Annotated in this window: 417 protein-coding genes, 9 tRNA genes, 3 rRNA genes and 3 pseudogenes (2 of these 432 running past the window's edge); 202 read left to right on the top strand and 230 right to left on the bottom strand. The window is 66.1% G+C overall.

Going from position 1 to position 453,880, the window contains the following annotated elements:
• The 15 genes from nusG to OH686_RS14865 all read right to left on the bottom strand — a co-directional run.
• Positions 1-306: the 5' portion of a transcription termination/antitermination protein NusG gene (gene nusG, locus OH686_RS14935; protein WP_289533604.1), read on the bottom strand. Its footprint begins 228 nt before the window's first position; the window shows 306 of its 534 coding nt (coding positions 1-306); it begins with the start codon at positions 304-306; its stop codon lies beyond the left edge, outside the window.
• 9 nt (positions 307-315) lie between these two features.
• Positions 316-684: a preprotein translocase subunit SecE gene (gene secE / locus OH686_RS14930; protein WP_137975133.1), complete on the bottom strand. Its 369-nt coding sequence runs from the start codon at positions 682-684 to the stop codon at positions 316-318.
• A 49-nt stretch (positions 685-733) separates the two neighbouring features.
• Positions 734-809, bottom strand: a tRNA-Trp gene (locus OH686_RS14925).
• A gap of 54 nt (positions 810-863) precedes the next feature.
• A complete protein-coding gene (gene tuf / locus OH686_RS14920; RefSeq protein ID WP_279867659.1) occupies positions 864-2,057 on the bottom strand; it encodes an elongation factor Tu in 1,194 nt (397 codons plus the stop codon).
• Between the two features lie 84 nt (positions 2,058-2,141).
• A tRNA-Thr gene (locus tag OH686_RS14915) sits at positions 2,142-2,217 on the bottom strand.
• A gap of 24 nt (positions 2,218-2,241) precedes the next feature.
• Positions 2,242-2,315, bottom strand: a tRNA-Gly gene (locus OH686_RS14910).
• Between the two features lie 25 nt (positions 2,316-2,340).
• Positions 2,341-2,425 (bottom strand) — tRNA-Tyr (locus tag OH686_RS14905).
• A gap of 131 nt (positions 2,426-2,556) precedes the next feature.
• A complete protein-coding gene (locus OH686_RS14900) occupies positions 2,557-3,231 on the bottom strand; it encodes an SPOR domain-containing protein (protein ID WP_289533603.1) in 675 nt (224 codons plus the stop codon).
• A complete protein-coding gene (locus OH686_RS14895) occupies positions 3,231-3,983 on the bottom strand; it encodes a pantothenate kinase (protein WP_289533601.1) in 753 nt (250 codons plus the stop codon). Before OH686_RS14895 ends, OH686_RS14900 begins: the two co-directional genes overlap by 1 nt.
• The gene (gene birA / locus OH686_RS14890; RefSeq protein ID WP_289533599.1) at positions 3,973-4,938 is read right to left on the bottom strand and encodes a bifunctional biotin--[acetyl-CoA-carboxylase] ligase/biotin operon repressor BirA; all 966 of its coding nucleotides are present in this window, start codon (positions 4,936-4,938) and stop codon (positions 3,973-3,975) included. The genes OH686_RS14895 and birA overlap by 11 nt, the downstream gene beginning before the upstream one ends.
• A 261-nt stretch (positions 4,939-5,199) precedes the next feature.
• Positions 5,200-5,315, bottom strand: a 5S ribosomal RNA gene (gene rrf / locus OH686_RS14885).
• A gap of 139 nt (positions 5,316-5,454) precedes the next feature.
• Positions 5,455-8,346 (bottom strand): 23S ribosomal RNA (locus OH686_RS14880).
• Positions 8,347-8,577: 231 nt separating this feature from the next.
• A tRNA-Ala gene (locus OH686_RS14875) sits at positions 8,578-8,653 on the bottom strand.
• 31 nt (positions 8,654-8,684) lie between these two features.
• A tRNA-Ile gene (locus tag OH686_RS14870) sits at positions 8,685-8,761 on the bottom strand.
• A gap of 93 nt (positions 8,762-8,854) precedes the next feature.
• A 16S ribosomal RNA gene (locus OH686_RS14865) occupies positions 8,855-10,391 on the bottom strand.
• The 16S, 23S and 5S rRNA genes sit together here with 2 tRNA genes alongside, the layout of an rRNA operon.
• Positions 10,392-10,540: 149 nt before the next feature.
• On the opposite strand from OH686_RS14865, the gene OH686_RS14860 reads away from it, so the two are divergent.
• Positions 10,541-10,867: a hypothetical protein gene (locus OH686_RS14860; protein ID WP_289533598.1), complete on the top strand. Its 327-nt coding sequence runs from the start codon at positions 10,541-10,543 to the stop codon at positions 10,865-10,867.
• Positions 10,868-10,958: 91 nt separating this feature from the next.
• Here OH686_RS14860 and tyrS read toward each other — a convergent pair whose 3' ends face one another.
• The gene (gene tyrS, locus OH686_RS14855; RefSeq protein ID WP_289533596.1) at positions 10,959-12,158 is read right to left on the bottom strand and encodes a tyrosine--tRNA ligase; all 1,200 of its coding nucleotides are present in this window, start codon (positions 12,156-12,158) and stop codon (positions 10,959-10,961) included.
• 181 nt (positions 12,159-12,339) lie between these two features.
• Here tyrS and OH686_RS14850 point away from each other — a divergent pair, with 181 nt between their 5' ends.
• The gene (locus OH686_RS14850; RefSeq protein ID WP_289533595.1) at positions 12,340-13,743 is read left to right on the top strand and encodes a peptidoglycan DD-metalloendopeptidase family protein; all 1,404 of its coding nucleotides are present in this window, start codon (positions 12,340-12,342) and stop codon (positions 13,741-13,743) included.
• A 1-nt stretch (position 13,744) separates the two neighbouring features.
• Entirely contained in the window at positions 13,745-14,836 is a 1,092-nt protein-coding gene (locus OH686_RS14845) for an anhydro-N-acetylmuramic acid kinase (protein ID WP_289533594.1), read from the top strand.
• 60 nt (positions 14,837-14,896) lie between these two features.
• Here OH686_RS14845 and erpA read toward each other — a convergent pair whose 3' ends face one another.
• Together erpA and argC are read right to left on the bottom strand one after the other, a co-directional pair.
• Positions 14,897-15,247 carry an iron-sulfur cluster insertion protein ErpA gene (gene erpA / locus OH686_RS14840; protein ID WP_043308183.1) on the bottom strand — a complete coding sequence of 117 codons (351 nt, stop codon included), beginning with the start codon at positions 15,245-15,247 and terminating at the stop codon, positions 14,897-14,899.
• Positions 15,248-15,414: 167 nt separating this feature from the next.
• Positions 15,415-16,449 (bottom strand): N-acetyl-gamma-glutamyl-phosphate reductase, encoded by a 1,035-nt coding sequence (gene argC, locus OH686_RS14835; protein ID WP_289533593.1) that lies wholly within the window; start codon positions 16,447-16,449, stop codon positions 15,415-15,417.
• A 137-nt stretch (positions 16,450-16,586) separates the two neighbouring features.
• On the opposite strand from argC, the gene hemJ reads away from it, so the two are divergent.
• The 4 genes from hemJ to OH686_RS14815 all read left to right on the top strand — a co-directional run bounded on the left by hemJ (position 16,587) and on the right by OH686_RS14815 (position 19,890).
• Positions 16,587-17,012 carry a protoporphyrinogen oxidase HemJ gene (gene hemJ, locus OH686_RS14830; protein WP_289533592.1) on the top strand — a complete coding sequence of 142 codons (426 nt, stop codon included), beginning with the start codon at positions 16,587-16,589 and terminating at the stop codon, positions 17,010-17,012.
• Positions 17,013-17,029: 17 nt separating this feature from the next.
• On the top strand, positions 17,030-17,992 hold the full coding sequence (locus tag OH686_RS14825) for an NAD(P)H-dependent flavin oxidoreductase (protein WP_289533591.1): 963 nt from the start codon (positions 17,030-17,032) through the stop codon (positions 17,990-17,992).
• 89 nt (positions 17,993-18,081) lie between these two features.
• Positions 18,082-19,080 (top strand): DUF805 domain-containing protein, encoded by a 999-nt coding sequence (locus OH686_RS14820; protein ID WP_289533590.1) that lies wholly within the window; start codon positions 18,082-18,084, stop codon positions 19,078-19,080.
• Between the two features lie 3 nt (positions 19,081-19,083).
• A complete protein-coding gene (locus tag OH686_RS14815; protein WP_289533588.1) occupies positions 19,084-19,890 on the top strand; it encodes an SDR family NAD(P)-dependent oxidoreductase in 807 nt (268 codons plus the stop codon).
• Here the strand turns inward: OH686_RS14815 and OH686_RS14810 are convergent.
• The gene (locus OH686_RS14810) at positions 19,887-21,368 is read right to left on the bottom strand and encodes an AAA family ATPase (RefSeq protein WP_289533586.1); all 1,482 of its coding nucleotides are present in this window, start codon (positions 21,366-21,368) and stop codon (positions 19,887-19,889) included. The two genes, OH686_RS14815 and OH686_RS14810, sit on opposite strands and share 4 nt — an antisense overlap.
• 71 nt (positions 21,369-21,439) lie before the next feature.
• Here OH686_RS14810 and OH686_RS14805 point away from each other — a divergent pair, with 71 nt between their 5' ends.
• A complete protein-coding gene (locus tag OH686_RS14805) occupies positions 21,440-21,778 on the top strand; it encodes a histidine triad nucleotide-binding protein (protein ID WP_289533584.1) in 339 nt (112 codons plus the stop codon).
• 82 nt (positions 21,779-21,860) lie between these two features.
• Positions 21,861-22,508, top strand: a complete 648-nt coding sequence (gene coq7, locus OH686_RS14800; protein ID WP_289533582.1) for a 2-polyprenyl-3-methyl-6-methoxy-1,4-benzoquinone monooxygenase — start codon at positions 21,861-21,863, stop codon at positions 22,506-22,508.
• A 54-nt stretch (positions 22,509-22,562) separates the two neighbouring features.
• On the opposite strand, the gene speD is transcribed toward coq7, so the two are convergent.
• Positions 22,563-23,357 carry an adenosylmethionine decarboxylase gene (speD, locus tag OH686_RS14795; protein WP_137974839.1) on the bottom strand — a complete coding sequence of 265 codons (795 nt, stop codon included), beginning with the start codon at positions 23,355-23,357 and terminating at the stop codon, positions 22,563-22,565.
• Positions 23,358-23,569: 212 nt separating this feature from the next.
• Entirely contained in the window at positions 23,570-23,995 is a 426-nt protein-coding gene (locus tag OH686_RS14790; protein ID WP_289533580.1) for an OsmC family protein, read from the bottom strand.
• Positions 23,996-24,228: 233 nt separating this feature from the next.
• On the opposite strand from OH686_RS14790, the gene crp reads away from it, so the two are divergent.
• Positions 24,229-24,873, top strand: coding sequence for a cAMP-activated global transcriptional regulator CRP (gene crp, locus OH686_RS14785; RefSeq protein WP_137974837.1), 645 nt, complete (start codon positions 24,229-24,231; stop codon positions 24,871-24,873).
• A 167-nt stretch (positions 24,874-25,040) separates the two neighbouring features.
• On the opposite strand, the gene trpC is transcribed toward crp, so the two are convergent.
• From trpC to OH686_RS14720, 13 genes are all read right to left on the bottom strand, one after another.
• A complete protein-coding gene (trpC, locus tag OH686_RS14780) occupies positions 25,041-25,874 on the bottom strand; it encodes an indole-3-glycerol phosphate synthase TrpC (RefSeq protein ID WP_289533579.1) in 834 nt (277 codons plus the stop codon).
• Entirely contained in the window at positions 25,871-26,917 is a 1,047-nt protein-coding gene (gene trpD / locus OH686_RS14775) for an anthranilate phosphoribosyltransferase (protein ID WP_289533578.1), read from the bottom strand. Before trpD ends, trpC begins: the two co-directional genes overlap by 4 nt.
• Positions 26,917-27,510: an aminodeoxychorismate/anthranilate synthase component II gene (locus tag OH686_RS14770; protein WP_289533576.1), complete on the bottom strand. Its 594-nt coding sequence runs from the start codon at positions 27,508-27,510 to the stop codon at positions 26,917-26,919. The genes trpD and OH686_RS14770 overlap by 1 nt, the downstream gene beginning before the upstream one ends.
• A gap of 11 nt (positions 27,511-27,521) precedes the next feature.
• Positions 27,522-29,000, bottom strand: a complete 1,479-nt coding sequence (gene trpE, locus OH686_RS14765; protein WP_289533575.1) for an anthranilate synthase component I — start codon at positions 28,998-29,000, stop codon at positions 27,522-27,524.
• A 72-nt stretch (positions 29,001-29,072) separates the two neighbouring features.
• Positions 29,073-29,846 (bottom strand): phosphoglycolate phosphatase, encoded by a 774-nt coding sequence (locus tag OH686_RS14760; protein ID WP_502942815.1) that lies wholly within the window; start codon positions 29,844-29,846, stop codon positions 29,073-29,075.
• A 38-nt stretch (positions 29,847-29,884) separates the two neighbouring features.
• Complete coding sequence (rpe, locus tag OH686_RS14755; protein ID WP_289533571.1) at positions 29,885-30,559, bottom strand: ribulose-phosphate 3-epimerase; 675 nt, start codon at positions 30,557-30,559, stop codon at positions 29,885-29,887.
• Positions 30,560-30,672: 113 nt separating this feature from the next.
• A complete protein-coding gene (locus OH686_RS14750) occupies positions 30,673-31,500 on the bottom strand; it encodes an ABC transporter permease (protein ID WP_289533569.1) in 828 nt (275 codons plus the stop codon).
• Positions 31,501-31,516: 16 nt separating this feature from the next.
• Positions 31,517-32,764 (bottom strand): ABC transporter permease, encoded by a 1,248-nt coding sequence (locus OH686_RS14745; protein WP_289533567.1) that lies wholly within the window; start codon positions 32,762-32,764, stop codon positions 31,517-31,519.
• Positions 32,765-32,887: 123 nt separating this feature from the next.
• Positions 32,888-33,928 (bottom strand): ABC transporter substrate-binding protein, encoded by a 1,041-nt coding sequence (locus OH686_RS14740; RefSeq protein WP_289533566.1) that lies wholly within the window; start codon positions 33,926-33,928, stop codon positions 32,888-32,890.
• A gap of 43 nt (positions 33,929-33,971) precedes the next feature.
• The gene (locus OH686_RS14735; RefSeq protein ID WP_289533565.1) at positions 33,972-35,081 is read right to left on the bottom strand and encodes an ABC transporter ATP-binding protein; all 1,110 of its coding nucleotides are present in this window, start codon (positions 35,079-35,081) and stop codon (positions 33,972-33,974) included.
• A gap of 139 nt (positions 35,082-35,220) precedes the next feature.
• Positions 35,221-36,258 carry an ABC transporter substrate-binding protein gene (locus OH686_RS14730; protein WP_502942741.1) on the bottom strand — a complete coding sequence of 346 codons (1,038 nt, stop codon included), beginning with the start codon at positions 36,256-36,258 and terminating at the stop codon, positions 35,221-35,223.
• 115 nt (positions 36,259-36,373) lie between these two features.
• Positions 36,374-37,003: a response regulator gene (locus OH686_RS14725; RefSeq protein WP_137974826.1), complete on the bottom strand. Its 630-nt coding sequence runs from the start codon at positions 37,001-37,003 to the stop codon at positions 36,374-36,376.
• Positions 37,000-39,372 carry a PAS domain-containing sensor histidine kinase gene (locus OH686_RS14720; protein ID WP_289538987.1) on the bottom strand — a complete coding sequence of 791 codons (2,373 nt, stop codon included), beginning with the start codon at positions 39,370-39,372 and terminating at the stop codon, positions 37,000-37,002. The genes OH686_RS14725 and OH686_RS14720 overlap by 4 nt, the downstream gene beginning before the upstream one ends.
• Positions 39,373-39,478: 106 nt before the next feature.
• Between OH686_RS14720 and OH686_RS14715 the strand changes: the two genes are divergently transcribed.
• The gene (locus tag OH686_RS14715; protein ID WP_289533561.1) at positions 39,479-40,477 is read left to right on the top strand and encodes an alpha/beta hydrolase family protein; all 999 of its coding nucleotides are present in this window, start codon (positions 39,479-39,481) and stop codon (positions 40,475-40,477) included.
• Positions 40,478-40,494: 17 nt separating this feature from the next.
• On the opposite strand, the gene OH686_RS14710 is transcribed toward OH686_RS14715, so the two are convergent.
• From OH686_RS14710 to OH686_RS14700, 3 genes are read right to left on the bottom strand one after another with little or no spacing between them, the layout of a single operon-like run.
• Positions 40,495-41,271 (bottom strand): TerB family tellurite resistance protein, encoded by a 777-nt coding sequence (locus OH686_RS14710; protein ID WP_289533559.1) that lies wholly within the window; start codon positions 41,269-41,271, stop codon positions 40,495-40,497.
• Between the two features lies 1 nt (position 41,272).
• Positions 41,273-41,944 (bottom strand): N-acetylmuramate alpha-1-phosphate uridylyltransferase MurU, encoded by a 672-nt coding sequence (gene murU / locus OH686_RS14705; protein WP_289533557.1) that lies wholly within the window; start codon positions 41,942-41,944, stop codon positions 41,273-41,275.
• Positions 41,941-42,966, bottom strand: a complete 1,026-nt coding sequence (locus OH686_RS14700; RefSeq protein ID WP_289533555.1) for an aminoglycoside phosphotransferase family protein — start codon at positions 42,964-42,966, stop codon at positions 41,941-41,943. Before OH686_RS14700 ends, murU begins: the two co-directional genes overlap by 4 nt.
• A 127-nt stretch (positions 42,967-43,093) precedes the next feature.
• Here OH686_RS14700 and OH686_RS14695 point away from each other — a divergent pair, with 127 nt between their 5' ends.
• The 11 genes from OH686_RS14695 to OH686_RS14645 all read left to right on the top strand — a co-directional run bounded on the left by OH686_RS14695 (position 43,094) and on the right by OH686_RS14645 (position 57,120).
• Positions 43,094-45,877 carry an LPS-assembly protein LptD gene (locus OH686_RS14695; RefSeq protein WP_289533553.1) on the top strand — a complete coding sequence of 928 codons (2,784 nt, stop codon included), beginning with the start codon at positions 43,094-43,096 and terminating at the stop codon, positions 45,875-45,877.
• Complete coding sequence (locus tag OH686_RS14690; protein WP_289533551.1) at positions 45,852-47,150, top strand: peptidylprolyl isomerase; 1,299 nt, start codon at positions 45,852-45,854, stop codon at positions 47,148-47,150. The genes OH686_RS14695 and OH686_RS14690 overlap by 26 nt, the downstream gene beginning before the upstream one ends.
• A gap of 105 nt (positions 47,151-47,255) precedes the next feature.
• A complete protein-coding gene (pdxA, locus tag OH686_RS14685; RefSeq protein ID WP_289533549.1) occupies positions 47,256-48,251 on the top strand; it encodes a 4-hydroxythreonine-4-phosphate dehydrogenase PdxA in 996 nt (331 codons plus the stop codon).
• Between the two features lie 78 nt (positions 48,252-48,329).
• Positions 48,330-49,142, top strand: a complete 813-nt coding sequence (gene rsmA, locus OH686_RS14680) for a 16S rRNA (adenine(1518)-N(6)/adenine(1519)-N(6))-dimethyltransferase RsmA (protein ID WP_289533548.1) — start codon at positions 48,330-48,332, stop codon at positions 49,140-49,142.
• A gap of 31 nt (positions 49,143-49,173) precedes the next feature.
• The gene (gene apaG / locus OH686_RS14675; protein ID WP_289533546.1) at positions 49,174-49,554 is read left to right on the top strand and encodes a Co2+/Mg2+ efflux facilitator ApaG/CorD; all 381 of its coding nucleotides are present in this window, start codon (positions 49,174-49,176) and stop codon (positions 49,552-49,554) included.
• Complete coding sequence (locus tag OH686_RS14670) at positions 49,554-50,378, top strand: symmetrical bis(5'-nucleosyl)-tetraphosphatase (RefSeq protein ID WP_289533545.1); 825 nt, start codon at positions 49,554-49,556, stop codon at positions 50,376-50,378. The genes apaG and OH686_RS14670 overlap by 1 nt, the downstream gene beginning before the upstream one ends.
• Entirely contained in the window at positions 50,375-50,704 is a 330-nt protein-coding gene (gene glpE / locus OH686_RS14665) for a thiosulfate sulfurtransferase GlpE (protein WP_289533543.1), read from the top strand. The genes OH686_RS14670 and glpE overlap by 4 nt, the downstream gene beginning before the upstream one ends.
• A gap of 267 nt (positions 50,705-50,971) precedes the next feature.
• A complete protein-coding gene (locus OH686_RS14660) occupies positions 50,972-52,894 on the top strand; it encodes a PrkA family serine protein kinase (protein WP_289533541.1) in 1,923 nt (640 codons plus the stop codon).
• A 73-nt stretch (positions 52,895-52,967) separates the two neighbouring features.
• A complete protein-coding gene (locus tag OH686_RS14655) occupies positions 52,968-54,239 on the top strand; it encodes a YeaH/YhbH family protein (protein WP_289533540.1) in 1,272 nt (423 codons plus the stop codon).
• Positions 54,240-54,249: 10 nt separating this feature from the next.
• A complete protein-coding gene (locus tag OH686_RS14650) occupies positions 54,250-55,815 on the top strand; it encodes a SpoVR family protein (RefSeq protein ID WP_137974811.1) in 1,566 nt (521 codons plus the stop codon).
• A 75-nt stretch (positions 55,816-55,890) separates the two neighbouring features.
• Positions 55,891-57,120: a multifunctional CCA addition/repair protein gene (locus tag OH686_RS14645; protein ID WP_289533538.1), complete on the top strand. Its 1,230-nt coding sequence runs from the start codon at positions 55,891-55,893 to the stop codon at positions 57,118-57,120.
• Here OH686_RS14645 and folK read toward each other — a convergent pair.
• Together folK and folB are read right to left on the bottom strand one after the other, a co-directional pair.
• Entirely contained in the window at positions 57,117-57,650 is a 534-nt protein-coding gene (gene folK, locus OH686_RS14640) for a 2-amino-4-hydroxy-6-hydroxymethyldihydropteridine diphosphokinase (protein WP_289533537.1), read from the bottom strand. The two genes, OH686_RS14645 and folK, sit on opposite strands and share 4 nt — an antisense overlap.
• Positions 57,647-58,000: a dihydroneopterin aldolase gene (gene folB / locus OH686_RS14635; protein WP_289533535.1), complete on the bottom strand. Its 354-nt coding sequence runs from the start codon at positions 57,998-58,000 to the stop codon at positions 57,647-57,649. Before folB ends, folK begins: the two co-directional genes overlap by 4 nt.
• A 75-nt stretch (positions 58,001-58,075) precedes the next feature.
• Between folB and plsY the strand changes: the two genes are divergently transcribed.
• Positions 58,076-58,645 (top strand): glycerol-3-phosphate 1-O-acyltransferase PlsY, encoded by a 570-nt coding sequence (gene plsY, locus OH686_RS14630; protein WP_289533533.1) that lies wholly within the window; start codon positions 58,076-58,078, stop codon positions 58,643-58,645.
• Between the two features lie 170 nt (positions 58,646-58,815).
• On the opposite strand, the gene tsaD is transcribed toward plsY, so the two are convergent.
• Entirely contained in the window at positions 58,816-59,841 is a 1,026-nt protein-coding gene (gene tsaD / locus OH686_RS14625) for a tRNA (adenosine(37)-N6)-threonylcarbamoyltransferase complex transferase subunit TsaD (RefSeq protein WP_289533531.1), read from the bottom strand.
• 205 nt (positions 59,842-60,046) lie between these two features.
• Between tsaD and rpsU the strand changes: the two genes are divergently transcribed.
• From rpsU to OH686_RS14600, 5 genes are all read left to right on the top strand, one after another.
• Complete coding sequence (gene rpsU / locus OH686_RS14620; RefSeq protein WP_021702507.1) at positions 60,047-60,262, top strand: 30S ribosomal protein S21; 216 nt, start codon at positions 60,047-60,049, stop codon at positions 60,260-60,262.
• A 170-nt stretch (positions 60,263-60,432) separates the two neighbouring features.
• Positions 60,433-62,427: a DNA primase gene (dnaG, locus tag OH686_RS14615; protein WP_289533526.1), complete on the top strand. Its 1,995-nt coding sequence runs from the start codon at positions 60,433-60,435 to the stop codon at positions 62,425-62,427.
• A gap of 67 nt (positions 62,428-62,494) precedes the next feature.
• Positions 62,495-64,339, top strand: coding sequence for an RNA polymerase sigma factor RpoD (gene rpoD, locus OH686_RS14610; RefSeq protein WP_137974804.1), 1,845 nt, complete (start codon positions 62,495-62,497; stop codon positions 64,337-64,339).
• Between the two features lie 96 nt (positions 64,340-64,435).
• Positions 64,436-68,170 (top strand): bifunctional diguanylate cyclase/phosphodiesterase, encoded by a 3,735-nt coding sequence (locus tag OH686_RS14605; protein WP_289533525.1) that lies wholly within the window; start codon positions 64,436-64,438, stop codon positions 68,168-68,170.
• Between the two features lie 17 nt (positions 68,171-68,187).
• Positions 68,188-68,264, top strand: a tRNA-Ile gene (locus tag OH686_RS14600).
• A 43-nt stretch (positions 68,265-68,307) separates the two neighbouring features.
• Here the strand turns inward: OH686_RS14600 and OH686_RS14595 are convergent.
• The 4 genes from OH686_RS14595 to OH686_RS14580 all read right to left on the bottom strand — a co-directional run bounded on the left by OH686_RS14595 (position 68,308) and on the right by OH686_RS14580 (position 72,369).
• Complete coding sequence (locus OH686_RS14595) at positions 68,308-68,466, bottom strand: YqaE/Pmp3 family membrane protein (protein ID WP_074679695.1); 159 nt, start codon at positions 68,464-68,466, stop codon at positions 68,308-68,310.
• Between the two features lie 83 nt (positions 68,467-68,549).
• Positions 68,550-68,783 (bottom strand): DUF1145 domain-containing protein, encoded by a 234-nt coding sequence (locus tag OH686_RS14590; protein ID WP_289533523.1) that lies wholly within the window; start codon positions 68,781-68,783, stop codon positions 68,550-68,552.
• Between the two features lie 11 nt (positions 68,784-68,794).
• Positions 68,795-70,510: a sulfatase family protein gene (locus OH686_RS14585; protein ID WP_289533520.1), complete on the bottom strand. Its 1,716-nt coding sequence runs from the start codon at positions 70,508-70,510 to the stop codon at positions 68,795-68,797.
• A 71-nt stretch (positions 70,511-70,581) separates the two neighbouring features.
• Positions 70,582-72,369 (bottom strand): alkyl/aryl-sulfatase, encoded by a 1,788-nt coding sequence (locus OH686_RS14580; RefSeq protein ID WP_289533518.1) that lies wholly within the window; start codon positions 72,367-72,369, stop codon positions 70,582-70,584.
• A gap of 101 nt (positions 72,370-72,470) precedes the next feature.
• On the opposite strand from OH686_RS14580, the gene OH686_RS14575 reads away from it, so the two are divergent.
• Positions 72,471-73,388 carry a LysR family transcriptional regulator gene (locus tag OH686_RS14575; RefSeq protein ID WP_289533516.1) on the top strand — a complete coding sequence of 306 codons (918 nt, stop codon included), beginning with the start codon at positions 72,471-72,473 and terminating at the stop codon, positions 73,386-73,388.
• A 12-nt stretch (positions 73,389-73,400) separates the two neighbouring features.
• Here the strand turns inward: OH686_RS14575 and speB are convergent.
• Positions 73,401-74,355 (bottom strand): annotated as a pseudogene (gene speB, locus OH686_RS14570) (agmatinase).
• A gap of 59 nt (positions 74,356-74,414) precedes the next feature.
• Complete coding sequence (locus OH686_RS14565; RefSeq protein ID WP_289533514.1) at positions 74,415-75,488, bottom strand: polyamine ABC transporter substrate-binding protein; 1,074 nt, start codon at positions 75,486-75,488, stop codon at positions 74,415-74,417.
• Positions 75,489-75,628: 140 nt separating this feature from the next.
• Here OH686_RS14565 and OH686_RS14560 point away from each other — a divergent pair, with 140 nt between their 5' ends.
• The gene (locus OH686_RS14560; RefSeq protein WP_289533512.1) at positions 75,629-76,543 is read left to right on the top strand and encodes a LysR family transcriptional regulator; all 915 of its coding nucleotides are present in this window, start codon (positions 75,629-75,631) and stop codon (positions 76,541-76,543) included.
• Here the strand turns inward: OH686_RS14560 and OH686_RS14555 are convergent.
• Both OH686_RS14555 and OH686_RS14550 read right to left on the bottom strand, forming a co-directional pair.
• Positions 76,529-76,711: a hypothetical protein gene (locus OH686_RS14555; RefSeq protein ID WP_289533511.1), complete on the bottom strand. Its 183-nt coding sequence runs from the start codon at positions 76,709-76,711 to the stop codon at positions 76,529-76,531. The genes OH686_RS14560 and OH686_RS14555 overlap by 15 nt on opposite strands.
• Before the next feature lie 17 nt (positions 76,712-76,728).
• Entirely contained in the window at positions 76,729-76,965 is a 237-nt protein-coding gene (locus tag OH686_RS14550) for a hypothetical protein (RefSeq protein ID WP_289533509.1), read from the bottom strand.
• A gap of 56 nt (positions 76,966-77,021) precedes the next feature.
• Here OH686_RS14550 and OH686_RS14545 point away from each other — a divergent pair, with 56 nt between their 5' ends.
• Positions 77,022-77,582 (top strand): NADPH-dependent FMN reductase, encoded by a 561-nt coding sequence (locus OH686_RS14545; RefSeq protein WP_289533507.1) that lies wholly within the window; start codon positions 77,022-77,024, stop codon positions 77,580-77,582.
• Here OH686_RS14545 and OH686_RS14540 read toward each other — a convergent pair.
• Positions 77,579-79,063, bottom strand: a complete 1,485-nt coding sequence (locus OH686_RS14540) for a flagellin N-terminal helical domain-containing protein (RefSeq protein ID WP_289533506.1) — start codon at positions 79,061-79,063, stop codon at positions 77,579-77,581. The two genes, OH686_RS14545 and OH686_RS14540, sit on opposite strands and share 4 nt — an antisense overlap.
• 155 nt (positions 79,064-79,218) lie before the next feature.
• On the opposite strand from OH686_RS14540, the gene OH686_RS14535 reads away from it, so the two are divergent.
• From OH686_RS14535 to OH686_RS14525, 3 genes are read left to right on the top strand one after another with little or no spacing between them, the layout of a single operon-like run.
• Positions 79,219-80,148, top strand: a complete 930-nt coding sequence (locus OH686_RS14535; protein WP_289533504.1) for an ion channel — start codon at positions 79,219-79,221, stop codon at positions 80,146-80,148.
• Positions 80,148-81,620: a flavin-containing monooxygenase gene (locus tag OH686_RS14530; protein WP_289533503.1), complete on the top strand. Its 1,473-nt coding sequence runs from the start codon at positions 80,148-80,150 to the stop codon at positions 81,618-81,620. The genes OH686_RS14535 and OH686_RS14530 overlap by 1 nt, the downstream gene beginning before the upstream one ends.
• 34 nt (positions 81,621-81,654) lie before the next feature.
• Positions 81,655-82,272, top strand: coding sequence for a glutathione S-transferase (locus OH686_RS14525; protein WP_289533502.1), 618 nt, complete (start codon positions 81,655-81,657; stop codon positions 82,270-82,272).
• Here OH686_RS14525 and OH686_RS14520 read toward each other — a convergent pair whose 3' ends face one another.
• From OH686_RS14520 to creC, 9 genes are all read right to left on the bottom strand, one after another.
• Positions 82,273-83,025 (bottom strand): PA3715 family protein, encoded by a 753-nt coding sequence (locus OH686_RS14520; RefSeq protein ID WP_289533500.1) that lies wholly within the window; start codon positions 83,023-83,025, stop codon positions 82,273-82,275.
• 73 nt (positions 83,026-83,098) lie between these two features.
• Complete coding sequence (locus OH686_RS14515; protein WP_289533499.1) at positions 83,099-83,611, bottom strand: hypothetical protein; 513 nt, start codon at positions 83,609-83,611, stop codon at positions 83,099-83,101.
• A gap of 7 nt (positions 83,612-83,618) precedes the next feature.
• A complete protein-coding gene (locus OH686_RS14510) occupies positions 83,619-83,888 on the bottom strand; it encodes a hypothetical protein (protein WP_289533498.1) in 270 nt (89 codons plus the stop codon).
• 118 nt (positions 83,889-84,006) lie between these two features.
• Positions 84,007-84,309, bottom strand: coding sequence for a hypothetical protein (locus OH686_RS14505; protein ID WP_289538984.1), 303 nt, complete (start codon positions 84,307-84,309; stop codon positions 84,007-84,009).
• A 47-nt stretch (positions 84,310-84,356) separates the two neighbouring features.
• Complete coding sequence (gene creD, locus OH686_RS14500) at positions 84,357-85,709, bottom strand: cell envelope integrity protein CreD (protein ID WP_289533496.1); 1,353 nt, start codon at positions 85,707-85,709, stop codon at positions 84,357-84,359.
• A 221-nt stretch (positions 85,710-85,930) separates the two neighbouring features.
• A complete protein-coding gene (locus tag OH686_RS14495; RefSeq protein WP_289533495.1) occupies positions 85,931-86,365 on the bottom strand; it encodes a CBS domain-containing protein in 435 nt (144 codons plus the stop codon).
• A gap of 93 nt (positions 86,366-86,458) precedes the next feature.
• Positions 86,459-87,454: a hypothetical protein gene (locus tag OH686_RS14490; protein ID WP_289533493.1), complete on the bottom strand. Its 996-nt coding sequence runs from the start codon at positions 87,452-87,454 to the stop codon at positions 86,459-86,461.
• Between the two features lie 2 nt (positions 87,455-87,456).
• A complete protein-coding gene (locus OH686_RS14485; RefSeq protein WP_289533491.1) occupies positions 87,457-87,720 on the bottom strand; it encodes a hypothetical protein in 264 nt (87 codons plus the stop codon).
• A gap of 84 nt (positions 87,721-87,804) precedes the next feature.
• Positions 87,805-89,229, bottom strand: coding sequence for a two-component system sensor histidine kinase CreC (gene creC / locus OH686_RS14480; protein WP_289533489.1), 1,425 nt, complete (start codon positions 89,227-89,229; stop codon positions 87,805-87,807).
• Positions 89,230-89,474: 245 nt separating this feature from the next.
• Between creC and OH686_RS14475 the strand changes: the two genes are divergently transcribed.
• Positions 89,475-93,290 carry an AfsR/SARP family transcriptional regulator gene (locus OH686_RS14475; RefSeq protein ID WP_289533487.1) on the top strand — a complete coding sequence of 1,272 codons (3,816 nt, stop codon included), beginning with the start codon at positions 89,475-89,477 and terminating at the stop codon, positions 93,288-93,290.
• Here OH686_RS14475 and creB read toward each other — a convergent pair.
• From creB to OH686_RS14445, 6 genes are all read right to left on the bottom strand, one after another.
• Entirely contained in the window at positions 93,287-93,973 is a 687-nt protein-coding gene (gene creB / locus OH686_RS14470; RefSeq protein ID WP_137974783.1) for a two-component system response regulator CreB, read from the bottom strand. The genes OH686_RS14475 and creB overlap by 4 nt on opposite strands.
• A 59-nt stretch (positions 93,974-94,032) precedes the next feature.
• Positions 94,033-94,173, bottom strand: a complete 141-nt coding sequence (locus OH686_RS14465; RefSeq protein WP_289533484.1) for a hypothetical protein — start codon at positions 94,171-94,173, stop codon at positions 94,033-94,035.
• A gap of 28 nt (positions 94,174-94,201) precedes the next feature.
• Positions 94,202-95,314, bottom strand: coding sequence for a hypothetical protein (locus OH686_RS14460; protein ID WP_289533483.1), 1,113 nt, complete (start codon positions 95,312-95,314; stop codon positions 94,202-94,204).
• Between the two features lie 117 nt (positions 95,315-95,431).
• Positions 95,432-96,262 carry a hypothetical protein gene (locus OH686_RS14455; protein ID WP_289533481.1) on the bottom strand — a complete coding sequence of 277 codons (831 nt, stop codon included), beginning with the start codon at positions 96,260-96,262 and terminating at the stop codon, positions 95,432-95,434.
• Positions 96,263-96,270: 8 nt separating this feature from the next.
• A complete protein-coding gene (locus OH686_RS14450) occupies positions 96,271-96,438 on the bottom strand; it encodes a hypothetical protein (protein ID WP_289533480.1) in 168 nt (55 codons plus the stop codon).
• A 231-nt stretch (positions 96,439-96,669) separates the two neighbouring features.
• The gene (locus OH686_RS14445) at positions 96,670-97,914 is read right to left on the bottom strand and encodes a cyclic di-GMP phosphodiesterase (protein ID WP_289533478.1); all 1,245 of its coding nucleotides are present in this window, start codon (positions 97,912-97,914) and stop codon (positions 96,670-96,672) included.
• Between the two features lie 155 nt (positions 97,915-98,069).
• On the opposite strand from OH686_RS14445, the gene yihG reads away from it, so the two are divergent.
• On the top strand, positions 98,070-98,957 hold the full coding sequence (yihG, locus tag OH686_RS14440) for a 1-acylglycerol-3-phosphate O-acyltransferase, YihG family (RefSeq protein WP_289533477.1): 888 nt from the start codon (positions 98,070-98,072) through the stop codon (positions 98,955-98,957).
• Positions 98,958-99,066: 109 nt separating this feature from the next.
• Positions 99,067-100,401, top strand: a complete 1,335-nt coding sequence (gene dbpA, locus OH686_RS14435) for an ATP-dependent RNA helicase DbpA (protein WP_502942814.1) — start codon at positions 99,067-99,069, stop codon at positions 100,399-100,401.
• Between the two features lie 160 nt (positions 100,402-100,561).
• Here the strand turns inward: dbpA and OH686_RS14430 are convergent, their stop codons facing one another.
• The 18 genes from OH686_RS14430 to OH686_RS14345 all read right to left on the bottom strand — a co-directional run bounded on the left by OH686_RS14430 (position 100,562) and on the right by OH686_RS14345 (position 118,871).
• Positions 100,562-101,308, bottom strand: coding sequence for a substrate-binding periplasmic protein (locus OH686_RS14430; RefSeq protein ID WP_289533474.1), 747 nt, complete (start codon positions 101,306-101,308; stop codon positions 100,562-100,564).
• A 449-nt stretch (positions 101,309-101,757) separates the two neighbouring features.
• Complete coding sequence (locus OH686_RS14425) at positions 101,758-105,894, bottom strand: DUF6701 domain-containing protein (RefSeq protein ID WP_289533472.1); 4,137 nt, start codon at positions 105,892-105,894, stop codon at positions 101,758-101,760.
• A 4-nt stretch (positions 105,895-105,898) separates the two neighbouring features.
• Positions 105,899-106,261 carry a hypothetical protein gene (locus OH686_RS14420; RefSeq protein WP_289533471.1) on the bottom strand — a complete coding sequence of 121 codons (363 nt, stop codon included), beginning with the start codon at positions 106,259-106,261 and terminating at the stop codon, positions 105,899-105,901.
• A gap of 43 nt (positions 106,262-106,304) precedes the next feature.
• Positions 106,305-107,186, bottom strand: coding sequence for a PulJ/GspJ family protein (locus OH686_RS14415; protein WP_289533469.1), 882 nt, complete (start codon positions 107,184-107,186; stop codon positions 106,305-106,307).
• Entirely contained in the window at positions 107,186-107,641 is a 456-nt protein-coding gene (locus OH686_RS14410) for a prepilin-type N-terminal cleavage/methylation domain-containing protein (protein ID WP_289533467.1), read from the bottom strand. The genes OH686_RS14415 and OH686_RS14410 overlap by 1 nt, the downstream gene beginning before the upstream one ends.
• Positions 107,638-108,039: a prepilin-type N-terminal cleavage/methylation domain-containing protein gene (locus OH686_RS14405; protein WP_502942739.1), complete on the bottom strand. Its 402-nt coding sequence runs from the start codon at positions 108,037-108,039 to the stop codon at positions 107,638-107,640. The genes OH686_RS14410 and OH686_RS14405 overlap by 4 nt, the downstream gene beginning before the upstream one ends.
• Positions 108,040-108,086: 47 nt before the next feature.
• Positions 108,087-108,548, bottom strand: a complete 462-nt coding sequence (locus tag OH686_RS14400; RefSeq protein WP_289533465.1) for a prepilin-type N-terminal cleavage/methylation domain-containing protein — start codon at positions 108,546-108,548, stop codon at positions 108,087-108,089.
• Positions 108,549-108,571: 23 nt separating this feature from the next.
• The gene (locus tag OH686_RS14395; RefSeq protein ID WP_289533463.1) at positions 108,572-109,060 is read right to left on the bottom strand and encodes a type II secretion system protein; all 489 of its coding nucleotides are present in this window, start codon (positions 109,058-109,060) and stop codon (positions 108,572-108,574) included.
• A gap of 17 nt (positions 109,061-109,077) precedes the next feature.
• Entirely contained in the window at positions 109,078-109,596 is a 519-nt protein-coding gene (locus OH686_RS14390) for a hypothetical protein (RefSeq protein WP_289533462.1), read from the bottom strand.
• The gene (locus OH686_RS14385) at positions 109,593-110,828 is read right to left on the bottom strand and encodes a type II secretion system F family protein (RefSeq protein ID WP_289533460.1); all 1,236 of its coding nucleotides are present in this window, start codon (positions 110,826-110,828) and stop codon (positions 109,593-109,595) included. Before OH686_RS14385 ends, OH686_RS14390 begins: the two co-directional genes overlap by 4 nt.
• A 13-nt stretch (positions 110,829-110,841) precedes the next feature.
• The gene (locus tag OH686_RS14380) at positions 110,842-112,563 is read right to left on the bottom strand and encodes a GspE/PulE family protein (protein ID WP_137974768.1); all 1,722 of its coding nucleotides are present in this window, start codon (positions 112,561-112,563) and stop codon (positions 110,842-110,844) included.
• Positions 112,560-113,921, bottom strand: a complete 1,362-nt coding sequence (locus OH686_RS14375; protein WP_289533458.1) for a tetratricopeptide repeat protein — start codon at positions 113,919-113,921, stop codon at positions 112,560-112,562. The genes OH686_RS14380 and OH686_RS14375 overlap by 4 nt, the downstream gene beginning before the upstream one ends.
• Positions 113,918-114,850, bottom strand: a complete 933-nt coding sequence (locus OH686_RS14370; protein WP_289533457.1) for an ExeA family protein — start codon at positions 114,848-114,850, stop codon at positions 113,918-113,920. Before OH686_RS14370 ends, OH686_RS14375 begins: the two co-directional genes overlap by 4 nt.
• Before the next feature lie 4 nt (positions 114,851-114,854).
• Positions 114,855-116,450, bottom strand: coding sequence for a pilus (MSHA type) biogenesis protein MshL (locus OH686_RS14365; RefSeq protein WP_289533456.1), 1,596 nt, complete (start codon positions 116,448-116,450; stop codon positions 114,855-114,857).
• A gap of 5 nt (positions 116,451-116,455) precedes the next feature.
• Positions 116,456-116,770 carry a Type II secretory pathway component gene (locus OH686_RS14360; RefSeq protein WP_289533454.1) on the bottom strand — a complete coding sequence of 105 codons (315 nt, stop codon included), beginning with the start codon at positions 116,768-116,770 and terminating at the stop codon, positions 116,456-116,458.
• Entirely contained in the window at positions 116,763-117,446 is a 684-nt protein-coding gene (locus OH686_RS14355) for a type II secretion system protein M (protein ID WP_289533453.1), read from the bottom strand. Before OH686_RS14355 ends, OH686_RS14360 begins: the two co-directional genes overlap by 8 nt.
• Positions 117,439-118,047: a PilN domain-containing protein gene (locus OH686_RS14350; protein WP_289533452.1), complete on the bottom strand. Its 609-nt coding sequence runs from the start codon at positions 118,045-118,047 to the stop codon at positions 117,439-117,441. The genes OH686_RS14355 and OH686_RS14350 overlap by 8 nt, the downstream gene beginning before the upstream one ends.
• Positions 118,047-118,871: an MSHA biogenesis protein MshI gene (locus tag OH686_RS14345; RefSeq protein ID WP_289533451.1), complete on the bottom strand. Its 825-nt coding sequence runs from the start codon at positions 118,869-118,871 to the stop codon at positions 118,047-118,049. Before OH686_RS14345 ends, OH686_RS14350 begins: the two co-directional genes overlap by 1 nt.
• A gap of 195 nt (positions 118,872-119,066) precedes the next feature.
• Between OH686_RS14345 and trmL the strand changes: the two genes are divergently transcribed.
• Positions 119,067-119,528 carry a tRNA (uridine(34)/cytosine(34)/5-carboxymethylaminomethyluridine(34)-2'-O)-methyltransferase TrmL gene (gene trmL, locus OH686_RS14340; protein ID WP_289533450.1) on the top strand — a complete coding sequence of 154 codons (462 nt, stop codon included), beginning with the start codon at positions 119,067-119,069 and terminating at the stop codon, positions 119,526-119,528.
• Between the two features lie 44 nt (positions 119,529-119,572).
• On the opposite strand, the gene secB is transcribed toward trmL, so the two are convergent.
• From secB to OH686_RS14325, 3 genes are read right to left on the bottom strand one after another with little or no spacing between them, the layout of a single operon-like run.
• Positions 119,573-120,040 (bottom strand): protein-export chaperone SecB, encoded by a 468-nt coding sequence (gene secB, locus OH686_RS14335; RefSeq protein ID WP_137974760.1) that lies wholly within the window; start codon positions 120,038-120,040, stop codon positions 119,573-119,575.
• 34 nt (positions 120,041-120,074) lie between these two features.
• Positions 120,075-120,329, bottom strand: coding sequence for a glutaredoxin 3 (gene grxC, locus OH686_RS14330; RefSeq protein WP_137974759.1), 255 nt, complete (start codon positions 120,327-120,329; stop codon positions 120,075-120,077).
• 1 nt (position 120,330) lies between these two features.
• Positions 120,331-120,744, bottom strand: a complete 414-nt coding sequence (locus tag OH686_RS14325) for a rhodanese-like domain-containing protein (protein ID WP_289533449.1) — start codon at positions 120,742-120,744, stop codon at positions 120,331-120,333.
• A gap of 140 nt (positions 120,745-120,884) precedes the next feature.
• Here OH686_RS14325 and gpmI point away from each other — a divergent pair, with 140 nt between their 5' ends.
• The 3 genes from gpmI (at position 120,885) to OH686_RS14310 (ending at position 125,125) form a co-directional block, all read left to right on the top strand.
• The gene (gene gpmI / locus OH686_RS14320; RefSeq protein ID WP_289533447.1) at positions 120,885-122,420 is read left to right on the top strand and encodes a 2,3-bisphosphoglycerate-independent phosphoglycerate mutase; all 1,536 of its coding nucleotides are present in this window, start codon (positions 120,885-120,887) and stop codon (positions 122,418-122,420) included.
• Between the two features lie 108 nt (positions 122,421-122,528).
• On the top strand, positions 122,529-123,773 hold the full coding sequence (locus OH686_RS14315; protein ID WP_137974756.1) for a murein hydrolase activator EnvC family protein: 1,245 nt from the start codon (positions 122,529-122,531) through the stop codon (positions 123,771-123,773).
• Positions 123,774-123,814: 41 nt separating this feature from the next.
• Positions 123,815-125,125, top strand: a complete 1,311-nt coding sequence (locus OH686_RS14310; protein WP_289533446.1) for a S41 family peptidase — start codon at positions 123,815-123,817, stop codon at positions 125,123-125,125.
• A gap of 58 nt (positions 125,126-125,183) precedes the next feature.
• Here OH686_RS14310 and OH686_RS14305 read toward each other — a convergent pair whose 3' ends face one another.
• From OH686_RS14305 to OH686_RS14295, 3 genes are all read right to left on the bottom strand, one after another.
• Positions 125,184-125,942, bottom strand: a complete 759-nt coding sequence (locus OH686_RS14305) for a substrate-binding periplasmic protein (protein ID WP_137974859.1) — start codon at positions 125,940-125,942, stop codon at positions 125,184-125,186.
• A 164-nt stretch (positions 125,943-126,106) separates the two neighbouring features.
• Entirely contained in the window at positions 126,107-126,862 is a 756-nt protein-coding gene (locus tag OH686_RS14300) for a substrate-binding periplasmic protein (RefSeq protein WP_289533444.1), read from the bottom strand.
• A gap of 253 nt (positions 126,863-127,115) precedes the next feature.
• The gene (locus tag OH686_RS14295) at positions 127,116-127,850 is read right to left on the bottom strand and encodes a substrate-binding periplasmic protein (RefSeq protein WP_289533442.1); all 735 of its coding nucleotides are present in this window, start codon (positions 127,848-127,850) and stop codon (positions 127,116-127,118) included.
• A gap of 178 nt (positions 127,851-128,028) precedes the next feature.
• Here OH686_RS14295 and OH686_RS14290 point away from each other — a divergent pair, with 178 nt between their 5' ends.
• From OH686_RS14290 to OH686_RS14280, 3 genes are read left to right on the top strand one after another with little or no spacing between them, the layout of a single operon-like run.
• Positions 128,029-129,750, top strand: coding sequence for a type I secretion system permease/ATPase (locus tag OH686_RS14290; RefSeq protein WP_289533441.1), 1,722 nt, complete (start codon positions 128,029-128,031; stop codon positions 129,748-129,750).
• Between the two features lie 3 nt (positions 129,751-129,753).
• Positions 129,754-131,082, top strand: a complete 1,329-nt coding sequence (locus OH686_RS14285) for an HlyD family type I secretion periplasmic adaptor subunit (protein ID WP_289533439.1) — start codon at positions 129,754-129,756, stop codon at positions 131,080-131,082.
• A 2-nt stretch (positions 131,083-131,084) separates the two neighbouring features.
• The gene (locus tag OH686_RS14280; protein WP_289533437.1) at positions 131,085-132,407 is read left to right on the top strand and encodes a TolC family outer membrane protein; all 1,323 of its coding nucleotides are present in this window, start codon (positions 131,085-131,087) and stop codon (positions 132,405-132,407) included.
• A 13-nt stretch (positions 132,408-132,420) separates the two neighbouring features.
• Here OH686_RS14280 and OH686_RS14275 read toward each other — a convergent pair whose 3' ends face one another.
• The 8 genes from OH686_RS14275 to hisB all read right to left on the bottom strand — a co-directional run bounded on the left by OH686_RS14275 (position 132,421) and on the right by hisB (position 154,795).
• Positions 132,421-133,254, bottom strand: coding sequence for a hypothetical protein (locus OH686_RS14275; RefSeq protein ID WP_289533435.1), 834 nt, complete (start codon positions 133,252-133,254; stop codon positions 132,421-132,423).
• Entirely contained in the window at positions 133,251-135,083 is a 1,833-nt protein-coding gene (locus tag OH686_RS14270) for an O-linked N-acetylglucosamine transferase, SPINDLY family protein (RefSeq protein WP_289533434.1), read from the bottom strand. Before OH686_RS14270 ends, OH686_RS14275 begins: the two co-directional genes overlap by 4 nt.
• Before the next feature lie 83 nt (positions 135,084-135,166).
• Positions 135,167-151,375 carry a beta strand repeat-containing protein gene (locus tag OH686_RS14265; protein ID WP_289533433.1) on the bottom strand — a complete coding sequence of 5,403 codons (16,209 nt, stop codon included), beginning with the start codon at positions 151,373-151,375 and terminating at the stop codon, positions 135,167-135,169.
• 361 nt (positions 151,376-151,736) lie between these two features.
• Positions 151,737-152,507, bottom strand: coding sequence for an imidazole glycerol phosphate synthase subunit HisF (gene hisF / locus OH686_RS14260; RefSeq protein WP_137974752.1), 771 nt, complete (start codon positions 152,505-152,507; stop codon positions 151,737-151,739).
• 17 nt (positions 152,508-152,524) lie between these two features.
• Complete coding sequence (gene hisA, locus OH686_RS14255; protein WP_289533431.1) at positions 152,525-153,268, bottom strand: 1-(5-phosphoribosyl)-5-[(5-phosphoribosylamino)methylideneamino]imidazole-4-carboxamide isomerase; 744 nt, start codon at positions 153,266-153,268, stop codon at positions 152,525-152,527.
• 37 nt (positions 153,269-153,305) lie between these two features.
• Positions 153,306-153,563, bottom strand: a complete 258-nt coding sequence (locus OH686_RS14250; RefSeq protein ID WP_289533429.1) for a DUF2164 domain-containing protein — start codon at positions 153,561-153,563, stop codon at positions 153,306-153,308.
• Positions 153,564-154,202, bottom strand: coding sequence for an imidazole glycerol phosphate synthase subunit HisH (hisH, locus tag OH686_RS14245; protein ID WP_289533427.1), 639 nt, complete (start codon positions 154,200-154,202; stop codon positions 153,564-153,566).
• Complete coding sequence (gene hisB, locus OH686_RS14240; protein ID WP_289533425.1) at positions 154,202-154,795, bottom strand: imidazoleglycerol-phosphate dehydratase HisB; 594 nt, start codon at positions 154,793-154,795, stop codon at positions 154,202-154,204. The genes hisH and hisB overlap by 1 nt, the downstream gene beginning before the upstream one ends.
• Before the next feature lie 148 nt (positions 154,796-154,943).
• Between hisB and OH686_RS14235 the strand changes: the two genes are divergently transcribed.
• Positions 154,944-155,342, top strand: coding sequence for an acetyl-CoA sensor PanZ family protein (locus tag OH686_RS14235; RefSeq protein WP_137974747.1), 399 nt, complete (start codon positions 154,944-154,946; stop codon positions 155,340-155,342).
• Between the two features lie 3 nt (positions 155,343-155,345).
• Here OH686_RS14235 and OH686_RS14230 read toward each other — a convergent pair whose 3' ends face one another.
• On the bottom strand, positions 155,346-156,563 hold the full coding sequence (locus OH686_RS14230) for a sterol desaturase family protein (protein WP_289533423.1): 1,218 nt from the start codon (positions 156,561-156,563) through the stop codon (positions 155,346-155,348).
• A 238-nt stretch (positions 156,564-156,801) separates the two neighbouring features.
• Here OH686_RS14230 and OH686_RS14225 point away from each other — a divergent pair, with 238 nt between their 5' ends.
• From OH686_RS14225 to OH686_RS14195, 7 genes are all read left to right on the top strand, one after another.
• A complete protein-coding gene (locus tag OH686_RS14225) occupies positions 156,802-159,024 on the top strand; it encodes an AsmA family protein (protein ID WP_289533421.1) in 2,223 nt (740 codons plus the stop codon).
• Positions 159,021-160,088 carry an A/G-specific adenine glycosylase gene (gene mutY, locus OH686_RS14220; protein WP_289533419.1) on the top strand — a complete coding sequence of 356 codons (1,068 nt, stop codon included), beginning with the start codon at positions 159,021-159,023 and terminating at the stop codon, positions 160,086-160,088. The genes OH686_RS14225 and mutY overlap by 4 nt, the downstream gene beginning before the upstream one ends.
• On the top strand, positions 160,085-160,357 hold the full coding sequence (locus OH686_RS14215) for an oxidative damage protection protein (protein ID WP_137974743.1): 273 nt from the start codon (positions 160,085-160,087) through the stop codon (positions 160,355-160,357). Before mutY ends, OH686_RS14215 begins: the two co-directional genes overlap by 4 nt.
• Before the next feature lie 122 nt (positions 160,358-160,479).
• Positions 160,480-160,555: transfer RNA gene (locus OH686_RS14210), tRNA-Phe, on the top strand.
• Between the two features lie 93 nt (positions 160,556-160,648).
• Positions 160,649-161,299, top strand: coding sequence for a DedA family protein (locus tag OH686_RS14205; protein ID WP_289533417.1), 651 nt, complete (start codon positions 160,649-160,651; stop codon positions 161,297-161,299).
• A gap of 134 nt (positions 161,300-161,433) precedes the next feature.
• Positions 161,434-165,657, top strand: coding sequence for a beta strand repeat-containing protein (locus OH686_RS14200; RefSeq protein WP_289533415.1), 4,224 nt, complete (start codon positions 161,434-161,436; stop codon positions 165,655-165,657).
• Between the two features lie 113 nt (positions 165,658-165,770).
• A complete protein-coding gene (locus OH686_RS14195; RefSeq protein WP_289533414.1) occupies positions 165,771-167,717 on the top strand; it encodes an HD family phosphohydrolase in 1,947 nt (648 codons plus the stop codon).
• 34 nt (positions 167,718-167,751) lie between these two features.
• Here the strand turns inward: OH686_RS14195 and OH686_RS14190 are convergent, their stop codons facing one another.
• The 3 genes from OH686_RS14190 to OH686_RS14180 are packed head-to-tail and all read right to left on the bottom strand — an operon-like array spanning position 167,752 to position 171,007.
• On the bottom strand, positions 167,752-168,651 hold the full coding sequence (locus OH686_RS14190; protein ID WP_289533412.1) for a M48 family metalloprotease: 900 nt from the start codon (positions 168,649-168,651) through the stop codon (positions 167,752-167,754).
• A gap of 14 nt (positions 168,652-168,665) precedes the next feature.
• On the bottom strand, positions 168,666-169,169 hold the full coding sequence (locus OH686_RS14185; RefSeq protein WP_137974739.1) for an SH3 domain-containing protein: 504 nt from the start codon (positions 169,167-169,169) through the stop codon (positions 168,666-168,668).
• Positions 169,166-171,007, bottom strand: coding sequence for an adenylate/guanylate cyclase domain-containing protein (locus OH686_RS14180; protein ID WP_289533410.1), 1,842 nt, complete (start codon positions 171,005-171,007; stop codon positions 169,166-169,168). Before OH686_RS14180 ends, OH686_RS14185 begins: the two co-directional genes overlap by 4 nt.
• A gap of 416 nt (positions 171,008-171,423) precedes the next feature.
• Between OH686_RS14180 and OH686_RS14175 the strand changes: the two genes are divergently transcribed.
• From OH686_RS14175 to OH686_RS14115, 13 genes are all read left to right on the top strand, one after another.
• Positions 171,424-172,197 (top strand): ABC transporter ATP-binding protein, encoded by a 774-nt coding sequence (locus OH686_RS14175; RefSeq protein WP_137974737.1) that lies wholly within the window; start codon positions 171,424-171,426, stop codon positions 172,195-172,197.
• Positions 172,198-172,210: 13 nt separating this feature from the next.
• On the top strand, positions 172,211-172,963 hold the full coding sequence (locus OH686_RS14170) for an ABC transporter substrate-binding protein (RefSeq protein WP_192399950.1): 753 nt from the start codon (positions 172,211-172,213) through the stop codon (positions 172,961-172,963).
• Positions 172,964-173,018: 55 nt separating this feature from the next.
• A complete protein-coding gene (locus OH686_RS14165; protein WP_289533408.1) occupies positions 173,019-173,711 on the top strand; it encodes an ABC transporter permease in 693 nt (230 codons plus the stop codon).
• Positions 173,711-174,400, top strand: a complete 690-nt coding sequence (locus OH686_RS14160) for an ABC transporter permease (protein WP_289533406.1) — start codon at positions 173,711-173,713, stop codon at positions 174,398-174,400. The genes OH686_RS14165 and OH686_RS14160 overlap by 1 nt, the downstream gene beginning before the upstream one ends.
• Positions 174,401-174,471: 71 nt before the next feature.
• Positions 174,472-175,677 (top strand): methyltransferase, encoded by a 1,206-nt coding sequence (locus tag OH686_RS14155; protein WP_289533405.1) that lies wholly within the window; start codon positions 174,472-174,474, stop codon positions 175,675-175,677.
• Between the two features lie 329 nt (positions 175,678-176,006).
• A complete protein-coding gene (locus tag OH686_RS14150; protein WP_289533404.1) occupies positions 176,007-177,629 on the top strand; it encodes a methyl-accepting chemotaxis protein in 1,623 nt (540 codons plus the stop codon).
• 7 nt (positions 177,630-177,636) lie between these two features.
• Positions 177,637-178,143 (top strand): chemotaxis protein CheW, encoded by a 507-nt coding sequence (locus OH686_RS14145; protein ID WP_289533402.1) that lies wholly within the window; start codon positions 177,637-177,639, stop codon positions 178,141-178,143.
• The gene (locus OH686_RS14140; RefSeq protein WP_289533400.1) at positions 178,140-179,396 is read left to right on the top strand and encodes a CheR family methyltransferase; all 1,257 of its coding nucleotides are present in this window, start codon (positions 178,140-178,142) and stop codon (positions 179,394-179,396) included. The genes OH686_RS14145 and OH686_RS14140 overlap by 4 nt, the downstream gene beginning before the upstream one ends.
• A complete protein-coding gene (locus OH686_RS14135) occupies positions 179,389-180,042 on the top strand; it encodes a chemotaxis protein CheW (RefSeq protein ID WP_289533399.1) in 654 nt (217 codons plus the stop codon). The genes OH686_RS14140 and OH686_RS14135 overlap by 8 nt, the downstream gene beginning before the upstream one ends.
• The gene (locus tag OH686_RS14130; protein ID WP_289533398.1) at positions 180,039-182,294 is read left to right on the top strand and encodes a hybrid sensor histidine kinase/response regulator; all 2,256 of its coding nucleotides are present in this window, start codon (positions 180,039-180,041) and stop codon (positions 182,292-182,294) included. Before OH686_RS14135 ends, OH686_RS14130 begins: the two co-directional genes overlap by 4 nt.
• Complete coding sequence (locus OH686_RS14125; RefSeq protein ID WP_289533397.1) at positions 182,291-183,301, top strand: chemotaxis response regulator protein-glutamate methylesterase; 1,011 nt, start codon at positions 182,291-182,293, stop codon at positions 183,299-183,301. Before OH686_RS14130 ends, OH686_RS14125 begins: the two co-directional genes overlap by 4 nt.
• Positions 183,302-183,318: 17 nt before the next feature.
• Positions 183,319-184,350 (top strand): diguanylate cyclase domain-containing protein, encoded by a 1,032-nt coding sequence (locus OH686_RS14120; protein ID WP_289533395.1) that lies wholly within the window; start codon positions 183,319-183,321, stop codon positions 184,348-184,350.
• Positions 184,351-184,419: 69 nt separating this feature from the next.
• Positions 184,420-184,495 (top strand) — tRNA-Thr (locus OH686_RS14115).
• 195 nt (positions 184,496-184,690) lie between these two features.
• Here OH686_RS14115 and OH686_RS14110 read toward each other — a convergent pair.
• From OH686_RS14110 to wecB, 11 genes are all read right to left on the bottom strand, one after another.
• On the bottom strand, positions 184,691-185,890 hold the full coding sequence (locus OH686_RS14110) for a glycosyltransferase family 4 protein (protein WP_289533393.1): 1,200 nt from the start codon (positions 185,888-185,890) through the stop codon (positions 184,691-184,693).
• Between the two features lie 49 nt (positions 185,891-185,939).
• Positions 185,940-188,480: an acyltransferase family protein gene (locus tag OH686_RS14105; protein WP_289533391.1), complete on the bottom strand. Its 2,541-nt coding sequence runs from the start codon at positions 188,478-188,480 to the stop codon at positions 185,940-185,942.
• A gap of 6 nt (positions 188,481-188,486) precedes the next feature.
• Entirely contained in the window at positions 188,487-189,704 is a 1,218-nt protein-coding gene (locus OH686_RS14100) for a glycosyltransferase family 4 protein (protein ID WP_289533389.1), read from the bottom strand.
• An 86-nt stretch (positions 189,705-189,790) separates the two neighbouring features.
• Complete coding sequence (locus OH686_RS14095; protein WP_289533387.1) at positions 189,791-191,605, bottom strand: ABC transporter ATP-binding protein; 1,815 nt, start codon at positions 191,603-191,605, stop codon at positions 189,791-189,793.
• Complete coding sequence (gene cysC, locus OH686_RS14090; protein ID WP_289533386.1) at positions 191,593-192,225, bottom strand: adenylyl-sulfate kinase; 633 nt, start codon at positions 192,223-192,225, stop codon at positions 191,593-191,595. The genes OH686_RS14095 and cysC overlap by 13 nt, the downstream gene beginning before the upstream one ends.
• Positions 192,226-192,227: 2 nt before the next feature.
• Positions 192,228-194,168, bottom strand: a complete 1,941-nt coding sequence (locus OH686_RS14085) for a heparinase II/III domain-containing protein (RefSeq protein ID WP_289533385.1) — start codon at positions 194,166-194,168, stop codon at positions 192,228-192,230.
• A 36-nt stretch (positions 194,169-194,204) separates the two neighbouring features.
• A complete protein-coding gene (locus OH686_RS14080; RefSeq protein WP_289533384.1) occupies positions 194,205-194,954 on the bottom strand; it encodes a hypothetical protein in 750 nt (249 codons plus the stop codon).
• Positions 194,955-195,062: 108 nt separating this feature from the next.
• Positions 195,063-195,992 (bottom strand): hypothetical protein, encoded by a 930-nt coding sequence (locus OH686_RS14075; protein WP_289533383.1) that lies wholly within the window; start codon positions 195,990-195,992, stop codon positions 195,063-195,065.
• On the bottom strand, positions 195,989-198,853 hold the full coding sequence (locus OH686_RS14070; RefSeq protein WP_289533382.1) for a glycosyltransferase family 4 protein: 2,865 nt from the start codon (positions 198,851-198,853) through the stop codon (positions 195,989-195,991). Before OH686_RS14070 ends, OH686_RS14075 begins: the two co-directional genes overlap by 4 nt.
• 86 nt (positions 198,854-198,939) lie before the next feature.
• Positions 198,940-200,208: a UDP-N-acetyl-D-mannosamine dehydrogenase gene (gene wecC, locus OH686_RS14065; protein WP_289538980.1), complete on the bottom strand. Its 1,269-nt coding sequence runs from the start codon at positions 200,206-200,208 to the stop codon at positions 198,940-198,942.
• The gene (gene wecB / locus OH686_RS14060) at positions 200,208-201,341 is read right to left on the bottom strand and encodes a non-hydrolyzing UDP-N-acetylglucosamine 2-epimerase (RefSeq protein WP_289533381.1); all 1,134 of its coding nucleotides are present in this window, start codon (positions 201,339-201,341) and stop codon (positions 200,208-200,210) included. The genes wecC and wecB overlap by 1 nt, the downstream gene beginning before the upstream one ends.
• 348 nt (positions 201,342-201,689) lie before the next feature.
• Here wecB and rfbB point away from each other — a divergent pair, with 348 nt between their 5' ends.
• The 6 genes from rfbB to dctD are packed head-to-tail and all read left to right on the top strand — an operon-like array spanning position 201,690 to position 208,240.
• Entirely contained in the window at positions 201,690-202,754 is a 1,065-nt protein-coding gene (rfbB, locus tag OH686_RS14055; protein ID WP_289533380.1) for a dTDP-glucose 4,6-dehydratase, read from the top strand.
• On the top strand, positions 202,751-203,623 hold the full coding sequence (gene rfbA / locus OH686_RS14050) for a glucose-1-phosphate thymidylyltransferase RfbA (protein WP_289533378.1): 873 nt from the start codon (positions 202,751-202,753) through the stop codon (positions 203,621-203,623). The genes rfbB and rfbA overlap by 4 nt, the downstream gene beginning before the upstream one ends.
• Positions 203,620-204,165 carry a dTDP-4-dehydrorhamnose 3,5-epimerase gene (gene rfbC / locus OH686_RS14045; protein ID WP_289533377.1) on the top strand — a complete coding sequence of 182 codons (546 nt, stop codon included), beginning with the start codon at positions 203,620-203,622 and terminating at the stop codon, positions 204,163-204,165. Before rfbA ends, rfbC begins: the two co-directional genes overlap by 4 nt.
• Entirely contained in the window at positions 204,162-205,028 is an 867-nt protein-coding gene (rfbD, locus tag OH686_RS14040) for a dTDP-4-dehydrorhamnose reductase (RefSeq protein ID WP_289533375.1), read from the top strand. Before rfbC ends, rfbD begins: the two co-directional genes overlap by 4 nt.
• 45 nt (positions 205,029-205,073) lie before the next feature.
• Positions 205,074-206,882: a sensor histidine kinase gene (locus OH686_RS14035; RefSeq protein ID WP_289533373.1), complete on the top strand. Its 1,809-nt coding sequence runs from the start codon at positions 205,074-205,076 to the stop codon at positions 206,880-206,882.
• Positions 206,879-208,240 (top strand): two-component system response regulator DctD, encoded by a 1,362-nt coding sequence (gene dctD / locus OH686_RS14030; RefSeq protein ID WP_289533371.1) that lies wholly within the window; start codon positions 206,879-206,881, stop codon positions 208,238-208,240. The genes OH686_RS14035 and dctD overlap by 4 nt, the downstream gene beginning before the upstream one ends.
• Here the strand turns inward: dctD and OH686_RS14025 are convergent.
• Positions 208,237-208,614 (bottom strand): DUF5064 family protein, encoded by a 378-nt coding sequence (locus tag OH686_RS14025; RefSeq protein ID WP_289533369.1) that lies wholly within the window; start codon positions 208,612-208,614, stop codon positions 208,237-208,239. The genes dctD and OH686_RS14025 overlap by 4 nt on opposite strands.
• A gap of 355 nt (positions 208,615-208,969) precedes the next feature.
• Between OH686_RS14025 and arcD the strand changes: the two genes are divergently transcribed.
• From arcD to OH686_RS14000, 5 genes are all read left to right on the top strand, one after another.
• A complete protein-coding gene (gene arcD, locus OH686_RS14020; protein WP_289533367.1) occupies positions 208,970-210,397 on the top strand; it encodes an arginine-ornithine antiporter in 1,428 nt (475 codons plus the stop codon).
• Between the two features lie 15 nt (positions 210,398-210,412).
• The gene (gene arcA / locus OH686_RS14015) at positions 210,413-211,663 is read left to right on the top strand and encodes an arginine deiminase (protein ID WP_289533365.1); all 1,251 of its coding nucleotides are present in this window, start codon (positions 210,413-210,415) and stop codon (positions 211,661-211,663) included.
• Positions 211,664-211,729: 66 nt separating this feature from the next.
• Positions 211,730-212,740, top strand: a complete 1,011-nt coding sequence (locus OH686_RS14010; RefSeq protein ID WP_289533363.1) for an ornithine carbamoyltransferase — start codon at positions 211,730-211,732, stop codon at positions 212,738-212,740.
• A 57-nt stretch (positions 212,741-212,797) separates the two neighbouring features.
• Positions 212,798-213,724, top strand: a complete 927-nt coding sequence (gene arcC, locus OH686_RS14005; RefSeq protein ID WP_289533362.1) for a carbamate kinase — start codon at positions 212,798-212,800, stop codon at positions 213,722-213,724.
• A gap of 273 nt (positions 213,725-213,997) precedes the next feature.
• On the top strand, positions 213,998-215,881 hold the full coding sequence (locus OH686_RS14000) for a beta-ketoacyl synthase (RefSeq protein ID WP_289533360.1): 1,884 nt from the start codon (positions 213,998-214,000) through the stop codon (positions 215,879-215,881).
• 23 nt (positions 215,882-215,904) lie between these two features.
• Here the strand turns inward: OH686_RS14000 and OH686_RS13995 are convergent, their stop codons facing one another.
• The 3 genes from OH686_RS13995 to nudE are packed head-to-tail and all read right to left on the bottom strand — an operon-like array spanning position 215,905 to position 217,751.
• Positions 215,905-216,354 (bottom strand): YiiD C-terminal domain-containing protein, encoded by a 450-nt coding sequence (locus OH686_RS13995; RefSeq protein WP_289533358.1) that lies wholly within the window; start codon positions 216,352-216,354, stop codon positions 215,905-215,907.
• Positions 216,355-216,366: 12 nt separating this feature from the next.
• On the bottom strand, positions 216,367-217,188 hold the full coding sequence (gene cysQ / locus OH686_RS13990; RefSeq protein ID WP_289533356.1) for a 3'(2'),5'-bisphosphate nucleotidase CysQ: 822 nt from the start codon (positions 217,186-217,188) through the stop codon (positions 216,367-216,369).
• Complete coding sequence (gene nudE, locus OH686_RS13985) at positions 217,185-217,751, bottom strand: ADP compounds hydrolase NudE (protein ID WP_137974715.1); 567 nt, start codon at positions 217,749-217,751, stop codon at positions 217,185-217,187. The genes cysQ and nudE overlap by 4 nt, the downstream gene beginning before the upstream one ends.
• Before the next feature lie 92 nt (positions 217,752-217,843).
• Between nudE and yrfG the strand changes: the two genes are divergently transcribed.
• Both yrfG and OH686_RS13975 read left to right on the top strand, forming a co-directional pair.
• Positions 217,844-218,518, top strand: a complete 675-nt coding sequence (yrfG, locus tag OH686_RS13980; RefSeq protein ID WP_289533355.1) for a GMP/IMP nucleotidase — start codon at positions 217,844-217,846, stop codon at positions 218,516-218,518.
• A gap of 152 nt (positions 218,519-218,670) precedes the next feature.
• The gene (locus OH686_RS13975) at positions 218,671-219,147 is read left to right on the top strand and encodes a hypothetical protein (protein ID WP_137974713.1); all 477 of its coding nucleotides are present in this window, start codon (positions 218,671-218,673) and stop codon (positions 219,145-219,147) included.
• A gap of 65 nt (positions 219,148-219,212) precedes the next feature.
• Here OH686_RS13975 and OH686_RS13970 read toward each other — a convergent pair whose 3' ends face one another.
• The 5 genes from OH686_RS13970 to OH686_RS13950 all read right to left on the bottom strand — a co-directional run bounded on the left by OH686_RS13970 (position 219,213) and on the right by OH686_RS13950 (position 222,928).
• Positions 219,213-220,556: a DUF1329 domain-containing protein gene (locus OH686_RS13970; RefSeq protein ID WP_502942812.1), complete on the bottom strand. Its 1,344-nt coding sequence runs from the start codon at positions 220,554-220,556 to the stop codon at positions 219,213-219,215.
• Positions 220,557-220,714: 158 nt separating this feature from the next.
• Complete coding sequence (gene trmB, locus OH686_RS13965; RefSeq protein ID WP_171016385.1) at positions 220,715-221,386, bottom strand: tRNA (guanosine(46)-N7)-methyltransferase TrmB; 672 nt, start codon at positions 221,384-221,386, stop codon at positions 220,715-220,717.
• Between the two features lie 75 nt (positions 221,387-221,461).
• The gene (locus tag OH686_RS13960) at positions 221,462-222,253 is read right to left on the bottom strand and encodes a thiazole synthase (protein ID WP_137974710.1); all 792 of its coding nucleotides are present in this window, start codon (positions 222,251-222,253) and stop codon (positions 221,462-221,464) included.
• 17 nt (positions 222,254-222,270) lie between these two features.
• Positions 222,271-222,471, bottom strand: a complete 201-nt coding sequence (gene thiS, locus OH686_RS13955; protein WP_289533350.1) for a sulfur carrier protein ThiS — start codon at positions 222,469-222,471, stop codon at positions 222,271-222,273.
• Between the two features lie 79 nt (positions 222,472-222,550).
• Positions 222,551-222,928 (bottom strand): DUF423 domain-containing protein, encoded by a 378-nt coding sequence (locus OH686_RS13950; protein ID WP_289533348.1) that lies wholly within the window; start codon positions 222,926-222,928, stop codon positions 222,551-222,553.
• 65 nt (positions 222,929-222,993) lie between these two features.
• Here OH686_RS13950 and mtgA point away from each other — a divergent pair, with 65 nt between their 5' ends.
• Complete coding sequence (gene mtgA / locus OH686_RS13945; RefSeq protein WP_289533346.1) at positions 222,994-223,743, top strand: monofunctional biosynthetic peptidoglycan transglycosylase; 750 nt, start codon at positions 222,994-222,996, stop codon at positions 223,741-223,743.
• Here the strand turns inward: mtgA and OH686_RS13940 are convergent.
• The 6 genes from OH686_RS13940 to ftsY all read right to left on the bottom strand — a co-directional run bounded on the left by OH686_RS13940 (position 223,673) and on the right by ftsY (position 229,198).
• Positions 223,673-224,371, bottom strand: a complete 699-nt coding sequence (locus OH686_RS13940) for a lysoplasmalogenase (RefSeq protein ID WP_289533344.1) — start codon at positions 224,369-224,371, stop codon at positions 223,673-223,675. The two genes, mtgA and OH686_RS13940, sit on opposite strands and share 71 nt — an antisense overlap.
• A 92-nt stretch (positions 224,372-224,463) precedes the next feature.
• A complete protein-coding gene (locus OH686_RS13935) occupies positions 224,464-225,066 on the bottom strand; it encodes a hypothetical protein (protein ID WP_289533343.1) in 603 nt (200 codons plus the stop codon).
• 59 nt (positions 225,067-225,125) lie between these two features.
• Positions 225,126-225,980, bottom strand: a complete 855-nt coding sequence (gene rpoH, locus OH686_RS13930; protein WP_289533341.1) for an RNA polymerase sigma factor RpoH — start codon at positions 225,978-225,980, stop codon at positions 225,126-225,128.
• A 115-nt stretch (positions 225,981-226,095) separates the two neighbouring features.
• Entirely contained in the window at positions 226,096-227,106 is a 1,011-nt protein-coding gene (gene ftsX, locus OH686_RS13925; RefSeq protein ID WP_289533339.1) for a permease-like cell division protein FtsX, read from the bottom strand.
• Entirely contained in the window at positions 227,106-227,774 is a 669-nt protein-coding gene (ftsE, locus tag OH686_RS13920; RefSeq protein ID WP_137974702.1) for a cell division ATP-binding protein FtsE, read from the bottom strand. The genes ftsX and ftsE overlap by 1 nt, the downstream gene beginning before the upstream one ends.
• Positions 227,771-229,198, bottom strand: coding sequence for a signal recognition particle-docking protein FtsY (ftsY, locus tag OH686_RS13915; RefSeq protein ID WP_289533336.1), 1,428 nt, complete (start codon positions 229,196-229,198; stop codon positions 227,771-227,773). The genes ftsE and ftsY overlap by 4 nt, the downstream gene beginning before the upstream one ends.
• A 127-nt stretch (positions 229,199-229,325) precedes the next feature.
• Between ftsY and OH686_RS13910 the strand changes: the two are divergent.
• From OH686_RS13910 to rsmD, 3 genes and pseudogenes are all read left to right on the top strand, one after another.
• A pseudogene (locus OH686_RS13910) lies at positions 229,326-230,691 on the top strand (M16 family metallopeptidase); the annotation flags it as partial.
• Positions 230,687-232,171 carry a M16 family metallopeptidase gene (locus OH686_RS13905; RefSeq protein WP_289533333.1) on the top strand — a complete coding sequence of 495 codons (1,485 nt, stop codon included), beginning with the start codon at positions 230,687-230,689 and terminating at the stop codon, positions 232,169-232,171. The pseudogene OH686_RS13910 and the gene OH686_RS13905, both read left to right, overlap by 5 nt.
• The gene (rsmD, locus tag OH686_RS13900) at positions 232,171-232,764 is read left to right on the top strand and encodes a 16S rRNA (guanine(966)-N(2))-methyltransferase RsmD (RefSeq protein WP_289533331.1); all 594 of its coding nucleotides are present in this window, start codon (positions 232,171-232,173) and stop codon (positions 232,762-232,764) included. Before OH686_RS13905 ends, rsmD begins: the two co-directional genes overlap by 1 nt.
• 215 nt (positions 232,765-232,979) lie before the next feature.
• Here the strand turns inward: rsmD and OH686_RS13895 are convergent, their stop codons facing one another.
• Positions 232,980-233,918 (bottom strand): UDP-glucuronic acid decarboxylase family protein, encoded by a 939-nt coding sequence (locus OH686_RS13895; RefSeq protein ID WP_289533329.1) that lies wholly within the window; start codon positions 233,916-233,918, stop codon positions 232,980-232,982.
• Between the two features lie 38 nt (positions 233,919-233,956).
• Between OH686_RS13895 and OH686_RS13890 the strand changes: the two genes are divergently transcribed.
• The 3 genes from OH686_RS13890 (at position 233,957) to OH686_RS13880 (ending at position 237,047) form a co-directional block, all read left to right on the top strand.
• Positions 233,957-234,820 carry a glycosyltransferase family 2 protein gene (locus tag OH686_RS13890; protein WP_289533327.1) on the top strand — a complete coding sequence of 288 codons (864 nt, stop codon included), beginning with the start codon at positions 233,957-233,959 and terminating at the stop codon, positions 234,818-234,820.
• A gap of 12 nt (positions 234,821-234,832) precedes the next feature.
• The gene (locus OH686_RS13885; RefSeq protein ID WP_289533325.1) at positions 234,833-235,999 is read left to right on the top strand and encodes a nucleotide sugar dehydrogenase; all 1,167 of its coding nucleotides are present in this window, start codon (positions 234,833-234,835) and stop codon (positions 235,997-235,999) included.
• A 61-nt stretch (positions 236,000-236,060) separates the two neighbouring features.
• Positions 236,061-237,047 carry a hydrolase gene (locus tag OH686_RS13880; RefSeq protein WP_289533323.1) on the top strand — a complete coding sequence of 329 codons (987 nt, stop codon included), beginning with the start codon at positions 236,061-236,063 and terminating at the stop codon, positions 237,045-237,047.
• On the opposite strand, the gene OH686_RS13875 is transcribed toward OH686_RS13880, so the two are convergent.
• The 5 genes from OH686_RS13875 to OH686_RS13855 all read right to left on the bottom strand — a co-directional run bounded on the left by OH686_RS13875 (position 237,044) and on the right by OH686_RS13855 (position 243,674).
• Entirely contained in the window at positions 237,044-238,078 is a 1,035-nt protein-coding gene (locus OH686_RS13875) for an HlyD family secretion protein (protein ID WP_289533321.1), read from the bottom strand. The two genes, OH686_RS13880 and OH686_RS13875, sit on opposite strands and share 4 nt — an antisense overlap.
• A 7-nt stretch (positions 238,079-238,085) precedes the next feature.
• On the bottom strand, positions 238,086-240,146 hold the full coding sequence (locus tag OH686_RS13870) for a TolC family protein (protein ID WP_289533319.1): 2,061 nt from the start codon (positions 240,144-240,146) through the stop codon (positions 238,086-238,088).
• Entirely contained in the window at positions 240,147-241,475 is a 1,329-nt protein-coding gene (locus OH686_RS13865) for a glycosyltransferase family 2 protein (protein WP_289533317.1), read from the bottom strand.
• Positions 241,476-241,478: 3 nt separating this feature from the next.
• On the bottom strand, positions 241,479-242,873 hold the full coding sequence (locus OH686_RS13860; protein ID WP_289533315.1) for a TackOD1 domain-containing metal-binding protein: 1,395 nt from the start codon (positions 242,871-242,873) through the stop codon (positions 241,479-241,481).
• A 138-nt stretch (positions 242,874-243,011) separates the two neighbouring features.
• Positions 243,012-243,674, bottom strand: coding sequence for a TetR/AcrR family transcriptional regulator (locus tag OH686_RS13855; protein WP_289533313.1), 663 nt, complete (start codon positions 243,672-243,674; stop codon positions 243,012-243,014).
• Between the two features lie 144 nt (positions 243,675-243,818).
• On the opposite strand from OH686_RS13855, the gene OH686_RS13850 reads away from it, so the two are divergent.
• The 7 genes from OH686_RS13850 (at position 243,819) to ggt (ending at position 250,679) form a co-directional block, all read left to right on the top strand.
• On the top strand, positions 243,819-245,249 hold the full coding sequence (locus OH686_RS13850) for a coniferyl aldehyde dehydrogenase (RefSeq protein WP_289533311.1): 1,431 nt from the start codon (positions 243,819-243,821) through the stop codon (positions 245,247-245,249).
• 9 nt (positions 245,250-245,258) lie between these two features.
• Positions 245,259-245,804 carry a twin-arginine translocation pathway signal protein gene (locus OH686_RS13845; RefSeq protein ID WP_289533309.1) on the top strand — a complete coding sequence of 182 codons (546 nt, stop codon included), beginning with the start codon at positions 245,259-245,261 and terminating at the stop codon, positions 245,802-245,804.
• Positions 245,805-245,850: 46 nt separating this feature from the next.
• The gene (locus OH686_RS13840) at positions 245,851-247,443 is read left to right on the top strand and encodes a GMC family oxidoreductase (RefSeq protein ID WP_289533307.1); all 1,593 of its coding nucleotides are present in this window, start codon (positions 245,851-245,853) and stop codon (positions 247,441-247,443) included.
• Positions 247,444-247,576: 133 nt separating this feature from the next.
• Positions 247,577-247,990 carry a phosphopantetheine adenylyltransferase gene (locus OH686_RS13835; protein ID WP_289533306.1) on the top strand — a complete coding sequence of 138 codons (414 nt, stop codon included), beginning with the start codon at positions 247,577-247,579 and terminating at the stop codon, positions 247,988-247,990.
• 78 nt (positions 247,991-248,068) lie between these two features.
• On the top strand, positions 248,069-248,548 hold the full coding sequence (gene coaD, locus OH686_RS13830) for a pantetheine-phosphate adenylyltransferase (protein ID WP_137974689.1): 480 nt from the start codon (positions 248,069-248,071) through the stop codon (positions 248,546-248,548).
• A 125-nt stretch (positions 248,549-248,673) separates the two neighbouring features.
• Positions 248,674-248,925 (top strand): YfhL family 4Fe-4S dicluster ferredoxin, encoded by a 252-nt coding sequence (locus tag OH686_RS13825; RefSeq protein ID WP_137974688.1) that lies wholly within the window; start codon positions 248,674-248,676, stop codon positions 248,923-248,925.
• Positions 248,926-249,005: 80 nt separating this feature from the next.
• Positions 249,006-250,679: a gamma-glutamyltransferase gene (ggt, locus tag OH686_RS13820; protein ID WP_289533303.1), complete on the top strand. Its 1,674-nt coding sequence runs from the start codon at positions 249,006-249,008 to the stop codon at positions 250,677-250,679.
• A 68-nt stretch (positions 250,680-250,747) separates the two neighbouring features.
• On the opposite strand, the gene OH686_RS13815 is transcribed toward ggt, so the two are convergent.
• The 4 genes from OH686_RS13815 to OH686_RS13800 form a co-directional block, all read right to left on the bottom strand.
• Complete coding sequence (locus OH686_RS13815) at positions 250,748-251,086, bottom strand: multidrug transporter (RefSeq protein WP_289533302.1); 339 nt, start codon at positions 251,084-251,086, stop codon at positions 250,748-250,750.
• A gap of 83 nt (positions 251,087-251,169) precedes the next feature.
• Entirely contained in the window at positions 251,170-251,748 is a 579-nt protein-coding gene (locus OH686_RS13810; RefSeq protein ID WP_289533301.1) for a lysophospholipid acyltransferase family protein, read from the bottom strand.
• Positions 251,749-251,798: 50 nt separating this feature from the next.
• Entirely contained in the window at positions 251,799-252,611 is an 813-nt protein-coding gene (gene mutM, locus OH686_RS13805) for a bifunctional DNA-formamidopyrimidine glycosylase/DNA-(apurinic or apyrimidinic site) lyase (RefSeq protein ID WP_289533299.1), read from the bottom strand.
• A 70-nt stretch (positions 252,612-252,681) separates the two neighbouring features.
• The gene (locus OH686_RS13800) at positions 252,682-253,494 is read right to left on the bottom strand and encodes an HDOD domain-containing protein (protein ID WP_289538975.1); all 813 of its coding nucleotides are present in this window, start codon (positions 253,492-253,494) and stop codon (positions 252,682-252,684) included.
• 190 nt (positions 253,495-253,684) lie between these two features.
• Between OH686_RS13800 and OH686_RS13795 the strand changes: the two genes are divergently transcribed.
• Both OH686_RS13795 and OH686_RS13790 read left to right on the top strand, forming a co-directional pair.
• Positions 253,685-254,224: a type 1 glutamine amidotransferase domain-containing protein gene (locus tag OH686_RS13795; RefSeq protein WP_289533297.1), complete on the top strand. Its 540-nt coding sequence runs from the start codon at positions 253,685-253,687 to the stop codon at positions 254,222-254,224.
• A 180-nt stretch (positions 254,225-254,404) separates the two neighbouring features.
• Positions 254,405-255,601, top strand: coding sequence for a class I SAM-dependent rRNA methyltransferase (locus tag OH686_RS13790; protein WP_289533295.1), 1,197 nt, complete (start codon positions 254,405-254,407; stop codon positions 255,599-255,601).
• Positions 255,602-255,650: 49 nt separating this feature from the next.
• Here OH686_RS13790 and OH686_RS13785 read toward each other — a convergent pair whose 3' ends face one another.
• On the bottom strand, positions 255,651-256,487 hold the full coding sequence (locus tag OH686_RS13785; protein ID WP_289533293.1) for a poly(ethylene terephthalate) hydrolase family protein: 837 nt from the start codon (positions 256,485-256,487) through the stop codon (positions 255,651-255,653).
• A 478-nt stretch (positions 256,488-256,965) separates the two neighbouring features.
• Between OH686_RS13785 and ilvD the strand changes: the two genes are divergently transcribed.
• Both ilvD and OH686_RS13775 read left to right on the top strand, forming a co-directional pair.
• On the top strand, positions 256,966-258,804 hold the full coding sequence (gene ilvD / locus OH686_RS13780; RefSeq protein ID WP_289533291.1) for a dihydroxy-acid dehydratase: 1,839 nt from the start codon (positions 256,966-256,968) through the stop codon (positions 258,802-258,804).
• A 159-nt stretch (positions 258,805-258,963) separates the two neighbouring features.
• Positions 258,964-259,422, top strand: coding sequence for a metallophosphoesterase family protein (locus OH686_RS13775; RefSeq protein ID WP_289533289.1), 459 nt, complete (start codon positions 258,964-258,966; stop codon positions 259,420-259,422).
• Positions 259,423-259,435: 13 nt separating this feature from the next.
• Here the strand turns inward: OH686_RS13775 and OH686_RS13770 are convergent, their stop codons facing one another.
• The 3 genes from OH686_RS13770 to OH686_RS13760 all read right to left on the bottom strand — a co-directional run bounded on the left by OH686_RS13770 (position 259,436) and on the right by OH686_RS13760 (position 261,895).
• Positions 259,436-260,080, bottom strand: coding sequence for a YitT family protein (locus OH686_RS13770; RefSeq protein ID WP_137974677.1), 645 nt, complete (start codon positions 260,078-260,080; stop codon positions 259,436-259,438).
• A gap of 86 nt (positions 260,081-260,166) precedes the next feature.
• The gene (locus OH686_RS13765) at positions 260,167-260,679 is read right to left on the bottom strand and encodes a dihydrofolate reductase (RefSeq protein WP_289533287.1); all 513 of its coding nucleotides are present in this window, start codon (positions 260,677-260,679) and stop codon (positions 260,167-260,169) included.
• A gap of 28 nt (positions 260,680-260,707) precedes the next feature.
• The gene (locus OH686_RS13760; protein ID WP_289533285.1) at positions 260,708-261,895 is read right to left on the bottom strand and encodes a GGDEF domain-containing protein; all 1,188 of its coding nucleotides are present in this window, start codon (positions 261,893-261,895) and stop codon (positions 260,708-260,710) included.
• Between the two features lie 127 nt (positions 261,896-262,022).
• Here OH686_RS13760 and OH686_RS13755 point away from each other — a divergent pair, with 127 nt between their 5' ends.
• From OH686_RS13755 to OH686_RS13745, 3 genes are all read left to right on the top strand, one after another.
• Positions 262,023-263,417 carry a DUF2868 domain-containing protein gene (locus tag OH686_RS13755; protein ID WP_289533283.1) on the top strand — a complete coding sequence of 465 codons (1,395 nt, stop codon included), beginning with the start codon at positions 262,023-262,025 and terminating at the stop codon, positions 263,415-263,417.
• A 78-nt stretch (positions 263,418-263,495) separates the two neighbouring features.
• Positions 263,496-264,869 carry a GTPase/DUF3482 domain-containing protein gene (locus OH686_RS13750; RefSeq protein WP_289533281.1) on the top strand — a complete coding sequence of 458 codons (1,374 nt, stop codon included), beginning with the start codon at positions 263,496-263,498 and terminating at the stop codon, positions 264,867-264,869.
• 156 nt (positions 264,870-265,025) lie between these two features.
• Positions 265,026-265,565: a hypothetical protein gene (locus tag OH686_RS13745; protein WP_289533280.1), complete on the top strand. Its 540-nt coding sequence runs from the start codon at positions 265,026-265,028 to the stop codon at positions 265,563-265,565.
• A 3-nt stretch (positions 265,566-265,568) separates the two neighbouring features.
• Here the strand turns inward: OH686_RS13745 and OH686_RS13740 are convergent, their stop codons facing one another.
• The gene (locus OH686_RS13740; RefSeq protein ID WP_289533278.1) at positions 265,569-266,450 is read right to left on the bottom strand and encodes a DMT family transporter; all 882 of its coding nucleotides are present in this window, start codon (positions 266,448-266,450) and stop codon (positions 265,569-265,571) included.
• Between the two features lie 96 nt (positions 266,451-266,546).
• Between OH686_RS13740 and OH686_RS13735 the strand changes: the two genes are divergently transcribed.
• The gene (locus OH686_RS13735; protein ID WP_289533277.1) at positions 266,547-267,458 is read left to right on the top strand and encodes a LysR family transcriptional regulator; all 912 of its coding nucleotides are present in this window, start codon (positions 266,547-266,549) and stop codon (positions 267,456-267,458) included.
• A gap of 6 nt (positions 267,459-267,464) precedes the next feature.
• Here OH686_RS13735 and OH686_RS13730 read toward each other — a convergent pair whose 3' ends face one another.
• Genes OH686_RS13730 through OH686_RS13720 form a run of 3 tightly spaced genes read right to left on the bottom strand, consistent with a single transcriptional unit; the run spans position 267,465 to position 269,849 of the window.
• Positions 267,465-268,259: a thymidylate synthase gene (locus OH686_RS13730; protein WP_192314309.1), complete on the bottom strand. Its 795-nt coding sequence runs from the start codon at positions 268,257-268,259 to the stop codon at positions 267,465-267,467.
• Complete coding sequence (lgt, locus tag OH686_RS13725; RefSeq protein WP_289533274.1) at positions 268,259-269,056, bottom strand: prolipoprotein diacylglyceryl transferase; 798 nt, start codon at positions 269,054-269,056, stop codon at positions 268,259-268,261. Before lgt ends, OH686_RS13730 begins: the two co-directional genes overlap by 1 nt.
• Positions 269,057-269,066: 10 nt before the next feature.
• Positions 269,067-269,849 (bottom strand): sulfite exporter TauE/SafE family protein, encoded by a 783-nt coding sequence (locus OH686_RS13720; RefSeq protein ID WP_289533272.1) that lies wholly within the window; start codon positions 269,847-269,849, stop codon positions 269,067-269,069.
• Between the two features lie 120 nt (positions 269,850-269,969).
• On the opposite strand from OH686_RS13720, the gene OH686_RS13715 reads away from it, so the two are divergent.
• Positions 269,970-270,728 (top strand): NRDE family protein, encoded by a 759-nt coding sequence (locus OH686_RS13715; RefSeq protein ID WP_289533270.1) that lies wholly within the window; start codon positions 269,970-269,972, stop codon positions 270,726-270,728.
• Between the two features lie 5 nt (positions 270,729-270,733).
• Here the strand turns inward: OH686_RS13715 and OH686_RS13710 are convergent, their stop codons facing one another.
• The gene (locus OH686_RS13710) at positions 270,734-271,300 is read right to left on the bottom strand and encodes a DUF6436 domain-containing protein (RefSeq protein ID WP_289533268.1); all 567 of its coding nucleotides are present in this window, start codon (positions 271,298-271,300) and stop codon (positions 270,734-270,736) included.
• Between the two features lie 109 nt (positions 271,301-271,409).
• On the opposite strand from OH686_RS13710, the gene bipL reads away from it, so the two are divergent.
• Positions 271,410-272,351: a phospholipase BipL gene (bipL, locus tag OH686_RS13705; RefSeq protein ID WP_289538972.1), complete on the top strand. Its 942-nt coding sequence runs from the start codon at positions 271,410-271,412 to the stop codon at positions 272,349-272,351.
• A 70-nt stretch (positions 272,352-272,421) separates the two neighbouring features.
• Here bipL and OH686_RS13700 read toward each other — a convergent pair whose 3' ends face one another.
• Positions 272,422-273,189, bottom strand: coding sequence for a hypothetical protein (locus OH686_RS13700; RefSeq protein WP_289533266.1), 768 nt, complete (start codon positions 273,187-273,189; stop codon positions 272,422-272,424).
• 63 nt (positions 273,190-273,252) lie between these two features.
• Here OH686_RS13700 and OH686_RS13695 point away from each other — a divergent pair, with 63 nt between their 5' ends.
• The 3 genes from OH686_RS13695 (at position 273,253) to OH686_RS13685 (ending at position 274,873) form a co-directional block, all read left to right on the top strand.
• The gene (locus tag OH686_RS13695) at positions 273,253-273,864 is read left to right on the top strand and encodes a 2OG-Fe(II) oxygenase (RefSeq protein ID WP_289533264.1); all 612 of its coding nucleotides are present in this window, start codon (positions 273,253-273,255) and stop codon (positions 273,862-273,864) included.
• Entirely contained in the window at positions 273,864-274,361 is a 498-nt protein-coding gene (locus OH686_RS13690; protein ID WP_289533262.1) for a 2-thiouracil desulfurase family protein, read from the top strand. Before OH686_RS13695 ends, OH686_RS13690 begins: the two co-directional genes overlap by 1 nt.
• Before the next feature lie 74 nt (positions 274,362-274,435).
• Positions 274,436-274,873: a DUF4399 domain-containing protein gene (locus tag OH686_RS13685; protein ID WP_289538969.1), complete on the top strand. Its 438-nt coding sequence runs from the start codon at positions 274,436-274,438 to the stop codon at positions 274,871-274,873.
• Positions 274,874-274,925: 52 nt separating this feature from the next.
• On the opposite strand, the gene ppk1 is transcribed toward OH686_RS13685, so the two are convergent.
• The 3 genes from ppk1 to OH686_RS13670 form a co-directional block, all read right to left on the bottom strand.
• A complete protein-coding gene (ppk1, locus tag OH686_RS13680) occupies positions 274,926-277,142 on the bottom strand; it encodes a polyphosphate kinase 1 (protein ID WP_289533260.1) in 2,217 nt (738 codons plus the stop codon).
• A 22-nt stretch (positions 277,143-277,164) separates the two neighbouring features.
• Positions 277,165-278,178: a porphobilinogen synthase gene (gene hemB / locus OH686_RS13675; RefSeq protein ID WP_289533259.1), complete on the bottom strand. Its 1,014-nt coding sequence runs from the start codon at positions 278,176-278,178 to the stop codon at positions 277,165-277,167.
• A gap of 115 nt (positions 278,179-278,293) precedes the next feature.
• On the bottom strand, positions 278,294-279,523 hold the full coding sequence (locus OH686_RS13670; RefSeq protein WP_289533257.1) for a sterol desaturase family protein: 1,230 nt from the start codon (positions 279,521-279,523) through the stop codon (positions 278,294-278,296).
• A 172-nt stretch (positions 279,524-279,695) separates the two neighbouring features.
• Here OH686_RS13670 and elbB point away from each other — a divergent pair, with 172 nt between their 5' ends.
• Both elbB and OH686_RS13660 read left to right on the top strand, forming a co-directional pair.
• Positions 279,696-280,367 carry an isoprenoid biosynthesis glyoxalase ElbB gene (gene elbB, locus OH686_RS13665; RefSeq protein ID WP_289533256.1) on the top strand — a complete coding sequence of 224 codons (672 nt, stop codon included), beginning with the start codon at positions 279,696-279,698 and terminating at the stop codon, positions 280,365-280,367.
• A gap of 95 nt (positions 280,368-280,462) precedes the next feature.
• Positions 280,463-280,930: a thioesterase family protein gene (locus OH686_RS13660; RefSeq protein WP_289533255.1), complete on the top strand. Its 468-nt coding sequence runs from the start codon at positions 280,463-280,465 to the stop codon at positions 280,928-280,930.
• Between the two features lie 115 nt (positions 280,931-281,045).
• Here OH686_RS13660 and OH686_RS13655 read toward each other — a convergent pair whose 3' ends face one another.
• From OH686_RS13655 to OH686_RS13630, 6 genes are all read right to left on the bottom strand, one after another.
• Positions 281,046-281,495 (bottom strand): YaiI/YqxD family protein, encoded by a 450-nt coding sequence (locus OH686_RS13655; RefSeq protein ID WP_192399863.1) that lies wholly within the window; start codon positions 281,493-281,495, stop codon positions 281,046-281,048.
• 11 nt (positions 281,496-281,506) lie between these two features.
• Positions 281,507-283,123, bottom strand: coding sequence for an FTR1 family protein (locus OH686_RS13650; protein WP_289533251.1), 1,617 nt, complete (start codon positions 283,121-283,123; stop codon positions 281,507-281,509).
• 109 nt (positions 283,124-283,232) lie between these two features.
• Positions 283,233-283,865 (bottom strand): homoserine/homoserine lactone efflux protein, encoded by a 633-nt coding sequence (gene rhtB, locus OH686_RS13645; RefSeq protein WP_289533249.1) that lies wholly within the window; start codon positions 283,863-283,865, stop codon positions 283,233-283,235.
• Positions 283,866-283,938: 73 nt separating this feature from the next.
• Positions 283,939-284,697 carry a TerC family protein gene (locus OH686_RS13640; RefSeq protein WP_289533247.1) on the bottom strand — a complete coding sequence of 253 codons (759 nt, stop codon included), beginning with the start codon at positions 284,695-284,697 and terminating at the stop codon, positions 283,939-283,941.
• Positions 284,698-284,731: 34 nt separating this feature from the next.
• A complete protein-coding gene (locus OH686_RS13635; RefSeq protein WP_289533245.1) occupies positions 284,732-285,271 on the bottom strand; it encodes a mechanosensitive ion channel family protein in 540 nt (179 codons plus the stop codon).
• Entirely contained in the window at positions 285,271-287,184 is a 1,914-nt protein-coding gene (locus tag OH686_RS13630) for an ATP-binding cassette domain-containing protein (RefSeq protein ID WP_289533243.1), read from the bottom strand. The genes OH686_RS13635 and OH686_RS13630 overlap by 1 nt, the downstream gene beginning before the upstream one ends.
• 50 nt (positions 287,185-287,234) lie before the next feature.
• Between OH686_RS13630 and OH686_RS13625 the strand changes: the two genes are divergently transcribed.
• Positions 287,235-287,678, top strand: a complete 444-nt coding sequence (locus tag OH686_RS13625; RefSeq protein ID WP_289533241.1) for a TIGR02444 family protein — start codon at positions 287,235-287,237, stop codon at positions 287,676-287,678.
• On the opposite strand, the gene OH686_RS13620 is transcribed toward OH686_RS13625, so the two are convergent.
• Positions 287,675-288,853, bottom strand: coding sequence for an AlgP family protein (locus OH686_RS13620; RefSeq protein ID WP_289538966.1), 1,179 nt, complete (start codon positions 288,851-288,853; stop codon positions 287,675-287,677). The genes OH686_RS13625 and OH686_RS13620 overlap by 4 nt on opposite strands.
• Before the next feature lie 116 nt (positions 288,854-288,969).
• Between OH686_RS13620 and OH686_RS13615 the strand changes: the two genes are divergently transcribed.
• A complete protein-coding gene (locus OH686_RS13615) occupies positions 288,970-289,608 on the top strand; it encodes an FKBP-type peptidyl-prolyl cis-trans isomerase (protein ID WP_289533239.1) in 639 nt (212 codons plus the stop codon).
• A 64-nt stretch (positions 289,609-289,672) separates the two neighbouring features.
• Here the strand turns inward: OH686_RS13615 and rsd are convergent, their stop codons facing one another.
• The 8 genes from rsd to OH686_RS13575 form a co-directional block, all read right to left on the bottom strand.
• Entirely contained in the window at positions 289,673-290,149 is a 477-nt protein-coding gene (rsd, locus tag OH686_RS13610) for a sigma D regulator (protein ID WP_137974647.1), read from the bottom strand.
• A 185-nt stretch (positions 290,150-290,334) separates the two neighbouring features.
• Positions 290,335-290,826, bottom strand: coding sequence for a disulfide bond formation protein B (locus OH686_RS13605; protein ID WP_137974646.1), 492 nt, complete (start codon positions 290,824-290,826; stop codon positions 290,335-290,337).
• Between the two features lie 121 nt (positions 290,827-290,947).
• On the bottom strand, positions 290,948-292,180 hold the full coding sequence (locus tag OH686_RS13600) for a heme biosynthesis HemY N-terminal domain-containing protein (protein WP_289533237.1): 1,233 nt from the start codon (positions 292,178-292,180) through the stop codon (positions 290,948-290,950).
• Positions 292,177-293,322 carry a uroporphyrinogen-III C-methyltransferase gene (locus tag OH686_RS13595; RefSeq protein WP_289533235.1) on the bottom strand — a complete coding sequence of 382 codons (1,146 nt, stop codon included), beginning with the start codon at positions 293,320-293,322 and terminating at the stop codon, positions 292,177-292,179. Before OH686_RS13595 ends, OH686_RS13600 begins: the two co-directional genes overlap by 4 nt.
• A 14-nt stretch (positions 293,323-293,336) precedes the next feature.
• Positions 293,337-294,119: a uroporphyrinogen-III synthase gene (locus OH686_RS13590; RefSeq protein ID WP_289533233.1), complete on the bottom strand. Its 783-nt coding sequence runs from the start codon at positions 294,117-294,119 to the stop codon at positions 293,337-293,339.
• Positions 294,116-295,048, bottom strand: a complete 933-nt coding sequence (hemC, locus tag OH686_RS13585; protein WP_289533231.1) for a hydroxymethylbilane synthase — start codon at positions 295,046-295,048, stop codon at positions 294,116-294,118. The genes OH686_RS13590 and hemC overlap by 4 nt, the downstream gene beginning before the upstream one ends.
• Positions 295,049-295,140: 92 nt before the next feature.
• The gene (locus OH686_RS13580; protein WP_137974642.1) at positions 295,141-295,890 is read right to left on the bottom strand and encodes a LytR/AlgR family response regulator transcription factor; all 750 of its coding nucleotides are present in this window, start codon (positions 295,888-295,890) and stop codon (positions 295,141-295,143) included.
• The gene (locus OH686_RS13575) at positions 295,887-296,969 is read right to left on the bottom strand and encodes a sensor histidine kinase (protein WP_289533229.1); all 1,083 of its coding nucleotides are present in this window, start codon (positions 296,967-296,969) and stop codon (positions 295,887-295,889) included. The genes OH686_RS13580 and OH686_RS13575 overlap by 4 nt, the downstream gene beginning before the upstream one ends.
• Before the next feature lie 207 nt (positions 296,970-297,176).
• Between OH686_RS13575 and argH the strand changes: the two genes are divergently transcribed.
• The 4 genes from argH to OH686_RS13555 all read left to right on the top strand — a co-directional run bounded on the left by argH (position 297,177) and on the right by OH686_RS13555 (position 300,194).
• Positions 297,177-298,571, top strand: a complete 1,395-nt coding sequence (argH, locus tag OH686_RS13570) for an argininosuccinate lyase (protein ID WP_289533227.1) — start codon at positions 297,177-297,179, stop codon at positions 298,569-298,571.
• Positions 298,572-298,597: 26 nt separating this feature from the next.
• The gene (locus OH686_RS13565; protein ID WP_289533225.1) at positions 298,598-298,858 is read left to right on the top strand and encodes a hypothetical protein; all 261 of its coding nucleotides are present in this window, start codon (positions 298,598-298,600) and stop codon (positions 298,856-298,858) included.
• Between the two features lie 19 nt (positions 298,859-298,877).
• Complete coding sequence (locus tag OH686_RS13560) at positions 298,878-299,357, top strand: GNAT family N-acetyltransferase (protein WP_289538963.1); 480 nt, start codon at positions 298,878-298,880, stop codon at positions 299,355-299,357.
• A gap of 84 nt (positions 299,358-299,441) precedes the next feature.
• Positions 299,442-300,194: an endo alpha-1,4 polygalactosaminidase gene (locus tag OH686_RS13555; RefSeq protein WP_289533223.1), complete on the top strand. Its 753-nt coding sequence runs from the start codon at positions 299,442-299,444 to the stop codon at positions 300,192-300,194.
• Positions 300,195-300,196: 2 nt separating this feature from the next.
• Here the strand turns inward: OH686_RS13555 and OH686_RS13550 are convergent, their stop codons facing one another.
• Positions 300,197-300,856: a glutathione S-transferase gene (locus OH686_RS13550; RefSeq protein WP_289533221.1), complete on the bottom strand. Its 660-nt coding sequence runs from the start codon at positions 300,854-300,856 to the stop codon at positions 300,197-300,199.
• Positions 300,857-300,986: 130 nt separating this feature from the next.
• Between OH686_RS13550 and OH686_RS13545 the strand changes: the two genes are divergently transcribed.
• The 4 genes from OH686_RS13545 to OH686_RS13530 all read left to right on the top strand — a co-directional run bounded on the left by OH686_RS13545 (position 300,987) and on the right by OH686_RS13530 (position 305,316).
• Complete coding sequence (locus OH686_RS13545; RefSeq protein WP_289533219.1) at positions 300,987-301,271, top strand: hypothetical protein; 285 nt, start codon at positions 300,987-300,989, stop codon at positions 301,269-301,271.
• Positions 301,272-301,352: 81 nt separating this feature from the next.
• Positions 301,353-301,595: a TIGR02647 family protein gene (locus OH686_RS13540; protein ID WP_137974637.1), complete on the top strand. Its 243-nt coding sequence runs from the start codon at positions 301,353-301,355 to the stop codon at positions 301,593-301,595.
• Between the two features lie 147 nt (positions 301,596-301,742).
• A complete protein-coding gene (locus OH686_RS13535; protein ID WP_289533217.1) occupies positions 301,743-304,607 on the top strand; it encodes a class I adenylate cyclase in 2,865 nt (954 codons plus the stop codon).
• 16 nt (positions 304,608-304,623) lie between these two features.
• Entirely contained in the window at positions 304,624-305,316 is a 693-nt protein-coding gene (locus tag OH686_RS13530; protein WP_289533215.1) for a glycine-rich domain-containing protein, read from the top strand.
• A gap of 11 nt (positions 305,317-305,327) precedes the next feature.
• Here OH686_RS13530 and OH686_RS13525 read toward each other — a convergent pair whose 3' ends face one another.
• Complete coding sequence (locus OH686_RS13525) at positions 305,328-306,131, bottom strand: lipase family protein (protein WP_289533213.1); 804 nt, start codon at positions 306,129-306,131, stop codon at positions 305,328-305,330.
• Positions 306,132-306,316: 185 nt separating this feature from the next.
• On the opposite strand from OH686_RS13525, the gene OH686_RS13520 reads away from it, so the two are divergent.
• Both OH686_RS13520 and OH686_RS13515 read left to right on the top strand, forming a co-directional pair.
• Positions 306,317-306,502: a hypothetical protein gene (locus OH686_RS13520; RefSeq protein ID WP_289533211.1), complete on the top strand. Its 186-nt coding sequence runs from the start codon at positions 306,317-306,319 to the stop codon at positions 306,500-306,502.
• A 3-nt stretch (positions 306,503-306,505) separates the two neighbouring features.
• Positions 306,506-306,736 (top strand): hypothetical protein, encoded by a 231-nt coding sequence (locus OH686_RS13515; RefSeq protein WP_289533209.1) that lies wholly within the window; start codon positions 306,506-306,508, stop codon positions 306,734-306,736.
• Here OH686_RS13515 and rnk read toward each other — a convergent pair.
• The 4 genes from rnk to OH686_RS13495 all read right to left on the bottom strand — a co-directional run bounded on the left by rnk (position 306,733) and on the right by OH686_RS13495 (position 308,831).
• On the bottom strand, positions 306,733-307,140 hold the full coding sequence (gene rnk / locus OH686_RS13510; protein ID WP_137974631.1) for a nucleoside diphosphate kinase regulator: 408 nt from the start codon (positions 307,138-307,140) through the stop codon (positions 306,733-306,735). The genes OH686_RS13515 and rnk overlap by 4 nt on opposite strands.
• Before the next feature lie 120 nt (positions 307,141-307,260).
• A complete protein-coding gene (locus OH686_RS13505; protein ID WP_289533207.1) occupies positions 307,261-307,464 on the bottom strand; it encodes a DUF1289 domain-containing protein in 204 nt (67 codons plus the stop codon).
• Positions 307,436-307,768 (bottom strand): iron donor protein CyaY, encoded by a 333-nt coding sequence (gene cyaY / locus OH686_RS13500; protein ID WP_137974629.1) that lies wholly within the window; start codon positions 307,766-307,768, stop codon positions 307,436-307,438. Before cyaY ends, OH686_RS13505 begins: the two co-directional genes overlap by 29 nt.
• Positions 307,769-307,778: 10 nt before the next feature.
• Positions 307,779-308,831 (bottom strand): AraC family transcriptional regulator, encoded by a 1,053-nt coding sequence (locus tag OH686_RS13495; protein ID WP_289533205.1) that lies wholly within the window; start codon positions 308,829-308,831, stop codon positions 307,779-307,781.
• 163 nt (positions 308,832-308,994) lie between these two features.
• Here OH686_RS13495 and lptM point away from each other — a divergent pair, with 163 nt between their 5' ends.
• Genes lptM through OH686_RS13465 form a run of 6 tightly spaced genes read left to right on the top strand, consistent with a single transcriptional unit; the run spans position 308,995 to position 313,555 of the window.
• The gene (gene lptM, locus OH686_RS13490) at positions 308,995-309,132 is read left to right on the top strand and encodes an LPS translocon maturation chaperone LptM (RefSeq protein ID WP_021700061.1); all 138 of its coding nucleotides are present in this window, start codon (positions 308,995-308,997) and stop codon (positions 309,130-309,132) included.
• 9 nt (positions 309,133-309,141) lie between these two features.
• Positions 309,142-310,389 (top strand): diaminopimelate decarboxylase, encoded by a 1,248-nt coding sequence (gene lysA / locus OH686_RS13485; protein WP_137974627.1) that lies wholly within the window; start codon positions 309,142-309,144, stop codon positions 310,387-310,389.
• Positions 310,390-310,399: 10 nt separating this feature from the next.
• Positions 310,400-311,230, top strand: a complete 831-nt coding sequence (gene dapF, locus OH686_RS13480; protein WP_289533203.1) for a diaminopimelate epimerase — start codon at positions 310,400-310,402, stop codon at positions 311,228-311,230.
• Complete coding sequence (locus OH686_RS13475; RefSeq protein ID WP_289533201.1) at positions 311,227-311,922, top strand: DUF484 family protein; 696 nt, start codon at positions 311,227-311,229, stop codon at positions 311,920-311,922. The genes dapF and OH686_RS13475 overlap by 4 nt, the downstream gene beginning before the upstream one ends.
• Before the next feature lie 44 nt (positions 311,923-311,966).
• Positions 311,967-312,860 carry a tyrosine recombinase XerC gene (xerC, locus tag OH686_RS13470; RefSeq protein WP_289533199.1) on the top strand — a complete coding sequence of 298 codons (894 nt, stop codon included), beginning with the start codon at positions 311,967-311,969 and terminating at the stop codon, positions 312,858-312,860.
• A complete protein-coding gene (locus OH686_RS13465; protein WP_289538960.1) occupies positions 312,857-313,555 on the top strand; it encodes an HAD family hydrolase in 699 nt (232 codons plus the stop codon). Before xerC ends, OH686_RS13465 begins: the two co-directional genes overlap by 4 nt.
• 58 nt (positions 313,556-313,613) lie before the next feature.
• Here the strand turns inward: OH686_RS13465 and sutA are convergent, their stop codons facing one another.
• From sutA to glnK, 5 genes are all read right to left on the bottom strand, one after another.
• Positions 313,614-313,940 (bottom strand): dormancy-specific transcriptional regulator SutA, encoded by a 327-nt coding sequence (gene sutA, locus OH686_RS13460; RefSeq protein WP_137974622.1) that lies wholly within the window; start codon positions 313,938-313,940, stop codon positions 313,614-313,616.
• Between the two features lie 78 nt (positions 313,941-314,018).
• Entirely contained in the window at positions 314,019-314,462 is a 444-nt protein-coding gene (locus tag OH686_RS13455; RefSeq protein WP_137974621.1) for a secondary thiamine-phosphate synthase enzyme YjbQ, read from the bottom strand.
• Between the two features lie 156 nt (positions 314,463-314,618).
• On the bottom strand, positions 314,619-315,869 hold the full coding sequence (locus OH686_RS13450) for an ammonium transporter AmtB (RefSeq protein ID WP_289533195.1): 1,251 nt from the start codon (positions 315,867-315,869) through the stop codon (positions 314,619-314,621).
• A gap of 96 nt (positions 315,870-315,965) precedes the next feature.
• Positions 315,966-317,282 (bottom strand): ammonium transporter, encoded by a 1,317-nt coding sequence (locus OH686_RS13445; protein ID WP_137974619.1) that lies wholly within the window; start codon positions 317,280-317,282, stop codon positions 315,966-315,968.
• A gap of 35 nt (positions 317,283-317,317) precedes the next feature.
• Positions 317,318-317,656: a P-II family nitrogen regulator gene (glnK, locus tag OH686_RS13440; RefSeq protein WP_021700071.1), complete on the bottom strand. Its 339-nt coding sequence runs from the start codon at positions 317,654-317,656 to the stop codon at positions 317,318-317,320.
• A 412-nt stretch (positions 317,657-318,068) separates the two neighbouring features.
• Between glnK and OH686_RS13435 the strand changes: the two genes are divergently transcribed.
• Both OH686_RS13435 and OH686_RS13430 read left to right on the top strand, forming a co-directional pair.
• Positions 318,069-318,329 carry an accessory factor UbiK family protein gene (locus OH686_RS13435; protein ID WP_289533187.1) on the top strand — a complete coding sequence of 87 codons (261 nt, stop codon included), beginning with the start codon at positions 318,069-318,071 and terminating at the stop codon, positions 318,327-318,329.
• A 34-nt stretch (positions 318,330-318,363) separates the two neighbouring features.
• Positions 318,364-319,857 carry a YifB family Mg chelatase-like AAA ATPase gene (locus OH686_RS13430; RefSeq protein WP_289533185.1) on the top strand — a complete coding sequence of 498 codons (1,494 nt, stop codon included), beginning with the start codon at positions 318,364-318,366 and terminating at the stop codon, positions 319,855-319,857.
• Between the two features lie 49 nt (positions 319,858-319,906).
• Here the strand turns inward: OH686_RS13430 and OH686_RS13425 are convergent, their stop codons facing one another.
• Positions 319,907-320,707, bottom strand: coding sequence for a gamma-glutamyl-gamma-aminobutyrate hydrolase family protein (locus OH686_RS13425; protein ID WP_289533183.1), 801 nt, complete (start codon positions 320,705-320,707; stop codon positions 319,907-319,909).
• 371 nt (positions 320,708-321,078) lie between these two features.
• Positions 321,079-322,005 (bottom strand): LysR substrate-binding domain-containing protein, encoded by a 927-nt coding sequence (locus OH686_RS13420; protein ID WP_289533182.1) that lies wholly within the window; start codon positions 322,003-322,005, stop codon positions 321,079-321,081.
• Positions 322,006-322,143: 138 nt separating this feature from the next.
• Here OH686_RS13420 and OH686_RS13415 point away from each other — a divergent pair, with 138 nt between their 5' ends.
• Positions 322,144-323,532 (top strand): NorM family multidrug efflux MATE transporter, encoded by a 1,389-nt coding sequence (locus OH686_RS13415; RefSeq protein WP_289533180.1) that lies wholly within the window; start codon positions 322,144-322,146, stop codon positions 323,530-323,532.
• A 95-nt stretch (positions 323,533-323,627) separates the two neighbouring features.
• On the opposite strand, the gene OH686_RS13410 is transcribed toward OH686_RS13415, so the two are convergent.
• A complete protein-coding gene (locus OH686_RS13410) occupies positions 323,628-325,301 on the bottom strand; it encodes a putative bifunctional diguanylate cyclase/phosphodiesterase (RefSeq protein WP_289533178.1) in 1,674 nt (557 codons plus the stop codon).
• A gap of 294 nt (positions 325,302-325,595) precedes the next feature.
• Between OH686_RS13410 and rep the strand changes: the two genes are divergently transcribed.
• Positions 325,596-327,605 carry a DNA helicase Rep gene (gene rep / locus OH686_RS13405; protein WP_289533177.1) on the top strand — a complete coding sequence of 670 codons (2,010 nt, stop codon included), beginning with the start codon at positions 325,596-325,598 and terminating at the stop codon, positions 327,603-327,605.
• A gap of 71 nt (positions 327,606-327,676) precedes the next feature.
• The gene (locus tag OH686_RS13400; RefSeq protein WP_289533175.1) at positions 327,677-330,241 is read left to right on the top strand and encodes an SEL1-like repeat protein; all 2,565 of its coding nucleotides are present in this window, start codon (positions 327,677-327,679) and stop codon (positions 330,239-330,241) included.
• A 61-nt stretch (positions 330,242-330,302) separates the two neighbouring features.
• On the opposite strand, the gene OH686_RS13395 is transcribed toward OH686_RS13400, so the two are convergent.
• From OH686_RS13395 to dadA, 5 genes are all read right to left on the bottom strand, one after another.
• Positions 330,303-330,725, bottom strand: coding sequence for a c-type cytochrome (locus tag OH686_RS13395; protein WP_289533174.1), 423 nt, complete (start codon positions 330,723-330,725; stop codon positions 330,303-330,305).
• A 120-nt stretch (positions 330,726-330,845) separates the two neighbouring features.
• Positions 330,846-331,394, bottom strand: a complete 549-nt coding sequence (locus tag OH686_RS13390) for a cupin domain-containing protein (RefSeq protein ID WP_137974609.1) — start codon at positions 331,392-331,394, stop codon at positions 330,846-330,848.
• Positions 331,395-331,497: 103 nt separating this feature from the next.
• The gene (gene alr / locus OH686_RS13385; protein WP_289533171.1) at positions 331,498-332,571 is read right to left on the bottom strand and encodes an alanine racemase; all 1,074 of its coding nucleotides are present in this window, start codon (positions 332,569-332,571) and stop codon (positions 331,498-331,500) included.
• A gap of 58 nt (positions 332,572-332,629) precedes the next feature.
• Positions 332,630-332,983, bottom strand: coding sequence for a RidA family protein (locus OH686_RS13380; protein WP_137974607.1), 354 nt, complete (start codon positions 332,981-332,983; stop codon positions 332,630-332,632).
• Positions 332,958-334,256 carry a D-amino acid dehydrogenase gene (gene dadA / locus OH686_RS13375; protein WP_289533170.1) on the bottom strand — a complete coding sequence of 433 codons (1,299 nt, stop codon included), beginning with the start codon at positions 334,254-334,256 and terminating at the stop codon, positions 332,958-332,960. Before dadA ends, OH686_RS13380 begins: the two co-directional genes overlap by 26 nt.
• A 219-nt stretch (positions 334,257-334,475) precedes the next feature.
• Between dadA and dadR the strand changes: the two genes are divergently transcribed.
• Together dadR and OH686_RS13365 are read left to right on the top strand one after the other, a co-directional pair.
• Positions 334,476-334,964, top strand: a complete 489-nt coding sequence (gene dadR / locus OH686_RS13370; protein ID WP_137974605.1) for a transcriptional regulator DadR — start codon at positions 334,476-334,478, stop codon at positions 334,962-334,964.
• Positions 334,965-335,066: 102 nt separating this feature from the next.
• Positions 335,067-336,401, top strand: a complete 1,335-nt coding sequence (locus OH686_RS13365) for an NAD(P)/FAD-dependent oxidoreductase (RefSeq protein ID WP_289533169.1) — start codon at positions 335,067-335,069, stop codon at positions 336,399-336,401.
• A gap of 120 nt (positions 336,402-336,521) precedes the next feature.
• On the opposite strand, the gene OH686_RS13360 is transcribed toward OH686_RS13365, so the two are convergent.
• A complete protein-coding gene (locus OH686_RS13360; RefSeq protein WP_289533167.1) occupies positions 336,522-336,746 on the bottom strand; it encodes a DUF1127 domain-containing protein in 225 nt (74 codons plus the stop codon).
• 178 nt (positions 336,747-336,924) lie between these two features.
• Between OH686_RS13360 and OH686_RS13355 the strand changes: the two genes are divergently transcribed.
• On the top strand, positions 336,925-338,349 hold the full coding sequence (locus tag OH686_RS13355) for an aminotransferase-like domain-containing protein (RefSeq protein WP_289533165.1): 1,425 nt from the start codon (positions 336,925-336,927) through the stop codon (positions 338,347-338,349).
• A 58-nt stretch (positions 338,350-338,407) separates the two neighbouring features.
• Positions 338,408-339,958 (top strand): phospholipase D family protein, encoded by a 1,551-nt coding sequence (locus OH686_RS13350; protein ID WP_502942811.1) that lies wholly within the window; start codon positions 338,408-338,410, stop codon positions 339,956-339,958.
• A gap of 5 nt (positions 339,959-339,963) precedes the next feature.
• Here the strand turns inward: OH686_RS13350 and OH686_RS13345 are convergent, their stop codons facing one another.
• Positions 339,964-341,115 (bottom strand): MFS transporter, encoded by a 1,152-nt coding sequence (locus OH686_RS13345; protein ID WP_289533163.1) that lies wholly within the window; start codon positions 341,113-341,115, stop codon positions 339,964-339,966.
• 281 nt (positions 341,116-341,396) lie between these two features.
• The gene (locus OH686_RS13340) at positions 341,397-342,890 is read right to left on the bottom strand and encodes an aldehyde dehydrogenase (RefSeq protein WP_289533161.1); all 1,494 of its coding nucleotides are present in this window, start codon (positions 342,888-342,890) and stop codon (positions 341,397-341,399) included.
• 213 nt (positions 342,891-343,103) lie between these two features.
• Here OH686_RS13340 and OH686_RS13335 point away from each other — a divergent pair, with 213 nt between their 5' ends.
• Entirely contained in the window at positions 343,104-343,466 is a 363-nt protein-coding gene (locus OH686_RS13335) for a cupin domain-containing protein (protein ID WP_137974599.1), read from the top strand.
• A 266-nt stretch (positions 343,467-343,732) separates the two neighbouring features.
• Here OH686_RS13335 and rpmG read toward each other — a convergent pair whose 3' ends face one another.
• Both rpmG and rpmB read right to left on the bottom strand, forming a co-directional pair.
• Positions 343,733-343,888: a 50S ribosomal protein L33 gene (gene rpmG, locus OH686_RS13330; RefSeq protein WP_021702025.1), complete on the bottom strand. Its 156-nt coding sequence runs from the start codon at positions 343,886-343,888 to the stop codon at positions 343,733-343,735.
• Between the two features lie 10 nt (positions 343,889-343,898).
• Positions 343,899-344,135, bottom strand: a complete 237-nt coding sequence (gene rpmB, locus OH686_RS13325; RefSeq protein ID WP_021702024.1) for a 50S ribosomal protein L28 — start codon at positions 344,133-344,135, stop codon at positions 343,899-343,901.
• 322 nt (positions 344,136-344,457) lie between these two features.
• Between rpmB and OH686_RS13320 the strand changes: the two genes are divergently transcribed.
• Positions 344,458-346,032, top strand: a complete 1,575-nt coding sequence (locus OH686_RS13320; RefSeq protein ID WP_289533155.1) for an ABC transporter substrate-binding protein — start codon at positions 344,458-344,460, stop codon at positions 346,030-346,032.
• On the opposite strand, the gene radC is transcribed toward OH686_RS13320, so the two are convergent.
• A complete protein-coding gene (gene radC / locus OH686_RS13315) occupies positions 346,029-346,703 on the bottom strand; it encodes a RadC family protein (RefSeq protein WP_289533154.1) in 675 nt (224 codons plus the stop codon). The two genes, OH686_RS13320 and radC, sit on opposite strands and share 4 nt — an antisense overlap.
• Before the next feature lie 138 nt (positions 346,704-346,841).
• Between radC and coaBC the strand changes: the two genes are divergently transcribed.
• From coaBC to argB, 4 genes are all read left to right on the top strand, one after another.
• Entirely contained in the window at positions 346,842-348,050 is a 1,209-nt protein-coding gene (gene coaBC / locus OH686_RS13310; RefSeq protein WP_289533153.1) for a bifunctional phosphopantothenoylcysteine decarboxylase/phosphopantothenate--cysteine ligase CoaBC, read from the top strand.
• 22 nt (positions 348,051-348,072) lie between these two features.
• On the top strand, positions 348,073-348,528 hold the full coding sequence (dut, locus tag OH686_RS13305) for a dUTP diphosphatase (protein ID WP_289533152.1): 456 nt from the start codon (positions 348,073-348,075) through the stop codon (positions 348,526-348,528).
• 1,213 nt (positions 348,529-349,741) lie between these two features.
• On the top strand, positions 349,742-351,148 hold the full coding sequence (gene algC, locus OH686_RS13300; protein WP_289538955.1) for a phosphomannomutase/phosphoglucomutase: 1,407 nt from the start codon (positions 349,742-349,744) through the stop codon (positions 351,146-351,148).
• Positions 351,149-351,171: 23 nt separating this feature from the next.
• Positions 351,172-352,080, top strand: a complete 909-nt coding sequence (gene argB, locus OH686_RS13295; RefSeq protein ID WP_137974593.1) for an acetylglutamate kinase — start codon at positions 351,172-351,174, stop codon at positions 352,078-352,080.
• Between the two features lie 21 nt (positions 352,081-352,101).
• Here the strand turns inward: argB and OH686_RS13290 are convergent, their stop codons facing one another.
• Together OH686_RS13290 and pyrE are read right to left on the bottom strand one after the other, a co-directional pair.
• Positions 352,102-352,689 carry a DUF4124 domain-containing protein gene (locus OH686_RS13290; protein WP_502942736.1) on the bottom strand — a complete coding sequence of 196 codons (588 nt, stop codon included), beginning with the start codon at positions 352,687-352,689 and terminating at the stop codon, positions 352,102-352,104.
• 23 nt (positions 352,690-352,712) lie between these two features.
• Positions 352,713-353,354, bottom strand: a complete 642-nt coding sequence (gene pyrE / locus OH686_RS13285; protein ID WP_289533151.1) for an orotate phosphoribosyltransferase — start codon at positions 353,352-353,354, stop codon at positions 352,713-352,715.
• 92 nt (positions 353,355-353,446) lie between these two features.
• Here pyrE and crc point away from each other — a divergent pair, with 92 nt between their 5' ends.
• Positions 353,447-354,226 carry a catabolite repression control protein Crc gene (gene crc, locus OH686_RS13280; protein ID WP_289533149.1) on the top strand — a complete coding sequence of 260 codons (780 nt, stop codon included), beginning with the start codon at positions 353,447-353,449 and terminating at the stop codon, positions 354,224-354,226.
• A 19-nt stretch (positions 354,227-354,245) separates the two neighbouring features.
• On the opposite strand, the gene OH686_RS13275 is transcribed toward crc, so the two are convergent.
• The 3 genes from OH686_RS13275 to rph are packed head-to-tail and all read right to left on the bottom strand — an operon-like array spanning position 354,246 to position 356,351.
• Complete coding sequence (locus OH686_RS13275) at positions 354,246-355,181, bottom strand: DUF808 domain-containing protein (protein WP_289533148.1); 936 nt, start codon at positions 355,179-355,181, stop codon at positions 354,246-354,248.
• A gap of 60 nt (positions 355,182-355,241) precedes the next feature.
• Positions 355,242-355,607 (bottom strand): DUF4870 domain-containing protein, encoded by a 366-nt coding sequence (locus tag OH686_RS13270; protein ID WP_289533146.1) that lies wholly within the window; start codon positions 355,605-355,607, stop codon positions 355,242-355,244.
• Between the two features lie 24 nt (positions 355,608-355,631).
• On the bottom strand, positions 355,632-356,351 hold the full coding sequence (gene rph / locus OH686_RS13265) for a ribonuclease PH (protein ID WP_289533145.1): 720 nt from the start codon (positions 356,349-356,351) through the stop codon (positions 355,632-355,634).
• A gap of 143 nt (positions 356,352-356,494) precedes the next feature.
• Here rph and OH686_RS13260 point away from each other — a divergent pair, with 143 nt between their 5' ends.
• From OH686_RS13260 to OH686_RS13230, 7 genes are all read left to right on the top strand, one after another.
• Positions 356,495-357,358, top strand: a complete 864-nt coding sequence (locus tag OH686_RS13260) for a YicC/YloC family endoribonuclease (RefSeq protein WP_289533144.1) — start codon at positions 356,495-356,497, stop codon at positions 357,356-357,358.
• Between the two features lie 38 nt (positions 357,359-357,396).
• Positions 357,397-358,017 carry a guanylate kinase gene (gmk, locus tag OH686_RS13255; protein WP_289533143.1) on the top strand — a complete coding sequence of 207 codons (621 nt, stop codon included), beginning with the start codon at positions 357,397-357,399 and terminating at the stop codon, positions 358,015-358,017.
• A gap of 105 nt (positions 358,018-358,122) precedes the next feature.
• Positions 358,123-358,389, top strand: coding sequence for a DNA-directed RNA polymerase subunit omega (gene rpoZ / locus OH686_RS13250; protein WP_137974584.1), 267 nt, complete (start codon positions 358,123-358,125; stop codon positions 358,387-358,389).
• A 63-nt stretch (positions 358,390-358,452) separates the two neighbouring features.
• Complete coding sequence (spoT, locus tag OH686_RS13245) at positions 358,453-360,561, top strand: bifunctional GTP diphosphokinase/guanosine-3',5'-bis pyrophosphate 3'-pyrophosphohydrolase (protein ID WP_289533141.1); 2,109 nt, start codon at positions 358,453-358,455, stop codon at positions 360,559-360,561.
• A 48-nt stretch (positions 360,562-360,609) separates the two neighbouring features.
• Entirely contained in the window at positions 360,610-360,990 is a 381-nt protein-coding gene (gene ridA / locus OH686_RS13240) for a deaminase RidA (RefSeq protein WP_289533138.1), read from the top strand.
• Positions 360,991-360,994: 4 nt separating this feature from the next.
• On the top strand, positions 360,995-361,723 hold the full coding sequence (locus OH686_RS13235) for a putative periplasmic lipoprotein (RefSeq protein WP_289533136.1): 729 nt from the start codon (positions 360,995-360,997) through the stop codon (positions 361,721-361,723).
• 5 nt (positions 361,724-361,728) lie between these two features.
• Positions 361,729-362,088 carry a hypothetical protein gene (locus OH686_RS13230; protein WP_289533135.1) on the top strand — a complete coding sequence of 120 codons (360 nt, stop codon included), beginning with the start codon at positions 361,729-361,731 and terminating at the stop codon, positions 362,086-362,088.
• On the opposite strand, the gene OH686_RS13225 is transcribed toward OH686_RS13230, so the two are convergent.
• Positions 362,064-362,933: an SDR family oxidoreductase gene (locus OH686_RS13225; RefSeq protein ID WP_289533133.1), complete on the bottom strand. Its 870-nt coding sequence runs from the start codon at positions 362,931-362,933 to the stop codon at positions 362,064-362,066. The genes OH686_RS13230 and OH686_RS13225 overlap by 25 nt on opposite strands.
• A 173-nt stretch (positions 362,934-363,106) precedes the next feature.
• On the opposite strand from OH686_RS13225, the gene exbB reads away from it, so the two are divergent.
• The 6 genes from exbB to OH686_RS13195 all read left to right on the top strand — a co-directional run bounded on the left by exbB (position 363,107) and on the right by OH686_RS13195 (position 369,954).
• On the top strand, positions 363,107-364,204 hold the full coding sequence (exbB, locus tag OH686_RS13220) for a tonB-system energizer ExbB (RefSeq protein ID WP_289533131.1): 1,098 nt from the start codon (positions 363,107-363,109) through the stop codon (positions 364,202-364,204).
• 3 nt (positions 364,205-364,207) lie between these two features.
• A complete protein-coding gene (gene exbD, locus OH686_RS13215) occupies positions 364,208-364,633 on the top strand; it encodes a TonB system transport protein ExbD (RefSeq protein WP_192399795.1) in 426 nt (141 codons plus the stop codon).
• Positions 364,630-365,343 (top strand): TonB family protein, encoded by a 714-nt coding sequence (locus tag OH686_RS13210; RefSeq protein WP_289533129.1) that lies wholly within the window; start codon positions 364,630-364,632, stop codon positions 365,341-365,343. The genes exbD and OH686_RS13210 overlap by 4 nt, the downstream gene beginning before the upstream one ends.
• 93 nt (positions 365,344-365,436) lie before the next feature.
• The gene (locus tag OH686_RS13205) at positions 365,437-366,369 is read left to right on the top strand and encodes a hydrogen peroxide-inducible genes activator (protein ID WP_137974575.1); all 933 of its coding nucleotides are present in this window, start codon (positions 365,437-365,439) and stop codon (positions 366,367-366,369) included.
• The gene (recG, locus tag OH686_RS13200) at positions 366,366-368,441 is read left to right on the top strand and encodes an ATP-dependent DNA helicase RecG (RefSeq protein WP_289533127.1); all 2,076 of its coding nucleotides are present in this window, start codon (positions 366,366-366,368) and stop codon (positions 368,439-368,441) included. Before OH686_RS13205 ends, recG begins: the two co-directional genes overlap by 4 nt.
• A gap of 103 nt (positions 368,442-368,544) precedes the next feature.
• A complete protein-coding gene (locus tag OH686_RS13195; protein WP_289533125.1) occupies positions 368,545-369,954 on the top strand; it encodes an aminoacyl-tRNA deacylase and HDOD domain-containing protein in 1,410 nt (469 codons plus the stop codon).
• A 60-nt stretch (positions 369,955-370,014) separates the two neighbouring features.
• Here OH686_RS13195 and OH686_RS13190 read toward each other — a convergent pair whose 3' ends face one another.
• The 4 genes from OH686_RS13190 to OH686_RS13175 all read right to left on the bottom strand — a co-directional run bounded on the left by OH686_RS13190 (position 370,015) and on the right by OH686_RS13175 (position 372,072).
• The gene (locus OH686_RS13190) at positions 370,015-370,743 is read right to left on the bottom strand and encodes a hypothetical protein (RefSeq protein WP_289533124.1); all 729 of its coding nucleotides are present in this window, start codon (positions 370,741-370,743) and stop codon (positions 370,015-370,017) included.
• Between the two features lie 69 nt (positions 370,744-370,812).
• Positions 370,813-371,211, bottom strand: a complete 399-nt coding sequence (locus OH686_RS13185) for a helicase (RefSeq protein ID WP_192399790.1) — start codon at positions 371,209-371,211, stop codon at positions 370,813-370,815.
• A gap of 138 nt (positions 371,212-371,349) precedes the next feature.
• The gene (locus tag OH686_RS13180; RefSeq protein ID WP_137974570.1) at positions 371,350-371,622 is read right to left on the bottom strand and encodes an HU family DNA-binding protein; all 273 of its coding nucleotides are present in this window, start codon (positions 371,620-371,622) and stop codon (positions 371,350-371,352) included.
• A gap of 282 nt (positions 371,623-371,904) precedes the next feature.
• Positions 371,905-372,072 (bottom strand): rubredoxin, encoded by a 168-nt coding sequence (locus tag OH686_RS13175; protein WP_068827612.1) that lies wholly within the window; start codon positions 372,070-372,072, stop codon positions 371,905-371,907.
• A gap of 230 nt (positions 372,073-372,302) precedes the next feature.
• Here OH686_RS13175 and OH686_RS13170 point away from each other — a divergent pair, with 230 nt between their 5' ends.
• From OH686_RS13170 to OH686_RS13150, 5 genes are all read left to right on the top strand, one after another.
• Entirely contained in the window at positions 372,303-372,851 is a 549-nt protein-coding gene (locus OH686_RS13170; RefSeq protein WP_289533121.1) for a chorismate--pyruvate lyase family protein, read from the top strand.
• Between the two features lie 67 nt (positions 372,852-372,918).
• The gene (gene ubiA, locus OH686_RS13165; RefSeq protein WP_289533120.1) at positions 372,919-373,812 is read left to right on the top strand and encodes a 4-hydroxybenzoate octaprenyltransferase; all 894 of its coding nucleotides are present in this window, start codon (positions 372,919-372,921) and stop codon (positions 373,810-373,812) included.
• Between the two features lie 86 nt (positions 373,813-373,898).
• A complete protein-coding gene (gene phoB, locus OH686_RS13160; RefSeq protein ID WP_137974567.1) occupies positions 373,899-374,588 on the top strand; it encodes a phosphate regulon transcriptional regulator PhoB in 690 nt (229 codons plus the stop codon).
• Positions 374,589-374,624: 36 nt separating this feature from the next.
• Complete coding sequence (gene phoR, locus OH686_RS13155) at positions 374,625-375,929, top strand: phosphate regulon sensor histidine kinase PhoR (RefSeq protein ID WP_289533116.1); 1,305 nt, start codon at positions 374,625-374,627, stop codon at positions 375,927-375,929.
• A 72-nt stretch (positions 375,930-376,001) separates the two neighbouring features.
• The gene (locus OH686_RS13150; protein ID WP_137974565.1) at positions 376,002-377,342 is read left to right on the top strand and encodes a hemolysin family protein; all 1,341 of its coding nucleotides are present in this window, start codon (positions 376,002-376,004) and stop codon (positions 377,340-377,342) included.
• A gap of 58 nt (positions 377,343-377,400) precedes the next feature.
• Here the strand turns inward: OH686_RS13150 and OH686_RS13145 are convergent, their stop codons facing one another.
• The 10 genes and pseudogenes from OH686_RS13145 to OH686_RS13100 all read right to left on the bottom strand — a co-directional run.
• On the bottom strand, positions 377,401-377,673 hold the full coding sequence (locus tag OH686_RS13145; protein WP_289533113.1) for a hypothetical protein: 273 nt from the start codon (positions 377,671-377,673) through the stop codon (positions 377,401-377,403).
• A 79-nt stretch (positions 377,674-377,752) separates the two neighbouring features.
• Entirely contained in the window at positions 377,753-379,579 is a 1,827-nt protein-coding gene (locus tag OH686_RS13140; RefSeq protein WP_289533111.1) for a sensor domain-containing diguanylate cyclase, read from the bottom strand.
• Between the two features lie 95 nt (positions 379,580-379,674).
• Positions 379,675-380,571, bottom strand: coding sequence for a peptidoglycan DD-metalloendopeptidase family protein (locus OH686_RS13135; protein ID WP_289533109.1), 897 nt, complete (start codon positions 380,569-380,571; stop codon positions 379,675-379,677).
• Between the two features lie 232 nt (positions 380,572-380,803).
• Positions 380,804-381,721 carry a response regulator gene (locus tag OH686_RS13130; protein ID WP_289533107.1) on the bottom strand — a complete coding sequence of 306 codons (918 nt, stop codon included), beginning with the start codon at positions 381,719-381,721 and terminating at the stop codon, positions 380,804-380,806.
• Between the two features lie 121 nt (positions 381,722-381,842).
• Positions 381,843-382,568 (bottom strand): phosphate signaling complex protein PhoU, encoded by a 726-nt coding sequence (phoU, locus tag OH686_RS13125; RefSeq protein WP_137974560.1) that lies wholly within the window; start codon positions 382,566-382,568, stop codon positions 381,843-381,845.
• 52 nt (positions 382,569-382,620) lie between these two features.
• Positions 382,621-383,454 carry a phosphate ABC transporter ATP-binding protein PstB gene (pstB, locus tag OH686_RS13120; RefSeq protein WP_137974559.1) on the bottom strand — a complete coding sequence of 278 codons (834 nt, stop codon included), beginning with the start codon at positions 383,452-383,454 and terminating at the stop codon, positions 382,621-382,623.
• A gap of 77 nt (positions 383,455-383,531) precedes the next feature.
• Positions 383,532-385,148: a phosphate ABC transporter permease PstA gene (pstA, locus tag OH686_RS13115; RefSeq protein ID WP_502942810.1), complete on the bottom strand. Its 1,617-nt coding sequence runs from the start codon at positions 385,146-385,148 to the stop codon at positions 383,532-383,534.
• Positions 385,149-385,230: 82 nt separating this feature from the next.
• Positions 385,231-387,513: an ABC transporter permease subunit gene (locus OH686_RS13110; protein WP_289533104.1), complete on the bottom strand. Its 2,283-nt coding sequence runs from the start codon at positions 387,511-387,513 to the stop codon at positions 385,231-385,233.
• A gap of 177 nt (positions 387,514-387,690) precedes the next feature.
• On the bottom strand, positions 387,691-388,656 hold the full coding sequence (locus OH686_RS13105) for a PstS family phosphate ABC transporter substrate-binding protein (RefSeq protein ID WP_289533102.1): 966 nt from the start codon (positions 388,654-388,656) through the stop codon (positions 387,691-387,693).
• 145 nt (positions 388,657-388,801) lie between these two features.
• A pseudogene (locus OH686_RS13100) lies at positions 388,802-390,117 on the bottom strand (MFS transporter); the annotation flags it as partial.
• Between the two features lie 203 nt (positions 390,118-390,320).
• Between OH686_RS13100 and OH686_RS13095 the strand changes: the two are divergent.
• Together OH686_RS13095 and OH686_RS13090 are read left to right on the top strand one after the other, a co-directional pair.
• Entirely contained in the window at positions 390,321-390,725 is a 405-nt protein-coding gene (locus OH686_RS13095) for an acyl-CoA thioesterase (RefSeq protein ID WP_137974555.1), read from the top strand.
• A gap of 111 nt (positions 390,726-390,836) precedes the next feature.
• Positions 390,837-391,736, top strand: coding sequence for a D-hexose-6-phosphate mutarotase (locus OH686_RS13090; RefSeq protein ID WP_289533100.1), 900 nt, complete (start codon positions 390,837-390,839; stop codon positions 391,734-391,736).
• Between the two features lie 22 nt (positions 391,737-391,758).
• Here OH686_RS13090 and OH686_RS13085 read toward each other — a convergent pair whose 3' ends face one another.
• From OH686_RS13085 to purE, 4 genes are all read right to left on the bottom strand, one after another.
• Positions 391,759-392,289: a DUF3299 domain-containing protein gene (locus tag OH686_RS13085; protein WP_289533098.1), complete on the bottom strand. Its 531-nt coding sequence runs from the start codon at positions 392,287-392,289 to the stop codon at positions 391,759-391,761.
• A 54-nt stretch (positions 392,290-392,343) separates the two neighbouring features.
• Positions 392,344-392,589: a GlsB/YeaQ/YmgE family stress response membrane protein gene (locus OH686_RS13080; RefSeq protein WP_137974552.1), complete on the bottom strand. Its 246-nt coding sequence runs from the start codon at positions 392,587-392,589 to the stop codon at positions 392,344-392,346.
• A gap of 83 nt (positions 392,590-392,672) precedes the next feature.
• Positions 392,673-393,755, bottom strand: coding sequence for a 5-(carboxyamino)imidazole ribonucleotide synthase (locus OH686_RS13075; protein WP_289533096.1), 1,083 nt, complete (start codon positions 393,753-393,755; stop codon positions 392,673-392,675).
• A 14-nt stretch (positions 393,756-393,769) separates the two neighbouring features.
• A complete protein-coding gene (purE, locus tag OH686_RS13070) occupies positions 393,770-394,258 on the bottom strand; it encodes a 5-(carboxyamino)imidazole ribonucleotide mutase (RefSeq protein WP_137974550.1) in 489 nt (162 codons plus the stop codon).
• A gap of 382 nt (positions 394,259-394,640) precedes the next feature.
• On the opposite strand from purE, the gene OH686_RS13065 reads away from it, so the two are divergent.
• The 8 genes from OH686_RS13065 (at position 394,641) to aauR (ending at position 402,494) form a co-directional block, all read left to right on the top strand.
• On the top strand, positions 394,641-394,820 hold the full coding sequence (locus OH686_RS13065; RefSeq protein WP_289533094.1) for a hypothetical protein: 180 nt from the start codon (positions 394,641-394,643) through the stop codon (positions 394,818-394,820).
• Positions 394,821-394,903: 83 nt separating this feature from the next.
• Positions 394,904-395,698 carry a hypothetical protein gene (locus tag OH686_RS13060; RefSeq protein ID WP_289533093.1) on the top strand — a complete coding sequence of 265 codons (795 nt, stop codon included), beginning with the start codon at positions 394,904-394,906 and terminating at the stop codon, positions 395,696-395,698.
• Between the two features lie 271 nt (positions 395,699-395,969).
• On the top strand, positions 395,970-396,881 hold the full coding sequence (locus OH686_RS13055; protein ID WP_279864592.1) for a glutamate/aspartate ABC transporter substrate-binding protein: 912 nt from the start codon (positions 395,970-395,972) through the stop codon (positions 396,879-396,881).
• Between the two features lie 196 nt (positions 396,882-397,077).
• Positions 397,078-397,824, top strand: coding sequence for an amino acid ABC transporter permease (locus tag OH686_RS13050; protein ID WP_289533090.1), 747 nt, complete (start codon positions 397,078-397,080; stop codon positions 397,822-397,824).
• Positions 397,821-398,489 (top strand): amino acid ABC transporter permease, encoded by a 669-nt coding sequence (locus OH686_RS13045; protein ID WP_289533088.1) that lies wholly within the window; start codon positions 397,821-397,823, stop codon positions 398,487-398,489. The genes OH686_RS13050 and OH686_RS13045 overlap by 4 nt, the downstream gene beginning before the upstream one ends.
• Positions 398,486-399,220 carry an amino acid ABC transporter ATP-binding protein gene (locus tag OH686_RS13040; protein WP_289533086.1) on the top strand — a complete coding sequence of 245 codons (735 nt, stop codon included), beginning with the start codon at positions 398,486-398,488 and terminating at the stop codon, positions 399,218-399,220. The genes OH686_RS13045 and OH686_RS13040 overlap by 4 nt, the downstream gene beginning before the upstream one ends.
• 90 nt (positions 399,221-399,310) lie before the next feature.
• Positions 399,311-401,179 (top strand): sensor histidine kinase, encoded by a 1,869-nt coding sequence (locus OH686_RS13035; RefSeq protein WP_289533085.1) that lies wholly within the window; start codon positions 399,311-399,313, stop codon positions 401,177-401,179.
• A complete protein-coding gene (gene aauR / locus OH686_RS13030; protein ID WP_289533083.1) occupies positions 401,172-402,494 on the top strand; it encodes a two-component response regulator AauR in 1,323 nt (440 codons plus the stop codon). Before OH686_RS13035 ends, aauR begins: the two co-directional genes overlap by 8 nt.
• 120 nt (positions 402,495-402,614) lie before the next feature.
• On the opposite strand, the gene OH686_RS13025 is transcribed toward aauR, so the two are convergent.
• On the bottom strand, positions 402,615-403,526 hold the full coding sequence (locus tag OH686_RS13025; protein WP_289533082.1) for a LysR substrate-binding domain-containing protein: 912 nt from the start codon (positions 403,524-403,526) through the stop codon (positions 402,615-402,617).
• A 182-nt stretch (positions 403,527-403,708) separates the two neighbouring features.
• On the opposite strand from OH686_RS13025, the gene OH686_RS13020 reads away from it, so the two are divergent.
• The gene (locus OH686_RS13020; RefSeq protein ID WP_289533080.1) at positions 403,709-405,133 is read left to right on the top strand and encodes an aspartate ammonia-lyase; all 1,425 of its coding nucleotides are present in this window, start codon (positions 403,709-403,711) and stop codon (positions 405,131-405,133) included.
• Positions 405,134-405,323: 190 nt separating this feature from the next.
• On the opposite strand, the gene pdxR is transcribed toward OH686_RS13020, so the two are convergent.
• Positions 405,324-406,790 (bottom strand): MocR-like pyridoxine biosynthesis transcription factor PdxR, encoded by a 1,467-nt coding sequence (gene pdxR, locus OH686_RS13015; protein ID WP_289533078.1) that lies wholly within the window; start codon positions 406,788-406,790, stop codon positions 405,324-405,326.
• A 90-nt stretch (positions 406,791-406,880) separates the two neighbouring features.
• Between pdxR and OH686_RS13010 the strand changes: the two genes are divergently transcribed.
• Genes OH686_RS13010 through OH686_RS13000 form a run of 3 tightly spaced genes read left to right on the top strand, consistent with a single transcriptional unit; the run spans position 406,881 to position 408,657 of the window.
• On the top strand, positions 406,881-407,513 hold the full coding sequence (locus OH686_RS13010) for an FMN-binding negative transcriptional regulator (RefSeq protein ID WP_289533077.1): 633 nt from the start codon (positions 406,881-406,883) through the stop codon (positions 407,511-407,513).
• A gap of 20 nt (positions 407,514-407,533) precedes the next feature.
• A complete protein-coding gene (locus tag OH686_RS13005; protein WP_289533076.1) occupies positions 407,534-407,989 on the top strand; it encodes a GNAT family N-acetyltransferase in 456 nt (151 codons plus the stop codon).
• Entirely contained in the window at positions 407,986-408,657 is a 672-nt protein-coding gene (locus OH686_RS13000; RefSeq protein WP_289533075.1) for a GNAT family N-acetyltransferase, read from the top strand. The genes OH686_RS13005 and OH686_RS13000 overlap by 4 nt, the downstream gene beginning before the upstream one ends.
• Before the next feature lie 3 nt (positions 408,658-408,660).
• Here the strand turns inward: OH686_RS13000 and OH686_RS12995 are convergent, their stop codons facing one another.
• A complete protein-coding gene (locus tag OH686_RS12995; protein WP_289533074.1) occupies positions 408,661-409,359 on the bottom strand; it encodes a hypothetical protein in 699 nt (232 codons plus the stop codon).
• Positions 409,360-409,434: 75 nt separating this feature from the next.
• On the bottom strand, positions 409,435-410,253 hold the full coding sequence (locus OH686_RS12990; protein WP_289533073.1) for a helix-turn-helix domain-containing protein: 819 nt from the start codon (positions 410,251-410,253) through the stop codon (positions 409,435-409,437).
• A 165-nt stretch (positions 410,254-410,418) separates the two neighbouring features.
• On the opposite strand from OH686_RS12990, the gene OH686_RS12985 reads away from it, so the two are divergent.
• Both OH686_RS12985 and OH686_RS12980 read left to right on the top strand, forming a co-directional pair.
• Positions 410,419-411,867, top strand: coding sequence for an alanine/glycine:cation symporter family protein (locus OH686_RS12985; RefSeq protein ID WP_289533071.1), 1,449 nt, complete (start codon positions 410,419-410,421; stop codon positions 411,865-411,867).
• Positions 411,868-411,983: 116 nt separating this feature from the next.
• A complete protein-coding gene (locus OH686_RS12980; RefSeq protein ID WP_289533070.1) occupies positions 411,984-412,976 on the top strand; it encodes an asparaginase in 993 nt (330 codons plus the stop codon).
• A gap of 21 nt (positions 412,977-412,997) precedes the next feature.
• Here OH686_RS12980 and glsB read toward each other — a convergent pair whose 3' ends face one another.
• On the bottom strand, positions 412,998-413,918 hold the full coding sequence (gene glsB / locus OH686_RS12975; RefSeq protein ID WP_137974530.1) for a glutaminase B: 921 nt from the start codon (positions 413,916-413,918) through the stop codon (positions 412,998-413,000).
• 204 nt (positions 413,919-414,122) lie between these two features.
• Between glsB and OH686_RS12970 the strand changes: the two genes are divergently transcribed.
• Positions 414,123-415,151, top strand: coding sequence for a histone deacetylase family protein (locus OH686_RS12970; protein WP_289533069.1), 1,029 nt, complete (start codon positions 414,123-414,125; stop codon positions 415,149-415,151).
• 26 nt (positions 415,152-415,177) lie between these two features.
• Positions 415,178-416,266, top strand: coding sequence for a polyamine ABC transporter substrate-binding protein (locus tag OH686_RS12965; RefSeq protein WP_289533068.1), 1,089 nt, complete (start codon positions 415,178-415,180; stop codon positions 416,264-416,266).
• A gap of 57 nt (positions 416,267-416,323) precedes the next feature.
• Here OH686_RS12965 and OH686_RS12960 read toward each other — a convergent pair whose 3' ends face one another.
• Together OH686_RS12960 and OH686_RS12955 are read right to left on the bottom strand one after the other, a co-directional pair.
• Positions 416,324-416,737 (bottom strand): hypothetical protein, encoded by a 414-nt coding sequence (locus OH686_RS12960; RefSeq protein ID WP_289533066.1) that lies wholly within the window; start codon positions 416,735-416,737, stop codon positions 416,324-416,326.
• Between the two features lie 63 nt (positions 416,738-416,800).
• Entirely contained in the window at positions 416,801-417,862 is a 1,062-nt protein-coding gene (locus tag OH686_RS12955) for a hypothetical protein (protein ID WP_289533064.1), read from the bottom strand.
• A gap of 239 nt (positions 417,863-418,101) precedes the next feature.
• Here OH686_RS12955 and OH686_RS12950 point away from each other — a divergent pair, with 239 nt between their 5' ends.
• Positions 418,102-418,638, top strand: coding sequence for a response regulator transcription factor (locus OH686_RS12950; RefSeq protein ID WP_289533062.1), 537 nt, complete (start codon positions 418,102-418,104; stop codon positions 418,636-418,638).
• A gap of 53 nt (positions 418,639-418,691) precedes the next feature.
• Positions 418,692-419,030: a hypothetical protein gene (locus OH686_RS12945; RefSeq protein WP_289533061.1), complete on the top strand. Its 339-nt coding sequence runs from the start codon at positions 418,692-418,694 to the stop codon at positions 419,028-419,030.
• Positions 419,031-419,076: 46 nt separating this feature from the next.
• Here OH686_RS12945 and OH686_RS12940 read toward each other — a convergent pair whose 3' ends face one another.
• The gene (locus OH686_RS12940; RefSeq protein ID WP_289533059.1) at positions 419,077-419,901 is read right to left on the bottom strand and encodes an HDOD domain-containing protein; all 825 of its coding nucleotides are present in this window, start codon (positions 419,899-419,901) and stop codon (positions 419,077-419,079) included.
• A gap of 93 nt (positions 419,902-419,994) precedes the next feature.
• Entirely contained in the window at positions 419,995-421,032 is a 1,038-nt protein-coding gene (locus OH686_RS12935) for a threonine aldolase family protein (protein WP_289533057.1), read from the bottom strand.
• A 388-nt stretch (positions 421,033-421,420) separates the two neighbouring features.
• Between OH686_RS12935 and OH686_RS12930 the strand changes: the two genes are divergently transcribed.
• Both OH686_RS12930 and OH686_RS12925 read left to right on the top strand, forming a co-directional pair.
• Positions 421,421-421,636 carry a DUF1127 domain-containing protein gene (locus OH686_RS12930; RefSeq protein WP_279869228.1) on the top strand — a complete coding sequence of 72 codons (216 nt, stop codon included), beginning with the start codon at positions 421,421-421,423 and terminating at the stop codon, positions 421,634-421,636.
• A 149-nt stretch (positions 421,637-421,785) separates the two neighbouring features.
• On the top strand, positions 421,786-422,181 hold the full coding sequence (locus OH686_RS12925; RefSeq protein WP_289533052.1) for a hypothetical protein: 396 nt from the start codon (positions 421,786-421,788) through the stop codon (positions 422,179-422,181).
• A 4-nt stretch (positions 422,182-422,185) separates the two neighbouring features.
• On the opposite strand, the gene OH686_RS12920 is transcribed toward OH686_RS12925, so the two are convergent.
• The 4 genes from OH686_RS12920 to OH686_RS12905 are packed head-to-tail and all read right to left on the bottom strand — an operon-like array spanning position 422,186 to position 426,730.
• Positions 422,186-422,488 carry a P-II family nitrogen regulator gene (locus tag OH686_RS12920; protein WP_354005255.1) on the bottom strand — a complete coding sequence of 101 codons (303 nt, stop codon included), beginning with the start codon at positions 422,486-422,488 and terminating at the stop codon, positions 422,186-422,188.
• 1 nt (position 422,489) lies between these two features.
• Entirely contained in the window at positions 422,490-423,431 is a 942-nt protein-coding gene (locus OH686_RS12915; protein ID WP_289533048.1) for a sodium-dependent bicarbonate transport family permease, read from the bottom strand.
• A 46-nt stretch (positions 423,432-423,477) separates the two neighbouring features.
• Positions 423,478-425,304 (bottom strand): sodium-extruding oxaloacetate decarboxylase subunit alpha, encoded by a 1,827-nt coding sequence (gene oadA, locus OH686_RS12910; protein WP_289533046.1) that lies wholly within the window; start codon positions 425,302-425,304, stop codon positions 423,478-423,480.
• A 10-nt stretch (positions 425,305-425,314) separates the two neighbouring features.
• Positions 425,315-426,730, bottom strand: coding sequence for an acetyl-CoA carboxylase biotin carboxylase subunit (locus OH686_RS12905; RefSeq protein WP_289533044.1), 1,416 nt, complete (start codon positions 426,728-426,730; stop codon positions 425,315-425,317).
• Positions 426,731-426,920: 190 nt separating this feature from the next.
• On the opposite strand from OH686_RS12905, the gene OH686_RS12900 reads away from it, so the two are divergent.
• From OH686_RS12900 to OH686_RS12875, 6 genes are all read left to right on the top strand, one after another.
• Positions 426,921-427,862 carry a LysR family transcriptional regulator gene (locus tag OH686_RS12900; protein ID WP_289533042.1) on the top strand — a complete coding sequence of 314 codons (942 nt, stop codon included), beginning with the start codon at positions 426,921-426,923 and terminating at the stop codon, positions 427,860-427,862.
• Between the two features lie 62 nt (positions 427,863-427,924).
• Positions 427,925-428,596: a GntR family transcriptional regulator gene (locus OH686_RS12895; protein ID WP_137974516.1), complete on the top strand. Its 672-nt coding sequence runs from the start codon at positions 427,925-427,927 to the stop codon at positions 428,594-428,596.
• A gap of 100 nt (positions 428,597-428,696) precedes the next feature.
• Entirely contained in the window at positions 428,697-429,632 is a 936-nt protein-coding gene (locus tag OH686_RS12890; protein WP_289533041.1) for a 4-hydroxyproline epimerase, read from the top strand.
• On the top strand, positions 429,629-430,738 hold the full coding sequence (locus OH686_RS12885) for an NAD(P)/FAD-dependent oxidoreductase (RefSeq protein ID WP_289533040.1): 1,110 nt from the start codon (positions 429,629-429,631) through the stop codon (positions 430,736-430,738). The genes OH686_RS12890 and OH686_RS12885 overlap by 4 nt, the downstream gene beginning before the upstream one ends.
• Entirely contained in the window at positions 430,731-430,967 is a 237-nt protein-coding gene (locus tag OH686_RS12880; protein ID WP_137974514.1) for a (2Fe-2S)-binding protein, read from the top strand. The genes OH686_RS12885 and OH686_RS12880 overlap by 8 nt, the downstream gene beginning before the upstream one ends.
• On the top strand, positions 430,964-432,220 hold the full coding sequence (locus OH686_RS12875; RefSeq protein WP_289533038.1) for an NAD(P)/FAD-dependent oxidoreductase: 1,257 nt from the start codon (positions 430,964-430,966) through the stop codon (positions 432,218-432,220). The genes OH686_RS12880 and OH686_RS12875 overlap by 4 nt, the downstream gene beginning before the upstream one ends.
• Here OH686_RS12875 and OH686_RS12870 read toward each other — a convergent pair.
• Positions 432,205-432,648, bottom strand: coding sequence for a hypothetical protein (locus tag OH686_RS12870; RefSeq protein ID WP_289533037.1), 444 nt, complete (start codon positions 432,646-432,648; stop codon positions 432,205-432,207). The genes OH686_RS12875 and OH686_RS12870 overlap by 16 nt on opposite strands.
• A gap of 273 nt (positions 432,649-432,921) precedes the next feature.
• Here OH686_RS12870 and OH686_RS12865 point away from each other — a divergent pair, with 273 nt between their 5' ends.
• From OH686_RS12865 to OH686_RS12820, 10 genes are all read left to right on the top strand, one after another.
• Positions 432,922-435,108 carry a M14 family zinc carboxypeptidase gene (locus OH686_RS12865; protein WP_289533035.1) on the top strand — a complete coding sequence of 729 codons (2,187 nt, stop codon included), beginning with the start codon at positions 432,922-432,924 and terminating at the stop codon, positions 435,106-435,108.
• 91 nt (positions 435,109-435,199) lie between these two features.
• Positions 435,200-435,952, top strand: a complete 753-nt coding sequence (locus OH686_RS12860) for an AraC family transcriptional regulator (protein ID WP_289533034.1) — start codon at positions 435,200-435,202, stop codon at positions 435,950-435,952.
• A gap of 300 nt (positions 435,953-436,252) precedes the next feature.
• Complete coding sequence (locus tag OH686_RS12855; RefSeq protein ID WP_137974511.1) at positions 436,253-437,071, top strand: ABC transporter substrate-binding protein; 819 nt, start codon at positions 436,253-436,255, stop codon at positions 437,069-437,071.
• Positions 437,072-437,090: 19 nt separating this feature from the next.
• The gene (gene lhpI / locus OH686_RS12850; protein ID WP_502942735.1) at positions 437,091-438,863 is read left to right on the top strand and encodes a cis-3-hydroxy-L-proline dehydratase; all 1,773 of its coding nucleotides are present in this window, start codon (positions 437,091-437,093) and stop codon (positions 438,861-438,863) included.
• Positions 438,864-438,866: 3 nt separating this feature from the next.
• Positions 438,867-439,532: an amino acid ABC transporter permease gene (locus tag OH686_RS12845; RefSeq protein WP_137974509.1), complete on the top strand. Its 666-nt coding sequence runs from the start codon at positions 438,867-438,869 to the stop codon at positions 439,530-439,532.
• Positions 439,533-439,545: 13 nt separating this feature from the next.
• A complete protein-coding gene (locus OH686_RS12840; RefSeq protein ID WP_137974508.1) occupies positions 439,546-440,196 on the top strand; it encodes an amino acid ABC transporter permease in 651 nt (216 codons plus the stop codon).
• Complete coding sequence (locus OH686_RS12835) at positions 440,189-440,911, top strand: amino acid ABC transporter ATP-binding protein (RefSeq protein WP_137974507.1); 723 nt, start codon at positions 440,189-440,191, stop codon at positions 440,909-440,911. The genes OH686_RS12840 and OH686_RS12835 overlap by 8 nt, the downstream gene beginning before the upstream one ends.
• Positions 440,912-440,920: 9 nt before the next feature.
• A complete protein-coding gene (locus tag OH686_RS12830; RefSeq protein WP_289533029.1) occupies positions 440,921-441,958 on the top strand; it encodes a trans-3-hydroxy-L-proline dehydratase in 1,038 nt (345 codons plus the stop codon).
• A gap of 144 nt (positions 441,959-442,102) precedes the next feature.
• Positions 442,103-443,038 carry a dihydrodipicolinate synthase family protein gene (locus OH686_RS12825; RefSeq protein ID WP_289533027.1) on the top strand — a complete coding sequence of 312 codons (936 nt, stop codon included), beginning with the start codon at positions 442,103-442,105 and terminating at the stop codon, positions 443,036-443,038.
• Positions 443,039-443,120: 82 nt separating this feature from the next.
• Entirely contained in the window at positions 443,121-444,704 is a 1,584-nt protein-coding gene (locus tag OH686_RS12820) for an aldehyde dehydrogenase (NADP(+)) (protein ID WP_289533026.1), read from the top strand.
• Positions 444,705-444,852: 148 nt separating this feature from the next.
• On the opposite strand, the gene OH686_RS12815 is transcribed toward OH686_RS12820, so the two are convergent.
• The 3 genes from OH686_RS12815 to hexR form a co-directional block, all read right to left on the bottom strand.
• Entirely contained in the window at positions 444,853-445,860 is a 1,008-nt protein-coding gene (locus OH686_RS12815; RefSeq protein WP_289533025.1) for an Ldh family oxidoreductase, read from the bottom strand.
• A 105-nt stretch (positions 445,861-445,965) separates the two neighbouring features.
• A complete protein-coding gene (locus OH686_RS12810; protein ID WP_289533023.1) occupies positions 445,966-446,166 on the bottom strand; it encodes a PA3496 family putative envelope integrity protein in 201 nt (66 codons plus the stop codon).
• Between the two features lie 89 nt (positions 446,167-446,255).
• The gene (hexR, locus tag OH686_RS12805) at positions 446,256-447,122 is read right to left on the bottom strand and encodes a transcriptional regulator HexR (protein WP_137974501.1); all 867 of its coding nucleotides are present in this window, start codon (positions 447,120-447,122) and stop codon (positions 446,256-446,258) included.
• 179 nt (positions 447,123-447,301) lie between these two features.
• On the opposite strand from hexR, the gene zwf reads away from it, so the two are divergent.
• The 5 genes from zwf to OH686_RS12780 all read left to right on the top strand — a co-directional run.
• Complete coding sequence (gene zwf / locus OH686_RS12800) at positions 447,302-448,729, top strand: glucose-6-phosphate dehydrogenase (protein WP_289538950.1); 1,428 nt, start codon at positions 447,302-447,304, stop codon at positions 448,727-448,729.
• Between the two features lie 418 nt (positions 448,730-449,147).
• On the top strand, positions 449,148-449,666 hold the full coding sequence (locus OH686_RS12795) for an Hcp family type VI secretion system effector (protein ID WP_137974499.1): 519 nt from the start codon (positions 449,148-449,150) through the stop codon (positions 449,664-449,666).
• A 150-nt stretch (positions 449,667-449,816) separates the two neighbouring features.
• Complete coding sequence (locus OH686_RS12790) at positions 449,817-451,880, top strand: type VI secretion system Vgr family protein (protein WP_289533019.1); 2,064 nt, start codon at positions 449,817-449,819, stop codon at positions 451,878-451,880.
• The gene (locus OH686_RS12785; RefSeq protein ID WP_289533017.1) at positions 451,870-452,610 is read left to right on the top strand and encodes a DUF4123 domain-containing protein; all 741 of its coding nucleotides are present in this window, start codon (positions 451,870-451,872) and stop codon (positions 452,608-452,610) included. The genes OH686_RS12790 and OH686_RS12785 overlap by 11 nt, the downstream gene beginning before the upstream one ends.
• Positions 452,607-453,880: the 5' end (the start) of an RHS repeat-associated core domain-containing protein gene (locus OH686_RS12780; RefSeq protein WP_289533016.1), read on the top strand. It continues 3,559 nt past the right edge of the window; 1,274 of the gene's 4,833 nt are visible here — the first part of the coding sequence; the start codon lies at positions 452,607-452,609; the stop codon falls past the right edge of the window. The genes OH686_RS12785 and OH686_RS12780 overlap by 4 nt, the downstream gene beginning before the upstream one ends.

The following is a 453,880-nucleotide window of genomic DNA, read 5'->3' as shown; positions in this document are numbered from 1 at the left end:
TTTCTCGGTGATCGGCGCCGGCTTGTCGGCAGTACCACCAATGAAGCCCATGACGCGAGACGTGTCCTTGATCAGGTGCCAAGTCGCCTCGTTCATCTCCATCTGAACCAGCACATAGCCAGGGAAGAACTTCCGCTCGCTCTTGCGCTTCTGGCCGTTACGCATCTCCACCACTTCTTCGGTGGGGACCAGAATTTCGCCGAACTCGTCTTCCATGCCAGCCAGCTTGACGCGCTCGATCAGCGAGCGCATGACATGCTTCTCGTAACCCGAGTAAGCATGCACAACGTACCAACGCTTAGCCACGGGACACCCTTAACCGACAATCAACGAAACAAGCCAGCCCAGCAGGCTATCCAAGCCCCACAGGACCAACGACATCACCAGAACCACCGCAACCACGATCAGCGTGGTTTGCGTGGTTTCCTGGCGGGTCGGCCAGACAACCTTGCGAATCTCGATGCGCGCTTCTTTTGCCAGAGCAAAGAACGCCTGACCTTTCGCAGTCTGCAGCGCGACGAAACCGACTACTACGGCCAGCGCCAACAGAGCCAGCACGCGATACAGAAGCGGTTCAGCCGAGAAATACTGATTGCCGACAACACCTGCGACGACCAGAGCAGCCACAACGAGCCACTTCAGCGCGTCAAAGCGGGAGTCTTTAGCTTCAGCTTTGGCATTCATGAGAAAACCCTGTCGAAAGAAACGCCAGATCCACTTTTATCCAGGAATCTGGCAGGCCAGGAGGGAATCGAACCCCCAACCTGCGGTTTTGGAGACCGCCGCTCTGCCAATTGAGCTACTGGCCTAAAATCGAAGTAAGGCCGACCATTATGCCGACCTTACCGAGGCAGATCAACCGATTACTCGATGACTTTGGCAACCACGCCGGCACCAACGGTACGGCCGCCTTCGCGAATTGCGAAACGCAGGCCGTCGTCCATGGCGATCGGCTTGATCAGGGTGACAACCATTTTGATGTTGTCGCCCGGCATTACCATCTCAACGCCTTCCGGCAGTTCGCACGAACCGGTTACGTCAGTGGTACGGAAGTAGAACTGCGGACGGTAGCCCTTGAAGAACGGGGTGTGACGACCACCTTCTTCTTTGGACAGCACATACACTTCAGCTTCGAACTTGGTGTGCGGCTTGATGGTGCCCGGCTTGGCCAGAACCTGACCACGCTCTACGTCGTCACGCTTGGTGCCGCGCAGCAGAACACCGCAGTTCTCGCCAGCACGACCTTCGTCGAGCAGCTTGCGGAACATTTCAACGCCGGTGCAGGTGGTCTTGGTGGTTTCACGCAGACCAACGATCTCGATTTCTTCCTGAATCTTGACGATGCCACGCTCGACACGACCGGTTACCACGGTACCGCGGCCGGAGATGGAGAACACGTCTTCGATCGGCATCAGGAACGGCATGTCGATGGCACGAACCGGCTCAGGGATGTAGGCATCCAGAGTCTCGACCAGCTTCTTAACAGCGCTGGTACCCATTTCGTTGTCGTCTTGGCCGTTCAGAGCCATCAGAGCGGAACCGATGATGATCGGAGTGTCGTCGCCCGGGAAGTCGTAGGTGGACAGCAGGTCACGAACTTCCATCTCGACCAGTTCCAGCAGCTCGGCGTCGTCAACCATGTCGGCCTTGTTCAGGAACACGACGATGTAAGGAACGCCTACCTGACGGGACAGCAGGATGTGCTCGCGGGTCTGCGGCATCGGGCCGTCAGCAGCGGAGCAAACCAGGATCGCGCCGTCCATCTGGGCAGCACCGGTGATCATGTTCTTCACGTAGTCGGCGTGGCCCGGGCAGTCAACGTGCGCGTAGTGGCGAACGGCCGAGTCGTACTCAACGTGAGCGGTGTTGATGGTGATACCGCGAGCCTTCTCTTCCGGAGCGGAGTCGATCTTGTCGAAGTCGACCTTGGCCGAACCGAATACTTCGGAGCAGACGCGGGTCAGAGCAGCGGTCAGAGTGGTTTTACCGTGGTCAACGTGACCGATGGTGCCAACGTTGACGTGCGGTTTGTTACGTTCAAATTTTTCCTTAGCCATCTGACCCGTCTCCGAACAAGGAATTGAGAACTGACACTGCCATTAAAACAAAGGCAGATATCTGCATATCTGCCTTTGTTGAAGTGGAGCTCATGAGCGGATTTGAACCGCTGACCTCACCCTTACCAAGGGTGTGCTCTACCAGCTGAGCTACATGAGCGAAACACTTTGCGAACAACAAACTTGGAGCGGGCAGCGGGAATCGAACCCGCATCATCAGCTTGGAAGGCTGAGGTTCTACCACTAAACTATGCCCGCGGAGCTTGCAGCTCTCGCTTAAATCTGGTGGAGGGGGAAGGATTCGAACCTTCGAAGTCTATGACGTCAGATTTACAGTCTGATCCCTTTGGCCGCTCGGGAACCCCTCCAAAGTGAGGCGGCATTCTCTTCTCATGCCACCCTACTGTCAAGCATTTCCTCAATAAAAACTTGAGGTTAGCACTCTTTGACAGCAGCCCCGCGAGGCGACCCTCGCAAAGCGGGCGCCATTCTATGCAAACTATTGAGCGCTTGCAACGCTTTCACACGGCATTATTTGGTGCTGCAAATCTTTGAAGTCTGAGGCCAGCTGCTGCAGCACATCATCGGCCAGACGGCGACTCTCTGGAGCGACACGCACCCAGAAGCTGCGCTGGGCCCGCGGCAGCTCGCGTAGCATCGGCTCGTAACCCGCATCACGCAGGCGCTGCATCACGCTTTCGGCGGAATCGCTGCGCGGGAAAATCCCCAGTGAAATGCCGTTGGCCAGGTCGCCTTGAGTGATGATGTAGCTGTCGATCTTGCGCGCCTGCAATTCCTTCAGCTGACGCAACGAGGCTTGGCGCGAAGCGAGCGGAGCCAGGTACACCCAATAGTCCAGCCCCGCCGCCGCATCCACCGCGCGCACCTGAGCCTGGATATCCAGAGCGATAAGGCGCTGCTCGATCTGTCGGGCCGCATCCTCGCCCTGGAAGCTACCCAGGAAAAGACAGGTTTCATCGACAGTCGACGACGGCTGCGCAAGCTCCGGACGCGTCTTCGCGCGGTCGGCCGCATCCAGCAGGCGAATTCCCTGCTGCTCTCCTTTATAGAGAGCCATTGGCTCCACTTCCTTTACCCGCAAAGGTGCCTGCTGCTGATGCCAGACGTAATAGAAGAGATTGAGAACCAGCAGAAGCAGAAAGAACCAACGCATCAAGCACCCTCCACCGGCAGCGGACAAGCCTGAGCCAAGCCAACGAATACAAGGTCAGACACTTGCCGCGCCTGCGGCAACACCTCACTCACCAGGCCGGCATCGCCCCCCGTAAGGTACAAACCAAAGGACTCCCCGAGCAGCTCGCGGGCAAGCTCGACCTGCGTCAGGACAAAGCCGCGCAACATCAACGCACAGCCGCGCTCCACCGCCTCGACTGTCACCCTTCCCGGCTGCAGACTATGCACTGCCAGCTCGGCCGCGGCATCGTCGTAACGAATACGACGCGTATGAGTGCGCAGCTGGTTGCGCATCAGCGGAAGACCAGGACAGATGTAGCCGCCGAGGTGCTCGCCATCAGCCGTCACGAAATCGGAAGTGACCGCCGTCCCCAGATCCAGCACCAGGCAAGCGCCCCGCTCCAGCTGATACGCGCCGACCACCGCGAGCCAGCGATCCAGCCCCAGTCGCGCATATTCCTCATAACCGTTGCGCACCCCCGCAAGCTGCAAGGCAGGCCGAGCGCAAAGCACCTCGACCCCGAACTCCGCCTCCAGTGCATCCGTCAACGCCGAGGTTTCCGCATCGCTACGCACACTGACCAGCCGACAGCCCAGTAGCGACAGGTCCGCGACACCGCGCAGCGCCTCGAGCAAGCCCTCATCGGAGTCAACGACGCCGCCATGCATCCGCCCCTCGCCTTGAACTCGCCACTTGATCAGGCTATTCCCGCAGTCCAGCTCAAGAATCATCACGCAACCTCAGACTAAGCTCGCCACCACTGAACTGCCGCTCCTGCCCCGCCACATCCAGGCACAGCGCTCCGACTCGATCCACACCAAGTACGACGCCATCGATACGCTGAGGCCCCGCCAATAGGCTGACCTCTTTCCCCTGCCAGAGATGGCCAATCTCCCACTCCTCGCGCAGAGCCACGAAGCCATCTCGCCCATGCATATCCAGGTAATGACGCAGCCAGCGCCCCAGGATCAACGCCAGCTTGGTGCGATCAACCAAGCATCCAAGCTGTTCACGCAGCGAAGTCCAAGGCTGGTCGATTGGCACCGAGCTACCAGGCAACATATTCACATTGATACCGATGCCGATTACCACCTGGCAGGCGCCTGCCGGATCTCCCGCTAGCTCAAGCAGCACGCCGGCAATCTTCCGCCCCGACACCAACAGGTCGTTCGGCCACTTGAGCCCGGCGCCGACGCAACCCACCTCTTGCAGAGTCCGCAGAACAGCCAAGCCAACCGACAGACTCAAGCCATCGAGAGGAAAGGTCGAACCCTCAAGGCGCAGCCCCAGACTGTAATAGAGGTTTTCGCCAAAGGGGCTGACCCAGGCGCGCCCCCGGCGACCACGACCACCCTCCTGCTTCTCAGCCACTACCAGAAGCGGAGCTTCGGCAGAGGCAGCTAAACGGCGGAGCGCCTCGGCATTGGTGGAATCGATCGTCTCAGCTACCTGGGCTTTCCAGCCAACGTCGCGAGAGGCTGTGAGAATCGTCCCCTCATCGAGCAACGAAAGCGGCGAGGCCAAACGGTATCCTCGCCCGCGCACCCTATGCACTTCCAGGCCAAGTGAAACCTCGAGATGCTGCAGACGCTTCCAGACAGCCGCACGACTGACCCCAAGCAGCGCCCCGATGGACTCACCGGAATGAAACTGGCCATCCTGCAGCAGCCGTAATACTTCCCGCATCAAAAGAACGCTCGGATAAAGAGGCAGGCATCATAACGATGCAACATTGAAATGCCTAGAAATGCCAACACCCAGCAAGCCGGCGACCATCAGCACCACGGGTGCGACTCCTCGCCCAGAGACGCCAAAGCCACCGCGAGGGTGGCTTTTTTATGCGCGAGATCTAGGAGGGGCATAGATGGCCCGATCTCAGCACAACTTTTCTTCGGTGCAAAAGCCAAACCCCCACCCGATTTCTCGGATGGGGGTTTGGGGATAGGAGCTTGACGATGACCTACTCTCACATGGGGAAACCCCACACTACCATCGGCGATGCGTCGTTTCACTACTGAGTTCGGGAAGGGATCAGGTGGTTCCAACGCTCTATGGTCGTCAAGCAATTCGGTTGGGGACTCGGTGTTTAGTCGTTTCCCCTAATGGGTATGTGATATGTGGCGTTGCGGTTCTTAGCGAACTTTCGGTTCGTTTGTCGACTTCACCATACAACCCACAATCATCAGATTGTTTGGGTGTTATATGGTCAAGCCTCACGGGCAATTAGTATTGGTTAGCTCAACGCCTCACAGCGCTTACACACCCAACCTATCAACGTCGTAGTCTTCGACGGCCCTTTAGGGAGCTCAAGGCTCCAGTGAGATCTCATCTTGAGGCAAGTTTCCCGCTTAGATGCTTTCAGCGGTTATCTTTTCCGAACATAGCTACCCGGCAATGCCACTGGCGTGACAACCGGAACACCAGAGGTTCGTCCAACCCGGTCCTCTCGTACTAAGGTCAGCCCCTCTCAAATCTCAAACGTCCACGGCAGATAGGGACCGAACTGTCTCACGACGTTCTAAACCCAGCTCGCGTACCACTTTAAATGGCGAACAGCCATACCCTTGGGACCGGCTTCAGCCCCAGGATGTGATGAGCCGACATCGAGGTGCCAAACACCGCCGTCGATATGAACTCTTGGGCGGTATCAGCCTGTTATCCCCGGAGTACCTTTTATCCGTTGAGCGATGGCCCTTCCATACAGAACCACCGGATCACTAAGACCTACTTTCGTACCTGCTCGACGTGTCTGTCTCGCAGTCAAGCGCGCTTTTGCCTTTATACTCTACGACCGATTTCCGACCGGTCTGAGCGCACCTTCGTACTCCTCCGTTACTCTTTGGGAGGAGACCGCCCCAGTCAAACTGCCCACCATACACTGTCCTCGATCCGGATGACGGACCAGAGTTAGAACCTCAAGCATGCCAGGGTGGTATTTCAAGGATGGCTCCACGCGAACTGGCGTCCACGCTTCAAAGCCTCCCACCTATCCTACACAAGCAGGCTCAAAGTCCAGTGCAAAGCTACAGTAAAGGTTCACGGGGTCTTTCCGTCTAGCCGCGGATACACTGCATCTTCACAGCGATTTCAATTTCACTGAGTCTCGGGTGGAGACAGCGCCGCCATCGTTACGCCATTCGTGCAGGTCGGAACTTACCCGACAAGGAATTTCGCTACCTTAGGACCGTTATAGTTACGGCCGCCGTTTACCGGGGCTTCGATCAAGAGCTTCGCTTGCGCTAACCCCATCAATTAACCTTCCGGCACCGGGCAGGCGTCACACCCTATACGTCCACTTTCGTGTTTGCAGAGTGCTGTGTTTTTAATAAACAGTCGCAGCGGCCTGGTATCTTCGACCGGCATGAGCTTACGGAGCAAGTCCTTCACCCTCACCGGCGCACCTTCTCCCGAAGTTACGGTGCCATTTTGCCTAGTTCCTTCACCCGAGTTCTCTCAAGCGCCTTGGTATTCTCTACCCAACCACCTGTGTCGGTTTGGGGTACGGTTCCTAGTTACCTGAAGCTTAGAGGCTTTTCCTGGAAGCATGGCATCAACCACTTCACGTCCAAAAGGACGTTCGTCATCAGTTCTCGGCATTAAGATCCCGGATTTGCCTAAGATCTCTGCCTACCACCTTAAACACGGACAACCAACGCCGTGCTGGCCTAGCCTTCTCCGTCCCCCCATCGCAGTAACTAGAAGTGCAGGAATATTAACCTGCTTCCCATCGACTACGCATTTCTGCCTCGCCTTAGGGGCCGACTAACCCTGCGTCGATTAACGTTGCGCAGGAAACCTTGGTCTTTCGGCGTGCGAGTTTTTCACTCGCATTGTCGTTACTCATGTCAGCATTCGCACTTCTGATACCTCCAGCAAGCTTCTCAACTCACCTTCACAGGCTTACAGAACGCTCCTCTACCGCATCACTTACGTGATACCCGTAGCTTCGGTGTATGGTTTGAGCCCCGTTACATCTTCCGCGCAGGCCGACTCGACTAGTGAGCTATTACGCTTTCTTTAAAGGGTGGCTGCTTCTAAGCCAACCTCCTAGCTGTCTAAGCCTTCCCACATCGTTTCCCACTTAACCATAACTTTGGGACCTTAGCTGACGGTCTGGGTTGTTTCCCTTTTCACGACGGACGTTAGCACCCGCCGTGTGTCTCCCATGCTCGGCACTTCTGGGTATTCGGAGTTTGCATCGGTTTGGTAAGTCGGGATGACCCCCTAGCCGAAACAGTGCTCTACCCCCCAGAGTGATACATGAGGCGCTACCTAAATAGCTTTCGAGGAGAACCAGCTATCTCCGGGCTTGATTAGCCTTTCACTCCGATCCACAGGTCATCCGCTAACTTTTCAACGGTAGTCGGTTCGGTCCTCCAGTCAGTGTTACCTAACCTTCAACCTGCCCATGGATAGATCGCCCGGTTTCGGGTCTATACCCAGCGACTAAAGCGCCCTATTAAGACTCGCTTTCGCTACGCCTCCCCTATTCGGTTAAGCTCGCCACTGAATATAAGTCGCTGACCCATTATACAAAAGGTACGCAGTCACCCAACAAAGTGGGCTCCCACTGCTTGTACGCATACGGTTTCAGGTTCTATTTCACTCCCCTCTCCGGGGTTCTTTTCGCCTTTCCCTCACGGTACTAGTTCACTATCGGTCAGTCAGTAGTATTTAGCCTTGGAGGATGGTCCCCCCATATTCAGACAACGTTTCACGTGCGCCGTCCTACTCGATTTCACTTCTAAGACCTTTTCGCGTACAGGGCTATCACCCACTATGGCCGCACTTTCCAGAGCGTTCCGCTAAAATCAAAGAAGCTTAAGGGCTAATCCCCGTTCGCTCGCCACTACTAAGGGAATCTCGGTTGATTTCTTTTCCTCAGGGTACTTAGATGTTTCAGTTCCCCTGGTTCGCCTCTTGCACCTATGAATTCAGTACAAGATACCTAGGTTATCCTAGGTGGGTTCCCCCATTCAGAGATCTCCGGATCAAAGTCTGTTTGCCGACTCCCCGAAGCTTATCGCAGGCTACCACGTCTTTCATCGCCTCTGACTGCCAAGGCATCCACCGTATGCGCTTCTTCACTTGACCATATAACCCCAAGCAATCTGGTTATAGATTCGTAACGTGAAGACGACATTCGCCGAAAATTCGCGCTTGAACTCGCAAATTTTGCCTTGATTTGCTGAATGCAGTGAAACATTCAACAAGTCACTTCTATCACATACCCAAATTTTTAAAGAACAGTTCTGGCGCAAAGACCAGAAATCAACATTGAACTACCAATGTTCATTTCTGAGCTTTCAGCGATTATCGAGTTAATGGTGGAGCCAAGGAGGATCGAACTCCTGACCTCCTGCGTGCAAAGCAGGCGCTCTCCCAGCTGAGCTATGGCCCCATCTACGGACTTGGCCACATCCCTTGACAATTGGTGGGTCTGGGCAGATTCGAACTGCCGACCTCACCCTTATCAGGGGTGCGCTCTAACCAACTGAGCTACAGACCCAATCGTCTAACTCTCGGGTCTAAACCCAATCGCTTTTCGCAAGTGAATCAAGCAATTCGTGTGGGAGCTTATGAAGAAGCTGAAGTCTTCGATTAAGGAGGTGATCCAGCCGCAGGTTCCCCTACGGCTACCTTGTTACGACTTCACCCCAGTCATGAATCACTCCGTGGTAACCGTCCCCCTTGCGGTTAGACTAGCTACTTCTGGAGCAACCCACTCCCATGGTGTGACGGGCGGTGTGTACAAGGCCCGGGAACGTATTCACCGTGACATTCTGATTCACGATTACTAGCGATTCCGACTTCACGCAGTCGAGTTGCAGACTGCGATCCGGACTACGATCGGTTTTATGGGATTAGCTCCACCTCGCGGCTTGGCAACCCTTTGTACCGACCATTGTAGCACGTGTGTAGCCCTGGCCGTAAGGGCCATGATGACTTGACGTCATCCCCACCTTCCTCCGGTTTGTCACCGGCAGTCTCCTTAGAGTGCCCACCATAACGTGCTGGTAACTAAGGACAAGGGTTGCGCTCGTTACGGGACTTAACCCAACATCTCACGACACGAGCTGACGACAGCCATGCAGCACCTGTGTCTGAGTTCCCGAAGGCACCAATCCATCTCTGGAAAGTTCTCAGCATGTCAAGGCCAGGTAAGGTTCTTCGCGTTGCTTCGAATTAAACCACATGCTCCACCGCTTGTGCGGGCCCCCGTCAATTCATTTGAGTTTTAACCTTGCGGCCGTACTCCCCAGGCGGTCGACTTAATGCGTTAGCTGCGCCACTAAGATCTCAAGGATCCCAACGGCTAGTCGACATCGTTTACGGCGTGGACTACCAGGGTATCTAATCCTGTTTGCTCCCCACGCTTTCGCACCTCAGTGTCAGTATCAGTCCAGGTAGTCGCCTTCGCCACTGGTGTTCCTTCCTATATCTACGCATTTCACCGCTACACAGGAAATTCCACTACCCTCTACCGTACTCTAGCTCAGTAGTTTTGGAGGCAGTTCCCAGGTTGAGCCCGGGGATTTCACCTCCAACTTGCTGAACCACCTACGCGCGCTTTACGCCCAGTAATTCCGATTAACGCTTGCACCCTTCGTATTACCGCGGCTGCTGGCACGAAGTTAGCCGGTGCTTATTCTGTTGGTAACGTCAAAACAGCAAGGTATTAACTTACTGCCCTTCCTCCCAACTTAAAGTGCTTTACAATCCGAAGACCTTCTTCACACACGCGGCATGGCTGGATCAGGCTTTCGCCCATTGTCCAATATTCCCCACTGCTGCCTCCCGTAGGAGTCTGGACCGTGTCTCAGTTCCAGTGTGACTGATCATCCTCTCAGACCAGTTACGGATCGTCGCCTAGGTGAGCCTTTACCTCACCTACTAGCTAATCCGACCTAGGCTCATCTGATAGCGCAAGGCCCGAAGGTCCCCTGCTTTCTCCCGTAGGACGTATGCGGTATTAGCGTTCCTTTCGAAACGTTGTCCCCCACTACCAGGCAGATTCCTAGGCATTACTCACCCGTCCGCCGCTGAATCATGGAGCAAGCTCCACTCATCCGCTCGACTTGCATGTGTTAGGCCTGCCGCCAGCGTTCAATCTGAGCCATGATCAAACTCTTCAGTTCAATACTGCTTGGGTTTTGAGAAAACCCTAAACTTGGCTCAGCAATCGCATGCTCTATTTAAAGAGCTAAAACTCTCGAATTCACGAGTGTTACTTGCGTTGCTGATAATCAGTTGACCATCAGTCTTACATCACAAGCACCCACACGAATTGCTTGATTCAGTTGTTAAAGAGCGTTTCGGCGAAGTCTTTCGTCTCAACCGAGGCCGCGCATTCTACAGCAGCCTTTCAATCTGTCAAGCTGTTTTTGAAGAATTTTTCGTTTCTTCTCAACCGCTTGCGCTTCAGATTAGAACTTCTTCTCGTCAGCGGGAGGCGCATTCTACAGCGTTCAAAACCGCTGTCAACCACCTCTTTCAACCGCTTCCGATCTACCCGATCGAAGCAACCAACAAGATCAAACCACCACCTTGTCAGCCCGGCGCATTCTACTCAAATTCGCCATCCGGTCAATCTCTTTTTCATCCAACTCTTTGAATTTCAAGGAGTTTTCCGAGAGAACTGCGCCGGAAGTGGTGCGCATTATAGGGGACCAAATCTAACCGTCAACTCCTTTATGCAAAGTTTTTCACTCTGCCTTCAAAGAGATACGTGCGAAGGCCTTCTTACCGGCCTGGCACACATGACTGGAGCCCAGCTTGAACATGAAGTTGCGATCAACCACCTCGCCATCCACCTTGACGCTACCTGCACCCAATAGGTCGCGAGCAGCGGCAGCGTTCTTCACCAGGCCGGCCTTATTAAGGACAGAGGAGATCGGCATCTCTTCTATAGAGAGCAGCTCGACTTCCGGCAGGTCGTCCGGCAGCTCGCCATCCTTCAGGCGATTACCCGCAGAACGGTGCGCACTGGCGGCAGCCTCTTCACCATGGAATCGAGCCACGATCTCTTCGGCCAGCTTGATCTTGATGTCGCGCGGATTGGCACCATTGACCACGTCAGCCTTGAACTGCTCGATCTCTTCCATGGAGCGGAAGCTCAGCAGCTCGAAGTAGCGCCACATCAGCGAGTCCGGCATGGAGACCAGCTTGTTGTACATGACGCCGGGCGCTTCCTGGATACTTATATAGTTGCCCAGCGACTTGGACATCTTCTTCACACCATCCAAGCCCTCGAGCAGCGGCATGGTGACGATGCACTGAGACGACTGACCGTAGGAGCGCTGCAACTCACGCCCCATGAGCAGGTTGAACTTCTGATCGGTACCGCCGAGCTCGACGTCTGCACGCAGCGCCACCGAGTCGTAACCCTGCACCAGCGGATAGAGGAATTCGTGGATGGCAATCGGCTGATTGCCTTCGTAGCGCTTCTGGAAGTCATCACGCTCGAGCATGCGCGCCACGGTGTACTGCGAAGCCAAGCGAATGAAGTCGGCCGGCGTGAGCTTGTCCATCCAGGTGGAGTTGAACGCCACCTCGGTCTTGGCCGGATCTAGAATCTTGAATACCTGAGTCTTGTAGGTCTCGGCGTTATCCAGCACCTGCTCGCGGGTCAGCGGTGGGCGAGTCGCGCTCTTGCCACTGGGGTCGCCGATCATTCCGGTGAAGTCACCTATAAGGAAGACCACCTGGTGCCCCAACTCCTGGAACTGGCGCAGCTTATTAATAAGCACGGTGTGCCCCAAATGCAGATCGGGCGCGGTCGGGTCGAAACCGGCCTTGATCCGCAGCGGCTCGCCACGCTTGAGCTTCTCAACCAGTTCGGACTCGACCAGAACTTCTTCTGCACCGCGCTTAATCAGCGCCAGCTGCTCTTCAACCGACTTCATGACAGGACCCGTGCTACCCGCAAACCAAAAAGGGAACCAACCATACAAGATCACTGACCAATTACAAGCTCTACGCCAGGGGTGTGCCGCTGGGCCGATGCATGGCCTGCAGGGTTGCCTATAGTGAAATTTGATTATATTTTAGACAGTTAATGCACTCTTCCAAGAAACACCCTGAGCCATGACGCATTCTGTACCCAAAGCCACGTCCTATCCGCGGAGCCACTTGCTGGCAGCCAGCGGTATTGCGGCGCTGCTGAGCCTGGCCTTGCTGGTGTTCCCGTCGCGCGAAGTCGAAGCCAAGAAGACCTACCTGAGCCTGGAGCTGGACAACGGCTCCGAGCAGATCGTGCAAGAGAAGGATGATCTCCGACCCGATCAAGCCGCCGGGGAATCGCCTTTCGCCGATAACAAGAACAGCGCCCAAGCAAACGCGAATAAGAAGAACGAAGAAGCACAAATCACCCAACCCACCGATCCGCTGCAGAAGAGCGTCACCGTCGCCAACGGCGATACGCTGTCGACCGTCTTTTCTCGCGTCGGCCTGGATGCCAATGCCCTTCACGAAGCCATCGGCAGCAGCAAGGACGCCAAGCGTTTCAGCCGTCTGCACGTGGGCCAGGTGCTGGACTTCAAGCTGACGCCTGAAGGCAAGCTGGAGCGCATGGGCAGCAAGCTGAACGACTTGGAGAGCATCTCCCTGACGCGCAGCGACAAGGGCTTCTCCTTCAAGCGCGAACTGGTCAAGCCGGACGTGCGCACCTCCTACGCCCACGGCGTGATCAACAGCTCGCTGTTCCTCTCTGCCAAGCGTGCCGGGCTATCACACAGCCTGACCATGGACCTGGCCAACGTATTCGGCTACGACATCGACTTCGCCCAGGACATCCGCGAAGGCGACGAATTCGAGCTGATCTACGAAGAGCACGTGGTCAACAACAAGCAGGTCGGCAACGGCAACATCCTCTCCGCGCGCTTCACCAATCGCGGCAAGACCTACACCGCTGTGCGCTACACCAGCAAGCAGGGCGTGACCAGCTACTACAACGCCGATGGCATGAGCATGCGCAAGGCGTTCATCCGCACCCCGGTGGACTTCGCCCGCATCAGCTCGAAATTCTCCATGGGCCGCCGCCACCCGATCCTGAACAAGATCCGTGCGCACAAGGGTGTCGACTACGCTGCCCCGCGCGGCACGCCGATCAAGGCCGCCGGCGATGGCCGCGTGCTGCTGGCCGGACGCAAGGGCGGCTACGGCAATGCCGTGGTCATCCAGCACGGCAACAGCTACCGCACCCTGTACGGGCACATGCAAGGCTTCGCCAAGGGCGTGCGCACCGGCAGCACCGTCAAGCAGGGGCAGATCATCGGCTACATCGGCACCACCGGCCTGTCGACCGGACCGCACCTGCACTACGAGTTCCAGGTCAATGGCCGTCATGTCGATCCGCTCAGCCAGAAGCTGCCAATGGCCGACCCCATCGCTCGCAACGAGAAGCAGCGCTTCCTGCAGCTGAGCAAGCCGCTGATGGCGCGCATGGACCAGGAAAAGGCCACCATGCTGGCCGCCAACAAGCAGCCCTGATATGCCGCGCTACCTGGGAGTGATGTCCGGTACCAGTCTCGACGGACTGGATATCGCCCTGATCCAGCAAGATACCCGCCCCGCTCTCCTCGCCCACCACTACATCCCCATGCCCGACGCCTTGCGCGCCGAGCTGCTGGGACTATGCACCTCGGGCCCTGACGAGCTGGCACGCGCCGCCATTGCCGAGCAGTGCTGGGTAGAGCTGGCGGCCGCCGGCATCAATGCGCTGTTGCAACGCGAAGGGCTGAGCGCGAGCGATATCCGCGCCATCGGCAGTCATGGCCAGACGGTGCGCCACGAACCCGCCCGCGGCTTTACCGTGCAGATCGGCAATCCGGCCCTGCTGGCCGAGCTGACCGGCATCGACATAGTCGCCGACTTCCGCCGTCGCGACGTGGCCGCAGGCGGCCAGGGGGCGCCGCTGGTTCCGGCCTTCCACGAAGCGCTGTTCGACAGTGACGAGCAACCCAAGGCCGTGCTCAATGTCGGCGGCTTCAGCAATCTCAGCCTGATCGAGCCGGGCCAGGCCGTGCGCGGTTTCGACTGCGGACCGGGCAACGTGCTGCTGGATGCCTGGATCGGCAAGGTGCGTGGCGATGCGTTTGATCGCGACGGCGCCTGGGCGGCCAGTGGCCAGCCCAATGCGGCGCTGCTGCAAGCGCTGCTGAGCGACCCCTATTTCGCCACGCGCGGCCCGAAGAGCACCGGGCGCGAGCTGTTCAATCTGCCCTGGCTGGAAAACCACCTGGCCGAGTTCCCCGCAGTGTCGCCCGCCGATATTCAGCGCACCCTGCTGGAGCTCACCGCACGCAGCATCGTCGACTCGCTGCAGCAGGCTCAGCAGGACACCGCCGAGTTGCTGGTGTGCGGCGGCGGCGCGCACAACGCCGCATTGATGCAGCGCCTGCAGGAACTGTTGCCTAGCTGCCAGGTAGCCAGCACCGCCGAGCGTGGCGTGCCTCCGGACTGGGTCGAGGCCATGGCCTTCGCCTGGCTGGCGCATTGCTGCCTGGAGCGTATCCCGGCCAACCGCCCCAGCGTCAGTGGCGCGAAGGGACCACGAGTGCTCGGGGCGATCTACCCGGCCTGACCAGGCCAGGCCCAAACGAAAAAGCCGCGCAGATGCGCGGCTTTTTTCATGGCGAATGGCTCAGATCGAGAAGGACGAACCGCAGCCGCAGGTGGTGGAAGCATTCGGGTTGTTGATCACGAAGCGCGAACCTTCCAGGCCCTCCTGATAATCCACCTCGGCGCCGGCCAGGTACTGGAAGCTCATCGGGTCGACCACTAGGCTGACGCCCTCGCGCTCGACGATGGTGTCGTCGTCGGCCACGTCCTCATCGAAGGTGAAGCCGTACTGGAAACCCGAGCAACCGCCGCCGGTGACGAACACACGCAGCTTCAGACGCGGATTGCCCTCTTCATCGACCAGGCTCTTCACCTTGTTCGCCGCGCCCTGGGTGAAGATCAGGGGGGTTGGAGTGAAGGTCTCGACGCTCATCTTGCTGCTCTCCCGGCGCCAGGCGCCATGTTACGTACTGCACGGGCGGCGATTATCCGCTTACCCGAGCAAATTGGTCAATTATTGCGCGATGACAGGAGCAGGGCTCCTGCTTCTTAGATAGGCGCGCCTGCGGCGAATTCAAGTCGTCGCAGGCGCAACCTCGATCAGGGCAGCAACGCGGCGTGGGACAGGCCCAGGCGCTCGTCCAGGCCGAAGAGGATGTTCAGGTTCTGTACCGCCTGGCCGGACGCGCCCTTGACCAGGTTGTCGATGGCCGACAGCACCACCACCAGCTCACCGCCTTGCGGACGGTGCACGGCGATGCGGCAGACGTTGGCACCACGCACGCTGCGGGTCTCCGGATGGCTGCCAGCCGGCATCACGTCGACGAAAGGTTCATTGGCGTAACGCTGCTCGAACAGTGCCTGCAGGTCGACGCCGCGATCGGCGACAGTGGCGTACAGGGTGGCATGGATGCCACGGATCATCGGCGCCAGGTGCGGCACGAAGGTCAGGCCGACCGGCCCCTTGGCGGCGCGACGCAGGCCCTGACTGATCTCCGGCAGGTGACGGTGGCCCTTGACCGAATAGGCCATCATGCTCTCGCTGGCCTCGCACAGCAGCGAACCGACCTTGGCACCGCGACCGGCGCCGCTGACGCCGGAGGCGCAGTTGGCGATCAGGCGACTGTTATCGGCCAGGCCGGCCTCCAGCAGCGGAAGCAGGCCGAGCTGGGTGGCGGTCGGATAGCAGCCGGGCACGGCGATCAGGCGCGCGCCCTTGATGGCCTCGCGATTCACTTCCGGCAGTCCGTAGACCGCCTCCGGCAGCAGCTCCGGCGCGCCGTGCGGCTGGCCATACCACTTGGCCCACTCCTCGGCGTCCTGCAGACGGAAGTCGGCGGACAGGTCGATCACCTTGGTGCCGGCCGCCAGCAGCTCGCCGGCCAGGGCATGGGCGACGCCGTGCGGGGTGGCGAAGAACACCACGTCGCAGGCGCCCAGGGTGGCCACATCCGGCACGCTGAAGGCGAGATTGTCGTAGTGGCCGCGCAGATTGGGGTACATGTCGGCAACCTTGACCCCGGCCTCGGAACGCGAGGTGATGACCGCCACCTCGGCCTGCGGGTGTTGGGCCAGCAGACGCAGCAGCTCCACCCCGGTGTAACCCGTGCCGCCGACGATTCCGACCTTGACCATTGCATAACCCCCGCAGAGAGACCGATAAGAAAGGCTGCCGATGATAAAGCCCATGGCCGCAGCGGCCAACCTCAAGGGTGACGTGCGACCACGGCTTTCTCTACTATCGGCGATAAATATCCCGCTGGAAGTCGCCAATGCTCTATCTCTGGGTCAAGGCCCTGCACATCATCGCCATGGTCTGCTGGTTTGCCGGGCTGTTCTACCTGCCGCGCCTGTTCGTCTACCACGCCTCGGCCGACGACGCGCCCAGCCAGGAACGCTTCTGCGTGATGGAGCGCAAGCTGTACCGCGGCATCATGAACCCCTCGATGATCGCCACCCTGATCTTCGGCGGCTGGCTGCTCTACCTCAGCCCGGCCTGGCTGCAGCAGGGCTGGCTGCACGCCAAGCTGCTGCTGGTGGTACTGTTGATCGCTTACCACCACGTCTGTGGTGCACAACTCAAGCGCTTCGCCCGCGGCGAGAACGTTCGCGGCCACGTGTTCTACCGCTGGTTCAACGAGGTGCCGGTGTTGTTCCTGCTGGCGATCGTGATTCTGGTGGTGGTCAAACCCTTCTGAGAACAAGAGGAACGCTCATGTCACTGCCCGCCCTGCTCGATCAACGCCTGCGCCTGCCGGTGGTGGCCGCTCCGATGTTTCTGGTGTCCACTCCCCCCCTGGTGCTGGCCACCTGTCACAGCGGCGTGGTCGGCAGCTTCCCGGCACTGAACCAGCGCGAGAGCGCCGGCTTCAAGGCGTGGCTGGAGGAGATCGAAGCGGGGCTGAAGCCGGACTCGGCACCCTACGCGGTCAACCTGATCGTGCACGGTAGCAACCCGCGCCTGCAGGCCGACCTGGCCATCTGCGTGGAGCACAAGGTGCCGGTGGTGATCACCAGCCTCGGCGCAGTGAAGGAAGTGGTAGACGCCGTGCACAGCTATGGCGGTCTGGTGTTCCACGATGTGACCACCCACCGCCATGCGGAAAAGGCCGCCGAGGCCGGCGTGGATGGCTTGATCGCGGTGGCCGCCGGCGCCGGCGGCCACGCCGGCACCTGGAGTCCGTTCGCCCTGATCGCCGAGATCCGCCAGTTCTTCGACAAGACCCTGCTGCTCTCCGGCTGCCTCAATCACGGCCACGAGATCCTCGCCGCGCAATTGCTGGGCGCCGATCTGGCCTACATGGGCACGCGCTTCATCGCCACTCGCGAGAGCAATGCCGACGGCGACTACAAGCAGATGATCCTCGACGCCCGCGCTGCCGACATCGTGCACACCCCGGCGGTGTCCGGCGTGCCGGCCAGCTTCATGCGCCAGAGCCTGGAAAAGGCCGGCTACGACCTGCAGCGCCTGCAGAACAAGGGCGACATCAACTATGGCGAGAAGCTCAAGCCGATCAACGACGAAGCCAAGGCCTGGAAGACCGTCTGGTCGGCGGGTCAGGGCGTCGGCGGCATCGACGACCTGCCGACGGTGGCCGAGCTGATCGCCCGCCTGGATGCCGAATACCGGGCCGCCCAGAGCCAGGCCGGACAACTGACGCAACGCTGGCCGCGCTGAGCAGAAAACTGCGCAACAGGTCGCTTGTTCGCACCCGGCAAAGCCCCTAGGCTCTAGCCACTTCTCAATGACGTAACAGGGATGCACGCATGACGGATACTCGCTACAAGATCGTCTTCGACGGCCAGTTGATGCCGGAGATGACACTCGACACGGTGAAGGACAACCTGGCCCGCCTGTTCAAGAGCGACCAGAGCAAGATCGACGCCCTGTTCAGCGGCTCGCCGGTGGCCCTCAAGCGTGACCTGGCCGAGGCGGAGGCGGACAAGTACCTGGCCGCGCTGCAGCAGGCCGGAGCCTTGGTACGTAAGGAGCAAGAGGGCGGAAGCCTCGGCCTTAGCCTGGTGGATAGCGAACCGGCCATAACTGCTCCAGCCACGCCACAACTGCCCACCAACGGTATGGCCTGCCCCAAATGCGGCCATCAGCAGGAGAAAGCAGCCGAGTGCTCGGCCTGCGGCATCATCATCGAGAGGTATTTGGCCCGTCAGGCGGCGCTGCCGGCAACCTCAGCGCCTGCTGCAATGGAAAGCGCCTCGCCCTATAGCACACCGAAATCGGAAGTCGGTGATGCGATGCCAGAGTATGGCGAGCTGAAAGTCTTCACGGTGAATGGTCGGATCGGCCGCGTGCGCTACCTGGGCTGGTCGATGGCGTTGATGCTGATCGCCCTGCTGGGCTACGGCATTGCAGCCGGCGCTATGGCCGTTTCGCCCATAGTCGGTGGCATCCTGATGATTCCGCTGGTGATAGGCGGCGTGGTGGTCAGCGTGATGATTGGCGTTCAGCGCCTGCACGATATCGGCTGGTCCGGCTGGCTCTGGCTGCTCAACTTCGTACCGGTGGTGGGCAGCGTGTTTGCCCTGCTGATGCTGGTCATCCCGGGCACCCAGGGTGCCAACCGCTATGGCCCACCGCCACCGCCAAACAGCGGCGGCGTGATCGCCCTGGCCTGGTCGCTGCTCTTGGTACCGATACTGGGCATTCTCGCGGCCATCTCGATCCCGGCCTATCAGGAATATGTCGACCGTGCCGAGCAGGCTCAGCAGGAACAACAGCTGCAGTACGCCCCGGAAGGCGAGGAGTAGACCTTGAGCGGTTACGCCCTGATTACCGGCGCCTCCAGCGGCCTCGGCCTGGCCCTGGCCGAGGCTCTGGCCCGGCGCGGGCGTAACCTGATCCTGGTGGCGCGCCAACGCGACGCGCTGGAAAGCATCGCCTGCGAGCTGAGCCAGCGTTTCGGCATCGAGGCGCTGTTTCGCGTCTGCGACCTGACCGAACCGCTGCAGCTCACCGGCCTGATCCAGGAGCTGGAACAGGGCGAGCGGCAGATCGATCTGCTGGTGAACAACGCCGGCATCGGCAGCGCCGGACTGTTCGTCGAGCAGGACTGGGGACGCGAGCAGGAACTGATCGAACTCAATATTCTGGCACTCAGCCGGCTGTGCCATGCCCTTGGCCTGGAGATGAAGCGGCGCGGTGCCGGGCAGATTCTCAACGTGGCTTCCCTGGCCGCCTTCCAGCCGGGCCCACTGATGAGCAGCTACTTCGCCAGCAAGGCCTACGTGCTGCACTTCTCCGAGGCGCTACGCAGCGAGCTGGCGCCGTTCGGGGTGAGAGTCTCGGTGCTCTGCCCCGGGCCGATGGCTACCGCCTTCTTCCGTCGCGCCGAGTTGTACAGCGGTGGACTGGAACGCCAGCAGCAGCTGGCCAGCCCCGAGGAGATCGCCCTGGTCGCCTTGCGCGGCCTGGACCGCAATAGCGCCATCATCATCCCCGGCTGGCGCCATCGCCTGGTGCCGCAACTGCTGCGCCTGACGCCGCGGGCGCTGGTACGCCACGTGGCGATGAAGATGGTGCGCCCGCTGCTGCCACGCACTCGCGCAGAGCAACCTTAGTCGGCGCTCACCGTACGTCCGTCGGCCCAGGCCCGCAGCTCCGTCAGGCGTTCGGCCATGACCACCGACAGTGGCGCCGTACCCTGAATGTTGCTCAGCAACAGCGCCTGATCCACCGACTGCTGGCGGGCCTGCGCGGCATACAGGGCGCTGACCACCACCTGCTCGATCTCCGCGCCGGCGAACCCCTCACTGGCCTGCGCCAGTGCCTGCAGATCGAACTGCTCCGGCACCAGCTCACGGCGGCGCAGATGGATGGCGAAGATCTCCGCGCGCACCTCGGCGCTCGGCAGGTCGACGAAGAACAGCTCGTCGAAGCGCCCCTTACGCACCAGTTCCGGCGGCAGGCGGTCGATGGCGTTGGCGGTGGCGACCATGAACACCGGCGACTTGCGCTCGGCCATCCAGGTCAACAAGGTGCCGAGTACGCGCTGGCTGACGCCGTCGTCGTTGCTGCCGGTGGCCAGCCCCTTCTCAATCTCGTCCATCCACAACACGCAAGGCGCCATCTGCCCGGCCAGCTTGAGCGCCTCGCGCAGGTTGCGCTCGGTCTCGCCGAAGAACTTGTTGTACAGGGCGGCGAAGTCCAAACGCAGCAGCGGCAGTCCCCAGAGACCAGCCACCGCCTTGGCCGCCAGGCTCTTGCCACCGCCCTGCACGCCGACCAGCAACATGCCGCGGGGGATATCGGCACCCTTGCCGTTGAAGAAAATGTCCTGGCGCTCGCCCAGCCAGCGCTTGAGGTTGTTCAGGCCACCGACCTCGGCGAAGCGTGCGGTGTCGTACTCGAAGCTGAGCACGCCTTCCAGATCCAATAGCTGAAACTTGGCCTTGTTCAGCTCCGGCAGGTCTTCCTGGGTAATCGCGCCGTCATCGCAGATCACGTTGCGCGCCAGTGCCCGCGCCTCGGCGTGGCTCATGCCGCGCAGGTTCTTCACCACCTGCTGCAGGGTGCGATTGTCGGTGCGCACGCGGGCGCCGCGGTTGCGCTCGCTCCAGCGCGTGGCCTCTTCGCGCACCAGGGCCAGCAGCTCTTCCTCGGTCGGCAGCGCTAGGCTGAAGCGCGCGGCATAGCGCTGCACCTCGGCCGGCAGCTTGAGCGCGTGCGAGACCAGCACCAGGGTCGGCTTGTGCGGCGCCTCGCTCATGGCAATCTCCTTGAGCAGGCGCACCAGTTTGGGATTGTCTGTCAGGAACGGATGCAGGTCGCACAGCACATAGATGTTCGGCGTCGGATCGGCCTTGATCAGGCGCAGCGCTTGCTCCGGCTCGCGGCTATCCAGCTCGCCCACCGGCTCGCCGCCGAAGGCCAGGCGCTGCAGACCCTCCGTCACCGCCCAGGTGTAAATGCCGAGGCCGCGCTTGATCGCCAGAGAGGTGATGGTTTCCAGCACCCGTGGCTCGTCCCAGGACTCGATCACCACCAGTTTGACGCGGGACTCCAGGACCAGGCCCAGATCGTGAACATCGTTCTTCAACACGCACTCCTTGTGCTGTCTGCCGACACTATTAAACTCGCAGGATACCCAAAGCCGCCGGAGGAAAGCGCGTGGACTGCCTGTTCTGCAAGATAATCGACGGCACCATTCCCGCCCGCAAGCTCTACGAGGACGACGAGGTGCTGGCCTTCCATGACATAGGCCCGCAGGCGCCGGTGCATTTCCTGGTGATCCCCAAGCGCCATATCGCCACCCTCAACGAACTGAGCGAAGCGGATCGTCCGCTGGACGGGCATATTCTCTACACCGCCCAGCGCCTGGCCGCCGAACAGGGCTGCGCCGAAGGCTTCCGCGTGGTGATGAACTGCAACGACCTGGGCGGCCAGACCGTGCACCACATCCATATGCACGTGCTCGGCCAGCGGCAGATGCACTGGCCGCCGGGCTGAGCGGCAGCGACCCATTGTCGCCGGTCAAAAATCTGTCCAGACCTTCAGGTAAACTGCCGGCATGCTTTCCGTGGAGATGGCCATGAGCAACGAACGCCAGTTTTCCCCCGTCGACCGCCTGTTGATCCAGGCCGATGCCGCCATGCGCACCCTGCTGCCGTTCAGCGGCGCACCGGCGCGGCCATCGCCGGCCATCCTGCAGAACGAGTCCGAGCTGAGCGACGAAGACGCTCGCCATGTGGCCGGGCTGATGCGCATCAACCACACCGGCGAGGTCTGCGCCCAGGCGCTGTACCAGGGCCAGGCCCTGACCGCCAAGCTGCCGGAAGTGCGCAAGGCCATGGAGCATGCCGCCGACGAGGAGGTCGACCACCTGGCCTGGTGCGAGCAGCGCATCCGCGAACTGGGCAGCCACCCGAGCGTGCTCAATCCGTTGTTCTACGGTCTGTCCTTCGGCGTCGGCGCGGTTGCCGGGCTGATCAGCGACCGGGTCAGCCTGGGCTTCGTCGCCGCCACCGAGGACCAGGTGGTCAAGCACCTCGACGAGCACCTGGAGCAGATCCCGCAGGACGATGCCAAGACCCGCGCCATCCTCGAACAGATGCGCGATGACGAGGAACAGCACGCCACCAGCGCCATCGACGCCGGCGGCCTGCGCTTCCCGGCGCCGGTGAAGTTCGGCATGAGCCTGCTGTCGAAAGTGATGACCAAGAGCACGTACAGGATATAAAGCGGTAGACATGAAAAAGGGCGCCGATCGGCGCCCTTTTTCGTTGCGGGAGAATCAGCGCGGCATATTGCGCGCGTAGAAGATCTCCAGCATCTCGTGACGCACCCGCTCTTCCACCTGCTGGCGCTGCTCGGCGGTCAGGTTGCGGGTGGCGTCGCCGAACAGGTAGTTGTCCAGCTCGAAGTTCTTGAGCAGCATCTTGGTGTGGAACAGGTTCTCCTGGTACACGTTCACGTCTGTCATCTGGTACGCGTCCTGGGTATCCTCGGAGAGGTAGTTCTGGATCGAGTTGATCTCGTGGTCGATGAAGTGCTTCTTGCCTTCCACGTCGCGGGTGAAGCCGCGCACGCGATAGTCGACGGTGACTATGTCCGAGTCGAACTGGTGGATCAGGTAGTTGAGCGCCTTCAGCGGCGAGATCACGCCACAGGTCGACACGTCGATGTCCACACGGAAGGTCGCGATGCCCTCGACCGGATGGATCTCCGGATAGGTGTGCACGGTGATGTGACTCTTATCCAGGTGCGCCAGGATGGTATCCGGCAGCGGCCCCGGGGATTCCTCGATCTGGCTGGCGGTGGGTTCCACCGGTTGCTCGGAGATCAGGATGGTCACGCTGGCGCCTTGCGGGTCGTAGTCCTGACGAGCGATGTTCAGGATATTGGCGCCGATGATGTCGACAACATCGGTGAGGATCTGCGTCAGCCGCTCGGCGTCGTACTCGGTGTTGATGTACTGGACGTAAGCCTGCTGGTCTTCCGGCGTTTCCGCGTAGCAGATGTCATAGATGTTGAAGCTCAAGGTCTTCGTCAGGTTGTTGAACCCGTGGAGCTTGAGTTTGCTTTTCACCGTTGGAGATTCTCTTGGTTGGTGCGGCTCTGCCGCGTGATCGAGCATGCCCGTCAGCTGCGAATGGCTCAGCTGCGTAGGACGGTTAACACCTCTTCGCGATGGCGATTGGTTTTGGTTGGGGCGCAGGCCCCGAAAAGGGCCGCGCATTATGCAGATCGACGGCCGTGGCGGCCAGAGTCTGCGCCCGCTTTATGATGGCCGGATGACCGTCAGGCACCCAGTTCGACTATCTCGTAGTCGTGGGTGATTTCCACGCCGGCGCGGCCGAGCATGATCGAGGCCGAGCAGTACTTCTCCGCCGACAGCTCCACCGCGCGCTTGACCTGCGCCTCCTTCAGGCCGCGGCCCTTGACCACGAAATGCAGGTGGATCTTGGTGAACACCTTGGGATCCTCGCCCGCGCGTTCGGCTTCGAGGAAGGCCTCGCAGCTCTCCACCGGCTGGCGCGCCTTCTTCAGGATGCTGACCACGTCGAAGTTGCTGCAGCCGCCCAGGCCGATCAGCACCATTTCCATGGGACGCACACCGAGGTTGCGACCGCCGGCCTCGGGCGGACCGTCCATCACCACCACATGGCCGCTGCCGGATTCGCCGAGGAACATGGCCTCGCCGGCCCATTGAATGCGCGCTTTCATCGCCTGGACTCCACTGCCCGAAAAAGGCGCGTAGCTTATCACAGCGTCTTATTTCACCCGGCCGTCGCATTTACGGGCAACGGGCCATTACCAGTGATGACTGCGTCGCAAATTCGCGTTGCTGGCCCCTGCGTGTCTGTTAAGCTGGCGACGGATAACTGGCACACTTGTTCGGATAACTAATAAGAAATTCGCCTGCTGGACAAAGGCTTACTCAATTTCGGGACTCGGGCATGGTAGCTATTACCCTTACACCAAAGATCAAGAACATCGACAAGCTGCTCGCGCACTGTCACCGCCGTCGCTATACGGCAAAGAGCACCATCATCTATGCGGGGGATCGTTGCGAGACCCTGTTCTTCATCATCAAAGGTTCGGTCACCATCCTCATCGAGGATGACGACGGCCGCGAGATGATCATCGCCTACCTCAACCCCGGCGACTTCTTTGGCGAGATGGGGCTGTTCGAGAAGGAAGGCACCGAGAAGGAGCGCAGCGCCTGGGTCCGCGCCAAGACCGAGTGCGAAGTGGCGGAACTGAGCTACGCCAAGTTCCGCGAGCTGACCCAACAGGACCCGGAGATTCTCTACGCCCTGGGCAGCCAGATGGCCGACCGCCTGCGCAACACCACGCGCAAGGTAGGCGACCTGGCCTTCCTCGACGTCACCGGCCGCGTGGCCCGCACCCTGCTCGACTTGTGCAAGCAGCCGGACGCCATGACGCATCCGGACGGCATGCAGATCAAGATCACCCGTCAGGAAATCGGCCGCATCGTCGGCTGTTCCCGCGAGATGGTCGGCCGCGTGCTCAAGTCCCTGGAGGAACAGGGCCTGGTGCATGTCAAAGGCAAGACCATGGTGGTGTTCGGCACCCGCTGATCGGGCTGCTGCGCGTCGGCGAGTCGTTGTCGCAAGCTGCTTCGGGATGCTCATTTACTGCATGTAAACTCCGCTCCCTCAGCAGCTCGCTCCTAGCCTCGCTCTAGCTCGCTAGCCCGATGCATAAAAAAGCCCGCCAATCGGCGGGCTTTTTTATGCAGACCAGTTCAGTCCGGATCGACGCCCGGCACCACGCGGCTGCCGGCGAAGAACAGGCGCTTGAGCTCGGTGCCCGGCTCCTCGGCGCGCATGAAGGCCTCGCCGACCAGGAACGAGTACACCTCGTTGATCTCCATCAGTTCCACATCGGCACGGGTGAGGATGCCGCTCTCGGTGATCACCAGGCGATCGCGCGGAATGCGCGGCAGCAGGTCGAGGGTGGTCTCCAGGCTGACTTCGAAGCTGTGCAGGTTGCGGTTGTTGATGCCCACCAGCGGCGTGTCCAGGGTGTTCAACGCACGCTCCAGCTCGTCTCCATCATGCACTTCCACCAGCACGTCGAGGCCGACGTCCTTGGCGCTGGAGGCCAGCTCGGCCATACGTACGTCATCCAGCGCCGAGACGATCAGCAGCACGCAGTCGGCGCCCAGGGCGCGGGCCTCGACTATCTGGTACGGGTCGATCATGAAGTCCTTGCGGATCACCGGCAGCGAGCAGGCCGCGCGGGCCTGCTGCAGGTACTCGTCGGCACCCTGGAAGAAGTCGATGTCGGTGAGTACCGACAGGCAGGCCGCGCCACCGGCCTCGTAGCTCTTGGCGATGTCGGCGGGCACGAAGTTCTCGCGCAGCACGCCCTTGCTCGGCGAGGCCTTCTTCACTTCGGCGATCACCGCGGCCTGCTTCTGCGCCACCCGCTCCTGCAGGGCGCGGGCGAAGCCGCGCACCGGATCGGCGCCACGCGCCTGCGCCTCGACCTCGGCGAAGCTGACGCGGGCGCGGCGCTCGGCCACTTCCTCGGCCTTGCGGGCGAGGATCTTCTCCAGCACGGTTGGAATGCTCACCCTTCGTTCTCCACACGAAATACCGCGGTAAAGGACACCAGCTCGTCCAGCTTTTCCCAAGCCAGGCCGGTGTGCAGAGCGTCCTGCGCCAGCTGCACACCTTCCTTCAGACTAGTCGCCAGATCGGCCGCGCAGAGGGCGGCACCGGCATTCAGCACGATCATGTCGGCGGCCTTCTGGCCATGCTCGGTCTTGCGCCGGCCGAGAGCATCGCGGATCAGTGCCAGCGAGCCCTGGGCGTCTTCGACGGTCAAGCCCATCAGGGTCTGGCTCTTGATGCCGAAGTCCTCGGGCTGGATGCGGTACTCGCTGACCACGCCGTCCTTCAGCTCGGCAACATGGGTCGGCGCGGCCAGGCTGATCTCGTCCAGGCCATCCTGCGCGTGCACCACCAGCACGTGCTTGCTGCCCAGGCGCTGCAGCACTTCGGCCATCGGCCGGCACAGGGCCTGGCTGAACACGCCGATCACCTGGTGCTTGACACCGGCCGGGTTGGTCATCGGGCCGAGCATGTTGAAGATGGTGCGCAGGCCCAGCTCGCGGCGCGGGCCGATGGCATGTTTCATGGCGCCGTGATGGGCCGGGGCGAACATGAAGCCGACGCCGACGCTCTCGACGCAACGTGCCACCTGCTCGGGCTTGAGGTTCAGGTAGACGCCGGCGGCTTCCAACAGGTCGGCGCTGCCACTCTTGCCGGACACGGCGCGGTTGCCGTGCTTGGCCACGCGGCCACCGGCCGCCGCGACCACGAAAGCGGCGGCGGTGGAGACGTTGAACACGTTCATGCCGTCGCCACCGGTGCCGCAGGTGTCGACCAGGCGCTCGGCGTTGATCTGCACCGGCGCGGCCAGCTCGCGCATGACGGTGGCGGCCCCGACGATCTCGTCGATGGTCTCGCTCTTCATGCGCATGCCCATGAGGAAGGCGCCGATCTGCGCGTCGGTGCACTGGCCGGTCATGATCAGGCGCATCACGTCCTGCATCTCGGCGGTAGACAGGTCCAGCTGGTTGACCACCCGGTTGAGGGCTTCCTTGATGTCCATCAGCGCACTCCGCCTTGCTGTTTGAGGAAGTTGGCGAACAGTTCGTGGCCCTGCTCGGTGAGGATGGATTCCGGGTGGAACTGCACGCCCTCGATGTTCAGGGTCTTGTGGCGCAGGCCCATGATCTCGTCCACCGAGCCGTCCGCATGCTGGGTCCAGGCGGTGACTTCCAGGCACTCCGGCAGGGTCTCCAGCTTGACCACCAGGGAATGGTAGCGGGTCACGGTGAGCGGCATGTTGAGGCCGGCGAAGGCACCCTTGTCCTCGTGGAACACCGGGCTGGTCTTGCCGTGCATCACCTGGCGCGCACGCACCACGTCGCCACCGAAGGCCTGGCCGATGCTCTGGTGGCCGAGGCACACGCCGAGGATCGGCAGCTTGCCGGCGAAGTGCTTGATCACCTCCAGTGACACGCCAGCCTCGGTCGGCGTGCACGGGCCGGGCGAGACCACGATGCGCTCGGGGTTCAGTGCCTCGATCTCGGCGATGCTCAGCTCGTCGTTGCGGATCACGCGGACATCGGCACCCAGCTCGCCCAGGTACTGCACCACGTTGTAGGTAAAGGAGTCGTAGTTATCGATCATCAGCAGCATGGTTGGGCCCCTTACTCTACGGACTGTTCGGCGAGGCTGACCGCGCGGAACATGGCGCGGCGCTTGTTCAGGGTTTCTTCCCACTCCAGGGCCGGCTGCGAGTCGGCGACGATGCCGGCGCCGGCCTGCACGTGCAGCTCACCGTCCTTGATCACCGCGGTACGGATGGCGATGGCGGTGTCCATGTTGCCGTTCCAGGCGAGATAACCCACGGCGCCGCCGTAGACCCCACGCTTGACCGGCTCCAGCTCGTCGATGATCTCCATCGCGCGCACCTTCGGCGCACCGGACAGGGTGCCGGCCGGCAGGATGGCGCGCAGGGCGTCCATGGCCGACAGGCCCTCTTTCAGGTGCCCCGTCACGTTGGAGACGATGTGCATGACGTTGGAATAGCGCTCGATCACCATCTGCTCGGTGACCTTCACCGTGCCGGTGCTGGAGACGCGGCCGACGTCGTTGCGCCCCAGGTCGATCAGCATCAGGTGCTCGGCGATCTCCTTGGCGTCGGACAGCAGATCCTTCTCCAGCTCGATGTCGGCCTCCTCGGTCGCGCCGCGCGGGCGGGTGCCGGCAATCGGGCGCACGGTGACCAGGTTGTCCTCGACGCGTACCAGTACCTCCGGCGAGCTGCCCACCACGTGGAAGTTGCCGAAGTTGAAGAAGTACATGTAGGGCGTCGGGTTGATGCAGCGCAGCGCGCGATACAGGTCGATCGGCGCGGCCTGGAACGGGATCGACATGCGCTGGGAAATCACCACCTGCATGCAATCGCCGGCCAGGATGTATTCCTTGATCGCGCCGACTGCGGCCTCGTAGTCGTCACGCTTGAAGCTGGAGACGAAGTCCGGCTCCTTGCCGGCCGGCTTGCTCAGGTCCACGCCCAGGCGCGGGGTGATAGGCCTGCGCAGCTTGTTGAGCAGCTCGCGCAGCTGGGCCTGGCCCTGTTCGTAGGCATCGGCTTGGGCCGGGTCAGCGAGAACGATGGCGTGCATCTTGCCGGCCAGATTGTCGAACACGACGACCGCATCGGAGACCATCAGCAGGATGTCCGGGGTGCCCAGCGGATCGGGGTTCGGGCACTGCGCCAGCTTCTTCTCCACGTAGCGCACGCTGTCGTAGCCGAAGTAGCCGACCAGGCCGCCGTTGAAGCGCGGCAGACCGGCGATGGTCGGTACGTTGTAGCGGGCCTTGAACTGCTCGACGAAGGCCAGTGGGTCTTCGCTTTCCAGGCTCTCCACCTCGACGCCGTCGACACGCACGCTGATCTGGTGACCATGCACGCGCAGCACGGTGCGCGCCGGCAGGCCGATGATCGAGTAGCGGCCCCACTTCTCGCCGCCCTGCACGGATTCCAGCAGGTAGGAGTTGGGGGTGTCGGCCAGCTTGAGGTAGATCGACAGCGGGGTGTCGAAGTCGGCCAGGGTTTCGAATGCAAGCGGAATGCGGTTGTAGCCGTCGGCGGCCAAGCGCAGGAATTCTTCGCGGGTCATGCTCTGCCTCGTGGTATGAGGAGGTGAAACGGATGTTGGGCAAACGCGCCGGAACCAGCCGGCCAGGAGAAATCAGGCGCGCCAGCGCCAGCGGGCCAGGGCCTTGATGACTTTCATCCATTGTTTGCTGGCAACTACCACGATGCTGTCTCGATGAGGCGGGTAATCGGAAGAGTCCGGCGACATTAGCGCAGCGTCATCGGCCGCGCAACCGGGCAGCAGCTGGCGCAGATCGTCGAGCACCCGTGCCGGGTTCTCCTCGGCGATCGGCCGACCATGGTTGTAGCCGTAGCTCAGGGCCACGCAGGGCACGCTGGCGGCGCGGGCGGCCAGCACGTCGTTGCGCGAGTCGCCGATAAACAGCGCCTGCTGCGACTCCACACCGGCCAGGCGCATAACGAACAGCAGCGCGGCCGGGTCGGGCTTCTGCTGCGGCAGGGTGTCGCCACCGATGATCCAGCGGAAGTAACGGCCCAGCTTCATCTCGTCCAGCAGCGGGGCGACGAAGCGCTCCGGCTTGTTGGTGATCAGCGCCAGCTCCACGCCCTGCTTCTTCAGCCACTTGAGGGTAGAGGTGACGCCCGGGTAGACGGTGCTCAGCGCATGGCTGCCGGAGTAGGCCTCGTTGAACAGCTCCAGGGCCTGCTCGGTGTCGGCGTCGCTGATCTCGGTGTGCTCGATGCCGCCGGCCAGGGCGCGGCGCACCAGCACGCGGGCGCCGTTGCCGACCCAGTCGCGCACCCGTTCGACACCGGCAGCCGGGCGACCGAGCTGCACCAGCATGCGGTCGATGGCGGCGGCCAGGTCGGGCACCGAATCCACCAGGGTGCCGTCCAGGTCGAACATCACCAGGCGCGGCAGGCTTCCCTCGAACAACTCGTGGATCACGCGCGCACCTGGGCCAGTTCGGCGCGCATGGCGTCGATCACCGCCTTGTAGTCGGGCTGGTTGAAGATGGCCGAGCCGGCGACGAAGGTGTCGGCGCCCGCCTCGGCGATCTCGCGGATGTTCTTCACGTTGACCCCGCCGTCGATCTCCAGACGGATGTCGTAGCCAGAAGCGTCGATCAGGGCGCGGGCCTCGCGCAGCTTATCCAGGGTGGCGGGGATGAACTTCTGCCCGCCGAAGCCGGGGTTGACGCTCATCAGCAGGATCATGTCGACCTTGTCCATCACGTACTTCAGGCAGTCCAGCGAGGTGGCCGGGTTGAACACCAGGCCGGACTTGGCGCCGCCGTCGCGGATCAGCTGCAGGGAGCGGTCGATATGCTGGGTCGCTTCCGGGTGGAAGGTCACGTAGGTCGCGCCGGCGTCGATGAAGTCGCCGATGATGCGGTCGACCGGCGACACCATCAGGTGGGCGTCGATCGGCGCGCTGATGCCGTACTTGCGCAGTGCCGAGCAGACCATCGGGCCGATGGTCAGGTTGGGCACGTAGTGGTTGTCCATCACGTCGAAGTGGACGATGTCGGCGCCGGCGGCGAGCACCTTGTCGACCTCCTCACCCAGGCGGGCGAAATCGGCGGACAGGATCGACGGGGCGATGGCGAAGGGCTGCATGCGAACCTCAGGCATGAATCACGGTGGCGCAATTGTAGCCTGAGTCGGTCGCGAAGGCTGTTGTCACACGTCAGTGAACGCCTGCGACTTTCGCCGCAGGCGCTGTATCCGTATCACTCGGGCATGGCGGTGCGCATCTTCTCGCTGCGCCCGCGCAGCCACTCCAGGGTCAGCAGCATGACCACCGAGAAGGCGATCAGCAGGGTGGCGGCGGCGGCGATGGTCGGCGACAGGTTCTCGCGGATGCCGCTGAACATCTGCCGTGGCAGGGTGGCCTGCTCGGGGCCGGCGAGGAACAGGGTCACCACCACTTCGTCGAACGAGGTGGCGAAGGCGAACAGCGCGCCAGAGATCACCCCGGGCGCGATCAGCGGCAGGGTCACCCGGCGGAACGCGGTGATCGGCGAGGCGCCCAGGCTGGCCGCAGCGCGCACCAGGTTGTAGTTGAAGCCCTGCAGGGTGGCCGACACTGTGATGATCACGAATGGCACACCGAGCACCGCGTGCACCAGGATCAGCGAGGTGTAGCTGTTGCCTAGGCCAAGCGGGGCGAAGAACAGGTAGCTGGCCACCCCGACGATCACCACCGGGGCGACCATCGGCGAGATCAGCAGGCTCATCACCAGCGCCTTGCCGCGGAACTCGCCACGGGTCAGGCCGATCGACGCCAGGGTGCCGAACACCATGGCCAGCACGGTGGCGGCCGGTGCAACGATCATGCTGTTCTTCAGCGAGCGCATCCACTCGGCGGAGCTGAAGAACGACTCGTACCAGCGCAGGGAGAAGCCCTGCAGCGGGTAGACCAGGAAGCTGCCGGAGTTGAACGACAGCGGGATGATCACCAGCACCGGCAGAATCAGGAACAGCAGCACCAGCGCGCATAGGCCACGGTGGGTCCAGAACCAGGCGCGCTCGACGGGGGACTTGTAGGGGCTCAGCATCTCGATGTTCTCCTGATCAGCCCAGACGCAGGCGGCTCGCGCCCACCAGCCAGCTGTACACCACGTAGAGCAGCATGGTCGCCAGCAGCAGCAGGCCGCCCAGCGCCGTGGCCATGCCCCAGTTGATGGTGCTGTTGGTATAGAAGGCGACGAAGTAGCTAATCATCTGGTCGCCCGGGCTACCCAGCAGCGCGGGGGTGATGTAGTAGCCGATGGACAGGATGAACACCAGCAGGCAGCCGGCGCCGACGCCGGCCAGGGTCTGCGGGAAGTACACCCGCCAGAAGCTGGCGAAGGGGTGGCAGCCGAGCGAGATGGCGGCGCGCATGTAGCTCGGCGAGATGCCCTTCATCACGCTGAAGATCGGCAGGATCATGAACGGCAGCATGATGTGCACCATGGCCACGTACACCCCGGTGCGGTTGAACACCAGCTGCAGCGGCGCATCGATCACACCTATGGCGATCAGCGCGCTGTTGATCAGGCCGCCGGACTGCAGCAGCACGATCCACGCCGCCACGCGCACCAGGATCGAGGTCCAGAACGGCAGCAGCACCAAGATCATCAGCAGGTTGCTAGCGCGGGTCGGCAGGTTGGCCAGCAGGTAGGCCAGCGGATAGGCCAGCACCAGGCAGATGGCGGTGATCACCAGGCCCATCCAGAAGGTGCGGGCGAAGATGTCCAGGTAGATGGCCTGGTCCGGGGTGGCGGACGCCAGCTCGCCGAGATCGTCGATGCGGTGGTCGAGGGACGCCAGCAGGAAATAGGGGGTGAAACCACTGTCGTTGCGACGGATCACCTGCCAGTAGGCCGGGTCGCCCCAGCGCTCGTCGAGGTTCTCCAGCGCATCCTTGTAGGAAGCCGGCTCCTGCTTGAACGGCAGGGCGCGACCGGTCTTGGCCAGCAGGCTGCGGTAGCCGGCCAGCTCCATGTTCAGGCGTTTGGAAAGATCGCCGATGGTCTGGTTCTTCCGCGCTTCGGCCAGGTCCTGGGCCAGGGCCTGGTACACCGGCTCCTCGGGCAGACCGCGACCATCCCAGGTGCCGATGGCCTCGACGGTGCGCGGCAGGCTGCCGACCACCTCGGGGTTCTCCACGCTCTTGTACAGCAGGATGCCGATGGGCAGCAGGAACACCACGAAGAGGAACACCAGCAGCGGCAGGATAAGGCCCTGGGCCTTTAGCTGGTTGATGCGCTCGGCGCGGGCCAGCTTCTGCTTCAGCGTCAGGCCGGCGAACTCGGTGAGGGATACGGTAGTGGCCATCGCGGGCTCCAGAAACACCGGGACAAAGCGCCCTCGCCCAACGGCGGGCGAGGGTCAGGAGGGACGGGGGAGCGTCCCTCCAACCAACTCCCCTTCACCAGAAAGGGGCACTGCACGGGATACTTACTTGGCCGCCCAGGCGTTGAAGCGCTGTTCCAGCTGCTCGCCGTAGTCGGCCCAGAAGGTCACGTTCATGGCCACCTGGTTGGCGATGTTTTCCGGGGTGGTCGGCATGTCCTTGAGCAGCGCCGGGTCGAGCAGCTCGACGGCCTTCTTGTTGGCCGGGCCGTAGGCGATGTTCGAGGAGTAGACCTTCTGCTGCTCCGGCTGCACGCTGAAGGCGGCGAAGGCCTTGGCGGCGTCGGCATCCTTGGCACCTTTCGGGATGGCCCAGGAGTCGAAGTCGTAGATGCCGCCGTTCCATACCACTTTCAGGTTGCTCTCCTTCTGCACGGCGGCGATGCGGCCGTTGTAGGCAGAGCTCATGACCACGTCGCCGGAGGCGAGGAACTGCGGCGGCTGGGCGCCGGCTTCCCACCACTGGATGTGCGGCTTGATCTGGTCGAGTTTCTTGAAGGCGCGATCCTGGCCTTCCTGGGTGGCGAGCACGCTGTAGACGTCCTTCGGCGCCACGCCGTCGGCCATCAGGGCGAATTCCAAGGTGTACTTGGCGCCCTTGCGCAGGCCGCGCTTGCCCGGGAACTTGGCCACGTCCCAGAAATCGGCCCAGCTGCTCGGGGCGGCGGAGAGCTTGTCGGCGTTGTAGGCGAGCACCGTGGACCACACGAAGAAGCCCACGCCGCACGGCTGGATGGCACCTTCGATGAAGTCGTCGGGATTGCCGAACAGGGCCGGGTCCAGCTCTTCGAACAGGCCCTCGTCGCAACCGCGGGACAGCTCGGGCGACTCCACTTCCACCAGGTGCCAGGACACGCTGCTGGTGTCGACCATGGCTTTGACCTTGGCCATCTCGCCGTTGTACTCGCCGGCGATCACCTTGCCTTTGCCGGCCGCTTCCCACGGCTGGTAGAAGGCCTTGGTCTGGGCGTCCTTGTTGGCGCCACCGAAGGAGATCACCGTCAGGTCGGCGGCCATCGCCTGGGCCGCGCCGAGCAGGCCGAGGGCCAGGGCGCTGTGGCGGAAGATGCTGCGGATGTTGCTCATTGTTGTTTTCTCCACTGTGCAGGGTTGGTAATGCCTGGCGCCGTCACTCGACGATCAGAGGGTCTAGCGCCCTTACGTGCTCCACATGCCAGCCGAGCGGCACCACGTCGCCCACGCCCAGGGCGGGGTCGAGCTCGGCGATCGGCTGTTTGACGAAGAAGCTGGGGTTGCCACACACCTCCATGCGGATGCGCACGTGGTCGCCCAGGTAGATGAACTCGGCCACCCGGCCGCTGAAACGATTGGCGCAGCTCTCGCTGGCGCTGTTGATGCGCACCCGCTCGGGACGGATCGACAGGCTCACCGGTGCGCCTGGCTCGCCGACATTCACCGCCAGCGCCTGTACCTGCTCGCCACGGGCGGTACGCACGGTGCAGCGCTCGCCATCGCGGCTGACCAGCTCGCCGGCCAGGCGATTGTTCTCGCCGATGAACTGGGCGACGAAGGTGTTGCTCGGCGCCTCGTAGAGGTCGCGCGGCGGGGCGATCTGCTGGATCTCACCCTGGTGGAACACCGCCACCCGGTCGGACATGGTCAGCGCCTCGCCCTGGTCGTGGGTCACGTAGACCACGGTCACGCCCAGGCGCTGGTGGATGTGCTTGATCTCCATCTGCATGTGCTCGCGCAGCTGCTTGTCCAGCGCGCCGAGCGGCTCGTCCATCAGCACCAGCTGCGGCTCGAACACCAGCGCACGGGCCAGCGCCACGCGCTGCTGCTGGCCGCCGGAAAGCTGCGCCGGATAGCGGTGGCGGAAGTTGTCGAGCTGGACCATGGACAGCGCGCGCTTGACCCGCTCGGTGATGTCGGTCTTGCTCATGCCGCGCACGGTGAGTGGGAAGGCCAGGTTCTCGGCCACCGTCATGTGCGGGAACAGCGCGTAGTTCTGGAACACCATGCCGATGTCGCGCTTGTGCGGCGGCACGTTGTTGATGGCGCGCCCGGCCAGGAGGATCTCGCCGGCGGTGGGCGTCTCGAAACCGGCCAGCATCATCAGGCTGGTGGTCTTGCCGGAACCGGACGGCCCGAGCAGGGTGAGGAACTCGCCCTTGCGGATATCCAGATTGAGGTCTTTGACGATCAGGCTTTCGCCGTCGTAGCTCTTCTGCACGCCCTTGAAGCTGACGAGCACGTCGCTGGAAGCATTCTCGGCCATCACCGCACCTTTGTTCTTGTTGCCGTGCTGTAAGCCTAGAAAGCCCTGCAGCCGGCGCAAATCGGGCGGTATGAGAGATTGCTATAAGGCGGACGGACGAGGCGCTGTAGGGATCGCCCTACAGCACCAATACTTGCGATCAGCGCTCGGCCCAGCGGGCGAAACGCTCCTCCAGGGCGGCACCGTTGGCGGCCCAGAAGGTCGCATCCATGCCGACGCCGCCGGCCAGATTGGCCGGGGCGGTGGGCAGGTTGGCGCGGACCTTGGGGTCCAGCGCGGCAATGGCGTGGCGGTTCACCGGGCCGTAGGCAATGTTCTCGGCGAAGCGCCGCTGCGGTTCCGGCTGGCTGGCGAAGGCGACGAAACGGCGCGCCTGCTCGGCCTTGCCGAGGCCCTTGGGCAGCGCCCAGTAGTCGAAGTCGTAGATGCCGCCGTTCCAGCTCAGGGCCAGTTGCGGCTGCTCGGCCTGGGCGGCGGCGATCCGGCCGTTATAGGCCGAACTCATCACCACGCGGCCGTCGCCGAGCAGGCGGATCGGCTCCACGCCGGTCTTCCACCAGTGCAGCTGCGGCTTGATCTCGTCCAGCTTGCGGAAGGCACGATCCTGGCCCTCGGCGCTGGCCAGCACCCGGTATACGTCCTTGGCCGGCACACCGTCGGCCATCAGGGCGAACTCCAGGTTGTACTTGGCCCCCCAACGCAGGGCGCGCTTGCCGGGGAAGCGCTTGGTGTCCCAGAAGTCGGCCCAGCCCTGGGGCGCGCCTTTCACCTTGGTTCCGTTGTAGGCCAGCACCGTGGACCAGACGAAGATGCCGACGCCACAGGGCTGCACGGCGCCAGGCAGGTAGTCGGCGGCGTCACCGAGCAGCTTGGGATCGAACTTCTCGAACAGGCCGTCCTCGCAGCCGCGTGCCAGCTCCGGTGCCTCCACCTCGACCACGTCCCAGGACACGTGGCTCATCTGCGCCATTTTGCGCAACTTGCTCAGGTCGCCGTTGTAGGACCCATGCACCACGCTGGTCCCGGTGGACTTCTTGAACGGGTCGTAGAAAGCGGCGCGCTGCGCCTCCTTGTTGGCCCCACCGAAGGAAATCACCGTCACGTAGTCGGCGTGGGCCGGCAGCGCGGCCGCCAGAAGGCTGCCTGCAAGGTACTTCTTGTACATCTTGTTCCCCATTGCATCGATGCCCTGCAAACGGGCGAAAGGCTTGCGCCAGAGCGGTCGCCGCGAAAGGTGACCAATCAGCCACGAAGCGACTGCAATGTAAAGAGGTGCAAACGAGGAACTTGTCTCAGATCAACTTGTGCTCGACCGCGTACTTCACCAGGTCGGCCACCGAGTGCAGATTGAGCTTCTGCATCAGGCGCGCCTTGTGGGTGCTGATGGTCTTGCTGCTGACCGACAACTGCTGGGCGATCTCGTTGACGCCCTCGCCGCGCACCAGGCGCTCGAACACCGAGAACTCGCGCTCGGACAGCAGCGCGTGCGGCGGCCGCGAGTCGGTCAGGCCGACCTCGAAGACCATGCGGTCGGCCAGCTCCGGGTCGATATAGCGGCCACCGGCGGCGACCTTGCGGATGGCGGTGAGCAGCAGCGCCGGGTCGCTGTCCTTGGTCGCGTAGCCGGCGGCGCCGATCTTCAGGGCGCGGGCGGCCATCTGCGCCTCGTCGTGCATGGACAGCACCAGCACCGCCGGCGGCTCGCTCAGCGCGCGAATGCGCGGAATCGCCTCCAGGCCGTTGACGCCGGGCATGGAGATATCCAGCAGCACCACCTCGCAGGGGGTATGGCGCAGGGTCTCCAGCAACTGCTCGCCGTTGCAGGCCTCGCCGGCGACGACGAGATCCTTGGCCAGGCCAATCAGCTGCTTGATGCCCTCGCGGACGATGGTGTGGTCTTCGGCCACCAGTACTCGAATCACGCTACGACCTCTTCATCCAGTGCCACGCGCACGCTCAGGGTGGTGCCCTCCCCCGGCGCGCTGTCGATGTCCAGGCGGCCGCCGAGCATCAGCACACGCTCGCGCATGCCGACCAGGCCGAAGGATTGTGCGCGCTGGGCGGCCGTGTCGAAACCCCGACCATCGTCACTCACCCGCAGGCACAGCTCGCCGCCCTGCACCTCCAGGTCGATCTCCACCGTGTGCGCCTGGGCATGCCGCAGCACATTGGTCAGCGCCTCCTGCAGCACGCGGAACAGGCCGATGGCCTTGGCGTCCGCCAGCGCCGGCACCTGCTCGGGTACCCGCACCAGGCAGGGAATGCCGCTGCGCGCCTCGAAGCGCCGCGCCTGCCATTCGATGGCCGAGGCGATGCCGGCGTCGAGGATCGGCGGGCGCAGCGCGGTAGCCACGTCGCGCACCAGCTGGAACAGGTTGGCGATCAGTTTCTTCATGCTGTCCAGGCGCGCCTGCAGGCCGGCGTCGAGGCCGGCATAGGCCAGCTCGCACATGGAGGTCTCCAGCTTGAGCACGGTGAGCACCTGGCCCAGCTCGTCGTGCACCTCGCGGGCGATGCGCGCCTTCTCCTCCTCACGCACGCTCTCAAGGTGCGCGGACAGCTCGCGCAGCTGGGCGCGCGACTCGGCCAGCTCCAGCTCGATGGCCTTGTTGTCACTGATGTCCCACACCACGCCGTCCCACACCACATGCTCGGCACTGAGCTGGCGGGCACTGGCCTTGATATCGGCCCAGCGCACGCGACCGTCACGGGTGAGGATGCGGCCCTGCCACTGCCAGTCGCTGGCCGCCTCGATGGCGGCGTCCTGGGTGGCGTGGTAGGCGGCGCGGTCCTCGGGATGGACCAGGCTGCGGATGCCGAAGTCGACCGCCATGATGGTCGCCGGCGGGTAGCCGACCAGTTGTTCGCTGCCCTCGCTGATAAAGGCGAAGTCCACCGGCGCAACGGGCAACGGGCGCTCCAGGCGGAACACCAGGCCCGGCACGTTGCCGGCGATGCCCTTGAGGCGCGCCTCGCTCTCCTCCAGGGCGGCGTGGGCACGGCGGCGCTCGGTGACGTCGGTGAGGTAGACCACCAGGTACTCGGCCTCGCGAAAGCGCAGGAAGCCCAGGGTCACATCGGCCGGCATCCAGCTGCCATCGGCGCGGACGCAGTTGCTCTCGAAGCTCAGCGCGCCCTCCTCGTGCTGGCGTACGCGCTTCCACAGGCCGAGCCAGCGGTCCATGCCCAGGTTCGGCTCGAAATCCTGCAGCGGCCGGTCGACCATGGCGTGGCTGTCGTAGCCGAGCATCTCGGCCACCGCCTGGTTGGCGTAGCGCACCCGGCTGTCCCAGTTGACCCAGAGGATGCCGACCGTGCTGTGGTCGAGGGAGAACTGCGCCAGGCGCAGCGCCTCTTCGGCCACCTCGCGCCGAGCCAGGGTCGCGCGCGCCTCCAGCAGGCGCCTCTCCAGGCCGCCACGCTGGCGGCGCAGCACGCCGAGCAGGGCCAGGCTGACCAGCAACAGCAGGCCGAGCAGCAGGCTCAGGTTGCGCCAGAACTGCGGCGACTCGCCGAGGCTAGGCGTGCGGGCGGTCAGCCAGCGCTGCTGCAATTGCTCCAGCTGCTCGGCCGGCAACTGGCGCAGGCCGGTGTCGAGGATGGTCGCCAGCTCGGGCCAGTCGCGGCGGGTGCCGAAGCGCAGCAGCTGCGGCAGACCGACATCGGCGATCACGGTGAGGCCGGCGAACTCGCTCTCCTGACTGAGACGACTGAGCTGCGCCTGGTCGATCACCGCATAGCGCGCCCGCTGCGCCAGCACCGCGCGCAGCGCCTCGCGGTCGGAGGGCTGGGCCTGCAGGCGCAGGTTGAAGTAATTGCCGCGCAGGTAGTCGGCCACCACGCTGGGTTCGCGCACGGCCAGCGGCTCGCGCTCGCCGAGGTTCTCCAGCTCCACGCCCAGTTCGCCCAGGCGCTCTCCCACCAGCAGATGGGGAACGCGCAGATAGGGATCGGAGAACTGCCACAGGCGCAGGCCGGCGGGGGTCTGAGTCAGTCCCGGGGCAAAATCGACTCGCCCGGCACGCAGGGCCTGGTCGAGGGCCGCCTGGTCGGCATAGCCGAGCCAGCTCAGCTCGACGCCGAGGGACTTGGCCAGCGCCTCGCTCAGCTCGACATTCAGCCCGCTGAGTTGCTGCTGGCGGCGCTGATACTCGGCATAGGGCGCCTGCAGCACCACGCCGGCGCGCAGCCGCGGATGCTCGGCCAGCCAGGCACGCTGCGCCGCATCCAGCTCGGCCGCCTGGCCCAGCAGGGGAAACAGCGGCAGCAGCCAGCACAGCAGTCGAATCATGCGCACAGCGTCGATCCACATCATCTCGGGTCCGCTTTCTACCTTACCTGACAAACTGCGGCGAAGCGCTTAGGCTGCTAGAACCTCCCGCTACCGAAGTGCTGAGATGCGCCGTCCAGTCCTGCCGACACTCCTGGCCTTGTGCCTGACCCTCGCCCTGCCCGTGCATGCCGAGGAAGAAGCTCCGACTCCCACCGAAACGCCCGCCGGCGAAGCCCCCAGCGAGGGCGCCGCGCCTGCCGAGCCGCCACGCCAGCCGCTGGAAGAGCGCATCGAGGACAACGCCGCAGGGCTCGAGCGCCAGCTGCCCAAGGACGAACAGCAGATCCTGCAGACCGGCGAGGAGAAATTCCTCGCACTGTGGAAACCGGCCAACGCACCGGAGTTCAAGGGCGTGGTGATCCTGGTGCCGGGCGCCGACGAGAGTGCCGACTGGCCCCAGGCGATCAAGCCGCTGCGCCTCAAGCTGCCGGATGTCGAATGGAGCACGCTCAGCCTGAGCCTGCCGGACAGCAAGGCCGCGCCACTGCCGGAAGCGGTGCTGCCGCGCGCGCCGGAACCGGTGACCGTCGATACCGCCACCGCGCCGGCCCAGGATGCCGCGCCAGACCCGGCGACCGAGGGCGCGACCACCGGTGCCCCCGCTGAGACTGCGCCTCCCGCCGCCACACCCGCGCCGCCTGCGGTCGATCCGGCCGAGCGCATCTTCGCGCGCATCCAGGCCGGCATCGCCTTCGCCGAGCAGCAAGATGCCAAGAACATCGTGCTGCTCGGCCATGGCGACGGCGCCTACTGGGCCGCGCTCTATCTCAAGGAGCGCAAGCCCGAGCAGATCAAGCAGCTGGTGGTGGTCGCGCCGCAACTGCCCGGCGGGCAGACCCCGGCGCTGGACGAGCTGATTCCCGGCCTCAAACTGGCCACCGGCGATTTCTTCTACAAGGACCTGGCCGCCGATCGCGGCAGCGCGGTACGGCGCAAGCAGGCCAGCAAGCGCCTGGCCCATGACGGCTACACGCAGATCGCCCTCAAGGCCCTGCCGGGTAATCTGGAAGCCGAGCAGGAGCAGCTGTTCCGCCGGGTGCGTGGCTGGCTGGAGAAACAGTAGACCGCAGGTGCGGGCCGCTAGCGGAAGCCGTGGCGCTGGCGCACCAGCTCGTAGGCGATCTGCAGCTCGCGGGTCTTGTCGGTCGCCGTACGCAACTGCGCCGCGGTGGCGCCGGAGCCGGCCAACTTGTCCGGGTGGTGGCGACTGATCAGGCGGCGGTAGGCGCGCTTGATCACCGCCGGCTCGCTATCCATCTGCACGCCAAGCAAGCGCAGGGCCGCCTGGTAATCGCTGGACTTCACCTGCGGCACCTGGCGCGCCGGCTCGTACTCGGCGGCCAGGGTCTTCAGCGCCTCGCGCTTCCACCCCAGCCAGAGCCCCCACTGCTGGATCAGCCGGGACTCCGCCTCACTCACCCGGCCATCGGCCCAGGCCATGCGCCAGCAGGTGCGCAGCAGCGTTTCACCCCGCTCCGGGCGCTCGTGCAGCGCCCGGAGCGCGGCGCGCAACTCCTTGTCGTCGACCTGCTTGCCGCGATTGAAGGCCTGCATGGCGCGCCGCCGGCCCGGCTCATCCAGGCCCAGGCGCTGCATCTCGTTGCGCGCCGCCTGGATATGGCTGTCGAGTACCCGGCCGTCGCTCTTGGCCAGCCGACCGATCAGCATGAACAGCAGGTCCTCGTCGTCCAGCGGCGGCGGGCGCTTGGCACCGAGCAACTCGCGCAGATGATCGAGGGATTGCAGGCGCAGGCGCCGATCCAGCACCTGGCCGAGCAGGCCACCGAGCAACGCGCCGGGGATGCTGGCAATCGCCAGCCCCGCCGCCGCGCCGATCAGGGTCGCCGGCCAGAGCATGTCAGGCTTCCGCCGCCAGCAGGCGCTCGACATCCGCCAGGCGCTCGTGGGTGCCTACGTCGACCCAGCGACCGGCGAAATGCTCGCCGCTGACCTTGCCGTCGGCCATAGCGGCGCGCAACAGCGGCGCCAGCTTGAAGGCCCCCGGCTGGCAGCCGGCGAACAGGCGCGGATGCAATACGGCCATGCCGCTGTAGGTGAAGCTGGCCTGCCCGGCAACAGCATCCGCCACGCGACCATCCTGCAGGCGGAAGTCGCCGCTCGGGTGGTGGGCGGGGTTATCCACCAGCACCAGATGGGCCAGCCCCTGCAGCGGACGGCGCAGGGCGGCGAAATCGTAGTCGGTCCAGATATCGCCATTGACCACCAGGAACGGCTCGTCATCCAGCAACGGCAGGGCCTTGAAGATGCCTCCGCCGGTTTCCAGCGGCTCGCCTTCGGCCGAATAGACGATGCGCAGACCGTAGCGGCTACCGTCGCCCAGGTAGTCCTCGATCTGCTGGCCGAGCCAGGCGTGGTTGATCACCAGCTCGCTGAAACCGGCGGCGGCCAGGGCGCGCACATGGAACTCGATCAGCGGAGTACCACTGGCACGCACCAGCGGCTTGGGCGTGTGTAGGGTCAGCGGCCGCAGGCGTTCGCCCTTGCCCGCCGCGAGAATCATCGCCTTCATGCCGGTTGCTTCTCCCGCTGTGGCAGGCTGGCCAGCAGTTCACCGAGCACGGCCAGTTCGGGGCGTCGCGTCAGCACTGCCTCTATATAGGAGAAGAAGCGCGGCACATCGTTCAGGTACTTGGGTTTGCCGTCGCGGTGGCAGATGCGGGCGAAGATGCCGATCACCTTGAGATGGCGTTGCACGCCCATCAGGTCGCTGGCGCGGTGGAACTCGGCGAACTGGGCCGGTACCGCGAGGCCGGCGTCACGTGCCAGCTGCCAGTAGCGCTGCAGCCAGCCGATCACACGCTCCTCAGGCCAGCTGAGGAAGGCGTCCTTGAACAGGCTGGTGACGTCGTAGCTGATCGGGCCGTGCACCGCGTCCTGGAAATCGAGGATGCCGGGGTTGGGCTGGCTCAGCATCAGGTTGCGCGGCATGTAGTCGCGATGGACGAATACCCGCGACTGATCCAGGGCGCTGCCCACCAGCAAATCGCAGACCTGCTGCCACTGGCCGCGCTGCGCTTCGTCCAACTCCACGCCGAGATGACGCTGCAGGTACCAATCGGGGAACAGCTGCAACTCGCGGCGCAGCAGGGCGTCGTCGTAAGGCGGCAGCTGGCCCTCGACCGGCAGCTTCTGGAAGGCCACCAGGGCCCGCAAGGCGGCGTCGAACAACGCATCGGCGTTCTCCGCGTTCAGCACCTCGAGCCAGGTTTGCGAGCCCAGGTCGTCCAGTACCAGGAAGCCTCGCTCCAGATCCTGGGCCAGGATGCGCGGCACATGCACGCCCGCCTCGGCCAGCATGGCGGCGACCTTGACGAAGGGCCGGCAATCTTCCTGGGGTGGCGGGGCGTCCATCAGGATCAGGCTGCGGCCCTCGGCCTGCCAGCGGAAATAGCGGCGGAAACTGGCGTCGCTGCTGGCCGGAGCCAGGCTCGCAGCGGGCACTTCACCCCAGCCTTCGCGTTGAAACAGAACGGGTAGACAGTCTTGCAGCCAGCTCCGCAGGAGCTGGAGACGCACATCTTGATCGGGCATTACAGGGGTCTCCGACGGCGCTAGCCGTTGCGCGGGTCATGCTTTATTATCCAGCATCTTTTTCAGCCCATCGAGAGGCGTGCGGCCCCCGCGGGTCGAAGGCGCGCAGGAAGCCCGGAAAAACAAGATGGCAGTAAAACTCCCCCTGTTCCGTAAAAAATTCCCGTTGCTGGTGACCGGCAGCCTGCTGGCTCTGCAACCTCTGGCCTCGCCTTTCGCTATTGCCACCGAGCAGTACGACTGCTCCGCCTCCGCCTCCGGCGGCTGGGCCTGCTCACCGAAGAGCAATGCCGCTGCCGCACTGCCGCGCCCGCAGCACAGCGCCACGGCCGTCAGCTCCGTTGCCGGCACCGGTGCCGCCCAGTCGGCCGACAGCCAGGCGCAGGGTGAGCAGGCGGTACTGGTCACCGAGAGCAAAGGCCGCGCCCTGAGCAGCCGCAGCGCCGACTACAGCCACCTGGACTGGGTCCCGCGCGACAAACTGAGCGCCGCGCAACTGGCGGAAGTCGGCCCGTACTGCGAGGGCTCCTACGTCGAGCCGCTACGCCCGGGCATGAGCGACGACACGCCGATGGACGAGGCGCCGCTGTTCGTCTCGGCCAAGGCTTCGCGCTACGAGCAGGAGAAGGAAGCCGCCACCCTCGCCGGTGACGTGGTCCTGCGCCAGTCGAGCATGCAGATCGAGGCCGAAGAGGCCACCCTGCACCAGGCCGAAAACCGCGGCGAGCTGAAAGGCAACGTACGCATTCGCGACAACGGCATGCTGGTAGTCGGCGACCGCGCCGAGATCCAGCTGGACAACGGCGAAGCCAAGGTCGAGAACGCCGAATACGTGATCCACAAGGGCCACGTCCGCGGCAACGCGCTCTACGCCAAACGCGAAGAAAGCGCCGTCGTCCGCCTCAAGGACGGTACCTACACCCGTTGCGAGCCAGGCAATAACGCCTGGCACCTGAAGGGGAACAACATCAAGCTGGACCCGGCCACCGGTTTCGGTACCGCGACCAACGTGACCCTGCGGGTGAAGGACATTCCGGTCTTCTACACCCCGTACATCTATTTCCCGATCGACGATCGTCGCCAGTCCGGCTTCCTTGCGCCGGGCATCAGCTCGTCGAGCGACAACGGCTTCACCCTGTCGACGCCGTACTACTTCAACATCGCACCGAACTACGACGCCACCCTCTATCCGACCTACATGGCCAATCGCGGCCTGCTGATGGAGGGCGAGTTCCGCTACCTGACCAAGGGCAGCGAAGGTCAGGTCGGCGGCGCCTATCTGGACGACCAGGAAGACGAGCGCGAGCTGCAGTCGGAGTACGAAGACCAGCGCTGGATGTACAACTGGCAGCACGTAGGTGGCCTGGACGAGCGGCTGTTGGCCGAGGTCGACTACACCGACATTAGCGACCCTTACTACTTCCAGGATCTGGACAGCGATCTGGAAAATCTACAGACGCCTGACTTCCTCAATCAGCGCGGAACGCTGAGCTGGCGAGGCGATTCCTTCAATGCCCGCCTCAATGTGCATGCCTACGAGGCAACCAGTGTTGTCGATATCACGCCATACGAGCGTCTGCCGCAACTGACCCTGGATGGCGCGCTGCCATTCCAGCCGGGTGGCCTGAACTTCACCTACGGTACCGAATACGTCTTCTTTGATCGTGATCTGCGTAGTGGAAACTTCATCGACGAAGACGGCAATCCCGAGCCCTGGTACGACAACAACGTGTTCGGCAGTGCACGCTCCACGGGCGAGCGCATCCATCTCGAGCCTGGCATCAGCTTGCCGGTAGAGCGAACCTGGGGCTTCGTCAAGCCAAGCCTGAAGTACGCCTATACCCAATATGATCTGGACCTGGATTCCGTCGGCAAGGCAGACCTCGCCAGTATCGGAGAGGACTTCGAAGATAGCCCGGATCGCAGCGTACCGATCTTTAGCCTGGACAGCGGCCTGTACTTCGACCGCAGCACCCAGTGGTTCGGCAATAACTATCGTCAAACCCTGGAGCCACGCGCCTTCTACCTCTATGTACCGGAAGAGGATCAAGAAGATATCCCCGTGTTCGACACTGGCGAGTACACGTTCAATTACGCCTCTCTGTGGCGCGAAAACCGTTTCTCGGGCAAAGACCGCATTGGTGACGAGAACAAGCTGTCACTCGGTGTAACCAATCGTTGGATCGAAGATAACGGCTTTGAACGTCAACGCTTCAGCATCGGCCAGGCTTTCTATTTCGAAGACAGAAAGGTCACGATGCCTGACAGAACGGGAACCCTTAGCCAACGCGACGACTATACCTCCAGCTCCTCTCCCTACGCTCTGGAGTACATGTACCGCTTCAATCGCGACTGGCGCGTGAACTCGGACTTCAACTGGGACGGCAACACCCACCGCACCCGCTCCGGCAGTGTGATGTTCCACTATCAGCCAGAAGACAATCCGAACAAGGTGATCAACGCTGGTTATCGCTATCGTAACGACACCATGCGTTACGACAGGACCAACGGCACTTGGACCTATGGCAGCGACTTCGGCACGCCGGGCAGCCCGAACTACATCAAGGACTACTACAAGATCCAGCAGCACGACTTCTCGGTCATCTGGCCAATCGTGTCGCAGTGGAACGTGATCGCCCGCTGGCAGCGCGACTATGCACGCGACCGTACACTCGAGGCCTTTGGCGGCTTCGAATACGACAGCTGCTGCTGGAAGCTGCGCCTGATCAACCGCTACTGGATCGACTACGACGAAACCAGTCTCAACCCCGATACCAACGAAGAGCCGGATCGCGGCATCTTCCTGCAGATCGTCCTCAAGGGCCTCGGCAACGTGTTGGGCGGCAAGACTGAGAGCTTCCTCGAGCAAGGCATTCAAGGTTACCGTGAACGTGAAGAACAAGCTTTCTGATTGCCTGCGCCCGCTGTTGCTGGGCGCAGTTTTCCTCGCTTCCGCCGCACAGGCGCAGCTCCAATCCATCGACCGCGTGGTCGCCATCGTCGACAACGACGTGATCATGTACAGCCAACTGGACCAGCGTCTGCGCGAGGTCGAGCAGACCATCGGCAAGCGCGGCGGCCAGCTGCCACCACAGGATGTATTGCAACAGCAGGTACTGGAGCGCCTGATCGTCGAGAACCTGCAGCTGCAGATCGGCGACCGCTCCGGCATCCGTATCACCGACGAAGAACTGAACCAGGCCATGGAAGGGATTGCCCAGCGCAATCGCCTGAATCTGGACCAGTTCCGCGCCGCCCTGGCCCGTGATGGCCTGTCCTATGACGAGGCCCGCGAGCAGATCCGCCGCGAGATGGTCATCAGCCGCGTGCGCCAGCGCCGCGTGGCCGAGCGCATCCAGGTGACCGATCAGGAAGTGCAGAACTTCCTGTCCTCGGACCTGGGAGCAATGCAGCTGTCGGAAGAGTTCCGCCTGGCCAATATCCTGATCCCGGTTCAGGAAGCGGCCTCTCCGGACGAGATCCGCGCCGCCGCGCAGAAGACCTCCGAGGTATATGACAGCCTACGCAATGGCGCCGACTTCGCTCAGACGGCGATGTCCAGCTCCGCCAGCGAGAACGCCCTGGAAGGCGGCGAGATCGGCTGGCGCAAGGCGGCCCAGCTGCCACCGGCGTTCGCCGAGATGATTCGCGCCCTGTCGGTCGGCGATATCACCGAGCCGGTTCGCACTCCTGGCGGCTTCATGATCGTCAAGCTGCTGGACAAGCGCGGCGGCGACACCCTGGTGCGCGATGAGGTGCACGTGCGCCACATCCTGATCAAGCCCAACGAAGTGCGCAGCGAAGAAGAGACCCGCCGCCTGGTGGAGCGCCTGTACCAGCGCATCGTCGCCGGCGAGGACTTCACCACCCTGGCCAAGAGCTTCTCCGAAGACCCGGGTTCGGCACTGAATGGCGGCGATCTCAACTGGATCGACCCCAACACCCTGGTTCCGGAGTTCCGCGAAGTGATGGCCAAGACTCCGAGCGGCCAGCTGTCCGAGCCGTTCAAGAGCCCCTACGGCTGGCACGTGCTGGAAGTCCTCGGCCGACGCGCCACCGACAGCAGCGAGCAGTACCGCGAGCAGCAGGCGATGAACATCCTGCGCAATCGCAAGTACGACGAAGAGCTGCAGGCCTGGCTGCGCCAGATCCGCGACGAAGCCTACGTCGAGATCAAGCTCTGATCGCCTGATCGCAGTGAAAGAGCCCGGTTCCGCCGGGCTTTTTTTCGCCTCGCGCCTTTGCGCGTACAGTATTCCTCTCTGACCCGGTATTCCCACGAGGCCGCCATGACCACTCCCCGCCTGTTTGCCCTCACCCCCGGCGAGCCCGCCGGCATCGGCCCGGACCTGTGCCTGCTGCTGGCCCGCGAGGTTCAACCCGAGGCGCTGGTGGCCATCGCCAGCCGCGACCTGCTGTCCGAGCGCGCACAGCAACTGGGACTGAGCATCGAGCTGATCGGCGTTGGTCCCGGCCAGTGGCCGAGCGCCCCGGCTCCGGCCGGCAGCCTGTATGTCTGGGATACGCCCCTGGCGGCTCCGGTAGTGGCCGGCGAACTGGACAAGGCCAACGCCGCCTATGTACTGGTTACCCTGACCCGCGCCGGTCAGGGCTGCATCGACGGCACGTTCGCCGGGATGATCACCGCGCCCGTGCACAAGGGCGTGATCAACGAGGCCGGCATTCCCTTCTCCGGCCACACCGAGTTCCTCGCCGAACTGACCACCACCGAGCAGGTGGTGATGATGCTGGCGACCCGCGGCCTGCGCGTGGCCCTGGTGACCACCCATTTGCCGCTCAAGGACGTGGCCGCCGCGATCACCGACGAACGCCTGGCCCGCGTCACTCGCATCCTGCACGCCGACCTGGTGGAGAAATTCGGTATCGCCAACCCGCGCATCCTGGTCTGCGGCCTCAATCCGCATGCCGGTGAGGGTGGCCACCTGGGCCGCGAGGAGATCGAGGTGATCGAACCGACCCTGGAGCTCCTGCGCGGCGAGGGCCTGAACCTGATCGGCCCGCTGCCGGCCGACACTCTGTTCACCCCCAAGCACCTCGAGCACTGCGACGCGGTACTGGCCATGTACCACGACCAGGGCCTGCCGGTGCTCAAGTACAAGGGCTTCGGCGCGGCGGTCAACGTCACCCTGGGCCTGCCGATCATCCGCACCTCGGTCGACCACGGCACCGCCCTGGACCTGGCCGGCAGCGGCAAGATCGATACCGGCAGCCTGCGGGTCGCGCTGGAGACCGCCTACCAGATGGCCAGCGCACGCCGCGCTTAGAGCCTGAGCCCGCGGCTGCTAAACTGCCGCTCTTTGCATTGCGCTTTGAGCTTGTGCTTGAAGCTTGGAGCCGTACCGATGTCCGAATACCAACACCGCGCGCGCAAGCGCTTCGGCCAGAACTTCCTGCACGATGCCGGGGTGATCCACCGCATCCTGCGTGCCATTCATGCCAAAGAGGGCGAGCGCCTGCTGGAGATCGGCCCGGGCCAGGGCGCGCTGACCGAAGGCCTGCTGGGCAGCGGTGCGCAGCTCGACGTGATCGAGCTCGACCTCGACCTCATCCCCATCCTGCAAGGCAAGTTTGGCGACAACCCGCGCTTCAAGCTGAACCAGGGCGACGCGCTGAAGTTCGACTTCACCCGCCTGGACGCCGCGCCCCACAGCCTGCGCGTGGTCGGCAACCTGCCATACAACATCTCCACCCCGTTGATCTTCCACCTGCTGGACAACGCCCCGCTGATCCGCGACATGCACTTCATGCTGCAGAAGGAAGTGGTGGAGCGCCTGGCCGCCGAGCCGGGCGGTGGCGACTGGGGCCGCCTGTCGATCATGGTCCAGTACCACTGCCGGGTGGAGCACCTGTTCAACGTCGGCCCGGGCGCCTTCAACCCGCCGCCCAAGGTCGACTCGGCCATCGTCCGCTTGGTGCCGCATCAGAGCCTGCCGCACCCGGCCAAGGACCATCGCCTGCTCGAGCGGGTGGTGCGCGAGGCCTTCAACATGCGCCGCAAGACCCTGCGCAACACACTCAAGCAACTGCTGCCGAACGAGGCCATCGAGGCCGCCGGCGTGGACGGCGGCCTGCGCCCGGAACAGCTGGACCTGGCCGCCTTCGTGCGTCTGGCCGATCAGCTGGCCGACCGCCAGGCCAGCGGCCAAGCGGACTAAACTGCCCTTTCAGCCTGTCGAGTTTGTTCAGATGGCCGACCCGCGTTACCAGATCGACGTCAGCGTCGAGACCCGCTACCTCCCGGACCAATCGACTCCGGAGCAGAACCGCTATGCCTTCGCCTACACCGTGACCCTGCACAACGGCGGCACCGAGGCGGCCAAGCTGCTCAGCCGCCACTGGATCATCACCGACGGCGACGGCCGCGTGCAGGAAGTACGCGGCGCCGGCGTGATCGGCCAGCAGCCGCGCCTGGAGCCTGGCCAGAGCCATACCTACAGCAGCGGCACGGTGATGGCGACCAAGGTCGGCAACATGCATGGCAGCTACCAGATGCTCGCCGACGACGGCAAACGCTTCGACGCCCCCATCGCCCCGTTCCGCCTGGCCGTGCCGGGGGCCCTGCACTGATGGCCACTTATGCGGTGGGCGACCTGCAGGGCTGCCTGCAACCGCTGAAATGCCTGCTGCAGCGGGTCGCCTTCGACCCAGCCCAAGACAAGTTGTGGCTGGTCGGCGACCTGGTCAACCGCGGCCCGGAGTCGCTGGAGACCCTGCGCTTTCTTTATTCGATCCGCGATGCGCTGGTCTGCGTACTCGGCAACCACGACCTGCACCTGCTGGCTGCCGCGCACAACGTCGAGCGCCTGAAGAAGAACGACACCCTGCAGGAAATCCTCGACGCCCCGGACCGCGGGGACCTGCTCGAATGGTTGCGCCGGCAGAAGCTGATGCACCATGACGAGCAGCGCGACATCGTCATGGTGCACGCCGGCATCCCGCCGCAGTGGACGCTGAAGAAGGCACTCAAGCGCGCCGCTGAAGTCGAAGAAGTGCTGCTCGACGATGCCCGCCTGCCCCTGTTCCTCGACGGCATGTACGGCAACGAGCCGGCCAAATGGGACAGCGATCTGCACGGCGTCACCCGCCTGCGGGTGATCACCAACTACTTCACCCGCATGCGCTTTTGCACCGAGGACGGCACCCTCGATCTGAAGAGCAAGGAAGGCGTGGGCACCGCTCCGCCCGGCTACGCCCCCTGGTTCAGCTGGCCCGCACGCAAGACCCGTGGGCAGAAGATCATCTTCGGCCACTGGGCGGCGCTAGAAGGCAACTGCGACGAGCCCGGCCTCTCGGCCCTGGACAGCGGCTGCGTGTGGGGCGGCGCCATGACCCTGATGAACATCGACAGCGGCGAGAAATTCCGCTGCGACTGCAAGGAGACTCCCGCATGAGCGACTTCAAACGCATCCCCCCGGAGCAGGCCCAGGCCCTGCGCGAACAAGGCGCCGTGGTAGTGGACATTCGCGACCCGCAGAGCTTCGCCAACGGCCATATCAGCGGCTCGCGGCATCTGGACAACCACAACCTGGCGGACTTCATCGCCAAGGCCGACTTCGATGCACCGCTGATCGTCTCCTGCTACCACGGCAACTCCAGCCAGAGCGCCGCCGCCTACCTGGCGCACCAGGGCTTCGCCGAGGTGTACAGCCTGGATGGCGGCTTCGAACTGTGGCGCAGCCAGTATCCGGATCAGGTCTCCAGCGGCGACGCCGAGTAAATTTTTCTGCGCGGCGCAAAGCCGCGCCAGCCGCTGCCTGCCGACGAACGGCAACACCTTGTCACCCTCTTGCCGCGCTTGACGCCGCCGAAACCGAACTACTCTTAGGGCGAGGCCATCCAGAAGGGAGAGCCGGCAAACCGGTTCCGGGCCATCGGTAGCGTCTTTATGGTGTCAGGGGGATTTTCCAACGGCTGAGCAGCCGTCCTCCCGCGCACCCGCCCGAATGACCCGCCCCGGCTCCACGCAAGCGAGTGAGGTGCAGTCATGAGTATATTCAGCCACTTCCAGCAACGATTCGAGGCGACTCGGCAGGAAGAATATTCCCTGCAGGAATATCTGGAGCTGTGCAAAACGGACCGCAGCGCCTATGCCACCGCTGCCGAACGCATGCTGATGGCGATTGGCTCGCCCGAGCTACTGGACACCTCGGTCGACCCGCGGCTGTCGCGGATCTTCTCCAATAAGGTGATCCGCCGTTACCCGGCCTTCGCCGACTTCCACGGCATGGAAGAGTGCATCGACCAGATCGTCTCCTACTTCCGCCATGCCGCTCAGGGCCTGGAGGAGAAGAAGCAGATCCTCTACCTGCTGGGCCCGGTAGGCGGCGGCAAGTCCTCGCTGGCCGAGAAGCTCAAGCAGCTGATGGAGCACATCCCCTTCTACGCCATCAAGGGCTCGCCGGTGTTCGAGTCGCCGCTCGGCCTGTTCAACCCGGACGAGGACGGCAAGATCCTCGAAGAGGAATATGGCATCCCGCAGCGCTACCTGCGCACCGTGATCTCGCCCTGGGCCAGCAAGCGCCTCAACGAATTCGGCGGCGACATCAGCAAGTTCCGCGTGGTCAAGCTGCACCCCTCGATCCTCAACCAGATAGCCATTGCCAAGACCGAGCCGGGTGACGAGAACAACCAGGACATCTCCGCCCTGGTGGGCAAGGTGGATATCCGCAAGCTGGAGGAATTCCCGCAGAACGACGCCGACGCCTACAGCTACTCGGGCGCCCTGTGCCGGGCCAACCAGGGCCTGATGGAGTTCGTCGAGATGTTCAAGGCGCCGATCAAGGTGCTGCATCCGCTGCTGACCGCCACCCAGGAGGGCAACTACAACAGCACCGAGGGCCTGGGCGGGCTGCCCTACAGCGGCATCATCTTGGCCCACTCCAACGAGTCCGAGTGGCACAGCTTCCGCAACAACAAGAATAACGAGGCGTTCATCGACCGCATCTACATCGTCAAGGTGCCTTACTGCCTGCGCGTCACCGACGAGGTACACATATACGACAAGCTGCTGATCAACAGCTCGCTGGCCAACGCCCACTGCGCGCCGGACACCCTGAAGATGCTCGCCCAGTTCTCCGTACTGTCGCGCCTGAAGGAGCCGGAGAACTCCAACATCTACTCGAAGATGCGCGTCTACGACGGCGAGAACCTCAAGGACACCGACCCCAAGGCCAAGTCGATCCAGGAATACCGCGATTCTGCCGGCGTCGACGAGGGCATGGCCGGGCTGTCGACCCGCTTCGCCTTCAAGATCCTGTCCAAGGTCTTCAACTTCGACCCGCACGAGATCGCCGCCAACCCGGTACACCTGCTCTATGTGCTGGAGCAGCAGATCGAGCAGGAACAGTTCCCCGCCGAAACACGGGAGAGGTACCTGCGCTACATCAAGGAATACCTGGCGCCGCGCTATATCGAGTTCATCGGCAAGGAGATCCAGACCGCCTACCTGGAGTCCTACAGCGAGTACGGCCAGAACATCTTCGACCGCTATGTTCTGTACGCCGACTTCTGGATCCAGGATCAGGAATACCGCGACCCAGAGACCGGCGAGATCCTCAACCGCGTGGCCCTCAACGAGGAACTGGAGAAGATCGAGAAACCGGCCGGCATCAGCAACCCGAAGGACTTCCGCAACGAGATCGTCAATTTCGTGCTGCGCGCCCGTGCCAACAACAACGGCAAGAACCCCACCTGGCTCAGCTACGAGAAGCTGCGCGTGGTGATCGAGAAGAAGATGTTCTCCAACACCGAGGATCTGCTGCCGGTCATCAGTTTCAATGCCAAGGCCAGCAAGGAGGACCAACAGAAGCACAACGACTTTGTCACTCGTATGGTCGAACGTGGCTACACCGAGAAGCAGGTACGCCTGCTGTCCGAGTGGTACCTGCGGGTTCGCAAGTCGCAGTAACCCGCCGTCGGCGCGCCGCCCCAGGCGGCGCCGACTGCCGTGCGCCCCTGGGAGCACGCGCTAAGGAGACGTCATGAGCTACGTGATCGACCGGCGCCTGAACGGCAAGAACAAGAGCACGGTGAACCGCCAGCGCTTCCTGCGGCGTTACCGTGAACACATCAAGAAGGCCGTCGAGGAGGCGGTCAGCCGGCGCTCCATCACCGACATGGAGCACGGCGAGCAGATCAGCATTCCCGGCCGCGACATCGACGAGCCGGTGCTGCACCACGGTCGCGGCGGTCGGCAGAACGTCGTGCACCCGGGCAACAAGGAGTTCAGCGCCGGCGACCATGTGCCGCGTCCCTCCGGCGGAGGGGGTGGACGCGGGCCGGGCAAGGTGAGCAACTCCGGCGAAGGCATGGACGAGTTCGTGTTCCAGATCACCCAGGAGGAATTCCTCGATTTCATGTTCGAGGACCTGGAGCTGCCCAACCTGATCAAGCGCCACCTGACCGGCACCGACACCTTCAAGACGGTGCGCGCCGGCATCAGCAACGAGGGCAATCCCTCGCGCATCAATATCGTCCGCACCCTGCGCTCGGCCCATGCCCGGCGCATCGCCCTGTCCGGCTCCAGCCGCGGCAAGCTGCGCGAGGCCAAGGTCGAGCTGGAGCGCCTCAGGCGCGAGGAGCCGGACAACTTCGGCGACATCCAGGAAATCGAGGCGGAGATCGAGCGCCTCAGCGCGCGCATCCACCGCATCCCCTTCCTCGACACCTTCGACCTCAAGTACAACCTGCTGGTCAAGCAGCCCAACCCCAGCTCCAAGGCAGTGATGTTCTGCCTGATGGACGTGTCCGGCTCCATGACCCAGGCCACCAAGGACATCGCCAAGCGCTTCTTCATCCTCCTGTACCTGTTCCTCAAGCGGAACTACGAGCGCATCGAAGTGGTGTTCATCCGCCATCACACCAGCGCGAAAGAGGTGGATGAGGAGGAATTCTTCTATTCACGGGAAACCGGCGGCACCATCGTATCCAGCGCCCTCAAGCTGATGCAGGAAATCATGGTCGAGCGCTACCCGACCAACGAGTGGAACATCTACGGCGCCCAGGCTTCGGATGGGGACAACTGGAACGACGACTCGCCAGTGTGCCGCGACATCCTGATCAACCAGATCATGCCGTTCATGCAGTACTTCACCTACGTCGAGATCACCCCGCGCGAACACCAGGCGCTGTGGTACGAGTACGAACAGGTCAGCGAGACCTTCGCCAATTCGTTCGCCCAGCAGCAGCTGGTTTCCGCCGCAGACATCTACCCGGTGTTCCGCGAGCTGTTCCAGCGCCGCATGGTCACCTGAGGGCCGCCCCATGAGCGCAGCCGAGAAAAGACGCCAGCCGCTGTCCACCGGCTCGGAATGGACCTTCGAGCTGATCCGCGCCTACGACCGCGAGATCGCGCGCATCGCCGAGCGCTATGCGCTGGACACCTACCCCAACCAGATCGAGGTGATCACCGCCGAGCAGATGATGGATGCCTACGCCTCCGTCGGCATGCCGCTGGGCTACCACCACTGGTCCTACGGCAAGCACTTCTTGGCCACCGAGAAGGGCTACTCGCGCGGGCAGATGGGCCTGGCCTACGAGATCGTGATCAATTCCGATCCGTGCATCGCCTATCTGATGGAAGAGAACACCATGTGCATGCAGACACTGGTGATCGCCCACGCCTGCTACGGCCACAACAGCTTCTTCAAGGGCAACTACCTGTTCCGCACCTGGACCGACGCCAGCTCGATCATCGATTATCTGGTGTTCGCCAAGCAGTACATCATGCAGTGCGAGGAGCGCCACGGCATCGACGCGGTGGAGGAACTGCTCGACTCCTGCCACGCCCTGATGAACTACGGCGTGGACCGCTACAAGCGCCCCTACCCGATCTCCGCCGAAGAAGAACGGCGCCGGCAGAAGGACCGCGAAGAGCACCTGCAGAAGCAGATCAACGACCTCTGGCGCACCATTCCCAAGAGCTCGCGCAAGGGCCACGACCACGACAGCAAGCGCTGGCCGGATGAGCCGCAGGAGAACATCCTGTACTTCCTCGAGAAGCATGCGCCGCTGCTGGAGCCCTGGCAGCGCGAGGTGGTGCGCATCGTGCGCAAGATCGCCCAGTACTTCTACCCGCAGCGCCAGACCCAGGTGATGAACGAGGGCTGGGCCACCTTCTGGCACTACACCCTGATGAACGACCTGTACGACGAGGGCCTGGTCACCGAAGGCTTCATGATGGAGTTCCTGCAGTCGCACACCGGGGTGATCTACCAGCCCGGCTTCGACAGCCCCTACTACAGCGGCATCAACCCCTACACCCTAGGCTTCGCCATCTACTGCGACATCCGCCGCATCTGCGAAAAGCCCACCGAGGAGGACAAACGCTGGTTCCCGGACATCGCCGGCAGCGACTGGCTGTCCACCCTCAAGTTCGCCATGGCCAACTTCAAGGACGAGAGCTTCATCCTGCAGTTCCTCTCGCCCAAGGTGATCCGCGACCTCAAGCTGTTCAGCGTGCTCGACGACGACCAGCAGGAAGACCTGCTGATCCCGGCCATCCACGACGAGCCAGGCTACCGGCAGATCCGCGAGACCCTCGCCGCCCAGTACAACCTGGGCAACCGCGAGCCCAATGTGCAGATCTTCAGCGTCGACCGTCGCGGCGACCGCTCGCTGACCCTGCGCCACCAGCAACACGACCGCAAACCCCTGGGCGACTCCACCCAGGAGGTGCTCAAGCACCTGCACCGCCTGTGGGGCTTCGACATCCACCTGGAGAGCATGCGCGGCGATCAGGTGGTCGGCGTGCAGCACGTTCCCCCCAGGGGCGAATCGAGCGACGACAACGAATACCCGCGCCTGGACCTGGTGATCCCGCCCATCTGACTCCTTTGAGCGCAGGAGACGAGGAAGCGCCAGCCGGCGCTTTCGCTTATCCTCCGCCGCAACGGAGGAATCGACATGCAGATCTACAAGGTTGGCGGCGCCGTGCGCGACCGCCTGCTCGGCCGCGACGTCAGCGACATCGACTGGGTGGTGGTGGGCGCCACCGCCGAGGCCATGCAGGCCCAGGGCTTTCGCCCTGTGGGTGCCGACTTTCCGGTGTTCCTCCACCCACAGACCGGCGAGGAGTACGCCCTCGCCCGCACCGAGCGCAAATCCGGCCAGGGCTATGGCGGTTTCACCTTCCACGCCAGCCCGGACGTCACCCTCGAAGAAGACCTGACCCGCCGCGACCTGACCATCAATGCCATGGCCGAGGACGATGACGGCCAGGTGATCGACCCCTACGGCGGCCTGCAGGATCTCGAAGATCGCCTGCTGCGCCACGTCTCCCCGGCCTTCGCCGAAGACCCGCTGCGGGTGCTGCGCGTCGCGCGCTTCGCCGCTCGCTATGCGCCACTGGGCTTTCGCGTGGCCGACGAGACCCTGGCGCTGATGCGCCAGCTGGCCGAATCCGGTGAGCTCAAGACGCTGACGCCCGAGCGCAGCTGGAAGGAAATCTCCCGCGCATTGATGGAGCCGCGGCCGGACGTGTTCATCCAGGTGCTGCGCGACTGCGGCGCCCTGGCCGAGCTGCTGCTGGAGGTCGACGCGCTGTTCGGCGTGCCGCAGCCGGAGGCGCATCACCCGGAAGTGGATACCGGCGTGCACTGCCTGATGGTGCTGCAGCAATGCGCCCAGCACGAACAGCCGCTGACCGTGCGCTGGGCCTGCCTGCTGCATGACCTGGGTAAGGGCAGTACGCCGCCAGAGGAATGGCCGCGACATATCGCCCACGAGCATCGCGGGCTCAAGCTGATCGACGCGGTGAACCGGCGCTGCAAGGTGCCCAAGGACTGCGCCGAGCTGGCCCTGCTGGTCGGCGAATATCACACCCACGGCCACCGCGCCCTGGAGCTGCGCGCCACTACCCTGCTGGAACTGCTGCAGAGCTTCGATGTGTATCGCCGGCCGCAACGCTTCGAGGAGTTCCTCGCCGCCTGCGAGATGGACGCCCGCGGCCGCCTGGGCCTGGAGCAGCGCGACTATCCGCAATCCGCCTACCTGCGCGGCGCCATGCAGGCCGCCCGCGCGGTGGCGGTGCAGCCGCTGGTGGAACGAGGGTTCAAGGGTGCGGAGCTGGGCGAGGCGCTCAAGGGCGAACGCCTGAAGGCGCTCAAGGCCTACAAGGCCGGAGCCGGCGCTTAAATCGGCGCGGGATTGGCCTGAATCAACGCGGTCGGGGTCAGCTCGGCGCCGCGCCACCGGAAAGACACCGGCCATAGCTGCTGGTCGATCTGCGCCTCGCGCCACAGCTCGGAGAAGGATCGGCCGGTACCCGGATGAATCTCCTGCGGTGCCAGCAGGGCCAGCGGCCAGAGCACGAAGGCGTTCTTCAGGATCTCCGCCCGCGGCAATATCAGGCCGTCGAAGTTGCCCGCCAGGCCGTCGTACAGCAGCACGTCGATGTCCAACGGCAGGCCCTTGCGCTCGGGCGCATAGCGGCCGTTGTCGGCCTCGATGAACTTGAGCCGGCGATCCAGCTCGTGCAGCGGCAAGTCGGTGTTCGCGCTGACCACCAGGTTGTAGAAGTTGCCGCTCTTGATCCCCACCGGACGACTCTCGAACACCGGCGAGCAGCGCAGCTCGCCGAGCAGCTCGCTCAGGGCATCGAGCCCGGCCGTGAGCAGGCGCTCGCGATCGATGTTGCTGCCGAGCCCCAGAAAGACTTGAGTCATGCGCGGCTACGCTCGATTTCCACGCCCACCGCCCGGGCGGCCGGATTGGCGCCGGGCTTGGTCACCTTGAGGCGCAGCCAGGGCGCGCCGAACTGCGCCAATAGGCTCTCGGCCAGGCGCTCGGCGAAGGTCTCCACCAGTTCGAACTGGGCGGTAGCGGCGAACACCTGCACATGCTGGTGAACCGCGGCGTAGTCGAGGGCCTTGCTCAGGTCGTCGGTGGCGGCGGCCGGGCGAATATCCCAGGCGAACGTCAGGTCCAGCAGCAGGCATTGGCGAATGCCGCGCTCCCAGTCGTAGGCCCCGATCAGGGTGTCGACTTCCAGACCTTCGATGAAAACCTTGTCCAAACCTCGTCTCCGCTGCACGACAAGACCCTTGTCCCGCCGCTAGAATCGGGGCTCCCTCGCCCCGGAATGGATACCATGCTCTGGCTGCTGGCACTGCTCGCCTATCTGCTCGGCTCGCTGTCCTTCGCCATCCTGCTCAGCCACCTGAGCGGCGGGCCGGACCCGCGCGCCAGCGGCTCGGGCAACCCCGGCGCCACCAACATGCTGCGAGTGGCCGGCAAGAAACTGGCCGTGCTGACCCTGCTCGGCGATCTGCTCAAGGGCCTGCTGCCGGTACTGGTCGCCTACCTGCTCGGCCTCGACATCCAGCAACAGGCCTGGATCGGCCTGGCCGCCGTGGTCGGCCACCTCTACCCGCTGTACTTCCGCTTCCAGGGCGGCAAGGGTGTCGCCACCGCCGCCGGCATGCTGCTCGGTCTATATCCGCCGGCCGCCCTGCTGGCCCTCGCCGCCTGGGCGCTGACCTTCTATCTCACCCGCACCAGCTCGCTGGCCTCGCTGATCGCCACGCCGCTGACCCTGCCCCTGCTGGCCTGGCAGCAACCGGCGGCGCTGCTGCCGATGTGCGTGCTGACCGGGCTGATCGTCTGGCGCCATCGCGGCAATCTACGCGACCTCATGGCCGGACGCGAACGGCATTTCTAAGAGCCCGCTCCGGTACTGGCTGCGCGACGGCTGAACTGCGTTAAAAGCCGCCCGGGACGCGGCGTCTCGAAATGCTCATTTACCCACGTAAACTGCGCTTCGCCGGCGACTTTTGCCTTGTTCCGCTCTAGCTCGCCAGCACCGAAGCAGACTCTTGCTAATTTATCGGCTCATATGGCCGGCAGCTGCTCCATCGGCCAGCGTGCCTGCACCTTGATCTCCGGTCCCTCGTGCTGGCCGGCCAGCAGGCGCTGGCAGCCGGCGTAGGCGATCATCGCGCCATTGTCGGTGCAGAAGCGCGGGCGGGCGTAGAACACCTTGCCCTTGAGTCCGGCCAGCATGTTTTCCAGGGACTTGCGCAGGGCCTGGTTGGCACTCACGCCGCCGGCGATCACCAGGCTGTTCAGCCCGGTCTGCTTGAGCGCGCGCTTGCACTTGATGGTCAGCGTATCGACCACCGCCTCCTGGAACGCCAGAGACACATCGGCGCGGGTCTGCTCGCTGGCATCGCCGGCGTCGCGGCACTGCTGCCAGGTGTTGAGGGTGAAGGTCTTCAGGCCACTGAAGCTGAAGTCCAGGCCGGGCCGGTCGGTCATCGGCCGCGGGAAGGTGAAACGCCCCGGCGTGCCGCTTTCCGCCAGGCGGGCGATTTCCGGACCGCCCGGATAATTCAGCCCCATCAACTTGGCGGTCTTGTCGAAGGCCTCGCCGGCGGCATCGTCCACCGATTCGCCGAGCAGCTGATAGCGACCTATGCCGTCGACTCGCACCAGCTGGGTATGGCCACCGGAGACGAGCAAGGCGACGAACGGAAAGGCCGGAGGCTGCTCTTCCAGCATCGGCGCCAGCAGATGACCTTCCATATGGTGCACACCCACCGCCGGAATGCCCCAGGCGAACGCCAGGGCCTGGGCACAGGAGGCGCCCACCAGCAGCGCCCCGACCAGACCGGGGCCGGAGGTATAGGCGATGGCCTCGATCTGCGTGGCCTTGACGCCTGCCTCGCCCAGCACCTGGCGAATCAGCGGCAGCATGCGTTTGACGTGGTCACGCGAGGCCAGCTCCGGCACCACGCCACCGTAGACGCGATGCAGGTCGATCTGGCTGAACAGCGCATCGGCCAGCAGGCCGCGCTCGCTGTCGTAGAGGGCGACGCCGGTCTCGTCGCAGGAGGTTTCCAGTCCCAGCACTAGCATGGGTTCGAACCTTCAAAAAACTGGGCTAAATAAGGAGGCGCGCATGATAATCGCCGCACCCGGCACCGGCCAGCGCTTTTCGATCAGAGGCTTTGCATTCCACAGCGCGAGGCGTTAATATCCGCAACCCTTGAAAACCGACGTATTCCCGTGCCCTAGCCGGATCGCGTCGTCCATTCGGTAAAACAGTGAAGGTACGACCTGGATGCCAGCCGTCAAAGTTAAAGAGAACGAACCCTTCGACGTAGCTCTGCGTCGTTTCAAGCGCTCCTGCGAGAAGGCCGGTGTTCTGGCCGAAGTTCGTAGCCGCGAGTTCTACGAGAAGCCCACCACCGAGCGTAAGCGCAAAGCCGCTGCCGCTGTTAAGCGCCATGCCAAGAAAGTGCAGCGCGAGCAGCGTCGCCGCGAGCGCCTGTACTGAGTTATCAGTCGCACCGCTAAGGCTTCCGCAATGCCCGGCTTATGCCGGGCTTTGCATTTTCAGGCTGCAGCTCGCCTCAAGCTCCATCGACTCCGCTTCGCCGACCGGCGAATGACCGGAGTTTTTTTCGTTTATGCTCCCGCCTTCGGCAACCGCACGCTGACGACTCCATGGCCGGCCTGATTCCGCAATCTTTCATCGATGACCTGCTCAACCGCACCGACATTGTCGAGGTGGTGAGCTCGCGCATCCAGCTGAAGAAGACCGGCAAGAATTACACGGCCTGCTGCCCGTTCCACAAGGAGAAGACCCCTTCCTTCAGCGTCAGCCCGGACAAGCAATTCTACTACTGCTTCGGCTGCGGCGCCGGCGGCAACGCCCTCGGCTTCGTCATGGACCACGACAGCCTGGACTTCCTCCAGGCCGTCGAGGATCTTGCCAAACGCGCCGGCATGGATATCCCGCGCGAGGAAGGCGGTCGCGGCCGCACGCCGCGCCAGCCCACCGATTCGCCGCTCTACCCGCTACTCACCGCCGCCGCCGACTACTACCGCCAGGCCCTGAAGAGCCATCCGACACGCAAGTCGGCGGTGGAATACCTCAAGGGCCGCGGCCTGACCGGCGAGATCGCCCGCGACTTCGGCCTCGGCTTCGCCCCGCCAGGCTGGGACAACCTGCTCAAGCACCTGGGCGGCGACAGCCTGCAGCAGAAGGCGATGATCGACGCCGGCCTGCTGATCGAGAACGCCGAGAGCGGCAAGCGCTACGACCGCTTCCGCGATCGGGTGATGTTCCCCATCCGCGACAGCCGAGGGCGCATCATCGCCTTCGGCGGCCGCGTACTCGGCGACGACAAGCCGAAATACCTGAACTCCCCGGAGACCCCGGTATTCCACAAGGGCCAGGAACTCTATGGCCTGTACGAGGCGCGCAAGAGCAATCGCGACCTCGACGAGGTCATGGTGGTCGAGGGCTACATGGACGTCATCGCCCTGGCCCAGCAAGGCCTGCGCAACGCGGTGGCGACCCTCGGCACGGCGACCAGCGAGGAGCATCTCAAGCGCCTGTTCCGCCTGGTGCCCAGCGTGCTGTTCTGCTTCGACGGCGACGGTGCCGGACGCAAGGCCGCCTGGCGCGCCCTGGAAGCCACCCTGCCGAACCTGCAGGACGGCCGCCGCGCGCGCTTCCTGTTCCTGCCCGAGGGCGAAGACCCGGACACCCTGGTACGCAGCGAAGGTGCTGACGCCTTCCGCGCGCGCATCAACCAGCACGCCCAACCGCTGGCCGACTACTTCTTCCAGCAGCTGTCCGAGGAAGCCGATCCGCGCTCACTGGAAGGCAAGGCGCACCTGGTCACCCTGGCCGCACCGCTGATCGACAAGATCCCCGGCAACCACCTGCGCGCCCTGATGCGCCAGCGCCTCTCCGAGATCACCGGCCTCTCCGGCGAGATGCTCAGCCAGGTCGCCCAGAGCGCGCCGCCCGCCCCTGCGACAGCTGCCAGCAGCCACGAGCCGCCGGCGGACTACGGAAATTACTACGACGCCCAGCCGGAATATGGCGACATCGCCGACTACGCCAACCATATCGAGCCACCGGCTGAGGCCTACGAGCAGAAGAAGCCCTGGCAGAAAGGCGAGGGCAAGACCTGGAAGAAGGACGGCGAATGGAAAAAGGGTGGCGACTGGAAGAAAGGCTCGCGCGACAACGCCCCACCGCGCAAACCGGTGCACGTGGAGACGCCGACCCTGACCGCCCTGCGCACCCTGCTGCACCATCCGCAGCTGGCCCAGAAGGTCGAGGATGTCAGCCACTTCGCCCACGAAGACGATACCTATGCCCAGCTGCTGGTAGCCCTGGTCGGCACCCTGCAGAAAAGCCCCAAGCTGCGTTCGCTGCAGCTGATCGCCCGCTGGCACGGCACCGAACAGGGCCGTCTGCTGCGCGCCCTGGCGGAAAAGGAGTGGCTGATTTCGGCGGACAACCTTGAACAACAGTTTTTCGACACTATAACTAGCCTTGTAGGCCGCCAACGTGAGCGCAGCCTGGAACAACTGCTCCGCAAGGCCCGTCAAAGTGAACTAAGCGCAGAGGAAAAAGAGCAGCTGCGCGACCTGCTCAGCCGCAGTGCATCTCCCGTCTCCCCGACCTCAGCTGGCGCGTGAGGTCAATGCTCGGCTATAATGCTCAGCTTATTTTCAGCCCGCCAAGACCTTCAGTGGATAGGGTGCTATGTCCGGAAAAGCGCAACAGCAGTCTCGTTTGAAAGAGTTGATCAGCCGTGGTCGTGAGCAGGGTTACCTGACTTACGCGGAGGTCAACGACCACCTGCCGGAGGATATTTCCGATCCGGAACAGGTGGAAGACATCATCCGCATGATCAACGACATGGGGATCAACGTATTCGAGAGCGCCCCGGATGCGGATGCCCTGTTGCTGGCCGAAGCCGACACCGACGAAGCCGCCGCTGAAGAAGCCGCCGCAGCGCTGGCCGCGGTAGAGACCGACATCGGCCGCACCACCGACCCGGTGCGCATGTACATGCGCGAAATGGGCACCGTGGAGCTGCTGACTCGCGAAGGCGAGATCGAGATCGCCAAGCGCATCGAGGAAGGCATCCGTGAAGTCATGGGCGCCATCTCCCTGTTCCCGGGCACCGTCGACAGCATCCTCGCCGAATACCAGCGCGTCACCACCGAAGGCGGCCGTCTCTCCGACGTGCTCAGCGGCTACATCGACCCGGATGACGGCAACCTGCCGGCCGAGGAAGTCGAGCCCGAGCTGAAGGAAGCCACTGCCGAGGCAAAGGACGACGAAGACGAGGAAGAAGAAGGCGACAGCGATTCCGACGACGAAGGCGATGGTGGTCCGGACCCGGAAGAAGCCGCCCGTCGTTTCGGCGCCGTTGCCGAGCAGCTGGAGAAGACCCGCAAGGCTCTGAAGAAGCACGGCCGTGGCAGCAAGCAGGCGGAGAAGGAGCAGGCGCTCCTGGCCGAGCTGTTCATGCCGATCAAGCTGGTGCCCAAGCAGTTCGACGCCCTGGTCGAGCGCGTACGTGGTTCGCTGGACCAGGTCCGCAGCCAGGAACGCGCCATCATGCAGCTGTGCGTGCGTGACGCCCGCATGCCGCGTGCCGATTTCCTCAAGCTGTTCCCTGGCAACGAAGTCGCCACCGACTGGGCCGCCGGCCTGGCCAAGGGCAAGGCCAAGTACGCCGAAGCAATCGGCAACCTGCAGGCCGATATCCAGCGCTGCCAGGAGAAGATGGTTGCCATCGAGGCCGACGCCGGCCTGGTGATCGCCGAGATCAAGGACATCAACCGCCGCATGTCCATCGGCGAAGCGAAAGCTCGCCGGGCGAAGAAAGAGATGGTCGAGGCCAACCTGCGCCTGGTGATCTCCATCGCCAAGAAGTACACCAACCGCGGCCTGCAGTTCCTCGACCTGATCCAGGAAGGCAACATCGGCCTGATGAAGGCGGTGGACAAGTTCGAATACCGTCGCGGCTACAAGTTCTCGACCTACGCCACCTGGTGGATCCGTCAGGCCATCACTCGCTCGATCGCCGACCAGGCGCGCACCATCCGTATCCCGGTGCACATGATCGAGACGATCAACAAGCTCAACCGCATCTCCCGCCAGATGCTGCAGGAGATGGGCCGCGAGCCGACTCCGGAAGAGCTTGGCGAGCGCATGGAGATGCCCGAGGACAAGATCCGCAAGGTCCTGAAGATCGCCAAAGAGCCGATCTCCATGGAGACGCCGATCGGCGACGACGAAGACTCGCACCTGGGCGACTTCATCGAGGACTCCACCATGCAGTCGCCGATCGAGGTAGCTACCGTGGAAAGCCTCAAGGAAGCCACTCGCGAAGTCCTGGCCGGGCTCACCGCCCGCGAAGCCAAGGTCCTGCGCATGCGCTTCGGCATCGACATGAACACCGACCACACCCTCGAGGAAGTCGGCAAGCAGTTCGATGTCACCCGTGAGCGTATCCGTCAGATCGAGGCCAAGGCGCTGCGCAAGTTGCGCCACCCGACCCGCAGCGAACACCTGCGCTCGTTCCTCGACGAGTGATGACTGAAACCCCGGCGAATGCCGGGGTTTTTGTTTATGCCGGCAGACACGCCCAGCTACACTGAAACCATCTACCGCGTTTCCGGAACCGCCCGCATGTCGCGTCCGCTGGCCATTCTCCTGTCGTGTCTGGCGTTCTGGGCGTTGCCGGCGGCCGCCCTGACCCTCAGCCCGGAGGAACAGGCCTGGCTGACCGAGCATCCGCAACTGCGCCTGGGCATCGACGCCTCCTGGCCGCCCTTCGAGTTCCGCGACGAACAGGGCCGTTACAGCGGCCTCAGCGCCAGCTATGTCGAACTGATCGAAGAGCGCCTAAAGATTCGCGTACTGCCGGTGGAGCCGCGCAGCTGGAGCGAAGTGCTGGTCGGCGCCAAGAGTGGTGAGCTGGACCTGCTACCCGGCATCATGTCCACCCCCGAACGCCAGCGCGACCTGGTCTTCACCCGCCCCTACCTCGACTTCCCCATCGTCATCCTGGCCCATAGCAGCGGCCCGCAGCCACGCCGGCTCGATCAGCTGTATGGCCTGAAGATCGCCGTGGTGCAGGACTATGCGCCGCACGAACTGCTGCGCAGTCGCCATCCTGACCTCAACCTGCTGCCGCTGCCCAGCGTCAACGCCGCCCTGCAGGCGCTGGCCACCGGCCAGGCCGATGCGATGATCGGCGACCTCGCCTCCAGCGTCTGGAGCCTGCGCCAGCTCAAGCTGGAAGGCCTGCTGGTGAGCGGCGAGACACCCTATCGCTACCAGCTGGCCATGGCCGCGCCGCACGGCCACAGCCCACTGATCGGCATCCTCGACAAGCTCTTCGCCGAACTCACGCCAGAAGAAATCGCCGCCCTGCAGGAGCCCTGGGTCGGCGGCGTGCTGGACGAGCGCGACGCCTGGCAGCGCACCCTTCTGCTGTATGGCGTGCCGGCGCTGCTGCTGGCCCTGCTGGTGCTGGCCATGGTGCTGCGCATCAACCGGCGCCTGCGTCAGGAAATGCGCGGGCGCAAGGAGCTGGAAGAGCGCCTGCGCGACAGCGAACAGCATTACCGTGGCCTGGTCGAGAGCCTCAACGCCGTGGCCTGGCAGATGCGCATGGAGGACCTGCGCTTCACCTACGTCTCGCCACATGCCGAGAAGCTGCTCGGCCATCCCCTGGCGGAGTGGCTGGAGCCCGGCTTCTGGCAACGCGCTCTGCACCCGGACGATGCAGCCCGGGCCAAGCAGTACTGCCTGACAGAAAGCCAGGCGGGCCGCGACCACAGCCTGGACTACCGGATGCTGGCGGCCGACGGCAGTACCGTGTGGATTCGCGACATAGTCACCCTGATCCCCAACAGCGACGGCACGCTACTGCGCGGGCTGATGATCGATATCAGCGAGGGCAAGCGGACCGAGCAGGCGCAGCGCCTGTCGGAAGAAAAATTCGAGCTGGTGTTCCACAACTGCCCGGACATCCTGGTCATCGCCCGACGCCTGGATGGCGTGCTGCTGACGGTCAACCGCACGTTCGAACAGGAGTTGGGCATCAGCGCCCAGGAAGCCATTGGCAAGACTGCCACCGAGCTGGATATCTGGGGCCTGCCCAGCATCGGCCCGGTGCTGCTCGACCGCCTGCAGCAAAGGATCCTGAACAATATCGAGATGCCCTTCCGCCGCCGCAGCGGCGAGCAGTTCACCGGCCTGATCTCCGCCCAGCACATCGAGATGGACGGCCAGCCGGCGCTGGTAATCGCGGTACGCGACATCACCGAGGTGAAACGCACCCAGCAGCAGTTGCAGCTATCCGAAGAGAAATTCGCCAAGGCCTTCCATGCCTCGCCGGACGGCCTGCTGATCACCCGCGTGCGTGACGGCATGATCCTCGAGGCCAACGACGGCTTCTTCCGCATCACCGGCCACGACAGCCACCAGGCGGTGGGTCATACCACCCTGGAGATCGGCCTGTGGGCCGACCCGCAGGACCGCGACAGCATGATCGAGCAGATCCGCGCCAATGGCTCGATCAACGATTTCCGCGCCTGGATCAACACCAGCAACGGCCAGCGTCGCCTGGGCGATCTGGCCGTGCAGCCGATCATGATCGAGGGCGAGCCGTGCATGCTGATCATCGCCCGCGACATCACTGAGCGTGAACAGATGCAGGAGCGCCTGCACCAGGCCGCCACCGTATTCGAGAGCACGGCCGAGGGCGTGATGATCACCGACCTCGATCAGCGCATCACCGCCGTCAATCGTGCCTTCACCACCATCACCGGTTACAGCGAAGCCGAAGCCCTGGGCCAGAGCCCGCGCCTGCTGGCCTCGGGCAGACACGACAGCGCCTTCTACGCCGCCATGTGGCACCAGCTGGCCGCCGAGGGCCACTGGCAGGGCGAAATCTGGAACCGGCGCAAGGACGGCGAGCTGTTCCCCGAGTGGCTGACCATCAGCGCGGTGCGTGACCAGAGCGGGCTGATCACCCACTTCGTCGGCGTGTTCGCCGATATCAGCTCGCTCAAGCACGCCCAGGCCCGCCTGGATTATCAGGCCCACCACGATCCGCTCACCGGCCTGCCCAACCGCATGCTGTTCGAGAGCCGCCTGGACAACGCGCTGAACGACGCGCGCACCGACCACAGCCGTGGAGCCGTGCTGTTCCTCGACCTCGACCGCTTCAAGCACATCAACGACAGCCTCGGCCATCCGGTCGGCGACCTGCTGCTCAAGAGCATCGCCCAGCGCCTGCGCGAGCAGCTGCGCGACGTCGACACGGTAGCCCGCCTGGGCGGCGACGAGTTCATCGTGCTGCTGCCCGGCCTGCACCAGCCACGCGACGCCGAGCGGGTCGCCACCAAGCTGCTGACCTGCTTCAACGCGCCATTCCAGGCCGACGGCCACGAGTTCTTCATCAGCTCCAGCATCGGCATCAGCCTGTTCCCCGAGGACGGCAACGACGTCGCCACCCTGGTGAAGAACGCCGACGCGGCCATGTACAGCTCCAAGGCCAAGGGTCGCAACCGCATCGAGTTCTACACCCGCAACCTGACCTTCCAGGCCACCGAACGCATGACTCTGGAGCTGGAGCTGCGCCGCGCCATCGAGCGTGACGAGCTGAGCCTGCACTACCAGCCCAAGCTGTGCCTGCACAGCGGGCAACTGGTCGGCGCCGAGGCGCTGATCCGCTGGAACCACCCGGTGTTCGGCGAGATTCCACCGGACCGCTTCATCCCGCTGGCCGAAGACAACGGCATGATCCTCCAGCTCGGCGACTGGGTGCTGCAGGAAGCCTGCCGGCAGATGCGCGAATGGCAGGACAGTCATGCGCCCTTCGGCCCGCTGTCGGTCAACCTGTCCGGCAGCCAGCTGCGCCAGACGCAACTGGTCGAGCGCATCGCCGGCACCCTCAGCGACTTCGGCCTGGCCGCCACCAGCCTGCAACTGGAGATCACCGAGAGCTTCATCATGACCCAGGCCGAGGAGGCGCTGCTGATCCTGCATGAGCTGAAGAAGCTCGGCTTGCAGCTGGCCATCGACGACTTCGGCACCGGCTACTCCTCGCTCAGCTACCTCAAGCGCCTGCCGCTGGACATCCTGAAGATCGACAAGTCCTTCGTCCGCGGCCTGCCCGGCGACCCGGACGATGCCGCCATCACCCGCGCCATCATCGCCCTGGGTCGCAGCCTGCAGATGACGGTGATCGCCGAGGGCGTGGAGACCAAGGCCCAGGAGCTCTTCCTCACCAGCGAAGGCTGCGAGCAGATCCAGGGCTACGTGATCAGCCGGCCGCTCTCCGCCGAGTCCTTCGCCGCGAATTTCCTCGGCCCATTGCCGATTGGCAGCGCGGAAAAGGCGCCGGTATAATCCGCCGCTCCTTCTGAGGGCCTATAGCTCAGTCGGTTAGAGCAGAGGACTCATAATCCTTTGGTCCACGGTTCGAGTCCGTGTGGGCCCACCAAATGAAAAGCCGCGCAATTGCGCGGCTTTTTCGTTTCTGCCCTTCAGCGTTTGGCGATGATGTACACCGCGTGCACGATGCCCGGGATGTAGCCGAGCAGGGTGAGCAGGATGTTCAGCCAGAAGGCTCCGCCGAAGCCGACCTGGAGGAATACGCCCAGTGGCGGCAGCAGGATGGCGATGAGGATACGGACGAGGTCCATGCGCTACTCCTTGGGGTCCATGGCGGCGATGCGCCGCACTAGCACAGACCCCAGCACGCGCAGCACGGTTCAGGCTGATTCGCTCAGGCGCTCAAGCCGCGTACGTGCAGCACGCCGAACAGCAGCACCTGCAGACGATCCCGCCAGGGCTGGGCCTGGCGTTGCAGGCGGCCGTGCAACAGGATGATTTCCAGTACGTGCACCAGCAGCATCAGCGCCGCGGCCCAGGTCATGTAGGGGCCGGCAAAGGGGTGTAGCAGGTTAACCAGCGCCAGCAGCCAGAACACGGCCACTGCGCCTTTGGCTATTTTCAGCATGGATGACTCCTTCAGCTGTAGAGAAAGGTCGGGCCCGGGTGTTCGCGGCCGTCGTCGACACCGACTTCCAGAGCCAGCAGTTCGTTGAGCCGGCCGCTCAGACGCTCGATCAGGGCGCGTTGCGCCTGCGGGTCGGCGGCCAGGTTGTGCAATTCTTCCGGATCGGCCTGGGTGTCGTACAGCTCCAGGTCGTTGCGCGCCAGCAGGTCGTCGAAACTGGCCGGGATGTGGTGATCCTCGGCGGCGAAGTAGCGGGCGAATTTGTAGCGCCCGTCGTGGATGCCGCGGAACAGTGCGCGATTCTTCATCGACGGGCCGAGCTGCATCTGCGCCAGCGACTCCTGGATGAACGCCCAGGGCGTGACCTGATCATGGTCGCGCATCACCGCCTCGGTGAATTCCGGGTCCAGGTACATGACCACACCGTAGTCGTATAGGTGGCCGCGCTCGTCGCGCACGGAGCGCCTGCTCGCCCCGCCGATGCTTTCGGCCAGGCTGACGCCGGCCAGCTGCGGATAGAGTTCGGCCTGCCCCGCCGCATCCAGCCCGGCCAGTTCCAGCACGGTCGGCACGATGTCGACGGTGGAGCCCAGCGCCTGGCTGGTGAAGCCCTGCTGGATGTCCGGGTGACGCACGATGAAGTTGACTCGGGTGTTCTCCTTGTACATGTGCGGGCCCTTCTGCCGTAGCTGGTGGGCGCCGGCCATCTCGCCGTGGTCGGCGGTGAGGATGACGATGGTGTCGTCGGCCAGGCCGCTGCTCTCCAGCGCCAGCAGCACCTGCTCGATGGAATGGTCGACGTCGCGCACGCAGTTCAGGTAGTAGCTCTGCAGGCCCTGCCAGGCCTGCTCGTCCTTGGGGTCGAGGTGGCCGTAGATGTTGTTGCACAGCTCCACGTCGGCGCGCTGGGCCCAGGGTTTGCGGCTCAGGTCCTCGGAGTAGAAGCTCTTCGGCAGTGGCAGGTCCCAGTGTTTCTCGTACAGCCCGGTGCTCGGCCCAGGCGAGATCGGCCCGAGGAAGTTGCGCCGCAGGCGGCTCTGCTCCTGCCTGATCCCCGAGCTGTAGAACATGATGTCGTGCGGGTTGACGAAGTTGACCGCGAGGAACCACGGCTGCTCGTCGCTGCGGTGCTGCTGCAGCCAAGCCACCGAGTCGCTGGCGGTGACCTTGTCGTAGATGAAGCCGGTCATCAGCGAGCCATGCGGGTCGCCGTTCAGGTTGTAGTCGGCGAAGCCGTACGGCAGCAGCGCATCGGTGCTCGGCTGCACCACGCCATAGGTGAGGTTGCTTGATTGCTCGATGTGCGACAGGTGCCACTTGCCCTTGTAGGCGGTCAGGTAACCCTGCTCGCGCAGCATATGGCCGAGAGTCGGTAGCTCGGGCGACAGCTCGCGAAACGGCGGCAGGCCGACGTTGGCGGTGATCAGGGTCTTCTGCGTGTGCTGGCCGGTGAACAGCACCGAGCGCGACGGCGAACAGGGCGTGGTGTTGACGTGGAAATTGCCCAGGCTCGCCGCGCGCCGCAGCAGGCGCTCGTGGCCGGGCAGCGGCACGGCGCTGGGCAGGTCCTGATGGGCGCGCTGCTGGTCGGTGACGATCAGCAGGATGTTCGGCTTGCGCCCGGTGGGCCGCGCCAGCGCCGGGGCGGCCTGCTGCCCGAGCAGCGGAGCGGCCAGGCCGGCGGCGGACAACGCGGCCGCCTTCTTCAACAGTTCGCGACGCTGCATGACGCTACTCCTCCAGACGCGGGATGGTCTGCCGGCGAACCGGCAGCGACATATGGCGGATGACCGGATGCTCAGCGCACGGTCAGGGCGATGGGGGCATCCTCGAAGTCGAAGCAGCCGAGGAAGGTCTTGATGTCGAGCAGGTTGCCGTCGACCTTCACATCACCCAGCAGGGCGCCCTTGAGCAGACCGTTCTCGCCGCTGATCACGGTATCCAGGTAGGTCTTGTCCAGGGTCAACTTGAGCGTGGTGCCGGCCGGGATGCCCTTGTGCAATTCGACCACGCCGCGGCGTACTTCCAGGGCCCACTCCTCGCCGATATCGGGGAAGACGAAGCCGAGAGTCAGGTTCACGTCGGCGCTTTTCTCCGGATCGATGCGGGTCACCCAGTTCTGCAGGAAGATGCGCGCCGGCAGATTCTTCAGCATGTCCGCCGAGAGGAAGGCGCCACGGATGCGCTGGCCCATTTCCTCGGCGCCGCCGTTGTCGAACTTGCCTTCCAGCTCCATGGCGCTCATCAGGTACCAGTTGCGCCAGTTGATGTTCATGCTGGCGTAGCCCAGCTTGCGGAAGCTGCGCGCCTTGATGTCGCGCGCCAGCGTGTCGCCGTGATCGACGCGGATCGAGTAGCTGGCCAGCTCGGCGGCCCACTGGTAGTCGCCGTTGAGGTAGGCGTCGCCGGCGGCCAGCAGCACCTTGTCGCGGCCGCCCATCAGCTCGATCAGGCGCTTGGCTTTTTCCACCGGCGGGATCGGGTCGAGGTCCACCGGGTCACCCTGGAACCAGCCCAGGTAGCCGTTGTAGATCTGCCGCACGCTGTGCTTCACCGTGCCGTAGTACTCGCGCAGGTAGGGCGTGTAGCCGGCCAGGTGCGGCGGCAGCTGGACCTTCTCGACCAGCTCGTCGGGGGTCAGGCCCTTGTTCATCCAGCGCACGGTCTGGTCGTGGATATAGGCAATGGCGTCGCGGGTCATGCGCAGCACTTCCTCGACCTTGTCCTTGCCACTCACCGGCTGGCCGTGGAGTGGCACCATGTACTCGGCCTGGAAGGCGCGCAGGGCATCGAGGCTCTTCACCCACACCACCGGGTCGCGGAATTTGGTGCCGCGCAGGGTATGCACGTTGGGCAGGGTCGGGCCCTGGGTGACTTCGGCGCTGATCAGCACGCGGTTGTTTGGCAGGAACAGGACGATCTCGTCCGGCGCCTCGCTGGGCGCATGAAGGAACTGCACCGGCAGGCCGGCGATGGTGGTGTCGAGCTTGTCCTTGAAGGTGATGGTCGGCGCGATGAAGGTCGACTGGCCCTCATGGGCCAGCGGGCCGAGGCCGGCGTTCATGTCTTTCTTGTCGGCATCCGAAAGGGCGGCGCCGAAGCTATAGCCGGAGCGCATGCCGAGGATCGGGCCAACCAGTGCGCCCTGGGTCACCACGTTTTCCAGCAGGGTTTCCTGAGCGTAGATCTGCACCTCGCCGCTCTTCACCTGCTCCTCGCTGACAAAGCCCTTCACGCCGTTGATATGGTCGGGGTGGAAGTGGGTGTAGACGATGGCCTTGATCGGCTTGCTGCTGATCTTGCGGAACTCGGCGAGCACCTTGCGCGACTGCTCGGCCGACTCGCCGGTGTCGACGATGATCAGCCCCTCGGGCGCCTCGATCATTACGCTGTTGGCCAGGTTCCAACCCACCGCCGACCAGACGTTGTCGGCGATCGGGTAGACCTTCTCGCTGAAGTGCTTGGTGTGCTCGGCCAGCTCGGCATTGATCGAGGGTTCGATCTTCCCGGCGGGCAGTTCGGCATTGGCAGTGAACGGCAGGGCAGCAGCCAGCAGCAGGCCACTGAAGTGGGACAGGGTGCGCATCGGCGACCTCGTATATTTAGGGCTATCGAGTCTTGGCAGACTGCCGAGGCGGCCTCAATAATTCCAATGCATTTCAAATCAAGCATTGATGCAGGCCGCGCATGAACGATCTTCGCCAGCTCCGCCACTTCGTCGCCCTCGCTGACCACGGCCATTTCGCCCGCGCCGCCGAGGCCGTGCATCTCAGCCAGCCGGCGCTGAGCCGCAGCATTCAGGCATTGGAAAGCAGCCTCGGCTGCTGCCTGGTGGACCGCCACAGCCGTGGCATCAGCCTGACCGCCCATGGCGAGCTGGTGCTGGAGCATGCGCGCCGCCTGCTGGCCGGCAGCCAGGCGCTGAGCAATGCGGTGAGCCAGTTGGGCAACCTGGGCAGCGGCGAGGTACGCCTGGGCGCCGGCCCCTACCCGGCGGCGCGCCTGGTGCCACAGGCCATGGGCGCCTTCGCCGAACGCTTCCCGCGGGTGCGCCTGCAGCTGACCATCGACAGCTGGCAGCAGCTGCGCACGCGCCTGCTGGACAACCAGATCGAGCTGTTCGTCGCCGATATCCGCGAGTTTCAGGGCGATGCGCGCCTGCAGATCGAGGCGCTGCGCCCGCACCCCGCCGTGCTGTTCTGCCACCCACAGCATCCGCTGCTGGCGCGCCCGCGGCTGAGGGTGAAAGACCTGCTGGACTACCCGCTGGCCGGCACCCAGCTGCCGCAGGAAGTGGCCAGCGCGCTACAGAGCCTGAGCGGTAGGGAGGCCAGCCCGCTGAGCGTCGAGTGCGACAACTTCATGGTGCTCAAGGAGCTGGTCTCGGCCAGTCATGTGCTGAGCATGTCGCCCTGGGACGTGATCGCCCAGGACGTGGCGGCCGGGCGCCTGGCCGTGCTGCCGCTGCACACCGGCATGCCGGCGCAGCGCTCCGCCTACGGCATCGTCAGCCGCGCCGGCCACAGCCTGTCGCCCGGTGCGGCCGAGCTGCAACGGGTAATCCTCGCGCAGGACGACGCCAGCCATATCCCGCCGCTGATATAGCGCCAGGCCGCGTCAGAGCTTATGCCGCGCGGCGTACAGGCAAACCATCTCCATCGCCAGAGCGGCGCCGGCCAGGGCGGTGATTTCCGAGTTGTCGTAGGGCGGCGCCACTTCGACCACATCCATGCCGACCAAGTTGATGCCGCGCAGGCCACGGAGGATTTCCAGGGCCTGGTGGCTGGAGAGCCCGCCGCACACTGGAGTGCCGGTGCCGGGAGCGAAGGCCGGGTCGAGGCAGTCGATGTCGAAGGTCAGGTACACCGGGTTGTCGCCGACGCGGGCGCGGATCAGCTCGGCGATCTGTTCCGGCGTGCTGCGGTTGACCTGTCGCGCATCCAGCACCTGGAAGCCCATCACGTCATCGTTGGTGGTGCGCAGGCCAACCTGCACCGAGCGCGCCGAGTCGACCAGGCCGTCCTTGGCGGCGTGGTAGAACATAGTGCCGTGGTCGATGCGCGCGCCCTCCTCGTCCGGCCAGGTATCGCTGTGCGCGTCGAAGTGGATCAGCGACAGGGTGCCGTGCTTCTTCGCATGGGCCTTGAGCAGCGGGTAGCTGATGAAGTGGTCGCCACCCCAGGGTGAGCATGGCACAGCCGGCGTCGAGGATCTTGTCGGCGTGCGCCTCGATGGCCGCCGGGGTGTCCTGCGGCGTGCCGTGGTCGAAATAGCAGTCGCCGTAGTCGATGCAGGCCAGCAGGTCGAAGGGGTCGAACTCCCAAGGGAAGTGCCGGGCCCAGGCCGATTGAATCGACGCGGCGCGAATGGCGCGCGGGCCGAAGCGGCTACCCGGGCGATTGGTGGTGGCGGTGTCGAACGGCACGCCGCTGACCACCAGATCCACACCGCGCAGGTCGCGGGTATAGCGACGGCGCATGAAGCTGGTGATGCCGGCGTAGGTCGGCTCGGCCGCGGTGCCGTAGAGGCTGTCGCGGGTCATCGCCTGATCGTTGTCGAAGGCTTGTTCCATGTTCGGATGCTCGATATCTGCAGAACGGGCCACTCAGTGCCGGAGTGGCCATACGGCAATCAGTACTGGGTGCGGAACGCCGTCCACAGGCGGGTGCGCTGGCGCATCTCGCGCAGCGGCAGGCTCTGCTCGGCGAATAACCTGGCGCGCATGTCTGCCGCCGGGTAGATGTCCGGGTCGCCACTCACCGCCTCGTCCAGCAGCGGCGTGGCCGCGCGGTTGGCGTTGGCGAAGTACAGCGAGTTGGTCAGCTCGGCGATGGCCTCGGGCTTGAGCATGTAGTCGATGAAGGCGCGCGCGGCCTCTGGGTGCGGCGCATCCACCGGGATGGCCAGGGTGTCGAACCAGATCAGCGTGCCTTCCCTGGGAATCCGGTAGACCACCGTGAACGGCTGCTTGGCTTCGAGGGCACGAGCGGTGGCCATGCCGGCGTCGCCGGTGTAGGTCAGCGCCAGGCACACCTCGCCCTTGGCCAGGTCATCTATCTGCCGGCTCTGGCCGACGTAGCGCAGGTTCGGCTGCAGTTGCGCGAGCAACGCCTTGGCCGCCTCGCGATCAGCCTCGGCGGTGCTGTAGGGGTCCTTGCCCAGATAGTTGAGGACCACAGCGATCACCTCCTGCGGCGAGTCGAGCACGCTGATGCCGCAGTCCTTGAGCTTGCTGGCGTACTCGGGCTTGAACAGCAGATCGAGACTGTCCAGCGCCACGCCGGGCAGGCGCTGTTCCACCGCTTCCTTGTTGATGCCCAGACCGATGGTGCCCCAGGTGTAGGGCACGCCGTAGGCGTTGCCGGGGTCGACGCCGGCCAGCTTGGCCAGCAGCTCGGGATCGAGATTGCCCTTGCCGGCCAGCTCGCCCACCGGCTGCAGCGCCTTGGCGCCGATGGTGCGGGCCAGCACGTTGGACGACGGCACCACCACGTCGTAACCGCTGCCGCCGGTGAGCAGCTTGCTCTCCAGCACCTCGGTGCTGTCGAAGGTGTCGTACTTAACCTTGATCCCGGTCTCGGCCTGGAAGCGCTGCAGCGCCTCCACCGGTACGTAATCGGCCCAGTTGTAGAGGTTTAGGACTTTTTCCTCGGCCTGCAGCGGCAGGGCGAAGGCGAATACAAGCAAGCTGGCGACAAGGCGCATGAGCGGATTCCTCGGCAGATTCGGTAGCCCGTGCCCCTCTGCTGGGGCTCTGAGTGGAGCCATCCTGCGCCGCAGTTTGCTTCCGATAAATACGAAGTGATCTACTCTGGCATCGATATCTATCAATGTATGGAGCCGCGATGCTCAGCCAACTACGTGACCTCGATCTGCAGCTGCTGCGCCTGTTCGTCAGCGTGGTGGAGAACGGTGGCTTCAGCGCCGCCCAGGGCGAACTCGGCATCGGCCAGTCGACCATCAGCACGCAGATGGCCAAGCTGGAGACACGCCTGGGCTTTCGTCTGTGCGAGCGCGGCAAGGCCGGCTTTCGCCTGACGCCCAAGGGCGAGCAGGTGCTGGCCGCCACCCGCAAGCTGTTCGGCGCCATCGAGACCTTCAAGGGCGAGGCCCAGGGCATGGCCGACAAGCTGCTCGGCGAGCTGCACGTCGGTCTCTCCGAGGCCCTTGCCGACGAGGTGCTAGAGCGGGTCGGCGCGGCCATCGGGCGCTTTCGCCGGCGCAACCAGGCGGTACAGATCGAATTACTCAGCGCCACCCCGGCCGAGCTGGAGCGGCGCCTGCTGCAGGGCCAGCTGCAACTGGCCATCGGCTATTTCTCCGGCAGCCAGACCACCCTCGACTACCGCCCGCTGTTCAGCGAGCCGCAGCACCTGTACTGCGGCCAAAGCCACCCATTGTTCGCGCGCACGCGGATCAGCCAGGCCGACCTGGACGACTGCGACCGCGTGTTGCACCCCTATCGCTTCATCGCCGCCGACGAGCCCTGGCAGTCCGGCAGCAGCAGCGCACGCTGCGAGCAGGTCGAGGGCAGCCTGGCCTTCATCCTCTCCGGCGCGCATATCGGCTACCTGCCACAGCACATCGCCGCACCCTGGGTCGCCCGCGGCCAGTTGCGCACGCTACAACCGGAGCGGCTGGGCTTTAGCGTCGAGTTCCGCCTGGCCCAGCACCGTGGGCGCCAGCCCAGCGAGGCGCAGCAGGCCTTCAGTGAAGACCTGCTGGCGAGCTTTGCTGACCAAGGCTCAGTGGCGCGGTGACCGCCCCGCGTGATCCCGCTGGCGCAGGCGCTCGGCGAGGACATCGAGTGCCTGCAGGGCTTGGTGGATGCCGTGGTGGAGCGAGCGCGACGCATGTGCCGCAGAGGCAGCGGCGAGATCCTCGGCTTCGAGTTGGTAACGCGGGTCGAAGAGGCTGAACCTATCCATAACCAATTCCTCACGAATCATGGCCGGCGCGATATGCGCAGGCACAGTAGGGCAGTGACGGGCATCGGGGGATTGTTCTTGTTCGGCCAGCGTGCCGCCGGTTGGTGACACGCATGCAGGCTATGACCCACCTGCGTGCCGGCGGTTTCGCCGCCGTTGATCAATTTCTGCGCAAAAGCCTTCGCGAGCAATCCGGCGAAATGTCGCAGCCCGGCCAAGCCGCGCGCCAGAGCGGCGTAATCGACGAGGCGCACTATAGTTTCCTGCTCAGGTCTTCCATCCGTTCATCCACAGACTTACAGGAGTCACCATGAGCAAGGTTTACAAGGTCGCAGTCATCGTCGGCAGCCTGCGCAAGGCCTCGATCAACCGCAAGCTGGCGCTGGCACTGGCCGAACTGGCACCGCCATCGCTGCAACTGCAGATCGTCGAGATCGGCGAGTTGCCGCTGTACAACGAGGACATCGACGTCAGCCCGGCACCAGCGGCCTACACCCGCTTCCGCGAAGAGGTGAAGAGCGCCGACGCACTGCTGTTCGTCACCCCGGAATACAACCGCTCGATCCCGGCGCCCATGAAGAACGCCATCGACGTCGGTTCGCGCCCCTACGGCCAGAGCGCATTCGGCGGCAAACCCGGCGCCGTGCTCAGTGCCTCGCCGGGCGCGGTCGGCGGCTTCGGCGCCAACCACCACCTGCGCCAGTGCCTGGTGTTCCTCGACGTACCCGTGCTGCAGCAACCCGAGGCCTACCTGGGCGGCGCCGGCAGCTTCTTCGACGACAACGGCAAGCCGAACGATGGCATCAAGGGCTTCCTGCAGAAGTTCATCGACGCCTACGCGGCCTGGGTGGAGAAGAATCTGAAGGGCTAGAGCCCCTGCAGCAGGCTGAGGATGGCCTGCGGGCGCTGGTTGGCCTGGGCCAGGATTGCCGTCGCCGCTTGCTGCAGTATCTGGTACTTGACCATATTGGAGACTTCCGCGGCGTAGTCGGTATCCCGGATCCGGCTGCGTGCAGCGGAGAGGTTCTCCGACATGTTCTGCAGGTTGGCGATGGTGTATTCGAGGCGATTCTGCACCGCACCGAGATCGGCCCTGGCGCTGTCGACGGAGGTGAGTGCGCCATCGATGGCCGCCAACGCCGTCTGCGCGCCGATGGCAGTCAGCAAACTGACTTCCTTGAGCTCTTCAAACCCGCTGGCTTGGCTGTTCGTGATGCCGAACAAGGTGCCTAGATCAGCCTGAGTGACGAACGACTTGCCGCTGTTCAAACGCACGACACCGATGGCGCGCATGGCCGAATCGTCGACCAGCGCCGCGGTGGAGGCCGTCAGCGCATTCTCCCCGGTGTAGTCGTAGTTCTGCGCCTGCGCGGTGCCCGCACCCTGAGAGAGGAAATCCTCCAGCGCGATATCGTCCCCCGCCTCGCTGACCAACCACAGGCGGTTGCCTTCCTCTCTAGCGGAAATTCCTGTCTTGGCGGCTTCGGCATTGATCGCCTGGACCATATTACCGATGTCGCCATTCTCGATCCTGGCACTGACGCTCACCGCGCGGCTGTTAGCGCCATAGAGATTGAACGAGAAGGTATCGTCGCCGGTGAAAGTCAGCTGCAGCACGGTTCGCGCATCCGCCTGCACGCCTGTTCTGTCGGTCTGTTTGTTGATCGCCCTGGCCACCGAGGCGGCAGAGCCCTCGACGTCGACCGCGACGCTGTCCCTACCGGAAATGGTCAGCTCAGCGGTGACATCGTTATCCGGCAACGTACCCGCCTGCACCACCAGCCCGCCCAACTGGTCAGCGGACAGGCTGCCGGTGGTTTGATTGACCAGATCCTGGTAATGGGTACCAAGCCGGCTGGAATCAAAGTTGCCCAGTCCCATGGCAATGGTTTCATTGGCCTGTGCGCCAACCTGCAGGTTCACCGAGCCGAAGCTGCCATCGAGCAGCTTGCGGCCTCCAAAAGTGGTGGTTTCGGCGATGCGGTTCAGCTCCTGCTGCAGCTGGGCGGCCTCCTGCTGCAGGGCACTGCGCTCGCTACCGGAATTGGAACCGTTGGCCGCCTGCAGCGCCAAGTCGCGCATGCGCTGGAGGATATTGGTGGACTGCTGCAGCGCCCCTTCGGCAGTCTGCGCCAGGGATATGCCGTCGTTGGCATTGCGGATCGCCACACCCATGCCACTGATCTGGCTGCCTAGCCGGTTGGATATCTGCAAGCCAGCGGCATCATCCTTGGCGCTGTTAATGCGAAAGCCGGTGGACAGGCGCTGCATCGAAGTTTCCAGCGCGCGCGTCGACTCGTTCAGCGCACGCTGAACGCCGAGTGACGACACGTTGGTAAGAGTCAACGCCATGCAGACAATCCCTTGGGGACAGCAATTCCCTGGCCGATACCACAGGCCCAATCCGGCCTATCGCCAGAGCCATCGGCCATAGCGGGGAAATCTTTAGACCGTCCGTCTCCCTCATCAGGACGGGCTAGGCTTGTCTGCATTCGCAGGAGATTGCCATGTCCACCGAGCCACTCGACGACAGCCACTGGCTGGCCCCCGACCAGGATCGGCGCCAGGCCGAGGGGCTGGGCGCGGCGCTGGAGGTGCGGGCGCGCAGCGGCGAGTCCATGCGCGGCTTTCGCCTCAAGTACGCCAGTCTCGCCGGAGTCGACCTGGTGCATCACGGCAGCCGCGAGGGTTACGACCTGCGCGAGGCCGACCTGTATCGCGCCGACCTGCAGAACGCTCACCTTTTCGCCCTGAACCTGCGCGGTGCCTCGCTGATGAAGGCCGACCTGCGTGGCGCCAACCTGCACTGCGCCGATCTGCGTGACTGCAATCTGCTGGGCGTGCGCCTGGAGGGCGCGCGACTGGACAACGTGCTGTGGGATCGCCAGCTGATCCAGGAGCGCCGCGGCCGCGAGCGCCAGCGGGAAGGCGATGCGGAAGGCGCGCGGCAGGACTTCGAGGAGGCCGAGGAGACCTACCGCAACCTGCGCCTGCGCCTGGAGAAGGCCGGGCTGTTCGAGCAGGCCGGGCAGTTCTTCCACCGCGAGATGGTCATGCGCCGCCTGCAGATGCCGCGGCTGTCGAGCCGGCGCCTGTTCTCCTGGCTGGTCGACCTGTTCTCCGGCTACGGCGAGAAGCCGCTCAATGTGGTGCTGTTCTCCCTCGGCCTGATCGTCGCCTGCGGCCTGCTGTACTTCCTGGTCGGCGTGCGCCACGGCGACCTGCCCCTGGGCCTGGCCCTGGAGCGCGGCCTGGCAGCCAACCTGCGCGACCTGCTCGACTGCCTCTATTACAGCGTGGTGACCTTCACCACCCTGGGCTACGGCGATATCACGCCCCACGGGCTGGCGCGGCCGATCGCCGCCTTCGAGGCCTTCGCCGGCAGCTTCACCATGGCTCTGTTCGTGGTGGTGTTCGTGAAGAAGATGACCCGCTGATGCAGGGCGAACCGATCGTGTTGGCGGTGCTGGTGATCGGCGCCGGCTTCTCCGGCATCGGCATGGGCATTCGCCTGCGCCAGGCCGGCATCGAGGATTTCCTGATCCTCGAACGGGCCGCCGAGATCGGCGGCACCTGGCGCGACAACCATTACCCGGGCGCCGCCTGCGATGTGGAATCGCACCTCTACTCCTTCTCCTTCGAGCCGCGTGCCGACTGGTCGCGCAAGTATTCCGGACAGGCGGAAATTCTCGACTACCTGCAGCACTGCGTGCGCCGCTACAGCCTGGCGCCGCATATCCGCTGCAACGCGAGCATGACGGCGGCCCGCTACGACGAAGCCGGCGGCCAGTGGAGCGTGCAGCTGGCGAGCGGCGAACTGCTGCGCACGCGGGTGCTGATCAGCGCGGTCGGCGCGCTCAGCGAACCGGCGATTCCCGCGCTGCCGGGCCTGGCCGACTTCCGTGGCGTGCGCTTCCACTCGGCGCAGTGGGACCACATGCAGGACCTGAGCGGCAAGCGGGTGGCGGTGATTGGCACGGGCGCCAGCGCCATCCAGTTCGTGCCGCCGCTTGCCGAACAGGCCGGCCAGCTGTTGCTGTTCCAGCGCACCCCGCCATGGATCCTGCCCAAGGCCGACCGCACCTTCAGCCCCGCGGAGAAAAGCCTGCTGCGCCTGCGTCCACTGCAATGGCTGTACCGCGCAGTGATCTACTGGATCAACGAATCGCGGGTGCCCGGCTTCGCCCGGCGCAGCGACTGGCTGCTCAAGCCCGCCGAACGCATGGCCCTGCACCACCTGCGCCGCCAGGTGCGCGACCCCGAGCTGCGCAAGGCGCTGACGCCGGACTACCGCATCGGCTGCAAGCGCATCCTGATCGCCAACGACTACTACCCGGCCCTGCAACGCGCCAATGTGCACCTGGTACGCAGCGCCATCGCCCAGATCGGCGCCGACCATATCGACACCCGCGACGGCCAGCGTCATGCGGTGGACGCACTTATCTTCGCCACCGGCTTCCGCGCCACCGAATACCTGCACGATGTCGATATCGTCGGGCGCCAGGGCCTGAGCCTGCACGAGGCCTGGCGCGATGGCGGCGAGGCCTACCTGGGCATCGCCTGCGCCGGCTTCCCCAACCTTTTCATGCTCACCGGCCCCAACACCGGCCTCGGCCACAGCTCGATGATCTTCATGATCGAGGCCCAGCTGAGCTTTATCCTGCAGGCCATCCAGCGCCTGCGCGGCGACGACCTGCGCAGCATCGAGGTGCACGCCGAGGCGCAGCAGGCATTCAACTCGCAGCTGCAGCGGCGCATGGCCAACACGGTGTGGACCAGCGGTTGCCGCAGCTGGTACCTCGACGCCCACGGGCGCAACACCACCCTGTGGCCCGCCAGCACCCTGGCCTACTGGTGGCAGACCCGACGCTGGCCGGCCGAGGCCTTCACCCTGGAGCCGAACGGCTGATAGGCTGCGTCAGCCAACCGAACGAGGAGCCAGCATGAGCACCATGACCCTGTACCACTCCCCCGCCTCGCCCTTCGTGCGCAAGGTGCTGGTGTTGCTCCACGAGACCGGACAGACCGAGCGGGTGGCCCTGCATTCGGTGCAGCTGACCCCGGTGGCGCCCAGCGCCGATGTGCTGCGCGACAACCCGGCCGGCAAGATTCCCGCCCTGCGCCTGGCGGACGGCAGCGTGCTGCATGACAGCCGGGTAATCCTCGACTACCTCGACAGCCAGCATGTGGGCGAGCCGCTGATTCCCACCGGCGGTGCACGCTGGCGGCGCCTGACCCTGGCCTCGCTGGCCGATGCCATCCTCGATGCCGCCGTGTTGCTGCGCTACGAGACCTTTCTGCGTCCCGAGGACAAGCGCTGGGACCAGTGGCAGGCGGCCCAGCAGGAGAAGATCGAACGGGCCCTGGCCTACTTCGAAGGCGAGTGCCTGGCCGAGCTTGCCAGCCGCTTCGACATCGCCGCCATCGGCCTGGCCTGTGCCCTCGGCTATCTCGACCTGCGCCAGCCGCAGCTGGGCTGGCGCGAGCGTAATCCGGGGCTGGCCGCCTGGTATGCGGATGTCAGCCAGCGGCCGTCGATGATCGCAACCGTGCCGAGCTGATCAGCGCAGACGCAGCAACTCTTTCGGCACCACATAGCGCTCGCCGTCGTAGGTCAGGCGGTAGCGCTGCTTCTGGTTATACCCCTCAACTGTCTCGCAGTCGTCACCACGCACCTCGTCGCGGTTGAAGGTGCGTTTCTCCCGCAGGACAAGATCATGATAGCCATTGAGCCCGGGCCGCTCGGCCAGCGCCAGGGTGCGCGACATCTCCCGCCAGGTCCCCGCGCAGCTGGTATCCCACTCGCCCACACTCTCAGCCATGACCAAGTCGCTGAGCACCGGGCGAATGGCATCGCCGTCCAGAACATAGAGACTCAGCGACTGCTCGGAAAACGGATTAGCTCGCGAACTACCCTCTCGTGAAATCCGTACGCCAAAGGCCAGCCGCCTCTCGCTCACCCAGTAGGGAGCGGTATCGAAGGCGATGCCAGACACATAGACCGCATCCCAGTTCAGCTCGCCCGGCAGCAGCTTCCTCACACTCACTTCGCCACTGGCGCTGCCAACCACCAGCAGTTCCAGATCGGTCTCGCCATAACCATCCTGCTCGACTCGAGGCAGCGGCACCGCCACCAGGGTCAGCTCCGCGCGCGCCGGCCAGACCTTGCATACCACCTTCTCCAGTGCCACATGCTGTTCCGTACCATAGGCACTGGCCAGTATCTGCGGCAACTGCTCACGGCACTCCCGCGCCTGCGCCTGCCCGCCAATCATCACTGCGGCCACGAGCGCCCACCTGCTTATCGATTTCATTCCTGGCCTCCCTGGCCCATATATCAAGCGACACAGTCTAGAGCGTCCGCACAAGGCTTTCTGGACATGGCACTCAACCGAAGTAGCCGAACACGATCAACCCCTCGGCCGGCAGCACCAGCAGCAACGCCTCGTCCTTGCGGGTATAGAAAGAGCCGGGGCTCTGCATGGCCAGCAGGATGCGGCGCTCTAGGTCTTCATCCGCAGCGGCGCAGGCCAGCGGCGGCCAGCCTTCGCTGATCTCCCCCGCCAGCACCGGTGTGCTCTGCCAGGCCTCGTAGTGGTAATAGTCGTCGGCGTAACCACGCGCCTGGCGGGCCTCGTCCAGCGCGGCCAGCCCCGAGTTGCTCAACGCATCGCGGGTCTCTCCTGACAGGCGAAACACCGCCACGCCGCAGCCCTCGCGAAAGCCGCTCTCGCCGCTGATCAGCACCACGCCGGCCGGCTCGATGGCCGCCGGCAGCGCATCGATGAAGTGCGAGCGCTCGAGCAGCTTGAACACCAGATACAGGCACAGCAATGCCCAGCAGTGCAGCAACACGGCGCGATGCAGCCAGCGCCCCAGCGTCCTTACCCAAGTTCTCATCGCCACCTCAAGCCAGGCAGTAGAACAGCCACAGGCCCAGCACCACCGCGGCACCGACCTGCAAGCCACGCCGCAGGCTGGCGGCACGATCGGGGTCGGCGATCTCCCAGGCCGGCCACTGCAGGGCCAGGCTGACCAGCGCCAGGGAGGTGAAGAAGCCATTGAACGGCCAGGACGGCAGCAACAGGCCGATCAATACGGCCAACAGATAGGCCAGCGTGCTACCACTCATCACGCCGACCAGCAGGTCCCAGGCATGCCAGCGGGCTAGCGACATTTCACAGGCTCCTGGCACCGGGTTGGCTGCAATGGCTGCAGGGGCACGAACAACCGCGCAATGCGCCGCGCCAGCAGATGCCCCAGACGCGCTTCCTCGCGCAGACCGACATGCCCGCTCATGCCCGGTACCACAGGCGGAAGAAGCCGGCGGCCAGCAGCAGGGCGACCTGGGCCAGGGCCACGCACAGCTGCAGGAAGGACTGCACGTGGGCGTTGCCGGCGGCATCGGAAACACCGGTCAGGCCATCCCAGAAGCCGCCCGGCAGCAGCGCCAGGGCGAGGCTGGCCAGCGGTCGACCGCTGAGGTTGAGGCCGTGGATCAGGTCGAACTGGCCGAAGAACATCAGGCCGACCAGGAGCATCCCGGCCACCACCAGGCCGAGGGCGAAACAGGCGGAAAACTGCATCAGTAGACGAATCATGGCGATCTCCTCAGGGGGCGCGGCCACCACCGCGCCCGTATCGATCAGGCGAGGGTGGTGGTCGGCTTGGCGATGCCGTACCAGTCGAGCTTGCGGGTCAGTACCATCACCGCGGCGAGCAGGCCGAACACCAGCAGCGAGCCCATCAGCAGGGCATAGTCCTCGGCGCTGAGCAGGGCGTAGAGCATCGCGTAGAGCCCGGCCAGGGCGGCGGTGAAGCCGGCGCCACGTAGCCAGCTGTGCAGCACGTGGCTGACGTAGAAGCCGATCAGCAGCACGCAGGCGGAAGCCGCCAGGGCATAGGCCTGGGCGAAGGCCATGTGCTCGGCCAGCGACAACAGCAGCAGGTAGAACATCGCCAGCGACAGGCCGACCAGGCCGTACTGCACCGGGTGCACGGACAGACGCTTGAGCACCTCGAAGAGGAAGAAGCCGGCGAAGGTCAGGGCGATGAACAGCAGGGCGTACTTCAGCGCGCGGTCGCTCTTCAGGTACTGGTCCACCGGGTCGACGAAGCTGACGCCGAACTGGCGGCCGAGGAAGGCGTTGCACTCGCCGGCATTGGCGCAGTCGTTCAGCGCCTCCTCCATGTTGGTGGCGAAGAAGCTGGTCTGCCAGCGGGCGCTGAAGCCCTTGGCGGTGATCTCGCGCTCGCTCGGCAGGTACTCGCCGATAAAGCTCGGGTGCGGCCAGTCGGCGCTCAGGTCGACCTGAGTCTCGCGGCCCACCGGGGCGATGCTCAGCTCGCCGGTACCCTGCAGCAGCAGGTCGAAGGCGAACTCCAGGCGCTGCGCCTGATGGGTGTCCGCCACCGCCATCGGCAGCGGCGCGTGCACACCGGCGCCCAGCAGCTGGTCGGCACTGCCCGGCTGGAAGGCCAGCTTGCGCTCGCCTTGCTCCAGCACCAGGTTGTTCTTGATGCCGCGGATGTCGCTGATGCCGACGCTGACGAAGGGCTCGCCGAAGCGGAAGTCGGCGAGATCCTCGGTCACGCCGAAGTTGGCCGGCACCTCGAAGTGCCCGGAGAGGCGGCTGTTGCTGTGGAACAGGCGCGCCTGGTAGATGCCGCGGGCGCGCAGCTCGGTGCCGATCTCGCCGCCGACGGCCAGGCGCTCCGGCAGGAAGTACACGCGGCCGCTCACTTCGCTCTCTTCCAGGTAGCGCTCGCCGGTCTTGTCGTGGGTCTTCCACTCGCGCACGGTCTTGCGATAAGGCACTACCAGCAGCGGGCCGGTGATCTTCTGGCTGTGGCTGGAACTGCGCGCGATGTCTTCCAACACGCCGTCGCGCAGCTCCTGACGCTCCTCGATCATGCCGTCGATCATGATGATCGGGATCATCAGCAGAATGATCAGCGCGGCGATGGCGCCGAGCTTGATCAGCAGGTTGCGATTCATGGGGAAACTCTCCTTGGGTTGGACCGTGTGGAGAGTCTCGACGGCGCCCATGGTGGCGCCGTGCGGGGATTGTGGAGAGCGTGTGGAGTTTGTGTGGGTCTGACAGCGGGTTGTGCTAGAGCCAGGCTAGGCGAAACGGGCCGAAGGAGCGGAGTTTACAGCGAGTAAATGAGCATCCTGAGGCCCGCTTCAACGACGCATGGCAGACGCACGGCCCGCTGTCACTCGCCGCGAATGTACTGCTCCAGCTGCTGGATCAGACTGGCCTGGTCGGCGATGGTCTGCTTGACCAGGTCGCCAATCGACAGCATGCCGATCAGCTCGCCCTCGGCCACCACCGGCAGGTGGCGCAAGCGATGGTCGGTCATCAGCTGCAGGCAGTGCTGCACGCTGTCACGCGGGCCGACGGTGATCACCTCGGCGGTCATGATCTCGCTGACCTTGGCCTCGAAGGCGCCGCGCTCCAGTTCGGCCAGCTTGCGCACGTAGTCGCGCTCGCTGACGATGCCCGCCAGGCGCCCTCCGGCCAGCACCAGCAACGCGCCGATCTTCTTCTCGGCCAGCAGCTTGACCGCATCCAGCACCGAAGCCTCCGGGGCGACGTGGTGGACGTAAGCGCTGGGCTTGGTTCTGAGCAGTTCCGCAACGGTCTTCATGCATCGCCTCCCCGGGCTGTTTGTTGTTCTCCGCCAAGCAGGATCTCTGCCAGCCGCAGTGCTGGCTCGACCTGTGACGAAGCATAGCCCAGCTCAGTCGAGGCTCCTCTGCAAGGCCGCCAGGTCGAGCTGGGCGACCGCCTGGCGCACCTTCAGGCCCAGGACCTGGTCGTTGAGAAAGCCCTTGTTGACCACGCTGATGGTCAGCAGCTGCACGCTGCTCGGCGGCAGGCCCGGCTGGAAGTAGCCCGGCTCGAAGGTCACGTAGTACACCGCGCCCGGATCGCTGCAGGGGGCGAACAGGCCGCGGCTACCACTGCTCTGGCAGGTCGGCGAGCGCCGTTCGGCGTCGGACATGGCATCGAGCGTGGCCTGCTTCTGCGCCGCCGTGCCCTGCCACTGGCGAATGAACTGCTCCATCTGATGACGACTCTCGGCGTCCGTGGCCTCGGCCAGTTGCTGCTGCAGGCTGGCGATATGCTCATGCTCGCTGGCCAGCAGCCCCTGCAGATAGCGCTGGCGGCTGACATGGGCGAACGGCTTGCGCCCGGCCTTGTGCACCACCACCACGTCCTTGCTGCCGACCTGCAGCACCGGCATGCCCTGCAGCCGGCGCGGCTTGACCAGCAGCTGGTAATAATCGCCCTGAGCGTCCTTGCCCACCGGATAGCCGAACAGCGCGCCCTGGTCATTGACCCGCATCTCGATCGCCGGGCCCTCGCCGTAGCCGCGCAGACCGCCGCTGACCGGGTCCTTGGCGCTGCGCGCCGGGTCGACCCGGCGCACCAGCAGGTGCGCCCAGCCACCGGCCGGGGCACCGCTCAGCGCGGCCGGCTGCTCGAACAGGCGAATGCTCTGATTGATGGCGAAGCCCTGCAGCGGCGCCAGTGCCCTGGTCTGGCGCAGCAGCGCCAGCAGATCGTCCAGGCGTGCGCGCAATTGCGGCACCTGGTCCTGGGGCAGCGGGCTGCCCTGGATGTCGAACCCCACCGGAGCGACCGAGCCGCGGGCGCTGCCCAGACCGTCGGCAACGGCAAGGGCACTGCCGCCCAGGCCCAGCAGCAGACACAGCAGGCGCAGGCCGGGCATGACTACCAGACCTCCGCGTCTTCGGCGGCCGGCTCGGCGCTGGGCGCCGGGACCCCGCCCTGCGCGGCGCTGTTCTGCTCGCGGTTGCCGGCGCTCTGCGCCGCCACCTGCACGGCCTTGACCGCCAGGCCCTGGTCGGTACCGCTGAGGGAGGTTTCCTGCATGGCGCGGCTGAGCATATCGCCGAGCAGGGCGTTCTGCCCGGAGCCGGTGCAACCGCTCAGCAGGCAGGCGAGAGTGAGTGTGGTGAACAGTGGACGAATCATCGGCGCGGCTCCTGGAATGGTGCAGCGGCCAGGGGCCGCTGCAGTCGGGAACCGCAGCCTGGCGGCGCAGCGTTCGCGAATCGTTCAGGCCAGCGGCAGGCGCAGGCTGGCGCGCACGCCGCCGGGTACGTTGCTCAGGGCCAGTTCGCCGCCGTGCAGCGCCGCTACCTCCTGCACGAAGTTGAGTCCCAGGCCGGTGCTCTTGCGCCCGCTGGCGGGGCGCGGCAGCGAATAGAAGCGCTCGGTCAGGCGCGGCAGGGCGTAGTCGGGAATCGCCTCGCCCTGGTTGAACAGCGCCAGCTCCACGCGCCCCTCGGCGATCTCGGCGCTGAAGCGCAGCTCGCCACCGGGCGGGGTGAAGTCGAGGGCGTTGTCCAGCAGGTTGGTCAGCGCCTGGCGCAGCAGGAAGCGCTCGCCGGGCACCACCAGGCCGGCGGCGATGTGGTTCTCGACCCTCAGGCCCGCTGCCTGGATACGCGCGGCCTGGGCCTGCAGCAGGCCGTCGGCGAGATCGTGCAGCTCCACCTCCACCCGCTCCTCCAGGCCCTGGCGCTGTTCCACCAGGGCCAGGTTGAGCAGGCGCTCGATCAGCTGCTGCAGGCGTGCGCCCTCGCTGGCGATATTGGCCACGAAGCGCTGGCGCTGCTCGGCGGGCATGTCGCTCTCGAGCAGCTCGGCAGCGCCGCGGATCGCCGCCAGCGGGCTCTTCAGCTCATGAGTCAGGGTATGCACGTACTGCTCGACGTAGGCCTTGCCCTCCAGCTCGGTGCGCATCTTCTGCACCGCCTGGGCCAGCTGGGTCAGCTCGCCGCCGCGCAGGGCCGGCAGCTCGGCGCGCTGACCCTGGCTGACCGCCTGGGCGTAGCGGGTGAGCTTGCGCAGCGAGCCGCTGAGCCACCAGGACAGCACGCCACCGATCAGCAGGCCGAGCACGATCAGCCCGGCGCCGAGCCAGCCCAGGCGGCGCTGGGAGCGCTCGATATAGGGCTGCAGCGACTGGTTGGGCTTGGCCACCGAGACCACGCCGATGATCTGCGTGCCGTCCTTGATCGGCGCCGCCACGTACATCACCGAGCTGTTCTCGTCGGCCGGGTCCTCGCGGGTCGAACGCGCGCCGTACTCGCCGCGCAGGGTCAGCAGCACGTCGTTCCAGCGCGAATAGTCCTGGCCGACGGCGACGCCGCTGGAGTCGAGCAGGACGATGCCCTTGGCGTCAGTGACGTAGATGCGGTGGCTCACCGCACTCTTCTGCACGCCCCAGATCTGCGCCTGCGGCTGGCGCAGACCGTAGGCCTTGAGCAGCTCCGGCCAGCGGCTCTGCTGCAGGCGCGCGTGCTTCACGTCGTCGCGCAGAATCTCGGCCAGCAGGTTGGCGGTGTCCACCAGGGTTTCCTCGGTGGACTGGCGCACGCCGGGGCGGATCTCGTCCATCACCGTGCTGAGCACGAACCAGCCGGCCAGGCCGACGAACAGGAAGTACACCAGGAAGATGCGAACGCCTAGCGGCATGGCCGCCCTCCCGGATGTGGCTTGGGGCTGTGGTGCATGGTGACGTCCCTGTGACAGGTTGGCCGAACGGTCAGCCAGGCTGGGCGGCCGTGGGCTTCGATGGCAGAATGATGCCGCGGTCATGGCCGACCATTGCCCGCAGGCATCGGCACACTCGAACGACAAGGCCAGCATACCGCACAACCGAACCGGATCTGCCCCACTCGCCACCGAGCCCGCGCCGCCCTGGCCGGGAAAGCTTTGACATGAACGTCGCCAGCCCTACCCAGCCGTTCGCCCTGAACCTGCTCGGCAGCTTTGCCGCCTCCTGGCATGAACAGCCGCTGGAAGGCTTCAACTACGACAAGATGCGCGCCCTGCTCGCCTACCTGAGCCTGGAGCACCATCGCGAACACAGCCGCGAGACGCTCGCCGCCCTGCTCTGGGAGTCCAGCCCCAGCGAGACCTGGCGCGGCAACCTGCGGCGCACCCTGTCCGACCTGCGCCGGGTGCTGGAAACCCCCACCGGCCTGGAACTGTTCGACGCCAGCAAGAACAGCCTGCGCTTCCTCCCCGACGGCCACATCGACGTGCTGCGCTTTCGCCGCGAGCCCCAGCGCTGCGCCAGCCATCCGGCCTGCCAGCAGTGCGCGAGCTGCATCGCCGAGCTGGAGGAGGCGGCGGCGCTGTATCGCGGCGACTTCCTTGCCGGCCTCGACCTGCCGGACTGCCCGGACTTCGAGGACTGGCTGCTGCTGCAGCGCGAGTCCCTGCGCTGCCACGCCCTGGCCCTGCTGGAGCACCTGAGCAACCTGTTCGAACAGCGCGGCGAACTGCAGCGCGCCCTGCCCCACGCGCGCCGCCTGGTCGAGCTGGATCCCTGGCAGGAAAGCGGCCAGCTGCGTCTGATGCGCCTGCTGGCGCGCAACGGCCAGAGCGCGGCGGCGCTGTCGCAGTACGAGAGCTTCCGCAACCAGCTGTGGAAGGAGCTGGGCGTACACCCGAGCAAGGACTGCCAGGAGCTGCAGCAACGCATCCGCGACGGCAAGCTGCAGCCCGCGGCGCCAGCGCCGGAAGCCCGCGCCGTGGCGGTGCCGCCACCGCCGGCCGAGCTGCGCCAGGTCACCGTGTTGTATTGCGAGATATCCGTCGCCGGCTGCGCCGACCCCGAGGAGGCCCTGGCCCTGCTCGGCGCACCGCAGGCCCAGTGCATGCAGGTGATCCGCGCCCATGGCGGCCACGTGGTACAGGCCCATGGCGGCGGCCTGCTGGCCTATTTCGGCTACCCGCATGCCCGCGAGGACGCCGCGCACATGGCCGTGCTCGCCGCCCTGTCGCTGGCCGCCGCCTGCGAGCCGGCCCAGGTGCGCTGCGGCCTGCACACCGGGCAGATCGTCACCGCGCCGGGCCAGCAGATTCCCGATGCCACCGGCTTCACCTCGGACATCGCCGTGCAGGTGCGCCAGCACGCCGACTACCAGCAGGTGGTCCTCAGCGGCGTCACCCATCGCCTGGTCGAGGGCTATTTCCGCTGCCTGCCACTGCACCGCGGCCTGGCCGGCCCGGGCGCCAGCACCGGCACCCTGTACCGCGCCGAGGTGGTCAGCGGCGCCCGTCACCGTCTCGCCGTGCAGCCGCAGCTCACCCCGCTGGTGGGGCGCGACCAGGAGCTGCAGCGCCTGCTCGACCTGTGGCAGCAGGTACACGACGAGGGACGCGGCCAGGGCCTATTGCTGAGCGGCGACCCCGGGGTCGGCAAGTCGCGCCTGGTGCATGAGCTGAGCAAGCGGCTGCCGGCCACCCTGCCCGGCCGCCAGGTGGAACTGCGCTGCCTGGAACAGCACCGCAGCGACCCGCTGTTTCCCTGCGCCGAGCTGATCCGCAGCCTGGCCAGTTTCGTGCCCGGCACCAGCCCCGCGCAGCGCTACACCCACCTGTGCGAAGTGCTGCGGGTGTTCGGCCTCGAGCCACAGAGCCACGATCTGGTCGCCGACCTGCTCGGCCTGCCGCTGCCGGAAGGCTCGCCGGTGGCGGCGATGCCCGGCGAGGTGTGGCGCGAGCGCATGCAGGAGATCCTCCTGACCATCGTCCGCGCCAACCCGCGCCAGCCGTTGCTGCTGGTGTTGGAAGACGCCCACTGGGCCGACTCCTCGACCCTGCAGCTGCTCGATCGCCTGCTGCGCGAGCCGGAGCAGCGTCCGCTGCTGATCCTCATGACCGCGCGCCCCGAGTTCCCCGGCCTGCCCTGGCGCGAGGCCGGCGCCCAGCAACTGACCCTGCCGCACCTGAGCCAGGACCTGGCCCGCAGCATGGCCTCGCGCCTGCAGGTCGACATAGACCAGGGCGACCTGCAGCGCGTGCTCGCCCTGGCCGACGGCGTGCCGCTGTTCATCGAGGAGCTGGTGCAGTGGGGCGCGCGTGACGACCGCCTGCAAAGCATTCCGCTGACCCTCAACGACCTGCTGATGGCGCGCATCGACCGCCTCGGCCCGGCGCGGGCCGTCGCCCAGCTGGCGGCGAGCATCGGTCGCGAATTCCATATCGAGCTGCTCGAAGCGCTGCACGACGGCGAGCCGGCTCAACTGCACGAACGACTCCAGGAGCTGCTGCGCAGTGGCCTGGTCAACCCCGGCAGCCAGCAGACCCTGTACCAGTTCAAGCACGCGCTGATCCACCAGGCCGCCTACCTGTCGCAGCCCAGGGCCCAGCGCCGGCGCACCCACGGGCGCATCGTCGAGGTGCTGCTCGAACGCTTCCCGGCCCGCGCCCAGCATGCGCCGGCCCAGGTCGCCCACCACCTCGGCGAGGCCGACCAGCACACCGAGGCCATCGCCTATTGGCAGCAGGCGAGCAACAACGCGCGGCGCATCTCGGCCAACCGCGAGGCCGCCGAATGCCTGCAGCGCGCCCTCGAATGCCTGGCCGAGCTGCCGGCCGAGGCCAGCCGCGACCGCCTGGAGCTGGAGCTGCAACTGGCCCTCGGCACCGTGCTCAACTCCGCCGAGGGCTATGGCGCGAGCGCCACCCTGGCGGCCTTCGCCCGCGCCCATGCGCTCGGCGCCCAGGTCGAGGATCCCGAGCTGCGCTTCCGCACCCTGTTCGGCATCTGGGGCGGCGCCGGCTCCGAGCAGACCCATGACCGCGTGCTGGAGCTGGGCCAGCAGGTGCTGGAGGCGGCGCAGCGCACCGGCCGCCCGGTGCACCTACTGATCGGCCAGAACTGCTGCCTGGTCGGCTCCTTCTGGGGCCGCCCGCTGCGCGAGACCCGCGCGCTGGCCGAGGCGATGATCGCCAACTGCAAGCCCGAGGTGCGCCTGGAGTGCCTGCACGATTACGGCGAAGACCCGCTGATCAACGCGCGCAACTACCTGCTGCTCGGCCTGTGGATCGCCGGCCAGGCCGAACGCGCGCAGACGGTCTGCCAGGAGCTGCTGGAGGACGCCCGCGCCGGCGGCTTCGCCAACGCCATCTGCTATTCGCTGGTGTTCACCTCGATGCTGCACTTCCTGCGCCGCGACCCGCAGCGGGTCGCCGCGATGGCCGCTGAAACCATCGAGCTATGCCAGCGCAACGGCCTGCAGGTGTGGCACGACATCGCCGATGTCATGGCCGGCTGGGCCCGCGTGGCCCAGGGCGATGCCGGCGGCATGGCGGATATCGAGCGCGGCGTGGCCGGCAATCGCCAGTCCATGTCGAGCATCGAGGTCACGCTCGGCACCCTGCAGCTCGACGCCCTGCTGCGCCTCGGCCGGCATGCCGAGCTGGTGCGCGAGGCCGAACGCCTGGGCGAGATCGCCGAGCGCCGCGCCGACCGCTACCTGATGCCGGAGCTGCTGCGCCTGCGGGTCGAGGCCCTGCTGGCGCTGGGGCGCGAGGAGGAGGTGGCGACGCTGCTGGCGCAGGCCGATGAACTGGCCGCCTACCTGGGCGCCGACGCCTGGCACCTGCGCCTGGCGATGACGCGCCTGCGCTGGCAACCGACGGCGGCGCACCGCGCGGCGCTGGCTGAACTGCTGGCCGAACAGGCCGCGAGCGCCGACCCGCAGGACCGCCTGGACGCCGAGGCGCTGCTCGCTGGCTAGGCGCTGCGCGGGCTGTAGCTGTAGCCCAGGCCGCGGTGGGTCTGGATCGGCTCGGCGTCGGGGGCCACCTGGCGCAGCTTGGCGCGCAGGCTCTTGATGTGGCTGTCGATATTGCGCTCGTAGCCGGCGTCGGCCGGCACGCCCAGGGCATCGAGCAACTGCTCGCGGGCGAACACCCGCTCCGGCTGCGCCAGCAGCGCCTGCAACAGGCGGAATTCGTGCCGGGTCAGCACCAGCAGCTGCTCGCGGTAGTGGATCTGTACCCGCTCGGCATCCACGCGAAACAGCCCGCCATCGGCAACGGCCGGCTCGCTCGCACGCGGCGCCATGCGCTTGAGGATGGCCTTGACCCGCGCCGCCACCTCGCGCGGGCTGAACGGCTTGACCACGTAGTCGTCGGCGCCGATCTCCAGGCCCACCACCCGATCGATCTCGGCATCGCGGGCGGTGAGGAAGATCACCGGTACCTCGGAGAAACGGCGCAGCCGCTTGCACGCCTCGAAGCCGCTGATGTCGGGCAGGCCGACATCGAGAATCAGCAGGTCCGCGGGGGTGCGCTGCTGGAACTCCAGGGCCGCCTCGGCCAAGTTGAGCCAGGTGGTGGTGAAGCCCTCGCCCTGCAGGGCGAACACCAGGGTGTCGGCGATGGCGGCTTCGTCTTCGACGATAAGGATGTGCGGCATGGCTTCCGTGCGGGGCTGGCGGTGACTGCCGGGCACGGTGCCGCATGCCGCGTATGGCGTCAATCGCGCCGGACCGGCCCGGCGACATACAGGCCGCTGAGGTATACCAGCAGCAGGCCGCCGGCGATCAACCACTCGTACATGGCGAACTCCTGGAATAGGTGGGCGACATCCCTGTCTGCCCGTGACACGCGTTGCAAGGGTGGGCGCCGTCCCTGGCGCCCGAACTCAGGGCTGGGGCCAGCGCGGGCGCACGCTGGCGATGAAGGCGCGCTCGCCCTCCAGTTGGCCGACCAGCAGCTGGCCATCGGCGCTGATGCCGGTGGCCTGCACCACCGGCATCGCGGCGGCGGCCAGGGAATTCTCGTAGAGCCAGGCCTCGACCGTGCGCATGCCGCCGCTGGCGGTCCAGACGAAGCCGCGCTCGCCATCGTCGGCGCTGCCGTCACTGGCCACCCCGACGACCACCGTGCCGTCGGCACTGACCGCGTTGGCGCGTGAGACCAGGCCGCCGTTCAGGCCACCGAGGCTGCGCATGCCGGTCTCCTCGCGCCAGACGAAGGCGCGCAGGGCCTCGCCGGCATGACCGTCGGCGGCCACCCCCACTATGGTGCTGCCGTCGGCGCTGATCGCCGTGGCCATCGAGTAGTGGCCGCCGTTCAGCGTGCCCAGGCTGCGCAGGCCATCCTGCTCGGTCCAGCGCACGGCGCGACGCGCGTTGTCGCGGGCGCCGTCGTCGGCGTAGCCGGCGATCACCCGGCCATTGGCGCTCACCGCGCAGGCGTGGCTGCTGAGGCCACCGCTCAGGGTGCCCAGGCTGCGCATGCCGCTGGCGAAGGTCCAGTAGAAGCCGCGGCAGGCATGGCCGATGGCGCCGTCGGCGGCATCGCCCACCACCACCAGCCCGTCGGCGCTGCAGGCGTAGGCCTGGGAGTAGCGTCCGTAGTTGAGCGCGCCGAGGTTGTGCATGCCGCCCTGACGAGTCCAGCGGAAGGCGCGGTCGGCGCCCTCGGCATCGCCATCCTCGGCGGTGCCCACCACCACTCGGCCGTAGGCGCTGATGGCCTCGGCCGCACTGTAGCGACCACCGTTGAGACCATTGAGCTTGTGCAGGCCGCCGGCGCGGGTCCAGACGAACGCGCGCAGGCTCAGCGCATCCGCCGGATCGGCCAGCATGCCGACCACGTGCAGGCCGTCGGCGCTCACCGCGGTCACCCGCAGGTAACCATCGCCGGCCGGCCCGGCAATACGTTCCAGACCTATGAACTCGGGCTCCGCCGCGAGCAGCCGGGCGGTCAGCGCGGAGCTGACGGGCCAGGCCTGATACTGCAAGTCTTTCATCCTTGTCACCGTTTCACTTACCGAAAGAGCAGGCGGCGCTCCCCTGATTCCAGCTTCCCGACACGGAAGCACCGCCTGCCACGCCCATTTTCCAGCGCAGCGTTCGCGCAGCGTTCGCTAGCGGGCCGAAGGTTCGATTTCCCGCAGCAGGGCCTTCCAGTCGGTAAGGAACAGCACGCCGATCATCCGCCCGATGGTGCCGGCCGGGTCCATCTGCTTCTGCGGAACGCCGCGCCACTGGCTGGACACCCGCGCAGTGAGGAACTGGATCTCCCCCGCCGGCCGACTGGGGTCGAGCAGCTGCGGGTTGACCTTGTAGCCATACGGCGGGTTGGCCAGGAACAGCGGTCGGCCGCTGTTGTTCAGCACCAGCATGTAGCCGTCGCCGCGATTGACCATGGCGATGTCGTTCCAGCGCCCGATCGGCTGGCGGCCGTCCAGGTCGTCCAGCTCGTTGGCCCGCACTTCGAGGAACGACGCCTCGCCGGGCGTGTGGTAGCGGCCATCGGCACCACGACGGGTGGCCGTGTCATCGAGGTTCAGCGGGTAGGCACCGACACCCACGCCGCCGGTTGCCGGCACCGGCATCGGCCCGCCGCGCACCGGCCCCATGGAGCCGCTGGCGGTCATGCTGAAACCTCGTGGATCGCGCAGCAGCGGATGGCGCAGCAGCTCGCCCTGCAGGCGTGCCAGCTTGGCGCGCAGCTCAACCACCCCGGGGCCCTGGGTCGGGCCGCCACCGGTGTGGGTCTTTTTCACGGTCCGGCCCGGCGCCTGGAGCGACGGATTGGCGGACACGGCCATCGAGGGCTGGCGCCAGTAATCGACGATGTACTGGGCATAGAAGGGCGCGCCTTCGAACATCCGGGCGCCGTCGCCGGCCTGGGCCAGCGAGGCCCAGGCCAGCAGCGGCAGTGCGCCCAGCAGTACGGACAATCTGCTCGACATGAGGGCTCCTAGGGCTGCCGCGGCGCGTTGATGGAGGTCGGCTGGTGCGGCTTGCCCGGCGCCCGCTCCCCGGCGGTCGAACGCTCCGCATCGGTATTGGCGTGGCAGGGGCCGGCAGCTAGCAAAGTGGCGGAGCAGAGCAGGGCCAGCAATGTGGCGAGCGATATCTGGTGCATGGTGTGTTCCTCGTTCCTGAAGGATTACGCCACCGACTTCCGCGCTGGTGGCCAGCCGTGCCCCCTCGGCAAGGCGGCGCCTCGGGGACAGGCTCGGCACTTTGCGCGGTCAGCGTTCGCCGTTCGTTCGCCTGGGCGAACAGGCGCGCACAGGCCAACGGGCGGTAGCGCTGGCCACCACCACAGGAGAGAGGGAGGGTTGATGTGCCTATGCGTGCCGGCGGCGCAGGGTCAGCCGAAGATCGAGCCCTTGCTGGCCGGAATGCCGGACCAGAGTTCCTCGATGTTCTTGAAGCCCCAGTCCTCGGCTGACTCGCGCGCGACTATCTTGTCGCGCCCGGCCAGCTTGGCCAGGTCGAGCACTTCCTGGGGAATCGGCAGCTTGGAGCGGGCGGAGAAGAACACCTTGACCCGTGGCGTGAGCAGCGACTTCTCGTGCTGCTCCAGGACCACGCCGAGGCGGCCGCTCTCCAGGCGCACCAAGGCGCCGACCGGGTAGATGCCCACCGATTTGACGAAGGCCTGGAATATCTGCGGATCGAAGTGGCCCTTCCATTCGGCCATCTTGCGGATCGCCTCGGCCGGGTCCCAGCCCTTCTTGTACGGGCGGTCCGAGGTGATCGCGTCATACACGTCGCACACCGCGCCCATCCGCGCGAACAGGCTGATCTGCTCGCCGACCAGGCGGTGCGGGTAGCCCGAACCGTCGAACTTCTCGTGGTGGTGCAGGCACACGTCGAGCACCAGGGCACTGACCTGTCGGCAGTCCAGCAGCATCCGCGTGCCCTGCTCGGGGTGGCCGCGCATGGTGCCGAATTCGGCATCGGTGAGCTTGTCCGGCTTGTTGAGTATGGCGTCGGGAATGGCCATCTTGCCGATGTCATGCAGCAGGCCCGCCTCGCCCGCCTCGCGCACCTGCTCCTCGGTCATGCCCAGCTGGCGCGCCAGGGCGATCATCAGCGCGCACACCGCCACCGAGTGCATGTAGGTGTATTCGTCGGAGGTCTTCAGGCGCGCCAGGCTGATCAGCGCGTTGGGGTGGCGAAGCACCGAATCGGAGATTTCCTGCACCAGCGTGGCCACATGCTCCATGGCGATGGCCTGGCCCATGCGCGCGTCGCTGAACATTTCCACCACCGCCGCCTTGGCCTGCGAGCACAGCTTGATCGCCCGCTGCACTTCCTGGTCGAGGCTGGTGCGGGCCGGCGGCGTGCGGCTGTCGGCAGCCAGCAGCCGCGCCTCGGCTTCCGCCTCGACCTCGGCGACGCTCTGGCTGGCCTGCCCCGGCGCCACATCGTGGCCCTTGCTGACGTCGATCCACAGCTCGTGCACGTCGCTGTCGCGCACGCGCTGCAGATCGCGCTCGTTGTCGAGCAGGAAGCGCCCTTTCCAGAACGGATGGTCCATCCATGAACCGCAGAACTCGTGGATATACATGCCGATGCGCAGCTCGGCGACAGCGATACGTTTGAGCACGATGGAAGACCGGAGGGATACGTTCTTGTTGAAATCAAGAATACGCCAGCTTGCGACAAGGCACATTGCCATCAAGGCATTTTTACCGCCGACGGCGTTGCTCGCGGGCGCGACCCGCCAGTTATCATGGGCACACTTCGCGACAAGGAGTCCCCATGCGTCGACTGCTCACCGCCTGCAGCGTGGTCTTGCTACTGCTGCTCAACACCCTGATCCTGATCGGCCCGCTGCTGCTGATCGCCCTGCTCAAGCTGGTGCTGCCGGGCAAGCGCCTGCGCAACGCCTGTTCGCGCGGGGTGATGTGGGTGGCGGAAACCTGGGCCGAGATCGACAAGCTGATCTTCGCTCTGCTCACCCCGACCCTGTGGGACATCCGCGGCGGCGAGGGCCTGCGCCGCGACCGTTCCTACCTGGTGGTCAGCAACCACCAGTCCTGGGTCGACATCCCGGCGCTGGTGCAGGCCTTCAACCGCAGGACTCCCTATTTCAAGTTCTTCCTCAAGCAAGAGTTGATCTGGGTGCCCTTCCTCGGCCTGGCCTTCTGGGCTCTCGATTATCCGTTCATGAAGCGCTACTCCAAGGCCTACCTGGCCAAAAACCCGCAGATGGCCGGCAAGGATCTGGAGATCACCAAGCGCGCCTGCGAGCGTTTTAAGGACCTGCCGGTGACGGTGGTCAACTACCTGGAAGGCACCCGCTGCACCCCGTTCAAGCAGGCCCAGCAGGGCTCGCCCTACCAGCACCTGCTCAAGCCCAAGGCGGGCGGCGTGGCCTTCACCCTGGCGGCCCTGGGCCCGCAGCTCGACGCCCTGCTCGACGTCACCCTGGTCTACCCGGGCCAGCGCCCACCGGGCTTCTGGAAGCTGATCAGCGGCCAGGTGCCGAAGGTAATCATGGACATCCGCACCCACGAGCTGGACCCAACCCTATGGGCCGGCGACTACGAGAACGATCCCGAATTCCGCCAGTACGTGCAGGCCTGGGTCAGCCGGCTGTGGCAAGACAAGGACGCGCACATCGCCGAGCTCAAGCGCAGCGTCTGATCGGCGCGGCGGGAGCGCGACGGCGCGGCCTGTTACACTTCGCGCCCGCCCTCCCCGCCAGGTTCGCCCCGTGACCACCGCCTTCGCTTCCCTGTCGCTGTCCGCCGCCATGCGCGACAACCTCGCCGCCCTCGGCTACGCCGAGATGACGCCGATCCAGGCCGCCAGCCTGCCGCTGATCCTCAAGGGCCGCGACCTGATCGCCCAGGCCAAGACCGGCAGCGGCAAGACCGCGGCCTTCGGCATCGGCCTGCTGCACCCGCTGAACCCACGCTTCTTCGGCTGCCAGGCGCTGGTGCTGTGCCCGACCCGCGAGCTGGCCGACCAGGTGGCCAAGGAGCTGCGCCGCCTGGCCCGCGCGGCGGACAACATCAAGATCCTGACCCTCTGCGGCGGCGTGCCCTTCGGCCCGCAGATCGGCTCGCTGGAGCACGGCGCCCACGTGGTCGTCGGCACCCCGGGGCGCATCCAGGAGCACCTGCGCAAGGGCACCCTGAAGCTCGACGGCCTCAATACCCTGGTGCTGGACGAAGCCGACCGCATGCTCGACATGGGCTTCTTCGACAGCATCGCCGAGGTCATCGAGCAGACCCCGGCGCGCCGCCAGACCCTGCTGTTCTCCGCCACCTACCCGGCCGGCATCGAGCAGCTGGCCGCGCGCTTCCTGCGCGATCCCGAGCGGGTACAGGTGGAGGCCCTGCACGACGACGGGCAGATCGAGCAGCGCTTCTACGAGATCGACGGCAAGCAGCGCATGGAGGCGGTGATCCGCCTGCTGCGCCACTTCCGCAAGCAGCCGGCGGTGGCCTTCTGCGCCACCCGCCAGCAGTGCGACGAGCTGGCGGCGATCCTCGAGGCGGAAAAGATCTCCGCCGCCGCCCTGCACGGCGACCTGGAGCAGCGCGACCGCGATCAGGTGCTGACCCTGTTCGCCAACCGCAGCCTCAGCGTGCTGGTGGCCACCGACGTGGCCGCCCGCGGCCTGGACATCGCCGGCCTGGAGCTGGTGATCAACGTCGAGCTGGCTCGCGACGCCCAGGTGCATATCCACCGCATCGGCCGCAGCGGCCGCGCCGGCGAGAAGGGCCTGGCCGTGAGCCTGGTAGCGCCCAGCGAGGCCAGCCGCGCCCAGGCCATCGAGGAGCTGCAGGGCAGCCCGCTGACCTGGCAACTGCTCGGCGAGCTGAAGGACAAGGGCGAGCCGCTGCTGCCGCCGATGCACAGCCTGTGTCTGGCCGCCGGGCGCAAGGACAAGCTGCGCCCCGGCGACATCCTCGGCGCGCTGACCGGCGATGCCGGCATCCCCGGCGACAAGGTCGGCAAGATCGCCATTTTCGACTATCAAGCCTACGTCGCGGTGGATCGCGACCTCGCCAAGCAGGCCATGCAGCGCCTGCAGAGCGGCAAGATCAAGGGGCGCGCGGTGCGCGTGCGGATGCTCTGAGGTTTTGCCCCCTCTCCCTCCGGGAGAGGGTTGGGGCGGCCCGCGCAGGGTGAGGGCGCTAAGCCGACACAGGACGCCAAAGCCGAGGGCCGGGATGATCCATCTACACTCGATTCCCTCACCCGCCCTCCGGGCACCCTATCCGAGAGAGGGAATCGCGCTAATCGCCGCTGGCCAAACCATGGCGCTGGAAGATGCGCCGGTAGCCGCCGTCCGCACGCATCGCCGCGATGTTGGCGTTGAACTCGCGGACGATCTGCTGGTGCAGCGGGTGGCTGCGGCGCACCAGAATGTGCAGGCCGTTCTCGCTCAACGGCACCTCGACGAACTCCACCGCATCACGCACCTCGCGCAGGTCGCGATTGAGGTGATACTGCGCCACCAATTCGTCTTCCAGGGTCAGTTGCACCCGCCCGGCCGCCAGCATGCGCGCGCCCATGGCAAACTCCAGCACCGGCACCTTGCTCAGCCCCTGAGCGGCATCGAAGGCCGCGTCGTAGCTGTAGCCACGCACCACGGCGATGCTGTGCGGCTGCAGGCTATCCAGCCCGCTGTATTCGATGGGCATGCCGGCGCGGCGCAGGAAGCGAATGCGGTTGACCAGGTAGGGATCGGAAAACAGCCCGAACTGGGTGCGCTCGGCGCTGTACCAGGCGGCCACTATCACGTCGTAGTCGCCCTGCTGCAGACCGCGCAACACCCGCGCCCAAGGCACCTCGACGTACTCGGTGGTATGTCCGGCGCGCTGCAGCGCCGTGCTCACCAGATCCGCCGCCAGGCCGTTGTTGGGCAGACGCTGATCGGTGAAGGGAGGCCAGGAGTCGCCGGTGAGCCGCAGATGCTCGGCCACCGCCTGCTCTCCCAGAAGCAGGGCGACCAGCAACGCGATACCAGGGAATCGACTCATGCCCGACTTCCGACTACGAGGGACCCTCTAAGACTAGCCATCTCCCCGCCCACCCGCGCGACCGTCGGGCAGCAGGCGTGCCCGCGCTCACAACCCGCTCCCTGCATGCACCTCTGCTGTGCGCCGCTCACCAATTCCGGGCCTTGCTGAGGGGCTCTGACAGCAGGGAAACCAGCCAAATGCGCGCCGTAATAAAACTGGCACACCTCATGCTTAGTATCAGGTAACTCCAGTTTTGGGGACCTTGGTACAGGCAGGCCGGGGAATCCCCTCTTTTACACCCCAGGCAAAAGGCCGTCCTTAGAGGCGGCCTTTTTGCTTTCCAAGGCCGTATTTTGCCGGCCTGGCAAGCTTCGAGAGGCGACAGCGCAGCACTTCGGCCCCGACTTTCCTCCCGCCCTGCTTCCTGACGGCACGTTCAGTTCTGGTGCAGGCCGCACCGATGCTGGTCAGCGATACAGCTCGCGGCGGAAGATCAACGGGGTCGCGCCCTTGTAGGTACCGAAGCTGGCGAGACCACGCGCCTCGGTGCGACTCACACCATCCCAGGGATAGCGCAGCCAGGTCGAAGCAGTGGGAAAACTGGCTTGCACGCTGCCGTCGTTGCCGACCCCGGGAGCACTCAGCGATATGTTCCAGCGGCCTGCCGCCAATTGCCCTGTCGTCGGCGTCGTCTCTCCGACCCCCAGGTTGCCGTTATGCCTGTCCAACGTCGCTGCTCCTAAAAGGGTACAGGTGTCCCCAGCCTCGACTTGGAAACTGCCGCCAGCGATGTTCTGCCAGCTCTCCAGCGTCACGGGCAGGCTCAGGCTCTGCAATTCCGAGCCACTGGCATTGCCGATGCGCAGGCGCCCCAGACGTATATCGCTGCCGCCGAAGTCGAAGCTATAGGCGCTGCAGACCGTGCTGTCGGCCATATAACATGCCCCGTCGGCGTCCTTTAGCGCCTCAATCGAAAACCCCTGCCTGACAGCAGCAGCCACCGGGTAATCATTGCCGTCTGGAAGGCTGGCTGGATTGGTTAAGCCATAGACCAGTTGCTCGCCTGCCCAGGAAAAAATCTTCAGACCGTCACCTACGGTGTTATCGATGACGGACGTGGTTAATGTCCCCTGCTGGGTCAGACGCGCATTCAATCCGCTACGGTTGCTGATCACCGAGACATAGTTGTCACGGGCCGGCGTTGGCAGGCGCCAGAACGCTCCGCGATCATAGTTTTGCGTCACGTGCTTCAGCCTGCTGTATCCGGTTACCGTCAGCCTCGGCTGCTGGTTGGCCGCAAAGCTTATTGCTTGCCCTTGGTAGCTAAAGAGGCCGCAACTAGGCGTCAGCGCGGCATCACCAGACAGTTCTAGATAAGCGGGAATGAAACGCCCAACGCGACCGCTTTGGCTCACAGCATGACTCATTGATGCGCCGAGATACGTAGGTGGTGTAGCTGTCAGCCGAAAGACGCCTACCTCATCGATAGAGCGGGCAATCGTGGTGGGGGCATCGGGTGTGCTGCTAGAGGCGCGCAGATGTTCATATTTGTATGGGTCTTGTAGAGCAGTATCGGCTCCAAAGATGTCGGCCACCCGACCGCCGGCTGGCTCCAGAATCGTCAAAGCTAATGGCACGGCAGTCTGCTGGTAGTTTGGGGTCCCCTCTATCGGATTTGGTGGAACGTTCTTGTCCCAGCAAATGTTGTCCGCCATTAAGGGTGGTGATGCATCGGTTTGGCTGGTCCAGATCACAGGGCGGAACTGCACATTGAACAGGTCGCCTGCCCTTACGTTGGCCAGTACCGGAGAGCTTGCCGAATAATCAGTCCCGGCCTGGGATCCCGTGAGGATGCATAAGCCGTAGGGTCTACTGACGAACTGGCCGGTGCCGGCGATCACTGGATTCGCTGGGCTATCGACGAGGGAAGCATTCAGCCTCATCAGTCCTGCGTCGTTATAGCGCACCTTCGGTTTCGGACTGACCATGCTCTTGTCGTCGAAGTACAGACTGAAAGTAGTCGGCGTAGCCGATGCGGCAGCGGCTACGGTCGTAGTGGTAATAACGGTACCGTTGATCACTACCAACTTAGTGCCCGTGGTCGGATCGCTGTAGGTCGCATTGAGGCGCACATCGCGAGTCACCCTGTCGAAACTCGGCACACAGACCGCCGCGTTGTCCGACTTGCGCACGGCCTGGATGGTGGCCTCGGCCTCCTTGCCGGCAATCAGGTCAGGGACAGTGATCAGAAAACCAGTGTCGGCAAAGGTGATCCTGCAGCCGCTGGTCGAGCAGACCCGCTGGCTGAATGGCCGCACCGAGGGTACGGAGCTCGACTCGCCAACCACCACGTCCCCCGCTCCGCTGCGCAGCTGCGCGGTGGCGGTGCCCCCGGAGAAGGTGATGACGTTTCCGCCAGCCATGGTCGCCGGGGCGTTCGCCGTCCATCCCGCTGTCGGGGTCAGGGTCACGCTCACGGGATCGGTGTATAGCGTGGAGCAACTCGTGTTCTGGCAGGCCTTAATGGTCACCGTCTGCGGATTGCAGGTCAGCGCGCTGCCGGAATAGACGTACTCGAAGTGATCGACCTGCGCACCTATGGAGTTCATCTTGCTGGCGCAGATCTGCAGATCGTCCAGCTCATGGATGTTGTAGGCGCTGCCGGTGGAGCCCGTCAACGACAGGTAGAAGTCGCTGGGGATACCGGCCTGATTGGTCGCGGCGCGAACGTCGAACGATGGAATCAGCGTAGCGAAGCTGCCGGTACCCACCTTGCGCTCCAGCCGGGCCATGGTCTTGCCGGGGACGGTGCTATCCAGGGTGATGCGATAGATATGTGCGGGACCGGCCGTGCTGCCCGACACATCGATGCCTGGAGTAAGTGTGCCGGTCCCCGTCAGGTAGCGATAACCGGTGGTGCCCGAACCCGACCCGCGCATGGCCACAGAATCCTGCCTGGCCCCTACGGAGCCAGGGCCACCTTCGTTGGAGAAGTTACCGTACTCGTCGATGCCAACACCGAGCCAGCCGCCAGCGAAGCCCGTGGTATCGGAGGTTCCCTTGGTGCCATAGCCCAGCGGGCCGCCAAAGGCGCCGGGTTGCGGGGTGATGCTGGCATCGGAGAACACTACCGCCACGCCGTCCGCGCCATTGCCACCGTAGGCGTTATAGGTGAATTGCACCTGCACGTAGTTGCTGTTGGCCGGCAGCAAACGCTGCAGGGTGGCGGCGGTGGCCACGTTGGTCGAGCTGTCCGTCAGGCGCAGGCGATTGTTGACTATACGCGGAGTGCCGAAGCTGCCGCTGCGGCTGGTTACCACCCAGTCGTCGCTACCCAGGCTGCTGCGATTGAAATTGTCGGTGAAACACACCGGGGTCACGCTGGCGTTGCAGGCGTTGGCTGGCGTGGAGTTGGGCAGACAGGTTCCGGTCACCGTGCTCGGGCTGTTGACGTTAATGGTCGAGTAATTAGGTGCGGTGAAATCGCCGAACGCCGTGGTGTTGTTCAGGCTCACCGCACCGCTGACGGAGGTCACGGTGACCTTGCTTTCTGCGCTGCCCAGCGAGCTGTCGGTGAAGGTCACAGTGCTGGCACCACTGACCGTGCCGCTAGTCATGGTCACACCGGAGAAAGTGGCAGCGTTGTTATTGGCGTAAAAGGCACCGGCGATCGTCCCGCCAGTGATGCTGATTCCCGACGAATCAGAGCGTGCGCCACCCGCCAGGTTGGTGCCGTTGGTGGTGACCTGGCAGCAACCGCTGCGCACCAACCCGGTCACGCTGCCGCCGGTGAGACTGACTGCACCATTGGTGCTGGTCAGCGTGCCATTGAATACCGTGCCATTGGTCGAGGTGATATTTCCAGATGACTGCAGATTGCCGCCGACGCTGCCGCCTGAAAAGGTGCCCGCCCCGGTGGTCGTCACGTTACCGCCGAAGCTAGTGCCTGTCGCATCGAGCGCCGCGTTAATCTGAGCAGCGCCTGTCACGCTGCCGCCCGAGAGCGTTGTCGTGCCTGTGGTTGTCAGCGTGCTGCCGAAGGTCGCTGACGAAGTTGTCAGCGTACCGGAGATACTTGCGGCACCGGCAATGCTGCTGGTAGTGAGGTTGTTGGGGCCGCTGCTGGTCAGCGTTCCGCTCACGGACGTATCGACCAATGTGATCGAACCACTGCTGGACTGCAGGGAACCGTTGAGATCGGCACCATTCAGGTTTATGGCACCACTGTCGGAGCGTACCCCTCCGTTAATGGTGGTGTTGCCCGTCGAACTCAGATTACCTGAGGTGGTCCGCAGGCTGATGCTCTTGCTGGATGTCCCCACAGTGTTGCTGGTCAGACTTATCGTGCCGGTAGCTATCACCGTGATGTCGTCCAGCGCCTCGCCACCCGCCGTACGCACTGCCAGCACGTCACCGGATGCCAGAGTGAGGTTGCCGCTACAGGTGAAGGTGCTTCCGCTCTTGCTCCAGGATCCGGAACAGATGGCCGGGCTGGTAGGGCTAGGGAAAGTATCCGAGTTTCGGAAGGTATAGGTGACAGCCTGGGCCAGCCCACTCGCCAGCAAGCTCAGGACCAGAACACAGTAATGCAAGGCTTTGTGCATCTGGCTATCGCTCCACCGTGGCGGTCAGTTGCCTGTAGGCATAGTCGGGACGGCCTCCAGGTGTTCCATTCTGCGCAGTGGCGGTGAAACGGAAGATGGTGATGGCCGTCCCCAGCTCATTGGTATAGCCGGCACTGCTGCAGGCCACCACCACCGTGAAGTCGCTCAGGTTGCCACCCGCCAAACTAGGATTGCCTGCGGCGCAGTTACCGGCATTTATAGCCTGGGTGATACCCCAGTCCAGACCCGATCTCGCCGCCTGATAGGCCCGCGCCTGCTGGATGGCCAAGCTGCTGGTGCCGTGCTGCGCGGACGACAGACGAGACATGGCAGCGATCACCAACGCCACGACTATGATCAGAAACATGGCAGCCACCAGGCCGAAGCCAGACTGCTGTCGGCTTATGGACTCAGGGCGCATTGTCGACATGGACCTGCTGCATCAGTTGCACGCTCTCGCCGACCTGGCTGAGCTGCAGATTGAGGGCCAGCAACCCAGAGCGCTGGGTGCTGCCGGGCTGATAGACGAAATTACAACTGGCGACGTTGGCAGCCACAGGCTGCGGATTGGAGCCTGCAGGCGGTACATTCGGAATCGCCGCCAGCAGCTGGTTGTAGCTGTAGCGCAGCAGCTGGTTGCCGCTGCAGCGATAGCCCACGACCGTCTGTGCCAGATAGAGACGCCGCTGCGGCGAGGCAAAGGCGAACTGGAAACCGCTGGCTGGGAGGTTGCCCAGAATGATCTGGCTCTCTCCCGCCGGAGCGGCGTTGACCACGTTGAAGGTAGTGCCGATAGGGGTGATCACCCCTGGATTACCCCCACCCCAGACGTTACTGCCCGGCTCGGGGACCCCACCCGACACGGCGCCAACGTTGTACAGCACCATCCAGTTGGCACCGGCCGGATTGATGCCGGCATCCAGTACCTGCACGCTGTCGCAGCGCCCACCGACAGTCGAGCTGCCACAGCTACCGGCGGCCGCAGTGGAGAAGCTCAGCCCCTCGCCGCCGACTCGGTTGGGCCGATAACGCGCCGCGCTATGGATCAGCAACAGCTCCACCGCCTGACCATCGGCCGAGACACGCAGTGAATTAGGAATGGCAAGACGCACATCGCGGCTCATGCGATTCAGCGCGCCAGCGGCCTGGTCCACCAGGATCGCCCGGCTGCTCTGCCCGGCGAAGCCCTCAAGCGGCCGCGACAGTACGGTGCTGATCATCAGCGCCACCAACCCCGACAAGGCAATGACCATCACCAGTTCGACCAGGGTGAATGCACGCAGGCGCCGCATCAGTAACGCGTCCTGTAGCTGCCAAGCTGCAGCGTTTGGCCGGCTGGATCGGTCACCATTACCTGCACGTAGAGCGCATTGGTCGCCGCTAAACCGGCCCAGGCCTGAGGCACGACCGACACCTGTACGCGATAACCTGCCAGAGCAGCGATGGCCTGACCGCGCGCATCGCGGGCGCCATTGTCATTGACGCCGTTATAGTCGCAGACGTTGTCGTAAGTGGCCCGACTGGCCGGTGGTGTCGGGCACACGGCATTGCTCGGGTCAAGAAACGGCTGCAGAAGAATCTCTTCTAGGTACGACTCGGCAATAGCCAGACTCTGCTGACGCAGCAAGGGATCGGCCGAACGCCCGGTAATGGCCGCCATGGCGCTAAACAGCGCGGCCGCTGCGATGCCGATGATCACTATGGTGATCACCAGTTCGACCAGGGTCATGCCGGCCTGGCGGCTCATTGCACCATACCGGTACCGGCCGTCACGCTGATGGTGAAGGCACCGAGGGTGGCGCTCGCCGCGGCCGACGGGCGACCCTGCGAGTCGAACACCACGGGAAAGGTGCTTGCCGAAACGCTCACACCATTGGGTACGGTGCCGGCGAAGGGAGTTTGCCCATCCGGCCCCTGAACCTCAGTGCCATAGGCTCCACTGGTGCAGTTGTCGGCGCGTCGCAGGCGGTAGCCGTTGCCATCCAGGCCGATCTGGATCAGGCAGCCGCTGGCCACGGCCAGCTTCTGCCCATAACGCACGGCTGCCAGGGATTCTTCGTAGAACATGCGCTCGTCGAAGACCCGTCTATCGAAAAAACGCGGCCCCACCACGGCAGCAAGGATCCCAATGATCACGATGACCATCGTTAGCTCGACCAGGGTAAAGCCGCGTTGCGCCAAGTCAGCTAGCCTCAGCAGCCAGGCACCGTAGTGTTGCTATCGGTAATACCCGAAATAACAGGAGCAGTGTTCGCAGCTGTGGGCTGGGTATAGGTAAAAGAACAAGTCCCAAGAGTAACGGTCATCACATTGCCAGCAAACGCAATGGTGTAGTCGGCAGCGACCAGTTGCGCAGCCGCCTGAATTCCCGTAGCGCTTGCCTGCGGATATCCGAACACAACGTTGATGTTGGTACCTTCCAGCGAAACAGTGGCCGGCGTAGTGAGGTCGCCTGTCACATTCCGAGCAAGAGCGGCGGAGTGAACAATGCCACTCGCACTCTTAACTGCCCCCAAAGCGCCGTTGATGGAGGCCTGACGGGCATCCCCTCCCAGATCAGCAAACCGAGGCAGTGCAAATGCCGCCAGAATGCCCAGAATCACGATGACCATGATCAGCTCGATCAGGGTGAAACCACCTTGTTGTCTTTTCATTTTTCAAAGTCCCCAGGAGTGGATTATTCGGTGAAGACCGTGTTCACGGTGCCGTTGGTGGATTCGTAGGTAATGGTGTCGTTGCCGTCGTCCGCCTGATAGGTGTAGACACAGTTCGTACCGGTACTGGTGACAACGTAGTCGATGCCTGTCGCGGCAGCAGCGGCCACAGTAGGCGCCGAGCCTTGCAGCAAAGCGCCCCACAGCTGCACGCAGTCGAGCGTATCCGCAGTGCCAAGCGGCCAGCCGCTGGCATTCACATCGACAGTGCCGGTACCGAACCCAGCAACGTTGGTGTTGGGGGTGGCGATGCCCTTGCTACGGTTGACTTCCCACTGCGAGCGCACCAGCACCACGGCGGAAGCCAATGCTCCACCGGCCCCCTCCACAGCGGCGCGATGAGCATCCTTGGTGGCATTCATGAAGCGCGGTAGCGCCACTGCGGCAAGGATGCCGAGGATAACGATCACCACCACCAGTTCGATTAGGGTAAAGCCTTTGCTGTTCTTCATCTTTCTTCCTCTGTGACTCAAAACCCTTGCGCGGCCAATTCCACGGCAGGGACCGCTTCAAGCTCCAGGGCAAAGGCGCCTCGACCGGATTGTGACGCAGTCGGCATTCCTTCGGGAACTGCCAACAGCCTCCAGGCGCGCACCTCACTCCCCTCTCTTGTCCATCCGTCGGCGAACCTGGGTCGATACAGCACCCAGGCCTGGTTCTGCAGCCAGTACCAGCAGCCGCTCTGCGGCTCGCCGTCTGCGGCCAGTTCGCCGCAGTAGTTGTCCTGCTGCCAGCGCAGCAGCACGAACGGATTCCTCTTCCTCCAGGACTTGTCCAGCCCCCGGTCCTTCGCCATCTGTTCCGCCGCCAGGCTGCTCAGGCTGGCGGCCAGGTGTTCGCGAGTGGCCTGCATGGCCCGCTCCTCGCTGACCTCGGCGATCTTCCAGCCCAGCGCCAGCACCACGCTCACCAGCATTACCAGCCCCAGCCCCCAACCGAACAGTCGCGAGCGTCGTACCCAATAGTCGGCCTCGTAGTCCGGGCTCACGCGCCGCCCTTGGCCACCGACGCCAGCTCCCACATGGGCAGGAACACGCCCAAGGCCAGCACCAGCACCATCACACCCATGGCCACGATCAGGATCGGTTCGATGGCCGATGCTAATTGTTTGAGGTCGTAGTCCACTTCCTGTTCATAGAAATCCGCCACCTCGACGAACAGGTCGTCCAGCGCGCCGGTCTCTTCGCCGACCGCCATCATCTGCAACACCAGCGGGGTGAACAGGCCGCTGGCCGACGCCGTGCGGGTCAGCGCCTCGCCGCGCTCGACGCCCTCGCGCATGCCGAGGATGGCCTGGCCGATATGCCGATTGCCGACGCTGGCGCTGTTGATCGACAGGGTCTGCAGCAGCGGCACACCCGCCTTGTACATCATGGCGAAGGTGCGGGTGAAACGCGCCAGGGCGATGCGTTCGAAGATGCCGCCGACGATGGGCAGACGCAGCTTGATGCGGTCCCAGCGCAGCGCACCGTCATCGGTCTCGATCCACTTGAAGAAGGCGTAGAGCGCGCCGCCGAACAGGATCGCCAGCAACCACCAGAAGTCCTGGAAGAACTGCGAAGTGCCGATCAGCACCCGGGTTGGCCAGGGCAGGTCGGCCTTGAATTGCTCGAACACCTTGGCGAAGGCCGGGATCACGAACAGGTTGATCACCACCAGGGCGACGCCCATGGCGGCGAGCACGAACAGCGGATAGCGGGTCGCCTGCTTGATGCGCTTGCGCGTCTCGCGCTCCAGTTCCAGATAGCTGGACAGCTGGCGGAAGGCCTGGTCGAGCTGGCCGGTGTTCTCGCCAACGCTGATCATGCTGATGAACAGGGTGTTGAATACCTTGGGGTGGGTATGCAGGGCCATGGCCATGCTCATGCCGCCTTCCAGGTCGGCGCGCACCGCCTGCAGCACCTCGCGGAAGTACTGGTTGCGGTGCGACTCGGCCAAACCACCGATGGCGCGGATGATCGGCACGCCGGCCTTGCTCAGGCTGTACATCTGGCGGCAGAAGATGATCAGTTCCTCGAGGTCGACGCGCTTGCGCCGCAGCTTCTCGCGCAGGGTGGCGAGCACATCCTCGCTGGTCTGCTCGGCCTGTTCCTCGATGGTCAGCGGCGTGATCTTCTGCGCCAGCAGATCGCTGGCCACACTGTCGCTGCTGGCGCCCTGCAGGGTGCCAACGACCTTGCCACCCTGGGCATCACGCCCGGTGTAGCGGAACTGGCTCACGCCTCAGCCCTCGTCACGCCAGCACCTCGTCGGTGAGGGTGGCGCAGACCTTGAGCACCTCCTCCACGCTGGTGACGCCGGCCAGCGCATAGTCCAGCGCACAGGCGGCCAGCGGACGGTAGTTGTCGCTGTTGCGCGCCGCCTCGGCAAAGCCCTGGGGGTCGTTGCGCCGTAGCGCGGCGACCATCGACTCGTCCATCTCCAGCAGCTCGTAGACGCCCAGGCGCCCGGAGTAGCCGGTGTTGTGGCACTGGTGACAGCCGGCACCGTGCTTGAAGGTACGCCCGGCCAGCGAGCCGTTGTACAGGTGTTCCAGCCAGGCCAGTTGCTGCGGCTGCGGCTGGTGGTCTTCCATGCAGTTCTCGCACACACGGCGCACCAGGCGCTGGGCCAGCACTGCGTTCAGCGAGGTGGCGACGAGGAATGGCTCGGCGCCCATGTCGATCAGGCGCATGGCGGAGGTCAGTGCGTCGTTGGTGTGCAGGGTGGACAGCACCAGGTGACCGGTGAGCGCGGCGCGCAGGCCGATCTCGGCGGTCTCCTGATCGCGCATCTCGCCGATCAGCACGATGTCCGGGTCCTGGCGCAGGGCGGCGCGCAGCACGCGGGCGAAGGTCAGCTCGATCTTGGTGTTGACCTGCACCTGGTTGATCCGCGGCAGCCGATATTCCACCGGGTCTTCCACGGTGATGATCTTCTTCTCCGGGCTATTCAGCTCGGCGAGGCCCGCGTATAGCGTGGTAGTCTTGCCCGAACCGGTGGGGCCGGTGACCAGCACCAGGCCGAACGGCCGCTGCAGCAGGCGGCGGAAGCGCGCCAGCATGTCCGGCGGCATGCCGCCGGCGTCCAGGTTGGAGATGCCGGCGCTCTGGTCGAGCAGGCGCATCACCACCGACTCGCCGAACTGCACGGGCATGGTCGACACCCGCACGTCGATGTTGCGGTTCTTCACCCGGATGTTGAAGCGGCCGTCCTGCGGCAGGCGCTTCTCGGAAATGTCCAGTCCGGACATGATCTTCAGGCGCATGACCAGCGCCGAGGCGATGCGCTGCTCCTTCATCACCTGCTCGTTGAGCACGCCGTCGATGCGCTGGCGGATGCGCACCACGCCCTCGTCCGGCTCGATATGGATGTCCGACGCCTTCATCTGCACGGCATCTTCGAACAGGGTCTGCAGCAGGCGTACCACCGGCGCGTCGCTGACGTTGTCGGCGCCGAGCTTGGACAGGTCGAAATCGCTGTCCTGCAGCTCGCCTTCCAGTTCGCCGGCGATCGAGGCGATCTCGCTGGTACGCCGATATACCAGGTCGAGGGTGGCCAGCAGCTCCGCCTCGCGCACCACGGCCGGATGCACGCGGGTCTTGAGGATGCGCTCCATCTCGTCGAGGGCGAACAGGTCGAGCGCGTCGGACATGCCGACCAGCACGCCACCGCCCTCACGCGACAGGACGATGGCGCGGAAGCGCCGGGCCATGGCCTCCGGCAGGGTCTGCACCAATTGCTGGTCGAACTTGAAGTGCTTGAGTTCGATGAAGGGAATCTTCAGCTGCTCGGACAGCGCGGTAAGCAGCTTCACTTCGGCGACGAAGCCCATGTCGACCACGGTGCGGCCGAGCTTGGAGCCGGTGCGTTTCTGCTCCTGCAGGGCCAGTTGTAGCTGGGCATCGCTGATCAGGCCGGCCTGCACAAGCAGGTCGCCCAGGCGCACCTTGCGCTGACGTACGTCTTCAGTCATCCCCGACCTCCCAGCGCCGCGGCGCGTTCACTGGCGAAGCGCCGGGCGCTCTCGTCCAGCCCCAGCCCCTGCAGGGCCAGGCGATAGTGACGGGCAGCCTCGGCCGGCTGGTCGAGCTGTTCCAGGGCGATGGCCAGGCCCAGCTGCCAGGTGGACTGGCTGGGGCGCAGGGCGACCATCTGCCGGTACAGCGCGGCGCTCTCCTGCCATTGCCCGGTCTGCTGGTAACTGGCGGCCAGCAGCGCGTGATAGGTCGGTTCCTGGGCCAACGCCGGTGCGTTTTGCTCCAGAGTCGCCACGGCGCCCTTGGTGTCGCCGCCCTGCAACTGGGCGCGGGCCAGCAACAGGCGCAGCTCGCTGTCGTAGGGCATCTGCGCCAGCTGCGCCGGCAACCAGCCGAGCAGGCGCTGCTGCTGGCCGTCGGCCAGATAGGCGCGCGCCAGCCAGCGCAGCACTTCCGGGTCGCGCCCGCGGCTCTTCTGCAATTCCTCAAGCTCGGCGATGGCCTTGGCGTAGTCGCCAGCCTGGATCGCCTGGCGCGCCTTGGCCAGGCCGTCCGGCCGGTAGGGCTGGATCTTCACTTCGGGCGGGCCGCTGGGCGGCTCGACCCGCGGCGGCGCAGCGATCTGCTCGCGAGCATTGGCGGGCGGTACCGGAGCTGTGGCCCAGTCGGGTAGTGCCGGTTCGATCGGCTCCTCGCTGGCCGGCGCGGCGGCGGGCAGCTGCTCCAGCGCCACCTCGTTCTCCACCGCAGCGGCGGGTTCGCTCAGCGGCACCTCGATCCACAGCAGCCAGCGATCGCCGGCCGGCTCCAGGCGATCGCTCACCTGCAGCCCCTCGCCGAGGCCAACCAGCAGCACCTGGACATCCTGGCCCTGGGCCTCGACCCGCCAGGACAGGCTGCGCCCATCGCGCTGCACGCGACCGGACTGAGCCGCGCCTGCCAGCTGCACGCCCGGCAGGCGCAGGCTCACCGCGCCACTCTCTTCGGTGCGCTGGTAGGGTACCGAGCGCTCCAGCAGCAGTTGCAGGGTCAGGCTGCGACCGTTGTTCTGCGGCAGCACTTCGAGCAGGCGCGGTGCGGCGACCGCCGCCACGGCAGGCGCTTCCTCGGGCTTGGGCATCACCCCGCCCCAGGGAATCTGACCATTGACCACTCGACCGATCATCACGCCGATCAGCACGGCGATCAGCATCACCGCCAGGAACCAGATGGAGCCGCGGCGCAGGCGTTCGCTGCGCTCGCGGCGCGCGGCACCGGCTTCATCTACCGCCTGCAGGCCCTCCAGAGCCAGGCGCTCGGTGGGTGCGGCGCGGCGCTCTTCGAGATCGCGCAGCATGTCGTTGACCAGGCTCATGGCAGCAACTCCCGCCACTGGCTGAGCCAGGGCCAGGCACCGACCGCCGCCAGCAGCGACAGGCTCACCGCGGCCAGGCCCCAGCCCAGCCAGGCCGGGCGCCGCCGCAGGAAGGGTTGCGCGCCTTCGGTATCCAGCTGGGCGCGGCGCACGTGCTCGGCGCCGACCTGGCGGCGGCCCTCGCCGAAGGCCACCATCAGCGCCTTGTGCGCGAGGATATTGATCAGCCGCGGGATGCCGCCGCTGCCGCGCACCAGATGGCGGATGGCACGCGGGCCGAACAGCGGCTCACCGCGATAACCGGCCACGGCCAGGCGTTCGTTGAGGTAGCGGGTGCAATCCTTCACGTCCAGCGGGCGCAACTGGTAGGAGAAGGTGATGCGCTGGCGCAGCTGGCGGAACTCGTCGCGGGCCAGGGTGGCGTCCAGTTCCGGCTGGCCGAACAGCACCACCTGCAGCAGCTTGGCCTGCTCGGTCTCCAGATTGGTCAGCAGGCGCAGGGCCTCCAGGGTAGCGGTCGGCAGCGCCTGGGCCTCGTCGATCAGCACCACGGTGCTGCGCCCTTCGGCGGCCAGCTGGATCAGCCGGCAATGCAGGGCATCCAGCACGGCCTGGGTGTCCAGTTCTTCGACGCCGTCGATCAGCAGCTCGCGGGCCAGGGCCTGGCGCAGGCCTACCGGGCTCATGCCGGGGTTGGGCAGGTAGGCCAGCTGGTAGCGCTCGCCTTCCAGTTCGTTGAGCAGGGCACGGCACAGCAGCGTCTTGCCGGTGCCGACTTCGCCGGTCACCTTGATGAAGCCCTCTCCCTCGCCCAGGGCCACGCGCAGCAGGTTGAGGCACGCCTGATAGGGCGCCAGCTGCACCAGGAAGCCGGTATTGGGCGTCAGCGCGAAGGGTTTCTCGCGCAGACCAAAGAAGGCCTCGTACATCGCCTTACCTCAGCTCCTTGAAGGTTTCCGCACTGCGCTTGATCTCGTCGAGCCAGACGTCCTCGCTGACCACCTGCGGACGCATGAGGATGACCAGCTCACTCTTTTCCAGAGCCTTGCGCTGCTGCTTGAACAGGTTGCCGACGATGGGCAGGGTGCTGGCCCACGGCACTTCGGCGTCAGTATTTTGGTTGTTGTTCTGCAGCAGGCCGCCGATCACCACCACCTGGCCGCTGCGGGCACGCACGATGGAGTCGGACTGGCGCGAGGTGGACAACGCCAGTGGCAGGTTGAACACATTGTCCTCGCCGAGGACGATGGTCTTGTTCTGGTCGACCACGCGGCTCACGGTCGGCCGTACGTGCAGGGTGACCACGTCGTTCTGGTCGATCTGCGGGGTCACGTCCAGCGAGATGCCGGAGAAGAACGGGGTCAGGGTCACGTCCTGGGTCGGCTGGGTGACGCCGGCGACGGTGGTGGTGGAGCTGTTGGACGAGACCTCGGTGACAAAGAACTCGTCGGTACCGACCTTGATCACCGCCTTCTGGTTGTTCAGCGTGGAGATGCGCGGGCTGGACAGCACGCGCACCTCGCCCTGGGTCTGCAACAGCTGGATCAGCCCGGTGAAGTCGCCGAAGCTGAGCACCGTGCTGAATACGCCATCGATATCGGTCGGGCCGTCGATGGTGTCGCCATCGATGCCCGCACTGACGTCACCGCCGATTTTTTCCCAGCTGATGCCGGCCTGGAAGCCGTCGTTCAGCTGCACCTCGAGGATCTTGGTCTCCAGCACCACTTGGCGCTGCAGGTTGCGTTGCGCCTGCTCGAGGAAGCGCGCGACGTTTTCCTGGTCGGCGCTGTTGGCCCGTACCACCAGCAGGCTGGCCTGCGGGTTGACCACCACGCTGTTGCCCTCCTCGCCGCCGACTATGGCCTGCACCACGCCCTGGACTTCCTTCCAGAAGTCGACATTGCTGGTGGTCACTACCTTGCTGGCGTTAAGGGTGGTCACCGAGCGGTCGCTGCTGGAGCTGCCGCCATCGTCGCTGGAACTGGAGTCGCTCTCGGTGCTCTCCACCTGGCCAGAGCTGACCCGGGTGTCCGACTCGCCCAGACGCTGCAGGTTGAGGTAGTTGAGATCGTAGCTGCGGGTGACCACCTTGTTCGGCAGGATCTGGTAGCCGTAGCTGGTGCGGCGGTAGTCATAGCCATAGCTGTCGCGCACTGCGGCCAGGACTTCTTCCAGGGTGACCCGGCGCAGGCTGAAGGTGATGGTGCCGGTCACTTCCGGATGCACCACCAGGTTCTGCCCGGCACCTTCCATCAGGCTGAGGAAAAACTCGCGGGCCGGCATGTCGTTGGCCGCCACGTCGAAACGCGGGCCACCGCTGAAGCTGGTGCTGCTGGTCAGCGGCGGGATCAGGGCGGCCTGCACGGCGGGTGGCGGCGCCACCTTGCCCTGGGCCTGCTGCAGGCTCTCGTCGAGCAGCTTGCCGCTCTGCTCGTAGAGCTGCTTGTCGCCATCGATGAAGGTCTGGCAGGCGCTGAGCAGGCATGCCAGGCCTAGCAGCAGGCCTCGTTTCGGCAGTATCGGGGTCATGGGCATCATCGGCTCGGCTTCATAACGGGTTCGGCCAGGCGCAGCACTTCACGCTGCCCCTGGCGCTCGATCAATACGGAATGCGGGTGGATGGCCAGCACGCGCAGGCCGGCATGTTCTTCGCCGACGCGCAGGCTCTGGCCATCGATGACCGCGCGGCTGCCCTGGGCGCCACGCAGGATGGCCTGCAGGACCAGCGCGGCAGGCGCCTCGACGGCGCTGCTGGCCGGGCGCAGATTGGCCGGCGGCTGGGTCGGATCGACCGCCGCCTGGGCCGCTGCGCAACCCAGCAGCAGACTGAGGAACAAGGCTCTAGACACCGACCCATCCCGCCTTGCGGCTCAAGGTGAAGAGTTTCAGGCTGATCTGCGCGCGGCTCGGGCCGGCCTCGCCGACCTCGTAGTCGAGGCTGTCCCAGTTCAGCTTCCAGCCGCTCTGCTGCACCGCCTGCAGGTACTGCAGCAGGTCGAAATAACCGCCTTCCAGCTGCAGCACCAGGCCGTGACGGTAGAGGGTGGCCGGCAACGGCGCCGGAGCCTCGACGGCCTGACCGGGAATGGCCACCGGCTGACTGGCGTCGGGCAGCTGCACCGGCTCGCTGAAGCTGCGCATGCCCATCAGGCTGAGGCCCTGCTGGGCCTGCAGCAGGCTCTCCAGCACCGCTTTCATCTTCTCCGGCGTCACCAGCTCGGCGGTGCTGGTGTCGATCTGGCGGAGCAGCTCCTCGCGGCTGGCCGAGGCCGCCAGCAGGGCACTGCGATAGGGGATGTTGGGGTCGGCAGCGAGCCTGGCCTGTAGGTCGTCAATGCCGCTCCGCGCCTCGGCGACGCGGCCGTTGGCGAGCTGTACCGCCGCCTTCTGACTGGCCACCCGCGCCGCCAGCGGATCGCCCACCAGCAGCAGATAGAGCATGCCCAGCACCGCCACAGCGACGCCGTAGGTCAGCCATTGCTCGCGGGCGGCCATGCCCTGCCAGCGTTGCAGCCACTTATTCATCGTCCTTCTCCTGATCGGCGGGCCGCGAGGACAGGTCGAAGTCGAGCAACTGGTCCTCGCCGCGCTGCACATCCAGGCGCGCGAACTCGCGCCCCTTGAATACCGGACTGCGCCCCAGGGCATCCAGGTATTGCGGCAACAGTTGCTGGTTCTGACTGCGTCCCTGCAGACGCAGTTGCAGGCCACCGTCCTGCAGATGAATGCCGTTCAGCCACAGGCCACCCTGCGGGTGATGTTCGGCCAGCGCCATGAGCGGCGCGACGAAGCCTGCGCTCTGCTGCTCAGAGAGCACCTGCAGATAGGCGATCAGGCGCTGCAGCTGGCGATTGCCCGTCTCGCTGGCCGCCAGCTCGCCGGGTAGGCGATCGTCCAGCTGCGGCTCGACGAAGCTGGACTTGGCCGCCGCCAGCAGCGTCTCCTGCTCCTGGGCCTTCGCCTCGGCGGCGGCCAGGCTCTGCCCGGCCCGATGCAGCTGCCAGCCCTGCCAGGTGGCATGCAGCAGGCAGAGCAGCGCCAGCACGCCGAGGCCGAGCAGCATCTGCGCCTTCTGCGGGCCGGCACGGCGCTGGCGCTCGACCTGATAGAGGTTGAGGTTCTGCATCAGAGAACCTCCTGGCGCAGGGCGGCGCCGACCGCGGCCATGCAGTAGGCCTGCTGGGAATCATCCAGCTCGGCGCTGGCCTGGCCGGGGAAGAGCTCACGCAGGTCCAGCGCCTGCAGCTTGACCGCCAGGCCGGCGGTCAGAGCCTGCAGCGCCGCGGCGCCGTTGCGCTTGGCCGGCAGCAGCAGCAGGCGGTTGATATAGCCCTTGCCCAGTTGGCTCTCGAAGTAGTCAAGCGAGCGCTGGATCTCCAGGGTCACGGCGCCGTAATCGCCGCTGGCCTTCTCCAGGCCCTGCTCGATGCGCCGCGCCATATACAGGTCGGCGCCGTTCTGCACGCAGATCAGGCCTTCGCTGGAACGCAGGCGCAGCAGGGCGATGTTCATGCCCTCGGCGCCGGCCAGCAGGCCGAGGTTGCGGAAGGCCATCTCGGTAACGTCGATACTGCGCAGTGCCAGCCCGGCCTGACCGATCAGATCGCCCCAGGCCTGCATGCGCGCCCGCCCCAGCACAGCGCAGTAGGCCATGCGCGAGCGGCCGCGATAGGCGTCGTTGGGCAGGGTGAAGGCATCCACCACCACCTGTTCGAGGGATTCGGCGATCAGGTCCTTGACCCGCCAGCGCATGGCATCGCGCAGCTCTTCGGCGGGCACGTCGGGAGCATCGAGCAGGAGCATCTGGTAGGTGGCGGGGTGCAGCACCAGGTTGACCGCCATGCCGGCGAGGCCGCGTTCGGCCACCAGGCTTCTGAGCACGGCAGGCTGCTCGGCCGGAGCGGCCGGGTGGAACAGGCAGTCGAGCAGACGCGGCGCTTCGCCGGGCATGCGCTGGACCCGCGCCAGGGCGATGCCCTCGGGGCCGGTCTCGATACCCAGTAATCCGTCCGCTGTCTTTCTTTTTTTTGCGAACCACACCAACTGCGATGTCCCCCTGCGTCCTGCCGTCGCTTGCCCTGCATGGGGCGAGTCGCGCCAGGTGCGTTGTAGAATGGTGGCTACAGACCTATCTGAGCCCGATCAATGTTCCATGTCGTCCTGTTCCAGCCGGAGATCCCACCGAATACCGGCAACATCATCCGCCTGTGCGCCAACACCGGTTGCCACCTGCACCTGATCGAACCCCTGGGTTTCGACCTGGATGACAAGCGCCTGCGCCGCGCCGGCCTGGACTACCACGAATACGCGACATTAAAACGCCATCATTCGTTGGACGACTGTATCACAGCCACCCACCCCGACAGAATATTGGCATTCACCACTAAAGCTAGTCACAGCTACGCGCAAATGGAATACCAAACGGGGGATATGCTGCTGTTCGGCCCGGAAAGCCGCGGTCTGCCGGCCGAAGTACTGGCGCAGATTCCCGACGAACAGCGTCTGCGCATGCCGATGCGTCCGCAATGCCGCAGCCTGAATCTGTCCAACGCGGTGGCCGTGGTGGTCTACGAAGCCTGGCGCCAACTGGATTTCGCCGGCTCCTGAAACGAAAAAGCCGCCTCGCGGCGGCTCTTTCACATGCGCGCAGATCAGGCCTGTTCGGTGGCCTGTTGCTGACGCTGCAGCTCCTGGGCGTACAGGGCATCGAAGTTCACCGGCGACAGCATCAGGGCCGGGAACGAGCCGCGGATCACTAGGCTGTCCAGCGCCTCACGGGCGTAGGGGAAAAGGATGTTCGGGCAGAACGCGCCGAGGGTATGGCTCATGGAGGCGGCGTCTAGACCCTTGATCAGGAAGATGCCGGCCTGCTGCACTTCGGCGATGAAGGCGATCTCTTCGCCGGTCTTCACGGTCACCGAGAGGGTCAGCACCACCTCGTGGAAGTCGCCGTCCAGCTGCTTCTGCTTGGTGTTGAGGTCCAGAGCGACGCTCGGCGCCCACTCCTGACGGAAGATTTCCGGACTCTTCGGCGCTTCGAAGGACAGGTCCTTCACATAGATGCGCTGCAGGGAGAACTGTGGGCCTTCGTTGCCGTTGCTTGCTGCTTGTTCGGTCATGGCGATTCTTCTTGTTACGGGTTTCTGAAAGGGTTCAGGCGCCGAGCAGGGCGTCGAGCTTGCCGGCGCGCTCCAGGGCAAAGAGGTCGTCACAGCCACCGACATGGGTGGCGCCGATCCAGATCTGCGGCACCGAGGTGCGCCCGGCCTTGCGCGTCATCTCGGCACGCACCTGGGGCTGGCCGTCCACGCTGATCTCGCGGAACGCCACACCCTTGCCGCTGAGCAACTGCTTGGCGCGGATGCAGTAAGGGCACCAGGCGCTGGAATAGACGACCACCTCGTTCATGTCATTTGACTACCGGCAGGTTGTCACTGCGCCAGCTGGCGATGCCGCCACCCAGCTTGGCCGCGGTGAAGCCGGCCTTCTTCAGGTCGCGAGCGACGCTGCCGGCATGCTGGCCCATGGCGTCGACCACGATGATGGTCTTGGCCTTGTGCTTCTCTAGCTCGGCGATACGGCTGGCGACCTTGTCGAACGGGATGTTCAGGGCATCGACGATATGGCCGCCGGCGAAATCCTTGCTGTTGCGAATGTCCAGCACCACCGCCTCGTCGCGGTTGACCAGCGTAGTCAGCTCGCGGCTGGACAGGCTCTGCCCGCCCTTGCGCAGCTCGGTGACCAGCAGCAGCACCGCCAGCACGGCGAAGCAGCCGACCAATGCATAGTGGTTAGTGGCAAATTCAATCAGTTGGGCCAACATCGGGAGGTTCCAAAGCCTTAAAATGGCGGCCAGTATACACAGCGCGCCCATCGGGCCAAGCCCCGCCCGGCGGTGACGCGGCGGGCTTCCGCCGCTAAAATGCGCGACCTTTTTTGATCATCCATAGCGAGCCAGCTTTCATGAGCGCCACGCCCAAACCCCTGGTCCTGATCATCCTCGACGGCTTCGGCCACAGCGACAACCCCGAGTACAACGCCATCCACGCGGCCAACACGCCGGTCTACGACCGTCTGCGCGCCACCTATCCGCACGGCCTGATCTCCGGTAGCGGCATGGACGTGGGCCTGCCGGACGGACAGATGGGCAACTCCGAGGTCGGCCACATGAACCTCGGCGCCGGCCGCGTGGTGTACCAGGACTTCACCCGGGTGACCAAGGCGATCCGCGACGGCGAGTTCTTCGAGAACAGCGAGATCAACGCCGCCGTGGACAAGGCCGTCGGCGCCGGCAAGGCCGTGCATATCCTCGGCCTGCTGTCGGACGGCGGCGTACACAGCCACCAGGACCACCTGGTCGCCATGGCCGAACTGGCCGCCCGCCGCGGTGCCGAGAAGATCTACCTGCACGCCTTCCTCGACGGCCGCGACACCCCGCCGAAGAGCGCCCAGCCTTCCATCGAGCTCCTCGACGCCACCTTCGCCAAGCTCGGCAAGGGCCGCATCGCCAGCCTCACCGGTCGCTACTTCGCCATGGACCGCGACAACCGCTGGGACCGTGTCGAGCAGGCCTACCACCTGATCGTCGAAGGCCAGGGCCAGTTCAACGCCGCCAGCGCCGTCGAAGGCCTGCAGGCCGCCTACGCCCGCGACGAGAGCGACGAGTTCGTCAAGGCCACCACCATCGGCGAGCCGGTGAAGGTCGAAGACGGCGACGCCATCGTCTTCATGAACTTCCGCGCCGACCGCGCCCGCGAGCTGACCCGCGCCTTCGTCGAGGCCGATTTCAAGGAATTCGAGCGCAAGCGCGTGCCGCAACTCGCCGGCTTCGTCATGCTCACCCAGTACGCGGCGAGCATCCCGGCGCCCAGCGCCTACAAGCCGGAGCCGCTGACCAACGTGCTCGGCGAGTACCTGGCCAACAACGGCAAGACCCAGCTGCGCATCGCCGAGACCGAGAAGTACGCCCACGTCACCTTCTTCTTCTCCGGCGGCCGCGAAGAACCCTTCGCCGGCGAAGAGCGCATCCTGATCCCGTCGCCGAACGTCGCCACCTACGACCTCAAGCCGGAGATGAGCGCGCCGGAGGTCACCGACAAGATCGTCGATGCCATCGAGCACCAGCGCTTCGACGTGATCATCGTCAACTACGCCAACGGCGACATGGTCGGCCACACCGGCGTGTTCGCCGCCGCCGTCGCCGCCGTCGAGACCCTGGACAGCTGCGTCGGCCGCATCGTCGCAGCGCTGGACAAGGTCGGCGGCGAGGCGCTGATCACCGCCGACCACGGCAACGTCGAGCAGATGGAAGACGAGTGCACCGGCCAGGCGCACACCGCCCACACCTGCGAGCCCGTGCCCTTCATCTATGTCGGCAAGCGCCCGGCGACCATCCGCGCCGGTGGCGTGCTGGCCGACGTGGCACCGACCCTGCTGACCCTGATGGGTATGCCGGTGCCGACTGAAATGACCGGCAAGACCATCGTCGAACTGCAATAACCCGAAGCAATCCGTGAAGCGCTCGCCGGCTGCCGCCGGCGGGCGTTTTTTTTGCTCGGCACCACGGGCATACTAGGCCCCTCCCCCGCTCCAGGTGCCGCATCGCCCATGTTCCGCGCCCTCACTCTCGTCCTCCTGTCCTGCCTGCTCGCTCCGGCCTTCGCCGACGAGAAGGCGGAAACCCAGAAGCAGCTGGAAGCCGCCCGCACCGACGTGGCCGAGCTGAAGAAGCTGCTGGAGAAGCTGCAGCAGGAGAAATCCGGCGTGCAGAAGGAGCTCAAGCGCACCGAGAAGGAAATGGGCGGCCTGGAGAAGCAGGTCAAGGGCCTGGAAGGCGAGCTGAAGAAGAGCGAGGAAGAGCTCAAGCGCCTCGACCAGGAGAAAAAAAAACTCCAGCAGTCGCGCCTTGAACAGCAACGGCTGATCGCCATCCAGGCCCGCGCCGCCTACCAGAGCGGCCAGCAGGAGCCGCTGCGCCTGCTGCTCAACCAGCAGCAGCCGGAACAGTTCGCGCGCACCCTCACCTACTATGACTACCTCGGCAAGGCCCGCCTGGAACAACTGAGCGCCTTCAACGAGACCCTGCGCCAGCTGGCCAACGTGGAAGCCGATATCGCCAACCAGCAGAACCAGCTGCTGGAGCAGAAAGGCGCGCTGGACAGTCGCCGCGAGGCCCTCGCCGCCGTGCGCAAGGAGCGCCAGGCCGCGCTGGCCAAGCTGAACAAGGAATACGGCGCCGGCGACCGCAAGCTCAAGGCACGCGAGCAGGAACAGATCGAGCTCGCCCGTGTTCTCAAGACCATCGAGGAAACCCTGGCCCGTCAGGCCCGCGAAGCCGAAGAAGCACGGCGCCTGGCCGCTGTGGAAGCACAACAGGCACGCAACCCCAACAGCAAGCCGCTGCCGCTGGGCCCTGCGGTCTCCAGCGATGGCGCCAGCTTCGGCGGGCCCTTCGCCAAGGCCAAGGGCAAGCTGCCGTGGCCGGTCAACGGCCGCCTGGTGGCGCGCTTCGGCTCGACCCGCGATGGCGATTCCCGGGCCAAATGGGACGGCGTCATGATCGGTGCCTCGGCCGGTAGCCAGGTACATGCGGTGCACGGCGGGCGCGTGGTGTTCGCCGACTGGTTGCGCGGCGCCGGGCTTCTGGTCATCCTCGACCACGGTAACGGTTATCTGAGCCTGTACGGCCACAATCAGAGTCTGTTGAAGGATGCCGGCGACCTGGTGCAAGCCGGCGAGGCCATCGCCACGGTCGGCACCAGCGGCGGCCAGGACACCCCGGCGCTGTATTTCGCCATTCGCCAGCAGGGTCGCCCGAGCGATCCGGCGCAATGGTGCCGCGCCCAGGGATGACAGCCCGACGCTGTCAGCGCCTCATTACATTGGGAGTTCACATGCAGCAATTCCGTCGTCTCACCCCCATCGCCCTGGCCATCGGCCTGCTGCTCGGCAGCCCCGCCGTGCTGGCCGCCGAAGCCGCCGAGGCGCCCGCCGCCGCGGTCAATGGCAAGGCGCCGCTGCCGCTGGAGGAGCTGCGCACCTTCGCCGAGGTGATGGACCGCATCAAGGCCGCCTACGTCGAGCCGGTGGACGACAAGACCCTGCTGGAAAACGCCATCAAGGGCATGCTCAGCAACCTCGACCCGCACTCCGCCTACCTGGAGCCGGAAGCCTTCGCCGAGCTGCAGGAGAGCACCAGCGGCGAGTTCGGCGGCCTCGGCATCGAGGTTGGCACCGAAGACGGTTTCATCAAGGTGGTCTCGCCGATCGACGACACCCCCGCCTCCAAGGCCGGCATCCAGCCGGGCGATCTGATCGTCAAGATCGATGGCCAGCCGACCAAGGGCCTGTCGCTGATGGAGGCGGTGGACAAGATGCGCGGCAAGGCCGGCAGCAAGATCAACCTGACCCTGGTGCGCGAGGGCGGTCGCCCGTTCGACGTCGAGCTGACCCGCGCGGTGATCAAGGTCAAGAGCGTGAAGAGCCAGCTGCTGGAAGACGGCTACGGCCTGATCCGCATCACCCAGTTCCAGGTCAACACCGGCGAGGAAGTCGGCAAGGCCCTGGCCAAGCTGCGCAAGGACAACGGCAAGAAGCTGCGCGGCCTGGTGCTGGACCTGCGCAACAACCCCGGCGGCGTGCTGCAAGCCGCGGTGGAGGTCTCCGACCACTTCCTCAAGAAGGGTCTGATCGTCTACACCGAGGGCCGCATCGCCAACTCCGAGCTGCGCTTCAACGCCGATCCGGCCGACGCCAGCGAAGGCGTGCCACTGGTGGTGCTGATCAACGGCGGCAGCGCCTCGGCCTCGGAGATCGTCGCCGGCGCCCTGCAGGACCACAAGCGCGGTGTGCTGATGGGCACCGACAGCTTCGGCAAGGGCTCGGTGCAGACCGTGCTGCCGCTGAACAACGACCGTGCCCTGAAGCTCACCACAGCCCTGTATTTCACCCCCAACGGCCGCTCCATCCAGGCCCAGGGCATAGTGCCGGACATCGAAGTGGCCCGCGCCAAGCTGACTCGCGAGGAAGGCGGCGAGCTGATCAAGGAAGCGGATCTGGCCGGCCACCTGGGCAACGGCAACGGCGGCGCGGACAAGCCGAGCAACGGCAAGAAGAAACAGGATCCGCGCCCGCAGGACGACGACTACCAGCTGAGCCAGGCGCTCAATCTGCTCAAGGGCCTGAGCGTCACCCGCGGCGACTGATACCGCCGGTGCAAATAAAAAAACCCGGGCAAGCCCGGGTTTTTCATGTGCGCAGAACTTACTGCACGTAGCTCTGGAAGATCTGGTCGACCTTGCCGCTGGCGCGCAGGCCGTCGAGAGCCTTCTGCAGGCGCTCGATCACTTCGTCCGGGGTTTCCGGGTTCAGCGCCAGGTAAAGCTGGGCGCTGTCGAAGCGCAGGACGGTCTTCAGACCGGTGATGCCTTCCTGCTTGGCCAGGTAGCGGCCGGCGGGATCGCCCGTGGCCCACAGGTCGATCTTGCCTTCCTGCAGCTTGTGCGCGTTCTCCTGGTCACGGAACGAGCTGACCGGCTCCAGGCCCTGCTTGATCAGGTGTTCCTCGATGGCGTCGCCCTTGTAGGCGCCGACCCGGTAGGACTTGGCCTGCTCCAGGCTGATCAGATTGATGGTGCTATCGGCCTTGGCCAGCATGACCCAGTCGTCCGGGCCGATGGGGCCGACCCACTTGAACAGCTTCTCGCGCTCCGGCAGTTTGGCCATCACGAACGCGCCGTTGTTCGGGGTTTCCAGGGCCATCTTGTAGACCCGCGCCCAGGGGAAGCGCAGGGTCATGGTGTACGGGATGCCGGCCGCCTTGAAGGTCTCGCGCACCACGTCCACCGCGATGCCGGTGAGATTCTCCTCACGGGCGAAATTCTTGCCGTTGGTCGCCATGTTGTAGGGCGGGAAGTTCTCGGTTTGCAGCACCACCTTGTAGTCGGCGGGCAGCTCGGCTCGCGCCAGGGTGGACAACAGCAGGCCCAGGCCCAGCAACACCATGGTCAGTCGCTTCAACAACATATCCGTATCCTTGACAGTCGGGAGAGGCGGGAGAGCACGCGCCCTCCGGTGCCCGCCAGGCGGCTGAGGCCACGGGCGGCAGAAGGTTAGCACGAACCGGGAAGCAGTGGCGGTGTGCCGCCACTGCCCCGGCGGGCAGGCGCCAATGGCGCCCGGAAGGCTTACAGATAGTTGTTGGTGATCTCGTCGACGAAGCCTTCGCCGCGCAGCTCGTCCAGGGCCTTCTGCAGGCGCTCGACCACCTCGTCCGGGGTCTCCTTGTTCAGCGCCAGGAACAGCTCGGCACTGTTGAAGCGCAGCACGACCTGCAGGCCACTGGCGCCTTCCTGCTTGGCCAGGTAACGGCCGACCGGATCGGTGGTGGCCCACAGGTCGATCTTGCCGCTCATCAGCTTGGCCACGTTCTCCTGGTCGCGCAGGGAGTTGATCGGGGTCAGGCCCTTGCTCTCTAGGTGCTGGCTGACGGCGTCGTTCTTGTAGGCACCGACGTTGTACTTGCGCGCCTCTTCGAGGTTGTTGACCTTGATCGTGCTACCCGGCGCGGCGAGCAGCACCCACTCGCTCTTGGCCAGCGGACCGACCCACTTGAACAGCGGCTTGCGCTCTTCGGTGAAGGTGGTGGAGAACAGCCCGTAGTTGGCCTTGTCCAGGGTCAGGCGATAGATGCGATCCCAGGGGAAGCGCAGGCTCAGGTTGTAGCCGATGCCGGCACGCTTGAACATTTCGCGCACGATGTCGGCACTGATGCCGTCGATGCTGTCGTCACGGGCGAAGTTCTTGTCGTCGATGGCCATGTTGAACGGCGGGAAGTTCTCCGTCAGCAGGACCACCTTGTAGTCTTCGGAGATTTCGGCTCGGGCGCCGCCGGCCAGTACCAGCAGGCCGATAAACAGCCCCTTGTGCAGATATTTCAACATTGCAGTACAGCTCCAGATTATGGTTGTTTGGGCGACTTCTCTGCAAGTGGCCGACCACGGGCGTTGCACCCTGGGCGGCTCCGACCGGCACGCTGACCGGCGCAGTTGGAAGCGCGCATAGTGCCACGCCATCGACCAACTACGTTGAACTGCGTCACGCCGGCCGTCGCCGAGGAGTCGCTCGCGGCGCAAAGGCACGCAAGAAGCGAACCAACCCGAGGACGGCGGGTGCTTGTATCAGATGGCTGCGCAATCAGTACTTCTGGGCGATGGTCTGCAACTGGCCCTCGCTACGCAGCTGCTCGAGGGCGGTGCGCAGCTTGTCCACGGTGGCGTCCGGCGTCTGCTTGTTGAGCGCCAGGTAGAGGTCGCCACGACCGAAGGTCAGGACCACGCGGAAGTCTTTGTAGCCCTGCTGGCGGGCCAGGTGCTGGCCGGCGATCGACGAGGTGACCCACAGGTCGATCTGGCCCTCGGCCAGGCGCACCGGGTTCTCCTTGTCGTACAGCGACTGCTGCACCTCCAGGCCTGCCTCGACCACCTTCTCGCTAGGCGCATCGCCCTTGTAGCCACCCAGTCGGTACTGCTTGGCCTGGTCCAGGCTGCTCAGCTGGATCGACGAATCGCCACGGGCGAGCAGCACCCAGTCTTCGCTGGCGATGGGACCGACCCACTTGAACAGGTCTTCGCGTTCCGCCGTACGGGCCACCGAGAACAGGCCGTAGCCGGCATCCTTGAGGGCCTGGTTGTAGACCCGCTCCCAGGGGAAGCGGAGAATCTGCTGGCACTCGATGGCCGCACGCTGGCAAACCAGCCGCATGGTCTCGGAACTGATGCCGCTGACACCTTCGTCGCGGGCGAAGTTACCGCCGCTGACGGCCATGTTGAAGGGCGGAAGATTTTCCGTGAGCAATACCAGCGACTCGGCACGCGCCTGGGTGGTGCCGACCAACAACAGAAACAGGGCCAGCATCCTTGGGAACAACATAAGAACTCCTTGCAGATAGGGGGCGTTCGCGAGCGCGAACTGACCCGGGCATTTTAGCCGGCCCCATTGCAGGCGGTTAACGACTCCCGCACAGCCGCCGATGAAGGGCCTGCAGCATGCCCATTCTCGGCCGATAATGGCATCATGCCGCGAATGACCGAGTGACCACCCCTCCCCTATGCGCTTACGCCTCGACCCTACCCGTGATATCGATGCCGCCCTGTTGCGGTATCGCAGCCTGTTCTGGGTCATCGCCCTGTTCAGCGGCGTGATCAATCTGCTGACCGTGGTGCCGGCCATCTACATGATGCAGGTGTTCGACCGGGTGATGGCCAGTCGCAACGAGATGACGCTGCTGCTGCTGACCCTGCTGGCGCTGGGCCTGTTCCTGCTCAGCTCGCTGGTCGAGTGGGTGCGCGGCCAGGTGATGATCAAGATGAGCGTCGGCATCGATCTCGATCTGGGCGAGCGCCTGTTCGGCGTGGCCTTCCAGAAGAGTCTCAAGGAGCACAACGCCAACCCGGCGCAGGTGCTCAGCGATCTCAATGCCCTGCGCCAGTTCCTCACCGGCTCGGCGCTGATCTCCCTGCTCGACCTGCCCTGGATGCCGATCTTCCTCATCGTCACCGGCCTGCTGCACCCCTGGCTGGGCCTGTTCACCCTGCTCGGCGCGGTGATCCTGTTCTGCCTGGCGATCTGGAACGAACACGCCACCCGCAAGGGCCTGGACGAGGCCAACCAGATCTCCGTGCACTCGGCCAAGTACGTCAACAGCACCCTGCAGAACGCCGAAGTGATCCAGGCCATGGGCATGCTCAGCAACCTGCAGAAGCGCTGGGCCGGCCTGCAGCAGCGACTGATCGGCGCGCAGACCGCGGCCAGCGACCAGGCCGCGCGCATCTCCACCATCACCCGCCTGGTGCGTACCGCCTGGCAGTCCCTGGCGATGGGCGTGGCCATGCTGCTGATCCTCGAAGGGCAGATCACCGGCGGGGTGATGATGGCCGCCGGCTTCCTGATCAGCAAAGCCATGCTGCCGGCCGAACAGGCCATCAGCTCGTGGAAACAGCTGGATAACGCCAAGGCCAGCTATCGCCGCCTGTGTCAGCTGCTCGAAGAATTCCCGCGCAAGGCCGAACGCATGAGCCTGCCGGACCCGACCGGCGCCATCCGCATCGAACGCCTGGTGGTGACTCCCCCAGGCAGCAAGCGCCCGGCGGCCAACGGCATCGACCTGGCGCTGAACAAGGGCGAAGTGCTGGCGGTGATCGGCCCCAGCGCCTCGGGCAAGTCATCCCTGGCCCGCGCCATGGTCGGCGTGTGGCCGTGCAGCTACGGCTCGGTGCGTCTGGACGGCGCCGAGATCGGCCAATGGGATGCCGAGGCCCTGGGCCCACATATCGGCTACCTGCCGCAGGACATCGAGCTGTTCGACGGCACCGTGGCGGAGAACATCTCGCGCTTCGGTGAGACCGACTCGGCCAAGGTCATTGAGGCCGCCACCCTGGCCGGCATCCATCAGATGGTACTGCGCTTCCCGCAGGGCTACGACACTCCGCTGGGCCCGGGCGGCCTCGGTCTGTCCGGTGGCCAGAAGCAGCGCATCGCCCTGGCCCGCGCACTGTACGGCAAGCCGGCGCTGGTGGTGCTGGACGAACCCAACTCCAACCTCGACGACGCCGGCGAAGCCGCCCTGGTCGCCGCCATCGACGCCCTGCGCAAGCACGGCTCCACCGTGGTACTGGTGACCCACAGGCCCAGCGTGCTGGCCGTGGTCGACAAGCTGCTGGTACTGCAGGAGGGCACGCAGAAGATGTTCGGCCCGCGCGACCAGGTCCTCAAGGCACTGCTGCCGGCCAATGCCCAGCCCAGCGCCACCTCCAGCACCCAGACGAGCTGATCCATGTCCGCTGCCCCACCCAAACCGCCGCTACCGGCCGACATCCGCGACGCCACCAAGACCGCCAGGCTCGGCATGTGGATCATCGCCATCGGTCTCGGCGGCTTCCTCATCTGGGCCGCCTTGGCCCCCCTGGCCCAGGGCGTCGCCGGCAACGGCACGGTGGTCGTGGCCGGCGAGCGTAAGACCGTACAGGCCCTCGCCGGTGGCGCAGTGGAGGATATCCTGGTGCGCGAAGGCGACCGGGTCCAGGCCGGCCAGTTGCTGGTCCAGCTCAACACGGTGCAGGCACAGTCCCAGCTGGAAGTCGCCCTCGGCCAGTGGTTCTCCGCCCGCGCCAGCGAGGCGCGGCTGAGCGCCGAGCGCCATGGCCTGGAAAGCATCGTCTGGCCGGATGACCTGCTGGCCCGTGCCGACGACCCGCGCGCCAAGCGCAACATGGAGCTGCAGGGCACGCTGTTCGAGACCCGTCGGGCCGAGCTGACCAGCCGCCAGCAGATCCTCGGCAACCAGGCCGCCTCGCTGCAGGAGCAGCTGCGCGCCTACGAACAGATCAAGAACCACCTGGACACCCAGCTCGACTACCAGCGCCAGGAGCTGGACGGCCTACGCCAGCTGGCGGCGGAAGGCTATGTGCCGCGCAACCGCCTGTTCGAGGCCGAGCGCAATTCGGCGCAGCTCAGCGCCCAGCTGACGTCGGGCGTCGCCGATATCGGCAAGACCCGGCAGAGCATCGCCGAGAGCAAGCTGCAGGCGCTGCAGCTGCAGCAGAGTTTCCGCATCGAGGCCGAATCGCAGCTGGCCAGCGTCGCCGCCGAGGCCTCCAGCCTGGGCGAGCGGATCAAGGCCCTGGAGTTCGAGGTGAACAACGCCGCCATCCGCGCGCCGGTGGCCGGCCAGGTGATCGGCCTGTCGGTGCATACCGAAGGCGGCGTGATTCCCGCCGCGCAGCCGCTGATGGACATAGTCCCGCTCGGCTCGGCCTGGATCGTCAAGGCCAAGTTCGAGCCCGTGGTGGCCGACCGCCTGAAAATCGGACTGCCGGTCAACCTGCGCTTCTCGTCGCTGACCAGCGCCACCCTGCCGGTGGTCGAAGGCAAGGTACTGACCGTGTCCGGTGACCAGCTGCTGGACGAGCAGACCGGCCTGCCCTACTTCGCTGTCGAGGTCGAAGTAGGCCCCGAGGCCGTGGCCAAACTGCTGGCCCATGGCCTGGAGGTGAAGCCCGGCATGCAGACCGAGGTGCTGGTGCAGACCGGTGAGCGCACCTTCCTCAACTACCTGCTCAGCCCGCTGGAAAAACGCATCCGCGGCGCACTGAAGGAAGAATGAGCATGCGCCTGGCCCTCGCCCTGTGCACTCTGCTGAGCCTGCCGGCCCTGGCCCAGGAAGCGCCGCCGCTGTCGCTGCTGGATGCCTACGACAACGCGCTGTACAACGACCCCACCTTCCAGGTCGCCACCGCCGACTTCCAGGCCAGCCAGCAGGAAGAGGCCATCGGCCTGGCGCCGCTGCTGCCGCAGCTGGGCGCCAGCGGCCGCTACGGCAGCACCCGCCAACTCAGCGGCCGCGACCTCGACGGCAACAGCGAGGACCCGCGCTTCACCAGCAGCGGTCTCAGCCTGAGCGCCCGGCAGATCCTCTACGACCGCGCTCGGGCCGCCTACTACACCCAGGCCAAGGCTCGTGGCCGGCTGGGTGAGTCGATCTACGACGACGCCTTCCAGGAGCTGTTCCCGCGGGTGGTCGAGGCCTACTTCGAGGTGGCCCGGCAGGAGAACGAGCTGAGCCTGAGCCAGCAGCAGAAGCTCGCGATCGAGGGCCTGGTCAAGCAGACCCGCCGCCTCTATGAGGTTGGCGACGGCACCATCACCGATACCGAGGAGGCCCAGGCCCGCCTGGACCTGGTCAAGGCCCAGGAGATCGAGGCCAGCGCGCGCCTGCAGGCGGCCCTGCACGCCCTCGGCGGGCGCACCGGCACGCCGGTCGAGCGAATCGCAGCGATGCGCGAGGAGCTGCCGGGGGCGGCACCGCTGCGGGTCGAGGAGGATCTGGCCTTCTGGCAGCAACAGGCCCATTTGGCCGCGCCCCGCCTGGACGCGCGGCGCGACTCGGTGGCGGTGGCCGAGGCCGAGCTGCGCGCACAACGGGCCGGGCACTACCCCAGCCTGTCGCTGGTCGGCGAGCTGAACCACACCGATCGCGACGACCTGGCCGACGATTTCCGCCGCCAGTCGAGCTCCTACCTGGGCCTGTCGTTGGATGTGCCGCTGTATGCCGGCGGCGGGGTCAATGCCTCGTCGCGCAAGTCGCAGTTCGCCCTGTCCAGCGCCCAGGCCCAGCTGGACGACGAGGCCCGTCAGCTGTCCGAGGACATCGAGCGCAACTACCTGGGCGTGGTCAGCGGCTATGCCAAGTGCAAGGCCCTGCAGACCGCGGTGCACTCCAACCAGCGCGCGCTGGAGTCCGCCGAGAAGGGTTACCAGGCCGGCGTGCGCTCCACCGTGGATATCCTCAATGCCCAGCAGACCCTGTTCATGGCGCGCCGCGACCTGCTCAACAGCAAGCTGCTGATGCTGCAGAGCCTGGTCACCCTGCACGCCCGCAGTGGCCTGATGCACCGCGGCGTGCTGCAGCAGGTGGAAGCGCTGTTCTAGCCAGGCTGCGGGCTCAGACGCCCGGCACGTAGCTGCGCTCGCCGCTCTTCACCAGCAGGTTGAGCTGGCCGGTGTGACGGCTCAGCCAGTCACCGTTGCTGCTCGGCAGGCGGCGCAGCTGGCGCAGCAGGTAATAGCTGCCCAGGCGCTCGGCGCAGAACGCCCAGACCCGCGCCTGCACATCCGGCCGCTGGGTCGGGTGCAGCTCCACGCAGCGCCGCACCACCGCCTCGACGGCAGAGATGTGCGGCAGCCAGAAGTCCGCCGGCAGCACGCCCAGCTCGATGCCGCCGGGGAAGAAGATCTTCTCGTCGAAGAAGGGAATCACTTCCTGGCGATCCAGCACGCCGAGCTCCACCGCCACGGCGGTGAAGCGCAGCAGGTCCTCGATGTGGTGCACGTCCTTGTACTGGTACAGATAGCCGTGGTTGACCCCGTTGAGGGTGAACTGGCCCGGCTTGCCGATCAGATAGTCGGAAGCCTGCGGCAGCATCTGCTCGCTGAGCACCTGGCGGTCGATCTGCTCGGTCGAGAGCACATCCATCACCTGGTAGTTGTCGGCCTGCACGCCAATGCGCTCGCGGGTCATGAACTTGCGGTACTGGCAGATGCCCACGTGGGTCACGCCGGGCCGCTGCAGCAGCAGATTCTTCAGGGCGAAGGCGCCGGCGATCGAGCCGAGCACCGGGTGATGGGGCTCCCACTCCGGCGCCAGGTCGCGCAGGTTTAGACGCCCCAGCCCCTGGGCCTCGCCCATGTAGATGGGCGTGACGTAGTCCGGATAGTCCACTTCCAGCGGCACGTGGGTCAGGCAGGCGTAGAGCACCGAAGAGGGATTGCCGCTCACGAGCGCGCTTCCTTGGCGCCCAGCAGCGCCTCTTCGAAGCTGCGCACGAAGCGCGGCATGTCGAACAGCAGCGAGCTCTCGCGGCCTTGCTGCAGGCGCTGGCGCAGGCCACGCAGCTGCTCGGGGTCACGGGCCAGCTCGATGGCGCGGCGCTCGTAGTCGGCCAGGTTGTCGGTGATCAGCTCAGGCAACTCGAGGGCGGTGAGCAGGCTGCCGGCCATGCGCGAGGCGAAGGTGCGGCCGGAGCGGGTCAGCACCGGCAGGCCCATCCACAGCGCGTCGTTGGCCGTGGTGCCGCCGTTGAACGGATAGGCATCGAGGAACAGGTCCGCCGTGGTGTAGCGCGCCAGGTACAGCTCCGGCGCCACGCGCGGGGCGAATACCAGGCGCTCGGCGGCCACACCGTGGCGCTCGGCGCAGGCGATCAGGTTGGCCTGCGACCACTGGTTGTCGGCCAGCAGCCAGAACAGGCTGTCCGGCACGGCGGCGAGGATACGCATCCAGCAGGAGAACATCTCCTCGTTGAACTTGTAGTTGTTGTTGAAGCAGCAGAACACGAAGCGGTCGTCCGGCAGGCCGCACTCGGCGCGGCTGGGCAGCGGCGCCACCGGGCGCTGACGGTCGCTGCACTGGAACACCGGCAGGTACAGCGGCTTCTCGCTGTAGAAGGGCTTCTCGTCTTCCGGGATCAGGTAGCGGTCGGCGATCACGTAGTCGACGCAGGGCAGCCCGGTCGGCCCCGGGAAGCCCAGGTAGGTGAGCTGCAGCGGCGCCGGGCGATAGGCCAGGATGTTGGCCCGGGCGCCCGAAGTGAGCCCCTGCAGGTCGACCAGAATGTCGATCTCGTGCTGGCGGATCAGCTGGGCCGCGCCGGCATCGTCCAGGCCGCCGATGGGGATGAAGTGGTCCATCGCCGCCCGGACTCGCGCGCGCAGCGCCGAGCCGTCCTCGCGGCTCCAGCAGAAGCCGTAGACCTCGAAGCGCTCGCGGTCGAGCAGCTCGAACAGCTCCACCGTCAGCAGCGACACCGCATGCAGACAGAAGTCCGAGGACAGGAAGGCGATACGCGTGCGGCCGTGGGCATAGCCGCCGGCCGGCGCCAGCTCAGGCACCCGCTGGTTGATCCGCTCGGCGACGAAATGCATGGCGGTGGCCAGCTGCAGGCCCGGATCGTCGCTGGCCGAAAGCATGGCCAGCGGCGAGGTGGCCTTGAGCAGGTCACCGCAGGACAGGCCGTCGAGCGGCGTCAGCACCGGCCACTCGCACTGCTTCTGGCGCAGGTGCACCCAGTGCTGGATCACCTTGGGCTGGTTCGGATCGGCCTGCAGGCTGGCCAGCAGCTTCTGCTCCGCCGGCTGCAGCTGGCGAATCTCCTCCATCAGCCGGCCCATGGCGTTGAGCACCATGACGTACAGCTCGTGATTGAGTTCCGGTCCCACCAGTGGATGGTCGAGCATCGACTGCCAGATGGTCAGCGCATTCTCCGGTCGCCCTTGGCGCTCGATCACCGCACCCAGGTTGAACCAGGCCTGAGTGAAGTCCGGCTTGCGCTGGATCGCCGCACGATAGGCCTGCTCGGCCGCCGGCAACTGTTCCAGCTGTGACAGGGTCACGCCCAGGTTGAACTGCACGATGTAGTCGGCACTGGAGGTGCAGTGGCCCAGCCAGGTCTGGTACAGGCGCACCACGTCGGCAGGCCGCCGGGCCTGACCGAGACGCTCGGCCACGGCGATCAGCTGCATCGGTTCCAGCGCGGCCTTTTCGGCGAACTGCAACGCGGTCAGTAGGGCAACGTCGAGATTGGAGCTTTCGAGAGGGTTGGCGGACATGCAGACGCCTTATCGGAATGGGTGGCACAGCAACCCCACGGTGGCGCCTAGGGCGTCACCGTGGGGCATGCTCCAGCAGCTACTCAGGAGTAGAAGCTGGTGTGCACGTTGCTGGCAACCAGCAGCTGGATATCGCCGTCGTTGTACACGTCATAGCTGGTGCCGTCGACCTGTACGCTGCCCGCGGCCTGCCACTGCTCGGCGGAACCGGCGATCTGCACGCTGTCGTTGGCATCGCCGCTGACTACCAGCTGCACCGGCTGCGAGGCACCCAGACCAGTGGTATCCACCAGGCCGACCTGGCCGAAGTGGCTGACGCTTTCCGCATCCAGCTTCAGCGTGCTGGCGTGGCCGGCGTCGGCGCCCAGGTCGATACGGCTCAGGCTGTGCAGGCTGATCGACTGGTAGTCGAGCTGGGTCAGGTCGATGGCCTGTCCGGCCTCGCCACTGCGGAACCAGGCGTCGACGATGCTGTGCACCTCGCCGTCGACGGTCTGGTAGCTGCCGTGCAGGCCGATCCAGTTGCCGTTGTTCAGTTCGCTGGCCTGCTGCGCCTCGAGGCTGATGCTGGCGATACCCAGGCTCGACAGGCTGTACAGCTCGCCGCCCTGGCTCACGCCATCCTTGTTGGCATCCATCCACACCCGCAGCGAGGAGAAGGCATCGTCGTTGGCGTCGATGCGGCCGTCGTGGTTGCTGTCCAGCTCGGCCAGGGCGGCGAAGCCGTCACTGGCTTTGCTGCCATCGCTCAGGGTGGTAGCCGTACCGAACAGCTCGCTGCCGTCGTTGATGGTGCCATCGGCGTTGCGATCCAGCGCCAGCAGGCCATCGCCCTCGCTGACCCAGCCGGTAATGTCCAGATCACCATCGGCATCGATGTCGAAGTTGGTGTTGGCCGCCCAGTGCAGGGTCTGCACACCGTCTCCGTTCAGATCGAGGATCAGCGGCGAGGTGGTCAGCACCGCCAGTTGGTCGGTACTCATGGCCGCCAGCTGCGACGAGGTGAAGGCGTCCGCCTGGGTCATGCTCAGCCCCGTCAGCTGGTCGGTGGTCAGCGCGGCGATGTCCGCCACGTCGATGGCCGCCAGTTGCGCGGTGTTGAACTGGGCGAAATCACCGGCCTCGATGGCACCGATCTGCGCCGAGGTCAGCGCCACCACATCGGCGGTTTCCAGGGCGCCGATCTGGTCGCTGGTCATCGCGGCGATCTGATCGGTGGTCAGCGCCTTGATCTGCGACGTGGTCAGCGCCTGGATCTGCGCGGTGGTCAGCGCCGGGATCTGATCGGTGGTCAGCGCCGACAGGTCGGAGTTCTGCATCGCCTGGATCTGCGCAGTGGTCAGCGCCGCCAGATCCGCAGTCTCCAGCGCGGCCACCTGGGCGGTGGTCAGACCGTAGACCTGCGACGCGGTCAGCGCCTGGATCTGCGCCGTGGTCAGGGCCTCGATCTGCGCGGTGGTCAGCGCCGCCAGGTCGGAGATCTGCATGGCCTGGATCTGCGCCGTGGTCAGCGCCGCCACCTGGGCCAGGGTCAGCGCCTCGGCCTGGGCAGTAGTCAGCGAGACGATCTGCGAGGTGGTCAGCGCCTGCACCTGGCCGACGGTCAGGGCCTGGATCTGCGCGGTGCTCAGCGCCGCCAGATCGGTACCCTGGATGGCCTGGACCTGAGCATTGCTCAGCGAAGCCAGATCACCGACCTCCATGGCCGCGAACTGGTCGCTGGTCAGGGCGACGATCTGCGCCGTGGTCAGCGCCTGCACCTGGGCCACGGTCAGGGCGACGATCTGGTCGGTGGTCAGCACCGCCACGTCGGCCCCCTGCATGGCCGCCACCTGCTCGGTGGTCAGCGCCTGCAGCTGATCGGTGGTCAGTGCCTGCACCTGGGCAGTGGTCAGCTTGACCACCTGGTCGGTGGTCAGCGCGCCGACCTGGGTAACGGTCAGCTCCACCAACTGGGCGGTGCTCAGCAGCGCCAGGTCGGTGGCGTCGATGGCACGGATCTGGTCGGTGCTCAGGGCAGCCAGGTCAGCGGTTTCCAGTGCCTCGACCTGAGCGCTAGTCAGGCCCTTGATCTGCGCCGTGGTCAGCGCCTGGAACTGGTCGCTGGTCAGGTTGCGGATCTGCGCCGTGGTCAGCGCCGCGATATCGCGGGTCTCCATGGCCTGCAGCTGATCGGTGGTCAGCGCCTGGATCTGGTCGCTGGTCAGCGCCGCCGCCTGAGCGGTAGTCAGACCGACGATCGCCAGGGTGGACAGCGAAGCCAGGTCGCCGACCTGCATCTGCACCAGCTGAGCAGTGCTCAGCGCGGCCAACTGGGCGGAACCGAGCGCACCGGCCTGGGCATTGGTCAGCGCCACGATCTGCGCGGTGGTCAGCGCGGCCACGTCGGCGGTTTCCAGCGCGGCGATCTGCTCGGTGGTCAACTCGGCGAAGTCGGCCACTTCCAGCGCGGCCACCTGGGCGGTAGTCAGCGCCTGCACCTGGGCGGTGGTCAGCGCGGCGACCTGGTCGCTGCCGAGGGCGACGATCTGCGCGGTGGTCAGCGCCGCCAGGTCAGTGGTCTTGACGGAGACCAGCTGATCGGTGGTGAGCGCGGCGACCTGGGCAGTGGTCAGCGCGGCCGCCTGCTCGGCACTCAGGCCTTGCAGGGTAGCCGTAGTGATGGCCACCAGGTCGGCGGTCTCGATGCGGGTCAGCTGCGCCGTGGTCAGAGCCGCCAGCTGGGCCGAGGTCAGCGCCTCGGCCTGCTCGGTGGTCAGGGCCACGATCTGCGCACTGGTCAGTACCGCCACGTCGCGGGTCTGCAGGGCCTGGATCTGCGCCGTGCTGAGCAGGGCGAAGTCGGCGGCATCCAGAGCAGGAACCTGGTCGGTGGTCAGCGCGACGATCTGCGCGGTAGTCAGCGCCTGCACCTGATCGCTGGTCAGCGCCGCGATCTGTGCGGTACTCAGCACGGCCAGGTCGCGGGTCTCCATGGCACGGATCTGCGCAGTGGTCAGCGCCGCCAGGTCCGCGGTTTCCAGGGCCTGGAACTGGGTGGTTGTCAGCGCCTGGACCTGGGCAGTGGTCAGCGCCGCCACCTGCTCGGTGGTCAGGGCGACGATCTGCGCGGTGGTCAGGCCGCTGATGTCGGCCGTCTCGATGGCGCGGATCTGCACGGTGTTGAGCAGGGCCAGATCGGCAGTCTCCAGCTGCGACAGCTGGGTCTTGGTCATGGCCTGGATCTGCTCGGCGGTCAGCACCTTCACCTGGTCGCTGGTCAGGGCCACCAGCTGGGCGCTGGTCAGGGCGGCGACGTCCTGCGCCTCCATACCGGCCACCTGGGCGGTGGTCAGGGCCTGAATGTCGGCGGTCTCCAGTGCAGCCACCTGAGCCGGGCTCAGGGCCTGGATCTGGTCGTTGCTCAGCGCCCGCACCTGGGCAGTCGTCAGGGCGACGATCTGCGCGGTGGTCAGCGCCGCCATCTGATTCAGCTGCAGGCCGGCCAACTGGGCACTGCTGAGCAGGGCCAGGTCGGCGGTTTCCAAGGCACGCACCTGGGCGGTGGTCAGGGCACCGATCTGATCCTGGGTCAGGGCCTGCACCTGGGCAGAGGTAAGCTGCGGGATCACGGTGGTGGACAGCGCGGCCAGATCCTGCGGTTCCAGGGCAGCAATCTGCGCGGTGGTCAGGTTGATCACCTGAGTCGCGGTCAGCGCGGCGACCTGGGCACTGGACAGCAGCTGCACCTGGTCGGCGGTCAGCGCGGCGATGTCCGCGGTCTCCATCAGCACGATCTGGTCGGTGGTCAGCGCCGCCAGCTGCTCGAACACCAGTGCCTGCACCTGGGCGGTAGTCAGCGCCACCAGCTGGGCAGCACTCAGCGCCTGGATGCTGGCAGTGCTCAGAGCGGCCACCTGCGAGGCCGACAGGCTGGCGAACTGGGTGGTGCTCAATGCACCGGTCTGCAGCGTGGTCAGAGCCGCCACCTGCTCTTCGGTCAGGGCCGCGATATCTGCAGTGGCCAGAGCCTCGATCTGGGTGGTGGTGAGTTTGCTGATCTGCGCCGCGGAGAAGCCGTTGGCGAACTGCGCCGGCGTCAGCGCGACGATTTGCGCGGTGGTCAGCGCCTGCACCTGAGCACTGCTCAGAGCGTCGAGCTGGTTCACCGTCAGGGCAGCCACGTCCTCGGTGCTCAACGCCTTGATCTGCGCGGTGCTCAGAGCCACGACCTGGGCATCGGTCAGGGCGGCGATCTGTACGCTGGTCAGCGCGGTGATCTGCTCGTTGGTCAGGGCCTGCAGGTCCTCGGTCTCGATGGCCGCAATCTGATCGGCGCTCAGCGCGGCCAGGTCGGCGGTTTCCATGGAGCGGATCTGCGCCGTGGTCAGCGCGGCTATCTGATCCACGGTTAGCGCAGCCGCCTGAGCGGTGGTCAGACCCTGGATCTGTGCGCCACTCAGGGCAGCGATCTGATCGCTGGTGAGCGCGGCAATACGACCCGGGCTCATGGCAGCCAGATCGGCTACCTCGATCGCCCGAATCTGAGCCGTTGTCAGAGCCTGTAGCTGGGCATTAGTCAGCGCCGCCGCCTGGGCGGTGGTCAGCGCCACAAGCTGGGCATTGCTAAGGGCGGCGAAGTCCTGGCTCTCCAGCGCCGCGACCTGCGCAGTGGTCAGCGCCTGGATCTGCAGCGTGGTCAGCGCCTGTACCTGCTCGGTGGTCAGCGCCTGCACCTGGACGCTGGTCAGTGCCGCCAGGTCCTCGGTCTCCATGATGCGGATCTGCCGGGTGGTCCAGGCAGCAACCTGCTCGGTGGTCAGACCCGGCACATTGGCGGTGGTCAGCGACTCGACGAAGGCGATTTCCGCTGCGGTCATCGCATCCGGATCCAGCGCCGCCAGTTGCTCGGGGCTGAGGGCGGCCAACTGGGCGCTGGACAGCGCGGCGGCCTGAGCGGTGCTGAGTTCGGCCAGTTGCTCCGCCGTCATGGCGGCTAGGTCGGCCACTTCCATGGCGGCGATCTGAGTGCTGGTCAGGGCAGCGATCTGCGCCGGGGTCAGGTTTGCCACCTGGGCGGTGGTCAGGCCGACGATTGCAGCGGTCGACAACGAGGCGAAGTCAACGGCCTGCAGAGCGGCGACCTGGTCGGGGCTGAGCGCGGCGATCTGCGCACCGGTCAGCGCGGCGGCCTGGACCGTGGTCAGCGCGGCCAGTTGCACGTCGCTGAACACGGCGATATCGGCGGTCTGCAGCGCCGCTACCTGAGCGGTGGTCAGGGCCACGATCTGGGCAACCGAGAGCAGCTCGATCTGGGCGGTGCTCAGGGCCACCACCTGGGCGGTGCTCAGCGCAGCCACCTGAGCGGTGGTCAGAGCCACCACCTGGTCGGCGCTGAGTACCGCGATATCGGCGGTCTCCAGGGCACGCACCTGGGCAGTGGTGAGCGCAGCCAGGTCGGCCACCTCAAGGGCGACCACCTGGGCGGTGGTCAGGGCGACAATCTGGCCGGTGGTCAGGGCGGCGCTCTGGGTCGGCGTCAGGGCCACCACCTGCTCGGTGCTCAGGGCAGCGATATCGGCGGTTTCCAGGGCGCGCACTTGGGCGGTGGTCAGCGCGGCGACCTGCTCGCCGGTCAGGGCACGCACCTGGGCGGTGCCCAGGGCCACAATCTGCGCGGTGCTCATGGCCTGCAGATCGCCACTTTGCAGCGCCGCCACCTGGACGGTGGTCAGCGCGGCGACCTGGGAGGTGGTCAGCGCGGCGACCTGGGCAGAAGTCAGCCCGGCCACCTGCTGCTGGCTCAGCGCCACCAGGTCGGTGGTTTCCAGGGCGCGGATCTGCGCGGTGCTCATGGCAGCCAGGTCACCGGTCTGCAGAGCCGCCACCTGGGCGGAACTCAAGCCGGCGACCTGGGCGGTGCTCAGGGCAGCGACCTGGGCGCTGGTCAGGGCCACCACCTGGGCGGTGCTGAGCGCCTGGATGCTGGCGGTAGACAGCGCCGCCACCTGGGCGGTGCCGAGGGCGGCGATCTGCTCGACGCTCAGGGCATGGACCTGGGCGGTGCTCAGGGCCTGCAGCTGGGCATTGGTCAACGAGGCCAGGTCGGCGGTCTCGATGGCGGAGACCTGTGCCGTGGTCAGCGCGACCACCTGGGCGGTGCTCAGCTTGGCCAGCTGGGCACCGCTCAGCGCGGCGATCTGCTCGACAGTCAGGGCCGCCAGGTCGGCGGTTTCCAGGGCGGAGATCTGCGCAGTGGTCAGGGCTGCCACGTCGGCGGTTTCCAGGGCGGAGATCTGGGCCGTGGTCAGCGCGACTAGCTGCGCACTGCTCAGGGCCTGAATCTGCGCGGTGGTCAGTGCCGCCAACTGGTCACTGGTCAGCACGGCCAGGTCGGCATTTTCCAGGGCACGCACCTGGGCGGTGCTCAGCCCGGCGACCTGGGCCTGGGTCAAGGCACGTACCTGGGCGCTGGTCAGGGCAGCGATCTGCACGGTGCTCATGGCCTGCACATCGGCGACCTCGAGAGCCTCGATCTGCACAGTGGTCAGCTTGGACAGCTGGGCGGTGCTCAGCGCGGCGACCTGGGCACTGGTCAGGGCGATGATCTGGTCGGCGCTGAGCGCGGCCAGATCGGCGGTTTCCATGGCGGCGATCTGCGCCGTGGTCAGCGCGGCGACCTGGGCATTGCTCAGGGCGGCGATCTGGCCGACGGTCAGGCTCGGGATCATCAAGGTACCGATCGCGGCTAGGTCGGCCGTCTCCAGCACGGCGATCTGGTCGACGGTCAGGGCCGCCACCTGGGCAGCGGTCAGGGCGCCGGCCTGAGCGCTGGTCAGGGCAACGATCTGCGCAGCGGTCAGGGCTGCCACGTCGGCGGTCTCCAGCGCCTGGATCTGCCCGGTGGTCAGCGCAGCAACCTGGGCGGTAGTCAGCGACTCGACCTGGGCGGTGGTCAGCGCCACCAACTGGGCCGAGGTCAGCGCCTGCACCTGGGCGACGGTCAGCTTGTTCAGCTGGGCGCCGCTGAGGGCCGCCAGGTCGGCGGTCTCGATAGCCTTGACCTGGGCCGGAGTCAGCGCCTGCAGCTGGCCGCTGGTCAGGGCCGCCAGTTGGGCCGAGCTCAGGGCGACTATCTGAGCGGTGCCCAGGGCGGCCAGGTCGGCGGTCTCCAGCGCACTCACCTGGGTCGGCGCCAGGGCGGCGACCTGGGCGGTGGTCAGCGCGGCCGCCTGAGCGGTGCTCAGCGCCACTAGCTGGCTGCTGCTCAGGGCCACCAGATCGGCGGCATCAATGGCGCGGATCTGCGCGGTGCTCAGGGCGTGCAGGTCAGCGGTGCTCAGAGCGGACAGCTGATCGCTGCTCAGGGCGGCGATCTGCGCGGTGGTCAGGGCGGCCGCCTGGGCGGTGGTCAGCACGGCGATCTGCGCCAGTTGCAGAGCGGCGATATCGGCGGTTTCCAGCTTGGCGAGCTGGCTCGGGCTGAGGGCGACCACGTCGGTCGTCTGCAGCGCGGCCACTTGCTCGGTGGTCAGGGCGATCAGCTGGGCACTGGTTAGTGCCGCCACCTGGGCGGTGGTCAGAGCCTCGATCTGATCGGTGCGCAGGGCAGCCAGGTCGGCGGTCTCCAGCGCCTGGACCTGCGCGGTGGTCAGCGCCTGCAGGTCGGCGAGTTCGAGCGCCTGGATCTGCGCGGTGGTCAGTGCTACCAGCTGGGCGGTGGTCAGCGCCTGCACCTGTGCCGTAGTCAGGGCGCCGATCTGCTCGGCGCTGAGGACCGCCACATCGGCGGTCTCGATGGCACGCACCTGGGCTGTGGTCAGCACGGCGATCTGCGCCGCGCCGAGTGCCTGGATCTGCGTCGAGGTGAGGGCAACGATCTGTTCGGTGCTCAGGGCACGCAGGTCGGCACTCTCCAGCGCGGCGATCTGGCCGGCGGTGAGCTTGCTGATCTGGGCAGTGGTCAGCGCGGCCACCTGGGCAGTGGTCAGCGCGGCGATCTGCGCGTCGGTCAGGGCCGCCAGATCGGCGGTTTCCAAGGCACGGATCTGTGCGGTGCTGAGGGCAACCAGGTCGACGTTCTCCAGCGCCGCCACCTGGGCGGTAGTCAGCGCCTGGATCTGCGCGGTGGTCAGCGCCTGCACCTGGGCGGCGGTCAGGTTGACGATCTGCTCGGCGGACAGCGCGGCTAGGTCTGCGGTTTCCAGGGCACGGATCTGCAACGTGGTCAGGGCCGGGACCTGCTCCAGGGTCAGCGCCTGCACCTGGGCAGTGGTCAGCGCGACAATCTGGGCGGTGGTCAGGTTGACCAGGTCGGCGGTCTGCCAGGCGGCGATCTGCGAGGTCGGCAGGCTGGCGATCTGCGCGGTGGTCAACGCGGTCGGCTGCGAGCCGGCCAGGGCGAACACCTGCTCCTGACTGAGGGCAGCCAGATCGGCCGTTTCCAGCGCCGCGATCTGGACACTGGTCAGTTGGGTGATCTGGGTGGTGGTCAGTGCCTGGATCTGTGCAGTGGTCAGAGCCACGATCTGCGCGGTAGTAAGGGCACGCAGGTCGCTGTTTTCCAGGGCGGCGATCTGGGTCTGGGTCAGGCTGGCGACCTGGCCGGTGCTCAGGGCAACGACCTGGGCGGTGGTCAGTGCCTGCACTTGGGCAGTGGTGAGAGCCGCCAGATCGACGGTCTCAAGGGCGCGAACCTGAGTGCTGGACAGAGCCTGTACCTGGCCATTGGTCAGGGCGGCGACCTGGGCGGTGGTCAGCGCGACGATCTGCGCGGTGCTCAGCGCGGCCAGTTGGGCAGTGCTCAGAGCGGCGATCTGCGCAGTGGTCAGCGCGGCCAGGTCCTCGGTCTGCATGGCCTGCAGCTGGGCGGTGCCGAAACCGGCCAGGTCGGCCACTTCGATGGCCGCCACCTGGGCAGTGGTCAGTGCAACCACCTGGGCGTTGCTTAGGGCGGCGATCTGGTCCTGGCTCAGTGCGGCGACCTGATCGGTGCTCAGGGCGGCCAGATCATCGGTCGCTAAGGCACGAACCTGGGCGGTGGTCAGGCCAGACAGCTGGTCGGCGCTCAGCGCACGGACCTGTGCCGTGGTCAGCGCGACGATCTGCGCGGTGGTCAGAGCTTCCAGCTGGACGGTCGACAGCGCGGCGATGCGGTCGGTCGCCAGGGCGGCGAGGTCGGCAGTCTCCAGGGCACGAACCTGGGCGGTACCCAGCGCGGTGACCTGGTCGATGGTCAGCGCGGCAGCCTGGGCGGTGGTCAGCGCAGCCAGCTGGGCGGCACTCAGGCCGGCCACGTCACCGGCTTCCAGCGCGGCTACCTGGGTTGTGGTCAGGGCGGCGATCTGCGCGGTCTTCAGCGCGGCGATCTGCGCCGTGCTCAGGGCGAGCATCTGCTCGGTGCTGAGCGCCACCAGATCCTCGGTCTCGATCGCGGCCATCTGGGCGCCACTGAGCGCCTCGAGCTGCTCGGCAGACAGCACCTGCATCTGGGTGCTGGTCAGCGCTGCCACCTGGGCGGTGGTCAGCGCAGCGATCTGCGCGGTATCCAGGTTGGCGACCTGGACGGTGGTCAGGGCGGCGACATCCTCGGTTTCCAGCGCGCGGATCTGTCCCGTGCTCAGGGCTTCCAGCTGGCCTTGGGTCAGGGCAGCCACCTGGGCAGTGGTCAGCGCGGCGATACGGGTGTTGCTCAGGGCGGCGACGTCCACGGCATCCAGCGCAGCGATCTGTGCAGTACTCAGCGCGGCCACCTGGGTCACGTTCAGGGCGGCCACCTGCGCGGACGAGAGCGCGGCGATCTGGGTGGTGCTCAGGCCGGCCAGGCTGACCGAGCTCAGGGCGCCCATCTGGGCGACGGTCAACGACGTCACCTGGTCGATGGTCAGAGCGGCCAGCTGGGCCGAGGAAAGGGCAGACACGCTGACAGTGGTCAGCTTGGACAGGTCGGCGGTCTCCATGGCCGCCAGCTGCTCGGTGCTCAGCGACGCCACCTGGGCAGAGGTGAGTCCGCGCACCTGAGTCTGGGTCAGGGCGACAATCTGCTCGGTGGTCAGGGCGTTCAGGTCGGAAGCATCCAGTGCCGCGATCTGGTCGGAGGTCAGCGCAGCGATCTGCGCGGTGCTCAGGGCAGCCATCTGCACCGAGCTGAGGCCGGAGATGGTCGAAGGCGCCAGCGCGGCCAGGTCGGAAGGCTCGAACGCGGCCACCTGCTCGGTGCTGAGTGCCACCATCTGGGCGCTGGTCAGTGCCGGTACTTGGTTTTCGGTCAGTGCGGCGATCTGCGCGGTGGTCAGGGCCTGGGTCTGAGCCACGCTCAGGCCGGCGATGGCGGCGCTGGTCAGCGCGGCCAGGTCCTGGACCTCCAAGGCACGGATCTGGTCGGTGGTCAGGGCGGCCAGCTGCGCGGAGCGCAGGGCAACCACCTGGTCTTCGGTCAGCGCGGCGATCTGCGCGGTGCTCAGGGCACGGATATCGGCGGTCTCCAGCGCTCCCAGCTGATCGGAGCCGAGACTGGCCACCTGCTCGACCGTCAGCGCGCCAATCTGGGCCGAAGTCAGCGCGACAATCTGCACGGTGCTGAGCAGCGCCAGGTCTTCGGCATCCAGAGCAACGATCTGGTCGGTGGTCAGGTTAACCAGCTGGGCAGTGCTCAGCGCAGTCACCTGGGTACCGGTCAGTGCCTGCACCTGGTCGGTGGTCAGCGCCTGGATCTGGGCAGTGGTTAGATTGCGGATGACCGCGGTGGACAGTTGCTGCAGATCGGAGGTCTCGATGGCGGCGATCTGTACGCTGCTAAGGGCAGCCAGCTGACCGGAACTGAACGCTACCATCTGCTCATTGGTCAGGGCGACGATCTGCGCGGTACCCAGCGCCGCGATATCCTGGCTGTCCAGCGCCGCCACCTGATCAGTACCGAGGGCAGCCACCTGGTCGGTGGTCAGAGCCGCGACTTGGTCGCTGCCCAGCGCCTTGATGCTGGCAGTGGACAGTACGATCAGATCGTCGATCTCCAGAGCGGCCACCTGATCGCTGGTCAGAGCGGCGATCTGGCTGGTCGTCAAGGCAGCTACCTGGGCCGTAGTCAGTACCTGGATCTGCTCGACGCTGAGCGCACGCAGGTCGGCAGTTTCCAGGACACGAACCTGGGCCGTGGTCAGGGCCTCGATCTGCTCGGTGCCGAGCGAGGCCACCTGATCAGTACCGAGCGCCGTCACCTGGGCGGTAGTCAGCGCGCGCAGCTGCACGCTGCTCAATGCCAGCAGCTGTTCCTGGCTGAAAGCGGCGACATCCACGGTATCCAGCGCGGCCACCTGGGCCGTGGTCAGGGCGGCGACCTGGTCACTGCTCAGCGCGCTCACCTGGGCCGAGCTCAGGGCCTTGATCGAGGCAGAGCTCAGTTGGGCCAGGTCGGCGGTCTCGATGGCGGCAATCTGCTCGGCGCTGAGCAGACCGATCTGCTGAGTATTGAGTGCCGCCAGCTGGGCGCTGGTCAACGCGGCGATCTGCTCCGAGGTCAGTCCCTGGACTTGGGTGCTGAGCAGCGCGGAGATGTTGGCGGTGGCCAGCACCGCCAGATCGGCGGTTTCCATCGCGGCCAGCTGGCCTACGGTCAGAGCGCGAATCTGCGCGGTAGTCAGAGAGGCTGCCTGCGCGGTAGTCAGGGCCGCCATCTGCTCCTCACCGAATGCACGCAGCTGGGCGGTGGTCAGTGACTTGAAGGCGGTCAGGCCCATGCCGGCGATGTCCTCGGCCTCCAGCGCGGCCACCTGGGCGGTGGTCAGCGCGATAATCTGGCCGGTGCCGAGCGCGGCCACCTGGGCACTGCTCAGTGCAGTGATCTGGTCCTCGCTGAGCGCATGCAAATCTGCCGTCTCCAGCGCCGCCACCTGGGCCGTGCCGAGGGCGGCCAGCTGTTCGGTGGTCAGCTCTGCGACCTGGCTGGACGTTAGCGCCCTGATCTGCAGAATGGAGAGCCGGGCCAGATCTTCGGTGGCCAGGGCAGCGACCTGCTCCGGAGTCATGCTCGCCACTTGCGTGGTGGTCAGGGCAACCACCTGGGCGGTAGTCAGCGCGGCGATTTGCGCGCTGTCCAGCATCACCAGGTCGGCAGTCTGCAGGGCGGCGACCTGCGTTGGTGTCAGCGCAGCCACCTGGGCGGTGGTCAACGCGGCCACCTGGGCCTGGGTAAGGCTGACGATGGCGGCACTGTTGAGAGCCGCCAGGTCCTGGGTGTCTAGCGCGGCGATCTGAGCGGTGAGCAGCTTGGAAATCTGGTCGGTGGTCAGTGCCGCCACCTGGCTGGAGCTCAGGCTGGCTATCTGCGCCGAGCTGAGCTGGCGTATATCTGCGGTTTCGATGGCGCGCACCTGGGCCGTGGTCAGCGCCGCCAGCTGGGCGGTGCTCATGATGGCGAAGTGGGCGGTTGTCAGCGCAGCGACATCGGCGGTCTGCAGCGCACGAATCTGCGCGGAGTCGAGCACCGCGATCTGCGCGGTGGTCATGGCCTTGAAGTCTTCGCTGCCGAGGGCAACGATCTGCGCGGTATTGAGCACGTCGACCTGATCGCTGGTCAGGGCGGCGACCTGCTTGCTGGTCAGCGCGGTGACCTGAGCGGTATTCAGCGCGGCGACCTGTGCGGTGGTCAGCGCAGCGACCTGAGCGGTAGTCAGCGCCACCACGTCGGCGGTCTCCATCGCGGCGATCTGCGCCGAGCCCAGGGCGGCGAACTGCGCGGAACTCAGTGCCTGCATCTGGGCAGTGCTCAGCGCCTTGACCTGGGTCGCGGTGAGCGCCTGGATCTGGTCAGTAGTCAACCCGGCGACCTGCGCCGGAGTGAGCACGGCGATCTGCGACACACTCAGCTTGCTGATGACCGCAGTGTCGAGCGCGGCCAGGTCGGCGACCTCGAGAGCGCGTACCTGGGCGGTGGTCAGGACGGCTACTTGAGCGGAATCGAGGGCGGCTGCCTGGGTGGTGGTCAGGGCCACGATTTGCGCGGTGGTCAGCGCCATGACGTCAGCGGTCTCGATGGCGTCTATCTGCGCGGTGGTCAGCGCCGCCACCTGGGCATTGGTCAGCTTGGAGACCTGCGCGGTAGTCAGCCCCTTGATCACGCTGACCGACAGGGCCTGCAGGTCGGCGGTCTCGAAGGCGCGGATCTGCGCAGTGGACATGGCCGCCACCTGGGTGGAGACCAGTGCCGCGGCATGGGCGGTGGTCCAGGCCGCGATCTGAGCGGTAGTCAGAGCGGCAATATTGGCCGTGGTCAGCGCACCGATTTCGCGGGCAACCAGCTGCTCGGCGCTCAGCGGCGCCGACAGCGCATTGATCTGCGCGGTGGTCATGGCTACCAACTGCGGGATGGTCAGGGCGTCGACCTGGGGAGCGGTCAGCGCAGCCATCTGATCGGTAGTCATGGCGCGGATGTCGGTCGTCTCGATGGCCTTGATCTGGGCAATAGTCAGGTCGTCCACCTGAGTCGCATCCAGGCTGGCGATCTGGGCGCTACTCAAGGCGGCGATGGCGGCGGTGGAAAGCGCCGCCAGGTCGCTGGCTTCGAGGGCATTGAGCTGCGCGGTCTTCAGCGCGGCCACCTGGGCGGTAGTCAGGGCTCCGGCCTGAGCGACGGTCAGCGCTTCGATCTGATCCGTGGTCAACGCCGATACCTGGCCGCTGGTCAGGCCACGAATGGCCAGAGTCGACAGCGCCGCGAAATCGGCCACCTCGAGGATCGCCAGCTTGGCGGTCGGCAGGGCGGCGATCTGCGCGGAGGTCAGGGCCGCCGCCTGGGCCGGGCTCAGGGCCACCAGCTGGGCGCTACCCAGGGCGGCGAAATCGGCCGGCTCCAGCGCGGCCACCTGAGCGGTGGTCAGCGCGGCGACCTGATCACTGGTAAGGGCTGCTGCCTGCGCAGTGCTCAGCGCCTTGAGCGTGGCGATGGACAGGCTCGGGATGTCACCCACCTCGATCGCCTGGATCTGTGCAGTACTCAGGGTGGCGACTTGGATCGCGGTCACGGCTCCGATCTGGGCGGCGCTGAGCAGCGTAATGTCGGCGGCGCTGAGCGCCTTGAAGTCACCCGCCTCCATGGCGGCGATCTGAGCAGTGGACATGGCCTGCAGCTGGGCGTCCGTCAGGGCAACCACCTGCGCAGTGGTCAGGCCGACGATGGCGGTGGTGGAAAGCTTGGCGAGGTCGGCAACCTCCAGAGCAGCAATCTGATCGGTAGTCATGGCACCGACCTGGGCCCCGGTCAGGGCGGCCGCCTGCGCGGTAGTCAGGGCCACCAGCTGACCGTTGGTCAGGGCACGAATCTGGGAGGTCGTAAGACCGGCAATGGTCGCCGGAGGCAGGGCAGCCAGATCGGCATCGTCGATGGCCTGGATCTGCGCGGTGGTCAGTACTCCGATCTGCGCTGCGGTCAGGGCGCCGATCTGCGCCGAGCTCAGCGCGGCAATGCTGGCCGTGCTCAATGCGGCAACGTCGACGGCATCCATGGCGCGGATCTGGGCAGAGGTCAATGCCGCTACCTGGGGCGCGGTCAGCGCCTGAACCTGGGCCGTGGTCAACCCCTTGATGGCTGCGGTATTGATCGCGACAAAGTCGGCGGTCTCGATGGCGGCGATGCTGGCCGTACTAAGCGCAGCCACCTGGGTAGCGGTCAGGGCGGCGGCCTGGGCGGAGGTCAGTGCCTCGATCTGATCGGTGCTCAGCGCACGTACCTGAGCTGTAGCCATGGCGGCCAGGGTGGCCGGGGCCAAGCCGACTATGTCATCACCAATGGCAGCGATCTGCGCAGTAGACAGCACCAAAACCTGAGCACTGGTGAGGGCACCCACTTGGACGGAATCCAGAGCACCCACCTGGCCGGCAGTCAGCGCCTTGACGTCGGCGCTATCCAGCGCGGCGACCTGGGCAGTGGTCAGCGCGGCTATCTGGTCGGTGCTCAGCGCGACGATCTGGGCGGTATTGAAGCCAGCGATGCTGGTCGGCGCCAACGCTGCGATATCCGCCTCTTCCAACGCTTGCACCTGAGCGGTGGTCAACGCGGCCAACTGGGCGGCCTTGAGCGCCTTGACCTGGGCAGTAGTCAGGGCCTCGATCTGATCGGTGGTCAGCTTGGCCACCTGGGCGGTGGTCAACATGCCGATAGCGGCAGTGCTCAATGCGGCGAAGTCGGCGGCCTCGATGGCCTGGATCTGTACGGTAGTCAGAGCGGGGATCTGGGTCGAAGTCAGAGCACCGATCTGGTTGCTTTCCAAGGCAGCAATCTGTGCAGCACTCAAAGCCTGCACATCCGCCGTCTCGAGGCGCTGGATCTGCGCGGTGGTGAGGGCCTGAATCTGATCGGTGGTGAGGGCAGCCACCTGGGCCGTGGTAAGACCGATCACTGCGGCAGTCGACAGGACCGCCAGATCCACCTCTTCGAGGGCGCGAATCTGCGCAGTCCCCAACGCGGCGATCTGTGCGGCGCTCAACTTACTGACCTGCAGGGTGGTCAGCGCCTCTACCTGAGCGGTGGTCAGCCCCGCCACCTGGTTGGTCTTCAGTGCGGCAACTACCGCCGTACTCAGGTAGGCGACATCGGCGACCTCGAGAGCGGCCAGCTTGGCCGGGGTCAGCGCACCGACCTGAATGGAGTTCAGCGCAGCCACCTGATGGGAGCCCAGAGCGGCGATCTGCGCGTTGGTCATGGCGCCGACATCGGTATCCAGGGCGGCAATCTGCAGAGTGCTGAGCGCGGCCACCTGGCCGGTGGTCAGGGCAGCGACCTGAGCTGAGGTCAGCGACTTGATGGAAGCCGCACTCAGAGCGACCAGGTCTTCGGTATCCAGGGCGGCGACCTGATCGGTACGCAGCGCCGCCAATTGAACACTGCTCAGACTTAGCACCTGAGCGCTGGAGAGGGCCTCGATCTGCGCGGTGCCGAGCGCGGCGAGATCAGCGGTTTCCAGTTTCTGCAGCTGAGCGGTGGTCAACGCGGCGGCCTGGGTGGCATTCAACGCCGCGGCCTGACCGGTAGTCAGGGCCACAATTTGTGCAGTAGTCAGAGCAGCGGTCTGACCGGCATCCAGCGCGGGAATCTGGTCGCTGGTCAGGGCGGCGAAATCAGCCGTCTCCATGGCCCGCAGCTGGGCTGTGCTGAGGGCCTCGATGCTTTCGGTGGTAAGGGCGCGAATCTGTGCAGTGGTGAAGGCGACCATCTGCGCCGTGCTCATGCCGGCGATGTCTTCGGTGGTCAGCGCCGCGATCTCGGCAGTGGTCATTGCAGCCACCTGAGCGGTGGTCTTGCCAGTGAAGATGCTGCTCATTGTTTTTGTACCTGCACAGAGTGGAGAGCCGCCTCAGCCTTGCCACCCAGGCATGCCGTCGCGGAAATAGAGAAACCCGTTTGTATAGTGGCGGCAGAATCCCCTAAACCTTGAGGTCTGGGGAAAGAACGTTTCGGAATTGAATTGCCTCAGATGCCGAATTTTTGACAACGTTTTTCCGCCACCATGCCTAGCATGCTGGCAGAAAGCCATTTTGACTATAGCCGTTTAGCCGAAGAAGCGCTCAACAGAAGAGATAGAAGCATCAGCCAGTAAAAGACCGAAACGTTCTAGGGGAAATTACCTGCTTCCATCAGCAGGTTCGCGAGGCGCATTGCACGCCCCGCTACATCTACATAGTTCAGCGCACCACGATGCCGCGGCTGGCCAGGTAGGCCTTGGCCTCCGGCACGCTGTATTCGCCGAAGTGGAAGATGCTGGCGGCCAGCACCGCATCGGCCTTGCCTTCGAGGATGCCGGCGGCCAGGTGTTCCAGGTTGCCGACGCCGCCGGAGGCGATCACCGGGATACCCACCGTCTCGCTGATGGCGCGGGTTACACCCAGATCGTAGCCGCTCTTCACGCCGTCCTGATCCATGCTGGTCAGCAGGATCTCGCCGGCGCCGAGGTCTTCCATCTTCTTCGCCCAGAGCACGGCATCCAGGCCGGTCGGCTTGCGCCCGCCGTGGGTGAATATCTCCCAGCGCCCCGGCTCGCCCGGCGCGGAAACGCGCTTGGCGTCGATGGCGACGACGATGCACTGGGAGCCGAAGCGATCGGCGGCCTCGCCGACGAATTCCGGATTGAACACCGCGGCGGTGTTGATCGACACCTTGTCCGCGCCGGCATTCAGCAGGTTGCGGATGTCCTGCACGGTGCGCACGCCGCCACCCACGGTGAGCGGGATGAACACCTGGCTGGCCATGCGCTCCACCGTGTGCAGGGTGGTGTCGCGGCCGTCGACGCTGGCGGTGATGTCGAGGAAGGTGATCTCGTCGGCGCCCTGCTCGTTGTAGCGGCGGGCGATTTCCACCGGGTCGCCGGCGTCGCGGATGTTCTCGAACTGGACACCCTTGACCACGCGGCCGTTGTCCACGTCGAGGCAGGGGATGATGCGCTTTGCCAGTGCCATGCTATAGCTCCGTCGACTTACTCGACCTTGTTCTTCAGGTCGCAGATGGCCTGGGCCTCGGCCACGTCCAGGGTGCCTTCGTAGATCGCGCGACCGGTGATGGCGCCGATGATGCCGCGATTGTTGGTGTCCAGCAGGGCCTGGATGTCGCCGATGTTGTGGATGCCGCCGGAGGCGATCACCGGGATGCGGCTGGCGTTGGCCAGGGCCACGGTCGCCGGGATGTTGCAGCCCTGCATCATGCCGTCTTTGGCGATGTCGGTATAAACGATGGCGGACACGCCGTCGGCCTCGAAGCGCTTGGCCAGGTCGGTGGCCTGCACGGTCGATACCTCGGCCCAGCCGTCGGTGGCGACGAAGCCGTCCTTGGCATCCAGGCCGACGATGACCTTGCCCGGGAAAGCCTTGCAGGCATCGGTGACGAACTGTGGATCTTTAACGGCCTTGGTGCCGATGATCACGTAGCTGACGCCTGCACGCACGTAGTGCTCGATGGTTTCCAGGGTACGGATGCCGCCACCGATCTGGATCGGCAGGTTCGGGTAGCGCTTGGCGATGGCGGTAACCACCTCGCCATTGACCGGCTGGCCCTCGAAGGCGCCGTTGAGGTCGACCAAGTGCAGACGACGGCAACCGCCCTCGACCCACTTGGCGGCCATGCTCACCGGGTCATCGGAAAACACCGTGGAGTCTTCCATGCGGCCCTGGCGCAGACGTACGCAGGCGCCGTCCTTGAGATCGATAGCGGGGATAATCAGCATCGGTTGAACCTGCTCAAGTCGTGAATTCGGTGAAGGGTCAGCTCTTCTCGAGCGCCCACAGGTCGCTCTCCAGGCTGGCGAAACGGTCGGACAGCACCGCCTGCACATCGGAGATCGCCTTGTTGTAGTAGTGCGGGGCAATGTCGCGGCTGATCAGGTCGAGCACTTCCTGCACCTCGAACGAGCCCAGCTCGAGTTCGAAGCGGTCTTCCAGGAAACGCCCCAGCACCTGCAACGCCGCCTGCTGCTGAGCGCCTTCGAGCTCCAGCTGCGCAATCTTCTTGCCCCGGCTCATTTACCGGCGGCCATCCCAGGCGACGAAGTTCTGCAGCAGCTGCAGGCCATGGGTATGGCTCTTCTCCGGGTGAAATTGCACGGCGAAACGCGAGCCATCGGCCAGCGCGGCGGCGAAGTCCTTGCCGTAATGACCACGGCCGACCACCTGGGCCGGGTTGCCGGCCTCGATGTAGTAGCTGTGCACGAAGTAGAAGCGGCCGTGGTCCGGAATCTCGTGCCACAGAGGATGATCGACCACCTGCGCCACTTCGTTCCAACCCATGTGCGGCACCTTCAGATGCTCGCCGCCTTCATGCAGGTCCTTACCGAAGAAGCGCACCTGGCCGGGGAACAGGCCGATGCAGTCGACACCGCCGTTCTCCTCGCTGCGCTCCAGCAGGGCCTGCATACCGACGCAGATGCCGAGGAACGGGCGATCCTGACTGACCTCACGCACCAGGCTGTCGAAACCCAGGCGCTTGATCTCGGCCATGCAGTCGCGGATCGCGCCGACGCCGGGAAACACCACGCGGTCGGCCTCGCGAATCACATTGGCGTCACTGGTGACGATCACTCGCCCGGCGCCGACGTGCTCCAAGGCCTTGGCCACCGAGTGCAGGTTGCCCATGCCGTAGTCGATGACGGCAACCGTCTGCATCAGAGCACGCCCTTGGTCGACGGCATCTGCCCGGCCATGCGCGGGTCCAGCTCGACGGCCATGCGCAGGGCGCGGCCGAAGGCCTTGAACACGGTCTCGATCTGGTGGTGGGTGTTGGTGCCACGCAGGTTGTCGATATGCAGGCTGACCTGGGCGTGGTTGACGAAGCCCTGGAAGAACTCCTGGAACAGGTCCACGTCGAAGCCGCCGACCACCGCGCGGGTGAAAGGCACGTGCATCTGCAGGCCGGGACGACCGGAGAAGTCGATCACCACGCGCGACAGCGCTTCGTCCAGCGGCACGTAGGAGTGGCCGTAGCGGGTCATGCCCTTCTTGTCGCCGACCGCCTTGGTGAAGGCCTGGCCGAGGGTGATGCCGACGTCTTCCACGGTGTGGTGGTCGTCGATGTGCAGGTCGCCCTTGCACTCGATATCGAGGTCGATCAGGCCATGACGGGCGATCTGGTCGAGCATGTGCTCGAGGAACGGCACGCCAATATCGAACTTGGCCTTGCCGGTACCATCCAGGTTGATCGAGACCTTGATCTGGGTCTCCAGGGTGTTGCGCTCGACGGATGCCGTACGTTCGGCCATCTCCAGCTCCACAGGCTGCTCACGGGAAAAGGCCGCCATTATAGGCGGGCCGTGGCTTTGGCGGCTACCGGCGGCGGTCGGGGCAATGGCTATCGGCGCGATTGAGCTGGCTTTACACTGCGCAGCCTGCTCTTGCGAGGAAGTCGCCATGCCCGTTCTGGTCGAAATCGTCAGTCGCCCGTCCGCCCAGGACCACACCGACCTGGGCAAGGTCTACGCCGACGCCCCGGACTGGCTGCTCGAGCCCTACGCCAGCATTGACGCCCTGCTGGCCGACGGCATCGGCAAGGGCAAGCTGATCGCCGGGCGCTTCAATGACCGCCTGCTCGGCGCCGCCCTGCTGGAGCGCGGCGAGCAGCACTGGCGGCTATCGCACCTGTGTGTACGCAAGGTCACCCGTAAGCGCGGCGTGGCCCGACGCATCCTCGACGAGGCCCGGCGCCTGGCCGCCGAAGCCGGCAAGCCGCTGCACCTGGCGGCACCCAAGGATCACCTGGAGAGCCAGGCCCTGGCCGCGCGCAGCGGCCTGCCGCTGGACAGCCTGTAAGCCCTAGGACGCCTGCGCCATCTGCGGCCTGGCCGCCAGCCAGACCAGCCACAGCAGGCTGGCCAGACACAGCCCGACCAGCACTAGGCCGAGCGCCAGCTGTTGCGGCGCCAGCCACACCACCCAGGCCAGCGCCGCGCCGGCCGTCAGTACCTGACGACCCGCCTCCACCTTCCACAAAGCGCGCTTGCCCTCGAACAGCAGGCCAAGACCAACGCAGCCAGCAAGAATCAGCAGCGCCAGCAACAGTGGCTGCCACAGCTCGGCGCGCTTCACCGAGGCCAGGTAGCACAGGGCCATGGCGTTGATCGCCACGAACTGCAGGAAGGCATACCACTTCAGGCTCGCCGGATAGGCGCAGTCGAACTTGTCCGCGCCCATCTTCGGCCAGGGCCGCTCGGCCACATCCGCCGGACGCCAGCCGGTGGGCATCCACCACAGGCGCAGCTTGTCCCACCAGGAGTGGGTCGCCACGGCGTCGGCCCACAGCAGGCGCCACCAGGAGAACTGCAGGCGGATCGGGTCGAAGGTACGCACCGGGGTGGTCACGCCATAGCGCACCGGCTCGTCCTCGTCGGCGTAGGTGCCGAACAGGCGGTCCCAGATCAGGAATACACCGCCGTGGTTCTTGTCGATGTAGCGGTCGTTCTGCCCGTGATGCACGCGGTGGTTGGTCGGCGTGACCATAAACCACTCGAGAATCCCCAACCGCCCCACATGCTGGCTGTGAATCCAGAACTGGTAGACCAGCTGCGCGCCGAGCAGCACCAGGAACAGCGGCAACGGCAGGCCGAGCAGCGCCAGCGGCAGGTAGAAGGGCCAGTCGAAGGCGGTCTGGAAGGCACCCTTGCGCAGGGCGGTGGACAGGTTGAAGTCCTCGCTGGAGTGGTGCGGCTGGTGCGCGCCCCACAGCAGGTTGTAGCGGTGCAGGCTGCGGTGCGCCCAGTAGAAGCAGAAGTCCACGGCGACGAAGCCGAGCAGCCAGGTCCAAGGCGAGGTCGGATCCAGCGTCCACAGCCGCGCATGCTCGTACAGCCAGGCGTAGGGAATCACCAGCAGCAGGCGCAGCGGCCCCTCCAGCAACACGCGCAACACGGCGGTGTTGATGCTGGTGGTGGCATCGGCCAGGCGATAGGTGTGACGGCCGCTCCAGCGCTCATAGGCGAGCTCCAGCAGCATCAGCAGGATGTACAACGGCACGGCCATCACCACGATATTCATCACCACCTCACAGGCGAATCCTTGTTGTTATGCTGGCAGCCTAACCCCGGAACGCCGGCGGCGGATGGGCCGTCGCTGCCAAAACGGCTTTCCCCGCGCGCCATCGCAGGCGCAGGCCGCAGGGGAACCGCTCGTCGACCTGGTCATCCAACCCCTGCCACGCATGGCGCTCGCCGCGCCACACGGCGGCGGTATACTCCCGCCCCTATATAGAAGAACTCCACACAAGGACTGGTCCATGAAAGCCATTGGCAAAATCCTGGGTCTGGTATTTCTCGGGCTGCTGCTGATCATCGTCGGCCTCGGCTTCGCCCTGACCCACCTGTTCGACCCCAACGACTACAAGGACGAGATCCAGCAGCTGGCCCGCGACAAGGCCAACCTCGAACTGCAGCTCAAGGGCGATATCGGCTGGAGCCTGTTCCCCTGGCTCGGCCTGGAGCTGACCGACGCCACCCTGGCCAGCGCCGACACCCCGGACAAGCCCTTCGCCGACCTGCGCCTGCTCGGCCTGTCCGTACGCGTGCTGCCGCTGCTGTACCAGGAAGTGCAGATGAGCGACATCCGTGTCGACGGCCTCAACCTGACCCTGCAACGCGACGAGAAAGGTCGCGGCAACTGGGAGGGCGTCGGCCAGCCGGCCAAGCCCGCAGCGAGCGAGCCGGCGCCAACCGCGCTTGGCGAGCCGAGCGAAATCACCGCCCAGACCACCGACGAGAGCGGCAAGCCGGTCAAGCTGGATATCGACAGCCTGACCATCAGCACCTCGCGCATCGACTACCACGACGCCAAGAGCGGCAAGCAATTCAGCGCCGAGGGCATCGAACTGTCCACCGGTGCCATCCGCGAGGGCGCCGATATCCCGATCAAGCTGCTGGCCTTCCTCGGCACCAACCAGCCGGTAGTGCGCGCCAAGACCGAGCTGCAGGGCCTGCTGCGCTTCGACCGCGGCCTCAAGCGCTACCAGTTGCAGGACCTCAAGCTGGCCGGCGAAGCCTCCGGCGAGCCGCTGGGTGGCAAGACCCTGACGTTCTCCAGCCAGGGCCAGCTGCTGCTCGACCAGTCCGCCCAGGTGGCCGAATGGACCGGCATCAAGCTCTCCGCCAACCAGCTGCGCGCCCTCGGCGAGCTCAAGCTGCGCGACCTAGACAAGACCGCCCAGCTGGAAGGCAATCTGTCGCTGGCCCAGTTCAACCTGCGCGAATTCCTCGACGGCATCGGCATCGCCCTGCCCGCCATGCGCGACAGCGGCACCCTGAGCCGCTTCGAGATGTCCGCCCGCCTGGCCGGCACGCCGAGCAGCGTCAACCTCAACGACCTGAGCCTGAAGCTGGACGACAGCACCTTCAGCGGCAGCCTGGCGGTCAGCGACTTCGCCAAGCAGGCCCTGCGCCTGCAACTCAAGGGCGACAAGCTCGACCTCGACCGCTACCTGCCGCCGGAAAACAAGGACGCCGATGCCGGCGCGGCGCGCAAGGGTGAAGTCAAGGAAGCGGTGGCCGCCGCCGGCAAGAGCGGCACCACGCCGCTGCCGAACGCGCCGACCCAGCAGGCCTGGAGCAACGAGCCGGCCCTGCCGCTGGAGAGCCTGCGCAAGCTCGACGTGCAGGCGACCATCGGCCTCGGCCAGCTGACCCTGAGCAAACTGCCGATCGAAAGCGCCAGCCTCAAAGCCAGCGCCAAGGGCGGCCTGCTCGACCTGCAGGAACTGCGTGGCGATCTGCATGGTGGCGAGTTCGTCATTCGCTCCCAATTCGACGCCCGCCCGGCCGTGCCGCTGCTGACCCTGAACCAGCAGCTCAAGCGCATTCCCGTGGAGAAGCTGATCGAGGCCCGCGGCGAGAAGCCGCCGGTACGCGGCCAGCTCGACCTGAGCGCCGACCTGCGCACCCAGGGCAACAGTCAGAAGGCCTGGATCGACGCCCTCAACGGCACGTCCAGCTTCAGCCTGAGCGACGGCGTGCTGGTCGAGGCCAACCTGGAGCAGCAGCTGTGCCAGGGCATCGCCACCCTCAATCGCAAATCCCTGTCCGGCGAACCGCGCGGCAAGGACACGCCGTTCGAGGAGCTGCACGGCAACCTGAAGTTCACCAATGGCGTGGCCAGCAACCCGGACCTCAAGGCGCGCATCCCCGGCCTGACGGTGAACGGCGACGGCGACCTCGACCTGCGCGTGCTGGGCATGGACTACCGCGTCGGCATCGTCATCGAGGGCGACAAGGGCGCCATGCCGGACCCGGCCTGCCAGGTCAACGAGCGCTATGTCGGCCTGGAATGGCCGCTGCGCTGCCGCGGCCCGCTGGAGCTGGGCGCCAAGGCCTGCCGCCTGGACAAGGACGGCCTCGGCAAGATCGCCGCCAAACTGGCCGGCGACAAGCTCGGCGAGAAGCTGGAAGAGAAGCTCGGCGACAAGGTCAGCCCGGAACTCAAGGACGCGCTGAAGGGCCTGTTCAACCGATGAGCCCCGAGCAATTCAACGGCGCCGTGCTGGCCTGGTATGACGTGCACGGCCGCAAGGACCTGCCCTGGCAGCAGGGCATCACCCCGTACCGGGTGTGGGTCTCCGAGATCATGCTGCAGCAGACCCAGGTCAGCACCGTGCTCGGCTACTTCGACCGCTTCATGGACGCCTTGCCGACCGTGCAGGCGCTGGCGGCGGCGCCGGAGGACGAAGTGCTGCACCTGTGGACCGGCCTCGGCTACTACACCCGCGCGCGCAACCTGCACAAGGCGGCGAAGACGGTGGTGGAGCAGCATGGCGGCGAGTTCCCGCGCTCGGTCGAGCAACTCGCCGAGCTGCCCGGCATCGGCCGCTCCACCGCCGGCGCCATCGCCAGCCTGAGCATGGGCCTGCGCGCGCCGATCCTCGACGGCAACGTCAAGCGCGTGCTGGCCCGCTACAAGGCCCAGCACGGCTACCCAGGCGAACCCAAGGTGGCCGAGCAGCTGTGGCAACTGGCCGAACAGCTGACCCCGCACGAGCGGGTCAACAACTACACCCAGGCGATGATGGACCTGGGCGCCACACTGTGCACCCGCAGCAAGCCGAGCTGCCTGCTGTGCCCGGTGCGCGACGGCTGTCGTGCGCATCTGCTCGGCCGCGAGAGCGACTTCCCCGAATCCAAGCCGCGCAAGGCGCTGCCGCAGAAGCGCACGCTGATGCCGCTGCTGGCCAACCGCGAAGGCGCCATCCTGCTTTACCGTCGCCCCTCCAGCGGCCTGTGGGGCGGCCTGTGGAGCCTGCCGGAGCTGGACGATCTGACCGGTCTCGCGCCGCTGGCCAACCAACATGCCCTGCGCCTCGGCGAGCCACGCGAGCTGGCCGGGCTGACCCATACTTTCAGCCACTTCCAGCTGGCCATCGAGCCCTGGCTGGTGCCCGCCGAACAGGCCAGCCCCGCCGTGGCCGAGGGCGACTGGCTCTGGTATAACCTCGCCAGCCCGCCGCGCCTGGGCCTGGCCGCCCCGGTGAAGAAGCTCCTCAAGCGAGCCGCGGATGCACTGAACGCAGGAGAAATCTCATGAGCCGCACCATCCATTGCCGCAAGTTCAACGAGGACCTGCCCGGCCTCGACCGCCCGCCCTACCCCGGCGCCAAGGGCCAGGACATCTTCGATAACGTGTCGAAGAAAGCCTGGGACGAATGGCAGGCGCACCAGACCATGCTGATCAACGAGCGTCGGCTGAACATGATGAACGCCGAGGACCGCAAGTTCCTCCAGGCCGAGATGGACAAGTTCCTCTCCGGCGAGGACTACGCCAAGGCCGACGGCTACGTGCCGCCAAGTGCCTAATACGGCTGCGGGTCGGAAACGCCCGCAGCACCCCGGAAATCGTAACCGCCCGTCTGCACTGAATTTTTTTTCATTCCCTCGCTTGACACTGCAAAGCCAAATCCGTTTAATGGCGCCCCGTTGCCCAGGTAGCTCAGTTGGTAGAGCAGGGGATTGAAAATCCCCGTGTCGGCGGTTCGATTCCGTCCCTGGGCACCACTAATACCGAGAACCCCGAGCGAAGAAATTCCTCGGGGTTTTTGCTATCTACGGCGCAGGAACCGCGCCCATGCTTCGGCGAGTGGAGCCCAGATGGAATTCATCCAGCTTGTCATCGACTTCATCCTGCACATCGACCGCCACCTGGCGGAGCTGACCGCCGCCTACGGGCCGTGGATCTACGGCATCCTGTTCCTGATCATCTTCTGCGAGACCGGCCTGGTGGTGACGCCCTTCCTGCCGGGCGACTCGCTGCTGTTCGTCGCCGGCGCCATCGCCACCCAAGACGCGATGAACGTTCACATCATGGTGCCGCTGCTGATCGTCGCCGCCGTCCTCGGTGACGCGGTCAACTACAGCATCGGCCGCTTCTTCGGCGCCAAGCTGTTCGCCAACCCGGACTCGAAGATCTTCCGCCGCCGCTACCTGGAAGTGACCGAGGCCTTCTACGACAAGCACGGCGGCAAGACCATCATCCTCGCCCGCTTCGTGCCCATCGTGCGCACCTTCGCCCCCTTCGTCGCCGGCATGGGCCACATGCCCTACCGCCGCTTCGCCCTCTACAACGTGATCGGCGCGGTCGTCTGGGTCACCCTGTTCAGCTACGCCGGCTACTTCTTCGGCAACCTGCCGGTGGTGCAGAGCAATCTGCATTACCTGATCGTGGCGATCATCTTCGTCTCGATCCTGCCGGGCGTGATCGAGATCATTCGCCATCGCAGGGCAGCCGCAAAGGCCTCATAACCCCAGAGCCTAGATCCTGCGCCATGCGTTTTTTTGCCCTTAAAGAAGCGCCCATAGCCTCACATTCGCCATAAAAAACCGGCAGAATGCCAGTACCTCATCCCGTAATTTCGCTTAACAGGAATGGACTCTATATGGCTGTAGTGAAGGGAACCAGTATCAGCGAAATCCTCAACGGCACGGCCGAAGATGACAAAATCACTGGTGGCGCGGGAAATGATGTTCTTAATGGGGGAAAGGGGCAAGATACCGCTATCTACGCAGGAAACTCCAGTGACTTTCGCTTCAGCTGGAACATCTGGAACAGCGGCGTTCTGACCATTACCGACCTCAATACCTCTGACGGAGACGCCGGCACAGACTCGCTACAAGGTATTGAGTATCTCCAATTCACGGATCGCACCCTCACGCTCCAAGCTGGAGGCGAGCAACTCGTTAGCCCCTTATCGGTTAATGAGCAAATATCTGGGGAAGAAATCTCAACAACCCCCACAGTTCATCTTCAAGACGGCGGCTGGATCGTCAGCTGGCATGGATACAATCAAGATAAAAAGCAAGACATATATACACAACGCTATGACTCATTAGGGAATGCCATTGGCGATGCCATAAGAATCAGCACAAATACCGGGTATGGAAAACTCTCACCTATTGCAACTGCTCTGCCTGACGGCGGCTGGCTGATTACCTGGGAAGGCCAAGGCGCCGGAGATATTCAAGGTATTTTCTCACAGCGATTCGATCAAAATGGCGTCCCACTGGCAGGCGAAATACAAGTTAACACCACCACCGCTCGCGGTCAGACATCTCCATGCGTGACAGTTCTTGATGATGGCGGTTGGTTGGTAGCGTGGGAAAGCCAAACATCGGATAACCGCTATAGCATAGTTGCTCAACGCTATGATGCCTCAGGCAGCCTGTTGGGTAGCGAACTGACCCTAGCAACAAAATACTTCCAAAGCAGCTCGAATGTTCAAGCCCTGCCCGATGGTGGATGGCTGACCATCTGGTGTAACGAGGGTCCTGGGAGCGAGTACGGCACATTCATCCAACGCTTCGATTCAACAGGCAGCCCTGTCGGCGACCTCCACCATCTAGCATATCGTCCATTAGACCCCTCACCGCCCTCAGTGGTAATCCAACCCGATGGTGGTTGGACTCTACTCTACGAGCAATACCCTGCTGCTACTTATTATAGCGTAGCGATATTCGCTCAGAATTATGACGCCGCAGGCAATTCTGTCGGCGCCGCATCTCTTATTGGGTCAACACCCTATGGGCCAAATGAAGTTTTGGCCCTCCCCAACAATAACTGGCTAGTTGCATGGGACTCAGGGAATATCCTGTACTTCCAACGCTACGACTCTACCGGTAATCGGATCGGAAGCGAGACCGCCGTCAACATAGATCGTTTCAGCAGCAGAGCGGATGTTTTTTCAACAACGCTGTTGCCGGACGGTGGCTGGATTTTCACTTGGGCAGATGGAGAAAACCATGCAGGGGACGAGAACATCTATACCCAGCGCTACGACAAAAATGGCAACAGGCTACGCCTAGAAGTTCAAGGTACGGACAGTAACGACACGCTGATCAGCAGTGATAGCAATATCGCCTTGGCTGGCGGTGCCGGTGATGACGTCTACATACTCGGAAGCTCTCTAGGCGCAATGTCGGGATCTGCCGCCTCAATTCGCGAAGCCGCAAATGGCGGCCTAGATACGGTCTTATCCTATCTGTACCACTACGAGCTTGCCGAAAACATCGAGAATGGGCGAATTCTAAATACCGATCACTATGCCTACCTTATCGGAAACTCCCTAGACAATATTCTCTATTCAAATAGCAACTCAAATTATTTAGATGGTGGCATAGGTTCCGACACCGCCGACTTCTCCTATGCAACGTCAGGGATATCCATCAACCTGAATGATGAATACAAATTCATATCTATTGAAAATGCCACTGGCTCTTCCTATGCAGACTATATCGCTGGCAACTCTAGTAACAACATCCTCAATGGTGCCGCCGGATCTGACACTGTTAATTACGCAACTGCAACAAGTGCAGTAAACGTTAGCCTAGCCATCTCGACAGCCCAAGTTACTGGCGGTGGGGGCACTGACACCTTGATTTCCATCGAGAACCTCATCGGCTCCGACTTCAACGACACCCTCGCCGGTAATTCCGGCAACAACACTCTCAATGGCGCCGCCGGATCTGACACTGTTAATTACGCGGCAGCAACAAGCGCAGTAAACGTTAGCCTGGCCATATCGACAGCCCAAGTTACTGGCGGCGGGGGCACCGACACGCTAATCTCCATCGAGAATCTCACCGGCTCCGACTTCAGCGACACACTCGCCGGTAATTCCGGCAACAATACCCTCAATGGCGCTGCCGGATCTGACACCGTTAGTTACGCAACAGCAACAAGCGCAGTACACGTTAGCCTGGCCATATCGACAGCACAGGTTACTGGCGGTGGGGGCACTGACACCCTGATTTCCATCGAAAACCTCAGCGGCTCCGCCCACAACGACAGGCTGACCGGCGACGATGCCGCCAATAAACTCAGCGGCGGCGCAGGCAACGACATACTCAATGGCGGGGCAGGAGCAGACAAGCTAATTGGCGGAGACGGCTCCGATATCTATTACGTAGATAGCACCAGCGATGTAATTAGCGAAACCAATGCCAATCTGAGTATCGGTGGCAACGACACCGTCTACAGCTACCTCAGCGAGTACACACTGGGTACCAACATAGAAAATGGGCGCGTCCTTGCCGGCGACACCTCCAGTTTGATCGGCAATAGCCTCAATAACATTCTCTATGCCGGCGCCGGCAACAATGTCCTGAATGGTGGAGCTGGCAGTGACACGGTGTCCTATCTCTATGCCAGCAGCGCCGTGACGGTCACTCTGGCAAGTGCCGCAGCGCAGGCGACCGGCGGCTCTGACTCCGACATGCTCATCGCCATCGAAAACCTGACCGGCTCCAGTTACAACGACAGTCTGACCGGTGACGCTGCCGACAACACACTCAGCGGCGGAGCAGGTGACGACATACTCAATGGCAGGGCAGGAGCAGACAAGCTAATTGGCGGAGACGGCTCGGACATCTATTACGTCGACAATGCCAGCGACTTGGTCAGCGAAACCAACGCCAGCTTGAGTACCGGCGGCAGCGATACCGTATACAGCTACCTCAGCAAGTACACTCTGGGTGCCAATATCGAAAACGGCCGCATCGTTGCCGGTGGAAATGCCAGCTTGACCGGTAATAGCCTCAACAACATCCTCTACGCCGGGGCGGGAAGTAATGTTCTGAACGGCGGGACGGGCAGCGACAGCGTGTCCTACCTCTACGCCAGCAGCGCCGTTACAGTCACGCTGGCTAGCTCGGCCGCACAAGCCACCGGCGGCTCTGGCTCCGACACCCTCATAGCGATCGAGAGCCTGATCGGCTCCAACTACAACGACAAGCTGACCGGCAACTCGGCCAGCAACCGGCTCAGCGGAGGGCTGGGTAACGACGTTCTGAATGGCGGTGCCGGCTCTGACAAGATGATCGGAGGCGAGGGCTCGGATACCTACTACGTCGACAATGCAGGCGACGTGGTCAGCGAAACCAACGCCGACGCCAGTACAGGCGGCACAGATACTGTTTACAGCTACCTCACCAGCTACAGCCTCGGCACCAATATCGAGAACGGGCGAATTCTGGCCGCCGGATCGGCCAATCTCAGTGGCAACAACCTTAACAACGTGTTGGTAGCTGGCATCGGCAATAACATCCTCAATGGCAGCGACGGCACGGACACAGTTTCCTATACGCACGCCTCCAGCGCAGTGACTGTCAGCTTGAACAGCACCAGCGCCCAAGCTACCAAAGGCTCCGGCTCTGACACCCTGATCTCCATCGAAAACTTGGCCGGCTCCCAATACAACGACTCACTGACCGGTAACGCTGCGAGCAATACTCTTAATGGGGGTGCTGGCAACGACCGCCTGATTGGCGGCGCAGGTAAAGATCTGCTGATTGGCGGAGCCGGCAATGACACCTTCGTGATCAACGCCCTGTCCGATAGTGGACTGACCAGCGACAACTGGGACGTCATCAAGGACTTCATGAGCGGCGACAAGATCGACTTGTCCAGACTCGATGCCGATACGACCGTCGACGGCAACAACGTCTTCACCCAGATCATCGACAGCGCTGCAGCCTTCACTGCTGCTGGGCAGTTGCGACTGACCGATGGCGTGCTCTACGGCAACATCGATGGCGACGCCGACGCGGAGTTCGCCATTCAGCTGGTGGGCGTAACCAGCGTCTCGCTGGCCGACTTCACCGCCTGAGCCCGACATGGAGAGTCACCCTCCCCGTCGGGCGCCCGCATCTGGTGGGTCCCGGCCTCCAGTGCAATACTCAAGGCAGCGTCGAGTCGGCGCGCCGCCGAGGGTAATCAGTGATGACAGCCAGTTTTACGGTGGGGCATAGCCCACTCTTTGCCGATTCCAGCCTGCATACCCGCCTCGGCCGCGCGGGCGTGACACTGCGCTGCGTGGCGCGCGCCGACGAGGTGCAGGCGGGCCTGGAAGTGCTGCTGCTGGATGCCAGCCTGCTGCGCGCCGACGACCTGAGCGCCTGGCAGGCCTGCGGCGCCAGCCTGGTGGCCTTCGATGCGCCAACCGGGGTGCTGCCGCTGCCATCCGCCGCCAGCGAGGACGAACTGATCGCCCTGCTCGGTTTCGCCGCCGAACAATTCCGCCTCAAGCAGAAGACCGACCAACTGGCCGCCGCCCTGCAGAACAAGGATGGCGACCTGCAGAAACTGGTCGATGTCGGCCTCGCCCTGTCCGCCGAGAAGGACCTGGAGCGCCTGCTGAGCAAGATCCTCACCGAGGGCCGGCGCCTGTCCAACAGCGACGCCGCCTCGCTGTTCCTGGTGGACAAGAAGGGCGACCAGCCGCAGCTGCTGTTCAAGCTGACCCAGAACAGCTCGATGCCGACCCGCTTCCAGGAACAGCGCATGCCGCTGACCAAGGCCTCGATCGCCGGCTATGTGGCGCTGACCAGCACCGAGCTGAACATCGCCGACGCTTACGCCATTCCCAGCGACGCGCCCTACCGCTTCAACCGCTCGTTCGACATGCAGGTTGGCTACCGCACCATGTCGCTGCTGGCCATTCCCATGCTCAACCATCGCCACGAGGTGGTCGGCGTGCTGGAGTTCATCAACTGCCAGAACGCCCAGGGTGCGGTGATCGCCTTCGACGAGGTGATGGCCGCCTCGCTGCGCGCCCTGGCCAGCCAGGCTGCGGTGGCCATCGAGAACCGCCAGCTGCTGGACGACATCAGCCAGTTGTTCGACGGCTTCGTCCAGGCCTCGGTGTTCGCCATCGAGCAGCGCGACCCCACTTCCGCCGGTCACTCGTTCCGCGTCGCTGACCTGTGCATCGCCCTCGCCCGCCAGCTGCCCATGGCGCCGCAGGCCCACCTGCGCAACCAGGCGCTGGGCGACGAGAGTCTGCGCGAGCTGCGCTACGCCGCGCTGCTGCATGACTTCGGCAAGGTCGGCGTGCGTGAGCATGTGCTGACCAAGGCCAAGAAGCTGCCGGAGCCGGTGATCGACAACCTGCGTTACCGGGTGGCGCTGGCCAAGGAGAGCCTGCAGAACCAGACCCTGCGCCGCATGCTGCAGGCCTACCGACAGTACGGCGCGCTGGACGAGCAACTGCGCCTGCAGTGGGAGACCGAGCTGGCCATGGAGTGCGAGCGGCTGGACCAGTACCTGCGCGACATCCTCAAGGCCAACGAGCCGAGCGTGCTGACCGAGGGCGACTTCCACCACCTGCAGGAGATCCAGGGCCATGTGGTGAAGAGCCACGACGACAGCCTGATCGGCCTGCTGTCGGAGAGCGAGTTCTGCGCCCTGGCCATCCGCCGCGGCAGCCTGACCCAGGACGAGCGCGCGGAGATCGAGCGCCACGTGGTGCATACCCGCGACTTCCTCAAGCTGATTCCCTGGACCCCGGCCCTGCAGGGCATCCCGGAGATCGCCGCGGCGCACCATGAGAAGCTCGATGGCAGCGGTTATCCCAAGGGCCTGTCAGGCGAGCAGATTCCCTGCGGCTCGCGGATCATGACCATCTGCGATATCTACGACGCGCTGACCGCCTCGGACCGCCCGTACAAGCCGGCGGTGCCGGTGGAGCATGCCCTCGACATACTCCAGGCCGAAGTGAAGAGCGGCCTGCTGGACGGCGATCTGGTCAAGGTGTTCATCGACTCGCGCTGCTACCTCAACCCGACGCAGACGCCCGCCCTGGCGGCACCCGTGGCGCCCCAGGCCGGTGCGCCGGCGTATGCCCATCACGTCTGCGACTACGAGCCCTGCGACAAGCACCAGCACTGAAAAAAGGGCGGCTCATGGCCGCCCTTGTTCATGCTCACTTGGCCGACAGCGCCTTCTGGTAGCGCGGCTCCAGGGTCTGCTGGCTGCCGCCGGCGGCGGCCTTGTCCAGGTACAGGTAGGTGGGTTCCAGCTGCTTCAGGCGGTCGCCGATGTTCGGGTGCACCTTGAGGAAGGTCACCAGGGTGGCGTCGTCCTGCTTCATGGTGCCCAGGCCCTGCAGCACGTTGGCCAGGCCGTAGGGATCGTAGCCGGCACGCGCGGCGATCACCGCGCCCATCTCGTCCGCCTCGTACTCGTCGCCGCGATCCAGGCCGCGGGTATAGAGGTTGGTCACCAGCTGGTCGAACTTCTGGGTGGAGACCGGATCGCTGCTGGCAGGAGCGCTGGAACTGGCCTGGCTGGCCTGCAGGGCGAAGCGCGAGACGTTGGCCAGCAGGCCGGCACCGGCCTTCTGCTTGATCGCGTCCAGGTGGTGCTTCTGCACCACGTGCGCCACCTCGTGGGCCAGCACGCCCGCCAGCTCGGCCTCGCTGTTCATCTGCAGCAGCATGCCGCTGGTGATGAACACGTAGCCGCCGGGCGCCGCATAGGCACCGACCACACTGCTGTCGAGCACGCCGAAGCGCCAGGGCAGGTCGGGGCGCTCGCTGTTCAGGGCGACCCAGCGACCGACCTGGTTGACGTAGGCCTGTACGCCGGCGTTATCCAGCAGCGGCGCCTGCTTGAGCAGCAGCTCGGCGGTGCTGGCACCGATCACCAGCTCTTCGTCCTGGGTCTTCTCGCCCATGTCGCTGAGGTTGCGCCCGGCGCTGGCCAGGGGCGACAGGTCGACACCCTGGATCTGCACGCCCTCCAGGGCCTGCAGGCTCTCGCAGGCGGGCAGCGCGGCGCAGATGGCAGCGAGCAGGGCGGTACGGCAAAGGATCTTGTGCATGGCTCGGCTCCGGCTCACTGGGGATAGGCGATGGACTGGCTGCGCAGGCCGCCCTGCTGGGCGAAGGCGCGGGCGCTGCCCGGAGTCACCGCATAGCGATCGAGCTGCTGCAGGGACAGGCTGCCGGAGCCGCCGCCAGCGCCACCGACCTGGTCGTCGCTGATGCCACGCACGCCGGTGGCCACGCCGCTGGCCGGCTCCACCGCGGTGCTGCCTTCCAGCAGCGAGCCGATATTGCCGCCCTTGGCGCCGGCGGACTTGTCGAAACGCACCGCCAGCAGCGCCACCCAGCCCTGCTGGCCGGCGCCGGTCTGCACCTGGTACCAGCCGCCCTGGCGCTTGAGGATGCTCACCCGGGTCTGCGCCGGCAGCTGTTGCAGCACGGCGGCACTGGCCGCGCCGCCATCGCGCAACGCGGTGGCCTCGACGGTGATGCCGCTGCGCACTTCGGCCAGCGCCACGGCGCTGCCCAGCCAGCCCGCCAGAATCAGCAGGGCAGCGGTAAGGGTACTTCTCATAGCGTCTTTCTCCTGGGTTCGAAGAGGGTCACCGGCTCGACACGGCCCTTCACCTGGAAGTCGCCGTGGGGAATGAACTCGAAGGCATCGCCGCAGGCCTGCCTGGTGGCGGCCGATACCAGCAGGCGCGCGCGGCCCTTGGTCAGCCCCTCGATGCGGCTGGCCAGGTTCACCGTGTCGCCAATGGCAGTGTAGTCATAGCGCTTGCTGGTCCCGACCATGCCGACCACCGCCGGTCCGGTGTGCAGGCCGATGCCGATGTCGAAGTCCGGGTGGTCGAAGTCGCGCTGGTAGCGTTCGACGTTGTCGATCATCTCCAGCGCCGCGTTGACGGCATCGACAGCCTGGTTGGGGTTGTCCTGCGGCGCGCCCCAGAAGGCCATGATGGCGTCGCCGATGAACTTGTCGAGGGTCGCGCGGTGCTTGAACAGCACATCCACCTGGCCGCCGAAGTAGTTCTCCAGGATCTGCATGATCTCCTGGGCACTGTGGCGCTCGGACATGGTGGTGAAGTTGCGGATATCCGAGAACAGCACGGTGAGCTGGCACTCGCGACTGGCCAGCAGCGCCTGCGGGTCCTCGCGGGCCACCAGCTGGGCCACCACCTGCGGGTCGAGGAAGCGGCTGAACATGCTGATGGTATTGGACAGCTGCTGCCGACGCCGGCGGTAGAACACCGCCAGGGCCAGGGCCAGCAGCAGCCACAGCGCCAGCAGGCTGGGCAGCACGTTGAGCAGCACGCCCTGCAGTACCAATAGATAGGAGCCGAGCAGCAGCGCCAGGCTGGCGCCCAAAGTCAGCAGGCTGGCCGGCAGCAGGCGCTCGCGCAGCAGCAGGAGCTGCAGGCCCAGCAACAGGGCGATGCCCAGCAGCGCCATGGACCAGGCCGGCGCCGCCTGCAGCTGCTGGCCGTTGAGCAGGTTGTCGATGCCGGTGGCGAGGATGAACACCGCCGGGTAGAGATCGTCCAGCGGGGTGCGGCGCAGGTCGTAGAGGCCGGCGGCGGTGGTGCCGATCACCACTATCTTGCCGGCGAAGTAATCGGCGGGCAGCTGGCCGGCCTCGCCCCGCGCCTGGGCCAGGGCTGCGGCGAAGGGGATGCGCGGATAGGGCACCCGCGCGTCGCTGCGCCAGTCGAGCAGGAAGCTGTCGGCGGCCGGCAGAACCACGCCGCGGTCCTGCGCTACCCGCGCCGGCAGCGAGGGCATGCGCCAGTCGCCGAAGCGCCTATAAATGTCGTAACGGCGGCCGACGCCATCGGCATCCTGGGTGAAGTTGATGGTGCCGGTCTTCCAGTGCGCGGGGTCGATGGCGCGGGGCAGCAACAGCACGCCGCGCTGCTGCGGGTCGCCGCCCGGCAGTAGGCCGGTGGTTGGTGGGTAGGAAGCCAGCAATGGCGCCTTGGCCGGGTCGCTGGCCTGCTGCTGCAGGGCGGCCAGGTAGACCCTGTCGCTGCCGGCCAGCACCTCGCCGAAGTAGGCATCGGCGTCGGGGTGGAAGCGGTCGGCCTCGCTGAACAGCACGTCGAACACCACCGCCTCGGCCTTCTGCGCCAGCAGGTGCTCCAGCAGCTCGGCGTGCACCGAACGCGGCCAGGGCCACTTGCCGGCCTCGCCGACCAGGGCCTGCAGGCTGGTGTCATCGATGTCGACCACGACGATGCGCGGGTCGGGCGCCTGCAGTGCGGCGCGCTGGCGGATCAGCCAGTCGCCATGGACGTTGCTCCAGCGCTGCACCGGGGTCCACAGGTGCAGCAGCGGCACCAGCAGCAGGACCAGGGCACAGACCAGCCAGAGACTGGCCCGAAAGGCCCTGGATGACTGCGGCGCCTGCGACATGGAGCAACTCCCTGGAGATTGGTCGAGCTCGACCCGATCCCCTGGGGAGCTGCGCAGACTCTAGCAAGAAGCGCCCCACCCTGGCCATTCGCCAGCGCCGCGCCCTTCACCCGGCCGGGGTGCTCCAGTACACTGCGCGCCCGCGCCGTCCGGCCCCCGGAACGAATCCAATACAGTCAGGGTATCGGGCTTTTGTCTCCGCTATCCCGCCACGTCGCGAGCGACGGCGCAGACGGCTCCCCCGGCGTTTTTGTTTGGGCGCGACACACAACTGTCATGATGCGACACCGCGCCACGACCACGGTTGGTGGGGCCGGCACCCGGCTTGGCGCTCCGTCGACGCTATGCTAGGTTCAGCCGCACGCTAGGAAGGCGGCCAGCAGCCGGAGCGCATCCGCATAACAAGAGGACACCCCATGGCCGAGGCAACGCCCGCGCTGGAAATCCGCAACCTGCACAAACGCTACGGCGAGCTAGAAGTGCTCAAGGGCATCTCGCTGACCGCCCGCGACGGCGACGTGATCTCCATCCTCGGCTCCTCCGGGTCCGGCAAATCGACCTTCCTGCGCTGCATCAACCTGCTGGAGAACCCGCACCAGGGCCAGATTCTGGTGGCCGGTGAAGAACTCAAGCTGAAGGCCGCGAAGAACGGCGACCTGATCGCCGCCGACAACAAGCAGATCAATCGCCTGCGCAGCGAGATCGGCTTCGTGTTCCAGAATTTCAATCTGTGGCCGCACATGACCATCCTCGACAACATCATCGAGGCTCCCCGTCGCGTGCTCGGCCAGAGCCGTGCCGAGGCCACCGAGGTGGCCGAGGCGCTGCTAGCCAAGGTCGGCATCGCCGACAAGCGCCACGCCTACCCGAATCAGCTTTCCGGCGGCCAGCAGCAGCGTGCCGCCATCGCCCGCACCCTGGCCATGCAGCCCAAGGTGATCCTGTTCGACGAGCCGACTTCGGCCCTCGACCCGGAAATGGTACAGGAAGTGCTTAACGTGATCCGCGCGCTCGCCGATGAAGGCCGCACCATGCTGCTGGTCACCCATGAGATGAATTTCGCCCGCCAGGTGTCCAGCGAAGTGGTATTCCTTCACCAGGGCCTGGTAGAGGAACAGGGGTCGCCCGAGCAGGTCTTCACCAACCCGCAATCGGCACGCTGTAAACAATTCATGTCCAGCAATCACTAACGGAGCAACACGCATGCAGAACTATAAGAAGATCCTGCTGGCCGCCGTCGCCACCCTGGCCTTCGGCACCCAGGCAGTCGCCGCGGACAAACTGAAGATCGGCACCGAAGGCGCCTACCCACCCTTCAACCTGATCGACGCCAGCGGCAAGGTCGGTGGCTTCGACGTGGAGATCGCCCAGGCCCTGTGCGCCAAGATGGGCGCCGAGTGCGAAGTGGTCACCTCCGACTGGGACGGCATCATCCCGGCCCTGAACGCCAAGAAGTTCGACTTCCTCGCCGCCTCCATGTCGATCACCGAGGAGCGCAAACAGGCGGTCGATTTCACCGAGCCCTACTACACCAACAAGCTGCAGTTCATCGCGCCGAAAAGCAGCGACCTGAAGGCCGACAAGGCCAGCCTGAAAGGCAAGGTCATCGGTGCACAGCGCGCCACCATCGCCGGCACCTGGCTGGAAGACAACCTGGCCGACACCGTCGAGATCAAGCTGTACGATACCCAGGAAAACGCCTACCTCGACCTGTCCTCGGGCCGCCTCGATGGCGTGCTGGCCGACAAGTTCGTCAACTGGGAATGGCTGAAGAGCGACGCCGGCAAGGACTTCGAGTTCAAGGGCGAGCCGGTATTCGACAACGACAAGATCGCCATCGCCGTGCGCAAGGGCGACCCGCTGCGCGAGAAGCTGAACACCGCGCTGAAGGCCATCGTCGAAGACGGCACCTACAAGCAGATCAACGACAAGTACTTCCCGTTCAGCATCTACTGATGCGTCCGACCGCCGCCGCCCTCGGGCGGCGGCCGTCATTCTGCAGTAGCCTCCCATGACCCTCGACCTGCACGGCTTCGGCCCCGCCCTCGCCGCCGGCACGCTGGTGACCATCCAGCTGGCCCTGTCCGCCCTTGCCCTCGGCCTGGTGCTCGGACTGCTCGGCGCATTGGCCAAGACTTCTCCGAACAAGTTCCTGCAGGGACTTGGCGGTATCTATTCGACCATCGTTCGCGGCGTCCCCGAGCTGCTCTGGGTGCTGCTGATCTATTTCGGCACGGTCCAGGGCCTCGCCGCCCTCGGTGAATTCCTCGGCGTCGGCAGCCTGGAATTGAACCCCTTCGCCGCCGGCACCATCGCTCTCGGCCTGTGCTTCGGCGCCTACGCCACCGAAGTGTTCCGCGGCGCCATCCTGGCCATCCCCAAGGGCCACCGCGAGGCCGGCATGGCGCTGGGCATGTCCAAGGGTCGCATCCTGTGGAAGCTGATCCTGCCGCAGATGTGGCGCATCGCCCTGCCCGGCCTGGGCAACCTGTTCATGATCCTGATGAAGGACACCGCCCTGGTCTCGGTCATCGGCCTGGAAGAAATCATGCGCCGCTCGCAGATCGCCGTGACCTCCAGCAAACAGGCCTTCACCTTCTATATGGTCGCCGCCTTCATCTACCTGGGCCTGACCGTCATCGCCATGATCGGCATGCACTTCCTCGAGAAGCGTGCCAGCCGCGGCTTCGTCCGGAGCACCTGATGAACTGGGAAGTGATCGTCAAATACCTGCCCAAGCTGCTCGAAGGCGCCGCACTGACCGTCGAACTGGTGGCCTTCGCCGTGCTCGCCGGGCTGGTTCTCGCCCTGCCCATGGGCATCGCTCGTGCGTCGCGGCACTGGTACGTGCGCGCCCTGCCCTACGGCTACATCTTCTTCTTCCGCGGCACGCCGCTGCTGGTACAGCTGTTCCTGGTCTACTACGGCCTGGCGCAGTTCGACGTGGTGCGCCAGGGTCCGCTGTGGCCGTACCTGCGTGATCCGTACTGGTGCACCGTCATCACCATGACCATGCACACCGCCGCCTATATCGCCGAGATCCTGCGCGGCGCCATCCAGGCCGTGCCACCGGGCGAGATCGAGGCGGCCCGCGCGCTGGGCATGTCGCGCGCCCAGGCGATGCTCTACATCATCCTGCCGCGCGCCGCACGCATCGGCCTGCCGGCCTACAGCAACGAAGTGATCCTGATGCTCAAGGCCAGCGCCCTGGCCAGCACCGTGACCCTGCTGGAGCTGACCGGCATGTCGCGCACGATCATCGCCCGCACCTATCTGCCGGTAGAGATCTTCTTCGCCGCCGGGGTGTTCTACCTGGTCATCGCCTACGTGATGGTGCGCGCCTTCAAGCTGCTGGAACGCAAGCTGCGCGTCGACGCCTGCCAGGGTCGCTGATGCTGCGTAATCCCTCTCCCGGCCACGGGAGAGGGATAGAATGCTCGACCTCTTCCCTGCATCCGCACTCCATGATCCTCACCGGCCCCGCCCTGCGCGAACGCTTCCAGGCCCTGGACGACTTCCTCGTCGCCCACCAGCACCTGTGGCGCCCCAAGCCCTTCTCCTGCCTGACCCTGCCCTGGGAGGCCGAGCATCCCGAGCTGGGCGCCTGGCTACGCGGGCGCAGCCTGGAGCAGGCCGAGGCCGAGCACAACTTTCCAGAGCGACTGGAGGCGCCCGCGCCGTTTCCCCAGCTGGCCAGCCGCGCCGCCGAGCTGAGCGAAGTCGGCGAGCTGCCCGAGCATGAGCTGGGCGCACAGCAGGCGCGACTGGATGTCGACGTACCCGGGCGCAAATGGCAACAGATCGAGGCCTTCGCCAGCCGCCTGCAGTTCCGGCATGCACCGACGCACTGGCTGGACTGGTGCTCCGGCAAGGGCTATCTGGGTCGCCTGCTGGCCCAGGGCGGCCAGCGCCTGACCTGCCTGGAGTACGACGAACAGCTGGTAGCCGCCGGCCAGCACCTCAGCCAGCGGCTGCATATGGACGTCCAGCACCTGCTGCAGGACGTGCTGGCCGATGACACCGACGAGCGCCTGAGCGCCGACCACAGTCCGGTGGCCCTGCATGCCTGTGGCGACCTGCACGTGCGCCTGCTGCAGCTGGCCAGCGGCGCCGGCTGCCGCCAGCTGGCCGTGGCGCCCTGCTGCTACAACCGCATCGCCACCACGTACTACCACGCGCTATCCGAGCCGGCCCGACAATCGCGGCTGCAGCTGTCGCTGGACGATCTGCGCCTGCCCCTAGCGGAAACCGTTACCGCCGGCCAGCGCATGCGCCGCAAGCGCGACCAGTCCATGGCTCGGCGCCTGGCCTTCGATCTGCTGCAGCGCCAGCAACGCGGCGTCGACGACTATCTGCCAACGCCCTCGCTGCCGGTGAGCTGGCTGAGCAAGGACCTGCCCAGCTACTGCCGCTACCTGGCCGAGACCAAGGGTCTCGAGCTAGCCGGCGATATCGACTGGGCCGCCCTGGAGACCGGCGGCTGGCAGCGACTGGCCGAGGTCCGCAACCTCGAACTGGTCCGCGGCCTGTTCCGTCGCCCGCTGGAGATCTGGCTGCTGCTCGACCGCGCCCTGTATCTGCAGGAGCAGGGCTACCAGGTGCGCCTGGGCACCTTCTGCGCCCACCAACTGACGCCACGCAACCTGCTGCTGCTCGCCGAACGCAGCTGAGCGTCATCCACAGAAGCTGTGGATAACTCTGTGCGCAGTTTCTGCAGAACTCGCTGCGAAGCCGGCCGCATGGGCCTTGGCAAAGTCTGTAGATTTTTTGATCACCAACAAAAAACCCTTAAAAAACATGCCGTTATGAAAAACACGGGGGGTACTGCACAAAATTCGTGCGGCACGCCAGTGGCCCAGCTCTTCTTTGTGCATAAACATATTGCCGTTGATAGCCAGGCATGCTCGTGGCTGCGCGCCATGCTCCGCTCCCTTGTATACAGCTGCTATACCTGAACAGGGTCGAACCTCAAGGCCGGCGTCGCCCTTCAGGAGCAAGAATGAAAAACTGGACTCTTCGCCAACGTCTGCTCGCCAGTTTCGCCGCGCTCATCGCCATCATGCTGCTGATGGCCGGCATGGCTTACGCCCATCTGCTCAGCATCGAACGCAGCGAACATAAGCTGCAGACCGACGCCCTGCCCGGCCTGTACTACACCGACCGTATCCGCGGCAGCGTGGCGCACAACCTGCTGCTGGCCCAGCAACTGCTGAACGTCGCGCCGAGCAGCGAGCAGGGCAAGGCGCTGCTGCAACAACTGCGCGAGCAGGACGGCGCGCTGCAGGAGCTGCTGGCCAAGTACCAGGCCAGCACCAGTAGCCAGGAGGATCAGAGCATCTTCGCCAAGTTGCAGGCTCATCTGCACGAATACGAGGCGCAGAAGAAGCAGCTGATCGCCCTGTACGAAGGCAACCAGTTCGACCAGGCGCGCCAGCTTATGCAGCACGAACTGCTGGCGAACGGGCAGCACGGACAGGGTTTGCTGGACCAGCTGGTAGAACTGAACCACAACAGCGCCGACGCGTTGACGGCCGGCATAGTGGCCTCGGTGTCCCGCGCCGAAACCAGCATGTTGCTCAGCCTGCTGCTGGCGGTGCTGGCGGCCCTCGCCTGCGGTTACCTGCTGATGCGCGCCATCCTCGATCCCCTGCAGCAGGTGCTGGCCGCCCTGGCGCGCCTGCGCGATGGCAATCTCGGCACCCGCCTGACCCTGGCCCGCCGCGACGAGTTCGGCGCCCTGGAAACCGGCCTCAATGACATGGCAGAAGCCTTGTCCGCCCTGGTGGCGCAGTCGCAACGCTCGGCGATTTCGGTGACTACCTCGGTCACCGAAATCGCCGCCACCTCCAAGGAGCAGCAGGCCACCGCCACCGAGACGGCGGCCACCACCACGCAGATAGGCGCCACCTCGCGGGAAATCGCCGCCACCTCGCGCGACCTGCTGCGCACCATGGGCGAGGTCTCCAGCGCCGCCGAGCAGGCCGCCAGCCTGGCCGACGCGGGACAGAACGGCCTGACCCGCATGGAGGACACCATGCACCAAGTCATCGCCGCCGCCGAGTTGATCAACACCAAGCTCACCAGCCTCAACGAGAAGGCCGGCAACATCACCCAGGTGGTCACCACCATCGTCAAGGTGGCCGACCAGACCAACCTGCTCTCGCTGAACGCCGCCATCGAGGCGGAGAAGGCCGGCGAGTACGGCCGCGGCTTCGCCGTGGTGGCCAACGAGGTGCGCCGCCTGGCCGACCAGACCGCGGTGGCCACCTACGATATCGAACAGATGGTGCGCGAGATCCAGTCGGCGGTGTCGGCCGGAGTGATGGGCATGGACAGGTTCTCCGAGGAGGTGCGCCGCGGCATGGCCGACGTGCAGCTGGTGGGCGACCAGCTGGCGCAGATCATCCAGCAGACCCAGGCCCTGGCGCCGCGGGTATCGATGGTCAACGAGGGCATGCAGGCCCAGGCCAGCGGTGCCGAACAGATCAGCCAGGCTCTGGTACAGCTGGCCGAGGTCACCGGACAGACCGTCGACTCGCTGCGCCAGACCAGCAGCGCCATCGACGAGTTGAGCCAGGTGGCCAGCGGCCTGCGCGCCGGGGTCTCGCGCTTCCAGGTGTGAGGCTGCCGTGTCCACACTCCATCGCCACAGCGCGCCGGCCCGCCAACAGCGGCTGTTCCTGTTGTTCGCCGTCGGCGCCGAACGCTACGCCCTGGACGTGCGCGAGGTGGCCGAGGTCCTGCCGCTGCGGCGCCTCAGGCCGGTGCCTGCAACCCCGGCCTGGGTCGCCGGGCTGCTCGCCCACCGCGGCACGCTACTGCCGGTGCTCGACATCAGCCAGCTGCTCGGCGGGCAGCCCGCCACCCAGCGCACCAGTACGCGCCTGGTGCTGGTGCATTACCAGCCGCGCGACAGCACCGAGCGGCACCTGCTCGGCCTGATTCTGGAGCGGGCCGCCGAGACGCTGCGCTGCGCCCCGGAGGAATTTCGCGCCTACGGCCTGGACACTCCAGATGCGCCCTACCTGGGGCCGGTCTACCAGGACGCCCGCGGCCTGGTGCAGTGGCTGCGGGTGGCCGACCTGCTGAACGCCGAGGCCCGCGCCCTGCTGTTCCCCCCGGAGAGGACGGCATGAACGGCGAGCAACGCTTCTGCGACTTCCTCAAGGCACATATCGGCCTGGACGTCGGCTCGGTCGGTGCGCCCGTGGTGGCCCGCGCCGTGGCTCAACGGGTGGCCAGCGGCGTGGCGGCCGACAACGACGGCTACTGGGAGCTGCTGAAGCAGTCGAAGCAGGAACAGGTGGCGTTGATAGATGCCGTGATAGTCCCGGAGACCTGGTTCTTCCGCTACCCCGAATCCTTCGCCGCCCTGGTGCGCCTGGCCCGGCCGCGTTTGGAGCGACTCGCCGGCGCCCGCCCGCTGCGCATCCTCAGCCTGCCCTGCGCCACCGGTGAGGAGCCCTACTCCATCGCCATGGCCCTGCTCGATGCGGGCATCGCCGCGCCGCTGTTCCGCATCGACGCCCTGGATGTCAGCCAACGGGTGATCGAACGGGCCCAGCGTGGGCTGTACGGCAAGAACTCCTTTCGCGGCGAGGACCTGGCCTATCGGGCACGGCACTTCGCCAGCAGGGACGATGGCTACCTGCTGCATCAGGCCGTCCGCGACCAGGTGCGCTTCCGCTGCGGCAACCTGCTGCAACCCGGCCTGCTCGCCGAGGAAGCGCCCTACGATCTGCTGTTCTGTCGCAACCTGCTGATCTATTTCGATCAGGCCACCCAGGAGCAGGTGCTGGAAGTGCTCAAGCGCCTGACCCGCCTGGACGGCGTGCTGTTCATCGGCCCGGCCGAGGCCAGCCTGTTCTCGCGCCTGGGCATGCAGAGTCTGGGCATACCCCAGGCCTTCGCCTTCCAGCATCCCAGCGAGCCGACCAACCCCGCGCCCACCGCCACCCTGCGCCCGCTCCCAGCCGCAGCGCCGACAGTGCAACGAACGCCGCGCCCCGTACCGGCACCCCGCCGCGCGCCACGCCCAGCACCACCAGCACCGCTCAGCGCGCCTACCGCAGCGCCGCCCGATGACGAGCTGCGTATTGTCGCCGGCCTGGCCGACCAGGGCCGTCTGAGCGAGGCGCGCCAGCGCTGCGAACAGTTGCTACGCGCCCAGGGCCCATCGGCCGACCTGTTCTACTGGCTGGGCCTGCTCAGCGACGCCGGCGGCCAGGCGCGCGAGGCCCAGGACTACTACCGCAAGGCGCTCTACCTGCAGCCGCAGCACCGCGAGGCGCTCAGCCACCTGGCCACTCTGCTCGCCGCACGCGGCGACCTGGCCGGGGCCCGGCGCCTGCAGGAGCGCGCCAACCGCGGGGTGAACGGCGATGGCTGAAGCGCTGAACGACTGCTGGAACCGCATCGGCGTGCGCGGCGACAAGTCCTGCCCGCTGCTGGTCGAGCATATCCACTGCCGCAACTGCCCCGTCTACGCCGCCGCGGCCATCCACCTGCTGGATCGCTATGCCCTGCAACGCGACGACGGGGAACAGGCCGAAGCCGCCAGCGAAACGGCCGTGGCCACTCGCTCGCTGCTGGTTTTCCGCCTGGGCGAGGAATGGCTGGCCCTGGCCACTCGCGTGCTGGTGGAGGTGGCGCCACAGGCCCCGGTGCATGCCCTGCCGCATCAACGCTCGCGGGCGCTGCTCGGCGTGGCCAACGTGCGCGGCGCCCTGGTGGCCTGCCTGTCGCTGGTCGAGCTGCTCGGCCTGGAGCCCGGCGCAGCCGCGCCACTAGCGCCCGGCAGCAGGAGCGGCGCCCGCCTGCTGGTACTGGACGCGCCCGGTGGCCACCTGCTGGTCCCGGTGGACGAGGTGCAGGGCATTCATGCCTTCCCCCTGGATCAGCTGGCCGCGGCGGCGCAGGACAATCGCCTGGACCCGACCAAGTGCAGCCGCGGCGTGCTGCAGTGGCAGACGCGCAGCCTGCGCCTGCTGGACGAGGAGCAATTGCTGCAGGGCCTGCTCAGGAGCCTGGCATGACGCCCGACGAGATGAGGGACGCCTCGCTGCTGGAGCTGTTCCGCCTGGAGGCCGAGGCGCAGACCAGGGTGCTCGGCGAGGGCCTGCTGGTGCTGGAACAGGAGCCGACCCGGGCCGACCAGCTGGAGGCCTGCATGCGCGCCGCCCACTCGCTCAAGGGCGCGGCGCGCATAGTCGGTATCGACCAGGGCGTGAGCGTGGCGCACCAGATGGAGGACCTGCTGGTGGCCGCCCAGGAGGGCCGCCTGCGCCTGGGCGCCCAGCAGATCGACGCGTTGTTGCAAGGCAGCGATCTGCTGCTGCGGATCGCCAGCACGCCGGGCAGCGTGACCGAAGCCGCCGTGGAACGCACGCTCGCCTGCCTGGAAGGCCGCGCCGCAGCGCAGCCGCCAACGCCAGAAGCAGAGCCAGCCCCGGCGCCCGCCGAGCCGGCACCACCCGCCCCGCCCGAGCCGCCGCCTGCTCCTGCAGCCAGCGAAGCCGTGCGAACCAGCGCAGCCGCCGCGCTGGACAGCGACGAGCGCGTGCTGCGCGTGACCGCCCAGCGCCTCGATCATCTGCTCGACCTGTCCAGCAAGGCCCTGGTCGAGGCCCAGCGCCTGCAACCCCTGCTCGCCGCCCTGCAGCGCGGCCGGCGCCTGCAGGGCCATCTCGGCCGGGCCCTGGAAAGCTTCGAGGAGAGCCTGCGCAGCGGCGCGCCACCGAACCTGGCGGCCTTCGCCGAGATCCGCGGCCTGCTCGGCGAATGCCAGCAATTGCTGGAGCGCCAGGGCAACGAGCTGGACGAGTTCGCCTGGCAAGCCGGCCAGCGCGCCCAGCGCCTGTACGACAACGCCCTGGCCTGCCGCATGCGCCCCCTGGCCGACATCCTCGGCGGCCAGGCGCGCATGCTGCGCGACCTGGCACGCAGCCTGGGCAAGCAGGTGCGCCTGCAGGTGGAAGGCGACAAGACCCAGGTCGACCGCGACGTACTGGAACGCCTGGAGGCGCCCCTGGTGCACCTGCTGCGCAACGCCCTCGATCACGGCATCGAGTCGCCCGAGGCACGGCTTGCGGCGGGCAAGCCGGCAGAAGGTCTGATCAGTATCCGCGCCCGCCAGCAGGCCGGCCTGCTGCTCCTGGAGATCGCCGACGACGGCGCCGGGGTCGACCTGGAACGCGTGCGGGCGGCAGTGACCCAGCGCGGCCTGTCCAGCGCCGAGACCGCCGCCCAGCTCAGCGAGGAAGAGCTGCTGAGTTTCCTGTTCCTGCCCGGCTTCAGCCTGCGCGAGCAGGTCACCGAGGTGTCCGGCCGCGGCGTCGGCCTGGATGCCGTCCAGCATGGCCTGCGCCAGCTGCGCGGCGGCGTCGAGCTGCAGCAGGTGCGCGGGCGCGGCTCGCGCTTCCTGATCGAAGTGCCGCTGACGCTCTCGGTGGTACGCAGCCTGGTGGTGCAGATCGGCGACGAGGCCTATGCCTTCCCGCTGGCGCATATCGAGCGCATGGTCGAGATCGAGCCGCAGGCCATCGTGCAGCTGGAGGGCCGCCAGCACTTCAATCACGAGGAGCGCCCGATCGGCCTGGTAGCCGCTAGCCAGCTGTTGCAGCGCCCGCCGGGCACGGCACAGAAAGAGCGCATCCCGCTGGTGCTGATCGCCGCGCGCGAGACCCTGTACGGCATCGCCGTGGAGCGCATTCTCGGCGAGCGCACCCTGGTGGTCCTGCCGCTCGACCCGCGCCTGGGCAAGGTGCAGAGCGTCAGCGCCGGCGCCCTGCTGGACGACGGCACGGCGGTGCTGATTCTCGACGTCGAGGACCTGCAGCGCTCCCTGGACAAACTGCTCAACAGCGGCCGCCTGGAGCGTATCGCCCGCGGCGCTGGCGATGCCGGCGCGGCGCGCAAGCGGGTCCTGGTGGTGGACGACTCGCTGACCGTGCGCGAGCTGCAGCGCAAGCTGCTGGCCAACCGCGGCTACGAGGTGGCAGTAGCGGTGGACGGCATGGACGGCTGGAACGCCCTGCGCGCCGAACACTTCGACCTGCTGATCACCGACATCGACATGCCGCGCATGGACGGCATCGAACTGGTCACCCTGCTGCGTCGTGACCACCGGTTGCAGTCATTGCCGGTCATGGTGGTGTCCTACAAGGATCGCGAAGAGGACCGCCGGCGCGGCCTGGAAGCCGGCGCCGACTACTACCTGGCCAAGGCCAGTTTCCATGACGACACCCTGCTGGACGTGGTGGCCGAACTGATCGGAGAGCCGCTATGAGGATCGCCATAGTCAACGACATGCCGCTGGCCGTGGAGGCCCTGCGCCGGACCCTGGCCCAGGCTCCGGAGCACCAGCTGATCTGGGTCGCCGGCGATGGCGCGGAGGCGGTGCGGCGCTGCGCCGAACAGTTGCCCGATCTGCTGCTGATGGACCTGCTGATGCCGGTCATGGACGGCGTCGAGGCGACCCGACTGATCATGGCGCAGACCCCCTGCGCCATTCTCCTGGTGACCACCGACAGCGAACGCAACATGCCCCTGGTATTCACCGCCATGGGCCACGGCGCCCTAGACGTGGTCGATACCCCGGCCCTGGGCGGCGCCGATCCGATGCAGACGGCGGCCCCCCTGCTGCGCAAGATTCACAACCTGAGCCTGCTGATGAACAGGCACGAGACGCAACCGCCGCCGTCCCCGGCCAAGCCGCTGCCGGTCGAGGCCTGTCGACGCCTGGTCGCCGTGGGCGCCTCGGCCGGCGGCCCGGCGGCCCTGGCCGTGATGCTCAAAGGGCTTGCCCCCGGCTTCCCGGCGGCCATGCTGCTGGTGCAGCACGTCGACGCGGTGTTCGCTCCCGGCATGGCCGACTGGCTGAGTCAGGAGTCCGGCGTGCCGGTGCGCGTGGCCCGTGACGGCGAGGCACCACAGCCGGGCGTGGTGCTGCTGGCCGGTAGTGACCAGCATATCCGCCTGCTGCCGAACGGCCTGCTCGGCTACGGCATCGAGCCCGACGACTACTCTGTACATCGTCCGTCGATCGACGTGTTCTTCGACAGCGTGGCCCGTAATTGGCGCGGCGAGGCGGTGGGCGTGCTGCTGACCGGCATGGGCAGCGACGGCGCCAAGGGGCTCAAGCAGCTACGTGAACGCGGCTTCACGACCATCGCCCAGGACCAGCAGAGCTGTGCGGTCTACGGCATGCCCAAGGCAGCCGCGGCACTGGGCGCGGCCAGCGAGATCCGCCCGCTGGACGGCATTGCGTCACGATTGCGGGATATTTTTTCCTGAGTGCAGGCGAGGGCCCTATGAGCGAACTGGACGAACAGACCCTGCTGGCGACAGTGGACGAGAATGCCGCCATGGTGCTGCTGGTCGATGACCAGGCGATGGTCGGAGAAGCGGTGCGGCGCGACCTGGCCGACCAGGAAAACATCGACTTCCATTACTGCGCCGACCCGCGGCAGGCCATCGATCAGGCCATCCAGATCAAACCGACGGTAATCCTCCAGGACCTGGTGATGCCCGGCATCGACGGACTGAGCCTGGTGCGCGACTACCGGGCCCACTCGGCGACCCGCGACATTCCGATCATCGTCCTGTCGACCAAGGAAGATCCCAAGGTGAAGAGCGCCGCCTTCGCCGCCGGGGCCAACGACTACCTGGTGAAACTGCCGGATGCCATCGAGCTGATCGCCCGGGTGCGTTACCACTCGCGCTCCTACCAGACCCTGCTGCAGCGCGACGGTGCCTATCGCGCCCTGCGCGAGAGCCAGCAGCGCCTGCTCGATACCAATCTAGTGCTGCAGCGGATGATGAATTCCGACGGCCTGACCGGGCTGTCCAATCGCCGCCACTTCGACGAATACCTGGGCATGGAATGGCTGCGCGCCCAGCGCGAACGCTCGCTGATCTCGCTGTTGTTGATCGATATCGACTACTTCAAGGGCTACAACGACGATCTCGGCCACCTGGAGGGCGACGAACTGCTGCGCCTGCTGGCCTGCATCCTGCGCGACAACATCACCCGCCCCGCCGACCTGGCCGCCCGCTATGGCGGCGACGAGTTCGTCGTGGTCCTGCCGGGCACCGACGCGGCGGGCGCCAAGGTGGTGGCGGAGAGAATCCGCGAGGCCATCGAGGCCCGCCATATTTCCCACAACTACCCGGCACGCGGCTCCTTCGTCACCCTCAGCGTCGGTGGCGCCACCCTGGTACCCAAGCACAACGAACCCAGCCACCTGCTGATCCAGCTCGCCGACCAGGGTCTCTACTGCTCGAAGAACCAGGGCCGCAACCGAGTCAGCATGCTGGTGCGCCCCACTTCCCCGGACGATTGATCGCCACGGCACAGATTCATGCGGTCCGGTTTACAGGGTCGAAGCAATGGCTATAATGGCGGCCCCTTCGCCGGTATAGCTCAGCTGGTAGAGCAACTGACTTGTAATCAGTAGGTCCCGGGTTCGATTCCTGGTGCCGGCACCATAAAGATGAATTAGGCTCGCAGCGATGCGGGCCTTTTTCTTTTTGGTATCGAAGGTTATTCAGCGCCCATCGCTAGCCGGCTACTTGCAACGCTAGCGTGTAGTGCCTGGCCGCTTGTCGCGTAGCGCCAGCGCAGATAGCGCTCGACATGAGTGAGCAGGCAATCCATCCCTGACTGCAATCGAACGCGACTTCCTATGCTGGCTCGCGCATACAGGCCAGCACGTCCTGCGCCATGTTCTGCATGATCTTTTGCCGCGAGAAACTTCGAACGAAATCATCTCGCGGTGTAGCGGCCAAAGACAATCGCTCCAGAGCGCTCAGTGCGCCGTCCACATCGCATGGCGCAAAAACAGCGGCATTGTGGATCTCGCGCGCTATGAACTCGACGGCATATCCGGCAACCCCGGCCCAAACGGGCTTGCCGGTGGCGGCATACTCGAACAGTTTGGATGGCAGAACGCGCTTGAAGGCTGGGAAGTCATTTAGGTGCAGAAACAGAACATCGGCCTCTCGGTAAAGCTCCAGCAGCCGCACTCGCGCGACCGGCGGAAGCAGCTCTACGTTGTCGGAAGACTCCGTAGCCCGGAGGGCATCAGATAGCGCCTCAAGACGCCCCCCAGCGCCCACGACACGAAAATGCGCCCGGCCGCGCAGGCGTCTAGCCAGCTCCGGCAGAATCAGATGCATGCCCTGCCCATCGCCGAGGTTTCCGGCATACAGCACTTGTAGCGGCTTGCCATCAAGGCGAGCCGAGGGCACCCCAACAGAGGCCGCAAAGGCCTCAAAGACCGCATCCACGCCATTGGAATAAATAGAGAACTGCTGTGCCGGGTAGCGCGGTTGGAAATACCCGAGAAAACCGTGCGAGACCAAATTGACTCGCTGCGCGCGCTCCACGGCCCAGCGCTCAAACGCACCGAAAACCCAACCCAAAGGCATAGCCACCGGGGCCGGAAATAGCACCCCGAGGTTCTCGACGAAGATGTCTCTGATATCCAGATAGAGGCGCGTGTGCTTGCGGTAGGCCACCCACGCTCCCAGCACGGCAGTCATCAGGCGCGAGGAAGTAGCCACCACCAGATCATATTCATTGGCGGCTGTCAGCCGGTTCACCTTTCGCACGTAACGCCAGAAAGACACCGCCTGACCAATGAAGCCGCGGCGCATCTGCGGCAGGTGAATACGCCGCACGTACAATCCCGGAGACTCCTCCACCGAAACGGTTTCAAAGCTGTGGTCGGAGTAGCGATTGGGCTGCGTCGTCAGAACTTCAATCTGTACCTCATCCCCTGCCTGCTGCCGCAATGCCTGCACTAGGGCACCAGCGCGGAATGACCCTGCCGACAGATCAGGCGGATAGAAGAAGGTCAGCAGCAGTATTCGTTTAGGCATCAGGTCTCAGCCCACCTGCGCATCGAAAGCACCACTTAGGCATAGCCCATCAGTCCTTAGTGGGCGCCATGGCCCAAGCGATATCGTGGACGACGACAGCTCCCTCTGCTGCCGCATCGTAGCGCCCCAGCACCTTCCCGACCGCTGGATAAATGGACATTTCCAGCGCATCTAGTCCAGGTGGCAACTCATACTGAGCCTGCAATCTCCACTTGCCATCCGAGGCACTCACATTCGCCTCGACAGTACCGCTCTCCCCTCGCTTGGACAGCTGGGCAGAGGCACAGTCCAACATCACATCGTATTGGCTTTGCTGTTCTCCCTGTCGCGCCCGCAGGCGCAACAGCGGCGCGCCCGAGCAGGAAGCCAACGTCAGCTGCACGCGAATCGGAGCACCTTGTTGCAGCTGCAGCAACTCATCTGCCATGAAACTGTAGCGATAGGCAGAGAAGGCCGCCGAGCTGGCATCAGCCAGATGCATACCTTCAGTACGCTGTTCGTACTGGACATTCCCCCGCCATTGCCCACCAAGCATTGAGTTCCAGCTCGTTATTGGAACGCTGAAGACTGCCTTATCACGCTCCAGCAATGTCTTTTCCAAAGACTGTGCCCCCACCGCAGGTATACCGCTACCGAGGCGAGCAAAGAAATCCGGTACGCCTTGCTCTCGTATAATCCTTCGGCCTACAGCCCAGGAGCCTTCCATACTCAAATGGCTGTTATCGAAATACACTAGGCGCCCATCGAGATAGGCGCTGCACTTTCCGCCTGGACACAGTTGCTCCCGCGGATCGAAGAAGTAGACGTTGTCCCGGGCCGCGGCTAACGCTGACAGCCGGGTATTAATTGGCAGCACACCGGGGCGCTCGGCACTACTTTCGTTGCACGTAAGCATCGGCAGCTTCAGTGCCTTCTGCAGGCACTTGCGATTGACCGCCACGAAGTTCGGTACATTGGCCAGGATGATCACCTGCTTGCCCTGCCCGACCAACTGATCGACCGTCGCCTCCAGATCTGCGAGGAAACTGTCGCTATTGCGCGCATGAACGGCCCAGGCAGCCCCCAGGATCACCGTGGAGTAGTCATGCAAGTACTGGCGGACCACATCGATGGAGGCCAAGCAATTTTCCAGCCGCTCTGGCTTCTGAGTGGCTTCTGCGCCTTGCAGCAAAGGAGGACAGCTGCTGTGTGCTGCATTCCGGAAGGAGATGCCACTTGCCTCAGCGAAGGCTCCCAGCATGCCCACATAGTGAGCCGCATTGGAGTCTCCCCACAGCAGCACCGACCGCGCCTGCTCTGCATTGACAATACAGGCCTTGCTCTGCAGCTCCGCCTCACTCAAACGAGGGCGCTGACAAACATAAGGATAGGAATAGGCAGCCGGCGCGGGGCTCAAGCGCTTGATATCCGCCCGATACTGCGCATCGAAACCGTAGAGACCGAAACCATCACTCCATAGGATGGCGCCACAGAGCAGCGACAAAGCTGCAGCGTTGATCGCGACGAGCTGCCACATCACTTTGGAGAAACTCCAGCGCAGTCGCCGGCAAGGCTTCTCGACCCAACGATAGCTCGCGACCGACAGCAACAGCATCAGGCCGAACAACAGCACTCCGGCCAACGGCTCGACGATGCCGTAGGCGTAGCGGTAGAAGGCCAGCACCGGCCAGTGCCACAAATACAGCGAGTATGAAATCAGCCCTACCAGCACCAGCGGACGCAGGGCCAGCAACCGGCTCACACCCACGCCCCTGCCACTGCCAGCCCAGATCAGCAGAGCTGCACCCAGGGTAGACGGCAGAGCGTTGACCCCAGGAAACCCCATGTCCTCGGTGATCCAGCCCAGGCTGGCAATGATCAGGCAGGCCCCCACCGCGCCGAGCAACAACCGGGCCCAGTTGCCCATGACCGCATGTCCACGGCTCAACCAGATGGCCAACAAGGCACCCACCATCAGCTCGCCGGCTCGAGTCGGCAGCATGTAATAGGCAAACATAGGTTCTTCGGGGATCAGCACCTCCGCCAGCACGAAGGACGCGAACATCAGCAACAGTGTGGCCGAAAGCAGCCAGCGCCGAGTAAAACGCGTCAGCAGAGCGAGCAGGATGACCGGCCAGAACAGGTAAAACTGCTCCTCCACTCCCAGCGACCAGAGATGCAGTAGCGGCTGCAGATTGCTGTCATCGGCGAAGTAGCTGGTATCGAGGAAATAGGTGAAATAGACATTGGCGGCAGAAAATACTGCGGCCAGGGACGAATAGCTCAGCGCGCTAAGGTCTTCGGGCAGCAGCACAGAATGCCCGACCAGCAGAGCGACCAGCAGCACCACAAACAGCACCGGCAGGATGCGCAGCGCACGCCGCCGATAGAACTCGGCCCAAGAGAAGCCCCGGGCCGAGCCAGCATCCTTGATGATGTTGCCGGTGATCAGGAAGCCGGAGATGACGAAGAAGATATCGACCCCGGCAAAGCCTCCGGGTATCAGACTGGCATCGATGTGGAACAGCACCACAGCCAGCACCGCGATAGCACGCAGGCCGTCGATATCCGGGCGATAGTTGGCTTGGGCGTCGTGGGCAAGAGTCGTCATGGTCGCTTAGCTTGCAGAGGGTTTCGATTGGCCGAGGATTCGGCGGTACAGCTCTACCAGCAGGTGCTCCTGCACTTCCCAGCTCAAAGCAGGCGCCGCCGCACGGGCGCAACTAGCATGATGAGCACGCAACTGGGCGTCGCCGACCATGCGGCGCAGTGCATCAGCCAGCGCCTCGCTGTCGCCCTCACGCACCAACAGGCCCAGGTCATGCTGGCGGACAATACGACGAATCTCCGGCAGATCCGAGGCGATCACTGGCAGGCCAGCCTGGACATACTCAAACAGCTTGTTGGAGTCGGTGGTGTAGTGATTCAGGCAGGTATTCTCGATTGGCTGCACGCCGATATCGGCCGAGGCGGTATAGGACGGCAGGTCGGCAAGCGCGACGGTCGGAATGAAACGCACCCGGTCCTCGACTTGTAGCTCTTGGGCAATGTTTCGCAGGCTGCCGGCCAGACGCCCTCCGCCGACAAAGACGAAGTAAGCGCCCGGAACTTGTTCTGCAATGCGCGCCAGGCGTTCCAGCCCTCGCCCCTGCTGCACCCCCCCTTGGTAAAGCACGATAGGCCACGGCTCGCTCAACCCCAGCTCCTCACGGATGCGACTGGAGAATTGGGGCAACTGCTCACGCGGGCGGTTCTGCAACACCAGAGGGCGGGAAATGCCGTAGGCTCTGGCAAAGAACTTGGCACGCGCCTCGGTAGTGGTGATGGTCCCATCGGCGCGTGGCATCAGGAGCTTCTCAACTATGGCCACCAGTTTGCGGAAACTGGTATAGCCCTCACGACTGGTACTGATCTCGTGAGCGTCATAGACCAGCCGCGCACCCGACAATCGCGCTGCCAACCAGGCAGTAGGCAAGGTATTCACATCGTGTGAGTGCACCACGTCGGCGCGCAGGCGCACCATGTGGCAGAGCAATGCCAGATGAGTCCAGGCACGCGCAACGATGCGCAGCAACTGCATGGCAGGCCCCATGCGCCCGATACGACCGTCGGCAACCGTTACTGCAGGAGCCCCTGGGGCTGCAGTTCGACGCAGACGCCAGAATGGACTACGAGCCACCCGCACCACCTCAACGCCGGTAGAAACCACCTCGCGCTCCTGAGTCACGCCCGGCGCATGCAGCGCATGCACAATGACGCGATGCCCAGCTGCGGTCAGGCTCTCTGCCTCCTTGAGCACACGAGCATCATTGCGAAACTCATTCCAGACAATCATTGCAACGCGTGCCAAACAACCCCCTAGGCCATGGCCCGATCGCCATGGTCAAAATTCACAAAATCCTGCTAACTAAAATCGTTCCGTTAGCGCTCCAGCGCTTCGAGAGTGCCATGGAGCTCTCCGAGCAAGGCGAACGCGGCGAGGTAGTCCCAGCGAGCGCAGCGTTCTTCGAAGGCGAAGGCCAGAGCTGCCAGCCGCACCTGCAAAGAAGACAGGGATCTCAGCTCCTCGGTGGTCTCGCAGACCCGAGCAAATGCCTGGTCCAAACGCTCCAACCCCAGTTCAAGCGGCCAGCCGCTACCGACAGGTTCTAGGGTGCAACATTCCCATCTGAGTGCTCTAGGAACTCCCTCAAGTACATAGATGTTGTCGAGCGTGATCTCGGGATTATGCAGGCGCAATGGAAGAGACCCGAGCGAGCTCTGCAAGCGCATAGGATCAGCAGCCAAGGCATTCACCAACTGGCGGGTATCAGCATCTAGCCAACGCGAAAAGGCCTGGCAACGCGCCCATAGCTCCGGATTACAGCGAGAAACCAGGCTGTCGGACTCCCGCGCAACTAGCTGCTCCTTTGAAACCGGCCAGCTGCAAGAGTCGATAAGCGCCTGCTCGCGGCATGCATAGAGGGCTTGGACATCCGCCGGGTGACGTGCCTGTTCCGCCCACTCATAAAGATGTGCAGCGAAACCGCCTCGCTCGATAACCGCCCGCAATCTGATTGCAGCCTCACCTTGGTACGACGTCAGCAAGGCGGCAGTGCTGCTCACTCGCTTAGCTACTTTGCGATTGAACATCTTGAAGAGGAAGTGCTCAGCGCGCTGCCCAGCTCCAGCGCACGTCAAGTGCAGCGCCAGTTCGCCTTTACGCCCCGCATCCAGTTGCTCAACAAGGGGCTTGTGGCAACTTACACCCGCCGAGGCCAGAGCCTCCCGCATCCAAGCCGAGCAGTGCACAGGATCGACCACACCCCAGAACGGGGGAGTGCCTGGTGCGCTGCGCTTCTGAACCAACTCGCCAACGTCGCCCTCAAGAATCCCGGAAGGCTCATCGGATCGCTCAAACAAGTCCCCGGAAAGCTCATCATCGAGCTCATCCTGCATAGGCAATCCACCAAGCAGCCGAAGCGCATGCTCGCGATGGCCATATAGCCGCTCGACACTCTTCAGCGCCATCGCCAGCCGGCTGAACATCTGTCGACACAACAGCAGCGTCAGGATGCCCAGCCAAAGCCCTTTGCTATCACCATAAAGAAAGCATGCGACCAAAAAGCCGAACACCAGCAAAAAACCACAAGCGGACAGCACGTCGATAACGCGGCGAAACTGCGTGACCGCCCCCTCGAGCAGGGCCGGCAACCATCCCAGCAACAACGCCCCGATCAGAAACACCGCCAGGAAATACCCCAGCACCACGACCAGCAGTTGGGCATTGAAGACGGCTAGAAAAACCAGCACGCAGAGGGCAAATATAGAGCCGCTGGCCACCATGATCACGCCTTGGTAGAAGCTCTGGGCGATCTTCCTCTGGCGGCTAAGTCCCTCCCCTTCCTGCGGCTGCTGAATTAGCCGTTCACTACCAACTCGCGCCAGGGTCGCACCGATGAAGTCCATCAACAGATGCATCAGGTACAGCAGCACCGCGATGGCGCCTAGCAACAGAATCAGTCGCTCACGCTCTATACCGGCCAAGAATTGGGGAAAGTAGTGCGGCACGCTGGGCGAGCCGAGCAGGATCATTACCTTCAATGGCAATAAGAAAGCCACAATCTGAAAGAGCTGCGAGCACAGCGATGCCAGAATTGAAGCCAGTGCCTGCAGAGGAGCCAGTCTTAGCAAACGGCCAATGAAGCAGGAGAGCCAGGTCAGTACTGCGGAGCATCCAGCAATCAAGATGACCACCGCTCGGGGAACACTTTTTCAAGCAACTGCAGAACTAACGTATCAACATCGTGAACGGCAGTATCTAATACCACCTCCGGGCTGTCCGGAGCCTCGTAGGGGCTGTCGATACCGGTGAAATCGGAGATCTTGCCATCACGAGCCATGCGATATAGCCCCTTGGGATCACGTGCCTCACACACCGCCAGTGATGTCTGCAGATAGACCTCATGAAACTGCGCTACACCAAACAACTGACGGGCACGAGCACGATCCTCGCGGAAGGGCGAGATGAAGGCGGCGATTACTACCAGCCCGGCATCAACCATCAACTTAGCCGTCTCGGCCACTCGGCGAATGTTTTCATTGCGATCGGCCGCGCTCATGCCCAGGTCTTTACATAGGCCATGCCGCACATTGTCGCCATCCAGCAGCATGGTGTGCATACCAGCAAGCTGCAACGCGACCTCTAGCGCATTGGCCAGGGTCGACTTGCCTGAACCCGATAGACCAGTGAACCAGATGCATCGCGGTTGCTGATCCAGACTCTGGGCACGCACCTGCGGCGTAACGCTGGTGTGATTCCAGACTACGAACGATGCACTCTCGTTCGGCTTCACTTCATAGGGAGGCTTGGCCACACTCAGACCTTAAACATAAGCAAAAAGCGAGATTGTATACGGCGCAGTATCGTGGCGATCCCCTTTGATCGGCGAGGCCCGACAGAACTGGAATCGCTGCCCTCGTCGCGCTGATGCGAATACTCCACTACCAGTTCACCATCAGCTGGCCTGGCGAAATCCAGGCGATGCGATCTATGCAGATCTCGCCAACCCAGATGTATCTGTCGGCCGGACGCCTTGGCGCGCGAGTGCGCGCTATCCACGACCACCCCTTCGACGAAGCTGAACAAGGTAGCAAAGTTTCCTGAAGCCGCCGCGGTCTGCTCATAGCAGAAGGCAGAGTTGGGTAGCAATTGTCGTTCCGCAGGTGACCACCAACCCTGCATAAGCGGTTCGCTTTCCCCTCTATAAGTTCTGGAAGCAACGCTACCGGGCAACAACGCAGCTATCTGCATGCGCTGCCCAGTTTTATCGGACACCGCCTGATAGCCATCCTGCTGCGCCTCGAGCTGCCAGTCCTCGGCCAGGTGGAACCACTGTCGAACATCATGTGGCTTGTTCTGATTGTCATGAAACCAGTCAAACACGATCAGCCACTGCCCTGGCATCAGTAGCAGCAGACGTGCATGACGATTGCCCTTGAAATGGCGACACTCGGTTTCCATCGCCACCAGTCCACATGGCAGTTCCAGGCTGCGCCCCAGCGCAACGCCATAAGGCTTGATGCCCTTGCGCGGATAGTTTTTGCCATCGAACTCCAGGCAGTTGTGCGCTCGGGTGGACTCGCAGTAGACGCGTTTGGGGTCTGAGTACCAGTGCCCGTCAAGCCATAGCTCAGAGCCTTGTTCGGTTTTGCCCAGATAACCGTAGCGACCGGCGTCGATCAGTATCTCTCCGCCACGGTCATACCAGAAGAACGACAAATCATCGGCATGCTTGTGGGTTCGCGAGTGGAAAGCCGCTGCCTGCGCTAGATAGGTGGCCTGCTCGGAGAACTCTGCCACATGCTGCCGGTAAACAAAGTAACCACTCTGCTCGAAGCGCTTGAGTCCCACACCAGGGTTTTCCCCGATCTCACCAGCAGAAGCTTGCCAGCGCATTTCTGCTGTACACCACTTCTGCTCGGCATGCTCGGCCGTTCGGGAAACATCTCGGTAATCCGAATCGCCAAAGTTAACCAGGCGTCGATTGGGCAGCACGAACCACGCCAGAGCGCGCTCCACTCGCAGAGATAGCTCGACCAAGCCTGGATCTTCCACCAGACCGCTACCGATCAGGCCACTGAGAGTGTCATAGACCATGCGGTGATAATCCGGCGAGTGCTCGCGATGCACACCATCGGCAGCAAACTGCTGCTCCAGCATCAGGCGTAATCGCATCTCACCCTGTGCATGGGCTTCGGCCATAAGCGGTGACTGGCCGCGGAAACGCCGCCCCATAGCCAATTGCCCAGCCACTTGGAAGTAGCCATGGTTGTTATGGAAGGCAATATTGGCGTCGTCAGCCAGGGAAGCCTGATGAGCAAGCAAGGTCTGCCAAAGCAGAGCATCTTCCTCTGCCGACAGGATTCCGATCTCCCGAGCAGCATCGAGCAGATAAGCCAGGCGGTATGCACGCATCCCTACCGCCATGTCATACCAAGCAAACGGCGTGTCCTCTTTGGCACTAGCGACGTCACCGTAACGGGTAGACCAGTCCAAGGCGATTCGCACACAGAGAGCAAGCAGCTCCGGCTGCTGCTCGGCCGAATAGCTGGCCAGCAGAACATCAAGCATATCCCAGCAATGGATATAGAAATTCCAGGATCGCTGCGTGCTATCGCATAAAGCCCAAGGGATCTCCTGTTCAAGCCTGATCCTGGGATAGTCTCGACGCGACCATCCCATTTCCAGCATTTCCCGCGCCCGCAAATGCAAATTACTCAGGGCGATGCTGGTCAGTAACTCATATCCCTGCATCATTGAAGCTCCGGTTTGTCGCCTCACGATAGCCCAACATCAGAAGTCATACCCAGCCAGCTCCAGAACCTGCCCACATTTGCTACGAATGAGATCAAGAGTCGATGGAGCAAATATGTCGACAGGAGATAAATGACTGGCATTCTTCTTCAAGAATGGAAAATCTGTCATATCAGGCTCTCCCACTAGAGGAGCCAACACACTAAATACATCATCGCGCAGGCTCTCGTAGCGCATTACCTTATTTACGAGACTACGACCTTCCCACGCATAGAAATTGCAATTCAACAGCCCCGCGAAGCCATCGCTCTCGAGAAACTCAACTGCACGTCTATTTATATCATTCAAGTCGAGCTCGCACGCACCGCTAACATTATAAGAAGCGTTGTCATACAGCAAATAGGACAAAACCCAGCTATACGGGTGCCGCTCAATAGAGAAGGAGTAAAAATCTTCCCAACGATATCCATGCCGCTCCAAGACGGATTTAACCTTGTGCGCCGGCATGTGATTCACATATATGCGCTTCGTCGACTCGATAAATTTCAACGCTTCATCAAACTTTCCAGCCTGACACAATGCAACATACCGACTCTCAGCATCGCGACTAACCGCGTAGTTCCTACTAGGCCACCCTCGCTCCGCACACCACTTTTCATCCCTGGGCGTCAGCTGTGTAACAACATCAGCCGCCCCCGAAAAACGCCGCAGAAACGCCTCAACGGAAGTACTCGCAGTCTTACGCGTCTTAATAAAAATGAATTTGTGTTCAAAATTAATAATTGTCATTATCTTGACCTGTCGAACAAACACCAGCCTTGTGGCATTAATAGCAGTCTATATCCACAGCGCAGCAACCTTTGCTCCTTTCGGGGAAGCCAGATTATCCTGTGGTAACTAGTTCGAAAAACACTCTTTCATGGCCACAAGCACCATATTGAATTCAGCCTGATCAACTTGGGGAGCATCGGCCGGAAAATAGCGCACGCTGTCAATCTTCGCCCGATCCAGAGCTAATATGGCTTCCGGTGTAGCCCGTGCAGCCAGAATACCGAGCACCGCATGCTTGGCGCCGGAGGCTTGCACCAGCAGGTTTGACCAAGCGCACTTTTCTTCGATACTGTTTATCTCCGCATTCAATTGCCGCATAACCTCGACGGCAGCATCCGAAACACTCTCATTATGTCTGCTTCGCAGAGAGCCGGAATCAATCGAGAGTTCAGTGCAGTATTGAATTACTTGCGACACTTTAACTTCTTCGTAACGCATAACCCGTACAGGTGCCTGAAAGCCAGCACTGACGTCTTGAATCAAAGAGCCGGAATCCAGTAACCGCTTTACCGGCTCCAGCTCTCGAAAAACGTCGATTGGCAAACTATTCTGATAGTGAGGCTTGCCCTTTACCGGCTGATTGATCACTGCCTGCTTGTAGTAGGATTTCAGCCAATCACTCTCTCGACGCAGCACCATGCATATTTCTAGCTCACCATGTACACGCAGCAGCTCGGCCAACTGCCGATTCTGCTCCATGCCATGGTGATAGAAGTCATTTGATAACGCTTCATTGGAAATCACGATACGGCTAGCGGCCTTGTAGCCCCGCTCGCTGCCGATATCGTGGCCCTGCCCCTTTCGCACCAAATCGAGTACGAAGTTGTGCTTGGGATCATCTTCTCGGTGCACTTGCGCCGGATACAGCACCCCCTGTCGCAACAGAGCCTCGCGCGACTGATAAAGAGCTTGCTGCAAGGCTGTGGAGCCCGTCTTGGGCAGGCCAATATGAAGGATGATTTTCTTCTTGCTGGGCGCACGGAAGAGCATTGTCATCGCCCCATCACGGCACGCTCGACAGCCTGCCGGTAACTGAGTGCAGCTCGCTGCGAGCCATAGTGTTGAGCCACTGCGTTACGCAGGCACTGTCGCGAATAAGGCGTCCGCAACACCGTGCTCAGGGCCTCGATCAGCTCAGGCAGCCCGTCATCGCCCTCCACACCGACACCTATGGAAGTACCCAGCTCGGCCTGGATTTCTCTCAGGGTAGGAGCAAAGCCCACCACCGGAACTCCACAGGCCAGTGCCTCCAGATAAACAATGCCGAAGGACTCGCTAGTACTAGGCACGCACAGCAGCGAGGAACGAGATAGTTCGTCAGCAATGCAGGCCGGCGTGCACGCCCCCAAGAAGCGGATTGAATTGGATGCAGCACTGGACTTGGCCTGCCGTTCCAGTTCGGCGCGCGCCTCACCCTCGCCAATAACCACCAGCTCAACACCAAGAGAAGCCACTGCGTCGATCAACAGGTCAACACGCTTCAGTGCGATCAACGAGCCTACGAAGACAATTCGGTCACCGGTGCTCGCCGCTTGCAACGGCTCAGCGAGGAAATCACGAGCAACAGCATTGGGCACTACCGTCGGCACCCTCTTGTATTGAAAACCCAAAGTCTCGCCTTCAGCCGCGCAGTGCGCGCTCGGGACGATCAGCTCTGTGAGGCTATGCAGTGCGTGCTGAAGCCTTTCCCGCGTCTGCGCCACCTTATCGAGGTCCGCTCGAGCAGCCACAGCAGTCCAGGAATGAATAGCTCCTACTGCCGGCACGCTGCCGCACAGCTGCGCATGCCAATAAGCCCAGCGGTGGGCTATATGAAAGAACAGCACGCAGTCAATTCGCTCACGCTGCAGCAAGTGGCAATACCAATCACGCTCTTCGGCCAGGTTCGCGGGTGGCGTGAATACTTGCAGCCCTGTGGGTAACTCGGAGCCGGACTGGCCCGACCAATTATTGGCCAACACACCCACCAACTCGATAGAGCTCTCGTCCCGCTCGGCCAGCCACTGCTCCAGCACTACCTTATGAATGCTGGCGACACCACCACCGGTGCCGCCACCCCATTCAGGTGGCAGGGAACCTACCGATAAAACACGGATGACTGGCTTACAGATAGGCTGGCTGACCCGTAGTACACCGCAAGTGTCGTAGAAATCAGCAAGCGGCCGAATCACCTGATTCCATTGGCTCTGCCGGGCAACCTGGGCAGAGGCCTTGTCAGCCAAGTGCAGACGTAAAGCAGGACTCTCCGCCAGGCGGATCATGGCCTCTGCCAGGGAGCCTGCATCACCGGCCTTGTGCAACAGCGCAGTCTCGCCTTGTTCGAAGATCTCGCCCAAGGCATCTACATCAGAGACAACCAGCGGCACGCGCATGGCCATTGCTTCGAAGGGCTTGAGTGGGGACACCAGCTTGCACACAGTGTAGGGCTTGCGTGGCAAGGCTATGGTACTGAGCAACGAGAAGTAGCGGGTAACCTCGGTATGAGCGACGCGACCGGTGAACGTGACTTGGCCGGAGACGCCCAAGCGCTGAGCCTGCTCGCGCAAATTGACCAGCTCATCGCCATCGCCCACTACCAGCAGCCGACTGTCGGGCACACGCCTAAGCAGCGCCGGCATGGCAGCGATCAGATCATCCAGCCCCTCGTACTTGACTACCGAGCCGACATACCCGCAAACGAAGGTGTCCGGCCCCAGGCCAAGCTGATGAGCCAACACCTGATCTGGCTCCAACGGCTTGAAGAAGTCGAGATTGACCGCATTGGGCAACAGCTCAATGCGCTCCTCAGCCACGCCACGGCGTACCAGCTCTGCAGCCAATGCTTTGGTCAAGGTGAAGACTCGATCAGCATGCGCGGCCGCATGGGTCTCCAGCATACGATCCAGAGCGAAGCGCTCGGTCTGCTCCCAGCCCGTCTTCTTAGACGCTGCGGTGTACTCCCAAAGCCCGCGCACCTCATAGCAGAACGGCAAACCCAGACGTCGCGCGACAAGCAGCGCGGGCAGGGCTGCTTCGTAGTTGGAGGCGGCATGGATGACCGTCGGGCGCAGGCGTCGTGCTGCTTCCTCAAGCACATCTGCCGCCTGGAGCAGGTACTGGTCGTACTGCACCTCTCGACGATGGAACCCGGGTAGGCGCTCATAGGGCACACCGTCGATGACATTGAGCACCGGGGCATCCGCGTTTCGCGTGTCCGGGCGATCTGCCGGGTAACCAGGGCGAGTCACGCAATGCACTGCCCAGCCCTGCGCCTTGAGCGACTCGAGCAGGTGATGCGTGCGGGTGGTGTAGCCAGTGGTGTGATAAGGCCTGGAGCTGGAAGCCACATAGAGAATGCATTGCGGCTCGGCAACGTAGTCGCCGGGCGCAATCGCACTCGGTATTTCCGGCAGGCTATCGAGCAGTCGCTGCGCGCCACGAATCTGTAGCGCTTTCTCCTGCTCCGGCAGGCTCAGGGCCGCCTCCGGCAGCGTTTCCAACAGTGCACTCGACTCTCGAATGAAGCCGGCGTCCCAGAGCGTCATGCAGTTACGTCGGCGGTTTTCCAACGAGTCGTCCAGACACAGGGAGTCTCGGGCCAGGGAAGCCGCGCTAAGCACGTCGCAAGCCAGCTCCCTGCGAGCTAGCACTCGGTAAGCCTTGGCCTGACCTTCCTTCTCCAAAGCCTCGCTCAGAGCACGAGCAGCTCCTATCCCAAAGGCCTCATAGGCATTGAGCACTGCCCGATAACGCCAAGCAGATAGCCGCCCAATGCGGCGGATGCCGCGAAGAACAGAGGCAGGAAGATATTTCTTGGCTCGCCAGCGAAAGGCCCAGTACAGCCGCAGGTACAACTTTTTTGGTGACAGGCCCAGCATAAAGGCTCCCCGCTCGATGATCCTTGCTTAAGAGAGAGTTAGGCGTATGGTTCGAGCCCGCCACCAGCGGGCCCAAACGCTGAGCCTCAGCCCCAGATGCCCTTGGTGTCGATGAGGCACTGCCCCGCCGAAAGCTCCGGTTTGGCCGCACGGAAGGGGGCGTGATCAACGAGAAGTACGATGATATTGGCGCTCGCCAATGCCTCTTCCCGACTAACCAGCTGCACGCCTGCAGCCTGCAGCTTGCCCGGCAGGCTGGTGATGTTGGGCTCGACAGCCACGAGGCGAGCGGCGAACTGCTCGGCCAGGGCCAAGGTGATACCCATCGCGGGACTTTCACGCAGGTCATCGATGTCAGGCTTGAAGGCCAGGCCGAAGCAGGCAATGGATACATTGGCCGCAGTCTTGGTCGGGTTCGCCTGCAGATAGTCGGCGACCGCCAGCTTGACCTTGTCGATCACCCATTGCGGCTTACCGTCATTGACTTCGCGGGCGGTGCGGATCAGGCGGGCCTGCTCAGGTGCCTGACTGACGATGAACCAGGGATCGACCGCGATGCAATGGCCGCCTACGCCTGGGCCAGGTTGCAGAATGCTCACGCGCGGGTGGCGGTTGGCCAGGCGCACCAGTTCCCAGACGTTGATACCGAGCTTGTCGCAGATGATCGACAGCTCGTTGGCAAAGGCGATGTTCACGTCGCGGAAACTGTTTTCGGTCAGCTTGCACATCTCGGCGGTCCTCGCGTCGGTGATGATGCACTCACCCTCTACGAATGTCTTGTAGAGCGCCACCGCGGCTTCGGAGCACCTACGGGTCATGCCGCCGACGATACGGTCGTTATCCACCAGCTCGCGCAGGACGTGCCCCGGCAGCACACGCTCGGGGCAGTGCGCGATACGGATGTCGGAAGCCTCTCCCTTGGCCTGCGGGAAGCTCAGATCCGGGCGCGCCTCGGCCAGCCAAGCTGCCATGGCCTCGGTAGTGCCGACTGGCGAAGTGGATTCGAGGATCACTAGGTTGCCCTTGGCCAGCACAGGGGCGATGGCCTTGCTGGCCGCCTCGATGTAGGCCAGGTCCGGCTCATGATTGCCCTTGAAGGGGGTCGGCACTGCAATCAGGAAGGCATCGGCAGGTTCGGGCTTGCTAGTAGCCCACAGGTAACCTTCGGTGACGGCGGCATGCACCAGCATGTCCAAGTCCGGTTCGACGATATGGATTTCACCACGATTGATAGTGGCGACCGCATGTTCGTTGACATCCACGCCGATGACTTTCTTCTTGCGCGATGCGAATACGGCGGCAGTAGGTAGACCGATATAGCCCAGGCCCACGACGGAAACGGTATTGAACATAATCACTTCTTCTTGAGTTGAGAAAGGCTTTCGAGAATGCGCTGACAGGCTTTGCCGTCCCCGTAGGGATTATGGGCGAAACTCATCCGGCGATAGGCATCCTCATCGTTCAGTAGGGTGGCGATGGCCGAGGTAATGGCAGTTACGTCAGTGCCGACCAACTTGACCGTGCCGGCCTCAACCGCCTCTGGGCGCTCGGTGGTGTCACGCATCACCAGCACCGGCTTGCCCAGTGATGGGGCCTCTTCCTGAATACCGCCGGAGTCGGTGAGGATCAGGTAGGACTGGTTCATCAGGTAGACGAAAGGCAGGTAGTCGAGCGGCTCGATCAGGTGGATGTTGTCCACTCCGGCCAGCAGGCGGTTTACCGGCTCGCGAACGTTGGGGTTGAGGTGAACCGGGTACACGATGTCGATGTCCGGAAAGCGACGGGCAGTCTCCACCAGGGCCTGGCAGATTCGCTCGAAGCCGCCACCGAAGCTCTCCCGTCGATGCCCAGTCACCAGCACCAGCCTGCGCTCCGGGTACAGGAAGGGGAAACGGGAAGCAAACTGGGCCTGCAACTGGGGATCTGCATCCAGTTTGGCCACCACTTGCAGCAGTGCATCGATCACCGTATTGCCGGTAATGACGATGCTCGCCGGATCGACCCCCTCCCTACGCAGATTACCGCCGGAGGTCTCGGTCGGAGCAAAGTGCAAGGAAGCCAGCGCACCGGTGAGCTTGCGGTTGCCCTCTTCGGGCCAGGGTGAGTAGATGTTGCCAGTGCGCAGCCCGGCCTCGACATGCGCCACAGGGATCTGCTGGTAGTAGGCCGCCACACTGGCGGCAAAGGTGGTGGCCGTATCGCCGTGAACCAGCACCACATTCGGCCTATAGCTGGACAGAACCTCGCGCATACCGAGCAGGATACCGCTAGTGACATCGGTAAGGTCCTGTCCCGGCTTCATGATGTTGAGATCGAAATCCGGCACTAGATCGAACAGTTTGAGCACCTGGTCGAGCATCTGCCGATGCTGGCCGGTTACGCAGACCCTGGATTCGAATCGCTCATCCTGCTGCAGAGCCAGAACCAGCGGAGCCATCTTGATGGCCTCGGGGCGAGTACCAAAAACACACAGTGCACGAAGTTGCATTACGAAATCCTATCTACAGAGCCACAAGAAACTGCAGCCCGCTCCAGCGCGCCCGGACGAGTCCTGAACAAGGAGGGAAAAATGAACGAAAGGGCCTCATCCGCGACCTTTACCCTGCTGCCACGGCAATAACCCTAATAGCAATGGGCCATTTTACGACATTAATGCGGCGTAGACATCCGGCGTATCTTGTATACGCATTATCCAAGGGGTATTAGCTCAATTCTAGCAACCCTAGGAACAGCCTCATACCCGCTCGGCCCTCCCTGAGACGCTCAACTCTCCGCTCGCGGCATTGCCATTTGTCGGCTCAACCGCCAACCTTTGCTAACGGAAGGGAGGATCATCATGCGCATACTGGTTAGCGGCGGCGCCGGCTTCATCGGCTCAGCTTTAATTCGCTACTTGCTGAGCGATACCGAACACGAGGTTCTCAACCTCGACAAGTTAACCTATGCCGGTAATCTGGAATCGCTGGCGTCAGTGGAAAGTTCGCCGCGCTACAGCTTTCTCCAGGCCGACATAGCGGACCAGGCCAAAGTTTCCAGAGCCCTTGCCGCCTTCGAGCCCGACGCCATCATGCACCTGGCTGCCGAATCCCATGTCGACCGCTCCATCGATGGCCCGTCCGCATTTATCCAGACCAATGTCGTTGGCACCTACGCGCTGCTCGAAGCCACACGTGCCTACTGGTCGAAGCTGCCAAATGCCCGCCAGCAGGCGTTCCGCTTTCATCACATATCCACCGACGAGGTATACGGCGACCTCCACGACGTAGACGAACTCTTCACCGAGAACACGCCCTACGCCCCCAGTTCACCCTATTCGGCAAGTAAGGCAGCCTCAGATCACTTGGTGCGAGCTTGGCATCGTACCTATGGCCTGCCGGCACTATTAACCAACTGCTCGAACAATTATGGTCCCTTCCACTTCCCAGAGAAGTTAATCCCGCTGGTGATCCTCAATGCACTGGAGGGCAAGCTATTACCAGTCTATGGCGACGGCTCCCAGATACGCGATTGGCTATTCGTCGAAGATCACGCCCGCGCCCTACTCAAGGTCGTGACAGAAGGCAGAGTCGGAGAGACCTACAACATCGGCGGCCACAACGAGCAGAAAAACATCGAGGTAGTCCGCGCCATATGCGCCCTGCTGGAAGAACTGGCACCGAACAAACCCGCAGGCTTGGCACGTTATGAGGATCTGATCACCTTCGTCAAAGATCGCCCCGGCCACGATCAGCGCTACGCCATCGATGCCAGCAAGATCCAGCGCGAATTGGGCTGGGTACCCAAGGAAACCTTTACCAGCGGCCTACGTAAGACCGTGCAGTGGTACCTGGATAACCTCGATTGGTGCCGTCACGTGCAGGACGGCAGCTATCAACGTGAGCGACTGGGAGCCAGCGCATGAAAGGAATCATCCTGGCAGGCGGATCCGGCACCCGCCTGCACCCGATAACCCTGGGCGTATCCAAGCAACTGCTGCCGATCTACGACAAGCCGATGATCTACTACCCGATCTCAGTGCTGATGCTGGCCGGTATCCGCGAGATCTTGATCATCTCCACCCCTCACGACCTGCCCCAATTTGAAAAAATGCTTGGTGACGGCAGCCAGTTCGGCGTGCGCTTCCAGTATGCCGAGCAACCATCACCGGACGGTCTGGCCCAGGCCTTTCTGATCGGAGAGCAGTTCATCGGCAGGGACCCGGTATGCCTGATTCTCGGCGACAACATCTTCCACGGCCAGCACTTCACCGAGAAGCTGCTGAAAGCGGTGGCAGAGCCCCACGGCGCTACCATTTTCGGCTATTGGGTACGCGATCCTGAACGCTTTGGTGTTGTCGAGTTCGACCAAGGAGGGCGTGCGCTCTCCATCGAGGAAAAGCCCAAGCAACCGAAGTCCAGCTACGCCGTCACCGGCCTGTACTTCTACGACAACGACGTGATCGAGATCGCCAAGGCGGTCAAACCGTCACCGCGCGGCGAGCTGGAAATCACCGACGTCAACAATGTCTACCTGCAGCGCGGCGACCTGCGCGTGGAACGCTTCGGCCGCGGCTTCGCCTGGCTCGACACCGGCACCCACGACAGCCTGCTGGAAGCCTCGCAGTACGTGCAGACCATCGAACACCGCCAGGGCCTGAAGGTCGCCTGCCTGGAAGAAATTGCCTTCCAACATGGCTGGATCGACCGCGACCAGCTGCTGGTACAGGCCAAGGCCTTCGGCAAGACCGGCTACGGCCAGTACCTCTACCAGCTGGCCGGGGAACATGCATGAACGTCATCCGTACCGAGCTACCGGAAGTACTGATCCTCGAGCCAAGGGTATTCGGCGACCAGCGCGGTTTCTTCTACGAGAGCTTCAACGCCCGCGCTTTCGCCGAGGCGACCGGCCTGCAACGCGAGTTCGTCCAGGACAACCACTCACGCTCGCAGCGCGGCGTACTGCGCGGCCTGCACTACCAGATCCAGCAGCCCCAGGGGAAACTGGTGCGGGTCAGCCACGGCGAAGTGCTGGACGTGGCGGTAGATATCCGCCGCAGCTCGCCGAACTTCGGCAAGTCGGTCACGGTGCGCCTATCGGCCGAGCACAAGCGCCAACTTTGGGTTCCAGAAGGCTTCGCCCATGGCTTCGTGGTGCTCAGCGAATACGCCGAGTTTCTCTACAAGACTACCGACTACTACGCCCCGGCCTTCGAGCGCAGCATCCGCTGGGACGATCCCGAACTGGCTATCGAATGGCAGTTCGATGGCGTTCCGCAGCTGTCGGCCAAGGACCAGGCAGGTGTCGCCTTGCGCGATGCTGAGCTGTTCCCATGAGAGTGTTGATCACGGGCCGTCACGGCCAGGTTTCCCGCGAGCTGCAGATCACTCTGAGTCAGTATGAACTGCTGGTACTGGGCCATGAACAGCTCGACATGGCCGATAGCGAAGCGATCCGCCGCCAGGTACGCGAGCTGCGCCCGGATCTGATCATAAATGCCGCGGCCCACACGGCGGTGGACCAGGCCGAAAGCGAGCCGGAACTGGCTTTTGCGATCAACGCGACCGCGCCGGGCGTGTTGGCCGAAGAAGCCGCGACGCTGGGCGTACCGCTGATCCACTACTCCACCGACTATGTGTTCGATGGCCACAAGGACGGCGCCTACAGCGAAGACGACGGCACCGCTCCATTGGGCGTTTACGGTCGCAGCAAACTGGCTGGGGAGGACGCCATCCGCGCCGTCGGCGGGCAGTACCTGATCCTGCGCACCAGTTGGGTTTATTCGCTCTATGGCAAGAATTTCCTGCTGACCATGCAACGCCTGTTGCAGGAGCGCGAAGAACTGCGTGTAGTCGCCGACCAGATTGGCGCGCCAACCTGGGCCGGCAGCATCGCCCGCGCCACCGCCGAGTTGATTGAGCATTGGCAAAACGGCCACGCCGGCCCTTGGGGCACCTATCACCTGAGCGGGCTGGGCGAGACCTCCTGGTTCGGTTTCGCCAACGCCATCGCCGATCAGTTGCGAGCCCAGGGCAAACCCTGCGCACGCCTGGAGCCGATTCCGTCCAGCGCCTACCCAACCCCGGCGCAGCGTCCGCTCAACTCGCGGCTGGACTGTTCGAGCCTACAGCGGGCCTGGAACATCCGCCTGCCGAACTGGCATGACGCACTGCTGGAATGCCTGCACAGCTCGCGCTGATGGTCTGCAGTGCATAATGCGCCTGTTCCCCAGGCGCATGCTTAGATGACTTCTACCCCAACTCCCCACCGCCCAAGCTGGCGCAGCCTGGCCCTGTTGGCCCTGCTGCTGGCACCGCTGCTGTGGCCGCTGCAATTCTTCGCTGAGCGCTACTACCGCGGCGAGCTGCTCGAGCAGAACCGCCAGACCCTCGACCTGTACGTCGCCAACCTGTTCGGCACGCTGCGCCGCTACGAGGTGCTGCCGAATATCCTCGCCGACCTGCCGCCGCTGCGCTCGTTGCTCGCCACTCCGGCGGACAAGGCGCTGCAGGATCGGGCCAACCGCCTGCTGACCCAGGTGCGCGAGGAAACCGGCGCAGACGTGATCTACCTGATGAGCCCCCAGGGCATCACCCTGACCTCATCCAACTGGGATCAGCCGGACAGCTTCGTCGGCCGCGACTTCACCTATCGCCCGTACTTTCGCGAAGCCCTGGCCGGCAAGCAGGGGCGCTTCTTCGGCCTCGGCACCACCTCGCGCAAGCGCGGCTATTTCTTCTCCAGCCCGGTGCGCGACGGCGAGCGGGTGATCGGGATTCTGGTGGTCAAGGTCGACCTCGACGACGCCGAGACCCTGTGGGGCAATACCCCGGAGCAGTTGATGGTGACCGACAGCAATGGCGTGGTGATCATCTCCTCGCGCAGCGACTGGCGCTTCCGTGCCACCCGCGAGCTGGACAACGCCGAGCGCGCCGCCATCGCCGCCAACCAGCCCTACCCGACACAGGCGCCCACGCCGCTGCAGCTGGACGACAGCGCCTGGCTGATCCAGAGCCGCGAGCTGCAGGAGACCGGGCTGACCGCCAGCATCCTCGCCCCGCGCCAGCTGGTCGATCGCCAGGTGCGCACCACCCTGGCCGTGGGTGGCGCCGCGTTGCTGGCGGGCCTGCTGATGCTCGGTCTGCTGCTGCAGCGCCGACGTCACTACATCGAGCGCATCGCCCTGGATGCCCGCGCCAAACGCGAGCTGGAGATGCGCGTGCTGGAGCGCACTCGCGACCTGGAGACGCTGAACAATCGCCTCAAGGACGAAGTGCTGGAGCGCGAGCACGCCCAGCAGGAGCTGCTGCGCACCCAGGACGAGCTGGTCCAGGCCAGCAAGCTGACGGCCCTGGGCACCATGAGCGCCAGCATCAGCCATGAACTCAACCAGCCGCTGGCGGCGATCCGCAGTTATGCCGACAACGCCGGCGTACTGCTCGACCACCAGCGCACCGACGACGCACGCGGCAACTTGCGACAGATCAGCGAACTGACCGGGCGCATGGCCTCGATCATCGCCCACCTGCGCGCCTTCGCCCGGCGCGACCAGCATGCACCGGAAAGCGTGGCCCTGCAGCCGGCGCTGGACGATGCCCTGGCGCTGCTGGCCAAGCGCCGCAGGGCACTGGAGGTGGAACTGATCCGCGACCTGCCCGCCGCCACCCTGTGGGTGCAGGCCGGCGAGACACGCCTGCGCCAGGTGCTCGGCAACCTGCTGGCCAATGCCCTCGACGCCCTCGGCGAGCGGGCGCCGCCACGGCGCCTGTGGCTGAGTGCCGAAGTCACCGGGGAAGGCGTCAACCTGCTGCTGCGCGACAATGGTCCTGGCTTCAGCGAGCAGGCCCTGGCCCATGCCCGCGAGCCCTTCTTCACCACCAAGACCAGCACCCAGGGCCTGGGTCTCGGCCTGGCCATCTGCGAGACGCTGATGCACGCCCTGGGCGGCGAGCTGCTGCTGGCCAATCACCCGGATGGCGGTGCGCTGGTTACCCTGCAGCTGCGCAACGCCGCCCCCGGCGCCAACCTGCAACCGTCCGAGGAGTTTTCATGAGTGCCATCGACGCCCGCACCCAGGTCCTGCTGATCGACGACGACGAGCACCTGCGCCAGGCCCTGGCCCAGACCCTCGACCTGGCCGGCCTGCGCGTCGAGACCCTGGCCGATGCCCGGGGCGTGGCCGAGCGCATTGGCGCGGACTGGCCGGGCGTGGTGGTCAGCGATATCCGCATGCCCGGCATCGACGGTCTGGAACTGCTGCGCCAGCTGCACGAGCAGGACCCGGATCTGCCGGTGCTGCTGATCACCGGCCACGGCGACGTACCGCTGGCGGTGCAGGCCATGCGCGCCGGCGCCTATGACTTCCTGGAAAAACCCTTCGCCAGCGAGGCTCTGCTCGATGGCGTGCGCCGCGCCCTGGAACTGCGCCGCCTGGTGCTGGAGAACCGCAGCCTGCGCCTGGCCCTGGCCGACCGCAACGAGCTGGGCGCCCGCCTGATCGGGCAGTCCGCGCCCATGCTGCGCCTGCGCGAGCAGGTCGGTGCGCTGGCGGCGATCAACACCGATGTGCTGATCCTCGGCGAGACCGGCGCCGGCAAGGAGGTGGTGGCGCGCGCCCTGCACGATCTCTCCGCGCGCAAGAAGGGCCCGTTCGTGGCGATCAACGCCGGCGCCCTGGCCGAGTCGGTGGTGGAGAGCGAGCTGTTCGGCCATGAGCCGGGCGCCTTTACCGGCGCCGCCAAACGGCGCATCGGCAAGTTCGAGTTCGCCAACGGCGGCACCCTGTTCCTCGACGAGATCGAGAGCATGAGCCCGGATGTGCAGGTCAAGCTGCTGCGCCTGCTGCAGGAGAGGGTGGTCGAGCGCCTCGGTGGCAACCAGCTGATCCCCCTGGATATCCGCGTGATCGCCGCGACCAAGGAAGACCTGCGGGTGGCCGCCGACCAGGGCCGTTTCCGCGCCGACCTGTATTACCGCCTGAACGTGGCGCCACTGCGCATTCCGCCGCTGCGCGAGCGTGGCGCGGACATCCTGCTGCTGTTCCGGCACCACGCCGAGACCGCCGCTCAGCGCCACGGCCTGCCGATGCGTGAACTGCAGGCCGGGCAGCGCGCCCAGCTGCTCAGCCACGCCTGGCCGGGCAATGTGCGCGAGCTGCAGAACGCCGCCGAGCGTTTCGCCATGGGCCTGGATATCGGCCTGGATCTACCCGGCGGCACGGCTCCGGCCGCTGCCGGCGAGCAGAGCCTCGGCGAGCGGGTCGAGGCCTACGAGCGCGCGCTGATCGCCGACGAGATGGCCAAGGGGCACGGCTCCCTGCGCAGCCTGTCCGAGGCCCTCGGCCTGCCGCGCAAGACCCTGCACGACAAGCTGCGCAAGCACGGCCTGGCCTCGGAAGGCGACGAGGATTAGTGCAACCGCGCTTCGCCGCGGTCCAGTAGAAAGCGCTCCAGGTCCACCGGCTCGCCAGGGTCGGCAGCTAGCTGGCTGCGCAGGTCGGCGAACACCCGGTCGAAGTCCTCGTGGAAGGCAAATAGCGCCGGGTGGGCCGGCTTGATGCCGCGTCGGCGCAGACAGCGGCCGGCACTCTGCAGGAAGTTGTAGGCGACGTCGCGACGCAGGCTGAAACCGTCGTGCACCAGTCGCCCGGCCACCTCGCCGTCCAGCTTGAAATCCACATGGCAACCCGCATCGTCGCGACAGATCCGGTAGTCCAGGCTGAGGTGATAGCCAGGCTCCAGAACCGAAGGCAATTGCATCACCTCGACATGTCCAGGGCGAAACATGGGCCTCCTTCGCGGCTACTAATCGCGGCTAAATATGAGCGCTTGAAATAAAAAATTAATTGCTAATACCTGATGAATATCAGGCATTTAGCCATTAACAACGCGTGACTTATTCCCGTCACTTGAAAGCGATAAAAGTTCAACTAACTTTTCCTGCACGCCCGTTCAGAAAGGGCTGAGACCGTCTAGCCCGAGGTCTCCCGCTATACCACGAGATGCCCCTGAGAAAGCTTCCGAAGGTACAGGGACAGTATTACTGAGCAATGGATAGCGCGTTATTGACCGACATCAATACCCCTCTATCCCATAGCGAGCCCAATTGCTCATAACTTCACTCCGCTATTGGAGGTATCCGATGTCCGAGTCCGCAAACAAACTTCGCCTGGGGGCGTTGATTGCCCTGGTGGTAGGTTCGATGGTGGGTGGCGGGGTCTTCTCGCTGCCACAGAACATCGCCGCCAGCGCCAGCGCCGGGGCCACCCTGATCGGTTGGCTGATCACCGGGGTCGGCATGCTGACTCTGGCCTTTGTCTTCCAGACCCTAGCCAACCGCAAGCCCAACCTGGATGGCGGAGTCTATGCCTACGCCAAGGCCGGTTTCGGCGACTACATGGGCTTCTCCTCGGCCTGGGGCTACTGGATCAGCGCCTGGATCGGCAACGTCAGCTACATGGTGCTGCTGTTCTCCACCCTCGGCTATTTCTTCCCGGTCTTCGGCGAGGGCAACACCCTGCCGGCCGTGATCTGCGCCTCCGTGCTGCTCTGGTTGCTGCACTTCCTGGTACTGCGCGGCATCAAGGAAGCGGCCTTCATCAACACCCTCACCACCATCGCCAAGATGGTGCCGCTGGCCCTGTTCATCATCATCGCCGCCATCGCCTTCAAGATGGACGTGTTCACCACCGACTTCTGGGGTGAGAGCAACGCCGAGCTGGGCAGCGTGATGGACCAGGTGCGCAAGATGATGCTGGTCACCGTCTGGGTGTTCATCGGCATCGAGGGCGCCAGCATCTTCTCCGCCCGCGCCGAGAAACGTAGCGACGTGGGCAAGGCCACGGTGATCGGCTTCGTCGGCGTGTTGCTGCTGCTGGTACTGGTCAACGTGCTGTCTCAGGGCATCCTGGCCCAGGCCCAGCTGGCCGGGCTGAAGAACCCCTCCATGGCCGGTGTGCTGGAGCATGTGGTCGGCCCCTGGGGCGCCCAGCTGATCAGCATCGGCCTGCTGATTTCCCTGGCCGGGGCCCTGCTGTCGTGGACCCTGCTGTGCGCGGAAATCCTCTTCGCCAGCGCCCGTGACCACACCATGCCGGAGTTCCTGCGCAAGGAGAACGCCAACCAGGTGCCGGTCAACGCGCTGTGGCTGACCAACGCACTGATCCAGCTGTTCCTCATCATCACCCTGTTCAACAGCTCGACCTACCTCAGCCTACTGTACCTGGCCACCTCGATGATCCTGGTGCCCTACTTCTGGTCGAGCGCCTACGCGGTGCTGCTGGCAGTGCGCGGCGAGACCTATGAGAACGCCGGCGGCGAACGCAACAAGGACCTGGTCATCGCCCTGGTCTCCACCCTCTACGCCATCTGGCTGGTGTATGCCGCCGGCATGCAGTACCTGCTGCTGTCCGCCCTGCTCTATGCACCGGGCGCCATCCTGTTCGCCAAGGCCAAGCGCGAACTGGGCCAACCCATCTTCACCGGCGTCGAGAAGATCATTTTCCTCGTCGTGCTGATTGGCGCCGCCATTGCCGCCTACGGGCTGTATGACGGCTTCCTGAGTCTGTAAGAGAAGGAGTTCAACATGTCCACCAAAGCTCTCGGCGTTCATTCCGAAGCCGGCAAACTGCACAAGGTGATGGTCTGCTCGCCCGGCCTCGCCCACCTGCGCCTGACCCCCAACAACTGCGACGAGCTGCTGTTCGACGATGTGATCTGGGTCAGCCAGGCCAAGCGCGATCACTTCGACTTCATGACCAAGATGCGCGAGCGCGGCATCGACGTGGTGGAGATGCACAACCTGCTGGAGCAGACCGTCAGCAACAAGGAGGCGCTGGCCTGGATCCTCGATCGCAAGCTCACTCCCAACAGCGTCGGCCTCGGCCTGCAACACGAGGTGCGCTCGTTCATCGAGGGCCTGGAGCCGCGGCGCATCGCCGAATTCCTGATCGGCGGCGTGTCGGGGGCCGACCTGGCCAAGCACAAGAGCTCGGAAGTCTCGAAGATGTTCAACGCCTACCTGGGCGAGTCCAGCTTCATCTTCCCGCCGCTGCCCAACACCCAGTTCACCCGTGACACCACCTGCTGGATCTACGGCGGCGTCACCCTCAACCCCATGTACTGGCCGGCGCGCCGCCAGGAAACCCTGCTGACCAGCGCCATCTACAAGTTCCACCCCGACTTCGTGAATGCCGACTTCCAGATCTGGTACGGCGACCCGGACGTCGACCACGGCGCCGCCACCCTGGAAGGGGGTGACGTGATGCCGATCGGCAACGGCACCGTGCTGATCGGCATGGGCGAGCGTTCCTCGCACCAGGCCATCGGCCAGGTCGCCCAGGCCCTGTTCAAGGCCGGCGCCGCCGAACGCGTGGTGGTCGCCGGTCTCGGCAAGTCGCGCGCCGCCATGCACCTGGACACCGTGTTCAGCTTCTGCGACCGCGACCTGGTCACCGTCTTCCCGGAGGTCGCCTACCAGATCGTGCCGTTCGTGATTCGTCCGGACGAGAGCAAACCAGGCGGCCTCGACGTGCGCCGCGAGGACAAGTCCTTCCTCGACGTGGTCGCCGAATCCCTCAACCTGAAGAAACTGCGCGTGGTGGAAACCGGCGGCGACAGCTTCGAGGCCGAGCGCGAGCAGTGGGACGACGGCAACAACGTGGTCTGCCTGGAGCCCGGCGTGGTGGTCGGCTACGACCGCAACACCTACACCAACACCCTGCTGCGCAAGGCCGGCGTCGAGGTCATCACCATCAGCGCCAGCGAGCTGGGCCGCGGCCGCGGCGGCGGCCACTGCATGACCTGCCCGATCATCCGCGACCCGATCGACTACTGATCAAGCCAGCCCGGCGGCCCATCCGCTGCCGGGTCTGTTTCCAGCTGCCCACAAGGAGAAAGAACCATGGCTTTCAACATGCACAACCGCAACCTGCTCAGCCTGATGCACCACAGCACTCGCGAGCTGCGCTACCTGCTGGACCTGTCCCGTGACCTCAAGCGCGCCAAGTACACCGGCACCGAGCAGCCGCACCTGCTGCGCAAGAACATCGCGCTGATCTTCGAGAAGACCTCCACCCGCACCCGCTGCGCCTTCGAAGTGGCCGCCTATGACCAGGGCGCCAACGTCACCTACATCGACCCGGGCTCCTCGCAGATCGGCCACAAGGAGTCGATGAAGGACACCGCCCGCGTGCTCGGCCGCATGTACGACGCCATCGAGTACCGCGGCTTCAAGCAGGAGATCGTCGAGGACCTGGCCAAGTATGCCGGCGTGCCGGTGTTCAACGGCCTGACCGACGAATACCACCCGACCCAGATGCTCGCCGACGTGCTGACCATGCGCGAACACAGCGACAAGCCGCTGCACGACATCAGCTACGCCTACCTGGGCGATGCCCGCAACAACATGGGCAACTCGCTGCTGCTGATCGGCGCCAAGCTCGGCATGGACGTGCGCATCGCCGCTCCCAAGTCGCTGTGGCCGACCGATGAACATGTGGCCGCCTGCCGGAAATTCGCCGAGGAGAGCGGCGCACGCATCACCCTCACCGAAGATGCCAAGGAAGCGGTCAAGGGCGTCGACTTCGTCCACACCGACGTCTGGGTGTCCATGGGCGAGCCGGTGGAGGCCTGGGGCGAACGCATCCAGCAACTGATGCCCTACCAGGTCAACGCCGAGCTGATGAAAGCTGCCGGCAACCCGCGGGTGAAGTTCATGCACTGCCTGCCGGCCTTCCACAACAGCGAAACCAAGGTCGGCAAGCAGATCGCCGAGCAGTATCCGCACCTGAAGAACGGCATCGAAGTGACCGAAGACGTGTTCGAGTCGCCCTGGTGCATCGCCTTCGAACAGGCGGAAAACCGCATGCACACCATCAAGGCGATCCTGGTCTCGACCCTGGCCGATGTCTAACCGCCACTGCGGGCCGGGCGCTGTCCCGGCCCGCACGGCAGCTCAAGGAGAATCAACATGCGACTAGTCATCGCCCTGGGCGGCAACGCCCTGCTGCGGCGTGGCGAGGCCATGACCGCGGAGAACCAGCGCGAGAATGTGCGCATCGCCTGCGAACAGATCGCCAAGGTGGCACCGGGCAACGAACTGGTGATCGCCCACGGCAACGGCCCGCAGGTCGGCTTGCTGGCCTTGCAGGGCAACGCCTATGATCCCACCAACCCCTACCCGCTGGACGTGCTCGGCGCCGAGACCGAAGGCATGATCGGCTACATGATCGAACAGGAGCTGGGCAACCTGCTGCCGTTCGAAGTGCCCTTCGCCACCATACTCACCCAGGTCGAGGTGGACAGCGGCGACCCGGCCTTCAGGACGCCGACCAAGCCGATCGGCCCGGTGTACAGCAAGGCAGACGCCGAACGCCTGGCAGCCGAGAAGGGCTGGAGCATCGCCCCGGACGGCGACAAGTTCCGCCGCGTGGTGGCCAGCCCCCGGCCGCAGCGGATCTTCGAGATCCGCCCGGTGAAGTGGCTGCTGGAGAAAGGCTCGGTGGTGATCTGCGCCGGCGGCGGCGGCATCCCGACCATGTACGACAACGGCAAGCTCAAGGGCGTGGAGGCGGTGATCGACAAGGACCTGTGCTCGGCGCTGCTGGCCGAACAGCTGTCCAGCGATCTGCTGGTGATCGCCACCGACGTCGATGCCACCTACATCGACTGGGGCAAGCCGACCCAGAAGGCCATCGCCGAGGCCCACCCGGACGAGCTGGAACGCCTGGGCTTCGCCGCCGGTTCCATGGGACCGAAGGTGCAGGCCGCCTGCGAGTTCGCCCGCAACACCGGCAAGGTCGCGGTGATCGGCTCGCTGGCCAATATCGAGGCCATCGTCCAGGGCAAGTCCGGCACCCGCATAAGCACCAGCGCCACCAGTACGCAATACCGCTGATCCGCGTTACCCAGCGGCAGGCTCCCCTGCCGCTCCTCAACCTCTCCTCCACCTGCAACTCGCCGCGCCGTTACTCACCCGACTGTACGGATGACCAGCAAGCAGCAACGTGACTTGTCGGTCAGACCCCGCGTCAACCCGATACCCCCGATTCATTTGAGTCGCCATCCGGCATATGCCGCCTGGCAGGGAGCGCTGTTGTCGCCGAGCATCCGCCCGCTACTTCGCGCCCGCCCCGCCTGGCATGAAGGTCGATTGTAGGAGTTCTGTGTGATGTCTCGTCTTCCCGTCATCGTCGGCTTCGGCGGCTACAACGCCGCGGGCAGAAGCTCGTTCCACCATGGCTTCCGCCGCATCGTCCAGGAATCGTTGGATGCCACCAGTCGCCAGGAAACCCTGGCCGGCCTGGCCGTGATGATGAAACTGGTGCAGGTGGTCGACGGCCAGTTCCGCAGCCTCGATGGCCAGCCCCTGAGCTCGGCCGAGATCGAGGCACGGCACGGTGCCGAGATCCTCGCCGGCACCCTGGTCCGACGCATCGAGAAACGCCACCTGGACGTGGACGCCGCCCATTGGCAGAAGAACATTGCCGTCAGCGCCGCCCAGTTCACCACCCTGCGCAAGCACCTGCCCGAGCCGCTGCCGGCCAGCTGGCAGGTGGAAGAGCTGGACGAGCAGCAGGTGCGCGTCACCCTGCAGGAGAGCAGCGAGTTCAAGGTCGACAGCTATCGCGCCCTGCCGGTGAAGTCCGCCGGCCAGTTGCCCACCGGCTTCGAGCCGGGCGAGCTGTACCACTCGCACTTCCACCCGCGCGGCCTGCAGATGACCGTGGTTGGCGCCACCGACGCGCTGCGCTCCACCGGCCTGCCCTGGACCGACATCCTGGCCAGGGTGCAGCCGGACCAGGTCGCCGTGTTCGCCGGCAGCGGCATGAGCCAGATGGACGACAATGGCTTCGGCGGTATGCTGCAGTCGCGCCTGCGGGGCAACCGGGTCACCGCCAAACAGTGCCCGCTGGGCCTCAACAGCATGCCGGCGGACTTCATCAACGCCTACGTGCTGGGCAGCGTCGGCACCACCGGCAGCGTCACCGGCGCCTGCGCGACCTTCCTCTACAACCTGCAGAAGGGCGTCGAGCATATCGCCAACGGCCAGGCCCGCGTGGTGCTGGTGGGCAACAGCGAGGCGCCGGTCACCCAGGAGTTCATCGATGGTTACGGCGCCATGGGCGCCCTGGCCACCGAAGAGGGCCTGCGCAAGATCGAGGGCCGCGACGAGGTGGACTTCCGCCGCGCCAGCCGCCCCTTCGGTGACAACTGCGGCTTCACCCTGTCCGAGTCGGCGCAATTCATCGTGCTGATGGATGATGAGCTGGCCCTGGAGCTGGGCGCCGATATCCATGGCGCCGTGCCGGATGTGTTCATCAACGCCGACGGCTTCAAGAAGTCCATCTCCGCCCCCGGCCCCGGCAACTACCTGACCGTGGCCAAGGCCGTGGCCAGCGCCGCCCAGCTGGTCGGTATCGACGCGGTGCGCCACCACAGCTTCGTGCATGCCCACGGCTCCAGCACCCCGGCCAACCGGGTCAGCGAATCCGAACTGCTGGATCGGGTTGCCGCCGCCTTCGGTATCGAGCAATGGCCGGTGACCGCGGTGAAGGCCTTCGTCGGTCACTCCCTGGCACCGGCCAGCGGCGACCAACTGATCGCCGCCCTGGGCACCTTCCGCCACGGCCTGCTGCCGGGGCTGAAGACCATCGACCGGGTGGCCGACGACGTGCACCGCCAGCACATCAGCCTGGATGTGCGCGACCGCCAGGTGGCAGGCATGGAGGTGTGCTTCCTCAACTCCAAGGGCTTCGGCGGCAACAACGCCACCGGCGTGCTGCTCGCTCCGCAGGTGGCCGAGCGCATGCTGCGCAAGCGCCACGGCGAGGCCGCCTTCGGCGTCTGGCAGGCCAAGCGCGAAGCGACTCGCGCTGCGGCGGCCGCCTACGACCAGCGCGCGCTACGCGGCCAGTTCGACATCCTCTACAACTTCGGTCACGACCTGATCGACGATCAGCAACTGCAGTTCAGCGCCGACGGCATCCGGGTGCCGGGCTTCGCCCAGCCGCTGCTGTACCGAAAGGACGAGCGCTACAGCGATATGCTGTAAGCCCACTGCCGATGGCCGGGACTTCAGCGCTGCAGCACGTACTGTCCGCTGAAGCGCACCGCCTCGACCTCGTCGACGAGGATGCGGCTATGCAGCCGGATCCGCGCCAGGCCGCGGCGCTGGTACAGGGCGAGAAACCTGTCCCACTCGGCCGCCGCCGGCGCCGCGCATACTGCCAGCGCATCGCTCAGCACCGGCTGCGGGTAGTCGATCTGGCCCTGCTGAATGACGATATGCCCGTCCGTCAGACCTGCCTCGCGCAGGCTCAGGTGCAACCAGCCCCAGCCGGCCAGCACCGCACCGCAGTAGAGACTGCCGCCGAACATGCTGCTCTTGTGATTGAGGTTGGCCGCCAGCGGCAGGCTCAGGAGCAGCTCGCCGCCCTGCCAACCCTGTACGCCCAGGCCGAGGGCCTGGGTCAGTGGGATGTCCTGGTGCAGCAGCTGCTCCAGGTAGGCGCGCTCATCGCTCATGCTGCGAACGACTCAGTCCAGGGCGCGGGCCAGCTGGATAAGCTCGGCGCGCCACTCGGCGGCCTGCGGCAGGCCGAGGAAGGACGGGTTGAGATAGCTCTCGCGGGCCTCATAGGTCAGCGCCTCGCCCTTGAGGTCGAGCACCTCGCCGCCGGCGCCTTCCAGCACGCCCTGTGCCGCGGCGGTATCCCACTGCGAGGTGGGCGCCAGGCGCGGGTAGCAATCGGCATTGCCTTCGGCCAGCAGACAGAACTTCAGGGAGCTGCCGATATTGGCCAGCTGCAGATCGCCGAAACGCTCGGACAGGCCGGTCAGCAGACGCTCCTGGGCCGGGCTGGAGTGGCGCTTGCTGGCCACCAGGGTGAAGGCCTCGGCCGGCGCCAGACGCACGGCGATGGCCTCGGGCTGTCCACCTGGCTCCTGACGCCAGGCGCCCAGGCCGGCACCGCCGAAGTAGCAGCGACCATTGGCGGGCACGCCGACCACGCCGAACACCACACGGCCGCGCTCGATCAGCGCGACGTTGACGGTGAACTCCTCGCTGCCGGAGATGAACTCCTTGGTCCCGTCCAGCGGGTCCACCAGCCACCAGCGCTGCCACTCGGCGCGCTCGGCGAAGGCGATGCCGGCATCCTCCTCGGACAGCACCGGAATCTCAGGCGCCAGTTCGCGCAGGCCGGCGGCGAGAATCTCGTGAGCGGCCAGGTCGGCGGCGGTGACCGGCGAGGCGTCGGCCTTCTCGGTGACGGCCACGTCATTGCGCCAGTGCGGCAGGATGGCCTGGCCGGCGCGCTGCGCCAGGGCGATCACCGCCGGCAGATAGGGATGACTCACGGTTTGAATTCTCCACGTTGGGTCAGCAGGTCGCGGACCAGATAGAGGGCGGCCAGGGCCCGGCCTTCGGTGAATTGCGGATGCTGGGCCAGGGCGCTGAGCTCGCGCAGGCTGACCTTGTCCACCCGCAGCGGCTCGGGCTCGTCGCCCGGCAGGCTTTCTTCGTAGAGGTCGCGGGCAAGGACCACCTGGATCTTCTGGCTCATGTAGCCGGGCGACAGGCTCAGCTCGGCGATCAGCTCCAGGCGCTCGGCGCCGAAGCCGGCCTCTTCCTTGAGTTCGCGGTTGGCGGCCACCAGCACGTCCTCGCCGGGCTCGATCAGGCCCTTGGCCAGCGACAGCTGATAGTCGTCGGTGCCGGCGCAGTATTCCTCGACCAGCACCGCGTGCTCGGCATCGAGCATGGCCACCACCATCACCGCGCCATAACCGGCGCCCTTGCTGACCAGGCGTTCGTAGGTGCGCTCGACGCCATTGGCGAAGCGCAGCTGCAGCTCTTCGACGCGGAACAGGCGGCTGCTGGCGACTATCTCGCGGGCCAGCACCTGGGGTTTATCACGCATCATTCGCTCCTTGATTCGAACGGGTATCATACCCCGCTCCCTCGAAATATCCGCGCCGGATATTCGCTCCCCGTCTGTTTCCGGACTTTGCCATGCATCAGCTGCCCTGGGCCGATATCGATACCGTCCTGCTCGACATGGACGGCACCCTGCTCGACCTGCATTTCGACAATCACTTCTGGCTGGAACACCTGCCGCTGCGCTATGCCGAGCTGCACGGCATCAGCCGCGAGGCGGCCAGCGCCGAACTGCTGCCGCTGTTCCGCGCCCACGCCGGCACCCTGCCCTGGTACTGCACCGACTTCTGGAGCCGCGAGCTGAACCTCTCGGTACGCGACCTCAAGCGCGAGGTGGCCGACCTGATCGCCCTGCGCCCGGACGCCGACACCTTCCTCGCCGCCCTGCGCGCCGCCGGCAAGCGCGTGGTGCTGATCACCAACGCCCATCGCGACTCGCTGTCGCTGAAGCTGGAGAAGGTCGAGCTGGCGCCCTACTTCGACCGCCTGATCAGCTCCCACGACTATGGTTTCCCCAAGGAAGACCAGCAGTTCTGGTTCGCCCTGCAGCAGGACTTCCCCTTCGAGCCTGCGCGCAGCCTGTTCATCGACGACAGCCTGCCGATCCTGCGCAGCGCCGGGCGCTATGGCGTCGCCCACCTGCTGGCGGTGCGCCAGCCGGACAGCCGCGGCGCGGCCAAGGACACCGAGGAATTCGTCGCCGTCGAGGACTATCTCCAGCTCAGCGCCCAGCTCGCCCCGCCAGCCTGAAGCGCCGTCGACCGCCCGGCAGCCAGGCGGTTCGTCGGCTGCGCCATTTTTTGCACAGGTCGTGACACTGCTCGCAGTGCCGCCAAATGCCACTTGCCCAGCGAAGCGGCGCTGGCAGCATGTGCGCCATTCCCCAACGGAGGTCGTAATTAATGAAGTATTCCTCTCTGCTCCTGCTCTCTCTCGGCCTGGCCAGCGCCACCGCTCTGGCCGGCAACACCTCGGCCGGCGTCGGCGGCGCCCTGGGCGGCGCGCTGGGCACCGTGGTCGGTGAGCAGATCGGTGGCAGCACTGGCGCCACCATCGGTGCCGGTGTCGGCGGCGCGGCCGGTAGCGCCGTCGGAGCCGATAAGGGTGCCCGCACCGAGGCGGCCATCGGCGGTGGCATCGGCGCGGCCGGCGGCCAGGTGATTGGCAGCAAGGTCGGCGGCAGCACCGGCGGCGTGATCGGCGCCGCGGTCGGCGGCGGTGCCGGCGGTGCGCTGGGCAATGCCTACGGCGGGGATGACGATGACGACCATGACCACGACGATCGCCGCTACCGCGATGGTCATTATCATGATCACGACGGGCACCCCGGCCGCGCCCTCGGTCACAAGAAGCACAAGTGGCACAAGAAGCACCACTGAGCCACAAACGACAAGGCCCGCATCATGCGGGCCTTGTGTTTTGCGGAGCCTGAAACCGGGCGCTATCAGATACCTTCGCTGCGCAGGGCGGCGGCGGTGAAGTCACTCTTCTTCAGCTGCACGTTGAAGTCATACATCGGCTCGTTGTTGTCCAGGCCGTCGACGAAGTAGCGGCTACCGGCGAAGTCGTAGATGGTCTCCAGGGTGCTGAGGAACATCGGTACGTCGTAGTAGCTGATCGGGTGGGCTTCCTGCAGGCCGACCAGCTCGCCGCTCTTGTTGTACAGGTCGACGGCGAGGATCTGCCAGCTGTCCTCGTCGAGGTAGAAGCGGCGCTCGGCGTACGGATGGCTGTGGCCCTTGCGCAGCTTGGCGTCGACGACCCACACGCGGTGCAGCTCGTGGCGCAGCAGCTCGGGGTTGACGTGCTTGTCCTGGAGGATCTTCTCGTAGGGAATGCCCTTCTGGTGCACGGCGTAGCTGTTGTACGGCACCAGCATTTCCTGCTTGCCGACCAGGGTCCAGTCGTAGCGGTCCGGCGCGCCGTTGTAGGCGTCAACCACGTCGGCGGTGGCCATGCCGTTGGTGTCCGGCTGCATGGCGTCATAGGCCAGCATCGGCAGGCGACGCACGCGGCGCTCGCCACGGTTGAAGCGCCAGGCCTTGCGGATCGCCAGGACCTGGTCGAGGGTCTCCTGCACCACCAGGGCGGAGCCGGCCAGCTTGCTCGGCGAGGTCACCACGTACTTGTAGAAGAACAGGGTGTTGTCCAGGTCGGCCGGGGTCACGCCTTCGCGTCCATAGACGAACAGGATGTCGCGCTCGCGCTTGACCAGCACATAGTCGCCGCCCTTGAGCACCGCCGCATGGTTGGTAATCATCCGGGTCTGCTCGCCGCGGTAGCGGGCGATGTGGTTCCAGATCGCTTCCTGACCGTTCTGCGGGATCGGGAAGGGAATGCCGGCGGCGGTGCCTTCGATGCCGTTACCGCCGGCGATCAGCGAGGCGTTGGCCGCGTTGTAGCGGGTGGCGTCGTAGATGCGCTGCGGCGAGGCGGCGCTGCGGCGAGTCGGGAACACGCGCAGGAAGTAGTCCGGATTGGTTTCCAGCAGCTTCTGGTAGCCCGGGGTCAGCAGCGCCTTGTACTGAGCGAGGTTGCTCTTGTCGACGCGGTACAGCTCCTTGTCCGCGGCGAAGGGGTCCGGGTGGTGCATGCCGGGCTGGTAGTTGGCCGGTGGCGTGGCGACGCCACCCTCCCAGGACGGAATGGTGCCCGCGGCATTGCCGGCGCGCTCCCCACCCAGCGGCATCAGGTCTTGCCCGAGACGGGCGGCCTGGGCCGCATCGACGCGGGCTTGCGCCGGCAGGCTGACAGCGGCTGCCAGTGACAGGACTGCAATTGTTCTCAGCACAGCTTTCTCCTCGCGACGCACTCGAGCGCCGCTGTTCTTATTCGTGCGACCGGTCTAGGTCGCGCTCGCAGATTGCCGTTGGGTGAGGCAGTGGCCATCCTGGCGCCGGGTGGTCCCGGTCATGGTCGCTCCGCATCCGGCGGGGCTTTGAGTACTTATGCGTCGCGCTGGAACTTGAGATCCCACACGCCGTGGCCAAGGCGCTCGCCACGTTTTTCGAACTTGGTCACCGGCCTTTCGCTGGGCCGTTCCACATAACCGGCGGCACCTGCCACATTATGGTAGCCCGGTGCCAGCGACATTACCTCCAACATATGTTCCGCATATGGCTGCCAATCGGTGGCCATGTGCAGGATGCCGCCGACCTTGAGCTTGCTGCGCACCAGTTCGGCGAAGCTCGCCTGGACGATACGGCGCTTATGGTGGCGGGCCTTGTGCCAGGGATCGGGGAAGAACAGCAGGACGCGGTCGAGGCTGGCGTCGGCCACGCAGTCGCGCAGCACTTCCAGGGCGTCGCAGCTGTACACGCGGATGTTCGACAGGTTCTGTGTGAGCATGCCGTTGAGCAGGGCGCCGACGCCCGGCTTGTGCACTTCCACGCCGATGAAGTCCTGCTCCGGCGCGGCAGCCGCCATCTCCAGGGTGGCATGGCCCATGCCGAAGCCGATCTCGAAGGTACGCGGCGCGCTGCGCCCGAACACCTGGTCGAAGTCGCGCAGGCCATCCTCCAGCTGCAGGCCGAACTTGGGCCAGCCCTGGTCCAGGCCACGCTGCTGGCCCTCAGTCATGCGCCCGGAGCGCATGACGAAACTCTTGATGCCGCGCAGCGGCCGCTCGGCAGCGCCTTCGTCTGCCGGCTCGATGATGTCGCTCATGAAGTTCTCTCAGCCTGTTTAGGGGGCTTACTTGATCAGGCCGTCCAGCGGCGAGGAGGCGCTGGCATACAGCTTCTTCGGCATGCGTCCGGCCAGGTAGGCCATGCGCCCGGCGATGATCGCGTGCTTCATCGCCGCGCCCATCAGGATCGGGTCCTGAGCGTGGGCGATGGCGCTGTTCATCAGCACCGCCTCGCAGCCCAGTTCCATGGCGATGGTGGCGTCGGACGCGGTGCCCACACCGGCATCGACCAGCACCGGCACAGTCGCCTCTTCGAGGATGATGCGCAGGTTGTACGGATTGCAGATGCCCAGGCCGGTACCGATCAGGCCGGCCAGCGGCATCACCGCGATGCAGCCCATCTCGGCCAGCTGACGGGCGATGATCGGGTCGTCGCTGGTGTACACCATCACGTCGAAGCCTTCCTTGACCAGCACTTCGGCGGCCTTGATGGTCTCGATCACGTTGGGGAACAGGGTCTTCTGGTCGGCCAGCACTTCCAGCTTGACCAGCGTGTGGCCGTCGAGCAGCTCGCGGGCCAGGCGGCAGGTGCGCACCGCTTCCTCGGCATTGAAGCAGCCGGCGGTGTTGGGGAGGATGGTGTACTTGTCCGGCGAGATGACGTCGAGCAGGTTCGGCTCGCCCGGGTTCTGCCCGATATTGGTCCGGCGCACGGCCACGGTGACGATCTCGGCACCGCTGGCCTCGATGGCCAGGCGGGTTTCCTCGAGGTCCTTGTACTTGCCGGTGCCCACCAGCAGGCGCGACTCGTAGGTGCGGCCGGCCAGGGTGAAGGGCTTGTCGATGATGGCGCTCATGGCAGTTCCTCGGGCGACTAGCCGCCGCCGATGGCGTGGACGACTTCCAGCTGGTCGCCGTCGTGCAGGACGGTGGTGCCATGCTGGCTGCGCGGCACTATGTCCAGATTGAGTTCGACCGCCACCCGCTTGCCGGTCGCATCCAGGCGCGCGAGCAGGTCGGCGACGGTGGCATCGTCAGGCAGCTCGAAGGGTTGGCCGTTCAACTGGATGTGCATGGCTGGGCGGTCAGATCATGAAAGGGTCGGCATTCTAGCCCGATCGACCGGATCGACCAAGGTACGCGCGTGCCATCTGTCAGGCCCGCCCGGCACGCCAGGCCGCCAACCCCAGGCACAACCAGCCGGCGAGGAAGCACAGGCCACCCAGCGGGGTGATCATGCCGAGCTTGCCCAGGCCGCTCAGGGTCAGGGCATACAGGCTGCCGGAGAACAGCAGGATGCCGAAGGCGAACAGGCTGCCGGCAGCCGGCAGCAGGCGCCCCGGCAGGCGCCCGGCGAGCAACGCCACGCCGAACAGGGCCAGGGCATGCACCAGCTGGTAATGCACGCCGGTCTGGAATACCGCCAGGTACTCCGCGCTCAGCTGGCCCTTGAGGCCGTGGGCGGCGAAGGCGCCCAGTGCCACGCCGGTGAAGCCGGCCAGGGCCGCCAACAGCAGAAAGACTCGTAACATGATTGACTCCCGGGCAGGCTCGATGCGGCCGCTATAATGGCCGCTCCCTAAGACCGGGCCAAGCCATGCTGCGCAACCTGTTCCGCCGCCTGACCAAACTGCTGCTGTGGTTCGCCGCCGTCTCGGCCTTGGTGGTGCTGGCCCTGCGCTGGATCGACCCGCCCGGCACGGCGCTGATGGCCGAGCGCAAGATCCAGTCCTGGGTCGACGGTGAACCGATCGACCTGCAGCGGACCTGGCGCCCCTGGCGCGAGCTGCCGGACGACCTGAAGATCGCGGTGATCGCCGCCGAGGACCAGAAGTTCGCCGAGCACTGGGGCTTCGACGTCGCCGCCATCCTCCAGGCGCTGCAGCACAACGCCGATGGCGGCAACCTGCGCGGCGCCAGCACCATCAGCCAGCAGGTGGCCAAGAACCTGTTCCTCTGGTCCGGCCGCAGCTGGCCGCGCAAGGCCCTGGAAGCCTGGTTCACCGGCCTGATCGAGCTGCTCTGGCCGAAGCAGCGCATCCTCGAGGTGTACCTCAACAGCGTGGAATGGGGCGATGGTGTGTTCGGCGCCGAGGCTGCCGCACGCCATCACTTCCGAGTCGGCGCGCCCTACCTGTCACGCCAGCAGGCCTGCCTGCTGGCCGCCGTGCTACCCAATCCGCGCGCCTGGAGCGCCAGCCGTCCCGGCTCCCACGTGCAACGCCGGGCCAGCTGGATCCGCCGACAGAGCTACCAGCTCGGTGGCAGCCACTACCTCAACCAGCTGTCCGCGCCTCTGGCGTTGCCGCTGGCGCAGTGGTGGCCGGATTGGCTGCCGAAGCTCTGAGTCGCAATAAGCCCCAGGCGATCAGCGCCTGGCCGCTGAAGTAGCAGGTCACGATCACCAGCACCGCATGGGGGAAGGGCTGGACGAACTTGTTCACCCCGATCAGCGAATCCGCCACCACGAACAGCATCGCCCCCAACCACAGCGGTCCCGGTCTGGCCTCCACCCGCCCGGCCAGGATCGCCATGGCCAGCAGGCAACTCAGGTAGATCGCCACCGCAATCTGCAGGGCACCGGCCGCCGGCAGCATCCAGGCCGACATCGCTATCGCATAGAGCACGACTGGAAGCGAGCGCCGCCAGTGCCATGGCTGACCACGCCCGAGCAGGCCGAACGCGACGATGAAGGCCAGCTGGTTGACCAGGAAGGCCAGCAGCGCCTGGATGAACAGGCCGTCGCGATCGCCGAAATCGAGGAAGAAGTCCCCCGCCGCCGCCGCGCCATAACCCAGCGCCAGCCAGCGCCCGACCGCACCCGGGAACGCCCGCCAGGCCAGCACGGCGAACAGCAGCATGGGCAGCGGCTTGAGCAGCCAGCCCAGCGGATAGGGCTTGAGCGGCAACAGCAGCAGATAGAGCAGGCCCAGGCAGAGGGCGGCGGCAAAGCAGCGGCGCTGGAAGGCGGTCATACGAGACTCCCTGTTCGAGACGAGCCCCGATCCTGCCGACAAACCCCGTTCCCCGCCAAAACCTCAAGCGCCAGAAGCGCCGGCCGCAGGCGTCAGTGGCTGAGCAGGCGGCGCGGCACCACGCGCAGCAGTTGCAGGCGCTCGTCCTTGAGGTGGGCGGTCAGGCCCAGCTGCGGATAGATCCAGGCCTCGCCCTCCGGCAGCTGCAGGCGCAGGCGTGGCGCGCCCAGGCTGGCGCTGAGCGTGGCGGCGGAGATGACCTGCTGCGGCTGCAGGTTGAGCGCCTCGATGCGCTGCCCGGCCAACTGCTCGCGCATCTGCGCCGACTGCGGCTGCTCCGCATCGTTGGGCTTCACGCCGCTGGCGGTAGCCAGGCTGTCGCGCTGGGCGACGGTGAGCGCCAGTTCAGCCTCCAGCACCCAGGCACCCGACTCCAGGGCCTGCGAGTCGCGCAGCAGCAGGCGCGGGCCGTCCAGGCGCGGCTGCAGCCACAGCTCGGCCTTGGGCAGGCGGTCATCGAGCTGGCCCAGGGTCAGGCTGTCCTCGGCCAGCGGCTGCAGCACCTCGGCCTGCCACTCGCCGAGCCAGGGCAGCGGCTCCGCCTTGTCCTCGCGCGGCACCAGCCACCAGTAGCCGAGCAGGCAGCTGGCCAGGGCCACGACGGTGAACAGCAGGGCAGGCGGACGACGCTTCATGGCAATGCTCCGGGCAGAAAAAAGCCGCACCTGGGTGCGGCTTTTCGAGGTGGTGCAGCTTACGCCTGGATCGAGCCTTTCAGCTTGTTCATGGCGTTCTTCTCCAACTGGCGAATGCGCTCGGCGGAGACGTTGTACTTGGCGGCCAGGTCGTGCAGGGTCGCCTTCTCCTCGGCCAGCCAGCGCTGGTAGAGGATGTCGCGGCTGCGCTCGTCCAGGCCTTCCAGCGCTTCGTGCAGGCTGGCGCTGGAACTGTCGCTCCAGTCGGCATCCTCGAGCTGCATGGCCGGGTCGTAGCGGTGGTCTTCCAAGTAGTTGGCCGGCGACTTGAACGCGCTCTCGTCATCGTCTTCCGCGGCCGGGTCGAAGGCCATGTCCTGCCCGGACAGGCGGCTCTCCATCTCGCGGACTTCGCGCGGCTCCACGCCCAGGCTCTCGGCCACCGCATGCACTTCGTCGTTGCTCAGCCAGGCCAGACGCTTCTTCTGGCTGCGCAGGTTGAAGAACAGCTTGCGCTGGGCCTTGGTGGTGGCGACCTTGACGATGCGCCAGTTGCGCAGAATGAACTCGTGGATCTCGGCCTTGATCCAGTGCACGGCGAAGGACACCAGGCGCACGCCCATTTCCGGGTTGAAGCGCTTGACCGCCTTCATCAGGCCTACGTTGCCTTCCTGGATCAGGTCGGCCTGGGACAGGCCATAGCCGGCATAGCTGCGGGCGATATGCACGACGAAGCGCAGGTGGGCCAGAACCATCTGGCGCGCGGCTTCCAGATCTTGCTCGTAGTAGAGACTCTCGGCCAGCTCGCGCTCCTGCTCGGGGGTCAACAGCGGAATGCTGTTCACCGCATGCACGTATGCCTCCAGGTTGGCGCCTGGAACTAGGGCATGAACAGGTTGCAGGGAAGTGGTCATCAAAACCTCCGGTATTGCAAAGCGGGGTGCAGTCTAGCACTGCCCTTTCTGAGCTGGGAACAGTGGAAAAGTTCCCTTACAGTTGCTCAGAAAATAATCAAAAATCAATAAATTGCTAGCGTGGCGCGAGCTCGCTCAAGTGACGGGCTACCGCCAGCCAGGCGCCAATATAGCCGAGGAAAACCGCGCCCAACAGTAGCGAAAGACCATCGGCGGCCGGCACGCCACCCAGGGCGAAATCGCTGCCGTAGAGCCCCGCCAGGCGTACCACCGCCTCGTTCAGCCAGTCCAGGCCGAAGGCCAGCAGGCCCCAGGCCAGCAGACCGGCGCCCAGGCCATACAGCGCCCCCATATAGAGGAAGGGCCGACGCACGTAGCCATCGGTACCGCCGACCAGCTTGATCACCTCGATCTCGCTGCGGCGGTTCTCGATATGCAGGCGAATGGTGTTGCCGATTACCAGCAGCAGCGCCATCACCAGCAGCAGGGTCAGGCCGAAGACGAAGCGGTCGCCGAGGCCGAGGATGGCGGTGAGGCGCTCCACCCACTGCAGGTCGAGCTGCGCCTGGTCGACGCCGGGCAGCTCGGCCAGGCGCTGGCGTAGGGCTTCCAGCGCGGCCTTGTCGATCTCGTGGGGAGTCACCACCACCACGGCGGGCAGCGGGTTGTCCGGCAGCTCGCGCAGGGCCTGACCGAGGCCCGACTGTTCCTCGAACGCGGCCAGGCCGGCCTCGCGGCCGATGAACTCGGCCTCGGCCACGTCGGCCATGGCCGCGATCTCCTCTCGCAGCTGCAGGCCGGCGTCGTCACCGGCCTCCTGCTTGAGGTACAGGGAAATCTGCGCGGCCTGCTGCCAGGAACCGCCGAGGCGCTCGACATTGTCCAGCAGCAGGGCCAGGCCCATGGGCAGCGACAGCGCCACGGCCATCACCAGGCAGGTGAAGAAGCTGCCGATCGGTTGGCCGACCAGGCGGCCGAGGCTGTCGATCAGGCTGGCGCGGTGGCTCTCGACCCATGCGGCGAACAGCGTGGAGAAGTCCGGGCCCTGCTTGATAGGCTTGTCGGCCTTGCTCTGCACGGCGCCGACGCGCTCGGCGGCCTTGATATTGCGTTGCTTGTCGCTCATCAACCGGCCTCCCCGTCGCCGATCAGTCGGCCGCGTTGCAGGGTGAGCATGCGGTGACGCATGCGCGCGATCAGGGCCAGGTCGTGGCTGGCGATCAGCACGGTGGTGCCGAGGCGGTTGATGTCCTCGAACACGCCCATGATCTCGGCGGCCAGGCGCGGATCGAGGTTACCGGTGGGTTCGTCCGCCAGCAGCAGGGCCGGGCGATGCACCACGGCACGGGCAATGCCGACGCGCTGCTGCTGGCCGGTGGACAGGTCGGCCGGGAACTGCTCGACCTTGTCCGACAGCGACACACGCTCCAGGGCGGCATTGACCCGCTTGGCGATGTCCGGCTTGGACAGGCCGAGGATCTGCAGCGGCAGAGCGACGTTGTCGAACACCGAGCGATCGAACAGCAGCTGGTGGTTCTGGAACACCACGCCGATCTGCCGGCGCAGGAAGGGAATCTGCGCGGTGGTGATCTGCGCCAGGTCCTGGCCGGCCAGCAGCAGCTTGCCGGTGGTCGGCCGCTCCATCGCCAGCAGCAGGCGCAGCAAGGTGGACTTGCCCGCGCCGGAGTGACCGGTGACGAAGAGGAACTCGCCGCGGCGCACGTGGAAACTCAGTTCATGCAACCCGACATGGCCGTTGGGATACCGCTTGCCGACCTGCTCGAATCGAATCATCCCTGTTCCTTCTCAGCAAAGAGTGCCTGGACGAAGTCCTCGGCGACGAAGGTGCGCAGATCGTCGATGCCCTCGCCGACGCCGATGTAGCGGATCGGCAGGCCGAACTGCTTGGCCAGGGCGAAGATCACCCCGCCCTTGGCGGTGCCGTCCAGCTTGGTCAGCGCCAGCCCGGTGAGGGTCACGGCCTGGTTGAACTGCTTGGTCTGGTTGATCGCGTTCTGCCCGGTGCCGGCGTCCAGCACCAGCAGCACCTCGTGCGGCGCGGTCTCGTCCAGCTTGCCAATGACCCGACGGACCTTCTTCAGTTCCTCCATCAGGTTGTCCTTGGTGTGCAGGCGACCGGCCGTATCGGCGATCAGCACGTCAACGCCACGGGCCTTGGCGGCCTGCACCGCATCGAAGATCACCGAGGCGGAGTCGGCGCCGGTGTGCTGGGCGATCACCGCGATGCTGTTGCGCTCGCCCCACACCTGCAGCTGCTCGACGGCGGCGGCGCGGAAGGTATCGCCGGCGGCGAGCATGACCTTCTTGCCCTCGCCCTGCAGCTTCTTGGCCAGCTTGCCGATGGTGGTGGTCTTGCCGACACCGTTCACGCCGACCACCAGGATCACATAGGGCTGCTTCTCGGCATTGATGACCAGTGGCTGCTCGACCGGCTTGAGCAGGCCGCCCAGCTCTTCCTGCAGCGCCTTGTACAGCGCGCCGCTGTCGGCCAGCTCCTTGCGCGCCACGCGCTTGGTCAGGCTGCCGATGATGGTGCTGGTGGCCTCGACGCCGACGTCGGCCATCAGCAGGCGGGTTTCCAGCTCGTCGAGCAGGTCGTCGTCGATGGCCTTCTTGCCGAGGAACAGGCTGGCCATGCCCTCGCCCAGACTGGCGCTGGTCTTCGACAGGCCCTGCTTGAGGCGGGCGAACCAGCCGCCCTGGTTGTCGCCGGGCTTGCTCTGCTCGACCACTGTGGGCGCGGCAACCGGCTCGGGTTGCGGCGCGGGTTCGACGGGCGCGGCGTGGACCGGATGGGTGACTTCGCTGCCGGCATTGATGCGAAAGCGCGAGAAGGCCGGCTTGGGCTCTTCGGCCAGCGGCGCGGCCTCGACCACGGGCAGGTGCTCGATCGGCGGCTGCACCACCACGGGTGCGGGCACCGGCTCAGGCGCGGCGGCGACAGACTCGGGTACGGGCTCGACAACCGGCGCTGCGGCGGGCGCCGCCACGGCGGGCTCGGCGCTGGTCGCGGTTACTGGCGCAGGGCTTGCGGCAGGCGCGGGCTCGACCGGCGCGCTGCTCGGCTCGGCCGCTGGCGCGGCTTGAGGCTGCTCGGCAGCCCCCGGGACTTCCGGCTTCTTGCGCAGCCAGCCAAACAGGGATTTCTTCTCGCCGGGTTGCTCCGGCGATGGCTTGTCGTCTTGGGAACCAAACATGGGTCGCTTGATCTCAGGGGAGCCGCACGGATCGCCGCGCCGCCCCGGAAAAGGATGCGGTATCCTAGCACCTCTTCGCCCGCCGGCGGTACGACCGGCCGGGCCGTCCGACAGGTCAAGAGCCCCTATGACACGACTCGCCCGCCGCTGCGCCGGCCTGCTCCTCAGCGCGTTCTGCATGCCCCTGGCGGCAATCGCCGCCGAACCCCAAGCGACCCACGAATTCCAGCTGGATAACGGCCTCAAGGTCATCGTCCGCGAGGATCACCGCGCCCCCGTGGTGGTCTCCCAGCTCTGGTACAAGGTCGGCTCCAGCTACGAGACACCCGGCCAGACCGGCCTGTCCCACGCCCTCGAACACATGATGTTCAAGGGCAGCCGCAAGCTCGGCCCCGGCGAAGCCTCGCGCATCTTGCGCGACCTCGGTGCCGAGGAGAACGCCTTCACCAGTGACGACTACACCGCCTACTACCAGGTGCTGTCGCGCGACCGCCTGGCCGTGGCCTTCGAGCTGGAGGCCGACCGCCTGGCCAGCCTCAAGCTGCCGGCCGACGAGTTCGCCCGCGAGATCGAGGTGATCAAGGAGGAGCGCCGCCTGCGCACCGACGACAAGCCCACCTCGCTGGCCTACGAGCGCTTCAAGGCCATGGCCTACCCGGCCAGCGGCTACCACACCCCCACCATCGGCTGGATGGCCGACCTCGACCGCATGACCGTCGAGGAGCTGCGCCACTGGTACCAGGCCTGGTACGCGCCGAACAACGCCACCCTGGTGGTGGTCGGCGACGTGACCAAGGACGAGGTGCAGGGCCTGGCCCAGCACTACTTCGGCGCCATCCCACGCCGCGATGTGCCGCCGGCCAAGGCCCCGCGCGAGCTGGCCGAGCCGGGCGAGCGACGCATCAAGCTGCACGTGAAGACCCAGCTGCCGAGCCTGCTGATGGGCTTCAACGTGCCCGGCATCGCCACCAGCGCCGATGCCCGCGAAGTCCATGCCCTGCGCCTGCTCTCCGCCCTGCTCGACGGCGGCTACAGCGCACGCCTACCGTCGCGCCTGGAGCGTGGCCAGGAACTGGTGTCCGGCGCCTCCGCCTGGTACGACGCCTTCGCCCGCGGCGACAGCCTGTTCATGCTCTCCGCCACGCCGAACGTGCAGAAGGGCGTCTCGCTGGAGCAGGCCGAAGCCGGCCTGTGGGCCCAGCTCGACGACCTCAAGCGCACGCCGCCCAGCGCCGAGGAACTGGCCCGGGTGCGTGCCCAGGTGATCGCCGGCCTGGTCTACGAACGCGACTCGATCACCAGCCAGGCCACCACCATCGGCCAGCTGGAAACCGTCGGCCTGTCGTGGACGCTGATGGACAAGGACCTGGCCGCCCTCGAAGCGGTGACCCCGGCCGATATCCAGAAGGCCGCCCGTACCTACTTCACCCCGTCGCGCCTGTCGGTCGCCCACATCCTGCCCGAGAAAGCCGCAGAAGGAGCCCAGCCATGAGCGAGCGCAACGGCATCCGTTACGGCCTGCTCGGCCTCGGCCTGATCCTGCTGATCGGCCTGCTCACCTATATCGCTAGCCGCAGCGCTCAGGCCCCGACGCTGGCAGAAGCGCCCGCCCAATCCACCGGCCTGGAGTCGCTGGCCGCCCTGGAAGGCAAGGCGCCGAGCAAGCGCACCCTGGATATCCAGCAATGGCAGACCGCCGAGGGCGCCAAGGTGCTGTTCGTCGAGGCGCGCCAGCTGCCGATGTTCGACCTGCGCCTGACCTTCGCCGCCGGCAGCAGCCACGACGACGGCGTGCCCGGCCTGGCCGCCCTGACCAACGCCATGCTCAACGAAGGCGTGCCCGGCAAGGACGTCACCGCCATCGCCGAAGGCTTCGAGAGCCTGGGTGCCGAGTTCGGCAACGGCGCCTACCGCGACATGGCCATCGCCAGCCTGCGCAGCCTCAGCGCCGCCGAGCAGCGCGAGCCGGCCCTGGCCCTGTTCGATCAGGTCATCGGCCAGCCGACCTTTCCCGAGGACGCCCTGGCGCGGATCAAGAACCAGCTGCTGGCCGGCTTCGAGTACCAGAAGCAGAACCCCGGCAAGCTGGCCGGCCTGCAACTCTTCGAGCGCCTGTACGGCACGCACCCCTATGCCCACCCGAGCGAAGGCAGCGAGCAGTCGATCCCCGGCATCTCGGTGGCGCAGCTGCGTGCCTTCCATGCCAAGGCCTATGCGGCCGGCAACGTGGTGATCGCCCTGGTCGGCGACCTCTCCCGTGCCGAGGCCGAGGCCATCGCGGCCAAGGTCTCCGCCTCCCTGCCCAAGGGCCCGGCTCTGCCGCGCATCGCCCAGCCCGAGGAGCCCAAGGCCGGCCCCAGCCATATCGAGTTCCCGTCCAACCAGACCCACCTGATGCTGGCCCAGCTCGGCGTCGACCGCCGCGAGCCGGACTACGCCGCGCTGATGCTGGGCAACCAGATCCTCGGTGGCGGCGGCTTCGGTACCCGCCTGATGGAAGAGGTGCGCGAGAAGCGCGGCCTGACCTACGGCATCTACTCCGGCTTCAGCGCCATGCAGGCGCGCGGTCCGTTCATGATCAATCTGCAGACCCGCGCCGAGCTGAGCGAAGGCACCCTCAAGCTGGTGCAGGACATCCTCGCCGACTACCTGGCCAACGGCCCAACCCAGAAGGAACTGGACGAAGCCAAGCGCGAGATGGTCGGCAGCTTCCCGCTGACCACCGCGAGCAACGCCGACATCGTCGGCCAGCTCGGCAGCATGGGCTTCTACGACTTGCCGCTGACCTACCTCGACGACTTCATGAGCGAAGTGCAGGGCCTGAGCGTGGAGCAGGTGAAGGCCGCCATGGCCAAGCACCTGGCATCCGACAAGCTGGTCATCGTCACCGCCGGCCCTACGGTCGCGCAGAAGCCGCTGCCCCCACCCACCGACAAGCCCGCCGAGCAACCGGCCGGCCCGCCGGAGCACTGATGCGCAAGTCCCCTGGTAAAAAACCCGCAGAACACAACGGCAGCGGCCAGTTGCGCATCATCGGCGGCGAGTGGCGCAGCCGCCAGTTCAGCTTCCCCATGGCCCACGGCCTGCGCCCGACGCCCAACCGCGTGCGCGAGACGCTGTTCAACTGGCTGGCGCCCTACGTCGAGGGCGCCCACGTGCTGGACTGCTTCACCGGCAGCGGCGCGCTGTTCCTCGAAGCCCTGTCGCGCGGCGCCAGCAGCGCCCTGGCCCTGGACAGCAACAGCAATGCCATCGCCAGCCTGCGGCAGATCCTCACCATGCTGAAATGCAGCAACGGCCAGCTGCTGCAGACCGATGCCCTGCGCCACCTGGACAGCCAGCCGGCCACGCCCTACGACCTGGTATTCCTCGACCCGCCCTTCGGCCAGGACCTGCTGGCACCGGCCTGCGCGCTGCTGGAAGAAAAAGGCTGGCTGGCCAAGGACGCCTGGATCTACACCGAAAGCGAAACCGCTCCCTCGACCCTGGCCATGCCCGGCAACTGGCGCCTGCACCGCGAGCAGAAGGCGGGGCAGGTGTACTACGCACTGTGGGCGCGGGACTGAAGATGTCCCGGCAGCCTTCGTCGCTGAGGGATTTCATCTACGCCAATCTGCCCTACTTGCTGCTCTGCTGATCGGCCTCGCCCTGCCGCTGCTGCTGACGGAGCGGGAGATCGGCCTGGACCTTGCCAGCCGCATTAGTGTACGCGAAAGGCCGGGCCTGCTGCTCGGCCTGACCACCCAGCGCCTCCTGGCGCGTCCACGGCGCTAGCCGAACCTCACCTCAGACCTAGCACGCCACGGAAATAGCCGATCGTTTCGAGCAGACCATCCTCCAGCGCGACTTTGGGCTGCCAATCCAGCCGTTCACGAGCCAGGGAGATATCTGGCTGGCGCTGGCGTGGATCATCCTCGGGCAGCGGCATATAGATCAGCTTCGAGGCAGAGCCGCACAGGCCGATGATGGTCTCGGCGATATCGGTGATGCTGCATTCGGCTGGATTGCCCAGATTCACCGGCCCCGGCAGGTCGACCGGACTGTCCATCATCGCAATCACACCCTCGACCAAATCAGAGACGAAGCAGAAAGAACGGGTCTGCCTGCCGTCACCATATATGGTGATTTCTTCACCGCGCAGCGCCTGAACAATGAAGTTGCTGATGACGCGACCATCGTGCAACTGCATGCCCGGCCCGTAAGTATTGAAGATACGCACCACTTTTATATCAAGTGCGTGCTGCCGGTAATAATCGAAGAACAAGGTTTCCGCACAACGTTTTCCTTCGTCATAACAACTTCTTATGCCGATCGGGTTGACCCTCCCCCAATAACCTTCTGCCTGCGGATGGCACTCCGGATCACCGTAAACTTCCGAAGTGGATGCCTGAAGAATCCGTGCACCCGTGCGCTTGGCCAGGCCCAGCATATTGATCGCACCATGCACGCTGGTCTTGGTTGTTTGCACCGGATCGCGCTGATAGTGTATCGGCGAGGCCGGACAGGCGAAGTTGAAGATGCGATCAACCTCGATATAGAGCGGGAAAGTCACATCATGGCGCATGGCCTCGAATCGCGGATTGCTCAACAGATCCTGGATATTCTGCCGACTGCCGGTGAAGTAATTATCCACCGATAAAACTTCGTGACCATCTTCGAGCAGACGCCGGCATATATGCGAACCAATAAACCCCGCCCCGCCTGTTACCAGCACTCGCATAGTCGACCCTGAGATTACTTATGTATCCGATAGCCTTCGTGACCACCTGCAAAGGCCGCCTGCACCATATACAGCAGACACTGCCGACAATAATTGCGGAGTCACCGGCGGAAATAATTCTGGTGGATTACGGATGCCCTGACAACACGGGGAACTGGGTCGAAGAGCATTACCCAGAAGTCAAAGTCATCCGGGTCAACGACGACCCCGGCTTCTGCCTGCCACGCGCTCGCAATATCGGCGCCGCTCATTCTTCTTCACCCTGGCTGTGTTTCATCGATGCCGATATCAAAGTGAAAAGCGGTTGGCTGGACTGGATGCGCCAGAATCTTGAGGAGGGCAGCTTCTATCGACCCAGTCTGGCCGATGGCCGACAGCTGCAGGAAATCGCCGGTACCTTCCTTTGTACCCGCGCAGCCTTTACGGCAGCTCGCGGCTACGACGATGTTGTCCGCGGCTGGGGCGGCGAAGATATCGATCTATACGCCAGGCTTCCCCAGGAGGGGAACGCTCAACCAGCCTATTACCCCAACCGGTTCGTCGAACCCATTTCCCACGCCGATGACGAGCGCACCACCTTCCACACGATCAAGAACATCTCGATCCAGAGCCTGATCAACAGCTGTTATGTGAAAGTTAAGGCTCACCTGCACAGCTATGGCATTCGCGACATTCCATTCGCAGCCCACCAGCACATGCTCAACACCATCAGCGACAGCCTCAAGCACCATAAACTGCAACCTGCGACCTTCATCATCCGCCTACAGATGCAAAACCTGATGACGGTCGACAGCCGCACAGTGGATCTGTCGCTGGAAGTTGCCAGGCCTCGCCGCTATGGATTGTTCGGCGCGCGCAAGACCAGCGTTCGAGTTCTGGCCGAACGGGCCAACAACCAATAGAGGTGCTCCGCGATGAAGATCACCGTTGTCGGCCTGGGTTATGTGGGTCTGTCGAATGCCGTGCTGCTCGCTCAGCAGCATGAGGTGGTGGCCTTGGACATAGACGCGACCCGGGTGGAGCTGATCAACCGGCGGCAGTCGCCGATCGCCGATCCCGAGCTGGAGGACTATCTCCGGAACAAGTCGCTCGATCTGCGCGCCACTCTGGACAAGCAGGAAGCCTACGAAGGGGCGGAGTATGTGCTGATCGCCACACCTTCCGACTACGACGCCCACACCAACTACTTCAACACCCAGGCCATCGAGAGCGTGATCGGCGAGGCCATGGCGATCAATCCGGAGGCGGTGCTGGTGATCAAGTCGACGGTGCCGGTCGGGTATACCCTGAAGGCACGCCAGCGCTTCGCCTGCGAGCGACTGATCTTCTCCCCCGAGTTCCTGCGTGAAGGGCGCGCCCTGCATGACACCCTGCACCCGACGCGCATCGTGGTCGGCGAGCACTCGCGGCGCGCGGAAATCTTTGCCGAGCTGCTGAAGGAATGCGCTCTGGAGCCCGATGTACCGATCCTGCTTACCGACTCGACGGAAGCGGAGGCGATCAAGCTGTTCGCCAACGCCTACCTGGCCATGCGCGTGTCCTATTTCAACGAGCTCGACACCTATGCCGCCAGCCATGGTCTGGACAGCCGGCAGATCATCGAAGGCGTCGGCCTCGACCCGCGCATCGGCGACCACTACAACAACCCCTCCTTCGGCTACGGCGGTTACTGCCTGCCCAAGGACACCCAGCAGTTGCTGGCCAACTACCGCGACGTGCCGCAAAACCTTATCCACGCCATCGTGGCGTCGAACGACACGCGCAAGGACTTCATCGCCGAAGATATTCTCAAGCGCCAGCCACGAGTCGTGGGCATCTACCGCCTGATCATGAAGAGCAACTCGGACAACTTCCGCGCCTCCAGCATCCTCGACATCATGCAGCGCATCATGGCCAGGGGCGTCGAGGTGATCGTGCATGAGCCGGGACTGAATCAGAGCGAATACGCCGAGGTGCGCATCGTCGATGATCTGGAACTGTTCAAACGCGAAGCCGACGTCATCCTCACCAATCGAATGAGTGCAGCGCTCGGCGATGTGGCCGGGAAGATCTATACCCGCGATCTGTTCGGCCGCGACTGACTCTTCTCTGGAGCGCTCTAGCGCCTTACTCTGGAGCCTTTCCCGCTCCGGCACGCAACCGATGTCCGTTCCTCCCTTCTCCCCCGCCTGGTGGCTACCCAGCCCACACCTGCAGACCCTCTGGGGTTCGCTGTGCCGCACGCTGCCGCAGCTGGAACGGCAGCGCGAGCGGCTGTGGCTGGAGGATGGCGATTTCCTCGACCTGGACTGGCATGGCCCGCATGACGCCACGGCGCCACTTGTACTGGTGCTGCACGGGCTGACCGGCTCCTCCAGCTCCCACTATGTGCTCGGTCTGCAGCAGCAACTGGCGGCCCGGGGCTGGGCCAGCGTGGCGCTGAACTGGCGTGGCTGCTCCGGCGAGCCCAACCTACTGCCGCGCGGCTACCACTCCGGGGTCAGCGAGGACGTGGTCAGCGTGGTGCGTCATCTGCAGGCCAAGCGGCCGCTGGCGCCGCTGTATGCGGTGGGCTATTCGCTGGGTGGCAACGTGCTGCTCAAATACCTGGGCGAGTCGGGCGAGGATTCCGGCCTGCAGGGCGCGGTGGCGGTGTCGGTGCCGTTTCGCCTGGACCACTGCGCCGAGCGCATCGACCGCGGCTTCTCCAAGGTCTACCAGGCGCACTTCATGCGCGAGCTGGTTGCGTATGTGCGCGACAAGCAGCAGCGCTTTACCGACGAGGGCCATCACGAGCGCCTGGCGGCGCTGCAGCAGTTGGGTCCGCTGGAGGGCATGCGCACCTTCTGGGACTTCGACGGCCGCTTCACCGCGCCGCTGCACGGCTACGCCGACGCCGATGACTACTACCGCCGCGCGTCCAGCCGCTACTACCTGGAGCGGATTCGCACACGCACGCTGATCATCCAGTCCAGCGACGACCCCTTCGTCTTCCCCCACAGCGTGCCGCAGGCCCAGGAACTGTCGCGCAGCACCCATCTGGAGCTGCACGACCGCGGCGGCCATGTCGGCTTCATCGGGGGCTCGCCGCGGCGGCCGGAGTTCTACCTGGAGCGACGCATTCCCGCCTGGCTCGCTGGCGGGCGTTAGTCGGCCCAGGCGTTGAGCCAGGCCCAGCGGTGCGGGAAGCGCGCCGTCAGGCCGAGGCGGTCGATGCGCCACTGTTCCGGCAGCTCGCCCTGCAGGCGCGCCAGCACCCGCAGGTGACGGCTCGGCGCGCTGAAGGCCGGCTGCAGCTCGGCCGGCACGGCGATGGTGTCCTCGACCCGGCGGATCACCTCGGCCGGCAGACGGCTGCCGTCGGGCATCAGTAGGCGGAAGCGCTGGCCGGGCACGGCGTACTCGGCGTCGCGCGGGTCGAGATAGACCCACAGCTGCGCCTCGTCGAGACGATGCTGGCGCAGCAGCAGGGTGCCGGGGCCGACATTCTCACCCTCGGCCACCAGCACCTCGCTGACCGCGCCCGCCGCCGCGGCTTCCAGGGTCAGGCCCTCGAGACGCGCCTGCAGCCAGGCGCGCTCGAGCAGGCGCTGCTGCTCGCCGGCATCCGGCACCGTCACCACCCGTTGCTGACGCTCGAACTGCAGCAGGTCGCGCTGGCGTCGATCGCGTTCGTCGCGCGCCGCCTGCACCTCGCCGCGGGTGGCGGCGCCGGCCGCCTGCAGACCGGAAAGCTGCTGCAGGCGCTGCTCGGCGCTGACCAGCAGGCGCTGCAGGGTATCGCGCTCGCGAGCGCCCAGGGCGTCGTCGGTGGGCACCACCGGCGGCGCCGGCGGCTCGGCCAGCAGCGCCAGGCGCGCGCGCCACTCCGGGTTGTCCAGGCGCACCAGCACCTGCCCCGCCGTCACCCGCTCGCCCGGGCGCACCAGCACCTGCTGCACCTGGCCCGGCTCGCGGGCGCGCAGCTCGCTGGTGGTCAGCTGCAGCTGGGCCGGCGCCTCGATCAGCCACACGCTAAGCAGCGCGCGGCCGACCAGCCACAGCAGCGGGCTGGTGACGGCCAGCAGGATCAGGTACCAGCGCAACTTAAAGGCCAGGCGCTTGCCGGGCGCGTAGAGCACCTGCAGGCCGTGGTCCTGGGTGGGTTGTTGTTCCTTCGAACTGCTGAAACGGATCTTCATGAAAGGCTCAGTGCGGGTAATGGGTCCAGTCCTGCCAGTCGATGCCGGTGACACCCACCGGCTGCAGGCGCACGCGCCAGCGCTCGACCTGCTGCTGTAACTGACGGGGCGGCACGCCAGCCCAGCTCTCCTCGGCGGGAAGCTGCGGCTCGACGCTCTGCGCCAGGCGGAAGCGCAGTGCCGGCCAGCGCTGGGCGATCTGCTCGGCCAGCTCGGCGCTGCGTTCGGCATTGCGCGTATAGATCATCAGGCTGACCTGCTGCACGCCGCGCTGCGGCAAGGCGCAGGGCACGCAGGTCTGCCCGGCGGCCGGCTCGGCGAACCAGCGGTGGTGGCTGGACAGCTCCAGCGGCCAGGGATTGAGGCTGGCCACCGCGGCCAGGGTGTCGAGCCAGTCCAGCACGCGGCTGTCCGGCACCGGCCAGCCAAGCTGCTCGACTTCCAGATCCAGATGCAGGGCATCGAACGACAGGCCCTGCAGCTGGCCGAGCAGGTTCAGCAGACCCTGGCGCCCGGCCGGTTCGATCCACGCCGGATCGCCCAGCAGCAGGCCGACCTGCAGGCCCTGGCCGTGGGCCTCGTCGAGGCTACTCTGCAGGCGCTGGCGCAGGGCCGGGATGTCGGCCACCTGGGCGGCGGACAGGCCGACATAGATGCGCTGCATGCCGGCGCGGCGCAGGTCGCGCAGTTCGGCGCGGCGGCTGGAAGCCTGCAGCAGGCGACGGCTGTCCCAGACATACACGCCCTGGCTCCATTCGCTGGCAGCGGTGGCCGCCAGACTCCAGCGCTCACGAGCGTCACCGAGCAGGCCGGACAGCGCGCCGTCGTCTTCGACGAACAGGCGCAACGCCGCCTCGCGCAGCCAGGCCGCGTGCCAGGCGGCGATCAGGCGCAGGCCGGCGCCATAGTGGCCCAGCTCGGCGGCCAGTTCGCCCTGCACGCCGCGCTCCAGCTCGGCGTCGCGGCGCAGACCCTGTTCGTGGCGCGCCTGCTGGGCCGCGCTCAGCTCCTCGCGGGCTCCAGTCAGCTCGTCCATCGCCGTGCGCTGGGCGCGCAGGGCCTGGCCGAGGCCGAGCAGCAACTGCTCGCGCTCGGCCTCCAGGCGCGCCAGCGCGGCCTGGTGGCGCGCCTCGCCCTCGCGACCGCGAGCCTTGCCGTAGCTGAGCAGGTCGAAGGGCGCCGACAGGCTGATGCTGGCCACCAGGCCGTCACCGGGCTTGTCCGCGCCGCTGCGGTCCTCGTAGCTCTGCGCCAGGCTGAAGCTGGAGTCGACCGCGGAATACCAGGGCGATTGGCGATTGCGTTCGGCCTGGCGCAGCTCGTCCTGGCGCTCGCGCAGGCGCGGGTGGCCGTCCAGCGCCTGCTGCCAGGCGGCGAGCGGGCGCACCTGCGGCGCCAGTGGCTCGGCCTCGGCCTGCTGCCGGGCGTCGACGGCCTGGCCGGCGATGCCGGCGAGGGCCGCGCGGGTCTCCTCGACCAGCTCCGGGGCGCGCTGGCAACGGCGCTCCAGCACCTGCCACTGGCCCTGCTGCAGGCGCGCCTCGGAGGCCAGCAGCCAGCCCTCGCTCTGGCGCCGCTGCAGGCGCGCACGGGCCTCGCGGGCGGCCGGCAGCAGGTCGAGGCACCAGCGCTGCTCCTGCTCGGCACGCCACCAGTCGGCGTAGGCGCTGCGCAGGGCCAGGCGCTGCTCGGCGCGGCGCAGCAGGTTGCGGGCCTGCTGGCGCTGCTGCTCCAGCTCGACCGCCTCGACAGCCTGCACCTGGCGGCGCAGGCTGCCGAGCAGCGGGTGGCGCACGCCGAGGGCGAGATCGCGGCCGTAGTAGTCGTCGCGCACGTCCTCGGTGACCAGCTCGCGGTAATGGCCGGTGCTGGCAGATGAATACCACTGCCAGCCGGACTCGGCCTCGCGCTGCACGCGCTGGGCCGCCAGAGAGTCCTGCTCGGCACGCCCGGCGCGGGCCACGGCACCGTCGTCGAGGCCCGCCAGCAGGACCTGCAGCGGCAGCGGTTCGGCCCGGGCCAGGCCGGCGGCCAGCAGCAGGCCGACCAGGGAAAGGGTACGCAGCATCTAGAACCTCTTGGCCTTCTTCAGCACCCACCAGGGCGCCATGCTGGTTTCCTCGTGGCCGCGGCGCAGCGCCTCGTTGAGCATCGCCACGGCGCTCCAGCAGCGCATCACCAGCATGAACAGGGGGAACAGGAACACGATAGGCAACAATCGCAGGTCCTGGCGCGGTCGTTCGGAAACCATGGCCAGCATGGCCAGGTACATCAGCAGGGTCACGCCCAGGTACACCAGGTAGATCAGCCCGGCCAAAGCCAGGTAGTTGGCCAGCGGCAGGACGAACACGCCGATTACCAGGTAACCGAAGATGATGAAGGGCAGCACCAGCTGGAAGAAGAAGCCGCTCACCAGGGTCATCAGGAAGTTGGGCCAGCCGAGCAGGCGCGGGTTGAAGCTGTGGCGGTGCTTGCGGATGTACAGGAAGTACAGGTCGCCGTCCCAGCGCAGGCGCTGCATGAGGAACTGCTTGAAGGTGGTCGGCGCATCGGTGTGGCCGATGGCGCGCGGCTCGAAGGGGATGCGCAGGGGCTGGCGGCCGAAGTAGTTCTTGATCCGCAGGGTGATGTCGAGGTCCTCGGCGGTGTGGGTGTCCCAGCCGCCGATCTTGTCGAGGAAGCTGCGGCGGAACGCGCCGAAGGCCCCGGAGACGTTATTCACCAGGTTCCACTCGCTGAGGCCGATCTTCGCCATGTGGATCGACAGCAGGTATTCCAGGCCCTGCATGGCCGCGGTCAGCGAGGCCTGCCAGTTACGCACCCGCAGGCTGCCGGCCACGGCCGGCACGTCGGGGTCGGCGAAGTGGCGGACGATGTTGACCACCATGTCGTTGTCGAACGAGGTGTCGCCGTCCAGGGCCATGACGATATCGCCGGTGCAGTGGGCCAGGCCGGAGTTCAGCGACGATACCCGACCGCCGCGCTGCCATTTGGCGATTGGCCGCAGCAGGCGCCGCGGGTAGAGCGTGCGGTCGACCTGGAAATCGCGTACCGCCTGCATGGTCGGCTTGTTCACCGCGGCGCCGTCGACCACCGGGATCATCTCGATGTCACCGGCGTAGGTCTGCTCGCACAGGCTGCGCAGGGTGCTCTGCACGTCCAGCCCCTCGCTGTAGCAGGTGATGATGCAGGACACCCGCGGCCGGTAGCCGTTATCGGGCGGCAGCTCGAAGGGCTTGCGCACGAACCAGCGCAGCACGCCGAGCAGCACCAGCATGTTCAGCGGCACCTCCAGCAGCAGGAAGGCCGGCAGCAGGGTCACCAGCAGGCGCACCAGGCCGTCGCTCTTGCCGAGCTCGGTGAACAGCTGCAACCACTGCTGGACGACCGCCTCCATGGATCAGGCCAGCAGGCCGCCCAGGCGGGCGAGAAGCAGCGCGGCGTCTTCCTGGTCGACCAGTTCCTCGGGAGCGACGAAGCCGACCTGGCGCATCTCGACATGGGTGTCGGCATCGCTGGCCAGGCGTTCGGCGCCCTTGGCCAGGCGCTTCTTCACCACCTCGAGGCCGGCCGCATCGGTGTGCGGCATCAGCAGCCACAGCACTTCCTCGCTCAGCCGGCAGCAGCGGTCGGTCTCGCGCACCGCCTCCTGCAGGCGCTCGACCAGGCCGTCGATCAGCGCGTGGCCGCGCATCTCGCCGAGGCGTTCGAGGGTCTCCAGCAGATTGACGAAGCGCACCCCGAGCAGGGCGAAGTGCGGCGTCTTGTGCCGGCGGGTCAGCTGCAGCTGCCATTCCAGCAACTCGTGGAAGCTGCGCTGCGACAGCAGGTTGAGACGGCCGAACTGGTCGTTCTCCGCCGGGCTGGTGTTGAAGCCCTGGCGGCAGCGCAGGCGCCCGGCCTCGGCCAGGCGGAAGTGGCGCACCTCGCGCACGCGCAGCTTGTCCGGCGCGTGGTGCTCGCCGCAATCCAGGCAGCGCGCCTCCACCGCGGCATCGACGAAGAACGCCTGGCAGCTGCGGCAGCGGTAGTTCTCCAGCGGCCGGTCGTAGTCGCTGCCGATGTGGCGCAGACGGCTCAGGCAGTTGGGGCAGAGCAGCAGGCCGTCCTTGAGGAAATGCTCCTGGGCACCGACGTGGCCGCAGGTGAAGCAGTGCAGCGACGGCTGACGGGAGATGTCCAGGGCCTGGCACTCGGGGCAGACGTCGACGTAGTTGAGGCGGCCGGAGCCGCAGTCGGTGCACAGGCGCAGGCGGTCGAGCAGGGCGCCCTCCTCCAGCCAGCCCTGTTGCAGCATCAGCTGCAGCCAGGAGAAGTCATTGACGGTCTCGCCGTCGCTGAGCGCCTCCAGCAGCGGGTAGCGGTAGTGCTGGGCGACGGCGGCGTCGCGTACCGCGTGCACGTCGCCGCGCGAGCGCAGCCACAGCCAGGCCAGCACCCGCGCCTCGAAGCGCTCCGGCGCGGCACCGCGGTTGAACAGGTGGAAGCGCTCCTGCCACAGGCGCCACAACGGCGTAATGGCTCCCAGATCGGCCGGCGGGCGGCCGTCGCCGAGGGCCTCGCACCAGGCGTCCTGGTCCTGGCAGCAATAGATCAGGGCGAAGCGATATTGCTGCTCCAGGCGCAGGCTACGCAGCAGCTGGCCGGCGGAGGCGCCGGGCAGGTCGATCAGCAGCACGTCGTAGGCGGGCGCGGCCAGCAGGCTGGTGAGGTCGGCGAAGCGATCCGGCTCCAGCCCATGGAAACGGGAGAAGGCAGCGCCGAGGACTGCGACACGGGGCGTGTTGGTCGGCATTAGTGCAACTCGAGAATCGACGAAGGCGGCAGACGGCCACCATGACACTAAACAACTTTAGCATGGCGCCGATTTAATGACGATTTTTCTGACGAGTTGTTCAGCTAGTGACGCAATCGACACAAAGTTGACACTTGTTCACCCAACGATCGCCTCCATCGGCACATGCAGGCGCTGCAGCAGCGCCTGTACCGCGTCGCGCGCGGCCTCGGTGACGTAGCCGCTCTCCAGCGCGAGGATCTGGTACACGCCGCGGCGCATCAGCTCCTCGCTCAGATCGCCAGGGTTGCTGCGGATGGTGCAGAGGAAGCGCACCCAGGAGGTGAGGATGATCCAGCTGTTGAGGGTCAGCGCCTCGATCTGCTGGGCGTCCATGGCCAGGACGTCGGCGGCGACGAAGCCATGGTAGATCTCGGTGGCGGCCTGCAGGCAGCGGTGGGCAAAGGCGCGGTAGCGCTCGGCCAGTTCCAGGTCGCTTTCCAGCAGGTGTTCCAGGTCGCGATGGAGGAAGCGGTAGTGCCACATGGCCGCCAGCAGCGCTTCCAGATAGAAGGTCTTGTCCGCCACCGTCAGGGCGCGGCCCTGGGGCAGGCGCAGGAATACCGCGACCCGGCTCTCATACTCGGCGAAGAGCTCGGCGATGATCGCCTGCTTGTTGCGGAAGTGGTAGTAGAGGTTACCCGGCGACATGCCCAGATGGGCGGCGATGTGGTTGGTGGTGACGCTGCGCTCGCCCTGGGCGTTGAACAGCTCCAGGCTGGCTTCGACGATGCGTTCGCGGGTCTTGTTCTTCGGGGCCATGGTTCGGCTCACGCGGCAAAGGGGACAAAAGTACAGGGAAGCGTCCGATCTGACGACCGGCGAGCGACTCGATTGACAGTTTAGAGCATTTACTCTAAAAATCATCCTCATCCACTCCGCCGCTCCCACAGAGGACGCTCCGCCATGGTCGCCGACGTTGCCTATCTCCAACAAAACCAACAACAGATCGACGCCCTGGAGCCGCTGTTGGCTGCCCAGCGTGCCGCCTACCGCGCCAATCCGATGCCGTCGGCCGAACAGCGCCGCACCTGGCTCAAGGCCCTGCGCGAGCTGATCCTCGGCGAGAAGCAGGCCCTGATCGATGCGGTGTCCAGCGACTTTAGCAACCGCGCCGCCAGCGAGACCCTGCTGGCCGAGATCATGCCCAGCCTGCACGGCATCGACTACGCCAGCAAACGCCTGGGCAAGTGGATGAAGCCGTCGCGCCGCCATGTCGGCATGGCCTTCCAGCCCGCCTCGGCGCGCGTGGTGTACCAGCCGCTGGGCGTGGTCGGTGTGATCGTGCCGTGGAACTACCCGTTGTACCTGGCCTTCGGCCCGCTGATCGGCGCCCTGGCCGCCGGAAACCGGGTGATGATCAAGATGAGCGAGTCCACGCCGGCTACCTCGCAACTGGTCAAGGACCTGCTGGCCAAGGTGTTCCCCGAGGACCTGGTGGCCGTGGTACTGGGCGAGGCCGAGGTCGGTCAGGCCTTCTCCCGCCAGCCCTTCGACCACCTGCTGTTCACCGGTGCCACCAGCATCGGCAAGCACGTGATGCGCGCCGCCGCCGAGAACCTGGTGCCGGTGACCCTGGAGCTGGGCGGCAAGTCGCCGGCCATCGTCTCCGCCGAGGTGCCGCTGGACGACGCCGCCGAGCGCATCGCCTTCGGCAAGACCATGAACGCCGGGCAGACCTGCGTGGCGCCGGACTATGTGCTGGTGCCGCAGGAGCGCGTCGAGGGCTTCGTCGCCGCCTACCGCGCCGCCGTGCAGCGCTTCTATCCGAAGCTGGAAAACAACGCCGACTACACGGCGATCATCAACGAGCGCCAGCTGGGCCGCCTCAAGGGCTACATCAGCGATGCCGAGGCCAAGGGCGCGCAGATCGTCCCGCTGTTCCCCGGCGACCAGGGTCGCCGCCTGGCCCACAGCCTGGTGCTCAACGTCAGCGACGAGATGAAGCTGATGCAGGAGGAAATCTTCGGCCCGCTGCTGCCGGTGGTGCCCTACCAGCGCCTGGACGATGCCTTCGCCTACGTCAACGAGCGCCCGCGCCCGTTGGCCCTGTACTACTTCGGCTACGACAAGGGCGAGCAGCAGCGCGTGCTGCATGAGACCCACTCCGGCGGCGTGTGCCTGAACGACACCCTGCTGCACGTGGCTCAGGACGACATGCCGTTCGGCGGCGTAGGCCCCTCGGGCATGGGCCACTACCATGGTCACGAAGGCTTCCTGACCTTCAGCAAGGCCAAGGGCGTGCTGATCAAGCAGCGCTTCAACGCCGCGCGCTTCATCTACCCGCCCTACGGTACCGCGATCCAGAAGCTGATCCACAAGCTGTTTATCCGCTAAGGGGCGCAGATGAGCGACATATCCAACGCCGCGCCGCAGCTGTCGCGCCGCGGCCTGCTCAAGGTCGGCCTGCTGGGCGGCGCCTTCCTCGCCACCGCGGGCGTCACCGCCAGCCTCAGCGGCTGCTCGGCCAGCGGTCCTGCTGCCGGTTTCGCCGTGCTGCGCAGCAGTGATTTGCCCAGCCTGCGCGCGCTGATCCCGGTGGTGCTGGAAGGCGCTGTACCTGTGGATGCCATGCAGGCGGCGGTAGACGCCACCCTGCAGGGCATCGATCACAACCTCAATCACCTGTCACCGGAACTGCTCAAGCTCACCCAGCAGCTGTTCGACGTACTGGCCATGAGCGTGACCCGCGGCCCGCTGACCGGCATCTGGGGCAGCTGGGAAAACGCCAGCGCGGAAGACATCCGCCAGTTCCTCGACCGCTGGGAGCACAGCTCGCTGGACCTGCTGCGCATGGGCCATGCCTCGCTGCTGCAGGTGGTGCTGATGTCCTGGTATGCCCGGCCGCAGTCCTGGGCCCATTGCGGCTACCCCGGCCCACCCCAGTTCTAACGGCCTGCGGCGCCCCCTTACAGAACTACAAGAAAAGAGCCTGAACATGCCTGTACCCGATATCTTCCGCGACGGCCTGGCCCGCGGCTGGACCACCTATGACGGCTCGCGCCTGGAGAAAGACCTGCTGCTGGAGGCCGACGTCGCCATCATCGGCAGCGGCGCCGGTGGCGGTACCACCGCGGAAATCCTCAGCGCCGCCGGGTTCAAGGTGCTGCTGATCGAGGAAGGCCCGCTGAAGACCAGCAGCGACTTCAAGATGCAGGAGGCCGACGCCTACCCGCAGCTGTACCAGGAAGGCATCGGCCGCATGAGCAAGGACGGCGCCATCACCATCATGCAAGGCCGTGCCGTGGGCGGTACCACCCTGGTCAACTGGACCTCCAGCTTCCGCACCCCGGAGCCGACCCTGGCGCACTGGGCCGAAGCCCATGGCGTGAAGGGCCACGGCGCTACCGAGATGGCGCCCTGGTTCGAAAAGATGGAGCAGCGCCTGGGCGTCGCCCCTTGGGCCATTCCGCCGAACCCGAACAACGCGGTGATCAGCGCCGGCTGCGACAAGCTCGGCTACGGCTGGAAAGTGATCCCACGCAATGTGCGCGGCTGCTGGAACCTCGGTTACTGCGGCATGGGCTGCCCGGTCAACGCCAAGCAGTCGATGCTGGTCACCACCATTCCGGCCGCCCTCGACCAGGGCGGCGCCCTGCTTTACCTGGCGCGCGCCGAGCGGCTTATTCATGACGGCCAGCACGTCAGCGGCCTTGAATGCCTGGGCATGGATGAGCGCAGCGTGGCGCCCAACGGCCGACGCATCATGGTCAAGGCTCGCCATTACGTGCTGGCCGGCGGCGGCATCAACTCGCCGGCGCTGCTGCTGCGCTCCAAGACGCCGGATCCGCACGAGCGGGTCGGCAAGCGCACCTTCCTGCACCTGGTGAACTTCTCCGCGGCGCAGTTCGAGCAGGTCATCAATCCGTTCTATGGCGCGCCGCAGTCGGTGTATTCCGACCACTTCCAGTGGAACGACGGCACCACCGGGCACATGTCCTACAAGCTGGAAGTGCCGCCACTGCAGCCGGCCCTGGCTGCCACCCTGCTCGGCCGCTTCGGCGTCGACAACGCCCTGCGCATGGAGCAGCTGCCGCACACCAATGTGATGCTGGCGCTGATGCGCGACGGCTTCCACCCGGACAGCGCCGAGGGCACGGTGGAGCTGCGCGGCGACGGCACGCCGGTGCTCGACTACCGCATGACCGACTACACCTGGGACGGCCTGCGTCGGGCCTTCCACAGCATGGCCGAGATCCAGTTCGCCGCCGGCGCCAAGGCCGTGTTGCCGGTGCATGCCCAGGCCGAGTACGTGAAGAGCCTGGCCGAGGCCAAGGCGCTGATCGAGCGCCTCGACCTGCGTCTGTTCCAGACGCGCCTGGGCAGTGCCCACGTGATGGGCGGCTGCGCCATGGGCGAGGACGAGAAGACCGCGGTCACCGACAGCCTGGGCCGCCACCACCAACTGGAAAACCTGTCGATCCACGACGGCTCGCTGTTCCCCACCAGCATCGGCGCCAACCCGCAGCTGTCGATCTACGGCCTCACCGCCAAGCTCTCGACCCTGCTGGCCGAGCGCCTGAAGGCTTAGTGGCCTGTGTGGCTGGTTCAAATACCCAATTTCGGCGCCAGACTTCGCCATACTGCGTTGCCACTCCTCGCCGTAGCTCTTGCTACGACTCGTCGCGGCGCCTTGCCTGGCAAACTCTGGCACTCGAACTTGGATGCATGAACCAACCGTACAGGCCACCGCAATGAACAAGCTGATCGCTCTCCTGCTGCTGGTCGCCGGCATCATTCACCTGCTGCCGCTGGCCGGCGTGCTCGGTGGCGAACGGCTCAACGCGCTCTACGGGCTGGCATTGGACGAACCCAACCTGCAGATCCTGATGCGCCACCGCGCCGTGCTGTTCGGCCTGCTCGGCGCGCTGCTGGTGGCCGCCGCGTTTATCCCCGGATTGCGTAATCTGGCGCTGCTCGGCGGTCTGCTCAGCGTCGTCAGCTTCCTCCTGCTGGCCTGGAGCGCACCGCTCTACAACGGGGCCTTGCGCCGCGTGGTAGTGGCCGACTGGGTGGCCCTGGCCTGCCTGCTGCTGGCGCTGCCGCTGCACCTGCGCCTGACCGCTGGCGGCCCCTGAGGATTTCCTCTGCTTGGCCCAGGGGGAAACGCTGCGCTACCATCCGCGCACTCCAACCCCTCCGAGCAGGACTTCGCGATGAATCGAGTGTTGTACCCGGGTACCTTCGACCCCATCACCAAGGGCCATGGCGACCTGATCGAGCGCGCATCGCGCCTGTTCGACACCGTGATCATCGCAGTCGCCGCCAGCCCCAAGAAGAATCCGCTGTTCCCTCTGGAGCAACGCGTGGCGCTGGCCCGGGAAGTCACCGCGCACCTGCCGAATGTCGAGGTGGTCGGCTTCTCCACCCTGCTGGCGCACTTCGTCAAGGAACAGAACGCCAACATCCTGCTGCGCGGCCTGCGCGCGGTGTCCGACTTCGAGTACGAGTTCCAGCTGGCCAACATGAACCGCCAGCTGGCACCGGACGTGGAAAGCATGTTCCTGACCCCGTCAGAGAAGTACTCCTTCATCTCCTCGACCCTGGTCCGCGAGATCGCGGCACTCGGCGGTGACATCGGCAAGTTCGTCCATCCGGCCGTCGCCGAGGCCCTGGCCGAGCGCTTCAAACGCTGATCCTCGAGGTGCCGTGCGGGTGACTCCGGTCGCCCTTGCATGGCGCGATGCCCGGCAATCCGGCACAATCCGCCCATTGAATGCCTGAAAGTGCCATGCCCAACGGGCCTGGCAGGAGTTGCCCGATGTCCCTGAAAATCACCGACGACTGCATCAACTGCGACGTCTGCGAGCCCGAGTGCCCCAACGGCGCCATCTCCCAGGGTGAGGAGATCTACGTGATCGACCCCAACCTGTGCACCGAGTGCGTCGGCCACTACGACGAGCCGCAGTGCCAGCAGGTCTGCCCGGTGGACTGCATCCCCCTCGACGAGGCCCGCGTCGAGACCAAGGAGCAACTGATGGACAAGTACCGCCTGATCACCGGCAAGGCCTGATCGCGTCAGCGAGTCACAGTCGCCACCACTGGGTATCGATCTCCGCTAGGCTGTTAGGCCTGTCCCGCACGGATCGCCCCATGCTCGCCAAACATCTTCTCGCCGGCCTGCTGCTGGCCTGCACGCTGGCCACCCAGGCCGCACCAGCCAAGCCACAGCAAGCCGCCGTCGCCACCGCCCACCCCGCCGCCACCGTCGCCGGCCTGGAAACCCTGGCCCAGGGCGGCAATGCCTTCGACGCCGCGGTGGCCATCGCCGCCGCGCTGGCAGTGGCCGAGCCCTATGGTTCCGGCCTGGGAGGTGGCGGCTTCTTCCTGCTGCGCCAGGCCGGCGACAAGCCGACCTACCGTTTCATCGACGCCCGCGAACGCGCGCCGCTGAGCGCCGGCCCGGACCTCTACCGCCGCAATGGCACGGTGCAGCGCGAGCTGTCGCTCAACGGCCCGCTGGCCGCCGCCATTCCCGGCCTGCCGGCGGCCCTGGCCCATCTGGCCGAGCGCTACGGCAAGCTGCCGCTGACCGATTCGCTCACCCCCGCCATCCGCCTGGCTCGCGACGGCGTGGGCATCGACCGGGTCTATCGTGAACGTGCCGAGTGGCGCCTGGAGGCGTTGCGGCAGGACCCGACCAGCGCGGCCATCTTCCTCGACCAGGAGCGCATCCCGCCGTTGCATGGCCTACTGCGCCAGCCGGCCCTGGTGCGCACTCTGGAGCGCCTGGCTCGCGATGGCCACGCCGGCTTCTACGGCGGCGAAACGGCGCGTCTGCTGCTGGAAGGCGTCCAGGCCGGCGGCGGCGTGTGGAGCTCCCGCGACCTGCGTGACTACCGGGTGGTGGAGCGCCAGCCCCTGCGCGTCACCCTGGAAGGCGGGCGCGAGCTGATCAGCGCGCCACCACCGTCGGCCGGCGGGGTGGCGCTGGCGCAGAGTCTGCTGATACTGCAGCAACTGCCCTGGCAGAAGGCCGGGGCGGTGCAGCGCAGTCACTACGTGGTGGAAACCCTGCGCCGCGCCTACCGCGACCGCGGCCTGCTGGGCGATCCCGATCATGTGCGCAACCCGCTGCCGCATCTGCTTGCCCCCGACTACCTGAAGGGGCTGGCCAAGGGCATCGCCCTGCAGAACGCCACACCCAGCGCCAGCCTGCCGCCATCGCCGGCCTGGCGCGAAGGCGATCACACCACCCACTTCACCGTGCTGGATGCCGAAGGCAACGCGGTGGCCGCCACCCTGTCGATCAACCTGCCATTCGGCGCCGCCTTCACCGTCCCCGGCACCGGCGTGCTGCTCAATAACGAGATGGACGACTTCGCCGCCGACCCAAGCGGCAGCAATGCCTATGGCCTCTCCGGCAGCCAGGCCAATGTCATCGCCGCCGGCAAGCGGCCGCTGTCTTCCATGAGCCCTACCTTTATCGAGAGCGAACAGGAGCTAGCCAGCTTCGGCACACCGGGCGGCAGCCGCATCCCCAGCATGGTGCTGCTGGCCACTCTCGACTACCTGGAAGGCAAGCCGGTGCAGCAGTGGCCGGCCACGCCGCGCTATCACCACCAGTACCTGCCGGACGTGATCGAGTACGAGGCCGACGCCTTCAGCCCCAGCCAACTCAGTAGCCTGGAAATGCGCGGACATCGGCTCAAGCGCGTGGAGCGCAGCTACGGCAACCAGCAGGTACTGCTGTGGCACAAGGACAGCGGCCGGGTGGAAGCGGCCAGCGACCCACGCGGCGTAGGCCGCGCGGAGCTGTGGCAGTAGACGACTGAGGGGCAGAAACGCAGAAGCCGGTCACATGGACCGGCTTCTTGGGTGGAGCGGCGGAAGGATCAGTCCTTCTTGTAACCGCTCTCGGTGCAGCCCAGGCAGCGTACGAAGGCGGACATACCCGGCTCCACCACCAGCGCCTGGCCAGCTTCCTTCACATTGCCACCAAGAGCAGTAAAGGGAAGGCTAACCAAAAACGCGGCAGCACCGATAGCAGTGGCACCTATCAATAATGGGCGCGCAACAACCAGGTCACCAATCATTGCGTAACCCTTAGGGGTATCCACGGTATATGCGGGATCGCCACTGACATTCTGCTGAACCACTTCCGCCTGCGCCGGCAGTGCCAGCAGGCCAGTGGTCAGAGCCAAGACAGCGGCGGTGGTGCGAAACAGGTTCATGGCGCGATCCTTCATTGTGTAGTTATGGCAGAGCGTTGCAGCTAACTATAACAGCGCTCGCGTAATTGTCAGCGTGAACGCCGTCAATCGCCGTGGAATGCGTATTCAGGCTTCTTCGGCACATAGGGGCGGAAGAACGCCAGCAGCGCGCGGATATCCGCCTCGGCGTCACCACTGGGTTGGAACGGTGCGCCGATTACCACCCGGCGATTGGCGAAGTCCAGGGCCGCCGGCACGATCGGCACACCTGCCCCCACGGCGATATGGTAGAAGCCCATCTTCCAGCGCTGCACCTTCTTGCGTGTGCCCTCCGGCGACAGCACCAGGATGAACTCGCGGTTGTCGCGAAAGCCCTGGATCGCCTGGTCCACCATGTTCAGGCTGAGATGGCGCTGAATCGGGATGCCGCCCCAGCCGCGCAGCAGGCCGCCGAAGGGCCAACGGAAGATGCTGTGCTTGCCGAACCAGCGGGCGTTCAGGCGCAGGACGAACTTCAGCGCGATGAAGATCACGAAGTCCCAGTTGGAGGTGTGGTGGGCGCCGATGGCGACGAACTTGTCGATCCTCGGCAGAGCGCCCTCGATACGCCAGCCCATCAGTCTCAGTGCGCTACGCCCCAGCCATTCGGCGAACGGGTTGGGCGGCAGGTAGTTGCCGTGCATCGTTGCTCCTACTGCTTGTTCTTATTCTGTGCGACTCGGGAACGCGCGTTCTAGCGCTGGCATTTCGGGCAGTACACGCTGGCGCGCTGGCCCAGCTTCACCTCGCGCAGGGTGGCACCGCAGACCTTGCAGAACTCGCTGCCGCGCCCATAGGCGAACAGCTCCTGCTGGAAATAACCGGGCTGGCCATCGCCACCGATGAAATCACGCAGGGTGGTGCCGCCGCGCTCGATGGCGTGAGCGAGGATGCGCTTGATCTCCACGCTCAGCGCCACATAGCGCGCGCGGGAGATAGAACCGGCCTCGCGGCGCGGGTCGATGCCGGCGGCGAACAGCGCCTCGGTCGCGTAGATGTTGCCCACGCCGACCACCACCGCGTTATCCATGATGAACGGCTTGACCGCCATCGAGCGGCCCCTCGACAGCCGATACAGGCGCTCGCCATCGAAGGCATCAGTCAGCGGCTCCGGGCCCAGCCGCAGCAGCAGCTCGTGATTGAGCGGATCAACGCTCCACAGCAGGGCGCCGAAGCGTCGCGGGTCGGTGTAGCGCAGGGCCAGACCCGACTCCAGTTCGATGTCGACATGCTCGTGCTTGGCCACCGGCGCACCCACCGGCACCAGGCGCAGGTTGCCGGACATGCCCAGGTGACCGATCAGGGTGCCGCTCTCGGCCTGGATCAGCAGGTACTTGGCACGCCGCTCGACGCATTCGATGCGCTGGCCGGACAGGCGCACATCGAGGTCGTCGGGAATCGGCCAGCGCAGCCGGCGCTCGCGCACCACCACGCGGCTGACGCGCTGTCCGACGAGATGGGGAGCGATACCGCGGCAGGTGGTTTCGACTTCGGGTAATTCAGGCATTCACGCACTCGCGGGTACAACTGAGCGGAGTGCCACCCTAGCAGGAAAGGCGCTGCGCCGGGAGGCCCGCTTAGCCGGCGCCCAGGTCGTGGATGCTTTCCTTGAGGGTCTGGAAGTCATAATCGGTGAGGCCGACATACTCCAGCACGTGCTGCTGGATGCTGTCCCACTCGTGGTCCTCGTCCTGGTTGCCCAGCACCCGGAAGCTGGCGCAGATGTGCTCGGCCATCTTGAGGATCGCCATCAGCGTCTTCAGCTGGGCATCGCGGCCGGTGTCATCCTCGAAGAACGACAGCGCGTTGTGGTGGTTGGCGATGGCCTCGCACAGGTGCAGCGGCAGGTTCCACGACTTGGCGGTGAAGTAGCCGACCACCGCATGGTTGGTGTTGAGCAGGCGATTCTCGGTGTCCACTACGCGGCGCTCGCTGCTGGCGTTGAAGTACGCCTCTTCCAGGACCGTCATGTAGTTGGGGAAGCGCTTGAGCATCAGCGGGATGCCGCAGTTGTGGAACAGGCCGAGGGTATAGGCCTCGTCCGGCGCCTGGTAGCCGATGCGCTTGGCCAGCGTCAGGCAGGTCATGGCCACGTCCTGGGCGGTGTCCCAGAAGCGGTTGAGGATGACGATGGTCTCGTCGCTCATCTCGCCCTTGATCGACTGGGCGTTGATCAGGTTGATCACCGAGTTGCAGCCCAGCAGGTTGACCGCCTGCTGGATCGAGGCGATGCGATTGGACAGGCCGAAGAACGGCGAATTGACGATCTTCAACAGCGCGCCGGAGAGGCCGGGGTCCTGGCTGATCAGCCGGGCGATGGCCTTCAGGTCCGGATTGGGCAGGAACTGCTCCATCTGCAGATCGACCATGATCTGCGGCTGCGGCGGCACGCTGATGCCCTGCAGCACCTGCTGGATCTGTTCGGCGGAGAGTTCTTGGGCCATGGAAGGGACACGTGGAGAATGTGAGCGAGCCTACAGTTTAACCGAGACGCAGCGACAAGGCGGTTAAACCTTTGACTGACCTTTTCCACCCCGGGCAGGTCGGAACAGGGACATCCCATGTAGAGGAGATTCCACCATGTCGCTGTCCCTGAAAGGCAAACGCGTCGCCCTGCTGGTGACCGATGGTTTCGAACAGGTCGAGATGACCGAGCCGAAGAAGGCCCTGGAACAGGCCGGCGCCCAGGCCGACATCCTGTCCGTCAAGGAAGGCCAGGTGCGCGGTTGGCACCATGACAAACCGGGCGACAGCTTCCCGGTCGACGGCACCTTCGACACCGCCCAGGTCGAGGAATACGACGCCCTGGTCCTGCCGGGCGGCGTGATGAATTCCGACACCATCCGCACCGACACCGCCGCCCTGACCCTGGTGCAGGCCGCGGAGAAATCCGGCAAGCCGATCGCGGTGATCTGCCACGGCGCCTGGCTGCTGGTCTCGGCCGGGCTGGTCAAGGGCAAGACCATGACCAGCTGGCCTTCGCTCAAGGACGACATCCGCAACGCCGGAGGCGACTGGCAGGACCAGGAAGTGATCCGCGACGGCAACCTGATCAGCAGCCGCAAGCCCGACGATCTGCCGGCGTTCAATCAGGCCCTGCTGGAGCTGCTGGCGGCCTGAGAACCTATCTACGACCTCTTGATCGTCGGCCATGCTTTGTTGAGCGCGATCTCGGGCTGCTCGTTTACGACTTGCGCCTCACCCGCGCTCGCCTTGCCTGGCCCTAGCTCAAAAGCTGGTAAACAGGTTCCGGTTGGGGTGAGCGGGGTATAATCGCGCTCTTTTTTCTGGAGCGCCCCCATGACCCTGCCCGCCCTGCGCCTCAAAGCCAACGCCGATCGTCGCCTGCGCGCCGGTCACCTGTGGGTCTATAGCAACGAGATCGACGTGGCGGCCACCCCGCTGCACGGCTTCCAGGCCGGCGACCAAGCGATCCTCGAAGCGGCCGGCGGCAAGCCGCTGGGCATCGTGGCAATGAGCCCGAACAACCTGATCTGCGCCCGCCTGCTGTCGCGCGACGTCAAGCACGTGCTGGACAAGTCGCTGCTGGTGCACCGCCTGAACGTCGCCCTGAGCCTGCGCGAGCGCCTGTTCGACAAGCCCTTCTACCGCCTGGTCTACGGCGATTCCGACCTGCTCCCCGGGCTGGTGGTCGACCGCTTCGGCGACCATCTGGTGGTGCAGCTGGCCTCCGCGACCATGGAGCGCAGCAAGGACGCGCTGATCGAGGCCCTGGTCCAGGTGCTCAAGCCGCGCGGCATCCTGTTCAAGAACGACTCCGCCGCCCGCGATGCCGAGGGCCTGGAGCGCTACGTCGACACCGCCTTCGGCGTGGTGCCGGAGTGGGTCGACCTGGAAGAGAACGGCGTGAAGTTCCAGGCCCCGGTGCTGGAAGGCCAGAAGACCGGCTGGTTCTACGACCACCGCATGAACCGTGCGCGCCTGGCGCCCTATGTCCAGGGCAAGCGCGTGCTCGACCTGTTCAGCTACATCGGTGGCTGGGGCGTGCAGGCTGCAACGTTCGGCGCCAGCGAAGTGTTCTGCGTCGATGCCTCCGGCTTCGCCCTCGACGGTGTGGAGCGCAACGCCACCCTCAATGGCGTCGCCGAGAAGGTCACCTGCGTCGAAGGCGACGTGTTCGCGGCCCTCAAGGAGCTGAAGTCCGCCGAGGAACGCTTCGACGTGATCGTTGCCGACCCGCCCGCCTTCATCAAGCGCAAGAAGGACATCAAGAACGGCGAGGCCGCCTACCGCCGCCTCAACGAGACCGCCATGCGCATGCTCAACAAGGACGGCATCCTGGTCAGCGCCTCATGCTCCATGCACCTGGAAGAAGACCACCTGCAGAACATCCTGCTGACCAGCGCCCGCCACTTGGACCGCAATATCCAGCTGCTCGAACGCGGCGCCCAGGGCCCGGACCACCCGGTGCACCCGGCCATCGCCGAGACCCGCTACATCAAGAGCCTGACCGTACGCCTGCTGCCCAACAGCTGAGTCACGGAAGCCCCGCCCGCAGATGCGGACGGGGCTCGCTCCGCCTGTCTCAGAAGCCCTTGCGCTTCACCGTCCACAGCGGGCTGACGCACAGACCACACAGGGTGCCGTTGAAGGTGCTGCTGGCGCTCTGGTCGTTCATCAGCTGGTAGCGGAACCAGGCCGTGGCCGGGCCGCGATAGGCTCCGCCACTGCCAACCGGCTCGAAGTGCGAGACCGTGCGGCGCTCGCCCCAGAACACCGGCACGTTGGCGCGGTTGTAGACCGGCTGGGCATTCAGGTAGGGGAAGGCGATGTTGTCGCCGCCGCCCGTCATCAGGAACATCGGCCCCTTCTGCCTGCTCTGCGAACTGGTGTTGTGACCGAGCCCGAGGGTATAGGGCTGGATCGGCGCCGTCGTGCGCACCCGGTCATCCTGGCCGGCCATGATCGAACCGCCACCACCCTGGGAGTGACCGGAAGTGCCGACCCGCCCGGCATTCAGCTTGCCGGCATAGGTGCCGGAGGTGCTGCCGTTGGCCTGCACCAGGTAACTCAGGCAGGCGAGCATCTCTTGGCCGGTGCCGGCATCGGACGTTTCCGCGGCGGCCACCACGAAGCCATGGCTGGCCCAGTGGGTCAGCAACGCCGCATAGGTGTCGGGCGTGGCGCCGGTGCCGTTGCCCCACAGGATGATCGGGTGGCGCACGCCATTCTGACCGAGGTTGCTGGGCCGGTAGATGCGGCAGCTGGGCCCCTCGGCCTGGCTGGTGGTGGCATACGGGCCGCTGTTGTCGAAACTGGAAACGGCCGGGAACGGCGTGCCGGGGGTGTCCGGCAGAGCCGCGAGAGCAGAGGCCGAGAAGGCAAAGAGAGCGGCCGCCAGGCCGAGTTTGGAATCGAGCATCGAAGGGAGTCCTTGTTGTTATTCGTCGAGTAGGAGTTCGCCATGGCCCTTCCCGACCCACTGCATCGGACTGGGCTGCACTGCTGGTACTTCGCCGGCGATTGCGGGCGCCCGGCAAACCGCGCGGAGCGCACCGCACTGCACCGTACGTGACCGACCGGTCATACCAACAATCGCCCGAACGGCGAAACCGGATGAACGGCGTAAGCCCAAAGAGCTAACTCCCCACGCCGGCGCCCAGGCTGCAATGCCGAGCGCCATCAGACCGCGAACCTTTCCCCGGCGGGCGCGGAGGGCGTAGAATCGGGGCATTCCTCGCCAACCATCCCCCGGCGGGTCCGTGAGCCCGGGCCGAACGAACGGTGACCCCGTTTCGTCCTGCGGCCCCCTTCCGAACGCACGGCCATCTCCCGTTTGCATCCGGTCCAGTCGACGCTCACCATACGAAACATCACCTGATTAGCCGCAGGAACGTGTCATGCCCGATTACCGCTCGAAAACCTCCACCCACGGCCGCAACATGGCCGGCGCCCGCGCCCTGTGGCGCGCCACCGGGATGAAGGACGAAGACTTCAAGAAGCCGATCATCGCCATCGCCAACTCCTTCACCCAGTTCGTGCCCGGCCACGTGCACCTGAAGGACCTGGGCCAGCTGGTCGCCCGCGAGATCGAGAAGCACGGCGGCGTGGCCAAGGAATTCAACACCATCGCCGTGGACGACGGCATCGCCATGGGCCACGACGGCATGCTCTATTCGCTGCCGAGCCGCGAGATCATCGCCGACTCCGTGGAGTACATGGTCAACGCCCACTGCGCCGACGCCATCGTCTGCATCAGTAACTGCGACAAGATCACCCCCGGCATGCTGATGGCCGCCCTGCGCCTGAACATCCCGGTAGTGTTCGTCTCCGGCGGGCCGATGGAAGCCGGCAAGACCAAGCTGGCCAGCCACGGCCTGGACCTGGTCGACGCCATGGTGGTAGCCGCCGACGACTCCTGCTCCGACGAGAAGGTCGCCGAGTACGAGCGCAGCGCCTGCCCCACCTGCGGCTCCTGCTCCGGCATGTTCACCGCCAACTCGATGAACTGCCTGACCGAAGCCCTGGGCCTGTCGCTGCCGGGCAACGGCTCCACCCTGGCCACCCACAGCGACCGCGAGCAGCTGTTCCTGCGCGCCGGGCGCCTGGCCGTCGAGCTGTGCCAGCGCTACTACGGCGAGGGCGACGAGTCGGTACTGCCGCGCAATGTCGCCAGCTTCAAGGCGTTCGAGAACGCCATGGCCCTGGACATCGCCATGGGCGGTTCCACCAACACCATCCTGCACCTGCTGGCCGCCGCCCAGGAGGCGGAAATCGACTTCGACCTGCGCGACATCGATCGCCTGTCGCGCAAAGTGCCGCAGCTGTGCAAGGTGGCGCCGAACATCCAGAAGTACCACATGGAAGACGTGCACCGCGCCGGCGGTGTCTTCTCGATCCTCGGCGAGCTGGCCCGTGGCGGCCTGCTGCACACCGACGTGCCGACCGTCCACAGCCCGAGCATGGCCGACGCCATCGCTCAGTGGGACATCACCCAGACCCAGGACGAGAAGGTCCACACCTTCTTCAAGGCAGGCCCTGCCGGCATCCCGACCCAGACCGCGTTCAGCCAGAGCACCCGCTGGGAAACCCTCGACAACGACCGCGCCGAAGGCTGCATCCGCAGCGTCAAGCATGCCTACTCGCAAGAGGGCGGCCTGGCCGTGCTGTATGGCAACATCGCCCTCGACGGCTGCGTGGTGAAGACCGCCGGCGTCGACGAATCGATCCACGTGTTCGAAGGCACCGCGAAGATCTTCGAGAGCCAGGACAGCGCCGTTAAGGGCATCCTCGCCGACGAGGTGAAGGCCGGCGACATCGTGATCATCCGCTACGAAGGTCCGAAAGGTGGCCCGGGCATGCAGGAAATGCTCTACCCGACCTCCTACCTGAAGTCCAAGGGCCTGGGCAAAGCCTGTGCCCTGCTCACCGACGGCCGCTTCTCCGGCGGCACCTCGGGCCTGTCCATCGGCCACGCCTCGCCGGAAGCCGCCGCTGGCGGCGCCATCGGCCTGGTGCGTGACGGCGACAAGGTGCTGATCGACATCCCCAACCGTAGCATCAACCTGCTGGTCAGCGATGAAGAACTGGCCGCCCGCCGCATCGTGCAGGACCAGAAGGGCTGGAAGCCGGTCGCCCCGCGCGCACGCAAGGTGACCACCGCACTCAAGGCCTACGCCCTACTCGCCACCAGCGCCGACAAGGGCGCGGTACGCGACAAGTCGCTGTTAGACGGCTGAGCTGCTCCGACTCCCCCTCTCCCTCCGGGAGAGGGCCGGGGTGAGGGTCTTCTAGCCAATACGTACTAAGCCCGGCCCTGCGCCGGGCTTAGGCCTTGTAGGGCGGGTGAAACCTGCGGACAACCACGCGGGTTCCACCCGCCCCACCCGGAGCACAGCATGAAGATCGGCCTGATCAGCGACACCCACGGCCTGCTGCGCCCCGAGGCGCTGGCGGCGCTGCAGGGGTGCGCGCATATCGTGCATGCCGGCGATATCGGCAGGCCGGAGATTCTCGACGCCCTGCGCGAACTGGCGCCGCTAACGGTGGTGCGCGGCAACAACGACGAGGGGCTGGACTGGGCCGCCGAGCTGCCGCAGCAGGCCACGCTGCAACTGGGCAAGGTCGGCCTGTATGTGGTGCATGAGGCGGCGCATGTGCCGGCGCGGTTGCCGGATAACGTGCGTGTAGTGATCACCGGCCATTCGCACAAACCGCTGATCGAGGAACGCGCCGGCCTGCTGTGGATCAACCCCGGCAGCGCCGGCCCACGGCGCTTCAGGCTGCTGATCGCCGTCGCCCTGCTGCATATCGACAACGGCGAACCCCGCGCCGAGCTGCTCGAGCTGCAGCCCTAGGCCCGGGTGCGTCTCAGCTGACCCCGGTATAGCGATCGGCGCGGTGGTTGATCGCCAGCACCAGGTTGAGCATCACCGCCCCGAGCACCGATAGGGCCACCTTGTCCGGCGTCACCACAAATACCGCCGCCAGCACGATGACCGCGTCGATGGCCATCTGCACCGCGCCGGCGCGCAGGCCGAAGCGCTCCTGCAGGAACAACGCGAGGATATTCACCCCGCCCAGGCTGGCCCGATGGCGGAACAGCATCAGCAGGCCCAGGCCCATGGCCGCGCCGCCGAACAGCGCGGCATACAGCTCGTTGAGATGGGTGAAGGCGACCCAGCCCGGGGTCAGCTCGGCCAGCAGCGACACCAGCAGCACCGCGCAGCCGGTGCGCAGGGTGAAGCCCCAGCCCAGGCGCCAGATGCCCAGCGCGTAGAACGGCAGGTTGACCAGGCAGAACACCAGGCCGAAGGGCCAGCCGGCCAGGTACTTGGCCAGGAAGGCCACACCCACGGTGCCGCCGGTGAGCAGCCCGGCGTGGCTATAGAAGGCGATGCCCAGGGCCACCAGGGCAGTGCCGAACAGCAGCGCCAGGGCATCCTCCCACAGCGGGTGGCGGACAAAGATGGCAGCGACGGTTTCCGCCTCGGGCGTATCGATAGGGTCGGTCATGTGCGAATTTCAGCGGATAAAGGCAAAAGCATAGGGCGCCGTCTTCGAACGAAGGCGACGTCGATCAATGTCAGTGAAGAAAAGTCCTAGCGGCGCTGCCAGGTCTCGAAGCGGTAGGCCGGCGACGCTTCGGTCGCCTCGTGCGCCTCGCTCTCGCTGCGCTGCCAGTCAGCCTCGGCAAAGGCCGGGAACCAGGCATCGCCCTCGGGCTGCAGCGCCACGCGGGTCAGGTACAGGCGCGCGGCCCGGGCCAGGCCCTGCTCGTAGAGCTGGGCGCCGCCGATCAGCATCAGCTCGTCGACGCCCTGCTCACAGGCCCATTCGTCCGCGCGCACGATGGCGGCGTCCAGCGACGGGAAGACTTCCGCGCCCTCCAGTTGCAACCCGGCCTGGCGGCTGACCACCAGGTTGAGCCGGCCCGGTAGCGGGCGGCCCAGCGAATCCCAGGTCTTGCGCCCCATGATGATCGGCTTGCCGAGAGTCTTGGCCTTGAAGTGCTTGAGGTCCGCCGGCAGGTGCCAGGGCAGCTGGTTGTCGCGACCGATCACACGGTTGTCGGCGAGGGCGGCGATCAGGCAGAGGGGAAGAGTCGTTTTCATGAGCGCGAGGATACCGGCTGGCGCCGGCTCAGGCCACCTGACTACTGCCCGGCCGCTTGCCGACCACCCGGTTGCGCCCCTGCTCCTTGGCCAGGTACAGCGCCACGTCGGCCAGGCGCAGGGCGTCGGCCAGGCTCTGGTGCGGCTGCGGCACCAGCCAGGCCAGGCCGATGCTGAGCGTCACCACCGGCGCGATATCGGACTTGGCGTGGGCCAGGCCCAGGGCCTCCACTTCGGCGCGCAGCTGCTCGAGGATCTGCATCACGGCGGCCTCGTCCAGGTCGTACCAGAGGCCGACGAACTCCTCGCCGCCATAACGCGCGGTCATGTCCAGCGGACGCCGGGCCTGGGCGCCGATCACCCGGCTCACCCCGCGCAGCGCCTCGTCGCCGGCATTGTGGCCGTAGTGGTCGTTGTAGCGCTTGAAGAAGTCCACATCCATCATCACCACGGCGAGCGGCTGCTGCTCGCGCTGGGCCTGGCGCCAGCTGGCCTCGGCACGCTCGCCAAAGGCACGGCGGTTGAACAGGCCGGTGAGCGAGTCCTTCTCCGCCAGGTCCTGCAGCAGACCCTGGGCAAGGAAGCTCTGCCGCGTGGCGTATTCGAGGAAGTAACAGCCCACCGAGCCGATTACGTTGGCCGTGGCCAGGAAGAACAGGTTGTACAGCAGCACCGCGCCATCCAGATCGTTGATCAGTTCCATCGCCAGGTAGGCGAGGAAGATCAGCCAGCCGCACAGCGAGGCGACCACGAAACGCAGGCCGGTGAGGAAGTAGAAGAACACCGTGACCAGAATGATGCCCTCATAGGGCAGCGGGTAGCCGTGAGCCCGGGCGACCCAGATGATGCCGACGACGCCCATGCCACAGACCAGCGCGCAGACCCCGCCCAGCAATTGGAGACTGCCGAGCAGGCGGCGCCGATAGGTCGCCAGCCAGTTTAGCAGCAGCACGGGCCCTATCAGCCCCAGGCGGATCGTCAGCGTCGGGTTACGCACCTCGTCCGGCAGGCTGATGGAGTCCAGCACGGCGAAGACCAGAAACAGCACGATGGCCACCAGCAGCGACCAGCGCATGCGGATCAGGAACACCCTGGCGTGATAGCGGTGGTAGGCCGCCTCCATCTCGCCGTCGAAATTGAGCAGGCGAAAGCCCTCACGCAACTGGCGCAGGTAGGGCGAGTCGTGGGTGACCCAGTCCAGATGGGGCAGCTTCATGGCTGTGCTCTTGTCGTTGTTCTGCCTGAAGCCTAGTCGCAGCCGACGGCGCGCCACAACTCGGGCTTTTCCCCAGGCGCGGCGCAGCGGTTATGCTTTGGCCCTCGACCCGCAGACGGAACGCCGCGTGACAGACAGTCCCCCGCCTCCCCGCTCGCGCCTGCAACGCCTCTGGCTGTGCGAAGCCATTCGCCTGCGCGAGGACCACGCCGGCCCGCTGGAAGATGCCGAGGCCAATCGCCTGGCGCGCCAGGCCGATGGCGACCTGGTGTGCCGCATCGAGGCCCGCGCCCTGTTCCTGGCCAGGCGCGATGGTCAGCTTCAGGCCCAGCGTCACTGGCTGCAGGGCGCACGCCTGGCGCTGCTGGCCCTGTCGATTCTGGCCCTGGTCGGCGGCGCCGGGCTGGCCCTGGCGGCGCTGGGCGACGGTGGCCGCCCGGTCAATGTGTTCTGGGCCCTGGGCAGCCTGCTCGGCATTCATCTGCTGACCCTGCTCGCCTGGCTGCTCGGCATCGCCTTCGCCGGCGAGCACCAGGCCGCCCTCGGCCGCCTGTGGCTGTGGCTCAGCGAGAAGCTGGCGCGCGACGCCGCGGCCGCCCAGCTCGGCCCAGCGCTGGTCCTGCTGCTGCAGCGCCGACGCCTCAACCGTTGGCTGCTCGGCGCCCTGGTCCATGGCTTGTGGCTGGTGGCGCTGCTCGCCGCCACGCTGATGCTGCTGCTCCTGCTCAGTACCCGGCGCTACGGCTTCGTCTGGGAGACCACCCTGCTCGGCAGCGATGCCTTCGTCGCCCTCACCCACCTGCTCGGCGCCCTGCCCGCCCTGCTCGGCTTCCCGCTGCCGGACGTGGACACCATCCGCGCCAGCGGCGAGTCCGCCCTGCTGGTGGAAACGGCGCGGCATGCCTGGGCCGGCTGGCTGCTCGGCGTGCTGCTGGTGTTCGGCCTGCTGCCGCGTGCCCTGTTGCTGCTGCTGTGCCTGTGGCGCTGGTGGCACGGCAGCGCGCGCCTGCGCCTGGACCTCGCCCTGCCCGGCTATCGACTGCTGGCCGAGCGCCTGCAACCGCCGGCCGAACGCCTCGGCGTGCTGGATACGGAGCCGCAGGCACTGCACCAGCCTCAGAGCGGGCACAGCGCGCTGGCCACGGACGGCGCCCTGCTGGTGGCGGTGGAGCTGGACGACAGCCGACCCTGGCCGCCGCAAGTGGGCAAAGGCGTGGCCAACGCCGGTGTGCTGGACAGCCGCGAACAGCGCCAGCACCTGCTCGACCAGCTGAGCCGCTTCCCGCCGGCGCGCCTGGCCGTCGCCGTCGACCCGCGGCGCTCGCCAGATCGCGGCACCCTGGCGCTGCTCGGCGAGCTGTCGCGCACAGCTGGCGCCACCCGCGTCTGGCTGCTGCCGCCACCGCCCGGCGAGGCGCTGGACAGCCAGCGCCTGGGCGACTGGCACGAGGCCCTGCAGCGCCTCGGCCTGACCTTCTCCGATGCGGCGCCACTGGCCTGGCTGGAGACTGGACATGACTGATCGCGTAGCCCGGCTGCAATCCGGGAAGCAGGCAGCTCCAACCCGGATTACAGCCGGGCTACGAACTGGAGAGCGGCCATGACCAGACCGCTGCGCCTGGCCGTGGTCGGCCACACCAATGTCGGCAAGACCTCGCTGCTGCGCACCCTGCTGCGCGACGTCGGCTTCGGCGAGGTCTCGCACCGGCCCAGCACCACCCGCCACATCGAGGGCGCGCGCCTGTCGGTGGACGGCGAGCCGCTGCTGGAGCTGTACGACACCCCCGGCCTGGAAGACGCCATCGCCCTGCTCGACTATCTGGAACGCCTGGAGCGCCCCGGCGAGCGGCTGGACGGCCCGGCGCGCATCGCCCGCTTCCTCGACACCGCCGAGGCGCGCCAGCGCTTCGAGCAGGAGGCCAAGGTGCTGCGCCAGCTGCTGGTCAGCGATGCCGGGCTGTACGTGATCGACGCCCGCGAGCCGGTGCTGGCCAAGTACCGCGACGAGCTGCAGGTGCTGGCCGGCTGCGGCAAGCCGCTGCTGCCGGTACTCAACTTCGGCGCCGCCGCGGCCCAGCGCGAACCGGAGTGGCGCGAGGCCCTGGCTCGTCTCGGCCTGCATGCGCGGGTGGCGTTCGACACGGTGGCGCCGCCGCTGGATGGCGAGCGCCGCCTGTACGAGAGCCTGGCCCTGCTGGTGGAGCCGGCACGCCCGCAACTGGAGCGACTGATCCTCGACCACGAGGCCAAGGACGAGGCCCGCCGCCAAGCCGGCGCGCGGCTGATCGCCGAGCTGCTGGTGGACTGCGCCGCCTGCCGGCGCAGCGTGGCGGCCCAGCCGCAGATCGAAAAGGGCGAGATCGCCGCCCTGCATCAGGCCATCCGCCGCCGCGAGCAGCAATGCGTCGACGCGCTGCTGCGCCTGTATGCCTTCCGCTCGGACGATGCCCAGGCCGGCGACCTGCCGCTGGCCGACGGGCGCTGGGGCGACGACCTGTTCAACCCGGAGACCCTGCGCCAGCTCGGCGTGAAGGTCGGCGGCGGCATGGCCGCCGGTGCGGCCACCGGGGTGGGCATCGACCTGTTGGTGGGCGGCGTGACCCTGGGCGCGGCCGCGCTGCTCGGCGCCCTGGCCGGCGGCGGCCTGCAGACCGCGCGCAACTTCGGCGGCCGTCTGCTCGGCAAGCTCAAGGGCCAGCGCGAGCTGACCGTGGACGACAACGTGCTGCGCCTGCTCGCCCTGCGCCAGCGCCAGCTGCTGGCCGCCCTGCTCGCTCGTGGCCATGCGGCGACGGCGGCGATCCACGTGCACAACCCGCGCGACGATGCCTGGCGCGAGGCCCGTCTGCCCGAGGCGCTGCGCCGGGCGCGGGCGCACCCCGAGTGGTCCTCGCTCAACCCCGGCGCACGCCTGGAGCAGACCGAGCGACGCCAGCAGGTCGAGTCCCTGGCCCTGGAGCTGGGCGGCAATTGAACTGCCGCTTGCGGCAAGCGCTTGCCGCCGCATCGCCCAGCGCCCCGCAGCTCGCCTGGCAACTCGTTGATCCCAAGGCGGTTTTCTTGAGTAGAGAAGACTGGCATCGGCCTTGCTCCTGAGCCAGTCCGCGCTCATGCGGATTCAGGAGGAACCATGAACAGCATCAGCGGCATCGGCGGCCAGTACCCGCTGTCCATCAACGGCCTGCGCAGTAAGGACGGGTTCCGCGAGGAGGAGCTGGTCGCGCTCGCCCCGCCCATTGCTCCACCCCCCACCTTCAAGGCCGACGCAGGCTACGACCACCAGTCGGAGCAGGCCTACGAGGAGGCTTTCGCCAAACTGCGGGTCAACCTGCAGAATCGCGCCGAGAGCGATGGCGTGGAGAGCGGTGTCAGCCAGGGCCGACTGAGCGAGAGCCTCGGCGATGAGGACCCGGCGGTGAAGGCCTTCCGCGAATACATGGCCATGACCCCGGCCGAGAAGATGCGCGACGCCATCCTCAAGGAGCTGGGCTTGACCGAGGAGGAGATCGACGCGCTACCGCCGGAGCGACAGGAGGCGATCGAGAAGCAGATTGCCGAACGTATGCAGCAGCGTGCCGAGCTGCAGGCGGCCGAGGAGCGTGAAGAGAAGGCCGCAGGCGTTTCCGTCGGCGCCGCAGATCCGCAGGAGCAGGCGGCGCTGTTATCCTGACCGTCAGCGCCGGCTGAGACTGGTCCACAGTGTGGCGGCGACGATCAGCAGCCCACCGGTCCAGGCCTGCAGGCTCAGCTCCTCGCTCAGCCAGAGCACGGCGAACAGCGCGCCGAACAGCGGCTCGCTGCCCATCAGCAGGCTGACCCGGGTCGGGCTGCTGCGGCCCAGCGCCCAGTTCTGCACGTAGAAGGCGAACAGGGTGGCGAACTGCACCAGGTACAGGCTGCCGATCCAGAATGCCGGCGCCGTCGGCAGCGGCGGCAGGCCGCCAGGCAGCAGCAACGCGCCGAGCAGCAGACAGCCGAAGCCGATTACCCCGGACTGCACGGCGGTCAGCGCCAGCGGCGGCACCTGGCGATTCGCGGTGAGGCGACGGGTCAGGCATACCTGGAAGGCGCGCAGCAGCGCGGCGGCCAGCATCAGGCCGTCGCCCAGGCCGAAGTCGAGGTCGACGCCACCGCTGAGCAGCCAGGTGCCGAGCAGCGACAGCGCCACCGCCGGCAGCAGGCGCGCGTCCGGGCGCTGGCCGAGCATCAGCCACTCGACGAAGGGCGTCAGCACCACGCACAGGCTGATCAGGAAGGCCGCGTTGCTCGCCGTGGTCAGCTGCACGCCGTAGGTCTCGCAGAGGAAGATCGCCAGCATGGCCAGGCCCAGCGGCAGGCCGGGGGCCCAGGCACGCCGCCCCTCGCCGCGCAGCTGCGGCGCCAGCAGCAGGAAGGTGATGCAGAAGCGCACGGCGAGGAAACCCAGCACCGGGTAGAACACCAGCGCCTGCTTGGCCACGCCGTAGCTGGTGCCCCACACCAGCGCCACCAGCAGCAGAAGCAGGTCGCTGGTGTGCAGCAGGCGGGCCCGCAGGGGTTGGCTCAGGGTGATCATGAAGGAAGGCTCCAGCGCTGCGTCGGGACAGAGCCGCATTGTCCATTGGGCACTGCGCCGCGATAATCCAGCCATTTCGAACATGACTCGTTCCCCATGAGCACGAATCAGACCCAACACCTGCTGCCATTGATGGCCAGCTTCGTCCGCGTGGTGGAGTGCGGCAGCTTCTCCGCCGCTGCCCGCCAGCTGCATACCAGCGGCTCGGCGCTGAGCCGCCAGGTCGCCCAGCTGGAGGCCGCGCTCGGCCTGCGCCTGCTGGAGCGCACCACCCGCCGCCTGCGCCTGAGCGAGGCCGGCGGCGAGGTGTTCGAGCGTTGTCGGGAGATGCTCGCGGCCGCCCAGGCGGCAGTGGCGGTGGGCGAACGGCTGATGAGCCACCCACGCGGCCAGGTGCGCCTGTCGGTGCCCAAGGCCTTCGGCAAATACCTGGTGGCACCGCTGCTGGCGGATTTCCTGGTGCGCTATCCGGAGGTGGACGTCAGCCTCAACCTCAGCGACCGCAGCCCGGACCTGATCGCCGACGGCTTCGACCTGATCGTGCGCATCACCGAGCAACCACCGCAGCAGATGGCCGGGCGCCCGCTATGCCAGGTGCGCCAGCTGCTCTGCGCCACGCCGCACTACCTGGCGCGCCACGGCACGCCGCAGCACCCGCAGGAGCTGGTGCGGCATCAGTGCCTGTATCTGGACGAGGTGGCGGACGATCACCGCTGGCACTTCAGCGACGGCCGCGAGCAGTGCATGGTGGCGGTGGCCGGGCGCTTCGCCAGCAACCACAGCGAGGTCCGCCTGAACGGCGCGCTGAACCACCTGGGCATCGCCTGCCTGCCGCACTTCACCGCCGCCCAGGCGCTGGCCGAGGGGCGACTGGTGCAGGTGCTGGCCGACTGGCGCTACACCGGCTCCTACCAGGGCACCGCCTGGGTGCTCTACCACCCCAACCGCCACCTGCCGCCGAAGCTGCGGGTACTGATCGATCATCTGGCGGCGGGGCTGGCCGGCTAAGGCTGGTTACACCGCCACCGGCGCGGCGATATGCGGGTGGGCCTGGTAGTTCTGCAGCTCGAAGTCCTCGAACTTGAAGGCGAACAAGTCCTTCACCTCGGGGTTGAGCTTCATGGTCGGCAGCGGCAGCGGCTCGCGGGTCAGCTGCAGGTCGGTCTGCTCGATGTGGTTGGCGTACAGGTGGCAGTCGCCGCCGGTCCAGACGAAGTCACCCGGCTGCAGGTCGCAGACCTGGGCGATCATCAGGGTCAGCAGGGCGTAGCTGGCGATATTGAAGGGCACGCCGAGGAAGATGTCGGCCGAGCGCTGGTACAGCTGGCAGCTCAGGCGGCCCTCGGCGACATAAAACTGGAACATGGTGTGGCACGGCGGCAGGGCCATCTCGTCGACCAGTGCCGGGTTCCAGGCGGAGACGATCAGGCGGCGCGAGTCCGGGTTCTTCTTGATCATCGCGATCAGCTTGCTGATCTGGTCGATCGACTCGCCGTTCGGCGCCGGCCAGCTGCGCCACTGGTAGCCGTACACCGGGCCGAGGTCGCCGTTCTCGTCGGCCCACTCGTCCCAGATGCGCACACCGTTGTCCTTCAGGTACTTGATGTTGGTGTCACCCTGGAGGAACCACAGCAGCTCGTGAATGATGGATTTCAGATGGCACTTCTTGGTGGTCACCAGCGGGAAGCCGTCGGCCAGGTTGAAGCGCATCTGGTGGCCGAACACCGAGTAGGTGCCGGTGCCGGTGCGGTCGCTCTTGAAGGTGCCGGTCTCGCGCACCAGGCGCATCAGGTCGAGGTACTGTTTCATCACGCGGCTCCTTGAACGGCCTGGCGGCGATAGGCCCAGATCATAAGGCCGAGGCCGCCGAGAATCATCGGCAGGCACAGCACCTGACCCATGGTCAGCCAGCCGCCGGCCAGGTAGCCGAGCTGGGCGTCCGGCACGCGGACGAACTCGACGATAAAGCGGAACACGCCATAGCAGATTGCGAACAGGCCGGACACCGCCATGGTCGGGCGCGGCTTGCGCGAGTATGCCCAGAGGATCAGGAACAGGGCCACGCCCTCCAGAGCGAACTGGTACAGCTGCGACGGGTGGCGCGGGTCCGGCCCGCCATTGGGGAAGACCATGGCCCAGGGCACGTCGGTGACCTTGCCCCACAGCTCGGAGTTGATGAAGTTGCCGATGCGCCCGGCGCCCAGGCCGATCGGCACCAGCGGCGCGATAAAGTCCATCAGCTCGAAGAAGCTCTTGCCGTTGCGCCGGCCGAACAGCCAGGTGGCCAGCATCACGCCGATCAGGCCGCCGTGGAAGGACATGCCGCCTTCCCAGACGCGGACGATCTTCAGCGGGTCGGCCACATACGCGGACAGGTCGTAGAACAGCGCGTAGCCCAGGCGGCCGCCGAGGATCACGCCCATGGCCACCCAGAACACCAGGTCGGAGAGCTTCTCCTTGCTCCAGCTGGCGTCGAAATCCTTCAGCCGGCGGCTGGCGAGGAACCAGGCGCCGCCGATGCCGACCAGGTACATCAGGCCGTACCAGTGAATCTTCAGCGGGCCCAGGGCGATGGCCACCGGGTCGATCTGCGGATAAGGCAGCATCAATAACTCCTTAGATCAGGAAGCTCACGCCCACGCAGAGCAGCAGCAGGGCGAACAGTCGTTTCAGTACATCGGCCGGCAGGCGGTGCGCCAGGCGCGCGCCGATGCGGGCGAAGAACATGCTGGTGATGGCGATGCCGGCCAGCGCCGGCAGATACACGTAGCCCAGGCTCCAGGCCGGCAGGTGCGCCTCGTTCCAGCCCAGCAGCATGAAACTCAGGGCGCTGGCCACGGCGATCGGCAGGCCGCAGGCCGACGAAGTCGCCACCGCCTGCTGCATGGGCACGCTGCGCCAGGTCAGGAACGGCACGGTCAGCGAACCGCCGCCGATGCCGAAGATCGCCGAGGCCCAGCCGATCACCACGCCGGCCACCGTCAGCCCGGGCTTGCCTGGGACCGCGCGACTGGCCTTGGGTTTCAGGCCCAGGCCCATCTGGATGGCGATGACGATGGCGAACACGCCGATGATCTTCTGCAGCAGCGGGCCCTGGATGGCCGCGGCGGTGGCCGAACCCAGCGCGGCGCCGAGCAGGATGCCCAGCGCCATCCAGGCGAACACCGGCCACAGCACGGCGCCCTTGCGCTGGTGCTCGAGCACCGAGTTGATCGAGGTGAAGATGATGGTGGCCAGCGAGGTGCCCACGGCCAGGTGGGTGAGGATGGCCTGATCGAAGCCCTGGGCAGTGAAGCTGAACACCAGCACCGGCACGATGATGATGCCGCCGCCCACGCCGAACAGCCCGGCCAGCACACCGGCCGCCGCACCCAGCAGCAGATAGAGCAGGAATTCCATGCAACCCCCTAAAACGAAGCGGCATGGTAACGGATGGGCACCCCGCCCTCCAGCCGAGGCGATGGATGCCCTTGGCTTTGTTAGACTCCAGGCACCTGACCACAGGCCCTTGGAGGTGGTATGTGCCTGATCGTCTTCGCCTGGCGCCCCGGACACCCGCAGCCGCTGGTACTGGCCGCCAACCGCGATGAGTTCTACGAGCGTGCCACCCTGCCGCTGGGTGAGTGGGAAGAATCGCCGGGCATCTACGCCGGCCGCGACCTGCTGGCCGGTGGCACCTGGCTGGGGGTGACGGCCGAGGGTCGCTTCGCCGCCCTGACCAATATCCGCGACCCGCGCCAGCCCCGCGGCGAACGCTCGCGCGGCGAGCTGCCGCTGCAGTTCCTGCGCGGCGAGCAGGACGCCGAGGCCTTCCTCGCCGAACTGGCGCCGCGGGTCGAGCAGTACAGCGGTTTCAACCTGCTGCTCGGCGATCGCCGCGCGCTGTACTTCTTCAATTCCGAGCAGGGCGAGATCCGCCGTCTGCTGCCCGGCCTTTACGGCCTGTCCAACGCCGACCTGGATACGCCCTGGCCCAAGGTGCTGCGCTCCACGGCGGCGCTGGCCAATACCCTCGAAGATCCACAGCCAGCCAACCTGCTGGCGCTGCTCGGCGACCGCCAGCAACCGCCACGGGTGCTGCTGCCGGATACCGGCGTCGGCGTCGACTGGGAGATGCTGCTGGCCACCGTGTTCATCGTCGGTCCCGGCTATGGCACCCGCGCCAGCAGCGCCCTGGTGCTGCACGGCGACGGCGGCGTGCGCCTGGTGGAACGCAGCTTCGGCAGCGGCGGTGAGCTGCTCGGCGAGGTGGATCTGCGCCTGGGGCCACAGGAGTAGCGTTTTTAATCCTGCCAATCACAGAAGCAGCCGACAGCCAGGTTGCTGTCGGCACGCACCGGGCGGCCGGCCAGCAGCGCCTCGATGATCGGCTCGATAAAGCTGTTGCTGGAGGTGCACAGGGCGCCTTCGCTGTAGGGACCGAAGTAGGCCAGGCGGCCCTGCTGGTCCCAGATCGCCACCGCCGGGCTGGCCGGCAGCCGTTCGCTGCCCGGCAGTTCGGTGAGCGGCTGTAGCGCCTGCAGGTTGTCCGGCAGGCGGCCGTGGCTGCCGGCCTTCTGCAGCGCGTAGAACTGCACGCCGCGCCCGGCATAGGCTTGCACCAGCTCGCCGAGGTGCTGCTGGTTGCCGACGTTGCACGGACAGCCCGGGTCCCAGAAATGCACCAGACGGATCGGCCCCGGCCCGGCCAGCTCGGCCGGCAGGCGCAGTTCGGCACCCGAGAACAGCTCGGTGCGCGCCTCGAAGGGGCGGATGTAGCGGGCTTGGAACCACCAGAAGGCGGCCAGCATGGCACCCAGCCAGAGAATGGCGACGAGGCTGGCGAGAATGGCTTTGCGACGCGGGGACATGATCGGCGGCACGGAGGAAAGGTGCCTAGCTTGCCACGCCGCGCCCGACAGCTGAATATCGGCTGTCCCCATCGCCGCCGAAGACACCATGACCGCCATGCCCCAGACCCTGCCAGAGCCCTTCCAGCCCGAGCGCCTGCGCGCCGGCCTGCGACCCTTGGCCGCGGCCACCGCACCGCTGGCGGACGAGGCCCTGGCCTACCAGCGCTACTATGGCCTGGACCTGCCGCAGCACGCCGGCGTGCGCAGCCGCCTGGGGCGCTTCGAGTGCGACGGGCTGAACCTGGTGGCGCAGCTATGGACGCCGGCGGAGCCCAAGGCGACCCTGATCCTGCTGCACGGCTACTACGACCACATGGGCCTGTACCGCCACGTGGTCGACTGGGCGCTGGGCGAGAGCCTCGCCGTGCTGGCCTGCGACCTGCCCGGCCACGGCCTGTCCGAGGGCGCGCGCGCCAGCATCGATGACTTCTCCGCCTACCAGCGCACCCTGCAGTGCCTGTTCGCCGAGGCCGCCAGCCTCGACCTGCCGCAGCCCTGGCATCTCTGTGGGCAGAGCACCGGCGGCGCCATCCTGCTGGACTTCCTGTTACTCGGCGAACCGCGTCCGGAGCCCGGCGCCACCATTCTTCTGGCGCCGTTGGTGCGGCCACGGGCCTGGGGCCTGTCCAAGCTCAGCTACCACCTGATCGGCCCGTTCCGCAGCGAAATTCCGCGGCGCTTCTCGGCCAACTCCAGCGACGCCGAGTTCCTCGATTTCCTGCAGAATCGCGACCCGCTGCAGCCGCGTAACCTGCCGACCGCCTGGGTCGGCGCCCTGGCCAAGTGGATTCCGCGCCTGGAGAAGGCCCCGCGCAGCCCGCTGCGACCTCTGGTGGTACAGGGTGAGGCGGACATGACGGTGGACTGGCGGCACAACCTGCAGGTGCTGCAGGCCAAGTTCGACCAACCGGAAATCCTGCGCATCCCCGGAGCCCGCCATCATCTGGTCAACGAGAGCGAAGGCATTCGCCGCGAGTACTTCGCCTTCCTCAGCGAGCGCTTGCGCTAATCACCTGGTAGCCCGGATGCAATCCGGGGGTGGCGCTGCCTGTGCCGCGGATCTTATCCGGGCTACGGGGCTAGATGCCCTGCTGGGCCGGCTGGATAGTCTGCTCGCCCTGCCCCGCCGCCAGCCCCGCGCGCAGGGCGGCCACGGCGGCCTGGTAGTAGGCCTTGCCGGCCGGCGACTCGGCGAAGGCGACGAACTCGTCCAGCTCCGGATCGGACAGGTCGCGATAGACGTGCAGGAGGGTGTTGTCGATATCCGCCTCGATCTGCTGCATCAGCCGCTCGCGCTGGCCCTGCACCAGCATCTGCGCCTGATCGCCGCCGAACAGCCCCGGCACCATCGAACTCAGGCTGTCGGCCGCGACACCGGCCAGGGCCAGGCTGACCTCGGCGCCGGCCTCGGTGGCCGGTACGACCTGGGCCAGATGGCGGATCAGCAGGCGGCGGGTGGCGTCCGCCTGCACCGGCGGCAGGCCATTGGCGTGGGCGGCCAGCTGCTCGCGGGCGCTGGCACGGACCTCGGCGGCGACCACGCGCTTGCCCAGCGGTGACTCGAAGAACTGCAGCGCCGGCAGCGGATCGGCCAGCGCCATGCGCAATGCGGCCTGGGCGCGCTGGTCCATGGCGGCCGGCTCGAAACGGCGGTTGCTGTTATCCACCAGGGCCTGGAACACCGCCGGCGGCAGGGTGCCCTGGTAGCGCTGCTGGGCAAGCTTGAGCGCCTCGCCGAAATGCGCACGCTGCTCGGGCCAGCCGGCGGCCTGGTAGAGGCGGGCATAGTCATCGGCGGAAACGGCGAAGCTGCACAGCAGCATGAATAGAGCAAAAACGGCGCGCATGAATAACTCCTGTCTGGCGCGGCTATTGTAGGGGCCCGCAGGCGGCGCTGGTAGAATCGGCGCATGACCGACCAGCACCTGCAGCGGCTCCTGCCGCAGATCATCGACGACCTCGCCAGCCAGGGCTGGTCGCGGCAGGCGCATGCCCTGCCGCAAACTCTGACCCGCGAACTGGCCGCCGAGTGCCGCAGCCGCGCTCAGAATGGCGCGCTGAGCCCGGCCGGCGTCGGCCGCGGCCAGGGCCTGGCGGTGCGCGAGGGCATCCGCGGCGACAGCATCCAGTGGCTGGAACAGGGCCAGAGCGCGGCCTGCGACCAGTACCTGCAGGCCATGGACGAGCTGCGCCGGGCTCTCAACCAGGCCTTCTACCTCGGCCTGGAAGACTACGAGAGCCACTTCGCCCTGTATCCGCCGGGGGCCTTCTACCAGAAGCATCTGGACCGCTTCCGCGACGACGACCGCCGCACCGTGTCCGCCGTCTACTACCTCAATGACGACTGGCAGGCCGAGCAGGGTGGCGCCCTGCGCCTCTACCCGCAGGACGGCGCCAGGCTGGACGTGCTGCCCACGGCCGGTACCCTGGTGCTGTTCATCTCCGCCGAGCTGCCCCACGAGGTGCTGCCGGCGACCCGCGAGCGCCTGTCGCTGACGGGCTGGTTCAGGAGACGCGCCTGATGGAAAAGTTGCTGGTCAGCCGCTGCCTGCTCGGCCACAAGGTGCGCTACGACGGCGGCGCCCACGGGCCCTTCGACCTGCTGCAACACTGGCAGGACGAAGGGCGCATCGTCGCCCTGTGCCCGGAAGTGGCCGGAGGTCTGCCCACGCCGCGCCCGCCGGCGGAGATCCCCGGCGGCCAGGGTGCAGAAGTGCTGGACGGCCACCGGCCGGTGCTGACCGACAGCGGAGCCGACGTCACCGCGGCATTCGTCGCCGGCGCCGAGATCGCCCTGCGCCTGGTCCGACAGCACGGCCTGCGGGTGGCCGTGCTCAAGGCGCGCAGCCCGTCCTGCGGCAACACCCAGGCCTACGATGGCAGCTTCAGCGGTAGCCTGGTCGCGGGCGAAGGAGTGACCGCAGCCCTGCTGCGCCGCGCCGGCGTGCAAGTGTTCAACGAGACCGAGCTGGCCGAGGCCGCCGCCGAGCTGGCGCGCCTGGAGCGGCGCGACGACTGACCGCGCAGGTGCAACGCCAGCGCACTAAGGTCAGTGCAGACTGCCATCGAAAGGAGCCTGCCATGCGTCTCTCCCTGCGTAACTCCCTACGTACCTGGGGCCTGTGCGCCCTGCTCTGCACAGCCCTGCCGGCGCTGGCCGAGAACGCGGTGCCGCAGCTGCCGGCGCCGCCGGGGGCCGAGGTGTACTTCATCGAGCCGGCCGACGGCGCCAGCGTCGGCCAGACCTTCAGCGTCAAGTTCGGCCTCAAGGGCATGGGCGTGGCGCCCGCCGGCATCGACTTCCCCGCCACCGGCCACCATCACCTGCTGGTGGATGTGAGCACCCTGCCACTGCTGGACGTGCCGCTGCCGGCGACCGAGCATATCCTGCACTTCGGCAAGGGCCAGACCGAGACCGAACTGAGCCTGCCGCCGGGCACCCATACCCTGCAGCTGCTGGTCGGCGACAAAAACCATGTACCAATGGACCCGGCCGTGATGTCCACCAAGATCACCATCACGGTGCAATGAGCCGGCCATGAAAAAGCCCCGCAAGTGCGGGGCTTTTTTGTCGGCGCCTGGCTCAGCGCACCTGGGGTGCGGTGAGTTTGTCGAGCAGCGCCGCCTGGGCGTTGCGCGGGTTGGCGTTGCCGAACGGGGTGAGGCGCTGGTAGCGGCCGTCCGGCTGCAGCACCCAGGCCTGGGTGTTGTCGGACAGGTAGCTTTCCAGCTCCTTCTTGACCCGGGTGATGAGCTTCTTGCCCTCCATCGGGAAGCAAGTCTCCACACGCTTGTCGAGGTTGCGCTCCATCCAGTCGGCACTGGAGAGGAACAACTGCTCGTCGCCACCGTTGCCGAAGTAGTAGATGCGGCTGTGCTCGAGGAAGCGGCCGACGATCGAGCGCACGTGGATATTGTGCGACACCCCCGGCACGCCGGGACGCAGGCAGCACATGCCGCGCACCACCAGGTCGATGCGCACGCCCATCTGGCTGGCCTTGTACAGGGCGCGGATGATCTTCGGATCGGTCAGCGAGTTGACCTTGGCCATGATGTGCGCCGGCTTGCCCTCGCTGGCGAACTGCGCCTCGCGGGTGATCATGTCGAGCAGGGTCTTCTTCAGGGTGAAAGGCGCGTGTAGCAGCTTCTTCATGCGCAGGGTCTTGCCCATGCCGATCAGCTGGTTGAACAGCTTCGACACGTCCTCGCCCAGCCCCTCGTCGGCGGTCAGCAGGCTGTAGTCGGTATACAGCTTGGCGTTGCCGGCGTGGTAGTTGCCGGTGCCCAGGTGCGCGTAGCGGCGCAGCTCGCCGTTCTCGCGGCGCAGGATCAGCATCATCTTGGCGTGGGTCTTGAAGCCGACCACGCCGTAGATCACCACCGCACCGGCGGCCTGCAGGCGGCTGGCCAGCTGCAGGTTGGATTCCTCGTCGAAGCGCGCACGCAACTCGATCACCGCGGTGACCTCTTTGCCGCTGCGCGCCGCCTCGACCAGCGCATCGACGATTTCCGAGTTGGCCCCGGAGCGGTACAGGGTCTGCTTGATCGCCAGCACGTGCGGGTCTTTCGCCGCTTGGCGCAGCAGGTCGACCACCGGGGTGAAGGACTCGAAGGGGTGCATCAGCAGGATGTCCTGCTTGCCGACCACGCTGAAGATGTTCTCGGCGTTCTGCAGCAGCTTGGGGATCACCGGCGTGAACGGCGCGTGCTGCAGCTCCGGGTGGCTCTCCAGCCCGGTGATGCTGAACAGGCGGGTCAGGTTGACCGGACCGTTGACCCGATACAGCTCGCTCTCGCTCAGGTTGAACTGCTTGAGCAGATAGTCGGAGAGCTGCGGCGGGCAGGTCTCGGCCACTTCCAGGCGCACGGCGTCGCCGTAACGGCGGCTGAACAGCTCGCCACGCAGGGCGCGGGCCAGGTCCTCGACGTCCTCGGTGTCCACCGAGAGGTCGGCGTTACGGGTCAGGCGGAACTGGTAGCAGCCCTTTACCTTCATGCCGGGGAACAGGTCGTCGGCGTGAGCGTGGATCATCGAGGAGAGGAACACGTAGTTGTCCCCTGCCCCGCCCACTTCCTCCGGCACGCGGATGATCCGCGGCAGCAGGCGCGGCGCCGGGATGATGGCCAGACCGGAGTCGCGGCCGAAGGCGTCGACACCCTCCAGCTCGACGATGAAGTTGAGGCTCTTGTTCACCAGCAGCGGGAACGGGTGCGTCGGGTCGAGGCCGATCGGCGTGATGATCGGCGCGATCTCGTCGCGGAAGTAGCGGCGCACCCAGGTCTTCAGCTTGGTGGTCCAGTAGCGCCGGCGGATGAAGTTGACCTGGTGCTTGGCCAGCTCCGGCAGCAGCACGTCGTTGAGCAGGGCGTACTGGCGGTCGACCTGCTCGTGGGCGATCTCGGAGATGCGCGCCAGCACCTGGCTCGGCAGCAGGCCGTCGGCGCCGGCCTGTTCGCGGGCGAAGTTGATCTGCTTCTTCAGGCCGGCGACGCGGATCTCGAAGAACTCGTCGAGGTTGCTGGAGAAGATCAGCAGGAACTTGAGCCGCTCGAGCAGCGGGTAGGACTCGTCCAGCGCCTGTTCCAGCACGCGGATATTGAACTGCAGCTGCGACAGCTCGCGGTGGATGTACAGGCTGCTGTCATCCAGACCCGGGATCACCAGGGCCGGCGCGGGAGCCGGTTCCGGCTCGACCGCCGGCACGGCGACCACCTCGGCCACGACTTCCACCGGCGCCTGCGGCTCGACCTCGAGCTGGGCGTCGGCGATCTGCTTGTTGCTGAGTCCCTCGGTATTCATTGCCTTGCTTCCCTGGGGCGGCTCAGCGCCCCGCGTTCAAGAGTTCTGCCGCACGCACGGCGAAGTAGGTGAGGATGCCATCGGCGCCGGCGCGTTTGAAGGCGGTCAGCGATTCGAGGATCACCGCCTCGCTCAGCCAGCCGTTCTGGATCGCCGCCATGTGCATGGCGTACTCGCCGCTGACCTGGTAGACGAAGGTCGGCACGCGGAATTCACTTTTCACCCGCTGCAGGATGTCCAGGTAGGGCATGCCCGGTTTGACCATGACCATGTCGGCGCCTTCGGCCAGGTCCGCCGCCACCTCGTGCAGAGCCTCGTCGCCATTGGCCGGGTCCATCTGGTAGCTGGCCTTGTTGGCCTTGCCCAGATTGGCCGCCGAGCCGACCGCGTCGCGGAACGGGCCGTAGTAGGCGCTGGCGTACTTGGCCGAGTAGGCCATGATCCGCACGTTGTGCTGGTCAGCCAGTTCCAGGGCCTCGCGGATGGCCTGCACGCGGCCGTCCATCATGTCCGACGGCGCCACCACCTGGGCGCCGGCCTCGGCGTGGGAAAGGGCCTGCTTGACCAGGGCGTCCACGGTCACGTCGTTCATCACGTAGCCGGAGTCGTCGAGGATGCCGTCCTGGCCGTGAGTGGTGAAGGGATCGAGGGCCACGTCGCTGATCACCCCCAACTCAGGGAACTTGGCGCGCAGGGCGCGGATGGCGCGCTGGGCGATGCCGTCCGGGCTCCAGGCCTCGCTGCCGTCGAGGGACTTCTTCTCCAGCGGGGTCACCGGGAACAGCGCCAGGGCCGGAATACCCAGCTCCACCCAGCGCTCCGCCTCCTGCAGCAGCAGGTCGATGGACAGGCGTTCGACGCCCGGCATCGAGGGGATCGCCTCGCGTCGGTTGGCGCCGTCGAGGACGAACACCGGCAGGATCAGGTCGTCGGTAGTCAGCACGTTCTCGCGCACCAGGCGACGGGAAAATTCGTCGCGACGGTTGCGACGCAGGCGGGTAGCGGGGAACAGGCGATTGGCGGGGGTAAAGCTCACGACGGACTCCAGAACCCGCACGGCGGGCGAGTGTGACAGTTGTACCCGGCCATTATGACCAAATAATGTCTGCCACACCCAGACTGCGACGGGCAGCCGCAGTTCCGTGGCTCCCTCAGGCCGTTTGCGCCTGGGCGCGGCCCGGCCAGAACAGCCAGATCAGGCTGGCCAGGCTCCAGATCGCCAGCAGCGCCCAGGACAGACTGCCGCCGCCGATCAGGCCGACCTGCTGGGCCCAGAGCAGCGCCGGCAGGTTGAGGCCCAGGCGCAGCGCCTCCAGAGGGCGGGCGAATGGGCGGTTCTCCAGCCAGGTGCCGATGCAGTACAGACCGAAGGCCACCCACAGCCAGGCGCCGGCCAGCACGCCGAGACTCTGCTGCGCGGCCACGACCAGCAGCCAGCTGGTGCCGGCCACGTAGCTGGCGAACTGCAGGCCGGCGTAGAGCTTCTGGCCACGGCTCAGCGGTACCTCGAACTTGCGGAAGGCGGCCAGGTCCGGCTTGTCGATCGGATAGCGCGCCACCACATCGGCCGGGCGCCAGCCGGTGGGCATGAACCAGATGCGCAGCTTGTCCCACCAGGACTCGGCGCGCAGTGCATCGCGCCACAGCTGGACGTAGAACTGCACATTGGCCCACAGCGGGTTCCAGCTGCGCAGCGGCACGCTCACGCCGAACACCACCGGATGCGCGTCCAGCTCCTCCTGGAAGGTGCCGAACAGACGATCCCAAAGGATGAACACGCCCCCGTAGTTACGGTCCATGTAGATAGGGTTCTGCGCATGGTGCACGCGGTGGTTGGAGGGGGTGATGAAGAACCACTCGAACCAGCCCAGCTTGGGTATGTGGCGGGTGTGAACCCAGTACTGATAGAGCAGGTTGAGCGCGCCGACGGTGACGAACACCACCGGCGAAATGCCGGCCAGAGCCATCGGCAGGTAGAAGATCCAGCTCAGCAGGAAGCCGGTACTGGTCTGGCGCAGGGCGGTGGAGAGGTTGTAGTCCTCGCTCTGGTGGTGCACCACGTGGGAGGCCCAGAACACATTGCGCTCGTGGCCGATGCGGTGGCTCCAGTAGTAACAGAAGTCGTAGGCGACGAAGGCCAGCACCCACACCCAGGGCTCGTCCGGCAACACGGTCAGGTGCAGGTGCTCGTAGGCGAAGGCGTAACCGAGCACGGCGATGGCCTTGCTCAGCAGGCCGCTGGCCTGGGACAGCACGCCGGCGCTGAGGCTGTTCAGCGAATCGGCCAGCCGGTAGGTGCTCACCCCGCGCACGCGATCGGTGATCAGCTCGGCGATGATGAGCAGGAAGAAGAAGGGCACGGCAAGCAGGATCAGGTTCATGGTTCGGCACTGCACAGGTTGACCTAAGCTGATCCTATTCCTGCTCGCCCGACCACTCGCGGCGGCGAATGCCAGCCCGGGTGGCATTTAGCGACATGCCATCGCTCGACGCTGTGTCGGGCAATCGGCGAAACTGGGACATCGACTTATTGCTTGGCCAATGGAGAACAGCATGCACAAACGAGTCGCGGTCATCCTTTCCGGCTGTGGCGTCTACGACGGCGCGGAAATCCACGAAAGCGTGATCACCCTGCTGCGCCTGGATCAGCGCGGCGCCCAGGTGCAATGCTTCGCCCCGAACGTGGTGCAGATGCATGTGATCAACCACCTCACCGGCGAGGAAATGCCGGAGAGCCGCAACGTGCTCACCGAGGCGGCGCGCATCGCCCGCGGCGACGTGATGGACGTGCGCGAACTGAAGGCCGAGCAGTTCGATGCGCTGATCCTGCCGGGCGGCTTCGGCGTGGCCAAGAACCTCTCCAACTTCGCCGTGGAAGGCGCCGGCTGCAGCGTGCAGCCGGACGTCCTGACCGCCGCCCAGGCCTTCGCCCAGGCCGGCAAGCCGGTCGGCCTGATCTGCATCGCGCCGGCCCTGGCGGCGAAGATCTACGGCGAAGGCGTGACCTGCACCCTGGGCGCCGAGGACGACCCCGCCGTGGCCGGCCTCACCGCCATGGGCGGCCAGCACGTCGAGTGCACGGTGGAAGACATAGTCGAGGACACCGAGCGCAAGCTGGTCAGCACCCCGGCCTACATGCTCGCCGAGTCCATCGCCGAGGCCGCCGCCGGCATCAACAAGCTGGTCGACCGCGTGCTGGAGCTGGCCCAGCCGGCGCAAGGCTGATACGGCCATAGTGCGCGGCACACCCGCCGCGCCCCTGGCCAGCGCCGCCGAACTGCGGCAGCGTGGGGCCCTCGACCCGCAGGACAGACCGCCCCATGCAACAACCCTTCGAACTCACCGCCGAGCTGCGCGACGCCGTCACCAGCTTCTTCCAGCGCATCCCCTTCAACCAGGTACTGGGCATTCGCCTGGAAGAGTTGAGCGTCGACAAGGTGGTGATGAGCCTGCCGATGAAGCCCGAGCTGATCGGCAACTTCGTCCAGGGCATCCTGCATGGTGGGGTGATCTCCTCGCTGCTCGACGTGGCCGGCGGCGCGATGGCGCTGATCGGCGCCTTCGAGCGCCACCAGCACCTGCCGGCCAACGAGCGCATGGCGCGCCTGGCCAAGCTCGGCACCATCGACCTGCGCGTCGACTACCTGCGTCCCGGCCGCGGCCAGGCCTTCACCGCCACGGCGGTGCTGCTGCGCTCGGGCAACAAGGTGGCGGTGGTGCGCACCGAACTGCACAGCGACGACGGCACCCTGGTGGCGGTGGGTACCGGCACCTATCTGTGCGGGTAGGTGTTGCTCTGTTCCCTCTCCCTCCGGGAGAGGGGTAGGGAGAGGGAGCCTCAGGCGACTCGGAGCAGTAGGAAACACCCTCACCCCCGGCCCCTCTCCCATGGGGAGAGGGGAGCTAGCGCATCAGGCGGGTCAGGATACGATCCAGCGCATTGGCGAAGGCCTGGCGGTCCTTCTCCGAGTAGGCGGCCTGGCCGCCGCCCATCTGGCCCTGGTCACGCAGATCGGCGAACAGGTTGCGGGTGGCCAGCTTGTCGCCCATGTTGCGCTCGTCGAACTCGCGGCCGCGCGGGTCCAGCGCCGCCACACCCTTCTTCACCAGGCGGTCGGCCAGCGGGATGTCGCTGCAGATCACCAGCTCGCCGGGCACGGCGTGCTCCACCAGATAATCGTCCGCCGCATCCGGGCCGCTCGGCACCACCACCAGCTTCACGCAGGCGAAGTTCGGCCGGGCCACGGCCTGCCCGGCCACCAGCACCACCTCGAAGCCGCGCTTGAGGGCGAACTTCACCAACTGGTCGCGGGCAAGCCGGGGGCAGGCATCGGCGTCGATCCACACACGCATCTTCGGCACTCTTATTCGGACGAGGCCGGCATGGTAGCCGCTGCCACGCGGCGCCGCTCGCCCAACCAGCTGCGCCCGTAGAGCGCGGCGATGCCGGCCAGGGCGAGGGCCTGGGCGCAGAGGCTCCAGGCGTCGGCGTGGATGCCCAGCCAGTCGAACTCGAAGAACGCCACCGGCCGCGTGCCGAGCACGCCGGCCTCCTGCAGGGCCGCCACGCCATGGCCGGCGAACACCACCGAGAGCACGCAGAGCAGCACGGCGTTGGCGCTGAAGAAGGCGGCCAGCGGCAGCTTGCGCGAGCCACGCAGGATCACCCAGGCCAGGCCGAGCAGCACGACCAGGGCGCTGGCGGCACCGGCCAGGACCATGCCATGGCCGGCGGGGCCGGCCTGCAGCCACAGGGTTTCGTAGAACAGGATGACCTCGAACAGCTCGCGGTACACCGAGAAGAACGCCAGCACGGCGAAGCCGAAGCGCCCGCCGCCGCCGACCAGGCTGCTCTTGATGTAGTCCTGCCAAGCCGCCGCATGCCGGCGGTCGTGCATCCACACGCCGACCCACAGCAGCACCACGCTGGCGAACAACGCGGTGGCGCCTTCCAGCAGCTCGCGCTGGGCGCCGCTGATATCGATCAGGTAGGCCGCCACCGCCCAGGTGGCGAAACCGGCCAGCAATGCCAGGCCCCAGCCGATGTGCACGCTGCGCGCGGCCTGCTGCTGGCCGGTGTTGCGCAGGAAGGCGAGGATCGCCGCCAGCACCAGGATCGCCTCCAGGCCTTCGCGCAGGAGGATCAGCAGGCTGGAAAAGAAGCTCAGCGAGTCGCTCATCGCGCCGTCGGCGAGCAGCGCGGCGGACCTGTCCAGCTCGGCCGTGGCGACGGCCAGGGCCTGCTCCGCCTGCGCCAGCGTGACGCCGTCCTGCAGTCCCTGCCGGTAGGCCATCAGCGCCTTCTCGGTGATTTTGCGCTGCTGCGGGTCGAGGTTGTCGAGGGCACCCTCGACCAGCTCGAAACCTTCCAGGTAGGCGCCGACGGAGAGGTCGAAGGCCTGCTCGTGCTCGCCGGCGCGATAGGCCTGCAGGCTCTGCTGCAGGGTGCTGCGGGTGTGCTCGATCAGCTCGCCCGGACCACGCTGCTGTAGCGGCGGATGGGCGCGCTGGGCGCGGAAGGCGGCTACGTCGCCATCACTCGCGGCCACTTCCGCCGGGGTCTTGCCGGCCAGATCGGCCAGGGCGAAGGGCTTGCTCGTGGCCGCCACCGGCGCGGCGGAGAAACCGGCGATATGGCTGGCCAGGTCCCAGCGCTGGCGCTCGTCCAGCTGGTCGGCGAAGGCCGGCATGTCGCTGCCGTCCCTGCCCTGGCCGATCACCACGAACAGGTCGTGCAGGCTCAGGCGGTCCAGCCGCGCAGCGTCGCGCAGATCGCCGGGCGGCGGTTCCAGCCCTAGGGCGGCGGGGCCGTCACCGGCACCGGCGTCGCCGTGGCAGACGGCGCAGTGCTGTGCGTAGAGCGGCGCGCCGCGGCCCGGATCGGGAGTGATGGCCGGCACGGCGGGCTGGGCCAGAGCAGACAGGCTGCCCAGTATGAGCAGGGGCAGCAGGCAGAAACGCATGAGGCGGAGGGCAGACATCGGGACATCCCGGAAGAGCGGAATGCGAATTGTTGCCTGGCTAACGACTTCACTCAAGCAGAAACCGACACATCCTGTAACAACAGCTCGAACAGTCTGTTCGAGTCGCTTACACCGGGGCGCGGCGGACCGTGGCCAGCAACGCGGCGGCGCCGACGAACAGACCGGCGAAGGTGCGGTTCATCAGGCGCTGCTGGCGCGGCGTGCGCAGGGCGCGCAACACGCGGGAGGCCAGGCCGGTGTAGCCGGCCATGACGATCAGATCGACCAGGATCATGGTCACGCCCATGATCAGGTACTGCGGCAGCAGCGGCTCCTGCGGATGGATGAACTGCGGCAGCACGGCGAGCATGAACACCACCGCCTTGGGGTTGCTGGCGTTGACCAGGAAGCCACGCAGCACCAGGGTCAGCGGCCGACCGATGGGGCGTTCGGCGGCGCCGGTGGCCAGGTCGCTGGGCAGCGCGCGCCACTGGGCGATGGCCAGCCACACCAGGTAGGCCACGCCGAACCACTTGATCAGGCTGAAGGCCAGGGCCGAAGCGGAGAGAATGGCGCCGACGCCGGCGGCGACGATGGCGATCTGCAGGGCCAGGCCGATCTGCAGGCCGAGGGCGTTCCAGTAGCCGCGCCAGAAGCCGTACTGCAGGCCGCTGGACATCGAGGCGATGGCGCCGGCGCCCGGCGACAGGCTGATCACCCAGCAGGCGACGAAGAAAGCGAGCCAGGTGTCGAGAGCCATGGCGAGTACCTCGGAAAGCAAAAGGGGCAGGCCTTTCAGCCTACCCCTCCGCTTCAACGCTGCACAGTATCAGTCAGTCCGGCGAACCCTTGCGCAACTGTACCGGTTCGCTGTCCCTGCGCCGCGCCATGGCGCCGCGGATGCGGATGTTGATCGCCTCCACGGCCAGGGAGAAGGCCATGGCGAAGTAGACGTAGCCCTTCGGCACGTGGACCTCGAAGGCCTCGGCGATCAGCACCGTGCCGACCACGATGAGGAACGACAGGGCGAGGATCTTCAGCGACGGATGCTTGTCGATGAACGAGCTGATGGTGCTGGCGGACAGCATCATCACCAGGACCGAGATGACGATGGCGGCGACCATCACCGGCACGTGCTGCACTAGGCCGACGGCGGTGATCACCGAGTCCAGGCTGAAGACGATGTCGATGATGGCGATCTGGATGATGATGCCCATAAAGCCACGGGCCTTGCCGCCGTTCTGCTGGGCCTCTTCGGCACCCTCCAGGCTGTGGAAGATCTCCATGGTGCTCTTGAACAGCAGGAACAGGCCGCCGAAGAACAGGATCAGGTCACGCCCGGAAATGCCCTGGCCGAACAGGTGGAACAGGTCATTGGTGAGCTGCATGACCCAGGTGATCGACAGCAGCAGCAGGATGCGCGTGCCCATCGCCAGGGCTAGGCCGAAGAAGCGCGCCTTCGGCTGCTGAGCCGCCGGCAGGCGGCTGACCAGGATCGAGATGAAGATGATGTTGTCGATGCCGAGGACGATTTCCAAGGCGGTCAGGGTCAGAAACGCGACCCAGATTTCCGGGCTGGTCAGCCATTCCATCTGCGGGATGCTCCGAGAGAGTGAGAGAAGGAGTTCAGCGCCAGCGGCGCACGGTCTTCTGGAAGAACAGGCTGTTGGGCACCTGCAGCAGGCCGCCGCTGGCGTCCGCGCCGTGGTCTTCCAGGGTGGTGTAGAACAGGTTGACGCCGAGCACCCGGCCCTTGATGCCGGGCTTGTCGCCGCCGTCGAGCAACTCGACCGTATCGCCGATGCGGAACGGGCCCATGCTGAAGATCAGCAGGGCGCAGAACATGTTGGAGAGCACGCTCCAGATGGCGAAGAAGGCCACCGCGGCAACGGCAGCGAAGCCGGTCAGTGCCGCCCACAGCACCTCGGCGGACACGCCCAGACGCTCCAGCACCAGCATCGCAGCGCTGCCGACAATCAGCCAGCGCAACAGGCCGCGCAGCGGCAGCAGGATCTCCGTCGGCAGCAGCGTGTAGCGGGCATCCAGACGGGTGATGCCGCGGGTCACGATGCGCTGCGCCAACCAGGCCAGACACAGGATCAGCAGTATCTGCGCGGCGACCACCAGCGGCTCGCGCCAGGCGGCGAGCAGATCCAGCTCCTCCATCAGTCGGCCTCCTCCAGTTGGCGCTGCAGCTCTTCGAGGGTTTCCAGGGCCAGCAGCCATGACTCTTCCAGCTCGGCCTCGACTCCCTTCAGACGCGCCTGCTCGGCCAGCAGTTCACGCAGCTCGTCCTTGCGCGCCGCCTCGTACAGGCCGCTATCGCCGAGCCGCTCCTCGATGGCGGCGAGCTTGTCGTGGACCTTGCCCAGTTCCTTCTCCAGCTTCTCCGCCTCGCGCTTGTGCGGAGCGAGCTGCTGGCGCAGGGCGGCGGCGGCCTGGCGCTGGGCGCGCTTGTCGGTCTTGTCCGCGCTCGGCGCAGTCGCCGCGCTCTGCGGCTGCTGGCGGGCACGGAAGTCGATGAGCCAGCGGGCGTAATCGTTGAGATCGCCGTCGAACGGCTGGATGCGGCCATCGGCGACCAGCATGAACTCGTCGGTGGTGCTCTTCAGCAGGTGGCGATCGTGTGACACCACCAGCACGGCGCCGGCGAAGTCCTGCAGGGCCATGGTCAGCGCCAGGCGCATCTCCAGGTCCAGGTGGTTGGTCGGTTCGTCGAGCAGCAGCAGGTTGGGCTTCTGCCAGGCGATCAGGGCCAGGGCCAGGCGCGCCTTCTCACCACCGGAGAAGTTCAGCACCGGCTCGTCGCAGCGCGGGCCGCGGAAGTCGAAGCCGCCGAGGAAGTCGCGCAGGGTCTGCTCGCGCTCGCTCGGTGCCAGGCGTTGCACGTGCAGCAACGGGCTGGCCTTGGGATCGAGGGCATCGAGCTGGTGCTGGGCGAAGTAGCCGATGGCCAGGTTCTCGCCGCGCGCCAGGCTGCCATCGAGCACGGTGAGATCGCCGGCCAGGGTCTTGATCAGGGTCGACTTGCCGGCGCCGTTGGGGCCGAGCAGGCCGATGCGCGCGCCGGGGGCGAGGCTCAGCTTGACCTTGTCCAGCACCGTCCTGTCGCCATAGCCGAGGCGCGCCTCGGACAGGTTGAGCAGCGGGCTGGAGACCTTGTCCGCCTCGCGGAAGACGAAGTCGAACGGCGAATCGACATGCGCCGGCGCCAGCTCTTCCAGACGCTCCAGGGCCTTGATCCGGCTCTGCGCCTGGCGCGCCTTGGTGGCCTGGGCCTTGAAGCGGGCGATGTACTTTTCCATGTGCGCGCGCTGCGCCTGCTGCTTCTCGTAGGCCTGCTGCTGCTGGGCCAGGCGTTCGGCGCGGGTGCGTTCGAAGGCCGAATAGCCGCCGCGGTAGAGGGTCAGCTTCTGCTGCTCCAGGTGCGCCACATGGTCGACCACCGCATCGAGGAAGTCGCGGTCGTGGGAGATCAGCAGCAGGGTGCCTGGGTAGCTCTTCAGCCACTCCTCCAGCCAGAGGATGGCGTCGAGGTCCAAGTGGTTGGTCGGCTCGTCGAGCAGCAACAGCTCGGACGGGCACATCAGCGCCTGGGCCAGGTTGAGGCGCATGCGCCAGCCGCCGGAGAAATCGCCGACACGCTTGTCCATCTGCTCGGCGGTGAAGCCCAGGCCGGCCAGCAGTTTGCGCGCACGGGCATCGGCCGTGTAGCCCTGGGCATTGTCCAGTTCGGTGTGCAGGCGGGCGATGGCGCTGCCGTCATGCGCCGCCTCGGCCTTGCTCAGCTCGGCCTGAATCGCACGCAGCTGGGCGTCGCCATCGAGCACATAGTCCGTGGCCAGGCGTTCGAGGTTGTCGACCTCCTGGCGCATGTGGGCGATGCGCCAGTCGGCCGGCAGCAGGCAGTCGCCGGCGTCAGGGCCGAGCTCACCGCGCAGCAGGGCGAACAGGCTGGATTTGCCGGCGCCGTTGGCACCGATGAGGCCGACCTTCTGGCCGGCGTGCAGGGTCAGCTCGGCGCCTTCGAGCAGGCGTTGCGGACCACGTTGCAGAGTAAGATTGAGCAGTCGAATCATGATGGCGGCGGAGTCTACCAGCTTCGCCCTACCATAGCCCGGAGAGCCGCATGCCGTCTGACCTGTGGAGTTTTGCCAGTTATTGCTACGCGCGCCCCGGCGTGGAACGGACCTGTCTGCGCCTGCAGGACGAAGGTACCGATGTCTGCCTGCTGCTCTGCGCGCTGTGGCTGGAGCGGCGGCGAGTCGCCTGCGACGCGCAGCGCCTCGAACAGCTGCGCGGTATCGCCGTGCCCTGGCAACGCCAGGTAGTGCAGCCGCTGCGCGAGTTGCGGCGCGGCTGGAAGACCGACAGCGTGAATGACCCAGCCCAGGCGCGGCTGCGCGAGCAGGTCAAGGCACTGGAACTGGAGGCCGAGCAGGAGCTGCTCAGGCGACTGGAAGGGGTAGCGCAGAAATGGCAGGCCACGGACGAAGCCGTGGCCTGGTTGGAGCAGCTGGTCAGCGACCGCGACGCGCGCGAACTGCTGCGCGCCGCGGCCAACCCGGCTTAGACGCCGGGCGGGGTGGTGCCGTTGCCGGCGACCGGTGCGACAGGCGCCGGGGTCGGCGTGGCTGCGCTGGCCGGTGCGGCCGGTTTCGCCGCTGCAAGCTTGGCCGCGGGTTTGGCTACCGGCTTGGCGGCAGGTTTGGCGGCCGCCGGCTTGGCTGCGACCGGCTTCTTCACAGCGGGTTTCGCCGCAGGTTTTGCAGCCGGTTTGGCGGCAGGCTTCGCCGCGGCTTTCACTGCAGGCTTGGCTGCTGGTTTGGCCGCCGCTGGCTTGGCAGCGGGTTTCGCCGCAGCCTTGGCCGCCGGTTTGGCTGCGGGCTTCGCGGCCGGCTTGGCGGCAGCGGCCTTGGCCGGAGCCTTGGCAGCAGCTTTAGCCGGGGCCTTGGCTGCCGGTTTAGCGGCAGGTTTCGCCGCTGGCTTGGCTGCCGGTTTGGCTGCGGCCTTCGCAGCGGGCTTGGCCGCAGGTTTGGCGGTACTCTTCGCAGCAGGTTTGGCGGCAGGCTTAGCGGCTGGTTTGGCTGCCGGCTTGGCGGTGGGTTGGGCCGCACTGGCGGCCTTCTGCGCGGCCGGCTTGGCAGCCGGTTTTGCCGCAGTCTTGGCAGCAGGTTTGGCAGCGGCTTTGCTGGCCGGTTTGGCCGCGGCTTTTGCAGCAGGCTTAGCGGCCGGTTTCGCAGTAGGTTTTGCAGCGGCCTTGGCGGCAGGTTTGGCAACGGGTTTGGCGGCGGCCTTCTTAGCCGCCGGTTTGGCTGCCGGCTTCACGACAGTCTTGGCGACGGCGCGGCTGCTGAGCGCCTTGTTCGCCGCCTCACGTACCTTGCCCACGCCCTGGGCGAGCTTCAGGCTCTCCTGGGCATCGCGCTTGAGCTGCACGATGTAGGCGCGGGTCTCGGCCTGACGGGTCTTGAGGCTGGCGAGCAGGTCTTCCAGTTCGGCCACGGCGGCCTTGGCCTTATCCTGCGCCTTGGCCTTGCCGGCCTTGGCAGCGTCCTGCAGTTTGGTGCGAGTGTCGTGGAGTTTTTCTTGCGCCTTGCCGCGCTGCTTTTCCAGTTTGGTGAGCAGTTCTTCGGCGTCGACCAGAGCTTGCGCGCAGGCCTTTTCCAAATGTTCGAGCAGGCTGTGGGAGAGTTGCTGAAGCAGATGCAAAGGGGTGCTGACGGACTTCTTATTGTTGGTCGGCATGGCGTGCCTCCTAACGGACGTTGGTGCTCCCCATACTAGACGGCTGACTCGCCGGTCGCTAGCACCCGCTTCGGCAACAGGCATAATCGCCGAAAAATTCTGCGGAGACTTCCACCATGTTGCGTCATTCGTTGTTGCTGTTGTGCCTGCTTCCCGCCCTGTCGCCGGCCGCGAATCAGGACGAGGATCTGGCCTACAGCCTGGGCGCGCGACTGGGCGAAAGACTGCACGGCGAAGTACCGGATCTACCGCTGGATGCCCTGCTCCAGGGCCTGCGCCAGGCCTATCGCGGCGAGGCTCTGCGCCTGCCGCCGGAGCGCATCGACGCCCTGCTCGAAGCCCACGAACAACGCATGGCACAGAGCCGCGAAGAGCAGGCGCGAATGGCCGAAGGGCGCTTCTTCGCCAAGGAAAAATCCCAGTACGGCGTGCGCGAACTGGAGGGTGGCGTACTGGTGCGCGAGCTACGTGCTGGCAGTGGACGCAAGCCATCGGCGAACAGTCGGGTGAAGGTGAATTACCGCGGCGAGCTGGCCGATGGCAGCCTGTTCGACCAGAGCGAAGGCGCGCAATGGTTCCGTCTCAGCGCCCTGATTCCCGGCTGGCAAACGGCGCTGCGGCAGATGCCGATCGGCGCGCGCTGGCGCGTGGTGATTCCCGCCGCGCAGGCCTATGGCGAGGAAGGCGCAGGCGATCTGATTCCGCCGAACGCGCCTCTGGTGTTCGAGGTGGAGCTGCTGGATGTGGCCGACTGATGGTGATCGCCCGACCATGAAAAAAGCCGCCTGAAGAGGCGGCTTTTTTTGTGCGGCTCGCTATTCAGAGCGGAGTCGCGGTGACCTGGTGCTGATGGGAGTTGTGCAGCACTTCGATCAGGCAGTCTTCCAGCTCGAAGCGCTCGTGCAGCAGCTGCCCGAGGCGTTTCAGTTCGGCATTGAGGGAGGCGGCGTCGCGGCAGTCGCCGTTGTCACAGCGATCATTGAAGGCCAGCGCCACTTCGGTGATGGCTTCGATGCGCGGGTAGATCTGCTTGGCCAGTTCCAGGCCGCGCTGATCACCGAAGGCCTTGGCCTCGACGGTGAGCTGCTCGTACACCTCGAAGTGCCCGGCGGAGACATAGTCCACCAGAATTTCGCAGAAGCGCTGCACGTCCTGGGTGTTGTTGGCGACGCCCTGAGGCTTGTCGCAGAGCCCACCGAAAGCGCTCACCAGCTCATGACGTTCCTGCAGCCAACGGTCGATCAGCTGGTGTACACCGCCCCAGCGTTCCTGGGCGTTCTGGCAGCTCTCGAGCATGATGTCCTCACTTCCCTTACTGGTGAATGCTGAATACGCCAGCCCCGAGACATTTTATTGTCAGCTCGCGGGTTCTCGGAGAATGCCTCGCCGAAAACGGCGGATTACTGGCGAAGCGTAGGGCCAGAGTATGCCCACTCGACGCGGGCATCAAGTCATGCCGATCGGAAAAAATCAGACGCGCTTCAGCGACGACGCAGCAGCTGGAACAGCGCGAACAGGATCATGCCGATGAAGGCCAGCAGGCTCCACTCCGGCACGCTCAGGCCGAACAGGGTCCAGGTCACTTCGGCGCAATCGGCGGTGCCATGGAACACCAGGCGCACGATTTCTTGCAGCGGCAGGGCCTCCATCATGAACTCCAGACTCGGCAGGCAGGCCTCCAGCTGATCGGCCGGCACGTTCTGCAGCCACACCTGGCGCGCCGCGGTACCGGCACCGCCGGCGGCGAACAGCAGGGCCAGCACGGCGTACACGCGCTGCCCGGTGCGCGCCGGACCATGGATGGCGGCGATCAGGCAGACCAGGGCGAAGAGGATGACGAACACGCGCTGGACGATGCACATCGGGCAGGGGTTCAGGCCGACCGCATGCTCCAGATAGAGGGCTCCGCCCATCAGGGCCAGGCAGCCGAGGAAGGCGAGCAGGAATAGGGAACGCGGGGTGGCCAGCGCCATGGGAACTCCGATGCGGGGCGAGAAAGGCGCCTACGGTAGAGGAAAGCTGACCGGCCTTTCAAGGCACCGGCAGACGCCCCGTCAGCGACAGGGCGCCGCACGTCAGCCGGGCGGCGGGCCGCTAGTGTGCGGGTTGCGGCAGGTGCGGCAGGCGCTGGCCCTGCAGCAAGAGCATCTCCTGCAGCAGGCGATTGCTGCCCTCGACGTCGCCCTGGCTGGCCAGCAGGCGCGCCAGCTCGGCACAGGTCTCGGCGCTGCGGGAGAACTCCAGGCTGATCTCGAAATACTCGCGGGCCTTGCCCCACAGGCCGTTCTGCAGGCACAGGCGACCCAGGCTGAGCAGCAGCAGCGGGTCCTGCGGATGCTGCTTGAGCAGCCCCTCGGCGGTCTGCAGCTGACGCGCCGGATCGCGCCCGCGCAGCTGGCCGTAGAGGCGCATCAGGCGCGCGTCGTAGCCCTGCTTGAGGGCTTTGCGCAGCACCTCCTCGGCCTCTTCCTGAGCGCCCAGCGCACGCAGCTGACCGGCGTAGGCCAGGAGCAATTCGGCATCCTGGCGCTGCGCCGAGGACAGCTGCTGCCAAGCCACGGTGAGCGGCTGCAGGGCTACCTCGCCCTGGTTCAGCCCCTGTTCGCCGGCAGCCTGCAGACGGGCGATCCACACCTTGCGCTCCAGCTCGGCCAGCGCCTCGCCTTCCAGCACCTTGGTCTTGCGCAGCTCCGGCAGCAGGTCGAGCAGCGCCGCCCAGTCACCGCGTTCGACCAGGGTGCGCTGCAGCTGCTCCAGCACCAGGTGGTGACGCGGATGGCGCTCGCGCATGGCCTGCAGAGTGTCCAGCGCGCCCTGCAGATTGCCCTGCTCGCGCTGCAGCTCGGCATGGGTCAGGGCGATCGCCAGCTCGGCCTGGGGCTGGCGCTGCAGGGCGTGCTCCAGCAGCTCCTCGCTCTCCTCCACACGGCCCAGCTTGTGCGCCGCGCGTGCCGCACCCAGGTAGTACATCAGCGGCTGACGCTCGCCTTCGGCGGCCAGGCGCAGATGACGCACGGCGCGCTCCCAGCGGCCCTCGATCAGGTCGAGCAGGCCCTTGTCGGCGGCCAGTTGCTGACGACGGCCGCGCTGGCGGCGCGACCAGGGATTGACCAGCCCGCCGGACACCAGCAGCAGGCGCACCAGCCAGCGCAGCGTCCACAGCAGCAGCACGCCGACCACGATCAGCAGCAGGAACACCCACAGGCTCGACTCGTAGCGCAGGCCCTTCCAGGCAATCAGCACATAGCCGCTGTGTTCGACGATGGCCAGGCCGAGCGCAGTGGCGGCGGCCACCACCAGGATCAGCAGCAGAGCGGCCCGGATCATTGCCCGCCCTCCTCGATCGCCTCGACATCGGGTTCGAGCGCGGGCTCGGCTTCGGTCTCGGGCATCAGCTCGGCGGCTTCGCGACGCTTGAGATAGGCCTGCAGCCCGGTCAGAGCGTCATCCAGCTTGGGCATGCTGGCGACCACCTTCTGCCCGCTCAGCTCGCCGATGCGTTTCTGCATGGCCTGCACGGCCTGGTTGTCGCGATCGAAGTAGCTGTCCAGCACCTCGCTGGCGGAGGCCAGGGCCTGGCGATAAACCTCCTGCTCGCCATTCAGCGCGCCCCACTGGGCCTGCTCCAGGGCCAGCGCCAGGGTCAGGCGCACCTGCGCCAGGCTCTGCCCGGCCAGCTGCGGACGCACGTCCTGGTCGGCATGCAAATCGATGCGCACGTAACGCGACAACTCTTCCCACAGCGCCTCCCAGCGACTGCTGTCGCTGGCGTTGACGCTGCTCTGCACTTCCGCCGGCAGGATGTATTCGGGGGCCAGCATCTGCAGCTGGGCAACCTGGCCACGCAGGGCGGCCAGTTGCAGGAACAGACCGCTGCGGTCCACCTGGGGCAGGCTGCGCAGCGCCTCCAGCACCTTGATCAGCTCGCCGCGGGCGGCGAAGGCCTGCGGATCGTTCTGTGCGCGCAAAATATCGTCGGCGCCCTGCACCAGGGCCACGGCGCTGTCCACGTCCTGCAACGCGCTGAGGCGCAGCATGGCCAGGCGCAGCAGGTGCTCGGCCTCGGCCAGGCGCCAGTCCTCGCGGCTCTTGCCGAGCAGGCCGGAGAGGCTCTGGGCCAGGCGCTGCTGCTCGCCCTGCAGGCTCACCAGCAGGTCGCGCTGGGTGGCCAGTTCGTCCGCCGTGGGCAGGCCGGCCAGGCGTTTGGCGACGTGCTCCTCGCTGGCCTTGACCCGCTCTTGGGCGGCCTCGCCGGCTTGCCGGAGCTGCGCCAGCTGTTGCGCGGCCTGGCCCTGTTGCTGATACAGCTGCCAGGCACTCCAGCCACCCGCACCGAGGGCGGCCAGGCCAACCAGCAGCGCCAGCCAGGCCGGGCCACGGCCCTTGGCCTTGGGCGCGACGGCCAGCGGCGGCTGATCGACCGGGATTTGCGGGGTCTGTTCGCTGATCTGCGGGGCTGTTTCGCTCACGTGTCCTTCCTTTGCTAGTGGGCCGGCGCCGGAGTAGCGCGCAGGGCCGCCAGAACAGCCGCAGCACTGGCGCCGCGACAATCGATGACCTGCCGTGCGCCCGCCGCGCGGGCCATCTCGGCCACCCGCGGACTGGGCACCAGCAAGGGTAGCCGAGCCAGCTCCGCCCAGGCATCGGCGGCCAGCTGGCGGAGGTTGTCCAGGCCTTGCGCGCTGCTGACCAGCATGGCGTTCAGCCGTGACTCCTCGATCACTCGCGCCAGCGTACCGGCAGGGTATTGAGGCCGTATACGGCGATAGAGTTCCAGATAGTCCACGCGCACGCCACGCTGGCGCAGGGTTTCGGCGATCAGTTCACGACCGCCCTCGCCGCGCATGATCAGCACCCGCGGGTTCGGCACCCGCAACGCCTCGTCCAGCTGTGGCAGCGCCAGCAGCGCCTCGCTGTCATCGCCCGCACTCGGGCAACTGGCTTGCAGGCCGTGGGGCTGCAGATATTGGTCGAGAATCTGTGCGGTGGCGGCGCCGACGCTGAACCAGCGCGGGCCGCTTGGCGGCTGTGCGCAATGGCGGGCCAGCAGATCGAGGCCCAGGCGCGCCGCCGGCTTGCTGACCACGATCACAGCGCAATAACGCTGCAGATCAAGAATGGTGGCGCGCTGCTCGGGCGTCTCGGCCAGGGCTTCGGTCTCCAGCAGCGGCAGGCTGCGGCTGAACACTCCCGCCTCGGCCAGTGTCGCGGCCAGGGCCTCGCACTCGGCGGCCGGGCGGGTCAGCAGCAGGCGCCAGCCCGTCACTCGCCAGCGGCCTCGCCATAGACCGCCTTGAGGATGGTTTCCGCGCCTTGGGCCAGCAGTTGCTCGGCCACCTGCACGCCGAGCACCTCGGCGTCTGTGCCGCGGCCTTCGGCGCGCAGCAGCAGGCCGCCATCGGGCTGGCCGACCAAGCCGCGCAGCCAGATCTGCTCGCCTTCGAGCAGCGCATAGCAGGCGATGGGCACCTGGCAGCCGCCATTGAGGCGCTTGTTCAGCGCGCGCTCGGCGATTACGCGGGTGGCGGTCTCGGCGTGGTGCAGCGGCGCCAGCAGGGCATGGATCTCGCTGTCGGCGCTGCGGCATTCGATGCCCACCGCGCCCTGGCCACCGGCCGGCAGGCTGTCGTCGACGCTGATCGAGGAGCGGATGCGCTCTTCGAAGCCGAGGCGGATCAGGCCGGCGGCGGCGAGAATGATGGCGTCGTACTCGCCGGCATCCAGCTTGGCCAGGCGGGTGTTCACATTGCCACGCAGGAACTGGATCTTCAGGTCCGGCCGGCGCGCCAGCAGCTGGGCCTGGCGGCGCAGGCTGGAAGTGCCGACCACGCTGCCGGCCGGCAGGGCGTCGAGGCTGTCGTAGGTATTGGAGACGAAGGCGTCGCGCGGGTCTTCACGCTCGCAGATGCAGAACAGGCCGAGGCCTTCGGGGAAGTCCATCGGCACGTCCTTCATGGAGTGCACGGCGATGTCCGCCTCGTGCTCCAGCAGGGCGGTTTCCAGCTCCTTGACGAACAGGCCCTTGCCGCCGATTTTCGCCAGGGGCGCGTCGAGCAGCTTGTCGCCGCGACTGACCATGGGCACCAGACTGACTGTCAGCCCCGGATGGGCTTGCTCCAGACGGGCTTTGACGTACTCGGCCTGCCACAGGGCCAGGGCGCTCTTACGGGTGGCGATGCGGATTTCGCGGGACATGGGCAATTCCAGGAAGCGGACTGCCGCGGATGATAACAGGATGACCAGCGCCCGCCCGCAGGCACAATCGCCGCAGGCGTTCGCGTGCGGCGCTACAGGCTGTGCATCAGCTTGCGCACGCCGGCCACATGACGCCGGCTGACGGTCAGGGCATCCGGACCGAGGCCCTTGAGGTAGAGCTGGAAATGCCCCAGCGGCGTGCGCTGCAGGCGCTCGATGCGCTCGCGGGCAACCAGGGCGTTGCGGTGGATGCGCACGAAGCGCTCACCGAACTCGTCCTCCAGCGCCTTCAGCGGCTCGTCCAGCAGCACCTCGCCACCCTCGTGGCGCAGGGTCACGTACTTGTGATCGGCGATGAAGAAGATCACCTGCTCCAGCGGAATCAGCTCGATGCCCTTGCGGGTGCGCGCGCTGATATGGCTGCGCGGGCCGGCGCCGTTGTCGCCACCGGACGGGCGAGTGAGGGCGGCGAGCTGCACCCGGTTGGGCCGCTCGGCCTTCTTCAGCGCGGCGGCCAGCGCCTCCGGCCGCACCGGCTTGACCAGATAGCCGACGGCGCTGACGTCGAAGGCCTCCAGGGCGAATTCATCGTGGGCGGTGCAGAAGATCACCGCCGGCGGCGCCTCGCGCTCGCACAGCTTGGCCGCTACCTGCAGGCCATCGAGGCCGGGCATGCGGATATCCAGCAGGACCACGTCCGGCCGCAAGCTGTCGATCAGCGTCAGAGCCTCTTCACCATTGCTGGCCGAGGGCTCGAGGACACGGTAGCCATCGAGTTCACCGACCATGCGGGCCAGTCGCTCGCGGGCAAGGGGTTCGTCATCGACGATCAGCACATTCATATTGCTCGGGCTTCCTGCATGAGTCTCGAACAAGGATAGCGTAGACAGGTGAAGTGTCGCCCGTCACGGCGATCCACGCTGAGACTCGCGCCGGGGCCGAAAAGTGCCGCCAGACGCGCGTCGATATTCACCAGTGCCTGGTGGGTGCCGCGCGACGGCTGCTGTTCGGCGCTTTCCTGGTAGGGGTTGCTCACACAGAGCTGGAACACCCCGTCCCGGTAATCCGCCTCGATCCGTACCAGACCGCCCTCGATACGCGGCTGGATGCCATAGATAAGCGCATTCTCCAGCAGCGGTTGTAGGGTCAGCTGGGGGATCGGCAAGTCCGTCGGCACGTTTTCCACCTGCCAATCCAACTGTAGCCGGTCGCCGAGCCGATAGTGCTCGATCGACAGATATCTCTTCGCCAATTCCAGCTCATCGCCCCAGGCCACCAGGGTGCCGGGCTTGGCCAGACTGGCGCGGAACAGGTCGGACAGATCGAGCACCGCCTGCTCGGCCTTGAGCGGGTCGATGGCCACCAGGCTGGCGATGCTGTTCAGGCTATTGAACAAAAAATGCGGGCGGATGCGCGCCTGCAGCGACTCGATCCGCGCCTTCAGCTCCGCCTGCTGCTGCTTGCGCCACTGGCTCTGCAGGTAGAAGTAGCGCAGCAGCAGGGCCGACATGATCAGGCTGATCAGCGCATGGCGCAGGTACAGGTTGACCTCGCCATCGCGCGGCAGCGGCCCGCCCAGCTCGTAGTAGTCGGCCACCGCCGTGCAGCCCAGCGACAGCCCCACCACCAGGGCGCAGCACAGAGTGCCGGCCAGGGCCGCGCGCAGCCGCGCCAGCAGCGGGCGCAGGCGGCACAGCAGCGCGGCGGAGAGCAGCACTATCCACTGCACGAACAGCGAGGTCAGCGCCAGACGCACCCAGTTGAAGCCCGGCTGCATCGGCTCGGACAGCACCAGCACCAGCACCAGCAGCTCGGCCAGCAGCACCAGGCTGAGCAGCGCCTCGGGCTCGCACAGCTCCGGCAGGAAGAAATCGTCGTCCGGGGCGAGGGTGCGCCCGTTGTTGAACCAGTGGATTTTCATCCGCGCAGTTTCCTTGTGTGCCCCTGGGGCGGCAAGCCAGAGCGCTCCGGCCGGGCTAAAACGGGTGCCCAAATGCCGCCTCGCGCTGAAAACTGTGACGCGCCCTGCAGATCGGCGCGGCCTCGGTTTTCCCGGCAAGGCTGTTATTATCGGCACACTTTGTCCGTTTCGCAGGCGCCGCGCCTGCCCAGTCCCGCGAGTTCTGCCATGAGCCTTGAGAAGACCAACCAGTCCTGGGGCGGCCGCTTCAGCGAGCCCGTCGACGCCTTCGTCGCCCGCTTCACCGCCTCCGTCGACTTCGACAAGCGCCTCTATCGCCACGACATCATGGGCTCCATCGCCCACGCCACCATGCTGGCCAAGGTCGGCGTGCTGACCGCGGACGAGCGTGACGCCATCGAGGCCGGCCTCAAGCAGATCCAGGGCGAGATCGAGGCCGGCCAGTTCGACTGGCGCGTCGATCTGGAAGACGTGCACATGAACATCGAGGCGCGCCTGACCGATCGCATCGGCGTCACCGGCAAGAAGCTGCATACCGGCCGTAGCCGCAACGACCAGGTGGCCACCGACATCCGCCTGTGGCTGCGCGACGAAATCGACCTGATCCTCGGCGAAGTCACCCGCCTGCAGCAGGGCCTGCTCGGCCTGGCCGAAGCCGAAGCGGACACCATCATGCCCGGCTTCACCCACCTGCAGACCGCCCAGCCGGTGACTTTCGGCCACCATCTGCTGGCCTGGTTCGAAATGCTCAGCCGCGATTACGAGCGTCTGGTCGACTGCCGCAAGCGGGTCAACCGCATGCCGCTGGGCTCGGCCGCCCTGGCCGGCACCACCTACCCCATCGCCCGCGAGATCACCGCCGAGCTGCTGGGCTTCGACCAGGTCGGCGGCAATTCGCTGGACGGCGTGTCCGATCGCGACTTCGCCATCGAATTCTGCGCCGCCGCCTCCCTGGCCATGATGCACCTGTCGCGCTTCTCCGAAGAGCTGGTGCTGTGGACCTCGGCGCAGTTCCAGTTCATCGACCTGCCCGACCGCTTCTGCACCGGCTCCTCGATCATGCCGCAGAAGAAGAACCCGGACGTGCCGGAACTGGTGCGCGGCAAGACCGGCCGCGTGTTCGGCGCCTTGACCGGCCTGCTGACCCTGATGAAGGGCCAGCCGCTGGCCTACAACAAGGACAACCAGGAAGACAAGGAACCGCTGTTCGACGCCGCCGATACCCTGCGCGACAGCCTGCGTGCCTTCGCCGACATGGTTCCGGCGATCAAGCCCAAGCGCGAGATCATGCGCGAGGCGGCCCGCCGCGGCTTCTCCACCGCCACCGACCTGGCCGACTACCTGGTGCGCAAGGGTCTGCCCTTCCGCGACTGCCACGAGATCGTCGGCCACGCCGTGAAGTACGGTGTCGACAGCGGCAAGGACCTGGCCGAGATGAGCCTCGACGAACTGCGCCAGTTCAGCGACCAGATCGGCGACGACGTATTCGCCGTGCTGACCCTGGAAGGCTCGGTCAACGCCCGCGACCATATCGGCGGCACCGCGCCGAACCAGGTCCGCGCCGCCGTGGCCCGCGGCAAGGAACTGCTGGCGACGCGCTGATCGCCACACCGGGAAAGGGACTTCCGATGGATGCACTGCTGCATGGCCTGGGCGCGCTGCTCAGGTGGCTGGTCCTTGGGCTGATCCAGGGCCTGCTCGAATGGCTCTTCCTCCAGCTCTGCTATGCCCTGGGCTGGCTTGCCCTGCGCCTGCTGACGCTGGGCCGCCATCCGCGTCAGCCCCTGCGCCAGGCCGATCCGGATGTACCGCGCAACGTCTGGATCATCGCCCTCGGCTTTATCTGTCTGGTCGGCCTGATTGCCGGCCTGATCATTCGCAATGGCTGAACACTTCGAGAACCTGTCCATGAGCCTGCATATTCGCCCCGCCACCGCCGACGACGCCGCACTGATCCTGCGCTTCATCACCGACCTGGCCATCTACGAGAAGGCCGAGCACGAGGTGAAAACCGACGTGGCCGGCATCCGCGACAGCCTGTTCGGCGAAGGCAGCACCACCCACGGCCTGATCTGCGAGCAGGATGGCGTCCCGGTCGGCTTCGCCGTGTATTTCTTCAGCTACTCGACCTGGCTGGGCAAGCACGGCATCTACCTGGAAGACCTCTACGTCGCGCCCGAGCACCGCAAGCTCGGCGCCGGCAAGGCGCTGCTGCGGCACCTGGCCCAGCTGGCCGTGACCAAGGGCTGCGGGCGCATGGAATGGGCGGTGCTGGATTGGAACACCCCAGCCATGGAGTTCTACGAAGCCTTCGGCGCCCGTCCCAAGGACGACTGGGTCTGCTACCGCCTGACCGGCCAGGCCCTGCTCGACTTCGCCGCCGGCTGACAACCGTCCGGCGCCCTGCACTTGGGGCGCCAATCCGGCTCGCGTATGTTGGCCGCCAGTTCTCGCGCCACTCAGGCTGTACCCATGCGCCCACTACTCGCCCTGCTCGCTCTACTGGCCACCACCCTCACCTGGGCCACGCCGCTGGCTATTCCCGCCAACGCCAGTTGGCACCTGCAACTCAACGGCACGCTGCAGAAGCCCAATCGTCAGGTCTACGACATCGACCTGTACGACACGCCCAAGCAGACCATCACCACGCTCAAAGCTCAGGGCCGCATCGTCATCTGCTACTTCAGCGCCGGCACCTGGGAAGACTGGCGCAGCGACGCCAAGCTCTACCCCAAGGCCGCCATTGGCAAGCCGCTGCCGGAGTGGCCGGGTGAGCGCTGGCTGGACTACCGCCGCAACGATGTGCGCGCACTGCTGGCCAAACGCCTGGACCTGGCGCGTGGCAAGGGTTGCAACGGCGTCGACCCGGACAACGTGGACGGCTACGCCAACGACAACGGTCTCAAGCTGACCAAGGCGCAGCAGATCAGCTTCAACCGCTGGCTGGCCGGCGAGGCGCACAAGCGCAACCTCAGTATCGGCCTAAAGAACGCCGTCGACCTGCTGCCGCAGCTGGCCGATCACTTCGACTTCGCCGTCAACGAGAGCTGCTACCAGTACAAGGAATGCGGCGGTTACGCGGCCATGCGCCGGCAGGGCAAGCCGATCCTCATCGCCGAGTACCGGGCCTACAACGCCAAGCTATGCAGCAGCGCCAAGACCTCGGGATTCCGCCTGCAGTTCTTCAATCTGGACCTGAAGGGGACCGGCAAGGCCTGTCCCTGACCTCAGCCCTTGCTCTTGAGGAAGGCCATGAAGCCGGGCATGCCGGCTTCCTTCTGGGCGGCGATCATCTGCACGTGCGGATTCTGCTGCAGCCGCTCCAGCAACGCACGGGCGGCCGGGAAGTCGGCCAGCAGGTCCAGGCCGAACACCTTCTGCCCAACCGCCGCCGCCAGGTCGATGCTGTAGAGGAAGTACAGGTCGGCCAGGCTGAACTGCTCGCCGGCCACATAGGGCGCGAAGCGACCGTGGCGCTTGAGCGTGGCGATGCCGGCCAGCAGCTCGCCGCGTGCCTTGTCCTTGATCGCCGGGTCCACCGGGTTGCGGAAGAACGCCTCCGGGTAGCAACTGCGCGCCGGCAGCTCGATGTACAGCTCGATCTCCTTCACCAGCGCCCGCACCTGGGCCCGCGCATAGGGTTCGGCCGGCAGCAGCGGGCGGCCTTCGCCTAGCTCTTCCAGGTAGTCGAGGATGGCGCTGGTCTCGCTGATGTAGCCGTGCTCGGTCTGCAGCACCGGCACCTTGCCGCGGGGACTCATGGCGAGGAAGGTCTCGTCCTGACAGCCGTAGACGGTGGCGGTATCGAACGCCAGGCCCTTCTCCAGCAAAGCCAGATGAACCATGTTGTAGTAGTTGCTGACGGCAAATCCGTGGAGTCTGAGCATGGGTCGCTACCGGGCAGGGAAAACCCAGTTATAGCCGGCCGGGGCTAGCGGGGAAGCTTCATCAGACGGCTGAATGGCACAGCAACGGGCAGGCCGTGGCACACTGCCGATCAGCAACCGAGGAGTCGCCATGAGCGAGCACGACGATAACGACGAAGAAGCCTTCGCCGAAGCAACCCTGACCCAGGCCATCGAGAACCAGCTGGAGACCGGCAACCCGCCGGCGGCCAAGGCGGTCTACAACAAGCTGACCCTGGTGGGTTACGAGCGCGAGGAGATCCTCGAGCTGATGGCCCTGGTGCTGGCCCACGAGATCGACGCCATGCTGCGCGACGACCGCCCCTTCGATGGCGCCTGGTACGAACAGGCCCTGCGCGCCCTGCCCGATCTTCCCGAGCAGGCGGACCAAGACTGAACGGCGGACTACACTGGCAGGACCGATTCTCCCGCCGTGCTGCCACGCACGGCGTACTTACAACAACAAGCCGGAGTCGCCATGGCCTACACCCCCGAACTGATCGCCGAACTGGAAATCCTCGCCCTGTACAACCTGGACAACCACCAGGAAGGGCTCAAGGTGCACAACAACGCCTCCAACCGCGCCCAGATGGCCATCACCCGCCTGCACGAGAAGGGCCTGGTGACCCAGGCCGATGGCGGCTACCTGACCAGCCTGGGCCTGGATGCCGCCGAACATGCGCAGGCGCTGCTGACCATCCTCTGCCCCCAGCCGGCCTGAGAGCCAGCACCGGAGCCGGGGGCGGCGCGGCCCCCGGATTTCTCCCTACAGTCGCGGCCGGGAGCCGCCGATACACTGGGCAGGAATGGCTGCCAGGCGCCGCTCGGCGCTGGTAGTCTTGCTGCCACCATCGCTTTCGAGCAGTACATGACGCGCACCCAGGAAATCCGTCCGGATATCAACGAAGGTATCGACCGCAAGGTCCTGGCGCAGCTGCGCGCGCGTTTCCTGAAGATCAACACCGGCCGCCTGGGCCGCGCCATGCAGGCGCTGTCGACGCGCCAGCAACTGGTGCTCAAGCTGCTGCCGCTGCTGTTCCATGTGAACCATCCGTTGCTGCCGGGCTACGTCTCGGCCGCCACCCCGGCCGGGTTGTCCGGCTTTGAGCCGAGCGACGAGATCCTCGCCGAGGCCCAGCGCCTGACCCGCTCCTTCACCTACAAGCCCCGCCGCAGCAGCCCCCTGGCCGGCAAGCGGCCGGCGCCGATCCATGGCCTGTTCCTGATGGGCAGCCTGGGCACCGTGGCCCAGGCCGAGCAGAGCGACATGGACCTGTGGGTATGCCACGACCCGGAGATGGACGCCCGCGCCCTGGCCGAGCTGCGGCGCAAGTGCGACCTGCTGGAGGCCTGGGCCGCCACCCAGGGCGCCGAGGTGCACTGCTTCCTGATCGACCCGGCGCGCTTCACCGTCGGCGACCGCGAGGCGCAACTGACCTCCGACGACTGCGGTACCACCCAGCACTACCTGCTGCTCGACGAGTTCTACCGCACCGCCATCTGGCTCGGCGGGCGCACCCCGCTGTGGTGGCTGGTGCCGGTGTACGAGGAGGCCAACTACCGCGGCTACACCCATGCGCTGCTGAGCAAGCGCTTCGTGCGCGCCGAAGAGGTGCTGGATCTTGGCAACCTGGCGCGCATTCCGCCGGGCGAATTCATCGGCGCCGGCATGTGGCAGCTGTTCAAGGGTATCGACTCGCCCTACAAGTCGGTGCTCAAGCTGCTGCTCACCGAGGTCTACGCCAGCGAGCACCCGCGGGTGGAATGCCTGAGCCTGCGCTTCAAGCAGGCGGTGTACGCCAACCGCCTGGAGCTGGACGAGCTGGACCCCTACATCGTGGTGTACCGCCGCCTGGAGGAATACCTCACCGACCGCGGCGAGCTGGAGCGCCTGGAGCTGATCCGCCGCTGCCTGTACCTCAAGGTCGGCAAGAAGCTCAGCGTGCCGCCGCGCCAGCGCGCCAAGAGCTGGCAGCGCCTGCTGTTCGAGCGCCTCACCGGCGAGTGGCACTGGAGCCAGCGCGAGCTGGCCAACCTCGACAGCCGCAGCCAGTGGAAGGTGCGCCAGGTCAGCGCCGAGCGCCGCGCGCTGGTCAACGAGCTGACCTACAGCTACCGCTTCCTCTCGCAGTTCGCCCGCAGCGAGCAGGCCGCCATGCCGCTCAACAGCCGCGACCTCGGCGTGCTCGGCCGGCGCCTGTACGCCGCCTTCGAGCGCAAGGCCGGCAAGATCGAGTTCATCAACCCCGGCATCGCCCCGGACCTGGCCGAGGACACCCTGACCCTGGTGCAGAGTCCCAGCCCGGAGGCCGACGGCGAGACCCAGTGGGCGCTCTACCCCGGCAGCCTGAACGGCCAGGAGTGGCCGGACTTCGCCCCGCTCAAGCGCGCCCGTCACCTGATCGAGCTGCTCGCCTGGTGCCACCGCAACGGCGTGATCGACAGCAGCACGCGGCTGTCGCTGCACCCCGGCAGCAGCGACCTCGGCGAGTTCGAGCTATCCAGCCTGCTCGCCAGCCTGCAGCAGAGCGTGCCGCTGCCGCTGCCGGCGGTGAACGAGGACTCCCTGCTGCTCGCCGCCGAGCCGGCCGAGGTGCTGTTGCTGGTCAATGTCGGCATCGACCCGCTCAAGTCGCACAGCCAGCTCAACGTGCACCTGACCACCGGGCGCACCGACTCGCTGGGCTACTCCGGCGTGCGCGAGAACCTGGTACTGACCCTCGACCAGGTCAGCCTGAACAGCTGGAACGAGCTGATGGTCAGCCGCTACGACGGCCCGCACGCCCTGCTCGACTGCCTGCGCGACTACCTCAATGCCCTGCCCACCAATGGCCGCCGCCCCAGCCTCAAGGTGCGCTGCTTCTGCCGCAACCGCGCCCAGGCCATCGCCCAGCGCGTCGAGGAGCTGTTCCGCGACGCCCTGACCAGCCTCAGCGGCGGCGCCAACAGCCGCTACCTGCTGCAGGTGCAGCAGCACTACCACGTGCTAGAGCTGCTGCCGGGCCAGGTCAGCCACGCCGCCCTGGCCGACCTGCCGAGCCTGATCGAGCACCTGGGCGAGGAACAGTCGTCCTACAGCCCGCTGCACCTGGACCGCTACGCCCTGGAGGGCGAGGAACTGGCGCTGATCCTGCCGCTGGGCCGGCCCCAGTGCATCCAGGTGTTCTACCGGGTCGACGGCGAGCAGGCAGAGCTCTCGGTGCTCGACGAATACAACGCGCTATGGCGCCAGCGCCTGCCGTTCCGCGACGAGCAGAGCCTGCTCACCCCGCTGCAGCGCTTCCTGCAGTCGGTGCTGTACCGGCGCAACGCCCTGTTGCCGCTGGACAGCCCGCTGCCGCCGGCGGCGCTGGAGGTCCTGTACTACGAGGTGCTGCCGGCGCCACCGCAGCGCGCCAGGCATCTGGAACGCCGGGCCCCACCGCAGGCGCCGGTGAGCCATTCGTTCTACGACGTGCAGGCCATCATCGAGCCGGCCGAGCACGGCCGGGTGCATGTCACCCTGTACTGCAACCACCGTGAATTCTCCGAGCTGGAGTACGGTGCCGAGCTGTTCGGCGCCGTGGCCCGGCATATCCTGGCCCAGCGCCGCGGCGCCGAGCGCTACCCCTGCTACATCACCGACCTTGATCTGTCGCGCATTCTCGGCGACGGCCAGGCGCAGACCATCCACTACCTGCGCTATAAGGCCGAGCTGGAAGCGGCGCTCAACAGCGCGCTGCAGAACGCCTGACCGACAAGGACGCCCCATGCTCCTCACCAGCGCAATCATTGGCGCCACCGCCTTCGGCATCTTCCGCTGGCGCCGGCATCGCCAGCGCCTGCTGCGCGAACAGTTCATCGCCGGCTTCGAGTTTCCCGAGCAGCTGCGCAGCAGGCTGACCAAGCACTACCCGCAGCTCACGCCAACCCAGACCGGCCAGGTGCTGCGCGGCCTGCGCGAATACTTCCAGCTGTGTCGCCTGGCCGAGCAGCGCATGGTGGCCATGCCGTCGCAGGCGGTGGACATGGCCTGGCACGAGTTCATCCTCTACACCCGCCAGTACCGCCAGTTCTGCAGCCAGGGGCTCGGGCGCTTCCTGCACCATACCCCGCACGACGTCATGCCCAACCCGAACGCCGCCGGCGAAGGCATCCGCCGCGCCTGGCGCCTGGCCTGCAGCCGCGAGGGCATCGATCCGCAACTGCCGGCGCGCCTGCCGTTGCTGTTCGCCCTGGACGCCGAGCTGGGCATCGCCGATGGCTTTCGCTACAGCCTGGACTGCGGCGCCCACCCGGGCAGCTACCGCAATGGCGATGCCTACTGCGCCAGCCATATCGGCTGCGGCTCGGGCTGCTCCGGTGGTTCGGGGTCGAACAACGACAGCAGCGGCGATGCTGGCTCCGATGCCGGCTCCGACGGCGGCGGCTGCGGTGGCGGATGTGGCGGGGGCGGCGACTAGCGCCGCCGGGCTCAGCCGTTCATCGGCGCCTGGGGATGCTCCAGGGCATACAGATACGAGCCTTCCAGGCTGTGGTTGGCCTCCACGCCGGCATAGCTGGCGGTGAAGGTCACCGCCAGGCCCAGGTGCTGGTACAGCAGCGTATCGGTCACCGCCGGCGGGATTTCCGGCACCAGATCGCTGTCGTTGACCACCCGGAAGGTGGTGATACCCAGCGCGTTGTAGCTGGCGGCGAAGTCCGGCGCGGCCAGGCGCGGGCTGGCGAAGTTGTAGTGCTGCAGGGCCTGGTCCGGCCAGCGCTCGTGCAGATCGAGCACCGCCATGCTGCTCAGCGCGCAGCCCAGGCTGTGCCCGCACACCCATAGCGGTCCGGTCGGCTGCAGGCTGTCCAGCGCCGCCAGGGCCAGGTCGCGCAGGGAGCCGTAAAGCTTGAGGAAGCCGGCATGCACATGGCCCTGGCTGCCGTCCTGCCAGGGCCAGGCGGCCTGTTCCACATCCAGGTCGTCGAGCCAGTCCTGCGCCGAGTCGGTGCCACGCAGCACCAGATAGGTCTCGCCCTGGTCGTTGGCCGCGGCGAAGCCGAAGGGCTCGGATTCGTTGATGAAGTGCAGGTCGCTGAGGATGCTCCAGATCGGCTGGGAGAAGCGCCAGCCGGGCAGCTGCGGGGGCTTCCAGACGAAGTCCTGGGGGCGGCGCGGGCGGTCCTGGGTCTGCCACTGGCGGTATTGCGCGTAGGCCTGGTCGACCAATTGCGCGCAGAGCAGCGCGCGGTCCAGGGAGAAGCCTTGGGGAAAGTACAGGGGCAGGCTAGACATGGCGGCCTCCTTGCCGGCAGTGGGTTAAGACACTCTAGTCCAGTGACAGGCGCGCACGGGGTGAGTTCCCGACCCTCGGAGCGACAATCGATCCAGCTGATACTTACTACGCAGAAGCAGCATTATTCAATCGAATCTCCTTGAGCGAATCTGGCGCCATTCCAGCATTCCCTCGGGAGAACGACATGCCCAGACTCATTCGCCAGCACGCGGAAAGCGGCACTCTCGCCGGCTTCGGCCTGTTCGCCATCGCAGCCAGCGTGCTACTGAGCATGGCCCTGGGCCTGGGCGACGAGCGGGCAATGAGCGGCGGGGCCAACCTGCCCGATGCGCTGCACGCCTTGCTCGCAGCGATCCGGGTGGGAGGCTAGGACATGCAGCTGACCCCGCCCAAGGCCATGCTGCTCGCCCTGCTGCTGGCACTGATCAACGGCCCGGCGCTGGCCGGCAGCGGCAAGGTGGCCGGCGGTGGCGTGGCGCGCACCATCGAGTGCAACCACAACATGGCGCGCAATCTGGAACTGGACGAGCAGCTCAAGCGGCGCAGCGATACGCCGCCCTGCCGGGAGCGCGCGGGGCTGTCCACGCGCTTTCTGTTGGCCTAGCGCTGGTACTCGCCGGCGGCCTCGGGCTGGTATTCCACGGCCAGCAGAGTGAGCCGCAGCGGCTTGCCACCCGGGCCCGGCCAGTCGATCTGCTGGCCGACCGAGAGACCGAGCAGGGCGCAGCCCACCGGCGCGAGGATCGAGACGCGGCCTTCGCCGCCGGCGTCCTCGGGGAACACCAGGGTCAGGTGGTAATCCTTGCCGCTGCCTTCCTCGCGGCAGTGCACCCGCGAGTTCATCGTCACCACCCCGGCCGGCACCTCGTCGTGGCCCACCACCTGGGCGCGCGCCAGCTCCGTTTCCAGGGCCTTGGCGGTCGGGCCGAAGTCCTCCAGGCTGTCGAGCAGACGCTCCAGGCGTTGCAGGTCGAGACGAGTGATGGTGATTGCGGGGGTGCTGCTCATGGCGAGGGTCTTCCTCCTTGGGCCAGATAAAGCAAAACCCCGCCCTGGGGCGGGGTTTTGATCGGTTAGTCAGCTTTGGCTGACCCTACCACAAGCCCGGCAAGAAGCAAGACCGCCCGGTCAGCTCCAACTCGGCGGCGGCCGCAGGCGCTGTTGCGCGGCCTGGCAGATCTGCCGGCGGCGGCCGTTGTCGGCCTTGCCCCACTCGAGTATCTCGGCCAGGCTGCGCCCGCAGCCCAGGCAGATGTCCTGGTCGTCCAGGCAGCACTGGCGCCGGCAGGGCGAGTCGACGGCCTCAGAGCTCGTCGAATTCGATGTCTTCACCGGCCTGCTCACGGGTTACCCGGTTCAGCAGCTCGCCCAGCGGCTCCTCGCTGGTGTCGCAGATCCACAGCGCCTGGGCCTCGTCATAGTCGAAGTGGAAACCACCGGAGCGCGCCGCTACCCACAGCTGGCGCAAGGGCTCCTGGCGACTGAGGATCACCTGGGTGCCGTTCTCGAAACGCACGGTGAGCACACCGGCGGAGTTTTCCAGGTCGAGATCCAGATCGCTGTCGTCGAAAATGTCTTCCACGGCCTGCTGGGCGGCATCGACCAGATCGTGGAAACGGGCTTCGCTCAAACTCATAACAGCGTCCTCAAGGTTGGGGCGGCGAGTCTATCAGGCTCTGCCGGTAGGCGCCGGGGCTCTGTCCGGTCCAGCGGCGGAAGGCCCGGGCCAGAGAGCCGGCCTCGCTGAAGCCGACCAGGAAGGCGATCTCCGCCAGCTCCAGCGCGGGGTCGCGCAGGTAGTGCAGCACCAGCTGGTGGCGCGTCTCGTCGAGCAGGCCACTGAACGATAGACCGGCCTCGCGCAGGCGCCGTTGCAGGGTGCGGGCGCTGAGGTCGAGGCTCTGCGCCAGGCGCTCCAGGTCGGCGCCCTCTTCCGGCAGCTGGCGGGCCAGCTCGCGACGCGCGCGATCCAGCACGCTGTGGCCGAGGTTGAGCTGGCCGAGCAGGCGATCGGCGTGGGCATCGAGCAGCTGGCGCAGCTGGGCGTCGGCCTGGCCCAGCGGCGTGTTCAACAGGCGTTTGGGGAACACCAGGGCGTTGTCGGCCTGGCCGAACAGCACCGGGCAGCCGAAGATGCGCTGGTGTTCGGAGGTATCGGCCGGCGCCGCGTGCTGGAAACGCACCTCGGTGGGCGGGATCTGCAGGCCGGTGATCCAGCGGCCGAAGGTCAGCCAGCCGGCCAGGGTCTCCTCGCTGTGCTGGCGCTGCTGCTCGCGCACCAGCGGTTGCCAGCCATGCGCCACCTGCGGCTCCAGCCCCTCACGCGGCGGCTCGTCGTCCAGGTCGACGCGGCCCAGGTTGCCCACCAGCGCGGCATAGCGCGCCTGGCGGTGCAGGGCGTCGGCCAGGGTCGCGCAGCTCATGATCAGGTAACCGAGCACGCCGTAGTAGCCGGGACGCATGGCCTCGCCCAGGTGCAGGCCGAGGTTGGCGTCGCCGGTCAGGCGCACGCCTTCGCCCAGCAGTTCGAGGTAGGTGCTGACGGCGATGCGCTGGTCGCGCTGGGCGAGGATTGCCGGGCTCAGCTGCACCTTGGCCAGCAGCGCTTCGCTGGCAAAGCCCTGGCGGGCGAGATAGTCCAGCAGGCCCTGCAGGTAGGCGACCGAGACCGAGCTGGCGAGTGTGGCGGGGGCGTCCATCGGGGCTCCGTTTTTTCCGTCCATGCTAGCCGCAAAAGCCCCGTCGTGGGCAAGCCCGAGACGCCGGCGCAACGGTCCTGACAGGCCCGCCGGGCGTACATAGGCAAGGCGGCGGGGGGTCGGTATACTCCGAGCCATTCTCGATTTTGCAAAGGACTCCACCATGAAGCGCCTGCTGCTGCCCTTCATCGCGCTCGCCGTGTTCACCGCCGCTCTCGCCGGCTGTGGCCAGAAAGGCCCGCTGTACCTGCCCGACGACGACAAGACCGTCAAAGAACGCGACAAAGACGTCTTCCTCTAAGGGGGTTCCATGCAAGCCTTTACCAGCCGCGACGGGCAACTGTTCGCGGAAGGCGTGGCCCTGTCCGCCATCGCCGAGCGCTTCGGCACGCCCACCTACGTGTACTCCCGCGCCCATATCGAGGCCCAGTACCGCGCCTACGCCGACGCCCTGGCCGGCATGCCGCACCTGGTCTGCTTCGCGGTCAAGGCCAACTCCAACCTGGGCGTGCTGAACGTCCTGGCGCGCCTCGGTGCCGGCTTCGACATCGTCTCCCGTGGCGAGCTGGAGCGGGTGCTGGCCGCCGGTGGCGAGCCCGCCAAGATCGTCTTCTCCGGCGTCGGCAAGACCCGTGACGACATGCGCCGCGCCCTGGAAGTGGGCGTGCACTGCTTCAACGTCGAGTCGGTGGACGAGCTGGAGCGCCTGCAGCTGGTTGCCGCCGAGCTGGGCAAGACCGCGGCCATCTCGCTGCGGGTCAACCCGGACGTGGATGCCGGCACCCACCCGTACATCTCCACCGGTCTGAAGGAAAACAAGTTCGGCATCGACATCGAGCAGGCGCCGGCCGTGTACGCCCGCGCCGCCGCCCTGCCGAACCTGCAGGTGGTCGGTGTCGACTGCCACATCGGTTCGCAGCTGACCACGCTGCCGCCCTTCCTCGACGCCCTCGACCGCCTGCTCGCGCTGATCGACCAGCTCGCCAGCCAGGGCATCCAGATCAAGCATCTGGACCTCGGCGGCGGCCTCGGCGTGCAGTACCGCGACGAGCAGCCACCGCTGGCCGGCGACTACATCAAGGCCGTGCGCGAGCGCATTGCCGGGCGCGACCTGGCCCTGGTGTTCGAGCCAGGCCGCTACATCGTGGCCAACGCTGGCGTGCTGCTGACTCGCGTGGAATACCTCAAGCACACCACGCACAAGGACTTCGCCATCATCGATGCGGCGATGAACGACCTGATCCGCCCGGCCCTGTACCAGGCGTGGATGGACGTCACCCCGGTGCAACCGCGCGACGGCGAGGCGCGCAGCTACGACCTGGTCGGGCCGATCTGCGAGACCGGCGACTTCCTGGCCAAGGGCCGCGAGCTGGTGCTGGCCGAGGGCGACCTACTGGCCGTGCGCTCGGCCGGTGCCTACGGCTTCGTCATGAGCTCCAACTACAACACCCGCGGCCGCGCCGCCGAGGTGCTGGTGGATGGCGAGCAGGCCCATGAAGTGCGCCGCCGCGAGACCCTGGCCGAACTCTACGCCGGCGAAAGCCTGCTGCCGCAGTGAGGGCGCGATCATGCTATTGCGCTTCACCAAGATGCACGGCCTCGGCAACGACTTCATGGTCCTCGACCTGATCAGCCAGCACGCGCATATCCAGCCCAAGCACGCCAAGGCGTGGGGCGACCGCCACACCGGCATCGGCTTCGACCAGCTGCTGCTGGTGGAGGCGCCGACCACCCCGGACGTGGACTTCCGCTACCGCATCTTCAACTCCGACGGCTCGGAAGTGGAGCAGTGCGGCAACGGCGCGCGCTGCTTCGCCCGCTTCGTGGTGGACAAGCGCCTGACCGTGAAGAAGCAGATCCGCGTCGAGACCAAGGGCGGCATCATCGAGCTCAACCTGCGCCCCGATGGCCAGGTGATCGTCGACATGGGCGCGCCCAGACTCGCGCCGGCGCAGATCCCGTTCCAGGCCGAGGCCGAAGCGCTCAGCTACGCGGTCGAGGTGGACGGGCAGAGCGTGCAGCTGGCCGCCGTGTCCATGGGCAACCCGCATGCGGTGCTGCGCGTCGATGACGTCGACAGCGCGCCGGTGCATAGCCTGGGACCGAAGCTGGAGCACCATCCGCGCTTCCCGCAGCGGGTCAATGTCGGTTTCCTGCAGATCGTCGACCGCAAGCAGGCGCGCCTGCGCGTGTGGGAGCGCGGCGCCGGCGAGACCCAGGCCTGCGGCACCGGCGCCTGCGCCGCCGCCGTGGCCGCCATCCGCCAGGGCTGGATGGACTCGCCGCTGCAGCTGGAGCTGCCGGGCGGCAAGTTGTCCATCGAGTGGGCAGGGCCCGGCCAGCCGGTTATGATGACCGGACCCGCCGTTCGCGTGTACGAAGGACAGGTTCGTCTATGAGTGACCAGGATCAGCTCGTGAAACTCGACTCCGAGAGCGTCGCCGCCTATCTGCGGCAGCACCCGGAATTCTTCGTCGACCACGAGGAGCTGATCCCCGAGCTGCGCATTCCGCACCAGCCCGGCGAGGCCGTGTCGCTGGTGGAGCGCCAGGTCAAGCTGCTGCGCGAGCGCAACATCGAGATGCGCCATCGCCTGTCGCAGCTGATGGACGTGGCTCGCGACAATGACCGCCTGTTCGACAAGACCCGTCGCCTGGTGCTCGACCTGCTCGACGCCAGCAGCCTGGAAGAGGTCATCGGCGCGGTGGAAGACAGCCTGCGCCACGAGTTCCAGGTGCCCTTCGTCAGCCTGATCCTGTTCAGCGAAACGCCGCTGGGCGTCGGCCGTTCGGTCAGCTCGGCCGAGGCCCACCAGGCCATCGGCGGCCTGCTCGGTGCCGGCAAGACCACCTGTGGCGTGCTGCGCCCCAACGAGCTGGAGTTTCTCTTCGGTAGCGAGGAGTTCGCCCAGGTCGGCTCGGCCGCCGTGGTCAGTCTCACCTACCAGGGCCTGCACGGCGTACTCGCCATCGGCAGCCCGGACCCGCAACACTACAAGAGCAGCCTCGGCACCCTGTTCCTCGGCTACGTCGCCGAAGTGCTGGCCCGCGTACTGCCACGCTTCGCCGCGCCCCTGCGCTCGGTACGCTGATCCCGGGCCGCTCGCGGCCCACCCCGTCGTCTGCCGGAGTCGCCATGCAGAGCAGCCTCGACGCCTATCTCGAACACCTGCGCAGCGAACGCCAGGTCTCCGCGCACACCCTCGATGGCTACCGTCGCGACCTGCTGAAAGTGCTCGCCCTGTGCGAGAAGCACGCCGTCACCAGCTGGGACGCCCTCGACACCCGCACCCTGCGCGCCATGGTCGCCCGCCTGCACGGCCTGGGTCAGTCCAGCCGCTCCCTGGCCCGCCTGCTCTCGGCGGTGCGCGGCTTCTATCAGTACCTCGGCCGCGAAGGCCTGTGCCGGCATGATCCGGCCGGCGGGCTGGCCGCACCCAAGGGCGAGCGCCGCCTGCCGCGCGCGCTGGATACCGACCGCACGGCCCAGTTGCTGGATGGTGGCGTGGAGGATGACTTCATCGCCCGCCGCGACCAGGCCATGCTCGAGCTGTTCTATTCCTCCGGCCTGCGCCTATCCGAACTGGTCGGCCTGGATCTCGACGGCCTCGACCTGCCCGCCGGCCTGATAAGGGTGCGCGGCAAGGGCAACAAGGCCCGCGAGCTGCCGGTCGGGCGCAAGGCACGCGAGGCCATGGAGGCCTGGCTGCCGCTGCGCGCCATGACCAGCCCGCAGGATGGCGCCGTGTTCGTCGGGCGCCAGGGCAAGCGCCTGACCCCGCGCGCCATCCAGCTGCGGGTGCGCCAGGCCGGCGTGCGCGAGCTGGGCCAGCACCTGCATCCGCACATGCTCAGGCACTCCTTCGCCAGCCACATACTGGAGTCCAGCCAGGACCTACGCGCCGTGCAGGAGCTGCTCGGTCACGCCGATATCGCCACCACGCAGATCTATACCCACCTGGACTTCCAGCACCTGGCCAAGGTCTACGACGGCGCCCACCCACGGGCCAAACGCAAGAGCGAATCCTGATGAGCATCCGCCTGATCACCTTCGACCTCGACGACACCCTGTGGGACGTGGCGCCGGTCATGCACAGCGCCGAGGCGGCGCTGCGCGACTGGCTGGCCGCCGAGGCGCCGCGCCTTGGGCCGGTGCCGATCGAGCACCTGTGGGCGATTCGTGCGCGCCTGCTGCAGGCCGACCCCGGCCTCAAGCATCGCCTCAGCGAGCTGCGTCGGCGCATCCTGCTGCACGCGCTGCTCGACGCCGGCTATGCCCAGGGCGAGGCCGATGACCTGGCAGAGGTGGGCTTCCAGGTGTTCCTCGCCGCGCGTCATCAGGTGCAGCTGTTCCCCGAGGTGCATCCGACCCTGGAACGCCTGGCCCTGCGCTACACCCTCGGCGTGATCACCAACGGCAACGCCGACGTGCGCCGCCTGGGCCTGGCCGACTACTTCCGCTTCGCCCTGTGCGCCGAGGAGCTGGGCATCGGCAAGCCCGACCCGCACCCGTTCCAGACCGCCCTGCAACATGCAGGGGTCGCGGCCGAACAGGCCGTGCATATCGGCGACCACCCCAGTGACGACATCGCCGGCGCCCGCGCCGCCGGGATGCGCGCCATCTGGTTCAACCCCCAGGGCAAGGCCTGGGAAGGCGAGCAGGCACCGGACGCACAGATCCGCAGCCTGGCCGAGCTGCCGGCACTGCTGGAGCGCTGGAACTGAGCGAACGCCCATGAAAAAGCCCGCCGATTGGCGGGCTCTTTCATGCCGGCGGCGGTCCTCAGATGGGACGGCTGCCGTACTTGCTGTCCGGCTTCTTGGGCGGGTCGGCCACCACGTTGGGCTCGATCTCCTGCACCGAGCCGCCACGCGAGAGGAACTCTTCCATGGCCTTGGCCAGGGCGTCGCGCTCCTTCTGCTTGGCTTCTACGCTGGGCAGCTCCTCGATTTCCTCGGCGGCCTTGGCCTTCTTCCCGGGCTTGCTGCCGGGCTCGGCAGCGTCGCTGCCGTCGTCGCCGTCATCGCCGGCGTCGGCCGCTTCCAGCTCATCGCCCTCGTCCTCGTCGGCGCCTTCCAGGTCGTCCTGTTCCAGTTCTTCGTCGCTCATGTTCTACCTCATGACTTGCGCAGAGCAGGTTACTTATAGCCCAGCGGCACGCATTGCAAAAATGCCGCTGGAAAAATTTTATCGGCGGGTCGCGCCTTCGCGCAGCTCGCCTTGCAGGGTCGCCAGCACCCGGCGGGAGCCGCCATGGTCGCGGTGCTCGCCGAGATAGATGCCCTGCCAGGTGCCGAGGTTCAATCGACCTTCGCTGACCGGCAGACTCAGCTGACAGCCCAGCAGGCTGGACTTGAAATGCGCCGGCAGATCGTCCGGCCCTTCGTAGTCGTGTTCGTAGCCTTGCGCACCCTGGGGCACAAGACGGTTGAAGAAGCGCTCGAAGTCACGCCGCACCGCACCATCGGCATTCTCGTTGATGGTCAGCGAGGCGGACGTGTGCTGCAGCCACAGGTGCAGAAGCCCCACCCGGTAGTCGGCCAGCTCCGGCAACGCCTGCAGGAGCTCGTCGCTTACCAGATGAAAACCACGCGCTCGGGCACGCAGACTGATCAGCCGTTGTTGCCACATTTTCCAGCACCTGCAGCATCTACTGGCGGCGCATTTTAGAGCCTGTCCGCGGCCTTTTCACCTGGCCGACGCGGGAAATTTTCCAATCCGTCGATGGGCTCGCAGCGGGCAAAACGAAGGGCGCCGCAGCGCCCTTGGTTTGACCCGCGGCCGACGTCACTTGCGGGTGAACTCCGGATAGGCCTCCATGCCGCACTCGACGATGTCGACACCCTCGTATTCGTCTTCCTCGCTGACGCGCAGGCCCATCACCAGCTTGATCAGGCCCCACACCAGCAGGCTGGCGACGAACACCCAGGCGAAGATGCAGGCCGCGCCGAGCATCTGCACGCTGAGGCTGGCGCCGCTGTTGGTCAGCGGCACCACCAGCAGGCCCCAGATGCCGCTGGTGCCGTGCACCGAGATGGCGCCCACCGGATCGTCGATGCGCAGGCGCTCCAGCATGAGGATGCTGAACACCACCAGCACGCCGCCCACCGCGCCGATCAGCGCGGCCTGCACCGCGCTCGGCGTGGCCGGCTCAGCGGTGATCGACACCAGGCCGGCCAGCGCGCCGTTGAGGATCATGGTCAGGTCGGCCTTGCCGAACAGCACCCGCGCCACCACCAGCGCCGCCAGCAGGCCACCGGCCGCGGCCAGGTTGGTGTTGACGAAGACTGCGGCTACCACGTTGGCGTCGTCGATGCTGCTGACCTTGAGCTGCGAGCCACCGTTGAAACCGAACCAGCCGAACCAGAGGATCAGCGTGCCCAGCGTCGCCAGCGGCAGGTTGGCGCCGGGAATGGCGTTGATCTGCCCATGGCTGCCGTACTTGCCCTTGCGCGCGCCGAGCAGGATGACGCCGGCCAGGGCCGCCGAGGCGCCCGCCAGGTGGACGATGCCGGAGCCGGCGAAGTCCTTGAAGCCGAGTTGCTTGAGGAAGCCACCGCCCCAGGTCCAGTAACCCTCGATCGGGTAGATCAGGCCGCACATGACCACGGCGAAGGCAAGGAACGCCCACAGCTTCATGCGCTCGGCCACGGCGCCGGAGACGATCGACATGCAGGTGGCGGTGAACACCACCTGGAAGAAGAAGTCGGCGCGCTTGGCATAGCCCGGTGCGCCCTCACCGCCCGCCGCGACCAGATCCACCGCGTGCTCGTCGCCGATCAGAAAGCCGAAGTTGGGCAGCACACCGCCGTGGGCACCGCCATACATCAGGTAGTAGCCGACCAGCAGGTACATCACGCAGGCCAGGGCGTAGAGCACGATGTTCTTGGTGAGGATCTCGGCAGTGTTCTTGGCCCGTACCAGGCCGGATTCGAGCATGGCGAAGCCCGCTGCCATCCACATCACCAGGGCGCCACAGATCAGTAGGTAGAAAGTGTCCAGCGCATACTGCAGGGGAATCAGAGCCGTGCTTTCCATCGAGTACTCCGTTGTACTGGTTGCACAGTGCCGCGCCGCCGTTGGCGCGCAATGAAAAACGCCCGGCGGACCGGGCGTTTGGTATTGCTGAGGGGCTTACAGGTTGTAGCCGCGCTCGTTGTGCTCGGAGAGGTCGAGGCCGACGGTCTCTTGCTCCTCGGTCACGCGCAGGCCCATCACCAGGTCCAGCACCTTGAGGATCACGAAGGTGACGATGGCGGTGTAGACCACGGTGAAGGCGACACCCTTGAACTGGACGAACAGCTGGGCGCCGATGTCTTCCACGGTGCCGAAGCCACCCAGGGCCGGCGCGGCGAACACGCCGGTCAGCAGGGCGCCGACGATACCGCCGATGCCGTGTACGCCGAAGGCGTCCAGGGAGTCGTCGTAGCCCAGCTTGCGCTTCAGGCTGGTGGCGCAGAAGAAGCAGATCACGCCGGCGGACAGACCGATGACGATGGCACCCATCGGGCCGGCGGTGCCGGCGGCCGGAGTGATGGCGACCAGGCCGGCGACCACGCCGGAGGCGATGCCCAGGGCGCTCGGCTTACCGTGCGTGATCCACTCGGCGAACATCCAGCCCAGGGCGGCGGCGGCGGTGGCGATCTGGGTCACCAGCATGGCCATGCCGGCGGTGCCGTTGGCGGCGATGGCCGAACCGGCGTTGAAGCCGAACCAGCCGACCCACAGCATGGCGGCGCCGACCAGGGTGTAGCCCAGGTTGTGCGGAGCCATGGCGGTGGTCGGGAAGCCCTTGCGCTTGCCCAATACCAGGCAGGCCACCAGACCGGCGATACCGGCGTTGATGTGCACCACGGTGCCGCCGGCGAAGTCCAGCACGCCCCAGTCCCACATCAGGCCGCCGTTACCGGACCAGACCATGTGTGCGATCGGTGCGTAGACCAGGGTGAACCACACGCCCATGAAGATCAGCATGGCGGAGAACTTCATGCGCTCGGCGAAGGCGCCGACGATCAGGGCCGGAGTGATGATGGCGAAGGTCATCTGGAAGAAGATGAACACGCTTTCCGGGAAGGCACCGATCAGGCTGCTGGTGTTCAGGCCGCTGAGGAAGGCTTTGGACAGGCCGCCGACGAAGGAGTTGAGGTTGACGACCCCTTGCTCCATGCCGGTGGTGTCGAACGCGATGCTGTAGCCGTAGATCACCCAGAGGATGCTGATCAGGCCGGTGATGGCGAAGCACTGCATCATCACCGAGAGCACGTTCTTCGAACGCACCATGCCGGCGTAGAACAGCGCCAGGCCCGGGATGGTCATGAGCAGCACCAGCAGGCTGGCAGTCATCATCCAGGCGGTGTCGCCGGAGTTGAGTACGACCTCGTCAGCCATGGCCAGGCCAGGGGTTACGAGGGACAAAAGGGCTCCTAGCCCTGCGATCTTACGCAGAGTCATGTGTTTTTCTCCTGGGGCGTGTTGGGTTCTGAGGCTTAAACTGCGTCGGTGCCGGTTTCGCCGGTACGGATGCGGATGGCCTGTTCCAGATTGACGACGAAGATCTTGCCGTCACCGATCTTGCCGGTGTTGGCCGCCTTGGTGATCGCCTCGATGACCCGGTCCAGCTGGTCGTCGGCGATGGCCACGTCGATCTTCACCTTGGGCAGGAAATCGACCACGTATTCCGCGCCGCGATACAGCTCGGTGTGGCCCTTCTGCCGACCGAAGCCTTTGACTTCGGTCACGGTGATGCCCTGCACGCCGATCTCCGACAGTGACTCGCGCACGTCGTCCAGCTTGAACGGCTTGATGATGGCAGTGACTAGCTTCATGAAACTTTCTCCCGTTTTGATGGACTCGCCCCAGGAAAACGAACCCGGCTCAAGTCTAAGCGCAGTGTCTGGCTTTTGAAACGCATCGCCCGCCCGTAGCCAGCCGATTCGATGCCCACCAACCGCCTCCGGTGAGGCACTCCCCCGCCTCATCCTGCACACCGGAACTGCATCGGTGCACGCGTCATGGGGTGTTAAGCAGAAAGCTTGCCAGCTATGCCAAAAGGCCACTTTTTCATGCAGTTAGTGCCGCGCTGCGGTGATTGGAGGAAATTGACTGGCAGGTCATTGCACAGCATTGGTGCGCTACAGCTCCCGGTGATGATCAAAAATCGTGCACTGGCCATCCAACCCTGGCCGGCGCGGGCTGCGTGCTACACTGCCGGCCGTTTGCTCACGGAATAAACCGCCCATGCTGCCGCCCAAAGCCATTCTCGATACCCTCGCCAGCCATGCCTCGCGCCTGTTAAGCGGTGAGAGTCCACTGCCGCGCAGCGAGTTCGAAGCGCAGTTCAAGGCCCTGCTGCAGAGCGCCTTCAGCAAGCTGGATCTGGTCAGCCGCGAAGAATTCGACAGCCAGATGGCCGTGCTGGCTCGCACCCGCGCCCGCCTGGAGGCACTGGAAGCCAAGCTGGCGGAGCTGGAAGCCCAACAGAAACCACCCGCCGAGTAAGCCCATCGGCGGGCATGCGATCAAGGAGTGATCCATGTCCCTGGCCATCGTCCACAGCCGCGCCCAGGTCGGCGTCGAAGCCCCGCCTGTCACTGTCGAGGCGCACCTGGCCAACGGCCTGCCGAGCATGGCCCTGGTCGGCCTGCCGGAAGCCGCGGTCAAGGAAAGCAAGGACCGCGTGCGCAGCGCCATCCAGAACTCCGGCTTCGAATTCCCCGCGCGGCGCATCACCCTCAACCTCGCCCCTGCCGACCTGCCCAAGGATGGTGGCCGCTTCGACCTGGCCATCGCCCTCGGCGTGCTGGCCGCCAGCGGCCAGGTACCGGTGGACAGCCTGGCCGAGCTGGAATGCCTCGGCGAACTGGCGCTATCCGGCGCCCTGCGGCCGGTACAGGGCGTGCTGCCGGCGGCCCTGGCTGCCCGCGCCGCCGGACGCACCCTGGTGGTGCCCAGCGCCAATGCCGAAGAGGCCTGCCTGGCTTCCGGCCTGAAGGTGCTGGCCGTCGACCATCTGCTGCAGATCGCCGCCCACCTCAACGGCCATACGCCGCTGGCGCCGCACCAGGCCAACGGCCTGCTGCGCGAGGTGCCGGCCTATCCGGACCTGGCCGAAGTGCAGGGCCAGTTGGCGGCCAAGCGCGCCCTGCTGATCGCCGCCAGCGGCGGCCACAATCTGTTGTTCAGCGGGCCGCCCGGCACCGGCAAGACCTTGCTCGCCAGTCGCCTGCCCGGCCTGCTCCCTCCGCTGTCCGAGGAAGAGGCGCTGGAAGTGGCCGCCATCCACTCGGTGGCCAGCCTGGCGCCGCTGTCGGCCTGGCCGCAGCGTCCGTTCAGGCAACCGCACCACTCGGCTTCCGGACCGGCGCTGGTGGGGGGTGGCAGTCGCCCGCAACCCGGGGAAATCACCCTGGCCCATCAGGGCGTGCTGTTCCTTGATGAATTGCCGGAGTTCGACAGAAAGGTATTGGAAGTTTTGCGCGAGCCGCTGGAGAGCGGGCAGATCGTTATCGCCCGGGCCCGCGACAAGGTGCGTTTCCCCGCCCGCTTTCAGCTGGTGGCGGCGATGAACCCCTGCCCCTGCGGTTACCTGGGCGACCCCTGCGGGCGTTGCCGCTGCTCGCCGGACCAGGTGCAGCGCTACCGCGCCAAGCTTTCCGGGCCGCTGCTTGACCGCATCGACCTGCACCTCACCGTCGCGCGCGAGAGCACCAGCCTGCAGGCGCCGGCGCAACCGGGCGAAGACAGCGCCAGCGTCGCCGGCCGGGTCGCCCAGGCACGGCAACGGCAGCTCAGGCGTCAGGGCTGCGCCAACGCCTTTCTCGACCTGCCCGGCCTGCGCCGGCATTGCCCGCTGGCCGAGCAGGATCAGCACTGGCTGGAGCAGGCCTGCGAACGCCTCAACCTGTCGCTGCGCGCCGCCCACCGCCTGCTCAAGGTGGCGCGTACCCTGGCCGACCTGGAGCAGGTCGAGCAGATCGCCCGCGCCCACCTGGCCGAAGCCCTGCAGTACCGGCCGGTCCAGGCCTGAATGAAAAAGCCCGGCACAGGCCGGGCTTCTGGTTAGGCGATGCGGAGAATCAGGCGGCGCTCGACCAGCTGCGCGTCTGGCGCTGGCGACAGGCTTCGCCGAAGGCCTCGAAGATCTTCACCGAATCCGGGTTCTGCGCGGCCTGCCATTCCGGGTGCCACTGCACGGCGAACAGGAAGGGCGACAGGCTCGGCGCATGGAAGGCCTCGACCAGGCCGTCCTCGGCGTGGGCCAGCGGCTCCAGGCCCTTGCCCAGGGTCTTCACGCCCTGACCATGCAGGGAGTTGACGCCGATCTCCTCACCACCCAGCACCTTGGCCAGCCAGCTGCCGGACTCGATGCGCACCTTGTGCGCCTCCGCGTACTGCACGGCCACCGGGTCGTCGGTGTTCTCGCGATGGTCGTTGAAGCCCGGCTCGGCGTAGAGCTTCTGGTACATGTCGCCGCCCAGGGCTACGTTGATTTCCTGCATGCCGCGGCAGATGCCGAAGATCGGCAGGCCGCGGGCGATGGCGGCCTTGATCAGCGGCAGGTCGAACAGGTCGCGGTCACGATCCTGGCTCTTCTCCGGGGTGAGGTTCTCCTGGCCGTAGAGGGTCGGATCGATGTTCGAGCCGGCGCCGGTGAGGTACACCCCGTCGGCCATGTCGAGGTACTGCTCGAGGTCTTCGGTACCGCAGCAGGTGGGCACCAGCACAGGCACGCAGCTGGCGATCTCCACCAGCGGCACGATGTATTTGTGGGTCATCACCTGATAGTCGTGGCCCTTGCGCTCCTGGGCGCCCATGGACATCAACACGACGGGTTTACGTTTGGCAGAAGTGGTCTTTGCGCTGTTGTTGTTGGACATACGTCACCTTGGGGCAGGTCGGCCTGCCGTTGCTGTGCAGGTGGGTCGGGAGATCGACGCGCTACCTGTTTGGCACGGTTCCGTCTGTCGGCGGCGTAGCTGGGCCTCGCCTGGAGGCATGGGAATGGGAGGTAACGAACCTTCCGCGACGGCCGCATAACAGACGAACCGCCAGCACAGTCTCTCCAGGCCCGTAAAATATGTCAAACAAATCTTATCTAGAACGTTTAAGAATCAGATCGGCATATCGGCCAGAAAGCGCCATTATTCGGCGCATAAGGCCATGAGCGCTCCTCGCCACGCCCCGTAGAAGTCCATTATTTTTTACGCAACCCGATTGAAATCCTGCAAGGCCACGGGCCCAGGCGGCATCAGGCCTTGATCCACTGCACCGGGGGCAGGCGCATCTGCGCCACCTCGCCGAGGAGGAAATCGCGCAGGCGCCACAGGCGTTCCTCGCCGCGCCGGCCACGCAGCCAGACCAGGTGATAGCTGTCGCCACTGGCCACCGCGCTGGGCCAGGGCAGGCCGAGACGGCCCTGCTCGACATCCTCGGCGACCATCACCAGATCGCCGATGGACACCCCGTAGCCGCGCGCCGCCGCCACTATGCCCAGCTCCAGGGTGTCGAACACCTGGCCGCCCCTGAGCGGCACCCGCTCCTCCAGGCCCATGGCCTGCACCCAGCGCCGCCAGTCGCGGCGGTCCGGAGTCGGATGCAGCAGCTCCGTGGCCTGCAGGCGCTCCAGCTCCCAGGGCCCATCGGCGGCAGCCTCCGGCGCGCAGACCGGGATCAGCCATTCGGCGAACAGCTCGACGCTCTCCCACTCGGCGGGGAAGACACCGCCGCTGCTGAGCAGCACGGCGCAGTCGAAGGGCTCCTGGTGGAAGTCGACCTTGTCCACATCCATCCAGGCACTGGTCAGCTGCACCTCGATATCGGCGTTGCGCTGGCGAAAGCGCGACAGCCGCGCCAGCAGCCAGCGCATGGTCAGGGTCGAGGGCGCCTTCAGGCGCAGGGTGGCATCGTCGGCGCTCAGCGCGGTGCAGGCCCGCTCCAGCGCATCGAAGCCATCGCGCACACCCGGCAGCAGCAGGCGTGCACTCTCGCTCAGGCGCAGATGGCGGCCGGCGCGCTCGAACAGGCGGCAGCCGAAGTGCTCCTCCAGGGTGCGGATGTGCCGGCTCACCGCGCTCTGGGTGATGGCCAGCTCCTCGGCGGCGCGGGTGAAGGAGGCATGCCGGGCAGCAGCCTCGAAGGCGCGCAGGGCATAGAGCGGGGGCAGGCGGCGACCCATGACGATTACCTATGAGTATTAATCATGCCAGGCATCGCTTTTTTCCCTTTGTGCGACGGCGACTGGCTCCGGAGAATTGCAGCATTCTCGGCTCGCTCGATTCCAGCGGGCAAGCCCTTTCACTGAGCCAGACTCATCATGCCGCCCGCCGTACGCGACGAACTCACCGCCCTCTTCCGCCTCGCCGGCCCGTTGATCGCCGCGCAATTGGCCCACGTGCTGATGGTGTTCACTGACACCCTGATGATGGGCAAGCTGGGCCCGGCGGAGCTGGCCGCCGGCGGCCTGGGCGCGGCCAGCTATTCGTTCATCTCGATCTTCTGCGTCGGCGTGCTGGCCGCAGTGGGCAACCTGATCGCCATCCGCCACGGCGCCGGCGACGCCGCCGGGGTCACTCGCCTGGCACAGAACGGCCTGTGGCTGGCCTGGGGCCTGGCCCTGGCCAGCGGCCTGCTGCTGTGGAACCTCGGCCCGCTGCTGGCCCGGTTCGGCCAGGAGCCGCACAACATCGACGGCGCCATGCAGTTTCTCTCCACCCTGGTGTTCGCCCTGCCCGGCTATCTCGGCTTCATGGCCCTGCGCGGCTTCCCGGCGGCCATCGGCCGGCCGGGGCCGGTGATGGCCATCAGCATCGGCGGCGCGCTGGCCAACTTCGCCCTCAACTATGTGCTGATCCACGGCTGGTTCGGCCTGCCCAGGCTCGGTCTGGCCGGCATCGGCCTGGTCACCGCGGTGGTGGCCAACCTGATGACCCTGCTGCTGTTCCTGCACCTGCTGCGCCATCCGGCCTATGCCGCCTATCCGCTGCGCCAGGGCCTGCTACAACCGCGCCTGGCCGAGCTGAAGGAACTGCTGCGCCTGGGCCTGCCGATCGGCGGCACCTATGCGGTGGAGTCCGGCATGTTCGCCTTCGCCGCCCTGTGCATGGGCGCCATCGGCAGCCACGCGTTGGCCGCGCATCAGGTGGCGATCATGTCGGTATACGTGGCCTTCATGGTGCCGGTGGGGATTTCCTACGCCACCACCTTCCGCATCGGCCAGCACTACGGCGCCGGCCGCCTGCTCGAGGCGCGCCGGGCCGGGCGCCTGGGCATCGGCAGTGGCGCCGTGCTGATGCTCGGCTTCGCCGTGCTGTTCTGGCTGCTGCCGGAGCAGGTGGTGGGCCTGTTCCTCGACCGCCACGACCCGCAGTTCGCCGCCGTGGTGGCCATGGCCGTGAGCCTGCTGGCGGTAGCCGCGGTGTTCGAGCTGTTCGACGGCATCCAGACCATCGCCATGGGCGCGATCCGTGGCCTCAAGGATGGCAAGACCACCCTGCTGGTGGGCATCGGCTGCTACTGGGTGATCGGCATTCCGCTGGCCTGGGCGCTGGCCTTCCCACTGGGCTGGGGCGCCGAAGGCGTGTGGTGGGGCCTGGCCGGCGGCCTGGCCTGTGCGGCGGTGGGCCTGACCCTGGGCTTCGAGTGGAAGATGGGGCGCATGCTGCGGCCGCAGCCGGTCACGGACGGCGAGGCCTGCCTGTCGTAGACAGAATTAGAGCCCGGCACGCGCTTGAGAACCTAGCCCGGATGCAATCCGGGCTACCCCCTCGATTCAGCTATGCGGCGCGGGGTTGATCCGCTCTAAGACGGCATGCCGGCCAGCAGCGGCTGGCGCATGCCGAACACCAGGAAGCGCGCCAGGTCGGCCAGCGGCAGCGGCTTGCTGATCAGGTAGCCCTGCACCTGGTCGCAGCCGAACTGGCGCAGCAGGGCCAGCTGCTCGGCGTTCTCCACCCCCTCGGCCACCACCTCCAGATGGAGGTTGTGCGCCAGGTTGATCATGGCCCGCACCAGCTGGCGGTTCTCCGCGCGCTCGCCCATGCCGCCGACGAAGCTCTTGTCGATCTTCAGCAGGGTGATCGGCAGGTTGTTGAGGTGCACGAAGGACGAGAAACCGGTACCGAAGTCATCCAGCGAGAAGCGCACGCCGAGCCGGCCGAGGGCCTGCATGGTCTGCTGCACCTGCTCGCTACGGCGCATCACGGCGGTTTCGGTCAGCTCGAACTCCAGCCACTGGGCGTCCACCCCACGCTCTTCGATCAGGCGGCTGAGGGTCGACAGCAGCTGGCTGTCCTGGAACTGGCGGAACGATAGGTTGACCGCCATGTGCAGCGCCGGCAGGCCGCGCCCGCGCAGCCACTGCATGTCGCGCAGGGCGCGGGAGATCACCCAGTAGCCGAGCGGCACGATCAGCCCGCTCTCCTCGGCCAGCGGCACGAACTCGTCCGGCCCGAGCAGGCCGCGTTCGGCGTGACGCCAGCGCACCAGCGCCTCCAGACCGACGATGCGCCCGCTCTGCAGGCACAGGCGCGGCTGGTAGTGCAGCTCCAGCTCGTCGCGGCGCAGGGCGCGGCGCAGCTCGGTCTCCAGGTCGGCCATGCTGCGCGCGCCGCGGTGGATGCGTTCGTCGTACAGATGATGGGTGCAGCCCTGGGCCGCCTTGGCCTGCTGCATGGCGATATGTGCGTGCCACATCAGCGGGTCGGCGCCGGCGTCGGCGCGGGCATGGGCCAGGCCCAGGCTGCAGCCGAGCAGCAGGCTCTCGCCGTCGACCCAGTAGGGCTCGGACAGGGCCTCGGTGATGCGTTCGGCCAGGCGCTCGGCGCGGGCCGGGTCGCGGCGGGTGTCGACCAGCAGGGCGAATTCGTCGCTGCCCAGGCGCGCCAGGGCGTCACCGGCCTCCAGCTGCGCCTTGAGCCGCGCCACCACCTGCAGGATCAGGCGGTCGCCGGCCTGGTAGCCGAGGGCGTCGTTGACGTGCTTGAAGTTGTCCAGGTCCAGGTGGCCGAGGGTCAGCCCGCGCCCCTGGTATTCCGCCAGGCGCGCCGCCAGCAGGGTCTGGAAGCCCTGGCGGTTGGCGATGCCGGTCAGCGGGTCCTGCTCGGCCAGGCACTGCAGGGTGTTCTGCAGGCGCGAGCGCTCGCCGGCGTAGCGCAGGCAGCGGCGCAGCAGATCGACGCTGAGGCTGCTATGCACCAGCCAGTCGTAGACATCCGTCGGCGCCTCGGCGGGCTCCTCGTCGAGCAGCAGTACGGTGGGCAGCGAGCAACGGCCGGGGGCCGGGCGACAGGCGGGAGTGGTCAGCAGCAGGCCGCAGCCGCCGTCGTCGAACAGGCTGCTGGCGGCCTCCCAGGAGGGTGCGGTGATCAGCGGGTAGGCCCCGGCGATGACTTCGAGCCGCGCGCGCAGCAAGGACGCCCACTCCGGCCTTTCGGCGAGCAGGACCAAGCGCATGGGTTCGACGAGCGCGGACAAATGACCTCCCCAAGGCCAAGCGAGACAGACTTACCCCGTCTGCGTGCACCGTTTTTCGGCGTTCTCTTTCTGCCGTCCTGTGCAGATTTCTGCGCATCCTCCCGGAAAGGCATAGCAGCGGCAACCGGGTGCGGGTGGTACAACCGTACAGGATCTTAAAAAATAGTGACTTAGCACACAATCCTTAAGCTTTTTATGCGGAACTCGGCCCGCCCGGCGGCTGTCTGCACTCGTCCCGTCACCGCGTGGCGGCTGCTAGAATGCCGCCTCTTTTTTGCAGACCGAATGCCCTCCATGTCCCGACTCAATCCTCGGCAGCAGGAAGCCGTGAACTACGTCGGCGGCCCTCTATTGGTGCTCGCCGGCGCCGGCTCCGGCAAGACCAGCGTGATCACCCGCAAGATCGCCCACCTGGTGCAGCACTGCGGCATCCAGGCCCGCCACATCGTCGCCATGACCTTCACCAACAAGGCCGCGCGCGAGATGAAGGAGCGTGTCGGCACCCTGCTCAAGGGCGCCGAGGCCCGCGGCCTGACCGTGTCGACCTTCCACAACCTGGGCATGAACATCATCCGCAAGGAATACGCGGCGCTGGGCTACAAGCCGGGCTTCTCGATCTTCGACGACGGCGACATCAAGGCCCTGCTGACCGACATCATGCAGAAGGAATACGCCGGCGATGACGGCGCCGACGAGGTCAAGAACTACATCGACAGCTGGAAGAACGACCTGATCCTGCCGGACCAGGCGCTGGCCAACGCGCGCAACCCCAAGGAGCAGACCGCGGCCGTCGTCTACCTGCACTACCAGCGCACGCTCAAGGCGTACAACGCGGTGGACTTCAACGACCTGATCCTGCTGCCGGTGAAGCTGTTCCAGGAGCACAAGGACATCCTGGAGAAGTGGCAGAACCGCATCCGCTACCTGCTGGTGGACGAGTACCAGGACACCAACTCCAGCCAGTACCTGCTGGTGAAGCTGCTGGTGGGCATGCGCAACCAGATCACCGTGGTCGGCGACGACGACCAGTCGATCTACGCCTGGCGCGGCGCGCGCCCGGAAAACCTGATGCTGCTCAAAGAGGACTACCCCTCGCTGAAGGTGGTAATGCTGGAGCAGAACTACCGCTCCACCAGCCGCATCCTCAAGTGCGCCAACACCCTGATCGCCAACAACCCGCACGCCTTCGAGAAGCAGCTGTGGTCGGAGATGGGCATGGGCGACGAGATCCGCGTGATCCGCACGCGCAACGAAGACGCCGAGTGCGAGCGGGTGGCCCTGGAGATCCTCACCGAGCACCTGCGCACAGAGCGTCCGTACAGCGACTTCGCCATCCTCTACCGCGGCAACTACCAGGCCAAGCTGATGGAGCTGAAGCTGCAGCACCACCAGATCCCCTATCGCCTGTCCGGCGGCACCAGCTTCTTCGCCCGCCAGGAGGTGAAGGATCTGATGAGCTACTTCCGCCTGCTGGTCAACCCGGACGACGACAACGCCTACCTGCGGGTGATCAACGTGCCGCGCCGCGAGATCGGCTCCACCACTCTGGAGAAGCTCGGCAACTACGCCAGCGAGCGCAAGATCAGCATGTACACCGCCAGCGACGAGCTGGGCCTGGCCGAGCACCTGGACAGCCGCTACACCGAGCGCCTCTCCCGCTTCAAACGCTACATGGACAAGATCCGCGAGCAGTGCGCCGGCAACGACCCGATCGGCGCCATCCGCAGCATGGTGATGGACATCGACTACGAGAGCTGGCTGCGGCAGAACGCCTCCAGCGACAAGGTCGCCGAGGCGCGCATGGGCAACGTCTGGTTCCTCGTCGAGGCGTTGAAGAACACCCTGGACAAGGACGAAGACGGCGACATGACCGTCGAGGACGCCATCGGCAAGCTGGTGCTGCGCGACATGCTGGAGCGCCAGCAGGAAGAGGAAGAAGGCGCCGAGGGCGTGCAGATGATGACCATGCACGCCTCCAAGGGCCTGGAGTTCCCCTCGGTGTACATCATCGGCTTCGAGGAGGAGATTCTCCCCCACCGCTCCAGCATCGAGGCCGACACCATCGAGGAAGAGCGGCGCCTGGCCTACGTCGGCATCACCCGCGCCAAGCGCAACCTGACGCTGACCTTCGCAGCCAAGCGCAAGCAGTACGGCGAGATCATCGACTGCACGCCGAGCCGCTTCCTCGACGAACTGCCGCCCGAAGACCTGGTATGGGAAGGCCAGGAAGACACCCCGGTGGAGGTCAAGGCCGCGCGCGGCAACGACGCCCTGGCCAACATGCGCGCGATGCTCAAGCGCTGACCGCGCGCACAGTCGCCACCGGGCGGCTTGGCTAGACTGCGTGCTTCCGCCGTATCGCAAGGAAGCGCGCCGTGTCCCACCGCATGTACCTGTACAACAAGGCCGAGATCGGCAGCAGCGCGGACGCCTGCCTGCCGCTGATGGAATGGGGCTACGAGCTGCCCCTGCTGCTGCAACCGCTGTTCGCCCAGGCTCCCTGCGTCGGGCGCAACTGCTACAACGACCCGGACAGCGAGGAAGGCCTGTACGCCGAGGCCCCCGGCGGCATCGCCGCGCTACGCGCCTTCTACGACTTCATCGAGCGGCATGCCGGCGCGCTGCTGGAGAACGTCGAGGCCTTCCGCGAGGCGCGGCGCAAGATCTTCCAGCTGCTCGACGAACAGGCCGACCACGCCTGGTTCCACCTGGACGCCTGGGACGTGTTCAACATGAGCGACGCCGACAGGCGTGCCCAGGCCGAGGCGCTGCTCGGCGAGATCGATGCGGCCAACGCCTGCATCCGCGAGGCCATCGCCAACGACAATCCGCTGCTGCTCGACGCCTGCCCGGGCGTCGATGCGCCCTGGGCCGGCAGCTTTCGCACCCTGCTCAACCTGGACAGCTACGACTACGGCTGGGCGCCACTCGGCTCGCTGCTGCCGCACCAGGACGAGGACGAGCCGCAGATCTTCTGCCAGAACGACCTGTTCGGCCTGCGCGGCGCGGACGGCAAGGTACTGATCGAACCGCGCTACCAGGCCTTCTACGACTTCGACTGGGATAGCGGCCTGGCCTGCGTGCAGCAAGGCGGGCGCTTCGGCTATGTGGATCGCCAGGGCCGGGAGGTGATCGCCTGCCAGTTCGAGGATGCCTACGACTTCAGCGGCGCCCATGCGCTGATCGCCGAAGGCGGCAAGTTCGGCCTGATCGACCGCCAGGGCCGAGTCACCGTGCCCTGCCAGTTCGACGGTGGCGATCCGCTGGACCACGACGGCACCTGCTGGAGCGTGCAGCAGGGCGAGCTGTGGGGCGTGATCGACCCGACCGGCCACTGGCTGCTGCCGGCCGAGTACCGCCAGATCCAGAGCCATGGCAGCTGCTATTCCGCCAAGCCGGCGAAGGGCCCGCAGCAGCTGTTCACCAGCCGCTTTCACGCCCTCGGTGCCATCGGCCTGGACAACGTGGACATCGCCTACCTGGACGGGGCTCATAACGCCTACGTGATCCGCCGCCGCGACGGCAAGCAATGGCTATATCGCGCCGTCGACGAACTCGGCCAGCCTCTGCTGCCCGGCGAATATCAGTCGCTCAAATACCAGCATGACCTGCAAGCCTGGCTGGTGCGCGACCAGCGCCTGTACGGCCTCTACCGCCACACCGACCGGCAATGGCTGCTGCCCTGCACCCATGCCCGCCTGGTGCCCCAGGAAAACACCAGCCGCGAAGACGATGGCACCGCCTATTGCACGGTGCAGGACCAGCGCGGCTGGGGCCTGTACCGTGGCGGCGCGCGGCCCGGCTGGGTGGTCGAGCCGCGCTTCGAGCGCCTGGAGCATCTCAACCAGCGCTACTTCAATGCCTGCCTGGATGGTCGCTGGGGCATTCTGGACATCAGCGGTGAATGGCTGCGCCAGCCCCTCGACCAGGCCCGCGCCGACTGCCGCTTCGTCCGTGACGGCGCCGTGGCCCTGGTATTCCATGATGACCGCGTCTGGTCCCTGCAGGCCGATGGCGAGTGCCGGCCGCTGGCCGCCGAGCGCGCCCTGGAGATAGTCGACCGCTACGCCCAGTTCGGCCTCGACGACGTGCAGCAGGCCTGTCTGCAAGCCAGCGCCGGCGACCTCTGGCAGGCGCTGGACTGCCACCGCCGTGGTCTGGCCGCCTACGAGGCCGAGGATTACGCCACGGCCCGTCCGCTGCTGCTGCGTGCCGTCGAACTGGGCAACGACGATGCCCTCAACGACCTGGGCTGCCTGCTGCGGAACGCCGACCGGGATGACCGCGGCGCCCTCGCCTACTTCCAGCGCGCCTGCGACGCCGGCTCGGCGCTGGCCGCGCGCAACCTGGGCTACTGCTACCAGCACGGCCAGGGCGCCGAGCCGGACCTGGTCAAGGCCCGCGACTATTTCCTGCTGGCCACCGAGCGCGGCCATCGCCCGGCGCACCTGGAGCTGGCCGCACTGCTGCTCGACCACCAGCCGACGCTGGGCGACCTCGACCTGACCCTGGAGCACTATCTGGCGGCCTGGCGCCATGGCGACAAGGACGAGAGCGCCAGCTGCCTGGGCTGGCTGTACGAGCAGCGCGAGGACTATGCCCAGGCCCAGCGCTACTACCTGCATGCGGTCGCCCATGGCGACGCCTACGCCGACTGGCGGCTGGGCCGCCAGCATCGATACGGTCTGGGCATGCCGGCCAATCCGCGCAAGGCGCTGGAGTACCTGCGCCGCGCCAGCGAGCAGGAATGCGAGAACGCCTATCTGGACCTGGCCGAGCTGCTGCTGGACGAGGAAGCCACGCAAGAGGAAGGCCTGGGCTGGCTGCAGAAGGCGGTGGACGCCGAAGTGGCCGGCGCGCGCGAGCTGGCTGAGCAGTTGCTGAAACAGCGCAATGGCTCGGGGCTGCTGGGGCGTCTACTCGGCCGTCTGCGACAATAGGCCGCAGAGAGCAGACATGAAAAAGCCGCCCGTAGGCGGCTTTTTTGTCGCTGTCGCAGCCTTACAGGCCGGACATCTTCTGGATCGCGCCTTTCAGCTCGTCGTCCGAGCAGGTGGCGCAGGTGCCTTTCGGCGGCATCGCGTTGATGCCGGAGATGGCCTTGGCCAGCAGGCCGTCGAGACCACCTTCCTTGTCGGCGCGGGCCTTCCAGGCGGCGGTGTCGCCGACTTTCGGCGCGCCCAGCACGCCAGCGCTGTGGCAGGCGCCACAGTGGGCGGCGATCACGTCGTCGGGCGACTTGGCGCCACCGCCGGCGGACACGGCTACGGCGCCGACGCCCTTGCATTCTTCACCCTGGATGCAGACCTCGCCGACCGGCTTGATGCGCTCGGCGATCTCGTCGTTGGTCGCAGCCTGAGCGCTCACTGCCCACAGGGCCAATACGGCAGCTTGGGCCGCCAGCATTTTCTTGATCAGGTTCACGGTACACCCTCATTGGCTAGACACGCTCGCGGCCACGGTTTCGCGAGCGGGCGCAGTATAACGGTTAGGCCTGTCGGCCGGAACAACCCAACTTGTCGCAGGGGCATTGCCCCCGCCCTTTTAGAAGTTAGCCGGGGTCGTCGCACTGATCAGGCGAGCCGGCCTGTCGAACGGATTACGGAAGCGGTGCGGCTTGGTGCTGTCGAAGTAGTAGCTGTCGCCCGGCTCGAGGACAAATACCTCGGCGCCGACGGTCAGTTCGAGACGCCCGTCCACCAGCATGCCGGCCTCTTCGCCGTCGTGGTTGAGCATTTCCTCACCGGTGTCGGTACCCGGCGGGTAGATCTCGTCGAGGAAGGTGATGGTCCGATTGGGATGCGCCTTGCCGATCAGCTTCATCGTCACGGCACCGCTGGAAAGGTCGGTCAGTTCGTTGGCCCGGTACACCACCTGGGTGTGGCTGTCCTGCTCCATATCCAGGGAGAAGAACTCCACCAGCGACATGGGAATCCCGCCGAGCACCTTCTTCAACGAGCTGATCGAGGGGCTCACGCTGTTCTTCTCGATCATCGAAATGGTGCTGTTGGTGACGCCCGCACGCTTGGCGAGTTCACGCTGGGAAAGGCCTTTGAGTTTGCGGATAGATTGCAGTCGAACACCGACGTCCAATGCGGGGGTCCTCCTTGGGAGCAAGGCATATGGGTGGCCGTATCATGGCGCCAGTGTTCAGTATTTACAACACTGACGCCGCAATTGCTCCGCCGCCCGGCCGCTAGCCCCCGGAATAGAGCCTCGGTACCCGCTTGAGATTGCAGAACAGCTGGTACGGAATGCTGCCGCAACCGTAGGCCACGGCGCTGGCCGAGACGTTGCGGCCCCACAATTCGACCCGACTGCCGAGGCCGGCGCCGGGCAGATCGGTGAGGTCGACGGTGAGCATGTCCATCGATACCCGGCCGATCAGGCGGGTGGCCTGGCCGTCGACCATGACCGGCGTACCGGTCGCCGCATGCCGCGGGTAGCCATCGGCATAGCCCATGGCGACCACGCCGACGCGAGTCGGCCGTTCGCTGACGAAACGCGCGCCGTAGCCCACCGGCTCGCCGGCCGGCAGCTCGCGCACGCTGATGATCTTCGACTCCAGGGTCATCACCGGCTTGAGTCGCGCGGCCTGAGCCTGCTCCTGTTCGAATGGGGTGGCGCCATAGAGCATGATGCCGGGGCGCACCCAGTCGCTGGGAATGCTCGGCCAGCCGAGAATGGCCGGCGAGTTGCGCAGGCTGATCTCCGCCTGCAGGCCGCCACGGGCCTCATGGAACAGGGCCAGCTGCTCGGCGCTGCGCGGGCTGTCCAGCTCGTCGGCGCGGGCGAAATGGCTCATCAGCACGATCTTCTCGACCTTGCCGCTGGCCAGCAGGCGCGCGTGGGCGTCGCGGTACTCGGCCGGGTGCAGGCCGACCCGGTGCATGCCCGAGTCGACCTTCAGCCACACCTGCAGCGGTCGCGCCAGGCGCGCCCGTTCGATGGCCTCGACCTGCCAGGCCGAGTGCACCACGCACCACAGCTGGTGCTGGTCGATCAGGCTCAGCTCGCTCTCCTCGAAGAAGCCCTCGAGCAGCAGGATCGGCTTGCGGATGCCGGCGTAGCGCAGTTCCAGCGCCTCCTCGATGCAGGCCACGGCGAAGCCGTCGGCCTCCGCCTCCAACGCCGCCGCGCAGCGCGTGGCGCCGTGGCCGTAGGCGTCGGCCTTGACCACCGCCAGGGCTTTCGCCCCGCTGATCTCGCGGGCGAGACGGTAGTTGTGACGCAGGGCTTCGAGGTCGATCAGGGCACGGGCGGGACGCATGACGGCTACTTCGTTCGGTTAAAAAAAGCCCGGCGGGGGTGCCGGGCGAAAGGGATGTTCAGTTTTGTGCGGCGACGACCATCATCTCCACCAGCACGCGCGGGTCGTACAGCTTGCCCTCGACGCAGGCGCGGGCCGGAGCGGCGCCTTCGGCGACCCAGGCGTCCCACACCTGGTTGAGCCCGGCGTAGTCGGCGGCCATGTCCTTGAGGTAGATGGTCACCGAGAGGATCTTCGACTTGTCGCTGCCGGCCTCGGCCAGGGCGCTGTCGATGTTGGCCAGGGTCTGGCGGGTCTGCTCAGCGATGTCGCCGCTGTAGTCGTCGGCCAGCTGGCCCGCCAGGTAGACGGTGCCGTTGTGGATGACGATGTCGCTGTAGCGTTTCTCAATGCGCAGGCGCTGGATGGACATGCTTGTGGGTCTCCTTGGTGTTGCCGTAGCGGGAAACATCCAGGCCTTCTGCGCTGATCTGCGGGCGCTTCTTCGCCATCAGGTCGGCGAGCAGGCGACCGGAGCCGCAGGCCATGGTCCAGCCAAGGGTACCGTGTCCGGTGTTGAGGAACAGGTTGCGATAGGCGGTGCCGCCCACGATCGGCGTGCCGTCCGGGGTGGCCGGGCGCAGGCCGGTCCAGAAGGTCGCCTGGCTGACGTCGCCGCCCTGGGGATACAGATCGTTGGTGATCATCTCCAGGGTCGCACGGCGCGCGGGATTGAGGCTCAGGTCGAAGCCGGCGATCTCGGCCATGCCGCCCACGCGGATGCGGTTGTCGAAACGGGTGATGGCGACCTTGTAGGTCTCGTCGAGGATGGTCGAGGACGGCGCCATGTCCGGGTTGCTGATCGGCACGGTCAGCGAGTAGCCCTTGAGCGGGTAGACCGGCGCCTTGATGCCCAGCGGCTTGAGCAGCTGCGGGCTGTAACTGCCGAGGGCGAGCACGTAGCGGTCGGCGGTCTCCAGCTTGCCGTCGATCCACACGCCGTTGATGCGGTCGCCGGCATGGTCGAGGCGCTCGATGTTGCAGCCGAAGCGGAATTCCACGCCCAGGGCCTTGGCCATGTCCGCCAGCTTGGTGGTGAACATCTGGCAGTCGCCGGTCTGGTCGTTGGGCAGGCGCAGGGCACCGGCCAGCTTGTCGGTGACGCCGGCCAGGGCCGGTTCGACGCGGGCGATGCCGGCGCGGTCGAGCAGCTCGTAGGGCACGCCGGACTGCTGCAGCACGGCGATGTCCTTGGCCGCGTTGTCGAGCTGGGCCTGAGTGCGGAACAGCTGAGTGGTGCCGAGCTGACGGCCTTCGTAGCCGATGCCGGTCTCGGCACGCAGCTCGTCGAGGCAATCGCGGCTGTACTCGGACAGGCGCACCATGCGCTCCTTGTTCACCGCATAACGGGCAGCGGTGCAGTTGCGCAGCATCTGCGCCATCCACAGGTACTGATCGATATCGGCGGTGGCCTTGATCGCCAGCGGCGCGTGCTTCTGCAGTAGCCACTTGATCGCCTTCAGCGGCACGCCCGGGGCGGCCCAGGGCGAGGCGTAGCCGGGGGAGACCTGGCCGGCGTTGGCGAAGCTGGTTTCCAGGGCCGGGCCATTCTGGCGGTCGACCACCACCACTTCGAAGCCGGCGCGGGCCAGATAGTAGGCGCTGGCGGTACCAATCACACCGCTGCCAAGAACCAGAACGCGCATTGAGGCCTCCATCAGGCGTTTGTTTTGCTGAGCGTTATGGCCGGCAGTATAGGAAGGCTTGAGTAGCGATAATCACTGTTTATCAAGCGGCATTTGGCGTTAGCTCGCGGCGCAGAGCACTATTACAGGAAGCCACTCAGGCGATATGGCTGGACTTGCGCCACACTGCCAGTGAATTATCGCGTTCTGTTATTCCACACACGCCGACCGGAGTCCGCCATGCGTACCCAGCACCAGAGCCGCCGCGAACTGGACAAGATCGACCGCAACATCCTGCGCATCCTCCAGGAGGACGGCCGCATCAGCTTCACCGAGCTGGGCGAGCGGGTCGGCCTGTCCACCACGCCCTGCACCGAGCGCGTGCGTCGCCTGGAGCGCGAGGGGATCATCATGGGCTACCACGCCCGCCTCAATCCGCAGCAGCTCAAGGCCAGCCTGCTGGTGTTCGTCGAGATCAGCCTGGACTACAAGTCCGGCGACACCTTCGAGGACTTCCGCCGCGCCGTGCTCAAGCTGCCCCACGTGCTGGAGTGCCACCTGGTCAGCGGCGACTTCGACTACCTGGTGAAGGCGCGCATCAACGAGATGGCCAGCTACCGCAAGCTGCTCGGCGACATCCTGCTCAAGCTGCCGCATGTGCGCGAATCCAAGTCCTATATCGTCATGGAAGAGGTGAAGGAGTCGCTGACCCTGCCGGTGCCCGACTGACGCGGCGGGAAAACAGTTTTTCCCGCGCCCCTCTTGGCGAGTCGCGCGGGGCGCGCTTATCCTGCGTCAAATTTTAACAACACATCACTCAGGATTTCGCACATGAACGCCCGCGTTCACCAGCCGCAGCAGCCAGCCGTGCACAGCGACCAGCACGCATCCTCCTACTACGCCGCCACTGCCAACCTGCAGCTGGCCTATCCGCCGCTGGCGGGTGAGGAGCTGGCCGATGTGTGCATTGTCGGTGGCGGGTTCTCCGGCCTCAACACCGCCATCGAGCTGGCCCAGAAGGGCTTCTCGGTGGTGCTGCTGGAGGCGCGCCAGGTCGGCTGGGGCGCCAGCGGGCGCAACGGCGGCCAGCTGATCCGCGGTGTCGGCCACGGCGTCGAGCAGTTCGAGTCGGTGATCGGCCAGGACGGCGTGCGCAGCCTGAAGCTGATGGGCCTGGAGGCGGTGGAGATCGTCCGCCGCCGGGTCGAGCAGTTCAACATCGCCTGCGATCTGACCTGGGGCTACTGCGACCTGGCCAACAAGCCGGCGCACCTAGAAGGCTTCGCCGAGGACAAGGCCGAGCTGGAAAGCCTCGGCTACCGCCACGAGCTGCGCCTGCTGCAGCCCGAGCAAATGCATCAGGTGGTCGGCTCCGACCGCTACGCCGGCGGCATGATCGACATGGGTTCCGGCCACCTGCACCCGCTCAACCTGGCCCTGGGTGAAGCGGCCGCCGCCGCCTCGCTCGGCGTGAAGCTGTTCGAGCATTCGCCGGTCACCCGTATCGACTACGGCCCGCAGGTGACGGTGCACACCGCCAGCGGCCGGGTGCGCGCCAAGACCCTGGTGCTGGCCTGCAACGCCTACCTCAACGGCCTCAACGACAAGATCGGCGGCAAGGTGCTGCCGGCCGGCAGCTACGTGATCGCCACCGAGCCGCTGTCCCCGGCCCAGGCACGCAGCCTGATCCCGCAGAACATGGCCCTGTGCGACCAGCGCGTGACGGTGGACTACTTCCGCCTGTCCGCCGACAATCGCCTGCTGTTCGGCGGCGCCTGCCATTATTCGGGCCGCGATCCGGCGGATATCGCCGCTTACATGCGACCGAAGATGCTGCAGGTGTTCCCGCACCTGAAGGACGTGAGGATCGACTACCAGTGGGGCGGCATGATCGGCATCGGCGCCAACCGCCTGCCGCAGATTGGCCGGCTCAAGGACCAGCCCAACGTGTTCTACGCCCAGGCCTACGCCGGCCACGGCGTGAACGCCACCCACCTGGCCGGCAAGCTGCTGGCCGAGGCCATCGGCGGCCAGCAGGGCGGCGGCTTCGAGCTGTTCAACCAGGTACCGCACATGACCTTCCCCGGCGGCAAGCATCTGCGCTCGCCGCTGCTGGCGCTGGGCATGGCCTGGTATCGCCTCAAGGAGGCGGTGGGGCTGGTCTGATCCAGGCCCGCGTCAGACGCGAGCGAGCCTTCGCGAGCAGAGCTCGCCCCTACACAACCCACCGAGCGCAGCCCATACCCGCTGGGTTGTCGCTGCGCTTGAGCGGAATGCGCCCGGCGCTTAGCGCAGCAGCCGCCAGAACGGCCGGGTCGCCTCGGCCCGCGCCTGTTCGGCGGTGAGGCCGATGTCCTTGAGCTGCTCGGCGTCCAGCTCCAGCAGCGCCTGGCGGGTCCTCAGGCGCCGGTGCAGCAGTTGCCAACGCCGCCCCAACTCACGCAGCGGCAGGCGTTCGCCACATTCGCGCCGCTCCTGCAGCGCCACATACAGATCTCCGAACTCGCGCATGGTCAGCCCTCCGTTCCAGGCCTTCTCCCTTGGGTGACCATGATGACGGCGACCATACAGCCAATACAGATTCACAAATAATCTATTAAGTCCATACAGATCGCTCGACTGCGCGGCTGAATGGTCTATTCTGCCGTCATCTGTATTGCTCGCCTCAAACCAAGGCAAGGCATCTGTCATGACGCTCTATCTCAACCTGGCCGAGCTGCTCGGCACCCGCATCGAACAGGGCCTGTACCGCCCCGGCGACCGCCTGCCCTCGGTACGCGCCCTCAGCCAGGAGCACGGCGTCAGCCTGAGCACCGTGCAGCAGGCCTACCGCCAGCTGGAGGACGACGGCCTGGTGGAGCCACGGCCGAAGTCCGGCTACTTCGTGCCGCCGAGCAGACAGAAGCCGGCGCTGCCGATGGTAAGCCGTACAGCGCAGCGTCCGGTGGAGGTGTCGCAGTGGGACCAGGTGCTGGAGCTGGTCAGCACCCCGCCCTATGGCGACGTGATCCAGCTCGGCCGCGGCATTCCCGATATCGGCGCGCCGACCCTCAAGCCGCTGCTGCGCAGTCTGTCGCGCCTGAGCCGGCGCCAGGGCCTGAAGGAGCTGAGCTACGGCTGCGTGGAGGGAGACATCGGCTTGCGCGAACAGGTCGCGCGCCTGGTGCTGGATTCCGGCTGCCAGATCCCGGCCGAGGACATCGTCATTACCACCGGCTGCCACGAGGCGCTGTCCACCGCGATCCGCGCCATCTGCCAGCCCGGCGACATAGTCGCGGTGGACTCGCCGAGCTTCCACGGCGTGATGCAGGCGCTCAAGGGCTTCGGTCTCAAGGCCCTGGAGCTGCCCACCGACCCGCTCACCGGGATCAGCCTGGAAGCCCTGGAAATGGCCCTGGAGCAGTGGCCGATCAAGGCCATCCAGCTCACCCCGACCTGCAACAACCCGCTCGGCTACATCATGCCGGAGGCCAACAAGCGCGCCCTGCTGGAGCTGGCCCAGCGCTACGACGTGGCGATCATCGAGGACGACATCTACGGCGAGCTGGCCTACAAGTATCCGCGCCCGCGCAGCATCAAGTCATTCGACGAGGACGGCCGCGTGCTGCTCTGCAGCTCCTTCTCCAAGACCCTGGCGCCAGGCCTGCGCATCGGCTGGATCGCGCCCGGCCGCTACCTGCAGCGGGTGCTGCACATGAAGTACATGAGCACCGGCATGAGCGCCCAGCTGCCGCAGCTGGCGCTGGCCGAGTTCATAGCGGCCGGCCAGTACGAGCCGCACCTGCGGCGCATGCGCGCCCAGTACGCGCGCGGCCGCGAGCTGATGACGGCCTGGGTCAGCCAGTATTTCCCGCCCGGCACCCGGGTCAGCCAGCCCCAGGGCGGCTTCATGCTGTGGGTGGAGATGCCCCAGGGCTTCGACAGCCAGCGCCTCAACCGCCTGCTGGCGCCGCACAAGGTGCAGGTGGCGCCGGGCAGCATCTTTTCCGCCGCCGGCAAGTACCGCAGCTGCCTGCGCATGAACTTCGCCAACGTGCAGTCCGCCGGCATGGAGCAGGCCGTGCGCCGGGTGGGCGAGACGGTGGCGCAACTGCTCGGTGAACATTCAGCCTGAATCTTTACGCAGCGGCAGGCGTCCCAAGTAAACGGAGCGACGCTTACGCGGAGGCCGCATCTTGCGCCATGCCCTGTTGCTCGGCCTGCTGCTCGCCCTGGGCGCCTGCGGCAGTGCCGTTCCCATCCAGCCCAGCCAGACGCTGTCACCGGTCGAATCCGCCTTCGGCCGCCAGCTGCAGCAGCTCGCCGGCCGGCACGAGGGCCAGTCCGGCTTCCGCCTGTTGCCGGCCAGCGACGAGGCCTTCGCCGCCCGCGCCGAGCTGATCCGCGCGGCCCGCGGCAGCTTGGACCTGCAGTACTACATCGTCCACGACGGCCTCAGCACCCGCACCCTGTTCGACGAGCTGCTCAGCGCCGCCGACCGTGGCGTGCGCGTGCGCCTGCTGCTGGACGACACCAGCAGCGACGGCCGCGACTACGAGATCGCCCTGCTCGCCGCCCACCCCAATATCCAGGTGCGGGTGTTCAATCCGCTGCACCTGGGCCGCTCCACCGGCGTCACCCGCCTGCTCGGCCGCGCGCTCAATCTCGGCCAGCAGCACCGGCGCATGCACAACAAGCTATGGCTGGCCGATGGCAGCGCGGCCATCGTCGGCGGGCGCAACCTGGGCGACGAGTACTTCGATGCCGAGCCCAGCCGCAACTTCACCGACATCGATCTGCTGGCCGTAGGCCCGGTGGCCGAACAGCTGGGACAGAGCTTCGACCAGTACTGGAACAGCGCGCTGAGCAAGCCGATCCAGCAGTTCCTGCGCTGGGCACCGGACCAGCGCGACCTGGCCCGAGCCCGCCAGCGCCTGCGCGGCTATCTGGCCACGGCGCGGGTCGAGCAGAAGGCCTTGTCTGATCGTCTGCAGGCCTACCGCGAGGAGCCCCGGCTGCAGCACTGGCTCGGCGAGCTGATCTGGGCGCCGGGCTGGGCCCTGTGGGACGCCCCGGCCAAGGTGCTGGCCAACGGCGAACCGGATCCGCAGCTGCTGCTGGCCAGCCAGCTGGAGCCCAAGCTGGCCGCCATCGAGCACGAGCTGATCCTGGTTTCCGCCTACTTCGTGCCGGCCGAAGACGGCATGCGCTACCTCACCGGCCACGCCGACGCCGGAGTGAGCATCCGCCTGCTGACCAACTCGCTGGAAGCCACCGACGTGCCGGCCGTGCATGGCGGCTACGCGCCCTATCGGCGCGAGCTGCTGGAGCACGGCGTGCGCCTGTTCGAGCTGCGCCGCCAGCCCGACGGCAGCGGCTCCGGCGGCAGCGGGCCGTACAGCTTCAGCGGCGCCTCCGACTCCAGCCTGCACAGCAAGGCGATCGTCCTCGACGGCCGCTACAGCTTCGTCGGCTCACTGAACTTCGACCCGCGCTCGCTGCTGTGGAACACCGAGGTCGGCGTGCTGGTGGACAGCCCCCAGCTCAGCGAGCACGTGCGCCGTCTGGCCCTGGAAGGCATGCAGCCGGCGCTCAGCTACGAGGTGCGCCTACGTGACGGTCAGCCGGTGTGGCTGACCGAGGACGACGGTCAGCCGCGCGAGCTGGCGGAGGAACCCGGCGGCGCCTGGCGCCATTTCAACGCCTGGTTCGCCGATCTGATCGGCCTCGAACGCATGCTCTGAGCGGCCTAGCCGCGCCCTTCCGCCGGCGGCGCGAGGAAGGCCGTGCGCCGCCAGGCCAGTGCCACGAACACCAGCGCACCCACGGCCATCAGCATCGGCAGCGCATGGCCGCTCAGCCACTGGCTGGCCGCGCCGGTGGACAGCGGCCCGAGCAGGCAACCGACACCCCACAGCAGGGCGATGTGCGAGTTGGCGCGCACCAGCGCGTCGTCGCGGTAGAACTGCCCGACCAGGATCAGCGACAGGGTGTAGAGCCCGCCGGCGGCGGCGCCGAACAACACCAGCAGCGGCCAGATCAGCGGCGTGTGCAGCAGGAACGGAATGGCCAGGCTGGACAGCAGCAGGCCCACGCCACAGGCGCGGAACAGCAGGCCGCGCGAAACCCGGTCGGCGAGCAGGCCGATCGGCAGCTGCAGCAGCGCATCACCGACCACCACCACGCTGGCCATCAGCAATGCAGTTTCCTGGGCGAAGCCCTCGCGCAGCAGATAGATCGGCAGCAGCGTCAGCACCATCGCCTCGAAGGCGGCGAACAGCACCACGGCCCAGGCAATCGCCGGCAGGCGCCGACAGAACGCCAGCAGGCCGCGGCCCGAGACGCTGTGCGCATCGACCCTGGGCGCCCCGCCATGGCCGAACAGCACCAGGCTGCCGCCGACCAGCAGGCAGGCCGAGAGCCAGAAGCCCAGGTCGCTGGCGCTGCCGATCACGCTCAGCGCCAGCGGCCCGGCCAGCTGGCTGAGGGCGAAGCCGGTGCCGTACAGCGCCACCAGACGGCCACGCAGGTGTTCCTCGACCAGCTGGTTGATCCAACTCTCGCCCAGTACGAAGACCACGGTCAGGGAAATCCCGATCAGCAGGCGCAGCAGCAGCCACAGCGGGTAGTACGGCAGCACGGCCAGCAGCCCAACCGAGACGGCGCTGGCCAGCAGGCACAGACGCAGGGTCAGCGACGTGCCGAACCAGCCGGCCAGGCGCCCGGTCAGGCGCGCGCCGAGCAGCACGCCGATGGCCGGCATGCCCGCCATCACCCCGATGGCGAACGGCCCGTAGCCCCAGCCCTCCAGGCGCAGCGAGACCAACGGCAGGGTCACACCCAGGGCCAGGCCGACGATGATCACCGCCGACGTGACGGCGAAATAGGTACCCCAACGCATAGCCATGTCCTTGTCATTTGGCCGTGCCGAAAAGCACAACGGCCAGGCTTCCTAAGAAACCCGGCCGCAGGTGTGGCTCGCGAGAGCCGGCCCCGAGGGGCGGACCTTTCAAAACAGAACTACCGGCCTGCCCTTACGAGCCAGCACCGGCAAAGATCTTCTGGGCTATGGCCAGACAAGGCGCCCCGCAGCTTTTAAGCGCAGCGTACTGCAGTACGTGAGCATTAAAAGCGAGGACGCAACGCCGTATGGCCGACGACCAGGAGATCGTCCCGCTCTCGTTACAGCTTGATCCAGGTCGACTTGATCTCGGTGTACTTGTCGAAGGCATGCAGCGACTTGTCGCGGCCGTTGCCAGACTGCTTGAAGCCGCCGAACGGCGCGGTCATGTCGCCCATGTCGTACTGGTTGATCCACACGCTGCCGGCACGCAGGGCCTTGCCGACCAGATGCGCCTTGGACAGGTTGCTGGTCCACACGCCGGCGGCCAGGCCGTAGATGGTGTCGTTGGCGATGGCCACGGCTTCCTCGGTGGTGTCGAAACCGATCACCGACAGTACCGGGCCGAAGATCTCTTCCTTGGCGATGCGCATGGCGTTGGTCACGCCGTCGAACACGGTCGGCTCGACGTAGGTGCCGCCGGTCTCTTCCAGCACGCGCTTGCCACCGGCCACCAGCTTGGCGCCGTCGTCGTGACCGGCCTGGATGTAGCTCAGCACGTTGTTCATCTGGGTGGTATCGACAAGGGCACCGACGTTGGTCGCCGGGTCCAGCGGGTTGCCCGGCTTCCACGCCTTGATCGCCTCGACCACCATGGGCACGAACTTGTCCTTGATCGAGTTCTCCACCAGCAGGCGCGAGCCGGCGGTGCAGACTTCGCCCTGGTTGAAGGCGATGGCACCGGCGGCGCCCTCGGCGGCGGCCTGCAGATCAGGCGCGTCGGCGAAGACGATGTTCGGGCTCTTGCCACCGGCCTCCAGCCAGACGCGCTTCATGTTCGATTCGCCGGCGTAGACCATCAGCTGCTTGGCGATCTTGGTCGAACCGGTGAACACCAGGGTGTCGACGTCCATATGCAGGGCGAGCGCTTTACCGACTGTGTGGCCGAAGCCCGGCAGCACGTTGAACACGCCGGCCGGGATACCGGCCTCGATGGCCAGCTGGGCGATGCGGATACCGGTCAGCGGCGACTTCTCGGACGGCTTGAGGATGATCGAGTTGCCGGTGGACAGGGCCGGGCCCAGCTTCCAGCAGGTCATCAGCAGAGGGAAGTTCCACGGCACGATGGCGGCGACCACGCCGACCGGCTCGCGGGTGACCAGGCCCAGCTCGTCATGGGCGGTGGCGGCCACTTCGTCGTAGATCTTGTCGATCGCCTCGCCGCTCCAGCGGATGGCGCGGGACGCGGCCGGCACGTCGACGTTCAGCGAGTCGCTGATCGGTTTGCCCATGTCGAGGGTTTCCAGCAGGGCCAGCTCCTCGGCGTGGGCGTCGATCAGGTCGGCGAAGCGGATCATGATCTCCTTGCGCTTGACCGGCGCTAGGCGCGACCACACGCCGGACTCGAAGGTGGCGCGGGCATCCTTGACCGCCAGCTCGGCGTCGGCGGCGTCACAGCTGGCCACCAGGCCGAGCAGGCGGCCATCGACCGGGCTGATGCACTCGAAGGTATCAGCGGCAGCAGCCTCGGTGTATTCGCCGTGGATGAAGGCGCGACCTTCGATCTTCAGGTTCTTGGCGCGCTGTTCCCAGTCGGCACGGGTCAGGGTGGTCATGCGAGGATCCTCGGGTGGAAGCGTGTCGCAAATCGACAACACGCACTGTCAATTATTCTGCCAGGCCGATTGCCGGCCTTTATGCAGGCAACACTAAACCAGAGCGCCCAGCCTTTTCAATATTTTTGACACGCAGGACGCAAACGCCTTGAAATGTTCGCTTTATCAAACATAGACTCCAGCCATTCGCGCCTCCCAACAATAGGAACCGCCATGAACATCGAGCAGATCGTCGACTTCGCCACGGCCACCAGCGCGCCGCAACACTACCGCCCCGCCGCCGAGAAGATCCTCAAGGGCGATCCCGAGCAGAGCGTGCGCAACCACTACGATAGCCCCTGCGGCCAGTTCAACGTGGGCATCTGGGAAGGTGCCGTCGGCCAGTGGACGTTCAACTACACCGAGCACGAGTACTGCGAGATCCTCCAGGGCGTGTCGGTGATCCGCGACCAGGACGGCAACGCCAAGACCGTGCGTGCCGGCGACCGCTTCGTCATCCCGGCCGGTCTCAAGGGCACCTGGGAAGTGCTGGAGCACTGCCGCAAGGTCTACGTGATCTTCGAGGCCAAGGCCTGAAGTTCGCCCAAGGCCATGCTGCGCGTCGGCCATACCGCGTTGAAAGCAGCCTCGGGCTGCTCATTTACAGCTCGTAAACTCCGCGCCCTCGGCCGCTTTCGCCTTGTCTGGCTCTGGCTCGCATAACCTTGAACGAACTTTGAATACCGCTTGATCCTGCGACACCCTGTTAGCCCGCACCCCCTGCGGGCTTTTTTTCGCCCGCACTTTTCGCAGGCAAGAAAAAACCCGCCGAGGCGGGTTTCTTCGTACAAGGGCCGGATCAATTACTTGATCTTGGCTTCCTTGTAGGTCACGTGCTTGCGGACGACCGGATCGTATTTCTTGATCTCGATCTTGTCCGGAGTGGTGCGCTTGTTCTTGTCGGTGGTGTAGAAGTGGCCGGTACCGGCGCTGGACACCAAACGGATCAGTTCACGCATGATTAGCTCCTTAAACCTTTTCGCCGCGAGCGCGCAGCTCGGACAGAACTACGTCGATGCCGCGCTTGTCGATGATGCGCATGCCCTTGGCGGAAACGCGCAGACGCACGAAGCGCTTCTCGGACTCGACCCAGAAGCGATGGTGCTGCAGGTTCGGCAGGAAACGACGACGGGTTTTGTTGTTAGCGTGGGAAACGTTGTTCCCGGTTACCGGACCCTTACCGGTAACTTGACAGACTCTCGACATGCCTCAGCCCTCTAAACCACATGCCCAACCCGGCATGGGTTGGCCGCTTGAACTCAATAGTCATTTGGCGCTCAGCGCCGCGTTTCTCGGGGGTCTTACCGGCGTTTAGCGTCTCCGCTGGACCGGGCCCCTAGAAAAGAGCGCTGCTTTATACCAGAACACCCAGTCGCCCGCAAGAATTGCCGTGCCTTGCGGAACACCGCCGCCGCCAGGAACGGCGGCCTCTCGCGGCTACGGTGGCCCAACCGCTCGTCGCCCGATTCGATTGTCTGCCCGCAGCCTTTGGTCTAGGGTTGGCCTCTTGCCATTCGGAGGATTCGCGATGCGCCTTGCCGCCCTGCCCCTGCTGCTCGCTCCCGTGCTGAGCCAGGCCGCCACTCTCAGCGTGTGCACCGAAGCCAGCCCGGATGGTTTCGACGTAGTGCAATACAACTCGCTGACCACCACCAACGCCTCGGCCGACGTGCTGATGAACCGCCTGGTGGACTATGACGCCGCGGCTGGCAAGCTTGTAGCCAGCCTGGCCGAGCGCTGGGAAGTATCCGCCGATGGCATGAGCTGGACCTTCCAGCTGCGCCCCGGAGTGCAGTTCCAGCGCACCGAATGGTTCACCCCGAGCCGCGAACTGAACGCCGACGACGTGCTGTTCAGCTTCCAGCGCATGCTCGATGCCGGCCACCCCTGGCACAAGGTCGCCGCCAGCGGCTATCCGCACGCCCAGTCCATGCAGTGGCCGGCACTGATCGAGCGCATCGAGGCGCCGACGCCGCTGAGCGTGCGCTTCGTCCTCAAGCGCCCGGATGCCACCTTCCTCGCCACCCTGAGCATGGGCTTCGCCTCCATCTATTCCGCCGAGTACGCCGACAAGCTGCTGGCCGCTGGCACGCCGGAGAAGCTCAACAACCAGCCGGTGGGCACCGGCCCCTTCGTGCTCAAACGTTTCCAACAGGATGCGGTGATCCGCTACACCGCCAACCCGGACTACTTCGCCGGCAAGCCGGCCGTCGATGGCCTGGTGTTCGCCATCACCCCCGACGCCAACGTGCGTCTGCAGAAGCTCAAGCGCGGCGAGTGCCAGATCGCCCTGTCGCCCAAGCCGCTGGACGTGCAGAGCGCGCGCCAGGAGCCGAGGCTGAAAGTGAGCGAGACGCCGGCCTTCATGACCGCCTTCGTCGCCCTCAACAGCCAGCACCCGCCATTGGACAAGCCGCAGGTGCGCCAGGCCATCAACCTGGCCTTCGACAAGGCCAGCTACTTGAAGGCCGTGTTCGAGGGCAGCGCCACCCCGGCCAGTGGGCCCTATCCGCCAAACACCTGGAGTCACGCCAAGCAGCTGCCGGGCTACGCCCACGACCCAGCCAAGGCCAAGACGCTGCTGGCCGAGGCCGGCTTGGCAGACGGCTTCAAGACCACGATCTGGACCCGCCCCACAGGCAGCCTGCTCAACCCCAACCCGACCCTCGGCGCCCAGCTGCTGCAGGCCGACCTGGCCAAGGTCGGCATCCAGGCCGAGATTCGCGTGATCGAATGGGGCGAGCTGATCCGCCGGGCCAAGGCCGGCGAGCACGACCTGCTGTTCATGGGCTGGGCCGGTGACAACGGCGACCCGGACAACTTCCTGACGCCGCAATTCGCCTGCGCCTCGGTGCAGTCCGGGCTGAACTTTGCCCGCTATTGCGACCCGCAGCTGGACAAGCTGATTACCGAGGGCAAGGCCGCCAGTGCCCAGGAGCAGCGCAGCGCCCTGTACCAGCAGGCGCAAACACTGATCCAGCAACAGGCACTGTGGTTGCCGCTGGCCCACCCCACCGCCTTCGCCCTGCACAGCGACAAGGTCAGCGGCTATCAGGTCAGCCCGTTCGGCCGCCAGGACTTCGCCAAGGTGCGGCTGAACTAGACCCAGCCGAACTCGGCCATGGACAGCGGCTCGCCTTCGCCGACGATGAAGTGGTCGAGCACCCGCACCTCGATCAGGCCGAGCGCCTCCTTGAGCCGCTCGGTGAGCAGGCGGTCGGCCTGACTGGGCTCCGCCACGCCGGAAGGATGGTTGTGCACCAGGATGGCCGCGGCGGCGTTATGCGCCAGGGCGCGTTTGACCACCTGCCGCGGGTAGACGCTGGCGCCGTCGATGGAGCCGAAGAACAGCGCCTCGAAGCAGATCACCCGGTGCTTGGCATCGAGAAACAGGCAGCCGAACACCTCGTGCGGCTCATGGCGCAGGCGCGCCTTGAGGTAGTCGCGCACCGCCTGCGGACTCTCCAGCGCCGAGTCGCGGCGTAGCCGCTCGGCCAGATGGCGCCGGCCCATCTCCAGCACCGCCTGCAGCTGAGCGAACTTCGCCGGCCCCAGACCCAGGCGCTGGCTGAACGACTCCAAGTCGGCCTCCAGCAGCGCCCGCAGGCTGCCGAAGTCGGCCAACAGGTGACGGGCCAGGTCCACGGCGCTCTGCCCGGCCACGCCGGTGCGCAGAAAAATCGCCAGCAACTCGGCGTCGCTCAGGGTCGCCGCACCCAGCTCCAGCAGCTTCTCCCGCGGGCGCTCCGCCGCGGGCCAATCGCGTATGCTCATGACATCTCCCTGTCCTTCGGCCCGCTGTTCCGGCGCAGGCCCTGTGCTATCTTAGCCCGGCTTTTTTGGCGCGTTGGTCGGCCTGGGGAGGCGCCTCCTTCGCGTTGCTATCCACACCACATTATTAAAGGCAGGCCTATGCAGCGGCTGTATCGGAAACGCATCGTCCTGGGCGTAGGCGGCGGCATCGCCGCCTACAAGAGCGCCGAACTGGTTCGCCGCTTGCGCGACCAGGGCGCCGAAGTGCGGGTAGTCATGACCCGTGGCGGTCGCGAGTTCATCACCCCGCTGACCCTGCAGGCGCTGTCCGGCCACCCGGTACACATGGACCTGCTCGACCCGGCCGCCGAGGCCGCCATGGGCCATATCGAGCTGGCCAAATGGGCCGATCTGGTGCTGATCGCTCCGGCCACTGCCGACATCATGGCGCGCCTGACCCAGGGCGTGGCCGACGATCTCCTGACCACCCTGATACTGGCCACCGATGCGCAGGTGGCCCTGGCTCCGGCGATGAACCAGGCCATGTGGCGCGACGATGCCACCCAAGCTAACGCCCAGGCTTTGCAGAAGCGCGGCTACCAGCTGTTCGGCCCGGCATCCGGCAGCCAGGCCTGCGGCGATGTCGGCCTCGGCCGCATGCTCGAAGCCGACGAGCTGGCGCAGCGCGCCGCCGACTGCTTCCAGTGGCAGGCGCTGACCGGCAAGCACGTACTGATCACCGCCGGCCCGACCCAGGAAAACATCGATCCGGTGCGCTACATCACCAACCACAGCTCCGGCAAGATGGGCTTCGCCCTGGCCGAGGCCGCCGTGGAAGCCGGCGCCAAGGTGACCCTGGTGACAGGTCCGGTACACCTGCCGACGCCGGACCGGGTCAATCGCATCGACGTGGTCAGCGCCCGCGACATGCTGGCCGCCTGCGAGGCCGTCATGCCCTGCGATCTGCTGATCGCCTCCGCCGCCGTGGCCGACTACCGCCCGGAGGTGGTGGCTCCGCACAAGATGAAGAAGGACCCGACCACCGGCGAAGGCCTGCTGCTGCAACTGGTGCGCAACCCGGACATCCTCGCCACCATCGCCGGGCGCGAAGATCGTCCGTTCAGCGTGGGCTTTGCCGCAGAAACCGAGAACCTGCTCGGCTATGCTGCGCGCAAGCTGAAGGACAAGAACCTCGATCTGATCGTCGCCAATGACGTGGCCAACCCCACCATCGGCTTCAACAGCGAAGAGAACGCCATCACCGTGATCGATCGCGAGCTGCAGGCGAGCGCCTTCGCCCAGACCAGCAAGAGCAAGATCGCCCGCCAGTTGGTGGCCTTCATCGCCGAGCGCCTGAACCGCGCCTGAACCATTCGTTACGGAAATCGCCATGCACACTCTGCAAGCCAAGATTCTCGACCCGCGTCTGGGCAGCGACTTTCCCCTGCCGCAGTACGCCACGCCCGGCTCCGCCGGCCTCGATCTGCGCGCCATGCTCAAGCAAGACACCGTTCTCGAGCCGGGTCAGACCCTGCTGATTCCGACCGGCCTGTCTATCTATATAGCCGACCCGAACCTGGCGGCGCTGGTCCTGCCGCGCTCCGGCCTGGGCCACAAGCATGGCGTCGTGCTCGGCAACCTGGTCGGCCTGATCGACTCCGACTACCAAGGTGAGCTGATGGTGTCGTGCTGGAACCGCGGCCAGACGCCGTTCACCATCGCCATCGGCGAACGCATCGCCCAGCTGGTACTGGTACCAGTGGTGCAGGCGCACTTCGAACTGGTCGAGGAATTCGACGAAAGCCAACGCGGCGCCGGTGGCTTCGGCCATTCCGGCAGCCACTGAACCCGCCGCTCAGGATTAATCGCCAGGGAGACGTTGCGTGAAACTAAAGCGTGCAGCCAAGGATACCGACTCGCTCATCGCCGCCGCTCCGGCCAAGCCGGCAGCCAAGGTGGGTAACGACCAGAAAGCCTTGCTGCCTGGCGCCATCGCTGCCCTCGGCGGCCTGCTACTGGCAGGCGCACTGATTGCCTTCAACCTCAACGGCAGTGGCCAGCAGCAGCAACGACAGCTGATCGAAGCCTGGGGCGGCAGCCAGGCCAGCGCCTTGCAGCAGGCTCAGCTGCAGTTGCAGGCCGATACCCAGGCCGCGGCAGCCGACCCGTCGCTGCTGATTGCCCTGCAGAGCGGCGACCGCAACCTGGTCGCCAGCGCCGAGCGCAGCCTGCAGCACTGGCAGGGTGTGGTGGATGCCCATCTCAATCTGCCCAGCCGCGCCGCTCTCGATGTGGGCCGCAGCGGACCGATGAACTTTGCCGCGCTGGATATGCTGCGCCGCCTGGAAAACGGCCAGACACCGGCAGTGGAGGCCTACAAGGTCGGCGAGCGCTGGCTGGTCTACAGCGCCGCACCCCTGCGCAGCCCGGGCAGCGATCAGTTGCAGGGCACCCTGCTGCTGGTGGTCGACCTCGAGCGCCTGCTCGCCGCCCTGCCGGCCCTGCCCGATGACGTCGGCCAGGTGCAGCTCGGCCAGCAGTTCGGCAACAGCACCGCCCAGATCCTGATGCAACGCGGCAGCGCAACCGGTACGGCGCAACGCTTCGACACCGGCAATCCCAACTGGCAGCTCGACTTCACTCCGGGCCCGGCCCTGAGCGGCACGCCCATGTCGCCACTGATCCTCGGCATCGCCGCGCTGCTGGCCTTGTCGGGCGCCCTGCTCGGCCTGATGCTGACCCGCAACCACCTGCTCGGCCGCCTGCGCGGCGACGTCCAGCAACTGGCGAGCATGCTGCAGGAGCTTTCCAGCGGAAAGTCGGTCAAAGCCTTCAGCCTGCACTTTGCCGCCCTCGACGGCCTGGCGCAGAGCCTGGCGCGCCTGCCGCGCCCCAAACAAGAAGCCTCAAGAAATGAGGCCGGCAGTTCCCCGATCACTGCCCCCTCGGCGGCGTCCAAGCCCGTGCAGTTGGCGGACCCGCTGTTCCAGGCCACCGATATCCTCGATATCGACATTCTCGACGAAGACCAGGATCTCCTGGGATTGGAGCAACCTTTCATGGATAGCACTGTGCACAACGTACAAACCCCACCCAAGCTGCCCGCAACCATCTTCCGCGCCTACGACATTCGCGGCGTGGTCGGCGACACCCTGACCGCCGAGGCCGCCTACTGGATCGGCCGCGCCATTGGTTCGGAGAGCCTTGCCAAGGGCGAGCCGAACGTCGCCGTCGGCCGCGACGGCCGCCTGTCCGGCCCAGAGCTGGTGCAGCAGCTGATCCAGGGCCTGCTGGACTGCGGTTGCACCGTCAGCGATGTCGGCATGGTGCCGACCCCAGTTCTGTACTTCGCCACCAACGTGCTCAAGGGCAAGTCGGGCGTGATGCTGACCGGCAGCCACAACCCGCCGGACTACAACGGCTTCAAGATCGTCATCGCTGGCGACACCCAGGCCAACGAGCAGATCCAGGCCCTGAAGACCCGCATCGACAACAACGACCTGGCCAGCGGTGTCGGCAGCGTCGAGCAGGTCGATGTGCTCGAGCCCTACTTCAAACACATCGTCGGTGATATCGCCATCGCCAAACCGCTCAAGGTGGTGGTCGACTGTGGCAACGGCGTGGCCGGCGTCATTGCGCCACGCCTGATCGAGGCTCTGGGCTGCAGCGTGATTCCGCTGTTCTGCGACGTCGACGGCAACTTCCCCAATCACCACCCGGATCCGGGCAAACCGGAAAACCTGGTGGACCTGATTGCCCGAGTGAAGAGCGAGGGCGCCGACCTGGGTCTGGCCTTCGATGGCGACGGCGACCGCGTCGGCGTGGTGACCAACAAGGGCACCATGGTCTTCCCCGACCGCCTGATGATGCTGTTCGCCAAGGACGTGGTGTCGCGCAATCCCGGCGCCGACATCATCTATGACGTCAAATGCACCCGCCGCCTGGGCGCACTGATCAGCGGCTACGGTGGCCGCCCGGTGATGTGGAAGACCGGCCACTCGCTGATCAAGAAGAAGATGAAGGAAACCGGCGCCCTGCTGGCCGGCGAGATGAGCGGCCACATCTTCTTCAAGGAACGCTGGTTCGGCTTCGACGACGGCATCTACAGCGCCGCGCGCCTGCTGGAGATCCTCAGCCAGGATCGTCGCGACGCCGAGCAGGTGTTCTCCGCCTTCCCGCTGGACATCTCCACCCCCGAGATCAACGTTACCGTCACCGATGAGAACAAGTTCCGCCTGATCGACCGCCTGCAGCGCGACGGCGTGTGGGGCGAGGCCAACCTGACCACACTCGATGGCGTGCGCGTCGACTACCCGAAAGGCTGGGGCCTGGTGCGCGCCTCCAACACCACACCGGTGCTGGTGCTGCGCTTCGAGGCAGAGACCGAGGAAGAGCTGTCGCGGATCAAGGAAGTGTTCCGCGCCCAACTCTATGTCGTTGCCCCCGACCTCAACCTGCCGTTCTGATCTGTTCCGGAGCCCGTTCCACCATGACCCTCAACCGTGATGCCGCCACTCAAGTCGCCAAGGTACTGTCCGAAGCGCTGCCCTATATTCGTCGCTTCGTCGGCAAGACCCTGGTGATCAAGTACGGCGGCAACGCCATGGAGAGCGACGAGCTCAAGGAAGGCTTCGCCCGCGACATCGTGCTGATGAAGGCGGTCGGCATCAATCCGGTGGTGGTGCATGGCGGCGGCCCGCAGATCGGCGATCTGCTCAAGAGGCTCAGCATCGAAAGCCACTTTATCGATGGCATGCGCGTCACCGATGCGCAGACCATGGACGTGGTGGAGATGGTCCTCGGCGGCCAGGTCAACAAGGACATCGTCAATCTGATCAACCGCCATGGCGGCAGCGCCATCGGCCTAACCGGCAAGGACGCCGAACTGATCCGCGCGAAGAAGCTCACCGTGACCCGTCAAACCCCGGAGATGACCCAGCCGGAGATCATCGACATCGGCCATGTCGGCGAAGTGGTCGGGGTCAACACCGATCTGCTGGGCATGCTGGTCAAGGGCGACTTCATCCCGGTGATCGCGCCGATCGGCGTGGGCGCCGAAGGCGAGTCGTACAACATCAACGCCGACCTGGTGGCCGGCAAGGTGGCGGAGGCGCTGAAGGCCGAGAAGCTGATGCTGCTGACCAATATTGCCGGCCTGATGGACAAGCAGGGCGAGGTTCTCACCGGCCTGACCACCGAGCAGGTGGATGGCCTGATCGCCGATGGCACCATCTATGGCGGCATGCTGCCGAAGATTCGTTGTGCCCTGGAGGCTGTGCAAGGTGGCGTGACCAGCGCGCATATCATCGATGGGCGCGTGCCGAACGCAGTACTGCTGGAGATCTTCACCGACAGCGGCGTCGGCACACTGATCACCAATCGCAAACGCCATCACTGATGGCGCCAGTGCGCGGCGAGGTCACTCGCCGCGCAACTTCACCAGACGCTCCCGGTCAGCGGCAAAGGCCGCTTTTGCGTCGTCATAGTTCTTTCTGTAGCGCTCGATATCCTTCTCCACGCCAGCCTGCTCGGCCTTGAGATTATCGATCTGCACTAGCAGATGCTCGGGTACTGGCCGCCCCATGCGCTCGAACTCGGCGGCCTTCGACTGCAGGTTGGCCTGCTGAGTGCGAAGCGATCCCAAGTTGCTCTGCGCCACACCAATTACGCCATCCAATTCGGCCAACTTGCGATCGCGGGCACGATCCACATCAGAAGGCTCGGAATAGATACGCAATAGCTGGACATCGGACTTGGCCTTGTTTTTCTCCGCCACCAGCCGCTGGCGCTCCTCCAGACTAGGAGCGGGCGGCACATCGCGCACAACCCGCCCCCGGTCATCTACAACCTGATAGCCCTTTTCGATGTATTCCGGCGGTACACCCAGACGATCAAGTACAGTCAAACCTTGGTCATTGACATAACGGTAGTACTCGGCCGCAGTTACGGGTTGCATCGAAGCAAACCCGATCAGCACTACCAAGCTAGACATGACCCGTTTGAGCATGAAAGCACCCTATCGTTATTGGACTAGATGCCGTACTGCGCGCGGTATGCCTCCACCGCCGGCAGATGTTTCTTCAGCTCGGCATCTTCTGCCAGATAATCCAGCACCTGCTCCAGGGACACAATACTGACCACCGGCATGCCGTAGTCGCGCTCCACTTCCTGGATCGCCGACAGCTCGCCCTGGCCGCGCTCCTGGCGGTTCAGCGCGATCAGCACGCCGGCCGCCTGGGCGCCTTGGGCCTGGATGATCTGCATGACTTCGCGGATCGCGGTACCGGCGGTGATCACGTCGTCGACGATCATCACCCGACCCGCCAGCGGTGCACCGACCAGGGTGCCGCCTTCGCCGTGTGCCTTGGCCTCCTTGCGGTTGAAGCACCAGGGCAGGTCGCGCTCATGCTGCTCGGCCAGCGCCACGGCGGTGGCCGCCGCCAGAGGGATACCCTTGTACGCCGGACCGAACAGCACGTCGAAGTCGATGCCGGCCTCGATCAGCGCGGCCGCATAGAAACGCCCCAGCTTGGCTAGCGCCAGGCCGCTGTTGAACAGGCCGGCATTGAAGAAGTAGGGGCTGGTGCGCCCGGACTTGAGAGTGAACTCACCGAAACGCAGCACGCCGCGCTCGATGGCAAAACGGATGAATTCGCGTTGATACGCCTGCATGCAAAGCTCCGTACTGCACGGATTTAGCTATGAATTTAGCTAATGGGAATGAGCTCGGGTATCATACACGCAGGTGTTTTTGGGGGCCATTTATGCGGATCATCAGTGTGAACGTGAATGGTATTCAGGCCGCAGTCGAGCGAGGTTTGCTCAGCTGGCTGCAGGCCCAGAATGCCGACGTGATCTGCCTGCAAGATACTCGCGCCTCTTCCTTCGAACTCGATGACCCGGCCTTCCAGCTGGATGGCTATTTCCTCTATGCCGTCGACGCCGAGGTGCCCGACCAGGGCGGCGTGGCTCTGTACTCGCGGTTGCAACCCAAGGCGGTGATCCACGGCCTGGGCTTCGAATCGGCCGATCGGTACGGGCGTTATCTGCAGGCGGATTTCGACAAGGTCAGTATCGCCACCCTGCTGCTGCCATCCGGCCAGGGCGGGGACGAGAACCTGAATCAGAAATTCAAGTTCATCGACGACTTCACCGGTTATCTGGACAAGCAACGTCGCAAGCGCCGCGAGTACATCTATTGCGGCTCGCTGTTCGTCGCCCACCAGAAATTGGATGTGAAGAACTGGCGCGACTGCCAGCAACTACCAGGCTTCTTGGCGCCGGAGCGTGCCTGGATGGACGAAGTGGTCGGCACCATGGGCTATGTGGACGCCCTGCGCGAAGTCAGCCGCGAGGGCGATCAGTACAGCTGGTGGCCGGATAGCGAACAGGCGGAGATGCTCAACCTCGGTTGGCGCTTCGACTATCAGCTGCTCACCCCCGGGCTGCGCCGCGTGGTGCGCAACGCCAAGCTGCCGCGCCAGCCGCGCTTCTCCCAGCACGCCCCGCTGATCGTCGACTACGACTGGCTGCTCAGCGTCTAAGCAGCCAGCCCCTCGACGCTTAGGCGCGCAGCCCCTTCCAGGCCTTGCCCGCCACGCTCACCACCGCCAGCACCAGGGCACCCACCAGCACGCCGAACAGGGCATCGACCAGGGTCGGCGTCAGCACGGCCAGCACGCCGCCGATGCCCGGCACGCCATGGACCGCCTCAGCCCAGTGATGGATCAGTTCATGGGCGCCGGGAATGCCGTGGGTGAGGATGCCGCCGCCGACCATGAACATGGCCGCCGTACCCACCACCGACAGCAGCTTCATCAGCCAGGGCGCCAGCCACAGGATGCCGCGACCGAAGGCCTGCAGCCCTGCACCGCCACGCTGGCTGAGGTAGAGACCGGCGTCGTCCAGCTTGACGATGCCGGCGACCAGGCCATAGACGCCCACGGTCATCAGCAGGGCGATGCCAGAGAGCACGATGACCTGCTGCATGAAGGCCTGCTCGGCCACCACGCCCAGGGTGATGGCGATGATCTCGGCAGACAGGATGAAGTCGGTACGCACCGCGCCCTTGATCTTGTCCTTCTCGAACGCCTGCATGTCCACCGCCGGATCGGCCAGGGCCTGCACATGTTCGGCGTGATGCTGGGCATCCTCCTGCTTGCTGTGCAGGAACTTGTGCGCCAGCTTCTCGAAGCCCTCGAAGCAGAGGAAGGCGCCACCCAGCATCAGCAGCGGAGTCACCAGCCAGGGGGCGAGGGCACTGATCAGCAGCGCCGCCGGTACCAGGATCAGCTTGTTGATCAGCGAGCCCTTGGCCACCGCCCAGACCACCGGCAGCTCGCGCTCGGCCTTGACCCCGGTGACCTGCTGGGCGTTCAGCGCCAGGTCATCGCCCAGCACGCCGGCGGTCTTCTTCGCCGCTACCTTGGTCATTACCGAGACGTCGTCCAGCACGCTGGCGATGTCGTCGAGCAGAGTTAACAGACTGGCTCCGGCCACTTCCGACTTCCTTATATGAGTGGTTGCAGAAAAAGGCCCCGCATGCGGGGCCCGAGAGGGTTATTTGACCAGGCGCCAACACAGCGGATAGCGGTAGGTCTGGCCTTCGTTGGCTTTGATCCCGGCGATGATGGTCAGCACCAGCGCAGCCAGGCCGAGCAGCGGCAGCAGCAGGAAACCGATCACCACCACGGCGAGCAGCATGCACACCAGCGCGGCGAGCGACACGGTGATGTGGAAATTCAGCGCCTCCTTGCCCTGGTCATCGACGAAGGGATCGAGGTCGCGCTTGAGTTGCCAGACAATCAGCGGGCCGAGCAGGTTGCCGAAGGGAATCAGTAACCCGGCGAAGGCCGCGAAGTGGCAGAACATCGCCCATTGGCGGGCTTCCGGGCTCGGGGTGGGGCTGAGGTTCTGCTCTTCCATGGGGCTCTCCGCGGGTTGTGGGAATCAGTCGGCCAGGGTTGCGCGCTGCAGCTCGAATAGCTCGCGCACGCCCTGTTGTGCCAGCGCCAGCATGGCATTCAGTTCTTCCGGCTGGAAGGGGGCGCCTTCGGCGGTGCCCTGCACCTCGATGAAACCGCCGCTGTCGGTCATCACCACGTTGAGGTCGGTCTCGGCGGCGGAGTCTTCCAGGTAGTCCAGGTCCAGCACCGGCTCGCCTTGGTAGATGCCCACGGAGACGGCGGCGACCATCTGCTTGAGCGGCTCGCCCTTCAGCGCGCCGCGCTTCTTCAGCACCTTCAGCGCATCGACCAGCGCCACCATGGCGCCAGTGATGGAGGCGGTGCGAGTACCACCATCGGCCTGGATCACGTCGCAGTCGATGTAGATGGTGTTCTCGCCCAGCTTGCTCATGTCCAGCGCGGCGCGCAGCGAGCGGCCGATCAGGCGCTGGATTTCCAGGGTGCGGCCGCCCTGCTTGCCGCGGCTGGCCTCGCGCTGGTTACGCTCACCGGTGGCGCGCGGCAGCATGCCGTACTCGGCGGTCAGCCAGCCCTGGCCCTGGCCCTTGAGGAAGCGCGGCACGCCAGACTCGACGCTGGCGGTGCAGATGACCTTGGTGTCGCCGAACTCGACCAGCACCGAACCCTCGGCGTGCTTGGTGTAGTTGCGGGTAATGCGCACGGAACGCAACTGGGTGGAAGCACGGCCGCTGGGACGTTTCATCTGCTGATACCTGTAGAAAGCGGAAATCTCGGGCGCCCGGCGCCCGACCTGCCGGCATTATAGCGCCGCGACGGGGCGGATTGGGCCGGCGGTCGCTCTGCGCTACAATCCGCGCCCATTCGTCATTTCACGAGGCTCCCACCATGGTGCACAGCATGACCGCCTTCGCCCGCGTCGAAGGCGCAGAGGCCCACGGCACCCTGAGCTGGGAGCTACGCTCGGTCAACCATCGCTACCTGGAGCCGCACCTGCGCCTGCCGGACTCGTTCCGCGACCTCGAAGGCGCCGTGCGCGAGGCCCTGCGCCAGGGCCTGTCGCGAGGCAAGGTGGAGTGCACCCTGCGCTTCGCCGAAGAGAATGCCGGCAAGAGCCTGCAGGTGGACGGCGAGCGCGCCCGCCAACTGATCTCCGCCGCCGAGCAAGTGGCAGCCCTGATTCAGCAGCCGGCGCCGCTCAACCCCCTGGAAGTGCTGGCCTGGCCCGGCGTGCTGGTGGCCGACGCCGCCGACCCGCAGACCCTGAATGCCGCCGCCCTGCAATTGTTCGAGCAGGCCCTTGGCGAACTGAAGAGCGGTCGCGCCCGCGAAGGCGCCGAGCTGGCCAAACTGCTCAACGAGCGCCTGGACAACATCGCGGAAGAAGTCGTCGCTCTGCGCGCACTGGTGCCGGAGATGCTGGCCAACCAGCGCCAGAAGATCGAGACCCGCTTCGCCGAACTGCGTGCCGAGGTGGACCCGCAGCGCCTGGAGCAGGAGCTGGTGCTTCTCGCCCAGAAGAGCGATGTGGCCGAGGAACTGGATCGCCTGAACACCCATGTGGCCGAGGTGCGCCGCGTGCTCAAGGCCGGTGGCGCCGCTGGCCGCCGCCTGGACTTCCTCATGCAGGAACTCAACCGCGAGGCCAACACCCTCGGCTCCAAGGCCTTCGATCCGCGCAGCACCCAGGCCGCCGTCAACCTCAAGGTCCTGATCGAGCAGATGCGCGAGCAGGTCCAGAACATCGAATAGCCGCTAGGCTTGAACCAAAGCGTTATCAGGACATACAGATGACCGTCACCACCGGCACCCTCTATATCGTTTCCGCACCCTCTGGCGCCGGCAAGACCAGCCTGGTCAAGGCCCTGCTCGACAGCGATGCGCGCATCCGCGTCTCCGTCTCGCACACCACCCGCGCCATGCGCCCGGGCGAGGAAGACGGGGTCAACTACCACTTCGTCGACCACGCGCAGTTCAGCGCGATGATCGAACGCGGCGAGTTCCTCGAGCACGCCCAGGTGTTCGACAACTTCTACGGCACCTCGCAGGTCTGGGTCGAGCAGACCCTGGCGGCAGGTTCCGACCTGATCCTGGAGATCGATTGGCAGGGCGCCCAGCAGGTGCGCAAGCTGATGCCGCTAGCGAAATCGATCTTTATCCTGCCGCCGACCCAGGAGGCCCTGCGCCATCGCCTGACCAACCGTGGCCAGGACAGCGCCGAGATCATCGAGCGGCGCATGCAGGAAGCGGTCAGCGAGATGAGCCACTACGTCGAGTACGACTACCTGGTGATCAACGACGATTTCGCCCATGCCCTGGACGACCTGAAGGCCATCTTCCGCGCCAATCAGCTGCAGCAGAGCTGCCAGCAGCAGCGCCATGCCGGCCTGCTCAGTGAGCTGCTGGTCTGAACGGCCGCCGAAAAGCCTTCCCTAAACGCTGGTGATTTTTTAGACTATTCAGTCCGCTCGCCCATTCGGGCCCAGCCTTATTTGCTATTCGCCAAGAGGAACACCATGGCCCGCGTTACCGTTGAAGACTGCCTGGAGAACGTAGACAACCGCTTCGAGCTGGTCATGCTGGCTACCAAGCGTTCCCGTCAGCTGGCTACCGGCGGCAAGGAGCCGAAGGTCGCCTGGGAAAACGACAAGCCGACCGTCGTGGCCCTGCGTGAAATCGCCGCCGGCCTGGTCGATGCCGAGTTCGTTGCCCAGGAAGACCTGGTCGAGGACGAGCCGCTGTTCGCCGTCGCCTTCGAGGAAGAGGCCAACGAGCCTCTGTAAGCCTATGCCTGGTCGAAGTCTCGCGGCACCGGGTCAAGCGCCAGCGCGGCAGGGGGTGATCCCTTGCCGAGCATAGATACCCTCGCCGACAGACTCTCGTCCTACCTGGCCGCGGATCAGGTCAACCTGGTCCGCCGCGCCTACTTCTACGCCGAGCAGGCCCACGACGGCCAGCGCCGCCGCAGTGGCGAAGCCTACGTCACCCACCCGCTCGCCGTCGCCAACATCCTCGCCGACATGCACATGGACCATCAGAGCCTGATGGCCGCGATGCTGCATGACGTGATTGAGGACACCGGCATCGCCAAGGAAGCGCTCACCGCGCAGTTCGGCGAAACCGTCTCGGAACTGGTCGACGGGGTCAGCAAGCTGACCCAGATGAACTTCGAGACCAAGGCCGAGGCCCAGGCCGAGAACTTCCAGAAGATGGCCATGGCCATGGCGCGCGACATCCGCGTGATCCTGGTCAAGCTGGCCGACCGTCTGCACAACATGCGCACCCTGGAAGTGCTGTCCGGCGAGAAGCGCCGGCGCATCGCCAAGGAAACCCTGGAAATCTACGCCCCCATCGCCAACCGGCTGGGCATGCACAGCATGCGCGTGGAGTTCGAGGACCTCGGCTTCAAGGCCATGCACCCGATGCGTTCCGAGCGCATCCGCACGGCGGTCAAGCGCGCCCGCGGCAACCGCAAGGAAATCGTCGCCAAGATCGAGGAATCGATCACCGCATACCTGCAGCGCGAAGGCCTGCAGGGCGAAGTGATCGGCCGCGAGAAGCACCTCTACAGCATCTACCAGAAGATGCGCGGCAAGCGCCGGGCGTTCAACGAGATCATGGACGTCTACGCCTTCCGCATCATCGTCGACAAGGTCGACACCTGCTACCGCGCCCTCGGCGTGGTGCACAACCTGTACAAGCCCCTGCCGGGCCGCTTCAAGGATTACATCGCAATCCCCAAGGCCAACGGCTACCAGTCGCTGCACACCACCCTGTTCGGCATGCACGGCGTGCCCATCGAGATCCAGATCCGCACCCGCGAGATGGAAGAGATGGCCAACAACGGCATCGCCGCCCACTGGCTGTACAAGTCCGATGGCGACGACGCGCCCAAGGGCAACCATGCCCGCGCCCGCCAGTGGGTCAAGGGCGTGCTGGAGATGCAGCAGCGCGCCGGCAACTCACTGGAATTCATCGAGAGCGTGAAGATCGACCTGTTCCCGGACGAGGTCTACGTGTTCACGCCCAAAGGCCGCATCATGGAGCTGCCAAAGGGCTCCACTGCGGTCGACTTCGCCTACGCGGTGCACACCGACGTCGGCAACAGCTGCATCGCCTGCCGCATCAACCGTCGCCTGGCGCCGCTGTCGCAGGCCCTGGAAAGCGGCTCGACGGTGGAGATCGTCACCGCACCGGGCGCGCGCCCGAACCCGGCCTGGCTCAACTTCGTGGTCACCGGCAAGGCCCGCACCCACATCCGCCACGCGCTCAAGCTGCAGCGCCGCTCGGAGTCGATCAACCTCGGCGAACGCCTGCTGAACAAGACCCTCACCGGCTTCGACAGCCACCTGGAGAAGATCGCCCCGGAGCGGGTGCAGGCGGTGCTCGGCGAATACCGCCTGGAAGTGCTCGAGGACCTGCTGGAAGACATCGGCCTGGGCAACCGCATGGCCTACGTGGTCGCGCGCCGCCTGCTGGCCGAGACCGGCGACGCGGCGCCCAGCCCGGACGGCCCGCTGGCCATCCGCGGCACCGAGGGCCTGGTGCTGAGCTACGCCAAGTGCTGCACGCCAATCCCCGGCGACCCCATCGTCGGCTACCTGTCGGCCGGCAAGGGCATGGTGGTGCACCTGGACAGCTGCAAGAACATCGCCGACATCCGCCACAACCCGGAGAAGTGCATCCAGCTCAACTGGGCCAAGGATGTCGCCGGCGAATTCAATGTCGAACTGCGCGTCGAGCTGGAGCACCAGCGCGGCCTGATCGCCCTGCTTGCCAGCAGCGTCAACGCCGCCGACGGCAACATCGAGAAGATCGGCATGGACGAGCGCGATGGCCGCATCAGCGTGGTCCAGCTGGTGGTCAGCGTGCATGACCGCGTGCACCTGGCCCGCGTCATCAAGAAGCTGCGCGCCCTCAACGGCGTCATCCGCATCACCCGCATGCGCGCCTGACGGCGCCATGTCGCAGTACAACAACAATCCATCGAATCGGAGTTCGTCATGAGCAAGACCGTCATTTCCTCGCCCAAAGCCCCCGCCGCCATCGGTACCTACTCCCAGGCGATCAAGGCCGGCAACACCGTGTACCTGTCCGGGCAGATCCCGCTGGACCCGCAGACCATGGAACTGGTGCAGGGCTTCGAGGAGCAGACCGTGCAGGTGTTCGAGAACCTCAAGGCGGTGATCGAGGCCGCCGGCGGCTCGTTCAAGGACGTGGTCAAGCTGAACATCTTCCTCACCGACCTCAGCCACTTCGCCAAGGTCAACGAAGTCATGGGCCGCTACTTCGAACAGCCCTACCCGGCCCGCGCCGCCATCGGTGTGGCCTCTCTGCCGCGCGGTGCGCAGGTGGAAATGGACGGCATCCTGGTTCTCGAATAAACCCATGCGTCGCCCCCTCCTGATCGCCCTCAGCGCCGGTCTGCTGGCCGGCTGCGCCGCCGAAAGCCCCGACGGCACCTGGATCAACCAGCCGATCATCGACAGCGCCCGCGAAGGCGGGCCGCTGCGCGAGGCCCTGCTGGCCCACGGCCCAAACCTGGAATGGCGGCTCGACAGCCAGCGCGGCCTGGCCACCTACAGCAACGGCTTCGAGGCACCCGAAGGCCGCCTGGCGGCCGGCGAGCCGGGGCAATGGCAGGTGAGCTACCAGGGCGACTATCAGGAGAGCTTCGATCTGCAGGGTGACCAGCTGGTGCAGCAGGCCAGCACCTACGGCCCCGAGCAGCACTTCAGCCGCCCGCCGCACCAGGCGGAGGATGGCGCGCCGATCGGCAGCAGCTTCGAGTGGGCGCTGTACGACGCCTACCTGGGCGGCGAATGGACCATCCGCGAGGGTGTCGGCGAGGGCGGCCTGGTGCTGTTCCACCCGGACGGCCGCCTGGAAGGCCTGCCCGGCGCCGAGCGTTATGCCCTGTGCCTGGCCGGCGACTGCGCCTCGATGGCCGGCGAGCACGACAGCCTGTGGCTGCAGCTCGGCCAGCAGGGCGCGTCGTGGATCTTCGAGCGCGACGGCGACCAGTTGCGCATCCTCCAGGCCCTCAACCAGTCGGCGCCGGACGAGGTGCCCAGCTTCCGTCCCGGGCGCCAGGTCTGGCTGCTGCAGCGCAACTAAGCGAGATGCGCGCGCTCCTGCTGTGCCTCCTGTTGGCGAGTCTGGCCGCCCAGGCCGAACAGCGCCATTACGACGGCAGCGGACGCTATCTGGGGCGCACCGACGACGATGGCCGCAGCTACGATGACAGTGGGCGCTACACCGGCCGTACCGATGCGGACGGCCGCCAGTACGATGCCTCCGGCCGCTACACGGGACGCATCGACGGCGACGGCCGCAGCTATGACGACAGTGGCCGCTACACCGGTCGCCAGGATCAGGATGGTCGCCATTACGACGACTCGGGGCGCTACCTGGGCCGCGACGACCCGGACGGAAGTCACTACGACGACAGCGGCCGCTACACCGGGCGCAGCGACGACTGATCGGCCAGCACCGCCGCATAGCCCTCGCGGTAGCTCGGGTACTGCGGCGCCCAGCCCAGCGCGCGGGCGCGGGCGTTGCTGCAGCGCTTGCTGCCGGCGCGGCGCACGCTGTTCTCCTCGGCCCACTGGGTCACGCCCAACTGCTCGCGCAGCCAGCCCACCACCTCGTGCAGCGGCGCCGGTTCGTCGTCCACGCCCAGGTAGCAGTCGGCCAGCTGCGCGCCTTCGGCATCCGCCTGCAGCAGGAAGGCCAGCAGGCCGGCGGCATCCTCGGCATGAATGCGGTTGGCGTACAACGGCGGTTCGCTGGCCACCCGGTAGCCCTGGCGCACCTGATTGAGCAGCCACTGGCGACCGGGGCCGTAGATGCCGGTCAGGCGCACCAGGGTCGCCGGCAGGCCGCTGGCCAGAGCCAGGCGTTCGGCTTCCAGCATCACCCGCCCGGAGTAGCCCTCGGCCTCGGCCGGTGAATCCTCGTCGATCCATTCGCCGCCCTGCTGCACATAGACCCCACTGCTGGAGACGAACAGCAGGCGCCGCGGACGCTGACCATGCTCGGCCAGCCAGGCCAGCACGTGGCGTAGGCCATCGACATAGGCGGCGCGGTAGCCAGCCTCGTCGTGCTGGCTGGCCGCGGCGCAATACACCAGATAGTCCAGTTCGCCCTGGGGCCAGGTCTCAGGACAGGCCGGTTGCTGCAGATCGCCGGCGACCGGGCGGATCTCGGCGGGCAGCTGCGCGACATCGCGCCGCAGGCCGTAAACACTCCAGCCGGCCGCCGCCAGGCGCCGCGCCAGGCGACTGCCAACATCGCCGCAGCCAGCAATCATCAGGGTCTTGGACATCACTAGGAGTACCTCAAGGAAACGCCGGATTCAGTGCACTGAATCCGAAGTGCACGGCGAATAGTTACATTGTATCTTTCACAAACAAGAATTACTTGCAATAATACACGCCGTTTTTGCACGGAGGTGCCGTTTCCTCCGTCCGACGCTCCCTCACTTCAGGTCCGGCCAGCATGAATTCTACCGCCCTCCGCGCTCAGCCAACCCGCACTTCCCGCCTGCCCATGGCAGCCCTGCTGCTCGGCCTGCTCCTGCCGTTCGGCGCTGTGGCCGAGGAAGTGGCTCCGGTCGCGCAGCAACCGGCCGCTCGCGCGCCGGCAAGCGCTCCGACCAGCGCAGCGCTGAGCGATGCCACCGCCGAACAGCTGCCGCCGCCGATCCAGCACCCGCAGGCCGCCGCCCTGCAGCAGAAGCTGGAGACCCTGGGCGAACAGGCCAGCGCCGAACAGATCGCCGCCGCCCAGCAGGAATTCCTGCAGCAGAACAACATCAGCGGCACCGACGCCGAACAACTGCTCGCCGCCCTGCAGGCGCTGCAGGCCGAGTCGGCGCTGGAAGGCGAGGAAGAGCTGCTGCACGACCTGTCGCCGTGGGGCATGTACCAGAACGCCGACCGCGTGGTGAAGAGCGTGATGATCGGCCTGGTGCTGGCCTCGATCCTGACCTGGACCGTGTGGATCGCCAAAGGCCTGGAGCTGCTCATCGCCCGCCGTCGCCTGCAGCGCGAGCTGCCCGACCTGAAGGGCGCGCGCACCCTCAACCAGGCCGCCGAGCAGGCCCGCGTCAAGCACAGCTTTAGCGCCCAGCTGATCGAGGACGCCCGCGAAGAGCTGCGCCTGTCTGTCGGCTGCAAGGAGAAGGAAGGCATCAAGGAACGCGTCAGCTTCCGCCTCGAACGTCTGGTCGCCGCCAGCGGTCGCAACATGAGCCAGGGCACCGGCGTGCTCGCCACCATCGGTTCCACCGCACCCTTCGTCGGCCTGTTCGGCACCGTGTGGGGCATCATGAACAGCTTCATCGGCATCGCCGAATCGCAGACCACCAACCTCGCCGTGGTCGCCCCCGGCATCGCCGAGGCCCTGCTGGCCACCGCCCTGGGCCTGGTCGCCGCGATCCCGGCCGTGGTCATCTACAACGTCTTCGCCCGCTCCATCGCCGGCTACAAGGCCCAGGTCGCCGATGCCTCGGCCCAGGTCCTGCTGCTGGTCAGCCGCGACCTCGATCAGCCGGCCGGCGAGCGCGCTCAGGCGCCGATCGCCAAGGCGGTCTGAACCATGGGGCTGCATCTGCACGAGGGCGGTGACGACCTCCAGGAAAACCACGAGATCAACGTCACCCCGTTCATCGACGTGATGCTGGTACTGCTGATCATCTTCATGGTCGCCGCGCCGCTGGCCACCGTGGACGTGAAGATCGACCTGCCGGCCTCCACCGCCAAGCCGGTGCCGCGCCCGGACAAGCCGATCTACCTGAGCATCAAGGAAGACACCAGCCTGTACCTGGACAACCAGCAGGTCGACGCGGCCCAGCTCGGTGCCTCCCTGGACCGCCTGACCGGCGCCAATAAGGACAAGACCATCTTCGTCCGCGGCGACAAGGGCGTGGACTATGCCGACCTGATGGGCGTGATGGACAACCTGCGCGGTGCCGGTTACCTGAAGATCGGCCTGGTGGGCCTGGAAACGGTCGGCGCGCAATGAGCCAAGCGCGTCGCCTGCCGCTGTGGGTCATCAGCCTGATCGCCGTGATCGGCCTGCACCTGGTCGTCTATTACGCCGCCCTGCTGTGGCGTCCGGCCGTCACGCCGATCCTGCTGCAACCGGCGGCCATGCTGATCGAGCTGGAGCCGATGGTCGCGCCGCCGCAGCCGACGCCGCCGGAGCCGGTGGTCGAGGAACAGCCGGAACCCGAGATCGTCGAGGTGCCCGAGCCGAAGATCGCCATCGTCAAGCCCAAGCCGAAACCCAAGGTCCAGCCCAGGCCGCAGCCGCCGAAGCCGGAGGTCAAGCCGCAACCCGACGCGCCCAAGGTGGCGAGCCAGGAGAAGACCGCGGCGCCGATCAAGGCCCCGGTGCAGCAGCAGGTCAGCACCGGCGAGATCGACCGCGAGCGCGCCATCTGGATGGCAAAGGTGCAGGCCTACCTGAGCAAGCACCTGCGCTATCCGGATCGCGAGCGGCGCTTCAACAAGCCCGGCAGCAAGCATGCCCTGCTGCTCAATTTCACCATCGACACCCGCGGGCGCATCCTCGCCGCCGAGGTGAAGCAGTCCACCGCCCGCAACTCCTTCGACCGCGACGTGCAGCGCCAGCTGCGCAAGGCCAGCCCGGTGCCGGCGCCGCCGACCAAGGTGCTGAGCGGCGGCAGCATGTCCATCGACTATCCGCTGAACTTCACCCTTACCCGCTGAGCGGCATGAACCGGGCCGCATCTTTATGGGCGGCCCGGTTGGTTCCATTGAATACAGTCGCTATGCTTGGCGGCATCTCAATGGAATTTACCTATGACCCTCACCGAACTGCGCTACATAGTGACCCTTGCCCAGGAACAGCACTTCGGCCGCGCGGCCGAGCGCTGCCATGTCAGCCAGCCGACGCTCTCGGTGGGGGTGAAGAAGCTCGAAGACGAGCTCGGCGTGCTGATCTTCGAGCGCAGCAAGAGCGCGGTGCGCCTGACACCCGTCGGCGAGGGCATCGTCACCCAGGCGCAGAAGGTGCTGGAGCAGGCCCAGGGCATCCGCGAGCTGGCCCAGGCCGGCAAGAACCAGCTGACCGCGCCGCTGAAGATCGGCGCCATCTACACGGTCGGCCCCTACCTGTTCCCGCACCTGATTCCGCAGCTGCACCGGGTCGCCCCGCAGATGCCGCTGTACATCGAAGAGAACTTCACCCACATCCTGCGCGACAAGCTGCGCACCGGCGAGCTGGACGCGATCATCATCGCCCTGCCGTTCCAGGAAGCCGACGTGCTGACCAAGCCGTTGTACGACGAGCCGTTCTTCGCCCTGCTGCCGGCCGGCCACCCCTGGGCCGAGCGCGAGACCATCGACAAGGAGCTGCTCAACGACAAGAGCCTGCTGCTGCTCGGCGAGGGCCACTGCTTCCGCGACCAGGTGCTGGAGGCCTGCCCGTCGCTGCGTAAGGGCGGCGAGGACTCGGCCAAGCACACCACGGTGGAATCCAGCTCGCTGGAAACCATCCGCCACATGGTCGCCTCCGGCCTGGGCATCTCGATCCTACCGTTCTCAGCGGTCGACAGCCACCACTACGCCCCCGGCGTGATCGAGGTGCGCCCGCTGAGTGCGCCGGCGCCCTACCGCACCGTGGCAATCGCCTGGCGCGCCAGCTTCCCGCGGCCCAAGGCCATCGAAGTGCTGGCCGACTCGATCCGCCTGTGCTCGGTGGCGCGCCCCCAGGGTGAAGCCATCCCGGCATGACCGAGCTGGCGCAGGTCCCGGTCACCGCGCTGAAGGGCGTCGGTGACGCGCTGGCCGAGAAGCTGGGCAAGGTCGGCCTGGAGAATCTGCAGGACGTGCTGTTCCACCTGCCGCTGCGCTACCAGGACCGCACCCGCATCACGCCCATCGGCGCCCTGCGCCCGGGCCAGGACGCCGTGGTCGAGGGCATAGTGGCCGGCGCCGACGTGGCCATGGGCCGCCGCCGCAGCCTGCTGGTGCGCCTGCAGGACGGCACCGGCACCCTGTCCCTGCGCTTCTTCCACTTCAGCCAGGCGCAGAAGGACGGTCTCAAGCGTGGCACAGCCCTGCGCTGCTACGGCGAGGTGCGCCCCGGCGCCACCGGCCTGGAGATCTACCACCCGGAATACCGCGCGCAGAGCGGCGACGAGCCGGCGCCGGTGGAGCAGACCCTGACGCCGATCTACCCGACCACTGAGGGCCTGACCCAGCAGCGCCTGCGCCAGCTCAGCCAGCAGGCCCTGGCCCGCCTCGGCCCGCACAGCCTGCCCGACTGGCTGCCCGCCGAGCTGGGCCGCGACTATCAGTTGGGCCCGCTGGCCGAAGCCATCCGCTACCTGCATCGACCGCCGCCGGACGCCGACCAGGAAGAGCTGGCCGAGGGTCGCCACTGGGCCCAGCATCGCCTGGCGTTCGAGGAGTTGCTGACCCACCAGCTGTCGCTGCAGCGCCTGCGCGAGCAGGTGCGCGCCCAGGCGGCACCGGTGCTGCCGCCGGCCAAGCGGCTGCCGCAGCGCTTCCTCGCCAACCTCGGCTTCGCCCCCACAGGCGCCCAGCAGCGGGTCGGCGCCGAGATCGCCTACGACCTGAGCCAGCCCGAACCCATGCTGCGTCTGGTGCAGGGCGACGTCGGCGCCGGCAAGACGGTGGTCGCCGCACTGGCCGCCCTGCAGGCGCTGGAGGCCGGCTACCAGGTGGCGCTGATGGCGCCCACCGAGATCCTCGCCGAGCAGCACTTCCTCAATTTCAGCCGCTGGCTAGCGCCGCTGGGCATCGAGGTCGCCTGGCTGGCCGGCAAGCTCAAGGGCAAGGCTCGCGTCACGGCGCTGGAGCAAATCGCCGGCGGTGCGCCGATGGTGGTCGGCACCCACGCGCTGTTCCAGGACGAGGTGCGCTTTGCCAAGCTCGCGCTGGTGATCATCGACGAGCAGCACCGTTTCGGCGTGCAGCAACGCCTGGCCCTGCGGCAGAAAGGCATCGACGGGCGCCTGTGCCCGCACCAGCTGATCATGACCGCCACGCCGATTCCGCGAACCCTGGCGATGAGCGCCTATGCCGATCTGGACACCTCGATCCTCGACGAGCTGCCGCCCGGGCGCACGCCGGTGAATACCCTGGTGATCGCCGACAGCCGCCGCCTCGAGGTGGTCGAGCGCGTGCGCCTGGCCTGCCGCGAAGGCCGCCAGGCCTACTGGGTGTGCACGCTGATCGAGGAGTCCGAGGAACTCACCTGCCAGGCCGCCGAGACCAGTTTCGAGGAGCTCTCCAGCGCGCTGGGCGAGCTGCGCGTCGGCCTGATTCACGGGCGCATGAAGCCGGCCGAGAAGGCTGCGGTAATGGACCAGTTCAAGCGCGGCGAGCTGCAGCTGCTGGTCGCCACCACCGTGATCGAGGTGGGCGTCGACGTGCCCAACGCCAGCCTGATGATCATCGAGAACCCCGAGCGCCTGGGCCTGGCCCAGCTGCACCAGCTGCGCGGGCGGGTCGGCCGCGGCAGCGCCGCCAGCCACTGCGTGCTGCTCTACCATGCGCCGCTGTCGCACCTCGGCCGCGAGCGCCTGGGCATCATGCGCGAGACCTGCGACGGCTTCGTTATCGCGGAGAAGGACCTGGAGCTGCGCGGCCCTGGCGAGATGCTCGGCACCCGCCAGACCGGTCTGCTGCAGTTCAAGGTCGCCGACCTGATGCGCGACGCCGACCTGCTACCGGCCGTGCGCGAGGCAGCGCAAGAGCTACTGGCGCGCTGGCCGCAGCATGTCAGCCCGTTGCTCGAACGCTGGTTGCGCCACGGCCAGCAGTACGGCCAAGTGTGATCTGCCGCACGTAATGCCGTTGGTCGCCCGTCCGGCGGCCGAGCCTATCCCGCGGGGCGCTGGTTATACTCCTCGTCAGTAGTTCCTCAGCCGGATGTCGCCCATGACCGAAGTCGCCCTCGCCCCCGATTCCGCCCCGCGCCCGCCGGCGGTCATCCTGCAACTCCTCGAGAAACTCGGCGTCCCCTGCCACATCCGTCCCGACCACCCCGCACATCCCGCCGCTCGCCGCGTGCAGGCCGCGCTGCTGGAAGACGCGGTCGGTGCCCTGCTGGTGCTGTTCCCGCAGAGCCAGCTGCTCGACCTCAATCGCCTGGCCGAGCTGACCGGGCGCAAGCTCACCGCGGTCAAACCCGAGCGCATGGAGCGCATGCTGGCCAAGCACAACCTCGGCCTGCTGCCCGGCCTGCCGCCGCTGACCAGTTCGCCCTGCCTGTACGACGAGCGCCTGCTGCAGGAGTCCAGCGTGCTGGTGGAGTCCGGCCAGGCCGGCGTGCTGCTGGAGATCGACAGCGAACACTACAAGGCCATCCTCCTGGCCAAGGCCAGCGCCGCCCGCTTCGGCGAGCCGCTGCAGGGCATCCGCCCGAACCTGAACCGCCCGGACGACGACCGCGCCGAAATCACCCAGGCCGTGCAGGCGTTCACCGCACGGCGCATCCAGCAGCGCCTCGAAGAGACCATCGAGATTCCGCCGCTGCCGGAGACCGCACAGAAGATCATCAAGCTGCGCGTCGACCCGGACGCGACCGTGGACGACATCACCGGCGTGGTCGAGACCGACCCGGCCCTGGCCGCCCAAGTGGTCAGCTGGGCGGCCTCGCCCTACTACGCCGCCCCCGGCAAGATCCGCTCGGTGGAAGATGCCATCGTCCGCGTGCTGGGCTTCGACCTGGTGATCAACCTGGCCCTCGGCCTGGCCCTGGGCAAGACCCTCAGCCTGCCCAAGGACCAGCCGCAGCAGGCCACGCCCTACTGGCAGCAGGCGATCTACACCGCCGCCATCATCGAGGGCCTGACCCGCGCCATGCCGCGCGCCCAGCGCCCGGAAGCCGGACTGACCTACCTCGCCGGGCTGCTGCACAACTTCGGCTACCTGGTCCTGGCCCACGTCTTCCCGCCGCACTTCTCGCTGATCTGCCGGCACCTGGAGGTCAACCCGCACCTGTCCGCCGGCTATATCGAGCAGCACCTGCTGGGCATCACCCGCGAGCAGATCGGCGCCTGGCTGATGCGCTTCTGGGACATGCCGGAAGAACTGGCTACCGCCCTGCGCTTCCAGCACGACCCCGCTTACGATGGCGCCCACGCCGCCTACCCGAACCTGGTGTGCCTGGCCGTCAACCTGCTGCGCAGCCGCGGCATCGGCAGTGGCCCGCAGCATGAGCTGCCGGACGAGCTGTTCGAGCGCCTGGGCCTGACCCGCGAGAAGGCCGACGATGCGCTGAACAAGGTGCTGCAGGCGGAAGTGGCGCTGCGCGAACTGGCCTCGCAGTTCAACCATCCGCACTGAGTGCGTCTGGAATGAAAAAAGGGGCCTGCGGGCCCCTTTTTCATCAGGTCGATTCTCTGGTTACTTCAGCTTCGCGCGCCGGGCGGCGAATACTTCCGGCAGGGCCTTGGCGCTGGCCTCCAGCACCGCGCGCAGTGGCGCCTGCTCGTACAGCGCGGCGTATTCCCCGAGCTTGTCGCTGGGGGTCTGGCGGTAGGCATAGAGCATGAAGGCTTCCACGCCGCTGGCGCTGGACGCACGCAGCGGCGCCAACTGGGCGGCGGTCTGCTCGGCCAGAGCCTTCTCGTCCAGATCACCACCGCGGGCGCGCAGGCTCAGCAGCGCCTGGGTCTTGCCCACCTCGTAGCGCAGCAGGGTAGCCAGCTCGGTGGTGTGGGCGGCCTTGTCCAGGCGGCGCACCAGGTCCAGGCGCTTGCCCAGCGGCGGGCGCTCCTGCAGCTGCTGGCGGTAGGTGGCTAGGCCGCCATCCTCGCCCACCGCCCGTTCGGCGGCGGTGAAGTGCTGGGCCAGCGGGCTGTCGAGCAGCTTGAGCGCGGCCTCCAACTGCTCGCGCTTGACCTTGAGCGCCACGCGCTTGGCCAGGTCGTCGCACAACGGGGCGGCGGCGAATGCCTTGCCCAGGGACTTCTGCTGCTCGGCGCTCATGCCGCGCTGCAGCAGCGGCGCGGTCTGCTCGCACAGCAGCTGTACGCCGGCCAGCTCCAGCACGCGCTTGAGGGTGGCGTCGGTCGCCGCATGGGCCGGCGCGACCAGGGACAGGAGCAGGGCGAGGATGAACAGCGGACGCATAACGGGACTTCCGTGGAAAACGCCCAGCCTAGCCAAGTGGCGCGGCCCGGGCCAGCAAGGGAAAGCGGCTCAGGCCGCTTTCTTGACCTCGGTCTTCTTTTTCTTCTTCGGCACCACGTGCTTGAGCAGGCCCTGGAACCAGATCACCAGCGCCGGGTTGCCCTGGATCTGGATGTCCTTGTTCTGGATGCCCTGCATGAAGGCCAGCTGCTTGTTCTTGGCGTTCATGGTGGCGAAGCCGTAGACCGCGTCCTTGAAGCCGATGGCGAAGGCCGGCTCGCGGGCCGTGCCGGCATGGCTGGTGACGCGCTTGTCCTTGATGCGGTAATGACGGGCGACCTTGCCGTCGAGGGTGTGCAGCTGGAATACCAGCTCCTTGCCTTCCAACTGCTGCTGGAACTCGGGATTGGTGCGGCTGGCCTTGACCATCAGGCGGCCCAGCATCCAGAGGAGAAAGCGGAATTTCATGGCGCGCAGCCTCGAGGGTGATGAAATCGGCGGCGCATTGTAGCGGATGGCGCAGAACACTACATCCCGTCTGGCGGGCGTTTCGGCGCTGGAGAGGGGGGGTGGCCCGGAGCCCTGGAGCTCCGGGCCGGGACTTGCTCAGTTGACGGCGTCGCGCAGGGACTTGCCCGGCTTGAAGGCCACGGTGTTGCTGGCTTTGATCTTGACCGGGGCGCCGGTCTGCGGGTTCTTGCCGGTACGGGCACCGCGGTGGCGCTGGAGGAAGGTGCCGAAACCGACCAGGGTGACGCTGTCCTTGCGGTTCAGCGCGCCGGTGATTTCTTCGAGCACGGCGTTGAGTACGCGGTTGGCCTGGTCTTTGGTCAGATCAGCCTTCTCGGCGATGGCCGCGGCGAGTTCAGGTTTGCGCATAGATGCCTCTTTGACTGTTTGTTGTTGTTGTGTGTCCGAGCTGTCTTTCCAGAACAGCGCCAAAGGCGCCGCAACGGCTCTGCGCTGCGGCAGACTGGGGGAGAATGGCACGCCATCCGGGACTGCGCCAGTGCTGCCGGGCAGTTTGCCCGACGGCGAATATGGTGAAGCAGACAGAACATCCGCCATTTCCGCCAGAAGCTGATCGATGCTCCGAATTCCTGGGGCAGAAACGCCGACGGCGGCCCGCAGGCCGCCGTCGAGGGTGTTGCACGAGCGGGATCAGCCGATCTCGATCATCTCGAAATCGGCCTTGCCGACGCCGCAGTCCGGGCACAGCCAGTCGGCCGGCACGTCTTCCCAGCGGGTACCGGCGGCGATGCCGTCGTCGGGCCAACCCTGGCTCTCGTCATAGATCAGGCCACAGACCACACATTGCCACTTCTTCATGCTCTACCTCATCGAGGGTCGTCTCTGGCGGACGTTGCCCTGGTTAAAAAATCGCCGGGAGCGATTTTTAACGTCGCCGGGCGACGGCCCTATCAGGGTGGCCGCCAGGGATGGCGGGCCATCAAAAATCAGCAGGCTTTGTACTGATATGGACGCCGTAGCGCAAGTGTCCGGGGCGGCCCTTCGTCGTGCTAAGCTCGCCGCCGTCCCCGGTAGCCGAAGCCGTTGTCGTGCCCTCCTCCGCCCTCGCCCACCCGCCCCGCTGGCTCAACGCCGGCCAGTTGCATCCTGCCCCCGCACCGCTGCTGCGCGACTGGCTGTTCGGCCAGGGCTCGCTGACCCGTCGCCTCACCGCCCTGAGTGCCGAGCGCTTCGCCGTGCAGCCCTTGCAGCAGGGCTGGCAGGTATTGCGCGCCGACGAGTGCAGCGCCCTGCAGGTGCCGGCCGGCAGCATGGGCTGGGTGCGCGAGGTGTTCCTGCTCGGCGCCGGCCAGCCCTGGGTATTCGCCCGCAGCGTGGCGCCACGCACCGCCCTGGAGGGCTCCGGCTTAGAGCTGGGCAAGCTGGGCAGCCGTTCGCTGGGCGAGCTGCTGTTCAGCGACCGCGCCTTCGTGCGTGGCGAGCTGCAGGTCTGTCGCTACCCAGCGGCCTGGCTGCCCACCGAGGCACGCGCCGAGCATCTCTGGGGACGCCGCTCCTGCTTCCGCCGCGACGGCCTTGGCGTGCTGGTGGCCGAGGTGTTCCTGCCGGCATTCTGGGACCACGCCGCGCAGAACTAGACGCCGCCCTCGCTCCCGGCCCGGTCGCTGCTCGTATAATCGGCGCACCTGGCCCGGAGACCCGCCGATGTACCAATCCTTCCTGCTCGCCCTGAACCGCCTGCACCCGCGCACCTGGGACTTCGTCCAGCTGATGCGCCTGGAGAAGCCGATCGGCATCTACCTGCTGCTGTGGCCGACCCTGTGGGCCCTGTGGGTGGCGAGCAAGGGCGTGCCGGACTTCGGCCTGCTGCTGATCTTCGTGTTCGGCACCCTGTTCATGCGCGCCGCCGGCTGCGTGATCAACGACTACGCCGACCGCCACTTCGACGGCCATGTGGCGCGCACCCGGGCGCGGCCAATGGCCGATGGCCGGGTCAGCCCGCGCGAGGCGCTGATCCTGTTCGCCGTGCTGCTGGGCCTGAGCTTCATCCTGGTGCTGTTCACCAACCTGACCACCATCCTGCTGTCGTTCGGCGGCCTGGCCCTCGCGGCTTGCTACCCCTTCATGAAGCGCTACACCTACTACCCGCAGGTGGTGCTGGGCGCAGCCTTCTCCTGGGGCATGCCGATGGCCTTCAGCGCGGTCACGGGCGAGCTGCCGCCGGCCGAGGCCTGGCTGCTGTACATCGCCAACCTGCTGTGGACGGTGGCCTACGACACCTACTACGCGATGACCGACCGCGAGGACGACCTGAAGATCGGGGTGAAATCCACCGCCATCCTATTCGGCGATGCCGACCGCATCATCATCCTCACCCTGCAGGGCCTGGCCCTGCTGTGCCTGGCCTTGGCCGGCGCGCGCTTCAGCCTGGGCATCTGGTTCCTGTTCGGCCTGTTCGGTGCCGCGGCCTGCTTCGCCTGGGAATTCTGGAGCACCCGCGACCGCGATCCGCAGAAATGCTTCGCCGCCTTCCTGCACAATCACTGGGCCGGCCTGGCGATTCTGCTGGGCATCGTCATCGACTACGCGCTGCGCTAGATCGGGGCCTGCCGCATGGCTGTCACATCGCTGCAATAATTCCGTTATCTAATGCGGCGCAAGACAGACGACCCGAGGCTCGACCCATGGTTGGCAAGAACATCCTGATCGTTGACGACGAAGCTCCCATCCGCGAGATGATCGCGGTGGCCCTGGAGATGGCCGGCTACGACTGCCTGGAAGCGGAAAACACCCAGCAGGCCCACGCCCTGATCGTCGACCGCAAACCGGACCTGATCCTGCTCGACTGGATGCTCCCCGGCACCAGCGGCATCGAGCTGGCCCGCCGCCTCAAGCGCGACGAGCTGACCGACGACATCCCGATCATCATGCTCACCGCCAAGGGCGAAGAGGACAACAAGATCCAGGGCCTGGAAGTCGGCGCCGACGACTACATCACCAAGCCCTTCTCGCCGCGCGAACTGGTGGCCCGGCTCAAGGCCGTGCTGCGCCGCACCGCGCCGAGCGACGGCGAGGCGCCGATCGAAGTCGGCGGCCTGCTGCTCGACCCGATCAGCCACCGCGTCACCATCGACGGCAAGCCGGCCGAGATGGGCCCCACCGAATACCGCCTGCTGCAATTCTTTATGACCCACCAAGAAAGGGCGTATACCCGCGGCCAGCTGCTCGACCAGGTGTGGGGCGGCAACGTGTATGTGGAGGAGCGTACCGTCGACGTGCATATCCGCCGCCTGCGCAAGGCGCTCGGCGAGGTCTACGAGAATCTGGTGCAAACGGTGCGCGGCACCGGGTATCGTTTTTCCACCAAGAGCTGACTCACGCTCCTCGCGTCCAGAGAAAGGAAGCACTAGGTGAACCAAGACTGGCGCGGCGCCCTGGCGCGCCGCCTGCTGTTGTTGTTGGTCGGTTGCGGCCTGGTCGGCCTGATCACCGGCGAGTACGCCTGGGCCCTGGCCATCGGCCTCGGCGGCTACCTGCTGTGGCACCTCAAGCAGCTGCTGCGCCTGCACAAGTGGCTGCGCGAGCGCCAGCCGGACGAGGCGCCGCCCGAAGGCTACGGCCTGTGGGGCGAGATCTTCGACAACATCTACCACCTGCAGCGCCGCGACCAGCGCGTGCGCGGCCGTCTGCAGGCGGTGATCGACCGCGTCCAGGAGTCCACCGCCGCCCTGCGCGATGCGGTGATCATGCTGGACGCCGAAGGCAACCTGGAGTGGTGGAACCGCGCCGCCGAACAGCTGCTGGGCCTGAAGACCCCTCAGGACAGCGGCCAGTCGATCGCCAACCTGGTACGCCACCCGCGCTTCAAGGAGTACTTCGAGGCCGGCAATTACCAGGAGGCCCTGGAGCTGCCCTCGCCGATCAACGACCGCATGCGCCTGCAGCTGCAGATCACCCAGTACGGCAACCACGAGCACCTGATGCTGGTGCGTGACGTCACCCGCCTCCATCAGCTGGAGCAGATGCGCAAGGACTTCATCGCCAACGTCTCCCACGAGCTGCGCACGCCGCTGACGGTGATCACCGGCTACCTGGAGACCCTGCTGGACAACGTCGAGGACGTGAATCCGCGCTGGCTGCGCGCCCTGCAGCAGATGCAGCAGCAGGGCTCGCGCATGCAGAACCTGCTCAACGACCTGCTGTTGCTGGCCAAGCTGGAAGCCACCGACTACCCCTCGGACAACCAGCCGGTGGCGGTCGACCTGCTGCTGCTCTCGATCAAGAACGACGCCCAGGCCCTGTCCGGCGCCCGCAACCACCGCATCAGCCTGGAGGCGGACAGCCAGATTCGCCTCAAGGGCAGCGAGGCCGAGCTGCGCAGCGCCTTCTCCAACCTGGTGTTCAATGCGGTGAAGTACAGCCCCGAGGAGAGCGATATCCGCATCCGCTGGTGGGGCGACGAACAGGGCGGTCACTTCAGCGTGGCCGACAGCGGCATCGGCATCGAGGCCAAGCACCTTCCGCGCCTGACCGAACGCTTCTACCGGGTCGACTCCAGCCGCGCCTCCAACACCGGCGGCACCGGCCTCGGCCTGGCCATCGTCAAGCATGTGCTGCTGCGCCATCGGGCACGCCTGGACATCACCAGCCTGGTCGGCAAGGGCAGCACCTTCACCTGCCACTTCCCGCCCCAGCAGGTCAGCCGGCGCGGCTAGAAATGGCCGGCGGCTTGCAATCACCGGCCTCAGCCGCCAACCTGTAGCGATCTTCCGCCAACCCTAGTATCCATGGACCCTTCCTCTAGTCTCTCCACTTCCGCCCTGGTCGCCGACCTCGGCCTCGTGCTGTTCGCCCTGTTCCTCGTTCTGCTCAACGGTTTCTTCGTCGCCGCCGAGTTCGCCATGGTCAAGCTGCGCGCGACCAAGGTCGAAGCCATCGCCGAGCAGCACGGCTGGCGCGGGCACATCCTGCGCACCGTGCACAACCAGCTGGATGCCTACCTCTCCGCCTGCCAGCTGGGCATCACCCTGGCCTCCCTCGGCCTGGGCTGGGTCGGCGAGCCGGCCTTCGCCGAACTGCTCACCCCGCTGCTCGGCGCCATCGGCATCGAGTCGGAGAAGCTGGTCCACGGCATCGCCTTCTTCTTCGCCTTCTTTATCATTTCCTACCTGCACATCGTGGTCGGCGAGCTGGCGCCCAAGTCCTGGGCGATCCGCAAGCCCGAGCTGCTGTCGCTGTGGACCGCCGCGCCGCTGTACGCCTTCTACTGGCTGATGTACCCGGCCATCTACCTGCTCAACGCCAGCGCCAACGCCATCCTGCGCATCGCCGGGCAAGGCGAGCCGGGGCCGCACCACGAGCACCACTACAGCCGCGACGAGCTGAAGCTGATCCTTCACTCCAGCCGCGCCCGCGACCCCAGCGACCAGGACATGCGCGTGCTGGCCTCGGCCGTGGAGATGGGCGAGCTGGAGGTGGTGGACTGGGCCAACTCCCGCGAGGACCTGGTGTACATCGACGCCGATGCCAAGCTGGACGAGCTGTTCAACGTGTTCCGCCGGCACAAGTTCAGCCGCTACCCGGTGTACGAAGAAGCCACCGGCGGCTTCGTCGGCGTGCTGCACATCAAGGACCTGCTGCTGCAGCTGAGCCTGCTGGAGATGCTGCCGTCCAAGTTCAACGTGGCCGAGCTGATGCGCCCCATCGAGCGGGTCAGCAAGCACATGCCGCTGTCCTCGCTGCTGGAGCAATTCCGCCAGGGCGGCGCGCACTTCGCCCTGGTCGAGGAGGCCGACGGCAAGGTGGTCGGCTTCCTGACCATGGAAGACGTGCTGGAAGTGCTGGTCGGCGATATCCAGGACGAACACCACAAGGCCGAGCGCGGCATCCTCGCCTACCAGCCGGGCAAGCTGCTGGTGCGTGGCGATACCCCCCTGTTCAAGATCGAGCGCCTGCTCGGTCTGGACCTCGACCATATCGAGGCCGAGACCCTGGCCGGCCTGGTCTACGAGAGCCTGAACCGGGTGCCGGAGGAGGACGAGGTGCTGGAGACCGAGGGCCTGCACATCATCGTGAAAAAGATGAAGGGCCCGAAGATCGTCCTGGCCAAGGTGCTCAAGCTGGACTGACGCACCCCGCCGCTCCGCGCAACGCCGCAGCCTGTCTGCGGCGTTTTGCTGTGCGGCCCTAGGCGGCCCTGGTGCGGCTGACGCCGGCCAGGCTCATGCCGTGATCCAGGTGCTGGTCCACCAGCCACTTGCCGTGGGCCAGCGAGGCACGCTGGGCGCTCTCCAGGTCGGCGAGAAAGGCGAACCGCAGCGGCAGCGAGATGCGCTTGCTGACATGGCCGTCGGGAAGGGTGATCTGGCAGCCCGCCGCCCAGGGCGTGGGAATGCCCGGGTGCTCGATGATGGCGGCGCTGATGGCGTGGTCGCGGTAAGTGCAGTGCAGATTGTTCATGATCTTCACCTTGCGGATTCGGCGTGTCTGGCCACCTTAGCGCCAGAATCACCGCGCAGCGCCACGGACCGACCAAGGGTCAGCCGGCCACGCACACCCGATTGCGCCCGGCCGCCTTGGCCGCGTACAGCGCCTGGTCGGCGGCATCGATCAGCGCCTGCATGTGCAACGCGGCCTGGCCATCGTGATGCACCAGGCCGACGCTCACGCTCAGCGGCACGCTGGCCCCACGGTGCTGCAGATCGAGCGCCGCCACCTGGGCGCGGATGCGCTCGGCCAGGGCCTGGGCACCCGCCGCATCGACATCCGCCAGAACCAGCAGGAACTCCTCGCCGCCATAACGCGCGGCCAGATCGCCGGCACGCCGGGCGCTGTCGCGCAGCACCTTGGCCACGGCGGCGATGCAGCGGTCGCCGAAGGGATGGCCATAGCCATCGTTGATGCGCTTGAAGTGGTCGATATCGATCAGCAGCACGGCCAGCCGGGTATTGGTCTGATCGGCCAGCTGCTGGTCACAATGGCGACGGTTGGCCAACTGGGTCAGGGCATCGGTGTTGCTCAGGCGGGTCAGCTCGGAGTTGGCTTCGGCCAACTCGCGGGTCGACTGCTGCAGCTCGGCGGTGCGCGCCAGCACCCGCCGCTCCAGTTCCTCGTTGAGCCGCGCCTGCTCGACCAGCAGCTGTTCCTGACTGGCCAGGCGCGCCTCGCGCTCGCCGATCAGCGCGGTCTGTGCGGCGATGCGCGCGGAACGCTCGCTGTTGATGCGGTCGGCCAGGGCCACCGAGAGCAGGATGAATTCGACGAAGAAGCCCAGGGTCTGCATGCGCAGGGTCAGCTGGTTGACCGGCAAGACGCCCTGCAGGGCCGCCACATGCACCGCGGTGCCGATGATGAGGAAGATCCACGCCAGGCTGAACAGCGGCGCCGAACGATTGCCGCGCCGCCACAGGTCCACCGCCGTCGCCAGCGCCACCAGGCAACTGAGCAGCGCCACCGGCCCGGCGCCGATGGTGATCAGCCACTGCGGCCGCACCAGCAGCAGCGCGATCGCCAGCGCCCAGTAGCCGAGCAACAGATTGTTGGCCCACAGCACCCAGCCGCCATAGCGCGGAATGCGCAGGAACACGCGAACGAAATAGCTCGCGGCGAAGAAGCTCCACAGTGCGGAGAACGCGTAGATCAGGCCCGCCGGCCGGCCCAGCTCGGGCCACAGGAAGAGTACGCCGAAGCCGCTCAGGCTCAGCTCATAGACCACCACGCCGAGCAGATAGAGGCTGTACCACAGGTAACTGAGGTGGCGAGTGAACAGGTACAGGCTGAAGTTGTACAGCAGCACCGCCAGCATGGCGCCGAAGAACAGCCCCAGCAGCATGCGCTGGTCCAGCTCCTGCTGCTGATGGGCCGTCTCGGTGAGCACCTGCATGGGCGCCACGATGTTCTCGCGGCTGTGCAGGCGCAGGTAGACCCAGCGCTGCTCGCCGGGCTGCAGCGCCAGGGGGAACAGCGGTTGCCGACCGGGTACCGGCCAGGCGCTCAGCGGCAGATGATCACCGGCCTCCAGCAGCGGCCCCCAGCTGCCGCTGGCGGGATCGAACAGGCGCAGCTCGAGGCGATCGAGAATCGGCCACTCCACCAGCAGGCGCCAGTCGGCACGAGCGGAGCGGTTGTGCAGGGCCAAGCGCACCCACACCGGCCCTTCCTGGTAACCCAGGCTCAGCGAGGCGCCTTTCAGCTTGCGCCAGCCGCTGGCCTCGGCGACCTCGGCGAAATCCAGCTCCTCGGCAGGCAGCAGGTATTCCAGCCAGGGCGCGGGGCGCACCGCTTGTCGGTCATCGGTGAGTTCGAGCGGAGCGGCTACGCAATGCAGGGTAGCCAGCAGACAGAACAGCAGGCTGAACAGACGCACGGGCAGATTGATTTCCTCGATTCGGCGCCACTCTCGGGGACCGCAGGCACCAGTCCCTCAAGCATCGCCGCGATTCGCGGATCGCGCCAGTCCGACTATTCGCCACCCACCGCGAAGTTGGGCAGGCTGTCCACCGGTTGGGCGAAGTTGAACGGAATAGACTCCAGCGCCAGGCCGATGTTGCGCTGCACCACGAAGTGCAGGTGCGGGCCGGTGCTGTTGCCGGTGTTGCCGGAACGGGCGATCTGCATGCCGGCCTCGACCCGCTCGCCCTCGCGCACTGCCACCGAGCCACGCATCAGGTGCAGGTAGACGCCCATGGTGCCGTCGTCATGCAGGATGCGCACGTAGTTGCCGGACGGGTTGTTGCCCCGGCCGCTCTGGCGGTTCTCGGTCTTCACCACCATGCCGCTGCGCGAGGCGACGATCGCCGTGCCCTCGGGCATGGCGATGTCCATGGCGTAGCGGCCCTTGGGCGTGAAGTGGCTGTACTTGCCGTTGGCGCCCTGGGTCAGCTTGAACGGCCCGCCGCGCCAGGGCAGCGGGTAGCGGAACAGCAGCGGCTGAAGGCGCGGGTCGCCCATGGCATAGCGCAGCCGCGGCTTGTAGCTCATCGGCTTGGTGGCATCCAGCGGCGCCAGGGTGGTCAGGCGGATATGGCTGCGCGGCGGCAGCACCCAGCGGATCGGCGCGTCCGGCGCGCCGGCGACGTTGACCAGGCGATCCAGGCGCAGCTCGACCTCCACCGGGGCGTAGAGGTCGTTGCGCAACACCAGGGTCTCGCCGGCATCGTGCTTCTTGGTTTCCAGCTTCACCAGGTTGTCGAGCTTCTCCACCATGCGGTCGCGGAACACGAACACCTGGGCACCGGGCACGGCCTTGTCGCTATAGGTAACCGTGCCGTGCTGGTCGACATACTTGTAGATGGTCAGCGCGCTGGCCTGGCCGGCGGCCAGCAGCAGTGCGCAGAAAATGATTGAACGCCCTAGCATAACTTCACGGATTTAATGGTTATTTGGTATCCGGGATGAAAAGACTAGCAGCGCCCCAGCCGGCTCGCGAGTGCTGGCGCTGCGGGCTGTGCGGCAATCCGCAGGGCCAGGCGGCGATTCGCGGCGATATCCGACGAAAGGCACGCTGCGCAACAGCCATTCCGAGCGGCAATTCGCCTCCTGAAACGACCACGGCGCCCGTAGGCGCCGTGCTCGTGAATGGCTAGCGGCGTCAGGCGCCGGGAACGAAGTGCTTCTGCGCCGTGCCGCGAGCGATCAGGCGCGACAGGTAGTCGAGCTTCTGCGGATCTTTATCGACGAACTTGAAGCTCAGCTGCAGCCATTCGCTGTCCGGCTTCGGCTCCAGGGCCGCCACCGAATGCAGGTAGCCGTTGAGGCGCGCGGTCTCCGCCGCCTCGCCCTGCTCCAGGTCGAGTACCGCACTCTCCAGCACCTGCGGCAGCAACTCGGTGCGCTTCACCACCAGCAGCGCCTCCTTGAGGCTCAACGCCTTGATCACGCAGGCCATGCTGCCACCGGGCAGGCGCAGCTGGCCCTGGCCGCGACCGGTCGGCGCGGCGGAAGCCTTGGCGGCCGGCGCGGCGGGTTTGGCGAAGGCGGCTGCCGGATCGGCAGCAGCGGCAGCGGGCTTGGCCGCTGGCTTGACCACATCGGCCTTGCCGCCGGTCAGGGCGCTCAGGGAGTCGTTGGCGAAGCCGCCGGTGCTGAGCATCTTCGGCGGCGCGCTGGCAGCCAGGGCCTGCAGCTTGCCGGCGCGGTGCAGGGCCTTCTTGACCTTGGTGATCAGCTGGTCGTTGGAGAATGGCTTTCCAATGTAGTCGGAGACCCCGGCCTGGATGGCCTGGACCACGTTCTCCTTGTCGCCACGGCTGGTGACCATGATGAACGGCACGATCTTCAAGGCTTCCTGCTCGCGGCACCAGGTGAGCAGCTCGAGGCCGGACAGCTCGGGCATTTCCCAGTCGCAGAGGATCAGGTCGACCGGCTGGCGGGCGAGCATCTGCTGGGCCTTGCGGCCATTGACCGCCTCTTCGATCTGGATGCCGGGGAAGTGGTCGCGCAGGCCCTTCTTCACCAGATCACGGATAAAGGTGGCGTCGTCCACCACCAGCACACTGACTTTGCTCATCGACCACTCCCGACAACGATGTCGACAAGCATAGCTGCGGATACTGGCCCGAGGCCAACATGGCGCACTCGGTGAATCCCCGAGCGCGCCGAGGATTGTCCGCTGGTGCCGCGCGGGCGGGTTACTCCTTCTTGCCCTGCACTTCTTCCTGCATGCGTGCCAGACCCATGTGGCGCACGTCGGTGCCGCGCACCAGGTAGATCACCAGTTCGGCGATGTTGCGCGCGTGGTCGCCGATGCGCTCCAGCGAACGCAGGACCCAGATGATGTTGAGTACGCGGCTGATCGCGCGCGGGTCTTCCATCATGTAGGTGACCAGTTCGCGCAGGGCAGTCTTGTACTCGCGGTCGACGGTCTTGTCGTACTGGGCCACGGACAGGGCCAGGTCGGCATCGAAGCGGGCGAAGGCGTCCAGCGCCTCCTGCACCATGCGCCGTACTTGGTCGCCGATGTGGCGCACCTCGACGTAGCCGCGCGGCGACTCGCCCTCCTCGCACAGCTGGATGGCGCGCTTGGCGATCTTCGACGACTCGTCGCCGATGCGCTCGAGGTCGATCACCGACTTGGAGATGCTGATGATCAGGCGCAGGTCGGAGGCGGCCGGCTGGCGGCGGGCGAGGATGCGCAGGCATTCCTCGTCGATGTTGCGCTCCATCTGGTTGATCTGGTCGTCGATCTCGCGCACCTGCTGGGCCAGGCCGGAGTCGGCCTCGATCAGCGCGGTGACCGCGTCGTTGACCTGCTTCTCGACCAGGCCGCCCATCGCCAGGAGGTGGCTGCGCACCTCCTCCAGCTCGGCGTTGAACTGCTGGGAGATGTGATGGGTGAGGCTGTCTTTGTTGATCATCGCGGAATCCTATGCAAACCGGTTTCGAGTTGATTGTTATGTCGCCTAACCACTAGCCGTAGCGGCCGGTGATGTAGTCCTCGGTTTGTTTTTTCGCCGGGTTGGTGAACAGGGTGTCGGTATCGCCGAACTCGATCAGCTTGCCCATGTACATGAACGCCGTGTAGTCGGAGACGCGCGCGGCCTGCTGCATGTTGTGGGTGACGATGACGATGGTGTACTTGCTCTTCAGCTCGTAGATCAGCTCTTCGACCTTGAGGGTGGAGATCGGGTCCAGCGCCGAGCAGGGTTCGTCGAGCAGCAGCACTTCCGGCTGCACCGCCACGGTACGGGCGATCACCAGGCGCTGCTGCTGGCCGCCGGAGAGGCCGAGGGCGGACTCGTGCAGGCGGTCCTTGACCTCGTCCCACAGGGCGGCGCTCTTCAGGGCCCACTCCACGGTCTCGTCGAGCACGCGCTTCTGGTTCACGCCCTGGATGCGCAGGCCGTACACCACGTTCTCGTAGATGCTCTTGGGGAACGGGTTGGGCTTCTGGAACACCATGCCGACGCGGCGACGCAGCTCGGCAACGTCCACGCCCTTCTTGTAGATGTCGTGGCCGTCGAGGCGGATCTCGCCCTGCACGCGGCAGCCGTCGACCAGGTCGTTCATCCGGTTGAAGGTGCGCAGCAGGGTCGACTTGCCGCAGCCGGACGGGCCGATGAAGGCGGTCACGCGTTGCTTGGGGATGTTCATCGACACGTCGAACAGCGCCTGCTTGTCGCCGTAGAACAGGTTCAGGCTCGGCACCTCCAGGGCGACGGTTTCTTCCGCCAGGTTGAGGCCCTGCTTCTGCCGGCCGAGGGCGGCCATGTCGATACCGTGGGTGTGTACTTCGTGCTGCATGGGATGCTCCCTACGCTAACAATTCGTTCGATTCGTGCATGCCGCCACGGCCACTGCCGCGACGACGCAATTCGTGATCAGTGATCCAGCGCCTTGTACTTCTCGCGCAGGTGGTTGCGGATGAACACGGCGCTCAGGTTGAGCAGGGCGATCACCAGCACCAGCAGCAGCGCGGTGGCGTACACCAGCGGGCGGGCGGCCTCGACGTTGGGGCTCTGGAAGCCGACGTCGTAGATATGGAAGCCCAGGTGCATGATCTTCTGGTCCAGGTGCAGGTACGGGTAGTTGCCGTCCACCGGCAGCGCCGGGGCCAGCTTGACCACGCCGACCAGCATCAGCGGTGCCACTTCGCCGGCGGCGCGGGCCACGGCGAGGATCATGCCGGTCATCATGGCCGGGCTGGCCATCGGCAGCACCACCTTCCACAGGGTCTCGGCCTTGGTCGCACCCAGGGCCAGGGAACCTTCGCGCAGGGCCCGCGGAATGCGCGCCAAGCCTTCCTCGGTGGCGACGATCACCACCGGCACGGCGAGGATCGCCAGGGTCAGCGAGGCCCACAGCAGGCCCGGGGTGCCGAAGGTCGGCGCCGGCGCCGCTTCGGCGAAGAACAGGCGGTCGATCGAGCCACCCAGCACATAGACGAAGAAGCCCAGGCCGAACACGCCGTAGACGATGGCCGGCACGCCGGCCAGGTTATTCACGGCGATGCGGATGATGCGGGTCATCGCGCCCTGCTTGGCGTACTCGCGCAGGTAGATGGCCGCCAGCACGCCGAACGGGGTGACGATCACGGCCATGATCAGGGTCATCATCACGGTGCCGAAGATGGCCGGGAAGATGCCGCCCTCGGTGTTGGCCTCACGCGGCTCGTCGCTGAGGAACTCCCACAGCTTGGCGAAGTAGAAGCCGAGCTTGGTCAGCACGCCCATGGCGTTCGGCTGGTAGGCGCGCACCACCTTGCTCAGGGCGATTTCCTGCTCGCGGCCGTCGACGGTCTTCACCGTCACGCTGTCGCGGTCGAGCTGCTGGTTGAGCTCCACCAGCTGGCCTTCGAGCACCTTGTACTGGGCATCCAGCTCGGCGCGCCGGGCATCCAGGTCGGCCTGGGCGGCGGCGTCCAGGCGGTCCTTCAGCTCCAGGCGACGGCCTTCCAGGCGCAGCTGCTCGAGGCCGTGGTTGATATGGCCGATGTCGCGCTTCTCCAGCTGCACCAGCTGCGAATGCAGTTCGTCGACGCGGGTGATGCGGCTCTGCAGTTCGCTCCAGGCGGCATCGCCTTCGGCCACCACCTGGCCGCCTTGCTTGACGTTGACCAGGTAGCCGTAGAAGTTGCCCCACTCGCGGCGCTCCATGCCCATCAGGTTTTCCGGGGTGCGCGGTTCACTCAGCCACTCGGCCACCACCCAGCTGAAATCGGCGCCGTAGACCTCACGGTTGCCGACCTTGAACAGCTCGCGAGTCATGAACTCGCCGCCCTTCACGTCCACCGGCAGGCCGGCGGCGGCCAGGCGGGCGCGCGGCACTTCTTCTTCCTGCACCAGCTCGCCGGCCATCACCCGGGCGGCCTCGCCCGGCACTTGGTACTTGGCCTCGATCACGTCGGCCGGCCAGAAGTGGCCGAGGCCGCGCACGGCGATCACGGCGAGCAGGCCGATGGTCATGATCACGGCGATGGACACGCCGCTGGCGGTCATCCACACCCAGGGCGAACCGCTCTTGAACCAGGACTTGAGGTTTTGCTCTTTGATTTTCACTGATGTCTACCTTTCCCAGTTCTCAGAGCGACGCGTACTTCTTGCGCAGGCGAGTACGAATCACCTCCGCCAGCGTGTTCATCACGAAGGTGAAGGCCAGCAACACCAGCGCCGAGAGGAACAGCACGCGGTAGTGGGTACTGCCCACCTCGGATTCCGGCATTTCCACCGCCACGTTGGCGGCCAGGGTGCGCAGGCCCTCGAAGATGTTCATGTCCATGATCGGCGTGTTGCCGGTGGCCATCAGCACGATCATGGTCTCGCCCACCGCGCGGCCCATGCCGATCATCAGGGCGGAGAAGATGCCCGGGCTGGCGGTGAGGATCACCACGCGGGTCAGGGTCTGCCAGGGCGTGGCGCCCAGGGCCAGGGAGCCGAAGGTCAGGCTCTTGGGCACGCTGAACACGGCGTCCTCGGCGATCGAGTAGATGTTCGGGATCACCGCGAAGCCCATGGCCAGGCCGACCACCAGGGCGTTGCGCTGGTCGAAGGCGATGCCCAGGTCGTTGCTGATCCACAGGCGCATGTCGCCGCCGAAGAACCAGTTCTCCAGGTGGCCGCTCATGCCCAGGGCGCCACTACCGATCAGCAGGATCACCGGGATCAGCAGCGCCGCTTCCCAGCCATCGGGGATGACCAGGCGGATCTTCTCCGGCAGGCGGCTCCAGGCGTAGGCCGACAGCAGCACGCCAATCGGCGTCAGCAGCAGCAGGCTGAAGATGCCCGGCAGGTGACCTTCGACATAGGGCGCGAGGAACAGGCCGGCGAAGAAGCCGAGGATCACCGTCGGCAGCGCCTCCATCAGCTCGATCACCGGCTTGACCTTGCGGCGCATGGCCGGGGCCATGAAGTAGGCGGTGTAGATGGCCGCGCAGATGGCCAGCGGAGCAGCCAGGAGCATGGCGTAGAAGGCCGCCTTGAGGGTACCGAAGGTCAGCGGCGCCAGGCTCATCTTGGGTTCGAAGTCGCTGTTGGCCGAGGTCGACTGCCAGACGTACTTGGGCTCGTCGTAGCTCTCGTACCAGACCTTGCCCCACAGCGCGCTCCAGGAGATTTCCGGGTGCGGGTTGTCGATGACGAAGCGCTGCAGCTGGCCGTTGGACTCCACCAACACGCGGTTGGCGCGCGGCGACAGGGCGGCCACGGCCTGGCCCTCGGCGACCTTCTCGGTCAGCAGGGTGCGGTGCGCGGTGCTGTGGAAGATGCCCAGGTGACCTTCGGCGTCCAGCGCGACGAAGCCCTTGCGGCGCTCCTCGGAGAGGATCTGGATGATCGGCGCATCATTCAGCTGGAAGCCGCGGATATGGGTCAGCGCGGCCTTGTTGTCGGCGTCGCGGACCATGAACCACTGACCGATGCCGCCCTTGCTGTCGCCGATCAGCAGCGAGATGCCGCCGAGCAGCGGGGTGACGGTGCTCACCTCGGCGTCGCCGCCGAGCAGCGTGTAGCGACCGTTGAGGGCCTTGGTGCGCAGGTCGAAGACGTCGGCGGTGGCCTTGCCGTTGATCACGAACAGCCACTGCTGGCGCGGGTCGATGATCATCGCCTTGATCGGCTCGGCGATCTGCGGCAGGGCGATGCGCTCCTCGGTGAGAGTGGTCTCGCCGGTCAGCATGTTCTCTTCGCGGGTGATCGCCAGCACCTGCAGCTCGGCACCGGTGGAGGCGCTGAGCATCAGGGTGTCGCCGTTCTCGCTGATCGCTACGTGCTCCAGCGGTCGGCCCTGGGCGTCGAGGACGATGGGCGCCTCGCCGTAGGGATAGTCCAGCTCGGGGGTGATGGTCTTGACGTTGTTCGGGTAGCTGACCTTGTAGGCGTGCTCGAACACCAGCACCTGGCCATTGGACAGGCCCAGCACCACGCGGTGGCTGCCCGGCTGGTCCTGGCTGACCGAGGCGATGCTGACACCGCTCGGCAGGGCCAGCTGGTAGGCGTTCAGGGCGACGCCATCCTTGAGGCCGAAGAACTGGACCTGGCCACTGCGGCTCAGGCGCATGGCCACCTTGTTCTGTTCTTCCACCGCCAGCAGCAGGGCCTCGCTCTGCCCGGCCAGCCAGGCCGGCTGCTGGGCCTCGCGCGCTTCCATGTCGGCACCGCCGAAGATCGGCGCCACCACATAGGCGAGGTAGAAGAAGATCAGCGTGATGCATGCCAGCACGGCCAGGCCGCCGATCGAGACGTACCAGCGCGCCATGCGGTCCTTGAGCGCGCGCATACGGCGCTTGCGCTGCAGGACGGGGGTATCGAAGTCGATGCGGTGGTTGTTCGCGGAGGCGCTCATGCTGTTGTTGGCCAGGTCATTCATGAGGAGGTCTCGAGCACAGCGGACACAGCCCGCTCAATGTGAAGTACTTCAATCTATCCGCCTTGTGTGACAGAAAGATTACAGCTCGGTGACGCGACAACGCCCACGGCTCCAGAAGAGTCGCGGGCGTGTCGAACAGTGCGCCGAGGGATGGGCCTCGGCGTCACTGGCGGGCCGTTACAGGCCCAGTTCTTTCTTGGTCTTCTCGATCACTTTGGCCGGCAGCGGGATGTAGCCATCCTTCACCACCACATCCTGGCCCTGCTTGGACAGCACCAGCTTGACGAACTCGGCTTCCAGCGGGCTCAGCGGCTTGTTCGGCGCCTTGTTGACGTAGACGAAGAAGAAGCGCGACAGCGGGAACTTGCCTGCCAGGGCGTTGGCTTCGTTGGCCTCGAAGGCCTCGCCACCTTTCTTCGACAGCGGTACGGCGCGGACGCTGGCGGTCTTGTAACCGATGCCCGAGTAGCCGATCGCGTTGACGGTGCTGGAGATCGACTGCACCACCGAGGCCGAACCCGGCTGCTCGTTGACGTTGGCCTTGAAGTCGCCTTTGCACAGGGCGGCTTCCTTGAAGTAGCCGTAGGTGCCGGATACCGAGTTGCGACCGAACAGCTGGATCGGCTTGTCGGCCCACTCGCCGGTCAGGCCCAGGTCGCCCCAGGTCTTCACGTCGCTACCACCGCACAGGCGGGTGCTGGAGAAGATGCCGTCGACCTGAGCCATGTCCAGGGACTTGATCGGGTTGTCCTTGTGCACGAACACGGCCAGGGCGTCGATGGCCACCGGCACGGCGACCGGCTTGTAGCCGAACTTCTCTTCGAAGGCCTGCAGCTCGTTGTCCTTCATGGCGCGAGACATCGGGCCCAGGTTGGCGGTGCCTTCGGTCAGGGCGGGCGGCGCGGTGGAGGAGCCGGCGGCCTGGATCTGGATGTTCACGTTCGGGTAGTTCTTCTTATATTCCTCGGCCCACAGGGTCATCAGGTTGGCCAGGGAATCGGAACCGACGCTGGACAGATTGCCCGATACACCGGAAGTCTTTTGGTAAGCCGGGATGGCCGGGTCGACAGCGGCAACCGCACTAGCGGCGCTTACGCCAGCGGCGACAAAGGTCAGGGCCGCCATCAAACGCTTGAGTTTCATGCCTTGCTCCTAGCAGGAAGGGGTTGTGATGGAACGGGCCCAAGTATCTGTAGGCCGCATGAACACTCTATGACTGGATTGTGACAATCAGGTTAAAGCGCAGAAAAAAGCAAAAGGCCCGCGAGCGGGCCTTTTTTGTGCAGCGTCCTGGACTCAGGCCGGCACCAGCTGGCTGGCCTGGCGCCGCCACAGCAGGATGCCGATCAACATGAACAGCAGGCACAGGGCGCCGACGTAATAGGCCGGGCCCAGCGGGCTCCATTTCAACAGCAAGCTGACCAGGATCGGCGTCAGCCCGCCGAAGATGGCGTAGGCCAGGTTGTAGGAGAACGACAGCCCGGAGAAGCGCACCACCGCCGGGAAGGCCTTGACCATCACCATGGGGATGGCGCCGATCATGCCCACGCACAGGCCGGCCAGGGCATACAGCGGCACCAGCAGGTCCGGCTGGGTCTTCAGCGTGGTGTAGAACAGCCAGGAGCTGACCAGCAGCAGCGCGCCGCCGACCAGGAAGGTCGGACCAGGGCCAAAGCGGTCGGCGGCCAGGCCCGCCAGCACGCAGCCGATGCTCAGGCAGACGATGGCCAGGCCGTTGGCCGTCAGGGTGTCGGCCGGGGTGAAGCCGTACTGGGTCTGCAGCAGGGTCGGGGTCATCAGGATCACCACGACGATGCCGGCCGACAGCACCCAGGTCAGTAGCATGGACAGGATGATCGCCGGACGATGCTCGCGCACCACCGCCTTCAGTGGCAGCTCGGCGGCCAGCGACTGGCGCTGCTGCAGCTCGGCGAACACCGGGGTCTCGTGCAGCCAGCGGCGCAGGTAGACGGAGATCAGGCCGAACACGCCGCCGACCAGGAAGGGAACGCGCCAGGCGTAGTCGGCGATCTCTTCCGGGGTGAAGCTGCGGTTGATCGCGCTGGCGGCCAGCGAGCCGAGCAGGATGCCGGCGGTGAGCCCGGCGGTCAGGGTGCTGCAGGCGAAGCCGATGCGTTTCGCCGGCACGTGCTCGGCGACGAATACCCAGGCTCCCGGCACCTCGCCGCCGATCGCCGCGCCCTGCATCACGCGCAGGGCCAGCAGCGCCAGCGGCGCCCAGATGCCGATCTGCGCGTAGGTCGGCAGCAGGCCCATCAGCAGGGTCGGCACCGCCATCAGGAAGATGCTCAGGGTGAACATGCGCTTGCGCCCGAGCAGGTCGCCGAAGTGGGCCATGATGATGCCGCCCAGCGGCCGCGCCAGGTAGCCGGCGGCGAAGATGCCGAAGGTCTGCAGCTGGCGTAGCCACTCAGGCATCTCGGCGGGGAAGAACAGCTTGCCGACCACGGCGGCGAAGAACACGAAGATGATGAAGTCGTAGAACTCCAGCGCGCCGCCGAGGGCGGAGAGCGAGAGGGTCTTGTAGTCACTGCGGTTCAATGGGCGCGCCACGGGCGCGGTGCTGGCAAGTTCGGCGGACATAGTGGGCTTCATTATTAGAGTGGCAAGGCTGCGCCGCACCATAGCAAATCAGGCCCCGGGCCGCAGCTTTGCGGCGCAAAAGCGAAACCGCGCGGTCGTCGTTTGACGCGCGCCTCTATATACTGCGCACGGCCCGTCTAGCACGGGCCGCAGCCTGCCACCGAACAGCCAATCATAAGAATCCACCAGCGGGGCCCAGCAGCATGATCGAACTCGAACAGGAAGACCCCATCCCTCAGGGCGATCTGGCCCTGCAGATCACCGCCTTGCCGCGTGAAACCAACGGTTTCGGCGACATCTATGGCGGCTGGCTGGTCTCGCAGATGGACCTGGCCGGCACCGCCATGGCCAGCAAGGTGGCCGGCGGCCGTGTCGCCACCGTGGCCATCGACCGCATGGCCTTCCTGGTACCGGTGGCCGTGGGCGCGCAGCTGTCCTTCTATACCCAGGCCCTGGAAGTCGGCCGTAGCTCGATCCAGATGCTGGTCGAGGTGTGGAGCGACGATCCGCTGTCCAGCGAGTGGCGCAAGGTCACCGAGGCGGTATTCGTGTTCGTCGCCATCGACGGCAGCGGCCGCACCCGCCCGGTACCGCCGCGCCGCGGCTGAGCCACAAGCCCCGATCCAGACAACGCCGACCTAGTGTCGGCGTTTTCCATGGGACTTGGCCTTTTGCCCTGCGCTGGAGTCAAATGAGCCATGACTTCAGGGAGAACCGACATGAGCCAGGCCCAGATTGAACGCATCGAACTGGATGAGCTGACCTGCTGGCGCGTGCGCCACGCCGGTGCCGAGCTGCTGGTGGCCCAGCAGGGCGCCCAGGTGCTGAGCTACCAGCAGGGCGAGCAGCCGCCGCTGATCTGGCTCAGCGAGCAGGCCAGCTACCAGCGCCGCCAATCGGTGCGCGGCGGCGTGCCGATCTGCTGGCCCTGGTTCGGCGACCTCGGTCGCAACCCGCTGCAGGTACAGGCCCAGCACGACAATCTGGGCGCCGCGCCCTTCCACGGCGGTGTCCGCGCGCTGGAGTGGCAACTGCTGGGCATCGACAGCGAGGGCGAGGCGGTGCACCTGCGGTTCGCCTTCGACAGCCGCCAGCATCCGCTGCCCGACTGGCCGCACGCCGCCGAGCTGCGCCTGGACATCCGCCTGGATGAACGCCTGCACCTGGACCTGACCAGCCACAATCTGGGTGCTGCACCGCTGGCCCTGAGCCAGGCGCTGCACAGCTATTTCGCCGTCAGCGACATTCGCCAGGTGGCCGTGCATGGCCTGGAGGACAGCCGCTATATCGACACCCTGGAGGACTGGCAGGAACGCCACCAGCAGGGCGAGCTGCGCTTCGCCGGCGAGACCGACCGCATCTATCTGGACCTGCCGCCGCACCTGCGCCTGCATGACGCCGGCTGGCAGCGCGAGCTGCACCTGCAGACCCGCAACTCGCGCTCGGCGGTGCTGTGGAATCCCTGGATCGACAAGGCCCAGCGCCTGTCCAGCTTCGCCGACGATGCCTGGCAGCGCATGCTGTGCATCGAGACGGCCAACGTCTGGGACGACTGCGTGGAGCTGGCCCCCGGCGAGCGCCACAGCATGGGCCTGAGCCTGTGGAGCGAGCCCGCGTAACCCTCTCGCAGCAGGAAAGGGATCAGAGATCCCCCTCCTCCACCAGCCGTACCGAGCTGGCGTCCAGGGCATAGGAAGCAGCGGCCAGCTCGTTCTCCACCGCCTCGACATGCAGGGTGCCGTCGACCCACAGCGGCTCGTAGATGTCGTCCAGGGCGATACCCTGGGGATAGCGCACCAGCACGATCTGGTTCGGCGGTGGTGGCGGCACATGGATGCAGGCGCCCGGATAAGGCACCAGGAACAGCAGGGTGCTCTTGCCCTCGGCATCGCTCTCCAGCGGCACCGGGTAGCCACCCAGGCGGATCTGCTTGCCGTCCAGGCGTGCCACCGTCTTCTTCGAATACATCACCGCCGGCAGCCCCTGCTCCTGCTTGAGGCCGCCCTGCTGGCCAAAGGCGCCGGCAGCCTCGGGGCTGTCGTGGCTGATCTCCGGCATCGCCTCCAGGGCCTGCTGGTCCTCCTTGGGCATCAGCTCCAGCCAGTCCATTTCGGCCGGTTCGGCGTGGCTCAGCAGGGGCAGCAACAACAGGGTCAGCAGCAGGCGGCGCATGGCGGTCTCGGAGTAGCAACGGGTGGCCAAGCCTAACGGCTCAGCGCGCGTACGTCAGTCCCGCTTCAGCAGGCCGTAGATCAGCAGCAGGACGATGGCGCCGACCACCGCACCGACGAAGCCCGCCGCTTCACCGGCCTGGTAGATGCCCAAGGCCTGGCCGCCATAGGTCGCGGCCAGCGAACCGCCGATGCCGAGCAGGATGGTCATGATCCAGCCCATGCTGTCGTCGCCCGGTTTGAGGAAGCGTGCAATCAGACCCACGATCAGGCCGATGAAGATGGTGCCGATAATGCTCATGCCATGCTCCTTGAAAGAGGCCAGAAACGAACAAGGCGCACCGAGTGGCGCGCCTTGTTGTGACCGGAGCGCAGCGGTGGGGTTCAACCCTGGATCAGCGCCTCGACCTCGGCGATGCGCGCCTTAAGGGTCGCCATGTCCTTGCTGCGCAGGGTGGCATGGCCGACCTTGCGCCCGTCCTTGAACGCCTTGCCGTAGTGGTGCAGGTGGCAGTCCGCGATGGCCACCACCTTGCTCACTTCCGGCACGCTGCCGAGGAAGTTGAGCATGGCGCTCTCGCCGACCTTGGCGGTGGAGCCCAGCGGCAGGCCGGCCACGGCGCGCAGGTGGTTCTCGAACTGGCTGCACTCGGCGCCTTCGATGGTCCAGTGCCCGGAGTTGTGCACGCGCGGGGCGATCTCGTTGGCCTTAAGGCCGCCGTCGACCTCGAAGAACTCGAAGGCCAGCACGCCGACGTAGTCGAGTTGCTTGAGCACGCGACCGACATAGTCCTCGGCCAGCGCCTGCAGCGGATGGTCGGTGCTGGCGATGGACAGGGCCAGCACGCCGCTGTCGTGGCGGTTGTGCACCAGCGGGTAGAAGCGCGTCTCGCCGTCACGGGCGCGCACGGCCACCAGCGAGACTTCGCCGGTGAACGGCACGAAGCCTTCGAGGATGCACGGCACGCTGCCTAGCTCGGCAAAGGCACCGACCACGTCCTCGAGTTTGCGAAGGACCTTCTGGCCCTTGCCGTCGTAGCCCAGGGTGCGGGTCTTCATTACCGCCGGCAGACCGATGGCGGCCACGGCGGCGTCCAGGTCGGCCTGGGACTGGATATCGGCGAATTCCGGAGTCGGGATGCCGAGATCCTTGAACATCGACTTCTCGAACCAGCGGTCGCGGGCGATGCGCAGGGCTTCGGCGCTCGGGTAGACCGGCACGAACTGCGAGAGGAAGGCGACGGTCTCGGCCGGCACGCTCTCGAACTCGAAGGTCACCAGGTCGACCTGCTCGGCCAGGCGGCGCAGCTGCGCCTGGTCGTCGTAGTCACCGAGGATATGCTCGCCGAGCGCCCGGGCGCAGGCATCCGCAGCCGGATCGAGGAAGGAGAAGTGCATGCCCAGCGGAGTGCCCGCCAGGGCCATCATGCGACCCAGCTGGCCGCCACCGATTACGCCGATCTTCATCTATAGGGCCTCGATCAGGAACGCGGGTCCGGGTTGTCCAGCACGCTCTGGGTCTGCTCGTCGCGGAACGCCTTGAGCTTGTCGTGGAACTGCGGGTGCTGGTGACCGAGGATGCTGGCGGCCAGCAGCGCGGCGTTGATCGCACCAGCCTTGCCGATGGCCAGGGTGGCGACCGGGATGCCGGCCGGCATCTGCACGATGGACAGCAGAGAGTCGACGCCCGACAGCACGGCGGATTGCACCGGCACGCCGAGCACCGGCAGATGGGTCTTGGCCGCGCACATGCCCGGCAGGTGGGCGGCGCCACCGGCACCGGCGATGATCACCTGGATGCCACGGCCTTCGGCTGCTTCCGCGTACTGGAACAGCAGGTCCGGCGTGCGGTGGGCGGAAACCACCTGCACTTCGTAGGGAATGCCCAGCTTGTCCAGCATGTCTGCGGTGTGACTGAGGGTGCTCCAATCGGACTTGGAACCCATGATCACGCCAACCAGTGCGCTCATCGTTTTGCCTCTAGCTCGGGCGCCTGTCGGCGCGACAAAAACCAACAAGCCACGCATTCGGCGTGGCTTGTTATGTGCGGGCCAGGCCACTAGGGGCCTGGAGGCGGGGCAGTATACCGGAAAGCCACGGCAGTCGCGCCTCTGCCGTGACCGTCTGTCAGCGCGGATTTGTAACCTGACTGTAAGCGGCCTGCTCGGTCAGTATTGGCGTACCGATAGAGATCGAATCGAAGGTGCCCGGCGCGTGTCCGCGCCGCTCCACCAGCCCCAGATGACGAACGGATGACAGCGCGGCCCAAAGCGAGAACTCCGCCACCCCCAATTTTCGGCGCCTTGCCTACAATCCGCGCCTTCTTCCCGCCAGATTGAAAAGGACTTCAATATGCGCCGCGCCTTTGCCCTCACCGCCCTGCTCGCCGCCCTCGCCGGCTGCGCCACCGCACCGCAGGGCGACGCACCGCTCGCCGTGCACGATGAAACCCTCGAGCCGCAGGCCGGCGTCGAGGTCTGCTACCAGTTGATCTTCTGCCCGCTGGTCAGCGCCGCCGAACTGTCGCGCTGATCGTCAGCCGGCGGCAGGGCTCCCAGGCCAGCCGGTCACGGCCGGCTAGACTCGCCACCTTTCCCACCAACAAGGAAGTTGTCATGCGCAAGCTATCCCTTAGCGCCTTTTTCCTGCTGCTCGCCGGCCAGGCCAATGCCCTGGAACTGGCCAAGTACCCGCAGGTATTCGATACGGGCCAGGCCGTCATGGTGACCCTCGCACCCACTGCCGACGGCACCCAGGCCCTGCTGCAGGTCAAGGGCCTCAACCATCCCCTGGACTCGGTGGTGTTCCTTACCGAGGTTGACGACCGCGGCAACCAGGAGCGTGACTACAGCACCACCCTGGACGGCGGCCGCTACAACATGCTGCTCAAGCGCCAAGGCTGGGATGGCGACAGCTACCAGCTGTACCTGCCGGATACCGCGGGCTTTGTTCTGACTTTCGACGAGGCCCTGAGCAAGCGTGCCAAGCCGGCCGAGCTCCTGGCCCTGTATGAACAACAGCAGAGCCAGGGCATACAGGAGAAGCTGGCCCGGTTCGACCGTGCCAAGCACCTGCAGACCAACAAGCGCCAACTCAAGGAACTGGATCAGGAGGCCAGCGAGGCCTGCGGCGTGCCGCTGCAGACCCGGGTGGAGTGGAACGCCATCGACGACCAGAAAATGAAGGCACTGAGCATCGCCGGCTATTGCGGCGAGGTGGTCAACCAGCTGGCCAGCCTGTGCGAGGCCGATGCCGGCTTCAAGGCGCAGGCCATTGCCATCAAGACTGTGGAATGCCGCTTCGACAAAGCGATGAAGCTGCGCGAGAAGGACGGCAGGATCCTCTTCACCACCGAGCAGGAGGCGCCCAACCAGGGCGACTTCATCAACGCCTTCCTGCGTAATCGCTGATCCCTGCGCCGCCCCTCCGCAATGGAGGGGCAGTGCATTCGGTTTTCCGAACGCCGAGTCTGCCGCCATTCGCCAGACCGAACGCCAGCGACCTTCCCGCACCTTCCAACTCAATAAATAATCTTTTAATTTCAATGGCTTAGTATCGACTAAGCCGCCTGGCACAGTACCTGCTCTAGATCCTCGCAGGGACGGCTCGACCGTCCACTCCACAGGGGCCCGCATCGCCATGCAGCGACAGCCCCGGATAACAACAACAGCGAGGATCAGCATGAACAGCACTCTCTCCCGCGCCATCGGCGTCGCCCTAGCCGCCACCCTGTGCAGCGCCCCGGCCCTGGCCGAAGAACTGACCGGCACCCTGAAGAAGATCAAGGACAGCGGCACCATCGTCCTCGGCCACCGCGACTCGTCCATCCCCTTCTCCTACTTCGGCAGCGACCCGCAGCAGCCCGAGGGCTACTCCCATGACCTGCAGCTGAAGGCGGTCGAGGCGATCAAGCAGAAGCTGGGCATGCCGGACCTCAAGGTGCGCTACAACCTGGTGACCTCGCAGACCCGCATCCCGCTGGTACAGAACGGCACCGTGGACCTGGAGTGCGGTTCCACCACCAACAACGTCGAGCGCCAGCAGCAGGTGGACTTCTCCGTCGGCATCTTCGAGGTGGGCACCCGCCTGCTGACCAAGACCACTTCCGGCATCAAAGACTTCCCCGACCTCAAGGGCAAGAACGTGGTGACCACCGCCGGCACCACCTCCGAGCGCCTGCTCAAGGCGATGAACGCCGAGAAGCAGATGGGCATGAACATCATCTCGGCCAAGGACCACGGCGAGTCCTTCCTGATGCTGGAGTCCGGCCGCGCCGTGGCCTTCATGATGGACGACGCCCTGCTCGCCGGCGAAATGGCCAAGGCCAAGAAGCCGGCCGACTGGCACGTGGTTGGCACCCCGCAGTCCTACGAGATCTATGGCTGCATGGTGCGCAAGGGTGACCCGGCCTTCAAGGCAGTGGTCGACGAGGCCCTGGTCGCCACCTTCAAGTCCGGCGAAGTCACTGCCATCTACGACAAGTGGTTCCTCAACCCGGTGCCGCCCAAGGGCCTGAACCTGAACTTCCCGATGAGCGACGAGCTGAAGAAGCTGGTCGCCAACCCGACCGACAAGGCCGCCGAGCAACTCTAAGCGCGCCCGACCGCGGCCGGTGCTCCCTCTCCAGTCATGGAGAGGGAGTAAATCCACCCGGCCTGTTGGTACGGCACCGCTTCACGAGAGCGGCGCCGCCTCACCTCTGCAAATCAGGACAGGAGCACCGTCGCCAACCGCGACGGGGGACCGTGTCGGCCCCGGCTCCTGTCCGCCCTGATCGTGAGTAGCCAAGATGAATTACAACTGGGACTGGGGCGTGTTCTTCAAGTCCACCGGCATCGGCAGCGAGATCTACCTGGACTGGTTCGTCACCGGCCTGGGCTGGACCATCGCCATCGCCCTCACCGCCTGGCTGATCGCCCTGGCGCTGGGCGCCCTGCTCGGCGTGATGCGCACCGTGCCGAACCGCTGGATCAGCGGCTTCGCCACCTGCTACGTGGAAGTCTTCCGCAACGTACCGCTGCTGGTGCAGCTGTTCCTCTGGTACTTCCTGGTGCCGGATCTGCTGCCCGAGTCGCTGGAGATGTGGTTCAAGCAGGACCTGTCGCCGGCCACCTCGGCCTTCCTCAGCGTGGTCGTGTGCCTCGGCCTGTTCACCGCCGCCCGCGTCTGCGAGCAGGTGCGCACCGGCATCCAGGCGCTGCCCAAGGGCCAGCTGGCCGCCGGCTACGCGCTGGGCTTCCGCCTGCCGCAGGTGTACGCCAACGTTCTGTTGCCGCAGGCCTTCCGCATCATCATTCCGCCGCTGACCAGCGAGTTCCTCAACATCTTCAAGAACTCCTCGGTGGCCTCGCTGATCGGCCTCATGGAGCTGCTGGCGCAGACCAAGCAGACCGCCGAGTTCAGCGCCAACCTGTTCGAGGCCTTCACCCTGGCCACGCTGATCTACTTCACCCTGAACATGAGCCTGATGCTGCTGATGCGCCTGATCGAGAAGAAGGTCGCGGTACCGGGCCTGATCTCCGCGGGAGGCAAATGATGGATTTCAGCGCTATCGTCCCGGCCCTGCCGGGCCTGTGGAACGGCATGCTGATGACCCTGCAGCTGATGGTGCTGGGCGTGATCGGCGGCGTGGTGCTGGGCACCCTGCTGGCCATCATGCGCCTGTCGCACAATCGCCTGCTGTCGGGCTTCGCCGCCACCTACGTCAACTACTTCCGCTCCATCCCGCTGCTGCTGGTGATCACCTGGTTCTACTTCGCGGTGCCGTTCCTGCTGCGCTGGATCACCGGCGAAGACACCCCGGTGGGCGCCTTCACCTCGTGCCTGGTGGCCTTCGTGATGTTCGAGGCGGCCTACTTCAGCGAGATCGTCCGCGCCGGCATCCAGGCCATCCCCAAGGGCCAGATGGGCGCCGCCTCGGCACTGGGCATGACCCATGCCCAGAGCATGCGCCTGATCATCCTGCCACAGGCATTCCGCAAGATGACCCCGCTGCTGCTGCAGCAGAGCATCATCCTGTTCCAGGACACCTCGCTGGTCTACACCGTGGGCCTGATGGACTTCCTCAACGCCGCCCGCTCGCGCGGCGACATCCTCGGCCAGCCCCATGAGTTCCTGATCTTCGCCGGCCTCGTGTACTTCACCATCAGCTTCGCCGCCTCGCAGCTGGTCAAGCTCCTGCAGAAAAGGTTAGCCGTATGATTACCATCCAGAACGTCAACAAGTGGTACGGGGACTTCCAGGTGCTGACCGATTGCAGCACCGAGGTGAAGAAGGGCGAAGTGGTCGTGGTGTGCGGCCCGTCCGGCTCCGGCAAGTCGACCCTGATCAAGTGCGTCAACGCCCTGGAGCCCTTCCAGAAGGGCGACATCGTGGTCGACGGCACCTCCATCGCCGACAAGAAGACCAACCTGCCGCAGCTGCGCTCGCGGGTCGGCATGGTCTTCCAGCACTTCGAGCTGTTTCCGCACCTGACCATCGCCGAGAACCTCACCATCGCCCAGATCAAGGTGCTCGGCCGCAGCAAGGCCGAGGCCACCGAGAAGGGCCTCAAGCTGCTCGAGCGGGTCGGCCTCGCCGCCCATGCGCACAAGCATCCGGGCCAGCTCTCCGGCGGCCAGCAGCAGCGCGTGGCCATCGCCCGCGCCCTGGCCATGGACCCGGTGGTGATGCTGTTCGACGAGCCGACCTCGGCGCTGGACCCGGAGATGGTCAACGAGGTGCTTGACGTCATGGTGCAGCTGGCCAACGAGGGCATGACCATGATGTGCGTGACCCACGAGATGGGCTTCGCGCGCAAGGTCGCCGACCGGGTGATCTTCATGGACCGCGGGCAGATCGTCGAAGACTGCGCCAAGGAGGAATTCTTCGGCGACATCAACGCCCGTTCCGAGCGGGCCCAGCAGTTCCTCAACAAGATCCTCCAGCACTAAGCGAAACCTCCCCTCTCCCTCCGGGAGAGGGGACGGGGGTGGGGGCGCCTCAGGCACCTTCGCACTCCTACCCAGCCCGGGCCTACTGTGATGCAATGCCTGTCCCCCAGCGTCCCGCCCGCCCTCGCCGTGAAGCCACACCTGCTCCGCCAACTGCTGCTGACCCTGCTGGGCATCGCCCTGGTACTCGGCTGCGGCTACGCCGGCTACCGGCTCAGCGAGGCGATCGGCATCCGTGAACTGGCCGCCGGCGGCGAGCGCCAGCTGGAGCTCAACGCCCGCGCGGTGGAGAGCGAGATCGGCAAGTACACCTACCTGCCCAGCCTGCTGGAGCTGGAGAGTGGCGTCAGCCGTCTGCTGCTGACCCCCGGCAGCTACCGCCGGCAACGCCTCAACGATCACCTCGAAGGCCTCAACCAGCGCGCCGGCAGCCTCGCCGTTTACGTGCTCGACCTGGATGGCCGGGTGGTCGCCACCAGCAACTGGAACCAGCCGAGCAGCTTCCTCGGCGAAGATCTGTCGTTCCGCGACTACTACAAGCAGGCCGTGCGCGGCGAGCCGGGGCGCTTCTATGGCGTCGGCAGCACCACCGGCGAGCCCGGCTACTACCTGGCCCACGGCCTGCGCGCCAATGGCCGGGTGATCGGCGTGGCGGTGGTCAAGGTGCGCCTGGACGCCCTGGAAAAGCGCTGGGCCGACGCCCGCGTCGAGGCTTACGTCAGCGACGAGAACGGCATCATCATCCTCTCCAGCGACCCGACGCGCCGGCTCAAGGCCGTGCGGCCGCTGGACGACGCCGACCGCGAGCGCCTGGCGCGCAGCCTGCAGTACCACTGGGCGACCCTGCAGGAACTGCAACCGCTGGCCAGCCGCGAACTCGGCGACGGGCTGCAGGAAGTCCGCCTGGACGGTCCCGCCGGCCAACCGCTGGACTACCTGCAGCAGACCCGCGCACTCAACGACACCGCCTGGCACCTGACCCTGCTTACGCCGCTGGCCGAACAGCGCCGCACGGCGGCCAGCCACGGCCTGCTCGCCGGCGTGGTCTGCGCCCTGCTGATCTTCGGCGGCCTGGCGCTGAACCAGCGGCGCAAGGTGATCGCCACCCGCCTGGCCGCCCGCGAGGCGCTGCAGCGGGCCAACGGCGAGCTGGAGCGCAAGATCGCCGAGCGCACCCTCGACCTCTCCGCCAGCAACCTGCTGTTGCAGGCCGAGGTGCGCGAGCGCCAGCAGACCGAGGCCAACCTGCGCCAGGCCCAGGACGGCCTGGTGCAGGCCGGCAAGCTGGCGGTGATCGGGCAGATGTCCACCAGCATCGCCCACGAGCTGAACCAGCCGCTGGCGGCCCTGCGCACCCTGTCGGCGAATGCCGCGCGCTTCCTCGAACGCGGCGCGCTGGATACCGCCGGCAGCAACCTGCAGGCCATCGGCGAGCTGGTCGACCGCATGGGCCGCATCACCGGCAGCCTGCGCGCCTTCGCCCGGCGCGGCGGCGACCACGGCCAGGCCAGCCTGGAACAGGCGGTGGAGGCGGCGCTGTTCCTGCTGCACAGCCGCGTCGAGCAGGAACGCCCGACCCTGCACCGCGAGTTCGCCGAGGCGCGCCTGGCCATCGACCAGACCCGCCTGGAGCAGATCCTGGTCAACCTGCTGAGCAACGCCCTCGACGCCCTGCGCGAACAGCCGCGCCGCGAGCTGTGGCTGAGCGGCGCGCAGCACGGCGCCAGCTACCGCCTGGAAGTGCGCGACAGCGGCGCCGGCATCCCGCCGGATGTGCGCGTGCACCTGTTCGAGCCGTTCTTCACCACCAAGCCGGGAGAAAAGGGCCTGGGCCTCGGCCTGACCCTGTCCGCCAGCCTGGCCGCGGCCGCCGGCGGCAGCCTGGTGGTGCGCCATCCTGAGGAAGGCGGCAGCGCCTTCATCCTCGATCTGCCCCTGGAGGAGCCCCGCGATGACTGAAGCGCTGACCGTACTGATCGTCGAGGACGACCCCCACGTGCTGCTCGGCTGCCAGCAGGCCCTGCAGCTGGAGGACATCGACAGCACCGGCGTCGGCAGCGCCGAGGAGGCGCTGGCGCGCATCGACGGCGACTTCGCCGGCATAGTGGTCAGCGACATCCGCCTGCCGGGCATCGACGGCCTGCAGCTGCTGGCCGAGCTCAAGCGCCGCGACCCGAGCCTGCCGGTGGTGCTGATCACCGGCCACGGCGATATCGGCATGGCGGTGGGCGCCATGCGCGACGGCGCCTACGACTTCATCGAGAAACCCTTCTCCCCCGAGCGCCTGGTCGAGGTGGTGCGCCGCGCCCTCGAGCAACGCGGCCTGGCCCGCGAGGTCAGCGCCCTGCGCCGCCAGCTGGCCGGACGCCAGGCCCTGGAACAGCGCATCATCGGCCGCTCGCCGGCCATGCAGCAGCTGCGCGAGCTGATCGCCAACGTCGCCGACACCGGCGCCAACGTGCTGATCGAGGGCGAGACCGGCACCGGCAAGGAACTGGTCGCGCGCTGCCTGCACGACTTCAGCCGGCGTCAGGGCAAGGAGTTCGTCGCGCTGAACTGCGGCGGCCTGCCGGAGAGCCTGTTCGAGAGCGAGATCTTCGGCCACGAGGCCAACGCCTTCACCGGCGCCGGCAAGCGCCGTATCGGCAAGATCGAGCACGCCGACGGCGGCTCGCTGTTCCTCGACGAGATCGAGAGCATGCCGCTGGCCCTGCAGATCAAGCTGCTGCGCGTACTGCAGGAACACAGCCTGGAGCGCCTCGGCTCGAACCAGCCGATCGCCGTGGACTGTCGGGTGATCGCCGCGACCAAGGCCGACCTGGCCGAGCTGGGCCAGCGCGGCGAGTTCCGCAGCGACCTGTACTACCGGCTCAACGTGGTGACCCTGGAGTTGCCGCCGCTGCGCGACCGCCGCGAGGACATCCTGCTGCTGTTCGAGCACTTCCTGCAGCTCGCCGCCCTGCGCTTCGACCGCGCCCTGCCGGAGCTGGACCGGCGCACCGCCGCCACCCTGCAGGCCCACGACTGGCCGGGCAACGTGCGCGAGCTGCGCAACGTGGCCGAACGCTTCGCCCTCGGCCTGCCGGTGTTCAAGAAGAGCGACGCCGCCCCGGACGGCAGCGGCCCCGGCTTCGCCGAGGCGGTGGAGGCCTTCGAGCGCAACCTGCTCGGCGCCGCCCTGGAACGCCACGCCGGCAACCTCAGCCAGGCCGCACAGGACCTGGGCATGGCCAAGACCACCCTGTTCGACAAGGTGAAGAAGTACGGCCTGTAAGGCAGGCCCCCGTAGGGTGGCCTTTATCCGTAGGGTGGGCTCAGGAGCGCAGCGAACAGCCCACCACAGGCCCCTCGGTATACCCGCCTTCGGTAAGCGACCAAGCCCCGCCGTCGAGCGTTAAGCCTCCGCCCCCCCTACCCCCGCCTCCAGCTTGCGCCACAGCAAGCGCACCGTCGCCTTGCGCGACAGCACGCAACGGTACAGGCGGATCTCCAGCGGCACCTGCCACTGTTCGCCGCCGCACACCGCCAGCTCGCCGCGGGCCAGCTCGGCGGTCACCGACAGGCGCGGCACCCAGGCCACGCCGAGGCCCTGCAGGGCCATGGTCTTGAGGCTGTCGGCCATGGCCGTCTCGTACACCGTGGTCGAGCGCAACGCGCGCAGGCGCAACAGCTGGTTCACCGAGCGGCCGAGAAAGGCACCGGCGCTGTAGGCCAGCAGCGGCACGCTGTGACCGGCGTCCAGGTCGAACAGCGGCGCGCCCTCTTCACCCACCGCGCACACCGGCAGCATCGAGGTGGTGCCCAGGTGCAGCGAGGGGAAGATGTCCGGCGCCAGCTGCATGGCCGCGTCCGGGTCGTAGTAGGCGAGGATCAGGTCGCAGCTGCCCTCGCGCAGCGAATGCACCGCCTCGCCGACGTTGGTCGCCACCAGGCGGGTGGACAGAGGCAGGCCCTCGCGGCGCAGGCGGCCGATCCATTCCGGGAAGAAGCCCAAAGTCAGCGAGTGCGCGGCGGCGATCTGCAGCACCTCGCCCTGCTGGCCCTCGACATGGTGCAGATGGCGCACCACCTCGCCGAGCTGCTCGACCATGCTGCGCGCCGTGACCAGGAACAGCTGGCCGGACTCGGTCAGCTCCACCGGCGTACGCGAACGGTTGACCAGGGTCAGGCCCAGCGCCGCCTCCAGGCTGCGGATGCGCCGGCTGAACGCCGGCTGGGTGACGAAGCGCTTCTCCGCCGCCTGGGAAAAGCTGCGGGTGGCGGCCAGGGCAACGAAGTCCTCCAGCCATTTGGTTTCCAGATTCATCGCTGATTGGCCGCCAATATTCGTTTGAAATTATGCACGCGCGACATTCAACCCGAGTCACCGCGACATTATGCCGTTTGTGCATACCATAGCCGCTAACAGCATTGGCCGACAAACGGCAGGAAGCCTAGATTATTGGGCATCGCGGCGCCAAGCCGTATTTCCCAGAGATAGAAGACATCATGTCCGCTGCTGCATCCACCCGCATCGAAAAAGACCTGCTCGGCAAGCTCGAAGTCCCCTCCGAGGCCTACTACGGCATCCAGACCCTGCGCGCCGTGCAGAATTTTCGACTGTCCGGTGTACCGCTGTCGCACTACCCGAAACTGGTGATCGCCCTGGCCATGGTCAAGCAGGCCGCCGCCGACGCCAACCGCGAGCTGGGCCACCTGTCCGCCGCCAAGCACACCGCGATCAGCACCGCCTGTGCGCGCATCATCCAGGGCGAGTTCCACGAGCAGTTCGTGGTCGACATGATCCAGGGCGGCGCCGGCACCTCGACCAACATGAACGCCAACGAGGTGATCGCCAACATCGCCCTGGAAGCCATGGGCCACGAGAAGGGCCAGTACGAACACCTGCACCCGAACAACGATGTGAACATGGCGCAGTCGACCAACGATGCCTACCCGACCGCCATCCGCGTCGGCCTGCTGCTCGGCCACGACAGCCTGCTCAACGCCCTCGACAAGCTGATCCAGTCCCTGGCCGCCAAGGGCCTGGAGTTCGGCCACGTACTGAAGATGGGCCGCACCCAGCTGCAGGACGCCGTCCCCATGACCCTCGGCCAGGAATTCCGCGCCTTCGCCACCACCCTCGGCGAAGACCTGCAGCACCTGAAGATGCTCGCCCCGGCCCTGCTCACCGAAGTGAATCTGGGCGGTACCGCTATCGGCACCGGCATCAACGCCGACCCGAAATACCAGAAGCTCGCCGTCGAGCGCCTGGCCATCGTCAGCGGCCACCCGGTGGTGCCGGCGGCCGACCTGATCGAGGCCACCTCGGACATGGGCGCCTTCGTGCTGTTCTCCGGCATGCTCAAGCGCACCGCGGTCAAACTGTCGAAGATCTGCAACGACCTGCGCCTGCTCTCCAGCGGCCCGCGTACCGGCATCAACGAGATCAACCTGCCGGCGCGCCAGCCGGGCAGCTCGATCATGCCCGGCAAGGTCAACCCGGTGATCCCGGAAGCGGTCAACCAGGTGGCCTTCGAAGTGATCGGCAACGACCTGGCCCTGACCATGGCGGCCGAAGGCGGCCAGCTGCAGCTGAACGTGATGGAGCCGCTGATCGCCTACAAGATCCTCGACTCGATCCGCCTGCTGACCCGCGCCATGGATATGCTGCGCGAGCTGTGCATCGACGGCATCACGGCCAACGAGGCCCGCTGCCGCGAGCTGATGGAGAACTCCATCGGCCTGGTCACCGCGCTGAACCCCTACATCGGCTACGAGAACGCCACGCGCATCGCCAAGGTGGCGCTGGAAAGCGGCCGCGGCGTGCTGGAACTGGTGCGCGAGGAGAAGCTGCTGGACGACGCCACCCTGGCCGACATCCTGCGCCCGGAAAACATGATCGCCCCGCGCCTGGTGCCGCTGCAGGGCTGATCCGCTTCATCGACCGAGGGGCACCCCCACGCCTCTTGCCCTCCAGGGATGGCTTCGGCCATCCCTTTTTTATTTCCGCTTCTCCCCTCACGCCCGAGAGGAGAGGGCCCGTGCGGCAGCGTGGGGTCGCCACCGTAGCCCGGATGCAATTCGGGAGCGGAGTCGCCAGCATTCCCGGATGGCATCCGGGCTACAACTTCCAGGCTCGCCGCAGGGTGGCGATGGCCTCGGCGATCTGCGCCTCGGGCACGGCGGCGAACCCCAGCACCAGCCCGGCGCGGGCATCCTCCGGCTCGCGGCTGTGCGGCAGCCAGTAGTCGCTGAGCCCGTTCATCTCCACCCCGGCGGCACGGGTGGCGGCCAGCAGTTCGCGCTCGCGGGCCAGGCTGTCGACCCGCACGCACAGGTGCAGGCCGGCCTCCACCTTCGGCAGCGCCGCGCAGCCGGGAATCGCTGCGGGCCAGTCGCGCAGCAACGCCTCGAGACGCGCCCGCGCGGCCTGGCGCATGCGTCGCACATGGCGCTGGAAATGCCCGGCGGCGATGAACTCGGCCATCACCGCCTGGGTGCCGATCTCCGAGTGGCGCATGTCCACCGCGCGGCGGCGGGCGAAGGCCTCGGTCAGCGCCGGCGGCAACACCAGGTAGCCGAGGCGCAGGGCCGGGAAGGCGATCTTGCAGAAGGTGCCGACATACAGCACCCGCGCCTGCCTATCGAGCGCCGCCAGGGGCGTCAGCGGGGTGCCGCTGTAGCGGTACTCGCCGTCGTAGTCGTCCTCGATGATCCAGCCGTCGCGCCGTTCGGCCCACTCCAGCAGCTCCAGGCGCCGCGCCAGCGACAGGGTGACGCCGGTGGGGTACTGGTGCGAGGGCGTGACATACACCAGCCGGCAATCCTCGACGGCCGCCAGCGCGGTGGTGTCCAGGCCGTCGCCATCCACCGGCACGCCGCACAGCTGCGCACCGGCCACGGCGAAGGCATGGCCGGCGGCGCGATAGCCGGGATTCTCGACGGCCACCCGCTCGCCGGGCTGCACCAGCAGCTGGGCGCACAGGCTGATGGCCTGCTGGGCGCCGCAAGTGATAACGATCTGCGCCGGGTCGCAGTTCAGCCCGCGGCTGCTGCGCAGATAGGCGGCCACCAGCTCACGCAGGGTCGCATCGCCGGCCGGGTCGCCATAGCCCAGGCGCGCCGCCGAGGGCTTGCGCCAGAAGCGCGCCTGCAGCCGCGCCCAGATCTCGAAGGGAAACAGGTCGAAGGCCGGCACACCGATGCGAAAGGCCCGCGGCGCACCGCTCAGCGGCGGTGGCAGATGATGCTGCTGCAGGCGCTGCAGCGCCGCGCTGGGCGCCGGGCCGCTGGCCAGCGGCTGCGCGGTCGGGCGCTCGCCGGCCAGGTCGGCCACGTAGGTGCCGTCGCCCACGCGCCCCGCCACATAGCCCTCGGCATACAGCTGGTCGAAGGCGCGGGTCACGGTATTGCGCGACACGCCGAGCAACTCCGCCAGGTCGCGGCTGGCCGGCAGGCGCGTGCGCCCGGCCAGGCGGCCGTCGAGGATGCGCTCGCGCAGGGCCTGGTACAGCTGGCGCGCCAGACCCTGGCCGGGGTCCAGGCGAATGCCGGAGAGATCGACCGGCAATGGCGGTGTGGCGGGCATGGATTGGCTCCATCGAACTCGCGTGAAATGGATCTTACAACGGACCAATATCCTGCCTAGCATGGGGCCATTCCGCCAGGAGCCGTCACCATGTACATGCCCGCCTCATTCCGCCAGGACGACCTCGCCGAGCTGCACGCGCAGATGCAGGCCAGCCCCTTCGCCCTGCTCACCAGCGTCGGTAGCGATGGCGTGCAGGCCAGCCATCTGCCGCTGCTGCTGGAACCCGGCGAAGGCGAGTTCGGCACCCTCTACGGCCACTTCGCCCGGGCCAACCCGCACTGGCGCGAGCTGCAGGGCGGCGCCGAGGCGCTGGCCGTGTTCTCCGGCCCGGACGCCTACGTCAGCCCCAGCTGGTACCCGGCCAAGGCCGAGCACGGCAAGGTGGTGCCGACCTGGAACTACATCGCCGTGCACGCCCGCGGCCCGGTGGAGCTGATCGAAGAACCCGAGCGCCTGCTGCAGATCGTCAGCCGCCTCAGCGACCGGCACGAGAGCGGCCGCGCCCAGCCCTGGGCAGTCGGCGATGCGCCGCGCGAGTACATCGACGCCATGCTGCGCGCCATCGTCGGCTTCGCCCTGCCGATCCGCCGCCTGGAGGGCAAATGGAAGCTCGGCCAGAACCGCTCGACCATCGACCAGGCCGGTGTGCGCGACGGCCTGGCCGCCTCGGCCGAACCGCGCGAGCAGGCCCTGGCCGCACGCATGACCATCAGCAACTGAACACGACAGAAGGGAATCCCATGTCCAGCTCGCCGCTCACCATCCGCCCGCTCAGCGCCGCCGACCACGCCGTGTGGCTGCCGCTCTGGCAGGGCTACCAGCGCTTCTACAACGCCACGATCGCCGACGAGACCAGCGCCCTCACCTGGCAGCGCTTCCTCGACCCGACCGAACCGATGCACGCCGCCCTGGCCTGGCGCGACGGCGAGGCGGTGGGCCTGGTGCACTACATCTATCACCGCAGCTGCTGGACCGCCGGCGACTACTGCTACCTGCAGGACTTGTATGTGGCGGAACACATCCGCGGCGGCGGCATCGGCCGCGCGCTGATCGAGCACGTCTACGCCGAGGCGGCTGCCGCCGGCGCCAGTCGCGTGCACTGGCTGACCCAGGAAACCAACTACCAGGGGCGCATGCTCTACGACCGCATCGCCGACCGCTCCGGCTTTATCCAGTACCGGAAGCTGCTGGGATGAGCGCCGACCTGAGCCAGTGGCAGCCACGCCCCTTTCCGCCACATGAACTCTTGCAGGGGCGTTTTATCCGCCTGGAGCCGCTGAGCATCGCCCGGCATGACGATGATCTGTGGCAGGAACTGCAGGGTCCGGACCCGGCGCTGTGGGACTACCTGCCCTACGGCCCGTTCACCGAACGCGCCCCCTTCGATGCCTGGCTGGCCGGCAATGCCGCCAGCCGCGACCCGCAGTTCTATGCCGTGGTCGAGCAGGCCGGCGGCCGCGCCCTGGGCCTGCTCGCCTACCTGCGCATCACGCCCAAGGATGGCTGCATCGAGCTCGGCCATGTCGCCTTCGGCGCCAGCATGCAACGCACACCGGGCGCCACCGAAGCGGTGTTCCTGCTGGCGCAGCATGCCTTCGACAGCCTCGGCTACCGACGCTTCGAGTGGAAATGCAACTCGCGGAACGCCCGCTCCCGGCGCGCCGCCGAACGCTTCGGCTTCAGCTACGAAGGACTGTTCCGCCAGCATATGGTGGTCAAGGGCGAGAGCCGCGACACCGCCTGGTTCTCCATCATCGACAGCGAATGGCCGACCTGCCGCGCGGCCTTCCAGCGCTGGCTGGCGGCGGACAACTTCGATGGCGAGGGCCGGCAGATACGCCGGCTGGAGGAGTTGCGCGGTTGAGGTTCAGTACGCCTGGCACTGACCCTCGCTGAGGGTCTCCAGCAAGCGCTGACGATAGCGACTCTCGCCATCGAACTCGGCCACCGGCGGGCGATCACTGAAGGGCTCGCGGAACTCCAGGCCGACCAGCAGCTTGTAGACCTGGTAGCGCTTGCGCACCTGACGGTGGCCGGGGCAGTCGGAAAAGTTGCCCTGCTCGACCACCGACTCTTCCTCGCAGTTGTCGTCGTTCGCGTGGTCCTCGTAGCGCTCCGTGCCCTCGCGGTAGCTCTTGCGACCGCAATCAAGGCGACGCACCGGCTGGCTGCAGTAGCCGGACGTGGTGCACGACTCGTACTCGTCGCGCTCGGCGGTTTCCGTGCGGATCTCCTGCCAACGCGCCTGGATGTCGTAGGCCAGGCCGCTGTCCTGGCTATCGATGAAGAAGGAGTTGCCGGCGTAGTCGCCGGAAGAAACCCAGGCTTTGAAGTCGGAGCGGCCGTCGTGCAGGCGCAGGCGCCCCAGCAGCCAGGGATCGGGGTTGAACTCCAGGCGCATATGCCCCTGTTTGAGCGTGACATCCTCGGCCAATTGCAGCGGCTTACTGTCCTGGGTGAACAGATAGCCCTGGCCCGACAGGCTGCTGCAGCCGACGGCCAGCAGACACAGCGACACAACCGCAAGACGGCGCAGCAGCGCCCTCAAACCACTGATTGCGAACACGCTCGATCACTCCTTGATGGGCAGTTGCCGCCCTGGCATCCATACGACCTTCCCGCTGCGCTTTGATTCGCCGCCCTACTCGATCTCGAACAGGCCGTTCTTCAGCGGCGCCACGGCCAGGCGCTGGCGCACGTCGTCGTCGATGCGCGGGTCGTCCGGGCGGTACAGGCGCACCTGGCGGTAGGCGCTGATGCGGTTGATCTCCGTGCCCAGGTATTCCCACACCACGCGGGTGCAGGCCGGGTTGCGCCGGTCGCCGCTGGAGACGCCGGTCTTCAGGCCGTTGAGGCGGGTGATGCGGCTCTTGTAGCTGGGGATGAGGATGGTCTGGCTCATCTCGTTGACGGTCAGCGACTCGTAGTCCATCAGGAACAGGCGGTCCTGCAACTGGAAGGCGGCGCCCAGGTAGCGGCAACGTACCCAGTCCTCGCCCTGCACGTCGCTGCTGGCGGAGCGTTCCTGGCGCTCCTGGCGCTCGAACAGGAAGTCGCCGTCCTCCTCCCGCAGGTGCACCAGCGACAGCAGCACCATGCCCGGCACCGACATGCAGTTGGAGTATTCGAAGTAGTAGCCGCAATAGCGCGACAGGTTGGCGGTCTGTTCACGCAGCGGCTTGAGCAGCTCGATCAGCGCGTCGGCGCGCTTGGCGGCCACCTGGCCCGGCTTGCGTGCGCCGAGCAGGCGGCTGAACTGCTCCGGCGGCAGCAGCAACTCGTAGTCCTCGACGCCGAAGAAGTCGCAGATGCGCTTGAGGTTGTACGGCGTCGGGCGACTCTGACCGCTGAGGTACTTGTTGAACTGGGCGCGATTGATCGCCAGCTTGCGGCAAACCTCGGCGATCGAACGGTAATGGCTGCAGAGCAGCTTGAGGTTGTCGCCGAGCGCGTCCGACATGGGGCAATTCCTGATGATGCGAGCGGCGCGATTCTAGCATCAACTCGCGCCAACTCGCCGCGACCCGCGAAATTGCCCGCGCCCCGCAGCAGGCCGACCATGCGCCTCCACGGCTGTCGCCGTGCCGCTTCTTCCACTCGAACAATAAGAATCGAGGTCCTCGCCATGCTGGAAATGCTCAACGATTTCCTGTCCGGAAAACTGCTGATCGTGCTGATCGTCGGTTTGGGCAGCTACTTCACCCTCCGCTCGCGCTTCGTGCAGTTCCGCCATTTCGGCCACATGTTCAGCGTGTTCAAGGAATCCATCCGCGGCAGCGCCGGCCAGCTGAGTTCCTTCCAGGCCCTGATGCTGAGCCTCGCCGGCCGCGTCGGTGCCGGTAACATCGCCGGCGTCGGCGTCGCCGTGACCCTCGGCGGCCCGGGCGCGGTGTTCTGGATGTGGGTGACCGCCCTGGTCGGCATGTCCAGCAGCTTCTTCGAGTGCACCCTGGCCCAGGCCTACAAGCGCGCCGACGGCGACGGCCTGTACCGCGGCGGCCCGGCCTACTACATCCAGCACGGCCTGAAACTGCGCTGGATGGCGCTGACCTTCGCCGTCCTGCTGCTGGTCACCTACGGCTTCGCCTTCAACGGCCTGCAGTCCTTCACCGTGACCCACTCGCTGCAGAACGCCTTCGGCTTCCCGGTGCAGTACACCGGCCTGGCCCTGGCCGTGCTGCTGGGCCTGGTGTTCCTCGGCGGGATCAAGCGCATCGCCGCCGTCTCCGACCTGCTGGTACCGGTCAAGACCCTGGCCTACATCGCCGTGACCCTGTACGTGATCGCCAGCCAGATCGAGCTGGTGCCGGACATGCTGGTGACCATCGTGAAGAGCGCCTTCGGCCTGGAACCGGCCTTCGCCGGCCTGCTCGGCAGCGCCATCGTGATGGGCGTGAAGCGCGGCGTGTTCGCCAACGAAGCCGGCCTGGGCAGCGCGCCGAACGTGGCCGCCGTGGCCGCCGTTAAGCACCCGGTGGCCCAGGGCGTGGTCCAGGCGTTCAGCGTGTTCCTCGACACCTTCGTCATCTGCACCTGCACCGCCCTGCTGATCCTGCTGTCCGGCTTCTACACCCCGGGCTTCGAGGGCGACGGCATCATCCTCACCCAGAACTCGCTGGCCGCCGTGGTCGGTGACTGGGGCCGGATCTTCGTCAGCGTGGCGCTGAGCCTGTTCGTGTTCACCTGCATCCTCTACAACTACTACCTCGGCGAGAACGCCCTGCAGTTCCTCGTCGGCCGTGGCCGCGGCCCGCTGATGATCTACCGCGGCCTGGTGCTGGCGCTGATCTTCTGGGGCTCGATGCAGAACCTGGGCACCGTGTTCGCCTTCGCCGACATCACCATGACCCTGCTGGCACTGGTCAACCTGGCCGCCCTGGCCATGCTGATCAAGGTCGGCCTGCGCCTGATGCGCGACTACGATGCCCAGCGCAAGGCCGGCATCGAGACCCCGGTGTTCGATCCGAAGGAGTTCGGCGACCTGGACCTCGACCCCGTCGCCTGGCCGGCCAACCCGCAGCCCGCCGCCACCGGCGAGCACGTGGCCATGGCCCACAGCCTGCACCAGCGCTGAGTCATCCGCTGAAATAAAAAGGGGGCACACAGCCCCCTTTTTCTTGGTCCTACCTCTGCCCGTTCGCCGTTACACTCGGGCGAAACACGCGCCCGCCACCTGATCGGATCGACCGCATGAACCCTTCGCAGAACCTGCTGGTGCTCTACACCGGCGGCACCATCGGCATGCAGATGAGCGAGGCCGGGCTGGCCCCGGCTTCCGGCTTCGAGGATCGCCTCAAGGCCGAACAGGCCCTGCATCCGGAGCGCCCGGCGCCGGCCTGGCGCTTCCGCGAACTGAGCCCGCCGATCGACAGCGCCAACATGCGCCAGGCCAACTGGCTGGCCATGCGCGACGCCATCGTCCAGGCCGTGGATGAGGAAGGCTGCGACGCCGTGTTGCTGCTGCATGGCACCGACACCCTGGCCTACAGCGCCGCGGCACTGAGCTTCCTGCTGCTGGGCATCGAGGTGCCGGTGCTGCTAACCGGCTCCATGCTGCCGGTGGGCAGCCCGGGCAGCGATGCCTGGCCCAATCTGTTCGGCGCCCTGGCGGCGCTGAGCGAGGGCTGCCTGCCCGGCGTGCACCTGTTCTTCGACGGCCAGCTGCTGCATGGCGCCCGCGCCAGCAAGCTGAAGAGCGAGGCCTTCGATGCCTTCGCCAACATGCATCGCCCACGTCACGCGGCGCGCCTCGACGAGCTGCCCGCGGCGCTGCACTACCGTCAGCCGCGCAGCCCGGTGACCCTGGCCGTGCAGCCGCTGTTCCCCGGCCTGAGCGCCGCTCAGCTGCGCGCCGTGCTGGCCGATGACGTGCAAGGCGTGCTGCTGGAATGCTACGGCAGCGGCACCGGGCCGTCGGACGACGCCGAGTTCCTCGCCGTGCTGCGTGAAGCCCACCAGCGTGGCGTGGTGCTGGCCGCCATCAGCCAGTGCCCGCAGGGCCATGTCGACTTCGAGGTCTACGCCGCCGGCAGCGCCCTGGCCGAGGCCGGCCTGGTCAGCGGCACCGGCATGACCCGCGAGGCCGCCCTGGCCAAGCTGTTCAGCCTGCTCGGCGCCGGCCTGGCCCAGGCCGAGGTGGAGCGCCTGTTCGTGTTCGACCTGTGCGGCGAGTGCGCCGACTGAGCCACTCCTCCGCGCCGCGACTCAACCCAGCGGCGCGAACACCGACCAGCCGATGCGCTCGCTGAGCGATTCCAGGGCCGCCATGCCGGCCAGGGAGTTGCCGGCGGCGTTCAGCTCCGGTGACCACACGCAGACGCTGAAACGCCCCGGCACCACCGCGACTATGCCGCCGCCGACCCCGCTCTTGCCCGGCAGGCCGACGCGGTAGGCGAAGTTGCCGGCCTCGTCGTACAGGCCGCTGGTGGCCATGATGGCGTTGACCTGCTGGGTCTGGCGTGGCGTGAGGATCGCTTCGCCGCTGCGCGGGCAGAAACCCTGATTGGCCAGGAAGCCGAAGGCGCGAGCCAGGTCGACGCAGCTCATGGCCAGGGCGCAGTGGTGGAAGTAGCTGCGCAGTACCGTCTCCACCTCGTTGTGGAAGTTGCCGAAGGCCTGCATCAGGTAGGCCGCGGCAGCGTTGCGTGCGCGGTGCTGGTATTCCGACTCGGCCACCTTGGCGTCCGACACCAGCAGCGGGTTGCCGGACAGGCGCCGGGCCAGGTCGCGCATGGACAGCGCCGGCGCGGCGAAGCGCGACTGGTTGATGTCGCAGATCACCAGGGCGCCGGCATTGATGAACGGGTTGCGCGGGCGACCGCGCTCGAACTCCAGCTGCACCAGCGAGTTGAATGGCTGGCCGGACGGCTCGTGGCCGAGGCGCTGCCAGATGTCCTCGCCGGAATGCTGGATCGCCTGCACCAGGCTGAACACCTTGGAAATGCTCTGGATCGAGAACGGCTCGGCGGCGTCGCCGGCGGTGTGCAGGCTGCCGTCCACACCCAGCACGGCGATGCCCAGGCGGTTGGCCGGTACCTCGGCCAGGGCCGGGATGTAGTCGGCCACCTTGCCCTGGCCCAGCAGCGGGCGGACCTGATCCAGAATCTCGTTCAACAGCGCCTGCATGCTCGACCTCTCCATGTGCGGGTGCCGAAATAGACGCCCGCGGCAGGCTCGCCATCACAGCGGCAGCCGAGCGCAATGGCCCGGCGGCGACAATGCCGGCCGGCCACAATGGCCGGAATTATCCCTTTGTTGGCCGGCGTTATCGTTCTCCCGGCTCGCTCGCGGCGCCAACAATGCGCGCAGCCCATCGAGGAGAACAACAAGATGCTGACCTTCTACAGCGACGACCACCGCCTGCACCATGCCCAGGGCGAGATGGTCGGCGGTGAATTCAAACCCTGCTTCGAGATGCCGGCGCGCGCCGACCATGTGCTGGCCCGGCTGCGCGAGCGCAACCTCGGCGAGGTGCTGGCGCCGCGCGACTTCGGCCTGGCGCCGATCGCTCGCATCCATACCGGCGACTACCTGGACTTCCTGCAGAAGGCCTGGGCCGGCTGGGCCGCCCAGGGCAACACGGCGGACTTCCTGCCCGGCGTGTTCCCGGCGCGGCATATGCGCGCCAAGCGGCCCAAAGACCTCTATGGCCAGTACGGCTTCCACAGCTTCGACTGCTTCGCGCCGATCACCGCCGGTACCTGGCAGGCCGTATACAGCTCCGCGCAGATCGCCCTGAGCGGCCAGGCCGAGATCGCCGCCGGCGCCCACAGTGCCTTCGCCCTGTGCCGCCCGCCGGGCCACCACGCCAGTGCCGACGTGATGGGCGGCTACTGCTACCTGAACAACGTGGCCATCGCCGCCCAGGCCTGCCTCGACCAGGGCGCCGCGCGGGTGGCCATCCTCGACGTCGACTACCACCACGGCAACGGCACCCAGTCGATCTTCTACGACCGCGACGACGTGCTGGTGGCCAACATCCACGGCTGCCCGAGCTTCGAGTACCCGCACTTCCTCGGCTACGCCGACGAGACCGGTGCCGGCCGCGGCGAGGGCTGCAACCTCAACCTGCCACTGGCTGCCGGCAGCGCCTGGGACCTCTGGGGCGCCGCCCTGGAAACCGCCTGCCGGCGCATCGCCGAATACGCGCCGGACGTGGTGCTGGTGTCGCTTGGCGTCGACACCTACCAGAACGACCCGATCTCCAGTTTCAAGCTGGACAGCCCGGACTACCTGCGCATGGGCGAACGCATCGCCGCGCTGGGCAAGCCGACGCTGTTCGTCATGGAAGGCGGCTATGCGGTCGCCGAAATCGGCATCAATGCCGTCAACGTGCTCGAAGGTTTCCAGGGCGCCTGACGCGCCCTGCACAGGAGAACAACAAGATGAAGAAGCTGCTCGCCGCCACCCTCTGCGGCCTGACCCTGGCCGGCACCGCCCAGGCCGCCGACCGCGAACTCAAGGTGTACAACTGGTTCGACTACATCACCCCGGAGACCCTGACCCAGTTCAAACAGGACAGCGGCATCAAGCTGACCTACGACATCTTCGACACCAACGAGGCGCTGGAGGCCAAGCTGCTCACCGGCAACTCCGGTTATGACCTGGTGGTGCCGTCCAACGTGTTCCTGGCCAAGCAGGTCGAGGCCGGCGTGTTCCAGAAGCTAGACCGTTCGCTGCTGCCCAACTGGCAGCACCTTGACCCGCAGCTGATGAAGCTGATCGAGGCCAACGATCCGGGCAACCAGTACGCCGTGCCCTACATGTACGGCACCGTGCTGATCGGCTTCAATCCGGACAAGGTCAAGGCCGCCCTCGGCGCGGACGCGCCGGTGGACAGCTGGGACCTGATCTTCAAGGAAGAGAACATCGCCAAGCTCAAGGACTGCGGCGTGGCCCTGCTCGACTCGCCGTCGGAGATCCTGCCGCTGGCCCTGCACTACCTGGGCCTGCCGCCCAACAGCACGGAGCCGGCCGACTACACCAAGGCCGAGCAGCTGCTGAGCAAGATCCGCCCGCACGTGCGCTACTTCCACAGCTCCAAGTACATGAGCGACATCGCCAACGGCGAGATCTGCGTGGCCGTGGGCTACTCGGGCAGCTTCTCGCAGGCCGCCAACAACGCCAAGCAGGCGAAGAACGGCGTGACCGTGGACATGCGCCTGCCCAAGGAAGGCGCGCCGATCTGGTTCGACATGATGGCGATTCCGAAGGACGCGAAGAACATCGCCGAAGCGCATGAATTCATCAACTTCCTGCTGCAGCCGCAGGTGATCGCGCCGATCTCCGACTTCGTCGGCTACCCCAACCCGAACAAGGACGCCACCGCGCTGGTCGCCGAGGCGATCCGCACCAACCCCAACCTCTACCCGACCGCCGAGGCCATGCAGAAGCTCTACACCCTCGAGCCGCTGCCGCGTGCCGCGGAGCGCGCCCGCACCCGCGCCTGGAGCAAGATCAAGACGGGTAGCTGAACCGTCAGCATGGAAAAAGACCGGCCGCCTGGCCGGTCTTTTCTTTGGCGCGGGAGCTCAGTGCCAGATGCCCTTGATCTGGCCCAGCGTCAGGCCATTGATCAGGCAGTGGTTGGGATTGCCCGGCTGCGCATCCTTCACCACCTTGCCGCCCAGATTGATCACGGTGGTGGTATTGCTGCTCATGTAGCCACCCCAGGTACGGGTGGTGTCAGTGAGGACCAGGGCCGCGGCGGTCTGGTTGCCCTTGCTGGCGCACAGCACGGACACCTCTTCCAGAAGATTGTCGTTGACCGTCTCGTTCTTGTAGTTGTCCTTCTCGTTGGGACTGGCGCCGTGGGCATCGCCACGCACGATCAGCACGCCCTTGGCGACATCCTCCGCATGCGCCGAAGACACGCTGCCGGCGCACAGCGCGGCGAACAGGATGGCGGCGGCCAGGTACTTATGGGTCTCGATAAATGCATTCATGGGTTCATCCTCCACTGATTGGTGTGCACGGAAGCGCCCGACCGCGGGCCTTCCGCGCTCGGCTCACAGCGCGATATCGCGCGCGTGGGTCTGCCCCGGCCAGACGCCGGTCATCTCGATCTCGCGCTGGCCGGTCAGCCACTGGCCCAGCGGGCTCGGCCACTTGAAGCTGTATTTGTCGCTGTTGATCACGCCCTTGAAGCTGACGTCGGCGACGATGTTGGTGGCGCTCAGCGGGATGTTGGCGACGGTCTTGGACAGGCCACCGCTCAGCGAGAAGGACTCGTTCTTCTTGCCCTGCGGGGTGTCGTAGCTGAGGTTGATGTTGGTGATGTAGGTGCAGCCCGGCTTGTTGTTGAACAGGATCTGCAGCGAGCCCAGGCGGTTGATCCAGTTGGGGATCAGCAGGGTGCCGTCGTACGAGGCGAAGGTGTACGCGATCGGGATCGCACCGCCGGCTTCCTTGTTCGGCGTGGACGGCCACAGGTGCTGGTCGACCTGCTTGCTCTCCTTGGTGGAGCTGTACGAGCCCTTGGCATTGGCGCCGGCCACCATGTCCTGCACCGCGCTGGCTTCACCGGTGATGGAGAAGGACGAGCTGTTGTCCTGGGAGCCGAGGTTGAGGCCGCTGTTGGCGTAGATCACGCTGGTGACCACACCGAAGCCCTGGGCGATGTTGCCGGCGCTGCCCATGCTCACCGAGGCGGCCTGCTGGGCCAGCCAGCTCAGGGTGTCGGCCTTGGACAGGGCGGTGAGATCGCTGATGAAGCTCTCGTTGGCGATGCCGAACTCCGAGGCGATGGAACCGACGGTGGCGAAGTCCCAGGTGATCTCGGTGCCGACGCTACCCTTGGTGCCCGATTCCGGGTCGGTGCCCGAGCCGTCCAGCTTGACCGCGGCCTGGCTGCGCTTGACGTTGCTGGAGGCCAGCTTCCACTGGTTGGGGATGCCGCGTTCGCTGATGGCCAGGCCCGGGGTGGACTCCTGCACCAGGGTGAAGTCGCCGGTGTCCGGCGAGACGATGCCAACGGCGCCGACCTTGATCTTCGGATCGAGGGTCCAGTTGCCCCAGTAGGCCGCGCGGCCGGCGCGGATCAGATCGGTAAACGTACGGTTCCAATTCATGACGGTGTCCTTGCAGTGATTTATATGGAGGCGCCGCTATAACTCGCGGCGCGTACGTCGAACTGCGCAACTCAAGTTCCATTTGGCGGCCATGAGTCAATCGACGCTCACATGCTGTCGATGCACCGGTTAATCAGGTATTGGGCAAATTCGGTATCACGTGGGAAGTACTTCCGTATCGGATATTCGGCGCCCGAAAACTAAGGTCGATCCCTCTCCTTCTCAGGCAGGACAGGGATGTGCTGACGACTCGCGAAATACAGGCGCTAGGGCTGATCGCCAAGGGCTTGACCGACCGCGACATCGCCGCGGCGCTGGCGATATCGCTGAGTACCGCGCACAAACACCGGGAGAACTTGCAGCGCAAACTCGGCCTGCATAAGTCGGCGCAGCTGGTTATTTATTACTTCGAACGATTCGGCGAACTTACTGCCAGGCGAAACTTGTCGCCGGTATTAAGCGAGCGCGAACTGGAAATCATTCATTTATTCGCCGAAGGACTCAGCGATAAACAGGTGGCCCGCGAATTGGGCATCAGCGACCTGACCGTGCGCAAACATCGCGGCAATATGCAAAGCAAGTTACGGGCGAGCAATGTCTGCGCCTTGTTGTTCGCCGCCCTGGCCGCCGGCGAACTGGCGCTGCCCCTGGTGCGACCACCACCGCGGCGCCCTATCGAGTTGCCGCCGCAGCTGCTGCGCTGGCTGCTGCCTGCAGCCCATCGGCAAGTGCCGCGCGGGTTGGACAAGCCAGCCGGCGGCTTCTTAGCTCACTGATCAGGAGAACGCAGGCGCCCATCGAACGCCTATCCCTGCCAGGAGCACCCCTCATGAACAAACTGCTGATCACCACTGCCCTGCTCGCCGCCACCGGGGCGGCCAACGCCGCCAGCCTGCCTGAGTTCGATGTCACCTGTCCCGGCGAACTCAACGTGCGCGCCGAGGCCGGCGGCCCGGTGCATATCAATGACAAGCCGGCCACCCTGAGCAAGTTTAGCGAGCAGTACTACGAGGCCAGGGGCGAAGGCGTGACCATCGCCATCAGCCTCAAGGCCGACGGCTCGTCCGCGGTGTCCTCCACCGGCAAGGAAGGCGCTACCGGTGCCTGCCAGGATGCCGCGCAAGAGGACAAGGTCGAGGAAGCGGAAACCGCGGAACAGGAAGGGTAAACGCTCGACATGGCCGCCGGTGCCAGCGCACCGGCGGCCAGGCGCGTCAGTCGAGCAGCTGGCTGAAGCCCTTGTCGGCCTCCAGCACCTCGGGCAGCTTGTCGAACAGCGCGTCCAGGTCGATGCCTTCGCACAGCGGGCTGTCCAGCTCCTCGCGGGTCTTGTCCAGATCACCGTTATGCAGGCGCAGCGCCTCGGCGATCAGCACCGCCTGGGCCACCAGCCGCGGCAGCGGCATGTCCGCCGGCGCCTGGTGCGGGCGGGTCTGCAGGGCGACGGCCTGCTGGATCACCTCCGGCAGCTGCCAGCGCCGCGCCAGCTCAGCGCCCACTTCGGGGAAGCCGAAGCCCAGCTGCAGGGTCTCCAGCGCCACGCGCCCGGCGGCGTCGGTCTTGCCGCTGCGGTTGAGCCGCGCGGCCAGTTCCGGCGCGCCGGTCTGGATCAGCAGCTCGCCGATGTTGTGCATCATGCCGCAGGTGAAGGCCGTCTCCATCGCCACGCCACGGGTCTTGGCCAGCAGCCGGCAGATGCTCGCCACCTGAAAGCTTTGCAGCCAGAAGGCCTTGAGATCGAAGCCGGAGTCGGTCTTGAAGGCGCCGGTCACCGCCGAGGCCAGCACCAGCGTGCGCAGGGTGTTGAAGCCCAGGCGCGAGGCGGCGTCCTCCACGCTGTGCGCCTCGCGGGCACCGCGAAAGCGCGCCGAGTTGGCCAGGCGCAGGACCTTGGCGGCGATCACCGGATCGAGGTTGATGTTGCGCGCGACGGCGTCGAGGTTGGTGTTGGGGTTGTCGAACTGCTGGATCAGGTCCTGGGCGACCTTGGGGATGCTGGGCAGGCTGTGCAGCTGCTCGAAGAGGTTGTTGATGTCCATGAGGGTGGTTCTCCGGCGAAGCGGAAAGTTGGGTCAGTGGGACTGAAAACCTTAGTCAGCCCCACCTCGCCATACCCTGCCTTTCGTCGGTGTTCAGGCCATGGCCCGACGAATGTCCGCCGCCAGCTCGCGCACCCGCGCCTCTTCGGTATCCCAGGAACACATGAAGCGCGCGCCGCCGGCACCGATGAAGGTGTAGAAGCGCCAGCCCCAGCCGGTCAGGCGCTGGATGGCCGGCTCGGAGAGCTGCAGGAACACGCCGTTGGCCTCCACCGGGAACATCAGGCTGACGCCCGGCACGTCGGCCACCAGCTCGGCCAGCAGGCGCGCGCAGCGGTTGGCGTGGTTGGCGTAGCGCAGCCAGGCGTCGTCCTGCAGCAGGCCGACCCAGGGCGCGGAGAGGAAGCGCATCTTCGAGGCCAGCTGGCCGGCCTGCTTGCAGCGGTAGTCGAAGTCTTCGGCCAGGGCCTTGTTGAAGAACAGGATGGCCTCGCCCACCGCCATGCCGTTCTTGGTGCCGCCGAAGCACAGCACGTCGACGCCGGCCTTCCAGGTCAGCTCGGCCGGGCTGCAGCCGAGCGAGGCACAGGCATTGGAGAAGCGCGCGCCGTCCATGTGCAAGTTGAGCTTGAGCTCCTTGCATACTTTGCTGATGGCGGCGACCTCGTCCGGGCGGTAGACGGTGCCGACCTCAGTGGCCTGGGTCAGGGTCACCACCCGCGGCTTCGGGTAGTGGATGTCCTGGCGCTTGAGGGCCACCTCGCGGATCGAGGCCGGAGTCAGCTTGCCCTGCTCGGTGCGCGCGGTGAGCAGTTTGGAGCCGTTGGAGAAGAATTCCGGGGCGCCGCACTCGTCGGTCTCGACGTGGGCGGTCTCCGAGCAGATCACGCTGTGGTAGCTCTGGCACAATGATGACAGGGCCAGGGAGTTGGCGGCCGTGCCGTTGAAGGCGAAGAACACCTCGCAGTCGGTCTCGAACAGCTGGCGGAACTGGTCGGAGGCGCGAGCCGTCCATTCGTCCTCACCGTAGGCGCGCTGGTGCCCACGATTGGCCTCGGCCATGGCGGCCCAGGCTTCCGGGCAGATGCCGGAATAGTTGTCGCTGGCGAATTGCTGGGTCTGGTCGGTCATGAAGATTTCCTTGTGGGATCACCGATTATTCTAGGTCGCGCGACGGCGCCAGAAGCGGAGGGTGAGGTCGGAAAACGGGCTTCGTGGGCTCGTCTTCCGGCAATAACAGATTGGTCAGCTGCCAGGATTCTAAAATAACTGTACCTGTAGAAGGTGCCGTTCTGAAAGGTCTTGTCAGGGATTAATCCCGCGAATCTTGTTTCTCCGCGATCTTCCACGGATGACCAGTACAGTTGCTGTCACAGGAGCAGAACAGTTACCAAGCCGCCTAACTAATAGCCCTGCAATTTAGCCCAGCTGTGCCTACAAAATCGACTGCGCAGTCAGGAAAATGTGCTTCCAGTAGGACACCATCTAACCCCGCTCGACAGCGGAAGGAAGCACCACCATGGAACGCACACTCAGTTCCGACCTCATGTTCCAACAACAATCCCCGGCCAGCGGCGGTCACCTGCCCCTGCGCGTACTGGGCACCCTGCTGCTGTGGCAGCGTCGCATCACCAGCCGTCGCGAGCTGGCCCGCCTGGACGAGCGCCTGCTCTCCGACGCCGGCATCAGCACCTACGACCGCGCGGTTGAAGTGAGCAAGCCGTTCTGGCGCTGAGTCGTACCAGCACGCCGTATCCAAGGGAAGCCGAGTGCTTCCCTTTTTTGTGCCCGTCGTTCTGACATCGCCAAGCCGCAGGCAAGCCGATATAGTGCGCGCCACCGCGGTAGCGGCAATCTGCCATCCAGAAGTACAAGGAAGTAGAGATGTCTCCACTCAAGACCGCCGCCCTGCTAGCGGCCACTCTGGCCATCACAGGCTGCTCGGCCGCCGCCTGGTTCAAACTGCCGCAAAATAGCACCCTGGTGATCAACGAGCGTCAGATCGAGGACAACTACGGCCTGGTGAAGACCCGCCCGTTCTCCTGGGGCGCCGCAGGCGGCGTGCCCTACCGCCTGCAGGACGAGCAGGCCAACACCATCCAGAACGGCAAGCTGCGCACGCGCTTCCGGGTGGCCTCGATCTTCTGGCCGCCGGTCGCCATCGCCTACTGGCCGATGGGCTTCCGCTACCGCTGCTACGACCTGACCGGCGCCGAACCCCAGGCCTGCACCAAGCAGGACCTGATTACCCTGCGCCGCGCCTACCGCATGCACAACTGAGGCGCTAGAACTTATCCGGGCGCAGTACCTGCACTTCCCCGAGGTAACAGATCATGGCGTAGTTGGCGTAGTAGCGCCGCTGCAGGTGCTCAGCGATGCGCTCGGCCAGGTCGCGGGCGCAGATCACCTCCAGCCGGATATTGCCCTCGGTGTCCCAACCGGCATTGCGTACACCGCGGGCGCCACGGCCACGGGCGTCGGATATGGTCCAGCCCGGCGCGCCGAGCGCCTCCAGGTCGGCCTCCAGCTTCTTCTCTAGAGCAGCCTCGCCGATCACGGTGAGCAGGGTGCGGCTATGCATGTCCATCTCAAAACCCCCAGGCGATCAGTTGCTCGGCCAGCGCCAGATAAAGCGGTATGCCGATCAGTATGTTGAAGGGAAAGGTGATGCCCAGCGAGGCGGTCAGCGACAGCGACGGGTTGGCCTCGGGCAGGGCCAGGCGCAACGCCGCCGGTACGGCGATATAGGACGCAGAAGCGGCCAGAGTGGCGAGCATCGCCGTGCCGCCGAGGCTCAGATCCATACCGCGCGCCAGCAAGGCGCCGATCAGCGCACCGAGCAGCGGCATCAGCAGAGCGAACACTGCCAGACGCAGGCCGAACTGCTTCAGTGCGCCGAGCTGGCTGGAGGCAATCAGCCCCATCTCCAGCAGGAAGAAAGCCAGCACCGGCTTGAACATGCTGGTGTACAGCGGCTCAAGCGGCTTGATCGCCTCCTTGCCAGCGACGGCGCCGATCACCAGGCCGCCGAGCAGCAGCATGATGCTCTTGCCGAGGAATATCTCACGGCCCAACTCGCGCCACTGGGTGTCACGACTGATGCCCTTGGCCAGGACGATGCCGACCAGGATCGCGGGAATCTCAAGGATCGCTACGAACAGCGGCATGTAGCTCTCGAAGGCAACCTCGCGCGACACCAGGAAGGCCACGACCACGGCGAAGGTACCGGCGCTGACCGAGCCGTAGTGCGCTGCCACCGCCGCCGCATTGATCCGGTCGAAACGCAACCCGCGCAGCAGCACGAAGGCCAGCAGCGGCAAACCGAGGCCGAGCAGCAGCACCAGACCTGACTGGCCGAGCAGCTGCGCACTGGCCTGTTCTGCCAGCTCCACCCCGCCGTGCAGGCCGATGGCAAGGAGCAGGATGATCGACAGGGTTTCATAGAGCGCCGCCGGCAGCTTCAACTCGCTCTTCAGCAGCCCGGCGACCAGACCGAAGACGAAAAACAGCACCACCGGATCCACACGCACCTCCTTTTCGCGGGCAAAAAAAGGGGCGCTTATGCGCCCCAGGGACTTAAGCTTCGATCTCTATTAGCACTTCGCCCGGGTTGACCCGGTCGCCCTTGGCCACGTGGATGGCCTTGACGGTGCCGGCGATCGGCGCCTGCACTTCGGTTTCCATCTTCATCGCCTCAGTGATCAGCACGGCCTGGCCGGCCTTGACCTGATCGCCCTCTTTCACCAGCACGTCGACGATATTGCCCGGCATGGTGGTGCTGACGTCGCCCGGCGCGCTGGCGCTCTTGCGCTTGCTGCCGGAGCCACCGGCGACGAAGTCGTTGAGCGGCTCGAACACCACTTCTTCCGGCATGCCGTCGATGGACAGGTAGAAGTGGCGCTTGCCGTCACCCTTCACGCCCACGCCGGTGATGTCCACGCGGTAGCTCTCGCCATGCACATCGACCACGAACTCGGTCGGCACGCCGCCGCCACCGACGGGCGCCACGCCACCGGCCTCGGGAATCGGCAGCAGCACTTCCGGGGTCAGGGTGCCGGCGGCACGCTCCTCGAGGAACTTGCGGCCGATGTCCGGGAACATGGCGTAAGTCAGCACGTCCTCCTCGGACTTGGCCAGGCTGCCGATCTCTTCGCGCAGCTTGGCCATCTCCGGCTTGAGCAGGTCGGCCGGGCGTACGTCGATCACTTCCTCGCTGCCGATGGCCTGCTTGCGCAGCGCCTCGTTGACCTTGCCCGGGGCCTTGCCGTAGCGGCCCTGCAGGTACAGCTTCACCTCGTTGGTGATGGTCTTGTAGCGGGCGCCGGCGAGCACGTTGAACACCGCCTGGGTGCCGACGATCTGCGAGGTCGGCGTGACCAGCGGCGGGAAGCCGAGGTCTTCGCGCACCCGCGGGATCTCGGCGAACACTTCGTTGATGCGGTTGAGCGCGCCCTGCTCCTTCAACTGGTTGGCCAGGTTGGACATCATCCCGCCCGGCACCTGGTTGACCTGTACGCGAGTGTCGACGGCGGTGAATTCGCTCTCGAACTGGTGGTACTTCTTGCGCACGGCGTGGAAGTACATGCCGATCTCCTGGATCAGCGCCAGGTCCAGGCCGGTGTCGTACTCGCTGCCACGCAGGGCGGCGACCATCGACTCGGTGCCCGGGTGGCTGGTACCCCAGGCGAAGCTGGAGATGGCGGTGTCGATATGGTCGGCACCGGCCTCGATGGCCTTGAGCTGGCACATCGAGCCCATGCCGGCGGTGTCGTGGCTGTGCACGAACACCGGCAGGTCGACCTCGGCCTTCAGCGCCTTGACCAGCTCGAAGGTGGCGTAGGGGGTGAGCAGGCCGGCCATGTCCTTGATCGCGATGGAGTCGATGCCCATGGCCTGCATGGCCTTGGCCTGCTCGACGTAGGCGGCCACGGTGTGCACCGGGCTGGTGGTGTAGGCGAGGGTGCCCTGGGCGTGCTTGCCGGCGGCCTTCACCGCCTCGATGGCGACGCGCAGGTTACGCACGTCGTTCATCGCGTCGAAGATGCGGAACACATCGATGCCGTTGACCGCGGCCTTGGCCACGAAGGCGCGCACCACGTCGTCGCTGTAGTGGCGATAGCCGAGCAGGTTCTGTCCGCGCAGGAGCATCTGCAGGCGAGTGTTGGGCAGCGCGGCCTTGAACTTGCGCAGGCGCTCCCAGGGGTCTTCCTTGAGGAAGCGCACGCAGGCGTCGAAGGTGGCGCCGCCCCAGACTTCCAGGGACCAGTAGCCGACCTTATCGAGCTTGTCGCAGATCGGCAGCATGTCTTCGGTGCGCATGCGGGTGGCGATCAGCGACTGGTGGGCATCGCGCAGGATGGTGTCGGTGACGGTAATTCTTTTCTGGTTAAGAGGCTTGGTCATGTTCTGATCCCTACAGGCCGGCGTGGGCGGCAATGGCGGTGGCGATGGCGATGGCCAGGTGCGACGGGTTGCGCTTGATCGAGTACTGGGTCAGCTCCGGGTGGGCCTCGACGAAGCTGGTGTTGAACTGGCCGCTGCGGAACTCGGGGTTGCGCAGGATTTCCTGGTAGTAGGCGGCGGTGGTGCGCACGCCCTGCACGCGCATGTCGTCCAGCGCGCGCAGGCCGCGATCCATCGCCTCTTCCCAGGTCAGCGCCCAGACGATCAGCTTCAGGCACATGGAGTCGTAGTAGGGCGGAATGGTGTAGCCGGTGTAGATCGCCGTGTCGGTACGCACGCCGGGGCCGCCGGGGGCGTAGTAGCGGGTGATCTTGCCGAACGAGGGCAGGAAGTTGTTCTTCGGGTCCTCGGCATTGATGCGGAACTGCAGGGCGAAGCCGCGGTACTGGATGTCTTCCTGCTTGACCGACAGCTCCAGGCCCGAGGCGATGCGGATCTGCTCGCGGACGATGTCGATGCCGGTGATTTCCTCGGTGATGGTGTGCTCCACCTGCACCCGGGTGTTCATCTCCATGAAGTACACCTCGCCCTCGGCGAGCAGGAACTCCACGGTGCCGGCGTTCTCGTAGCCCACCGCCTGGGCGGCGCGCACGGCGAGGTCGCCGATATAGGCGCGCTGCTCGGGGGTGAGCTGCGGGCTGGGGGCGATCTCGATCAGCTTCTGGTTGCGGCGCTGGATCGAGCAGTCACGCTCGAACAGGTGCACGGTGTTGCCAAAGCTGTCGGCGAGGATCTGCGCCTCGATGTGCTTCGGATTGACGATGCACTTTTCCAGGAACACTTCGGCGCGGCCGAAGGCCTTGGTGGCCTCGGAGATCACTCGCGGATAGGCCTGTTCCAGCTCCTCGCGGCTGTTGCAGCGACGGATGCCGCGCCCGCCACCACCGTTGGTGGCCTTGAGCATCACCGGGTAGCCGATGCGGTCGCCCTCGCGCAGGGCCTCAGCGATATCCGCCACGTTGCCCTCGGTGCCTGGGGTGCAGGGCACGCCGGCGGCGATCATGCTGCGCCGTGCCTCGGTCTTGTCGCCCATGCGGCGGATCACTTCCGCCGATGGGCCGATAAATTTGATCCCGCGCTCGGCGCAGATTTCGGCCAGCTCGGCGTTTTCCGAGAGGAAGCCGTAGCCGGGGTGCAGCGCGTCGCAGCCGGTCTCCACGGCAAGGTTCACCAGCTTGCGCGGGTTGAGGTAGCCGGCCAGCGGGTCGTCGCCGATGCTGTGGGCCTCGTCGGCGCGCTTGACGTGCAGTGCCTGGCGGTCCGCCTCGGAATACACGGCCACCGAGCGGATGCCCATCTCGGCGCAAGCACGCACGATGCGGACGGCAATCTCGCCACGGTTGGCGATGAGGATCTTCTTGATCACGAGCCTGGTTCCTCGATCACGTGAACAAACGACCGTTGCGAGGCGGTCGACCGGTGACCGCACAGCCCGCGGCGGTCTTGTTTCATAAGCTAGCTCTGCCGATGAATTACCCAAAATCAATAATTGTTGGGATAACCATTAGCAAAGACTTATAGTTGAGCCAACCAAGGCCTTCCACGAGCCCTTATCAATGCGCAAGTCGTTGATGCGAATGACTTTTCGTCAGCTGCAGATTTTTCGCGCAGTGTGCGAAAGCCGTTCCTACAGCCGCGCCGCCGAGGAAATGGCGCTGACCCAGCCGGCCGTGAGCCTGCAGATTCGCCAGCTGGAAGAGCTGCTCGGCCAGCCGCTGTTCGACTACATCGCCAAGAAGCTCTACCTGACGCCCGCCGCCGAAGCCCTGCTGCGCGCCAGCGAGGACGTGTTCGGCCGCCTGGAGGCGCTGGACATGCAGCTCTCAGACCTGCAGGGCTCGCTGCAGGGTCAGCTCAACCTGGCCGTGGAATCCAGCGCCAAGTACCTGGTGCCGCACCTGTTCGCCGCCTTCCGCGAGCAGCATCCGGAGGTCAGCCTGCAACTGGCGGTGGTCAACCACGCCCAGGCGGTGCGCCGCCTGTCGGTGAGCCGTGACGACCTGCTGATCATGTCGCAGCCGCCCGGCGACCAGGCCCTGGACTTCTTCCCCTTCCTCAACAATCCGATAGTCGCGGTGGCACCGCCAAACCATCCGCTATGCGCACGGCAGAAGCTGCGCCTGGGCGACCTCACCGCCTTCCCGCTGCTGGTCCGCGAGATCGGCTCCGGCACCCGCCGCGCCTGCGAGGAATACTGTCACCAGAAGCGCGCCCACTTCGCCCAGACCCTTGAAGTCGGTTCCAGCGAAACTCAGGCGGAAGCGGTGATCGCCGGCCTCGGCCTGGCCCTGTTGCCGCGGCATGCCGTGCGCCTGGAACTGGCCCAGGGTTTGCTGCGTGAACTGCCGGTGGAAGAGCTGCCGTTGCAGCGCAGCTGGTGCGTGGTGCACGTGCGGGGCAAGCGCCTGTCGCCGGTGGCCCAGGCGTTCCGCGATTTCATTCGTAACGAGCGCGCGCAGATCGCGGCGCTGGAGCAGCGCTTCAGCCGCGCAGGCTGAACTGGCAAGCCAGGGATTTCGTATATGATATTCGCATCAACCAGCCGACTCGGTGACGTGCCGTGCCCCTACCTCGCTTCAATGCCCCCAACCTGGGAATAGCGCCCGCCGCATCCGAGGTCATCGCCAAGCACCTGCGCGACGCGATCATCTCCGGGCATTTCGCCGAGGACGAGCCGATCCGCCAGGACGACATCGCCCAGCTGTTCAACGTCAGCAAGATTCCCGTGCGCGAGGCGCTCAAGCGCCTGGAGGCCGAGGGCCTGGTGCTGTTCCAGCGCAACAAGGGCGCGGTGGTCACGCGAATCTCCGAACCGGAGATGGCGCAGATGTTCGAGGTGCGGGTGCTGCTGGAGATGCGCGCGATCCGCCTGGCGGTGCCGAACATGAGCGAGGCCACCTTCGCCGCCGCCGAGCGCATCTGCGAGGCCTTCCTCGGCGAGGAAGACGTCGGTCGCTGGGCCGAACTCAACTGGCAGCTCCACGCCTGCCTCTACGAGCCGGCGCAACGGCCGTTCCTGGTCAACCTGATCCGCTCGATCCACGACAAGCTGGAGCGCTACCTGCGCATGCAGATGAGCCTGTCCGAGGGCAAGGACCGCGCCGACCACGAGCATCGCGAAATCATCGCCGCCTGCCGCGCCGGCGACGCCGAGACCGCCGCCCGGCTGATCGAGGAACACATCAACGGCGTGTGCCAGACGCTCTACGAGCACCTGCCCAATCGCGTCTGAGGCTGTGCCGATTTCGTCATAGCGCCGGCGGAAATGGCTCAAGCCGCCGACCTCGTTCCGGCGGCACCCTTGCCGAAACCATTCAGCGGCAGGGGCCATCATGCAACGTATCCGTGTACTCGACTCGCACACCGGCGGCGAACCGACCCGCCTGGTTCTCGAAGGCTTTCCCGATCTGGGACGCGGCAGCATGGCCGAGCGCCGTCAGCTGCTGGCCGAGCGCTTCGACCAGTGGCGTGCCGCCAGCGTGCTGGAGCCGCGCGGCAGTGACGTGCTGGTCGGCGCCCTGCTGTGCGAGCCGGTCGACCCCAGCGCCTGTGCCGGAGTGATCTTCTTCAACAACAGCGGCTACCTCGGCATGTGCGGCCACGGCACCATCGGCCTGGTGGTCTCGCTGGCGCACCTGGGTCGCATCGGCCCGGGCGTGCACAGGATCGAGACGCCGGTCGGCACCGTCGAGGCGACCCTGCACGACGACCGCTCGGTGAGCGTGCGCAACGTGCCGGCCTACCGCTATCGCCAGGCGGTCGCCGTCGACGTGCCGGGCCATGGCCGGGTGACCGGCGATATCGCCTGGGGCGGCAACTGGTTCTTCCTGATCAGCGATCACGGCCTGCGCGTGGCCGGCGACAACCTGGACGCCCTGACCGCCTACTCGGTGGCCGTGCAGCAGGCCCTGGAAGACCATGGCATCCGTGGCGAGGACGGCGGCCTGATCGACCATATCGAGCTGTTCGCCGCTGACACCGAGGCCGACAGCCGCAACTTCGTGCTCTGCCCTGGCAAGGCCTACGACCGCTCGCCCTGCGGCACCGGCACCAGCGCCAAGCTGGCGTGCCTGGCGGCCGACGGCAAGCTGCAGCCGGGCCAGCTGTGGCGCCAGGCCAGCGTGATCGGCAGCCAGTTCGAGGGCAGCTACGAGAACGCCGAAGGCGGCCGCATCATCCCCACCATTCGTGGCCGCGCACATATCAGCGCCGAGGCCACCCTGCTCATCGAGGCGGACGATCCGTTCGCCTGGGGCATTCGCCTGTGAGCGACGGCGCCGACGTCATCGTCATCGGCGCCGGCATAGTCGGCGCCGCCTGCGCCCGTGAGTTGGCCAAACGCGGCCAGCGCGTGCTGGTGCTGGATGCCGGCCTGCGCGCCGCCACCGCCGCCGGCATGGGCCACCTGATCGTGCTCGACGACAACCCGGCCGAGCTGGCGCTCAGTCAATACTCGGTGCAGCGCTGGCGCGACTGGGCCCGCGACATGCCGGACGACTGCGCCTACCGGCAGAACGGCACCCTGTGGCTGGCCGCCAACGCCGAGGAGATGGCGGTGGCCGAGGCCAAGTACCAGGTGCTGCGCGAGCATGGCCTGGACTGCCAGCTGCTCGGCGCCGACGCCCTGCGCCATGCCGAACCGGAACTGCGCGACGGCCTGCACGGCGGCCTGCGGGCGATCGGCGATGGCATTCTCTACGCGCCAAACGCCGCGCGCTGGCTGCTCGAGCATCCGCTGATCGAGCAGCGCCAGGCCCGGGTGATCGAGATCGACGGCAACCGCGTACGCCTGGAGAACGGCAGCTGGCTCGGCGCCCAGGCGGTGATCCTGGCGGGCGGCACCCATGTCACCGAGCTGTGCCCGGAACTGCCGATCGAGCCGAAGAAGGGCCACCTGCTGATCACCGACCGCTATCCCGGGCGCATCAGCCATACCCTGGTGGAGCTCGGCTACGTCACCAGTGCGCACAACGCCAGCGGCCCGTCGACCGCCGCCAATATCCAGCCCAGACCGACGGGACAGCTGTTTATCGGCGCCTCGCGGCAGTTCGGCACCTTGGACCCCGAAGTCGAGCCGTGGATGCTGGCGAAGATGCTGCAGCGCGCCGTCGACTACATGCCGGGCCTGGCCCGGCTCAACGGCATCCGCGCCTGGACCGGCTTCCGCGCCGCCAGCCCGGACGGCCTGCCGCTGCTCGGCGAACATCCGCAGCGCCCCGGCCTGTGGCTGGCGGTCGGCCACGAGGGCCTGGGCGTCACCACCGCGCCGGGCAGCGCCGACCTGCTGGTCGCCCAACTGCTCGGCGAGACCGCACCACTGGCGCCGCAACCCTATCTGCCGCAGCGCTTCCCCGGAGTACGCGCGCATGCCTGAACTGATTCTCGACGGCCGCCCGCTGCAGGTGGCTCCCGGTACCACGGTGGCCGCCGCGCTGATGCTTGGCGGTGACGGCACCAGCCGCACCTCGGTCAGCGGCCAGCGCCGCGCGCCGGTATGCGGCATGGGCATCTGCCAGGAATGCCGGGTGACCATCGACGGCCAGCGCCGCCTGGCCTGCCAGACCCTGTGCCGCGACGGCATGCGGGTGGAGAGCCGGCCATGAAGGTGGACATCCTCATCATCGGCGCCGGCCCCGCCGGCATGGCCGCGGCCCTGGCCGCCGCACCGAGCGGTGAGCGCATCGTCATGCTCGATGACAACCCCGCCACCGGCGGGCAGATCTGGCGCGACGGCCCGCAGGCGCACCTGCCGCCGCTGGCCCGCAAGCATCGGCAGCGCCTGGAGGCGCAAGCCAATATCGAACTGCTGCCGGCCACCCGCGTGGTCGCCCTGGCCGGGCCCAAGGCGCTGCTGGTGGAAGACTCCGAGCAGGGCCGGGTGATCGAGTACGACAGGCTGATCCTCTGCACCGGCGCCCGCGAGCTGCTGCTGCCCTTCCCCGGCTGGACCCTGCCCGGCGTCACCGGCGCCGGCGGCCTGCAGGCGCTGATCAAGGGCGGCATGCCGGCGGCCGGCGAGCGCATCGTCATCGCCGGCAGCGGCCCGCTGCTGCTGGCCAGCGCCGCCACGGCGCAGGACAACGGCGCCAAGGTGCTGCATATCGCCGAGCAGGCGCCGTGGCGCGCTGTGGCCGGCTTTGCCGCGCAGCTGCCGCGCTGGCCGCACAAGCTGCTGCAGTCGTTCGGCCTGTTCCATCGCGGCTACCGGGCGAACAGTCACGTGGTCGAAGCGCTGGGCGAGGGCCGCCTGGAAGCGGTGCGCCTGAGCATCGGAGGACAGATCAAGGAAGTCACCTGCGAGCGCCTGGCCTGCGGCTTCGGCCTGATCCCCAATCTTCAACTCGGCCAGGCCCTGGGCTGCCGTATCGACAACGGCGCCATCGCCATCGATGCCTGGCAGGCCACCAGCCTGGCCGATCACTATGCCGCCGGCGAGAGCACCGGCTTCGGCGGCAGCGAGAAGGCGCTGGTGGAAGGCGCCATCGCAGGCCATGCGGCGGTGGGCGAGCGCGACGCGGCGCAGCGCCTGTGGCCGCAGCGCCAGCGCTGGCACGGTTTCGCCAAGGCGCTGAATGGCGCCTTCGTCCTACGCGACGAGGTGAAGAACCTGGCCAGGCCGGACACCCTAATCTGCCGCTGCGAAGACGTGCCGCTAGCGGCGGTGGCCGATCACCAGGGCTGGAGCCAGGCCAAGATGGCCAGCCGCTGCGGCATGGGCGCCTGCCAGGGCCGGGTCTGCGGCGGTGCCGCCCAGGCACTGTTCGGCTGGCAACCGCCGGCGCCACGCCCGCCGTTCAGCCCGGCGCGCATCGACACCCTGCTGCAGCTGGGCGAGGACGCTCACTCCCAGGCGTAGAGCCAGCCGACGGCGCTGACCCGCTCGCCGCTGAAGGCCACCAGCAGCTGGTCGTGGTTGCCGCGCCACTGGTAGCTCCACAGCTTCTCGCCCGGCTCGCCGCGCCACTCGGTGCGGCGCAGCCAGTCGGCGTACTCGGCACCGTCGGCCGCCACCTGCACATCGGGCTCGCCCATCAGCGCGCGCACCCCGGCCTGGTCCGGCTTCTCCGCCAGCAGGCGTTCGGCCAGGCCCTGCAGCAGCTGGTGCTTGCGCCCCTGCCAGGCATCCAGGTCCTTGTTCCAGGCCGCGCCATCGAAATGTCCGCGCTGCTGACGCAGTTGCGCCCACTCCTCGGCCGCGGCGCCATCGCCTGGCGCCGGCCCGGCGCTGCAACCCAGGCTGGCGAGCAGCGGCAGGGCCAGAAACAGTGCACTGAATTGCCGCATGAAATCGCTCCTTTAGTGGCCATTTGCCGCGAATCTGCGCGGATCACGCGGCCATCATCCGACAAATTGACAGACCCGCAAGTGACTTCTAGGTTTCTTTGCACTCTTGCTGCCAGACCGGCCACCTCCCGACGCCTCGCCAGGAAAGGATCCCAGCCCGTGCAGTCGGCATCCAGAGCGTTCGCCGTATCCGCTGCGGTCCACAAGACCGACATCGGAGCCGTGCCCGCTTATCGAGCGGGCGCCCCTACTACATGGACAGGAACAGCAAGAATGATAAAGCGGAACCTCACGCTCGCCATCGGCGCGGGCATCGCCACCCTCTGCATGCTGCAAAACGCTCAGGCCAACAACGAGGCCCAGGTCCAGGAAGACTTCCTCCTGCTGGAACAGGAGAAGGCCGCCAACCAGGTGTACAAGGCGTTCTTCCCCAATCTGGATATCGCCCGCAAGGCCGCCATCAGCTTCCACGGCCAGTTGCTCGAATCGCACTATGAGCAGGGTTACCTGATCATGGAGCTGACCGCCGAAGAACAGGAGAAGCTGGCCGTGTTCGGCTTCACCTTCCAGGTGGCCGACGACTTCATCGCCAAGCGCAACCAGATCCTCGGCAATATCCAGCAACGCCTGCAGCAGCGCAGCCTGAGCACCAGCGCGGCGGCCAGCGACGCGGGCATCGCCAGCGTGCCCGGCTACGCTTGCTACGAGACGGTGGAAGAGACCTACGCGGCCGCCGCCGGCATGGCCAGCACGCACCCGCAACTGGCCCAGTGGCTGACCGTCGGCCAGTCCTGGGAGAAGACCCAGGGTCTGGGCGGCTACGACATCGGCGTGCTCAAGCTGACCAACCAGAACAAGCCCGGCGACAAGCCCAAGCTGCTGATCAACAGCGCCATCCACGCCCGCGAGTACACCACCGCGCCGCTGGTGCTGGCCTTCGCCCGCTGGCTGGTGGACGGCTACGGGGTGGACCCGGACGCCACTTGGATCCTCGATCACCACGAAGTGCATCTGCTGCTGCAGACCAACCCGGACGGGCGCAAGAAGGCCGAGACCGGGCTGTCCTGGCGCAAGAACACCAACCAGAACTACTGCGGGCCGAACAGCAACAGCCGCGGCGCCGACCTCAACCGCAACTTCACCTTCGGCTGGAACAGCACCAACGGCCAGGGCTCCAGCGGCGACCAGTGCAACGACACCTACCGCGGCCCCAGCGCCGGCTCCGAGCCGGAAGTGCAGGCCCTGGAGGCCTATGCGCGCAGCATCTGGCCGGACCGCCGCGGGCCCAACCGCGGCGATGCGGCGCCGAGCAGCACCAGCGGCATCCACCTGGACATCCACAGCTACAGCGAGCTGGTGCTCTGGCCCTGGGGCGACACCAGCCAGGCCGCGCCCAACGGCACGGCGCTGCAGACCCTGGGCCGCAAGTTCGCCTTCTTCAACGGCTACACCCCGCAGCAGTCGGTCGGCCTCTATCCCACCGACGGCACCAGCGACGGCATCAGCTATGGCGAGCTGGGCGTGGCCGCCTTCACCTTCGAGCTGGGCACCCAGTTCTTCCAGAGCTGCGCCGTGTACCAGAACACGGTGAAGCCGAAGAACCTGCCGGCGCTGATCTATGCCGCCAAGGTGGTGCGCACACCCTACATCACCCCGGCCGGGCCGGACGTGGCCAGCGTAGTCCTCAGCGGTGGCGCCGCCAGCACGGGAGTACCGGCCGGCACGCCGGTGACCCTGTCGGCAAGTGCCAGCGACCTGCGCTTCAGCACCGCCAATGGCACCGAGGCGACGCAGAACATCGCGGCCGCCGAGTACTACATCGACAAGGCGCCCTGGGAATCCGGCGCCACGCCCGTCGTCCTGCAGCCGCTGGACGGTGCCTTCAACGCCAAGACCGAGAACCTGACCGGCACCCTGGACACCACCGGCCTGGCCACCGGCAAGCACCTGGTCTACGTGCGCGCCCGTGACGCCGGCGGCAGCTGGGGCGCGGTCAGCTCCAGCTTCCTGGTGATCGGCGAAGGCACGCCGCAGCCCACCTACTGCAGCGCCGCCAGTGGCAACTCCGCTTCCGAGTGGATCGGCCAGGTCCAGGTCGGCACCTTCAGCCGCAGCTCCGGCGCCAGCACCTACAGCGACTTCACCGCCCAGGTGATCGACCTGCAGCGTGGCGCCAACAGCCTGCGCCTGACCCCGCAGTTCTCCGGCCGCGCCTACGCCGAGTACTGGAAGGCCTGGGTCGACCTGAACAAGGACGGCGACTTCTTCGACGCCGGCGAAGAGGTGTACAGCTCCGGCCGCGCCCTCAGCACCGTGGCCACCGGCAACCTGACCATTCCGGCCAACGCCCCGGCCGGCAAGACGCGCCTGCGCATCGCCATGCGCTACAACGCGGCACCCGTGCCCTGCGGCACCTTCAACTACGGCGAAGTGGAGGACTACAGCGTGCGTCTGCCGTAACGCATCAGCGGCCCGCCTGCGGGTGGGCCGCTTGTCCCCGCCACCCTGCGCTGCGCAGAATGGGCGCCTTCCAGGCCAGTGCCCGATTGCCATGCTCGACCTGCTGCCGCAACCATCCCCTGCCGATCTGCCCACCCTGCTCGCCAGCCTTGGCGCCGTCGCCCCGCTGCTGGACGCAATGCCCGGCGTGGTGTTCTTCATCAAGGATCCGCAGGCGCGCTACGTGCTGGTCAACCAGACCCTGGCCACCCGCTGCGGCTTCGCCAGCAAGGACGAACTGCTCGGGCGCACCGCCGAGGAAGTCTTCCCCTCGCGCTTCGGCCCGCTGTATACCGCCCAGGACCTGCAGGTGCTGGATACCGGCAACGGCCTCGAGGACCAACTGGAGCTACACCTCTACCCCGGCCGCCAGCCCGGCTGGTGCCTGACCCACAAGCTGGCCCTGCGTAACGCCGAGGGCCGCATCATTGGCATGGCCGGCATCTCCTGCGACCTGCCGGCGGCCCAGGCCGCGCATCCGGCCTACCAGAAGCTGGCGGCGGTGGACGAGCACATCCGCCGGCACTACGCCCAGCCCCTCAGCCTGGCCGAGCTGACCGCCATCGCCGGGCTCTCGGTGGCGCAGCTGGAGCGCCACTGCAAGCGCATCTTCCAGCTCACCCCGCGGCAGATGATCCACAAGGCGCGCCTGGGCGCGGCCTCGCAACTGCTGCTCGGCGAGCTGCCGATCACCGAGATCGCCCTGCGCTGCGGCTACACCGACCACAGCGCCTTCAGCCGCCAGTTCAAGGCCCTCACCGGCCTCTCCCCCAGCCAGTATCGCGACTCCCATCGCAACCCCTGATACCCGCTGCGCGCCCTTCCGGTAGCAATAGGTGCAACCCAGTCGCTACCCGGCGTGTTCCGTTTGGGGGCATGTCTGGGGAATCCATGCTTCCTTATGTAACACCGGGCGGTCACGAAAACGCCCGGCTAGTCTTTCCACCACCGCTGCGTTGGTCCGCCCGGGCCGATGTGGCGCGGGCTGGGCGGTTTTCGCGTCTGCCACGGACGATCCGGCACAGCCCTTGCTAATCAAATATCGTATACGAAATTCAAGATACCCAGATCCAACTGCCAATCCTTCAGACACACGAGGCTGCACATGAACCGTAAGACTCTCGCTCTTGCCCTCAGCACCGTACTGACCTCCTCCCTGGCCGTGACCGCCCAGGCCGACAAGCTCGACGACATCATCGAGTCCGGCAAACTGCGCTGCGCCGTGACCCTGGACTTCCCGCCCATGGGCTTCCGCGACGCCGACAACAACCCGGCCGGCTTCGACGTGGACTACTGTGCCGACCTGGCCAAGGTCCTCGGCGTGGAACCGGAAGTGGTCGAAACGCCCTTCCCCGACCGCATCCCGGCCCTGGTCTCCGGCCGCGCCGACATCATCGTCGCCTCCACCTCCGACACCCTGGAGCGCGCCAAGACCGTGGGCATGACCATCCCCTACTTCGCCTTCCAGATGGTCGTGCTGACCCGCGAAGACGCCGGGGTGAACAGCTACGCCGACCTCAAGGGCAAGAAGCTGGGCAACACCAGCGGCACCTACGAGGCCATCGCCCTGGAGAAAGACCAGAAGGCCTGGGGTGAAGGCAGCTTCCGCGCCTACCAGTCGCAGAACGACACCATCCTCGCCGTGGCCCAGGGTCATATCGACGCCACCGTGGTGACCAACACCGTGGCCGCCGCCACCCTCAAGTCCGGCAAGTACAAGGGCCTGAAAGTCGCCGGCGACGCGCCCTATGTCGTCGACTACGTGTCCCTGGCCGCCAAGCGCAGCGAGTACGGCCTGCTCAACTACCTCAACCTGTTCGTCAACCAGCAGGTGCGTAACGGCCGCTACGACGAGCTGTGGAAGAAGTGGGTCGGCGACGAGATCAAGCCGGCCAACCTGACCGTGCCTGGCGTGTACTACTGATCAGGCGCGCCCGGGAGAGATGACGATGTCCGCAGTCCGCATCGACGGCCGCAGCCTGGTGCACGGCAGGGGCCAGGGGCCTCTGCTGTATGCCGACCTGGGCCTGAGCTTCTGGGGCGGCGTCGACCCGTTCAGCGGCGAGGTGATCGACCGACACCATCCGCTGAGCGGGCAATCCCTGGCCGGGCGCGTGCTGGCCATTCCCAGCGGACGCGGCTCCTGCACCGGTAGCAGCGTCCTGCTGGAACTGATCCTCAACGGTCCGGCACCGGCAGCCCTGGTGCTGGCCGAACCCGACGAGATTCTCAGCCTCGGCGCCCTGGTCGCCGAGCATGTCTTCGACGTCCAGCTGCCGGTGCTGTGCGTCGGCCACGCGGCCTTCGCCGAGCTGGCCGCCCATGCCGGCGCCACCGTGCGGGTCGACGGCGAGCGCCTGCAGGTGTTCGCCGCGGCGCCGGACGACGGCTGGCGCGCCACGCCCATCGCCCATGCCGCTACGCAACCCGAAGGCATTCGGCTGAGCGAACGCGACCGCGCCCTGCTCGCCGGCGAGCACGGCAAGGCGGCCCAGGTGGCGATGCAGCTGGTGCTGCGCATGGCCGAGCTGCAGGGCGCCCGCGAGCTGCTCGACGTGACCCAGGCGCATATCGACGGCTGCATCTACACCGGCCCGGCCTGCCTGCGCTTCGCCCAGCAGCTGCTGGACTGGGACGCCAGGGTCTGCGTGCCGACCACGCTCAACTCGATCTCGGTGGACCAGCGCCAGTGGCGCGCCCTCGGCATCGACCCGGCGTTCGGCGAGCCGGCCAGCGCCCTCGGCGACGTGTACATGGCCATGGGCGCGGCGCTCAGCTACACCTGCGCGCCCTATCTGCTGGACAGCGCGCCCAAGGCCGGCGAGCAGATCGTCTGGGCCGAGTCCAACGCGGTGGTCTACGCCAACAGCGTGCTCGGCGCCCGTACCCTCAAGTACCCGGACTACCTGGACATCTGCATCGCCCTCACCGGGCGCGCGCCGCGTAGCGGCAGCCACCTGGACGAGGGCCGCCACGCCAGCCTGCTGATCGAGGTGGAAACGCCGCAGCAGCCGGATGACAGCTTCTGGCCGCTGCTCGGCTACCACGTCGGCCTGCTGGCCGGCAGCGACATCCCGCTGCTCTGCGGGCTGGAGCGCAGCGCCGCCGACAGCGACGCGCTCAAGGCCTTCGGCGCCGCCTTCGCCACCACCTCGGCGGCGCCCATGTTCCATATCGCCGGCATCACCCCGGAGGCGCCAGACGTGGCCAGCGCCCTCGGCGGCAAGGCTCCGGCCAAGCACCTGCGGGTGACCATCGCCGAGCTGCTGGACAGCTGGTGGGAACTCAACAGCGCCGAGTCGCCCCGCGTCGAGCTGGTGGCCCTGGGCAACCCGCACTTCTCCAGCAGCGAGCTGGCCGCCCTGGCCGACCTCTGTGCCGGCCGTCACAAGCACCCGGACACCGCCCTGGTGGTGACCTGCGGCCGCGCCGTGCACGAGCGGGCAGTGCAGGCCGGGCATGTGGCTACGCTGGAAAGATTCGGGGCGCGCCTGGTGACCGACACCTGCTGGTGCATGCTCGGCGAGCCGGTCGTGCCGCCGGGCAGCCGCACCCTGATGACCAACTCGGGCAAGTACGCCCACTACGCCCCCGGCCTGGTCGGCCGGCACGTGCACTTCGGCAACCTCGCCGCCTGCGTCGAGGCCGCCTGCACCGGGCACAACCAAGGACAGCTCCCGGCCTGGCTGGGCCATCACCCACAAGGAAATCGCTGATCGATGTTCGATTACACCTTCCACTGGCGCTCGGCGTTCAAGGCCTTGCCGGACATGCTGGCAGGCGCCTGGGTCACCCTGGAGACGGCAGCCCTGTCGATGCTCCTCGGCACCCTGATCGCCCTGCTGCTGACGGTAATGCGGCAGATGCAGCACCCGGTGCCCCGGCATTTCGCCAACACCTGGGTGTCCATCGCCCGCAACACCCCGTCGCTGTTCCAGATCTACATCCTCTACTTCGGCCTCGGCAGCTTCGGCCTGCACGTCAGCTCGTGGGTCGCCCTGCTCGCCGGGATCACCTTCAACAACGCCGGCTACCTGGCGGAGAACTTCCGCGGCGGCCTCAAGGCGGTGCCCGACACGCAGATGCGCGCGGCGCGTTCGCTGGGCATGAGCGCCTTCCAGGCCTACCGGATGATCATCATTCCGCAGCTGCTGCGCATCGTCTTCTACCCCCTGTCCAACCAGATGGTCTGGGCCGTGCTGATGACGTCGCTGGGCGTGATCGTCGGGTTGAACAACGACCTGACCGGCGTGACCCAGGACTTCAACGTGAAGACCTTCCGCACCTTCGAGTACTTCGCCCTGGCGGCGGTGCTCTATTACCTGATCGCCAAGACCATCGTGCTCGTCGCACGCCTGATGGCCTGGCGCCTGTTCCGCTACTGAGGAAGGACTGAGCATGTTCGAAACCAGTCTCACCTCCAACGATCTGCTGTTCCTGCTCAAGGGCGCATGGGTCACCCTGGAACTGACCGTCGGCGCCATGCTGATCGGCACTCTCGCCGGCGTGCTGTTCGGCCTGCTGCGCGCCACCCTGCCCCGCGCCACCCTGCCGCTGGCCTGGGTGCTGGACGTGTTCCGCAGCGTGCCGCTGCTGATCCAGTTCGTCCTGTTCAACGCGCTGAAGAGCATCGCCGGCCTCGACATCAGCGCCTTCGCCGTCGGCTGCATCGTGCTCGGCGTGTATGCCGCCTCGTTCTGCACCGAGATCGTCCGCAGCGGCGTGCTCGCCGTGCCGGCCAACCTGCGCCGCGCCTCGCGCTCGCTGGGCATGAGCTACTGGCAGGACCTGCGCCATATCGTGCTGCCGATCGCCACCCGCGTGGCCTTCCCCGGCTGGCTAAACCTGGTGCTGTCGGTGATGAAGGACACCGCCCTGGTCATGTGGATCGGCATCGTCGAGTTGCTACGCGCCTCGCAGACCATCGTTACGCGAATTCAGGAGCCGCTGCTGGTGCTGTGCATCGCCGGCCTCATCTACTACGTCATGAGCCTGGTGGTGGCCCGTCTGGGCGCCCGGCTGGAAAAAAGGTGGCAGGAAAATGATTGAGATCGACAACGTCTACAAATCCTTCGCCGACCTCGAGGTCATCAAGGGCGTCAGCCTGACGGTGAACAAGGGCGAGGTGGTGTCGATCATCGGCGGCTCCGGCTCCGGCAAGTCGACCCTGCTGATGTGCATCAACGGCCTGGAGCCGATCCAGAAGGGCAGCATCCGCGTCGACGGCACCGAGGTGCACGCACCGGGCACCGACCTCAACAAGCTGCGGCAGAAGATCGGCATCGTGTTCCAGCAGTGGAACGCCTTCCCGCACCTGACCGTGTTGGAGAACGTGATGCTGGCGCCGCGCAAGGTGCTCGGCAAGAGCAAGGAAGAGGCCGAGGCCCTGGCGGTGAAGCAGCTGACCCACGTCGGCCTGGGCGACAAGCTCAAGGTGTTCCCCAGCAAGCTCTCCGGCGGCCAGCAGCAGCGCATGGCGATTGCCCGCGCCCTGGCCATGAGCCCGGACTACATGCTGTTCGACGAGGCCACCAGCGCCCTCGACCCGCAGCTGGTGGGCGAGGTGCTGGACACCATGCGCCTGCTCGCCGAGGAAGGCATGACCATGATCCTGGTCACCCACGAGATCCGCTTCGCCCGCGATGTGTCCGACCGCGTGGCGTTCTTCCGCAACGGTCTGGTGCACGAGATCGGCTCGCCCGACCAGGTCATCGGCAACCCGCAGAAGCCGGAGACCGCGGACTTCCTGAAGTCGGTCCTGTAGGGGGAAGCAATGCGTTCGAGCAAGGTTATCCATGTGGTCAGCTGCCACGCCGAGGGCGAGGTCGGTGATGTCATCGTCGGTGGCGTCGCGCCGCCGCCGGGCGCCACCCTGTGGGAACAGTCGCGCTGGATCGCCCGCGACCAGGAGCTGCGCAACTTCGTGCTGAACGAGCCGCGCGGCGGCGTGTTCCGCCACGTCAACTTGCTGGTGCCGGCCAAGGACCCGCGGGCGCAGATGGCCTGGATCATCATGGAGCCGGCCGACACGCCGCCCATGTCCGGTTCCAACTCGCTGTGCGTGTCCACCGTGCTGCTCGACAGCGGCATCCTGCCGATGAGCGAGCCGGAAACGCGGCTGGTGCTGGAGGCGCCGGGCGGCCTGATCGAGGCCGTGGCCCAGTGCCGTGACGGCAAGGTGCAGCGCGTCGAGGTGAAGAACGTGCCGTCCTTCGCCGACAGGCTGGACGCCATGATCGAGGTCGAGGGCCTCGGTACGCTGAAGGTCGACACCGCCTACGGCGGCGACAGCTTCGTCATCGCCGATGCGCGCACCCTGGGCTTCGCCCTCACTGCCGACGAGGCCGCCGACCTGGTCGCCACGGGCCTGAAGATCACCCGCGCGGCCAACGAGCAGCTGGGCTTCGTGCATCCGCTGAACAAGGACTGGGACCACATCTCCTTCTGCCAGATCGCCGCGCCGCTGGAGCGCATCGACGGCGTGCTGACCGCCGCCAACGCGGTGGTAATCCGCCCCGGCAAGATCGACCGCTCGCCCTGCGGCACCGGCTGCTCGGCGCGCATGGCGGTGCTGCACGCCAAGGGCCAGATGCAGGACGGTGAACGCTTCGTCGGCCGCTCGATCATCGGCTCCGAGTTCCACTGCCGCATCGCCGGCGTCACCGAAGTCGCCGGGCGCCCGGCCATCCACCCCTGCCTGTCCGGCCGGGCCTGGATCACCGGTACCCACCAGCACCTGCTCGACCCGAGCGACCCATGGCCGGGCGGTTACCGCCTCTCGGATACCTGGCCGGTCGAGCCGAAGCCGTAACACTCGTTTTTTTGCAGATCTGAAACCGCCGCCTCGCCGGCGTTATGAACCGGGCCCAGGCCCAATCCCATGGAAACAAGGGCGTAGAACGACCCTTTGCTTTCGTATACGAAATACTTTGACTCTGCCCAGGAGGCAAACAGCATGAGCAGCAACATCTTCACCGGCACCATCCCCGCCCTGATGACGCCCTGCACCGCCGAGCGCAAGCCGGACTTCGACGCCCTGGTGCGCAAGGGCAAGCAGCTGATCGAGGCCGGCATGAGCGCCGTGGTCTACTGCGGCTCCATGGGCGACTGGCCGTTGCTCACCGAGGCCGAACGCCAGGAAGGGGTGGCGCGTCTGGTCGCCGCCGGCATCCCGACCATCGTCGGCACCGGTGCGGTGAACAGCCGCGAAGCGGTGTCCCACGCCGCTCACGCCGCCAAGGTCGGCGCCCACGGCCTGATGGTCATCCCCCGCGTGCTGTCCCGTGGCGCCTCGCCAGCCGCCCAGGAAGCGCACTTCGCCGCCATTCTCGAGGCGGCGCCGAAGCTGCCGGCCGTGATCTACAACAGCCCGTACTACGGCTTCGCCACCCGCGCCGAGCTGTTCTTCAAGCTGCGTCGCAAATACCCCAACCTGATCGGCTTCAAGGAGTTCGGCGGCGCCGCCGACATGCGCTACGCCGCCGAGCACATCACCTCGCAGGATGACCAGGTGATCCTCATGGCCGGCGTCGATACCCAGGTGGTGCATGGCTTCGTCAATTGCGGCGCGACCGGCGCCATCACCGGTATCGGCAACGCCCTGCCGCGCGAAGTGCTGCAGCTGGTGGAACTGAGCAAGCAGGCCGCCAAGGGCGACGCCGTGGCCCGTCGCCGTGCGCTGGAGCTGTCCGAGGCGCTGAACGTGCTGTCGTCCTTCGACGAGGGCTGCGACCTGGTCCTCTACTACAAGTACCTGATGGTGCTGAACGGCGATAAGGAATACGCCCTGCACTTCAACGAGACCGATGTGCTCAGCGACGCCCAGCGCAACTACGCCGAGACCCAGTACAAGCTGTTCCGCCAGTGGTACGCCAACTGGTCGGCCGCCTGATCGCCGTGCTGCAGCCGGATGCTTCCAGCGCATCCGGCCGATCCGCAATGGCAACTTCATAGGCCCGCGACAGGAGCTCACAATGCCCGCCCCCATCGGCCACAACTTCATCGCCGGCGGCCGCAGTGCCGCCGGTGAGGTCATCCTGCACAGCCTCGACGCCACTACCGGCGAGGCGCTGCCCTACCGCTTCCACCAGGCCACCGAGGCCGAGGTGGATGCCGCCGCCCATGCCGCCGAGGCCGCCTACCCGGCCTTCCGCGCCCTGAGCCCGGAGCGCCGCGCCCAGTTCCTCGACGCCATCGCCAATGAGATCGACGCCCTCGGCGATGACTTCGTCCAGCTGGTGTGCCGCGAGACCGCTCTGCCGGCCGCGCGCATCCAGGGCGAGCGCGGCCGCACCAGCGGCCAGATGCGTCTGTTCGCCAAGGTGCTGCGCCGCGGCGACTTCCTCGGCGCACGCATCGACCGCGCCCTGCCCGAGCGCCAGCCGCTGCCGCGCCCGGACCTGCGCCAGTACCGCACCGGCGTCGGCCCGGTGGCGGTGTTCGGCGCCAGCAACTTCCCGCTGGCCTTCTCCACCGCCGGTGGCGATACCGCCGCGGCGCTGGCCGCCGGCTGCCCGGTGGTGTTCAAGGCACACAGCGGCCACATGGCCACCGCCGAGCTGGTGGCCCAGGCGATCATCCGCGCCGCCGAGGCCACCGGCATGCCGGCCGGCGTGTTCAACATGGTCTACGGCGGCGGGGTCGGCGAGTGGCTGGTCAAGCACCCGGCGATCCAGGCGGTCGGCTTCACCGGCTCGCTGAAGGGCGGCCGCGCCCTGTGCGACATGGCCGCCGCGCGCCCGCATCCGATCCCGGTGTTCGCCGAGATGAGCTCGATCAATCCGGTGCTGATGCTGCCCGCCGCCCTCGAGGCCCGCGGCGAGAAGATCGCCCGCGAACTGGCCGACTCGGTGGTGCAGGGCTGCGGCCAGTTCTGCACCAACCCCGGCCTGGTCATCGGCATCGCCTCGCCGGCCTTCAGCGTGTTCACCGCCAGCCTGATCGCCGAGATCGGCCAGCGCCCGCCACAGACCATGCTCAACGCCGGCACCCTGAACAGCTACGAGCACGGCCTGGCCGCGCTACGCGCTCACCCGGGGGTGAAGCACCTGGCCGGCCAGCCGCAGGAAGGCCGCCAGGCCCGCCCGCAGCTGTTCCAGGCCGATGTCGCGCTGCTGCTGAACGGCGACGAGTTGCTGCAGGAAGAAGTGTTCGGCCCCGTGACCGTGGTGGTGGAAGTGGCCGACAAGGCCGAGCTGATCCGCGCCCTGCAGGGCCTGCGCGGCCAGCTGACCGCCACCCTGACCGCCGAGCCGGCCGACCTGGAGGCCCACGGCGACCTGCTACCGCTGCTGGAACAGAAGGTCGGCCGGGTGCTGTTCAACGGTTATCCAACCGGCGTGGAAGTGTGCGACGCCATGGTCCACGGGGGCCCCTACCCGGCCACCTCAGATGCGCGCGGCACCTCGGTCGGCAGCCTGGCCATCGAGCGCTTCCTGCGCCCGGTGTGCTACCAGAACTGCCCGGACGCTCTGCTGCCGGACGCCCTGAAGAACGCCAACCCGCTGGGCCTGGCCCGGCTGGTCGACGGCATTACCACGCGGGAATCGCTGGCCTGAAACACAACCTGTGTCGGCTCAGACACCAGCGCTTCTCTCCCTCAGCCCCGGTTCGCCGGGGCTTTTTTTGCCTACGGGAACAGCCCCCCTCTCCCTCCGGGAGAGGGCTGGGGTGAGGGTGTCTCGGGCGACCCCGGGCTACTGTCCGCTACGCCAACAACGCCTGCAGATCCCGGTACAGGCCGTCGTTGATCTCCACACCTTCCACCAGGCTCTTCGCCCGCGCCTCGTAGCGGCGCTGCGACGGCAGCCGCGCACCCTGGCCCTGGATTGCCTCGAACAAAGCCTCGGCGCGGGCCAGGTGCTGGTCGGCCTGTTCGCCGAGGAAGCGTTGCGGGTCGAGGGCGATGATCAGTTCGCCGTGGTACGGAAGGGCACTCACGCCGCCATCGAAGGCGCCGGATTCGAGACTGGTCAGGTCGCCGATCAGCGGCCCGGCGATCAGCTCGATCATCGCCGACAGGGCCGAGCCCTTGTGCCCGCCGAAGGTCAGCATGGCGCCGTGATCGAGCACCTCGGCGGCCTCGCTGCTCGGCTGGCCGTTGCGGTCCACACCCCAGCCGGCGGGCAGCGCCGCGCCGGAGCGGCGGTGCAGTTCGATCTCGCCACGGGCCACGGCGCTGGTGGCGAAATCGAAGACGAAGGGATGGCCGCCGGCGCGCGGCCAGCCGAAGGCGATGGGGTTGGTGCCGAACAGCGGGCGGCTGCCTCCGGCCGGCGCCACGTAGGCCTGGGTCGGGTTGCAGGCCAGCGCCACCAGGCCCAGCTCGGTGATCGCCTCCATCTCCGCCCACAGCGCGGAGAAATGCACGCAGCGGTTGATCGCCATGGCGGCGATGCCATTGCGCCGGGCCTTGTCGGCCAGCAGCGGCAGGCCGGCGGCGAAGGCCAGCTGGGAGAAGCCGCCATGGGCGTCGACCCGCACCAGCGATGGCGCCTGGTCGATCACCTCGGGCTCGGCGTCGGCCACCGCCTTGCCGGACTTGAGCGTGCGCACGATGCCGAGCAGGCGCCATAGGCCGTGGGACGTGCAGCCATCGCGCTCGCCGGCGGTCACAGTGGCGGCGATGGCCTGCACGAAGGCCTCGCTGAAACCGGCGTGGCGCAGGATGTCGGCGGCCAGCTCATGGGCCTCGGTCAGGGTCAATCGGGTCATAACGGGCTCCTGGCAGTCTGCCCGTTACAGTGGCCTGTCGCCGACGCCGAGGCTTGATCACTTTGCACACGCGGCATGCCGAATTCGGCATACCGCGCACGGGGCTCAAGCCGCGTGGCGTTGCGGGCTGCGCGTGATCGGCAGGAAATCGGCGGGGAGCAGATCGGGATAGCCACCGAGCTCCCGCTGCAGCCGGCGTTGTTCGGCGTATTCCTCGATGGCGCGGCGGAAGGCCATGCGGCGCTGGTCTTCCAGCTTGCGGCGGGTCTTGCTGTCGTGGACGGGTTCTTCGAGATGCAGGTTCATCGCGGCGCTCCTGGTCCGTTTACCGGGAGCTCAGCATGCGCGCCTGGGCGTGACGCTTTGACGGCGCGTCGATGAAGCTTGCGTGAAGGTCAGTCCTCGGCGCTGCGCACCGATTTCGGCGACAAACGCAGGCTGCGCAGGCTGCGCTTGACGCTCTTGAGGTGGTTGACCAGGTCCGGGCCGCGGGCCATGGCCACGCCCATGGCCAGCACGTCGATCACCACCAGGTGGGCGATGCGCGAGGTCAGCGGGGTGTAGATCTCGGTGTCTTCCTGCACGTCGATGGCCAGGTTGACGGTGGCCAGGTCGGCCAGTGGGGTCTGGCTCGGGCACAGGGTGATCAGCGTAGCGCCGGACTCGCGCACCAGGTTGGCGGTGATCAGCAGGTCCTTGGAGCGGCCGGACTGGGAGATGCAGATCGCCACGTCGTGGGGCTTCAGCGTCACCGCGCTCATCGCCTGCATATGCGGGTCAGAGTAGGCGGCGGCGGTCAGCAGCAGGCGGAAGAACTTGTGCTGGGCATCGGCGGCCACCGCACCGGAGGCGCCGAAACCGTAGAACTCGATGCGCTGGGCATTGGCGATGGCGTTGACGGCCCGCTCCAGCTCGCGCGGGTCGAGGCGCTCGCGCACCTCCATCAGGGTATGCAGGGTGGTGTCGAAGATCTTCATGCTGAAATCGGCCACCGAGTCGTTCTCGCTGATCGAGAACTGGCCGAAGCTGGCCCCCGCCGCCAGGCTCTGCGCCAGCTTCAGCTTGAGGTCCTGGAAGCCGCTGCAGCCGATGGCGCGACAGAAGCGCACGATGGTCGGCTCGCTGATGCCGACCTCGTGGGCCAGGTCGGCCATGGAGCTGTGCATCACTGCGGAAGGGTCCTGCAGGACGTGATCGGCGACCTTCAGTTCGGACTTGCGGAGCAGGTGACGGGACTGGGCGATATGCTGCAGAAGATTCACGGGCAGGGCTCTGTTGTCGGCTCGATGGAAACCGCGGCGGCGGGCAACTCTCCGACTCGCTGCGGTTTCACCCAGGCTGTTATGATCGGGGCTGTAGTGATCTTGTAGTTATACTACATGAACGCCCAACCCGCACAGGCAAACCGGCCGGAGGCCTCTCGTTGAACAGCCCTTGTGACATGCTGGTGTTTGGCGGTACCGGTGACCTGGCCCTGCACAAGCTGCTGCCGGCGCTCTACCACCTGCATCGCGACGGCCGCCTGAGCCCGGACATGCGCATCCTGGCGGTGGCGCGCAATCTGTTGAACCGCGCCGAGTACCAGGCCCTGGCCGAGCGCCGGGTCCGCGCCCAGGTGGCGCGCAGCGACTTCGACAACGACAGCTGGGCGGCCTTCGCCGCACGTCTCGACTACTTCACCATGGATCTGTCGCATACCGCCGAATTCGGCCGTCTCGGCAAGTTCCTCGGTGCCAGCGCCTGTAACCGCGGGCGCATCTACTACCTCGCCACCGCTCCCGACCTGTTCGAGGCCATCGCCGAAAACCTGGCCCTCGCCGGCCTGGCCGGCAGCGATACGCGCATCGTGCTGGAGAAGCCGATCGGCCATTCGCTAGAGTCGGCGCGCGAGATCAACGCCGCCATCGGCGCGGTGTTCAGCGAGGCCCAGGTGTTTCGCATCGACCACTACCTGGGCAAGGAGACGGTGCAGAACCTCATGGCGCTGCGCTTCGCCAACGCCCTGTTCGAGCCGATCTGGCGCGCCGGGCACATCGACCACGTGCAGATCAGCGTCAACGAGACCCTCGGCGTGGAGAATCGCGGCGCCTACTACGACCACGCCGGCGCCATGCGCGACATGGTGCAGAACCACCTGCTGCAGCTGCTCTGCCTGGTGGCGATGGAGGCGCCGGTGCGCTTCGACGCCGAGTCGGTGCGCAACGAGAAGGTGAAGATCCTCGAGGCGCTCAAGCCCATCGCCGGCCTCGACGTGCACGACAAGACCGTGCGCGGCCAGTACGTGGCCGGCAAGATCGGCGGCCAGGAAGTGCCGGCCTACTACTTCGAGAAACACGTCGACAACGACAGCGACACCGAGACCTTCGTCGCCCTGCAGGCGGAGATCGACAACTGGCGCTGGGCCGGCGTGCCGTTCTACCTGCGCACCGGCAAGCGCATGGCGAAGAAGCGCTCGGAGATCGTCATCCAGTTCAAGCCGGTACCGCACCGCCTGTTCGACGGCAGCCAGGCCAACCGCCTGGTCATCAGCCTGCAGCCGGAGGAGCGCATCACCCTGCAACTGATGGGCAAGAGCCCGGGCAAGGGCATGCGCCTGACGCCGATGGAGCTGGACCTGAACCTGGCCCGGGTATTCCCGCAGAAGCGCCGCTGGGACGCCTACGAGCGCCTGCTGCTGGACGTGATCGAGGGCGACTCGACGCTATTTATGCGCCGCGACGAAGTAGAAGCGGCCTGGGCCTGGGTCGACCCGATCCTCAAGGGCTGGCAGGACAACTACCAGGACCCGCGCCCCTACCCCGCCGGCAGCAACGGCCCGGAGCAGGCCAACACCCTGCTGGAACTGGCCGGGCGCGAGTGGGAAGACTGAGCAGCATCGACCTTTCCCCCTGAGGCGAGCTCACGTGCTCCACGCCCCCTCTCCCCTTGGGAGAGGGCCGGGGTGAGGGTCGTGTAGCTACTCTGACGATCCCAGCTCACTCTCGTAGGGCGGGTGAAACCCGCGCCTAACACCTGCGCAACTCCTTGCGCACCCGCCTAACCGCGCCCCTCTCAGCAACGCCCCAGAGCCCGATTCACGGGCCTCCGACTCCCTGCGCAACCCCCTGCACAGCCCTGCGCCAGATATTGCACAACCTTCCGTGACGTCCCGCACAAGGCGCCTCCCGGGTTTCTTCTAGCCGCGCTGCAACCTCCGCCACGCCTGGCCCGCAGCCCTCTGGCACGCCCCTTGTACTCCTCCAGGCTCCCGGACCTTACCGGTCTCGTCTCATAGCAAGGAGAGCACCATGCCAACACCCGCGTACATGACCCTCGAAGGCACCAAGCAAGGCCTGATCACCGCTGGCACCTTCACCGAGGACTCGGTCGGCAACATCTTCCAGGAAGGTCACGAGGACCAGATCCTGGTCCAGGGCTTCAACCACCAGGTCATCATCCCGCGCGACCCGCAGTCCGGCCAGCCGACCGGCCAGCGCGTGCACAAGCCGCTGATGATCACCAAGGTGTTCGACAAGGCCTCGCCGCTGATCTTCAACTCCCTGACCTCCGGTGAGCGTCTGTCCAAGTGCCGTCTGGAGTGGTTCCGTACCTCCTCCACCGGTACCCAGGAGCACTACTTCACCATCGAGCTGGAAGACGCCGTGATCGTCGACGTGCAGTCGCGCATGCCCAACTGCCAGGACCCGGCCATGGCCCACTTCACCCACCTGGAAGACGTCTACTTCACCTACCGCAAGATCGTCTGGACCCACGAAGTGTCCGGCACTTCCGGCTCCGACGACTGGCGTTCGCCGATCTCGGCCTAAGGCCGCAGGCGACCGGCGGCACGCGGTTTTGCGCCACGCATCACCGCGCCCCGCCGCCGTCTCGCCGACAATGCCCGGGCTCGCAGGTAAGCGAGCCGCCCCATCGGCCAGCACTCCTGGCCGATGCCCTTTCGGCAGAAGGAACAACGGATGTTCGCCCCCGCCAACCAGACGCATTTCAGCCTGAGCCTGCCCGGCGTCGAGCACGACCTGCAGGTCCTCGAGTTCACCGGCCATGAGGCACTCAGCCAGCCCTTCGTGTTCGAGGTCACCCTGGTCAGCCAGCGCCCGGACCTGGACCTCGAAGCCCTGCTCGGCCAACCGGCCTTTCTCACCCTGGATGCGCAGGGCAACGGCATCCACGCCCAGGTGCACGCCTGCGCCCAGGGCGACTCCGGCCAGCGCCTGACCCGCTGCCACCTGACCCTGCGTCCGCAGCTGGCCTGGCTCGGCCACCGCATCAACCAGCGCACCTTCCAGCACCTGACGGTGCCGCAGATCGTCGCCCAGGTGCTGAGCGAGCACGGCATCCTCGAAGGCAGCGGTCAGCGCTTCCAGCTCGGCGGCACTTATCCTGCTCGCGACTACTGCGTGCAGTACGACGAATCCGACCTGCACTTCATCCAGCGCCTGTGCGAGGAAGAAGGCATCCATTACCACTTCCAGCACAGGCCCGACGGCCATGTGCTGGTGTTCGGCGACGACCAGACCGGTTTTCCCAAGCTCGCCCCCACCGCCTACCAGCAGGACTCTGGCCTGGTGGCGGACGACCCGGTGATCAAGCGCTTCGCCCTGCGCCTGGCCACCCGCACCAGCCGCGTCACCCGCCGCGACTACGACTTCGAGAAACCGCGCCTGCAGCTGGAGGCCGCGCACAAGGGTGAGGCCAAGCCGGACCTGGAAGACTACGACTACCCCGGCCGCTTCACCGAGCGCGGCCGCGGCAAGCACTTGTCTCAGCGCGCCCTGGAGCGCCATCGCAGCGACCACCAGCTGGCCGAAGGCGAAAGCGATCAGCCGCTGCTGCGCAGCGGTCACTTCCTCGACCTGTCCGCCCATCCGCGCGCGGACTGGAACCAGCTGTGGTTACTCAATGAAGTGCACCACGAGGGCAAGCAGCCCCAGGTGCTGGAAGAGTCCATCACCAGCTTTATCGGCGGGCGCAAGGAAGACGGACAAGCCGACGACGGCTTCAACCAGGGCTACCGCAACCGCTTCAGCGCCACGCCCTGGGACACCCCCTGGCGTCCGCCGCTGGACCACCCCAAGCCGCGCATCCTCGGCAGCCAGAGCGCCGTGGTCACCGGTCCCAAGGGCGAAGAGATCCACTGCGACCAATACGGTCGGGTCAAGGTGCAGTTCCACTGGGACCGCGAAGGCCAGGCCGACGACACCACCAGTTGCTGGCTGCGCGTTAGCTCCAGCTGGGCCGGCGACCGCTACGGCGGCATCGCCATCCCGCGCATCGGCATGGAGGTGCTGGTCACTTTCCTAGAAGGCGATCCCGACCAGCCCTTGGTCACCGGCTGCCTGTACCACAAGGAACATGTGGTCCCGTACGACCTGCCGGCGAACAAGACCAGAACCGTATTCAAGACTCTCAGCTCACCAGGCGGTGGCGGCTACAACGAGCTGCGCATCGAGGACCGCAAGGGCCAGGAGCAGATCTATATCCACGCCCAGAAGGACTGGGACGAGAACGTCGAGCACGACCAGAAGATCCGCATCGGCCACGAGCGCCACGACACCGTCGAGGCCAACAGCTACACCGAGCTCAAGGCCAAGGAGCACCGCACCACCCACCAGGATCGCAAGACCGAGATCCGCGCCAATGACCACCTGACCGTGGCCACCAACCAGCATGTGAAGCTGGGCACGGGGCAGTTTGTCGAGGCGGGCAACGAGATCCACTACTACGCCGGCAGCAAGGTAGTCATCGACGCCGGCATGGAACTCACCGCCAAGGGCGGCGGCAGCTGGCTCAAGCTTGACCCCAGCGGCGTGACCCTCAGCGGCGCGACGATCAAGATGAACTCCGGCGGTGCGCCGGGTGCTGGTAGCGGCATCGCCGTCCTGCGGCCGGGTGCACTTATGCAGGCCGATGCCGACAAGGCAGGCGCCCTGTTGACCCCGGCGCAGATCCAGACACTCAAGCGCAACGCGCCTTTCTGCGAGGAGTGCGAGAAGTGCAAGGGAGGCGCCTGTGCCATCTGAAGCGATCTCGGTCCGGGATTGGCTGGAGGCGGAGTGGAGGGAAGGGCAGCGTCTCTATGTAGTGATGGGCAACGCCAGCGAAGCCAATCCGCTGCAGGCCTACTACCAGCAGGACAGCGTCAGCCTGCCGCGACCGATCTGGAGCGACACGCCCTACGCCGGCTGGCAGGAAGTCATGCCATACCTGGGTGAGCTGCAGCTCGACAGCAGCTTTTTCGACTGGGTGGACGAAGCCCCCAGCCAGGACTGGGGCTGGCTGGCGCTCTCCGTTCATGAACCCGACCTTGTCCTCGACCACCTGCGCAGCCTGACTCAGGTGTTTATGCCTGACGGCACCGAGGTGTTCTTCCGCCACTGGGACGGTAGCCATCTGCTGCCGATCCTGTACCACCTGGGCGATGCAGCGGGTGAGCTGCTACCGGTATTTGATCACCTGCTGATCAACGGCCAGGCCCTGAGCATCGCAACCAGCACACCGCCAGTCCCGCGCGACTATCCCTGGTGGCAGGTTCCCCAGGTGCTGGCCAAGGTACTCACCGAGGAAAACCCATCCACCCTGGTCGACAACCTGATGCAGTGGTTGCTGGAAGAGCACGCCGAACTCTATTTCGCCGTGCCTCAGAAGAACCTGCGGCACAAGGTCGAGCGCTTCGTGCGCCGCACCCCCCTCACGGAAGACAACTACAGCGGGCGGCTACGAGCCCACCTGGAACACGAGGTCACCCCATGAGCTTTGTGATCGGCTCCCTGATCGGCCACCTGAACGCCAAGCAGCCCAATGTTCAGGACATTCTCAAGCAGTTCCGTACCTGCCTGAACGACTATCGGGACGTCAGCGAAGCCTGGTACGGCGGCGTTCTCGACGCCGAGCAGCAGTTCAAGGTCGGCGACGAGGTCGATACCCAGGACAAGGACGACAAGGACCCAGCCACCCTCTACGCCACCTGCCCGGCCAACGGCAAGCTGACCCTGGTGCACAGCTTCGAGGCGGCGCGCTTCGTCCCAATCGGCAATACCCTGGCCCGCGTCGTGCCGGTGGAGGACGGGCGCTTCTTCGGCAAGAACGAGATCGCCAAGGCCATCGACGTCACCATCGGGCCGAGCGGCATCAAGGAAGTCACCGGCTGCATCCCTCACCAGCAGTACAAGGTCACCTTCTTCCCCAACCCGACCCGCGCGCAGATCGACACCCTGTTCAACTCCTATCAGGGCGTGATCGGCCAGCTGGAAGGCTGGCTGAAAGGCCAATGGGAAAGCCAGTTCCTGCCGCTATGGCGCGCGCATGATTCGGCCAGCATGACCGGAAAGCTCCTGCAGGAGCTGGAGGCGGCATGGAAGGGATTGGTCAAGGTCATCATGGGGCTCTGGGAAGACATCAAGTCGCTGTATGACCTGGTCGCCCATCCCCGCGAGAACTATCAGAAGCTGCGCAAGTTCTTCACCGAAGAAGAGATCAAGCGCATCTACAACGCCTCCAAGGAAGGGTTGGAAACCGCCCTGCTGATTGCCAGCGACGAGCCCTTGTTGTGGATCTACGTCGCCGCGATCGTGGCCTGGGCCAGCATGCTACCGCCGCAGACCTGCACCGAAGTGCTGGCCGAGCTGACCGGCGAGGTGCTGCTCAACATCCTGCTCGGCGTGGTGCTCACCGGTGGTATCGGACTGGCCGTGCGCGTCAGCACCAAGGCTCTGAGTGCCGCCAAGAATGGCGGACGTGTGCTCAAGCTGATCGAAGACTTCACCGCAATGCTGATGAAGTTCAGCAGAGGTCATGCAGCGCCGCATGCCAGTTCGTCCAAGCCGCTCTTAGCCCACGGCAGTGGAGCTATGCAGCCGACGCGCAAAGCCACGCTGAAGATCGATCCGCCTACTCCGGCGCAAAGCGCACAACCTCCGGCCAAACCGGCGAGACGCCGGAGCGCAGGAAAAGCCGATGAGGCACGCAGCCAAACGGCCTCCAGCGGCGCCGCCGGGAAGACAGGCGCCTCTCAAATAGAACC

It is taken from the genome of Pseudomonas sp. SO81 (assembly GCF_030374125.1).
In the GTDB taxonomy this organism is placed as follows: Bacteria; Pseudomonadota; Gammaproteobacteria; order Pseudomonadales; family Pseudomonadaceae; genus Aquipseudomonas.
This window is presented reverse-complemented; position numbering and strand designations above follow the sequence as displayed.

Excerpts from the sequence above, each read along its gene's own strand:
- secE (WP_137975133.1), bottom strand. The coding sequence starts at position 684 with ATGAATGCCAAAGCTGAAGCTAAAGACTCCCGCTTTGACGCGCTGAAG.
- tuf (WP_279867659.1), bottom strand. The coding sequence starts at position 2,057 with ATGGCTAAGGAAAAATTTGAACGTAACAAACCGCACGTCAACGTTGGC.
- OH686_RS14900 (WP_289533603.1), bottom strand. The coding sequence starts at position 3,231 with ATGCGTTGGTTCTTTCTGCTTCTGCTGGTTCTCAATCTCTTCTATTAC.
- OH686_RS14895 (WP_289533601.1), bottom strand. The coding sequence starts at position 3,983 with ATGATTCTTGAGCTGGACTGCGGGAATAGCCTGATCAAGTGGCGAGTT.
- birA (WP_289533599.1), bottom strand. The coding sequence starts at position 4,938 with ATGCGGGAAGTATTACGGCTGCTGCAGGATGGCCAGTTTCATTCCGGT.
- tyrS (WP_289533596.1), bottom strand. The coding sequence starts at position 12,158 with ATGAAGTCGGTTGAAGAGCAGCTGGCGCTGATTAAGCGCGGTGCAGAA.
- OH686_RS14850 (WP_289533595.1), top strand. The coding sequence starts at position 12,340 with ATGACGCATTCTGTACCCAAAGCCACGTCCTATCCGCGGAGCCACTTG.
- OH686_RS14845 (WP_289533594.1), top strand. The coding sequence starts at position 13,745 with ATGCCGCGCTACCTGGGAGTGATGTCCGGTACCAGTCTCGACGGACTG.
- erpA (WP_043308183.1), bottom strand. The coding sequence starts at position 15,247 with ATGAGCGTCGAGACCTTCACTCCAACCCCCCTGATCTTCACCCAGGGC.
- argC (WP_289533593.1), bottom strand. The coding sequence starts at position 16,449 with ATGGTCAAGGTCGGAATCGTCGGCGGCACGGGTTACACCGGGGTGGAG.
- hemJ (WP_289533592.1), top strand. The coding sequence starts at position 16,587 with ATGCTCTATCTCTGGGTCAAGGCCCTGCACATCATCGCCATGGTCTGC.
- OH686_RS14825 (WP_289533591.1), top strand. The coding sequence starts at position 17,030 with ATGTCACTGCCCGCCCTGCTCGATCAACGCCTGCGCCTGCCGGTGGTG.
- OH686_RS14820 (WP_289533590.1), top strand. The coding sequence starts at position 18,082 with ATGACGGATACTCGCTACAAGATCGTCTTCGACGGCCAGTTGATGCCG.
- coq7 (WP_289533582.1), top strand. The coding sequence starts at position 21,861 with ATGAGCAACGAACGCCAGTTTTCCCCCGTCGACCGCCTGTTGATCCAG.
- OH686_RS14790 (WP_289533580.1), bottom strand. The coding sequence starts at position 23,995 with ATGAAAGCGCGCATTCAATGGGCCGGCGAGGCCATGTTCCTCGGCGAA.
- crp (WP_137974837.1), top strand. The coding sequence starts at position 24,229 with ATGGTAGCTATTACCCTTACACCAAAGATCAAGAACATCGACAAGCTG.
- trpD (WP_289533578.1), bottom strand. The coding sequence starts at position 26,917 with ATGGACATCAAGGAAGCCCTCAACCGGGTGGTCAACCAGCTGGACCTG.
- OH686_RS14770 (WP_289533576.1), bottom strand. The coding sequence starts at position 27,510 with ATGCTGCTGATGATCGATAACTACGACTCCTTTACCTACAACGTGGTG.
- trpE (WP_289533575.1), bottom strand. The coding sequence starts at position 29,000 with ATGACCCGCGAAGAATTCCTGCGCTTGGCCGCCGACGGCTACAACCGC.
- OH686_RS14760 (WP_502942815.1), bottom strand. The coding sequence starts at position 29,846 with ATGTTCGACCTGGACGGCACCCTGGTGGATTCGGTGCCCGACCTGGCC.
- rpe (WP_289533571.1), bottom strand. The coding sequence starts at position 30,559 with ATGCAGCCCTTCGCCATCGCCCCGTCGATCCTGTCCGCCGATTTCGCC.
- OH686_RS14750 (WP_289533569.1), bottom strand. The coding sequence starts at position 31,500 with ATGCTGAGCCCCTACAAGTCCCCCGTCGAGCGCGCCTGGTTCTGGACC.
- OH686_RS14745 (WP_289533567.1), bottom strand. The coding sequence starts at position 32,764 with ATGGCCACTACCGTATCCCTCACCGAGTTCGCCGGCCTGACGCTGAAG.
- OH686_RS14740 (WP_289533566.1), bottom strand. The coding sequence starts at position 33,928 with ATGAGCAACATCCGCAGCATCTTCCGCCACAGCGCCCTGGCCCTCGGC.
- OH686_RS14735 (WP_289533565.1), bottom strand. The coding sequence starts at position 35,081 with ATGGCCGAGAATGCTTCCAGCGACGTGCTCGTCAGCTTCAAGGGCGTG.
- OH686_RS14730 (WP_502942741.1), bottom strand. The coding sequence starts at position 36,258 with ATGGGGAACAAGATGTACAAGAAGTACCTTGCAGGCAGCCTTCTGGCG.
- OH686_RS14720 (WP_289538987.1), bottom strand. The coding sequence starts at position 39,372 with ATGATTCGACTGCTGTGCTGGCTGCTGCCGCTGTTTCCCCTGCTGGGC.
- OH686_RS14715 (WP_289533561.1), top strand. The coding sequence starts at position 39,479 with ATGCGCCGTCCAGTCCTGCCGACACTCCTGGCCTTGTGCCTGACCCTC.
- OH686_RS14710 (WP_289533559.1), bottom strand. The coding sequence starts at position 41,271 with ATGCTCTGGCCGGCGACCCTGATCGGCGCGGCGGCGGGGCTGGCGATT.
- murU (WP_289533557.1), bottom strand. The coding sequence starts at position 41,944 with ATGAAGGCGATGATTCTCGCGGCGGGCAAGGGCGAACGCCTGCGGCCG.
- OH686_RS14700 (WP_289533555.1), bottom strand. The coding sequence starts at position 42,966 with ATGCCCGATCAAGATGTGCGTCTCCAGCTCCTGCGGAGCTGGCTGCAA.
- OH686_RS14695 (WP_289533553.1), top strand. The coding sequence starts at position 43,094 with ATGGCAGTAAAACTCCCCCTGTTCCGTAAAAAATTCCCGTTGCTGGTG.
- pdxA (WP_289533549.1), top strand. The coding sequence starts at position 47,256 with ATGACCACTCCCCGCCTGTTTGCCCTCACCCCCGGCGAGCCCGCCGGC.
- rsmA (WP_289533548.1), top strand. The coding sequence starts at position 48,330 with ATGTCCGAATACCAACACCGCGCGCGCAAGCGCTTCGGCCAGAACTTC.
- apaG (WP_289533546.1), top strand. The coding sequence starts at position 49,174 with ATGGCCGACCCGCGTTACCAGATCGACGTCAGCGTCGAGACCCGCTAC.
- OH686_RS14670 (WP_289533545.1), top strand. The coding sequence starts at position 49,554 with ATGGCCACTTATGCGGTGGGCGACCTGCAGGGCTGCCTGCAACCGCTG.
- glpE (WP_289533543.1), top strand. The coding sequence starts at position 50,375 with ATGAGCGACTTCAAACGCATCCCCCCGGAGCAGGCCCAGGCCCTGCGC.
- OH686_RS14660 (WP_289533541.1), top strand. The coding sequence starts at position 50,972 with ATGAGTATATTCAGCCACTTCCAGCAACGATTCGAGGCGACTCGGCAG.
- OH686_RS14655 (WP_289533540.1), top strand. The coding sequence starts at position 52,968 with ATGAGCTACGTGATCGACCGGCGCCTGAACGGCAAGAACAAGAGCACG.
- OH686_RS14650 (WP_137974811.1), top strand. The coding sequence starts at position 54,250 with ATGAGCGCAGCCGAGAAAAGACGCCAGCCGCTGTCCACCGGCTCGGAA.
- OH686_RS14645 (WP_289533538.1), top strand. The coding sequence starts at position 55,891 with ATGCAGATCTACAAGGTTGGCGGCGCCGTGCGCGACCGCCTGCTCGGC.
- folK (WP_289533537.1), bottom strand. The coding sequence starts at position 57,650 with ATGACTCAAGTCTTTCTGGGGCTCGGCAGCAACATCGATCGCGAGCGC.
- plsY (WP_289533533.1), top strand. The coding sequence starts at position 58,076 with ATGCTCTGGCTGCTGGCACTGCTCGCCTATCTGCTCGGCTCGCTGTCC.
- tsaD (WP_289533531.1), bottom strand. The coding sequence starts at position 59,841 with ATGCTAGTGCTGGGACTGGAAACCTCCTGCGACGAGACCGGCGTCGCC.
- rpsU (WP_021702507.1), top strand. The coding sequence starts at position 60,047 with ATGCCAGCCGTCAAAGTTAAAGAGAACGAACCCTTCGACGTAGCTCTG.
- dnaG (WP_289533526.1), top strand. The coding sequence starts at position 60,433 with ATGGCCGGCCTGATTCCGCAATCTTTCATCGATGACCTGCTCAACCGC.
- rpoD (WP_137974804.1), top strand. The coding sequence starts at position 62,495 with ATGTCCGGAAAAGCGCAACAGCAGTCTCGTTTGAAAGAGTTGATCAGC.
- OH686_RS14605 (WP_289533525.1), top strand. The coding sequence starts at position 64,436 with ATGTCGCGTCCGCTGGCCATTCTCCTGTCGTGTCTGGCGTTCTGGGCG.
- OH686_RS14595 (WP_074679695.1), bottom strand. The coding sequence starts at position 68,466 with ATGGACCTCGTCCGTATCCTCATCGCCATCCTGCTGCCGCCACTGGGC.
- OH686_RS14590 (WP_289533523.1), bottom strand. The coding sequence starts at position 68,783 with ATGCTGAAAATAGCCAAAGGCGCAGTGGCCGTGTTCTGGCTGCTGGCG.
- OH686_RS14585 (WP_289533520.1), bottom strand. The coding sequence starts at position 70,510 with ATGCAGCGTCGCGAACTGTTGAAGAAGGCGGCCGCGTTGTCCGCCGCC.
- OH686_RS14580 (WP_289533518.1), bottom strand. The coding sequence starts at position 72,369 with ATGCGCACCCTGTCCCACTTCAGTGGCCTGCTGCTGGCTGCTGCCCTG.
- OH686_RS14575 (WP_289533516.1), top strand. The coding sequence starts at position 72,471 with ATGAACGATCTTCGCCAGCTCCGCCACTTCGTCGCCCTCGCTGACCAC.
- OH686_RS14565 (WP_289533514.1), bottom strand. The coding sequence starts at position 75,488 with ATGCGCCTTGTCGCCAGCTTGCTTGTATTCGCCTTCGCCCTGCCGCTG.
- OH686_RS14560 (WP_289533512.1), top strand. The coding sequence starts at position 75,629 with ATGCTCAGCCAACTACGTGACCTCGATCTGCAGCTGCTGCGCCTGTTC.
- OH686_RS14555 (WP_289533511.1), bottom strand. The coding sequence starts at position 76,711 with ATGGATAGGTTCAGCCTCTTCGACCCGCGTTACCAACTCGAAGCCGAG.
- OH686_RS14545 (WP_289533507.1), top strand. The coding sequence starts at position 77,022 with ATGAGCAAGGTTTACAAGGTCGCAGTCATCGTCGGCAGCCTGCGCAAG.
- OH686_RS14540 (WP_289533506.1), bottom strand. The coding sequence starts at position 79,063 with ATGGCGTTGACTCTTACCAACGTGTCGTCACTCGGCGTTCAGCGTGCG.
- OH686_RS14535 (WP_289533504.1), top strand. The coding sequence starts at position 79,219 with ATGTCCACCGAGCCACTCGACGACAGCCACTGGCTGGCCCCCGACCAG.
- OH686_RS14530 (WP_289533503.1), top strand. The coding sequence starts at position 80,148 with ATGCAGGGCGAACCGATCGTGTTGGCGGTGCTGGTGATCGGCGCCGGC.
- OH686_RS14525 (WP_289533502.1), top strand. The coding sequence starts at position 81,655 with ATGAGCACCATGACCCTGTACCACTCCCCCGCCTCGCCCTTCGTGCGC.
- OH686_RS14520 (WP_289533500.1), bottom strand. The coding sequence starts at position 83,025 with ATGAAATCGATAAGCAGGTGGGCGCTCGTGGCCGCAGTGATGATTGGC.
- OH686_RS14515 (WP_289533499.1), bottom strand. The coding sequence starts at position 83,611 with ATGAGAACTTGGGTAAGGACGCTGGGGCGCTGGCTGCATCGCGCCGTG.
- OH686_RS14510 (WP_289533498.1), bottom strand. The coding sequence starts at position 83,888 with ATGTCGCTAGCCCGCTGGCATGCCTGGGACCTGCTGGTCGGCGTGATG.
- creD (WP_289533496.1), bottom strand. The coding sequence starts at position 85,709 with ATGAATCGCAACCTGCTGATCAAGCTCGGCGCCATCGCCGCGCTGATC.
- OH686_RS14495 (WP_289533495.1), bottom strand. The coding sequence starts at position 86,365 with ATGAAGACCGTTGCGGAACTGCTCAGAACCAAGCCCAGCGCTTACGTC.
- OH686_RS14490 (WP_289533493.1), bottom strand. The coding sequence starts at position 87,454 with ATGCCCGGCCTGCGCCTGCTGTGTCTGCTGCTGGGCCTGGGCGGCAGT.
- OH686_RS14485 (WP_289533491.1), bottom strand. The coding sequence starts at position 87,720 with ATGATTCGTCCACTGTTCACCACACTCACTCTCGCCTGCCTGCTGAGC.
- creC (WP_289533489.1), bottom strand. The coding sequence starts at position 89,229 with ATGCCGCTAGGCGTTCGCATCTTCCTGGTGTACTTCCTGTTCGTCGGC.
- OH686_RS14475 (WP_289533487.1), top strand. The coding sequence starts at position 89,475 with ATGAACGTCGCCAGCCCTACCCAGCCGTTCGCCCTGAACCTGCTCGGC.
- creB (WP_137974783.1), bottom strand. The coding sequence starts at position 93,973 with ATGCCGCACATCCTTATCGTCGAAGACGAAGCCGCCATCGCCGACACC.
- OH686_RS14460 (WP_289533483.1), bottom strand. The coding sequence starts at position 95,314 with ATGAAAGACTTGCAGTATCAGGCCTGGCCCGTCAGCTCCGCGCTGACC.
- OH686_RS14455 (WP_289533481.1), bottom strand. The coding sequence starts at position 96,262 with ATGTCGAGCAGATTGTCCGTACTGCTGGGCGCACTGCCGCTGCTGGCC.
- OH686_RS14450 (WP_289533480.1), bottom strand. The coding sequence starts at position 96,438 with ATGCACCAGATATCGCTCGCCACATTGCTGGCCCTGCTCTGCTCCGCC.
- yihG (WP_289533477.1), top strand. The coding sequence starts at position 98,070 with ATGCGTCGACTGCTCACCGCCTGCAGCGTGGTCTTGCTACTGCTGCTC.
- dbpA (WP_502942814.1), top strand. The coding sequence starts at position 99,067 with ATGCGCGACAACCTCGCCGCCCTCGGCTACGCCGAGATGACGCCGATC.
- OH686_RS14430 (WP_289533474.1), bottom strand. The coding sequence starts at position 101,308 with ATGAGTCGATTCCCTGGTATCGCGTTGCTGGTCGCCCTGCTTCTGGGA.
- OH686_RS14425 (WP_289533472.1), bottom strand. The coding sequence starts at position 105,894 with ATGCACAAAGCCTTGCATTACTGTGTTCTGGTCCTGAGCTTGCTGGCG.
- OH686_RS14420 (WP_289533471.1), bottom strand. The coding sequence starts at position 106,261 with ATGTTTCTGATCATAGTCGTGGCGTTGGTGATCGCTGCCATGTCTCGT.
- OH686_RS14415 (WP_289533469.1), bottom strand. The coding sequence starts at position 107,186 with ATGCGGCGCCTGCGTGCATTCACCCTGGTCGAACTGGTGATGGTCATT.
- OH686_RS14410 (WP_289533467.1), bottom strand. The coding sequence starts at position 107,641 with ATGAGCCGCCAGGCCGGCATGACCCTGGTCGAACTGGTGATCACCATA.
- OH686_RS14405 (WP_502942739.1), bottom strand. The coding sequence starts at position 108,039 with ATGGTCATCGTGATCATTGGGATCCTTGCTGCCGTGGTGGGGCCGCGT.
- OH686_RS14400 (WP_289533465.1), bottom strand. The coding sequence starts at position 108,548 with ATGAAAAGACAACAAGGTGGTTTCACCCTGATCGAGCTGATCATGGTC.
- OH686_RS14395 (WP_289533463.1), bottom strand. The coding sequence starts at position 109,060 with ATGAAGAACAGCAAAGGCTTTACCCTAATCGAACTGGTGGTGGTGATC.
- OH686_RS14380 (WP_137974768.1), bottom strand. The coding sequence starts at position 112,563 with ATGACTGAAGACGTACGTCAGCGCAAGGTGCGCCTGGGCGACCTGCTT.
- OH686_RS14375 (WP_289533458.1), bottom strand. The coding sequence starts at position 113,921 with ATGAGCCTGGTCAACGACATGCTGCGCGATCTCGAAGAGCGCCGCGCC.
- OH686_RS14370 (WP_289533457.1), bottom strand. The coding sequence starts at position 114,850 with ATGTACGAGGCCTTCTTTGGTCTGCGCGAGAAACCCTTCGCGCTGACG.
- OH686_RS14365 (WP_289533456.1), bottom strand. The coding sequence starts at position 116,450 with ATGACCCCGATACTGCCGAAACGAGGCCTGCTGCTAGGCCTGGCATGC.
- OH686_RS14355 (WP_289533453.1), bottom strand. The coding sequence starts at position 117,446 with ATGAATAAGTGGCTGCAACGCTGGCAGGGCATGGCCGCCCGCGAGCAA.
- OH686_RS14350 (WP_289533452.1), bottom strand. The coding sequence starts at position 118,047 with ATGCAGAACCTCAACCTCTATCAGGTCGAGCGCCAGCGCCGTGCCGGC.
- OH686_RS14345 (WP_289533451.1), bottom strand. The coding sequence starts at position 118,871 with ATGCCCGGCGAAGCGCCGCGTCTGCTCGACTGCCTGTTCCACCCGGCC.
- trmL (WP_289533450.1), top strand. The coding sequence starts at position 119,067 with ATGTTCCATGTCGTCCTGTTCCAGCCGGAGATCCCACCGAATACCGGC.
- secB (WP_137974760.1), bottom strand. The coding sequence starts at position 120,040 with ATGACCGAACAAGCAGCAAGCAACGGCAACGAAGGCCCACAGTTCTCC.
- grxC (WP_137974759.1), bottom strand. The coding sequence starts at position 120,329 with ATGAACGAGGTGGTCGTCTATTCCAGCGCCTGGTGCCCTTACTGCATC.
- OH686_RS14325 (WP_289533449.1), bottom strand. The coding sequence starts at position 120,744 with ATGTTGGCCCAACTGATTGAATTTGCCACTAACCACTATGCATTGGTC.
- gpmI (WP_289533447.1), top strand. The coding sequence starts at position 120,885 with ATGAGCGCCACGCCCAAACCCCTGGTCCTGATCATCCTCGACGGCTTC.
- OH686_RS14315 (WP_137974756.1), top strand. The coding sequence starts at position 122,529 with ATGTTCCGCGCCCTCACTCTCGTCCTCCTGTCCTGCCTGCTCGCTCCG.
- OH686_RS14310 (WP_289533446.1), top strand. The coding sequence starts at position 123,815 with ATGCAGCAATTCCGTCGTCTCACCCCCATCGCCCTGGCCATCGGCCTG.
- OH686_RS14300 (WP_289533444.1), bottom strand. The coding sequence starts at position 126,862 with ATGTTGAAATATCTGCACAAGGGGCTGTTTATCGGCCTGCTGGTACTG.
- OH686_RS14295 (WP_289533442.1), bottom strand. The coding sequence starts at position 127,850 with ATGTTGTTCCCAAGGATGCTGGCCCTGTTTCTGTTGTTGGTCGGCACC.
- OH686_RS14290 (WP_289533441.1), top strand. The coding sequence starts at position 128,029 with ATGCGCTTACGCCTCGACCCTACCCGTGATATCGATGCCGCCCTGTTG.
- OH686_RS14285 (WP_289533439.1), top strand. The coding sequence starts at position 129,754 with ATGTCCGCTGCCCCACCCAAACCGCCGCTACCGGCCGACATCCGCGAC.
- OH686_RS14280 (WP_289533437.1), top strand. The coding sequence starts at position 131,085 with ATGCGCCTGGCCCTCGCCCTGTGCACTCTGCTGAGCCTGCCGGCCCTG.
- OH686_RS14270 (WP_289533434.1), bottom strand. The coding sequence starts at position 135,083 with ATGTCCGCCAACCCTCTCGAAAGCTCCAATCTCGACGTTGCCCTACTG.
- OH686_RS14265 (WP_289533433.1), bottom strand. The coding sequence starts at position 151,375 with ATGAGCAGCATCTTCACTGGCAAGACCACCGCTCAGGTGGCTGCAATG.
- hisF (WP_137974752.1), bottom strand. The coding sequence starts at position 152,507 with ATGGCACTGGCAAAGCGCATCATCCCCTGCCTCGACGTGGACAACGGC.
- hisA (WP_289533431.1), bottom strand. The coding sequence starts at position 153,268 with ATGCTGATTATCCCCGCTATCGATCTCAAGGACGGCGCCTGCGTACGT.
- OH686_RS14250 (WP_289533429.1), bottom strand. The coding sequence starts at position 153,563 with ATGAGCCGGGGCAAGAAGATTGCGCAGCTGGAGCTCGAAGGCGCTCAG.
- hisH (WP_289533427.1), bottom strand. The coding sequence starts at position 154,202 with ATGCAGACGGTTGCCGTCATCGACTACGGCATGGGCAACCTGCACTCG.
- hisB (WP_289533425.1), bottom strand. The coding sequence starts at position 154,795 with ATGGCCGAACGTACGGCATCCGTCGAGCGCAACACCCTGGAGACCCAG.
- OH686_RS14235 (WP_137974747.1), top strand. The coding sequence starts at position 154,944 with ATGCCCGTTCTGGTCGAAATCGTCAGTCGCCCGTCCGCCCAGGACCAC.
- OH686_RS14230 (WP_289533423.1), bottom strand. The coding sequence starts at position 156,563 with ATGAATATCGTGGTGATGGCCGTGCCGTTGTACATCCTGCTGATGCTG.
- OH686_RS14225 (WP_289533421.1), top strand. The coding sequence starts at position 156,802 with ATGAAAGCCATTGGCAAAATCCTGGGTCTGGTATTTCTCGGGCTGCTG.
- mutY (WP_289533419.1), top strand. The coding sequence starts at position 159,021 with ATGAGCCCCGAGCAATTCAACGGCGCCGTGCTGGCCTGGTATGACGTG.
- OH686_RS14215 (WP_137974743.1), top strand. The coding sequence starts at position 160,085 with ATGAGCCGCACCATCCATTGCCGCAAGTTCAACGAGGACCTGCCCGGC.
- OH686_RS14205 (WP_289533417.1), top strand. The coding sequence starts at position 160,649 with ATGGAATTCATCCAGCTTGTCATCGACTTCATCCTGCACATCGACCGC.
- OH686_RS14200 (WP_289533415.1), top strand. The coding sequence starts at position 161,434 with ATGGCTGTAGTGAAGGGAACCAGTATCAGCGAAATCCTCAACGGCACG.
- OH686_RS14195 (WP_289533414.1), top strand. The coding sequence starts at position 165,771 with ATGACAGCCAGTTTTACGGTGGGGCATAGCCCACTCTTTGCCGATTCC.
- OH686_RS14190 (WP_289533412.1), bottom strand. The coding sequence starts at position 168,651 with ATGCACAAGATCCTTTGCCGTACCGCCCTGCTCGCTGCCATCTGCGCC.
- OH686_RS14185 (WP_137974739.1), bottom strand. The coding sequence starts at position 169,169 with ATGAGAAGTACCCTTACCGCTGCCCTGCTGATTCTGGCGGGCTGGCTG.
- OH686_RS14180 (WP_289533410.1), bottom strand. The coding sequence starts at position 171,007 with ATGTCGCAGGCGCCGCAGTCATCCAGGGCCTTTCGGGCCAGTCTCTGG.
- OH686_RS14175 (WP_137974737.1), top strand. The coding sequence starts at position 171,424 with ATGGCCGAGGCAACGCCCGCGCTGGAAATCCGCAACCTGCACAAACGC.
- OH686_RS14170 (WP_192399950.1), top strand. The coding sequence starts at position 172,211 with ATGCAGAACTATAAGAAGATCCTGCTGGCCGCCGTCGCCACCCTGGCC.
- OH686_RS14165 (WP_289533408.1), top strand. The coding sequence starts at position 173,019 with ATGACCCTCGACCTGCACGGCTTCGGCCCCGCCCTCGCCGCCGGCACG.
- OH686_RS14160 (WP_289533406.1), top strand. The coding sequence starts at position 173,711 with ATGAACTGGGAAGTGATCGTCAAATACCTGCCCAAGCTGCTCGAAGGC.
- OH686_RS14155 (WP_289533405.1), top strand. The coding sequence starts at position 174,472 with ATGATCCTCACCGGCCCCGCCCTGCGCGAACGCTTCCAGGCCCTGGAC.
- OH686_RS14150 (WP_289533404.1), top strand. The coding sequence starts at position 176,007 with ATGAAAAACTGGACTCTTCGCCAACGTCTGCTCGCCAGTTTCGCCGCG.
- OH686_RS14140 (WP_289533400.1), top strand. The coding sequence starts at position 178,140 with ATGAACGGCGAGCAACGCTTCTGCGACTTCCTCAAGGCACATATCGGC.
- OH686_RS14135 (WP_289533399.1), top strand. The coding sequence starts at position 179,389 with ATGGCTGAAGCGCTGAACGACTGCTGGAACCGCATCGGCGTGCGCGGC.
- OH686_RS14130 (WP_289533398.1), top strand. The coding sequence starts at position 180,039 with ATGACGCCCGACGAGATGAGGGACGCCTCGCTGCTGGAGCTGTTCCGC.
- OH686_RS14125 (WP_289533397.1), top strand. The coding sequence starts at position 182,291 with ATGAGGATCGCCATAGTCAACGACATGCCGCTGGCCGTGGAGGCCCTG.
- OH686_RS14120 (WP_289533395.1), top strand. The coding sequence starts at position 183,319 with ATGAGCGAACTGGACGAACAGACCCTGCTGGCGACAGTGGACGAGAAT.
- OH686_RS14110 (WP_289533393.1), bottom strand. The coding sequence starts at position 185,890 with ATGCCTAAACGAATACTGCTGCTGACCTTCTTCTATCCGCCTGATCTG.
- OH686_RS14105 (WP_289533391.1), bottom strand. The coding sequence starts at position 188,480 with ATGACGACTCTTGCCCACGACGCCCAAGCCAACTATCGCCCGGATATC.
- OH686_RS14100 (WP_289533389.1), bottom strand. The coding sequence starts at position 189,704 with ATGATTGTCTGGAATGAGTTTCGCAATGATGCTCGTGTGCTCAAGGAG.
- OH686_RS14085 (WP_289533385.1), bottom strand. The coding sequence starts at position 194,168 with ATGATGCAGGGATATGAGTTACTGACCAGCATCGCCCTGAGTAATTTG.
- OH686_RS14080 (WP_289533384.1), bottom strand. The coding sequence starts at position 194,954 with ATGACAATTATTAATTTTGAACACAAATTCATTTTTATTAAGACGCGT.
- OH686_RS14075 (WP_289533383.1), bottom strand. The coding sequence starts at position 195,992 with ATGACAATGCTCTTCCGTGCGCCCAGCAAGAAGAAAATCATCCTTCAT.
- OH686_RS14070 (WP_289533382.1), bottom strand. The coding sequence starts at position 198,853 with ATGCTGGGCCTGTCACCAAAAAAGTTGTACCTGCGGCTGTACTGGGCC.
- wecB (WP_289533381.1), bottom strand. The coding sequence starts at position 201,341 with ATGCAACTTCGTGCACTGTGTGTTTTTGGTACTCGCCCCGAGGCCATC.
- rfbB (WP_289533380.1), top strand. The coding sequence starts at position 201,690 with ATGCGCATACTGGTTAGCGGCGGCGCCGGCTTCATCGGCTCAGCTTTA.
- rfbA (WP_289533378.1), top strand. The coding sequence starts at position 202,751 with ATGAAAGGAATCATCCTGGCAGGCGGATCCGGCACCCGCCTGCACCCG.
- rfbC (WP_289533377.1), top strand. The coding sequence starts at position 203,620 with ATGAACGTCATCCGTACCGAGCTACCGGAAGTACTGATCCTCGAGCCA.
- rfbD (WP_289533375.1), top strand. The coding sequence starts at position 204,162 with ATGAGAGTGTTGATCACGGGCCGTCACGGCCAGGTTTCCCGCGAGCTG.
- OH686_RS14035 (WP_289533373.1), top strand. The coding sequence starts at position 205,074 with ATGACTTCTACCCCAACTCCCCACCGCCCAAGCTGGCGCAGCCTGGCC.
- dctD (WP_289533371.1), top strand. The coding sequence starts at position 206,879 with ATGAGTGCCATCGACGCCCGCACCCAGGTCCTGCTGATCGACGACGAC.
- OH686_RS14025 (WP_289533369.1), bottom strand. The coding sequence starts at position 208,614 with ATGTTTCGCCCTGGACATGTCGAGGTGATGCAATTGCCTTCGGTTCTG.
- arcD (WP_289533367.1), top strand. The coding sequence starts at position 208,970 with ATGTCCGAGTCCGCAAACAAACTTCGCCTGGGGGCGTTGATTGCCCTG.
- arcA (WP_289533365.1), top strand. The coding sequence starts at position 210,413 with ATGTCCACCAAAGCTCTCGGCGTTCATTCCGAAGCCGGCAAACTGCAC.
- OH686_RS14010 (WP_289533363.1), top strand. The coding sequence starts at position 211,730 with ATGGCTTTCAACATGCACAACCGCAACCTGCTCAGCCTGATGCACCAC.
- arcC (WP_289533362.1), top strand. The coding sequence starts at position 212,798 with ATGCGACTAGTCATCGCCCTGGGCGGCAACGCCCTGCTGCGGCGTGGC.
- OH686_RS14000 (WP_289533360.1), top strand. The coding sequence starts at position 213,998 with ATGTCTCGTCTTCCCGTCATCGTCGGCTTCGGCGGCTACAACGCCGCG.
- OH686_RS13995 (WP_289533358.1), bottom strand. The coding sequence starts at position 216,354 with ATGAGCGATGAGCGCGCCTACCTGGAGCAGCTGCTGCACCAGGACATC.
- nudE (WP_137974715.1), bottom strand. The coding sequence starts at position 217,751 with ATGCGTGATAAACCCCAGGTGCTGGCCCGCGAGATAGTCGCCAGCAGC.
- yrfG (WP_289533355.1), top strand. The coding sequence starts at position 217,844 with ATGCATCAGCTGCCCTGGGCCGATATCGATACCGTCCTGCTCGACATG.
- OH686_RS13975 (WP_137974713.1), top strand. The coding sequence starts at position 218,671 with ATGAAGTATTCCTCTCTGCTCCTGCTCTCTCTCGGCCTGGCCAGCGCC.
- OH686_RS13960 (WP_137974710.1), bottom strand. The coding sequence starts at position 222,253 with ATGAGCGCCATCATCGACAAGCCCTTCACCCTGGCCGGCCGCACCTAC.
- thiS (WP_289533350.1), bottom strand. The coding sequence starts at position 222,471 with ATGCACATCCAGTTGAACGGCCAACCCTTCGAGCTGCCTGACGATGCC.
- OH686_RS13950 (WP_289533348.1), bottom strand. The coding sequence starts at position 222,928 with ATGTTACGAGTCTTTCTGCTGTTGGCGGCCCTGGCCGGCTTCACCGGC.
- mtgA (WP_289533346.1), top strand. The coding sequence starts at position 222,994 with ATGCTGCGCAACCTGTTCCGCCGCCTGACCAAACTGCTGCTGTGGTTC.
- OH686_RS13940 (WP_289533344.1), bottom strand. The coding sequence starts at position 224,371 with ATGACCGCCTTCCAGCGCCGCTGCTTTGCCGCCGCCCTCTGCCTGGGC.
- OH686_RS13935 (WP_289533343.1), bottom strand. The coding sequence starts at position 225,066 with ATGAAGCGTCGTCCGCCTGCCCTGCTGTTCACCGTCGTGGCCCTGGCC.
- rpoH (WP_289533341.1), bottom strand. The coding sequence starts at position 225,980 with ATGACCACTTCCCTGCAACCTGTTCATGCCCTAGTTCCAGGCGCCAAC.
- ftsX (WP_289533339.1), bottom strand. The coding sequence starts at position 227,106 with ATGAGCGACAAGCAACGCAATATCAAGGCCGCCGAGCGCGTCGGCGCC.
- ftsE (WP_137974702.1), bottom strand. The coding sequence starts at position 227,774 with ATGATTCGATTCGAGCAGGTCGGCAAGCGGTATCCCAACGGCCATGTC.
- ftsY (WP_289533336.1), bottom strand. The coding sequence starts at position 229,198 with ATGTTTGGTTCCCAAGACGACAAGCCATCGCCGGAGCAACCCGGCGAG.
- OH686_RS13905 (WP_289533333.1), top strand. The coding sequence starts at position 230,687 with ATGAGCGAGCGCAACGGCATCCGTTACGGCCTGCTCGGCCTCGGCCTG.
- rsmD (WP_289533331.1), top strand. The coding sequence starts at position 232,171 with ATGCGCAAGTCCCCTGGTAAAAAACCCGCAGAACACAACGGCAGCGGC.
- OH686_RS13895 (WP_289533329.1), bottom strand. The coding sequence starts at position 233,918 with ATGCGAGTGCTGGTAACAGGCGGGGCGGGGTTTATTGGTTCGCATATA.
- OH686_RS13885 (WP_289533325.1), top strand. The coding sequence starts at position 234,833 with ATGAAGATCACCGTTGTCGGCCTGGGTTATGTGGGTCTGTCGAATGCC.
- OH686_RS13880 (WP_289533323.1), top strand. The coding sequence starts at position 236,061 with ATGTCCGTTCCTCCCTTCTCCCCCGCCTGGTGGCTACCCAGCCCACAC.
- OH686_RS13875 (WP_289533321.1), bottom strand. The coding sequence starts at position 238,078 with ATGAAGATCCGTTTCAGCAGTTCGAAGGAACAACAACCCACCCAGGAC.
- OH686_RS13870 (WP_289533319.1), bottom strand. The coding sequence starts at position 240,146 with ATGCTGCGTACCCTTTCCCTGGTCGGCCTGCTGCTGGCCGCCGGCCTG.
- OH686_RS13865 (WP_289533317.1), bottom strand. The coding sequence starts at position 241,475 with ATGGAGGCGGTCGTCCAGCAGTGGTTGCAGCTGTTCACCGAGCTCGGC.
- OH686_RS13860 (WP_289533315.1), bottom strand. The coding sequence starts at position 242,873 with ATGCCGACCAACACGCCCCGTGTCGCAGTCCTCGGCGCTGCCTTCTCC.
- OH686_RS13855 (WP_289533313.1), bottom strand. The coding sequence starts at position 243,674 with ATGGCCCCGAAGAACAAGACCCGCGAACGCATCGTCGAAGCCAGCCTG.
- OH686_RS13850 (WP_289533311.1), top strand. The coding sequence starts at position 243,819 with ATGGTCGCCGACGTTGCCTATCTCCAACAAAACCAACAACAGATCGAC.
- OH686_RS13845 (WP_289533309.1), top strand. The coding sequence starts at position 245,259 with ATGAGCGACATATCCAACGCCGCGCCGCAGCTGTCGCGCCGCGGCCTG.
- OH686_RS13840 (WP_289533307.1), top strand. The coding sequence starts at position 245,851 with ATGCCTGTACCCGATATCTTCCGCGACGGCCTGGCCCGCGGCTGGACC.
- OH686_RS13835 (WP_289533306.1), top strand. The coding sequence starts at position 247,577 with ATGCATGAACCAACCGTACAGGCCACCGCAATGAACAAGCTGATCGCT.
- coaD (WP_137974689.1), top strand. The coding sequence starts at position 248,069 with ATGAATCGAGTGTTGTACCCGGGTACCTTCGACCCCATCACCAAGGGC.
- OH686_RS13825 (WP_137974688.1), top strand. The coding sequence starts at position 248,674 with ATGTCCCTGAAAATCACCGACGACTGCATCAACTGCGACGTCTGCGAG.
- ggt (WP_289533303.1), top strand. The coding sequence starts at position 249,006 with ATGCTCGCCAAACATCTTCTCGCCGGCCTGCTGCTGGCCTGCACGCTG.
- OH686_RS13815 (WP_289533302.1), bottom strand. The coding sequence starts at position 251,086 with ATGAACCTGTTTCGCACCACCGCCGCTGTCTTGGCTCTGACCACTGGC.
- OH686_RS13810 (WP_289533301.1), bottom strand. The coding sequence starts at position 251,748 with ATGCACGGCAACTACCTGCCGCCCAACCCGTTCGCCGAATGGCTGGGG.
- mutM (WP_289533299.1), bottom strand. The coding sequence starts at position 252,611 with ATGCCTGAATTACCCGAAGTCGAAACCACCTGCCGCGGTATCGCTCCC.
- OH686_RS13795 (WP_289533297.1), top strand. The coding sequence starts at position 253,685 with ATGTCGCTGTCCCTGAAAGGCAAACGCGTCGCCCTGCTGGTGACCGAT.
- OH686_RS13790 (WP_289533295.1), top strand. The coding sequence starts at position 254,405 with ATGACCCTGCCCGCCCTGCGCCTCAAAGCCAACGCCGATCGTCGCCTG.
- OH686_RS13785 (WP_289533293.1), bottom strand. The coding sequence starts at position 256,487 with ATGCTCGATTCCAAACTCGGCCTGGCGGCCGCTCTCTTTGCCTTCTCG.
- ilvD (WP_289533291.1), top strand. The coding sequence starts at position 256,966 with ATGCCCGATTACCGCTCGAAAACCTCCACCCACGGCCGCAACATGGCC.
- OH686_RS13775 (WP_289533289.1), top strand. The coding sequence starts at position 258,964 with ATGAAGATCGGCCTGATCAGCGACACCCACGGCCTGCTGCGCCCCGAG.
- OH686_RS13770 (WP_137974677.1), bottom strand. The coding sequence starts at position 260,080 with ATGACCGACCCTATCGATACGCCCGAGGCGGAAACCGTCGCTGCCATC.
- OH686_RS13765 (WP_289533287.1), bottom strand. The coding sequence starts at position 260,679 with ATGAAAACGACTCTTCCCCTCTGCCTGATCGCCGCCCTCGCCGACAAC.
- OH686_RS13760 (WP_289533285.1), bottom strand. The coding sequence starts at position 261,895 with ATGAAGCTGCCCCATCTGGACTGGGTCACCCACGACTCGCCCTACCTG.
- OH686_RS13750 (WP_289533281.1), top strand. The coding sequence starts at position 263,496 with ATGACCAGACCGCTGCGCCTGGCCGTGGTCGGCCACACCAATGTCGGC.
- OH686_RS13745 (WP_289533280.1), top strand. The coding sequence starts at position 265,026 with ATGAACAGCATCAGCGGCATCGGCGGCCAGTACCCGCTGTCCATCAAC.
- OH686_RS13740 (WP_289533278.1), bottom strand. The coding sequence starts at position 266,450 with ATGATCACCCTGAGCCAACCCCTGCGGGCCCGCCTGCTGCACACCAGC.
- OH686_RS13735 (WP_289533277.1), top strand. The coding sequence starts at position 266,547 with ATGAGCACGAATCAGACCCAACACCTGCTGCCATTGATGGCCAGCTTC.
- OH686_RS13730 (WP_192314309.1), bottom strand. The coding sequence starts at position 268,259 with ATGAAACAGTACCTCGACCTGATGCGCCTGGTGCGCGAGACCGGCACC.
- lgt (WP_289533274.1), bottom strand. The coding sequence starts at position 269,056 with ATGCTGCCTTATCCGCAGATCGACCCGGTGGCCATCGCCCTGGGCCCG.
- OH686_RS13720 (WP_289533272.1), bottom strand. The coding sequence starts at position 269,849 with ATGGAATTCCTGCTCTATCTGCTGCTGGGTGCGGCGGCCGGTGTGCTG.
- OH686_RS13715 (WP_289533270.1), top strand. The coding sequence starts at position 269,970 with ATGTGCCTGATCGTCTTCGCCTGGCGCCCCGGACACCCGCAGCCGCTG.
- OH686_RS13710 (WP_289533268.1), bottom strand. The coding sequence starts at position 271,300 with ATGTCCCCGCGTCGCAAAGCCATTCTCGCCAGCCTCGTCGCCATTCTC.
- OH686_RS13700 (WP_289533266.1), bottom strand. The coding sequence starts at position 273,189 with ATGCGCGCCGTTTTTGCTCTATTCATGCTGCTGTGCAGCTTCGCCGTT.
- OH686_RS13695 (WP_289533264.1), top strand. The coding sequence starts at position 273,253 with ATGACCGACCAGCACCTGCAGCGGCTCCTGCCGCAGATCATCGACGAC.
- OH686_RS13690 (WP_289533262.1), top strand. The coding sequence starts at position 273,864 with ATGGAAAAGTTGCTGGTCAGCCGCTGCCTGCTCGGCCACAAGGTGCGC.
- ppk1 (WP_289533260.1), bottom strand. The coding sequence starts at position 277,142 with ATGAATACCGAGGGACTCAGCAACAAGCAGATCGCCGACGCCCAGCTC.
- OH686_RS13670 (WP_289533257.1), bottom strand. The coding sequence starts at position 279,523 with ATGAACCTGATCCTGCTTGCCGTGCCCTTCTTCTTCCTGCTCATCATC.
- elbB (WP_289533256.1), top strand. The coding sequence starts at position 279,696 with ATGCACAAACGAGTCGCGGTCATCCTTTCCGGCTGTGGCGTCTACGAC.
- OH686_RS13660 (WP_289533255.1), top strand. The coding sequence starts at position 280,463 with ATGCAACAACCCTTCGAACTCACCGCCGAGCTGCGCGACGCCGTCACC.
- OH686_RS13655 (WP_192399863.1), bottom strand. The coding sequence starts at position 281,495 with ATGCGTGTGTGGATCGACGCCGATGCCTGCCCCCGGCTTGCCCGCGAC.
- OH686_RS13650 (WP_289533251.1), bottom strand. The coding sequence starts at position 283,123 with ATGTCTGCCCTCCGCCTCATGCGTTTCTGCCTGCTGCCCCTGCTCATA.
- rhtB (WP_289533249.1), bottom strand. The coding sequence starts at position 283,865 with ATGGCTCTCGACACCTGGCTCGCTTTCTTCGTCGCCTGCTGGGTGATC.
- OH686_RS13640 (WP_289533247.1), bottom strand. The coding sequence starts at position 284,697 with ATGGAATGGCTGACCAGCCCGGAAATCTGGGTCGCGTTTCTGACCCTG.
- OH686_RS13635 (WP_289533245.1), bottom strand. The coding sequence starts at position 285,271 with ATGGAGGAGCTGGATCTGCTCGCCGCCTGGCGCGAGCCGCTGGTGGTC.
- OH686_RS13630 (WP_289533243.1), bottom strand. The coding sequence starts at position 287,184 with ATGATTCGACTGCTCAATCTTACTCTGCAACGTGGTCCGCAACGCCTG.
- OH686_RS13625 (WP_289533241.1), top strand. The coding sequence starts at position 287,235 with ATGCCGTCTGACCTGTGGAGTTTTGCCAGTTATTGCTACGCGCGCCCC.
- OH686_RS13620 (WP_289538966.1), bottom strand. The coding sequence starts at position 288,853 with ATGCCGACCAACAATAAGAAGTCCGTCAGCACCCCTTTGCATCTGCTT.
- OH686_RS13615 (WP_289533239.1), top strand. The coding sequence starts at position 288,970 with ATGTTGCGTCATTCGTTGTTGCTGTTGTGCCTGCTTCCCGCCCTGTCG.
- rsd (WP_137974647.1), bottom strand. The coding sequence starts at position 290,149 with ATGCTCGAGAGCTGCCAGAACGCCCAGGAACGCTGGGGCGGTGTACAC.
- OH686_RS13605 (WP_137974646.1), bottom strand. The coding sequence starts at position 290,826 with ATGGCGCTGGCCACCCCGCGTTCCCTATTCCTGCTCGCCTTCCTCGGC.
- OH686_RS13600 (WP_289533237.1), bottom strand. The coding sequence starts at position 292,180 with ATGATCCGGGCCGCTCTGCTGCTGATCCTGGTGGTGGCCGCCGCCACT.
- hemC (WP_289533231.1), bottom strand. The coding sequence starts at position 295,048 with ATGTCCCGCGAAATCCGCATCGCCACCCGTAAGAGCGCCCTGGCCCTG.
- OH686_RS13580 (WP_137974642.1), bottom strand. The coding sequence starts at position 295,890 with ATGAATGTGCTGATCGTCGATGACGAACCCCTTGCCCGCGAGCGACTG.
- OH686_RS13575 (WP_289533229.1), bottom strand. The coding sequence starts at position 296,969 with ATGAAAATCCACTGGTTCAACAACGGGCGCACCCTCGCCCCGGACGAC.
- argH (WP_289533227.1), top strand. The coding sequence starts at position 297,177 with ATGAGCCTTGAGAAGACCAACCAGTCCTGGGGCGGCCGCTTCAGCGAG.
- OH686_RS13565 (WP_289533225.1), top strand. The coding sequence starts at position 298,598 with ATGGATGCACTGCTGCATGGCCTGGGCGCGCTGCTCAGGTGGCTGGTC.
- OH686_RS13560 (WP_289538963.1), top strand. The coding sequence starts at position 298,878 with ATGAGCCTGCATATTCGCCCCGCCACCGCCGACGACGCCGCACTGATC.
- OH686_RS13555 (WP_289533223.1), top strand. The coding sequence starts at position 299,442 with ATGCGCCCACTACTCGCCCTGCTCGCTCTACTGGCCACCACCCTCACC.
- OH686_RS13550 (WP_289533221.1), bottom strand. The coding sequence starts at position 300,856 with ATGCTCAGACTCCACGGATTTGCCGTCAGCAACTACTACAACATGGTT.
- OH686_RS13545 (WP_289533219.1), top strand. The coding sequence starts at position 300,987 with ATGAGCGAGCACGACGATAACGACGAAGAAGCCTTCGCCGAAGCAACC.
- OH686_RS13540 (WP_137974637.1), top strand. The coding sequence starts at position 301,353 with ATGGCCTACACCCCCGAACTGATCGCCGAACTGGAAATCCTCGCCCTG.
- OH686_RS13535 (WP_289533217.1), top strand. The coding sequence starts at position 301,743 with ATGACGCGCACCCAGGAAATCCGTCCGGATATCAACGAAGGTATCGAC.
- OH686_RS13530 (WP_289533215.1), top strand. The coding sequence starts at position 304,624 with ATGCTCCTCACCAGCGCAATCATTGGCGCCACCGCCTTCGGCATCTTC.
- OH686_RS13525 (WP_289533213.1), bottom strand. The coding sequence starts at position 306,131 with ATGTCTAGCCTGCCCCTGTACTTTCCCCAAGGCTTCTCCCTGGACCGC.
- OH686_RS13520 (WP_289533211.1), top strand. The coding sequence starts at position 306,317 with ATGCCCAGACTCATTCGCCAGCACGCGGAAAGCGGCACTCTCGCCGGC.
- OH686_RS13515 (WP_289533209.1), top strand. The coding sequence starts at position 306,506 with ATGCAGCTGACCCCGCCCAAGGCCATGCTGCTCGCCCTGCTGCTGGCA.
- rnk (WP_137974631.1), bottom strand. The coding sequence starts at position 307,140 with ATGAGCAGCACCCCCGCAATCACCATCACTCGTCTCGACCTGCAACGC.
- cyaY (WP_137974629.1), bottom strand. The coding sequence starts at position 307,768 with ATGAGTTTGAGCGAAGCCCGTTTCCACGATCTGGTCGATGCCGCCCAG.
- OH686_RS13495 (WP_289533205.1), bottom strand. The coding sequence starts at position 308,831 with ATGGACGCCCCCGCCACACTCGCCAGCTCGGTCTCGGTCGCCTACCTG.
- lptM (WP_021700061.1), top strand. The coding sequence starts at position 308,995 with ATGAAGCGCCTGCTGCTGCCCTTCATCGCGCTCGCCGTGTTCACCGCC.
- lysA (WP_137974627.1), top strand. The coding sequence starts at position 309,142 with ATGCAAGCCTTTACCAGCCGCGACGGGCAACTGTTCGCGGAAGGCGTG.
- dapF (WP_289533203.1), top strand. The coding sequence starts at position 310,400 with ATGCTATTGCGCTTCACCAAGATGCACGGCCTCGGCAACGACTTCATG.
- OH686_RS13475 (WP_289533201.1), top strand. The coding sequence starts at position 311,227 with ATGAGTGACCAGGATCAGCTCGTGAAACTCGACTCCGAGAGCGTCGCC.
- xerC (WP_289533199.1), top strand. The coding sequence starts at position 311,967 with ATGCAGAGCAGCCTCGACGCCTATCTCGAACACCTGCGCAGCGAACGC.
- sutA (WP_137974622.1), bottom strand. The coding sequence starts at position 313,940 with ATGAGCGACGAAGAACTGGAACAGGACGACCTGGAAGGCGCCGACGAG.
- OH686_RS13455 (WP_137974621.1), bottom strand. The coding sequence starts at position 314,462 with ATGTGGCAACAACGGCTGATCAGTCTGCGTGCCCGAGCGCGTGGTTTT.
- OH686_RS13450 (WP_289533195.1), bottom strand. The coding sequence starts at position 315,869 with ATGGAAAGCACGGCTCTGATTCCCCTGCAGTATGCGCTGGACACTTTC.
- OH686_RS13445 (WP_137974619.1), bottom strand. The coding sequence starts at position 317,282 with ATGACTCTGCGTAAGATCGCAGGGCTAGGAGCCCTTTTGTCCCTCGTA.
- glnK (WP_021700071.1), bottom strand. The coding sequence starts at position 317,656 with ATGAAGCTAGTCACTGCCATCATCAAGCCGTTCAAGCTGGACGACGTG.
- OH686_RS13435 (WP_289533187.1), top strand. The coding sequence starts at position 318,069 with ATGCTGCCGCCCAAAGCCATTCTCGATACCCTCGCCAGCCATGCCTCG.
- OH686_RS13430 (WP_289533185.1), top strand. The coding sequence starts at position 318,364 with ATGTCCCTGGCCATCGTCCACAGCCGCGCCCAGGTCGGCGTCGAAGCC.
- OH686_RS13425 (WP_289533183.1), bottom strand. The coding sequence starts at position 320,707 with ATGTCCAACAACAACAGCGCAAAGACCACTTCTGCCAAACGTAAACCC.
- OH686_RS13420 (WP_289533182.1), bottom strand. The coding sequence starts at position 322,005 with ATGGGTCGCCGCCTGCCCCCGCTCTATGCCCTGCGCGCCTTCGAGGCT.
- OH686_RS13415 (WP_289533180.1), top strand. The coding sequence starts at position 322,144 with ATGCCGCCCGCCGTACGCGACGAACTCACCGCCCTCTTCCGCCTCGCC.
- rep (WP_289533177.1), top strand. The coding sequence starts at position 325,596 with ATGTCCCGACTCAATCCTCGGCAGCAGGAAGCCGTGAACTACGTCGGC.
- alr (WP_289533171.1), bottom strand. The coding sequence starts at position 332,571 with ATGCGTCCCGCCCGTGCCCTGATCGACCTCGAAGCCCTGCGTCACAAC.
- OH686_RS13380 (WP_137974607.1), bottom strand. The coding sequence starts at position 332,983 with ATGTCCATCCAGCGCCTGCGCATTGAGAAACGCTACAGCGACATCGTC.
- dadA (WP_289533170.1), bottom strand. The coding sequence starts at position 334,256 with ATGCGCGTTCTGGTTCTTGGCAGCGGTGTGATTGGTACCGCCAGCGCC.
- dadR (WP_137974605.1), top strand. The coding sequence starts at position 334,476 with ATGCGTACCCAGCACCAGAGCCGCCGCGAACTGGACAAGATCGACCGC.
- OH686_RS13365 (WP_289533169.1), top strand. The coding sequence starts at position 335,067 with ATGAACGCCCGCGTTCACCAGCCGCAGCAGCCAGCCGTGCACAGCGAC.
- OH686_RS13360 (WP_289533167.1), bottom strand. The coding sequence starts at position 336,746 with ATGCGCGAGTTCGGAGATCTGTATGTGGCGCTGCAGGAGCGGCGCGAA.
- OH686_RS13355 (WP_289533165.1), top strand. The coding sequence starts at position 336,925 with ATGACGCTCTATCTCAACCTGGCCGAGCTGCTCGGCACCCGCATCGAA.
- OH686_RS13345 (WP_289533163.1), bottom strand. The coding sequence starts at position 341,115 with ATGCGTTGGGGTACCTATTTCGCCGTCACGTCGGCGGTGATCATCGTC.
- OH686_RS13340 (WP_289533161.1), bottom strand. The coding sequence starts at position 342,890 with ATGACCACCCTGACCCGTGCCGACTGGGAACAGCGCGCCAAGAACCTG.
- OH686_RS13335 (WP_137974599.1), top strand. The coding sequence starts at position 343,104 with ATGAACATCGAGCAGATCGTCGACTTCGCCACGGCCACCAGCGCGCCG.
- rpmG (WP_021702025.1), bottom strand. The coding sequence starts at position 343,888 with ATGCGTGAACTGATCCGTTTGGTGTCCAGCGCCGGTACCGGCCACTTC.
- rpmB (WP_021702024.1), bottom strand. The coding sequence starts at position 344,135 with ATGTCGAGAGTCTGTCAAGTTACCGGTAAGGGTCCGGTAACCGGGAAC.
- OH686_RS13320 (WP_289533155.1), top strand. The coding sequence starts at position 344,458 with ATGCGCCTTGCCGCCCTGCCCCTGCTGCTCGCTCCCGTGCTGAGCCAG.
- radC (WP_289533154.1), bottom strand. The coding sequence starts at position 346,703 with ATGAGCATACGCGATTGGCCCGCGGCGGAGCGCCCGCGGGAGAAGCTG.
- coaBC (WP_289533153.1), top strand. The coding sequence starts at position 346,842 with ATGCAGCGGCTGTATCGGAAACGCATCGTCCTGGGCGTAGGCGGCGGC.
- dut (WP_289533152.1), top strand. The coding sequence starts at position 348,073 with ATGCACACTCTGCAAGCCAAGATTCTCGACCCGCGTCTGGGCAGCGAC.
- algC (WP_289538955.1), top strand. The coding sequence starts at position 349,742 with ATGGATAGCACTGTGCACAACGTACAAACCCCACCCAAGCTGCCCGCA.
- argB (WP_137974593.1), top strand. The coding sequence starts at position 351,172 with ATGACCCTCAACCGTGATGCCGCCACTCAAGTCGCCAAGGTACTGTCC.
- OH686_RS13290 (WP_502942736.1), bottom strand. The coding sequence starts at position 352,689 with ATGCTCAAACGGGTCATGTCTAGCTTGGTAGTGCTGATCGGGTTTGCT.
- pyrE (WP_289533151.1), bottom strand. The coding sequence starts at position 353,354 with ATGCAGGCGTATCAACGCGAATTCATCCGTTTTGCCATCGAGCGCGGC.
- crc (WP_289533149.1), top strand. The coding sequence starts at position 353,447 with ATGCGGATCATCAGTGTGAACGTGAATGGTATTCAGGCCGCAGTCGAG.
- OH686_RS13270 (WP_289533146.1), bottom strand. The coding sequence starts at position 355,607 with ATGGAAGAGCAGAACCTCAGCCCCACCCCGAGCCCGGAAGCCCGCCAA.
- rph (WP_289533145.1), bottom strand. The coding sequence starts at position 356,351 with ATGAAACGTCCCAGCGGCCGTGCTTCCACCCAGTTGCGTTCCGTGCGC.
- OH686_RS13260 (WP_289533144.1), top strand. The coding sequence starts at position 356,495 with ATGGTGCACAGCATGACCGCCTTCGCCCGCGTCGAAGGCGCAGAGGCC.
- gmk (WP_289533143.1), top strand. The coding sequence starts at position 357,397 with ATGACCGTCACCACCGGCACCCTCTATATCGTTTCCGCACCCTCTGGC.
- rpoZ (WP_137974584.1), top strand. The coding sequence starts at position 358,123 with ATGGCCCGCGTTACCGTTGAAGACTGCCTGGAGAACGTAGACAACCGC.
- ridA (WP_289533138.1), top strand. The coding sequence starts at position 360,610 with ATGAGCAAGACCGTCATTTCCTCGCCCAAAGCCCCCGCCGCCATCGGT.
- OH686_RS13235 (WP_289533136.1), top strand. The coding sequence starts at position 360,995 with ATGCGTCGCCCCCTCCTGATCGCCCTCAGCGCCGGTCTGCTGGCCGGC.
- OH686_RS13230 (WP_289533135.1), top strand. The coding sequence starts at position 361,729 with ATGCGCGCGCTCCTGCTGTGCCTCCTGTTGGCGAGTCTGGCCGCCCAG.
- OH686_RS13225 (WP_289533133.1), bottom strand. The coding sequence starts at position 362,933 with ATGTCCAAGACCCTGATGATTGCTGGCTGCGGCGATGTTGGCAGTCGC.
- exbB (WP_289533131.1), top strand. The coding sequence starts at position 363,107 with ATGAATTCTACCGCCCTCCGCGCTCAGCCAACCCGCACTTCCCGCCTG.
- exbD (WP_192399795.1), top strand. The coding sequence starts at position 364,208 with ATGGGGCTGCATCTGCACGAGGGCGGTGACGACCTCCAGGAAAACCAC.
- OH686_RS13210 (WP_289533129.1), top strand. The coding sequence starts at position 364,630 with ATGAGCCAAGCGCGTCGCCTGCCGCTGTGGGTCATCAGCCTGATCGCC.
- OH686_RS13205 (WP_137974575.1), top strand. The coding sequence starts at position 365,437 with ATGACCCTCACCGAACTGCGCTACATAGTGACCCTTGCCCAGGAACAG.
- recG (WP_289533127.1), top strand. The coding sequence starts at position 366,366 with ATGACCGAGCTGGCGCAGGTCCCGGTCACCGCGCTGAAGGGCGTCGGT.
- OH686_RS13195 (WP_289533125.1), top strand. The coding sequence starts at position 368,545 with ATGACCGAAGTCGCCCTCGCCCCCGATTCCGCCCCGCGCCCGCCGGCG.
- OH686_RS13190 (WP_289533124.1), bottom strand. The coding sequence starts at position 370,743 with ATGCGTCCGCTGTTCATCCTCGCCCTGCTCCTGTCCCTGGTCGCGCCG.
- OH686_RS13185 (WP_192399790.1), bottom strand. The coding sequence starts at position 371,211 with ATGAAATTCCGCTTTCTCCTCTGGATGCTGGGCCGCCTGATGGTCAAG.
- OH686_RS13180 (WP_137974570.1), bottom strand. The coding sequence starts at position 371,622 with ATGCGCAAACCTGAACTCGCCGCGGCCATCGCCGAGAAGGCTGATCTG.
- OH686_RS13175 (WP_068827612.1), bottom strand. The coding sequence starts at position 372,072 with ATGAAGAAGTGGCAATGTGTGGTCTGTGGCCTGATCTATGACGAGAGC.
- ubiA (WP_289533120.1), top strand. The coding sequence starts at position 372,919 with ATGTACCAATCCTTCCTGCTCGCCCTGAACCGCCTGCACCCGCGCACC.
- phoB (WP_137974567.1), top strand. The coding sequence starts at position 373,899 with ATGGTTGGCAAGAACATCCTGATCGTTGACGACGAAGCTCCCATCCGC.
- OH686_RS13150 (WP_137974565.1), top strand. The coding sequence starts at position 376,002 with ATGGACCCTTCCTCTAGTCTCTCCACTTCCGCCCTGGTCGCCGACCTC.
- OH686_RS13145 (WP_289533113.1), bottom strand. The coding sequence starts at position 377,673 with ATGAACAATCTGCACTGCACTTACCGCGACCACGCCATCAGCGCCGCC.
- OH686_RS13135 (WP_289533109.1), bottom strand. The coding sequence starts at position 380,571 with ATGCTAGGGCGTTCAATCATTTTCTGCGCACTGCTGCTGGCCGCCGGC.
- OH686_RS13130 (WP_289533107.1), bottom strand. The coding sequence starts at position 381,721 with ATGAGCAAAGTCAGTGTGCTGGTGGTGGACGACGCCACCTTTATCCGT.
- phoU (WP_137974560.1), bottom strand. The coding sequence starts at position 382,568 with ATGATCAACAAAGACAGCCTCACCCATCACATCTCCCAGCAGTTCAAC.
- pstB (WP_137974559.1), bottom strand. The coding sequence starts at position 383,454 with ATGCAGCACGAAGTACACACCCACGGTATCGACATGGCCGCCCTCGGC.
- pstA (WP_502942810.1), bottom strand. The coding sequence starts at position 385,148 with ATGACCGCCAGCGGCGTGTCCATCGCCGTGATCATGACCATCGGCCTG.
- OH686_RS13110 (WP_289533104.1), bottom strand. The coding sequence starts at position 387,513 with ATGAATGACCTGGCCAACAACAGCATGAGCGCCTCCGCGAACAACCAC.
- OH686_RS13105 (WP_289533102.1), bottom strand. The coding sequence starts at position 388,656 with ATGAAACTCAAGCGTTTGATGGCGGCCCTGACCTTTGTCGCCGCTGGC.
- OH686_RS13095 (WP_137974555.1), top strand. The coding sequence starts at position 390,321 with ATGATCGAACTCGAACAGGAAGACCCCATCCCTCAGGGCGATCTGGCC.
- OH686_RS13090 (WP_289533100.1), top strand. The coding sequence starts at position 390,837 with ATGAGCCAGGCCCAGATTGAACGCATCGAACTGGATGAGCTGACCTGC.
- OH686_RS13085 (WP_289533098.1), bottom strand. The coding sequence starts at position 392,289 with ATGCGCCGCCTGCTGCTGACCCTGTTGTTGCTGCCCCTGCTGAGCCAC.
- OH686_RS13080 (WP_137974552.1), bottom strand. The coding sequence starts at position 392,589 with ATGAGCATTATCGGCACCATCTTCATCGGCCTGATCGTGGGTCTGATT.
- OH686_RS13075 (WP_289533096.1), bottom strand. The coding sequence starts at position 393,755 with ATGAAGATCGGCGTAATCGGTGGCGGCCAGCTGGGTCGCATGATGGCC.
- purE (WP_137974550.1), bottom strand. The coding sequence starts at position 394,258 with ATGAGCGCACTGGTTGGCGTGATCATGGGTTCCAAGTCCGATTGGAGC.
- OH686_RS13065 (WP_289533094.1), top strand. The coding sequence starts at position 394,641 with ATGCGCCGCGCCTTTGCCCTCACCGCCCTGCTCGCCGCCCTCGCCGGC.
- OH686_RS13060 (WP_289533093.1), top strand. The coding sequence starts at position 394,904 with ATGCGCAAGCTATCCCTTAGCGCCTTTTTCCTGCTGCTCGCCGGCCAG.
- OH686_RS13055 (WP_279864592.1), top strand. The coding sequence starts at position 395,970 with ATGAACAGCACTCTCTCCCGCGCCATCGGCGTCGCCCTAGCCGCCACC.
- OH686_RS13050 (WP_289533090.1), top strand. The coding sequence starts at position 397,078 with ATGAATTACAACTGGGACTGGGGCGTGTTCTTCAAGTCCACCGGCATC.
- OH686_RS13045 (WP_289533088.1), top strand. The coding sequence starts at position 397,821 with ATGATGGATTTCAGCGCTATCGTCCCGGCCCTGCCGGGCCTGTGGAAC.
- OH686_RS13040 (WP_289533086.1), top strand. The coding sequence starts at position 398,486 with ATGATTACCATCCAGAACGTCAACAAGTGGTACGGGGACTTCCAGGTG.
- OH686_RS13035 (WP_289533085.1), top strand. The coding sequence starts at position 399,311 with ATGCAATGCCTGTCCCCCAGCGTCCCGCCCGCCCTCGCCGTGAAGCCA.
- aauR (WP_289533083.1), top strand. The coding sequence starts at position 401,172 with ATGACTGAAGCGCTGACCGTACTGATCGTCGAGGACGACCCCCACGTG.
- OH686_RS13025 (WP_289533082.1), bottom strand. The coding sequence starts at position 403,526 with ATGAATCTGGAAACCAAATGGCTGGAGGACTTCGTTGCCCTGGCCGCC.
- OH686_RS13020 (WP_289533080.1), top strand. The coding sequence starts at position 403,709 with ATGTCCGCTGCTGCATCCACCCGCATCGAAAAAGACCTGCTCGGCAAG.
- pdxR (WP_289533078.1), bottom strand. The coding sequence starts at position 406,790 with ATGCCCGCCACACCGCCATTGCCGGTCGATCTCTCCGGCATTCGCCTG.
- OH686_RS13010 (WP_289533077.1), top strand. The coding sequence starts at position 406,881 with ATGTACATGCCCGCCTCATTCCGCCAGGACGACCTCGCCGAGCTGCAC.
- OH686_RS13005 (WP_289533076.1), top strand. The coding sequence starts at position 407,534 with ATGTCCAGCTCGCCGCTCACCATCCGCCCGCTCAGCGCCGCCGACCAC.
- OH686_RS13000 (WP_289533075.1), top strand. The coding sequence starts at position 407,986 with ATGAGCGCCGACCTGAGCCAGTGGCAGCCACGCCCCTTTCCGCCACAT.
- OH686_RS12990 (WP_289533073.1), bottom strand. The coding sequence starts at position 410,253 with ATGTCGGACGCGCTCGGCGACAACCTCAAGCTGCTCTGCAGCCATTAC.
- OH686_RS12985 (WP_289533071.1), top strand. The coding sequence starts at position 410,419 with ATGCTGGAAATGCTCAACGATTTCCTGTCCGGAAAACTGCTGATCGTG.
- OH686_RS12980 (WP_289533070.1), top strand. The coding sequence starts at position 411,984 with ATGAACCCTTCGCAGAACCTGCTGGTGCTCTACACCGGCGGCACCATC.
- glsB (WP_137974530.1), bottom strand. The coding sequence starts at position 413,918 with ATGCAGGCGCTGTTGAACGAGATTCTGGATCAGGTCCGCCCGCTGCTG.
- OH686_RS12970 (WP_289533069.1), top strand. The coding sequence starts at position 414,123 with ATGCTGACCTTCTACAGCGACGACCACCGCCTGCACCATGCCCAGGGC.
- OH686_RS12965 (WP_289533068.1), top strand. The coding sequence starts at position 415,178 with ATGAAGAAGCTGCTCGCCGCCACCCTCTGCGGCCTGACCCTGGCCGGC.
- OH686_RS12960 (WP_289533066.1), bottom strand. The coding sequence starts at position 416,737 with ATGAATGCATTTATCGAGACCCATAAGTACCTGGCCGCCGCCATCCTG.
- OH686_RS12955 (WP_289533064.1), bottom strand. The coding sequence starts at position 417,862 with ATGAATTGGAACCGTACGTTTACCGATCTGATCCGCGCCGGCCGCGCG.
- OH686_RS12945 (WP_289533061.1), top strand. The coding sequence starts at position 418,692 with ATGAACAAACTGCTGATCACCACTGCCCTGCTCGCCGCCACCGGGGCG.
- OH686_RS12940 (WP_289533059.1), bottom strand. The coding sequence starts at position 419,901 with ATGGACATCAACAACCTCTTCGAGCAGCTGCACAGCCTGCCCAGCATC.
- OH686_RS12935 (WP_289533057.1), bottom strand. The coding sequence starts at position 421,032 with ATGACCGACCAGACCCAGCAATTCGCCAGCGACAACTATTCCGGCATC.
- OH686_RS12930 (WP_279869228.1), top strand. The coding sequence starts at position 421,421 with ATGGAACGCACACTCAGTTCCGACCTCATGTTCCAACAACAATCCCCG.
- OH686_RS12925 (WP_289533052.1), top strand. The coding sequence starts at position 421,786 with ATGTCTCCACTCAAGACCGCCGCCCTGCTAGCGGCCACTCTGGCCATC.
- OH686_RS12920 (WP_354005255.1), bottom strand. The coding sequence starts at position 422,488 with ATGGACATGCATAGCCGCACCCTGCTCACCGTGATCGGCGAGGCTGCT.
- oadA (WP_289533046.1), bottom strand. The coding sequence starts at position 425,304 with ATGACCAAGCCTCTTAACCAGAAAAGAATTACCGTCACCGACACCATC.
- OH686_RS12900 (WP_289533042.1), top strand. The coding sequence starts at position 426,921 with ATGCGCAAGTCGTTGATGCGAATGACTTTTCGTCAGCTGCAGATTTTT.
- OH686_RS12890 (WP_289533041.1), top strand. The coding sequence starts at position 428,697 with ATGCAACGTATCCGTGTACTCGACTCGCACACCGGCGGCGAACCGACC.
- OH686_RS12880 (WP_137974514.1), top strand. The coding sequence starts at position 430,731 with ATGCCTGAACTGATTCTCGACGGCCGCCCGCTGCAGGTGGCTCCCGGT.
- OH686_RS12875 (WP_289533038.1), top strand. The coding sequence starts at position 430,964 with ATGAAGGTGGACATCCTCATCATCGGCGCCGGCCCCGCCGGCATGGCC.
- OH686_RS12870 (WP_289533037.1), bottom strand. The coding sequence starts at position 432,648 with ATGCGGCAATTCAGTGCACTGTTTCTGGCCCTGCCGCTGCTCGCCAGC.
- OH686_RS12865 (WP_289533035.1), top strand. The coding sequence starts at position 432,922 with ATGATAAAGCGGAACCTCACGCTCGCCATCGGCGCGGGCATCGCCACC.
- OH686_RS12860 (WP_289533034.1), top strand. The coding sequence starts at position 435,200 with ATGCTCGACCTGCTGCCGCAACCATCCCCTGCCGATCTGCCCACCCTG.
- OH686_RS12855 (WP_137974511.1), top strand. The coding sequence starts at position 436,253 with ATGAACCGTAAGACTCTCGCTCTTGCCCTCAGCACCGTACTGACCTCC.
- lhpI (WP_502942735.1), top strand. The coding sequence starts at position 437,091 with ATGACGATGTCCGCAGTCCGCATCGACGGCCGCAGCCTGGTGCACGGC.
- OH686_RS12845 (WP_137974509.1), top strand. The coding sequence starts at position 438,867 with ATGTTCGATTACACCTTCCACTGGCGCTCGGCGTTCAAGGCCTTGCCG.
- OH686_RS12840 (WP_137974508.1), top strand. The coding sequence starts at position 439,546 with ATGTTCGAAACCAGTCTCACCTCCAACGATCTGCTGTTCCTGCTCAAG.
- OH686_RS12835 (WP_137974507.1), top strand. The coding sequence starts at position 440,189 with ATGATTGAGATCGACAACGTCTACAAATCCTTCGCCGACCTCGAGGTC.
- OH686_RS12830 (WP_289533029.1), top strand. The coding sequence starts at position 440,921 with ATGCGTTCGAGCAAGGTTATCCATGTGGTCAGCTGCCACGCCGAGGGC.
- OH686_RS12825 (WP_289533027.1), top strand. The coding sequence starts at position 442,103 with ATGAGCAGCAACATCTTCACCGGCACCATCCCCGCCCTGATGACGCCC.
- OH686_RS12820 (WP_289533026.1), top strand. The coding sequence starts at position 443,121 with ATGCCCGCCCCCATCGGCCACAACTTCATCGCCGGCGGCCGCAGTGCC.
- OH686_RS12815 (WP_289533025.1), bottom strand. The coding sequence starts at position 445,860 with ATGACCCGATTGACCCTGACCGAGGCCCATGAGCTGGCCGCCGACATC.
- OH686_RS12810 (WP_289533023.1), bottom strand. The coding sequence starts at position 446,166 with ATGAACCTGCATCTCGAAGAACCCGTCCACGACAGCAAGACCCGCCGC.
- zwf (WP_289538950.1), top strand. The coding sequence starts at position 447,302 with ATGCTGGTGTTTGGCGGTACCGGTGACCTGGCCCTGCACAAGCTGCTG.
- OH686_RS12795 (WP_137974499.1), top strand. The coding sequence starts at position 449,148 with ATGCCAACACCCGCGTACATGACCCTCGAAGGCACCAAGCAAGGCCTG.
- OH686_RS12790 (WP_289533019.1), top strand. The coding sequence starts at position 449,817 with ATGTTCGCCCCCGCCAACCAGACGCATTTCAGCCTGAGCCTGCCCGGC.